383 protein-coding genes, 3 tRNA genes and 1 pseudogene (1 of these 387 only partly in view) are annotated in these 397,638 nt (G+C 60.9%); 177 read left to right on the top strand and 210 right to left on the bottom strand.

Translation table 11 applies throughout. The annotated features are described in order from the left end of the window. Positions 1-531: 531 nt before the first annotated feature. From JF539_RS24075 to JF539_RS24050, 6 genes are all read left to right on the top strand, one after another. Positions 532-1,254, top strand: a complete 723-nt coding sequence (locus JF539_RS24075) for a hypothetical protein (RefSeq protein ID WP_207143276.1) — start codon at positions 532-534, stop codon at positions 1,252-1,254. 90 nt (positions 1,255-1,344) lie between these two features. Next, a complete protein-coding gene (locus JF539_RS24070) occupies positions 1,345-1,581 on the top strand; it encodes a helix-turn-helix domain-containing protein (RefSeq protein ID WP_207143275.1) in 237 nt (78 codons plus the stop codon). Next, on the top strand, positions 1,574-3,802 hold the full coding sequence (locus JF539_RS24065; protein WP_207143274.1) for a bifunctional DNA primase/polymerase: 2,229 nt from the start codon (positions 1,574-1,576) through the stop codon (positions 3,800-3,802). Before JF539_RS24070 ends, JF539_RS24065 begins: the two co-directional genes overlap by 8 nt. 342 nt (positions 3,803-4,144) lie before the next feature. Next, entirely contained in the window at positions 4,145-5,383 is a 1,239-nt protein-coding gene (locus JF539_RS24060; RefSeq protein ID WP_207143273.1) for a tyrosine-type recombinase/integrase, read from the top strand. Between the two features lie 238 nt (positions 5,384-5,621). Then, a complete protein-coding gene (locus JF539_RS24055; RefSeq protein WP_207143272.1) occupies positions 5,622-5,786 on the top strand; it encodes a hypothetical protein in 165 nt (54 codons plus the stop codon). 995 nt (positions 5,787-6,781) lie between these two features. Further along, complete coding sequence (locus JF539_RS24050) at positions 6,782-7,948, top strand: hypothetical protein (RefSeq protein WP_207143271.1); 1,167 nt, start codon at positions 6,782-6,784, stop codon at positions 7,946-7,948. Positions 7,949-8,142: 194 nt separating this feature from the next. Here the strand turns inward: JF539_RS24050 and JF539_RS24045 are convergent. Then, positions 8,143-8,217, bottom strand: a tRNA-Gly gene (locus JF539_RS24045). A 239-nt stretch (positions 8,218-8,456) separates the two neighbouring features. Between JF539_RS24045 and JF539_RS24040 the strand changes: the two genes are divergently transcribed. The 4 genes from JF539_RS24040 (at position 8,457) to JF539_RS24025 (ending at position 11,085) form a co-directional block, all read left to right on the top strand. Beyond that, complete coding sequence (locus JF539_RS24040; RefSeq protein WP_207143270.1) at positions 8,457-8,978, top strand: prolyl-tRNA synthetase associated domain-containing protein; 522 nt, start codon at positions 8,457-8,459, stop codon at positions 8,976-8,978. 128 nt (positions 8,979-9,106) lie between these two features. Next, positions 9,107-10,105 carry a thioredoxin gene (trxA, locus tag JF539_RS24035; RefSeq protein ID WP_207143269.1) on the top strand — a complete coding sequence of 333 codons (999 nt, stop codon included), beginning with the start codon at positions 9,107-9,109 and terminating at the stop codon, positions 10,103-10,105. Positions 10,106-10,176: 71 nt separating this feature from the next. After that, on the top strand, positions 10,177-10,854 hold the full coding sequence (locus JF539_RS24030; protein WP_207143268.1) for an LON peptidase substrate-binding domain-containing protein: 678 nt from the start codon (positions 10,177-10,179) through the stop codon (positions 10,852-10,854). 39 nt (positions 10,855-10,893) lie between these two features. Then, positions 10,894-11,085, top strand: a complete 192-nt coding sequence (locus tag JF539_RS24025) for a Trm112 family protein (protein WP_207143267.1) — start codon at positions 10,894-10,896, stop codon at positions 11,083-11,085. A 140-nt stretch (positions 11,086-11,225) separates the two neighbouring features. On the opposite strand, the gene JF539_RS24020 is transcribed toward JF539_RS24025, so the two are convergent. Next, a complete protein-coding gene (locus tag JF539_RS24020; protein ID WP_207143266.1) occupies positions 11,226-11,522 on the bottom strand; it encodes a YggT family protein in 297 nt (98 codons plus the stop codon). 237 nt (positions 11,523-11,759) lie between these two features. On the opposite strand from JF539_RS24020, the gene JF539_RS24015 reads away from it, so the two are divergent. Further along, complete coding sequence (locus tag JF539_RS24015) at positions 11,760-12,563, top strand: MipA/OmpV family protein (RefSeq protein WP_207143265.1); 804 nt, start codon at positions 11,760-11,762, stop codon at positions 12,561-12,563. A 10-nt stretch (positions 12,564-12,573) separates the two neighbouring features. On the opposite strand, the gene JF539_RS24010 is transcribed toward JF539_RS24015, so the two are convergent. The 5 genes from JF539_RS24010 to JF539_RS23990 all read right to left on the bottom strand — a co-directional run bounded on the left by JF539_RS24010 (position 12,574) and on the right by JF539_RS23990 (position 17,798). Then, entirely contained in the window at positions 12,574-13,407 is an 834-nt protein-coding gene (locus JF539_RS24010) for a pentapeptide repeat-containing protein (protein WP_207143264.1), read from the bottom strand. Between the two features lie 552 nt (positions 13,408-13,959). Continuing rightward, the gene (locus JF539_RS24005) at positions 13,960-14,973 is read right to left on the bottom strand and encodes a patatin-like phospholipase family protein (RefSeq protein WP_207143263.1); all 1,014 of its coding nucleotides are present in this window, start codon (positions 14,971-14,973) and stop codon (positions 13,960-13,962) included. Positions 14,974-15,018: 45 nt separating this feature from the next. Next, the gene (locus JF539_RS24000; protein ID WP_207143262.1) at positions 15,019-15,801 is read right to left on the bottom strand and encodes a 3-hydroxybutyrate dehydrogenase; all 783 of its coding nucleotides are present in this window, start codon (positions 15,799-15,801) and stop codon (positions 15,019-15,021) included. A 226-nt stretch (positions 15,802-16,027) separates the two neighbouring features. Beyond that, complete coding sequence (locus tag JF539_RS23995) at positions 16,028-16,915, bottom strand: 4-hydroxy-3-methylbut-2-en-1-yl diphosphate synthase (RefSeq protein WP_207143261.1); 888 nt, start codon at positions 16,913-16,915, stop codon at positions 16,028-16,030. Positions 16,916-17,036: 121 nt separating this feature from the next. After that, positions 17,037-17,798, bottom strand: a complete 762-nt coding sequence (locus tag JF539_RS23990; protein ID WP_207143260.1) for a hypothetical protein — start codon at positions 17,796-17,798, stop codon at positions 17,037-17,039. Between the two features lie 142 nt (positions 17,799-17,940). Between JF539_RS23990 and JF539_RS23985 the strand changes: the two genes are divergently transcribed. Genes JF539_RS23985 through JF539_RS23975 form a run of 3 tightly spaced genes read left to right on the top strand, consistent with a single transcriptional unit; the run spans position 17,941 to position 19,809 of the window. Continuing rightward, a complete protein-coding gene (locus JF539_RS23985; RefSeq protein ID WP_207143259.1) occupies positions 17,941-18,165 on the top strand; it encodes a hypothetical protein in 225 nt (74 codons plus the stop codon). Between the two features lie 26 nt (positions 18,166-18,191). Further along, positions 18,192-19,088 (top strand): pyridoxal kinase, encoded by an 897-nt coding sequence (gene pdxY, locus JF539_RS23980; RefSeq protein WP_209017569.1) that lies wholly within the window; start codon positions 18,192-18,194, stop codon positions 19,086-19,088. After that, complete coding sequence (locus JF539_RS23975) at positions 19,081-19,809, top strand: DUF429 domain-containing protein (protein WP_207143257.1); 729 nt, start codon at positions 19,081-19,083, stop codon at positions 19,807-19,809. Before pdxY ends, JF539_RS23975 begins: the two co-directional genes overlap by 8 nt. 15 nt (positions 19,810-19,824) lie before the next feature. On the opposite strand, the gene tssC is transcribed toward JF539_RS23975, so the two are convergent. Continuing rightward, complete coding sequence (gene tssC / locus JF539_RS23970) at positions 19,825-21,234, bottom strand: type VI secretion system contractile sheath large subunit (protein ID WP_207143256.1); 1,410 nt, start codon at positions 21,232-21,234, stop codon at positions 19,825-19,827. Between the two features lie 538 nt (positions 21,235-21,772). Here tssC and queF point away from each other — a divergent pair. Continuing rightward, on the top strand, positions 21,773-22,240 hold the full coding sequence (gene queF, locus JF539_RS23965; protein WP_207143255.1) for a preQ(1) synthase: 468 nt from the start codon (positions 21,773-21,775) through the stop codon (positions 22,238-22,240). Positions 22,241-22,399: 159 nt separating this feature from the next. Here the strand turns inward: queF and JF539_RS23960 are convergent, their stop codons facing one another. The 4 genes from JF539_RS23960 to acnA all read right to left on the bottom strand — a co-directional run bounded on the left by JF539_RS23960 (position 22,400) and on the right by acnA (position 28,599). After that, on the bottom strand, positions 22,400-22,996 hold the full coding sequence (locus JF539_RS23960; protein WP_207143254.1) for a hypothetical protein: 597 nt from the start codon (positions 22,994-22,996) through the stop codon (positions 22,400-22,402). Positions 22,997-23,228: 232 nt separating this feature from the next. Then, positions 23,229-24,284: a hypothetical protein gene (locus JF539_RS23955; RefSeq protein WP_207143253.1), complete on the bottom strand. Its 1,056-nt coding sequence runs from the start codon at positions 24,282-24,284 to the stop codon at positions 23,229-23,231. Between the two features lie 30 nt (positions 24,285-24,314). Beyond that, positions 24,315-25,442, bottom strand: a complete 1,128-nt coding sequence (locus JF539_RS23950) for an endonuclease/exonuclease/phosphatase family protein (protein ID WP_207143252.1) — start codon at positions 25,440-25,442, stop codon at positions 24,315-24,317. 481 nt (positions 25,443-25,923) lie between these two features. Then, the gene (gene acnA, locus JF539_RS23945; protein WP_207143251.1) at positions 25,924-28,599 is read right to left on the bottom strand and encodes an aconitate hydratase AcnA; all 2,676 of its coding nucleotides are present in this window, start codon (positions 28,597-28,599) and stop codon (positions 25,924-25,926) included. A gap of 468 nt (positions 28,600-29,067) precedes the next feature. On the opposite strand from acnA, the gene JF539_RS23940 reads away from it, so the two are divergent. Further along, on the top strand, positions 29,068-31,860 hold the full coding sequence (locus JF539_RS23940) for a bifunctional aconitate hydratase 2/2-methylisocitrate dehydratase (protein WP_207143250.1): 2,793 nt from the start codon (positions 29,068-29,070) through the stop codon (positions 31,858-31,860). 268 nt (positions 31,861-32,128) lie between these two features. Here JF539_RS23940 and ppa read toward each other — a convergent pair whose 3' ends face one another. Then, entirely contained in the window at positions 32,129-32,668 is a 540-nt protein-coding gene (ppa, locus tag JF539_RS23935; protein WP_207143249.1) for an inorganic diphosphatase, read from the bottom strand. Positions 32,669-32,799: 131 nt separating this feature from the next. Here ppa and JF539_RS23930 point away from each other — a divergent pair, with 131 nt between their 5' ends. Then, positions 32,800-33,384 (top strand): hypothetical protein, encoded by a 585-nt coding sequence (locus tag JF539_RS23930; RefSeq protein ID WP_209017537.1) that lies wholly within the window; start codon positions 32,800-32,802, stop codon positions 33,382-33,384. 34 nt (positions 33,385-33,418) lie between these two features. On the opposite strand, the gene JF539_RS23925 is transcribed toward JF539_RS23930, so the two are convergent. The 5 genes from JF539_RS23925 to dctP (JF539_RS23905) form a co-directional block, all read right to left on the bottom strand. After that, positions 33,419-33,937 carry a GNAT family N-acetyltransferase gene (locus JF539_RS23925; RefSeq protein WP_207143248.1) on the bottom strand — a complete coding sequence of 173 codons (519 nt, stop codon included), beginning with the start codon at positions 33,935-33,937 and terminating at the stop codon, positions 33,419-33,421. A gap of 207 nt (positions 33,938-34,144) precedes the next feature. After that, the gene (locus JF539_RS23920) at positions 34,145-35,422 is read right to left on the bottom strand and encodes a hydroxymethylglutaryl-CoA reductase, degradative (RefSeq protein WP_207143247.1); all 1,278 of its coding nucleotides are present in this window, start codon (positions 35,420-35,422) and stop codon (positions 34,145-34,147) included. Positions 35,423-35,437: 15 nt separating this feature from the next. Then, positions 35,438-36,751 (bottom strand): TRAP transporter large permease, encoded by a 1,314-nt coding sequence (locus tag JF539_RS23915; RefSeq protein ID WP_207143246.1) that lies wholly within the window; start codon positions 36,749-36,751, stop codon positions 35,438-35,440. Next, positions 36,748-37,254: a TRAP transporter small permease subunit gene (locus tag JF539_RS23910; RefSeq protein WP_207143245.1), complete on the bottom strand. Its 507-nt coding sequence runs from the start codon at positions 37,252-37,254 to the stop codon at positions 36,748-36,750. Before JF539_RS23910 ends, JF539_RS23915 begins: the two co-directional genes overlap by 4 nt. Before the next feature lie 82 nt (positions 37,255-37,336). Continuing rightward, on the bottom strand, positions 37,337-38,368 hold the full coding sequence (gene dctP, locus JF539_RS23905; RefSeq protein WP_207143244.1) for a TRAP transporter substrate-binding protein DctP: 1,032 nt from the start codon (positions 38,366-38,368) through the stop codon (positions 37,337-37,339). 134 nt (positions 38,369-38,502) lie between these two features. On the opposite strand from dctP (JF539_RS23905), the gene JF539_RS23900 reads away from it, so the two are divergent. Together JF539_RS23900 and JF539_RS23895 are read left to right on the top strand one after the other, a co-directional pair. Continuing rightward, positions 38,503-39,903, top strand: a complete 1,401-nt coding sequence (locus JF539_RS23900; protein ID WP_328809310.1) for a PLP-dependent aminotransferase family protein — start codon at positions 38,503-38,505, stop codon at positions 39,901-39,903. Positions 39,904-40,417: 514 nt separating this feature from the next. Further along, positions 40,418-40,807, top strand: coding sequence for a DUF2794 domain-containing protein (locus JF539_RS23895; RefSeq protein ID WP_207143243.1), 390 nt, complete (start codon positions 40,418-40,420; stop codon positions 40,805-40,807). Positions 40,808-40,924: 117 nt separating this feature from the next. Here JF539_RS23895 and JF539_RS23890 read toward each other — a convergent pair whose 3' ends face one another. From JF539_RS23890 to JF539_RS23875, 4 genes are all read right to left on the bottom strand, one after another. Beyond that, complete coding sequence (locus JF539_RS23890) at positions 40,925-41,707, bottom strand: Bax inhibitor-1/YccA family protein (RefSeq protein WP_207143242.1); 783 nt, start codon at positions 41,705-41,707, stop codon at positions 40,925-40,927. A gap of 171 nt (positions 41,708-41,878) precedes the next feature. Further along, positions 41,879-42,652, bottom strand: a complete 774-nt coding sequence (locus JF539_RS23885; RefSeq protein WP_207143241.1) for a hypothetical protein — start codon at positions 42,650-42,652, stop codon at positions 41,879-41,881. A 207-nt stretch (positions 42,653-42,859) separates the two neighbouring features. Continuing rightward, on the bottom strand, positions 42,860-45,454 hold the full coding sequence (locus JF539_RS23880) for an ABC transporter permease (protein ID WP_207143240.1): 2,595 nt from the start codon (positions 45,452-45,454) through the stop codon (positions 42,860-42,862). Then, positions 45,451-46,152, bottom strand: a complete 702-nt coding sequence (locus tag JF539_RS23875; RefSeq protein WP_207143239.1) for an ABC transporter ATP-binding protein — start codon at positions 46,150-46,152, stop codon at positions 45,451-45,453. The genes JF539_RS23880 and JF539_RS23875 overlap by 4 nt, the downstream gene beginning before the upstream one ends. A 123-nt stretch (positions 46,153-46,275) precedes the next feature. Between JF539_RS23875 and JF539_RS23870 the strand changes: the two genes are divergently transcribed. The 3 genes from JF539_RS23870 to thpR all read left to right on the top strand — a co-directional run bounded on the left by JF539_RS23870 (position 46,276) and on the right by thpR (position 48,761). After that, the gene (locus JF539_RS23870; RefSeq protein WP_328809309.1) at positions 46,276-46,905 is read left to right on the top strand and encodes an arylesterase; all 630 of its coding nucleotides are present in this window, start codon (positions 46,276-46,278) and stop codon (positions 46,903-46,905) included. Positions 46,906-46,976: 71 nt separating this feature from the next. Further along, positions 46,977-48,029 carry an NADP(H)-dependent aldo-keto reductase gene (locus JF539_RS23865; RefSeq protein WP_207143238.1) on the top strand — a complete coding sequence of 351 codons (1,053 nt, stop codon included), beginning with the start codon at positions 46,977-46,979 and terminating at the stop codon, positions 48,027-48,029. A gap of 195 nt (positions 48,030-48,224) precedes the next feature. Further along, positions 48,225-48,761 carry an RNA 2',3'-cyclic phosphodiesterase gene (gene thpR, locus JF539_RS23860; RefSeq protein WP_207143237.1) on the top strand — a complete coding sequence of 179 codons (537 nt, stop codon included), beginning with the start codon at positions 48,225-48,227 and terminating at the stop codon, positions 48,759-48,761. A gap of 341 nt (positions 48,762-49,102) precedes the next feature. Here thpR and JF539_RS23855 read toward each other — a convergent pair whose 3' ends face one another. Then, on the bottom strand, positions 49,103-50,278 hold the full coding sequence (locus JF539_RS23855) for a glycosyltransferase family 4 protein (protein ID WP_236042625.1): 1,176 nt from the start codon (positions 50,276-50,278) through the stop codon (positions 49,103-49,105). Between the two features lie 92 nt (positions 50,279-50,370). Between JF539_RS23855 and JF539_RS23850 the strand changes: the two genes are divergently transcribed. Further along, positions 50,371-51,144 (top strand): alpha/beta hydrolase, encoded by a 774-nt coding sequence (locus tag JF539_RS23850; RefSeq protein ID WP_207143236.1) that lies wholly within the window; start codon positions 50,371-50,373, stop codon positions 51,142-51,144. 75 nt (positions 51,145-51,219) lie between these two features. Here JF539_RS23850 and JF539_RS23845 read toward each other — a convergent pair whose 3' ends face one another. Continuing rightward, entirely contained in the window at positions 51,220-51,861 is a 642-nt protein-coding gene (locus tag JF539_RS23845; RefSeq protein WP_207143235.1) for a DNA-3-methyladenine glycosylase family protein, read from the bottom strand. Between the two features lie 89 nt (positions 51,862-51,950). On the opposite strand from JF539_RS23845, the gene gluQRS reads away from it, so the two are divergent. Beyond that, positions 51,951-52,835 (top strand): tRNA glutamyl-Q(34) synthetase GluQRS, encoded by an 885-nt coding sequence (gene gluQRS, locus JF539_RS23840; protein ID WP_207143234.1) that lies wholly within the window; start codon positions 51,951-51,953, stop codon positions 52,833-52,835. Positions 52,836-52,896: 61 nt separating this feature from the next. On the opposite strand, the gene JF539_RS23835 is transcribed toward gluQRS, so the two are convergent. Next, positions 52,897-53,865 (bottom strand): AEC family transporter, encoded by a 969-nt coding sequence (locus JF539_RS23835; protein ID WP_207143233.1) that lies wholly within the window; start codon positions 53,863-53,865, stop codon positions 52,897-52,899. A 142-nt stretch (positions 53,866-54,007) separates the two neighbouring features. On the opposite strand from JF539_RS23835, the gene JF539_RS23830 reads away from it, so the two are divergent. After that, on the top strand, positions 54,008-55,183 hold the full coding sequence (locus JF539_RS23830) for a hybrid sensor histidine kinase/response regulator (RefSeq protein WP_207143232.1): 1,176 nt from the start codon (positions 54,008-54,010) through the stop codon (positions 55,181-55,183). 28 nt (positions 55,184-55,211) lie between these two features. On the opposite strand, the gene JF539_RS23825 is transcribed toward JF539_RS23830, so the two are convergent. Beyond that, positions 55,212-55,877, bottom strand: coding sequence for a 2-hydroxychromene-2-carboxylate isomerase (locus JF539_RS23825; protein ID WP_328809308.1), 666 nt, complete (start codon positions 55,875-55,877; stop codon positions 55,212-55,214). Between the two features lie 83 nt (positions 55,878-55,960). On the opposite strand from JF539_RS23825, the gene JF539_RS23820 reads away from it, so the two are divergent. Further along, a complete protein-coding gene (locus JF539_RS23820) occupies positions 55,961-56,818 on the top strand; it encodes a phosphatase PAP2 family protein (protein ID WP_207143231.1) in 858 nt (285 codons plus the stop codon). A gap of 8 nt (positions 56,819-56,826) precedes the next feature. Here the strand turns inward: JF539_RS23820 and JF539_RS23815 are convergent, their stop codons facing one another. Both JF539_RS23815 and JF539_RS23810 read right to left on the bottom strand, forming a co-directional pair. Then, positions 56,827-57,114 carry a hypothetical protein gene (locus JF539_RS23815; RefSeq protein ID WP_207143230.1) on the bottom strand — a complete coding sequence of 96 codons (288 nt, stop codon included), beginning with the start codon at positions 57,112-57,114 and terminating at the stop codon, positions 56,827-56,829. 95 nt (positions 57,115-57,209) lie between these two features. Beyond that, the gene (locus tag JF539_RS23810) at positions 57,210-57,659 is read right to left on the bottom strand and encodes a low molecular weight protein-tyrosine-phosphatase (protein WP_207143229.1); all 450 of its coding nucleotides are present in this window, start codon (positions 57,657-57,659) and stop codon (positions 57,210-57,212) included. Positions 57,660-57,824: 165 nt separating this feature from the next. Between JF539_RS23810 and JF539_RS23805 the strand changes: the two genes are divergently transcribed. Beyond that, the gene (locus JF539_RS23805; RefSeq protein WP_207143228.1) at positions 57,825-58,121 is read left to right on the top strand and encodes a 4a-hydroxytetrahydrobiopterin dehydratase; all 297 of its coding nucleotides are present in this window, start codon (positions 57,825-57,827) and stop codon (positions 58,119-58,121) included. A gap of 124 nt (positions 58,122-58,245) precedes the next feature. Here JF539_RS23805 and JF539_RS23800 read toward each other — a convergent pair whose 3' ends face one another. After that, positions 58,246-58,476, bottom strand: a complete 231-nt coding sequence (locus tag JF539_RS23800) for a sulfurtransferase TusA family protein (protein WP_207143227.1) — start codon at positions 58,474-58,476, stop codon at positions 58,246-58,248. Between the two features lie 96 nt (positions 58,477-58,572). Between JF539_RS23800 and JF539_RS23795 the strand changes: the two genes are divergently transcribed. From JF539_RS23795 to JF539_RS23785, 3 genes are all read left to right on the top strand, one after another. Continuing rightward, positions 58,573-59,124, top strand: coding sequence for a DUF924 family protein (locus JF539_RS23795; RefSeq protein ID WP_207143226.1), 552 nt, complete (start codon positions 58,573-58,575; stop codon positions 59,122-59,124). 463 nt (positions 59,125-59,587) lie between these two features. After that, on the top strand, positions 59,588-59,926 hold the full coding sequence (locus JF539_RS23790; protein WP_207143225.1) for a P-II family nitrogen regulator: 339 nt from the start codon (positions 59,588-59,590) through the stop codon (positions 59,924-59,926). 20 nt (positions 59,927-59,946) lie between these two features. Next, positions 59,947-61,287 carry an ammonium transporter gene (locus JF539_RS23785; protein ID WP_207143224.1) on the top strand — a complete coding sequence of 447 codons (1,341 nt, stop codon included), beginning with the start codon at positions 59,947-59,949 and terminating at the stop codon, positions 61,285-61,287. Positions 61,288-61,457: 170 nt separating this feature from the next. Here JF539_RS23785 and JF539_RS23780 read toward each other — a convergent pair whose 3' ends face one another. Then, complete coding sequence (locus JF539_RS23780; RefSeq protein ID WP_207143223.1) at positions 61,458-62,141, bottom strand: HAD family hydrolase; 684 nt, start codon at positions 62,139-62,141, stop codon at positions 61,458-61,460. A gap of 344 nt (positions 62,142-62,485) precedes the next feature. Here JF539_RS23780 and JF539_RS23775 point away from each other — a divergent pair, with 344 nt between their 5' ends. Then, a complete protein-coding gene (locus tag JF539_RS23775; RefSeq protein ID WP_207143222.1) occupies positions 62,486-62,857 on the top strand; it encodes a WG repeat-containing protein in 372 nt (123 codons plus the stop codon). Positions 62,858-62,880: 23 nt separating this feature from the next. Here the strand turns inward: JF539_RS23775 and JF539_RS23770 are convergent, their stop codons facing one another. From JF539_RS23770 to JF539_RS23675, 20 genes are all read right to left on the bottom strand, one after another. Then, positions 62,881-63,774, bottom strand: coding sequence for a cation diffusion facilitator family transporter (locus tag JF539_RS23770; RefSeq protein ID WP_207143221.1), 894 nt, complete (start codon positions 63,772-63,774; stop codon positions 62,881-62,883). Between the two features lie 321 nt (positions 63,775-64,095). After that, positions 64,096-64,869 (bottom strand): DUF1223 domain-containing protein, encoded by a 774-nt coding sequence (locus JF539_RS23765; RefSeq protein WP_209017536.1) that lies wholly within the window; start codon positions 64,867-64,869, stop codon positions 64,096-64,098. Positions 64,870-64,998: 129 nt separating this feature from the next. After that, a complete protein-coding gene (locus JF539_RS23760) occupies positions 64,999-65,622 on the bottom strand; it encodes a DsbE family thiol:disulfide interchange protein (RefSeq protein ID WP_236042624.1) in 624 nt (207 codons plus the stop codon). Further along, positions 65,619-65,801 carry a heme exporter protein CcmD gene (gene ccmD / locus JF539_RS23755; protein ID WP_207143220.1) on the bottom strand — a complete coding sequence of 61 codons (183 nt, stop codon included), beginning with the start codon at positions 65,799-65,801 and terminating at the stop codon, positions 65,619-65,621. The genes JF539_RS23760 and ccmD overlap by 4 nt, the downstream gene beginning before the upstream one ends. A 4-nt stretch (positions 65,802-65,805) precedes the next feature. After that, the gene (locus tag JF539_RS23750) at positions 65,806-66,573 is read right to left on the bottom strand and encodes a heme ABC transporter permease (RefSeq protein ID WP_207143219.1); all 768 of its coding nucleotides are present in this window, start codon (positions 66,571-66,573) and stop codon (positions 65,806-65,808) included. Positions 66,574-66,691: 118 nt separating this feature from the next. Then, positions 66,692-67,363, bottom strand: a complete 672-nt coding sequence (gene ccmB, locus JF539_RS23745) for a heme exporter protein CcmB (protein WP_207143218.1) — start codon at positions 67,361-67,363, stop codon at positions 66,692-66,694. Beyond that, entirely contained in the window at positions 67,360-68,022 is a 663-nt protein-coding gene (gene ccmA, locus JF539_RS23740; RefSeq protein ID WP_207143310.1) for a heme ABC exporter ATP-binding protein CcmA, read from the bottom strand. Before ccmA ends, ccmB begins: the two co-directional genes overlap by 4 nt. A 418-nt stretch (positions 68,023-68,440) precedes the next feature. Further along, positions 68,441-69,220, bottom strand: a complete 780-nt coding sequence (locus tag JF539_RS23735; protein WP_207143217.1) for a hypothetical protein — start codon at positions 69,218-69,220, stop codon at positions 68,441-68,443. 103 nt (positions 69,221-69,323) lie between these two features. Further along, a complete protein-coding gene (locus JF539_RS23730) occupies positions 69,324-70,109 on the bottom strand; it encodes a hypothetical protein (protein ID WP_207143216.1) in 786 nt (261 codons plus the stop codon). Positions 70,110-70,202: 93 nt separating this feature from the next. Beyond that, positions 70,203-71,126 (bottom strand): RDD family protein, encoded by a 924-nt coding sequence (locus JF539_RS23725; RefSeq protein WP_207143215.1) that lies wholly within the window; start codon positions 71,124-71,126, stop codon positions 70,203-70,205. Further along, complete coding sequence (locus JF539_RS23720; protein WP_207143214.1) at positions 71,123-72,121, bottom strand: stage II sporulation protein M; 999 nt, start codon at positions 72,119-72,121, stop codon at positions 71,123-71,125. Before JF539_RS23720 ends, JF539_RS23725 begins: the two co-directional genes overlap by 4 nt. Further along, positions 72,121-73,392 carry a DUF58 domain-containing protein gene (locus tag JF539_RS23715; RefSeq protein WP_209017535.1) on the bottom strand — a complete coding sequence of 424 codons (1,272 nt, stop codon included), beginning with the start codon at positions 73,390-73,392 and terminating at the stop codon, positions 72,121-72,123. Before JF539_RS23715 ends, JF539_RS23720 begins: the two co-directional genes overlap by 1 nt. Before the next feature lie 23 nt (positions 73,393-73,415). Beyond that, positions 73,416-74,372 carry an AAA family ATPase gene (locus JF539_RS23710; protein WP_207143213.1) on the bottom strand — a complete coding sequence of 319 codons (957 nt, stop codon included), beginning with the start codon at positions 74,370-74,372 and terminating at the stop codon, positions 73,416-73,418. Further along, on the bottom strand, positions 74,362-75,714 hold the full coding sequence (locus JF539_RS23705) for a hypothetical protein (protein WP_207143212.1): 1,353 nt from the start codon (positions 75,712-75,714) through the stop codon (positions 74,362-74,364). Before JF539_RS23705 ends, JF539_RS23710 begins: the two co-directional genes overlap by 11 nt. Then, the gene (locus tag JF539_RS23700) at positions 75,711-76,445 is read right to left on the bottom strand and encodes a DUF4129 domain-containing protein (RefSeq protein ID WP_207143211.1); all 735 of its coding nucleotides are present in this window, start codon (positions 76,443-76,445) and stop codon (positions 75,711-75,713) included. Before JF539_RS23700 ends, JF539_RS23705 begins: the two co-directional genes overlap by 4 nt. 221 nt (positions 76,446-76,666) lie before the next feature. Then, positions 76,667-77,101: a metallopeptidase family protein gene (locus tag JF539_RS23695; RefSeq protein ID WP_207143210.1), complete on the bottom strand. Its 435-nt coding sequence runs from the start codon at positions 77,099-77,101 to the stop codon at positions 76,667-76,669. A 51-nt stretch (positions 77,102-77,152) separates the two neighbouring features. Next, the gene (locus JF539_RS23690; RefSeq protein ID WP_207143209.1) at positions 77,153-77,407 is read right to left on the bottom strand and encodes a hypothetical protein; all 255 of its coding nucleotides are present in this window, start codon (positions 77,405-77,407) and stop codon (positions 77,153-77,155) included. Further along, positions 77,404-77,955 (bottom strand): disulfide bond formation protein B, encoded by a 552-nt coding sequence (locus JF539_RS23685; RefSeq protein WP_207143208.1) that lies wholly within the window; start codon positions 77,953-77,955, stop codon positions 77,404-77,406. Before JF539_RS23685 ends, JF539_RS23690 begins: the two co-directional genes overlap by 4 nt. Positions 77,956-77,983: 28 nt before the next feature. After that, positions 77,984-78,562: a YqaA family protein gene (locus tag JF539_RS23680; RefSeq protein WP_207143207.1), complete on the bottom strand. Its 579-nt coding sequence runs from the start codon at positions 78,560-78,562 to the stop codon at positions 77,984-77,986. A 271-nt stretch (positions 78,563-78,833) separates the two neighbouring features. Next, positions 78,834-78,918 (bottom strand) — tRNA-Leu (locus JF539_RS23675). A 244-nt stretch (positions 78,919-79,162) separates the two neighbouring features. Between JF539_RS23675 and JF539_RS23670 the strand changes: the two genes are divergently transcribed. The 3 genes from JF539_RS23670 (at position 79,163) to JF539_RS23660 (ending at position 81,795) form a co-directional block, all read left to right on the top strand. Beyond that, entirely contained in the window at positions 79,163-79,687 is a 525-nt protein-coding gene (locus JF539_RS23670; protein ID WP_207143206.1) for a cupin domain-containing protein, read from the top strand. 112 nt (positions 79,688-79,799) lie between these two features. Beyond that, positions 79,800-81,365, top strand: a complete 1,566-nt coding sequence (locus JF539_RS23665; protein ID WP_207143205.1) for a CYTH and CHAD domain-containing protein — start codon at positions 79,800-79,802, stop codon at positions 81,363-81,365. 49 nt (positions 81,366-81,414) lie between these two features. Continuing rightward, a complete protein-coding gene (locus JF539_RS23660; protein WP_207143204.1) occupies positions 81,415-81,795 on the top strand; it encodes a hypothetical protein in 381 nt (126 codons plus the stop codon). Positions 81,796-81,816: 21 nt separating this feature from the next. On the opposite strand, the gene phnF is transcribed toward JF539_RS23660, so the two are convergent. Then, positions 81,817-82,557 (bottom strand): phosphonate metabolism transcriptional regulator PhnF, encoded by a 741-nt coding sequence (gene phnF / locus JF539_RS23655; protein WP_207143203.1) that lies wholly within the window; start codon positions 82,555-82,557, stop codon positions 81,817-81,819. A 132-nt stretch (positions 82,558-82,689) separates the two neighbouring features. Between phnF and phnG the strand changes: the two genes are divergently transcribed. The 9 genes from phnG to phnN all read left to right on the top strand — a co-directional run bounded on the left by phnG (position 82,690) and on the right by phnN (position 89,910). Further along, complete coding sequence (phnG, locus tag JF539_RS23650; RefSeq protein ID WP_207143202.1) at positions 82,690-83,163, top strand: phosphonate C-P lyase system protein PhnG; 474 nt, start codon at positions 82,690-82,692, stop codon at positions 83,161-83,163. Then, positions 83,163-83,807, top strand: coding sequence for a phosphonate C-P lyase system protein PhnH (gene phnH / locus JF539_RS23645; protein WP_236042623.1), 645 nt, complete (start codon positions 83,163-83,165; stop codon positions 83,805-83,807). Before phnG ends, phnH begins: the two co-directional genes overlap by 1 nt. 3 nt (positions 83,808-83,810) lie before the next feature. Beyond that, positions 83,811-84,932 carry a carbon-phosphorus lyase complex subunit PhnI gene (locus JF539_RS23640; protein ID WP_207143201.1) on the top strand — a complete coding sequence of 374 codons (1,122 nt, stop codon included), beginning with the start codon at positions 83,811-83,813 and terminating at the stop codon, positions 84,930-84,932. After that, positions 84,929-85,870, top strand: coding sequence for an alpha-D-ribose 1-methylphosphonate 5-phosphate C-P-lyase PhnJ (locus JF539_RS23635; protein ID WP_207143200.1), 942 nt, complete (start codon positions 84,929-84,931; stop codon positions 85,868-85,870). The genes JF539_RS23640 and JF539_RS23635 overlap by 4 nt, the downstream gene beginning before the upstream one ends. Next, complete coding sequence (gene phnK / locus JF539_RS23630; RefSeq protein WP_207143199.1) at positions 85,867-86,655, top strand: phosphonate C-P lyase system protein PhnK; 789 nt, start codon at positions 85,867-85,869, stop codon at positions 86,653-86,655. The genes JF539_RS23635 and phnK overlap by 4 nt, the downstream gene beginning before the upstream one ends. Before the next feature lie 8 nt (positions 86,656-86,663). Continuing rightward, the gene (gene phnL, locus JF539_RS23625; protein WP_207143198.1) at positions 86,664-87,368 is read left to right on the top strand and encodes a phosphonate C-P lyase system protein PhnL; all 705 of its coding nucleotides are present in this window, start codon (positions 86,664-86,666) and stop codon (positions 87,366-87,368) included. A gap of 112 nt (positions 87,369-87,480) precedes the next feature. Further along, positions 87,481-88,194 carry a DUF1045 domain-containing protein gene (locus JF539_RS23620; RefSeq protein WP_207143197.1) on the top strand — a complete coding sequence of 238 codons (714 nt, stop codon included), beginning with the start codon at positions 87,481-87,483 and terminating at the stop codon, positions 88,192-88,194. After that, entirely contained in the window at positions 88,191-89,336 is a 1,146-nt protein-coding gene (locus JF539_RS23615; protein ID WP_207143196.1) for an alpha-D-ribose 1-methylphosphonate 5-triphosphate diphosphatase, read from the top strand. The genes JF539_RS23620 and JF539_RS23615 overlap by 4 nt, the downstream gene beginning before the upstream one ends. After that, complete coding sequence (gene phnN / locus JF539_RS23610) at positions 89,329-89,910, top strand: phosphonate metabolism protein/1,5-bisphosphokinase (PRPP-forming) PhnN (RefSeq protein WP_328809306.1); 582 nt, start codon at positions 89,329-89,331, stop codon at positions 89,908-89,910. Before JF539_RS23615 ends, phnN begins: the two co-directional genes overlap by 8 nt. 55 nt (positions 89,911-89,965) lie before the next feature. Here phnN and JF539_RS23605 read toward each other — a convergent pair whose 3' ends face one another. The 5 genes from JF539_RS23605 to JF539_RS23585 form a co-directional block, all read right to left on the bottom strand. Continuing rightward, complete coding sequence (locus tag JF539_RS23605) at positions 89,966-92,881, bottom strand: AsmA family protein (protein ID WP_207143195.1); 2,916 nt, start codon at positions 92,879-92,881, stop codon at positions 89,966-89,968. Between the two features lie 127 nt (positions 92,882-93,008). Continuing rightward, positions 93,009-94,166, bottom strand: coding sequence for a DUF1513 domain-containing protein (locus tag JF539_RS23600; RefSeq protein ID WP_207143194.1), 1,158 nt, complete (start codon positions 94,164-94,166; stop codon positions 93,009-93,011). After that, a complete protein-coding gene (locus JF539_RS23595; protein WP_209017533.1) occupies positions 94,147-95,223 on the bottom strand; it encodes an imelysin family protein in 1,077 nt (358 codons plus the stop codon). Before JF539_RS23595 ends, JF539_RS23600 begins: the two co-directional genes overlap by 20 nt. Then, on the bottom strand, positions 95,220-96,749 hold the full coding sequence (locus JF539_RS23590; protein ID WP_207143193.1) for a di-heme oxidoredictase family protein: 1,530 nt from the start codon (positions 96,747-96,749) through the stop codon (positions 95,220-95,222). Before JF539_RS23590 ends, JF539_RS23595 begins: the two co-directional genes overlap by 4 nt. Before the next feature lie 87 nt (positions 96,750-96,836). Continuing rightward, positions 96,837-98,099 (bottom strand): imelysin family protein, encoded by a 1,263-nt coding sequence (locus tag JF539_RS23585; protein WP_207143192.1) that lies wholly within the window; start codon positions 98,097-98,099, stop codon positions 96,837-96,839. Positions 98,100-98,426: 327 nt separating this feature from the next. Here JF539_RS23585 and JF539_RS23580 point away from each other — a divergent pair, with 327 nt between their 5' ends. The 3 genes from JF539_RS23580 to JF539_RS23570 all read left to right on the top strand — a co-directional run bounded on the left by JF539_RS23580 (position 98,427) and on the right by JF539_RS23570 (position 100,305). Further along, on the top strand, positions 98,427-98,903 hold the full coding sequence (locus JF539_RS23580) for a TerB family tellurite resistance protein (protein WP_207143191.1): 477 nt from the start codon (positions 98,427-98,429) through the stop codon (positions 98,901-98,903). A gap of 90 nt (positions 98,904-98,993) precedes the next feature. Beyond that, positions 98,994-99,749: a glutamine amidotransferase gene (locus tag JF539_RS23575; RefSeq protein WP_207143190.1), complete on the top strand. Its 756-nt coding sequence runs from the start codon at positions 98,994-98,996 to the stop codon at positions 99,747-99,749. Positions 99,750-99,783: 34 nt separating this feature from the next. Next, positions 99,784-100,305 (top strand): DUF1697 domain-containing protein, encoded by a 522-nt coding sequence (locus JF539_RS23570; protein ID WP_207143189.1) that lies wholly within the window; start codon positions 99,784-99,786, stop codon positions 100,303-100,305. 49 nt (positions 100,306-100,354) lie between these two features. Here the strand turns inward: JF539_RS23570 and pyc are convergent, their stop codons facing one another. After that, the gene (gene pyc / locus JF539_RS23565; protein WP_207143188.1) at positions 100,355-103,798 is read right to left on the bottom strand and encodes a pyruvate carboxylase; all 3,444 of its coding nucleotides are present in this window, start codon (positions 103,796-103,798) and stop codon (positions 100,355-100,357) included. A 929-nt stretch (positions 103,799-104,727) separates the two neighbouring features. Here pyc and JF539_RS23560 point away from each other — a divergent pair. The 5 genes from JF539_RS23560 to JF539_RS23540 all read left to right on the top strand — a co-directional run bounded on the left by JF539_RS23560 (position 104,728) and on the right by JF539_RS23540 (position 111,012). Continuing rightward, complete coding sequence (locus JF539_RS23560; RefSeq protein WP_207143187.1) at positions 104,728-107,934, top strand: helicase-related protein; 3,207 nt, start codon at positions 104,728-104,730, stop codon at positions 107,932-107,934. 35 nt (positions 107,935-107,969) lie between these two features. Then, complete coding sequence (locus tag JF539_RS23555; protein WP_207143305.1) at positions 107,970-108,335, top strand: RNA-binding S4 domain-containing protein; 366 nt, start codon at positions 107,970-107,972, stop codon at positions 108,333-108,335. Positions 108,336-108,578: 243 nt separating this feature from the next. Further along, a complete protein-coding gene (fdxA, locus tag JF539_RS23550; protein ID WP_207143186.1) occupies positions 108,579-108,911 on the top strand; it encodes a ferredoxin FdxA in 333 nt (110 codons plus the stop codon). 454 nt (positions 108,912-109,365) lie between these two features. Then, a complete protein-coding gene (locus tag JF539_RS23545; protein ID WP_207143185.1) occupies positions 109,366-109,956 on the top strand; it encodes a CarD family transcriptional regulator in 591 nt (196 codons plus the stop codon). 192 nt (positions 109,957-110,148) lie between these two features. Further along, positions 110,149-111,012: an RNA polymerase factor sigma-32 gene (locus JF539_RS23540; protein ID WP_207143184.1), complete on the top strand. Its 864-nt coding sequence runs from the start codon at positions 110,149-110,151 to the stop codon at positions 111,010-111,012. 101 nt (positions 111,013-111,113) lie between these two features. Here the strand turns inward: JF539_RS23540 and JF539_RS23535 are convergent, their stop codons facing one another. After that, positions 111,114-112,142: an alpha/beta hydrolase family protein gene (locus JF539_RS23535; protein WP_207143183.1), complete on the bottom strand. Its 1,029-nt coding sequence runs from the start codon at positions 112,140-112,142 to the stop codon at positions 111,114-111,116. A gap of 141 nt (positions 112,143-112,283) precedes the next feature. Here JF539_RS23535 and JF539_RS23530 point away from each other — a divergent pair, with 141 nt between their 5' ends. Continuing rightward, positions 112,284-113,357 (top strand): helix-turn-helix domain-containing protein, encoded by a 1,074-nt coding sequence (locus tag JF539_RS23530; RefSeq protein WP_207143182.1) that lies wholly within the window; start codon positions 112,284-112,286, stop codon positions 113,355-113,357. On the opposite strand, the gene JF539_RS23525 is transcribed toward JF539_RS23530, so the two are convergent. Both JF539_RS23525 and JF539_RS23520 read right to left on the bottom strand, forming a co-directional pair. After that, positions 113,338-114,786, bottom strand: coding sequence for a M48 family metalloprotease (locus tag JF539_RS23525; protein WP_207143304.1), 1,449 nt, complete (start codon positions 114,784-114,786; stop codon positions 113,338-113,340). The two genes, JF539_RS23530 and JF539_RS23525, sit on opposite strands and share 20 nt — an antisense overlap. A gap of 144 nt (positions 114,787-114,930) precedes the next feature. Continuing rightward, a complete protein-coding gene (locus JF539_RS23520) occupies positions 114,931-115,830 on the bottom strand; it encodes a thermonuclease family protein (protein ID WP_207143181.1) in 900 nt (299 codons plus the stop codon). 550 nt (positions 115,831-116,380) lie between these two features. On the opposite strand from JF539_RS23520, the gene JF539_RS23515 reads away from it, so the two are divergent. Further along, a tRNA-Arg gene (locus JF539_RS23515) sits at positions 116,381-116,457 on the top strand. 236 nt (positions 116,458-116,693) lie between these two features. On the opposite strand, the gene gfa is transcribed toward JF539_RS23515, so the two are convergent. The 8 genes from gfa to JF539_RS23475 form a co-directional block, all read right to left on the bottom strand. Then, on the bottom strand, positions 116,694-117,263 hold the full coding sequence (gene gfa, locus JF539_RS23510) for an S-(hydroxymethyl)glutathione synthase (RefSeq protein WP_209017532.1): 570 nt from the start codon (positions 117,261-117,263) through the stop codon (positions 116,694-116,696). 246 nt (positions 117,264-117,509) lie between these two features. After that, positions 117,510-118,304: an ABC transporter permease gene (locus JF539_RS23505; protein WP_207143180.1), complete on the bottom strand. Its 795-nt coding sequence runs from the start codon at positions 118,302-118,304 to the stop codon at positions 117,510-117,512. Further along, the gene (locus tag JF539_RS23500) at positions 118,301-119,035 is read right to left on the bottom strand and encodes an ABC transporter ATP-binding protein (RefSeq protein ID WP_207143179.1); all 735 of its coding nucleotides are present in this window, start codon (positions 119,033-119,035) and stop codon (positions 118,301-118,303) included. Before JF539_RS23500 ends, JF539_RS23505 begins: the two co-directional genes overlap by 4 nt. Continuing rightward, positions 119,032-119,661, bottom strand: a complete 630-nt coding sequence (locus tag JF539_RS23495; protein ID WP_207143178.1) for an ABC transporter ATP-binding protein — start codon at positions 119,659-119,661, stop codon at positions 119,032-119,034. Before JF539_RS23495 ends, JF539_RS23500 begins: the two co-directional genes overlap by 4 nt. Then, on the bottom strand, positions 119,658-120,395 hold the full coding sequence (locus tag JF539_RS23490; RefSeq protein ID WP_207143302.1) for an ABC transporter permease: 738 nt from the start codon (positions 120,393-120,395) through the stop codon (positions 119,658-119,660). Before JF539_RS23490 ends, JF539_RS23495 begins: the two co-directional genes overlap by 4 nt. A gap of 16 nt (positions 120,396-120,411) precedes the next feature. Then, on the bottom strand, positions 120,412-121,386 hold the full coding sequence (locus JF539_RS23485) for an ABC transporter substrate-binding protein (protein ID WP_236042621.1): 975 nt from the start codon (positions 121,384-121,386) through the stop codon (positions 120,412-120,414). A gap of 129 nt (positions 121,387-121,515) precedes the next feature. Next, positions 121,516-122,487, bottom strand: coding sequence for a YVTN family beta-propeller repeat protein (locus JF539_RS23480; RefSeq protein ID WP_207143177.1), 972 nt, complete (start codon positions 122,485-122,487; stop codon positions 121,516-121,518). Positions 122,488-122,498: 11 nt separating this feature from the next. After that, the gene (locus JF539_RS23475) at positions 122,499-123,680 is read right to left on the bottom strand and encodes an ABC transporter substrate-binding protein (RefSeq protein ID WP_207143176.1); all 1,182 of its coding nucleotides are present in this window, start codon (positions 123,678-123,680) and stop codon (positions 122,499-122,501) included. Between the two features lie 75 nt (positions 123,681-123,755). Between JF539_RS23475 and JF539_RS23470 the strand changes: the two genes are divergently transcribed. Genes JF539_RS23470 through JF539_RS23455 form a run of 4 tightly spaced genes read left to right on the top strand, consistent with a single transcriptional unit; the run spans position 123,756 to position 126,698 of the window. After that, entirely contained in the window at positions 123,756-124,343 is a 588-nt protein-coding gene (locus JF539_RS23470; protein WP_236042620.1) for a DUF3280 domain-containing protein, read from the top strand. Positions 124,344-124,355: 12 nt separating this feature from the next. After that, complete coding sequence (locus tag JF539_RS23465) at positions 124,356-124,895, top strand: SRPBCC family protein (RefSeq protein ID WP_207143175.1); 540 nt, start codon at positions 124,356-124,358, stop codon at positions 124,893-124,895. 25 nt (positions 124,896-124,920) lie between these two features. Next, the gene (locus JF539_RS23460; RefSeq protein ID WP_209017531.1) at positions 124,921-125,874 is read left to right on the top strand and encodes a YncE family protein; all 954 of its coding nucleotides are present in this window, start codon (positions 124,921-124,923) and stop codon (positions 125,872-125,874) included. Then, positions 125,847-126,698 (top strand): quinoprotein dehydrogenase-associated SoxYZ-like carrier, encoded by an 852-nt coding sequence (locus JF539_RS23455; RefSeq protein ID WP_209017530.1) that lies wholly within the window; start codon positions 125,847-125,849, stop codon positions 126,696-126,698. The genes JF539_RS23460 and JF539_RS23455 overlap by 28 nt, the downstream gene beginning before the upstream one ends. 16 nt (positions 126,699-126,714) lie before the next feature. Here JF539_RS23455 and JF539_RS23450 read toward each other — a convergent pair whose 3' ends face one another. From JF539_RS23450 to JF539_RS23420, 7 genes are all read right to left on the bottom strand, one after another. Beyond that, a complete protein-coding gene (locus tag JF539_RS23450; RefSeq protein ID WP_207143298.1) occupies positions 126,715-127,233 on the bottom strand; it encodes a PQQ-dependent catabolism-associated CXXCW motif protein in 519 nt (172 codons plus the stop codon). A gap of 71 nt (positions 127,234-127,304) precedes the next feature. Further along, positions 127,305-128,129 (bottom strand): substrate-binding domain-containing protein, encoded by an 825-nt coding sequence (locus tag JF539_RS23445; protein ID WP_328809305.1) that lies wholly within the window; start codon positions 128,127-128,129, stop codon positions 127,305-127,307. 4 nt (positions 128,130-128,133) lie between these two features. Then, positions 128,134-128,670 carry a c-type cytochrome, methanol metabolism-related gene (locus JF539_RS23440; RefSeq protein WP_209017529.1) on the bottom strand — a complete coding sequence of 179 codons (537 nt, stop codon included), beginning with the start codon at positions 128,668-128,670 and terminating at the stop codon, positions 128,134-128,136. A 105-nt stretch (positions 128,671-128,775) separates the two neighbouring features. Continuing rightward, positions 128,776-130,596: a lanthanide-dependent methanol dehydrogenase XoxF5 gene (gene xoxF5, locus JF539_RS23435; protein WP_207143171.1), complete on the bottom strand. Its 1,821-nt coding sequence runs from the start codon at positions 130,594-130,596 to the stop codon at positions 128,776-128,778. 135 nt (positions 130,597-130,731) lie between these two features. Beyond that, complete coding sequence (locus JF539_RS23430) at positions 130,732-131,139, bottom strand: c-type cytochrome (protein WP_207143170.1); 408 nt, start codon at positions 131,137-131,139, stop codon at positions 130,732-130,734. A gap of 21 nt (positions 131,140-131,160) precedes the next feature. Then, entirely contained in the window at positions 131,161-131,991 is an 831-nt protein-coding gene (gene fghA, locus JF539_RS23425; protein WP_207143169.1) for an S-formylglutathione hydrolase, read from the bottom strand. A gap of 8 nt (positions 131,992-131,999) precedes the next feature. Further along, entirely contained in the window at positions 132,000-133,112 is a 1,113-nt protein-coding gene (locus JF539_RS23420) for an S-(hydroxymethyl)glutathione dehydrogenase/class III alcohol dehydrogenase (protein WP_207143168.1), read from the bottom strand. A 190-nt stretch (positions 133,113-133,302) separates the two neighbouring features. On the opposite strand from JF539_RS23420, the gene JF539_RS23415 reads away from it, so the two are divergent. After that, a complete protein-coding gene (locus tag JF539_RS23415; protein ID WP_207143167.1) occupies positions 133,303-133,899 on the top strand; it encodes a hypothetical protein in 597 nt (198 codons plus the stop codon). 19 nt (positions 133,900-133,918) lie between these two features. Here the strand turns inward: JF539_RS23415 and JF539_RS23410 are convergent, their stop codons facing one another. Beyond that, complete coding sequence (locus JF539_RS23410; protein WP_207143166.1) at positions 133,919-134,968, bottom strand: quinoprotein relay system zinc metallohydrolase 2; 1,050 nt, start codon at positions 134,966-134,968, stop codon at positions 133,919-133,921. 144 nt (positions 134,969-135,112) lie between these two features. On the opposite strand from JF539_RS23410, the gene JF539_RS23405 reads away from it, so the two are divergent. Next, a complete protein-coding gene (locus JF539_RS23405) occupies positions 135,113-135,934 on the top strand; it encodes a quinoprotein dehydrogenase-associated SoxYZ-like carrier (RefSeq protein ID WP_207143165.1) in 822 nt (273 codons plus the stop codon). Between the two features lie 24 nt (positions 135,935-135,958). Here JF539_RS23405 and JF539_RS23400 read toward each other — a convergent pair whose 3' ends face one another. The 5 genes from JF539_RS23400 to JF539_RS23380 all read right to left on the bottom strand — a co-directional run bounded on the left by JF539_RS23400 (position 135,959) and on the right by JF539_RS23380 (position 141,262). Beyond that, positions 135,959-136,339, bottom strand: coding sequence for a hypothetical protein (locus JF539_RS23400; protein WP_209017527.1), 381 nt, complete (start codon positions 136,337-136,339; stop codon positions 135,959-135,961). Then, entirely contained in the window at positions 136,336-137,001 is a 666-nt protein-coding gene (locus JF539_RS23395; RefSeq protein ID WP_207143164.1) for a hypothetical protein, read from the bottom strand. Before JF539_RS23395 ends, JF539_RS23400 begins: the two co-directional genes overlap by 4 nt. 79 nt (positions 137,002-137,080) lie before the next feature. Continuing rightward, positions 137,081-139,327: an ATP-binding protein gene (locus JF539_RS23390; RefSeq protein ID WP_207143163.1), complete on the bottom strand. Its 2,247-nt coding sequence runs from the start codon at positions 139,325-139,327 to the stop codon at positions 137,081-137,083. After that, on the bottom strand, positions 139,324-140,496 hold the full coding sequence (locus JF539_RS23385; protein ID WP_207143162.1) for an FIST N-terminal domain-containing protein: 1,173 nt from the start codon (positions 140,494-140,496) through the stop codon (positions 139,324-139,326). The genes JF539_RS23390 and JF539_RS23385 overlap by 4 nt, the downstream gene beginning before the upstream one ends. 73 nt (positions 140,497-140,569) lie before the next feature. After that, positions 140,570-141,262 (bottom strand): response regulator, encoded by a 693-nt coding sequence (locus tag JF539_RS23380; RefSeq protein WP_207143161.1) that lies wholly within the window; start codon positions 141,260-141,262, stop codon positions 140,570-140,572. 657 nt (positions 141,263-141,919) lie between these two features. Here JF539_RS23380 and pqqA point away from each other — a divergent pair. From pqqA to JF539_RS23350, 6 genes are all read left to right on the top strand, one after another. Beyond that, complete coding sequence (pqqA, locus tag JF539_RS23375) at positions 141,920-142,021, top strand: pyrroloquinoline quinone precursor peptide PqqA (RefSeq protein WP_103223263.1); 102 nt, start codon at positions 141,920-141,922, stop codon at positions 142,019-142,021. A 28-nt stretch (positions 142,022-142,049) separates the two neighbouring features. Beyond that, positions 142,050-142,988: a pyrroloquinoline quinone biosynthesis protein PqqB gene (pqqB, locus tag JF539_RS23370; protein ID WP_207143160.1), complete on the top strand. Its 939-nt coding sequence runs from the start codon at positions 142,050-142,052 to the stop codon at positions 142,986-142,988. Further along, on the top strand, positions 142,985-143,824 hold the full coding sequence (gene pqqC, locus JF539_RS23365; RefSeq protein WP_328809304.1) for a pyrroloquinoline-quinone synthase PqqC: 840 nt from the start codon (positions 142,985-142,987) through the stop codon (positions 143,822-143,824). Before pqqB ends, pqqC begins: the two co-directional genes overlap by 4 nt. A 4-nt stretch (positions 143,825-143,828) precedes the next feature. Continuing rightward, a complete protein-coding gene (pqqD, locus tag JF539_RS27770) occupies positions 143,829-144,149 on the top strand; it encodes a pyrroloquinoline quinone biosynthesis peptide chaperone PqqD (RefSeq protein WP_328809303.1) in 321 nt (106 codons plus the stop codon). Beyond that, on the top strand, positions 144,146-145,243 hold the full coding sequence (gene pqqE, locus JF539_RS23355) for a pyrroloquinoline quinone biosynthesis protein PqqE (protein ID WP_207143158.1): 1,098 nt from the start codon (positions 144,146-144,148) through the stop codon (positions 145,241-145,243). The genes pqqD and pqqE overlap by 4 nt, the downstream gene beginning before the upstream one ends. 238 nt (positions 145,244-145,481) lie before the next feature. Further along, positions 145,482-146,885: a hypothetical protein gene (locus JF539_RS23350; protein ID WP_207143157.1), complete on the top strand. Its 1,404-nt coding sequence runs from the start codon at positions 145,482-145,484 to the stop codon at positions 146,883-146,885. A 19-nt stretch (positions 146,886-146,904) separates the two neighbouring features. Here JF539_RS23350 and JF539_RS23345 read toward each other — a convergent pair whose 3' ends face one another. Continuing rightward, positions 146,905-147,051, bottom strand: coding sequence for a hypothetical protein (locus tag JF539_RS23345; RefSeq protein ID WP_207143156.1), 147 nt, complete (start codon positions 147,049-147,051; stop codon positions 146,905-146,907). A 178-nt stretch (positions 147,052-147,229) separates the two neighbouring features. Beyond that, on the bottom strand, positions 147,230-147,961 hold the full coding sequence (locus JF539_RS23340; protein WP_209017526.1) for a FadR/GntR family transcriptional regulator: 732 nt from the start codon (positions 147,959-147,961) through the stop codon (positions 147,230-147,232). Positions 147,962-148,134: 173 nt separating this feature from the next. Between JF539_RS23340 and acuI the strand changes: the two genes are divergently transcribed. Next, the gene (acuI, locus tag JF539_RS23335) at positions 148,135-149,127 is read left to right on the top strand and encodes an acryloyl-CoA reductase (protein WP_207143154.1); all 993 of its coding nucleotides are present in this window, start codon (positions 148,135-148,137) and stop codon (positions 149,125-149,127) included. Between the two features lie 42 nt (positions 149,128-149,169). Here the strand turns inward: acuI and JF539_RS23330 are convergent, their stop codons facing one another. Beyond that, complete coding sequence (locus JF539_RS23330) at positions 149,170-150,087, bottom strand: LysR family transcriptional regulator (protein WP_207143153.1); 918 nt, start codon at positions 150,085-150,087, stop codon at positions 149,170-149,172. A gap of 96 nt (positions 150,088-150,183) precedes the next feature. Here JF539_RS23330 and JF539_RS23325 point away from each other — a divergent pair, with 96 nt between their 5' ends. The 5 genes from JF539_RS23325 (at position 150,184) to JF539_RS23305 (ending at position 153,892) form a co-directional block, all read left to right on the top strand. Further along, entirely contained in the window at positions 150,184-150,798 is a 615-nt protein-coding gene (locus JF539_RS23325; protein ID WP_207143152.1) for an FMN-dependent NADH-azoreductase, read from the top strand. Between the two features lie 236 nt (positions 150,799-151,034). Beyond that, complete coding sequence (rpmI, locus tag JF539_RS23320; protein ID WP_023002610.1) at positions 151,035-151,232, top strand: 50S ribosomal protein L35; 198 nt, start codon at positions 151,035-151,037, stop codon at positions 151,230-151,232. A 27-nt stretch (positions 151,233-151,259) separates the two neighbouring features. After that, a complete protein-coding gene (rplT, locus tag JF539_RS23315) occupies positions 151,260-151,619 on the top strand; it encodes a 50S ribosomal protein L20 (protein ID WP_207143151.1) in 360 nt (119 codons plus the stop codon). A gap of 245 nt (positions 151,620-151,864) precedes the next feature. Beyond that, positions 151,865-153,148 carry a spondin domain-containing protein gene (locus JF539_RS23310; RefSeq protein ID WP_207143150.1) on the top strand — a complete coding sequence of 428 codons (1,284 nt, stop codon included), beginning with the start codon at positions 151,865-151,867 and terminating at the stop codon, positions 153,146-153,148. A gap of 111 nt (positions 153,149-153,259) precedes the next feature. After that, complete coding sequence (locus JF539_RS23305; protein ID WP_207143149.1) at positions 153,260-153,892, top strand: 3'-5' exonuclease; 633 nt, start codon at positions 153,260-153,262, stop codon at positions 153,890-153,892. 48 nt (positions 153,893-153,940) lie between these two features. Here the strand turns inward: JF539_RS23305 and JF539_RS23300 are convergent, their stop codons facing one another. Beyond that, a complete protein-coding gene (locus tag JF539_RS23300; protein WP_207143148.1) occupies positions 153,941-154,195 on the bottom strand; it encodes a hypothetical protein in 255 nt (84 codons plus the stop codon). 1,113 nt (positions 154,196-155,308) lie between these two features. Here JF539_RS23300 and JF539_RS23295 point away from each other — a divergent pair. Next, positions 155,309-155,620 (top strand): hypothetical protein, encoded by a 312-nt coding sequence (locus JF539_RS23295; RefSeq protein ID WP_207143147.1) that lies wholly within the window; start codon positions 155,309-155,311, stop codon positions 155,618-155,620. A 19-nt stretch (positions 155,621-155,639) separates the two neighbouring features. Here the strand turns inward: JF539_RS23295 and ggt are convergent, their stop codons facing one another. Then, complete coding sequence (gene ggt, locus JF539_RS23290; protein ID WP_209017559.1) at positions 155,640-157,217, bottom strand: gamma-glutamyltransferase; 1,578 nt, start codon at positions 157,215-157,217, stop codon at positions 155,640-155,642. Positions 157,218-157,513: 296 nt separating this feature from the next. Here ggt and JF539_RS23285 point away from each other — a divergent pair, with 296 nt between their 5' ends. Continuing rightward, entirely contained in the window at positions 157,514-157,948 is a 435-nt protein-coding gene (locus tag JF539_RS23285) for a GlcG/HbpS family heme-binding protein (RefSeq protein ID WP_207143145.1), read from the top strand. Positions 157,949-158,134: 186 nt separating this feature from the next. Here the strand turns inward: JF539_RS23285 and phaR are convergent, their stop codons facing one another. Continuing rightward, positions 158,135-158,719, bottom strand: coding sequence for a polyhydroxyalkanoate synthesis repressor PhaR (gene phaR / locus JF539_RS23280; RefSeq protein ID WP_207143144.1), 585 nt, complete (start codon positions 158,717-158,719; stop codon positions 158,135-158,137). A gap of 318 nt (positions 158,720-159,037) precedes the next feature. On the opposite strand from phaR, the gene JF539_RS23275 reads away from it, so the two are divergent. Continuing rightward, positions 159,038-160,219 carry an acetyl-CoA C-acetyltransferase gene (locus JF539_RS23275; protein WP_207143143.1) on the top strand — a complete coding sequence of 394 codons (1,182 nt, stop codon included), beginning with the start codon at positions 159,038-159,040 and terminating at the stop codon, positions 160,217-160,219. A gap of 125 nt (positions 160,220-160,344) precedes the next feature. Next, positions 160,345-161,073 (top strand): acetoacetyl-CoA reductase, encoded by a 729-nt coding sequence (gene phbB, locus JF539_RS23270; RefSeq protein ID WP_207143142.1) that lies wholly within the window; start codon positions 160,345-160,347, stop codon positions 161,071-161,073. A gap of 138 nt (positions 161,074-161,211) precedes the next feature. Here phbB and JF539_RS23265 read toward each other — a convergent pair whose 3' ends face one another. Next, positions 161,212-161,955 carry a DUF3299 domain-containing protein gene (locus JF539_RS23265; RefSeq protein ID WP_207143141.1) on the bottom strand — a complete coding sequence of 248 codons (744 nt, stop codon included), beginning with the start codon at positions 161,953-161,955 and terminating at the stop codon, positions 161,212-161,214. A 138-nt stretch (positions 161,956-162,093) separates the two neighbouring features. Here JF539_RS23265 and JF539_RS23260 point away from each other — a divergent pair, with 138 nt between their 5' ends. Further along, entirely contained in the window at positions 162,094-162,735 is a 642-nt protein-coding gene (locus JF539_RS23260) for a septation protein A (RefSeq protein WP_207143140.1), read from the top strand. A 159-nt stretch (positions 162,736-162,894) separates the two neighbouring features. On the opposite strand, the gene JF539_RS23255 is transcribed toward JF539_RS23260, so the two are convergent. The 3 genes from JF539_RS23255 to mtgA all read right to left on the bottom strand — a co-directional run bounded on the left by JF539_RS23255 (position 162,895) and on the right by mtgA (position 164,557). Next, the gene (locus JF539_RS23255; protein ID WP_207143139.1) at positions 162,895-163,317 is read right to left on the bottom strand and encodes a hypothetical protein; all 423 of its coding nucleotides are present in this window, start codon (positions 163,315-163,317) and stop codon (positions 162,895-162,897) included. 160 nt (positions 163,318-163,477) lie between these two features. After that, positions 163,478-163,663 (bottom strand): 50S ribosomal protein L32, encoded by a 186-nt coding sequence (gene rpmF, locus JF539_RS23250; RefSeq protein WP_207143138.1) that lies wholly within the window; start codon positions 163,661-163,663, stop codon positions 163,478-163,480. 180 nt (positions 163,664-163,843) lie between these two features. Next, positions 163,844-164,557, bottom strand: coding sequence for a monofunctional biosynthetic peptidoglycan transglycosylase (mtgA, locus tag JF539_RS23245; protein ID WP_207143137.1), 714 nt, complete (start codon positions 164,555-164,557; stop codon positions 163,844-163,846). A gap of 235 nt (positions 164,558-164,792) precedes the next feature. Between mtgA and JF539_RS23240 the strand changes: the two genes are divergently transcribed. Beyond that, on the top strand, positions 164,793-165,698 hold the full coding sequence (locus JF539_RS23240) for a polyprenyl synthetase family protein (protein WP_207143136.1): 906 nt from the start codon (positions 164,793-164,795) through the stop codon (positions 165,696-165,698). Positions 165,699-165,743: 45 nt separating this feature from the next. Here JF539_RS23240 and JF539_RS23235 read toward each other — a convergent pair whose 3' ends face one another. The 4 genes from JF539_RS23235 to JF539_RS23220 all read right to left on the bottom strand — a co-directional run bounded on the left by JF539_RS23235 (position 165,744) and on the right by JF539_RS23220 (position 169,385). Then, positions 165,744-166,163, bottom strand: a complete 420-nt coding sequence (locus JF539_RS23235) for a hypothetical protein (RefSeq protein WP_207143135.1) — start codon at positions 166,161-166,163, stop codon at positions 165,744-165,746. A gap of 243 nt (positions 166,164-166,406) precedes the next feature. Next, entirely contained in the window at positions 166,407-167,345 is a 939-nt protein-coding gene (locus JF539_RS23230) for a prephenate/arogenate dehydrogenase family protein (RefSeq protein ID WP_207143134.1), read from the bottom strand. Positions 167,346-167,361: 16 nt separating this feature from the next. Beyond that, positions 167,362-168,498: a pyridoxal phosphate-dependent aminotransferase gene (locus JF539_RS23225; RefSeq protein WP_207143133.1), complete on the bottom strand. Its 1,137-nt coding sequence runs from the start codon at positions 168,496-168,498 to the stop codon at positions 167,362-167,364. After that, positions 168,495-169,385, bottom strand: a complete 891-nt coding sequence (locus JF539_RS23220) for a chorismate mutase (RefSeq protein WP_207143132.1) — start codon at positions 169,383-169,385, stop codon at positions 168,495-168,497. The genes JF539_RS23225 and JF539_RS23220 overlap by 4 nt, the downstream gene beginning before the upstream one ends. Positions 169,386-169,610: 225 nt before the next feature. On the opposite strand from JF539_RS23220, the gene metX reads away from it, so the two are divergent. The 3 genes from metX to JF539_RS23205 all read left to right on the top strand — a co-directional run bounded on the left by metX (position 169,611) and on the right by JF539_RS23205 (position 172,504). Then, complete coding sequence (gene metX, locus JF539_RS23215) at positions 169,611-170,831, top strand: homoserine O-acetyltransferase MetX (RefSeq protein ID WP_207143131.1); 1,221 nt, start codon at positions 169,611-169,613, stop codon at positions 170,829-170,831. Continuing rightward, a complete protein-coding gene (gene metW / locus JF539_RS23210; protein WP_207143295.1) occupies positions 170,831-171,463 on the top strand; it encodes a methionine biosynthesis protein MetW in 633 nt (210 codons plus the stop codon). The genes metX and metW overlap by 1 nt, the downstream gene beginning before the upstream one ends. Before the next feature lie 516 nt (positions 171,464-171,979). Further along, complete coding sequence (locus JF539_RS23205) at positions 171,980-172,504, top strand: hypothetical protein (RefSeq protein WP_207143130.1); 525 nt, start codon at positions 171,980-171,982, stop codon at positions 172,502-172,504. Between the two features lie 84 nt (positions 172,505-172,588). On the opposite strand, the gene JF539_RS23200 is transcribed toward JF539_RS23205, so the two are convergent. After that, positions 172,589-173,356 (bottom strand): class I SAM-dependent methyltransferase, encoded by a 768-nt coding sequence (locus tag JF539_RS23200; protein ID WP_207143294.1) that lies wholly within the window; start codon positions 173,354-173,356, stop codon positions 172,589-172,591. A 164-nt stretch (positions 173,357-173,520) separates the two neighbouring features. Here JF539_RS23200 and gloB point away from each other — a divergent pair, with 164 nt between their 5' ends. The 3 genes from gloB to JF539_RS23185 are packed head-to-tail and all read left to right on the top strand — an operon-like array spanning position 173,521 to position 175,224. Further along, entirely contained in the window at positions 173,521-174,303 is a 783-nt protein-coding gene (gene gloB / locus JF539_RS23195; RefSeq protein WP_207143129.1) for a hydroxyacylglutathione hydrolase, read from the top strand. A gap of 37 nt (positions 174,304-174,340) precedes the next feature. Beyond that, entirely contained in the window at positions 174,341-174,784 is a 444-nt protein-coding gene (locus JF539_RS23190; protein ID WP_207143128.1) for a cupin domain-containing protein, read from the top strand. Between the two features lie 29 nt (positions 174,785-174,813). Continuing rightward, entirely contained in the window at positions 174,814-175,224 is a 411-nt protein-coding gene (locus JF539_RS23185; protein WP_207143127.1) for a hypothetical protein, read from the top strand. Positions 175,225-175,276: 52 nt separating this feature from the next. Here the strand turns inward: JF539_RS23185 and JF539_RS23180 are convergent, their stop codons facing one another. Then, positions 175,277-175,894, bottom strand: a complete 618-nt coding sequence (locus tag JF539_RS23180; RefSeq protein WP_207143126.1) for an FMN-dependent NADH-azoreductase — start codon at positions 175,892-175,894, stop codon at positions 175,277-175,279. Between the two features lie 163 nt (positions 175,895-176,057). On the opposite strand from JF539_RS23180, the gene JF539_RS23175 reads away from it, so the two are divergent. Then, the gene (locus JF539_RS23175; protein ID WP_207143125.1) at positions 176,058-176,714 is read left to right on the top strand and encodes a CGNR zinc finger domain-containing protein; all 657 of its coding nucleotides are present in this window, start codon (positions 176,058-176,060) and stop codon (positions 176,712-176,714) included. A 281-nt stretch (positions 176,715-176,995) separates the two neighbouring features. Here JF539_RS23175 and JF539_RS23170 read toward each other — a convergent pair whose 3' ends face one another. The 7 genes from JF539_RS23170 to JF539_RS23140 all read right to left on the bottom strand — a co-directional run bounded on the left by JF539_RS23170 (position 176,996) and on the right by JF539_RS23140 (position 185,593). Beyond that, the gene (locus JF539_RS23170; RefSeq protein WP_207143124.1) at positions 176,996-178,153 is read right to left on the bottom strand and encodes a hypothetical protein; all 1,158 of its coding nucleotides are present in this window, start codon (positions 178,151-178,153) and stop codon (positions 176,996-176,998) included. Between the two features lie 398 nt (positions 178,154-178,551). After that, on the bottom strand, positions 178,552-179,166 hold the full coding sequence (locus JF539_RS23165; RefSeq protein ID WP_207143123.1) for a cytochrome b/b6 domain-containing protein: 615 nt from the start codon (positions 179,164-179,166) through the stop codon (positions 178,552-178,554). 9 nt (positions 179,167-179,175) lie between these two features. Then, positions 179,176-180,834, bottom strand: a complete 1,659-nt coding sequence (locus JF539_RS23160; protein ID WP_207143122.1) for a tetrathionate reductase family octaheme c-type cytochrome — start codon at positions 180,832-180,834, stop codon at positions 179,176-179,178. Positions 180,835-180,946: 112 nt separating this feature from the next. Next, positions 180,947-182,215, bottom strand: a complete 1,269-nt coding sequence (gene ftsY, locus JF539_RS23155; protein ID WP_207143121.1) for a signal recognition particle-docking protein FtsY — start codon at positions 182,213-182,215, stop codon at positions 180,947-180,949. 38 nt (positions 182,216-182,253) lie between these two features. Further along, positions 182,254-183,522, bottom strand: a complete 1,269-nt coding sequence (gene mtaB, locus JF539_RS23150) for a tRNA (N(6)-L-threonylcarbamoyladenosine(37)-C(2))-methylthiotransferase MtaB (RefSeq protein ID WP_207143120.1) — start codon at positions 183,520-183,522, stop codon at positions 182,254-182,256. Next, positions 183,519-184,430 (bottom strand): diaminopimelate epimerase, encoded by a 912-nt coding sequence (gene dapF / locus JF539_RS23145; RefSeq protein WP_207143119.1) that lies wholly within the window; start codon positions 184,428-184,430, stop codon positions 183,519-183,521. Before dapF ends, mtaB begins: the two co-directional genes overlap by 4 nt. Positions 184,431-184,702: 272 nt before the next feature. Next, positions 184,703-185,593, bottom strand: coding sequence for a neutral zinc metallopeptidase (locus JF539_RS23140; RefSeq protein ID WP_207143118.1), 891 nt, complete (start codon positions 185,591-185,593; stop codon positions 184,703-184,705). A gap of 217 nt (positions 185,594-185,810) precedes the next feature. Here JF539_RS23140 and JF539_RS23135 point away from each other — a divergent pair, with 217 nt between their 5' ends. Next, positions 185,811-186,275, top strand: coding sequence for a hypothetical protein (locus JF539_RS23135; RefSeq protein ID WP_207143117.1), 465 nt, complete (start codon positions 185,811-185,813; stop codon positions 186,273-186,275). A 34-nt stretch (positions 186,276-186,309) separates the two neighbouring features. Here JF539_RS23135 and JF539_RS23130 read toward each other — a convergent pair whose 3' ends face one another. After that, a complete protein-coding gene (locus tag JF539_RS23130) occupies positions 186,310-186,846 on the bottom strand; it encodes a L,D-transpeptidase family protein (RefSeq protein ID WP_207143116.1) in 537 nt (178 codons plus the stop codon). A gap of 192 nt (positions 186,847-187,038) precedes the next feature. On the opposite strand from JF539_RS23130, the gene JF539_RS23125 reads away from it, so the two are divergent. Next, positions 187,039-187,722: a response regulator transcription factor gene (locus tag JF539_RS23125; RefSeq protein ID WP_207143115.1), complete on the top strand. Its 684-nt coding sequence runs from the start codon at positions 187,039-187,041 to the stop codon at positions 187,720-187,722. 25 nt (positions 187,723-187,747) lie between these two features. Next, positions 187,748-188,254, top strand: a complete 507-nt coding sequence (locus JF539_RS23120) for a Crp/Fnr family transcriptional regulator (RefSeq protein ID WP_207143114.1) — start codon at positions 187,748-187,750, stop codon at positions 188,252-188,254. 54 nt (positions 188,255-188,308) lie between these two features. On the opposite strand, the gene JF539_RS23115 is transcribed toward JF539_RS23120, so the two are convergent. The 4 genes from JF539_RS23115 to JF539_RS23100 form a co-directional block, all read right to left on the bottom strand. After that, the gene (locus JF539_RS23115; RefSeq protein ID WP_207143113.1) at positions 188,309-189,181 is read right to left on the bottom strand and encodes a sulfite oxidase heme-binding subunit YedZ; all 873 of its coding nucleotides are present in this window, start codon (positions 189,179-189,181) and stop codon (positions 188,309-188,311) included. Positions 189,182-189,464: 283 nt separating this feature from the next. Further along, complete coding sequence (gene leuD, locus JF539_RS23110; protein ID WP_207143112.1) at positions 189,465-190,070, bottom strand: 3-isopropylmalate dehydratase small subunit; 606 nt, start codon at positions 190,068-190,070, stop codon at positions 189,465-189,467. A 36-nt stretch (positions 190,071-190,106) separates the two neighbouring features. Beyond that, on the bottom strand, positions 190,107-191,057 hold the full coding sequence (gene argC, locus JF539_RS23105; RefSeq protein WP_207143111.1) for an N-acetyl-gamma-glutamyl-phosphate reductase: 951 nt from the start codon (positions 191,055-191,057) through the stop codon (positions 190,107-190,109). Between the two features lie 83 nt (positions 191,058-191,140). Then, complete coding sequence (locus tag JF539_RS23100; RefSeq protein WP_207143110.1) at positions 191,141-191,707, bottom strand: peroxidase-related enzyme; 567 nt, start codon at positions 191,705-191,707, stop codon at positions 191,141-191,143. Between the two features lie 95 nt (positions 191,708-191,802). On the opposite strand from JF539_RS23100, the gene JF539_RS23095 reads away from it, so the two are divergent. Both JF539_RS23095 and JF539_RS23090 read left to right on the top strand, forming a co-directional pair. Then, positions 191,803-196,614 (top strand): NAD-glutamate dehydrogenase, encoded by a 4,812-nt coding sequence (locus JF539_RS23095; RefSeq protein WP_207143109.1) that lies wholly within the window; start codon positions 191,803-191,805, stop codon positions 196,612-196,614. A 96-nt stretch (positions 196,615-196,710) separates the two neighbouring features. Then, a complete protein-coding gene (locus tag JF539_RS23090; protein ID WP_207143108.1) occupies positions 196,711-198,084 on the top strand; it encodes an MFS transporter in 1,374 nt (457 codons plus the stop codon). A 27-nt stretch (positions 198,085-198,111) separates the two neighbouring features. On the opposite strand, the gene purH is transcribed toward JF539_RS23090, so the two are convergent. Next, the gene (purH, locus tag JF539_RS23085) at positions 198,112-199,728 is read right to left on the bottom strand and encodes a bifunctional phosphoribosylaminoimidazolecarboxamide formyltransferase/IMP cyclohydrolase (RefSeq protein WP_207143107.1); all 1,617 of its coding nucleotides are present in this window, start codon (positions 199,726-199,728) and stop codon (positions 198,112-198,114) included. A 157-nt stretch (positions 199,729-199,885) separates the two neighbouring features. After that, entirely contained in the window at positions 199,886-200,407 is a 522-nt protein-coding gene (locus tag JF539_RS23080; protein WP_207143106.1) for a gamma-glutamylcyclotransferase, read from the bottom strand. Positions 200,408-200,516: 109 nt separating this feature from the next. Between JF539_RS23080 and JF539_RS23075 the strand changes: the two genes are divergently transcribed. Then, entirely contained in the window at positions 200,517-201,566 is a 1,050-nt protein-coding gene (locus JF539_RS23075; protein WP_207143105.1) for a DUF2125 domain-containing protein, read from the top strand. Between the two features lie 204 nt (positions 201,567-201,770). On the opposite strand, the gene JF539_RS23070 is transcribed toward JF539_RS23075, so the two are convergent. After that, positions 201,771-202,232: a GNAT family N-acetyltransferase gene (locus tag JF539_RS23070; protein ID WP_207143104.1), complete on the bottom strand. Its 462-nt coding sequence runs from the start codon at positions 202,230-202,232 to the stop codon at positions 201,771-201,773. Between the two features lie 151 nt (positions 202,233-202,383). Between JF539_RS23070 and JF539_RS23065 the strand changes: the two genes are divergently transcribed. The 3 genes from JF539_RS23065 (at position 202,384) to JF539_RS23055 (ending at position 204,484) form a co-directional block, all read left to right on the top strand. Continuing rightward, positions 202,384-203,289 (top strand): DMT family transporter, encoded by a 906-nt coding sequence (locus JF539_RS23065; protein WP_207143103.1) that lies wholly within the window; start codon positions 202,384-202,386, stop codon positions 203,287-203,289. Positions 203,290-203,377: 88 nt separating this feature from the next. Beyond that, positions 203,378-204,265, top strand: coding sequence for an HpcH/HpaI aldolase/citrate lyase family protein (locus JF539_RS23060; RefSeq protein ID WP_207143102.1), 888 nt, complete (start codon positions 203,378-203,380; stop codon positions 204,263-204,265). 12 nt (positions 204,266-204,277) lie between these two features. Continuing rightward, complete coding sequence (locus JF539_RS23055) at positions 204,278-204,484, top strand: DUF1737 domain-containing protein (RefSeq protein ID WP_207143101.1); 207 nt, start codon at positions 204,278-204,280, stop codon at positions 204,482-204,484. 30 nt (positions 204,485-204,514) lie between these two features. Here JF539_RS23055 and JF539_RS23050 read toward each other — a convergent pair whose 3' ends face one another. Together JF539_RS23050 and JF539_RS23045 are read right to left on the bottom strand one after the other, a co-directional pair. Beyond that, on the bottom strand, positions 204,515-206,191 hold the full coding sequence (locus JF539_RS23050) for an alpha/beta hydrolase-fold protein (RefSeq protein ID WP_207143100.1): 1,677 nt from the start codon (positions 206,189-206,191) through the stop codon (positions 204,515-204,517). A 129-nt stretch (positions 206,192-206,320) separates the two neighbouring features. Continuing rightward, complete coding sequence (locus JF539_RS23045; RefSeq protein WP_207143099.1) at positions 206,321-208,474, bottom strand: TonB-dependent siderophore receptor; 2,154 nt, start codon at positions 208,472-208,474, stop codon at positions 206,321-206,323. A 340-nt stretch (positions 208,475-208,814) separates the two neighbouring features. Here JF539_RS23045 and JF539_RS23040 point away from each other — a divergent pair, with 340 nt between their 5' ends. Continuing rightward, the gene (locus JF539_RS23040) at positions 208,815-209,567 is read left to right on the top strand and encodes a helix-turn-helix domain-containing protein (protein ID WP_207143098.1); all 753 of its coding nucleotides are present in this window, start codon (positions 208,815-208,817) and stop codon (positions 209,565-209,567) included. A 25-nt stretch (positions 209,568-209,592) separates the two neighbouring features. Here the strand turns inward: JF539_RS23040 and JF539_RS23035 are convergent, their stop codons facing one another. The 4 genes from JF539_RS23035 to JF539_RS23020 all read right to left on the bottom strand — a co-directional run bounded on the left by JF539_RS23035 (position 209,593) and on the right by JF539_RS23020 (position 215,727). Beyond that, on the bottom strand, positions 209,593-210,564 hold the full coding sequence (locus JF539_RS23035; protein WP_207143097.1) for an ATP-dependent carboxylate-amine ligase: 972 nt from the start codon (positions 210,562-210,564) through the stop codon (positions 209,593-209,595). 455 nt (positions 210,565-211,019) lie between these two features. Continuing rightward, positions 211,020-211,667 (bottom strand): outer-membrane lipoprotein carrier protein LolA, encoded by a 648-nt coding sequence (locus JF539_RS23030; protein WP_207143096.1) that lies wholly within the window; start codon positions 211,665-211,667, stop codon positions 211,020-211,022. An 83-nt stretch (positions 211,668-211,750) separates the two neighbouring features. Continuing rightward, positions 211,751-214,507 (bottom strand): FtsK/SpoIIIE family DNA translocase, encoded by a 2,757-nt coding sequence (locus JF539_RS23025; protein WP_207143095.1) that lies wholly within the window; start codon positions 214,505-214,507, stop codon positions 211,751-211,753. Beyond that, positions 214,504-215,727, bottom strand: coding sequence for an aminotransferase class I/II-fold pyridoxal phosphate-dependent enzyme (locus tag JF539_RS23020; RefSeq protein WP_207143094.1), 1,224 nt, complete (start codon positions 215,725-215,727; stop codon positions 214,504-214,506). Before JF539_RS23020 ends, JF539_RS23025 begins: the two co-directional genes overlap by 4 nt. Positions 215,728-216,028: 301 nt before the next feature. Between JF539_RS23020 and JF539_RS23015 the strand changes: the two genes are divergently transcribed. After that, entirely contained in the window at positions 216,029-216,679 is a 651-nt protein-coding gene (locus tag JF539_RS23015; RefSeq protein ID WP_209017523.1) for an SGNH/GDSL hydrolase family protein, read from the top strand. A gap of 10 nt (positions 216,680-216,689) precedes the next feature. Here JF539_RS23015 and JF539_RS23010 read toward each other — a convergent pair whose 3' ends face one another. Then, positions 216,690-216,944, bottom strand: a complete 255-nt coding sequence (locus JF539_RS23010) for a DUF1674 domain-containing protein (RefSeq protein ID WP_207143093.1) — start codon at positions 216,942-216,944, stop codon at positions 216,690-216,692. Between the two features lie 151 nt (positions 216,945-217,095). Here JF539_RS23010 and htpX point away from each other — a divergent pair, with 151 nt between their 5' ends. From htpX to JF539_RS22995, 3 genes are all read left to right on the top strand, one after another. After that, positions 217,096-218,052 (top strand): zinc metalloprotease HtpX, encoded by a 957-nt coding sequence (gene htpX / locus JF539_RS23005; RefSeq protein ID WP_207143092.1) that lies wholly within the window; start codon positions 217,096-217,098, stop codon positions 218,050-218,052. A 302-nt stretch (positions 218,053-218,354) separates the two neighbouring features. Beyond that, complete coding sequence (locus JF539_RS23000; RefSeq protein WP_207143091.1) at positions 218,355-219,722, top strand: RsmB/NOP family class I SAM-dependent RNA methyltransferase; 1,368 nt, start codon at positions 218,355-218,357, stop codon at positions 219,720-219,722. A 173-nt stretch (positions 219,723-219,895) separates the two neighbouring features. Then, positions 219,896-221,608 (top strand): heparinase II/III family protein, encoded by a 1,713-nt coding sequence (locus tag JF539_RS22995; RefSeq protein ID WP_209017522.1) that lies wholly within the window; start codon positions 219,896-219,898, stop codon positions 221,606-221,608. 62 nt (positions 221,609-221,670) lie between these two features. Here JF539_RS22995 and JF539_RS22990 read toward each other — a convergent pair whose 3' ends face one another. From JF539_RS22990 to ftsE, 4 genes are all read right to left on the bottom strand, one after another. Then, on the bottom strand, positions 221,671-222,444 hold the full coding sequence (locus JF539_RS22990; protein ID WP_207143090.1) for a lysophospholipid acyltransferase family protein: 774 nt from the start codon (positions 222,442-222,444) through the stop codon (positions 221,671-221,673). A 53-nt stretch (positions 222,445-222,497) separates the two neighbouring features. Then, positions 222,498-223,079, bottom strand: a complete 582-nt coding sequence (locus JF539_RS22985) for a YdcF family protein (protein WP_209017521.1) — start codon at positions 223,077-223,079, stop codon at positions 222,498-222,500. 202 nt (positions 223,080-223,281) lie between these two features. Continuing rightward, on the bottom strand, positions 223,282-224,346 hold the full coding sequence (locus JF539_RS22980) for a cell division protein FtsX (protein ID WP_207143088.1): 1,065 nt from the start codon (positions 224,344-224,346) through the stop codon (positions 223,282-223,284). Positions 224,347-224,354: 8 nt separating this feature from the next. Next, complete coding sequence (gene ftsE, locus JF539_RS22975) at positions 224,355-225,014, bottom strand: cell division ATP-binding protein FtsE (RefSeq protein ID WP_207143087.1); 660 nt, start codon at positions 225,012-225,014, stop codon at positions 224,355-224,357. 209 nt (positions 225,015-225,223) lie between these two features. Here ftsE and JF539_RS22970 point away from each other — a divergent pair, with 209 nt between their 5' ends. Genes JF539_RS22970 through JF539_RS22960 form a run of 3 tightly spaced genes read left to right on the top strand, consistent with a single transcriptional unit; the run spans position 225,224 to position 227,129 of the window. Next, the gene (locus tag JF539_RS22970) at positions 225,224-226,171 is read left to right on the top strand and encodes a zinc-ribbon domain-containing protein (protein ID WP_207143086.1); all 948 of its coding nucleotides are present in this window, start codon (positions 225,224-225,226) and stop codon (positions 226,169-226,171) included. A 2-nt stretch (positions 226,172-226,173) separates the two neighbouring features. Further along, positions 226,174-226,731 carry a hypoxanthine phosphoribosyltransferase gene (gene hpt / locus JF539_RS22965; RefSeq protein ID WP_207143085.1) on the top strand — a complete coding sequence of 186 codons (558 nt, stop codon included), beginning with the start codon at positions 226,174-226,176 and terminating at the stop codon, positions 226,729-226,731. 2 nt (positions 226,732-226,733) lie between these two features. Beyond that, the gene (locus tag JF539_RS22960; RefSeq protein WP_207143084.1) at positions 226,734-227,129 is read left to right on the top strand and encodes a response regulator; all 396 of its coding nucleotides are present in this window, start codon (positions 226,734-226,736) and stop codon (positions 227,127-227,129) included. A gap of 253 nt (positions 227,130-227,382) precedes the next feature. Here JF539_RS22960 and JF539_RS22955 read toward each other — a convergent pair whose 3' ends face one another. The 4 genes from JF539_RS22955 to argH all read right to left on the bottom strand — a co-directional run bounded on the left by JF539_RS22955 (position 227,383) and on the right by argH (position 233,197). Next, positions 227,383-229,947: a TIGR02302 family protein gene (locus tag JF539_RS22955; RefSeq protein WP_209017520.1), complete on the bottom strand. Its 2,565-nt coding sequence runs from the start codon at positions 229,945-229,947 to the stop codon at positions 227,383-227,385. Positions 229,948-230,085: 138 nt separating this feature from the next. Continuing rightward, positions 230,086-231,360 carry a diaminopimelate decarboxylase gene (lysA, locus tag JF539_RS22950; RefSeq protein ID WP_207143083.1) on the bottom strand — a complete coding sequence of 425 codons (1,275 nt, stop codon included), beginning with the start codon at positions 231,358-231,360 and terminating at the stop codon, positions 230,086-230,088. A 50-nt stretch (positions 231,361-231,410) separates the two neighbouring features. Beyond that, positions 231,411-231,617, bottom strand: a complete 207-nt coding sequence (locus tag JF539_RS22945) for a lipoprotein (RefSeq protein ID WP_207143082.1) — start codon at positions 231,615-231,617, stop codon at positions 231,411-231,413. A gap of 194 nt (positions 231,618-231,811) precedes the next feature. Beyond that, entirely contained in the window at positions 231,812-233,197 is a 1,386-nt protein-coding gene (gene argH / locus JF539_RS22940) for an argininosuccinate lyase (RefSeq protein WP_207143081.1), read from the bottom strand. 35 nt (positions 233,198-233,232) lie between these two features. Here argH and tlpA point away from each other — a divergent pair, with 35 nt between their 5' ends. Beyond that, positions 233,233-233,880, top strand: coding sequence for a thiol:disulfide interchange protein TlpA (gene tlpA / locus JF539_RS22935; protein WP_207143080.1), 648 nt, complete (start codon positions 233,233-233,235; stop codon positions 233,878-233,880). A 13-nt stretch (positions 233,881-233,893) separates the two neighbouring features. Here tlpA and JF539_RS22930 read toward each other — a convergent pair whose 3' ends face one another. From JF539_RS22930 to JF539_RS22890, 9 genes are all read right to left on the bottom strand, one after another. Continuing rightward, positions 233,894-234,100, bottom strand: a complete 207-nt coding sequence (locus JF539_RS22930; protein WP_207143079.1) for a hypothetical protein — start codon at positions 234,098-234,100, stop codon at positions 233,894-233,896. Positions 234,101-234,136: 36 nt separating this feature from the next. Further along, positions 234,137-234,397 carry a hypothetical protein gene (locus JF539_RS22925; protein WP_207143078.1) on the bottom strand — a complete coding sequence of 87 codons (261 nt, stop codon included), beginning with the start codon at positions 234,395-234,397 and terminating at the stop codon, positions 234,137-234,139. A 294-nt stretch (positions 234,398-234,691) separates the two neighbouring features. Continuing rightward, entirely contained in the window at positions 234,692-234,895 is a 204-nt protein-coding gene (locus JF539_RS22920) for a hypothetical protein (RefSeq protein ID WP_207143077.1), read from the bottom strand. A gap of 83 nt (positions 234,896-234,978) precedes the next feature. Next, a complete protein-coding gene (locus JF539_RS22915) occupies positions 234,979-236,466 on the bottom strand; it encodes a class I adenylate-forming enzyme family protein (RefSeq protein WP_207143076.1) in 1,488 nt (495 codons plus the stop codon). A 22-nt stretch (positions 236,467-236,488) separates the two neighbouring features. Next, on the bottom strand, positions 236,489-237,370 hold the full coding sequence (locus JF539_RS22910; protein WP_207143075.1) for a 3-hydroxybutyryl-CoA dehydrogenase: 882 nt from the start codon (positions 237,368-237,370) through the stop codon (positions 236,489-236,491). A 139-nt stretch (positions 237,371-237,509) separates the two neighbouring features. Further along, a complete protein-coding gene (locus JF539_RS22905; protein WP_207143074.1) occupies positions 237,510-238,442 on the bottom strand; it encodes an electron transfer flavoprotein subunit alpha/FixB family protein in 933 nt (310 codons plus the stop codon). Between the two features lie 21 nt (positions 238,443-238,463). Then, positions 238,464-239,213, bottom strand: a complete 750-nt coding sequence (locus JF539_RS22900) for an electron transfer flavoprotein subunit beta/FixA family protein (RefSeq protein WP_207143073.1) — start codon at positions 239,211-239,213, stop codon at positions 238,464-238,466. Positions 239,214-239,515: 302 nt separating this feature from the next. Then, positions 239,516-240,214 carry a hypothetical protein gene (locus JF539_RS22895; RefSeq protein ID WP_207143072.1) on the bottom strand — a complete coding sequence of 233 codons (699 nt, stop codon included), beginning with the start codon at positions 240,212-240,214 and terminating at the stop codon, positions 239,516-239,518. Further along, positions 240,211-240,726, bottom strand: coding sequence for an RNA polymerase sigma factor (locus JF539_RS22890; RefSeq protein WP_207143071.1), 516 nt, complete (start codon positions 240,724-240,726; stop codon positions 240,211-240,213). The genes JF539_RS22895 and JF539_RS22890 overlap by 4 nt, the downstream gene beginning before the upstream one ends. Before the next feature lie 207 nt (positions 240,727-240,933). Here JF539_RS22890 and JF539_RS22885 point away from each other — a divergent pair, with 207 nt between their 5' ends. Further along, positions 240,934-241,395, top strand: coding sequence for a hypothetical protein (locus JF539_RS22885; protein WP_207143070.1), 462 nt, complete (start codon positions 240,934-240,936; stop codon positions 241,393-241,395). Between the two features lie 30 nt (positions 241,396-241,425). Then, positions 241,426-241,806, top strand: a complete 381-nt coding sequence (locus tag JF539_RS28140) for an RT0821/Lpp0805 family surface protein (protein WP_419247701.1) — start codon at positions 241,426-241,428, stop codon at positions 241,804-241,806. A gap of 13 nt (positions 241,807-241,819) precedes the next feature. Here JF539_RS28140 and JF539_RS22875 read toward each other — a convergent pair whose 3' ends face one another. The 5 genes from JF539_RS22875 to JF539_RS22855 form a co-directional block, all read right to left on the bottom strand. Continuing rightward, positions 241,820-242,518, bottom strand: a complete 699-nt coding sequence (locus tag JF539_RS22875; RefSeq protein ID WP_207143068.1) for a rhomboid family intramembrane serine protease — start codon at positions 242,516-242,518, stop codon at positions 241,820-241,822. Between the two features lie 31 nt (positions 242,519-242,549). After that, on the bottom strand, positions 242,550-243,125 hold the full coding sequence (locus JF539_RS22870; RefSeq protein WP_207143067.1) for a cob(I)yrinic acid a,c-diamide adenosyltransferase: 576 nt from the start codon (positions 243,123-243,125) through the stop codon (positions 242,550-242,552). A gap of 36 nt (positions 243,126-243,161) precedes the next feature. Then, entirely contained in the window at positions 243,162-243,359 is a 198-nt protein-coding gene (locus JF539_RS22865) for a twin transmembrane helix small protein (protein ID WP_207143066.1), read from the bottom strand. A 71-nt stretch (positions 243,360-243,430) separates the two neighbouring features. Continuing rightward, entirely contained in the window at positions 243,431-244,303 is an 873-nt protein-coding gene (locus JF539_RS22860) for an SDR family oxidoreductase (RefSeq protein ID WP_207143065.1), read from the bottom strand. Between the two features lie 77 nt (positions 244,304-244,380). Further along, positions 244,381-245,619, bottom strand: a complete 1,239-nt coding sequence (locus JF539_RS22855) for a ubiquinone biosynthesis hydroxylase (RefSeq protein ID WP_207143064.1) — start codon at positions 245,617-245,619, stop codon at positions 244,381-244,383. A gap of 212 nt (positions 245,620-245,831) precedes the next feature. Between JF539_RS22855 and tesB the strand changes: the two genes are divergently transcribed. Further along, entirely contained in the window at positions 245,832-246,698 is an 867-nt protein-coding gene (gene tesB / locus JF539_RS22850; RefSeq protein ID WP_207143063.1) for an acyl-CoA thioesterase II, read from the top strand. 13 nt (positions 246,699-246,711) lie between these two features. Here the strand turns inward: tesB and JF539_RS22845 are convergent, their stop codons facing one another. From JF539_RS22845 to JF539_RS22835, 3 genes are all read right to left on the bottom strand, one after another. Beyond that, positions 246,712-247,911: a CobW family GTP-binding protein gene (locus tag JF539_RS22845; protein WP_207143062.1), complete on the bottom strand. Its 1,200-nt coding sequence runs from the start codon at positions 247,909-247,911 to the stop codon at positions 246,712-246,714. 146 nt (positions 247,912-248,057) lie between these two features. Then, complete coding sequence (locus JF539_RS22840) at positions 248,058-248,342, bottom strand: hypothetical protein (RefSeq protein ID WP_207143061.1); 285 nt, start codon at positions 248,340-248,342, stop codon at positions 248,058-248,060. Between the two features lie 246 nt (positions 248,343-248,588). Next, complete coding sequence (locus JF539_RS22835; protein ID WP_209017519.1) at positions 248,589-249,992, bottom strand: D-alanyl-D-alanine carboxypeptidase family protein; 1,404 nt, start codon at positions 249,990-249,992, stop codon at positions 248,589-248,591. A 437-nt stretch (positions 249,993-250,429) separates the two neighbouring features. Between JF539_RS22835 and JF539_RS22830 the strand changes: the two genes are divergently transcribed. The 13 genes from JF539_RS22830 to acs all read left to right on the top strand — a co-directional run bounded on the left by JF539_RS22830 (position 250,430) and on the right by acs (position 260,833). Beyond that, the gene (locus tag JF539_RS22830) at positions 250,430-251,236 is read left to right on the top strand and encodes an urease accessory protein UreD (protein WP_209017518.1); all 807 of its coding nucleotides are present in this window, start codon (positions 250,430-250,432) and stop codon (positions 251,234-251,236) included. Positions 251,237-251,253: 17 nt separating this feature from the next. Beyond that, positions 251,254-251,556, top strand: a complete 303-nt coding sequence (locus tag JF539_RS22825; protein WP_207143059.1) for an urease subunit gamma — start codon at positions 251,254-251,256, stop codon at positions 251,554-251,556. Between the two features lie 27 nt (positions 251,557-251,583). After that, positions 251,584-251,889 carry an urease subunit beta gene (locus JF539_RS22820; RefSeq protein WP_207143058.1) on the top strand — a complete coding sequence of 102 codons (306 nt, stop codon included), beginning with the start codon at positions 251,584-251,586 and terminating at the stop codon, positions 251,887-251,889. A gap of 21 nt (positions 251,890-251,910) precedes the next feature. Further along, the gene (locus JF539_RS22815; RefSeq protein WP_207143057.1) at positions 251,911-252,327 is read left to right on the top strand and encodes a lysozyme inhibitor LprI family protein; all 417 of its coding nucleotides are present in this window, start codon (positions 251,911-251,913) and stop codon (positions 252,325-252,327) included. Continuing rightward, complete coding sequence (locus JF539_RS22810) at positions 252,327-252,743, top strand: lysozyme inhibitor LprI family protein (protein ID WP_207143056.1); 417 nt, start codon at positions 252,327-252,329, stop codon at positions 252,741-252,743. Before JF539_RS22815 ends, JF539_RS22810 begins: the two co-directional genes overlap by 1 nt. 30 nt (positions 252,744-252,773) lie before the next feature. Beyond that, positions 252,774-254,486: an urease subunit alpha gene (gene ureC / locus JF539_RS22805; RefSeq protein ID WP_207143055.1), complete on the top strand. Its 1,713-nt coding sequence runs from the start codon at positions 252,774-252,776 to the stop codon at positions 254,484-254,486. A 204-nt stretch (positions 254,487-254,690) separates the two neighbouring features. Further along, the gene (locus JF539_RS22800) at positions 254,691-255,464 is read left to right on the top strand and encodes a hypothetical protein (RefSeq protein ID WP_207143054.1); all 774 of its coding nucleotides are present in this window, start codon (positions 254,691-254,693) and stop codon (positions 255,462-255,464) included. 44 nt (positions 255,465-255,508) lie between these two features. Beyond that, positions 255,509-256,114: a glutathione S-transferase family protein gene (locus tag JF539_RS22795; RefSeq protein WP_207143053.1), complete on the top strand. Its 606-nt coding sequence runs from the start codon at positions 255,509-255,511 to the stop codon at positions 256,112-256,114. Then, positions 256,111-256,629 (top strand): urease accessory protein UreE, encoded by a 519-nt coding sequence (locus JF539_RS22790; RefSeq protein WP_207143052.1) that lies wholly within the window; start codon positions 256,111-256,113, stop codon positions 256,627-256,629. Before JF539_RS22795 ends, JF539_RS22790 begins: the two co-directional genes overlap by 4 nt. Continuing rightward, positions 256,550-257,335: an urease accessory protein UreF gene (locus JF539_RS22785; protein ID WP_328809298.1), complete on the top strand. Its 786-nt coding sequence runs from the start codon at positions 256,550-256,552 to the stop codon at positions 257,333-257,335. The genes JF539_RS22790 and JF539_RS22785 overlap by 80 nt, the downstream gene beginning before the upstream one ends. Next, entirely contained in the window at positions 257,332-257,949 is a 618-nt protein-coding gene (gene ureG, locus JF539_RS22780; RefSeq protein ID WP_207143051.1) for an urease accessory protein UreG, read from the top strand. Before JF539_RS22785 ends, ureG begins: the two co-directional genes overlap by 4 nt. Before the next feature lie 17 nt (positions 257,950-257,966). After that, positions 257,967-258,692 carry a hypothetical protein gene (locus JF539_RS22775; protein WP_207143050.1) on the top strand — a complete coding sequence of 242 codons (726 nt, stop codon included), beginning with the start codon at positions 257,967-257,969 and terminating at the stop codon, positions 258,690-258,692. A 203-nt stretch (positions 258,693-258,895) separates the two neighbouring features. Then, a complete protein-coding gene (gene acs, locus JF539_RS22770; protein WP_207143049.1) occupies positions 258,896-260,833 on the top strand; it encodes an acetate--CoA ligase in 1,938 nt (645 codons plus the stop codon). Between the two features lie 79 nt (positions 260,834-260,912). On the opposite strand, the gene JF539_RS22765 is transcribed toward acs, so the two are convergent. The 5 genes from JF539_RS22765 to rplS all read right to left on the bottom strand — a co-directional run bounded on the left by JF539_RS22765 (position 260,913) and on the right by rplS (position 267,206). Beyond that, on the bottom strand, positions 260,913-262,271 hold the full coding sequence (locus tag JF539_RS22765; protein ID WP_207143048.1) for a pilus assembly protein: 1,359 nt from the start codon (positions 262,269-262,271) through the stop codon (positions 260,913-260,915). A gap of 186 nt (positions 262,272-262,457) precedes the next feature. After that, complete coding sequence (locus JF539_RS22760; protein ID WP_207143047.1) at positions 262,458-263,873, bottom strand: TadE/TadG family type IV pilus assembly protein; 1,416 nt, start codon at positions 263,871-263,873, stop codon at positions 262,458-262,460. Between the two features lie 154 nt (positions 263,874-264,027). Then, on the bottom strand, positions 264,028-264,585 hold the full coding sequence (locus JF539_RS22755) for an HNH endonuclease (RefSeq protein WP_207143046.1): 558 nt from the start codon (positions 264,583-264,585) through the stop codon (positions 264,028-264,030). A 389-nt stretch (positions 264,586-264,974) separates the two neighbouring features. Next, positions 264,975-266,387, bottom strand: a complete 1,413-nt coding sequence (gene leuC / locus JF539_RS22750; RefSeq protein WP_207143045.1) for a 3-isopropylmalate dehydratase large subunit — start codon at positions 266,385-266,387, stop codon at positions 264,975-264,977. A 348-nt stretch (positions 266,388-266,735) separates the two neighbouring features. Beyond that, positions 266,736-267,206, bottom strand: coding sequence for a 50S ribosomal protein L19 (gene rplS, locus JF539_RS22745; protein ID WP_207143044.1), 471 nt, complete (start codon positions 267,204-267,206; stop codon positions 266,736-266,738). 679 nt (positions 267,207-267,885) lie between these two features. Here rplS and JF539_RS28060 point away from each other — a divergent pair. Then, positions 267,886-269,040 (top strand): helix-turn-helix transcriptional regulator, encoded by a 1,155-nt coding sequence (locus tag JF539_RS28060; protein ID WP_207143043.1) that lies wholly within the window; start codon positions 267,886-267,888, stop codon positions 269,038-269,040. A gap of 19 nt (positions 269,041-269,059) precedes the next feature. Here the strand turns inward: JF539_RS28060 and trmD are convergent, their stop codons facing one another. Further along, complete coding sequence (gene trmD, locus JF539_RS22735) at positions 269,060-269,770, bottom strand: tRNA (guanosine(37)-N1)-methyltransferase TrmD (RefSeq protein WP_207143042.1); 711 nt, start codon at positions 269,768-269,770, stop codon at positions 269,060-269,062. A 176-nt stretch (positions 269,771-269,946) separates the two neighbouring features. Here trmD and JF539_RS22730 point away from each other — a divergent pair, with 176 nt between their 5' ends. Then, positions 269,947-270,465 carry an antibiotic resistance protein VanZ gene (locus tag JF539_RS22730; RefSeq protein ID WP_207143041.1) on the top strand — a complete coding sequence of 173 codons (519 nt, stop codon included), beginning with the start codon at positions 269,947-269,949 and terminating at the stop codon, positions 270,463-270,465. Here JF539_RS22730 and rimM read toward each other — a convergent pair. The 8 genes from rimM to dctP (JF539_RS22690) all read right to left on the bottom strand — a co-directional run bounded on the left by rimM (position 270,417) and on the right by dctP (JF539_RS22690) (position 277,529). After that, complete coding sequence (rimM, locus tag JF539_RS22725) at positions 270,417-270,968, bottom strand: ribosome maturation factor RimM (RefSeq protein ID WP_207143040.1); 552 nt, start codon at positions 270,966-270,968, stop codon at positions 270,417-270,419. The genes JF539_RS22730 and rimM overlap by 49 nt on opposite strands. 48 nt (positions 270,969-271,016) lie before the next feature. Then, on the bottom strand, positions 271,017-271,430 hold the full coding sequence (gene rpsP, locus JF539_RS22720) for a 30S ribosomal protein S16 (RefSeq protein WP_207143039.1): 414 nt from the start codon (positions 271,428-271,430) through the stop codon (positions 271,017-271,019). 16 nt (positions 271,431-271,446) lie between these two features. After that, positions 271,447-271,770 (bottom strand): chorismate mutase, encoded by a 324-nt coding sequence (locus tag JF539_RS22715; protein WP_207143038.1) that lies wholly within the window; start codon positions 271,768-271,770, stop codon positions 271,447-271,449. Then, positions 271,767-273,311: a signal recognition particle protein gene (gene ffh / locus JF539_RS22710; RefSeq protein ID WP_207143037.1), complete on the bottom strand. Its 1,545-nt coding sequence runs from the start codon at positions 273,309-273,311 to the stop codon at positions 271,767-271,769. The genes JF539_RS22715 and ffh overlap by 4 nt, the downstream gene beginning before the upstream one ends. Before the next feature lie 418 nt (positions 273,312-273,729). Beyond that, the gene (locus JF539_RS22705) at positions 273,730-274,602 is read right to left on the bottom strand and encodes an isocitrate lyase/PEP mutase family protein (RefSeq protein ID WP_207143036.1); all 873 of its coding nucleotides are present in this window, start codon (positions 274,600-274,602) and stop codon (positions 273,730-273,732) included. Between the two features lie 9 nt (positions 274,603-274,611). After that, the gene (locus JF539_RS22700) at positions 274,612-275,895 is read right to left on the bottom strand and encodes a TRAP transporter large permease (RefSeq protein WP_207143035.1); all 1,284 of its coding nucleotides are present in this window, start codon (positions 275,893-275,895) and stop codon (positions 274,612-274,614) included. Further along, positions 275,892-276,383 carry a TRAP transporter small permease gene (locus JF539_RS22695; RefSeq protein ID WP_207143034.1) on the bottom strand — a complete coding sequence of 164 codons (492 nt, stop codon included), beginning with the start codon at positions 276,381-276,383 and terminating at the stop codon, positions 275,892-275,894. Before JF539_RS22695 ends, JF539_RS22700 begins: the two co-directional genes overlap by 4 nt. Positions 276,384-276,536: 153 nt before the next feature. Continuing rightward, positions 276,537-277,529: a TRAP transporter substrate-binding protein DctP gene (dctP, locus tag JF539_RS22690; protein ID WP_207143033.1), complete on the bottom strand. Its 993-nt coding sequence runs from the start codon at positions 277,527-277,529 to the stop codon at positions 276,537-276,539. Positions 277,530-277,794: 265 nt separating this feature from the next. On the opposite strand from dctP (JF539_RS22690), the gene JF539_RS22685 reads away from it, so the two are divergent. Continuing rightward, positions 277,795-279,234, top strand: a complete 1,440-nt coding sequence (locus JF539_RS22685) for a TrkH family potassium uptake protein (RefSeq protein WP_209017517.1) — start codon at positions 277,795-277,797, stop codon at positions 279,232-279,234. A gap of 109 nt (positions 279,235-279,343) precedes the next feature. Here the strand turns inward: JF539_RS22685 and JF539_RS22680 are convergent, their stop codons facing one another. Both JF539_RS22680 and JF539_RS22675 read right to left on the bottom strand, forming a co-directional pair. Beyond that, positions 279,344-279,574, bottom strand: a complete 231-nt coding sequence (locus tag JF539_RS22680) for an EF-hand domain-containing protein (protein ID WP_207143032.1) — start codon at positions 279,572-279,574, stop codon at positions 279,344-279,346. Between the two features lie 275 nt (positions 279,575-279,849). Beyond that, positions 279,850-280,521: a YggS family pyridoxal phosphate-dependent enzyme gene (locus tag JF539_RS22675; RefSeq protein WP_207143031.1), complete on the bottom strand. Its 672-nt coding sequence runs from the start codon at positions 280,519-280,521 to the stop codon at positions 279,850-279,852. Between the two features lie 203 nt (positions 280,522-280,724). Here JF539_RS22675 and JF539_RS22670 point away from each other — a divergent pair, with 203 nt between their 5' ends. The 4 genes from JF539_RS22670 to holA all read left to right on the top strand — a co-directional run bounded on the left by JF539_RS22670 (position 280,725) and on the right by holA (position 285,861). After that, the gene (locus JF539_RS22670; RefSeq protein WP_207143030.1) at positions 280,725-281,492 is read left to right on the top strand and encodes a substrate-binding periplasmic protein; all 768 of its coding nucleotides are present in this window, start codon (positions 280,725-280,727) and stop codon (positions 281,490-281,492) included. Between the two features lie 124 nt (positions 281,493-281,616). After that, positions 281,617-284,238: a leucine--tRNA ligase gene (gene leuS / locus JF539_RS22665; RefSeq protein WP_207143029.1), complete on the top strand. Its 2,622-nt coding sequence runs from the start codon at positions 281,617-281,619 to the stop codon at positions 284,236-284,238. Further along, positions 284,225-284,800 (top strand): hypothetical protein, encoded by a 576-nt coding sequence (locus tag JF539_RS22660; RefSeq protein WP_209017515.1) that lies wholly within the window; start codon positions 284,225-284,227, stop codon positions 284,798-284,800. Before leuS ends, JF539_RS22660 begins: the two co-directional genes overlap by 14 nt. A gap of 20 nt (positions 284,801-284,820) precedes the next feature. Next, the gene (gene holA, locus JF539_RS22655; protein WP_207143028.1) at positions 284,821-285,861 is read left to right on the top strand and encodes a DNA polymerase III subunit delta; all 1,041 of its coding nucleotides are present in this window, start codon (positions 284,821-284,823) and stop codon (positions 285,859-285,861) included. 125 nt (positions 285,862-285,986) lie between these two features. Here the strand turns inward: holA and JF539_RS22650 are convergent, their stop codons facing one another. From JF539_RS22650 to hemE, 9 genes are all read right to left on the bottom strand, one after another. Next, on the bottom strand, positions 285,987-286,892 hold the full coding sequence (locus JF539_RS22650; protein WP_207143027.1) for a ParB/RepB/Spo0J family partition protein: 906 nt from the start codon (positions 286,890-286,892) through the stop codon (positions 285,987-285,989). Positions 286,893-286,993: 101 nt separating this feature from the next. Beyond that, a complete protein-coding gene (locus JF539_RS22645; protein ID WP_207143026.1) occupies positions 286,994-287,818 on the bottom strand; it encodes a ParA family protein in 825 nt (274 codons plus the stop codon). Positions 287,819-287,838: 20 nt separating this feature from the next. Continuing rightward, positions 287,839-288,495, bottom strand: coding sequence for a 16S rRNA (guanine(527)-N(7))-methyltransferase RsmG (rsmG, locus tag JF539_RS22640; protein WP_207143025.1), 657 nt, complete (start codon positions 288,493-288,495; stop codon positions 287,839-287,841). Further along, positions 288,495-290,381, bottom strand: a complete 1,887-nt coding sequence (gene mnmG / locus JF539_RS22635) for a tRNA uridine-5-carboxymethylaminomethyl(34) synthesis enzyme MnmG (protein WP_207143024.1) — start codon at positions 290,379-290,381, stop codon at positions 288,495-288,497. Before mnmG ends, rsmG begins: the two co-directional genes overlap by 1 nt. Positions 290,382-290,657: 276 nt before the next feature. Next, positions 290,658-292,007 (bottom strand): tRNA uridine-5-carboxymethylaminomethyl(34) synthesis GTPase MnmE, encoded by a 1,350-nt coding sequence (gene mnmE, locus JF539_RS22630; protein WP_207143023.1) that lies wholly within the window; start codon positions 292,005-292,007, stop codon positions 290,658-290,660. Between the two features lie 414 nt (positions 292,008-292,421). Continuing rightward, the gene (locus tag JF539_RS22625) at positions 292,422-292,997 is read right to left on the bottom strand and encodes a GNAT family N-acetyltransferase (protein WP_207143022.1); all 576 of its coding nucleotides are present in this window, start codon (positions 292,995-292,997) and stop codon (positions 292,422-292,424) included. A gap of 109 nt (positions 292,998-293,106) precedes the next feature. Continuing rightward, entirely contained in the window at positions 293,107-294,372 is a 1,266-nt protein-coding gene (gene rho / locus JF539_RS22620) for a transcription termination factor Rho (RefSeq protein ID WP_207143021.1), read from the bottom strand. Between the two features lie 297 nt (positions 294,373-294,669). Next, entirely contained in the window at positions 294,670-295,098 is a 429-nt protein-coding gene (gene hemJ, locus JF539_RS22615) for a protoporphyrinogen oxidase HemJ (RefSeq protein ID WP_207143020.1), read from the bottom strand. 3 nt (positions 295,099-295,101) lie between these two features. Beyond that, positions 295,102-296,130, bottom strand: a complete 1,029-nt coding sequence (gene hemE, locus JF539_RS22610; RefSeq protein ID WP_209017514.1) for a uroporphyrinogen decarboxylase — start codon at positions 296,128-296,130, stop codon at positions 295,102-295,104. A 426-nt stretch (positions 296,131-296,556) separates the two neighbouring features. On the opposite strand from hemE, the gene JF539_RS22605 reads away from it, so the two are divergent. The 5 genes from JF539_RS22605 to dnaQ all read left to right on the top strand — a co-directional run bounded on the left by JF539_RS22605 (position 296,557) and on the right by dnaQ (position 300,310). After that, positions 296,557-297,405, top strand: a complete 849-nt coding sequence (locus tag JF539_RS22605) for a pyruvate, water dikinase regulatory protein (protein ID WP_328809295.1) — start codon at positions 296,557-296,559, stop codon at positions 297,403-297,405. A 28-nt stretch (positions 297,406-297,433) separates the two neighbouring features. Beyond that, complete coding sequence (locus tag JF539_RS22600; RefSeq protein ID WP_207143019.1) at positions 297,434-298,027, top strand: Maf-like protein; 594 nt, start codon at positions 297,434-297,436, stop codon at positions 298,025-298,027. After that, positions 298,024-298,872: a shikimate dehydrogenase gene (locus tag JF539_RS22595; protein ID WP_207143018.1), complete on the top strand. Its 849-nt coding sequence runs from the start codon at positions 298,024-298,026 to the stop codon at positions 298,870-298,872. Before JF539_RS22600 ends, JF539_RS22595 begins: the two co-directional genes overlap by 4 nt. After that, on the top strand, positions 298,869-299,456 hold the full coding sequence (gene coaE, locus JF539_RS22590; protein WP_207143017.1) for a dephospho-CoA kinase: 588 nt from the start codon (positions 298,869-298,871) through the stop codon (positions 299,454-299,456). The genes JF539_RS22595 and coaE overlap by 4 nt, the downstream gene beginning before the upstream one ends. A 140-nt stretch (positions 299,457-299,596) precedes the next feature. Then, positions 299,597-300,310, top strand: coding sequence for a DNA polymerase III subunit epsilon (gene dnaQ, locus JF539_RS22585; RefSeq protein ID WP_207143016.1), 714 nt, complete (start codon positions 299,597-299,599; stop codon positions 300,308-300,310). 12 nt (positions 300,311-300,322) lie between these two features. Here the strand turns inward: dnaQ and JF539_RS22580 are convergent, their stop codons facing one another. Both JF539_RS22580 and JF539_RS22575 read right to left on the bottom strand, forming a co-directional pair. Continuing rightward, entirely contained in the window at positions 300,323-301,198 is an 876-nt protein-coding gene (locus JF539_RS22580; protein ID WP_207143015.1) for an aminoglycoside phosphotransferase family protein, read from the bottom strand. Positions 301,199-301,213: 15 nt separating this feature from the next. Then, complete coding sequence (locus JF539_RS22575; protein ID WP_207143014.1) at positions 301,214-302,200, bottom strand: 2-hydroxyacid dehydrogenase; 987 nt, start codon at positions 302,198-302,200, stop codon at positions 301,214-301,216. A 246-nt stretch (positions 302,201-302,446) separates the two neighbouring features. On the opposite strand from JF539_RS22575, the gene JF539_RS22570 reads away from it, so the two are divergent. Together JF539_RS22570 and JF539_RS22565 are read left to right on the top strand one after the other, a co-directional pair. Further along, entirely contained in the window at positions 302,447-303,010 is a 564-nt protein-coding gene (locus JF539_RS22570) for an SH3 domain-containing protein (protein WP_207143013.1), read from the top strand. A 245-nt stretch (positions 303,011-303,255) separates the two neighbouring features. Further along, positions 303,256-305,229: a PAS domain S-box protein gene (locus tag JF539_RS22565; RefSeq protein WP_207143012.1), complete on the top strand. Its 1,974-nt coding sequence runs from the start codon at positions 303,256-303,258 to the stop codon at positions 305,227-305,229. A gap of 92 nt (positions 305,230-305,321) precedes the next feature. On the opposite strand, the gene fabI is transcribed toward JF539_RS22565, so the two are convergent. From fabI to fabA, 3 genes are all read right to left on the bottom strand, one after another. After that, complete coding sequence (gene fabI / locus JF539_RS22560; RefSeq protein ID WP_207143011.1) at positions 305,322-306,134, bottom strand: enoyl-ACP reductase FabI; 813 nt, start codon at positions 306,132-306,134, stop codon at positions 305,322-305,324. Between the two features lie 10 nt (positions 306,135-306,144). After that, entirely contained in the window at positions 306,145-307,368 is a 1,224-nt protein-coding gene (gene fabB, locus JF539_RS22555; RefSeq protein ID WP_207143010.1) for a beta-ketoacyl-ACP synthase I, read from the bottom strand. 133 nt (positions 307,369-307,501) lie between these two features. Beyond that, a complete protein-coding gene (fabA, locus tag JF539_RS22550; protein ID WP_207143009.1) occupies positions 307,502-308,008 on the bottom strand; it encodes a 3-hydroxyacyl-[acyl-carrier-protein] dehydratase FabA in 507 nt (168 codons plus the stop codon). A gap of 348 nt (positions 308,009-308,356) precedes the next feature. Here fabA and irrA point away from each other — a divergent pair, with 348 nt between their 5' ends. Beyond that, positions 308,357-308,776 (top strand): iron response transcriptional regulator IrrA, encoded by a 420-nt coding sequence (gene irrA, locus JF539_RS22545; protein ID WP_207143008.1) that lies wholly within the window; start codon positions 308,357-308,359, stop codon positions 308,774-308,776. A gap of 33 nt (positions 308,777-308,809) precedes the next feature. Here the strand turns inward: irrA and JF539_RS22540 are convergent, their stop codons facing one another. Next, complete coding sequence (locus JF539_RS22540; protein ID WP_207143007.1) at positions 308,810-309,322, bottom strand: GNAT family N-acetyltransferase; 513 nt, start codon at positions 309,320-309,322, stop codon at positions 308,810-308,812. Positions 309,323-309,345: 23 nt separating this feature from the next. Continuing rightward, the gene (gene nth, locus JF539_RS22535) at positions 309,346-310,161 is read right to left on the bottom strand and encodes an endonuclease III (protein WP_207143006.1); all 816 of its coding nucleotides are present in this window, start codon (positions 310,159-310,161) and stop codon (positions 309,346-309,348) included. 22 nt (positions 310,162-310,183) lie between these two features. Between nth and JF539_RS22530 the strand changes: the two genes are divergently transcribed. After that, complete coding sequence (locus JF539_RS22530; protein WP_207143005.1) at positions 310,184-310,705, top strand: DUF2244 domain-containing protein; 522 nt, start codon at positions 310,184-310,186, stop codon at positions 310,703-310,705. Positions 310,706-310,776: 71 nt separating this feature from the next. On the opposite strand, the gene JF539_RS22525 is transcribed toward JF539_RS22530, so the two are convergent. Together JF539_RS22525 and mutS are read right to left on the bottom strand one after the other, a co-directional pair. Next, a complete protein-coding gene (locus JF539_RS22525) occupies positions 310,777-311,490 on the bottom strand; it encodes a sulfotransferase family 2 domain-containing protein (RefSeq protein WP_207143004.1) in 714 nt (237 codons plus the stop codon). A gap of 160 nt (positions 311,491-311,650) precedes the next feature. After that, complete coding sequence (gene mutS, locus JF539_RS22520; protein ID WP_419247700.1) at positions 311,651-314,392, bottom strand: DNA mismatch repair protein MutS; 2,742 nt, start codon at positions 314,390-314,392, stop codon at positions 311,651-311,653. Positions 314,393-314,507: 115 nt separating this feature from the next. On the opposite strand from mutS, the gene JF539_RS22515 reads away from it, so the two are divergent. Beyond that, entirely contained in the window at positions 314,508-316,790 is a 2,283-nt protein-coding gene (locus tag JF539_RS22515; RefSeq protein WP_207143002.1) for an NADP-dependent malic enzyme, read from the top strand. 180 nt (positions 316,791-316,970) lie between these two features. Further along, entirely contained in the window at positions 316,971-317,258 is a 288-nt protein-coding gene (locus JF539_RS22510; protein WP_207143001.1) for a GIY-YIG nuclease family protein, read from the top strand. 255 nt (positions 317,259-317,513) lie between these two features. On the opposite strand, the gene pncA is transcribed toward JF539_RS22510, so the two are convergent. Next, the gene (pncA, locus tag JF539_RS22505) at positions 317,514-318,245 is read right to left on the bottom strand and encodes a bifunctional nicotinamidase/pyrazinamidase (RefSeq protein ID WP_419247699.1); all 732 of its coding nucleotides are present in this window, start codon (positions 318,243-318,245) and stop codon (positions 317,514-317,516) included. A 188-nt stretch (positions 318,246-318,433) separates the two neighbouring features. Between pncA and JF539_RS22500 the strand changes: the two genes are divergently transcribed. From JF539_RS22500 to JF539_RS22490, 3 genes are all read left to right on the top strand, one after another. Next, the gene (locus tag JF539_RS22500; protein WP_207143000.1) at positions 318,434-319,078 is read left to right on the top strand and encodes a phosphoribosylanthranilate isomerase; all 645 of its coding nucleotides are present in this window, start codon (positions 318,434-318,436) and stop codon (positions 319,076-319,078) included. Positions 319,079-319,118: 40 nt separating this feature from the next. Then, a complete protein-coding gene (gene trpB, locus JF539_RS22495; protein ID WP_209017547.1) occupies positions 319,119-320,324 on the top strand; it encodes a tryptophan synthase subunit beta in 1,206 nt (401 codons plus the stop codon). A 469-nt stretch (positions 320,325-320,793) separates the two neighbouring features. Next, positions 320,794-320,964 (top strand): hypothetical protein, encoded by a 171-nt coding sequence (locus JF539_RS22490; protein WP_207142998.1) that lies wholly within the window; start codon positions 320,794-320,796, stop codon positions 320,962-320,964. Here JF539_RS22490 and JF539_RS22485 read toward each other — a convergent pair. Then, positions 320,951-321,175: a hypothetical protein gene (locus tag JF539_RS22485; RefSeq protein WP_207142997.1), complete on the bottom strand. Its 225-nt coding sequence runs from the start codon at positions 321,173-321,175 to the stop codon at positions 320,951-320,953. The genes JF539_RS22490 and JF539_RS22485 overlap by 14 nt on opposite strands. Before the next feature lie 541 nt (positions 321,176-321,716). Between JF539_RS22485 and trpA the strand changes: the two genes are divergently transcribed. The 4 genes from trpA (at position 321,717) to JF539_RS22465 (ending at position 326,462) form a co-directional block, all read left to right on the top strand. After that, positions 321,717-322,550, top strand: coding sequence for a tryptophan synthase subunit alpha (gene trpA, locus JF539_RS22480; protein WP_207142996.1), 834 nt, complete (start codon positions 321,717-321,719; stop codon positions 322,548-322,550). Positions 322,551-322,724: 174 nt separating this feature from the next. Beyond that, entirely contained in the window at positions 322,725-323,711 is a 987-nt protein-coding gene (gene accD / locus JF539_RS22475) for an acetyl-CoA carboxylase, carboxyltransferase subunit beta (protein ID WP_207142995.1), read from the top strand. Positions 323,712-323,849: 138 nt separating this feature from the next. Then, on the top strand, positions 323,850-325,166 hold the full coding sequence (locus JF539_RS22470; RefSeq protein ID WP_207142994.1) for a bifunctional folylpolyglutamate synthase/dihydrofolate synthase: 1,317 nt from the start codon (positions 323,850-323,852) through the stop codon (positions 325,164-325,166). A 33-nt stretch (positions 325,167-325,199) separates the two neighbouring features. Further along, positions 325,200-326,462 carry a hypothetical protein gene (locus tag JF539_RS22465; protein ID WP_207142993.1) on the top strand — a complete coding sequence of 421 codons (1,263 nt, stop codon included), beginning with the start codon at positions 325,200-325,202 and terminating at the stop codon, positions 326,460-326,462. A 260-nt stretch (positions 326,463-326,722) separates the two neighbouring features. On the opposite strand, the gene JF539_RS22460 is transcribed toward JF539_RS22465, so the two are convergent. Both JF539_RS22460 and JF539_RS22455 read right to left on the bottom strand, forming a co-directional pair. Next, positions 326,723-327,640, bottom strand: coding sequence for a methylated-DNA--[protein]-cysteine S-methyltransferase (locus tag JF539_RS22460; RefSeq protein WP_207142992.1), 918 nt, complete (start codon positions 327,638-327,640; stop codon positions 326,723-326,725). Between the two features lie 107 nt (positions 327,641-327,747). Continuing rightward, positions 327,748-328,209, bottom strand: coding sequence for an Lrp/AsnC family transcriptional regulator (locus JF539_RS22455; protein ID WP_207142991.1), 462 nt, complete (start codon positions 328,207-328,209; stop codon positions 327,748-327,750). Positions 328,210-328,337: 128 nt separating this feature from the next. Between JF539_RS22455 and rocF the strand changes: the two genes are divergently transcribed. Beyond that, the gene (gene rocF, locus JF539_RS22450) at positions 328,338-329,279 is read left to right on the top strand and encodes an arginase (protein ID WP_207142990.1); all 942 of its coding nucleotides are present in this window, start codon (positions 328,338-328,340) and stop codon (positions 329,277-329,279) included. A 12-nt stretch (positions 329,280-329,291) separates the two neighbouring features. Beyond that, positions 329,292-330,362 (top strand): ornithine cyclodeaminase, encoded by a 1,071-nt coding sequence (locus JF539_RS22445; RefSeq protein ID WP_207142989.1) that lies wholly within the window; start codon positions 329,292-329,294, stop codon positions 330,360-330,362. 65 nt (positions 330,363-330,427) lie between these two features. Here JF539_RS22445 and JF539_RS22440 read toward each other — a convergent pair whose 3' ends face one another. The 4 genes from JF539_RS22440 to JF539_RS22425 form a co-directional block, all read right to left on the bottom strand. After that, the gene (locus tag JF539_RS22440; RefSeq protein ID WP_207142988.1) at positions 330,428-330,772 is read right to left on the bottom strand and encodes a hypothetical protein; all 345 of its coding nucleotides are present in this window, start codon (positions 330,770-330,772) and stop codon (positions 330,428-330,430) included. A gap of 82 nt (positions 330,773-330,854) precedes the next feature. After that, positions 330,855-332,087: a S8 family peptidase gene (locus JF539_RS22435; protein ID WP_207142987.1), complete on the bottom strand. Its 1,233-nt coding sequence runs from the start codon at positions 332,085-332,087 to the stop codon at positions 330,855-330,857. 85 nt (positions 332,088-332,172) lie between these two features. Then, the gene (pyrF, locus tag JF539_RS22430) at positions 332,173-332,901 is read right to left on the bottom strand and encodes an orotidine-5'-phosphate decarboxylase (protein ID WP_207142986.1); all 729 of its coding nucleotides are present in this window, start codon (positions 332,899-332,901) and stop codon (positions 332,173-332,175) included. 82 nt (positions 332,902-332,983) lie between these two features. Then, positions 332,984-333,832 (bottom strand): SDR family NAD(P)-dependent oxidoreductase, encoded by an 849-nt coding sequence (locus JF539_RS22425; protein WP_207142985.1) that lies wholly within the window; start codon positions 333,830-333,832, stop codon positions 332,984-332,986. Positions 333,833-334,001: 169 nt separating this feature from the next. Between JF539_RS22425 and hisB the strand changes: the two genes are divergently transcribed. The 8 genes from hisB to coaA are packed head-to-tail and all read left to right on the top strand — an operon-like array spanning position 334,002 to position 339,002. Further along, complete coding sequence (gene hisB, locus JF539_RS22420) at positions 334,002-334,595, top strand: imidazoleglycerol-phosphate dehydratase HisB (protein ID WP_207142984.1); 594 nt, start codon at positions 334,002-334,004, stop codon at positions 334,593-334,595. 13 nt (positions 334,596-334,608) lie between these two features. Beyond that, on the top strand, positions 334,609-335,127 hold the full coding sequence (locus tag JF539_RS22415) for a DUF2628 domain-containing protein (protein ID WP_207142983.1): 519 nt from the start codon (positions 334,609-334,611) through the stop codon (positions 335,125-335,127). Further along, positions 335,124-335,777 (top strand): imidazole glycerol phosphate synthase subunit HisH, encoded by a 654-nt coding sequence (gene hisH, locus JF539_RS22410; RefSeq protein WP_207142982.1) that lies wholly within the window; start codon positions 335,124-335,126, stop codon positions 335,775-335,777. The genes JF539_RS22415 and hisH overlap by 4 nt, the downstream gene beginning before the upstream one ends. Positions 335,778-335,800: 23 nt before the next feature. Continuing rightward, positions 335,801-336,088, top strand: coding sequence for a DUF1330 domain-containing protein (locus tag JF539_RS22405; RefSeq protein ID WP_207142981.1), 288 nt, complete (start codon positions 335,801-335,803; stop codon positions 336,086-336,088). Between the two features lie 6 nt (positions 336,089-336,094). Then, positions 336,095-336,838, top strand: a complete 744-nt coding sequence (gene hisA, locus JF539_RS22400; protein WP_207142980.1) for a 1-(5-phosphoribosyl)-5-[(5-phosphoribosylamino)methylideneamino]imidazole-4-carboxamide isomerase — start codon at positions 336,095-336,097, stop codon at positions 336,836-336,838. Continuing rightward, positions 336,835-337,614 (top strand): imidazole glycerol phosphate synthase subunit HisF, encoded by a 780-nt coding sequence (gene hisF, locus JF539_RS22395; protein ID WP_207142979.1) that lies wholly within the window; start codon positions 336,835-336,837, stop codon positions 337,612-337,614. Before hisA ends, hisF begins: the two co-directional genes overlap by 4 nt. A gap of 54 nt (positions 337,615-337,668) precedes the next feature. Further along, positions 337,669-337,992 (top strand): phosphoribosyl-ATP diphosphatase, encoded by a 324-nt coding sequence (locus tag JF539_RS22390; RefSeq protein ID WP_207142978.1) that lies wholly within the window; start codon positions 337,669-337,671, stop codon positions 337,990-337,992. 44 nt (positions 337,993-338,036) lie between these two features. Then, a complete protein-coding gene (coaA, locus tag JF539_RS22385; RefSeq protein WP_207142977.1) occupies positions 338,037-339,002 on the top strand; it encodes a type I pantothenate kinase in 966 nt (321 codons plus the stop codon). Between the two features lie 86 nt (positions 339,003-339,088). On the opposite strand, the gene JF539_RS22380 is transcribed toward coaA, so the two are convergent. Beyond that, on the bottom strand, positions 339,089-340,789 hold the full coding sequence (locus tag JF539_RS22380; RefSeq protein ID WP_207142976.1) for a methyl-accepting chemotaxis protein: 1,701 nt from the start codon (positions 340,787-340,789) through the stop codon (positions 339,089-339,091). A 289-nt stretch (positions 340,790-341,078) separates the two neighbouring features. Here JF539_RS22380 and JF539_RS27935 point away from each other — a divergent pair. Next, positions 341,079-341,177, top strand: a pseudogene (locus tag JF539_RS27935) (type I pantothenate kinase); the annotation flags it as partial. Between the two features lie 86 nt (positions 341,178-341,263). Here the strand turns inward: JF539_RS27935 and JF539_RS22375 are convergent. The 4 genes from JF539_RS22375 to JF539_RS22360 all read right to left on the bottom strand — a co-directional run bounded on the left by JF539_RS22375 (position 341,264) and on the right by JF539_RS22360 (position 347,136). Continuing rightward, positions 341,264-342,877, bottom strand: coding sequence for a methyl-accepting chemotaxis protein (locus JF539_RS22375; protein WP_209017513.1), 1,614 nt, complete (start codon positions 342,875-342,877; stop codon positions 341,264-341,266). A gap of 270 nt (positions 342,878-343,147) precedes the next feature. Continuing rightward, positions 343,148-345,001 (bottom strand): hypothetical protein, encoded by a 1,854-nt coding sequence (locus tag JF539_RS22370; RefSeq protein WP_207142974.1) that lies wholly within the window; start codon positions 344,999-345,001, stop codon positions 343,148-343,150. A gap of 154 nt (positions 345,002-345,155) precedes the next feature. Further along, the gene (locus tag JF539_RS22365; RefSeq protein WP_419247698.1) at positions 345,156-345,701 is read right to left on the bottom strand and encodes an ActR/PrrA/RegA family redox response regulator transcription factor; all 546 of its coding nucleotides are present in this window, start codon (positions 345,699-345,701) and stop codon (positions 345,156-345,158) included. An 88-nt stretch (positions 345,702-345,789) separates the two neighbouring features. Beyond that, on the bottom strand, positions 345,790-347,136 hold the full coding sequence (locus JF539_RS22360) for an ActS/PrrB/RegB family redox-sensitive histidine kinase (protein WP_207142972.1): 1,347 nt from the start codon (positions 347,134-347,136) through the stop codon (positions 345,790-345,792). A 303-nt stretch (positions 347,137-347,439) separates the two neighbouring features. Here JF539_RS22360 and secB point away from each other — a divergent pair, with 303 nt between their 5' ends. After that, a complete protein-coding gene (gene secB, locus JF539_RS22355) occupies positions 347,440-347,943 on the top strand; it encodes a protein-export chaperone SecB (protein WP_207142971.1) in 504 nt (167 codons plus the stop codon). Positions 347,944-348,020: 77 nt separating this feature from the next. Here the strand turns inward: secB and JF539_RS22350 are convergent, their stop codons facing one another. From JF539_RS22350 to hrcA, 3 genes are all read right to left on the bottom strand, one after another. After that, positions 348,021-348,428: a carboxymuconolactone decarboxylase family protein gene (locus tag JF539_RS22350; RefSeq protein WP_207142970.1), complete on the bottom strand. Its 408-nt coding sequence runs from the start codon at positions 348,426-348,428 to the stop codon at positions 348,021-348,023. A gap of 62 nt (positions 348,429-348,490) precedes the next feature. Beyond that, positions 348,491-349,294 carry a HesA/MoeB/ThiF family protein gene (locus JF539_RS22345; protein WP_207142969.1) on the bottom strand — a complete coding sequence of 268 codons (804 nt, stop codon included), beginning with the start codon at positions 349,292-349,294 and terminating at the stop codon, positions 348,491-348,493. An 82-nt stretch (positions 349,295-349,376) separates the two neighbouring features. Next, on the bottom strand, positions 349,377-350,426 hold the full coding sequence (hrcA, locus tag JF539_RS22340; RefSeq protein WP_207142968.1) for a heat-inducible transcriptional repressor HrcA: 1,050 nt from the start codon (positions 350,424-350,426) through the stop codon (positions 349,377-349,379). 183 nt (positions 350,427-350,609) lie between these two features. Here hrcA and rph point away from each other — a divergent pair, with 183 nt between their 5' ends. From rph to JF539_RS22305, 7 genes are all read left to right on the top strand, one after another. Continuing rightward, a complete protein-coding gene (gene rph / locus JF539_RS22335) occupies positions 350,610-351,323 on the top strand; it encodes a ribonuclease PH (RefSeq protein ID WP_207142967.1) in 714 nt (237 codons plus the stop codon). Positions 351,324-351,335: 12 nt separating this feature from the next. Then, a complete protein-coding gene (rdgB, locus tag JF539_RS22330; protein ID WP_207142966.1) occupies positions 351,336-351,974 on the top strand; it encodes an RdgB/HAM1 family non-canonical purine NTP pyrophosphatase in 639 nt (212 codons plus the stop codon). 7 nt (positions 351,975-351,981) lie between these two features. Further along, positions 351,982-353,139, top strand: a complete 1,158-nt coding sequence (hemW, locus tag JF539_RS22325; protein ID WP_207142965.1) for a radical SAM family heme chaperone HemW — start codon at positions 351,982-351,984, stop codon at positions 353,137-353,139. A gap of 276 nt (positions 353,140-353,415) precedes the next feature. After that, the gene (gene phaZ, locus JF539_RS22320) at positions 353,416-355,017 is read left to right on the top strand and encodes a polyhydroxyalkanoate depolymerase (RefSeq protein ID WP_207142964.1); all 1,602 of its coding nucleotides are present in this window, start codon (positions 353,416-353,418) and stop codon (positions 355,015-355,017) included. A 214-nt stretch (positions 355,018-355,231) separates the two neighbouring features. Next, a complete protein-coding gene (locus JF539_RS22315; protein ID WP_209017511.1) occupies positions 355,232-355,657 on the top strand; it encodes a DUF2852 domain-containing protein in 426 nt (141 codons plus the stop codon). 149 nt (positions 355,658-355,806) lie between these two features. Further along, complete coding sequence (locus JF539_RS22310) at positions 355,807-356,544, top strand: M48 family metallopeptidase (RefSeq protein WP_207142963.1); 738 nt, start codon at positions 355,807-355,809, stop codon at positions 356,542-356,544. Positions 356,545-356,662: 118 nt separating this feature from the next. Further along, positions 356,663-357,097: a hypothetical protein gene (locus tag JF539_RS22305; protein WP_207142962.1), complete on the top strand. Its 435-nt coding sequence runs from the start codon at positions 356,663-356,665 to the stop codon at positions 357,095-357,097. Positions 357,098-357,174: 77 nt separating this feature from the next. On the opposite strand, the gene JF539_RS22300 is transcribed toward JF539_RS22305, so the two are convergent. The 10 genes from JF539_RS22300 to JF539_RS22255 form a co-directional block, all read right to left on the bottom strand. After that, the gene (locus JF539_RS22300) at positions 357,175-359,460 is read right to left on the bottom strand and encodes a transglycosylase domain-containing protein (RefSeq protein WP_207142961.1); all 2,286 of its coding nucleotides are present in this window, start codon (positions 359,458-359,460) and stop codon (positions 357,175-357,177) included. A 164-nt stretch (positions 359,461-359,624) separates the two neighbouring features. Beyond that, positions 359,625-360,497, bottom strand: coding sequence for a GNAT family N-acetyltransferase (locus tag JF539_RS22295; RefSeq protein WP_236042619.1), 873 nt, complete (start codon positions 360,495-360,497; stop codon positions 359,625-359,627). A 340-nt stretch (positions 360,498-360,837) separates the two neighbouring features. Then, a complete protein-coding gene (locus tag JF539_RS22290; protein WP_207142960.1) occupies positions 360,838-363,255 on the bottom strand; it encodes a hybrid sensor histidine kinase/response regulator in 2,418 nt (805 codons plus the stop codon). Positions 363,256-363,359: 104 nt separating this feature from the next. Then, positions 363,360-364,439, bottom strand: a complete 1,080-nt coding sequence (gene trpS, locus JF539_RS22285) for a tryptophan--tRNA ligase (RefSeq protein ID WP_207142959.1) — start codon at positions 364,437-364,439, stop codon at positions 363,360-363,362. Between the two features lie 119 nt (positions 364,440-364,558). Then, positions 364,559-366,121, bottom strand: coding sequence for a murein biosynthesis integral membrane protein MurJ (gene murJ / locus JF539_RS22280; RefSeq protein ID WP_207142958.1), 1,563 nt, complete (start codon positions 366,119-366,121; stop codon positions 364,559-364,561). Positions 366,122-366,133: 12 nt separating this feature from the next. Further along, entirely contained in the window at positions 366,134-368,968 is a 2,835-nt protein-coding gene (locus tag JF539_RS22275) for a [protein-PII] uridylyltransferase (RefSeq protein ID WP_207142957.1), read from the bottom strand. A gap of 102 nt (positions 368,969-369,070) precedes the next feature. Further along, complete coding sequence (locus JF539_RS22270; protein WP_207142956.1) at positions 369,071-369,442, bottom strand: helix-turn-helix domain-containing protein; 372 nt, start codon at positions 369,440-369,442, stop codon at positions 369,071-369,073. Between the two features lie 4 nt (positions 369,443-369,446). Continuing rightward, positions 369,447-370,019, bottom strand: coding sequence for a Smr/MutS family protein (locus JF539_RS22265; protein ID WP_207142955.1), 573 nt, complete (start codon positions 370,017-370,019; stop codon positions 369,447-369,449). Between the two features lie 3 nt (positions 370,020-370,022). After that, the gene (locus JF539_RS22260) at positions 370,023-371,126 is read right to left on the bottom strand and encodes a murein transglycosylase A (RefSeq protein ID WP_207142954.1); all 1,104 of its coding nucleotides are present in this window, start codon (positions 371,124-371,126) and stop codon (positions 370,023-370,025) included. 125 nt (positions 371,127-371,251) lie between these two features. After that, complete coding sequence (locus tag JF539_RS22255) at positions 371,252-371,974, bottom strand: Tim44/TimA family putative adaptor protein (protein ID WP_207142953.1); 723 nt, start codon at positions 371,972-371,974, stop codon at positions 371,252-371,254. 237 nt (positions 371,975-372,211) lie between these two features. Here JF539_RS22255 and JF539_RS22250 point away from each other — a divergent pair, with 237 nt between their 5' ends. The 3 genes from JF539_RS22250 (at position 372,212) to polA (ending at position 377,051) form a co-directional block, all read left to right on the top strand. Next, the gene (locus JF539_RS22250; protein ID WP_207142952.1) at positions 372,212-372,733 is read left to right on the top strand and encodes an FxsA family protein; all 522 of its coding nucleotides are present in this window, start codon (positions 372,212-372,214) and stop codon (positions 372,731-372,733) included. 245 nt (positions 372,734-372,978) lie between these two features. Further along, entirely contained in the window at positions 372,979-374,010 is a 1,032-nt protein-coding gene (locus tag JF539_RS22245; RefSeq protein WP_207142951.1) for an acyltransferase family protein, read from the top strand. Between the two features lie 56 nt (positions 374,011-374,066). Continuing rightward, the gene (gene polA / locus JF539_RS22240) at positions 374,067-377,051 is read left to right on the top strand and encodes a DNA polymerase I (protein ID WP_207142950.1); all 2,985 of its coding nucleotides are present in this window, start codon (positions 374,067-374,069) and stop codon (positions 377,049-377,051) included. Positions 377,052-377,111: 60 nt separating this feature from the next. Here the strand turns inward: polA and JF539_RS22235 are convergent, their stop codons facing one another. From JF539_RS22235 to JF539_RS22220, 4 genes are all read right to left on the bottom strand, one after another. Continuing rightward, on the bottom strand, positions 377,112-377,702 hold the full coding sequence (locus JF539_RS22235; RefSeq protein WP_207142949.1) for a Fic/DOC family protein: 591 nt from the start codon (positions 377,700-377,702) through the stop codon (positions 377,112-377,114). Positions 377,703-378,130: 428 nt separating this feature from the next. After that, positions 378,131-380,068 (bottom strand): methyl-accepting chemotaxis protein, encoded by a 1,938-nt coding sequence (locus JF539_RS22230; protein ID WP_207142948.1) that lies wholly within the window; start codon positions 380,066-380,068, stop codon positions 378,131-378,133. Positions 380,069-380,494: 426 nt separating this feature from the next. Next, positions 380,495-381,652 carry a PepSY-associated TM helix domain-containing protein gene (locus JF539_RS22225; protein WP_207142947.1) on the bottom strand — a complete coding sequence of 386 codons (1,158 nt, stop codon included), beginning with the start codon at positions 381,650-381,652 and terminating at the stop codon, positions 380,495-380,497. Positions 381,653-382,086: 434 nt separating this feature from the next. After that, entirely contained in the window at positions 382,087-382,995 is a 909-nt protein-coding gene (locus tag JF539_RS22220; RefSeq protein ID WP_207142946.1) for a LysR family transcriptional regulator, read from the bottom strand. A 283-nt stretch (positions 382,996-383,278) separates the two neighbouring features. Here JF539_RS22220 and JF539_RS22215 point away from each other — a divergent pair, with 283 nt between their 5' ends. From JF539_RS22215 to speB, 10 genes are all read left to right on the top strand, one after another. Further along, the gene (locus JF539_RS22215; protein WP_207142945.1) at positions 383,279-384,313 is read left to right on the top strand and encodes a hypothetical protein; all 1,035 of its coding nucleotides are present in this window, start codon (positions 383,279-383,281) and stop codon (positions 384,311-384,313) included. Then, positions 384,273-385,448, top strand: a complete 1,176-nt coding sequence (locus tag JF539_RS22210) for an MFS transporter (RefSeq protein WP_207142944.1) — start codon at positions 384,273-384,275, stop codon at positions 385,446-385,448. Before JF539_RS22215 ends, JF539_RS22210 begins: the two co-directional genes overlap by 41 nt. A gap of 142 nt (positions 385,449-385,590) precedes the next feature. Then, positions 385,591-385,821 carry a hypothetical protein gene (locus tag JF539_RS22205; protein WP_207142943.1) on the top strand — a complete coding sequence of 77 codons (231 nt, stop codon included), beginning with the start codon at positions 385,591-385,593 and terminating at the stop codon, positions 385,819-385,821. 109 nt (positions 385,822-385,930) lie between these two features. Continuing rightward, positions 385,931-387,457, top strand: a complete 1,527-nt coding sequence (locus JF539_RS22200) for a YifB family Mg chelatase-like AAA ATPase (protein ID WP_207142942.1) — start codon at positions 385,931-385,933, stop codon at positions 387,455-387,457. Between the two features lie 153 nt (positions 387,458-387,610). Next, the gene (locus JF539_RS22195) at positions 387,611-389,884 is read left to right on the top strand and encodes a S8 family peptidase (RefSeq protein WP_207142941.1); all 2,274 of its coding nucleotides are present in this window, start codon (positions 387,611-387,613) and stop codon (positions 389,882-389,884) included. A 9-nt stretch (positions 389,885-389,893) separates the two neighbouring features. After that, positions 389,894-391,054: an MBL fold metallo-hydrolase gene (locus JF539_RS22190; RefSeq protein WP_207142940.1), complete on the top strand. Its 1,161-nt coding sequence runs from the start codon at positions 389,894-389,896 to the stop codon at positions 391,052-391,054. Between the two features lie 18 nt (positions 391,055-391,072). Then, positions 391,073-392,272: a phospholipase effector Tle1 domain-containing protein gene (locus JF539_RS22185; protein WP_207142939.1), complete on the top strand. Its 1,200-nt coding sequence runs from the start codon at positions 391,073-391,075 to the stop codon at positions 392,270-392,272. A 144-nt stretch (positions 392,273-392,416) separates the two neighbouring features. Then, entirely contained in the window at positions 392,417-393,538 is a 1,122-nt protein-coding gene (locus tag JF539_RS22180) for a hypothetical protein (RefSeq protein ID WP_207142938.1), read from the top strand. Positions 393,539-393,628: 90 nt separating this feature from the next. Next, the gene (locus JF539_RS22175) at positions 393,629-393,946 is read left to right on the top strand and encodes a heavy metal-binding domain-containing protein (protein ID WP_207142937.1); all 318 of its coding nucleotides are present in this window, start codon (positions 393,629-393,631) and stop codon (positions 393,944-393,946) included. 94 nt (positions 393,947-394,040) lie between these two features. Further along, on the top strand, positions 394,041-394,994 hold the full coding sequence (speB, locus tag JF539_RS22170; protein ID WP_207142936.1) for an agmatinase: 954 nt from the start codon (positions 394,041-394,043) through the stop codon (positions 394,992-394,994). Between the two features lie 166 nt (positions 394,995-395,160). On the opposite strand, the gene cysK is transcribed toward speB, so the two are convergent. Continuing rightward, positions 395,161-396,120: a cysteine synthase A gene (cysK, locus tag JF539_RS22165; RefSeq protein ID WP_207142935.1), complete on the bottom strand. Its 960-nt coding sequence runs from the start codon at positions 396,118-396,120 to the stop codon at positions 395,161-395,163. Positions 396,121-396,290: 170 nt separating this feature from the next. Further along, positions 396,291-396,740: a dUTP diphosphatase gene (gene dut, locus JF539_RS22160; RefSeq protein ID WP_207142934.1), complete on the bottom strand. Its 450-nt coding sequence runs from the start codon at positions 396,738-396,740 to the stop codon at positions 396,291-396,293. A gap of 173 nt (positions 396,741-396,913) precedes the next feature. Between dut and JF539_RS22155 the strand changes: the two genes are divergently transcribed. Beyond that, complete coding sequence (locus JF539_RS22155) at positions 396,914-397,348, top strand: hypothetical protein (protein WP_236042617.1); 435 nt, start codon at positions 396,914-396,916, stop codon at positions 397,346-397,348. Positions 397,349-397,368: 20 nt separating this feature from the next. Next, a protein-coding gene (locus JF539_RS22150; protein ID WP_207142933.1) for an OmpA family protein crosses the window boundary here: on the top strand, positions 397,369-397,638 show its 5' end (the start). It continues 312 nt past the right edge of the window; only the first 270 of its 582 coding nucleotides appear in the window; its start codon is at positions 397,369-397,371; its stop codon lies off the right edge, out of view.

The raw sequence follows: 397,638 nt of genomic DNA, 5'->3' as shown, positions 1-397,638 counted from the left end.
CTCGGTGATTTGAGCCACCGCGTCCCGCTTGAAATCGTCACTGAAATTGCTCGTGCCCATCATGGCCTCCTTGCCTCAAAATTAGGGAAGAAGGCGTCTACAAATCTAGGGGCTATTCATAGCGTCAAAATCGATTTCGCACGACGAACGATATGAAACTCCGATTCGCATAAGACCGCGTGGGAAAGGCTTAATTGAAATTTTCAAAGATGGCTCTGATTTTGAGTGAACGAAGCGACACTAAAGAAACCGTGTTCGTTGTGGGCGTCCGGCGTATCCTGTACGTCGCGTGTCCTACCGGCCCCCTGTACCCCAACCGTCCGCAGCGGCACAGCTACGCGGGCGCGCGCATGTAGCAGACACCTGACACCTCCCCCTCCCCAGTCGCCAGAACCTGGGCGTGGCCGGGTGCGTCACTGCCAACACAGCGTCACGTCGTGACGGTGGTGACGTGCGTGATGGCGGCTAGGCCGTTGATGCTAGTCCTGGTAGGGAGGGGGAGGGATATGTTCAGACAAAGGCATTGCTGTCGTGACAACTATCACAGGTGATATCTGGTCCAAGATCGAATTTGACCTCAGCGAATTTCGTGACCTGTTTCAAATGCGCCTCGAAACTCTGGAGGAGGCGAAAGGTCGAAAGATCGGCTTAAAAAGCGGAAATAAAGTGTGGCGTGACAGCGCGCCTCTCTGGGAAGACGAAGAACATGGCAAAGCTATACGCGCTTGGTTGCTGATCCCGCATGTCGATGCGGTTGACCGCAAAGACATCGAAGAGCGTCTTAAGGCTGGGCAGCGGCTAATAGCTTCAGTTGAGCAGGGCATTACAGAAAGAGAAATGTCCCCAGAACTTCTGCACGATTGGGGTCAGTTGAACCGATTGGCTGGAGCCCTCCAGCTTGTCTATCAGATGAAGCCTGATGCACGTCAACTTAGAGCCGGAAGTAAAAATCTTGAAGCTCATAAGCGTTGGTTTGCCTACCATTTCCTGAGAATCCAACAGCGAAAAAAACGTGACGATGTGCTCGACAAAATGGAAGAGCTCATAAACTCAATTGTCGGGGAACTACCGGATGGACAAGAGAAACAATGGTTTTCTGAATTTTTGAGCCCAGAGATGTCAGACACTCTGGAGAATGCTCGTCGATTGACCAAAGCTTTTCGAATGGACCTATCCATCTCCAAAATGAAGGAATTGAACGAACCTCCTTTAGAGGACGTACCTGAATTTTCGCTTCAATACCCCGCCCCCTAGGGGTGGGGGGGAAGCAAAATACGAAAACTGCGAAAACACCGGCAGTCGATGGCCATCGACGTAACTGAACTCAATTCAGGAGCGTCGAAAATGACGACACTAATTTCGGAAGACACTGAAAAGAAGCCGGAGGAATTCGGCGTCGAGTCTCTCCTTACTATTCAGCAGGCGGCGAAGGCACTTGGCGTTCATACATGGGCGCTGCGGCGCGCGGTAAACACCGGTTCGATCCCAGCCTATGCGCCGTTTAATGGCCGTAAGCTCGTTCGCCTTTCAGAGGTCATTGCGGCGATCAACGCCTCCAAGATTGGGGGTAAAAATGTCTGACGATATTTTTGAAAACGAAGCGCGAAAGTATTGGGATCGAAGTCTCCCGATTGTTCCGGTTAATGGTAAGGCTCCTGCTCTCAGCGGGTGGACGGGGCTCTTGGGAGGCATTCCTGGCGAGGAAAAGCAAAAGGAGTGGCTAACTTCCTATGCAAACAAAAATATCGGTTTGCTTTTGGGTGCTCCGCTGGGTGAAGAGAAAGTTCTCGTTGCCCTGGATGTTGATGATGATCGACTGTTGAACCTTGTCCTTCAGCTTCTTGGACTGAACCGCTCCGAGCGGAGGGCAGTGCTTGCTGGTAAGCGAGGGAAGAAAGGGGCGACGATTTTCGTACGAGCCCCGAAGTTGCTCAAATCCACGGTAATCAAAGGTGCGGGAGAACTCGGCAACATCGATTTTCTCGCCGGCGGTAAAATGACTGTTATGCCGCCGTCGATTCATCCAGAAACCGGCAAACCGTACGAGAATTACGGAAAGTCGCTTCTGGAAGTCGATTTCGCAGACCTTCCCGAAATTACCGATCAGCATATCAAATTGCTGAAAGCTGCCATTAGTTCTGAAAACGCAATTGTTCTGATCTCCGGAAAGGCAACGCATGACGCGGGTGTGGCATTGGTCGCGGTACTTGTCCGTGCCGGGGCCACGGATGAGGAAATCGAAGATATTCTCGCCGGGCTTTTACCCGGCGATTATGCAGGCGACTCGCTCCAGGAGCTACCGGAATGGATTCGGTCTGCCCGTGAAAAAGGTTTCGCCGAAACCGAGGGGGAAGATGACACTCAATCCGCAAAAATGGTCAAGTTGGCGTTGGCGGAAGGGATGTATTTGTTCCGAGATGAGGCCACAAAAGACGTCGCCATGGCAACGTTGCCTCATACAGGTTCATCTATTGCTTACCGAGTGACCTCAGGCAGCGTCAAACTATGGCTTCGAAACCTTGCTTACAGATCGTGGGGTAAGCCCATCGCATCTCAGCCGTTGAACGAGGCCATCGCGACGTTGGAAGCAATCGGGTTGTTCGATGGTCCGCCGTTCCCCGTTTTCGCTCGTGTTGCCGGTAACGGTCACGCGATTTCCATGGATTTGGGACACGACGACGGCAGCACAGTTTTGATCGAACCGGACGGATGGACTATCGAAGCCACGGTTGCCCATAAGTTCATACGAGGCGCCGGTTTCGGGGAACTGCCGCTGCCGGTATCCGGCTCCATCGAGGAACTTTATTGGTTCCGAAGCTTTTTGGGTTTGGACCAGCAGAACTATCGACTGCTTTTGGCATTCCTTATTAATGCGCTCAGGCCAACTGGGCCGTATTTCATCCTGTTGGTGGAAGGCGAACAGGGATCCGGGAAGAGCTTCTTTTGCGAGGTTATCAAACGGATCATTGACCCGAATACGGCAATGCGAATGCGACTGCCTGATAAGCCCCAGGATCTGATGATCCAGGCCCAGGAATATCGTCTGCTCAGTTTTGACAACGCATCGGGTATGAGCGCGGAGATGTCTGACGCTCTTTGCGCACTTTCGACCGGTGGCGGCATTGCGGTCCGTAAGCTTTATACAGACGGTGACCTCTATGTGATGAACTATACGCGACCGTTTATGATCAATGGAATTGGAGGTTACGCCAGTCGGCCGGACCTGATGGAAAGGGCTATCCCAATCAAGCTGTCGCCGATGTCTGAAGGTGGGCGGAAGACTGAGGATGAACTTCGTGCCGAATTCAATCAGCGGCTACCGGGCGTTCTCGGGGCACTTTATGATGCCGTTGCACATGCTCTGCGAGAGTTCGACGGCATTGAACCTCCTCGTCATCTCCGAATGGCGGATTCTGCCCGTTGGATCAGCGCCGCCGAAGGCGGTTTGGGCGAGGAAGCGGGAGCTATTATTGATGCGATTGCTGCTGCGCAAGATGAATTCTTCATCGAACAAGTCAATGACAACGCCCTTGTCGTAGCGTTGCGGAGGATCGCTGGACCTCTGGGCTATGAGGACTATTTCGGCGGCCTCTTCGTTAAAATCATGGAGCAGGACGATGCAAAGCATCACAGAAGCCTCCCAAAATCGCCCTCTCAATTGTCGAACCAACTCATCAGAATGCGTCCTGCAATGGAGAAGGCCGGGATTGTAGTGGAGTTTCTGCCCAAAGACCGGAAAGGGCGCAAGGTTCGAATTCGGCTCGTTGATCCAGGAAACGCAAAGCCGCCCTTTTTGGTGTGACGCCCGTGATGGCGTTTGGTGTCGTGGCACTCTTGGGACACAGCAGGGGGAGGGGTACTCCCCCTACTACACACAGCCCGGTGCACACGCCGCCTGCTGCTGCCACTGGCGTCACGCCGTCACCCTTCCACAAACCGCGATTTCAACCTCGTTGAGCGTGGGATCTAAACAGTCTAAGGCCGCGGCCTCTCGCGGCCTCTCCAATCAATCCACGGCAGAGGTTACCGGCGCGGTTACCGCTGTGGCCGCTTCGAGCGCCTTCTGAGGCGTTCGGCGATTACTTGTGCGGGTTACGCCGCCGTGTTTTCCTCGTCGCTTTTTTCATTTGGAAAGAGCAAGATCATGAAAAACTTCAATGTCTCAATCACTTCGACTACCCGCCGTCGCAAACTGAAAGACGGAACCATTGCCGCCTATCCGCAGTGGTACTGCGAGTATCAGGATCCGCAAGTACACAAACGCCGCCGTCGCGCCTTCAATCGGAAGAAGGACGCAGAGGCATTTAGGAACACCCTATTGCTGAAAGTGGCGGAGGGGAACTACTTCGACGAGCGCAAGGCTCCGACCGTCGCAGAAGCCATCGACCATTGGCTTGGGACAAAAGATGGTAGCATCAAGTCCTCAACTCTGAAGGGCTACAAGGTCGTGGCGAACGGCGCGATCCGGGGGCCGCTGCTTATCGGCACCAAACAGGAACGCGCGGACTACACCGAGAATGGCGTTGCCCCTAAAGGCGCTCGTTTCATCAAGCTCCTCGGCCACGTGAAGCTGACAGACCTTAACACGGCCATGATCCGCGCGTGGCACAAGACTGTCACCGAGCAGTGCGGGCCTTATACGGCGAACAGGGCCAAATCCCACCTCAAGTCAATCTTGGCGCTGGCCGAGGAAGACTTCGGCATCCGTGCTCCCTCCATGCCGACGGGCCTTCCTCGCGCGCGGCAAAAACAGAAGAAGGTCATCCTGACCCCTGATCACATCGCCAAGCTGGTCGCTGCCGCTAAAAAGGACCAGGAAAACGGCATCTACTACGCCTTCGCCTTCTTGGCTGGAACGCGGCCCTCCGAGCAGCTTGGCCTTCTGTGGAGCGAGGTGGACTTCGAGCGCGGTGTCATTCGCATTCGCCGCATCCAAGAGCGTGACGGCTCGCTAACGGAAATGACTAAGACGGAAGCCGGGACACGGGACGTTCCCATGAGCGCCACCTTGCGCGAACTGCTCCTCGATTGGCGCGTTCGCTGCCCGAGGAAGGGCAAGGAGCTTCACCGCGTCTTTCCTGGCCCTGGAAGGCTACAGGAGTGGCCGAAGCCGCGTCTTGGAGGCGGTGGCCCACTGCTCTACCAAAACTTTCGCAAGCGTTATTGGGCACCCGCGTTCAAAAAGCTTGGCCTGCCATATGTGACGCCGCACTCCGCACGCCACTCCTTCATCTCGACTCTACAAGCGCAGGGAATTGAAGTGGGACTGGTCGCGCAGATCGCCGGTCATGCCAACCCGACCGTGACGCTTGGCCACTACACCCAAGCCGTCCGCGACGGCAGCGCAGCCATTGAAGCGCTGGACAGGGCCTACAGCAGCTAGGGGGCAGTACCCCTGCGTGCGCCGCGCCCTGCCCACCGTACGCGCGCTGGCGGGGGCCACTTCCTACGGCCCCCACTACCGCCCAGCCATAGGGACTGCCTGTACGTGCTGCCGCCGCAGGAACGCCACGTGACGCGCTTGCAATATCAGACCATTTCTTAACTATCTGATATTACGCAGATAATTGTGTGCGAATTGTCGCCATGTTTTCCTGTCCTGTTGAGCACAGGAGATCGCCATGCAGGTTTTGGTTAGAGACAAAGGCACCGGCAACGAGGAATGGCTTCCATTGGAAAAGGCAGCAGAACTGATGCGCCTCGCTGCCGACGAGCTTGAATGGGCGTTTGAGGAATTCGGTCAGTGCGAGTGCGAAGACCATATAGCTGTGGATCAGAAATGGTAGGCTGATAACGCCACTTCGCTCATTCGATGAAGCGCGGGCGTCGGCAACACCGGCGGTCGCGCAATTCTATGTGCCTGCTTTCCGAGGGAATTGCTTCAACACTCCCCCTTTGCTTGGGTCCCTTCCGAGTTGCTGCTGGCGGACCCGCTCAGGCCTGGACCGACCCGCCGCATCATATGCTTATGTACGTCACAGCCGCGTTCACTCTATGCGGTAGCTGACCGAACTGGCTCCGATACCAACAACTCGCAGCGTCTTACTGGACACTTTCACGCTTTGACCTGTGCCGAGGCTGAATTGAATTGGTCGTGAACGTGTTGCGTATTGCGACGAACCTCGAGCAGGGATGTATCGGTAGCTAGTAAACGTCGCAGTCGCGGAAACGGGAACTGTTCCAACTGAGCCGCTGATGTTTGTACGTGTGGTTTTCGGTAAGACTGCCGGTGTTTCACTCATGGTCGTCGCGTTGCTTGTCACAAGCACATCTGTGCGCTCGAATACCGCCCATCCGTCGCTACTCCCGACGTAGCGAACGGTCGTCTCACCTGCGTTTATGGTGCGACCGAACACATCAGCCTTACCAAAGGCATTGGGTAGAGAGCGGCGTGACTGAAATTTCATAACAACGTCACCAGGACCGGCAGTCCTGACGCTTTGCGTAGTCGGTGTAGATAGCGTTGTTTTGGTCTCGACGGAATTGCAACCCGTGAGCACGAGCACCGAAAAGGATATCGCGCAAATTAGATATTTCTTGGTCATTTCAGTTCCCAAGCAATTGAAGAAAAACAAAAATCGAAACACGCGGAAAAATTGTCGTCAATTATTGGCCTATGCGGCGACCACGTTGGCACGTGGGATGCGCTCGCCGCGAACGAACTCTGGTCCTCGATGCATACTTGCCATCTAGGTCAGAATCACAACACTGGTGACAATCAGTAGAAAAGTTGTATTCTCATTCGATACACAACCTTCATCGAATTTATGTAGAGCTACAATTGTTTAAGAATATTGATTTTCAGCTGAAAGACTATAATCCCACACCACCAAGCCTTGTCTGCTGCACAGAAGAAGGCAATAAAAACGCTTCTGTTAAAGTTGATTTGGCGCGCCTATTCCACCACTACTATTTAGACACAAGAGGATATGCCCCACCAGATCCTGATCTTGCTCGATTCGAACATCTCAGCCTCTTTACAACAGACAAAGAGTTTCGAGTTCGTGGCGATGGATTTGGAACTGGATTGGCTTTTCGCCGAAGTACTTCCAACCAACTGGGTCAAGCGTTCTGTCGGTGGTTTCTGTACGAACACTTAAACATAACGTATTTTGCCCACATGGACGCGGTCCTAAACAGGCCAGCACATCCCAATTCTATTGGTCATGAAGTTTTCCGTGTGTCTCCAGGAGATGCGCCAGACTATCTCTGCGCTCAAGATAGATCGTCTGTATTCCTTGCTGAGGCGAAGGGACGATCTAAGTCGATAAGCTTCAAAAACGCTGAATTTAATAAATGGCGGAAACAGTTTGATCGCGTCGGGATTAGAGACGCAAGCGGAACATTAATTTCAGCAAAAGGACATATTGTTGCAACGCGATTTGCCACTGAGGCTGATGGAAAAAAGGTCAAATCAAAACTTTACGCAGAGGACCCTGATTCTCCTGGAGAAACTTCACTTAGGGAAGCACCACAGCTGGCTAATTCTGTAATCGCGCTTCATTACGCAGAGCTGGCTGCGAAGATTAGGCAGCCAATACTATCGAATTCACTTGCATTGAATCTGCAAGTACCGCCTGAAATTCAATTTCCCGCATTTGTTTGGGAATTTCTTAGCCCACCACTTAGCGGAAAGCGTTTTGTAGGAGGATTTTATCCCGGTCGCGAAGGTATTGCCCCGCTTGAAATAAATCTAAACAACGAACGCACAGTTTTCTTGAATCAGAATCCACTGCGCCTTGATTTAACCCCTGCAACGTTCTTCGGTGTGGAAGAGGCAATATTTAGTGGATTGTGCTCAATTGCCCGCGGCGGCGATGAACTCGCAAAAGACCTACCGCCTTTCCCAGAGATAGCGTTCTTCGACAGCGCTGTTAGTGTACTGCGAGACGGCTCGATTGTTGCTCCTGTAAACTATCTCAGTCCAATTGGCCTGAGGATCTACTGACAAAGGCTTAACTAAACGTCAGCTAGCTAAAATTTTAGTATATCCCACTGCAAAGCAACGTCACACATTCTCATTTCGATAAAATGGTAACCGCGCGGTAACCGCCGCCTTTTGAGCATTTGAATAATGAATGAAAAGTGGCACTAGAAAAAACAAAAGCCGCGACTCTCCGCGGCTTTTGTTTACTTAGAATTTGGAGCGGGCGAAGGGATTCGAACCCTCGACCCCAACCTTGGCAAGGTTGTGCTCTACCCCTGAGCTACACCCGCAGAATGTCCGCCATCCGGTCCTGACCGGCCCGGCGTCGGTGGCGCAGTATATGAACTATGCGGAGACGGATTGCAACACCGAAATTTCAGAAATTTTTTTAGCTGTCTTTCTGTGGGTTTTGCGAACTTCCCCGACCGGAAAAGCGCCGATTTCAAAGGGTTTTGCGACGATTTCGCCCTTGTGGGCCGGGCCGGAAATGCTCTAAACAGCCTCAAGTTATTTAATTTCAGGACCGGACATGCCCGCAAGCCGCGACGACCTCATGAGCTTTTTCGCCGAACTCGGCATCGATGTTTCGACGGTGGACCACCAGCCGGTCTTCACCGTCGCGGAATCGGGCGAGCTGCACGATCAAATTCCCGGCGGGCATACCAAGAACCTGTTCGTCAAGGACAAGAAGGGGCGCCTGTTCCTGATCGTCGCCCTGCACGACGCGGAGATCGACCTTAAAAAGGTGCATCAGATCATCGGCGCCCAGGGCCGGGTGTCCTTCGGCAACGCGGACCTTCTGATGGAGGTGCTCGGCGTGGAGCCCGGCTCCGTGACGCCCTTCTCGCTGATCAACGACCGCGAGGCGCTTCGTGTCACCCCGGTCTTCGATGCTGCCATGATGCAGCATGAGATCCTGAACTATCATCCGCTGAAAAACGATGCCTCCACGGCGATCAGGGCCGGGGACCTGCTGAAATTCGCCCGGGCCTGCGGTCATGACCCACAGGTTCTGGCGGTCAGCGAGGAAGCGAAAGCGGCGGGCCTTTAATTCTTCCGGGATCGGGCGTTTGTATTGGCGTTTGTATTTCGGGCGCCACGGTTCCATGTTAGAGCCAATTCAAGGAACAGACTGGCCGGACGGAAACGCGGACCGGCCGCAAAGCATGAGGCGGGCACATGAGCAACGGCAACTACAGCATGGGCGGCCAGATCGGAGGCGGCTTCGGCGGTTCGATGGGCGGCGGATATGGAAGCCAGGGCGGCGGTTTCGGCGGTGACGGCGGCAACGGCGCCGGCCCCTCCGGCGGCGGCCTGGTGTTCGATGTCACCACGCAGAGCTTCATGAGCGACGTCATCGAAGCCTCCCGTCAGCAAACGGTCCTCGTCGATTTCTGGGCCCCCTGGTGCGGTCCGTGCAAACAGCTGACGCCAATCATCGAAGCCGCGGTCAATGCGGCCGGCGGCACGGTCAAGCTGGCGAAAATGAATATCGACGACCATCCCGAAATCGCCGGCCAGATGGGCATCCAGTCGATTCCCGCCGTGATCGCCTTCAAGGACGGCCAGCCGGTCGACGGCTTCATGGGCGCGCAGCCGGAAAGCGAGATCAAGGCCTTCATCGAGAAGGTCGCCGGCCCCGCGCCGGCAAGTCAGGCGGACACGTTCCTGGAGCAGGCCGCGGCGATGCTTGAAGCCGGAGACTTCGGTCAGGCCGCCCAGCTCTTCGGCGCGGTCATGCAGATGGAACCGGACAATGTGAAGGCGATTGCCGGGCTGGCGCAATGTTATCTGGGCGCCGACGAACTGGAGCGCGCCAGGCAGGCACTCGATCTTGTGCCGGAAGACAAGCGCTCCGACGAAGCCTACCAGGCGGCCAAAGCCGCGGTCGAACTGAAGGAACAGGCGGCAGCGCTTGGAGACCTCGCCGAGTTCGAGGACCGGATCGCCAAGGACCCGCTCGATCTTCAGGCGCGCTTCGATCTCGCGCTCGGACTTAACGACAAGGGCGACAAGACCGGCGCCGTCGACCAGCTGATCGAAATCGTCCGCCGCGACCGGGACTGGAACGAGGATGGCGCGCGCAAGCAGTTGCTGCAGTTTTTCGAGGCCTGGGGTTTCAAGGACGCGGCCAGCGCCTACGGCCGGCGCAAGCTGTCCGCCGTTCTGTTTTCTTGACGGCCGGCGGAACTGACACACATTACAGAGAACGAATTACGGATCTCGTCGAAGACAATCAAGGCAGACACATGCAGGCGGGCAATGCAATTTACGAAACGATTGCGGATCTGCCGCCTGTGCTGCCGGTATTTCCGCTGTCAGGCGCCCTGCTGCTGCCCAGGACCCAGCTGCCGCTCAACATTTTCGAACCGCGCTATATCGACATGATCGACGCCGCCCTTTCCGGCAACCGGCTGATCGGTATGGTCCAGCCCTCCACGGACCGCGTTGCCGGCGACCCGGACAGGCCGGCGCTGTGTCCTGTCGGCTGCGTCGGCCGGCTGACCAGCTTTCAGGAAACCGGCGACGGCCGGTATCTGGTCTCGCTTCAGGGCGTGACCCGGTTCGCTCTTGGCCAGGAAGTGAAGTCCTACAGCAGGTTCCGCGAGGTCGAGTGCGACTATGCCGCCTTCGCGCATGATCTCAGATGCGGCGAGGGCGAGGAGGACGTCGACCGCAACGGCCTTCTGAAGACGCTCCGCGACTATCTGAGCGCCAACAATCTGGACGCGGACTGGGAGAGCGTTTCGGAGGCGGAAACGGAAGTTCTCGTTAACGCGCTGTGTATCATGTGCCCCTACGGCCCCCAGGAGAAACAGGCTCTCCTGGAAGCCCGCGACCTGAAGACCCGGGCCGAAACGCTGATCGCGATCACCGAGATGGATCTTGCCAAGACGCAGAACGACGGCGGGTCGACCCTGCAGTAAGCCCCGCCCGTATTGAGACTGAAGAGTGAAAGCCCGCCCATGACCGAAACAACCGACCGCCCTGTCGACCGGAAACTCCTGGAACTGCTCGTCTGTCCGGTGACCAAGGCCGCTCTGGAATACGACGCCCAGAAGCAGGAACTGGTCTCCCGCGCCGCCAAGCTCGCCTATCCGATCCGCAATGGAATCCCGATCATGCTGCCGGACGAGGCAAGGGCCCTGGAGGATTAAGCCCCGACGACCTTGTGGAGCCACTTCGGCGGGCGTACCTCAAAGCGGCATCGCATGGCGCCGGAACGGCTCTTCGGTGGGAGCCTGCAATCGGGGCCCGGGCCTATCGCCCGGGCTTTTTCTTCTTCCCGTCAGAACCTTCAGTATCCGCGGACCATCGGCAACAGATTGATGATGATGATCTGGCGGACAAAGATAATCAGCAGCAGCAAGATCACGGGTGAGATATCGACGCCGCCGAGATCCGGCATGAAACGGCGAATCGGTCTGAGTGCCGGTTCGGTCAGGTTGTAGAGAACACGGCCGATGGAATTGATGACCTGATTGTTGGAATTGACGATATTGAAGGCATAGAGCCAGGAAAAGATCGCGCTGGCGATAATCACGTAGGTGTAAAGCTCCAGCGCGAGCAGGATGACATTGAAGAGTGCGGTCATGGTCTGGTCCGTTGCCGTTCGAAATTCGGTTTCGCCCTCATTTAGTGCATTTCTCAGCCGGATTGAACCACTCTGTGACGAAAACCGGCCAGGTTGAACAAATGACCATGAGAAGGCTTCGCCCGCCCTGCGATGCCGAAATGCAACAGTCCGGAAAAACCCGCTAAAGTTAGGCTTTGAGTAACCCGCACTCGTGCTATCTTCCAGCCAAGGTTCTCTCCCCATGGAAGTGGATGAATGTTCAAACTGTTGTCGCGCGCCGCACTTGCCCTCTCAGCGATCGTCACGTCCGGAGCCGTTCAGGCCGAAAGCGGGCAGATTTCCGCCGAGGACGCAAACCGCCAGTTCGTCGTAGATCTCGGCGTTGGCGCCATTGTCCAGCCGCGCTACGAGGCCGCGGACAGCTACTTGATCTACCCCTTCCCGATCGTCTCCGTCGGCCGGTTCTATCTGCCCGGTCTCGGACAGGTGGTCGACGGGCGGCGGCGCAACGGCATCTTCTTCTTCCCGTCCTTCAACTTCATCGGCGAGCGCAAGGCCAGCGACAGTTCCGACCTGACGGGCACCGACACGGTCGACTGGGCGCTTGAACTCGGTCTCGGCGGCGGTTTCCGGACCCAGCATTTCCGTGCGTTCGCGGAAGTCCGCCAGGGCTTCAACGGTCATACGGGCCAGGTCGGCCAACTCGGCGTCGACGGAATTTTCTATCCGGGTGAGAAATGGGAAGTCAGCCTCGGCCCGCGCGCGGCTTTCGCTTCCTCCGACTATATGGACACCTATTTCGGGGTCTCCGCCAGGGAAGCGGCGGCGAGCGGTGGACGGCTGAGCGCCTACAGCCCGAGCGCCGGTTTCAAGAGCCTGGGCCTGGCGGCAATCGCGAGCTACGACTTCAACGACGACATCCGTTTCCACGTCAAAGGCGGCTATGACCGTCTCATCGGCGACGCCGCCAACAGCCCGATCGCCGAAGGCGGAAGCAAGGATCAGTTCAGTTTCGGCGTCGGCGTCAGCTACCGCTTCGCCTTCGACATCTTCGACTGATCACCGGACATCACTCGTCGGTGCAGTCCGGCAGTTCGATTCCCTTCGGCAGCTTCGTCGTCTCGTCGCCGCAGGCGTCCAGGATCCGATTGGGGTCCAGGTTATAGGCGCCGGTCAGATCCGCCCCGGCCAGGCGTGTCCGGCGCAACAGCGCTCCGTCGAAATTCACATTCGTCAGGTTCGCCTTCGACAGATCCGCGCTCACCATGCGAACGCCGGAAAGGTCCGCGCCGGAGAAGTCCGCGTTGACCGCATCGACGCGGTCCAGTTTCCCGTCCCGGATTCGCGCCCTTTGCAGATTGGCGCCGGTCAGGTCGACACGCTCCAGATTGACCTCGTCCATCTTGGCCCGTTTGAAGGACGCATTCTTCGCGACCGAGCGGATGAAGGTTACATTTCTCAGATCCGCGTTCTCGAAATCGGTTCCCGAAATCAGGCTGTAATGCATGTCCGCATCCCTGAGGTCGGCCTCTTTCAAGATCGCTCCGGTAAGATCCGCCTTTTCCAGATCGACGGAGCGCATGCTGGCGTCGGTGAAGTCCGAACCCGAGAAGTCGGCGCGCTCCGCTTCCGCGCGCCGGAGGTCGGCGCGGCGGAAATTGGCATTCGTCAGGACGACTTCCTTCAAGTCCGCTTCGCGCAGATTGACCCGGGAGAAATCTCCGCCGTCCATGTTGAGATACCGGAGTTCGGCCAGCTCAAGATCGCAGCGCACGCACCCGCCGTCTCGCTTGATCTCGGCCATCCGTTCGGTGTCGCTGCCCGCGGCAGCGCCGTCAACGGTGGCCCAGACCGCCATAAGGCCGATCAGACCGGTCAGAACCCGGGGCTTCCTTTCGCACATAGCCAATCCCTTGTATCACTTGAATTTTAGATAGGCGTCCAAGCCGGCAGGTAAAGGACTTGTATCAACCATCGTTCCGCCGCCGCCACCTGACAGTTCCGCAAGAATGAGTGTTGATACAACAAAGCCGTTTCAGGAATACGCCACTGCCCGGTCAACGCAAGAGCATTCGCAGAGAAAAAAAGCTGTTGCCGGGCGAGATTCGCCATGACCCGTGCGATGGGACAAGGTTCGCTCTTGGGACAGGAGTTCCAGAAGACGGCCGGATTTGGAAGGAAAGGTGAGAGGGAAGAAGCGAGCGGGGTCGCAGATGCCCGCTTCTTCCATCCATAAGGCGCTGACGACGCACTACCTGACAATCAGCGTGCCAATCCAATCGCAAAAGTCTTGCCAATTTGCTGAACCATCGCCGAACGCCAGATATAGAGTCATCTGAAGACTTCAACACAAAATACTGATTCCATTCAGACTTTCTTCACTGACCGTGCATTGCAATCTGCAATGCCGGATGCAAACGTGGTGAAGAGAAGGTTAACGCAACGGAAGATTGCGTCACTGGATTTCCCGATGCAGATCGATCGTCGACTGTTCGCCGATGGCGTCGTAGTTTGCGTCGAGCCATTCTTTCGCGGTTTCCCGGCCGAGATCGCGAAGTTCGGTCAGAAACGCCCACTCCGCGTTCAACTTGGAGGAAGCCTGCAGCGGAACCAGTTCCGTCGCCGAAACCCTGTGCATGTGCAGTTTGGTATAGTCCTCGCTCGACAACTTGCCTTCCTCGATCAGCCGCGTCACGAAATCGATTGCCCTCAATTCGCGCATCAGCGTCGAATTGAAGGTGATTTCGTTCAGCCGGTTGACGATCTCACGCGCGGATTTCGGGACCTGACGCCGTTCGACCGGGTTGATCTGGATCAGGACGATGTCAGGGGTCCCGGTGTTGTAGATCAGGGGATAGAGGGGCGGATTTCCCATGTAGCCGCCATCCCAATAGGGCTCGCCATCGATCTCGACCGCCTGAAAGAGATGCGGCAGGCAGGCGGACGCCATCACGGCGTCGAGCGTCACTTCCCGTTCCCGGAACACACGGATCTTGCCGGTGAAGACATTCGTCGCGGAAATGAAGAGTTGCATCTGCGAGCAACAGTGGACCTTGTCGAAATCGACGATTTCGGCAACCACTTCGCGCAAGGGATTGATGTTCAGGGGATTGAACTCGTAGGGCGACGCGAAGCGCGAAACGAGGTCGAAAAACAGGTAGGTCGGCGAATGGTCCAGGCTCCATTCGCCCATCAGCACATCGATGGCGGACCGCTGTATGGGGCTGAACCGCGCCCGGTTGCTGACCTCGTGCCAGAAGGCTTCCAGGCTTTCCCGCGCGCCGTCCTCGCCACCGGCTTCCATGCCGCTGGCCAGAACGACCGCATTCATGGCGCCCGCGGACGTGCCGCTGACCCCGTCGATGGTCAGCCGGCTGTCTTCCAGAAAGCCGTCCAGGACCCCCCAGGTGAAGGCGCCATGCGCGCCTCCGCCCTGAAGGGCCAGATTGATTTTCTTTGAATTGGCCACTCAAGGCCCTCTTCTCGTTAAGCCCGGTTCGGATGCCTTCTGCACTTAGTGCGCCGTCCAACCGCCGTCGATCGGCAGGATGGAGCCGGTGATCGACGCGGCATCGTCGGAACACAGGAACACGGCGTAGCCGGCGACCTGTTCGATGGTAACGAACTGTTTGGTCGGCTGGGCCGCCAGCATGACGTCGTTCTTGACCTGCTCCTCGGTCATGTTGCGCGCCTTCATGGTGTCCGGGATCTGGGCTTCGACCAGCGGGGTCCAGACATAACCCGGGCAGATGGCGTTGACGGTGATGCCCTGCTGGGCCACTTCCAGCGCCACCGTCTTGGTCAGCCCGGCAATGCCGTGCTTGGCGGCGACATAGGCGGATTTGTAAGGCGAGGCGACCAGCGCATGGGCGGAGGCGGTGTTGATGATCCGGCCCCAGCCGTTTTTCTTCATCCCCGGAACGGCCGCGCGGATGGCATGAAACGCCGAGGACAGATTGATCGCGATGATGGCATCCCACTTTTCGATCGGGAACTCGTCAACCGGCGAGACATACTGGATACCGGCGTTGTTCACCAGAATGTCGACCGAGCCGAACTCCTTGTCCGCGTCCGCGATCATCGCCGCGATCTCGTCGCCCTTCAGCATGTTGGCGGGAGAATAGGTGCAGCGCACACCGAAATCGACCTCGATCGCGGCACGGGTCTTTTCGATCTCGTCCGCGTCGCCAAGACCATTGATAACGACATTTGCGCCCTTGGCGGCGAAAGCCCGGGCACAGCCCAGTCCTATCCCGGAGGTGGAGCCGGTGACGACAGCGGTTTTGTTGGCAAGCATAGGTAAACTCCCAGGACTTTGGACGAATTTCGGCTGAAAGACCTGTTCTGCCTTTCCCGCGAAACCCATCCGTATTTCGAATGCGCCAGAGGCCCGTTTCCGAGCCTGACGGGATGCAAACGGACGCCGGCAGGTCCGGGTTCCGCTTGCAGAAAATTCCGGCACAACATTTGACCAGTTATAGACGCGCTGCAACAAGGGAATGACAAAAAGTGACGCCGCCGGATCAGCGCCGGTCCATGCGCTGCGCCCCGGAAATCGCCTTTTGCGCCCGCGTCCTTGCGGTCAACCGCTGCTCTTCCGCTTTGGACAGATCCTCCGACCTGAGCCTGATCCGTTCCGCGAAACGCTCCCGGATCAAACCGTAGAAGGTGGCGTGCAGGCTTGCGAAGACCCAGACCAGGATCAGCATGGTGCCCATGGGAAGGACGGCGGAGCCGATCTGCTGCAACAGTGTGCCGTCCGGCACCACCCTGTCGCAAAGGTTCAAAAACAGGCCCCACACAACGACCAGAAAACCTGCCAAAAGGCTCATCACCAGGGCCGAAAAGGCCATCGCCCAGCCGAGGCCCGACGTCGCGTGCCAGCTTTCCCTGAATGTCAGGGGGTCGTCGACCGCGGCGGCCGGCAGGACCACGGAAAAGCGCTGAACGACCATCAGCGCGACGAAGGGCGCCAGAAACATCAACAGGAGACCGAAGCCGGCGGTCACCGCCGCCAGAAGCGAGGCCACAATCACCAACGGCACCAGCGACAGCATTCCGATCAGGCTCAGGACGATCTGGTTGATGATAACCCGTGCCGTCCGTCCGCCGAAAACAAGTGGAAAGTCGTGCGCGTCGATCAGGATCCGCCGGACATAGGCGATGGCGATGGAAAAGCCGACCAGAAGATTGGCAACCGCCGCCAATCCCCTGAACGCGCCCTCGTCCGGCTTGTCCACCGGCTCCGTCATGTAGGAAACGGTCTTGAAGCCGTCCTCCGGCATCAGCGCCGAGCCAATGACGAAATTCAGCGCCAGAAGCAGCAGCATATAGGCCCAGCCGCTCCTGAACAGTGTCCCGACATTATGCTGCGCCAGCGATACGGACCGTTCCAGAACGGTGATGAACATGCATTGCCCCCGCGATTGGTGTCCTTGGATACCGACTTAAAGTAAGAATTTCGCGGAATAACGCTAGGTCACGAACCTTTAAATCACGTTGAAAAGGGGACCCGAGCTTAGGGTACGTACCCTAATTCCCTGTCCCGTTGGTCTTCCTTTCCATCGCAATCCGGTATCCGCCGGTGAGGACGGAAATGCCGAGCACGGTCACGATGATCTGCAGAAGCACGTTCAGGATCAGGATTTTGATCTGAATGAAGAGAAGCGGAATGCTTCCGGACGCCGCCTGCAAAAGATACTGAATTCCCAGGTTCGCCAGCGCGAAAGGCAGTGCCAGGATGACGGATGCGAAGAACATGTACCAACCGAGCCCTGCGCTGACGGAATACGCTTCGCCAAGTCCGATCGGTCGCTCGACGGCGGTCGCGGGCAGGATAAGCGACAAACGGAAGAAAGCCGGGATGGCGAAGAAAAGCAGCAGAAGCCCGAAGACGATCGTGAATGCGGGCACCAGGATCAGGTTGTGAACTAGCAGCACCACCAGCCATAAACCGAGGACAAACAGGCCGAGCAGGAGCATCTTGAGAACGAAACTGAGCTCGATCCGCGAAAACTTCAGATGGATGAGACCGGGCTTGTCTCCAAGCAGGCCGAAACGATGCCAGGCAACGGAAATACTCGCCGAAGACACCAGCGTGAAAACCATGATCGCGAGAGAAAAGAAGACGGCCTGAACCGAAGGGTCGGCCTGTTGACCGGCAGACCCGACGACGAGCCGGGCACTTGTCATCAGGACAAACTGGAGCACGATCCAGCTGCCGCAGGTCTTGAAAACAACCTCGAGGTTTCCGAAAACGAGCGAGACGGACTCCGACAGCAATCTTTTCAACATGCGAAACCCCGGAAAATTGGTCGCGGTTTGAGAACCGCCTCCCATAGGCTCTAATGGGTAAAACTGGCGAGAGCAATGGCCGCGGTCCCTGCCGGCTTGGCGCACGCTGTGTCCGGGCGCCAACAGCCTCGATGAGGCGGTCATGGATGCTATCGTCGACGGACCCCACGCGTGCGAATTCGCCGGCATCGGCATTTCTCCGTCAGGCAGCGGCGACCGGCTTCGGCAGCGGTCTTTATCCTTTGGGAAAAAAGTCGCGACACGTCGCAGCGAAGGCATTGCCGAGGAATTCAAGAAGATGGTACTCGACAGCATCGAAAACCGGTATGGTGCCGGTTCAAAGACTACCTCCTCCTCCGCCGCCTGAGGCGTTTTCAAAGGTCGACCGAGATGATGCAGCCGGGAGCGCCCGAGCCACGGAAAAAGCCCGTTCTTGTGGTCACATCCCAGGTGGTGCGCGGCGGGATCAGCGGCCGAGGCCTGACCTTCACCCTGGAGCGCCTGGGACACGCGGTCTGGTTTTTGCCGACCGTTCTCCTGCCCTGGCATCCCGGCCACGGCAAGGCGACACGGATCGTTCCGCCGGCCGGAGAATTCGCGGCGATCGCGGCGGACCTGGCAGCCTCTCCCCGGCTCGATGAAATCGGCGCGGTTGTCAGCGGCTACCTTGGCGATCCGGACCAGGCTGCGGCGATCGCCAGACTGGTCAAGGCGGTCAAGGCGGCCAATCCGGATGCGCCCTATCTGTGCGATCCCATCATGGGGGACGATCTGGGCGACAATGGCGGCACGCTCTATGTTCCCAAGGCGACGGCGCAGGCCATCCGCGACGAACTCGTGCCGCTGGCCGACATTGTCACGCCGAACGCCTTCGAACTCGGCTGGCTGACAGACCGCGAAGTCACGAGCGAAATGCAGGCGCTGGCGGCGGCGCGCACCCTCGGCAACGAACGGGTTCTCGTGACATCGTCCCCGGCCTTGCGCCGCAACGCCATTGCCAATCTTCTGGCCGGTCCGCGCGGCGCCGTCGCCGCCGAGCACGCCGCTATTCCCAATCCGCCGCATGGAACGGGCGACCTGATCGCCGGACTGTTCCTGACCAATCTGCTTTCCGGTCTGAATGACGAGGATGCGCTCAAGCGTGCGTCCGCCTCCGTCTTCGAGCTGGTTGCCAGAAGCGTTAAGAAGGGCGCGGACGAGCTGCTCTTCGCCGAGGAACAGCAGTCGGTCGTCAAGGCCATGGCGCTGGTAACCTCGCGCCGGGTGCTCGAGACCAAGGCCCGTGCCTGACACCTGGGTTGCGGGCGTCGACGGCTGCAAAGGCGGCTGGGTTGCCGTCCTGCGCAATCTGAATGACCCGGACAGCCCAGAACTTCATCTTTTTTCCACTTTCGCCGGACTGCTGACCTTCAAGCCCGAGTTAACCGTCATCGCCGTCGACATGCCCATCGGCCTGCCCGACCGGATCGGACCGAACGGTCGCGGCCCGGAAAAGGCCGCCCGCGGGCACCTCGGCATGCGCCAGTCCTCCGTCTTCACCGTGCCCTCGCGCACCGCCGTTTACGAGGACGACTACCGGCAGGCCTGCGAGACTTCGCTGGAAACCTCGGAACCGCCGAAGAAAGTCTCCAAACAGTGCTTTTACCTGTTCCCGAAGATCCGGGAGATCGACGCGCTGATGACCCCGGACGTGGAGGAACGGGTCTACGAGGTTCACCCGGAACTCGCCTTCTGGCGGCTGAACGGCGAGGCTGAAATGAGCCTGCCGAAAAAAGTCAAAAGCCGCGCCAACGGGCCTGGCCTCGACCAGCGCCGGGATCTGCTGGTGTCAAAGGGCCTGTCCGGTAATTTTCTCGATCACCCCCCACCGAAAGGCTGCGGCCGGGACGATCTGCTGGATGCGGCGGCGAACAGCCTGATCGCGGAGCGGATTTTCAAGGAAGAAGCCGAGCCGTTCCCGAAGGACTTTCAGCGCGATGGCAAGGGGCTCAGGATGGCGATCTGGGCGTGAGACCCGCAATCCGCTTCACTCGGATCCGGCACCCGTTCTCTCCGGCAGCGTCAGCTGCAGCCTGATCGGCACCCCGATGCCCTCCAGCTGATAGCCCGGAAGAATCACCAGCTCCGCCCGGCGTCCGGAACTCCCTTCGGACAAGGTGAAGGTTGCGTCTTGAAGCGGGGACGACGCCCTGCGCGCGGGCTCCACCGCCCATGGCTGCGAACAGACCATCGAGTCGAGCCAGGCCTGGACATGGGCCTCGAAGGCCTCGTCTCGCGGCGCGCGCCAATCCGCCGCCATGCGCATCACAGGATGCGCGTAGCGCGTCGCGCAGAGCAGATAAGGCAGGCGGCTGAGCACCCGGCCTTCTGTTTTCGCTTCCGGGTCCAGATCATCGTCAGCACATGGCATGTTCAGGGACTGTGCCGAGAAAAAGACCGGCTTCGCGCTGGCCTTTCGATAAAGAAGAGGCATCGTCCCGGCCTCCGCCAGTTGCGCTTCGCGGCGCTCGCCGATCACGATTTCCACCGGCGGCATCACCCCGGCAGTCTCCCCGGCGGACGGCATCGGAACCTCCGGCAGGCCAATCACCTCGCCGCCGCTGTCGAACCCGCGGATCCGGACGCCCCAACCGTAGGTCTTCACCGCCCGGCCGATGTTCGCGGCCATGGCAAAGGCCGCATTGATCCAGAGAAAATCGGAAGCCGACCCGACCGAAGCCTCTTCCTCGAAAGCAAAACCCGCGGTCGGACTGACCTTGTCGCTGTAGGGACGCCGCCCAAGCATCCTGGGCAGGCACAGGCCGATGTACCGGCTGATCTCATTCCGGCGCAATTCGGCCCAGGCCGGTTGACCGAGCACGGGCGGCTCGGGCTCACCCTTTGCCTTTCGCGCTTCGGCAAACCCGTCCGAGGAGCAGGTCCCCGGCGACAGGCCGGTGAGCAACGGCGTCTGGGCCTTCGCGCAGATCCGGGCGAATTCACTCAGGATGTTGGCATCTTCTTCGCAATCCCCGACCGAGTGATCCAGCACCAGAAGGCCGTAAGGCACCCCGTCTGGGGATCGATAGACGCCTTCGAACAGCGCCTCGGAAAGAGGCGATCGCGTCGAAGTCTCCTCTGGCGCGTGCAACAGCGCCGACCGCAGATCGCCCCGGCTAATGTTCATCACCCGAAGCTTCAGGCCCGCATCCCACTCGACGTTGGAAAGCAGATAGTCCAGACCACGCCAGGCGCTCTCCAGGGACTGAAAGGACGGGTGATGCAGGATTTCGTTCACCTGCGCGGAAAGGCGTGCGTCAAGCTCTCCGATCAAGGCGCCAAGCATCTCATCGGCGGTGCCCTTCATGAGCTCGGGGCGGGTGGTGGCAAAGACTGAGATCTGATCGCTGGCGGTCTCCAGTATCCGGTCGAGGCCTTCTTGAGAGACGAACTCCATCGTCTCACGCAGATCACCGCCCGTCGGACTCCGCCCGGACGTCCCAGTAGTCTTCCCGCCTTCGCTTACACCGGAAGGCGGCCCTTCGTCTTTAACCGGCTCCTCAAGACCGAGAAGTCGGCGGACCATCGTGAGCACGACATTCACCTTAAAAAACCTGGTTCGAGTACAGGGCCTCATGGCCTGACCCCGTCGGAGTCTGAAGACAGTAGGTCATGGGCCGGAACACGCAAGACGGCGGCGTCACAGTTTGTCGATGCGGCCGCCCTTTCCTTTTTTCCCCAAACTGCTAAAACGCCGCCGTTCCCCGCAAGGGGAACCACCGGTCGCAGCCCACCCGGTGAAGGGCGCCGCAACAGGCGCCGAGAGCGAAAACAAGGGACCACGCCGATGCATACACACGTCATCCGTTCCGGCGGACTGGAGTGCATGTCCCTTGCGCACGGACACGCACGAGACCATGAGCTGACCGATGGCCTGCCGGCCGGGCAGCTCGCTCATAGTCAATGACGCTTGCTATCAGCTCAGGAACAATCCCATGACCGACAAAAACATCTACGAAAACCTGACCCAGCTCGGCGCAGCGACAGAGCTTCCGCAGGATCCGGACCAGGCCGTTCTGGAAAAGGTGCCGAACCCTCAAGCCGGAACGAAATACATGGTTCGCTTCGTCGCTCCGGAATTCACCTCGCTCTGCCCGATCACCGGCCAGCCGGATTTCGCCCATCTGGTGATCGACTATGTGCCGAAGGATTTTCTGGTTGAATCGAAGTCCCTGAAACTCTTCCTGGGCGCTTTTCGCAACCACGGCGCCTTTCACGAGGACTGCACGGTCTCCATCGGCAAGCGCCTCGTCGGCCTGCTCGATCCGGAGTGGCTCAGGATCGGCGGCTACTGGTATCCACGCGGCGGCATCCCGATCGACGTCTTCTACCAGACCGGCCCCGCGCCCGAAGGCGTCTGGATCCCCGACCAGGGCGTCCCGCCCTATCGCGGGCGAGGGTGAGGCGGTAAATTTCGCTCAGCCAAGCTCCCTCTCCCACAGGGAGAGATGACCTGTAGCTTGTGGCCAGCGCTTCGGCCATAACCCGATCCCCTTGAACACGGAAGAACACGGGGCCAAGCACCTCAACTTACCGACACTTTGGAGCCGAATATCCCCGCCTCACTCCGGCGTGGGCAGGGTCAGCTCCGGGGCCTTTTCGATGACCTGTGTCGTCAGCATCTCGAAATTCGGCGCCTTGGTGTCGTAGACCGCCTTGACGATGAAACCGTCGCTCTTGCGGACCCAGTAGGTGTAGCGGTTTTCGGTGACCATGCCCTGGCTCACGGTGATGTCCGCCGCCACGACGTCGACCGGCTCTCCGGAAACCTCTTCCTCGCTGCAGGCGGTGTTGCGGATGGTGGCCGCATTGTCCATCTTGGCCTGCCTTGCGCCGTCGGCGTTCTGGGCCGTGTCCATCTCGCGCACCTTCGCCCAGGTCTTGCCCTCGTCCGAGGACTGGTAAAGCACGTTGCCGTAGCCCAGCACCCAGGGACCGGCCGGCGAGGTCGGAACGGTCAGATAGTGGTCCTGATTGAGATAGAGGAAGTCGTTTGTCGTCGCCGGCGCGCCCTTGAATTCGGTCGTCACCGCGGTTTTCGTCGGAACGCCCTGGTCAAGCTGCAGGTAAAGTTCCGTGAACTTGTCCTGACATGGATCCGCGAGACTGGCCTGCCCGGAGACAGCAAGCAAGATGGCTCCGGCTGCGATTGCTTTCATGACTTCCCCCATCAATCAAAAATAACGAAACCGTCAGGGCAGCAAACACCGTTTTCAGGCGCCTGACAATCACACGAATGACAGCCAGGGCACCGTCCGCTTCCTCAGCCCGACGGCACGCGTGAAATCGAGGCGTCGCTTTGCTTCCCCGGGAATGTCGTCAATGAGCATAGACGCCGGACGCACCGGGAGATGTGACAGGGATCACCTGAGGCAGGATTGCCGCCTGCACTCACAACTTCAGTTTCAGGTCGATCACCGCGCGTTTGCCGATGGGGTTCGGGCCCCACTTGGCCTTGTCCAGCGCCTCACCGGTCACCCCGGGGGCCTCGAGCCTGACCACGCAAGACGGACCGCCAGGATCGACGGCGTAACCGCCGCTTGGTGGAAAGCGGCCCTTGTTGCGGAAAAACAGCGACGACAGCCAGTTCATATCACCATTTCCGGGGATGGTACCGATAACTTTTTCCTTGCCTTCTTCACCGTAAAGCACATCGACCGGCCCCTCGGCCTTGTCCCGGTCAAGGGTGACGGAAATCCAGGCGATGCTGTCGTCCTTCAGTCCGACAACTTCCTCCGGCAGATCGATCGGACGGAAGCCGAAGGTGCGCAGCAGCCGATTCACCCCTGCGCTGCCGCCGGCGATGATCATGGCCGTCAGAAGGTAACCGGGAAGAAAGTTCGGCTGAATTTCCGTCGGCTGGGTGTAGATATTGAAGAGGTCTGTCACAACATCCAGGCTAAACAGGTGCACGAGAAGAAAGGAGAAAGCAAACGCGATCAAAGCATTGGTCGACGAAGTGTCGAAGATCCTCAGGTAAGGCCGCCATCTGAACAGGAGCTGCAGTCCGCTCTCGACCAGCACCGCGAGAATGAAAAGGATGAACACCGCCTTGAAGGATTCCGAGTAGATCTCCTCGCTTTGCCAGGGGCCGTAATCCTCCTGCACCCGCACCGTCACGTCCGTCGTGTCGGTGTCACCCTGGAGTTTATAGGTCACGGTGTCGGTGAACTGTCCCGCCTGCGCCGGCGGGAAATAGAGCAAGACGTTGGCATCGTCCGCATTCACGTCCTCGACGAACTTGACCCGACCGTATTTGACCGTTGCCGTGCCTTCGAGCCCCTTTTCCGTCTTCAGGAGTTCAACCACCCCATCAGGTTTCACCTGCACCGTTTTCGTCTGCGCCAGGACAGTGGACAGCCCGAGGCAGAGCAAAGCAAGCGACAGACCGGCAACACGTCCGATACGATGGCCCACGCGACCGGTTTCAATGATTTTCCAAACCATCTTTCCCCCCATCAATTGCCCGCAGGCGGTTCACTCCCCGGCGATCTCCTGAAGATAATGCTCGGAAAAATCCGTCTCGATCTCGATCCACAGCGGCGCGTGGTCCGACATCTGCCAGGTCCGCCATTTGCGGTAGCGGGCCTCCGCATCCTTCGCCGCATATTCCGGATTTTTCTCCGTGTCCTTCTTCGGCACGTGGCTGCTGTAGAGCTTCCGGTCGGCCGCATCGTCCCGGAAGACATCCTCGAACATGTCGATCATGCCGCCAGCGACGACCTTGAAACGCTTGTCTCTGACCCGCGTCGCGATCTGGTCGTAGTAGTGCTCGCCCTCCTTGCGCACCTCGTCGCCGTCGATTTCCTTCGGAACGACGAAATCGTTGCTCTTGAGAGCCTGCATGGTCTTGTGCTCGGGGCTGACCACATTGAAATCGCCGAGCAGAATGTAATTCTCGACGTTGCCGAGCCCGTCCCTGGTCTGCCGGTTCTCCTTGTCCTGCCGGTCGGCGAAGAACTTCACCAGGCGCTTGATCTCGTCGACCCGGCGCTTCAGCTTGGCTCCGGACTCGGATCCGAAATAGATATGCACGGTGCAGAGCGAGAATTTGAACCAGCCGGACTGGAAGGCCACCAGGAAGGGCGTGCGGGCGAACTGGTTCTTGACCGACTTGGACTCGATGACGCCGTCCTCGGTCTTCTTGGTCTTCTCGGTCACCACGAGCTGGCCGTCCGGCAGCACGACCTCACCGGCGATCTTGCGGAACCAGACCTTCTCGGTGTTGTAGACGAAGGCCATGCGCTCCGCGTTGCCGCCGAAGCCTTCCGTCGTATCGGTGACGATATAGTCCCATTCGCGGCCGAGGATATCCATGAGCTTGCGCAAGGGCGTCAGATCCCGGTTGACCTCCTGGATGGCGACGAGATCGAAATGGGAGATCATCTCGGCGAGATAATAGAAGGTCTCGGGAAGCCTGGGCCCCCATTTGAACTTGTTTGAATCGAAGTCGCGGATATTCCAGGTCGCCAGCAACAGCGTGCTGTCGCTCTTGCGCTGCCTGAGAGGGGCGAGCCGCTTACGGATCGAAAGCAACCGCCCGGCGCACCGCTTTGCTTCCGCCTTCTTCTTGAACCTGCGAAGACCGGTGTAGTTCAAAGACATGACAGCCAAATCCCCCAACGACAAATTCAATGAATACGAAAAACAGCGGATCTGAAGACTATGGGATTATTTTTACAGAATTAAATCATTAGGGGAAGGTGAATTGTTACCCACCCTCAGGTTGAGGTCAGGGTTGAAAGTCAGCCCAAGCAAACCCGCGCGATTCTTCGTCGCGAGAAATACCCATCTGGCCGGTCAGTGAAACCGGGCCTCTCGATTGTCATTCCGGACACGTGAGGTGCCAGCCGAGCGCAGATCCGGAACCCAGAAATCTTCCGCGCCAAAGGCGCTCATTATTCAAGTCATGACAGAAAAGGGAGACTTGGTGCTCGCTATCGCGCGCGCTGATGTCCGGTTTCCGGCTCACGCGATGCCGCTTCGCGGCTCGCTGTCCGGAATAACCGTCCGAGGGGGGTGTCGGAAAGCAAAACGGGCCCCGAAGGGCCCGCTCGAATGTTGTCATGCTGTCTGGCAAGAACCCTCAGCTCGTCACCAGGTTCCGCAGCACATAGTGCAGGATGCCTCCGGCCTTGATGTACTCCAGCTCGTCCAGCGTATCGACCCGGCACAGACACTCGATGGTTTTCGTGGTGCCGTCTTCATAGGTGACTTCCACGTCCATCATCTGGCGCGGCTGGATATCGGCGATGCCCTTGATGGTCACGCGCTCGGTGCCCTTGATGCCGTGGGACTGCCAGCTTTCGCCTTCCTTGAAGGTGAGCGGAATGACGCCCATGCCGACCAGGTTGGAGCGGTGAATGCGCTCGAACGACTGGGCGATGACCGCGCGTACACCGAGGAGGTTGGTGCCCTTGGCCGCCCAGTCACGGGACGAGCCGGTGCCGTATTCCTTGCCGGCGAAGATCACCAGCGGAACGCCCGCCTCCTTGTAGTCCATGCAGGCGTCGTAGATCCACTCCTGCTTGCCGTCCTTCATGGTGACGCCGCCCTCGACGCCCGGAACCATCTGGTTCTTGATGCGGATATTGGCGAAGGTGCCGCGCATCATGACCTCGTGGTTGCCGCGACGGGAGCCGTAGGAGTTGAAGTCCTTCTGGGCGACCTGGTGCTCGGAGAGATATTTGCCCGCCGGGCTGTCCAGCTTGATGTTGCCGGCCGGGGAAATATGGTCGGTGGTGATGGAGTCCAGGAACAAGCCCATAACCGCCGCGCCCTCGATGTCCTGAAGCGGCTTGGGCTCCATGGTCATGCCTTCGAAGTAGGGCGGGTTCTGGACGTAGGTCGAGCCGGACGGCCAGGTGTAGGTCAGGCCGCCTTCGACCTTGATCGCCTGCCAATGCGCGTCGCCCTTGAAGACGTCGCCGTAGCGCTCGCGGAACATGTCCTCGTTGATGGAGGACCGGATCAGGCCGGTGATCTGTTCCGTGGTCGGCCAGATGTCCTTTAGGTAAACCGGGTTGCCGTCCTTGTCTTCGCCCAGCGGGTCCTCGGAGATGTTGATGTTGAGGTTGCCGGCAATGGCGTAGGCGACCACCAGCGGCGGCGAGGCCAGGTAATTGGCGCGCACATCCGGATTGACCCGGCCTTCGAAGTTGCGGTTGCCGGAGAGCACCGAGCAGGCGATCAGGTCGTTGTCGTTGATCGCCTTGGAGATCGCCGGATCGAGCGGACCGGAGTTGCCGATACAGGTGGTGCAACCATAGCCCGCCAGCGTGAAGCCGAGGGCGTCGAGATCCGACTGCACGCCGGCCTTCTCCAGATAGTCGGTCACCACCTGGGAACCGGGCGCCAGCGAGGTCTTCACCCACGGCTTGACGGTCAGGCCTTTTTCCAGCGCGTTGCGCGCCACAAGGCCGGCGCCGATCAGCACGGACGGGTTGGAGGTGTTGGTGCAGGACGTGATCGCGGCGATCACTACGTCGCCGTTGCCGAGATCGTGGTCCTTGCCCTCCACGGCGACGCGCCTGGAAAGCTCATCTGCCTTCTTGAACTCTTCGGCCATGGTCCTGGCGAAGCCCGCAGCGGCGTCGGAAAGGTTGATGCGGTCCTGCGGGCGTTTCGGGCCGGAGATGGACGGAACGACGGTGGAAATGTCGAGTTCCAGCGTGTCTGTGAACTCCGGTTCCTCGGAGCCGGAGCGGAACATGCCCTGGGCCTTGGCGTAGTCCTCGACCAGGGCCACACGGTCCTTGTCACGGCCGGTTGCATGCAGATATTTCAGCGTGTCGCTGTCGACAGGGAAGAAGCCGCAGGTCGCGCCGTATTCCGGCGCCATGTTGGCAATGGTGGCGGCGTCTTCCAGGCTGAGATTGTCGAGGCCGGGGCCGTAGAATTCCACGAATTTGCCGACCACGCCCTTCTGGCGCAGCATTTCCACGACGCGCAGCACAAGGTCGGTCGCGGTGATGCCTTCGTTGAGCTTGCCGGTCAGCTTGAAGCCGATGACTTCCGGAATCAGCATGGAGATCGGCTGGCCGAGCATGGCCGCTTCCGCCTCGATGCCGCCGACGCCCCAACCCAGGACCGCAAGGCCGTTGACCATGGTGGTGTGGCTGTCGGTGCCGACCAGCGTGTCCGGGTAGGCGACGGTTTCGCCGTCTTCCTCCCTGGTCCAGACGGTCTGGGCCAGATATTCCAGGTTCACCTGGTGACAGATGCCGGTTCCCGGCGGCACGGCGCGGAAGTTGTCGAAGGCGGACTGGCCCCAGCGCAGGAACTCGTAGCGTTCCTGGTTGCGCTCGTATTCCAGTTCGACGTTCTTCTTGAACGCGTCCTTCGTGCCGAAATAGTCGATCATCACCGAGTGGTCGATGACCAGGTCCACCGGCACCAGCGGATTGACCTTCTCCGGATCGCCGCCGAGCTTCACGGCCGCGTCGCGCATGGCGGCCAGATCGACCACCGCGGGAACGCCGGTAAAGTCCTGCATCAGGACGCGCGCCGGACGGTAGGAGATCTCGTGGGACGATTTTCGGGTCTTCAGCCATTCCGCGCAGGCGACGATGTCCTCTCTGGTGACCGTGCGGCCGTCTTCGAAGCGCAGCAGGTTTTCCAGAACCACCTTCAGTGAGAAAGGCAGCCTGGAAACGCCGGTCAGGCCGTTCTTCTCGGCTTCGGGAATGGAGAAATAGGTGTAGGTCTTGTCGCCGACCTGAAGGGTCTTTTTGGCTTTAAAGCTGTCGAGGGACTGAGTCACGGCGCGCGATCTCCTTCATTGTCCTCAGGCCCGGTCCGCGTCTGAAGCCGGGGTCCTGACATATTCTCTCAAGGCTCCGGGGCGGAGCCGAAACGGCCCCTCGTCCGGCGCACTTCCGCCCGGGCAGAACAGAGAGCCTCTCCCTCCTTCGCCGCCGCGAAATAATGCGTCGCCCCTATAGCAATCTTTGGCTTCCTTCGCCAGACAGGTCCCGCAAACCAAGGGGGACAGGCCGGCCCCTTCCATTTAGGAACTTTCGGCCCATTGATGAAGGTGCGGTCTGTCTCTTAAAATCCCGGTGAGCGAACGCGCGGCAACGGAAAAGGTTTCCTTCCATTCGGATTCGAAAAATATTGCATACCATTGTATACTAGATTATGACCGCGCTCAGCCAGCTTTTTCCGGCTCGCCAGACCGACAGCGACCCGGTAAACAAGCGCCAACCGAAATCAGGACGCCGGGACCATCATGAGCTTGTACCAAGACTACCTTAAAGAGATCGAGACACGCAAAGGCCAGGGCCTGCATCCCAAGCCCATCGAAGACGCCGCCCTCGTTGAGGAAATCGTCGCCCAGATCAAGGACACCGGCAACGAACACCGGGCCGAGTCTCTCAAGTTCTTCATCTACAACACCCTGCCCGGCACCACGAGCGCGGCCGGAGCCAAGGCGAAGTTCCTGAAAGAGATCATTCTCGGCAGCTCCAAGGTCGAAGAGATCACGCCGGCGTTCGCCTTCGAACTTCTCTCCCACATGAAGGGTGGCCCCTCGGTCGAGGTTCTGCTCGATCTGGCGCTTGGCGATGACGTGTCGATCGCGAAGGACGCGGCCGAAGTTCTCAAGACCCAGGTCTTCCTTTACGACGCCGACACCGACCGGCTTAAGACGGCCTACGAGGCGGGTAACGAAATCGCCAGAGACATTCTGGAAAGCTACGCCCAGGCCGAGTTCTTCACCAAGCTTCCCGACATCGACGAGGAAATCAAGGTCGTCACCTATGTCGCCGCCGAAGGCGACATTTCCACCGACCTGCTGTCTCCGGGCAACCAGGCCCATTCCCGTTCGGACCGCGAACTGCACGGCAAGTGCATGATTTCCGAAGCCGCGCAGAAGGAAATCGAGGCGCTGAAGCTGCAGCACCCGGACAAGCGCGTCATGCTGATCGCCGAAAAGGGCACCATGGGTGTGGGCTCCTCGCGCATGTCCGGCGTCAACAACGTCGCCCTTTGGACCGGCAAGCCGGCCAGCCCCTATGTTCCCTTCGTGAACATCGCTCCGGTGGTCGCCGGCACCAACGGCATTTCGCCGATCTTCCTGACGACCGTGGGCGTGACCGGCGGCATCGGCATCGACCTGAAGAACTGGGTCAAGAAGCTCGACGAAAACGGCAACCCGATCCTGAACAACGACGACAGCCCGGTTCTGGAACAGAAATACTCCGTTGAAACCGGCACCGTTCTGACGATCAACACCAGGACCAAAAAGCTCCTGAGAGAAGATGGCGGCGAGGAACTGGTTGACGTTTCCTCGTCCCTGACCCCGCAAAAGGTCGAATTCATGAAGGCCGGCGGCTCTTACGCCATTGTCTTCGGCAAGAAACTGCAGAGCTTCGCCGCCGAAACGCTCGGCATCGACCTGCCGCCCGTTTTTGCACCCTCCAAGGAGATTTCCCACGAGGGCCAGGGCCTGACGGCCGTCGAGAAGATCTTCAACAAGAACGCTCTCGGCGTCACCGAAGGCAAGGTCCTGCATGCGGGTTCGGATGTCCGCGTGAAGGTGAACATCGTCGGGTCGCAGGACACGACCGGGCTGATGACGTCGCAGGAGCTGGAAGCCATGGCGGCGACAGTGATCGCGCCGACCGTCGACGGCGCCTACCAGTCCGGCTGCCACACGGCGTCCGTCTGGGACCTGAAGGCCCAGGCCAATATCCCCAAGCTCATGAGCTTCATGAACAGGTTCGGCCTGATCACGGCGCGCGATCCGAAGAACGTCTATCATCCGATGACGGACGTGATCCACAAGGTCCTGAACGACATCACCATCGACGACTGGGCGATCATCATCGGCGGCGACAGCCACACCCGCATGTCCAAGGGCGTGGCGTTCGGCGCCGATTCCGGAACCGTTGCGCTGGCCCTGGCTACCGGTGAAGCCACCATGCCGATCCCCGAGTCGGTGAAGGTGACCTTCAAGGGCACCATGAAGGACCACATGGACTTCCGCGACGTCGTCCATGCGACCCAGGCGCAGATGCTGAAGCAGTTCGGCGACAACGTCTTCCAGGGCCGCATCATCGAGGTTCATATCGGCACCCTGCTCGCCGACCAGGCATTCACCTTCACCGACTGGACGGCGGAAATGAAGGCCAAGGCCTCCATCTGCATCTCCAACGACGACACGCTGATCGAATCCCTGGAAATCGCCAAGAGCCGCATCCAGATCATGATCGACAAGGGCATGGACAACGGCGCCAGGGTTCTTCAGGGACTGATCGACAAGGCCGACAAGCGGATCGCGGAAATCCGGTCAGGCGAGAAGCCGGCCTTGAAACCGGACGACAATGCAAAGTATTTCGCGGAAGTCGTCGTGGATCTCGACCAGATCGACGAGCCCATGATCGCCGACCCGGACGTCAACAACGAGGATGTCTCCAAGAGATACACCCACGACACCATCCGCCCGGTCTCCTACTACAGGGGTGAGAAAAAGGTGGACCTCGGCTTCGTCGGTTCGTGCATGGTCCACAAGGGCGACATGAAGATCGTCGCCCAGATGCTCAAGAACCTTGAGAAGAAGAACGACAAGGTCGAGTTCAAGGCGCCTCTGGTGGTGGCCGCGCCGACCTACAACATCATCGACGAACTGAAAGAGGAAGGCGACTGGGGTATTCTTGAAAAATACTCGGGCTTCGAATTCGACGACAGTGCGCCGAAGAACACCGCCCGTACGGAATACGAAAACATCCTCTACCTGGAGCGTCCCGGCTGTAACCTGTGCATGGGCAACCAGGAAAAAGCCGCGAAGGGCGACACGGTCCTGGCCACGTCCACGCGCCTTTTCAAGGGCCGCGTTGTGGAGGATTCCGCAGACAAGAAGGGCGAGTCCCTGCTCGCTTCGACACCGGTCGTGGTGCTGTCCGCGATCCTCGGGCGGACCCCGACGATCGAGGAGTACAAGGCATCCGTGGAAGGGATCGAACTGACCAAATTCGCCCCGCCGCTTCAAAAACCGATCGATACGAAGTCCGTTCACTTCTAGGATCTTCGGCAGCGGCGGTCTTCCGCCGCTGCCAGTGTTTCAGGGAAAACCGCAACAAGCAGCCGCCCCGCGTTCGCCGAAACGCTCGCGCCAGTCGTCAGGATCAGTTGAATTGGGGGGACTAGGGATGCAGGCGCGGCGTCCCGCGGACCGAGCCGCACCTTGATGCCAAGCCGCTTGTTCAGCGGCTTGGAGCGCTGACAAACCCTTTGATCGTCATCAACTCCGTTCAAGGAGTTCGCGGGGTCTGTCAGCAATCAGGGTCCGCTTATTCAGCGGCTTCCTTTTTGGCGCGCTCGATCGATTCCACGATCATCTTCTTGGCGGCCTCGGCGCCTTCGACGCCCGTAACCTTCACCCACTTGCCGGGCTCTAGGTCCTTGTAGTGCTCGAAGAAGTGCTTGACCTGCTGGATCGTGATCTCCGGAAGGTCGGTCACGTCGTGGACACTGTCATAGCGCTTGGTCAGCTTGTGGGTCGGCACGGCGATGATTTTCTCGTCCTGGCCGGACTCGTCTTCCATCAGGAGCACGCCGATCGCACGGCAGTTCATGATCGCGCCGGGCACGATCGGACGCTGGTTGACGACCACCACGTCGATCGGGTCGCCGTCGCCGCAGAGCGTGTGCGGAACGAAGCCGTAGTTCCCAGGATACCGCATCGGCGTGTAGAGGAAGCGGTCGACGTACATTGCGCCGGCTTCCTTGTCCATCTCGTATTTGATCGGTTCGCCGCCGACGGACACTTCAACGATGACGTTTATGTCTTCCGGAGGATTATTCCCGATCGGCACAGCATCGATACGCATTGCATGACTCCTGTTGCTTTCGCAGCGTCTATCGCAATCCCTTCGGAGAAGTTCAAGCCTTTAATTTTGCATTGCACCTAATTGCTTAACGTGCCTTCATGCCGACGATGATTTGCGCGGGAGGCGAAACGATGACGCGGTTCAACTTTTTCGCGACGGAGGTGTCGGGCCTGCTCTTTTCGCTTGTCCTGATTTTCGTCGCGTCCGGTGCGAATGCCGCGGATATAACCAGCGCCTACACCAAGATCGACTTTGATGCCTGTGTGGAGGTCTCCCCTGCGGACCTCGAGGAAGGCACGTCCGGCGGATCCGTTGAGTGCCGTGGATATCAGGGACAGACGGTTTTTGTCGCCGAGGGAGACTTGCGCATGTTCGTCTCCTTCGGCCCCCATGCGGACGACGAACCGGCCTCCCGCCAGACCCTGCCCAATTTCAACACCGTCAACGACACGCTGGAATGGCGCCTGCGCGGCGGAGTGCCGTTCGCGACCATATTGCGCTGGTTTCCGAGCTATCCCGACGGGGTCGGAACCGGAAGCGTGCTCATCGTTACCCAGCTCAGGCCCGGCGGAGGCACCTGCCAGATCGCCCGCATCGACGCGCAGGCCAACAAGAACGCCAACATATTGGCACGGCAGGCGGCGGACTCGATGGCTGGAAACTTCGACTGCAGCCAGCAGCCGGCTGTTCTCGGAACGCCGGGAATTCTGAACTGAGGCACCGTTTCGCCAGACCGGGCAGACGACGGCTTCAGGACTTGACCTGGGGCCAGGCATAAATGGACAGCTCCAGCCTTTTGCCGCCGACCCGGTGCCACGATTTCGCGGCCAGCCTGCCTCCAAGGGCCTTGTAGAAGGCACGCGCCGGGTGATTTTCGGACAGAACCTGGACGGCAAGCCCCTTCAGGCTCCTGGAGTCCAGGGTTTCCCTGACGTTCTTGAAAAGCGTGCGGCCGAAGCCCAGGCCCTGGTATTCCGGTTTCAGGTAGAGTTCGTAGATCTCCCCTTCCATTCCCGTTTCGCGCAGGCGGCACGGGCCGTAGGTGGAGTATCCGGCGGGAACGTCGGCGATACTGAGGATCTTGATGTCGACGCCGCGCGCGAGCGCGCCGCGCCACCAGCCCGCACTGCGCCTCGAAACCATTTTCTGCAACTCCACGCCATGCAAAACGCCGCGGTAAGCGCCGAGCCAGGCCTCGCTGTGAATGCCGGCAAGCGCGTCGCAATCCGCGGTTCGGGCCGCGCGCAGATCGATCAGGTCCGTTTTCATCCTGAAAAAAAGGATACAGCACCTACCCGGCTGGAAAAGAGGCAAATGGTCTCTGGCGGGCTAAAAAGTCACTTTGCGTAGCACACCGCTCCAAGGAGTTGCGCAGGATCGCTGTGAAGATCCTGCCCACAATGTTGGAGAGCTTGTCAGATTTCCCGATTTTGAGACCGCCGTGGGTGCGACGGCCTCCAGAAACCGGCAGACGGATCAGGCGCCGCTGCGCAGGCGGGCGAGAATTTCCTCGGCAATATCCTGCCGGACCTTGCCGAGAGCCTTCAGCTCGGCGGCGACCTTGTCGATCTCGTCACCGGTGGCGCCGACCATCAGGGCCACATTCTGCGCATGAAGGGCCATGTGGCCTTTCTGGATGCCCGTGGTGGCCAGGGCGCGCATGGCGCCGAAATTCTGGGCAAGACCAACGGAGACGATGATGCGGGCCAGTTCGTCCGCCGTCTTGACGCCGAGGATCTTGAGGTTGGCCTGGGCCGTCGGATGGATCTTCGTCGCGCCGCCGATGAGGCCGACGGCCATGGGCATTTCAAGAATGCCGACGAGATTTCCGTCCGCGTCCTTTTCCCAGCGGGACATGGAGCGGTACCAGCCGTCCTTCGCGGCGAAAGCGTGCGCGCCGGCCTCGATGGCCCGCGTGTCGTTCCCGGTCGCAAGCACCACGGCGCTGATGCCGTTCATGATGCCCTTGTTGTGGGTGGCTGCCCGGTAAGGGTCGGAATCGGCGAAATAATAGGCCGACAGCATGTCGTCCCGAACCTGCTCGCCGCCGATTTCCTCGACGGGCCAGACGGCGCGGACACGCGCCACGCGCCGGTCGGCGAGATTGGTCAGGATCCGCAACAGGCTGCGGGCCCCGGTCCATTCCTCCAGCTTCGGCGCCAGCGCCTCGGCCATGCTGTTCACCGCGTTCGCGCCCATCGCGTCGCGGGTATCGACAACGATATGCACGATGGTCATGGGACCTTCGGCGCTGTCGATCACACGAATGTCGAGTTCCCGGAACCCCCCGCCGAATTTGAGAAGCAGCGGATCGGTCTCGTCGCAGATGGCCTTGATCTCGTCGTAGCGTTCCAGAACCTTCAGACGGACGTTTTCCGGATCGCTGGCGTCAAGAAGCTGGATCTGCGCCGCCATCACCGGACCGCTGGTCGAGGTCTTGAAACCGCCGGTCGCGCGGCAGCGCTTGGCGGAATTGCAGACCGCGGCGATGACGGAGGATTCCTCGGTTGCCATCGGAACGAGCACATCCCTGCCGTCGACGGTCATGTTGGTGGCTATACCGACTGGAATGGCCATGCTGGTGATCGCGTTTTCCACGAGCCGGTCGGCCAGGTCGATCTGGCCGGAAGCCGCGTCGGCAAGCCCGGCGACCGCTTCGTTGTCCAGGCCGGCCTGGCGGGCGACGGCCTGAAGGCGGGCCGCCGGATCCATCTTGTGGAAGCCTTCAATTCGGGACGAAGTGACGTCGCTCATCGGATGTCCTGTCTGCTATTTGATCATGGATTGAGGAAGCCAGAGCACCAGCTCCGGGAAGAGGGCGCAGATGAGAATGCCGAGCGCCTGGAGGAGGATGAAAGGCACGATCGCGCGATAGACCGTTCCCATGCCGATCCCTGCCGGCAAGACGCCTTTCATGTAGAACAGCGTGTAGCCGAAAGGCGGCGAGATATACGCCATCTGGGCGGACACCAGGAAGAGAATGCCGAACCAGAGCCGGTCGAACTCCAGAAAGTCGATGACCGGCAGGAACACCGGAACGCAGAGCAGGATGATGCCCATCTCATCGAGAAACATGCCCAGAAAGAACAGAATTCCGAGCATTACGGCCAGCACGATCCAGCGGTTCGCTTCCATGTTCTGAATGAAGGACAGAAGGAAGTCGGCCCCGCCCGTTCCGGTGAAAATCGCGACGAAGGCCCGCGCCCCGATGGTGATCCAGAGGATCATGGTCGTGACCTTGACCACGTCCATGGCCACACCGGAGACGAGCTCCCAGCCCAGCCGTTTTTCCAGAAGGGCGGAAACAAAGGCCAGGAAAACGCCGACGGCCGCGGCCTCGGTCGGTGTGGCGATCCCCATGTAGATCGTGCCGAGCACGCCGAGGATGATCAGAAGCGGCAGCACGAGGGACTTCAGCGCGCCAAGCCTTTCGCCCCAGGAGATATCGGCTTCGCCCGTTGGCCGGGGAGCGATCTCCGGGTTGACGATCGAGCGGATCACGATGTAGCCGACATAGAGCGAGGCCAGCAGAAGGCCCGGAATGACACCCGCAATGAACATCTGGCCGATCGAGGCCTGAGCGGTGACGGCATAGACGATGGTGATCACGGATGGCGGAATGAGGATACCGAGCGTGCCACCGGCACAGATGGTGCCGATCGCCAGTTCCGGGCTGTATTTGCGCTTCAGCATGGATGGCAAGGCCAGCATGCCCATGGCGGCCACCGCAGCGCCGACGATGCCGGTCATGGCCGCGATAATCGTACAGATGACGATCGTCCCGATCGCCAGTCCGCCGGGCAGACGCCGCGACCAGAGTTCCATCGCCCGGTAGAGGCTCTCGATGACGCCGGAGCGTTGCAGGGTGCTCGCCATCATCACATAAAGCGGGATCGCCAGCAGCGATTCCGACGTCATAGTGGAATAGAGATTGAGGACCGTCACCGTCAGGGCGGCGGGACCCCAGAGCGTCAGCGTGAAGACCAGGGCGAGAGCGCCGAGCGTGAAGGCGAGCGGCAGGCCCGTCAGCAGAAGGCCGACCAGGCTTGCGAACATGATCAGAAGAACGAATTCGGAGCTCATGCGTCAACTCCGATCCTGTCTTCGCCATCGGAAAGCGCACGGATTGCTTCGACCAGAGCCTGCGCGCACAGCAGCGCGAAAGCCAGCGGGACGATGAACTTCAACCACCAGACCGGTGGGTTCCAGGCGGAGAAACTCGTTTCGCCCATGCCGTAGGAATTCATGGCCAGTGGCCAGCTGACATAGGCGAAGACCGCGCCGAACACGGCGATGATCAGATAGCAGAAGATTTCCGAGGCGGCTTTCAGCCGACCGTGGAGTTTTTCACTGAATATGTCTACGGCGACATGTCCCTTCAGATGCAGCAGATAAGGACCCGCCAGCATGAAATGGGGTCCGAAAAGAAGCGTGCTCGCTTCCATCGCCCAGACCGTCGGCTTGTCGAAGGCATATCGCGAGACGACCTCGAAGAGGAGTATTGGCACCACGGCGAAGATGATCGCCGCTGCCAGAAGGAAAAACGCCCGGTTAAGACCCGTGACGAAGCTGCAGACTGGTTTCATGGAACTGAGAACGCGCGTACTTGAGGCAAAGGGACGGTGGGCCGCGCAAAGGCACGGCCCACCGTCAGTCGGGGAGGAAGTTTTATACCAGTCCCAGAGCCGTCATAAAGTCGATCTGGCTCGAAAGCACGCGGTTGGCCAGATCGTCGCCTTTGGTGGCTTTTTTCCAGGACTCCATCGCCTTGGCGCGGTTCTCGGCGATATCGCCTTCATCGAGACGGATGACTTCGACACCGTCGTTTTCGTATTTTTTCAGTACTTCCACGTTCTGGACCAGAATGTGCTGGCGCAGCGATCCGGAAACTTCGCGGGCCGCGACGGCAAGCGCTGCCTTGTAGGCCTCGGGCAGCCCCTGATAGGCAGCCTGGTTGGCCACATAGCTCGTGGCCGTAGTCGGCTGGTGCACACCGGGCAGAATGATGAACTTGGCCACTTCCGCGAGACCGGCTTCGTAGTTTGCCGTCAGATCGCCCCGATCGGCGAAATCGATCAGACCTTTTTCAAGCGCCGTGTAGACTTCCGCGGTCGCCAGCGGTGTCACCGCCACGCCGAGATCTCCCATGACGGCCGAAGCGAGCCCGACGAAGCGGCCTTTCTTGCCGGCCATGTCGGCGATGCTTTCCATGCGCACCGTGGAATGGATCGGCTCTTCGCCATAGACGGTCGGCGCGATGTAGAACAGGCCGGCCTTGGCGTAGGCTTCCCGGGCCAGGTCCAGGCCGCCGAGCTCGTAGAACCAGGCTTCATACTGATCGGAGTCCGGGAAACCGAACGGAATCGTCGAGGTGAAGGCGAAGGCCGGGATCTTGCCGGCTTCATAGCCGTCGAAGGTCTTCATGAGCTGGAAAGCGCCGGCGCGAACCGCATCGAATGCCTGGTTCGCCGGGACCAGCTGTCCGGCGGAAAAAAGCTTGATGTTGAACTTGCCGTCCGTGAGTTCGGCAATGCGCTCGACGAATTTCTTCTCGTATTCGAAAGGTGTCGTGCCCGCGTCCCAAAGCGCCTGCATGCGCCATTCCACGGCATCCTGTGCCTGAACCGTGGCCGGTGCGGCAAGCGCGGCTCCACCGAATGCGGCGCCAGCAAGCAGGCCGCGTCTGTTGACTGAATTCATGGTTTTCCTCCCTGGGAAAGAGTCGTTTCCTCGACTAATGGCGGAAACTGTCATAGAAATTAAAGGGACAATCAAGGGACAATTTTCGGGAATGAAGGCGACACTGTCCCAGCATCAGCAGAGGCACAATTACCGTGACAAATGGCAACCGTCGACTGTCTCGTGTCGACCAGATCGTTGAAAAGGTCGCCCTGATGCTGGAGTCGGGCGGCTACAAGACCTTCGAGCGTCTGCCGTCCATTCGCCAGGCCGCACGCGAGAACGGCGTTTCGAAAAACACCATGGCGGAAGCCTACGACAGGCTGGTGGCGCGCGGACTGCTCGAAGCGCGCGCCGGCTCCGGATACTATATGTCGCAGGTAAAACCCCCGGCGCCTCCCTCCCCCGCGCCTCACGTCACGGAGGCGGTCGACGGAGTCTCCCTTCTGCGCGAGCAACTTGAACAACACTATGAAGTTCGCCCCGGCGATGGCCGCCCCCCGCCCTTCTGGATGGAAGGGTCCGAGCTCAAACGGCATTTCGCCAACGCAAAGGCCCCCTATCCGGATGCGATCGAATTCGGCTACGGGAGCTGCTGGGGATACGGCCCCTTGCGGGAACGGCTGCGGGTCCAGCTTCTGGAGCGTTCCATTCCCGTAAGCCCGGACGGCCTGCTCCTGACCCACGGTGTCAACCACGGGCTGGATCTGATCATCCGCCACCTCACGGAGCCCGGCGACACCGTTTTCGTCGACGAACCCGGTTACTACCCTCTGTTTTCCAAGCTGACCTTCGCCAAGGTCAGAATCGTCGGAATACGCCGGGACCGGGACGGACCCGACCTTGAAGACCTGACCGCGAAACTCGCGGTTCACAGACCGAAGATGTTCTTCACCCAGTCGCACGGTCACAATCCGACCGGCGGATCGCTGTCTCCCTCCCGATCGTTCGGCCTGATGCAACTGGCGGAACGCTGGGGGTTTCTTCTGGTCGAAAACGATGCCCTGGCGGATATCCTGCCCGTGACCTTGCCGCGGCTGGCGGCGCTCGACCAGCTCAACCGGGTTCTGTATCTGGGCTCCTTCTCCAAGACGCTTTCAGCCAGTCTGCGTTGCGGCTACGTCGCGGGAAATCCCGAGATCATAAGGCGTCTCGCGGACATCAAGATGGTCACCCTGGTCAATTCTTCCGACCATGTTGAGCGCTTCGTTTTCAACCTCATTCAAACGGGTCATTACCTGCGTCACCTGCGCAGGCTTCGAGCCCGGGTCGAGGACGCGTACAAGGCGGCCTTCGCGCAGATGGAGGGCCTCGGACTCACCGTGACCGAAAGCTCCATTCCGGGGTTTTATCTCTGGGTGCAGTTTCCGGAGGGCGTCAGCGAACAGGAATTGTGCGCGGAGGCCAGCACACAGAGCATTTTCATTTCTCCGGGGGCCGTTTTTCATCCCAGCCGGAAGAACTTCCAGCGGGCTGCGATGCGAGTGAACGTTGCCTATGGCACCGATCCGAGATTCATCGACTTTTTGAGGGAAAGCGTTGGACGCGTGACATGAAAAGGGCCGGCGTGGAGCCGGCCCTTCAGTTGCCCTGATGTTTGACGCATTAAATCAGGCAGACCGGCAAAAACCCCGGGGGGCTGGGGGGCTAATGCATTCCGAGGCTTCTACTGGTCTTACCCATCAGGGTATGATCCTAATATGGGAGCTCAAAATGGCTGGCCAAGGGCTGGAATGCGGCAATTTCATGGAAAATATGCATAAATTTTCTGGATTTTCTTACGCAACGTCACTTTTATACCTTCCGGGAAGGAAAAACCTGATAAAAATGCAGAGGACGGTTTTTTAAGTCTCCAGTCCTCACCGCGGGATCCGGCTGCCGGCCGGCCGGTTACCCGGCGCGGACACCGGGTCTCATGCGATAAAACAAGCCCGCGCTCGCCCAATTTTGGCCTTTCTGGGATTGGGGCTTGCAACCGGAGCCAAAGCCAACGCATCATGACAGTCAGGTGACAGGGTGATTGGCGTTCGCAACCCGGTCCATGCCGGAACGCGAGCGAATGGAGGCGGAATGAGCGAAGCCGATGACAGCGCGTCTCAGCGGGGCACGGGACCAGGTCCCGCGCCTCTAACTCCCCCGGGTCCCCCGCCCAAACCTGTCGTTTCCTTCAACCGGCGCGAGCTCGACACCATCCTGAGGCTTTATGGTCGCATGGTCGCGGATGGAGAGTGGCGCGACTATGCCATCGATCTCCTGAAGGACAGGGCGGTGTTTTCCGTCTTCAGACGGTCTTCCGAGATGCCGCTCTACCGGATCGAGAAAGACCCGAAGCTGGCCCGCCGGCAGGGCGCCTACTCGGTGGTTGCGACAGGCGGCATGATCCTGAAACGCGGCCACGATCTGGCGCAAGTGCTCAGGGTTCTGGAAAAGAAAAAGCACCTCAGGGTCGTCGAGGCGTAACACCAACCGCAATTCAAGCTCCCGACCGACTGGGTCTGGAGCCTGCCTCTTGCGGCAGTCAAAAAAAAGCCCGGCGACTTGGCCGGGCTTTCTCGTTCTGCTCTGGAAGCTGCGGGCTTATTCGCGGTTGCCGAAAAGCTGCAACAGCATGAGGAACAGGTTGATGAAGTCCAGGTAAAGACGCAGGGCGCCCATGACGGACTTCTTGGTGGCGACTTCGCTGCTGTCGCCTTCGTAGTACATTTCCTTGATCTGCTGGGTGTCGTAGGCGGTCAGGCCGGCGAACACCAGGACGCCGATCACGGAGATGGCGAACTGCAGAGCGGAAGACGCCATGAAGATGTTTACCAGCGAAGCGATCACGATGCCGATCAGGCCCATGAACAGGAACGAGCCCCAGCCGGACAGGTCCTTCTTGGTCGTGTAGCCGAACAGGCTCAGCGCGCCGAAGGATGCTGCGGTGATGAAGAAGACCCGGGCAATCGACGCTCCGGTGTAGACCAGGAAGATCGAGGACAGGGAGATGCCCATGACGCCGGCGTAAACCAGGAACAAGGTCCGGGCGGACGACGCGCTCATCGACTGGATGCGGAACGACAGCCAGAACACCATGCCAAGCGGTGCCAGCATGACGACCCACTTCAGCGGGCTGCCGTAGATGGCGACGCCAAGGTTCGTGAGCATGTGTCCGTTGCCGAGCTGGGCAGCGGCGGCGTTCGGATCGCTGGTGGTTGCCAGCATGACGGTGGCCAGCGCGAAGAAGCCGGTCAGCGCGAGACCGATGGACATATAGTTGTATACGCCCAGCATGTAGGCGCGAAGGCCCTGATCGATGCCGGCCTCGGCACGTGCGCCGGCGACCGAGTAGGCGCCTTGAGATTGACGGTCAAAGGTCGACATGGTCGTGTTTATCCCCTTTCAGATTGAATTCGCATGTGACGTCACATGCAACACAACTCCCTCAACATATGGGAAATTGCGGACATAAGCTCAAGACGGGATTCCTGAAAAAATCGTAATTCTTTCGCTTCAGCCCGCAAATTAGGCCCATATGTTTAAAAGATCGCTTTTTTATTTCATCGCTTTCAGGCGAGAAGCGATCTGGCTGTCACAGGTACCGCCCGGATTACGGACGATTTCCTCTGAGGCAAAATCGAGGATTTCCTTTTCCTTGTCACGCATTTGCTCGACACTGACGCCCGGCTTGAACCACTGCAGCACGGCATAGTCTCCGCCCGCATCCGTCAGGAAGGCGATGGGTTTACCGTCTTCGGTGATGCCCATGCGGCCGACACGAACTTCTTCGATCGCGATGTCGCGCGCCTCGCCATCGATCGTGAGACGGTTTTTCCGGACGTTCAGCTTTTTGAGCTTCGAACCGGAGGTGCCGACCCAGTTGCCGAAAAAGCGCTTGCCCTTTTTCTCGACCGACAGGCAGGAATTCTCGAAATTGGGAATGGACAGCCGGACCGCGGACACCTCGACCGGATCCTGACCCTTTGGCGCCAGCGTATATTTCATCGCGTTGTCGCCGGTGCGGTAAACCCGGATGCCGACCGGCGTATAGCCGCTGTCGCCCATGGACCGGGTGAAGAAGTCGAACTGATTGGCATCGTTGGTGCCGGCGCGGCGGTAAAGCCAGCGCTTCGGCAGGCCGTCCTCGAAGACCAGCCAGTCGCTGACCACGAGTCCCTTCGGTCCGTCGGGCGTGTTCAATTGCCAGACCCCGGTGTGAAACGGGCTTTCGGCAAAGGCGGACGTCGTAAACGCCGCCACAGATGACGCAGCGACCACCGCCGCCGCGAGTAGATTACATAAAACAAATTTTCCGGCGCGTTCAATCATGAGGAACCCCCTGTCTCTCGGCTGTCCTCAACCGGATAGTCAAGATGGGAGAGGGATGCAAGTTGCGCAGGCGGATTTATCGTCGGGACGATCGATCATTTACGGACACCCGTAAACAGACTGTCAAAAGTCCGAAGGGGTTTGCGGAGATCCGGCGCCGGGACCGCCTGCCGGGAGCTGGCGCAAGCCTCATTCCGCTCCACAGGGTCAAAGGTTCCGCAAGACCGGTGCCGGCTTCTCGCCCAGAACACGCCAGGTGCCGATCAGACCGAAACCGACCGTCAGAACGAGCGCGACGAGCGCCGCTCCGACGGCCGTCAGGGGCATCAGGACAAAGGAACCGCCCATGACCTGGGTGATGACGTACCAGGCGGCAACGCCTCCGGCGACCAGAGCGAAGACCGCTGTAGCGAGCCCCAAAATGGCGTATTCCAGCCCGTAGGCGGCGATCAGCCTGGGCCGGGTCGCCCCGAGCGTCTTGAGAATGACCGCGTCGTAGATCCGGCTGCGATGACCCGCCGCCAGAGCGCCGGCCAGCACAAGGACGCTGGCGATCAGGGTGATGGAACTCGCCCCGCGGATCGCCCACGCCAGTTGGGCGACAAGCGCGTTCACCTGAGAGATGGCATCCTTGACGCGGACCGCGGTCACGGTCGGAAAGGCGTTGGACGTGGTTTTCAGAAGTCCGAGCTCGGTTTCCGCGGGCACGTCTTCTTCCCAGCCCAGGGTCATCAGATAGGCGTGTGGGGCGCCGGCGAAGGTGTTGGGCGAGAATACCATCACGAAATTGATCGCAAGCGATTGCCACTCGACCTCGCGCAGATTGGCGATCTCGGCGGTGATTCCGCGCCCGAGAACGTTCACGCTGATCTTGTCCCCGATCTTGAGGCCCAGGTCTTCCGCGACTTCCGCATCGAAGGAGACGAGCGGTGGGCCCGCATAGTCCTCCGGCCACCAGGAGCCCTCGACAAGCTTGGAGTTTCTCGGAACCTTGCCTTCGTAGGTGATGCCCCGATCGCCGCGCAAGACCCAGCCGGATCCTTCCTTCACGGGCTCGAACTTCTCCGTGGGAATACCGTTCAGACTGACAATCCGGCCGCGCAGCATCGGCACGCTTTGTATTGTGGCCTCCGGTGCCTCCTGCCGGAGCAGGGCATCGAAGGCATCCCGCTCGTGGCTTTGAATGTCGATGAAGAAGAAGCTCGGCGCCTTCTCCGCGATGGTCGCCGTCAGCTCCCGGCGCAGGTTGCCGTCGATGAGCGCCAGCGCGACCAGCAGGGACAGGCCGAGCCCGAGGGACAGCACCACGGAGGGGGTCAGGGCGCCCGGACGGTGAATATTGGCGATGGCCAACCGCAATTCGGTGGTCCGCACGGCCGGCAGACGCCTGGCGGCGAACATGATCGCCCGGGCCACCGCGACCAGAAGCACGAAGGCGCCCGCGGAGGCAGCGATATAAATGCCGGCGATGAACTTGTCATGTGCCAGGACGATCGCGATTCCGGCCAGAAGCAGGACTGTCGCAGCGGTGGCCACCAGGTAGCGCTTGCGCGGCAGTTTGCGTCCCCCCGTCACGATGTCCCGGAAGAGGGCGGTTGGCGGCACGTCGTGGGCGCGGCCGAGCGGCCAAAGCGCGAAGGCGAGCGCCGTCAGGAACCCGTAGACGAGGCCGAGCGACAGTTCGGCGGGATAAATGCCGGCAGCGAGATCCACCGGAAGCACGCCGGAAAGCGCGGCACCTGCGGCGAAGGGAATCAGGGCGCCGATGACAAGGCCGATGGCGATGCCGATCGCGGCCAGCACCAGCATCTGAACCAGATAGATCTGAAACACGAAGCCTCCGGTTGCCCCGAGGCACTTGAAACTGGCGATGACCTCCCGTTTGGTTTCGAGATAGGCGCGGATCGCATTGGCGACCCCGACGCCGCCGACGACCAGGGCCGTCAGACCGACCAGTGTCAGGAACTGGGCGAACTGATCGATGCTGCGCTGAAGACCGGGCGAAGCGTTGGCGCGCGAACGCACCCGCCAGCCGGCGTCAGGCCGGGCGCTTCTGGCCTCCTCGACAACCGAGCCCAACGCCTCCAGGTTCGGGGGCGGAGAGAGTTTGACCCGGTAACGCCACCTGACGAGGCTGCCGGGCTGGATCAGGCCGGTGTCCGCGACGGCCGCATCGGCGATCATCAGACGCGGGCCGAATTCCATGCCGCCGGCAAGCTTGTCGGGCTCGTTTTCGATCGTGTCGGTAATGCGCACGCGCGTTCGCCCAAGCGATACGGTGTCTCCAAGAGAAATGTCCAGGCGGGCCAGCAGCGAGGCGTCGGCGACCGCGCCCCAAATCCCGTCTTGCAAGGCGAGCGCTTCGGGAAGGGGTTGTCCGGAGGCAAGCTTGAAGATGCCGTAAAGCGGATAGGCCGCATCGACCGCTTTCAGCTCCACCAGCGACTGATCGCCGCTCTGGGCATCCGTGCCTTCTCGCCGGGCCATGGCCCGCAGGGTCGCGACCTGCGACACGTCGCCGAGCCCGGTCAGATATTCAAGTTGGCCGGCATCGGCCTGCCTGTGGATCAGCGCGAATTCCAGGTCTCCCCCCAGGATCGCCTGTCCTTCCCGGGAGATACCTTCCGTCAGAGACCGGGACACCGAGGTGACGCCGGCAATGGCGGCGACGCCCAGTGCGATACAGGCGATGAAGATGTAAAATCCGCTGAGGCCACCTCTGAGCTCCCGGACGGCGAAACGGACGGCCAGGGCCAGGGTCCGGTTGCCAGCGGAGGACTTTTCAGGAACGAAGCCGCTCATGCGGAGGCCTCTTCGCGCGGCACACGTTCCTCGATTCCGCCGGAACGGACACGGATGGTGCGGTCGCATTGCGCGGCGAGGCCCGGATCATGGGTGACAAGAACGAGGGTCGTGCCGCGATCCCGCTGGGCGGCGAACATCAGCTCCACGATTTGTCCGCCGGTCGTCTCGTCGAGATTGCCGGTCGGCTCGTCCGCGATCAGGATCGCGGGTTCGGCGACAAGCGCGCGTGCGACCGCGACCCGCTGCTGTTCGCCGCCGGACATCTGCGCCGGGTAGTGATTGAGCCGGTGGCCAAGGCCGACAGCTTCGAGTTCGGCGGCCGCCTTGGCAAAGGCGTCGGCATGACCGTCGAGTTCCAGCGGCACCGCCACATTTTCAAGCGCCGTCATGTTGGGCACGAGATGAAAAGACTGGAAGATGATGCCGACATTGCGGCCCCGGAAACGGGCAAGCTGGTCTTCGCTGAGCGGTCCAAGCTCGGACCCGGCGACCTTCACGGAGCCCTCGTCCGCGCGTTCAAGACCGGCCATGACCATCAGAAGCGTCGATTTGCCGGAACCGGACGGCCCGACAAGACCGACGCTGGCGCCTGTTTCGATCTCCAGGTCGATCCCCTTGAGAATATGCACCCGGCCGGCGCCATCGCCGAGGCTCAGGTGAACGTTTGACAGGGAAATCGCGGTGGAGTTCGGCATGGTTTGACCTTTATGAGGACCTTCGGCCTAATGGTGCGGAGGCGTTGCCCCCTCGACAAACGGACGTCCCGCGACCATATGGGCCTGTTGCGACGCGTCTTCCAGTACCGAAAGAGTTTAAGTGTGAACAGATTAGTTGCATTTCTCGGTTTTCTCCTCCTTCTGATCGCCCCGGCCGCCGGACAGACCGCGGATTTGAAACTGGTCGTTCTGGGCGACAGCCTGAGCGCGGGGTACCGGCTTGGCCCCGACGAGGGTTTCCCGGAACAGCTGCAAAAAGCCCTTGGCGAAAAAGGCCACTCGGTCGAGGTCGTCAACGCAGGTGTCTCCGGCGACACCACCACCGGCGGCCTTGCCAGGCTGGACTGGTCCGTCGGAGAGGACACGGACGCGGTCATCGTGGAGCTTGGCGCGAACGATGCGCTGCGTGGCATTTCGCCGGAGATCTCGCGACAGAACATCGAGGAAATTGTCCGGCGGCTGCGCGAACGCGGGATCGAGGTCCTGCTCGCCGGGATGCTGGCGCCGCGCAACCTCGGTCCCGAATACGCCGAAATTTTCGACCCGATCTATTCCGAGGTTGCCAAGACCCATGGGGCTCTGCTTTATCCCTTCTTTCTGGAAGGGGTCGCGCTCGACCCCGACCTGAATTTGTCCGACGGCATGCATCCCAACGCGCAAGGCGTGGCCGTTATCGTTGAGAGAATTCTGCCGAAGGTCGAAGAGCTTCTGGCAAACGCCCAATCTTCTTAAGGGGGAAAGCCGGGCCGCACGGCCCTTCGGCCTTCAGGGCACCCCTTTTTCGGAACCAAAAGGAATTCAAGATGGAACAGCGCCGTCTTGGCCGCACGGATGTGCAGGTGAGTGCTTTGTGCCTTGGCACAATGACCTTCGGAGAGCAGAACACGGAAGCCGAAGGCCATGCCCAGATGGATCTCGCCGTCGAACGCGGCATCAATTTCTTCGATGCCGCGGAACTTTACCCGATCCCGCCGAACCGGGACACGCAAGGGCGGACCGAGCGGATCATCGGAACCTGGTTCAAGAAACGCGGCAACCGCGACCGGATTGTCATGGCCACCAAGGTCGTCGGGCGCACCGACATGGACTGGTTCCGGGAAAACGGCGAAACGGGCAAGCTGACGCGTCAGCAGATCGAATTCGCGGTAGACCGCAGCCTGAAGAACCTTCAGACCGACTACATCGACCTTTACCAGATCCACTGGCCGGACCGGAACGTCTCCGGGTTCGGTTCCAACCCGACGCGCTGGGCCGATGCGGAGCCGGTGGAGGACGAAAACAGTATCGTCTCCACCCTTGAAGTCATGGCGGATCTGGTGAAGGCCGGAAAGATCCGGCATGTCGGCGTATCCAACGAAAGCGCCTGGGGCACGATGACCTTCCTCAAGGAGGCCGAGCGGCTCGGCCTGCCGCGGATCGCCTCCATTCAGAATGCCTATTCGCTCGTCAACCGCACCTTCGACACCGGCCTTGCCGAGGTGGCTCGGCGGGAGGACGTCGGCCTCCTGGCCTATTCGGCCCTGGCACAGGGTTACCTGACAGGCAAATACCGCAACGGCGCTCTGCCGCACGGCGCCCGGAAAACCCTGTTTAACCGGATGCAGCGCTATGAACACCCGCGCGCCCTTCAAGCATTCGACGCGTATGTGGATCTGGCGCAGGGCGCCGGCCTGGACCCGTCCCAGATGGCGATCGCCTTCGCCAAGTCTCGCAGCTTCATGACGTCGGTGATCATCGGGGCGACGAAACTGGACCAGCTCGAAACCGATATCGCCGCCGCCGATCTCAAGCTGAGCGCCGATGTCCTGGAAAGGATCGACGCCCTGCATCAGGAGTTCGGCAACCCGGCACCGTAGGGCAGCCCTCCGGCGCTGCCCCGAACAAGAGAATCAATTTTCGGCATCAACGCCGCGCCGTTACTTCAAGGGTGCGGCGTTTCGCTTGGCTGCGAATGAATTTTAAAGCTCCGTCAAAAACTTAACATTTTGTCTTGCGATTTTCATGAAGTTGATTCCTCATGGGTTTTATCAGCGACAGCGGAGGGAACACCCATGCCGCGCCTCTTTACAGGCCTTGAGATACCGTCCCAGACGGGCCTCATGTTATCGATGCTCCGGGGAGGCCTTCGGGGCGCCCGCTGGATCGATCCGGAAAACTACCATCTGACCTTGCGCTTCATCGGCGACATCGACGACCGTACCGCCGACGAGGTGGTGGACGCGCTCGACCGGATTCGCCGCGAGCCGATCGAGATCCGCCTGACCGGCCTGGGATCCTTCGGCAACGGCAAGCCGCACGCGGTCTGGGCCCGGGTTGAGCCGAGTGCCCAGCTCGCCGAGCTGCAGGCGGAACAGGAGCGCATCCTGCAGCGCCTGCGCCTGCCCGCCGAACGAAGGAAATACATTCCCCACGTGACGATCGCACGCTGCAAGACTTCCACCAACGAGGATGTCGCAAGGTGGTTGAGCGAACGCGGCAACTTTCAGGCTCCGCCCTTCATCGCCGGACGCTTCGTGCTGTTTTCCTCGAAATCCAGCGTTGGCGGCGGCCCTTACCTGGTGGAAGAGGCCTATCCGCTGGCGGCGTGAGCTGTTTGCGGTAAGCGGTGTGGAAGAGATCCGGTGTCTGTCAGGATCGCAGGAAACCAGTTGAGCATCGGTCATCCCGTGGCTTGACCTGCTGCTGTCCGGTCAAGAGACTATTTCTGACGTTCCCTGAGCGTTGCCGCTTGCACCCATCTCCCCCCTTGAGGGGGAGATGTCAGCTTTAGCTGACAGAGGGGGGGATCAGCCTCACGAAATCATTCAGCTTTTCATGTTGCCGCACCACCAAGCCCCCCTCTGTCCGTTTCACGGACATCTCCCCCTCAAGGGGGGAGACGGGCGCAAGTGCCAACGTATGGGATGCTGAGAGATAGTCGATTGACCGCTCATCCCCTCAACAAGGACCGATAAACTTCCAGCGTCCTGTCGCACATGGTTTCGACCGAGAAGTTGGCGCGGACGTGGGCGAGCGCGCGGTCGGTTATGGCCTTTTTCAAGGAAGCTTCCAGAGAGAGCGCCGACAGGATGGCGTTGGCGAGCGCGTCCGGGTCGCCGGCGGGAACCCGCCACCCGGTGCGTTCGTTTTCCTCGACCTCCGGCGGGGCGAGGACGGTTTCCGGAACAGCGCCGAGATCGGAAACGATGACCGGCACCGAGGCCGCCTGGGCCTCCACGGCGGCGCGGCCGAAGGCCTCAGGCTCGGTGGAGGCCACGACGGCAAGATCGGCGAGCGCCATGGCCGCCGGCACGTCGGCGCAGTGGCCGACGAGCCGGACCTGGTCGTTGAGGCCGCGGTCGGCGATGCGTTTCTTCAAATCCGCCAGATAGCCGTCGCGGCCCTGGGCGTCGCCCGCCAGAATGGCGATCGGCTCCAGGTGGCCGCTTTCCTTCAGATCGGCCATGGCATCGATCACCACCGCCTGGCCTTTCCAGGCCGTCAGGCGGGCCATGTTCAGGATGATCGGACGGCCCGCGGGAATGCCCCAGGCGTCCTTGAGCGCCTGCCTGCGCAGGGAACTGAGGTTTTCCGGCGCGAGGCCGACCAGGTCGGAGCCGCGCTGGACAACCGTGATCCGATCTTGCGCGAACGGATGCCGGTCCCTGATCAGGCGGGCGATGAAATGGGAATTGGCGATCACCGCGTCCCCCCGCGCCATGACCGAATTGTAGAAGGCTTTCAGCCCGTTCGACTGGTTGTAGGTGCCGTGATAGGTGGTAACGAAGGGCGTTTTGGTGCGCCGGGCAGCTCGGAGTGACGACCAGGCCGGCGCGCGGCTTCGCGCGTGAATGAGACTGATCCCCCGCTCCTCGATGAGCTGGGTGAGCCGGGCGGCGTTTTGCCAGAGCGTCCAGGGCATCTTGGACTTGATCGGCAGCACGATGTGCTCGGCGCCGACTGCCTCGAGCTCCGTCACCATCGGACCGCCCTGACTGACGACGAGAGCGGTTCCCCCCGCCGCGACAATGGCGCGGGCCATGTCGACCGTTGTCCGTTCCGCCCCGCCGGATTTGAGATCCGGAATGACTTGCAAAATGGTGGTCGCGGGCGGCAGTTGAACCAAGTGGGGTCTCCGGAGGATCTTTTCAATCTGGGGCGGCTGTGCCAAGGGAATGCTTCGACAGGAGCCGGAACAAGGGCTTAAGAAGGCTTAATATGAGTGAGACCGAACCGCAATTCATCACGGTCGGAAAATCCGACAGGGAGCGCCGGATCGCGGTGCGGACAACGTCGGGGCGGGAGCCGGGCCTGCTCTGGCTTTCCGGCTTCAAATCCGACATGAGCGGCACCAAGGCCGAAGAACTGGCGCGGTTCGGCACGGAGCGAGGCCAGGCTGTCGTCCGTTTCGACTATTCCGGTCACGGCATTTCTGGCGGTGACTTCGAAGCGGCCTGTGTGTCCGACTGGCTGGAGGAGGCGCAGGCTGTCTTCGACCGGTTCTGCCCGGGCGAAACCGTCGTGGTCGGCTCGTCCATGGGGGGCTGGATCGCGCTGTTGCTCGCGCTGTCGCGCAAGACGACAGACCGGATCGCAGGGCTCGTCCTGATCGCTCCTGCGGTCGATTTCACCGAGGAGCTGATGTGGAAGCAGCGCTTTTCCGACGAGATCCGCAACGAGATCCTGACGGAGGGCCGCTGGGCACAGCCTTCGGCCTATGGCGACGCTCCTTACGTCATCACCCGAAATCTCATTGAGGACGGCCGTGGGCATCTCCTCCTTGACCGGCCGCTTCATCTCGGCGTGCCGGTGACGATCCTTCAGGGCGCGAAGGATCCGGACGTTCCGGCCAGCCATGCACAACGGCTGGCGGAAGCCCTGCCCCGCGACGACGTCACCTTCACGCTTGTGCCCGACGGAGACCACCGCCTCTCCCGGCCGGAGGACATTGCCCTGCTGCTGCGGGCGGTGGAGGCAATGTTGCCGGAGTGACAAGACACCGAAGCGCTGCGTTCAATCCCGGAAAGAGCCGGCCCGGAATCTGACAGCCGGTTTCCCGGACGCCCCTCACACCGGCATCGTCTCCCTTCCGTCTTTTTGAACCCTGTACCAGGCCCAAAGCAGTCTTGCCGCGACGGCGCGGTGCGGGGACCAGGCAGCGGCGAGGCCGTCGAGCGTCCTGGGGTCCGGCCGTTCGTTCAGGCCGAGCGCGCCCTGCGCCGCGATCCTGAGCGCCAGGTCGCCGCTCGGGAAGATGTCCGGGTGGCCGGCGCAGAACAGCAGGAAGATATCCGCCGTCCAGCGGCCGACCCCCTTGATTTCGCACAGGACCGCATGCGCCTCGGCTGGCGGGACTTCGGCGAGGCGGGCCAGATCGAGGTCGTCCCGGCAGGCGGAGGAGATGGCGCGAAGGGTCCGTATCTTGGGCCGCGACAGCCCGGCTCCCGCCAGATCCTCATCCGCAAACTCCGCGAGTTTCTCGGCCGTCAGCGGAGTGACGAGGGCCAGAAGCCTCGAAAAAATCGCGGAGGCACTTGCCACCGAAACCTGCTGGCCGGTGACAATCTGGGCAAGCCCCTCGAAATCCGCTTTCCGGCGGCGCAGCGGAACGGGACCGGCCGCCGAGGCAATTGGCGCCAGGCGCGGGTCGATCGCAATCAGAGCCGCAAGGCCGGCGCGAATGTCTTCGTCGGTTTCGATCGGTTTCATGGCAACAGGGTCAAATGCGGTGTTGCACGGACAGTCTCCGGTGATAGGTAAGGTTTTGTTCGCCCGTCAACCCGGTTACAGCTTTTCTCATGACCGAGCCCGTCTTCCGTTTCGCTCCCTCGCCCAACGGCCACCTGCATCTCGGCCATGCCCTGTCCGCGCTTTTGAACGTCCGGGCGTCGGTCGCGCTCAGCGGGCGGTTTCTGCTCCGGGTCGAGGACATCGACCGGGCCCGCTGCACGGCGGAGCTGGAACGGGAGATGTTTGAGGATCTCGACTGGCTCGGCGTACCGCTGGAGGAGCCGATCCTGCGCCAGTCGCAGGCCTTTCCCCGATACCGGGCGGCGCTGGAAAGGCTGCAGGACATGGGGCTCGTCTACCCGGGCTATCTGACCCGTGCGGAGATCAAGCGTTTCGTGGCCACCTATGAGGCGGAGGGAAAGGCCTGGCCGCGGGATCCGGACGGCGCACCGGTCTATCCCGGGGACGGTGCGGTCCTGGGCGAGGAAGAACGCAAGGCCCGCGCGGACAGCGAGGCGCCCTTTGCCCTGCGGCTCGACATGACAAAGGCGCTTGAGCGCATCGGGCAGCCACTTTTCTGGGAAGAGACAGGGGCCGAGGGTCCGGCGCTGTTCGCTCCGCCGGAGGAAATTCCGGTGGCCGCGGAAGCCTGGGGCGATGTGGTGCTGGCGCGCAAGGACGTACCGACCAGCTATCATCTTTCCGTTGTCGTCGACGACGCACATCAGGGGATCACCGATGTTCTGCGCGGCAAGGACCTTTATCACGCCACCAGCGTGCACCGGGTGCTTCAAACACTTTTGGACCTGCCCGCGCCGCGTTACCGCCATCACCGGCTGATTCTGGATGAAGATGGCCGGAAGCTGTCCAAGTCAAGCGACGACACGAGCCTCAAGAGCCTGCGCGAGGCCGGCATGACCCACAGGGAACTGCGTACCCGCATTGGGTTGTGAGGCATCAGGCAGACCGCCTTTGTCGTCCCGGTTTTGGGCTGGGATGACACCGGAAAAGGCTCTAACCCAGCGCATACCAGGTATCAAGGAACCAGATCCACAGGCTGGTCGTCAGGACGGCGCTCAAGGTGGTCATGGTGATCGCGTTGGCGGACATGGCGTGGCCCGTGCCGTAGCGGTTGGCGAAAATATAGGCGTTGACGCCGGTCGGACATCCCGCCGTGAGCGTCGCGACGGTGGTCCAGAGCGGCGACAGCTGAAAGACGAAAGCACTGACGGCGAAGACCACGGCCGGCATCAGCACCACCTTGATCACGCTCAGGATAAGTCCCGGCAAAACGTTGCCGCGCATGCCGTATTGGACAAGGCTCATGCCGAGCGACAGAAGGGCGAGCGGCAGGGCGGTTGCACCGATGCGGTTCAGGACATCCTGGCCGATCGCCGGCACGTCGAGGCCGGTCAGCCGCCACAGAAAGGCGAGAACGATCGCGACGATGATCGGATTTTTCAACAGGCTCCGGCCCGCGTTGGCCAGCAGCCGGCCGAGCGGCGGCGACGGCTGGCCGCTGTCGCTGGCCGCCGCCCGCTCCATCACCACGGCCATGGCGACAGTCATCACCGCCAGATGGATGGAGACGATCAGAAGCAGCGGAACGAGCCCGTCGTCGCCATAAACGGAGGCGACCAGCGGCAGGCCGACCAGCACCGTGTTGGCGAAGGCGGCCGAAATCCCGCCGATGGCGCCCGCGCGTGCGTCGCGCCCGAATGCCTTGCGCACGATCGCCGTTCCAAGCCCCCAGGCGGCGGCGACACCCAGAAAATAGCTCGCCCAAAGCGCCAGCGGCAGCCCCCCGGACAGGTCCGCGTTGATCAGGGTGCGGAACACCAGCACGGGGATCGCAACGACAAAGACGAATTGTCCGAGCGCATCGCTGACTGCCTGGCTGAAGACCTGAAACTTCGCCAGGGTGTAGCCGATGCCTATGAGAACAAAGACGGGGGCAACGATCGAGAGCGCTTGAGCAAGCATGAGGAGAGGCGCAACTTCTAAGGGATTGGATGGACAGCGGTTTGCCATCGGGGTAATCACAGTGTTGTCAAACTGGCTTTTCGCGCTGCGAAACGCAAGCCCTGTTGACGGTGCATCGCGGAGAAGGGCGGATCCTGGCTTGATGACAGATCGCGGGAATGACGGCGACAGGGACAGGGAAAGCGACTCCGTCAGGCTTGCCCTTCTCGCCCACGACCTCAGAACCCCCCTTTCGGCCATGCGCCTGACGGCGGAACTCATCGCACAGGGACATCTCGACGAAAACCAGTCCGATCAGCTTGCGATCCTGATCCGCTCCATCGACGCATTGAACGAGATGACCGGAGAACTCGTCAGCGCGGCGAAGCCCGGTCTGGAGACACGCCCCCCGCCGGGCCGGATCTCCGACATCGTGTCGGAAACCGCGGACCTCTTCCGGATCGCCGCCGAAGCCAAGGGACTTTCCTACGGGCTCACGGCCGGCGCGGATACCGGCGCCTTCGAAACCCGCCACGGAACGGCGCTGCGGCGCGTGGTCACGACGCTCCTGGACAATGCCGTGAAATATACCGGCTCGGGCGGCATCGAGGTCCGCGTGGAAGCGATCTCGGAAGACGGATTTGAAGCGTCCGAAACGGCTGGCGGCCCCTGGATTGGCATCAGCGTTTCGGATACCGGACCCGGGATCGACCCGGAGGAACGGGCGGAACTGTTCAGGCCCTTCGTGCGCGGCCGCCACGGGCGGGAGACCGGACCCGGCACCGGCCTCGGCCTCTGGGGCACCGCACAGCTGGTCCGGGAGATGGGCGGCCGACTGCTGCTGTCCCGGCCGGAGGGTGGCGGCAGCCGGTTCGAGGTCCGGATTCCCGCGGGGCGTGAGGGTGAGGCGTCGCGAAGCGGGCCGGACGCACCGGCTGGCCCGGCTCGGGTCGTCGCGCCGGGCCAGATTCAGGCGCATGTCCTGATCGTCGACGACAACGAGACCAATTGCAGGCTTTTGTCTGCCCTTCTTGAATCCTTCGGGGTCTCGTCGGAGACCGCCAGATCCGGTCAGGAGGCCATTGCGCTGGTTGCCGAAAAGCGCTTCGATGCCGTACTCCTGGATCTGCACATGCCTGAAATGAGCGGGATAGAGACCGCCGCCGCCCTGAGAAACCTCGGCAACGGCGCGGACCTGGCGCTTGTCGCCGTAACGGCGGCGCTGGACTCCGTAGAACCGGACCGCCTGCGCCGGTCGGGATTCCAGGATGTCCTGGCCAAACCGCTCTCCCCGGCAGCGCTTTACGAAGTCATCGAAGCGATTTGCGGCAGCGGGTGAGCGCTTCGCGTGGGCCGTTTTTGAAACATCAGCATGCGCGCACTGCCGTCTCCAGAGCCTGCTCCAGTCTGTCGTCGCCCCAGTAAAGTTCGCCGCCCGGAATGACGAAGCTCGGCGCGCCGAAAACCCCGTGCTGTTCGGCTTCCGCAACCGCCGCCCGCAGGCCGATCTTGGTCTCCGTGCTGTTCGCGTCCCGCAGCGCTCTTTTGGCCGGAGCGCCGGCTTCCAGCAGCAGATCGGCCATCAGGCCCTCATCGGAAATATCCAGGCCTTGCCCGAATTCCGCGATGAACACGGCCCGCGAGAAAGCCCCGATCCAGGACTGGGAGCGTCCGGCATGGGCGATGCGCGCGGCCAGAAGGCTTGGCTGCGGAAAAGGATCCGGCAAGGAAAACGGAAGGCCGTAACGCTCGCACTGCCGCTCCATATCGTGCCACATGTAGCGACCCTTCGCGGGTTGCAGATTGAAGGGCGACGTATTCCAGCCCAGTTTCTTGAATATGGGACCGAGCAGGAACGGCCGCCAGGCAACGGTTACGCCGAGCGTGCTGGCCAGGGTTTCGATGCGCATCGCCGAAAGATAGCTGTAGGTGGAGGCGAATTCATACCAGAATTCAACAACGGGCGGTTGGCCGCGACGCAAGTTCACGACATTCGTTCCCGCGCGCGTGGCAAGAGCAGGATCTTCAGGCACATATTACTCTTCGACAACGGAACACCGGCCCGCCTTTGCAGGAAACGATTGGATCAATTTTGCGAATGCGTTAAAGAGCAGCCATGGAGCAGACGATTTCGCGCAAGCATAGTGCAAAGGTTGTAATTCGCAAAGCCAGCGGTTGGTGCATCCAGCATCCGATGGCCGCCGTCTGCCTGTACATCTGCCTCGTATCGCTCTTTTTCCTTATTTTTCCGGGTACTGATTTTCTTGCGAGCGGACTGTTTTATTTCGAGAGCAGTGGCTTCGCGGCACAAAACAAGCAGTTTCTCAGGGATGTCAGGCACCTGGGGCCTTTTCTCGTCCGCGTGACGGCGATCGTCTGCGTCGGCGTTCTTCTTCTGAAGCTGCTTGCTCCGGGACGCCCGCCCCTTCTCCCCCTGCGTCAGCCGGTGTTTTTGCTGACGACGCTTATCTTGGGTCCGGGCCTTTTGGTGAACACCATCCTCAAGGACAATTGGGGGCGGCCCCGGCCGCGTTACGTCGAACAGTTCGGCGGCGACCTGCCTTATCAGCCCGTCTGGAAGATCACCGACTACTGCGACAAGAACTGCTCCTTCGTCTCCGGAGAAGCGTCGGCCGGGATGTGGCTGGTGTCGCTGGCGTTTCTGGTGCCGGCAACCTGGCGGAAAGCGGCGCTTTCCTTTCTGCTGCCGCTCTGCGTGGTGCTTTCGGTCAACCGGGTTGCCTTCGGCGGGCATTTTCTTTCCGACACCCTGCTGTCCTGGGGGCTCACTCTGCTGCTCGTCCTTGCGGTGTACCGGCTGCTTTATCTGAACGACCCGCCGCTGGTTACCGACCGCAAGCTGGACGAGTGGTTCACGATCAAGGGACGGCGCCTGCAAAGGGCAATGCGCCGGCTGGGCGTGCGTGCCAAACGGTCCCTGCGCGACGCAATCCGGAAGTTGTCGGACAGATAAAACGAAGTCTATTGCGGGTTGACGGGTTCCCGCACGTGGCCGGTGCGCGGCCGGGTGCGCTTCAGGATGCGGGCGAAACGCAGGGGCGAGCGGTCTTCAACCCATGTGATGACGCGATTGAGCCTCGGGGTGTTTCGGCGGCGGCTGCGCAGAGAGCGGGCCGCGGTGCGGCTGGTGCCGACGATGACAATCAGACCGAGCGCCATGAGGGGAACGCCGGTGGGAATGGGCATCCAGACCGTTATCAGTCCGAAAACGATGAACACCGCTGCCAGAGACCACCAGAGAAGTTTCATTTTCGCGCCAGATTTCTTCTAGTTGAACCTGACCAATACATCGGGATCTGAGTCGGATTTATGAAGGCGCCGGTGCGATCATCGGTTTTGGTTAATCAAGTCAGACGGCGCAGGAGGGTTTCGCATCCGAACCGGAGCAGCCGGTAAACCTCCTCAAAGCCGTCCGTGCCGCCATAGTAAGGATCCGGAACGTCCCTGGGCGGATCGTCCAACAGCAGGCGGATGTCCGCGCTCCCGACCTCGTCTCGTGCCCACAGCGTATTCAGGTTGCTGCCGTCCATGGCCAGGATGATACCGAAACGTTCGAAATCCCCGGCGCGGACCTGCCGTGCCTTCTGCCTGGAAATATCGATTCCGTAAGTTGCGGCGATCTCGATCGAACGCGGATCCGGCGGATTGCCGGTATGCCAGGCGCCCGTACCGGCCGAATCGATCAAAAAACGTTCCACCAGCCCGGCATCTTCGACAAGGTCGCGAAAAACACCCTCGGCCAATGGCGAGCGGCAGATGTTGCCAAGGCAAACGAACAGGACGCTGTGGGTCAAGTCAGGTCTCCGGGAATACCGCCGTCAGCATGACCTTATACCAAGCGGAACGAATAGGAACCCACAGGATCGCTTGGCGGCAGAATACGGCAGACCAAAAGCTCGCACCGCCTTTGCACCGTCATCTGAATCTCCTATTCAGAAAGGCGATCAAGGGAGGATCCAATGGTAGAAAGACTGAAACTGGAAGACAGGGCCGCCGGGTTGAAGGCTCTGCCGGACTGGCATTTGCGCGAGGACCGCGAAGCAATCTCGAAAACCTTCAGGTTCCGTGACTTCCGCGAAGCCTTCGCGTTCATGACGCAAGTCGCCCTGACCGCGGAAAAAATGAACCACCATCCGGAATGGTCCAATGTCTACCGCACCGTCGATGTTACCTTGTCGACCCACGACGTCGGCGGCTTGAGCGAACTGGACCTGACGCTGGCGGCCGAGATCGACAGGATCGCCGGGCGGTCTTGAGCGCCCGCGCGGTCGGAACCGGAGATTCTTGAACGAAGGGGAAAGAGATCGCGGCATTGAGGCCGGTGCGTTGGCAGATCGGCGTCTACCTTTTTAGCGATTTGCCCCTGTCAGCCCCAACGCCTCATCCGCCGCCCTTGGCGAGCACGAAGCGATGGCCGGTTTCGGTGCGCTCGGCCTCGACGAGCCTGTGCCCGTTTTCCGAGCAGAAATGAGGAATGTCGATTTCAGCCATGGGGTCTGTGGTCAGCACCGTCAGGCGATCGCCGTCCAGGAGACCGCCGATGGCCTTTCTCGTCTTCAGCACGGGAAGCGGACATTTCAGCCCCTTCAGATCGAGCGTCGTTTCATTCACCTGAGCTATTCCGGACCCGCCGGCCCGAACCCTGATTGAAGTTGGTGTAAGACGGTTTACTCTGGATTTGATGCAAACGGAACCTGGACGATTCTCATGACCGATACGCTTGTGACAGCACTGGATGTTCTGGATTTCTGGTGGCAGGCCGGAGCTCCCAAATGGTTTGCCAGGGACGACGGCTTCGACCAGGCGTGTCGGGACAAGTTTGGTGAGTCCATCGAAGCGGCAAAGGACGGCCGGCTGGATCATTGGGCGAACACCGCCGACGGCGCCCTTGCGCTGATCCTGCTGCTCGACCAGATGTCGCGCAACGTCCACAGAGACACGGCCGAAGCCTTTGCCGCCGACGGAAAGGCGCTTGCCATCGCCAGACACGCCCTCGACCGGCAATTTGACCGGGCCTTTCCAAAGGACGCGCGGGCCTTTTTCTATCTTCCTTTTGAGCACTCTGAGGATATGGCCGATCAGGACAGGTCGGTCGACCTGTTCCGTGCTCTCGGAGTGACGGACTATTATCATTACGCCCTGGTTCACATGGACGTCATCCGGCGGTTCGGCCGCTTTCCCCACCGCAACGAGCTGCTCGGCCGCGAAACGACACCGGAAGAGCAGGCCTATCTCGCCGACAACGGGTTTTCCGCCTGAAACCGGACGGCCCGGGCCGCAGCGCCTGGGTCGAGCCTCCAGATCTCCTCACGGACAAGTGTCGCCAAGGGTGCGGGCTCGCCTGTCCGGCGAGGTGCCGCATTTTTATGCGACATCTTCCCCGGCGGACGAGATGCTCTCTTTTTGATCAAAACACACCTTTTTGCTTAAAAATTAGGCTGAATATCTGCCTGGAAAACCGCCAACCGGACCACGACCTTTGTGGTGTTAACAGCATCGTAACACTTTTAATTGGCGGAAAACCGCGAATTACTTCTCCGAAAAGCGAAGTTGGCACGGTCTTTGATTAGGAAGGGCCGACACCGTCCTGAAACCACTCCTCGTGGACAAACAACAGACCTGACAAGACCCTTCCAGAGGGGACGTTAACGGGCAAATTACAGGGCGGTCGGCCGAGCTTCTTCAAAGGGAAGGGGCGCTAAAAAGGGGAATGGAACGAGCAATGAAAATAGTGATGGCCATCATCAAGCCGTTCAAGCTCGACGAAGTGCGTGATGCTCTTACCGGCATCGGCATCCAGGGGCTGACGGTGACAGAAGTCAAAGGCTATGGCCGCCAGAAAGGTCACACCGAGATTTACCGCGGCACCGAGTATGCTGTCAGTTTCCTGCCGAAGCTGAAGATCGAGGTCGCCGTCGACGGTGCATCCGTCGAGAAGGTGGTCGAAGTGATCTCCGGCGCCGCCAAGACCGGTCAGATCGGTGACGGCAAAATCTTCGTTTACTCGATCGATCAGGTTGTCCGGATTCGTACCGGCGAAACCGACGCCGAAGCTCTGTGATTTAGGTAAGGAAACGTATCATGAAAAAACTTGTCGCCAAGGGCGCGGCGTCGCTGGCTGTCCTGAGCCTAATGGCTCTGCCGGTGCTTGCTCAAGACACCGCAGCCGCTCCGGAAGCTCCGGCCGCCGTCTCTCCAGAAGTTGCTTACATTTTCAACACGCTGCTGTTCCTCATCGGTGGCTTCCTGGTCATGTTCATGGCTGCCGGCTTCGCCATGCTGGAGGCCGGCCTCGTCCGTTCCAAGAACGTGTCGATGCAGTGCCTGAAGAACATCGTTCTCTACTCCGTCGCCGGTCTGATGTTCTGGATCACCGGCTACAACCTGATGTACACTGGCGTTGACGGCGGCTTTATCGGCTCCTTCGGCCCGTACTCCTTCGATCCGGTCGGCGGCGACGCCCTCGACGTCGGTTACTCCACCGCTTCCGACTGGTTCTTCCAGATGGTGTTTGTCGCGGCAACCGCGTCCATCGTGTCCGGTACCGTTGCAGAACGTATCAAGCTGTGGCCGTTCCTGATCTTCACCGCGATCCTGACCGGTATCCTGTACCCGATTTCCGGGTCCTGGCAGTGGGGCGCCGGCTGGCTTTCCGAAATGGGCTTCTCCGACTTCGCGGGTTCCACCATCGTGCACTCCGTCGGTGGCTGGGCGGCTCTCGCCGGTGCGATCATCCTCGGCGCGCGTAAGGGCAAGTACCTGCCGGACGGCACCGTTCACCCGTTCCCGGGTTCTTCCATGCCGCTGGCAACCCTCGGCACGTTCATCCTGTGGCTCGGCTGGTTCGGCTTCAACGGCGCTTCCCAGCTTGCGATGGGCTCCATCGGTGACGTGACCGACGTCTCCCGCATCTTCGCCAACACCAACATGGCTGCGGCTTCCGGTGTTGTCGTCGCCGTGATCCTCACCCAGATCCTCTACAAGAAGGTCGACGTGACCATGGCCCTGAACGGCGCGCTTGCCGGTCTGGTCTCCATTACCGCCGAACCTCTTGCTCCGAGCATGTGGGCAACGGTCTTCATCGGCGGTGTCGGCGGTGCGATTGTCGTCTTCGCGGTTCCGCTGCTCGACAAGCTGAAAATCGACGATGTCGTCGGCGCGATCCCGGTTCACCTGATTGCCGGTATCTGGGGCACCTTCATCGTGCCGCTGTCCAACGGCGACGCCTCCTACGGTACCCAGATCATCGGTATCGTTGCTTACGGTGCCTTCACCTTCATCGCCAGCGCCATCGTCTGGTACGTCCTCAAGGTCACCATGGGTATCCGGGTTTCCGAGGAAGAAGAAGCGATCGGCCTCGACAAGGTGGAAGTCGGCGTCGAAGCCTATCCGGAATTCGGTGTCGGCTCCCAGCGCATGTAACAAGCGGGAGCACCCTGCCCGAGGCAGGGTGCTCCGGATTTCAAGACCTTCGGGTCTTTTCAATCAGAATCTCCCAGGCGGTCTTTTGGCTCAGACCGCAAACTTGGAAAGCCCGGGGGCAACCCCGGGCTCTTTTCTTTTCGGCTGGCGGATCCAGGCTCAAACAGCGCTTATTCGGTTGAAAGGGCGGTGCCCAGCAGGGTTGCCAGATTGCCGTGGCTGTCGACAATCCGGTGCGCTCCGACCGCCTCCAACTGCGCCGCATGGCCGTTATGCGTGTGGCCGCCGCCGACAAACCCCCAGACGGTCATGCCCGCGGCAAGTCCGGCCTTGACCCCGTTCGCGCTGTCTTCGATGACCAGCGTGGCGGACGGATCGACACCCAGTTCTCGCGCGGCGAAGAGAAAGAGGTCGGGAGCCGGCTTGCCGTTTTCTACCTGCTCGCCGGAATAGATGTGCGGTTCGAAATAGGGATAGAGACCGGTGTGCTGGAGCTTGTGGATCAACCGGTGCAGTCGGGATGAGGACGCGACGGCGCGCGGGCCTCGATGCGCCTCGAGAAGCTGCTTGATCCCCGCAATCTCCGAAAGTTCCGTTTCGAGGCGACGCATCGTTGCGACATCCAGGTCCGTGGCGAAGCTGCCGGGAAGCCCGCCTTTGCCGAGCGCCCGGTAGTCCCGGTCGATCGCGGCCCAGAAATCGCCACTGCCGAGGCCCTGGAAACGGTCCAGATATTCGTCGAGCCCGTATTCAAGACCGACGCGGGCCAGATGTTCCCGTTCGACCTCGACATAGATCTTTTCCGAATCGACCAGAACACCGTCGCAATCGAACAGGACCGCCTCGAATTTCATAAATGTTCCACCTTCCAGTGAGAGCCGTCGGCCAGGCCTTCCATGCCAGGGACATAATCGACGCGTTTCGGTATAACCATCTGCCTTGGAAAGAAAATGACAAAAATGAAGGCGGCCTCTCGTGCGGTGGAGTGAAGGTGTCCCGATATTTGCGGCAATCCCGACAGGGAATATCAGATCCAGCTCACCTGCCTTGGCAGCCCGACAGCATTGAAGCAGGGAAGACAGACGTGCACCTTAACCGCCCCGCCACCGCGCTGTTTTTCTGCTTTGTGATCTTGGGAACGGCGGCTCGGGCACAGACACTCGAGTGTCGGGAATTTCCGGACGGAGAGCCACAGGAATTGAGCGTTTCAGACGGTTTGCTGCCTCCTGCCTTCGCTTCGGCGTTGAACCTGGATACGCATGGATTGGGGTCTGCGATTTGCGGCAACCACCTTTATTTCGTTGCGCCGACCGGCAAGTTCATTCGTGCGTTCATCTATGACAACGGTCCGGACTATTTCTCGGCGGGCGAAGGTCTGGCCCGGTTTGTATCGCGGGACGGCCTGATCGGTTATGTGGACGAGACCCTTGAGATCGTCATTCCAGCCAGATACGAGGATGCCTTTCCTTTCAGGAACGGCAAGGCGAAGGTTCTGACGGTCAGGGGTGGCGCAAGGCTTTGGAGCTGGATCGACGAAACCGGGGCGCAGGTGCCGCCGGGCGGCCAATAGGCCCTGACACAATTCAACGCTTGCTAAAGCACCACGATGCCCGCGTGTTTTGCCTTGTGTTCCGGTTCCACATGAATGGTGATGCGCGCTCCCGGAACGTCTTCGGAAATCGCTTCCTCGATCCGGTCGCAGATGTCATGGGCGGCTTCGACCGACATTTCACCCGGCACCACGAGGTGGAAATCTATGAAGGTCGACTTCCCTGCGATCCGGGTTCGCAGGTCGTGCGCCTCGAGCGCCCCTTCGCCGTGTTCGGAAATCAGCAGGCGGATCTTGTCGAGCACATCCGAGGACGCGGCTTCGTCCATGAGACCGCCGACGGATTCCTTCACCAGCTGCCAGCCGGAACCGAGCACTGTCAGTCCCACCAGAACCGCCAGGGCCGGGTCGAGCAGCTTCCAGCCGGTTACCAGAACCAGAACAAAACCGGCAAGCACGCCCGCCGAGCTGACGACATCGGTCATCAGATGCCTGCCGTCGGCAACCAGGGCCGGAGATCGCGCGGTCTTGCCGTGACGGATCAGAAAGCGGGCCCAGACCCCGTTAATCAGGGTGGCGCCCACATTCATGGCGATACCCTCCAGCGAATACTCGGGTCTCTCATCGCCGGTAAAGCCGAGCCAGGCGGCGCGGAAAATAGACAGGGCGGCCAGGACGATCATGACGCCAACCAGGACTGCGGCGAAATACTCGGCCTTGTCGTGCCCGTATGGGTGATTGCTGTCGGCAGGCTTGGACGCGAACCAGACTGCGGCGAGCGCCGCGACCGAGGACGCAATGTTGACCGTCGTTTCCAGCGCGTCGGAATAAAGGGCAATCGATCCGGTAAGTAAATAGGAACCGGTTTTCAGGCCGAGCACCAGCACGCCGATGACGATGCTGCCAAACGCTATTCGCAGTCTGTTTTTCAGCTCCATGCCGCCCCCTGGATCAGCCGCTTCCGTATCGGCAAACCGCGCGCCAAGGGGTACCAGTTTTCACGCGCGTTACAAGGCGCAAGATTACAAGAAGGTCGGCCCGCGTCTTCTCGGGGGTGAAGGTTTCCCGTCTTCAGAAGGCCCAAGCACCGCGAAAGAGCGGCGAAGGGCCGCTCGGCCGGTCAGCCCCAATGCAAAGATATTCAAGGGAAAACGCGGGAAGCGCGCTGTGGAAACGGCAAGACAGGTGGAGCCCAGGTTAACGAGGCGTGGAAAAGTCCGGCCGCCTCCATTAACCTGGGATATGCGAAACCCGCCGCTCTAGGACCCGCCGTGCCAGTCGGTGACAGCCGCACCGATGATGACGCCCGGGCCGTCGCGGTCCTCGACCTGGATAAGGATGGCGCATCTGGCGTCGCCGTTCACCACCAGCTTCGACTTCGGCATGCGGAAGGTTTCCTTGCCGCCGGACCACATGCCGATCGGCTGAAGATGCCGAACGACATTGGTGTATTTGATCTTGCGACCGGCGTTTTCGCCGCGGCCGATATCGACGGTCGCCTCGTCCTGTATCCTGAGAAAGTAGACCGTCGCCATGCGGGCGCCTTTGGGAAGCGCGCCGTCAACCGTCGCCTTGACCACCATGTCTGAAATCTCAAGGTCGACATCCGCGGTGAAGGGAGCGGTCCGCGCCAGGGCGGCCCGGACGTCCCGTTCCCGGCTGCCCACGACATGCTCCTCTCCGTTGATCACCATTTGCGGGGTATAGACCGAGCGGTCGCCCCGGCGCGCGGCATAGGCTCTTTGCCGCTGCGAGTAGTCCGGGCTGGCAAGCGTGTCCTTCCAGCCGAGGTAATCCCAATAGTCGACCGGAAGCGAAACTGTCAGGATCTGATCGTCTTCGCTTACGAGCCGCTCCGCGAGCCGGTCGGCCGGCGGACAGGAGGAACAGCCCTGGCTGGTGAAGAGTTCCACGACCTTCTTCGGCTGCGCTCCGGCGGATGCCACGGGAAGCGATGCCGCCGCTATTCCCGCGACGACAATCAGACCGGTCCGGAAACCGCGCGTAGCGGTCCGCAGTGCATAACCCATCATGTGGAGATGTCCTTTTCGTTTGCATCCAAAATATGCAAACGCGCCGTCAATCGCGAGTCACGACCCGGTGACCTGGCCGCTTTCCAAAAGGTTTCGCGTGAATGTGAAGGGAAATCACGAACGGAAGCGTTAATTCCCCTCGATGATTTTCCGGAGTTGAGGCAGGAATTCGTCCCGGTAGGCGACAGGATTCAGCGGACCGATGAACTTGTACCGGATCGTACCCGTTTCATCGATGACGAACGTTTCCGGCACCCCGTAAACGCCCCAGTCGATGGCCGCGCGGCCACTGCTGTCGGCGCCGATGCGGCTGTAGGGATTGCCGAGACTGCCGAGAAAGCGGCGGGCGTTCTCCGGCTTGTCCTTGTAGTTGATGCCGAGCAGCTGAATGCCGTCAACCTTTGCGAGGTCCTCGAGCAGCGGATGTTCCTGCCGGCAGGGCACGCACCAGGACGCGAACACGTTCACGACGGAGACCTTGCCCTTCAGATCCGCGCTGGAAAACCCGGGAACCGGCGCACCGTCCTTGCTCAGGTCTTCAACCGCTTGCAAAGTGAAATCCGGTGCCGGCTTGTTGATCAGGGCGGAAGGAATTTCCTTCGGGTCGTTGCCGAGCGTCAGCTGGAACAGAAACAGGCCGGCGAGTGCGGCAAACACGACAAGCGGCAGGAGCACCAGAACGGGAAAGCCTCGCTTTTGAGGCTTGTCGTCCGAGGTCTTCATGTTTTCCATCGCGGAGTCCGGGGCTGTCATGATTTGCGCGTGCTCCCGAATCCGGACGCTGCGCGGGAAATACCCTGATCCGCCAGCTCCTTGAGGTCTCGTTCCTGGTTTGCCTTGTCGAGCCGAACCCAGGCGATCAGCCCGCCGATTGTCAGCGCGCACAAAGCGTAGGACGCGACGATGAAGCCTGCGTGGGTGCCGAGATCCATGGGGTTACTCCGCTGGTTGAGCCGTCGCCGCGGCGGCTCCGGGATGAGAGGCGCTGGCCGCCCTCAGGCGCAAGGCGCGGACCCGGCGGCGCAGGATTTCATTGCGCATCGCCATCAGATGCAACACGAAGAACAGAAGCGTAAACGCAATGGCCATGACCAGAAGCGGCCAGAGAATGTCCGGGTGAATGGTCGGACCGTCCATGCGCACGACACTGGCGGGCTGATGCAGCGTGTTCCACCAGTCGACGGAAAACTTGATGATCGGCAGGTTGAGCGCGCCGACGAGTGTCAGGACAGCGGCCGCCTTGCCTGCCTTGATCGGGTCTTCCATGGTGCGCCACAGCGTCATCAGACCGAGATACATGATCAGGAGCACGAGAACCGAAGTCAGGCGGGCGTCCCAGACCCAGTAGGTGCCCCACATGGGCTTGCCCCACAGCGAGCCGGTGACCAGAGCCATGAAAGTGAAGGCAGCGCCGATGGGAGCCGCACTCTTTGCGGAGACGTCGGCGAGCGGATGCTTCCAGACGAGCGTCCCGATCGAGGAGATCGACATGACTGTGTAACACATCATGCAGAGCCAGGCGGCGGGTACGTGGATATACATGATCCGCACCGTGTCGCCCTGCTGATAGTCCTCGGGGGCCGTGAAGAAACTCATGTAGAGCCCGGCCGCGAAGGCCAGCACACACAGACCGGTCAGCCAGGGCAGAACCACATGCACCAGCCTCAAGAACCGCGTCGGATTTGCATAATCCCAAAATGCCATGACTGTCTTTTTACTTCAGTCCCGTTTTTCCATCAATGTGCAGATGTTCCACAAGTCGGCATTGCGTTTAATCAAGTCAATACGACATGTGACGCAGACGCGCCGATTTCGGATGGGATCAATCCGCGGAAAAGCGCAGCGCCATCGCGGAAGCGACCGGACCGACGACCGCGGCGATCAGGGTGAGCGCGCACAGGATCAGGAAGGGCGTCAGAAAGGGCACGGGATCGTGAATGGCCGCGTCGGCCGCGCTGACGCCGAAAATCAGCACCGGAATGGCGAGCGGAACGACAAGGACGGCGAGCAGCAGACCGCCGCGGCGCAGCGACACGGTCAGCGATGCCCCAATGGCGCCGATCAGCGTCAGCGCCGGCGTTCCGGCCAGAAGCGTCAGGGTGACCGCCCCCATGGCAAGCGGCTCGAGATTGAGGAAAATCGCCAGGAGCGGAGCGGCGATCACCAGCGGCAGCCCGGTTGCCACCCAATGCGCGAGGCATTTGATCAGGACCACCAGCTCCAGCGGCCGCCCGGCCATGAGCATCAGGTCCAGCGTGCCGTCTTCCCGGTCGGCCTGAAACACCCGGTCGAGGCCGAGGAGCGTGGCCAGCAGGGCACCGATCCAGAGAATTGCCGGACCGATGCGCGCCAGGAGATTGAGATCCGGGCCGACGCCGAAGGGAATGACGGTGACGACGGCCAGGAAGAACAGGACGCCGACCAGGGCGCTGCCGCCGATGCGCACGGACAGCTTGAGGTCGCGCTGGAAGAGGTCGAGAGCCCAGCCGGTCATGACAGCATCTCCTGCGGTGCGATCTCCGACGGATCCGGGGTTCTCATGTGCAGGATGCTGGTCGTGTCGAGTGCCAGATCCGTATGGGTGGCGGTGACGATCAGTCCGCCGGAGGCGAGATGGCCGTTCATGAGATCCAGAAGCTGTTTTTCCGAAGCCTTGTCGAGGGCGGAGGTCGGTTCGTCCATCAGCCAGATCGGGCGTGGCGTCACCAGGAGGCGGGACAGTGACAGCCGGCGCTTCTGCCCCGCCGAGAGATATGCCGCGGGCAGATGCGCGGTATGGGCGATGCCGAGGAGCTCCAGAGCCTCGAGAGGCGCGACGGTCTTCCCGGCAAAGACATCCGCGGGCGTCGCTGCGGAAAAACTCCGCCAGAAGGTCAGGTTCTCAAGAACCGACAGGGCCGGTTTCACCGCGTCCTGATGGCCGAAATAGTGGGTCTGTTCGAAGGGAAGCCTGTCGGCCTGCCCGCCCTCGAGCCTGATGTCGCCTCCCGCGAGGGAGACCAGCCCCGCGAGCGTTCTCAGAAGCGAGGATTTGCCGATGCCGTTCGCCCCCGTGACGACGAGCGCGGTCCCTTGATCAAGCGTGAACGACAGATCCTGAAATACCCGGCGGCCGCCGCGGTCGATTGTCAGGTTTTCGGCAATGAGTTTCAGGACGGGGCTCCAGGCGAGAATGAACGAGGTCTTGTTAATCGGCCCGGCAGCTTCGATGCAAGGACAATTCTCCACCTTAATCTCGATCAAACGCGGCGCGTTTTTGGTAAAGCGGCCCCGAAAGGCCCTTCCAGATTTCTGACAAACCTCACGAAATCATTCCGGCCAGCATGCCGCGAAGCGGTGTCGCGTGAGCCGGAAGCCAGCTGACAAGCGCGAGCGGCAGCGAGCACCCTATCGCATATATAACTGGTGAAATTTGAGTATTGAGCGCCTTTGGCGCAGAAGATTTCCGGTTCTCGGATCTGCGCGCGGCTCCGCTGCACTTGTCCGGGGTGACCGTCTGATGGTTTGTCAGCAGCTTCAAGCGGCCCCGAAGGGCCGCTCACTTGGTTTGGTGGTTCTCGGAAGAAGACTGTCAGTCGAAGACAGCCGCGATCTGATCGACGCTGACGCCTTCCTTGATTTCGCGTAGGCGGGCGTAGATGAGAGCGATCAGGATACTGCCAAGACCTGCGCTCACCGTCGACAGCAGCGCGGACAGCAGGATGTCGATCGCGACGATACCAAGGATTGATGAGACCAGGCCGACAACAAGTTGGGCGACCAGATTGATGACAGCCGAGATGATGATGATCAGGACAAAGGCGCCGACGATCGGCCAGCGGTATTCCTTTGTCAGCGACGCGCTGCGCCCCAGTCCGCCGAAGCCTGCTTTCTCGATGACGACTGCCGGTGCCATGACTGAAAACACGGCGAGGATCCAAAGGCCGGGAACGATGAACAACATGAAGCCGAGCATGAACAGGATACCGGAAACCAGGCTCAGGATCGCGATCGGAACGACCGCCGCGAAGGCGGGTCCCAGATATTTGCCGATCTGCACAGTCCGCCCCAGCTTCGCGTCGTAGGCGAGTTGCACAAGAAGAGCGGTCGTTACCGCGTAGACGACAATCTGGACGAGGATGGTCAGGATAAAGGCGACCGCCGTTCCGGGACCGGCGAAATTGGGTTCGGCTGAGCCCGCCACCACACCGAACCCGATAAGGAGGCCGGAAATCACAAGACCTATCAGGGCCGGCCCGAATGCGACGGCGACGACCTGAATGAACTTGCCGAACAGGATTGAAAAACTCTCGCTGATCAGCGAGCCGATGCCAAGTGAGGGTTTGGGGCCAACTGCGGGCGCGTCTGTCATTAGTTTGCTCCGTTGATGAGAAAAGTGTCAGTCAAATATTTTGCTCTCGGGCATAAAACCGGCCGCATTAGACAGCGAGACACGCGGCCGGCTCAAGCCTTTTTCAGTCGAAGACGGCGGCGATCTGATCGACGCTGACGCCTTCCTTTATCTCGCGCAGCCGAGCGTAGATCATGGAAGTCACGATGCTGATCAGGCCTGTACCCATGGTCGAGAGAGCTGTGAAAACCATCACGGCGATGATCAAGCCGGAGACGCCGCCGATACCGGCTGCAAGGCTTGCGAGAAGGATCGCCACGGCACTCAGGGCGATGGCGATGAGGAAGGCCAGGATGAAAGCGCCGACAATCGGCCACCGGTATTCCTTTGTGAGTGCCGCACTGCGACCGAGACCGGTGAAGCCCGCGCGCTCGATCACGACGACAGGGGCGACCACCGCAAAGACAGCATAGACCCAGATGCCCGGCACAATGAGGATCACGAAACCGATGGTGGCCAGAATACCGGCCACGAGACTGAGCACCACAAGCGGGACGATGGCGCTCAAGGCCGGGCCGAAATAGCGTCCGATCCGGATGGGGCGGGAGAGTTTCGCGTCATAGGCAAGCTGGATCACAAGCGCTGTGGTCACGGAATAGACCACGAGATCGATCAGGGCGGACACAACGTTCGCCAAAACGCTTATGCCGCCCGCGACGTTTTGTTCCTCGATGCCGAGAGCCGCCTCAAAGCCGATGAGAAGTCCGGAGATCAGGAGCCCTATCAGGCTCGGGATAAACGCGACGATGAAGACCAGGACAAAATTCTTGAACAGAATGGAAAAGCTTTCGCTGACGATCGTCCCGACACCGAGAGAGGGGTTGGGTTCGACTGCGGGCATGTCTGACATGGGTTCGCTCCACAAATGGTGATCTTGGAAATAAGACGGTTTTGAAACCTCTTGGCCGCTGCAACTGCATTGGCGATGCTTCCAGCGCTTGCGTCAGGCCTCCTCGCTGCTTTTTGCATAGTGCTTGTCCTCGCGCCTGTCGCCGAACAATTGGCGCTGTTCGAGGTGCTCGCGTTGAGCCTTGTAAAACGTTTTAAGAAACGAAAGGCGGTCTTCGCGCGGAACCGGGTCAGCATAACCGATCTTGTTGCGGATCTTTTCGACGATCGCCTCGATGGTGGCCTCTCTCTGCTGGGCGGCTCCGGCGGACGGCGGCGTGCTTTGGCCGCGCAGGAGCGTTTCCAGGGTCTGCAGCTCGAACGCCCCATAGTGATCGAGCTGATGAGACAGGAAGATGAATTTCCTGCGGTCGACATTCACGCGCTGTTTCTCACCGGCAAGGTCACTCAAGAGCACCGGAACCGGCAGATGGATCACATGGGTTCCGGCCATCAGGTCCCCGAGCCGGCGGCGGTAGCGGTTCATCAGGGGGATGGCCAGGCACAGCATGACCCAGAAGAGGGAAGTCAGGGAGGCCACGGGCGACGCGGCATCCAGGGTCAGGAGCAGCGTGCCCGGAAGGAAGATCTCGGCTTCCTTCATCAGATTGCGCAGGACGAGCGCATGCGCCGTCAACGGACCGCCGTCATGGGAGACGACCTTGATCTTCATCATGCGTTTTCCCAGGGTCTGGCCGTTCCAGGCCAGTTCCGCGGCAATGTAGTAGGGAACGCGGATCAGAAAAAACAGCAGCGACGCGATGGCGACCATCGACTGGGGGTCGGTCAGGTTGAGAACGCTGAGCAGGATGACCAAGCAGGCCGCGCCGATACCGGTAAGCAGGATATCGGTGATCTGGGCGGCAAGGCGGACGCCGACCCCGGCGATGGGCAGCATCAGGGTCACGCCTTCCGGCGGCACCAGTTCGTCGGGCGAGGGGCGGTCCTTCGCGCGCTTGTTTTTCCGGCGCCAGATCATGAGCGCCCCCGTCCGCCGAAGACGAACCAGGCCAGCCAGAGCGCTCCAACGCTCCAGCCGATGACCAGGCGTGCCGTGAGGTCCTGGACCAGCTGCCGGCCGAAACCCTCCAGAAGGGCGGCGGCGACAAGCATGAGCGCGGCCACCAGCGCAAGCTTGACCGCGTCGTGGCCCGCATGCCGCAGGGCTTCCGTCCTCGACTTGTCACCGGGAAACATGACTGCCGCGCCCAGTTGCAGGCCGCCGCCGCACGCCACGCAGATGGCGGAAATTTCGGTGACGCCGTGAATGGACAGCCAGCCGGCCAGGTCGAGACCAAGCCCGCGGTCGGCATGCAGGGCGATGAAGGCGCCGATCGAAAGACCGTTGTAGAAGGTCAGCAGGATAGCCGGCGCGCAGGCGAAGACGCCAAGCCCGAACACGAAGATCGCGATCCGCGTGTTGTGCGAAAACAGGTATGTCGCAAAGGCGCCGAGCCCGCTTTTGACGGGCGTTTCATCGTAGATCACGGACCGGAGCGCCTCCGTGGTTGCGTGCGGTCCCCGCCCGCCGGCCAGGTCCGTCGGCATGAAAACGTAGTACCAGTCGGCATTCTCGAAATAGAGCAGATAGCCAGACAGGGTCCCGAGGCCAAGGCACAGGAAGCCGAGCAGGATAAACAGCCAGGACCGGCGCATCGCCCGCGGCGCGCCTTGTGTCAGGAACCGTTGAAGCAAGCCGCCCAGGCGCTGCTGCGGCGCGTAAACGCAGAGATAGGCGCGGGCGGTAAGCGCCTCGAGATACCCCAGAAGGGCCTTGTCCAGGGAGATCTCGCGGGCGATCGCCAGCGAGGTCGTCGCCTGCCGGTAGAGCGAGGCGAGATCGCGCGTCTCGGCGAAGGCCATGTGCTGGAGGCCTTTTCTCTCCGCTTCCTGCACGAGTGTCTCAAGACGCCGCCAGTCGGCTTCCCGTTCCTGCCGGAAGCGCGCGGAGCGGATGAGGTCCTGATCGTCCATCAGATCAGCTCCCGTGCCTTGATTTCGAGATAGGCCGATATCAGCCGCGCGGTGATGGCGTTGGGCTTGGCGTCCACGATCGTGACGCCCTTGCGGGCAAGCCGTTCCAGAACCAGCCGGCGTTCGTTGATCGACTGGTTGGCGGCCACAAGCATCGCGGCGCTGTCCAGATCCTGTGGCGGGTTTTCAACCAGGGTTTCCATATCCGGATCGCGGATGGCGACGAAGATGAGCAGATGCCGTTTCGCCAGAATGCCGATGTTTTCGATCAGGAGTTCGGCCGAGGTCGTGTCGATGAAATCGGTGAAGACGATGATCAGGCTGCGCTTCGGCGTGCGGGCGTTCAGTTCCGTCAAGGCCAGCGTGTGGTTGGTTTCCCGGTTCACGTAGGTGAGTTCCGCCGTCCAGTTGCGCAGCCGTGCGAAGGCGCTGCGGCCGGAGGCCGGCGCGGAAAAGGTGCGCGGCCTGACGTCGTAAGAATAGTAACCGACCATGTCTCCACCGATGGCCGCCGCCCAGGCGGTGGCCAGCGCCGCCGTGACCGCGTGGTCGATTTTCGGCAGGCCGCCGATCTCCTCGCGCATCAGATAGCCGTTGTCGAGCGCGATGATCACATGATGATTGCGTTCCGCCCTGAGTTCCTTGGCCACCAGCGAGCGGCGTCGGGCGGAGCGTTTCCAGTCCACCGTCTTGATGTCCATGCCCTGCACGAAGTCACGCAGCTGATGAAACTCCGAGCCTTCGCCGATGGCCCGGTTTTCCTTCATGCCGTAAAGGGTCGACAGCACCGTCGTGGTAATCTCGCCGGACTGGATCATCCGGATGTTCGGAACGACCCGGACCTCCGCTCCGATCTCCAGACGCGGCACGAACTCCAGCAGTTTCAGGCGCGATTGCCAGCGCAGCCAGAGCCGGTCGAAGCGCCAGACACCCCGGCGGGCGGCCCGGCACAAAACCGTCGCGGTGGCCGTGCCGGAGGCGCCGGTCTCAAAGGTGATTTCCTCGCCGTCCTTGAGCCCTTCCGGCCAGTCGAGCTTTGCCTGCAGCCCGTCCGGAGCCCGTTCGATTTCCAGGCGCAAGGTGGCCGTTTCGCCGACGAAGACCTCGGGCGGCGTTTCGAAGGCCACCGCCTGCGGGCGTTTGAAGGACAGGGCCAGATCCAGGAGCGCGAGCACGGCGAGGATCACCCAGGGAAGCGCCGCGAGCTCGCGCCAGGCGTCTCCGGCCACCATCGCGAGCACCGACAGGAACAACGCGGCGGTTCCGAACACGAGCAATCTTTTTGACGGCCGGATCAGCGGGGAGCCTCGATCTGGTTGAGGATGTTTTCAAGGACCTGCGCCGGGCTGCGTCCCTCGATTTCCGCCGCCGGGCCGAGCACGATCCGGTGGCGCAGGGCGGGAATGAACAGCCGCTTGACGTCGTCGGGAATGGCGTAGTCGCGGCCGTTGAGCGCCGCCGTCGCCCGGGCCGCGCTCGCGAGGGCATCCGCCGCACGGGTCGAGGCGCCGTAGGCGATCTCCGAGCTTTCCCGCGTGGCGCGGACGAGCCGAAGGATATAGGCCAGGATGTCGTCTTTCAGGATGATGCCGTCGATCAGCGCGCGGGTCTCGGCGAGCGCCGCGGAATCCAGGACCTTGGCGAGACTGGCGGTCTCCATGCCGGCTTCCAGCGGTTTGGCGGCATGCTGTTGCAGGATCGACATTTCAATGTCCTCCGGCGGAAAATCAATGACCAGCTTGAACAGGAACCGGTCGAGCTGGGCCTCCGGCAGGGGATAGGTACCCTGCTGCTCGATCGGGTTCTGGGTCGCGACCACGATGAACTCGCTGCCGAGCGAATGGTCGGTGCCGTCGATGCTGACCACGCGTTCGTTCATTGCCTGGAGAAGCGCGGCCTGGGTCTTCGGCGGCGCACGGTTGATCTCGTCGGCAAGCAGGACCTGGGAAAAGACCGGCCCCTTGGTCAGGACGAAAGCGTTGGTGCGGAAGTCGAAGATCGAGGTGCCCAGCACGTCGCCCGGCATCAGGTCGGGCGTGAACTGAATGCGGCCGAAATCGAGCGCCAGCGCCGCGGCGAAGCTGCGGGCCAGCAACGTCTTGGCCGTTCCGGGAGGACCTTCGAGCAGCACGTGGCCGCGCGCGAACAGGGCAACCAGAAGAAGATCGACGATTTCGTCCTGTCCGAGAACGGTCTGGCCGATCTCCTTCCGCAGGGCGTCTGTGCGTTCGCGCAGGACCTCAAGTGTCATGGGTAATCAGCTCCAAAACCTGTTCCAGTTCATCGATTTTGTGGATGGCCGCCGAAGCGGGCAAGTGAGCGGGGAGCCCGTCGATGCTCTCCAGCGCCGCACGCAGACGGTTCGCGTAGGCCGGGTGGCGCCGCTCGGTGTATTTCAGAAAGGCGTTGCCGCTGGAATAGTGCCGGGCATTGGCGGCTCCGAACAGGGTGGTTGCCGCCGCCGCGACCCGCGCAACGGCATATTCACCGACCAGGGCGCCGTCCTGGCCGGACAGACGCATCAGACGCGCCCTTGCCTGGACTGCCAGCATCTTTCCGGCGCCCGGTCCGGTTGTTTCAGGCCGCACCGGTCCGTAGCGCAGCGCCGCGCGCCACAGGAAGAGTGTCAGGAGCAGACCGGCTCCGATCCAGAGGGTGAGAAAGGGCTGCTCGAAGAAGCGCAACAAATCCGACCAGGTCCGTTCGCGCTCGGGCATGGTGATCGGGTCGCGGAGCCAGACGGACCGGCTGTAGTCGATCACGACATTGCTCTCTTCCGCCCTGGCGCGCACCAGGTCCAGGACAATCCGTGCATTGTCGCCGAGGCGGAGCCCGTGATTGTTCAACAGGTCCGGATCGGACAGGATCAGCACCCTGTCAATGTCCTCACTGTCCTCGTCGGCATCCTCCTTCTTCGCGTCCTCCTCCTTCGGCAAAGCGCAATCGGCGAGGATCATGGCGTCCCGGTTTCCGAGGACCGGTTCGCAGGCATCGCTTTGAAACATCTGCGCGGCGTAGACCTTGGCGCGAAGGGTCTTGTCTTCGGAGGATTCGAAACGGAAGTCGGTGAAGGGTGTTTCGGCGTAGGAAATCTTCGAGCGACTGTCGCCGGTCAGGTCGGCAAGCAGAGTGTTCAGCCGGTTCCGCTCGACCAGAAGAACGGGATGCGCCATGCCGGTCAGACGCATGCCGCTGCGCCACTTGGGCAAGACGACAAGGGAGGGTACGCGCCGGGCCTTCCTCAGGAGAAGGGTCCGCGTCAGGTCGTATTCGTCCTGTTGGAGCAGCAGTTCTTCCTTGGTGGCCGGATAGTCCCGACCCTTGTCGAGAACGGTGTCGTAGACGGGCTGGATCAGGAGCCCGATGGACGTCTGGTCCATCAGCCAGCCACCGGTGAAGTTCTGCGCGCTGACCCCGTTGGAAGCGAGCCAGACCTGAAGGCCGTCAAGGCCACCCGGGGACTGGCGAAGCGACTGCTGGCGTTGGGACAGGATGTACCAGCCGGCGGCGAGAACGATGGCGCAGACCACGGTGATCGCCACGGTTTCGAGACGTATCGCGCCCGGGCGCCCGACGGAGACCGAACCGCTCACGCCACACCCGGCTTCATTGCGTCGTGACCCAGGAGTTCACGGCATCTCGCGGCATGATCCTGGAACTCGTCTTCCGTGACGCCGCGGTCGCCGAACTGAACCCGTTCGGCCCTGAAAACCAGGGTTCGCAGCAGGTCGAGCCGGTTCTGTTTCTCGGGGATGTGACGGAGCGCATCACGCGCCGTCCAGCTGCGCTGCATCAGGATCCCGTTGGCGGTGACCGTCGCAGCCAGCGCCTTCTGGGTCAGAAGCACCAGGGCCCGGCGCCGGTCCTTCATGCGCAGGATCTCGTCGAAAGAACTGAGTTTCGAAGCCCAGGCGGGAGCTTCGATGTCCGGCCTGTGGCGTCCGCTGCCCGGATTCTGCGCGTCGCTTCGCAGCGACACCGCTATGGTCCCGCCGAAACGCAGGACGACATAGGCAAGCGCGGCGAGAATGGTTGCGGCGATGAGCCCCGCGATCCAGCGCGGCGTGTCCGGGGAGCCATCTTCCGATTCGTCGTCCTCGCCGGGCCGCTTCTGCGGCTGCTGTTCGGTCTTCAGGTCCGGCGCCGGCGCCGTCGGATCGAAATAGGCGACGTCCGAATCGATCCCGCGCAACCGGGTCGAACGGAGATAGGCCGTACCGGATTCGCCGATTTCCAGGGGTTCACGGACGGCCTCCTGTGCGGAAGCCTGCGCCGGAATGCCAAGGATGAGGAAAACAGGAAAAAGCACAAATAAACGGAACATATCGACTGTATTACCGATAACCCCATCCCCCCGCAACAGACAGCTCCTGTCACGAAAGGCTCGATACCGACGGTCATATCCCATGACCCTTGGCGTAGCGTAATCCCGTTGCGGGAATGTCTCAAGGCCGGGAATGGAAGCAAGCGCCCTGACCTTGAAGTTGAACCCGCCGGCTTTCCCTGCGGCAACCACCCAGAGGAAGGGGCGAAACGACGGCGCGACTAGCGGTCCGCTTCCGCCTCGATCCGCTCCATGTCCTGGTCCGACAGACCGAAATGATGACCAATCTCGTGAATCAGGACATGCGCGACCACGTCGCCCAGCGTCTCGTCCATCGCCGCCCAATAGTCCAGGATCGGCCGGCGGAACAACCAGATGCGGTTCGGCATCTGGCCGCTGAAGTTCGCGTCGCCACCCTGGGCGAGACCCTGCCCCTCGAACAGACCCAGCAGGTCGTGCGGATCCTCCACCGACAGGTCTTCGAGCACGTCTTCCGGCGCATAATCGGCGAGGCTCACTTGAACATGGCCGCAGCGCAACAGCACGTCGTCCGGCAGCCCGGCCAGCACTTCGCTCGCCATGACTTCGAAATCCGCCAGATCGGGCGCCTTGCGTTCGGACCAGCCGCTCCGGCTGATCGGTCGGACGGATGCCATGCCGCTTCCCTTGACCCCTGAATTCATACGTTAATGCGTGAGGCGTAAGGCCTACAGGTAAGTGATAACGAGGTAAATCACCAGCCCTATCGCGAAAACAACCCCGGCGCCCCGGCCGATCCGCGTACCCCAGACCTCGATCCGGTCGTCCTCGTCCCTGTCGGCGGCGCTGAGATGATCCTTGGCCCGGTCCGCCATGCGAACGAACGTCGAGCCCGCGATGGTCTCGCTTTCCGAGTGAACCCTTTTAAGAGTTCCGAGCGCCTCTTCGCGCTGCTTGTCAGTGGGGGGCTTCGATCCGCTCATGCACCGACGATACTGTCTTTCGAGCGATCTTTCGAGCCCGCTTCAGGGCGCCGCTTCACCAATACCCCGGCCGCACCAAGCGCCAGGAGTGCCAGACCGGCCGAAGCAACCGCGTTCCAGCCGGCGAAGGAAAGACCGAACATGCGCCAGCTCGCTTCCGTGCAACTGACCACACGCGTCGTCTTCAGAGCGCCCAGCATGTCGCTTGCCGAGGTCGGCGCGCTACCGCCGCCGCCGCAATCCTTCGGCCCGTCCCAGAAGCCCCATTCCGCGCCGGCCTGATAAACGCCAAGGCCGGACCCATAGGCGAATATGGCCGTCACCGCGACGAGAACCGCGATGGCCAGACCCGTCCGGCCCCGCAGCATCAGCAGAAGCGCCAGGGCGGTCAGCGGAAGACCGGCGTAATAGGGATTGCGCTGTTGGAGACAAAGCTCGCAGGGAACGTAGCCGCCGATAAGCTGATATCCCCAGGCCGTCGCGATAACCGCAAGGCCTCCGAGCAGAACCAGCGAAGTCATGGATTGCGCCAGACGGTCCAAAGACATCACATTTCCTTGAGTTCAAACGACAAGATCAAAACACACGCAGGAGAACGAATCCGCCGACCAGCAGCACCACAAATATGGTGAACATGAGGCCGAGACGCCGTTCGATGAAATCTTTGATCGGCGGGCCGAACAGGTAAAGCAGAGCGGCGACAATGAAGAACCGTATTCCGCGTGAAACGATGCTGGCAAAGATGAACACCGGCAGGCTCAGGCCGGCGACACCGGATGCAATGGTGATGACCTTGTAGGGAAACGGCGTCAGCCCGGCGATAAAGACGAACCACCAGCCGTACTGGTTGAAGACGGTGCTGAATTCCTCGAGCCAGTGCATCTTGCCGTAGAAGGTCAGCACGGGAACCGCCACCTGGTCGAACAGGAACATGCCGATCAGATAGCCGGCAATGCCGCCCGCGACCGAAGTGATGGTGCACAGGAACGCGTACCACCAGGCCTTTTCACGCCGGGCAATCACCATCGGGATCAGTAAAATATCGGGCGGGATCGGAAAGACCGAGCTTTCGATAAAGGAGACGGACCCCAGCGCGACAGGCGCGCGCGGTCCGGCGGCAAGGGACAGGGTCCAGTCGTAAAGGCGTCTTATCATGGCGCTTCCCTTACCCGCTGCAGCGCAAAAAGTCACCTGCGGAAATCAGGGACGAACCGCCGGCCGGTTCCACCCGAGATCAATGCTCCCCGCACCTCGTCGGCATGGACGCGCCCTGCGGGGTTTTCGACACCGGCATGGCGGGAGAGCATCCGCCGAAAGTTTTTCGGAGAACGAACTGATGTCGGACAGCAGGAGACTATGGAGGGCAGAATTACGGGCCGAAGCGGTCCAGGATACGGCTCCGAAAAGCCGCGGATGCCAACAGGACTGGTGCCCCCCGCCGGAATCGAACCGGCACTCCCGAAGGAACGGGATTTTGAATCCCGCGCGTCTACCAGTTCCGCCAGAGGGGCCACCGGCACCGGAAGGCGTGCCTATCATGGGCCTGGGGCGGATGCAAGCGGTTAGAGTATCGGGCCGCGCCTCTGTCCTCAAACCGCGTCAATTTTACGATCCGCTGCAATCCTTCGCTAACCAAAAGCGCAGACAGACAGGCTTCGGCGTCCAAAAAGAACATCGGAGAACCGCCGTTTTAACGGGACCTCAATCGCACCTTCACAGATTGATCCGAATTCTAATGAACAGTCAGGTCGATCAATGAGCTCCTCCGACAGCAACGATGCCGCCGCGCAAAAAAACGTCCAGTATCTTCTGGGGTTCGAGGACGTCCGGCAACCGGCGCCCGCGGCAGGCGCCGCACTGCCTGCATCCGCGCTTTTCGGGCTGTCGCGCCTCGACAAGACCGAGCTCGAACCGTCCCCGATCGATCCGGCCTGGATCGTCGAAGGTGCGCCGGAAGCAAAGTGCAAGAACCTCTCCCGGATCGGCGACAGCTGGACAGCGGTCGATCACTGGTCCTGCACGGCCGGCAGGTTCCGCTGGCACTATGGCTTCGACGAAACAATCCTCATTCTGGAAGGCGAAGCGTTGATCGCCGACGACAACGGCAACAGCTACCACGCGACCCCCGGAACGACCCTTTTCTTCCCCTATGGCTCCGCGGCAAACTGGCACGTGCCAGCCTATGTCCGAAAGATCGCCTTCAACCAGAGGCATGTTCCGACGTATCTCCATAAAGGATTGAGAGCGATAACGAAATTGCATCACAAGCTGTTTGGCTGAGAGCGTCTCTCGGCCGTTTGAAACACTCTGTCCGGTTTCTTAGCCCGGAAACAAAAGCGCAAATTGTGCGCTTTTTCTAGACAAGCTCTTTTGACTTGGCTAGAAACGCCACATGAGCAAATCAGGACGAGAAATCGAGCTCAAGCTCGAGCTGGACCCCAAGGCGCAGGACGCGATCAGACGCAGTGGTGCCGTTGAAGGGTTTGCGGCCGGCAGGGCCGTTACCAAACCGTTGCAGTCCATCTATTTCGACACGCCGGACCAGGCCCTGCGCAAGGCGAAAATCTCTCTCCGGGTCAGAAAGTCCGGCAAGAGCTGGTTACAGACCGTCAAGATCGGTACGGGCGTTCTGGGCGGTTTGTCCTCAGCCGTGGAGGCCGAGCACCCGGTTGCGGGCCGCGCCCTCGATTTTTCCGTGATCGATGACGAGGCGGTCCGGACCAAGCTTGACGAAACCATCGCCGGCGCTCCGCTCTCGGAATGTTTCGAGACCGTGGTCAAGCGCACCTCGCGCCAACTCACCCGCGAAGCAGACGGCGCTCATGTCGAGCTCGCCTTCGACACGGGCAACATCCTCGCAGGCGAAGGCAGCCTGCCCCTGGCGGAGCTGGAGCTGGAGCTGAAATCCGGGCCGAACTCCGCCGTTTTCGACGCCGCCAAGGCGGTTCTGGAAGACGTGCCCTTCCGCTTTTCGCCCTACAGCAAGGCGGAGCGCGGCTTCCGCTTTTCCGAAGGTCTGATGCCAGAGGAGATCGAGCCTTTTTTTGCCGGCGACGTCACCTTTTCACCCGGCACCAGCGTCGAACTTGCCTTCCGCGATGTCCTGCGCTCCTGCCTGGTGCAGATCGCGGAGAACCGCATCGCGGTGCTGGCATCCGAAGCGCCGGAGGGGCCGCATCAGCTGCGGGTCGGACTGCGCCGCCTGCGCAGCGCCTTCCGCCTGTTCAGGCCGATCCTCAATCCTGTCACCCTGTTGCCGCTCGATGCCATGGCCCGAACCGTCGCCAACGAGGCCGGCGCCATGCGCGATCTGGACGTGCTGGTCGAGGAAATCGTCGCCCCGCTCGTTGAAAAGGCCCCTGAGAGCGTGTCCTTCGACGCGCTTCTGGAAAACCTGAATGCCTCCCGGGGAAAGGACACCCGCACCACGCTGACGGATCATCTGAAATCGGCGGAGGTCAACGGGTTCCTCGTCGACCTCGCCGCCTATACGGAGTGCCGGGGCTGGCTGGACCCGGGCAATTTCGATCAGACAGCGCTGCTCGCCAAGCCGATCGAGGCCCATTCCAGCGAAGCGCTGACGAAGCAATGGAAGAAGGTTCTCAAATACGGCAAACGGCTTGAGGAACTGACCATTCCGGAACGCCACGAAATGCGCAAGGCCATGAAGAAGATGCGCTACGGCATCGAGTTCTTCGGCAGCCTCTACCCGCAGGACACCGTCAAGCCGTTCTTGAAGCGCATGAAGAAGCTGCAGGACATTTTCGGCTATCTCAACGACGTCGCCATGGCCGAACAGCTGCCGTCAAAATGCAGGATCGAGGGCGAAAAGGCTCTCCCCACGGCCCAGGCCATCGGTTTCGTCATCGGCTGGCACGAGGCCCAGGCCCAGACCATGTGGCATCACGCCAAGGGCTATTGGGAAGCCACCCGCGAAACGCCGAAGTTCTGGACCTGAACCGGACACCACGCGCGAAGGCGCGACACTGAAGAACCCAGGGGCCGGAATGAAGACGTCCGCGATGGTGAGCCTGGACGACAGGAAACGGCGATCGAAGCAGAACCGGTCCGAGCGCCGGTCCGAGCGAAGGAAAGGCCCGAGGTTCTGCCTCAGCCTGGTCGCGGCGTTCTGCCTTTCGGCCAACACACTGGAGGCCGCACCCGCCGACCCGCGCCAGACTTTCGACAGCGATTGCGGAGCCTGTCACGGGCAGGGCGCGATACAACTCCTGCGAAATTCAGTCGAGAAAACAGACGCCGGGCTCGTTATGCGAGACACCGGTGTTGCGCTGGAGATTTTCCTCAAAAGCCATTTCAGACACAGAAACGACAACCTGATTGCCGTCATCCTGGAGTTTGTCGCGCAGAACCGGCCCGACGGGCCGTGATGAAACGGCGGCTGAGATTTCTCAGGCGTCCCCGCTGACCACCAGCTGCATCCGGTCGGCCGCCGCACGGGCTCGAGAGTATTGCAGCGGCTTGCCGTCCGTGCCGAGATTGACGCTCTCCATCACCAGGATGGGTTGACCGAGCGCCAGTCCGAGCTGGCGGGCGTCGTTGGCTTCCACCGGTTCCGCCGTAATCCGCGTTTCCTTGCGGAGGTAATCGTGGATGCCCGCCTTCTCAAGCGCCCTGGTGATCGAGCCGCTCTCCGCATAGTCGGTGACGAAATCGGGCACTCGCGCATTCTCGAACCAGCTTGTCGCGACGATAAAGGGAATGCCGTCCGCGACCCGCAGGGTCTCCACCCTGATCAATATGGTTCCAAGCGGCACTTCGAGCTGATGGGCAAGCATCGCATCGGCTTCTTCCAGCGACGACCCGATCAACCGGCCGCTCGGTGCGCGATTCTGTCCGGAGACGATTTCCGAAAAGCGGGTCCGGGTCCCGATCGGATAGCTCAACGGCCGTGAGGCGACGAATGTGCCGCGTCCCTGGTCGGCCCTCAGAATACCGTCGGCCGTCAGCGCCGCGATCGCCCGGCGCACGGTGTGCCGGTTGACCCCGAAGCGGGCCGCAAGCTCGGATTCCGGCGGCAGGCGACTGTCCTTCTCGAACGTGCCGCTGACGATCTCGGCCTTGATCGTTTCCATGATCTGGCGCCAGACCGCGATGCCGGCGCTCCGGTCGAGTGTGGTGTTGGTCGTCATTGGACCGTCATCAATTTTCGCTACCAAAGAGTCAACTGGATTATTTGTATAGACAAATAGACAAATCCTGTTTAGGACAGGCGGTGACTTTTGAAGTCGCCTCCTATGACGGCCAGACCGAAGGCGTGTTTCATGACCGACACAGCTTCCAGCACTACCCCTCAAGATTCCGCAACCGCCCGGCAGAACGTCATGGCGGTCCTCGCGGCGGCCAGCCCCGAAGCGGTCGCCGAACGTTTCGAACGCCTTGACGCACCGCCATTCGGCATCGTTAGGCAGCCGGAAACCGGGCTGGTGATGGTGCGCGGCCGCATGGGCGGAACCGGCAGCCCGTTCAACCTCGGCGAAGTCACCGTGACCCGCTGCGTCATTCGTCTGGAGACCGGCGAGACCGGCAGCGCCTACAGCCTCGGCCGCAACAAGAAAAAGGCGCTGCAGTCGGCCGTCATCGATGCGCTCTGGCAGTGCGGCGAGATCCGGGAACGGATCGAGGCCGAGGTGATCGCCCCCCTTGCCGCCGAACAGGCCGCGGCGAAGGAGACTGTCCGCGAGGAGACGGAAGCAACCAAGGTCAATTTCTTCACCATGGTACGGGGAGACAACTGATGCCGGCCGCCGCCGAGACGATGCCTCAAAATGCAACGCAAAACAGCGCGTTGGCTCCCGGGTTTCAGGACCCGGTTCACGACGCCCAGGACTGTTTTCGCGCGATCATGAATGCCATGGCCCGGCCCGGGACCCTCCATGGCGTAAGGACCTCGGAACTTACGCCGCCCGCACCGCTGACCCCGGCGGGCGCCGCCGCAGCCCTTACCCTTTTCGACTACGACACGCCGGTTTGGCTCGACCGCACTCTGATGGCCTCGGACGAGGTCAAGGGGTTTCTGCGGTTTCACACCGGCGCGCCGATCGTGAGCGAACCGGTCGAAGCGGCTTTCGCCCTGGTCGCCGATCCGCTTCAGCTGATTTCCCTGGCAAGCTTCAACCAGGGTTCGGCGGAATATCCGGACACATCCACCACAGTCATCCTGCTGAAACAGGATTTCGGCGACGGCGACAAAGTCACCCTTGAAGGACCGGGCATCGAAAAAAGCGCGCAATTCGCGCCGAAACCCGTTCCACCGACGTTCTGGGATCAGGTCATCGCCAACAACAGGCAATTCCCGCGCGGCGTCGATCTGATCTTCGCCGGCAGCGCGGAAATCGCCGCCCTGCCCCGTTCCACCCACGTCACCTTGCCGGAGAGCTGAACCATGTATGTTGCCGTCAAGGGAGGTGAAACAGCCATCCGCAACGCCCACAAGCTTCTGGCCAAGCGCCGGCGGGGCGACACCTCCGTTCCCGCTCTGACGCTCGAGCAGATCGCGGAGCAGCTTTCTCACTCCGTCGCCCGGGTGATGGGCGAAGGCTCGCTCTACGACGAAACCCTCGCCGCCCTTGCGATCAAGCAGGCGCGCGGCGATCTGATCGAGGCCGCCTTCCTGATGCGTGCCTACCGCACGACCCTGCCGCGCTTCGGCTACAGCGAGCCGGTCGATACCGCCGCTATGCTGGTCGAACGCCGGATTTCGGCAACCTACAAGGATCTGCCGGGCGGTCAGGTCCTGGGCCCGACCTTCGATTACAGCCACCGTCTGCTCGATTTCGCGCTCGCGGCTGAAGACGGCGACGCGGTGCCCGCCGCTGAAACCGCTCCCGTCGAAGACGTCGGCATGCCGCGCGTGACCGATCTTCTGGGCGACGAAGGCCTGATCGAACCGAGCTCCACAGACAGCGGGGACGCACCCGTCGGCGATCTCACGCGCGAACCGCTGTCCTTTCCGGCGGACCGGGACCTGCGGCTCCAGAACCTTGCTAGAGGCGACGAGGGCTTTCTCCTGGCGCTGGCCTATTCCACCCAGCGTGGCTATGGCCGCACGCACCCGTTCGCCGGCGAAATCCGCTACGGCGAGGTCGAAGTCGAATTCTTCGCCGAGGAACTCGGCTTCGCCGTCACGCTTGGGACGATCAAGGTGACCGAGTGCCAGATGGTCAACCAGTTCGCCGGATCGGCCAAGGCCCCGCCGGCCTTCACCAGGGGTTATGGGCTTGTCTTCGGCCAGGTGGAACGCAAAGCCATGTCCATGGCCATGGTCGACCGCTCCCTGCGCTGGCAGGAACTGGGCGAGGAGCCGGTCGCACCGGCTCAGGATATCGAGTTTGTCCTGTCCCATTCCGACAATATTCAGGCGACCGGCTTCGTCGAGCACCTGAAACTGCCTCACTATGTCGACTTCCAGGCAGAGCTCGATCTCGTTCGCCGGATGCGCGACGAGTGGTTCGAGAAACGCCGCCAGGAAAACGGCTCCGGCAACACTCAGGAGGCCGCGGAATGACCGGGACGGCTCAGCTTCAGACTTATGACTTCGCGGGGGGCGAATACAATTTCGCCTACCTCGACGAACAGACCAAACGCATGATCCGCCGGGCGATCCTCAAGGGCATCGCCATTCCGGGCTATCAGGTGCCCTTCGCCTCCCGCGAAATGCCGATGCCCTACGGCTGGGGGACCGGTGGCGTCCAGGTGACGGCCTCCATCCTTGGAAAGGACGATTGCCTGAAGATGATCGACCAGGGCTCGGACGACACCACCAATGCCGTCTCCCTGCGCGGCTTCTTCGAAAAGACCGCCGGGGTCAGGACCACCTATGAAACCTCCGAGGCGACGATCGTGCAGACCCGTCACCGCATTCCGGAAAAACCCCTGCGGGAGGACCAGATTATCGTCTTCCAGGTGCCGATCCCCGAGCCGCTGCGCTTTCTGGAGCCGCGCGAAACGGAAACCCGGAAAATGCACGCGCTGGAAGATTACGGCCTGATGCATGTCAAGCTCTACGAGGACATCGCCAAGAACGGCCATATCGCGACGACCTACGCCTATCCGGTGAAGGTCAACGGCCGTTATGTGATGGATCCTTCGCCGACACCCAAATTCGACAACCCGAAGATCGACCGGATGGCGGCCCTGCAGCTTTACGGCGCGGGCCGGGAAAAGCGCATCTACGCCATTCCGCCCTACACGGACGTGAAAAGCCTCGACTTCGAGGACTACCCCTTCGAGGTCCAGAAATTCGACATGCCCTGCGGGCTCTGCGGCGCGGAGAACGTCTATCTGGACGAGGTCATTCTCGACGACAAGGGCGGGCGCATGTTCGTCTGTTCGGACAGCGACTATTGCGAGGAACGCCGCGCAGAGGGCCACACCGGCCCGATGGCGGCCGACCCGGCGGCCGTCCATATCGGCGGCGGCAAACAGGAGGAGACGGACCGATGAAAGCGTTCCAGTCCGAGGATCCGCTCCTGCAGGTCCGCAATGTCACCCGCTATTACGGCGACCGGATCGGTTGCGCGAATGTCTCCTTCGATCTCTGGCCGGGCGAGGTGCTGGCCATCGTAGGGGAAAGCGGCTCGGGCAAGACCACCCTGCTCAACTGTCTGTCCACCCGGCTCGCGCCGACAGCGGGCGCCATCGAATACCGCATGCGCGACGGCGCCATGCGCAATCTCTATCAGCTCAGCGAGGCCGAGCGGCGACTTCTGATGCGCACCGACTGGGGGTTCGTCCACCAGAACGCCGCCGACGGCCTGCGCATGAACGTCTCTGCGGGTGCCAATGTCGGCGAGCGCCTGATGGCGGTTGGCGAACGCCATTACGGTAACATCCGCGCCACCGCCGACGACTGGCTGGGACGGGTAGAGATCGAAAGCGACCGCATTGACGACGATCCCCGCTCCTTTTCCGGCGGCATGCGCCAGCGCCTGCAGATCGCCCGCAATCTGGTCACCCAGCCGAGACTTGTCTTCATGGACGAGCCCACCGGCGGGTTGGACGTTTCGGTCCAGGCCCGGCTGCTGGATCTGCTGCGCCGGCTGGTCGCCGATCTCGGACTGTCCGTGGTGATCGTGACCCACGATCTCGCCGTCGCGCGTCTGCTGTCGCACCGGATCATGGTGATGCGCCATGGCAACGTCATCGAAACCGGGCTGACCGACCAGGTGCTCGACGATCCCCGCGAGCCCTACAGTCAGTTGCTCGTCTCCTCGATCCTTCAGGTATGAGGTCCAAAATGCCAGTTCGCCTCTATCTCAACAATGTCGGCAAGTCCTTCACCATGCACCTGCAGGGCGGCACGGTCATTCCCGTGGTCGACCGGGTCGAATTCTCCGTCGATACCGGCGAATGCGTGGTGCTCGGCGGACCATCGGGCGCGGGCAAGAGCTCGATCCTGAAAATGATCTACGGCAATTATCGCTGCGACAAGGGCCAGATCCTGGTGACCGTCGGCGACCGCATCGTCAACGTCGCCGACGCCGAGCCCCGGCAGATCCTGCGCCTGCGCGAGGACACCATCGGTTATGTCAGCCAGTTCCTGCGCACCATCCCGCGTGTCTCGGCCGAGCATGTCGTTGCCGAGCCGTTGATCGCGCAAGGCGCCGATGAGGCCGAAGGACTGGACAGGGCGCGTGCGCTGCTTGCCAGGCTGAACGTGCCCGAACGGCTCTGGACCCTGCCACCCGCGACCTTTTCCGGTGGCGAACAGCAGCGCGTCAACATTGCCCGTGGCTTCATCGCCCATTACCCGATCCTGCTACTGGACGAACCGACAGCTTCGCTCGACGCCGCCAACCGGGCGGTCGTGGTCCGTCTGGTGGAGGAGAAGAAGGCGCAGGGCGTCGCGATGGTGGGTATTCTCCACGATCAGGATGTGCGCGAGGAAATCGCCGACCGGATCGTCGACGTCACAAACTTCTCCGCGGAGGCCGCCGCCTGAAGACAAAAGACTGGAAACACTTGCCCGCAGCCGCAAACTGTCACAGAACGGACATGGCTCGCCCTTAGGCCAAGCTTGGCCGCTCCCGATCTTCAAATCCGTGAATTCAACCATGCGCTACGCCATCTATTTTGCCGCCGATGCCGGCGATCCCCTGATGCGGCTCGGCAATGCCTGGCTGGGCCGGGATCCTGTCACCGGCGCGGACCTGCCGCAGCCGCCGGTTCAGGGGATGACGGCCGCGCGCTTTGAGGAACTGACCGTCAGCCCGCGCCGCTACGGGTTCCACGGGACGCTGAAAGCGCCCTTTTTCCTGTGCGAAGGTCAAACGGAAGCGGGACTGCTGGAAGCCTGCGGAGTGTTCGCCGAAGAGATCGCGCCTTTCGGAACCGCAGGCCTTGCCGTCAACCGTCTCGGCCGCTTTCTGGCGCTGACGCCGAATGCGGACGACCCGGACCTGCGGGCCTTCGCGGACCTCTGCGTCCGGCGCTTCGGGCCGTTCCGCGCACCGCTGTCGGAAGCTGACCTGAAGCGCCGGCGCCAAAGCGCTCTGACGGCCCGGCAGGATGCATACCTGAGCGAATGGGGCTATCCTTATGTTTTCGACGAGTTCCGTTTCCACATGACCTTGTCGGAAAAACTGGACGACGACGCGGAAGCGGCACTCATGGAAGCCGCCGCTGAAGACTATTTCCAGGACATCACGAAAAAGCCCCGCACCTGTTCCACGTTCGCGCTTTATCTCGAGCCGGAACGCGGCGCGCCCTTTCAGGTTCACACGGTATTTAAACTGAGCGGTTCCAAGGCGCTCAAGGAGACTGCATGAGCACGCATCCGAAGGTTTTCAAAAACGCCCGGCTCGTTCTGGCGGACGAGGTGATCGACGGCTCCCTTTCGGTCGGCGACGATGGCCGGATCGCCTCGATCGGCACGCCTTCCGACGTCGAGGGCCATGACTGCGACGGCGACTTCCTTCTTCCCGGCCTGGTCGAACTCCACACGGATCACCTGGAAACCCACTATTCGCCGCGCCCCAAGGTGCGCTGGAACCCGGTTTCGGCCGTTCAGGCCCACGACGCGCAGATTGCCTGCGCCGGCATCACCACCGTCTTCGACGCGCTCCGTGTCGGCATGGACGAGGACGCGGATCTGCTCGTGCCGGACATGCTTGCGCTGGCACAGGCCATCGAGACCGGGCAGAAGGAGCAACGCCTGCGTGCGGATCACTTCATTCACCTGCGCTGCGAGGTTTCCGCCCCCGATGTGATGCAGGCTTTCGGGGAATTCGAGGACGACGACAGCATCCGTCTGATCTCGCTGATGGACCACACCCCGGGCCAGCGCCAGTTCGTCTCCCTCGACGCCTACAAGATTTACTACCAGGGCAAGAAGGGCTTTTCCGACGCAGAAATGGCGGAGTTCATCCGCAGGCGGCAGGAACGGGCAAGCAGCCTGGCGCCTGAAAACCGCAAAAAGCTCTCCGCCTTCGCCCAGGAACACGGCATCGCCGTCGCCAGCCACGACGACGCAACGGCCGCCCATGTGCAGGAAGCAATCGATCTGAAGACGAGGATCGCCGAATTCCCGACCACGGTCGAGGCGGCCAGGGCCTCGCATGAAGCCGGCATGGCTGTCCTCATGGGCGCGCCCAACGTGGTGCGTGGCGGCTCCCACTCCGGCAATGTCTCGGCAAGGGAACTGGCCGAGGCCGGCTATCTGGATGTGCTGTCCTCCGACTATGTGCCGGTGTCGCTGATCCAGGCGGCATTTCAGCTCGCCGAGGAGATCGAGACCATCGCCTTGCCGGAAGCCGTCGCGATGGTCACATCCGCCCCCGCGAAGGCCATCGGCCTGACCGACCGGGGCATTTTGGCCCCGGACCTCAGGGCCGACCTCATTCAGGTCAGGCTGATCGGCAACGTCCCGGTCGTGCGCGGTGTCTGGCGTGAGGGCAAGCGGGTTGCCTGAACAGACCCCGGAGACAGCGGACAAACTCGGGCCGGGCCGGATGGTGCTGGTCGTTGGCCCGAGCGGCGCTGGCAAGGACACGTTGATGTCCGCCCTGAAAGATCGTCTCCGGGACCGGAAGAACATCCATTTCGCCCGCCGGGCGATCACCCGTGAGGCGGACCCGGAAGCGGAAGACCACGACACGCTGGAAAGAGGCGAATTCGACAGGCTGGTTTCGTCCGGCCGGGTCGCCCTCTCCTGGGAAGCCCATGGGCTGGGCTATGTCATTCCCGAGACTTATGACGACATTGTCCGCGCCGGCGAGACGGTCATCGCCAACGGTTCCCGAAGGATGCTGAAACGGGCGACAGAGAAATACAAGAACTCGATCGTCCTCCTGATCACCGCTCCTGCCGAAGTTCTCGCAGAACGCCTCGCCGCCCGTGGACGGGAAAGCCGCGAAGACATTTTAAAGCGTCTGGAAAGGGCGACCCTGGAACCGGAAGACGTCCCCGGTCTGGTCCGGATCGAGAACACGGGAACCGTGGAAGAGGGCGTGGACCGGATGATGAACGCTCTGGGTCTGAACTGACACCGGCAAGCCCGCCCCGGACCGGACGACAGTCGCCCGGTGGCCGAACGACCCGTCAGTTCTTCTTCTTGTCCTTGCCGAAAACGTTTCCGAGCAGTCCCGACGGCAGACCGAAACCTTCCTCAACGGCCTTGAGCACTTCCTCGTCGTCGACATCCCCCTCGATGACCTTCTGGATGTCGATCTGGGACCGTCCGCCGGTGGCCTTTCGAATGGCGGAGTTCGCGGTCTCGACCAGATCTTCCGGTACGTCCTTGTTGCCCTGCAGGATGGCAATCAACTCACCGCCGGTTTGCTGAAGCTGCTTGTAGGCCGTTTCCGGATCGTCGAGGATGCCCTTGATGTCCGGATAGATGCGGGGGTCGGACCAGGACCCCTTGATCACGACCGGAACGCCCAGGCCCGCGAGTTTCTTGTCCTCGCCCTTGCGGCGCGGCTGCGGCGGCTGGCCTTCCAGGGTCGGCACGATTTTCGGCTCCACCCGCCAGGAAAGCGTCTTTTTCGGCATGTCGGTCGTGCCCTTGCCGGACATGCGCAAGAGCGGACCGACAAGCGTGAGATCGTTCGTCGTCGCGATGCCTTTTGCGATATCAAAGGACGCGGCAAGTGTGCTGAAGTCGGTCTTTTCTTCCGTCGTCTCCTGCCATCCGAGCAGGGTTTCCACCGACAGGCCGCGCACCATTTTCGGAATGTTGATGCCCCGGATCGCCCCGTCCATGAATTCAAAGCTCGCGGTGCCGTTCAGGCCTTCCACGAGCGCCTGCTCACTGCCACCGGACGAACCGATATCGAAACCGATCGCGGCCTCGCCCTCGATCCAGCTGAACGCCGCCGCGTCCATCAGCAGCGGATAGGCGTCCAGCCCGGACAGGGAGAACTTCGCGGCCACTTCCGGCGTTGCCTTCGCGGCGTTGAGCGTAACAGCCCCGGAGCCGGCTCCACCGTAAAGCGCCAGTTTTTCCAGATTGGCCGTCAGAACGCCGTCCTGAATGGTGGTCGAGAGCGCGCTTTCGCCGATCTTGATCTTGTCCCAGCGGATTTCCCGGGTCGTGAGCTTGAAGTCAGCGTCGACGGCCTGAAGCCCGGCGAAGTCAATCGGCGCCGTGCTCCACACGGATTTGGTGCCGTTTTGGACCCGGCTCTGATCGACCTTGCCGCCGCCGCTTCCATCGCTCGCCGCGGTAGACTTCTTGGCGTTGGCCGCAGCCGCGCCGGTCGGTCCGTCGAGATAGGGGTCGAGCACCAGTTCCCTGAGCGCCAGCCTTGCCGTCACCTTGGGCTTGCCGCCCAGATCGATCCGGCCATTGGCCTCGCCCGAGGTCTCGTCGAGGGTGAACCGGGTTTCCTCGAAGGTGACTGTATCGCCCTGCATACCGAATATGCCGGAAGCCTTGAAGGTTTTCAGGCCGCCGCCGGCACCGAGCGGCTGTCCCATCCAGGCCATCAGGCCGCGGAGGTCTCCGGTTTCCACTCGCACCGCCCCGTCGACAGTGCCGGTCATCGCCGCCCGCCCGTCGAAACCGGCGCTTACCCGGTTGCCCTTGACCGTCACGGAAACCGGCGTGTCGCTTCCCTCGAGAAAGCGCCGCGGATCCGCCTCGCCGGTCAGACTGAAGGCCTCGCCGCGCCACACGAGAGCGCCGCTCAAAGCGATCGGATCGTCCAGGCCTTTCAGGTCCACATCCAGGGCGAGGTTCGTCAGCCGGTCCGCCTCCGGATCGCCCCCGACGGCGGAGGCCAGTCCAAGCCCGCCGATTTCCCCTTCCGAAATGGAAACGGTGCCGTTGATATCGAGCCCTGCGAGAAGTTCCGAAGCGGTCATGCCGACGGTTCCGAACGCGAGGTCGGCGCTCAAGGCACCGCTTGCCGGCAGATCCTTGCCGGCGAGCAGAAGAAGGTCGGGGATCGAACCGTTCTTCAAGACCAGACGGCCGGACACCTCCGGAACGAGGCCGGTCAGATCCGCATCGGCCGCTCCGCCGAGAGACAGCTCTCCGAGAAGGATATGCAAATCGGCAAGCGAAAAGGCCGCCTCCGTTCCAGCCACCTTGGCATCCATGGAAAAGGCGCCCGGATCGGCTTCAAGATCGAGGCCTGCAAGAGCCGCAAACGCTTTCAGCGACGGACCGGCCGCCTCTATGGCAAGGTTCGCGCGCACGGGCTTCAGCCCGCTTTCGCCGGAAACGGTAAGCTTGTTGTCACCGGAAGAGACCGACAGGCGGACAGGCGCCTGTTCGCCGGCAGCCAGACCGAGCGGGTTTTCGAGCGTTCCCGATACTTCGACCGGAATATCCTGGAACGTGAACCGCGATGACAGGTCCACTTCGCGTTTCAGATCGGGCGCGGTGAGGTCCAGGTCCAGGTCGGTGATCCTGACCGGCTCCGGTCTTGCAGGATCCTTGTAGGTCATCGTGCCGCCGGTAATGCGCAGCCTGTCGACACCGATGCTTTTCAGATAGCCTTGCGAAGCCGCCGTGGCGGAGCCGCTTTCCGGTTGTGTCTGGCTGGCCGCGTTCGGCGTGCCTTCATCGGTCCGCGATGCCTGCACCTCTTCCGGGGAAGGCTCCGCCTGAATGTCCAGGTTGCGCCGTGGCTGCCAGCTCGTCGAACCGTCCTGCATCACCTCCAGAAAAATATCCGGCTCCTCGAGCGTCAGGCCCGTCACCTGGATGTTGCCGGAGATCAGGCCGCCCCAGGCCAGTCCGAACTCCATGCGCCTGGCCTTGGCGAATTCGATCCCGTCGGCCCCGGCCTCGCCGGCAAGGCCGATATCCTCGGCAACCAGGATGAAGCCGGGAAACAGCGAAAGCGACACCGGGCCGTCGAGGCGCACGCGCCAGCCCAGCCGGTTGTCGACCTGTTCGACAACCTGGCGTTTGATCTCCTCCTTGGGCAGGAACAGCGGCACCACCAAAACGATGGTTACAAGCAAAACCGCCACACAGCCCAGTCCGATCAAAAGCCGTCGCATAGTCCGGGTCTCCCTTTTGCGAATCGGCCCAAATTTAGACCATACCAAGCATGAAAATGCCTGTAGAATTTGACAAAATAGGGAAACACAACGGTTTTGCGCCCGGTTGATCGGCCTGAACGCCGGATCAGCTCAGTGCAAACATGTGATTGTCCCAGGCAAATCCGGGAGGCCGGGCCAGAATTTCTGGCGGTTGTGCCGGGTCCGTGATCAGGGAAAGCGCACCGTTGCCGTCGGAAATCAGGAAATCTCCCTGATCGATCGGCGCCACCCCGCAGCCGTCCACGATCGGCTCCGCGCCCAGAAACGCGCCTGAGGACGCCTTCCAGAACAGGGTCTGCCCACCGCGCGGGGCCGAGGTCGCGATAACGTCCCCGGACCGGTTGGCGGTGACCGAGCCGATATAGTTTTTCAATCCCGCAGCCACCCCATCCGGAATGTCTGTGACCTTCATGGCCTCGTCCCGCGACATCATGGCCACGAGCGGTGGCGTTTCCGATAGCGGCCCCTCGTACTGGCCGCCAACCCACGCGCGTCCGTCCGCGTCCATGGCCATGTGACGCAGCGACAGTTGATGCAGGGATTTGTCAAGCGCATGACCGGCAAGCAGGTCGCCGTTTTCGATGTCGAGATAGACGACCGACGGCGCCATCGTGTCGAGGTTCAGCTTTTCGCGCGGCCTGTCCGGATGGGTCTCGATGCCCCCGTTGGCGACGATCAGGCTCTTGCGATCCGGGGTCAGCATCACGTCATGCGGACCGATGCCGTGGGTGCCGATTTCCCCGATCCTTCGCACGCTTTCGCCGGACATGTCGTAGATGCCAACCACGCCGCGAACCGCGTCATAGTCGTTTTCGACCGCATAGAGCAGCCGGCCGTCGGCCGAAAAACAGCCATGGCCGTAAAAATGCCGGCCGGGTTCGGAGGTCAGCACCTCCGGCCGCCGGTCTTCATAGGGCCGGACCACCACCGCGAAGGTTCCCGGCCGCCTGGCGAAGGCAACGAATTGCTGCTTGTCCGGCGAGACGGCGATGCCGTGACCGCGGCCCGGCAGGGAGATTTCACCAAGAACCTGCCCCAGATCGTCCAGAATACCGATGCCGTAATCGCCGTTGGTCTTCTTGTAAGCGCTGACGAAGAGGGGAACGCCGTCCGCCGCTTCCCGGCTCAACAGGCTTTCCGCCAGGGTCGACCCGCAAAAAGCGGGTGTTGCCGCGAGCCCGCCCAGGGCGGCCAGAAAGCTCCGGCGTGACAGGGTTTTGACGTCAGTCTCCATCCAGCGCATTGAAGCCTCCGGCCAGTCCGAGGGCGCCGGCAAGTTCGAGGGCCAGCGTGTCCCTGATCGATTTCAGTGTGATTGCCAGGACGGTCACCCGGCCGTAGCTCTCGCCATCGCCGAATGTTGCGCGCAGCGGCGGCTGCAGGTTGTCCAGATAGCCCTGCGCGTTGTCGAACTCGAAGGACACCGCGCCAAAGATCCACTCGAACTCCTCCGCAACGAGACCTTCCAGTTTCAGGCTGGCGACGCCGTCCCGGATGCCGGAGAGTTCCTCGGAGATGAAGGCAATGCCGTTGCCGGAGCGCGAAAAGGGAAACCGGTTCGGTTTGGCGCCCTTCTGCGACGACCCGAGCGCCGGCAGGAGGTCCTGGTCCCGGACAATGATGATCCCCGTCACCAGGGCGTTGAAGACGGTTTCAATGGCCTCCTTGGAGGTCCGGAACCGCTCGTTGTCCGGACCTGCGGTCAGAAGCAGCCGGCTGTAGCCGTCCGGATCGGCCCAGTCCCTGGCGACCGCCTCCCCGACGGCGGCCACGTTTTGCGCGATCGCCAGAGCGTATTCGCAGGTAAAGTCCCGGGTGTCGCCCGGTTCGCCGAGCCGGACATCCCCGGTCTTGCCGAAAGCGATCAGTTGAAGAGCCGTCAGGCCCTGTAGGGCGACGCTTTTGTCCTTGAGCGTGTCCACTGACAAAACGCTTGCGTCCTCGTTGCCGTAGACCCGCCGTATCTGACGCTGGGCCGCGTTGCGGGGATCCGGCATGAAAGCGAGCCGGGTAAGACGGTCTCCCTCGAGCAGCGGACCGAACCGTAAAAAATGGATCCTGGCGAACCCCAGAACCGTGTCGGTATAAGTTTCCCTGAACCGTTCCGCCGAAGCATCGTCCGTCTTTTCGCAAACGGCGCTGACCGCGCCCGGCAATGCCGCTGCGGTCGAAGCGAATTCCGCGGTCGACGGCCGGATATAGCCTGAAATGAAATTCTCCAGCTGTGGCGTGAAATCCGTGGCCATGGCCGGGGCGGCAGTACATAGGGCGATCATCGCCAGCATCAGACGGCGTATCATAAGGACTCCAAAAACCGTATCAGCGCCTGGCGGTCCCCAGGGGACAGGGACACGACATGGTCCCGGGCCGGCTTCGCTTCTCCATCGTGCCACAACACGGCTTCCAGCAGATTTCGTGCGCGACCGTCATGCAGGAAACGTGTGTGATTGTTCACCGCCTCCGTGAGCCCGATGCCCCAGAGCGGAGGTGTGCGCCATTCGCGTCCGCTCGCGTCGCCGACCGGGCGATGGTCCGCCAATCCCTCACCCATATCATGAAGCAGAAGATCGGTGTAAGGCCAGATCAGCTGGAACCTGTGCGCCGGATTCTCCGCGTTTCGGCGAGTGACGTATTTCGGCCGATGGCAGGCCGGGCAACCGGCTTCGTGGAAAACCTGCTTGCCCTTCAAGACCTGCGGGTCTCCCACGTCCCGGCGCGCGGGAACCGCGAGGTTCGCCGAATAAAACGTCACCAGATCCATGACCGGATCGGGAGCCTCCGAGACGCCGAGGTTGGGCTGTTCTCCATGGGGTGCGGTACGGCAGGCCTCCTGCGCCTGCGTGCAATCGCCGTAGTTGTCGGGCTTTTCCGGTGTGCTGATGCCGATATCGCCGGAAAAGGCGTCCGCCGCCTGCGCCCTAACGGTCGGGTTGGAGGCCTTCCAGCCGAACCGTCCGACGGTCAGGTCTCCGGTTTTCGGGTCCCGCACCCGGCTGATCTTTCCCGAGATGCCGTCGCCATCGAGATCATCCGGATCGGCCTGCATTTCCAGATCGCCCGGGTGGATCGCCTCCAGAAGCCCGAGGCCGATCATCGGCGGCGCGACCCGCGGCGAGATCAACGTGTCGGGATGCATGTTGCCGTAGCCAAGATCTCTTATCCGGTAAACCGGCTTTTGAAGAACAGCCGTTTCGCCCCCATTCATCGGGACCTCGATTTCCTGGTGTTCGATATCGAAGCGGCCTTCGCCTTTCAGGCCCGTGACGGCGAAATTCTGGAACTGGCCGCCATAGACCGGTTCCGGAACGAAAAGGGTTTTCTTGTCCGCGATGTCCTGGCGCTGTTTGTCGGTCTGCGGCGGTACGGAAAGCCGCAGGAACAGGGACACGGCCCGGTCGCCCGGCAGGGGCGGCCGGCCACGGCCGTCCTTCAGATGGCACCCCTGACAGGAGCGGGCATTGTAGAGAGGTCCGAGGCCGTCGGATGCCCGCGTCGAGGCGGGTGACGAGGTCCAGAGCTTCTTGAACAGACCGTTACCGAGCTTGAAGAGCTGCTCTTCCTCGAAGGTGATGTTCGCATTCGATTTGGAAAAGGAGTCCCGGCCGGGACGTCTGGTGTTTGTCCCCGCTCCGCCCTGCATTGTTTCGAAACGTTCCGGTTTCTCGAAATCGGGGGGTGCCCCCAAAACCCCGGAGACCTTCGCAAGGTCCTCAACCGACAGATCGTCCCGGTATTCCAGGCGTTCGTCCGCGGGCACGGGGCCTGTCAGTAGCCAGAAGGCCAAAACCACGCCTGACAAGGTGGCCGGTCCGGAGGCCAGTTTCATTCCGCGCATCCTGCATGTCATCCGCGAGCCCCAAATTCGCGGAACAAAAAGCCGGGCGGCGCCTCCGCGCCGCCCGGACCTGATAGATTATTCGAAGACCGCGCTCGGATTGTCGAGGCTGTCGGAGCCTTCGAACGCGATGTCGTCGAGTTCCAGGGTCTTGACCACACGCTCGATCGTGGTGGTCTGGTCGACCAGGGCGTCGACAGCGGCCTGCACCACTGCGTTGCCTTCCTCGTTGCCTTCGCCGATCATCTGATCGTAGGCCTCACCGCCTTCGGCGCGGGCCTTGAGCGCTTCGAAAGCCGCCAGCGTGGCGTCGAGCTTGGTTTTCATTTCCTCGGCGAGCGCAGCGTCCTTTGCTTCGACGAGCGAAGCCAGGGAAGCGCCGGTGACGTCGTTGCCGAGCGGGCTCTTGTATTCACCGAAATAGACGTTCCGGATACCGATCACGTCGTTGTAATGCGACATGTGGGTGTTGTCGGAAAAGCAGTCATGCTCTTCTTCCGGGTCGTGCAACATCAGGCCGAGCTTCATGCGCTCGCCGGCCAGCTCGCCGTAGGAGAGCGAACCCATGCCTGTCAGGATGGTGGCGAGGCCGCCCTCTTCACCCTTGTCCGCCAGTTCCTTGCGCGCCGCGCCGTCCGGCGACCAGGCGGCAACCATTTCTTCCAGGTCGGAGATCAGGAGGTCGGTCGCTGCCTGCAGATACTGAACGCGGCGCTCGCAATTTCCGCCGGTGCAGTTGGCCGGGTCGAAATCCGTTGCAGGACGGGCGCCGGCGCCTGCGTCCGTGCCGTTCAGATCCTGGCCCCAGAGCAGGAATTCAATGGCGTGATAACCGGTGGCAACATTGGCTTCCACCTCGCCGGCTTCCTGCAGCTTGTCTTCCAGCAGGCTTGCGGTGATCTCAGTGGCGTCAACGGTTTCACCCGCGATTTCAAGGCTCGGGTTCGCGATCACATTGGCCGTGTACAGGTCGTTTTCTTCCGACTCTTCACCGTAGGAAGTGTCGACATAGTCGATCAGGCCTTCGTCCAGCGGCCAGGCATTCACTTTGCCTTCCCAGTCGTCGACAATGGCGTTGCCGAAGCGGTAGGCTTCCGTCTGCTGATAAGGGTTGCGCGATTCCAGCCAGGCAGCGCGGGCGGCTTCCAGATTGGCTTCGGTCGGTTCCGCGATCAGCTTGTCGATCGCGGCTTTGAGGGTTTTCGCGGTCTCGAGGGAATCCGAATATTTCGCCTGGGCGATATCGCCGTAGGTCGACAGGACATCGGCCGGCGCCGCCGCCAGGGCGGGGCTGACAAACAATGCGGTGGCAGCCAGAAGGCCGTACTTGAAGCTTTTCATCGTTCCATCCCGATTTTTAAAACATGCCGTTCAGATGCTGCCGCGGCACCGGCATTCGCCAAAAAGGGCTTGGCGCGCGCAGCACCGTACAAGCTCTGGAGAAATCATTTTAAGAATGTGAAAGTCAAGTTATATATTTAAAAAAATCAATACTTTAGAACCATTCCAAAAATCATGACTTGGAGTCGTCAAGTTTAGACATGGAAAAAAACAATCCGAAGGAAACCGTGTTTTCGTAAAGTGAGCGGCAACCCTTTGATGCGAGGAAGAGATTGGGTTAGCTATTTATGTGGCCTGACGGAAGGCCGGGTAACAGGACCGATCACGATGCTGAGTGCGCTTAAGAACTTTGTCCGGGAAATGACGCTCGGAGACAGCGGCAAGAAAACCTTCGCCGAGGACGACACGCGTCTGGCGGCGGCGGCGCTTTTGTTTCATCTGGTCGATGTCGACGGGGTGATCGAGGACAGCGAAAGCGAAAAGCTCCGGCAGATCCTGCAAAAGCACTACTCCCTTTCGGACACCGAGACGACGAAACTCATTGCCGCCGCCAAACAGCGGGATGAGGAGGCCGTCGATCTTTACGGCTTCACCTCCGTGCTCAAACGCACCACGGACGAAACGGAACGGCTGGCCATTGTCGAGATGATGTGGGAGATCGTCTACGCGGATGGCCACGTTCACGAATTCGAGGACAACACCATCTGGCGGGTGGCCGAACTGCTCGGGGTTTCCACGCGTGACCGGATGACCCTCCGCCACAAGGTCGCTCAAACCGCGCCCGAAGAAGGGGAAACGGAGTGAACCCCGGGATATCCACCGTCCGGCCGCTTTTGGCAAAAGCTGCGGCGCAGGGGCTCGATTTTTTCCGCACTGCACCCTAATATGAATGTCATGAGATTTCAGCTCGATGGTGGCGGCAACCGCCCGAAAGTTCTGATCGTACTCCACCAGGAAAACTCGTCTCCCGGACGTGTCGGCCAGGAACTTGTCAGGCGCGGCTTCGCGCTCGACATCCGCAAGCCCCGTTTCGGCGACAGCCTGCCGGACACGATGGCGGATCACGCCGGCGCCGTGATCTTCGGCGGACCGATGAGCGCGAACGATCCGGACGCCTTCGTCCATAAGGAAATCAACTGGATCAGGACTCCCCTGCGGGAAGAAAAACCCTTTCTCGGCATTTGCCTGGGCGCCCAGATGCTGGTGAAGCATCTGGGAGGAACGGTCGGCGGTCACTGCGACGATCTCGTTGAAATCGGCTATTATCCGCTGAAACCGACAGAGACGGGCAAGACCCTGATGGACTGGCCGAAAAAGGTCTACCAGTGGCACCGGGAAGGCTTTGACCTGCCCAGGGGCGCGGACCTGCTGGCAAGCGGCCCCACCTATCCGAACCAGGCCATCCGCGTCGGTCCCTGTGCCTACGGCATACAGTTTCATCCGGAATTGACCCATCAGATGATGGTCCGCTGGACGACCAAAGGCGCCCCGCGCATGGTGCTCCCCGGCGCCCAGTCCCGCCGCGATCATTTTGCCGGACGCCTGATCCACGACCCCTCGGTCAAAAAATGGCTCGACCGGTTCCTCGACCTCTGGATCGGCACGGCGGATGCACCGGCACAGCGCAGCGTATTGAAGGCTGCCGAGTGAACGGGCAAAAAAGGCTCTAACCGGAGTGTTCCGCATGACCGTATTCGTGGCTTTTCTCCGTGCCGTGAACGTCGGCGGGACTGGAAAGATAGCCATGGCCGATTTGCGCGCCCTGGCTGAAAAGCAGGGCTTCCGGGACGTTTCGACCTATATCCAGAGCGGTAATCTCGTATTTCGCACGGACATGGACAGAAGCCAGGCTCACGAGGCGCTGAACAGCGCTCTGGCGGACTATTTCGGCACCACGCCGGGAGCCTTTCTGCGGACTTGCGATGACTTGAGAACGCTTTGCGCGCGCAACCCGTTTCCGGACGCGGATCCGAAACAGGTGGCCTTCGTATTCCTGCCGGAAGATGCGCCACCCGGCGCGCTCGAAACCATGGTCGCCCCGGACGGAGAACAGGCCGTGGCCCTGGGATCGGAAATAGTGGTTCACTATCCGAAGGGAATGGGCCGGTCAAAACTCAAGCTTCCGGCCCTCAAGCCCGGAACGGCGCGCAATTTGAACACCCTCCGGGCTCTTCTTGAGATCGCCGGGAACCTGGCCGGACAATAGCCCGGTGAAACATCGGCCAATCTTCCGACCGTTTCCATCCGGGCTTCGATCAGCCCTCGAACACCACCAGCAGGTCCTTGGCGTCGATCTGTGATCCGGGGCTCACAAGAACTTCCTTGACCTTGCCGTCCCGCTCCGCATGCAGCGCGGTTTCCATCTTCATGGCTTCGATGGAGACCAGCACGTCGCCCGCCTTGACCTCCTGTCCCGCGGCAACCGCGACGGTCGAGATGACGCCAGGCATCGGCGCGCCGACATGGGCCGCGTTGCCGTCCTCCGCCTTGCGCATGGCCGCCGCACCGCTCGCCCCGTGGGCCCGGTCCGGAACCTTGACGTTGCGCGGCTGGCCGTTGAGCTCGAAGAAGACCTTCTTTTCGCCCTTCTCGTCGGTTTCGCCGATCGCCTGACACCGGATCACCAGCGTCTTGCCCGGCTCCAGATCGACGGCGATCTCGTCGCCCGCCTCCAGTCCGTAGAAATAGACAGGCGTCGGCAGAACCGAGGTTGGCCCGTATTGCTGCTGCGCCTTGTCGAAATCGGTGAAGACCTTCGGATACATCAGGTAGGCGGCGAGCTCGGCGTCATCGATCTCATGACCCGTCTTTTCGGCAATCGCCTTGCGTTCCGCCTCAAGGTCCGCCTCGTCCAGCAGGGACCCCGGACGGACGGTGATCGGTTTTTCACCCTTAAGCACCTTGGCCTGCAGCGCTTCCGGCCACCCCCCCGGCGACTGGCCGAGGTCGCCGTGAAGCATCTTCACCACGCTGTCCGGAAAGGCCACGTCCTTGGCCGGGTCCTCGACGTCGTCCACCGTCAGTCCCTGGCTGACCATCATCAGCGCCATGTCGCCGACCACCTTGGACGACGGTGTCACCTTGACGATATCGCCGAACATCCGGTTCGCGTCCGCATAGGCCTGCGCAACCTCGTGCCAGCGCGTTTCCAGTCCGAGCGATCTTGCCTGTTCCTTCAGGTTGGTGAACTGGCCGCCCGGCATTTCATGCAGGTAGACCTCCGAGGCGCCGAACCTGAGATCGCTCTCGAACGCCCTGTACTGGGTGCGCACCGCTTCCCAGTAGAAGGAAATCTTGCGGATGGTCGCGGCATCGAGACCCGTGTCCCGCTCGCTGCCGCGCAGGGCCTCGACGATGGAGCCGAGGCACGGTTGGGACGTGAGGCCGGAAAGCGCGTCCATCGCCGCGTCGACCGCGTCGGCCCCCGCCTCCACGGCGGCGAGCACGGTGGCCGCCGAGATGCCCGAAGTGTCGTGGGTGTGGAAATGGATCGGCAGATCGACTTCTTCCTTCAGGGTCTTGATCAGGACCCTGGCCGCTTCCGGCTTCAGCAGGCCGGCCATGTCCTTGAGGCCGAGAATATGGGCGCCTGCCGCCTCGAGCTCCTTCGCCAGCGCGACGTAATACTTGAGGTCGTATTTGGGGCGCGCGCTGTCGAGCATGTCGCCGGTGTAGCAGATCACGCCCTCGCAGAGCTTGTTCGCCTCCTGCACCGCGTCCATGGAGACACGCATGTTCTCCACCCAGTTCAGGCAATCGAAGACCCGGAACAGATCGACACCGTTTTCCGCCGCCTGCTTGACGAAGAACCTCACCACATTGTCGGGATAGTTTGTGTAACCGACGCCGTTGGAGCCGCGCAGAAGCATCTGCAGAAGAATGTTCGGCGCCTTCTCCCGGACGAGATGAAGCCGTTCCCACGGGCTCTCGGTCAGAAAACGCATGGCGACATCGAAGGTCGCCCCGCCCCAGCACTCCAGCGAAAACAGCGTCGGCAGGCCGCTCGCATAGGCTTCGGCCACATTGACGATGTCATGGGTACGCATGCGCGTGGCCAGAAGCGACTGATGGGCGTCGCGCATGGTCGTATCCGTCACCAGCGCGCGCGTTTCGGCCTTCATCCACTCGGCGAACCCCTTGGGCCCCAGCTTGTCGAGCAGTTGTTTCGTGCCCTCCGGCCTGCCGTCGCCGAAATCCGGAACCACCGGTGCGGCCATGTCTTTCGGCGGCCGCATCCGCCCCTTGGTCTCGGGGTGACCGTTGACCGAAACATCGGCGATATAGGTCAAAAGCTTGGTGGCCCTGTCCTGACGCCTGGTCTGCGCGAACAGCGCCGGCGTTTCGTCGATGAAGCGGGTCGTGTAGCTGTTGGCCTGAAAATCCGGGTGCGTGATGATGTTTTCCAGAAACACCAGATTGGTGGCCACGCCGCGGATGCGGAACTCGCGCAGGGCCCGGTCCATTCGCCGGCGCGCATCTTCCGCCGTCGGCGCCCAGGCCGTCACCTTTTCCAGGAGAGGATCGTAGTAGCGCGTGATGACCGCCCCGGAATAGGCTGTGCCGCCGTCCAGGCGGATGCCGAAGCCGGTCGCGCCCCGATAGGCGGTGATCCGGCCATAGTCCGGAATGAAATTCTGCTCCGGGTCTTCCGTCGTGATCCGGCACTGCAGGGCGTGGCCGTTGAGGCGGATGTCCTCCTGGGCGGGCACGCCGCTTTCCGGCGTACCGATGCGTGCGCCTTCCGAAATCCGGATCTGGGCCTGCACGATGTCGATGCCGGTGACTTCCTCGGTAACGGTGTGCTCCACCTGAACCCGCGGGTTCACCTCGATGAAATAGACCGCGCCCGTGTCGGCATCCATCAGGAACTCGACCGTGCCGGCGCCCCGGTAGTTCACGGCACGGCCGATCTTCAATCCGTATTCGCAAAGCTCGGCACGTTTGGTCTCGTCCAGATAGGGCGCCGGCGCGCGCTCGACCACCTTCTGATGGCGGCGCTGGATCGAACAGTCACGCTCGAAAAGATGCACCAGCCCGCCCTGGCCGTCCCCAAGAATCTGCACTTCCACATGGCGCGCGCGCTGGACCAGCTTCTCCAGGTAGATCTCGTCCTTGCCGAAGGCCGCCTTGGCTTCGCGTTTGGCCGCCAGCACTTCCTTTTCCAGCGTCGCCTCGTCCGGGATCACGCGCATGCCGCGTCCGCCGCCGCCCCAGGAGGCCTTCAGCATGACCGGATAGCCGATCCCCGCGGCCAGCCGTTTGATTTCACGCATGTCCTCGGGCAGCGGCTCGGTCGCCGGCATGACCGGCACGCCCGCCTCGACCGCCAGGTTGCGCGCCGCGACCTTGTTGCCGAGACGCCGCATGGTTTCCGATTTCGGACCGATAAAGGTGATGCCGGCCTCCTCGCAGGCATCCACGAATTCCGGACTTTCCGAAAGAAGACCGTAGCCCGGGTGAATGGCGTCGGCTTTGGCGTGTTTGGCCACACGGATGATCTCGTCGATGGAGAGATAGGCTTCGATGGGCCCGAGGCCGGTGCCGACCTGATAGGCTTCATCCGCCTTGAACCGGTGCAGCGCCAGCTTGTCCTGCTCGGCATAGATCGCGACGGTTTTCAGACCAAGTTCGTTGGCCGCCCTGAACACCCGGATCGCAATTTCCGACCGGTTCGCAACGAGAATTTTCGTAATCGCCAAACGCCTTCTCCCCTAAATGGCTAACGGCAAAAACCGCATCAGGAAGATTACTACTTTGGCCGAAGGCGCTTGAAAAGGGCCGCGTCCGGCGCCGTCTTCCTTACCGGCAGAACACTTGTGCGGCCGCGGTGGTAACTGCTGGAAAACGAACGTTAATTCGGTTTAAGCCCCCGCAGTCTCTGGGTTTTCGAAAAATTCGCAACGCAGCAAGAAAAGGATGACGAACAGGCTCCACCGACAGCTCGCAAAGCTCTCCCGGTCAATTCGGATCTGCGCCAGGCCGTCGCCTCAGGCGTCTGAAATGACCCCTCGAGGGTCTGTCAGCGGCCTTGCGCAACTTCCCTACGGCGACCTTGGGAGGAGCATCTCCGCCGGACCGCCCCGAATTGGGACACGATGGTCCCCCAAGCCTGAAAATTTCCTTTGATGTCCTGAATTGTCCGGCTCTTGAGTAGGTTCACGACGCAACCGCACCTACAAGATATTGTGAGAACAAACTGAAAACCTTTTTGAATCAGCGATTCGTCCGGGATTCGTTCACGCTGTGTCCAATCGTGAACACCGCTCGGACCAGGCCCGCAAAACCGATTATCTAAAAATTAAATCTTGACAGGGAATCCGAGAAAATCGCGCGCGGTGGCGCGACACGACACAACCCCTTGACGAGAATCAGGATTTCGTGGCGAAGCACCCGCCTCCAACCATATCTCGTATGGACCAAATCGTGAATCGCCGAGAGTCAGCGATTCGGTTCCGGTTTGTTCCAGAGTCGTTCTCCACAGATACTTTTCGCGTGCCCGGCAAACGCGGACCGGCGAAAAGAAATGGGACATCCCGTTACCGCATGTGCTAGACACGCCCCACCACATATGGACTGAGAGCCCGTTCCGTCTGGCGCAAGCCGAAAGAAACCGACCGCACCCGATCCCATGCCCCGTCTCCAAAACTTGCCGCTGCCGCCGTCAGCCCGCTCCCGGACTGTGACGGCGGTTCTCGGGCCCACCAACACCGGCAAAACCCACCTGGCCATCGAGCGCATGGTCGCGCAGCCATCCGGATTGATCGGCCTGCCGCTGCGCCTGCTTGCCCGTGAGGTCTATGGCCGCATCGCGGAACGAACCGGGACCGAAAGCGTCGCCCTGATCACCGGCGAAGAAAAGATCATTCCCGACAGTCCGCGATTCTGGGTCTCCACCGTGGAGGCCATGCCGCTCGATCTCGACACCGAATTCGTCGCCATCGACGAGGTCCAGCTCGCCGGCGATCTGGATCGGGGCCATGTCTTCACCGACCGGATCCTGAACCTGCGCGGCAGGTCGGAAACGCTTCTTCTGGGCGCGGCGACCGTGCGCCCGCTTCTGGAAAAGCTTCTGCCCGGCCTGAATGTCATCACCAGGCCGCGCATGTCGATGCTGGAATATGCCGGAGCCAAAAAGGTCTCCCGCCTGCCGCCCCGCTCCGCGGTCGTCGCCTTTTCCTCCAGCGAGGTCTACACCATCGCGGAACTGATCCGGCGCCAGCGCGGCGGCGCCGCCGTCGTGCTCGGCTCCCTTAGCCCGCGTACCCGCAACGCGCAGGTCGAGCTGTTCCAGAACGGCGATGTCGATCATCTGGTTGCCACCGATGCCATCGGGATGGGCCTCAACCTTGACGTCCACCACATCGCCTTTGCCGGCAACCGCAAATATGACGGCTACCAGTACCGCCAGCTGACGGCTTCGGAGATGGGACAGATCGCCGGACGCGCCGGACGGCACACGAAGGACGGCACCTTCGGCGTGACCGGACGGGTCGATCCGCTGGACGACAGCCTCGTCGAACAGATAGAGACGCACCATTTCGACAGCCTGAAGGTGCTGCAATGGCGCAACAGTGCGCTGGATTTTTCATCCGCCCAGGGCCTGCGGGCGAGCCTCGATACCGCCCCGCGAGAAGAAGGTCTGGCCAGGGCGCCGACCGGCGAGGACATCACCGCCCTTGAACATTTATTGCGCGATTCCGTAATATCCGGCATGGCAAAGGGCGAAAAAGCGGTCGAATTGCTATGGGACGTGTGTCAGATCCCCGATTACCGCAAGATCGCACCGGCGAACCATGCGGAGCTTTTGGACACGATTTACACGCATCTGATGCAGGACAACGCGATCGCCGACGACTGGTTCTCGCGTCAATTGGCCTTCGCAGACCGCACAGATGGTGATATCGACACTCTCGCGAACCGGATCGCGCATATCCGGACCTGGACTTATGTCGCGAACCGCCCCGACTGGCTGGCCGATCCGGCCCACTGGCAAGGGGAGACACGCGACATAGAAGACAAACTATCTGACGCCCTTCACGAACGACTGACGCAGCGGTTCGTGGATCGGCGGACAAGTGTATTGATGCGACGTTTGAGAGAGAACGCGATGCTGGAAGCGGAAATTACATCGAGCGGCGATGTGCTCGTTGAAGGTCAGCACATCGGGAATCTGCTTGGCTTCCGGTTTGCACCCGATGCGGCAGCCGAGGGGCCGGACGGCAAGACCGTGCGCGCGGCCGCTCAAAAGGCCCTGACCACCGAAATCGAAGCCCGCGCCGAGAAACTCGGCAAATCGGAAAACGGCGACTTCGTCCTGACTTCCGAAGGCGTTCTGCGCTGGCGCGGCGAACCGGTTGCCAAACTGGTCTCCGGCGAGGACGTGCTGTCGCCGACCGTGTTGCTGCTGGCCGACGAACATCTCACCGGGCCGGCGCGGGACAGCGTGCAGAGCAGGCTGGATCTCTGGGTCAAGGCGCAGATCGAAACGCTTCTGAAACCGCTTGCGGACCTGAAGGCGGGCGAGGGGCTGGAAGGCCTTGCCCGGGGAATCGCCTTCCGGATCGTCGAAGGCCTCGGCATTCTGGAGCGCCAGGAGGCTGCCGACGAAATCCGCCAGCTCGACCAGGACATGCGCGCCTCGCTGCGCAAGCACGGTGTCCGTTTCGGAGCCTACACCGTCTTCATACCGGCCCTGTTGAAACCGGCCCCGAGCCAGCTTCTGGCCCAGCTCTGGGCCTTGAAGCACGGAACGCTGGATATGCCGGGCATGGCGGAACTGCCCCAGCTTTCCGCCTCGGGCCGGACCTCGATCCCGGTGGACGAGGCCATCGACAAGGCGCTTTACAAGGTTGTCGGCTTCCGTGTCTGCGGTCCGAGAGCCGTGCGCGTCGATATTCTGGAGCGTCTGGCCGACCTGATCCGGCCGCTGATTGCCTGGAAACCGCTCGACGCGGAGGTCGCCCCCCCGGAAGGCGCCATCGAACAGGGAGGCGGGTTCACCGTTACCGTCGCCATGACCTCGCTGCTCGGCTGCGCGGGCGAGGATTTCTCAGCCGTTTTGAAATCCCTCGGATACAGGCTCGAAACGAAAGAAGTCCAGCGCCCCGTCGCGGCAAAGCCCGTGGAAGCCCAGGACGGCGAAACACCGTCCGAAGCGGCCAGTGAGGCGGCGGGCACCGAACCGGAAACTGCTGGCGAAACCGATACCGGACCGGAACCGCAGGCAACGCCCGAGCCGCAAGCGGAGTCTGAGTCCCCAGCGACGTCCGACACGTCGGAAGCGGTGGAGACGGCTGCAGCCGACGCGGTCGCGACCGAGGCCGCGGAAACAGACACTGCCGGCGGCGCCCTTGCCGCGGTTGCGGAACCGGCCCCCGTCGAGGTCACCGCAAGCCCGGAGCCCACCGCTGAAACACCCGCGGAGGCATCCGAGGCCGACACTGAAACCACAGGCGAAAAGCCTGCTGAAGCCTCCGGTGCGGAACCGGCCGCAGAAGCCGGCACTGAAATGGAAACGGTCACCATCGAGATCTGGCGCCCAGGCCGGCATGACCGCCGTCCGCGCAACCGTCCGGACCAGCGCCGGGGAGACAACCGCAAGGGAGGGCAGGCTCAGGGCCAGAACCCGAAAGGCGGCCAGGGCGAAAAACGGCACGGCAAGGGCGGCAAGGGCGGCCAAAACCGGGGCCGGGGCGGTCCTCAGGGCGGTCACAAGGGGTTTGAAGGCGGCGGCCGCCGCGACAAGCCCGCCAGGGACAAGCCGATCGACCCGAATTCGCCCTTTGCCGCGCTTCTGGCTCTGAAGGCGGATATGAGCAACAAGGACAAGAAATAATCCCGGAACCCGATCTTCAAGCTGCCGTTGGCAGCCTGCGTATCGACAAGTGGCTCTGGTACGCCAGGGTCACCAAATCGCGCTCGCTGGCCCAGAAGCTGGCGACATCGGGCCATGTCCGCATAAACAAGGACAAGATTTCCTCCGCCAGCAAGACCGTGAAGACCGGTGACGTGTTGACCATCGCCCTTGAACGCCGGGTTCTGGTCTTGAAGATCGCCGCGCTGGGGACCCGGCGCGGCCCCTACGAGGAAGCCCGCAAACTCTACGAGGACCTGTCCCCGCCGCCACCGCCGAAATCGGCGCCGCCACCGCCCTCCGCCGGGCAGCGCGAACCGGGCGCCGGGCGACCGACCAAGCGGGACAGACGCAAACTTGACGCCTTTCGCAGCGAGACATGACGCGAAAGCCAACGCGGTTTCCATCAGCGCTCGAAAAACGGAATAACTTTCTCTTTTCCCCACGGAATGCGTCATCCTGAGCGCTTGCGCGCGCCGGGCAAAAACGATACCCAACAGCACACGACAGAATTTCGTCATGCGCCCCTGGTGGATACGGCATGGCACCGACAGCCGGACCTTGCGCCCGTGCCATTCCATTGAACGAATGACCACCGGCGATGGCGGCAGCAAACGAGGACACCGATGACCTACGTCGTCACAGACAACTGCATCAAATGCAAATACACCGACTGTGTTGAAGTCTGCCCCGTCGATTGTTTTTACGAAGGTGAGAACTTTCTGGTGATCAACCCAGACGAATGCATCGACTGCGGCGTATGCGAACCGGAATGCCCGGCGGAAGCCATTTTACCGGACACGGAACCGGGCCTCGAAAAATGGATCGAGCTCAACGCCGAATACTCGGAGAAATGGCCCAACATTACCGAGAAGAAAGATCCCCTGCCCGACGCGGAAGAATTCGACGGAAAAGAAAACAAGTTCGAGAAATACTTTTCGCCGAATCCACCTGCCTGATTCGTTCGCCAAGGTGGCGCGACAGTCTGCCGCGAAAATAGTTCAAAATACGAAACGCCTGATTTAATCAATGAATTCAGCTGCCTGCCCGACTCAGTCGGGTGGGCCTGCAGCATTTTCGCCACAGTGAAAAGCACACCGCTTTAATTTTCCACAAAAGTGTGTTATCTATATAAGATAGTCGCCAACCACGAGAACAACCCCCAAAACGGAGTCTGACAGAACGCAACCCGGGTCGAAAGTAACCGGGCAGCGTGAGGCCCCGGCAGCGCACATGACTGAACAAGGTTCTAGAGTGGAAATCGACGACTGACCAGCCCTGACACGCCGTATATCAACAGGCGTTCCACTACGGATCGCTCAGCGGGAGGCGTGTCACATAAGAACAGGGGACCGCAACGCGGTCCGTCCCCGGTCCAAAGGATCGGACAACTGCGCAGGAGAGAATACGAGAATGGCAACGAACACCAAAAAGACCGCGCAGCGTCAAGGTTTCAAAACGGGAGAGTACATCGTTTATCCGGCACATGGTGTCGGCCAGATTACCGCCATTGAAGAACAAAACGTTGCAGGTCACTCTTTGGAGTTGCTCGTCATCGTTTTTGAACAGGACAAAATGACCCTTCGCGTGCCCGTTGCAAAGATTGCTTCGGTCGGCATGCGCAAACTGGGTGACCCGGCAGCGGTCAAAAAGGCACTGGAAACCGTTCGCGGCCGTCCGCGCGTCAAGCGCACCATGTGGAGCCGCCGCGCTCAGGAGTACGAAGCGAAGATCAATTCCGGCGACCTGATCTCGATCTCCGAGGTTGTGCGCGACCTCTACCGGTCGGAAAGCCAGCCGGAGCAGTCCTATTCCGAGCGTCAGCTTTACGAAGCCGCTCTGGACCGCATGGCCCGCGAGATCGCCGCGGTGAACAAGTGTTCCGAAACCGAGGCAACCAAGCAGATCGAGCAGAACCTGGCCAAGTCCCCGAGCCGGCTGAAAGCTGCCGAAGCCGCTGAAGCCGCCGCGGACGAAGATGAAGACAAGGAAGAAGCCGCCTGAAGCGCTTCTCTGCAACTTTGGCATACCGCATCGAAAAGCCCGGAGAAATCCGGGCTTTTTTTCTTTTTTGTCCTGGGCGCCGGACACGATCATCACGCAGAAGTGCACAAAATTCTGCCCCCACGGAAGGCAGAAGTGATCTAACCTGAAGATCGATACGTAGTTTCCCCGATTAGCATCGGAGCGTCGATCATGTCCCAGAACGAAAAACGTCATCTTGTCCAGGCCGCGATGAAAGCCCCTTACCTGACCCGGGAAGAGGAACTGGATCTCGCCCTTCGATGGCGGCACGAGCGGGATGAAAAGGCACTTGAGAAGCTCTCGCTGTCTCACATGCGCCTTGTGATTGCCGTGGCCTCCCGCTTCCGCAATTTCGGCCTGTCGCTCGGCGACCTTATTCAGGAAGGTCATGTCGGCCTCCTGGAAGCCGCCGCCCGTTTCGAGCCCGAGCGGGAAGTGCGCTTTTCCACCTATGCCACCTGGTGGATCCGGGCCTCGATTCAGGACTATATCCTGCGCAACTGGTCGATTGTCCGGGGCGGCACTTCCTCTTCGCAGAAAGCGTTGTTCTTCAACCTGCGCCGGTTGAGGGCCAAACTGTCCAGCAATCAGACCCCCCTGTCGGACAGCGAGCTGCATCAGAAGATCGCCGATGCAATCGGTGTCAAACCGGCCGACGTGGCTCTTATGAACGCCCGGCTTTCGGGGCCGGACACCTCCTTGAACGCTCCGGTCACCGACAGCGACGGCTCCAGCGCCGACAAGCAGGATTTTCTGGTCTCCGAAGCCCCGTTGCCGGACGAGATCGTCACGGTCAACATCGACCTGGAGCGGCGGCGCAGATGGCTGTCCTCGGCGCTGAAGGTCTTGAGCGATCGTGAGCTGAAAATCGTCCGGGAACGGCGCCTGACCGAAGAAGGCGCGACCCTGGAATCGCTTGGTGCGAAGCTCGGCATTTCGAAGGAGCGTGTCCGACAGATCGAGAGCCGCGCCATGGAAAAGCTGAAGACGGCACTCCTGGCCGCCCAGCCGGACAAGGCGGTTTACCAAGTTTAGGGTACGGACCCCGTAAAATTCAGCTCTCAGGCAGCGGAAAGCGGGTCCGATAAAACGCGATTTGCTGCAGTCGCCCGCTGCAGGCAGCGGGCGACTGCCAGTTATTTTAGCTGTGAAATGAACCGCGACGCGGCTTTCACGATCTGCTCGTGTATGCCCGCGCGGTCCGTTCCGGCCGGGTCGTCGCAGACCGGATCGTCCTGCTCCTCTTCGAGGATCGCCGCGCCCTTCCCCGTGCATTCACCCAGAAAAGTGAAATGATGCGCCGGGGACAGGGAGACATGGTCGACGTTGTTCAGCATCGAAACCAGGCCGCTCCCTTCCGGTCCAACGTCTGTTGCCGGCCAGAGATACTCCTTCCCGAGACTGATCAGTTGAACCGGGACATCCACCCGATCGATGCTTTGTGGCCGGACCGCGTAGGTGAACCCCGGATCGATGGCAACGACAGCGCTGATCCGCTCGTCCTTGCCGCTGACCCTCAGGCCGCCGGCCATCGTGGTGAGATCGACATCTCCTTTCACGAAAAACGCGCAGTCGACAGCCTGTTCCAGTCCAAAAAGATCGCAATAAGTCTTGTAGGTCTCCGGATCGAACGTGACGCCCGCCATGTTCAGAACCGTGGCGCCGCCCAGCGAGAACCCAAGCGCAACGATCCTGTCAGGATCGATGAACCTGGCGAAATAGGGATCCGCCAGCAGGTGATCCAGCGCTGCGCTCAGATCACCGGCCCGTTCCGAAGGCTGCAGCGACCGGCGCGGCGACGAATCGCCGGACGTCGATCCGGGATGGTTCACCCCGACAACCATGATCCCTTGCGCGGCAAACGCCGAGCCCAGCCAGGAAACGGCATCCACGTTGCCGCCGGAGCCATGGGAGAACACGACGAGAGGATACCGGCCAACCTTCACACCAGCCCCGACCAGAGCCTTCGTGCCCTTGAAGACCGGCCCCTTCCCGATAAACCCGGCATAAGTCCGCGTTCCGGCCGGATACCAGACAAAGCCTTGCAGCAAGGCAGGGCGATGGGCGGCCGAAACAGCGAAACGGTCATACCCGGCCAGATCCTCGTTACCGGCGGCCGCGGCGGATGACGCCAAGAGCAAAAAAGCGAATAGAAGGTGTTTCATGTTCGAACATCCTGTTTGATTGGGATATTCCACACCTGAAGGAAGCCGCCGCAGACCGCATCCTAAAACCGGATTCAGGTCGCCTCGAACGGGTTTTCGGCCTATTTCGGGTCTCCATCGCGCTTTGTGATTGAGTTGAAAATGCTTGTATTCCCCGTTCCTCTTTTTGTTGCATTCGTTCTGGGATTCCTGTTCGCCCAGGCAATGATTGCGAAAAACCGGCCGGTGCTTTTTTCCGCGTTGCTGCTGGTCTGTGCCCTGCAAAACCTGATCGTCGCTCTCGGGCAGTATTACGGCCTGCCCCTCGCACTCAAACTGCAACCTTTCTTGGCGGCCGGCATTCCCCCCCTCGCGTGGCTCGCCTTCGTTTCCGCGTCGTTTCGCCCCGTAACGCCGGCAAAGGACTGGGTACACATGCTCGGACCCGCTTTTGTGGCCTTCTGTGTCCTGTTCGCCCCCGTCACCCTGGACCCTGTGATCGGTCTGGTTTTTCTCGGGTACGGCTGTGCTTTGCTGGTCAGTCTGCATGCGCACCGGGACGCCTTGCCGCTGGCAAGACTCGATGCCGGTACAATTCCGCAACGGATCTGGACAGCCATCGCGCTGGCGCTTCTGGTTTCGGCCATGACAGACATGTTGATCGCCTATGCGTTCAACTCGGGAAGTCCCGACTGGGCGCACAAGATCATCAGCGCCGGATCGGCGGCGGCCCTGTTCGTCATCGGCGTGCTGAGCCTGTCGCCCAATGTGTGCGCACGCGATCTCGAAAGAGCGTCGCAGACCTCCACCGCCACCGAAGCCGGGCAACAGCCCCCCAGTACCGCGGATCTCGATCTCCTCGGGCGTCTGGACGACCTGCTGACGACCAAGCGGCTCTTTCTGGACCCGGATCTGACGTTGAACAGATTTGCCCAAAAGCTCGGCGTCCCGGCAAAGCAACTCTCCACGGCCATCAACAGGACCACGGGCGAAAACATCTCGCGCTACATCAACGCGCACCGCATCCGGCACGCATGCGCACTGCTGGAGGAGGGCGCGAACGTCACCACCGCAATGCTCGAAAGCGGTTTCAACACCAAGTCGAACTTCAATCGGGAGTTTTCCCGCCTGACCGGCAGGACGCCAAGTGCCTGGTCGGCCGACGCGGAAATCGCCAGTGCCTCCCGGCCAGCCAGGCTTTCCCCGCCTCCGGGCCCTAATCCACCACCAGCTTGACCGAAGTACCGGCCGGAATGGCCTCGTCTTTCGGGAGGTCGTTAAGCACGGTAAAGAACTCCAGCCTCCGGGACGGCTCCACGCCGCTCATGCCGATGGCGAGTTTGCGCGGCGTGTCGCCGGGCTTGCTCTTGACGACCTTGATCCGGAGCGAGCGCAGCCGGGCGCGCTCTGTCGGCGTCAGCTGCTTGAAGCTGTCGGCGGTCTCCCGGAAGTCATGGACGAAGCCTTCGTTCGGCGACCGGCTCGCGAAAATGAACCGGTAGCCCGTGCGGCCGATGCGGATCACCGCGATGCGGAAGGACCAGCCCTGGGTGATCGCCGCGCCTGTCACCGCCGGCAACCCGTTGATCGTGGTGTCGCGCACACTTGCCGGCAGCAGCCCGTTGATCCAGCCGGAATTCATGTAGTCGACAAGGTTGGAATAGCCGCTGATATCCGCGCCATCGAAGCGGATGGCGGTGCCGTCGCCGTTGCTGGCCAGCACCGCTTCGGGCGAGTTTTCCAGAATGTAACCCTTCGGCACGGTGAAGCCGATACCGAGCGCCTTGTGCAGGAACGAGCGGCCGCGCACGAAGCCTTCGAGCGGATCGTCGCCGTAGAGCATGCCGTTGATCTGGCCGAGGTAGCGGTCCCGGTCCCGCTCGCCGATGCCCGGAGCCCCGATCTGACGGGCAGCGCGGACCACGAGCTGCAGCCGTTCGGGGGTCGAGGGGTGCGATGACAGGAAGTCCGGAGCCGACGGGGTTTCCTTTTCCGCCGACTGATAGCGCGCGTAGGCCGCCATGGACTTCAGGAACCGGGATGCCGCGTAGGGATCGAAACCCGCCTTGGCCAGCGTCTTGACGCCAATCGCGTCGGCTTCCAGTTCCTGAACCTGGCTGAACCGGGCAAAGGACAGCTGAGACGACACGATGGCTTTGCGCGCCTCCTCCGAATCCTGCACCACGTCGGTCACGATCCTGTTGGCCAGTTCCTTGGCCTCCGCCCGCTGCTGGCGCTTTATGGCGTGATTGGCGGTCACATGAGCCATCTCATGCGCCAGAACAGCGGCCACTTCGGACGTGTCGTTGGCAAGCGCCAGCAATCCGCGGGTCACATAAAGATATCCCCCGGGAAGCGCGAAGGCATTGATGGCCGGAGAGTTCAAAATGGTGATCTTGTAGCTTTGCGAGGGGTCATCGGACGCCGCGACCAGACGGCCGACCACGCTGGCCACCGCCCGCTCCGCTCCGGGATCGTTGTAGACGCCGCCATAGGTGGCGACCACGCGCGGATGCTCGCGCGCGCCGATGTCGTTGGCAAGATTGGGCCTGAGCGTTCCGGGAACCACCGTTCCGATGGTCGCTCCGTCTCCAAGCAGCTGGCAGGATGCGGTCAGCAAGGCCAGCCCGGCAACGGCGAGCGCGCGCAGCCAGCCGCGCTTCACGGCAAAGCGCGCTGTTTCCCCGAATGTCCTAGCCGTTCTGACCGCCACGTCCTGTCCTTTGTTCCATGATCCCGCCCGGCTTCCCGCAAGCCGCGCAAGCGGGCGCCGGCCCGCCCAAACTGCCGGAACGCTCTTTCCCCGCGCTTACCGCGGCACGGAGGGTTCCAATACGCTCAGCTGCTCCGGATGACGAAGCAGGATGTGCGGACCGTCCCACTCCTGCAGCACGCCACGCAACTCCACCTGCTTTCCCGCCAGGTCCCCGATCCGCCACCCGGTTCGGCTAAGGGCCTCGTCGAACCTTTCCTCATCCGAGGTCTTGAGTGTCGCCGTGAAATCGGTTTTCCAGTATTTTCCAAAATTGAGATAGCGGGTGCTGCCGCTTTTTCCAAGGGAAACAACGCGGCCGCGCGCAATAACATAGTTTCCGGTCATCCGCGCCAGCCGGTCCGGCGCCGCCGTTGAAAACACCTGGCGCACGTCCCGGTTTTTCCAGACGCCCCGACGGCCGAAACGTGCCGCCTGTTCGGCCTCCCGCAACAATTCGGCACAGTCGCCGGAGGCATACTCGGGCGCGTAAATCGCCAGCCCTTCTTCGAGCAGAACGGTCTGAAGAAGCCGGGTTTTTCCGCCTTCGAGACGGACGATCCAGCTCGGGACCCGTCCCCAGCGGTCATCCGGGCCAAGCGGAACGGCCTCGAACCGGGCCGGACCTTCGCCGGGCCTCACGCGCCCGGTCCAATCCGAACCCGGCCAGTGAAGCTCGACCGGATGAAAACGCGTGCCCGCCGCCTCCCGGTAAACCCCGTCGTCGTCCGGACCCTCGACCTCAATTCTTGGCGAGGCCTCCGGCACGCAGGCCTCAAAGGCCGTTTCCGGAGACATCCCCTCGGCGTTTTCCGCGAGACAATCGCCGCAGCCGACCAGAAGACAAAGCACGGTGCACGGCAGGACCTGCCTGGCGGGTCCGCGCCATCGCGGACGTCCGGAGAAGGCGTCGACCGGGTGCCACCCCTGCAAATGTCTCCAGCGTCCTGTGGACACAGACCGCCCTCTCAGCCTATCCGGGTTCGCTTCGCCGGCGGCCCATGCGGACCGCGCCACCGTCTCCTGAAAAGACCGCAGCCACCCGATCCGGGCCGGAAGCATTCACATTCGATCCTTCAGCTAAGCGGCGAATAAGGCAAGTCCAAGACAATGCGTCAAAATCGCAATCCGAAGCGGACCGGCACTGAAATCCCGGGGAGAGGGCGTTTAGCCGGAAGCCTCTACAGCCGCCCCCAAGCAAGCGCTCCCTTTGGAGGCCGCTCCTTCGTCGTCCCGGACGCAGCGAAGCGGAGATCCGGGATCGGAGAGCCCACCCACCCCCTGAGTTGTTTCATAAGAAAGGACTAAATGCTTGTGGCGCTCCGATCCCTGCTCCGTGCTACTGCGGCCTGGGATGACGGCCGAGAGGCATTGCCTGCGGCCTTGCCGTTCAGATTCTGCAAAGGTCTTCATTAGGGAAGGCGTTTGGCTGTGCCACACGCAATTGCGCCCCCCCGAATTCCGGGGCTCGCCATCCCGTCCAAATCATGCTATCCGACCGGATCAAGGCCCCGTAGCTCAGCAGGATAGAGCATCAGATTCCTAATCTGAGGGTCACAGGTTCGAATCCTGTCGGGGTCACCAATCTTTTCAATGACTTAATCGAGACAAGCGGTTTGCCTGCTTCACGCGACAGAACGCAAGGCCAGCGCGTTGCCATCTCTGATCTCAGACAGCAAAAAGCGATTTCGATAAAACGCGATTTTTTTCGGATAAACCATGGCCCGGCGATACCCCGCCGGGCCATTTCAGTTCGGAAGATCCGGGCGCCGGCCGGCTGCCCCCCGCAGCCGGGCCAGGCCCGTCTCGGGCCGGCCCCATCAGGCGGCCAGAGCTCCGCTTTTCTTGGCGACATGGGTTGCGATCGCGTCCATCAGGGGCGGTGACAGGGCGTCGTAGGGCTCCAGACCGAGGCCCTTGAGCCGTGCGCGGATTTCCGGCATCTGCTCCGGCTTGACGCCGCTTTCGATGACGGAGGAGACGAAAGCCGCGAATTCCGGGGGCGACCAGCCGTCGTCGTCGCTCAGTTCCGTGTGGACGAAATCGAGGCCGTAGAAGGGATGTTCCTGGTTTTCGATTCGCCCGAACATGTGAACGCCGCAGTCCTTGCACGCATGGCGCTGGATCGCCGCGCTGGGATCGACCACATAGAGCTTTTCCGCGCCCGAGGTGACTTTGACCTTATTGCGGTCGACCACGGCGATCTGCGAGAAGGTCGCGCCCGCCGGCTTCCAGCATTTGGTGCAGCCGCAGGCATGGTTATGGGCCGTTTGCGCGCCAACCTCTACGGTGACCGGGTTCGTCGCACAGTGGCATTTCAGCGTGCCACCGGCAAAGCCGGGCTTGGCGGCCGGGAAACCGTTATCGATGGCAGGATGCAGACTGATCATTGAAGTTCCTCCGCTTTTGAAACGAGGCTCCAGGTCAACGTTTGATTGATCGTATCCGTGATGGTCGAGCATCTTCGTGCGGTCTGTTGAACGCACGATGCTCCAGCCTCGCCTTACCAGCCAAGTATTGGGACAATTTCCATTTGAGCCAATACAGAGAAAGGTCTCGGTTTCCGGCTCTTCAGGCCGGTTTTTGCTGGAATCTATGTAATGTTATTACAAAGCTTAAAAGCTTTTCGAGTAGTATCAGCGCGCTTTACGGCGCATCATCGTGCGTTCCGGATCGTAGCCCCAAAGCGCGCCGAGCATGCACACGGCGAAGGCGACGACGACCCAAAGGAGCGCCATCCAGTTCATCTGGCCGTAAAGCGCGAAGCGGATCAGTTCCACGGCGTGGGTGAAGGGATTGACCGCGCAGATATCGCGCAGGAGCGCGGAGCTTTCCTGCATCTTCCACAAGGGATAGAGCGCCGACGACAGGAAGAACATCGGGAAGATGACGAAATTCATCACGCCGGCGAAATTCTCTAGCTGGCGGATGGTCGAGGAAATCAGCAGCCCGAGCGCCCCCAGCATCAGCCCCGTCACGATCAGCGCCGGCAGGACGGCAAAATAACCCAGGAGCGGCAGCTCGATCCCGAGCGCGGCGGCGATCGCCAGAAAGACGGCGACCTGCAGGATCGACACCGCGACGCCCGCCAGGAGTTTCGAAAAAAGCAGCCACCAGCGCGGAAAGGGCGATGTCAGCAACAGCCTCATGGAACCCATTTCCTGATCGTAGACCAGCGACAGCGAGGACTGCATGCCGTTGAAGAGCTGGATCATGCCGCACAGGCCTGGAACGATATAGACCTCGTAAGTGATGTAGGTCTGATACGGCGGAATGATCGACAGGCCGAGCGCCGCGCGAAATCCCGCCGCGAAGACGACAAGCCAGACAAGCGGGCGCACCAGAGCGGCCAGGAACCGGCCACGCTGCGAGGCGAAGCGCAAGGCCTCGCGCAAGACGATTGCCCAAAGCGCGGTCATCCAGGCCTTCATGCCGGTACCTCTTCGTGCGCGCCGGTCATCTCGATGAAGCGGTCGCTCAACGTACTGCCGCTCGCGATCTCCGCCGCCCCGCCTTCCACCAGCACCTTGCCTCTGTGCAGCACCACGACCCGGTCCTGCGGACCGATCTCGTCGACCAGATGGGTGGCCCAGAGCACTGCCGGCCCGGTTTCGGCGAGCTCGTGCACATGGGCGGTGATGGCGCGCCGCGCGGCGGCATCGAGACCGACCGTGGGTTCGTCCAGCAGCAGGACCTCGGGCTTGTGAATGAGCGCCCGGGCGATCTCCATGCGCCGCCGGTGGCCGCCATTGAGCGCCCGGACCTTTTCCCCGGCCCGCTCCAGCATCGCCAACCGGTCCAGGGCCGCGTCGATCGCCACCGCCGCGTCGCGTCCGGACAGGCCGTGCAATCCGGCGAAGTAACTCATGTTGCGCCTCACCGTCATGTCGAGATCGAGCGTCGGCTGCTGAAAGACGACGCCGATACGCGCCAGGGCCGCGCGCGGCGCGCGGGCAAGATCGTATCCTGCCACGGATATGCGCCCTTGCGGCGCCACGATCAGCCGCGTCAACAGGGCGTAGAGCGTCGACTTGCCCGCGCCGTTCGGGCCAAGCAGCGCGCAGAACCGGCCCGGCTCCACCGAAAAACGTACGCCGTCCAGCGCCTTGCGCCCGGTCGCGGCATAGCTGTAGCTGACATCGGAAAGCTCCAGTCCGGTCACAACGCTCCCTTCCCTTTGTCCGTCACGGTCCGGTCCTCCGAGATTGTCGCAGGCTGACCGTCGAGCCGGATTATCCGGCCGGCCAGACGGCGCGCCTCGTCTTCCGAATGGGTGACCAGGATCGTTGCCGGCCGCGTCTCGCCAATCAGGTTTTCCGTCAGAGCAACCATCTCCTCGCCTGTCACCGCGTCGAGCGACACGAAGGGTTCGTCCATCACCAGCAGGTCCGGCCGCCCGGCGAAGGCGCGCGCCAGCGCCAGGCGTCGCTGCTGGCCGAGCGACAACTGCCCCGGATACTGCTTCGCCTTTTCCGCGATGCCGACCCGCTCCAGCGCCGCCAGCGCCGCACTTTCACCGATTCCGGGATGGACCAGCGTAACGTTGTCCAGCGCGCAACGCCAGGGAAGCAGCACCGGCTCCTGAAACACCATCGCCATATTGTCCGGACGTTCGATCGTTCCCTCATAATCCCGGTCGATGCCGGCAATCAGGCGGAGCAGCGTCGACTTGCCGATGCCGGAGGGGCCGAGAATGGCCAGGGTCTCGCCCTGCTCAAGCGTGAATCCTATACCGCTCAAGACGGCCTCGGCGCCGAACCGCTTGCTCTTCACATCGACCCGGATCATGCGCTCCTCCAGCGCCGCACGCTCCGCTCGACCGGCTGCAGGAACAGCCATTCGACCGCGAGCATTACCGCGATGAAGGACAGCGAATAGACCAGCACCATGGCAACGTCGAACTGCTGGAAATACAGGTGGATCTGAAATCCGACCCCGTTCGAGCGGCCCAGGAACTCGACCACCAGCACGATCTTCCAGATCACCGCGATTCCGGAGCGGGCGGCCGCGACAATGAAGGGCGCCAGTTGAGGCAGCACCACATGGCGCAGCCGGGCAAGGGTCCGCATGCGAAACACCTGTGCCATGGCCGAGAGCTGCGGATCGAGCGCCCGCGCGCCTTCGCGCACCACCGTTGCGACATTCGGGATCTTGTTCAAAACCACCGCGGTGATGGCGGCAACGTCGTTCAGTCCGATCCACAGATAGCACAGGACGATCAGCACCAGGGCCGGAAGGTTGAGAAACACGACGAGCCATGGATCGAGCCAGCGGTCGATTGCCGGAAACCGGCCCATGACATAGCCGATCGCGATCCCGATACTCATGGCCAGGAAAAAAGCCCAGACGACGCGCCAGAGGGTCATGGCGAGATGATAGGGCAATTCGCCCGACGCGAAGGACGCGGCGAAGGGACCTGCCAAAGCCCAGGGCTGCGGCAGCACCGATGGATCGTCCATCAGCACCGCCGCGCAAATCCAGAACAGAAAAAGTGACGCCAATGACAGGATACGAACGGCCATCGGCTTTTGAAGGATGTCAGTCAAAGTGGATGAACAGTCCCTCCGGGAGGCGCGTTGCCTTGCCGACAAGCTTCTCCCCGCCGAGCTCCGCCATCAGCTGCAGAAAGCGGTCCGCCGCGGCCTCATCGACCGGATCGCCATTCGGGATCCCTTCACGAAACCCTTCGCGCAGGGCGATGAATTCCGCGTCGCTGCCCGCCCGCATCTTGGCGCGCAGGCCCTCCCAGACCTCGTCGTCCCGCATCAGCAGATCCTTGGCGGCGCGCGAGGCGTTCTGCAGGCCCCGCGCGACGTCCGGATGCTCCGCCACGTAGCTGCCTTTCAGAACATAGCCGAGCAGCGGCGTGTCCGGGTCGAGGCCGAGGTCGGCGGCGGCATCCGATACGGAGACCAGCTCGCGCATGCCGTTCGCTTTCATCTTGGCGAGGAAATGCCAGAAGTTGATGGCGCCGGCCGTCTCGCCCTGCAGGGCGGTCTTGAAGATCAGCGGCGGCGCGCCGAACACCTGCTCGGTTTCCGCCTTCAGGTCCATGCCGTATGTCTTTTGGGCATAGGCGCGCAGGATCAGCCAGCTCTTGTCCACCGGACCGCCCGCGATGCCGATCTTCTTGCCGGCGAGATCGGGAAGTTTCTCGATGCCGCTGTCGGCCTTGACGACCAGTCCGCCGACCGCGCGCGAATAGGGAATGAACACATAGTCCTTGCCGGCGGCCCGCTGCCGCGCCACCCAGATCCAGTCGGCGACGGCCACATCCGCCTCACCGCCTTCCAGCGCCACCCGCGTCGCGCCGTTGTCGGCATAATCCTGGACCACCAGTTCAAACCCGTTGTCGGTGTCGAACCCGTTTTGCTTGATCGTAGAAATTTCCCAGTTCACGGTGCCGATCGCCAGCATGGCCCCGCGCAGTTTCGGCAGGTCTTCGGCCCCAGCAGGCATGAAGCTGAACGTGACAAGGCCGGCGGCAAGGACGCCAATCATCCGTCTCAACATCTTTTCTCCTCCCTCTTCTCTTTGGAGGACCGGGCCGGTGCGATCAACGGGCACGCTACGCGTTCGCCGGTCCGGGTCCTCTGCCGATACGGTGTCGGCGACCGCTTCTCAAGTCTCGAGGCCACCGGCTCAGTCCGGTGCGACGACGACCCCCCAGGGTTGCTCGCCCACCTGAACCGAACGGATCACCTTCTCGTCCTTCACATCTATGATGCTGACATCGTTGGAGTTGCCGTTGGTCGTGATGAGGAATTCCTCTCCCGGCGTGAAGGCCATCTGCCAGACGCGTTGCCCGACGAGGAGATACTCGAGCACCTCGTCCGTGGCTCCGTCGATCACCGCGACGCGGTTCGCCGGTCCGAGCGCCACGAAGACGCGCGACCCGTCCGCCGTGGCCTTCACCCCGACCGGCTGAAGCCATTCCGGCTGCACGCCCGGAACCTCGAACGAAATCTTGTCGATAATGGCCGGGGCCTCGCTCGACGTATCGATCACGGTCACCGTGCCGCCGATTTCCGCGCTGACATAAAGCTTGTTTCCGTCCGTCGAGAACTCCGCGTAACGCGGACGCTGGTCGACCAGTATGTTGTCGGTGATGTCGTAACTGGCGCTGTCGATGAAATGCGCCATGTTGGTCGTTTCGGAGGTGTTGATGAAGTATTTTCCGGTCGGGTGGATCGCCATGCCTTCCGGCTCGACGCCCACCGGCACCTCGGCCAGCACCTGCCGGGTCTTTGTATCGACCACGGTGACGAGGTTGTCGTCCTCGTTGGCGATATAGAGCGGATTTCCGGAAGGGTGCAGGACAAAGAGTTCCGGATCGGGGCCGGACGGCAGCGTGTGCAGTTCCTCGTAGGTCTCGGGATCAAAGACGCGCACCGTGTCGTCGTCGGAGGCGCAGACGTAGAGTTCCTTTCCGTCCGGGCTGATGGTAATCCCGCGCGGCCTGTTGCCCGCCGGGAATTCGCCGATCACCTCCCAGCTGTCGCTGTCGAGCACCGTGACGGTGTTGCCGCGCTCGTTGGTGACGAAGACCTTGTTGGCGAAAGACGGGGTCGCGCTTGCCAGAAGGGCCGGCAGGATCAGCCAGGCTGTTTTCATGAAATGTCTCCCTAGAAGGCACCGCACGTCGTTTCTGGACGGTCGGTCCCCAACGTGTCGAGTTGTGAATTCTGATGCAGGAACCCGTCCTGTGGCGACACCGAAACCGTGACGTGGCGATTGCCGAGCAGAATCGGCTGACGCAATTGGCCGTTCCAGGGCCGGAAGGTCACCTTCTGCCCCTTGAACGCCGCGAGTTCAAACTGGTCCGACAAGGCATAGGCCCGCAGCGAAGCCGGGTCGCCCTTGCCGGTGCGGGTCACCGCTTCGCCGATAATCCTCAGGGCAAGCCAGACCTGATAATCCTCTTCGCGCATGGACCGTCCCGTCAAACGCTCGAAACGGCGTTGAAACTGCGTCGCCCCCCAGGCCTCGTGGGCCGCATGCCAGGTGACCGGAAGAAGCCCCCCCGACCCGACAACCGGGCGCGCGTCCCACGCGTGATAGGGGAGGTGCGCGGCGAACACGTCGGATTCATCGGCCGCGACGATCACATCGTGCTCCTCCGCCCGCTGGGTGAAAACCGGCATCTGGCGCTGAACCTGGACGTGCCCGGTATCTGTCCGCCGGGCACCGCCCGTGTCGACGAACTCCCGTTCCTCGACAATCTTCGCCCCGAATTTTCTGGCGGACGCGCGGTAGCTCTCCGCCAGAAGGCGATCTTCGGGATGGGAGCCGTGGATCAGAAACAGGCGCGGCCACTTCTTCCAGACGAGATATTGCATCAGCGCATCGGTCCGCATCGCCCGGCTCGGAGCCACATGCAACAAATTGGCGCGGCAAGCCTCGTTTCTGAGCACAGCGTCGGGCGCACGCGCATTCAGGAGGAGAACTTCCGGTCCGGCCCGCCCGGCAAGATCCAGCAGCGTTTCGGCATCGGCCATGACAACGACGAGATTGACGCCCTGCGCCTTCAGGTCCTCCAGAGCGGCCGCCGCTTCCTCGGGCGGCACGGCGCGGGTCTCAAGCGTGAAATCGACGCCCAGAAACCGCCCCGTGGTCTGATTGTCTTCCAGCCCCAGTTGCGCTCCGGCAAAGCCGAGATCTTCTGGCGGCAGGTCCAGCCTGGAGACAGGCAACGGCCTGGTTCTGTCGACCCGGATCACCCCGCTTTTGACCTCCAGAGACATCGCTCCGGAGACCGCGAACGGCAGCATGCATAAGGCAGCGAACAGCGTCCGCAAAATTCTCATCGCCAGGTGACCTCCCAATCTTCCCAGCATCTTATGGAGCCCGGATTATCCTGACCGGTTTGCTCCAGAAGCAGAATGCCAGCACTGTGTGTGCAGCAAAACCGAGACCTAAGGATTATTGCCGGACCCTGCCCGGCGCTTATTCTGACCTTCATGTTGCGCGTTCTGACAACGATAATCGCCGTCTTCTGGTCCGCGATCGCGTACGGAACCCCTTACCCTGTCCTGGAAAAAAACTCCGAGCTCGCGGTCCTCGGCTTCTCCTTCGTCGATATGTCGACGGAGGGCGCCTATAATGGCGCGCGCGACGACCAGACGGCTCGTGTCCAGCTCCTGAATACGGCGCTGAGAGACCGGCTTTCCCAGGAAGGCTTCACGGTTCTTTCCAACGAGCCCATCGCTGAAGCGCTTGACGCCATCAAGAACCCTGCCCGCTGCAACAATTGCGAACTCAAGCTGGCGCGGGAGCTTGGCGCCCGTTACGTCGTCGTCGGCGAAATCAGGAAAATCTCCAATCTGATCCTGTCAATCAGCCTCGTGATGCGCGAGGCGGAAACCGGCGTGATGGTACGCGCGCTCGCCGTCGACATTCGCAGCAACACCGACAAGAGCTGGTTGCGCGGCCTGAACTACATCCTGAAAAATCATTTTTTCAAACAATGAGGGAGGAACTCAATGCGCCCGCTGCGCTTTATACTGCTCGCCATACTGTGCCTGATTCCGGCAACAGTCTCCGCTCACGGACCGACCCGGCAGAAAATCACGCTTTCGACCGAGGTCGCGGCCCCGCCCGACGAAGTCTGGGCGGCAATCGGAAACTTCCAGGACATGAGCTGGCATCCGGCGGTGTTTTCAACCACCGGGGAAGGCGGCAATGAGATCGATGCCACACGGGTTCTGACCCTCGGCGAAGAAGGTGGCCCGACGATTTCGGAAGTTCTTTACAAGTACAGCGACGAAAAGCGGAGCTATTCCTACCGGATCACCGCGGTGGAAGTCTCGGTCCTGCCGGTCACCAATTACTCCTCGCACCTGACGGTCAAGCCGACCGATAGTGGCGGATCGCTGATCGAGTGGCGCGGCGCGTTCTATCGTGGCTATCCCAACAACGACCCGCCCGAAAACCTGAACGACGAAGCCGCGATTGCCGCGGTCACGGGCGTCTACAAGGCCGGCCTCGACGCTCTCGGTTCCCGTTTTGAGAAAACACAGTAAATTCGGTACCGGGTGTTTCCTCACCTTGCTCCTGGCGGCGGCTCCGGCTGCCGCCGGTTCCTTCGCCTACGTCACCAATCAGTCCAGTTCCGATGTCAGCGTTCTCGATATCGACAGCAGACGCGAAGTCCGCCGGCTTCCGGTTGACGGCAACCCCGCAGGCATCGCGGTCAGCCCCGCATTCGACGCCTTCTATACCGTAAGCCCCGAAACCAAGACCGTTCGCCGGTTTTCGCTTGCAAGCTGTGCGCTCCTCGCGGAAGCCCGGTTGCCTGGCGGGCCTCTTGGCGTGGCAACCGCGCCTCGGGCCGGTCTCGTCTTCGTCTCCGACTGGTACAACGCCCGCGTCTTCGTTCTCGATGCGCAGGATCTTTCACGCATCGGAGAACTTGAAACCGGCAGCGCGCCGGCCGGACTGGTGGTCGCGGCGGACGGAAGCTGGCTCGCCTCCGCCGACCGGGATTCAAATCAGGTGTCGATCTTCGAGCTGCCTGCCGGAACGCTTCGCGCCCGCGTCACGGTCGGAGAGCGCCCCTTCGGTATCGCCGAGGATCCGCAGGGACGCATCCATGCGGCCAATGTCGGCTCGAACGACATCTCGATCATCGATCCGCTAACCGCGACCGTCACTGCCACGGTGCCGGTTGGCGAACGCCCCTACGGCATAGCCTTCGCCGGCGGACAGGCTTTCGCCACCGACCAGTATGCGGACACCGTAAGCGTCTACCGGCTGTCCGATTTCAACCGCACAGAAACCCTAGAGGTCGGCGAAGCGCCCGAGGGGATCGACGTGACACCCGACGGCAGCATGATCGTCCTGGCAAACTGGTTTTCCAACACGGTCAGCCTGATCGATCCCGCGTCGCTCGACGTTGTCGGCGAGATCGGGACCGGCGACGGTCCACGCGCGGTCGGAAGGTTCATACATGAGTTTCCAAAGGGAGATGTGCCATGTCAGGAAGCGCCAAGCAGCCAATGAAATCCTTGATCCGTCCGGCCGCCGCCGCCCTCGTCCTCGCAGCGCTTTATTCCGTTCCTGCGGCTTCGGCCGAAGCCAGTTGGCCGGGCCTGCGCTCGGAACTGTTCGGCGACCGCTTCCTCGCTGTTTCCGATGACGTGATCAGCATCGACGCCCCTTACCGGACCGGCAACGATGCCCGTACCGATCTGGTCGTTCGCCTGGCCGCGCCGGAAGGGCACGCATTCAAGGGTTTGCACCTGATCCTGGACGAAAATCCGATGCCGGTCTCCGCCGAGCTGAGTTTCGCCCAGCCGCTTGCCACATTTGAATTTGCCGCGACCATGCGCTTCAACGGCGCAACGCCTGTTCACGTGGTCGGTGAGCTGGAAAACGGCCAGTTGTTCGTTGCGGAGACCTTCGTCAAGACCTCCGGTCAGGGGGCCTGTGCAGCGCCTCCGGGTACCGATCCGGAGAAAGCGCTCGCCACCCTCGGTCAGATGGAACTGGTCCTCAGACCTCGTGAGGATGCCGCCAGTTTGGTCCGGAACCTGCGCGCAGGCCGGCCGAATGATCTCGCGCTCGACGTCAAGATGAGCCACCCGAGCCACTCCGGGATGCAAAGGGACCAGATTTCACTGCTTTACATCCCTATGCGCTACGTCGAGACCCTGGACATCGACCTGAACGGCGCCCCTTTTGTCACCATGACGGGCAGTATTTCGCTGAGTGAAAACCCTCAAGTCACCGTAACGGTCCCGACAGGCACGAAACGCGTAAGGGCTCAATTGACCGACACTGACGGGACGACGTCGGAGGTAGAGCGGGTGCTGGCCGATTACTGAGAAGCCATAGCGCACATCAATGCGGCTCAGGCTTGATCTCTTCGACCGGAAAGTCGTCGAACGTCCAGCCATCGGTCCCCTCCGGGAACCAGTAGACGGTCTCGTATCCGTACTCCAGGGCTCGTTTTGCGGCGTTCCAGGACATCCAGCATTCGTCGAGACAAAAGAACAGGACGGAATGCGTCATGTCACCGCCGGTGGCCTTCTCAAGACCCGACCTGAAATAATCCGCGGTCGGCTCGGCAATCCGCGCATACCCGACATTGGGCAGCCACAGGCTCCCCGGGATGGAAAGGCGGGGCTTGTCGCGCCAGATCGTGCCCGCAGGCAGGTTCTTCGGCTTTGGCGCGCGGGGCAGAACGTCAATGAAAGCCGTCTCTCCGGCCTCCCAGAGTGCGTGGGCCTCCTCGGTCGAAACCACCGTGCCACCCTCGAGCGTCTCCGGGACAGGCCCACGGTAGGGTTCGTCCCGGTAGCCGTCCGGTTCGGGCACGCCTTGCGCGTGAAGCGGGGCCGCCCATCCGGCCAACACCATGCCGGCAAGCAAGGCTGCACGGAGCACACCAGCGTTCCATGCCCCCCTTGGCCAGACGACGAACGCCATCGTTACTTCTCCCCGTAAACCGCTGTCCCCATCTGATTGAGCAGCGGCACACCGGCCTCTATCAGGATTGCATCGATCTTGCCCTGATTGCGGCGGATCAACGAGTTCAGCTTGCGCCGCCAGTCGTTTTCGCCGTGGCGGACGCCCATTGTGACGCGATAATACATCCGGGGCAGTCCTTCCTCCGTCAAAAGAGGTATGACCTTGAACCCGGGATAGTCCTGCTTGACCAGCGGACCGGCGATCGGGCCCCACAGAACCGCCGCGTCGATCTCGCCCGCCTTCAGATCGTCCAGCATGGTTCCCGACGGGTTATCGTAGCGGCGGTCAACCATCAGGCTGTAGGGTTTTGCCTTCCCGATCAAGCCGTATTTAACCATGTGAGTGGCTGGCGGACTGCCGGCGACAATCCCGAGACGCGCCCCTTCCAATGCCGGGTCGCCAAGCTGAGTGACCCCGGCTAGCGGCCCCTCGGCGGGAACGACCAGAACGAAGGCGGACGTGTAGTAATGGTTGGTATTTTGAACCAGTTCACCCCCCTGGCCGTAGCCGATGACGACATCGCATTCATTCGCGCCAAGGGTTCTGCGAATGAAGCCGGTTGCCATCGGGAACCAGGTATACTGCAGCGGCAGGCCGAGTTCGCCGGCGATCAGGCCGGCGATCTTGTTTTCAAATCCCTCTTCCGCTTCGTTCGACAAAGGCATGTTGGCCGGATCGGCGCAGACACGGAAAGCCTTCTTCGAGGTCAGGTCGGACGTCTGCGCGCTTGCCGGTTGACCAAGGGCAAGCGCGGCAAGCAGGACAAGCGTCAGTCTACCCCACACGCGGCTAGCTGCCGAGGCAGAGGTTCTCAGCCTCGCGAATGGCATCGGACTTCGGCTCCTTTTTCGCAGGGCGTCCTCTCGGCACAGCATCCGTGCCGCGCGCCTTCAGGTATGTATAGATGTCGTCGAGGTAGCACATGACGTTGGGATTGGTGCCGAAGGCGGGCATCACCGAGTTCTCGGCGGCATTCACCCTCGTGCGACCGTTGGTGACCACATCGACAAAGTCGTAATAGTCCATGTCAATGGCGGATTTCTTCAGGGCAGGGGCGTAGGACGACCCTTCTCCCTCGGGCCCGTGGCAGACATGACATTCCGCATGATACCGGCGGAACCCGGAATAGGTCATCCAGTCGACCGATCCATCTTCGCCGATATTGTAGGTGGGAATGTCATCTTCCGTATAGTAGCGGCCCTCTTCGCTGTAGGCCACGGCGATATTGTCCGGCGCTTCTTCGTCGGTACTGCTTTGCGCATGAGCGGCGTTCAGTCCGAACAGCAGGGATGCGGCCAAGGCGGCCAGGGCGATCTTGTTAGACATGGAACTCATTTTCGCAATGTTAACTCAGCTTTGTGATCGGGAGCGGACTGGCGCGCTTAGCCGCGCCAGTCCAGTGTGACACCGGGAAACCCCGGCCGTTTCCGATCAGTTCGGCAATGCGAACACCGTCATCGTACCGCCCAGAGCGGTGTAGTCGGACAGAGCCGCGTACCCGCCAACGGCACCGAGGCCTTCGTTCGGATTGGTCAGACCGGCCGCCAGACCGATACCGGCCCAACCGCCAACGCCTGAGAGAATTGCGACATACTGTTTGCCGCCATGGGTGTAGGTCATCACGTTGCCGATGATGCCGGAGGGCGTCTTGAACTTGTAGAGTTCTTCACCCGTGTTGGCGTCGACAGCCTTCAGATAACCTTCGAGCGTGCCGTAGAACACCACGTCGCCGGCCGTTGCCAGAGCGCCCGACCAGACCGAGAACTGCTCGGGGATGGACCACTTGATCTTGCCGTTGATGTTGTCCCAGGCAATGAAGTTACCCATGCCGCCATGGCTGTCCGGAGCCGGATACATCGACAGGGTCGCGCCGACGTAAGGCTGACCTGCGGTGTAGGACACGCGGAACGGCTCATAGTCCATGCAGACGTGGTTGGTCGGAACGTAGAACGTCTCCGTTTTCGGCGAATAAGCCGCCGGCTGCTGGTCCTTGGAACCGAGAGCCGCAGGGCAGATGCCGGTGGAGTTCACGTCTTCGCCGTTCTGCTCGGTCGAGTATTTCGCCACGACCGCCGGACGCCCGTAAGTGTCGGAATTCGGGTCCATGTCGACACCCGTCGTCCAGTTGACCGCCGGATCATACTTCTCGGCAACCAGAAGCTCGCCGGTGTCGCGGTCAAGCGTGTACCCCAGACCGTTCCGGTCGAAGTGGGTCAGAAGCTTGCGCTGCTCGCCGTTGAATTCCTGATCGGTCAGGATCATTTCGTTGATGCCGTCATAGTCCCATTCGTCGTGGGGCGTCATCTGATAGACCCATTTCGCCATGCCGGTATCCGGATTGCGGGCGAAGATGGTCATCGACCAACGGTTGTCGCCGGGCCGCTGCGCCGGGTTCCAGGTCGACGGGTTACCGGTACCGTAGTAGATCAGGTCCAGTTCCGGATCGTAGGAATACCAGCCCCAGGTGGTCCCGCCGCCAATCTTCCACTGATCGCCTTCCCAGGTGTTGGTCCCGCTGTCCTTGCCGACGGGCTTGCCGAGATGGGTGGTCTTTTCCGGATCGATAAGGGTGTCGCTGTCCGGGCCCATGGAGTATCCGCGCCAGGCAAGCGAGCCGTCGGACATGTTGTAAGCGGTCACCGAACCGCGCACGCCGAACTCGCCGCCGGAAATCCCGACAATCACCTTGTCCTTGACCGGCATGACGGTCGCGGTGTTGGTTTCGCCCTTTGAGGGGTCGCCATTCACAACCGACCAGACTTCTTCGCCGGTCTTGGCGTCCAGCGCCACGAGCTTGGTATCGGCCTGGTGCAGGAAGATCTTGCCGTCGCCGTAAGCAACGCCACGGTAGACGGTATCGCAGCACATGACCGGGACAACATCGGCCGCCTGCTTCGGCTCATATTTCCAGAGCACCTTGCCGTCATTGTTCAGATCGAGCGCATAAACGATGTTCGGGAACGGCGTGTGCACATACATCACGTCGCCGATCACCAGCGGGGATCCTTCGTGTCCGCGCAGAACGCCGGTCGAGAAGGTCCAGGCGACTTGCAGATCGCCGACATTGTCCTTGTTGATCTGATCGAGTTTGGAATAACGCTGGTTCGCGTAGTCGCCGGTCTGGCTGACCCACTGGTTCGGGTCGTCCATCAGCTTCTGCAAGTCCTCGTTCGCACTCGCGGAGGTTATGCCACCAGCGGCAAGTACCGTCGATAAGACGAAGGCCCTTTTTGCTGCAAGAAGTCGTTTCATCAGTTCCTCCCATAGGGTTTCCGATCCGGGCACTGCCCCTCTGCGCTTCGGGATACCATCCTCCTCATCCCGCGATCGGTTGCGCGCAAATCTCTATTCCCGCGGCCGTTCTCGCCTGAATTTCAGGCCGGTCGTTCAGTTCGCCTCCTCGCCGCTCTGAAACGTTGCCAGATACGCTATGACGTTCGCCCGGTCCTTCTCCTTGCGCAGACCGGCGAAAGCCATCTTCGTGCCGGGCATGAATTTTTTCGGCTTCGTCAGGAATTCGGCGATATTCTCTTCCGTCCAGACCAGCCCGTTTCCGGCTGCGGTGGTCATGGCACTTGAATAGGAAAAGCTTTCGAAGGTGCCCGCGGGGCGTCCAACGATCCCGTTCAGGATGGGACCGACCTTGGATTTGGCGCTCTCGCCGACGTCATGACAAGCCTTGCACTTGCGGAACACCTTCGCACCGGCCGCGGAATCCCCGGCATGAGCCGGTACGACGCCGGCAGCCAGGGCGCTACAGACAAAAAGTAAAACTGCGCTGATACCGGACTTCATCGGCATCCAATCCCCCCTATTTTACAGAACGTTCAGCCGTTCCGCATGCCAGTTCACGTGATCCTCCCCGAAACTGGCGATAAAGTAGTAGCTATGATCGTAGCCGGGCTGCATTCTTACAACCCCCGGCTGCCGGGTTTCAGCGATCAGTCCCGCCATGGATTCCGGGCGCAACAGATCCAGGAACTGATCGTCGGACCCCTGATCGATCAGGATTTCGCCCTTCCAGCCGTGCTCGGCCAGCAACAGGCAGGCGTCGTAATTCGCCCAAAGCGCCTCGTCGTCCCCGAGATAGGCGGACAGCTGCTTGCGCCCCCAATCAGAGCGGGTCGGGTTGACGATGGGCGCGAACGCCGACACCGAGCGAAACTTGTCCGGGTTGCGCAACGCGATCGTCAGCGCGCCGTGCCCACCCATGGAATGACCCGTAATGCCGAATACGCCATTCAGCGGCAGTTCCTTCAGCAACAGCGCCGGCAGCTCGTCGACGATGTAATCATACATCCTGAAATGGCTGCGCCAGGGATCCCGGGTCGCGTTGACATAGAAGCCCGCCCCCTGACCGAGGTCGTAGGCATCGTCGTCGAAGACCCCTTCGCCACGCGGCGAAGTGTCGGGAAAGGCCAGCGCCAGTCCGTGTTTGGCCGCATAGTTCTGCAGGCCGGCCTTGGTCATGGCGTTTTCATGGGTACAGGTCAGACCGGCCAGAAAGACAAGCAGCGGCACCTTGCGGTCCCGGGCCTGCGGCGGCAGGAACACCCCGAAGGTCATCTTGCACCGGCATGCATCGGAGGCGTGGCTGTAAACAGCCTGGACTCCGCCGAAACACTGACTTTGGGATACCAGTTCCATCGCGCCGCTCAATACTCGACGACCGCGCGGATCGACTTGCCCTCATGCATGAGGTCGAAGCCCTTGTTGATCTCGTCGAGCGTCAGCTTGTGGGTGATCATCGGATCGATCTCGATCTTGCCGTCCATGTACCAGTCGACAATCTTCGGAACGTCGGTCCGCCCCCGCGCGCCGCCGAAGGCGGTGCCGCGCCAGCTGCGGCCCGTGACAAGCTGGAACGGACGGGTCGAGATTTCCGCACCCGCCGGGGCGACACCGATGATGATGCTTTCGCCCCAGCCCTTGTGAGCGGCTTCCAGCGCCGTGCGCATGACGCCGACATTCCCGGTCGCGTCGAATGTGTAGTCCGCGCCCCCCTTGGTGAGATTCACCAGATAGGCAACCAGATCGCCGTCCACTTCCGAGGGATTGACGAAATCGGTCATGCCGAAGCGGGTCGCCATTTCCACCTTGGAGGGGTTGAGGTCGACGCCAACGATCTGGTCGGCTCCAGCCAGACGCAGGCCCTGGATAACGTTGAGGCCGATGCCGCCGAGACCGAAGACGATCGCCCGCGACCCGATCTCCACCTTCGCGGTGTTGATCACGGCGCCGATACCGGTCGTCACACCGCAGCCGATGTAGCAGACGACGTCGAATGGCGCGTCCGGATTGATTTTCGCGAGCGCGATTTCAGGCAGCACCGTGTAGTTGGAAAACGTCGAGCAGCCCATGTAGTGGAAGATTGGTTCGCCATCCAGCGTCGTGAAACGCGAGGTGCCGTCGGGCATCAGGCCCTGCCCCTGGGTGGAGCGGATCGCCTGGCAAAGATTGGTCTTGGGATTGAGGCAGTATTCGCATTCGCGGCATTCGGGGGTGTAGAGCGGAATGACATGGTCGCCGGGCTTGAGCGATGTGACGCCGGGCCCCACCTCGACAACCACGCCCGCGCCTTCGTGACCCAGAATGGCGGGGAAAATTCCTTCGGGATCCGCACCGGAGCGGGTGAATTCGTCAGTATGGCACAAGCCGGTCGCCTTGATTTCCACCAAGACTTCAAATGCTTTGGGACCTTCGAGATTAACTTCCGTGACAACAAGTGGTTTTCCGGCCTCAACGGCCAGAGCCGCGCGTGTGCGCATAGTCAATGTCCTCCCCACTCCGGTATTCGAACTGCGTTTTTCTCCGCTTGCAGGCCGATTATATGAGGCCCCCGACATCCGACAATTGCGACCTTAGTGTGTAAATCCGAACTTTAGCCGGGCACGATCAAGGGCTTATACTGTGGTTCAATACCGCTGCCGTAGAGCATCGACATGAAGGGGAGGAACCATGACAAGAGCTGCGACTTCGCTGTTTTTCCTTTTGCTTGCCGCAGGGCAGGTAGCAGCGGCGGGCTTTACCGATCCCGACTGGCCGTGCATCCAGCGCAAGGTTGAAAATCTCTCCTTCGGGCTGATGTGGCCCCACCCCGTCGAGGAAGAGGCGCTGCCGCCGGATGCCAGAGACCTGGCGGCGCTCCTCTCCTTGCGCCGCGTCAGTCTCGACGAGGCCCAGGAATATGTCCGCGCCTATGTCGAAGACCATCCGGAAACCGGGGCCCGGGAACTGGGTGGCATTTTCCGCAAGGTCTTCGACAATCTGGCCGGCGACCGCCGACGGGTAATGAATGGTATCGCCAATTACGCCCAGAGCCAGACCGCGCTTTCGGAGAAGATAGATACCGCTCGTTCCGAAATGGAAGCGCTGCTGGCTGCGTCGTCTCCTGACTTCGACCGGGTCGACGCGCTCGAGAAACAGGTCGACTGGGACGAGCGCATCTTCAAGGACCGCCGGAAGTCGCTCACCTATGTCTGCGAAACCCCGGTCCTTCTGGAAAAACGCATTTACGCGATCGCCCAGATGCTGATGACCTTCGTGCAGGAGTAGATAAGCGAACCCGACCGGATCACTCCCATTCGAGCTCGGTATAGGCCGCCGTGGCATTGCGCGGATTGAAAAGCTCGAACAACTCCCATTCCTCGGCTTCCGAACGGCCTATCTCCGCGGTGGCTTCTCCCAGAGTGAGTCCGTCCGCGATTGCTTCGCGGGTGTCCCGGGCGAGTGCTTCCAGATAACGCGTCTGGGAAACGGCCCCGTCCGGCCAGGGGAGCACCGGGCCGCCATGGCCAGGCACCACGCGTGCCGCCGGCTCGTCCTTCAGAATGGTCATGAGATCTATCCAGCCCTGCAACGAGCCGTCGAGCGCCGGTGTGTGTTCGTCGAAAAGGAGGTCGCCCAGAATGAGTGTGTTCGAGGCAACGTCCAGGACAGTCAGATCGGTTGCCGTGTGAGCGGTCGGCCTCGGCATGAGCAGGAGGTCGCGTCCGCCAAGGTCGATGGTCTCGGGCCCGGCGGCCGTCCGGTCCGGCCCGACAACCCGGCTGCCGATGAACCCCGGAACACCGATCAGCCGGGTGAAGTTGATCTCGTAATCCCGGGCCCTGTCCGCCAGCGCCCGCGGAAGCGCCGGATGACCGATGACTTCCGCGCCCGCCTCGCGCAGCACTTCCGCCCCGAACACGTGGTCGGGGTGCTGATGGGTGAGAACGAGATGGGAAATCGGCAGGCTGCTGCGTTCGCGAATGGCGAGGTAAACTTCCTCTCCGATCTGCCTTGACCCGCCGGCATCGATCACGGCAATGCTCCGGTCGCCGACGATGAAGGCGATGTTCGAGACATCGCCGCCATTCATCGGGTCCGGCTCCGCGACAACGCCACGATGGAGAAAGACGCCGGGGACGATTTCGGAAAACGTCAGGGAAGAAGCTGGCAGCGGTGCACATGAAACGTCTCCGGCCCCCTCGGCGGACAGCCATTCGGGTGGATCTGCCTGAATCGCCGCCTCGCAGGCCATCCTTGTTTCGGCGGCAAACCCGGGCAGCAGCATGTCGCGGCACGCGGTTTCTCCAGTCTGCGCTCCGGAGAGCAGGCACAGGGTCAAGAACGCTTCAAACACCGTAAGTTCCTCAATCTCCAAAGCCGAGACTAGGGCGCGCCCGGCCGCTCAGCCACACATCCGAAAGGCTCGGTTCTGAGCGCACGCGTTTCGTGGTAAGGTTTTCGGAAAATAACGCTACGGCAGCTGTGAGGGAGGAGACCCATGAAACAGCTTCTGAGACATCTTTCGATTGTTGTGCCCGTCCTTGCTAGCGCGCATGCCGGCGCCACCGAGCCCGACACCCGCAATCCGCTGACGGAGAGCGAAACCTGGACGGACATGCGCGGCGACATCGCCGGCGACATCTCCCTCCTCGACGGATCGCCGATTTTCGATGTCGAGGCCCCATATCGCGCCAACGACGCCGCCACGGTGCCCATCACGGTCAAGCAGACCGGCTCGGACGCCGGACCGGTCAAGACGCTCAAGCTGGTGATTGACGAGAACCCGTCACCGCTCGCCGCGGAGATCCGCTTCGGCGCCGCGATGCATCCCCTGCAATTCGAAACCCGGGTGCGCGTCAACCAATATTCCAATGTTCGCGTCCTCGCCGAAACGGATAACGCGACCTACATGGCGGGACGGTTCGTGAAGGCTTCCGGAGGCTGTTCCGCACCAGCGACCAAGGACCCGGAAGTTGCCCTGAAGGGCATGGGAGAGATGCGTGCAAGACTGTTTGCCAACACTCCGCTCCAGTCCAACCGGCGCTACGAGGCGCAGATCATGATCCGCCACCCGAACTATTCCGGGCTGCAGCGCGACCAGCTCACGCATTTGTTCATCGGCGCTCATTTCATCAACGAGCTTGAAGTCTATCAGGGCGACGACCTGCTCTTCTCGCTCGAAGGCGGCATCTCGATTTCGGAAAACCCGGTGTTCCGGTTTACATACACGGACAACGGATCGCCCGAGTTCCGCGTGCACGCGGTCGACACGGAAGGCAATGTCTTCGACCGGGTTCTGCCCAAAGCCCCGCCGGCTTGAGGTCAAACCATCCGGTGGTAACCGCTAAAAGCAGAGCATTTCCGCTTCCGCCTGCGCGCGGCGCAGTTGGGCGACGATCTCGGTTGCCATGTGCATGGTCTTGAAGGCGGACATCTTCTCTCCGCTGCCCTGCTGCATGGCCAACACGGTCTCCGCCTTTTCATATTGCTCGTACGGCAGGATCGACGCGATCATGTCGATCGAGCAGGCGCAGTGGCGCAGCATCATCCGGCCCTGACCGTTCGCGGCCATGCAACCGAACACGTAATCCGCCCGCGCCTCGGTCGGATAGTCGTTCAGGCGGTTCGCCATGTCCCGGAGCGCCGCGTCTTCGCTTCTGGCCGGAACGGCCGCGGCGAGACCGACAAGACTGATACCCGCCGCAAACAGAAATTGCCGCATCATTGGGTTTCTCCTTCAGGTGCGTGAAGCGTGATGGAGCTCTGATAGCCCTCCTCCGCTTCGCTTCCGCTCGCCGCCGGCGCCGTGGCGGTCAGCGAGACGTACCAGCCCGGCGCCTCCTCCGAAACGGTCACTGCGAGCGCAAGATCGGCGAACCCGCCCATGTTTTCCCGGGCCTTGTCGGTGGCGAACGGGCGGATCGTGGCCCGCTGCGCCGTGATCTCGCCGCCATCGTAAGGCACGGTCACCGTTTCCCTCTCGGCGCTCCGCAGCAAGGCGTCCTTGATCCGGTTGCGAATGTAGAACGGGCTGCCGCCCGCCTGACCGGCCATGTCGCGCAGCGTCGTCTCCAGGAAATACATGATGACGGGGTTGCCGACCGAGACCGGAAACGTACCGATCGACTGGTCGACGCCGTCGCGCAGGCGGTTCATCTCCACGTCCGCGCCGGAAACGGTGAGCGAAAGACTTTCCTCCCGCACCTTCACGGGCTGAGAAGACGGCGCCGGTGCGGACCATCCGGATATGCGCGTGGAATAGGTCACCGTCTCGCCGTCGTGCAGTCCGGCAAGAGCCCCCTCACGGAAAAACGTCTCATAGGTTTCTTCCGCGAAGGACGGCGCCGACAGCAGACAAAGACCGAGAACGAGCGAGAACAAACGCATGAGGCACTCCCTTTTTATACAACAGCCTAGTTGAGTCTGAACGGCTGTCACTTGCGACCTTGGTCTCAAAAACCGGAGCTCACACCGCCTCCCGGCGCGTCTTCCAGTCGATCAGCGCACGCAACCGCGGCAGGTTGACCGGTTTCTTCAGGACGGAGAACGATTCCTCGTGGCCGAGCCGGAGCAGGGCCTTGGAGCTCTTCGCGGTGATCACGATGCCCGGGATCTTCGAACCGCTCGCCGCGCGCAACGCCCTGATTGCACGGTCGCCGGTGTCGTCTCCGTCGAGCTGGTAGTCCGCGAGAATGATGTCCGGCGGAGTTCCGATCTCGGCCATGAGTTCAAGCGCGCAGGCGGTGGACCCGCAGGCAAGCACACTCGCGCCCCAGCCGTCCAGCCTCTGGGTTGTCGCGTGAAGCACGTCCTCGTCATTCTCGACCACCATAACGATGAGATCGAGCGGTCCGTGCTGCGGGGTCTTCTCCGTCGCCGCCTGTTTGCGCCTCAGGCGCGAGCCTTCCGGTGAGTTCGCAAGGGGCAACTCGATCGCGAACATCGACCCGCGCCCGGGTTCAGAGGAAAGCCGGATTTCGTGGCCGAGGTGCCGGCAGGCCCGTTCGATGATGGACAGGCCGAGCCCCATGCCGCTGCCCGAGTTGGTATCGTTCACGCGCGTGAACTCGTCGAAAATTCTTGCCTGGTCCTCTTCCGAAATGCCGATACCGGTGTCCCAGACTTCCACCGAAAGCTTGTTGCCTTTCAGCCGGCAGCCTACGAGCACACGGCCGCTCTCGGTATACTGGATCGCGTTGACCGCGAGATTGCCGATGCAGCGCATGAGATAGCGCCGGTCCGACATGACCCAGCAGCTCGATGGAATGACTTTCAGCTCGAGATTCTTCTTGGCCGCCAGGGGAGCAAGGTCTTCCTCAAGGGCGCGCAGCGGCTCATCCAGGCTGAAGCAGGTGACGTTGAATTCCACACCCGCGCTGTCGAGCCGCGAAATGTCGAGAAGTGCATGCAGAAGCGATTCGATCGATTCGAACGACCGGCCCAGCCGTTCGACCGTTTCACGTGCCTGCCCCGGGTCCACGATTTCGCCGAGCGTCGAGATATAGAGCTTGGCCGCGTTGATCGGCTGCAGAAGGTCGTGACTGGCCGCCGCCAGAAACCGGGTCTTGGAGACATGCGCTGCCTCGGCGGCCTCCTTGGCCTGACGCAAAGCGTCCTCGGTCTTGAACTGCTCGGCCGACCGGATCTGCAGCATCCGGTTCGCTTCGGTCAGCTCCGCGGTGCGCTCCTGCACACGCTGCTCCAGCATTTCGGCCACTTTCGTTTCCGCGGTGACATCCATGACCGTGACAAGGAAGCAGTTGTCGGGCAGGGAGTGGGTCCGCAGATCAAGCCTGACGCCATCGCGGCGGCGCACCCTTTCCTGCACCGTTTTGCCGCGCAAAACCGCCTTGAACCAGCCGGGATAGGGTGACCGCTGGCCCCTGCGCTCCAAGATCTCGTTGCGCTCGACATACTCGACGATTCTCTGCAAGCCGATACCTTCCTTGAGGAGCGGCAGCGGAATGCCGAGAAGCTCGCCGAAGCGCTCGTTACGCACCAGCAACTCGCCTTCGGAGGAAAAGGTGCAGATCCCGAGTGACAGGTGATCGAAGGCCGCCTGCAGAAATTGCGCCTGGTCCTCGATCAGGCGTTTCTTTTCGCGCCGGTTCTCGCGCACGATTTCAGTGACCTCGGTCAGGAGAACCGCGATGTTGTCGGAACTCGTCTGGCGATAGGAAAGCTGGTACCAGCGGTCGCCCCTCAAGGCGATGACGAAAGACGAAAACCGCCGGCCGCCGGACCGGTCCGGCGGGCTCTGCCACATGCCCTCGCCCGGCCCCTGCCGGATCACGAACCTGCTGGCGCTGACGGCTTCGAGAAAATCGTCGAAGGCAAGCCCGGGCTGGATCAGCGGCTCGACATCCGGTAGCAACTGCTTGAACAACGCGTTGAAAACCTGAAGCTTTTCATCTGAAAAAAGCGCGAAGCCGCCTTCCATCGCCACCATCACGTCGGCGAGGTTCTTTTGTACCTGCTCCTGTGTCTTGTAGGCGATTTCCAGTTCGCCGGACGCGCGCCCGAGCGTGTTCAGGGCCTCTTCAAGGTCCCGGGTCTTCTCCCAGACCTCCGCCTGCAGGGCGATTGCCGACTGGAACAGGGAATAGGCCGTACCGTCGACCTTGTGGCTGCGCTCGACCCGGTCGATCAGCGCCTCGATGATTTTGGACTGCTTGGCGACCTGAATGTCGAGCGGATCGTTGGGATCGATCATGGCAGCATCTCGCCCCGCGGCGGGAAAAACGCCACGCCGACAAATGTCTGGTTCACATGCACGCCCAGATGCTGTTCGCCGTAGGTGTTGAACCCGACAACCCGGTGCTTGCGCAGCTGCCGGGAGGCCTCCGCGCAAAGACCCTTGTGCTCGATTTCGAGTTTTCGCAAATAGCAGTCGAAACCGAGAATGAAGTCGGGCGCGTCGCCATGATCGTCATGGACAGTCAGGGAGTTGTCGAGCGTCTTGAGGATTTCCTTGCCGCTTCCAAGTGTCAGCAACAGCCCGTCGTCGATCGCCGACAGAAAAGTCAGCCCGCTTTCGCCGTGTATCTGCTGAATACCGCGCACGTGATAGAGGTTCCGGTTGCGGACCAGAACCGGGTTTTCCGCGAAAACGATCGGGGACAGCTCGTCCGTCGGCACGCCGACAAGACGCGCGTATTCACTGGCGGCGGGCGACCCGTTGATCTCCAGAACCAGGCGCTCCTCCGGAACCGCCCGGGTGACGACCATCCGTTTTTCCGTGGGCTGGAAGTGATCGAACCCCAAGCCCTTGTAGGAAAGATTGGTTTCGAGGAGCAGCAGCAATGCCGCGTTCGTATGGAATTTGCCGTCATGCAGAACGAATGTCCGCCGGAATTCCAGCCCGTCGCCGGCGGACCCGCCGAACACCGGGATGTCCTTCAACCCTGCCTCCAGCGCGGCGGCCAGAAGATCCTCCTGTTTCGACAGGCCATCGCAAAACATCAGCGCCAGGCGCTTTCGCCCGGGGGTAATGCGGAAATTCTCCACCATCTTCCCGGTCTGGGAGACGACCTCCGCAATGGACAAGGGGGTCAGCGGCGAAAACAGTTTGGAGGCGACACGAAAATGCTCGCGCGGGAAAGCGAGCGCGACCAGAGCCGCGTCCTCATACCCCTGCGATGTGATCTGTCCGGCCGTGGTGCACCCATAGACCACGGTTTCGGCCAGCTTATCCGGCAGCGCGGCAGCCAGGTCGTCCGGTTTCAGACGGCTGGGTACCAGCAAGAGGATGAAGCTCGTGCGCAGCCCGTCGAGTTGGCGAGCGATATCCGTCAGCGCTTGCGCCGCATTGGCGGAATGCGACACGGCAATGCGCACTGTCTCCGCCGGCCTCCGGTCGAGACTGTTTTCCAGGGTCAGCATGTCACCTCCCGCCGGACAGCATCGGCATCAAGGGCGGTAACGGCCCGTTGCAGCACTTCCGCACCACGTGAACCTACTGCAGGCTATGCCGGATGGAGACTTCGCGCACCATCAGCGCGGCCTGTGTCCGGCTGCGGACACCCAGACGGCGCAGCAAGGCGGTGATATGCGCCTTCACTGTCGCTTCCGCCAATTGCATCTCGTAGGCGATCATCTTGTTTTGCTTGCCTTCGCAAATCAGCCCGAGAATTCGGGTCTGCTGATGGGAAAGACCGGCAATCTTGTTCGAGATGGCTTCAACCGACCCGTTTTCCAGGGGCTTGTGGTGAGATGCCCTGTTGTATCCGGGCGGAAGGTAGATCCTGCCCTCCGCGACATCCCGCATCGCGTTTTTGAAGCCCTGGCGATCGATGTCCTTCGGTATGAAACCCGCCGCTCCGGCCTCGATAACCGAATGAATGATGCTGTCGGAACTGATCGCCGACGTCACGATGACCGGTACATCCGGCATTTTCTTCTTTATTTTCAAGAATCCGCTCAACCCCGACACGTCGGGCAGATTCAGGTCAAGCATTACCAGATCCGGGCTGTAGGACGACCGCAGCTTCTGCAACGCATCTCTCAACGAAATTGCCGTGCGTATTTTCTTCGTATTGAAGATGCCTTCCATCGTCATCGCCAAAGCATCGCAATACAGCGGATGGTCATCGACAATGAGTGCGGATTTAATGGTAACTTGATGACCGGACGTTTCAGTCCGCGACATGCTTTCTCCTCCTCCTCGCGTTCCCCCTGATTTTTTATTTTTATTTGGGAGACAAGCGGACCTTGCGAAAACCGCGTCTGTTCAACGCGGCTCCTTCTCCTCACCAGGTCCATGTTCCTCCAAGTTCCGAATAGTTACATGGTTTTTTTTGTCCTGCAATCGAAGCGGTTGCATTAACTTTACCTACATTGATGCCGCTGCGTTAAATTGGATGTAAGAAGGCAATTTCCCTAGGCGCACGGCCAGGAACCGTCTTCAAAATCGATTATGTTATACTATTACTTATCCGAAATGCTGACGTACACCTTTGGCACCGGACAGAAAGCAGCGAATATTACCTGAACGGGCACGAAATGAACTGCAAGGAAGGCCATTGGACGCGACGTCGGGAAACCGGACACGCCTACTTTCTGAACGCGCGCCTAACGAAATACGGAGAAATACCTACTTAACGGTATTATATTGCGACGCATTCTTTCGCCAATTATTCAAGAATACAAAATAATTTATCGCATTATCATTCAAAGACTTTCTTGATTATCGCACCGCAAAAAGCGCGATAATCAATATTCGCAAACCCTATACTAAGGTGTGTACTCACGCCTCGCCTCTCCAATGCTAGCATCGCTTCGCGTGTCTACATGAGGAGGAAGTGACATGAAAACTTGGAAAAAGCCTGCAATGACCGCCGTGGAAGCCGGTTTCGAAGTGACCCGCTACATGCCGGCTGAAATCGGTACCTGCGGCCGCAAGAAATAATCCGTCTTCGGAAACGAGGAGACGCGCGGTGAAAATCAGGATCCTCGGATCCGCGGCCGGTGGAGGCTTTCCCCAGTGGAATTGCAATGCACCGCTCAGCCGCGCCGTGCGGGAAAATCGGCCCGGCTTTCTCGTCCGCACGCAATCCAGCATTGCGGCCAGCGCGGACGGCGAAAGCTGGGCCATCTTTAATGCGTCGCCGGACATCCGGACTCAGATCGCCGCTTCGCCGGACCTTCAGCCCCGGGGCGACGGCCCCTTGCGACATACGCCTATCAAGACCGTCGTGCTGACCAACGCGGATGTCGACCACATCGCCGGCCTCTTGTCCCTGCGCGAACGCGAACCCTTCGTGCTCTATGCCACGGCGCGCGTTCTCAGGACCCTGGCGGACAACAGCATCTTTCAGGTGCTTGCGGCGGATGTGGTGGAACGGCGCGAGCTACCACTTTCCGGCATCACCGGGCTGGAAGGCCCCGATGGACCGATCGGGCTCACGGTCGAAACCTTCGCGGTCCCCGGCAAGGTTGCCCTCTTTCTGGAATCGGAAGACGGCGAGAATTTCGGCACCGCCGACGGCGACACGATCGGCGTTGCCTTGCATGAGGACTCTCTGAATAGCTCCGGCGGAAAACTGTTCTACATTCCCGGCTGCGCGGCGGTCGACGAGACGTTGCGCCGGCGCATCGACGGCTCGGACTGCCTGATGTTCGACGGAACCGTGTTTCACGACACGGAAATGGCCGATACCGGCGTCGGCACCAAGACAGGCGCCCGCATGGGGCATATGGCGATCGGTGGACCCAACGGATCGCTGGAGGCGCTGAAACCGGTCGAACTCGGCCGCCGGATATTCGTTCACATCAACAATACAAACCCGATCCTCGACCCTCAGTCCGACGCGGCCAACACCGTTCGGGAAGCGGGTTGGGAGATCGGATATGACGGGATGGAGATAACGCTGTGACGGGAACCGCAACGGCAAGGATGCAACCGCAGCCCCCCTGTATCGGCGTGCAGAGCGGCGTCGCGCCGACAAGGGCCGACGAAATACGCCGTACCGGCAAGCTGCTGTCGCCGGCCGAGCTGGAGGAGGCCCTGCGGACGGCCGGCTTCGACCGTTATCACATCCACCATCCGTTTCATAAACGGATGAACGCGGGAGAGCTGACCAAGGCGCAAATGCAGGCCTGGGCGCTCAACCGGTATTGCTATCAGGCGATCATTCCGAAGAAGGACGCCATCATCCTGTCCCGCTCCGAAGACGCGGTGTTCCGTCGTGAATGGCGCAAGCGCATCATCGACCACGACGGCGAGGACGGTGAGGACAACGAGGGCGGCGTCAAGCGCTGGCTGAAACTGGCCGAAGGACTGGGTCTGGACGTCGCGATGGTCAAGGAGCGGCGCTACGCCCTGCCGGCCACCCGTTACGCGGTCGGTGCCTATATCGACCTTGTTTCGTCAGGGTCCCTGCTCACCGCCGTTGCCTCGTCGCTGACGGAGCTGTTTTCCCCGGTCGCGATCGGCGAGCGGGTACCCGCGATGCTGGCCCGCTACGACTATATCACCGAGGACACGCTCGCCTACTTCAAGCCACGTCTGCATCAGGCCCCGCGCGACGCGGAGCACGCCCTTTCGCTGGTGACGGAGTGGGCCGACACCCCGGACAAGCAGGCCGACGCGGTCGATGCGCTTCTTTCGAAATGCGACCTCTTGTGGGCCATGCTCGACGCGCTCTATCACGCTTACGTGGAACCCGGGTTCATCCCGCCTGGCGCCTTCGTTCCACCGACGGCGGATTAGGGCGGTGCCTCCGTGCAGCCGCCATATCGTCGACACGACGAGCCGCCCGGCGCTGGCCGCCCATGTGCGCCTGACCTTCAACGAGCTGCGCGGCAAATGGGCCGTGCTGGCGCCGGAAAAAGTGCTCTGGCCGGACGAGGTCAGCGCCGACATTCTTAAGCGCTGCACGGGTGACGAACCGATTTCGAAAATCGTTGCCGATCTTGCGCAGGATTACGACGCCCCCGCGGACCAAATCGCGCCGGATGTGCTCGCCTTTGTTCAGGAGTGGAGCGACCGGCTGCTGATCCGCTGTTCCCGGGCAGACGCGGAGGCGGCAAGGTGACCGATCCCGTAGGACCGCCGCTCGGCATTCTGGCGGAGCTGACACACCGCTGCCCTCTGCAATGCGGCTATTGCTCCAATCCCGTCGAACTCCTGAAGGCGAACCGGGAACTCGATACGGAAACCTGGATCGACACCTTCGAGCAGGCAGCCCGGCTCGGTATTCTTCAGGTTCATCTGTCCGGCGGCGAACCGACACTGCGCCGGGATCTTGAAGAGATCATCGCCTGCCTGTCGCAAAACGGCGTCTACACCAATCTGATCACCGCTGCCGTGACCCTGACCCGCGACCGGCTGGAAGCCTTTGTCGACGCGGGGCTGGAGCATGCGCAGATCAGTTTCCAGGGCGCGAAAGCCGAAACGACCGAGCTTGTCGGACACTATCGCGGCGGCCACGAGAAAAAGCTCCAGGCGGCGCGATGGGTGCGCGAACTGGGCCTGCCCCTGACCGTCAATGCGCCGATCCACAAGCTCAACATCGCAGAGGTGCCGGAGTTCGTCGCGCTCGCGCTTGAAATCGGCGCCGAGCGGCTGGAGATCGCCAACGTCCAATACTACGGCTGGGCCTATCTCAACCGCTCGGCCCTGTTGCCGGACTACGACGCGGTCATGCGGCAGGTGGACTATGTCGAGAAGACCAGGGACGAGCTGACAGGCATTCTCAACATCGACTTCGTCACGCCGGACTATTACGCGGACTACCCGAAACCCTGCATGGGCGGCTGGGGCAAGGATGCCTTCGCGATCACGCCGGACGGACATGTCCTGCCTTGCCACGCGGCCCAATCGATCACCTCGCTGAAATTCGACAGGGTGACGGACAAGCCGCTCAAGGACATCTGGGAAGGGTCCGACGCCTTCAACCGGTTCCGCGGATACGACTGGATGCCCGAACCGTGCCGGTCCTGCGAGCGCAAGGAAATCGACTTCGGCGGCTGCCGCTGCCAGGCCTTCGCCCTGACCGGAGACGCTGCCGCCACCGATCCGACCTGCAAGCTCTCTCCCTACCACGACCGCCTGCGCGAACTGCCGGCGGCGCAAGAGATCCGGAAACGGGTTCTGTCGGCCGGCAAGATCCTTGCCGAGAACGCCTGAACCTGCTGTTTTTGCAAACCCGGTCGCCGCTGGCCTTCCCTTGATCGGCAATTGAGCTATTGTATTCCCGGACCGACAAGAAAAGGTCCCTCGCCGATTCCCTTCCTGCTGGGGTCATTCGTCTTTTCAATATGCCAACGAGCCGGTAGACAGGCAGAACAACCGTCGCCGCGCACTGAGCGGCGTTTCACCGCGGTCGTTCAGTCAGCTGCCGGACGGGCAACAAGGGTGCGGGCACGTGGAGCGCAAGACGTCTTCGGTGAATGCGATTGTCGGACTGCTGCTTTGCCTGATCACCCTGATCGCGGCGACCCGGGAATGGGGTTTCGACACCTATCCGCTTCACCTGTGCGCGCATGCGGTCTTTCTGGCGGCCATCGCCGTTACGGTCCCGCGCGTGCGCTGGGGACGGAAGGTTTTCGTGATCGTCGCCCTTGGCTTAAGCGGCGCTGTGGTCCTGACGCGGCAGGACTGGCCGGACGTCCTTGACCGCGCGCTGGTGACGGCGGAATTCGTGGCCGCTTTCTTCTGCGCCCTGTCGACCCTGGGAAACGCCGCGGCCAGTTCCCCCGCGATCGTCGACTGCGGCCGTTATCTCGCCGGACAGCCACCGGGACGGCGCTATGCCGCCCTGACGGTCGGGGGACAGCTTTTCAGCCTGCTCCTCAATTACGGCGCCATTGCACTTCTCGGCAACCTTGCGGTTGCCAGCGCGAAGGAAGAAAAAGATCCGGAAATCCGCGAGCACCGCACGCGGCGCATGCTGCTTGCCATCGAGAGAGCCTTCGTTTCGACCCTGCCGTGGTCGCCGCTCTCCTTCGCATTCACCTTCTCCAGCGTGCTGATTGCCGGCGTTTCCTGGACGGACGCGGTCCTGCCGTGCTTCGTCACCGGCCTCTTGCTGGCGGGCAGCGGCTGGCTGCTGGATACGATCTTCAAGCCGAAGCTTTCACGCCCCCGGACCGGCCGGCCTCAACAACCGGCGGGCTCCGTGCGGACCCTCGGCCCGCTCCTGTTGCTGCTCGTGATCATGGGCAGCCTCGTCTTTGCGATTCATCTCGGTTCGGGCATCCGGGTACCGGGGATCGTGATCGTGGTCGTTCCCCTGATTTCCATCGCCTGGATCGGCCTTCAGAACAAGGATACCGCTCCTGCAAAGGCCATGGCGCGGCGAAGCCTGGACTTTGCCCGAACGGAGCTGCCGGTGCTGCAATCTCAAGTCGTCCTTCTGACGATGGCGGGCTTCATAGGCATCGTCGGGGGCGCGCTGGTCGATCCGCTGGTCGCCACGGCGGGCATAGATCTGCATCTGCTGCCGCCCGCGTTGCTGCTGGTGTTCGTTATCTGGATCATTCCCGCCATGGGGCAACTCGGAATGAACCCGCTCCTGGCGATCTCCCTGCTCGCGCCGCTTCTGCCTCCGGCACGCGACATCGGCCTCGAACCAACCGACCTGCTGCTGGCGACGACCGGCGGCTGGGCGCTCAGCGGCATCTCCTCGCCGTTCACCGCGATGTCCGTCGTCACCGGGTCTTTCGCGGGCGTCAGCGCCCGTCATGTCGCGCTGAGATGGAACGGCCTTTACCTACCGATCGCCGGCGCGCTGGTCACCTTCTGGGTTCTGGCCTACGCACTGCTATAAAGAAGTTGCGTAGCTCGTCTCAGGGCGTCACCGGGGTATGCAGGGTGGTGACCGGGACGCCGGAATGCGCACCGACCTCGGCCAGTTCATGGCTTGCGTTTGTGGCTTTGGTCGCCGCCGCTCCGGCAAGAAAGGCGACAACGAAGGCAAGGCTCCAGAACTTCATGGCGTTTCTCCCTAAACGCATCAGCCATGGCAGGATCCTCGCCGCCATGGCACCAACGCCGAATCGAATTCGACTTTCGTCTATATTAGACTTTAGGAGTATTCAGCGCAATGCCGCAGCGTCACTTTTGCGGCGCGGCGGTCCGTTCACGCTTTTCTGTTGCCGGAGGAAGGCTCGATTAGTCAGGCCTGGGCTCGCGCCGCTGCGCGGCCAGTTCCCTTGTGTAGGCCCACAATTCCTCCAGATGCGCGGCCGCAAGAGAGCCGTCCTGTCTCTCCAGGGCATCCGCGAGCGCCCGGTGGAAGCGGACAATCCGTTCCCGGTCGCGCAGGCGGTAGACCAGCATGTTCATCAAGGGCTGCATGGCCTCGAACGCTGCCGAAAGCTGAAAGGCAAGCAGAGGGTTGCCGCTCGCCTCGGCGATGGCGGAGTGAAAGCGCACATCCGAGCCACAGAAGTCCTCGTCATTCGTTGCCGGATCGTTCTGGCAACCGATTTCCCGGCGCATTTCTGACAATTGGCTGTCCGTCGCGTTTTTCGCCGCCAGCGGCAAGGCCGCGGCTTCGAGCGCGAACCGGGCCTCGATCGCATCCTCGAAAGGAATGCCGTTCATGCCGATCAGGAGCCGCGTCGTCGTCACCAGGTCGGCTTTGGCCTCTTCCCAGGTGAGCCGGTTGACGAAGGCACCGCCCGACGAGCCTCGCTCGCTGCGGATCAGATTCTGAGCCGCCAGCCTCTTGAGCGCTTCGCGCACCGTCGAACGGGAGACGCCGAACCTTTCCGCAAGTTCCGCCTCGCTCGGAAGCTTCTCTTCCCCGCTGAGGCGCCCTCCCAGGATGGCGTCGCGGATAGCGTTGGCGATCTGCACGGACAGGCCTTCTTTGCGGATGGTCTCGAATTCGATCGCCAAGGCGGTCTCCCTGAAATGCATGACTGAGCCTAAATCGTAATCCCACCTAAAAGGACGGTCAATTCAAATAAACAAATGTCTGACAATTAAATGTTTGACATTTTCACCGCCCGACCGCAGCTTAAGAGACAGGGACCGGCCAGACGGATCCACGGATTTTCGGAGGATTTCTCATGACATTCAAAGCGCTCATCGTCGACAAGGATGAAGACGGCAAGACCCACGCCTCCGTGCAGGAGATCGAAGAAACCCGCCTGCCGGACGGCAATGTCACCGTCGCCGTGGAGTATTCGACTCTTAACTACAAGGACGGTCTGTGCATCGGCCCCGGCGGCGGCCTCGTCAAAACCTATCCCCATGTGCCGGGCATCGACTTCGCGGGAACGGTCGAAGAATCCTCCGACGACTGGTACAAACCCGGCGACAAGGTCGTGCTCACCGGCTGGCGGGTCGGCGAGGTCTGGTGGGGCGGATACGCTCAGAAGGCCTGCGTCAAGGGCGAATGGCTGGTGCCGCTTCCCGACGGCCTGACAACGCGGAACGCCATGGCCATCGGCACGGCGGGGTTCACCGCCATGCTTGCAGTCATGGCCCTGGAAGAACACGGTTTGACCCCCGAGAACGGGCCGGTTCTGGTCACGGGCGCGGCCGGCGGGGTCGGCTCCGTCGCCACCGCGATCCTGTCCAACCTCGACTATGAGGTCGCCGCGGTGACCGGCCGCGAAAGCACCTGGGAGTATCTCAAATCCCTTGGCGCGAGTCGCATCGTTCCCCGCGACGATGTCGCCGAGACGGTCAAGCGCCCCCTCGAAGCCGAAACCTGGGCAGGCTGCGTCGATGCCGTCGGCGGTGCCATGCTGGCAAGAGTTCTCGGCCAGATGAAATACGGCGCCTCCGTTGCGGCGGTCGGCCTGGCCGGAGGCGCCGCGCTTCCGGCAACCGTCATTCCGTTCCTGCTGCGCGGCGTCAATCTCTTAGGCATCGACAGCGTCATGAAACCCTATGACGCCCGCCTGCGCGCCTGGGAGCGGCTGGCCAGGGACCTGCCGATGGAAAAGCTTGAAAAGATCATCCAGCCGGCCACCCTGGAAGACCTTCCCAAACTGGGCGCCGATATCCTGAAGGGTCAGGTAAAGGGCCGCGTCGTGGTCGACGTGAACGCCTGAGCGGCGATCGGGCGGAGTGGCTGACGTTAAGCCGCTTCCCGCCTACAGCGCCGTCCGGTTTTTCAGGCCGGTCATCTCTGCTTTCAGAAAATCGATCAAGACCCGCACCTTGCGCGGGAGGTAGCTTTTGCTCGGATAGAGGATCCAGGCGGCGGTTTCGAAATCCGCCGCCGCGCACTCGTAGTCCGGAAAGAGGTTTACCAGCCGGCCATTCGCAAGATCCCCCCCGATCAGCCAGTCAGGCAGAAGGGCCGCTCCCATCCCGAGACGAGCGGCCTCCCGCAGCGACGCGGCGCTGGAGATGACCGTCTTTCCGGAAACCTCCACCGCGAACGGCTCTTCGCCCGGTTTCCGGAAGCGCCAAACGCTCCGGAAATTCGGCAGGGCGAAACGCAGGCAATTCATGTCCACGAGATCCCGGGGATCGATCACGGGACCGGCGCACTCCAGATACTCCGGCGCCGCGACCACCCGGTAGCGCGTCTCGGCCAGTTTCGTCGAAATCAGATCGCCCTTCGGCGCGGCGGCGAGCCGGATCGCCACGTCGAGCCCTTCCGCCAGGAGGTCGAGATTGCTGTCGGAGGGAAACAGCTCAACGGAGAGATCGGGATACATCTCCTGAAACCGCGGCAGGAGCGGCACGAAGAACTCTTGCGAAAAAGCCACGGACGCCGTCACCCGCAAGGTGCCACGCGGTGAGACATCCTTCGAGGAGGCCGCCTCGCGCGCTGCCTCCAGATCCTCGATCAGGGGAGCGACCCGGTTCAGATAGCGCTCGCCTTCCTCCGTCAGCGAGAGTTTCCGGGTGCTACGCTGAAACAGCCGCAGGCCGAGCTCCCGTTCGACACTTGCCAGAACACGGGACACGCTGGAGGCATCCACCTCAAGCGCGCGGGCGGCTCCGGCGATGCTGCCGAGATCGCGCACGAGCAGAACGGTTTTGAGAGATTGAATTTCCATTCCTGCAAGATATGCACGATTACGCTGCGGGATAAGCCGTTTTTCTGAAAGACACGCAGAAATATCTCTAAGCCGTCACTCAACGGAGGTTCCCACATGACCTTGCTTCTGCGTATCAATTCCAGTTCCCGGAGCGACGGCTCGCATTCCACCGCGATAGCGGATCATTTCGAGACCTGTTTCAGGGAAAAACATGGCGATTGCCGGGTCGTCACCCGCCAGGTTGCCGACGGCTCAATCCCGCTCATCAGCCAGAAAACGATTGAAGGGTTCTATTTTCCGGAAACGGACCTGCCCGCGGACCTCAGGCAGGCGACCGCTCTGTCCGACACGCTCATCGCCGAGTTACAGGAAGCGGACACGCTCCTGATCGCCACGCCAATCTACAATTTCGGCGTTCCCGCGGCACTAAAGGCCTGGATCGACCAGATCGTGCGGGTCGGACATACCTTTTCTTATGACGGCGAGGCGTTCAGCGGCCTCGTCAGGACACGGCGGGCGGTTGTCGTCGGCACCTATGGCGCCGAGGGCTATCTGGAAGGCCAGCCCTTCGCGGCGGCGAATTTCGTGCAGCCTTACCTGAATTTCCTGCTGTCCTTCCTCGGCATTCAGGACATCCGCTTCATTTCGGCCCAGGGCACCGTCGCCGACCCCGAAACCGCCGCGGCGCGCGTGGAAGCGGCCAAGGAAGAATGCCGGCTGGCGGCGTAACCTAAGCGACCCGGTGTCCGCGCGGGTTTCTGGCAAACAGCGCGGATTCCGGTTGCATTCCCGGGCAGGCTCCCATATAAGCGCCCGGTCCAGAGTCGTCCGGCTCGTCGTGGGCCGTATTTCTGCATTCTGATGCAGGACCTCCCGCGAAAAGTTAGGGCATGCCGTGTCGGCTCTGAATGCACCAACAAAAGAGCAGTCGTCCTTTGACGATTGCACCAAGGAAAGGATGCAAAATGCCCAAGCTGAAGACGAAGTCCGGCGCCAAGAAGCGCTTTAAAGTGACTGCGACCGGCAAGGTGAAAACCGCGCAGGCCGGCAAGCGCCATGGCATGATCAAGCGCACGAACAAGTTCATCCGCAACGCTCGTGGCACCACCACGCTGAGCGATCAGGATGCAAAGATCGTGAAGCAGTTCCTGCCGTACGCATAACGCCAGCCCCCAAGGAGATCACCCAAGATGTCACGCGTCAAAAGGGGCGTTACCGCCCACGCACGTCACAAGAAAGTTTTGAAGGCCGCCAAGGGTTACTACGGCCGCCGCAAGAATACCATCCGCGTTGCCAAGCAGGCGGTCGAGAAAGCCGGCCAGTACGCTTACCGCGACCGCAAGGCCAAGAAGCGTAACTTCCGTTCGCTCTGGATCCAGCGCATCAACGCGGCCACCCGCCAGCACGGCCTGACCTACGGCCGTTTCATCGACGGTCTGAACAAGGCCGGCGTCGAAGTCGACCGCAAGGTTCTGTCCGACCTCGCCATCAACCAGCCGGATGCCTTCAAGGCGCTGGTCGACAAGGCACAGGGCGCGCTCGCCGCTTAAGGCAGGGCCCCAATTCGAATTTCCGGAACGCGGCTCTTCGGGGCCGCGTTTTTTTGTTTTTCGAGGTTCGAAACGTTCCGGTCGCGCAATGCGAATCGCCGCCTTTGGAGCCAAAGACAAAACCGCGTTACCACGACCTGTTCATCGGTTCTGACGATGCCGTGAAATGACAAAACGCGAGTTGTTCGTGATCGCCTGCATTTCTACCCCTCGTGGTGTTGAACAACATGTCGAGGAGACGGCAGATGACCGAACTAAGAATTTCAGTCAAGAACGAGGCAGGGGACGGCGGCACGTATCTGACACCGTTCTTCGCAGGTTTTCACGATGGCGCTTTCGACCTGTTCGAAAAGGGCCAGGCAGCGTCAGCCGGCCTGGAAGCTTTGGCCGAAGACGGCAATTTCGCACCGCTCGGCGCGGAATTGGCGGCTGCCTCCGCAGGCGCCCAGACGGCGGTCGCCGGCGGCGCACCGATCCGGCCCGGCCAGGTCGTTTCCACAACCGTTCACGTCAACGGGAGCCTGAATGCCTATGCGGTGCTCGGGGCCATGGTGCTGCCGTCGAACGATGCCTTCGTGGGAACCGCCGACCCGCTCAAGCTGTTCAGCGGCACCGGCCGCTTTCTCGGCGAACAGACCATCAAGTTCGCCGGCTCCAACGTCTACGACGCCGGAACGGAAGTGAACTCCGAACAGGCTTCCGACGTTCCCCTGATCGGACAGTCCAGCCCGAATACCGGTGCCACCGAAGGCGGTGTCGTCGATCTGCATGTGGGATTCAACGGATCTCTTGGCAATCCGGGAGGCAACCAGGGCATTCTGGGCGCGACCAACGCTTTCGGTGAAATCGTCGACCCGGTGGCGGCCGACTTCACCCGCCCGGATGCGGAGATCGCCACCGTGCACATCAACACCGTCGAACGCACGGAGGGGTCGGATCGCCGCGACTTTATCTCCGGCTCGCGCTCCGACGACATCGTCAATGCCGGCGACGGCAACGACCTTATCTTCGGCCGAAGCGGCTGGGATGTCCTGAACGGCGAGGATGGCAACGACAGGATCTTCGGCGGACGCGGCGACGATGAAATCAACGGCGGTAACGGCCGGGACTACCTCGTCGGCGGTTCGGGAGACGACCGCATCGACGGCGGAGCCGGACGCGACAAGCTTCTTGGCGGCAAGGGCGACGATCTGCTCAATGGCGGTGAGGGCCGGGACTGGATTTCCGGTGGCAGCGGCGACGACACGATCGGCGGCGGCACAGGCCGGGACTATCTCTTCGGCGGGCGCGGCAACGACACCTTCGTTTTCGTCGCCGGTGACGGCCACGATCACATCGGCGATTTCGACCGCAAGGGCGATGACCGGCTCTTCATCGATGTGGAAGGCGTCGACGACTTCGCCGATCTCCTGCAACTGGCCGAGGAGCATGGCCACGGCGTCAGCCTCGACTTCGGCGCGGACGGCAGCCTTTATCTCGCGCGCACCAGCATCGACTCGCTTGAGGAAAGCGACTTCCTGTTCGCCTGACGATCACTAGGTTCGGTGCGGTTCCCCGGAACCGCACCGGCCGCCCAGGCGGCTTACACCAAACACGCTCTGACAGGTGCCTGTTGATCGCGATTGGTATAAAAAGCCGTCATGAATCAGGCCATCATCTTCGACTGCGAATACCTGACCGTGGAAGGCGCCATGCGGCGGCAATGGTGCGGGCCTCTGGACCCGGACCCCTCCGTTGTCCAGATCGGGGCGGTGAAGCTGTCGCTCGACCCCGGTTTTGAGATCTCCGGAACGTTTCAGGTTCTCATCCGGGCAAAAGACAGGTTTGGCGCGAACGCAGGGCTCGACCCCTATTTCACGGAGCTGACCGGCATCGGCCAGCAGGCGGTCGACAGGGAAGGCATCGGCCTTGCCGAAGCGCTCGAGCGGTTCGACCGGTTTTCCGAAGGCGCCAACTTCTGGTCCTGGGGCAAGGACGAACTGTCTCTCCTGGCGATCGGTTGCTACGTCGAGGGAATCGCGCCGCCGATCCAGACTCACCGCTTCGGCAATGCGTCCGGCCTGCTCCTGAACGCGGGCATGCCCTATGCGGATCTTCAGAAAACGACCAGCGGCCAACTGGCGGACTATTTTCAGATCGAGGGGTCGCCGCGGCGCCATCACGACGCCCTGGACGATGCCATGTCCATCGCCTTGACCTTGCGGTATCTGCTGTCAGCCGGCAGGCTGCATCCGCGGGATTTCAAATTGCCTTTGTTGATTGCTAAGCCTTAGGACTTGCAGGACCGGTGAGCGCGGCGTTGTTCGGAACAGCGGCGGACTTCAGCCCTGTGAAATATGCAGCACCATGTCGTCCGGTTTGCAGTTCTTCGTGCCCAGATGTTCACCCCTGGAGATGAGAAGGTGAACCGGAAAAGCCCTTCCGAGCTCCTCGATGCAGAGGTTTGGTGTCAGGGAAGTTCGTTGTCCGCAACAATTGCACACCGCGACGAGTTTGTATTTCCTGTCTTCCAGATCTTCCAGTGTCAAAAAATTTTCGGCGCCGAAGGCTTCAGAGACCGCGAAATTCGCACTCATCAAGCTCTCCTCCAGTTGATTCCATACGGCCAGGATGCAGGTTGATCTGGAATCATAGAGAACAAAACACGGGCCACAATCTGTTTGAATACCTAAGTAAAACCTGCTTTCGATTGAATTATTGCCAATATTATCCGTATTTTTCCGGTGTGACTTCTCAAAATACGCACAACAAACAACCAGAACATCCGATTTCGTACGTATGACCACATAGATTACCCAAGGTAAGAAGTAAAAACTTCCGAAACCACAGGTAAGCCTGAGTGATTGACTGACGCTGAAACGGTTCCTGCACTTTGGGTGTTCCGGAACCCTGTTCCCTCTCCGGCCGTAAGATGGACGGGAAAATCGGCGCGCCTTCTCCGCTGCCCCACAAGCTGGAAAATCGACCCGCGCGAGACCCGTGATTTGTGCCGATGCACGCCGATTTGTTAACTTTTTACCGGCGAAATGCCCGAATTCTGCGGACAAAAGGTTAACGCCTCCCTATATTGGCATGGTCATTGCGACGTTTCAGGCAAGCCCGCCAAGAGCGTGCCATTGTGAAACAACGAGGCGTTAAAACGTGCGAGTGAACCCGGTAACTTCCGCAGATCGTGCCAATGTGAGGCGCAAACGTCCCTCATCGGGAGAGACGGACGCCGCCCCGCGGAAAGAGTTCGCGTCGTATCTGCCCGTTCCTGTTCAGCCGGATCTGGAGCGCGAGCACGACGCCTTTACCACCCGTTACCGTCCCAATTCCGTTTTTCTCGCCCATCTGATCGCGACCCGAGACGGTGAGCCTCAGACAAGGTTGCGCAGGCAAACGGAACCGGTCACGGGCGTAAATACCTATCGTGCGACTGCGGCACTTCCCCGGCAACGATCCGCCGGACACCTGGTGAACACCGAACGATAGGTCTTTTTCGATTTCGAACTCCAGATGTACCACTGGAAACCTTGACGCCCGGAGCCCTGCTCCGGGTTTCTTTTTGTCGGACCGGGCTACCAACCGAGGCGTTCCAACAACATGTGACCTGCGGCACAGCCCCGGCCTGGCGCCAGGACTAGGTTTCCAGCATACCCGAATGCCCGAACAGATTGGCCATGGACTGGCCCGCCACGGAGACAACCATGCAGATCAAGCCCATTACAGAAACCCCGGCCTCGAACAACGGCCGCAAGCAAGCCGAAGGCCGTGTTTTTGGTTGGCGCAAATCCAGGGTCTCCGGATCGTTCGGGGAGTTTGGAGACGGATTGCTCCCTGTTGCCGTTGCCGCCCTGAACCGCCGCGGGTCCCATGGCTCACAGGCGGAGCACGCCGCGCAGCTCATGGCGAGCCGCACCGGCCTGGCGGCAAGCTGTCTGGAGCGTCAGATTCAGATGCAACGCTATGGCGAACAGGACGAGGACATCCGGTCCTGCACCGTTTCCCTGTCCGCCTGACCTGTGCTCCCTGCCGCTCTTAATATCCTGCCGCGTGACCGTCCTTGCGCGGATCCGAGCCGGCGGTCAGCAGGTGCCGCGCCTTGTCGATCATGATCGCCTGGCTGCCGCCGATCGGGCCGGAAGCGCGCGCGACCTTGTGGCCCAGAGCTTCAAGCCCTTCAACCGTGGACGCCGGGATCAGTTTTTCCGCCTCGAGCGCGTGACTGGACAGATCGAAGAACATCCGCGGGAAATCGATGGCCGCCTGCACGTCCATACCGTAGTCGATGATATTTGTGAGAAGATGGGCATGACCGCACGCCTGATAGTGCCCTCCCATCACGCCGAAGGAAAGCCACGGCGCACCGCCCTTGAGCACCATTGCCGGGATGATCGTGTGCATCGGGCGTTTGCCGCCGTCGATGGAGTTGGCGAAACCCGGTTTGGCCTTGAACGACTTGCCCCGGCAATGCAGGAGCACGCCGCTCTCCGGTGCGACGATACCGCTGCCGAAATCGCTGAACAGGGAGTTGATGAACGACACCGCCAGGCCATCCTTGTCGACCACGGAGAGATACACCGTGTCTGTCTGGGGCGCCAGCATCGCCTGGGGCACGGTCTCCATGCGCTTGTCCAGGGAAACCAATCCGGCCAGCTTGTCCAGATAGTCGCCGCCGATGAGCCGTGTATGACAGACATCCATGTGACCCGGATCGGTGACGAATTTCTCCCTGACCGCGTAAGCAATCCGCGCCGCCTCCATTTCGAGATGGAACCTTTCCGGCCCGAGCGGATCGAGGACCCCGAGATCGAATTTTTCCAGAATGCCGAGCATGACGAGCGCGACGATCCCCTGGCCGTTGGGCGGAAGCTCGGCAACCGTGAAGCCTCTGTAGTCTCGCAGGACCGGTGACACGGCCGTCGTATGACAGGCGGCCAGATCGTCCAGGGTCATCAGGCCGCCCTGGCTTTTCAGCGCGCGGACGATGTCTTCGGCAATTTCTCCGGAATAAAAGGCATCGGCGCCTCCTTCGGCGACGGCCTCCAGCGTTTCGGCCAACCTCGGATATTTCAGAATGGCGCCGGTCTTCGGCGCTTCGCCCTTGATCAGGTAGGAAGCCGCCGAGGCGGGCGAGGCGGAGAGTTTAGCGACGGAATTGGCCCAGTCCCGCGCCACGCGCGGCGCCACCGGAAAGCCCTCCCTGGCATAATGAACGGCCCGCTTGAATAGAGTCTTGAAGCTTTTGGTGCCGTGGGCCTTGAGCAGCGTTTCCCAAGCGCGAACCGCGCCGGGCACCGTGACCGCGTGGGGCGACGTTTCGTCAATCTCCGTGACACCGAGTTCGGCCAGCTTTTGCGGTGTCGCGGCTCGCGGTGCTGCGCCGGACCCGTTGAAACCCGTCAACCGGCCGTCCGGTTCCGCCACGATGGCGAAACAATCCCCGCCGAGACCGGTCATATGGGGCTCCACGACACATTGCACGGCGACAGCGGCGATCGCCGCGTCCACCGCGTTGCCACCGGCCTGAAGCACCTCGATCGCGGCGCTCGTCGCCAGGGGATGGGAGGTTGCCGCTGCCGCTTCCCGCGCAAACACCGGCGAACGTCCCGGCATCTGAAAATCACGCTTCACCGAATTACTCCCACCCCGATCACATCCATTTTTTCCGTTCCGCCCTAATAGCTTGTCGAGAAACGGCGCTATTCGGCTTTCCCGAATTTTGCTAGCAACGTCAAGCTGCGGCAGCACATTAAGGACAAGTCGGCGAATGCGCAAACCCCCGCCCACAGCCGCCGTTCGTCGTTCGGCAGGCGGTTTGCCTTCACCCGCCGGCGAAAACCGCTTTCAGGATCATTGCGGGATCCGAACTGCCGCCCCGCCGATATGAAACATCAGACTGGAGACAATCAATGGCAATTGGTCTTACACTTTCAACCGCAGAGACAATCATTGATGCCGCACTTGAAAAGGCGTCGGCCCTCAACTTGAAACCTCTGACCGTTGCCGTGCTCGATGCCGGCGGTCACACGGTCGCTCTCAAGCGCCAGGACGGGTCGTCGATCATGCGTCCGCAAATCGCCTCGGGCAAAGCCATCGGCGCGCTGGCCGTCGGAACCGGCACGAGATGGCTCAACGCGAACGCCGAAACGCGTCCGCATTTCGTCAACGCGCTCAACGGCGCCTCGGGCGGAGCGATCATTCCGGTGCCGGGCGGTGTCCTGATCAAGGGACAGGACGGTGAAACGCTTGGAGCGGTCGGCATCACCGGAGACACCTCGGACAACGACGAGGCCTGCGCGGTTGCCGGCATCGAAGCGGCGAAGCTTGTCGCCGATTGCGGCTGAGGCCCGGCGCTGCCCGTCAGGAATGACGGCACTACGCCTTAGGAATTGATGTGAGACGGGTCCGTACCCGTCCCGCTTCACACCTTTTGGATCGAGAGCTGCTCAACTGAAAACAAGCGGCACCCGGGCCGTGCTCCGCCGGCCCGGAACCCGGCCTGAGAGTAGCTTACCGCTTCAACAGCCCTGCTAGGATTTGTCGCTCAGTTGATTGATCTTTTTCTGCATGTCCTCGAGCTGGCGCTTCATGTCGTCCAGATCGGCGGTTTCGCTCTTTTCTGCCTTCGCTGCGCCCGCTGAAGGCGCCGCACCGGCCGTCTCGCCGGTCGGGAACGGCATGAACATCTTCATTGCCCGCTCGAACATTTCCGTGTTGCGCTTCACCTGATCCTCGATCGCGTCGAACGCGGTCGCGCCGAAGGCCTCGCTCATCTGGGAGCGCAATTTTTCCTGTTCCTTGGTCAGGGACGTCATCGAATATTCCAGGAAACTCGGAACGAGCCCCTGCATGCTGTCGCCGTAAAACCGGATCAGTTGCCGCAGGAAGGTTACCGGCAGCAGGTTCTGTCCCTTGCCCTCCTGTTCGAAAATGATCTGGGTCAGGACCGAGCGAGTGATGTCCTCACCGGTCTTGGCGTCGAACACGACGAAATCTTCCTCTCCCTTCACCATCACCGCCAGGTCCTCCAACGTGACATAGGTGCTGGTGCCCGTGTTGTAGAGACGCCGGTTGGCGTACTTCTTGATAATAGTCGGCTCGCTGGTCTTGGCCATCCGTCACTTCCGCCTCTCAGCCCGAAGGCTCGTTTTCCATTTGACGACAAGGCCTTCGCAGGCCTGTCATCTCCTCCGACTAAGAGACTAAGCCAATCGTATCGGATCGTGCCACCCTTTTTAATGTCTCTGACGAAAGGATGATGCCAGGAAGGCGAAAACTGCCTGCACATACGGGGTGATACGGTTGACACTTTTGCAGCCGCAGTTTCTAGTCCTTGCATTGTCAAGGTTCTCGAGGCGCCACCTGGCCAGCCACAAGGTTCCCCAGAGGCACCAATACCCTAACGCCATACCGTCCCAGTTCTGGAGAGTATCATGAGCGCTACCACAGATATTGTCATCGTCAGCGCGACCCGCACGCCCGTCGGGTCGTTCAACGGTTCTTTCGCCAACACGCCCGCCCACGATCTTGGCGCCATCGTGATGAAGGCCGCCATGGAAAAGGCCGGCGTCGAAGGCGGCGACATCGACGAGGTCGTGTTCGGGCAGGTGCTCACCGCCGCCCAGGGTCAGAACCCGGCACGCCAGGCGGCCATCCTGGCCGGCATTCCCGACAGCTCCACCGCCTGGACCCTCAACCAGGTCTGCGGCTCGGGCCTGCGCACGGTGGCCATCGCCGCCCAGCAGATCCAGACGGGCGACGCCAGCATCATGATGGCCGGCGGCCAGGAGAACATGTCGCTCTCTCCCCATGCCGCCCATATGCGCGCCGGCTACAAGATGGGCGATTACAAAATGATCGACACCATGATCAAGGACGGTCTGTGGGACGCATTCAACGGCTATCACATGGGCCAGACCGCCGAAAACGTCGCCGAGAAGTGGCAGATCAACCGCGACCAGCAGGACGAATTCGCCGTCGCCTCCCAGAACAAGGCCGAGGCAGCCCAGAAAGCCGGCAAGTTCAAGGACGAGATCACACCCGTCACGGTGAAGGAGCGCAAATCCGAACGCGTGGTCGAGGATGACGAATATATCCGCCATGGCGCGACGCTCGAAAGCCTGGCCAAGCTGCGTCCGGCCTTCGCCAAGGAAGGCTCCGTGACCGCCGGCAACGCCTCCGGCATCAACGACGGCGCCGCTGCCATCATCGTGATGAGTGCCGCGGAAGCCGAGAAGCGCGGCCTGACGCCGCTCGCCCGTATCGCCTCCTGGGCGACCGCAGGCGTCGACCCGACGATCATGGGCTCCGGCCCGATCCCGGCCTCCCGCAAGGCGCTGGAAAAAGCCGGCTGGTCGGCGGCCGATCTCGACCTCGTCGAAGCCAATGAAGCCTTCGCCGCGCAGGCTTGCGCTGTCAACAAGGACATGGGCTGGAACACGGACATCGTCAACGTCAACGGCGGCGCCATCGCCATCGGTCACCCGATCGGAGCATCCGGCGCGCGCATCCTGACCACCCTGCTGCACGAAATGGGCCGGCGCGACGCCAAGAAGGGCCTCGCGACCCTGTGCATCGGCGGCGGCATGGGCGTTGCCATGTGCCTGGAGCGTTAATCCGGATCAATTGACAAGGATCATGGCCCGCTTTCGCCGGCCATGATCTCAAACACCGAAAGTCTTTGAACACGACAAACTCAAAGAGCCCGCAGGGCCGGGTAGCGGAATTAAGGAGGATGGGAATGAGCAAGGTCGCATTGGTTACGGGCGGAACCCGTGGAATCGGCGAGGCAATCTCTCGCGGTCTGAAAGACGCGGGCTACACGGTCGCCGCCACCTTTGCCGGCAACGTCGAGAAAGCCGAAGCCTTCAAGGCCGAAACGGGCATCCACGTCTACAAATGGGACGTTTCCCATCCCGATGAATGCGAGGCCGGCATCGCCCAGGTGGAAAGCGAACTGGGTCCGGTGGACGTGCTGGTCAACAACGCCGGCATCACCCGCGACGGCATGTTCCACAAGATGGACTTCGACCAGTGGCGCGCGGTTCTGTCCACCAACCTCGACAGCATGTTCACCATGACCAAGCCGGTCATCAACGGCATGCGTGGCCGCGGTGCGGGCCGGATCATCAACATCTCCTCCATCAACGGCCAGAAGGGCCAGATGGGCCAGACCAACTATTCCGCCGCCAAGGCCGGCGTGATCGGCTTCACCAAGGCGCTCGCCCAGGAAAACGCCTTCAAGGGCATCACCGTGAACGCGATCTGCCCGGGCTATATCGCGACCGACATGGTCGCCGCCATGCCGGAAAAGGTTCTGGAATCCATCGTTTCCGGCATCCCGGTCGGCCGTCTCGGCCATCCCGAGGAAATCGCCCAGAGCGTGGTCTACCTGGCTTCCGACGCCGCAGCCTTCGTCACCGGCTCGGTCCTGACCATCAACGGCGGCCAGTATATCGCCAACGGCTGACCGGGCCGCTTCAGACTGCGGTTCAAAAAGACGGGGCTGGCTGGTTCTTCGGTCCCGGCTGGCGCTTCGCCGGGCCGGCAAGACGATCAAAAGACAGTGCTGTTTCCGGCACCCAAAGGCGTCCTCCGGGGCGCCTTTTTACTGCGCTGCTTCCGGCTTGACGGTTTCTCCGCGCTTGAAATACTTCCAGAGCCGGCTGGCGGGATTGTCAGGGGTCTCGTCCTCAAGACCGCGGATCCCGGTCACCTGGAGATCGAAGGCTGCGAGCATGTCGACGTAGCCGTCCAGAAGCACGATCTCCTGCCGTGTGGTCTTCAACGTCAGGCGACCGGTCAGCAACACCGGCTCGTAGACGTACGAAGCCTGGTTGCCGGCTTCAATCGTGTAGCGGATCATCTGATTTGGATTGGGCGCCGGCATGTGGGAACACATGCCTTGTTCCGGGACAAGGTAACCGCTTGCCGTTCCGTCCTCCCCGGGCTCGTCAACCGGGATCGCATATCCCGTGATCGCGACTTCCTGACCGTCCAGCGCCGGATTTCCGGTCAAGGCGGCCTTGGCCCGCTTTTTCGCGACCGAATGCCTTTGAGACAGGAGCCACTCGGTCTGAACGCCGCTTGCCGCGAGCTTCGCCTCTTCCTGCGCCAGCCGGCTTTCGATCCGCGGTCGGGCCTCGGCCGCGATATCCTCCTCGCTCAAGCGCTGCCGCAACCGCAATACCGTGCCGAGCGACCGCAGCTCAAGCCCGCTCAAAGCCTTGTACGGATCGTCGAAATTCGCCGTTTCGGGATCGATCAGATCCTCCCACGTCACCGGCGTCTGTGCGAAGGCGGCGGCCTGCATGAAAACAAGCGCCAAAAGGAAGACAATCGCTCTTGTCACTGCCGATACGGTTCCTTTTTCCAGGCCGCGAGCCAGTCCCAAGACCTTCGTTACCTGTCTATCTCGGGTCCACCCCTTGACCAAGCTTATACGTTGCTCCTATCTGCGACAAATAACAGACACCGGAGCCAAGCCGACATGGAATTCGAACACGCCCCGAACGACCCGACCCGCAAGGAGCTGTCACCGCTCCTGAAACTTGCGCTGGAACTGGGGCCGCTTGCCGTGTTCTTCCTGTTCAACGCCCGCGGCGAGCAGATCGCCGAAGCCTTTCCGGCGCTTCAGGCCGTCGGCAAACCGATCTTTCTGGCAACCGCGGCCTTCATGGTCGCGATCAGCGTCTCGCTCGTCGTATCGCTCTGGCTGACCAGGCGACTGCCGATCATGCCGCTCGTTTCCGGCGCGGTCGTCCTGGTATTCGGCGCACTGACGCTCTGGCTGCACGACGAGCTGTTCATCAAGCTGAAACCCACCATCGTGAACTGCCTGTTCGGCTCGGTCCTGCTCGGCGGACTTCTCTTCGGCAAGTCGCTGCTCGGCTACGTCTTCGACAGCGCGTTCCGCCTGACCGACGAGGGCTGGCGCAAGCTCACCTTCCGCTGGGGCTTGTTCTTCTTCGTGCTCGCCGCCATCAACGAGATCGTCTGGCGCAGCTTCTCGACCGATTTCTGGGTCAGCTTCAAGGTCTTCGGCATCATGCCGATTACGCTTTTGTTCACCCTCACTCAACTGCCGCTCATCCAGAAACACGCGATCGTGGAAGAAGACGGGGACAGCTGAGGTTTTCCAGACGTCAGACCTCCCAGTTTGTCGTCCCTGCGGAGGCAGAGGCCACCCGGTAGTCACCTGAATTCCTGATCTTTACCGCGCGGTGTACCGGGTTCCGGTCTCGCCGCCGACACGTCAAACCGGGATGACAGGTCAAGCGGGATCAAACCCTCAATGCATCTCCCCGTGTCCGAAGGAGACATCCCGGCGGGCGCCGGTGATGGAGATGGAAAAGCCTGCGATCACATCGATCAGCGAAATCGCCATCAGGATGAAGAACAGGGACGTCGCCGCCTGTTGCAAGACCAGAAACTCCACGAGATAGGCCACGAACACCAGAACCGAGAACATGTGGTCGAGCAGCGCCGTCGTGCCGATCCGGGTGGCCTTGAGGATTTCGATGAACAGAAAGAAGAGCCCGGCGGTGATCAGGAGATCGCTTGCCAGAAGCTGGAAAGTCGCGCCGGAAACCATGGCGATGGTGATGACCGGCTGAGACCAGAAGCCGGGATTCGCGGCTCCGGCGGTAAAGGCGAAGGCGTTATAGATCAGCAGCGAAAACAGCGTGAACGGAACGGCGGAAAAAAGACGCATCGGGCGGGCTCCCAGAAAATAAATACCGTGAAGGACGGACGGGCGGGAGCTGACACGAACAAACGCGCGATTTCAAGACGCAAAGAAAAAGGCCGGCCTGTCGAAACAAGGCCAGCCTCAATCCTGGTTTGCCATGCGGCGATCCCTTCCGAAAACGAGCTTACGCGTCGTCCTTCGGAGACAGGATCTGACGGCCCCGGTACATGCCGGTCTTCAGGTCAACGTGATGCGGACGGCGCAGCTCGCCCGAATCCTTGTCCTCAACGTAAGTCGGCTGTTTCAGGGCGTCCGCGGAACGGCGAAAACCGCGCTTCATGCGCGAGGTTTTTCTCTTGGGAACGGCCATGTTATTTTTCTCCGTGGTCCATAACAGCGCGGCCCGGACCGGGTAAGCCCGGGGCGTGGCGTCACGCAACGTGTTGGAATGCGCGGCGTTATACAGGCAACACAAGCGTTTTGCCACCCCTGACAGCAAATTTTCTTTGCCAGAGCCGGACGGGGCGAACCGGGTAGCGAAGACTCCCCATCAACCGGGCAGTACACAGCCGAAAATCGCACCGGCGCCCTTGACGCGGGCGAGGTTCTTGGCGGCCAGACTCCGGTGGCCCGCCCCAGGTTTCGCCGGGTTCCGACCCAGCGGATTGGGCAAGGCGGTCGCAAGGCGGGCGGCTTCGACGCGAGTCAGATCGTTCGCGGGCTTGCCGAACCAGGCCTGCGCGGCCGCTTCCGCGCCGAAGACGCCTTCACCCCATTCCGCGATGTTCAGGTAGATTTCCAGAATGCGCTTCTTTGTCAGGATGGCATCCAGCATCAGGGCAAGCGGCAATTCCAGCACCTTGCGGACATAGGACCGGCCATGCCACAGGAAGAGGTTCTTCGCGGTCTGCATGGTGATCGTGCTCGCCCCGCGCGGCGTCTCACCCTCGCTCAGGGCCTCGACCTGGTTCTGCAACGCACCCCATTCCACCCCATGGTTGCTGCAATACCGGCTGTCCTCGGACGCAATCACGGATTTGATCAGGTTCGGAGAAATCTCGTCGAGCGGCACCCATTGCCGGTCGACCCACAGAAACTGGGCATAGCGGGCGAGCATCAGCGTGCTGACGGGCGGAACGACGGAGTAAATGATTGTCAGGACCGGCGGCAGAAGGACAATAGCGAGCCCGAGACGGAGAACCCATCGGCGGACGAAGCGCAAAAAGCCTCCTGCGGCACTCGATGACTTGTTTTTCTTCGCCATTCAGGCTCCGCGCCATTGGAACAGGGAGACACCCGGTAAAGCCGCCAGGCAGCCTCCGGTTCCACCGGACCTTGCAGTCCGCCAAAAATCCCCCTTAGCCAATACCGGGACGGACGGCATCCGTCCAGTGCCGGAAGTTCTTCGGGCTGACGCTGGGACAGGGCGCGTAATCGCTTGACGAGCGGGAAAATTCGGGACAGGGAAACCTCCGGCTCAAACCTCGGCAGGATCGTGAATGGCACCGGACCTCAAACCTCACCTGGCAGAAAACGCTCGCAGGATCGAGACAGCGTTGGCGGATATCCTGACCGCCGCGACCGCCTCCGGTGAGATCGCGCGGCCTGCGCGCCTGCTGGACGCCATGCGCTACGGGTCCTTGAACGGCGGCAAGCGCCTGCGTCCCGTCCTGCTGCTGGAAGCCGCCGCGCTGTTCGGACGCGCCGACAGCGGCGTCCTGCACGCGGCCTGCGCCCTGGAACTCATTCACTGCTATTCGCTGATCCATGACGACCTGCCCGCCATGGACGACGACGACCTGCGCCGCGGCCGGCCGACCGTGCACAAGGCCTTCGACGAAGCCACCGCCATCCTGGCCGGCGACGCGCTCTTGACCCTTGCCTTCGACGTGATCGCGGAGGACAAGGTCCATACCGATCCCGCCGTGAGGCTGCGCCTGTCGCGGGAATTGTCGCGCGCCGCGGGCGTTGGCGGCATGGCCGGCGGCCAGATGCTGGATCTGGAATCGGAACACCGACCCCGGTCCGAGGCGGAAATCCGCCTGCTGCAGTCGATGAAGACAGGCGCTCTTTTGCGCTACGCCTGCCGTGCCGGCGCCCTTCTGGCGGATGCGCCCGAAAGCGACGTCGACCGCCTGACCCGCTTCGGCGAGGTCATCGGCCTTGCCTTCCAGCTCGCCGACGATCTGCTCGATGTCGAGGCGTGCCCGGAGGTCATGGGAAAGGCGACCGGTAAGGATGCCGAAGCCGGCAAGGCGACGCTCGTCGGCCTTTGGGGCGTCGACAGGACAAGGTCCGAACTGGATCGGCTGCTGAACGAAGCCCGGGACCTGCTGGCCTCCTACGGCGACCGCTCGGCGACACTGACGGCGCTGGCGGAGTTCATCGTCAATCGGTCGAACTGAAGGTTTTGACGCGGGCTAAAGGAAATGCTTCCGAGCGAACAAAGCCTAATATCTGGCTTCATACCGATACGCGGCCTCATTCTTCAAGACGCTGACAGACGCTACATGCGGCACTTCAAGAAGTGTCTGAACTTTCAGATACTGCCCCTGCGCGTTCTTGAAGTAAAAGATGCAGGGCGTCTCGCCGACCGGCGAGCACATAGCAACCTCGACATAGCCTTGTTCGTAGATCGCGCGTGAAAAGAAAGCGAGGTCGTCAGGCACCGGATTCTGAACCGGCTGCCAGCCGGCCTGTAAGACAACAGGCCGAGCTTGAGAGTACGGCATCTCCGATATCTTTGCCGTCAAGGCATCGGTGTTCGCCGTTTCGGAACCCGCGTACGAAAGCGACGGAACCGCCGCTGAAAACACAAAAAGCGAAGCGGCCAATGCAGTGAAATTGCAGTCTTTGGTTCTTGCAATCATGGATCACCTTCGATCTAAAATTATGAAAATTTATGACATGAAAAAGCTTTGTGAAATACCTCGCACTTTGTCGAGAGTGTAATGCCATAGAATTGGCCACGCCGAAGACGGAATTCAAGACGCTTCTTCGGCGTCAAATTCAAAAAATATCAGAAGTATTCTTTTCAGGGCTGAACGTCGCCCCACCTTGCAGGTTCACTTAAGAGAGCGAACCTCGACCCGTGACACTCATCACTGGACCACTCACCCGTTCGCAGGTTCGTCCTTGGCGTGGCGGCCGAAGTCCGGGGCGTCCGTTTCCTGGCCCGCTTCGATGATCGAGCGGCGGATACCGCGCGTGCGGGTGAACAGATCGAACAGCATGTCGCCGTCCCCCCATCGGATCGCCCGCTGAAGCGCGGACAGATCCTCCGAGAAGCGCGCCAGCATTTCCAGGATCGCCTCCTTGTTGGAGAGGCAGACATCGCGCCACATGGTCGGGTCGGAAGCCGCCAGACGGGTGAAATCGCGGAAACCGGAGGCGGAATACTTGATCACCTCCGACTTGGTGACCGTCTCCAGGTCGTCGGCCGTGCCGACGATGTTATAGGCGATCAGATGCGGCAGATGGGACACGATCGCCAGGACGAGGTCGTGATGCTTCGGTTCCATCAGGTCGACATCGGAGCCGCACCCCCGCCAGAAGGCGGAAAGTTTCTCAAGCGCTTCCGGGTCAACGGTGTCCGGCGGCGTCAGAATGCACCAGCGGTTTTCGAAAAGCGTCGAAAACCCCGCATCCGGCCCGGACTGCTCCGTTCCGGCGATCGGGTGCCCCGGAATGAAGTGCACACCCTCCGGCACATGCGGGCTGACCTGATCGACGACGGAGCCCTTGGTCGAGCCGACATCGGTCAGAACGGCGCCCTTTTTCAGCGCCGGAGCGATCCATTTCGCCACCGCCTCGTTGGCTCCGACCGGAACGCACAGGATAACAAGGTCCGCCCCGTCGACGGCAACCGCCGCGTCGAGCGAATAGTGGTCTCCCAGACCCAGTTCCTCGGCGCGCCGCAGGGTTTCCGCAGAGCGGGTGGAAATCGCGATTTCCCTGGCCAGTCCGCGCTGACGCGCCGCCTGGGCGATGGAGGAGCCGATCAGGCCGATCCCGATCAGGGCCATGCGCTCGAAAATGGGAGCTCCGGTCATGTCGTCTGGTCTGCTTTCAGGCTTTGCTCAGGAAGTCTTTCAGATGCGCGACAACGGCGCGGTTGGCCTCTTCCGTTCCGATGGACATGCGCAAGGCGTTCGGCAGGCCGTAATTGCCGACCAGGCGCAGCACGCAACCTTGTTCGAGAAGATAGGCGTCGGCCTCCACAGCCGTTTTACCGGCTTCGTCGGGGAAGTGGACAAGCACGAAATTCCCGACGCTCGGCGTCACCTTCAGGCCGAGCGACTCCATTTCGGCCGCCACCCAGGGCAGCCATTTATCGTTGTGCTCGACGGCGCCGGCAATGAATTCCCGGTCCTTGACGGCGGCGATCCCCGCCGCGATCGCCACGCCGGAAATATTGAACGGACCGCGAATGCGGTTCAGCGCATCGATTACATGGCTGGGACCGTACCCCCATCCGAGACGCAGGTTGGCCAGACCGTAAATCTTGGAAAAGGTTCGCGTCATGAAGACGTTTTCTGTCGTCGCGGCCAGTTCCATTCCGCTTTCGTAATCGTTGCGCCGGACGTATTCGGCATAGGCCGCGTCGAGCACCAGGAGCACGTTGTCCGGCAGTCCCTCGTGCAGACGCTTGATCTCGTCGAAAGGCAGATAGGTGCCGGTCGGATTGTTCGGATTGGCGATGAAGACCATTTTGGTCTTCGCGGTCACGCGCTCCAGGATCGCGTCGACATCCGTCGTCAGGCCCTTTTCCGGAGCGATCACCGGAGTGGCGCCGGCGGCGCGAATGGCGATGTCATAGACCAGAAAGCCGTGCTCTGAATAAATCGCCTCGTCGCCGGGGCCGAGATAACCATAGGCCAGCAGGCTCAGAACCTCGTCGGATCCCGCTCCGCAAATGATGCGATCCGGATTGAGACCGTAGACCTCACCGATGGCGGCGCGCAGTTCCGTGGCCGCGCCATCGGGATAAAGCTCCAGCTTTTCCGCGACCGCGTCAACGGCCGCCCGCGCACCCGGGCTCGTTCCCAGCGGCGTTTCGTTGGACGAGAGCTTGTGAAGCGTTTTGCCGTGCGTGCCCTTGGATTTTCCCGGAATGTAAGGGGCGATGTCCAGCACACCGGCTTTGGGTTGCGGACGGTTCGGTTTCGGCGCGTTGTCTTGCTTCACGTTGATCATCTCGTTCATTCCTGGAGGCCTCCGCCCCCCGGTTGGATTGTATCTTCGGGCCCGAAAGCATCTTCCGGGTCGCCATTGCCGTCGATGGGCGCGGCGTAGCCGCCGACCCGGCGCAAAACGTCGGGTTCGGCTCCGGCCGCCGCGCAGGCCTTCACGACGTCCTCTTCCGTCAGATCGCCGGAAATCGCCAGCAAGGCGTCGACACCGCTGCCGGAGCGGAAAAAGCTCAGGACCTCGATGCCCTGATCCATCAGCCGGCCGGGCAGAAGATCGGACCAGCGGGCGTCATAAACCGCAACGTCTGCGTTGTCGACAAGACTGTCGGCCTTCGCCAGAACAAGCGCCGGCAGATCCGCAGGGCGCTCGTCCAGAACCAGGAACGGCAGACGGGCGCGGACCAGCGCTCCGGCCTCGCTCAACCCCCGCCACCAGGGCAGCTCCGCCCTGTCGGTCAGCGCCACCAGCCCGAGATCTCCTTCGGACCCCGCGACAGCCCCGACAACGTCCGCCGCATCGCTTCCCGGTACCAGTTCAACCGAGAATCCGAAGTAGAACCGCGCCAGATCGAGCATGTCGATCAGTTCGGCGGCGCCGTCCAGATGAACAGCCAGGTCCATCTCCAGGCCGGTACAGGCACAGATCAGATCCCGCCAGAGATGCTCGACCGTCGCAAGCGGCAAGCCTCCGCGATGCCGTTCGACGATCTGACGCACGGTTTCCGCGTCCCGCTCGGGGTGAAACAGCGAGCGGCCTTCCCCCGCTGTCGCTAGGGCCGCGGAAATCTCCGCCTCGGCCTCGGCGCGTTCCATCAGGGCGGCATGGATACGGGCGTCTATCCCGTCGACGCGGGCGCGCAATTCTTCCAGAGACGTCCCGTTTTCCGGCAAATCGGACATTTCGAAATCAGGCCTTGGTTTCGCGTTCTGAGCCGCTTAGTCATAGGGATGTGATCATCCAAACGCAAAAGAAATCATTGACTCCGCGCGTCCGACGCGGCTAGGTCGCCAGTCTGATTGATGTGCGGCACGAAAGTTCGCCCCCCTTCCGGACCTCGATGACGCCGCACCCCGCGCTCGGCCCGGAACGACCCGGTCGGAACGGAAAAGAGCAAACCGAAAGACATGTCCGCTGATACACAGGATCCGGCTGTTTCAGACCCAGCGCAGCCGGTGACATCGAAGGCAAACGAAGCCGTCTCGCCCTCCAGCAAGATCGCGCATTTCCCGGCCGACAAGCCGCTGGAACTGGATTCGGGCGTCGAGCTCGGTCCCTGGCAGATCGCCTATGAGACCTACGGCACGCTGAACGCGGACAAATCCAACGCCATTGTCGTCTGCCATGCGCTGACCGGCGACCAATACGCCGCCTCGACCAACCCGGTGACGGGAAAGCCCGGCTGGTGGAGCCTGATGGTCGGGCCCGGCAAGCCCATAGACACCAATCATTATTTCATCATCTGCGCCAACGTTCTGGGCGGCTGCCTGGGAACCACCGGCCCGGCGAGCATCAACCCGGAGACCGGCGAGCCCTACGGCCTTTCCCTGCCTGTGGTCACCATTCGCGACATGGTGCGCTCCCAGGCCCGCCTGATCGACCATCTGGGCATCGATACGCTGTTTGCCGTTATCGGCGGCTCCATGGGCGGCATGCAGGTGCTTCAGTGGGCGGCAAGCTACCCTGAGCGGGTGTTCGCCGCCGTTCCGATCGCGGCCGCCGCGCGCCATACGTCGCAGAACATTGCCTTTCACGAAGTCGGCCGCCAGGCGATCATGGCGGATCCGGACTGGCGCGCCGGAAACTACATTCAGGAAAACGTCCGACCGACCAAGGGCCTCGCCGTTGCGCGCATGGCGGCCCATGTCACCTACATGTCGGACGAGTCGCTTCACCAGAAATTCGGCAGAAACCTGCAGGACCGGGACAAGGTCACCTTCGGTTTCGACGCGGACTTCCAGATCGAAAGCTACCTGCGCCACCAGGGCATGACCTTTGTCGACCGCTTCGACGCCAATTCCTATCTCTATGTCACCCGCGCCATGGACTATTTCGATCTGGCCAAGGAATTCGGCTCCGTGCGCGACGCCTTCAAGGACACCAAGACCCGGTTTTGCGTCATGTCGTTTACCTCCGACTGGCTGTTTCCGACCTCCGAAAGCCGCCGGATCGTCAAGGCGCTCAATGCGGCCGCGGCGAACGTGTCCTTCGTGGAGATCGAAAGCGACCGGGGCCATGACGCCTTCCTCCTGAATGTGCCAGAGATGTTCGACACGATCCGCGGCTTCATGACCGGCGCGGCCAGGGCACGCGGCATTCCGGCGCCGGGAGAGGAAGCCGGCGCATGATGAACCTCGCCCCGACCCAGACCCGCCCCGGAGAAACCCGCGGCGACCACAAGGTCGTCGCCTCGCTGGTGCCGCATGGCGCCCGCGTCCTCGATATCGGTTCCGAAGACGGGGCCCTGCTGGACCTGCTTGTGCGCGAACGGCAGGTGGACGGTCGCGGCATCGAGCTCTCCCAGGAAGGCGTGAACCGCAGCGTCGCTCGCGGCCTTTCCGTCATCCAGGGGAATGCGGACACCGATCTGGCCGACTACCCGGACCAGGCCTTCGACGTCGTCATCATGAGCCAGACCCTGCAGGCGACCTATGCGCCCAGGGAAGTCATGAGCGAACTTCTGCGTATCGGCGAACAGGTGATTGTCTCCATTCCGAATTTCGCCCATTGGCGCAACCGGATGCAGCTGCTTTTCCGGGGCCGGATGCCGGTCACGAAATACCTGCCTTACGAGTGGTACGACACGCCCAACATCCATTTCTGTTCCCTGCGCGATTTCGTCGAGCTGTGCCGCGAACTGGACGCCAAGGTCGAAAAGGCCGTGGCGCTCAGCGCACGCGGCAACAAGATCCCGGTCAATGCACCCTGGTGGGTCTGGAACATCGTCGCCGAACAGGCCGTGTTTCTGCTGAAGCGGTAACCTCTTCGGCAAGGCTTTGAAAAAGTCAGGTTCCCTCAGATGTCATCCCGGCCAGGCGAAGCGAGCGCCGGGACGCACTCGCCTATCCTTTTTTGGCGAGGCTTTTTTGTTGATCTGACGCGCTCTGCAAATAAGGGGGCCCCGGCTCTCGCTCCGCTTGGCCGGGGTGACCGTAGAGGGGAAAGTGGCGTTTCGGGGTGACACATTGGCGCTCAGTTCAAGAGCACGCTAGGTTTTCGGCGTTCTGACGAAAATCAACTTTGAACGGTTCAGGCCAAAGGCCCCGCCCCGCCCGGATTTCGCTTGGGAGAATCACGTCCAGTCTGCATCCTGTAGTTTAACCGAACCGGAACCGGGTGGGCTGTCGTGAAACTCAAGAATCAAGTTTGGATCAGCAACGCGCTAACAAGCGGCGAACTCAGCAACAAGCTGGGCATTCGGGCCAAGTACTTCGGACATGACTGGGAAGAACCGACCCACTTCGTTCCACGAAAACCGGAAAAAGTTTCAAAAGACATGCAGAGGCAATCTCGCGGCGAAACGCTCAAGCGAGAAGACTTTCCCGAGGCCTGTTACGTATTCGATCCGAAACGCTTCGGCGAGATCAAGGACTTCTTCTTTCTCGGCGGGTTCGCGGCGGTCAAGGGGCGGCTGGCGGAGGTTCTGCAGGAGGCGGACCTCGGGGCAGGCGGATTGATTCAGGTTCCTGTCTTCGAGGCGGACAAACAGACAGAATTGCCCGGCCCCTTCTACGCGCTCAACTTAACGGTGCGAAAGGACACTTTCCGAGCCGACGAGAGCGTCAATCTCAATGCTTTACGAACAATCGAACGGGCAGGTATGGAGCTTTGGCAGCAATACGCCAATGAAAACGACCAGATCGCGGTCTCGGCTCTGGCGTTGGAGGAAGGCCCCGACCTCTGGATCGATCCGAAGCTCAAGTCCACGCTTTTTCTGAGCGGGGCTTTGATGACAGCCATCCGGCAGGCGCGGATCAAGGAAGGCTATCTGAGGTTGCTCCGCTGCAGGATCGTCGATTGAGGGCGCGAACACCCTGAGTATATGGAAAGAAAGGTCCAATGGCAGACGCCGCTGGACTTGAGCAGCCGGGGAGCCTCGAAACGCCTACCGGTCGGCACGCACCGCCCGTACCGGCTTGAGACCCGTGGCGACGCCTTCGGGAATGAACACCGGTCGCAGGATCCTGAGACGGCTGCGCTTGCCATCAGCGGGCAGGCTCTGGAACACCACCTTCTCCGCCTCCAAGATCAGCACCCCGCCGAACGCCGGCCAGAGGCGGCGGCCGACGCCCTCCCAGGTGCGGGCGGCACGCAGGATCGTCCGGGCCTTGGAGGGCGGCATGAACAGCGCCTCCGTGTCGTCAAGAACGTTGAACTGGCAGGTTTTCAGAAGGTCCTTGAGCTGGCCGCTGGAATAGGGCCGTCCGTAGCCGAAGGGCGACAGCTCCGACTGCGACCAGAGACCGCGCCGGTTCGCCACCACCACGATCAGACGCCCGCCCGGCGCCAGCACGCGCCAGGCCTCCTTGAGAACCGCCGCCGGATCGGAGCAATGGTCGATGGCGTGGACCATCAGGATCCGGTCAAAGGAAAGGTCCGGGAAGGGCAGCGCGTCGTCGTCGACAAGGGTGCAGGCATTGTCCCGTTCCCGGGGCCAGGCGACGGCGCCCTGGGGAGCCGGCATCGCGGCAATCGCCCGCTCCGCGTTGTCCAGGTAGGGACGCATGAAGGGGGCCGCGTAGCCGATGCCCAGCAGCCGTTGCCCCTTCAGGTCAGGCCACCGCCTGCGGATCGGCGCACCGATCAGCCCGCGCAACAGCCGCCCGAGGGGCAAGTCGTAAAAGGCACGCAAATGAACGACGTCGAGATACATCAAAAGGACCCGGCGGATACGGTTGGCGGCGATTGAACAGGGAACGTTCCAAAAGCGCAAGCTTGTCGCCCATGCTTCAGAAGGCCCGCGATGCGCCCTTGCCCCGTTCGCCCGTCTTTGCCACTGTGCGTTTCAGATTGTCAATTCCTTCAAGGAGGCCTCCCATGGCGTTGAGCGACACCACCGAGATCCATCAGTTCACCTGTCTCGACGACAATTTCGGCGTTCTGATCCACGACAAGGAGACCGGAACGACGGTCGGGATCGATGTGCCGCATGCGGGCGCCTACCAGCAGGCTCTTGAGGAAACCGGCTGGACCCTCAGCCATATTCTCATCACCCATCATCACTGGGATCATGTGCAGGGCCTTGGCGAAATCAAGACGGCAACCGGTGCAACCGTGATCGGACCGGAACGGTCGCGCCAGAAGATTTCGGAACTCGACCGGACGGTCGAGGACGGCGACGCGGTTCTGTGCGGTCCTTACGAAGTTCAGGCCATCGGAACGCCCGGCCACACGCTGGACCAGATTTCCTGGTTCTTCCCGTCGATCAAGGTGGCTCACACCGGTGATACCCTTTTCTCGCTCGGCTGCGGCAGGGTTTTCGAGGGTGACATGGAGATGATGTGGTCGTCCCTTGCCAAACTGCTGCGCAAGCTGCCGGACGACACAACGATTTATTGCGGTCACGAATACACCGAGGGGAATGCGAAATTCGCGCTGACCATCGAGCCGCGCAATGAGGATCTCCAGGCCAGGGCGAAGGAAGTCGCCGACCTGAGGGCGCTCGGCAAACCCACCTTGCCGACGACAATGGCGCGCGAAAAGGCGACCAACCCTTTCCTCAGGGCCGGAGAGGCGTCGATGGCCGCCGCCCTCAACATGGACGGCAAGTCCCCGGAGGAGATTTTCGCCGAAATCCGCAAACGCAAGGACAACGCCTGAGGCTCCGGCCTCTTTTCGTCGAAACCCGGAAACTCCCATGACACTGTCTTGCGAACTGACCGCCGAGTCGGTTGTCGGCCTTTTGAACATGCAGCCCCATCCGGAGGGCGGTTACTATGTCGAAACCTTTCGAGACGACATTACGGATACCGATGGCCGAGCCGCGTCGACGCTGATCTATTTCCTGCTGCCGGAGGGCATCCTCTCCCGCTGGCACAAGGTCGACGCCGTGGAGACCTGGCACTGGTACGCGGGCGCTCCGCTGGAACTGTCGATTAGCGCGAACGGAAGGGACAAAACCGTGCTGACCCTTGGAAACGATCTTGCCGCCGGAGAGCGCCCGCAGGGAATCGTCCCGCGCGACGGCTGGCAGCAGGCGCGTTCGCTCGGCGCCTGGACACTTGTCGGCTGCACCGTGGCGCCGGGGTTCCTGTTCGAGGGATTTGAGATGGCCGCTCCGGGATGGGAGCCGGGAGTGTGATCAAGACCGGCTGGACCTCCGGGAGGAGAATGACCCAGATCGCCGCTTATCTGGCGAGCGTTTTCTCATCCGGCCTGGTTCTGCAAATCATGCTCAGCTTCGCCAGCGACGGGACCGGCGAGACGATGTCGGAAACCTTCTATTTTCCGATCGTGCTGGCGGTGGTCGCGATCTACACGTCCATACCATCCCTGGTCTTCGCCGCCATTTGCGAAAGGAAGGCGATCCGTCATCCGGCTGCCTATCTCGCGTTTTCGACACTACTGGCCTTTGTGGCCTTTCCGCTTCAGTTCCAAAGTCTCGAACCGGACATTCTGCTGATGGCCCTCTATGTGACACCTGCGGGGTTCGTCGCCGGGCTTGTCTACTGGCACATCGCGGGCCGCTATTCCGGCGAGGAAAGCGAACGGCTTCGCAAACAGATCGAAGTCTTCGACTAAAAGCATCGGGACCGTCCGCTTTCGCCCGGATCCATGAAAGTCAGGAAAGCGTTCAGGCCGCCGCCCGGGCCCTTTCGCGCGCTTTTTCAAGATCGCCGGCCGGGTCCGCGGTCAGGATACTCGGCTGATGCCTGTTCGAGACAACCTTGTCGATTCCGACCAGACCGAACCACCAGTCCATGTAGGTGGAATGGAAGTCCTTGCCGTATTTCGCATCCGCTCCCGGCGCAAAGACACCGGACGTGTAAAAGACATGCGCTGTCTTGTTTTCCAGAAGACCGAAATATCCGCGCTCCGGATCGAAGCCGAAGAGAAGTCCCGGCTGGGTGATGACGTCGATATAGTGCTTGAGCTTGTAGGGAATGCCGCCGTTCCACATCGGGATGTTGAAGACGTACTCGTCCGCGTCGACAAAGCGCTGCGTTACCGCGACGATCTGATCCCAGGCGCTTTTCCCGGCCGCATCCATTTCACCGACACCGAAGAAGCTCAGCTTCGCGGCGTTCTTGTCGCCATCGAACTCCGGCAGGGTTTCCGCCCAGAGGTCGAGCACGTCGATGTCGAGATCCGGCTCTCCGGCTTTGCGCCGGTCGAGATAGTCGCCGGCCAGTTGGGCCGATTGGGACCTGCCGCTACGCGGCGAGGCGTTGATATGCAACACTCTTGTCATTTCCTGCGTCTCCGAAAATCGTTTCAGGATTTTGTCCGTTCGAAGCCAATGCCTCGATAACCGTTGAATATTGTTTTTGACGGTTACAAGCAATATAAGTAACCATCAAATTAAACCATTACCGGTTTCACAGTCTCGTGAGGCTGCAGTCTGGCGGATATCCATGCGCGAAATATCTCAACCCCCGATCCTGATCGCCGACCACCCGGCGCTCGATTTACTGAACTCGGTGGCGGCCCCGCGTGACGAGGAAATCGAATGGATCGGAACGGGAAACGACCTTCTGACCTGGATAGGCGCCTCCGGCCTTCTGGAACCGGATCAGGCGGAAGGATGCCGACGGAAATTCGAGCAAGAAGATCTGGACGACGTTGCCCGGCGGGTCATTGCCTTGCGTGAGTGGTTCCGCCGTCTTTTGAAAGAACAGTCCGATCCGGAGGGCTGGCGGATTTCCGGGGAGGATCTTCAGTACCTCAACGCTATTCTCGCCGCCGGGACCTATCTCTTCCAGCTCAACGCAAGCCACGGAGAGAAACCGGGCCTTGTGTCCGGCATTTCGCTGCAAGGAACAATCGACGTCCGAAGCCCGGACGATCTGCTTTTTCCCATCGCCTTGCAGATCGCCGACTTTCTGGCGGCTGTCAGCCCTCACGACACGCGCCGCTGCGCCAACGAGGCCTGCACCTTGTGGTTCGTCGACGTGACGAAGAACAAGAGACGGCGGTGGTGCGACATGAGCGTCTGCGGCAACCGGGCGAAGGCGGCGGGTTTCAGGGCCAGAAAGGCCGAAACCGGGAAGAGCGGGACCGGCAAGGTCTGATTTAATGCGTGCGGTCGCGGGAACCGGATCACCCGCCGTGCGTTCACTTCCCGAAAGGAGAACGACATGCACAGTATCATTTACCTGATCGGACTGATTGTTGTTGTCGGCGCAATCCTGTCCTTTATCGGAATCGCCTGACCCCTTTTTCAAGTCCCCGCAAATAGCGATAGCCGGATGCCGTCTGAACGGGATGCCCCTCTCTTCCCCAACGGTTCAGAAGGCATCCGGTTTTCTTTTTCTCTCGGGCGCGAAGGTCTTCGTTCAACGGCAGCCTCCACCTAGCGCAACAGCATCCACACGCCCAACGCCAGAAGAATGACACCGCCCACGGCCCGGCTGACCGCCGCGTACCGTGTGTCGATCACCTTTTGCACGGCGAATGCCGCCAGCGCGAAGACGATGAGATCGTCCAGCATGAAGAACAGCACATAGAGCCCGATATACCCGTAGTAGAGCGCCGGAGACATGTCCGTGAGCGTGAGCAGATGGGTATAGATCGCCGGCAAGGCGGCGGAACATACGAACTCGATTGAATTCACAGCGAAGGCCAGCCCGACAATCATCAGAAGGCTCAACAGCCCGACCGGCGCGGCGACCAGCTCGCGCGCCCATTGCATGGTTTTCTGGCGCCGTTCCGGACTGCCGATCTCGCAGGTTATCACGCCCTGCTTGACGGCAAGCTCGAACAGATGATCAAGCCCGAACCCGATGGCCAGCAAGGCGATCAGTTGAGTGAGCGGACGGATGAAGCCGACAAACAGAAACGCCGTCAGCCACGCCGTCATGAACAGATAGTAGAGCACGCCGGACGCCAGCACGAAGGTTCCGACGAGCCACCAGATCTTGCGCTTGTCCTCAAGGGCGGCAATCAGCGAAATGAGATAGACCAGGACCCACATCGCGCAGGGGTTGAAGCCGTCCGAGAGCCCCATCACCGCCGTGAGCGCCAGCAGCGAATAACCTGACGGATCGATGTCTCCGATAAGAGGCAGGCTTATAAGCGACGTTCCGCTCTCGGCCTCCGCCATCGGGTCGCGCCCGGCGTAAAGGGCAAGGATTTCGAGACCCGTCGTCTCGGCACTGCCAAAGCCGACGAGGTAATGGGCCCCAAAGACAAAGAAGGGTACGCCGAGTTGTCCCGACGGAATGCGGTGGTGTTCCGCCACGGCGAGGAACCGGGCTTCGTTTTCCGGCTCGCCAACGTCATGCAGGACGTAGTCGACCCCCGATGTCGTCTTCAGGAAAGCGCGGGCGTTGCGGCAGTGCGGGCACTCCTCGTGAAAGAAGACATGCAGCCGTCCATCGCGCATCATATCCAGAAGTTCGCCCGTCGATGCCGTATCCTTCGGGATCTGAAGGAACGCGAACAGGGCGCCGAGCACCACCAGAAGCGCAATTCGGAACCTGAAAGGGGTTATGTTCGGAAGACGGACCATTCCCGAAAGCCAGATAAAACAGATCCGAAACCCTAACTTTTCCCGCAAGGCGCGGAATTGATGTGCCGCAACTTGAGGTACGGACCGCAAAAAACAGTTTCAGTTCGCGAAAAACAAGGGAACTGTTTGCGCACCCGCGCGTTTAAGACCTGATGGCTGAAGTTCCCCGGCCGTCATCCGCTTCGCCGGTTCTCACCCCGTTCCGTCGGCTTCCGTTCCACGCTCGCCGAAGAAGCCAGATACCTTTTCGGACCCGCCGCCTGTAGCGGGGAGCCGGGTGCGGTCTGCTCCGACCTTGCGGTTACCCACAACCGTGCGGACCGCACCCGGTATTCTGTTTTACGTCCGAACCAGTCCACGGGCGCCTCCGGCCCGACCGCGTGGACCGCTTCTTGCGGTCAGCGCTTGCCGGGCTTCTTCTCCGGCTCCACAACGACCCACTCATAGCCAGTGATCATCGCCTTCAGGTAGGACAGCACCGTCTCCCCTGTGGTCGCCATATAGACATGGATCACCACGAACACGGCCATTGCGTAAGCCGCGACAAGATGTGCCCAGGCGACCCAGTCAAGCGGCAGACCGTTGGAGCCGATGGTCAGATAAAGGATGCCTGTTATCCAGATGGCCGGATTGATGATCAGCTTCAGGAAGAGATAGCTGAGCCTCTGCAGCGGATTGTGCTTGCGGCGGACGGTCGGCTTGGCGGGATGCTTCTCCCCGAGAAATATCCCGTAGGCGTAGTACCGGATCACCGCGACGAGATTGCGGAAAGTCGGCACGTATTGGACCCATTCACCGGTCGTGAAGTGCCAGAAGATGGCAAAGATCCAGAGCAGGACGATTAGGCCCGCCGCGACCAGATGCACTCCGAAGGCGGCTTTCCAGTCGAAGCCGCCGATCAGACCGTGCAGCCTGGCGCCGGTCACAAGCAGCACGATCACGAGCAGCGCCTGCGTCCAGTGCCAGAAACGTTCGAAACGGGCGAAGATCTTGACATATTGCTTCTCGGCCATCGTCCCCTCCTATGTCCGCTTGCGGCGCCGGCTCATGACGATCCGGACCGAGCTGTGGCCCAGAATGCCGACGAGCGACAGAACCAGGATCGACAGACCGATCCGGTCCGTCGTCTTGAACAGATCCCGTCCGGGCAGATAGAATCCGGACAGGCCCGAGAGCCGCCCGTCCCTGGCGTGGCAGTCACCGCAGGAAAGCGCGGACTTTGCCGGGGCGACCATATGAGTTGTCGGCCACCACATTTCCGTTTCGACAAAGTCGTAATTTCCGGAATAGGGAACGTCCGTCTTCGCCATCGCCGCGCTGATGGACTTGTCCCAGTCGAAATTCGTCCAGAAGGCGGTATCCGTTTCCGGACCGAAAACGTTGGTCAGAACGAGGTTGTTGTTGTCCCTGTCGTAGGCCTGCTTTCCGCGCATCCGCTTGAACGGATAAATACGCGAGCCGGGATCTTCAGCGCTGCCATAGATTTTGTTGACCGGGACGACACCCGAAGGATCGATTTTCTCGCCCAGAAGCGAATAATCCACCACACCGTTCCAGAAGGCATAGTCGGGAACAACGTTTTCCTCCCAGACGAAATGCCCCTTCTTCGACAGATAGGAATGATGGCCGTGCTCGTCTTCCTCCGCATAGGGCTTGCCGTCTTTCAGCTTGCCGGCCGTCGACCAGTCCCACCACGTCTTGGTGGCCACGCCGCCCCGGGCGAACTCGGGGATATGGCAGGTCTGACAGGCGACACGGTCGGTGTGGTCGTTCAGTTTCAGACCCTCGATCGAGGCCGTGCTGTGCGGGGTCGAGGTGTGGCACGACTGGCAGGAGGCGACGTCCCTGCGCCGGAAACCGGGCTTGCCGCGATTGTCGTCCCTCACCGTTCCGAGATAACGCGACCCCGGCCACTGGTGGCCATGGGCGGTGTGGCAGTCCGTGCAGGTCAGGTCCGCGCCGTCCGGGGACATATGCACATCCACTTCGACCGGGGGCGAGACCAGCGAACTGTCCAGATCGCCATGCTTCACACCGTCGCCGCCACCGCCATAAAAATGGCAGGCGCCGCAGTTCGCCCGGCCCGGCTCGCCGACGGCCTGCGATACCTTGGCCAGGTCCGGCGGCAGATAGGTCGTCATCCCACCGGACTTCTGTTTGAGCGAGTCGGGATAGACGTGTCCGCCCTTGCGCGTCAGCGGCTCGTAGAGCGGATGCCCCGCCTTGACGTCGAACTTGACGTAGTCGCCGGTCGTGTCGTGACACACGAGGCAATCGACCCGGGTTTCGTCGCTGAAATCGAAGCTCTCGTCTTCCCAGCCGTAGCCGGCGTGACAGGAAGTGCAGCGAGGCTCGTTGCTGGCGACATTGCCGCAAAAGGCATTGATCACATTGCGTTTGCCTAGGGTCTCACCGGTCACCGGATGGGTGTAATCCCATTTCCAGTGAATGCTGGACATGACCTGCTTCGCCGCTTCCGTATGGCAGGCAAGACAGGCTCTGGTCACCTCCGGGCCACTTGTAAAAGGACCTTTCAGGCTTTCGAATTTGGTATGGTCTGCCGTCGGCGGGGATTTTTCCTGCGCATGGACGGCCGCTCCGCCGATAACGACGAAGGCTGCCAGAATACAGGGTAATGTCCTCCCACCGATGCCGACGGTCTTTAGCCATCGAAATCGCATCGCTTAATCCTCTCTCCCCACCCGAACGATGCGGTCTGGTGATGAGAGGCTTCAATGACGATTGTCAAAATTGACTTATATCAAATGCCGACTGGCCGCCAGGGTACGGAGCCTAGGCAAGACCCGCGATCGCATCGGCGAAATCCTTCGCCGAAAACGGCTCCAGGTCCTCGACGCCCTCGCCGACACCGATGAAATGCACCGGCAGGCCGTGCTTCGCGGCGATCGCCACCAGAATGCCGCCGCGGGCGGTGCCGTCGAGCTTGGTCATGACCAGGCCGGTCACCCCGGCGACCTTGCCGAAAATCTCCACCTGATTGAGCGCGTTCTGGCCCGTGGTCGCATCCAGCGTCAGAAGAACCGTGTGCGGCGCGTCGGGATCGTGTTTCTTGATCACCCGGATGACCTTTTCCAGCTCGTCCATGAGCTCGGCCCGGTTCTGCAAGCGGCCTGCCGTGTCGATCAGAAGCACGTCGACCGCCTTGTCCTTCGCTTCCTTCATCGCATCGAAGGCAAGTCCCGCAGCGTCCGCACCGGTATCCCGAGACACAACCTCGGCACCGGTGCGCTCACCCCAGATCTTCAACTGCTCCACCGCCGCCGCCCGGAAGGTATCGCCGGCGGCCAGCATCACCGTCTTGCCTTCCGTGCGCAGTTTCTGGGAAAGCTTGCCGATGGTGGTTGTCTTGCCTGTGCCGTTGACGCCGACCATCAGCACCACATGCGGGTGTTTGCCGGTGTTCAGGTCGAGCGGCTCCGTGACAGGGGCCAGGACCTTCTCGACTTCCTCCGACAGGATCGCACGGACTTCCTCCGGAGAGATCTCCTTGTTGTAACGCCCGTCGGACAGGCGGTCGGTGATCGCCATGGCCGTGTCGACCCCCAGATCCGCCTGGATCAGGATGTCTTCCAGCTCCTCAAGCATTGACGCGTCGAGCTTGCGCTTGGTGAAGATGGAGCCGATTCCCTCGGTCAACGAGGCGGACGACCGGGAGAGCCCCTTCTTGAGGCGCTGGAACCAGGAGGGTTTCGGCTCGGACGCTTCTTCGGTAGCCGCGCTGTCTGTCTCGGCGGCCTCCGGTGCTTCCGCGCCGAGATCGGTCGGCAGGATTTCCTCCGGACCAAGCGGGGCCTGGGGGCGGGCGAAATCGTCGGCCAGATCCGGCCCCGTTTCGGCCTCAAGCGGAAGGGCAGGTTCGTTCAGGGCACCGGCCGGCTCGACATCCATCGAAACGTCGACTGCCTTCTCGTCGGTAATGGACGGATCGCCGGTCTCGGCCAAAGGCGTTTCGACAGCACCGGTCTCGGTATCGCTCTGCTCTTCCGGCACTTCCTTGCCGCCGAAGAGACGCCCCAGAAACCCGCGCTTTTTCTCGCTCATGAAACCGCCTCAAGACCTCGGATTGTGACCGCCCCGGTTCAGGCGGCCTTTGACAGGGCTTCGCCCAGAAGATGCCGTCCGGTATGACCGATTATTCGAGTTTCGACAATCTCTCCGGCGGTCCCGCCCTGCAATTCCACCTGGGTGAACTGCTCGGTTCGGCCAAGGCCTTCCTTTTCGATCAGAACCGGCCGGATCTTGCCGACCTCGCCGCCGAGATGCCGGGTAAGCGCCTCCTCGCCCTTGGCCCTGAGGCGCGCGCCGCGCTCCTTGACCACCTGGCGCGGCAATTGCGGCATGCGCGCCGCAGGCGTTCCGGAACGCGGGGAGAAGGGAAAGACATGAAGGTGGGTCAGCCCGCATTCGTCGACGATCTTCAGCGAATTCTCGAACATTTCCTCGGTTTCCGTCGGAAACCCGGCAATGATATCCGCGCCGAACACCACATCGGGCCTGAGGCGCCGGACCTCCTCACAGAAGCGGATCGTGTCGGCGCGCAGATGGCGGCGCTTCATCCGCTTCAGAATCATGTCGTCGCCCGCCTGCAGGGACAGATGAAAATGCGGCATCAGGCGCGGATCTTCGGCAATCACCCGCATGAGATCGCCGTCCGCCTCGATGGAATCGATGGAGGACAGCCGCAGGCGCTTCAGGTCCGGCACCAGCTTCAGGATCTTTTCGACCAGCGTACCAAGCTTCGGCGCGCCCGGCAGATCCGCTCCATAGGAGGTGATGTCAACCCCGGTCAACACGATCTCGTTATAGCCGTTATCCGAAAGCCGCCGGATCTGGTCGATCACGACGCCCATGGGCACGGACCGGGAATTGCCCCGCCCAAAGGGAATGATGCAGAAGGTGCAGCGGTGGTCGCAGCCGTTCTGGACCTGCACGAAGGCCCGCGCGCGACCGGTCAATCCGTCGATCAGGTGCCCGGCGGTCTCCTCGACACTCATGATGTCGTTGACACGCACCCTCTCGGTTCCGGAAATGCCGAAGGCGGCAACGTCGGCGTAGGATTTGCGTTCCAGTTTTTCCGTGTTGCCGAGCACCAGATTGACTTCTTCCATGGCCGAGAAGGTCTCGGCTTCCGTCTGGGCGGCGCAGCCGGTCACGATCACCCTTGCGTCCGGATTGTCCCGCTTGGCCTTGCGCACCGCCTGGCGCGCCTGCCGCACGGCCTCGCCGGTGACGGCACAGGTGTTTATCAAGATGGCATCCTTGAGACCGGCAGCTTCCGCTTCACGCTTCATTACTTCCGATTCGTAGGAATTGAGGCGGCAGCCGAAGGTCACGACGTCAATGCTCATGAGGCGGCTCCCGCCTCGAGGGCCGTGTCGCCCGCCCCTGTCTTGCGCCAGGCAAGCGTCTCCAGATCGACCTCGCCCTCGAACTCCACTTCCGTCAGGCCCGTCATCAGCACGTGCCCGTCGCTCTCGCGCCACTCGATGCCGAGCGGCCCGCCGGGAAGATGGATCGTCGATGCGCGGCCCGCCTTGTTGTCGCGGGCGGCCGCCACGGCGACGGCGCAGGCGGCGGTGCCGCAGGCCAGCGTCAATCCAACGCCACGCTCCCAGACCTTCACCCGGATCTGGTTCTCGTCGAACACATGCGCCAGCGAAATATTCGCGCCTTCCGGAAAGATCGGGTGCTGCTCGAGAAGCGGTCCGACCCGTTCCAGATCGTAGGCCTCGACATCCTTGACCCAGAAGATCGCATGCGGATTGCCCATGCTGACGACAGCCGGCGTGTGCAGGATCGGATCGTCGATCGGCCCGATCTGCAATTCGATGGCGCGCGTATCGGCGAATTCCTCCGCCAGCGGGATCTGGTCCCACCGAAGACCGGGAATGCCCATGTCCACCGTGACGGACTGCGCGCCGGCGGCGTCAAAGGCATGCAGCAAGCCCGCACCGGTCTCGATCGAAACGAGATCCTTGCCGGCCTCTTCCATCAGGAGCCGGCCGATGCAGCGCGTGGCGTTGCCGCAGGCAGAGACTTCGCTTCCGTCGCGGTTGTGAATGCGCATGAAGGCATCGACGCCCAGATTCGAGCGTTCGACCGTGATCATCTGGTCGAAGCCGATGCCGCTTTCCCGGTCGCCCAGCATGGCGATCGCGTCCTTCGACAGACGCAACGGTTTCTCCCGTGCGTCCCAGACCACGAAATCGTTGCCAAGGCCGTTCATTTTCAAAAAGGGTCTGGTTTCAGACGCCATGCCGGATGCGCTTCTTTTAGGTGTTTGAAAGAAAAAGGACCGTTTCACCCCGGTCCGTCGCCCCTATATGGCGGAAAAAGCCTCAAATTACCAGTGGCCGGTGGTGTCGGAGGGAAGGTGCTGCCTTGGGCCTGGCGCAAAACCTTTCCTGTGTCCCCCCTGCGAAGGCAGGGGTCCAGCAAACAATTACATTGAACCAAGTGAATTCGGGAACGACTGGGTCCCGGCCTTCCGCTACGCTTCAACCGGGATGACAGCGTTAAACAGACTTGTCAAAGCCTGGCCGCGTTGAACGTATCACAGGCCTGAAGGTCTCCGGACTGAAATCCGGTTCGGAACCATCTGGCCCTCTGCTCTGACGTGCCGTGGTTGAAGCTGTCCGGCACGACGTAGCCCTGGGTCTGGCGCTGCAGCGTGTCGTCGCCGATCCGGCTGGCGGCATTGAGCGCTTCCTCGATGTCGCCGTCTTCCACGAAACCGCGCTGGCGGGCTGCGTAATGGGCCCAGATGCCGGCATAGCAGTCGGCCTGCAGTTCGACGCGGACCGACAGCGCGTTGCCTTCCGCCTTGCTCATGGTCCGGCGCGCCTTGTGAAACTCCGGCAGCACGCCAAGCACGTTCTGGATATGGTGGCCGACCTCATGGGCCAGCACATAGGCCTGGGCGAAATCGCCGGGCGCGTTCAGCTGGTTGGCGAGCTCACGATAAAAGGACAGGTCGATATAGAGCTTGTTGTCGGCGCTGCAGTAGAACGGACCGGTGGCCGCACTGGCATAGCCGCAGGCGGAAGAGACCGATCCGGAAAAGAGAACGAGCGTCGGTTCCGGGTAATCGGCGCCATGCGTTTTGAAAATTCCGCTCCAGGTATTTTCCGTGTCGGCCAGAATAACGGAGACGAACTGGGCGGTTTCTTCGTTCGCGGCACTTTGCGGCGCCTGGGTTTGATAGGAAGGGTCGCTGTAGCCGCCGCCGTCGAGTTGACCCAGCAGCGTCAGCGGATTGATTCCCAGCATCCAGGCGATGCCCGCCACCACGATCAGTCCCGTGAGACTCAACCCGCCGCCGGTCCGGACCCTTCGGCCTGTGGGGATCCGCATGCGGGTTCCGCCGCTGCGGCGTCTGTCCTCGATGTTGCTGCTGCCTCGACGGCCTTTCCAGCGCATGGTTCCGGGTTCCCGTTCTGACTCACCCGGTCTTTCCATAACAGAGCCCGGTGACAACACCTATGCCGATCGTCGCTTGACCGTCCATTTTGTGATGCCTGTTACACGGCCCCAGTGCTTTTTGAGGCAGGATAAGAGTGGCGGCACCGATCGGCCGAAGAGGCCTGGCAACGCCATTTGACGGCTTCGTTTCAGCCATCCGCAAGGGAGGTAATCAATGCCAACCGATGTCACAGCGCAGCAGGCGCAACAGCTCATAGACTATGCGGTTGCCCGCCTTGGCCGCATCGAGGGGAACGGCCAATGCTGGACCCTGGTCAACAACGGCTTTCAGCATCTCCGCTTCTACAAGCCCTCGGCGACTTATGCCTGGGGCCGTTCCGTCGAACTCAGCGCCGCCCGGCCCGGCGACGTCTTCCAGTTCACAAATTTCAAGGTTCGCGTTGAAAATCCCGACGGATCCTGGCGGGAAGAAGAGCGGGGAGATCCGCACCACACCGCCATTCTGGAAAGTATCGACAGCAACGGATATGCGACGTTTCTGGAATCCAACGTCTACAACAACAAGAACGTTCAGCGGCGCCGCTATCACGTCAAGACCGCGGATCTGAACGGCACAAACGGACGAACGACGGTCCGCGTGAGCGGATCCTACATCGTTTACCGGCCGCAGATGCCCTGAGACGGGAACTCCGGCACTGCCGTAGCCCGGCATGCTACCGGATCCGCATGCGTTGCCCCGGCCGGATCTTTCGCAGGATAAGCCGCATATGCTCCGGCGCGACGGCAACGCATCCCTCTGTGGGGCTGTAGGCCTCCCGAGCAATGTGGAAGAAGATCGCGCTGCCCCGGCCCTTGACGGCGGGAAAGAGATTGCAGTCCAGGACGACGACCACGTCGTAAAGCCGGTCTTCCCGCCACATCTTCTCATGACCCGCGGAAAAGGGCAGGTCGACGGGACGGTTGTAGAGACGGTGTTTCGGATCGTCGCACCATCCCGATCGCGGCGTCAGCGGCTCGACCGGCAAGGCCGTTGCCGGCGGCAAGCTCCGGTCCGGCCGAAAGTAAACGTGAAGCAGTTCAAACACGCCTCTCGGCGTGCCGCCGTCGCCTTCCTTTTTGCGTGTGACCACTCCCGATCTCCCAAGGGCACACGGAACCGTGATCTGGCCGAAGCGCAGCAATCCCTTAGTCCTGTCGCGCGTCAGCGGCCGAACCTCCAGCAAATCCGTGGTGTTCGGAATTCGTCTCATTGGCTTTCCTAACGCTTCCCCATGGCTTTGAAGTCCTTAAGTAAACCCGACTTAAACCCCGCGTGAAGAAGATTTGACGATGTTGAACTTGTATGACGAGCGTTTCCCACGCACATAGAGGCGGAAACACGCTTGTGTGATTTACACAACTCGGCGTGAACGGATTTAAGGCAACTGGCGAGGACCGCGAAGATGACTGCCCGGACGATCTTGATAGTCGACGACGACACGGAATTGCGCGAAGCCCTGGTCGAGCAGCTCTCCCTCTACGACGAATTCGAGACCATCCAGGCCGATTCGGCCGCTTCGGGTCTCTCTCTCGCCAAAGACGAACACATCGATCTCTTGCTGATGGATGTCGGCTTGCCGGACATCGACGGCCGGGAGGCGGTCAAGCTCCTGCGCAAGAACGGCTTCAAGGCGCCCATCATCATGCTGACCGGACACGACGGCGACAGCGACACGATCCTCGGGCTCGAAGCCGGCGCCAACGACTATGTCAACAAGCCGTTCAAGTTCGCCGTGCTGCTCGCCCGCATCCGCGCCCATCTGCGCCAGCACGAGCAAAGCGAGGACGCCACCTTCGCCATTGGCCGTTATTCCTTCCGGCCCGCCGCCAAGGTGATGCAGGACGACGCCGGATCGAAGGTGCGGCTGACGGAAAAAGAGACGTCCATCCTGAAGTTTCTCTACCGCGCCGGTGAAAAACCGGTCACGCGGGATGTGCTTCTGCACGAGGTCTGGGGCTACAATTCGGGTGTCACCACCCACACGCTCGAGACCCACATCTACCGCCTGCGGCAGAAAATCGAGCGCGATCCGTCCAATGCCGAGCTTCTGGTTACGGAAGCCGGTGGATATAAGCTTGTGCCTTAATGGATGTTTGGCGTAAATCTTGGGCATGAGCCTTGCCCAAGACATTACGATTCTCAAGCAAATACCGATGCTTTCGGACTTCTCCGAAGACCAGCTTCGCCTGCTGGCCTTTAGCGCGGAAAGCATGGATTATCGTGAAGGCCAGCGGCTCTTCGAGCAGGGCGAGCGCGCAGACGGCGGGCTTGTGATCACCAGCGGCACGGTCAGTCTTCAAACCAAGGACGAGGACGGCTACCGGGAAGTCGAACGTGTCGGCGAGGGAACGCTCCTCGGCGAAACCGCGCTCCTTGCGGAGAACCGGCGGCCCTGCCGGGCGGAAGCCGTCAATCCGGTGCGCATCATTCGCATCCGCCGTGCGCTTTTCAAACGCATGATCCAGGAATACCCGGACCTCGCCCAGCGCCTGTTCGACCTGCGCGCCAGCCAGTTCCGGCAGACGATCTCGGTCCTTCGCCCGATCGGCGAGAAAATGGCGGAGCTGGAGCAGCTCAACGCGGAAAGACGCGTGAAGGACGACAGCAAGAAGGGTTGAGGCCATCGGCGGCTAAAAACTCAGATATCCGTCATTCCGGACCAAGAGAGCTTCTCACGCCTTTTTCAGTTGCAGCCGTCGCCCGGCAACCTTTCCGGCCGTTTGAACGCACGCCGCGGCGCAAACGGCCAGCCCGGCAATCCCGACCCAGACCGTGGGACGAAGCGCGATCGCCACATTGAAATTCGCCCAGAAAACCCGGTCGGCGGGAATGCCGGTCGCCAGAGCGTACCAGGCGTATTCGACCGCCGCAGTGGCCGCCGCGGCCAGGGCGGCACTTGCCGCCAGCACCAGCGGATTGGACAGGGAAAAACCCGCCTTCGCCATTCCCCGGTAGATCATCAGGAGCAGGAACAGGCCCGCCATCAGGGTTGCCTGGGTCACATCGGATTTCGATTGCAGAAAGAAGTGATAAAGCGCCAGAACGGCAATCGGATAGACAAGCATATGCAGCCTGCCCCAATTGCGGCCGAGGCGGCGGATGGTGCTGTCGAAGGACGTCGCGCCCAGCGCCACAAGCCCTGTCAGCGCCACCAGTCCGATGACGAGATAGAACCGCGTGAACATCTCGATGCCGACCTTGGCAAGGTTCCAGTTCTCCTGCGCGGCATAAAGCCCGAGATGGAGAAGCGCGTAACCAAGAACCGAGACACCGAGCATGCGCCGGACGCCGAGGATCCGGTTCCAACCGAAAATCCGGCGCGCCGGCGTTACCGCCAGCGTAAGCAGCAGAAACCGTACCGCCCAGGTTCCGCTCTGGTGCAGCGCCTGCTCATAGGGCTCGGGAAAAACCGGGCCCAGCAGGAGGTCGTAGAAAATTCTAGCGCCCGGAAAAAGCACCAACACAAAGACGCAGAGCCGCAACCACGAAAGGTGTCCGCGCCGGTCGGTCCAGGGGGCGTGCCGCGATAGGAAACTGATGGTCATCTTGGGGAGGTAGCCTACCTCACCCGGGTTTTCACTGCACGGCTCTTCAAGCCTGTGTGAAAACGGGGTAGGTTTTGACGGGCCGACCGAGCGCCTCGAGGCACCTTTGCGCCGAATGGCGTAAACATCTCGGTTGTCATCCCGGCTTGACGCGAAGCGGCAAGGCCGGGACCCAGTACCCCGTGTCGCAAGCGACCGGAAAATACAATTAAAACGAAAGATTACTGGATCCCTGCCTTCGCAGGGATGACAAAGGCGGCACTATCGGACCCGCGAAAACCGTTTATACCCAGGGGCGGCTCTCGCTCATCTTGCCCTCGAAGGTGTCGATCTGCTCGTTCTTGGCCATGGTCAGGCCGATGTCGTCGAGGCCTTCGATCAGGCATTGCTTGCGGAACGGATCGATCTCGAAGACGATCTCGCCGTCTTCCAGGCCCTCGATCTTCTGGTTTTCGAGGTCGACGGTCAGGGTGAAGTTGGAACCGCGTTCGGCGGCGCTGAGCAGGGTTTCCAGTTCCTCCTCGGACACCTTGATCGGCAGGATGCCGTTCTTGAAGCAGTTGTTGTAGAAAATGTCGGCGAAGGACGTCGAAATAACGCAGCGAATGCCGAAATCCTGCAAGGCCCAGGGGGCGTGTTCGCGCGACGAACCGCAGCCGAAGTTATCGCCGGCGATCAGGATCTTCGCGTTCCGGTAGGCCGGTTTGTTCAACACGAAATCCGCGTTTTCCGACCCGTCGTCATTGGTGCGCATTTCGTGAAACAGGGCAGAACCGAGCCCGGTCCGCTTGATGGTCTTCAGGAACTGCTTCGGAATGATCATGTCCGTATCGATGTTCACGATCGGCATGGGCGCCGCGACACCGGTCAGTGTGGTGAATTTATCCATTTTTCTCTCCCGAAAGATTTGCTCCGGCCGGTCACCTCAAGCCGTAAGGCTTGTGGTCTGATCGACACCGAGCATCAGATTGAGGTTTTGGACTGCGGCGCCGGATGCACCCTTGCCCAGATTGTCGTAGATCGCGAGGATCGCGGCTTGCGCGCGCGCATCGTTGGCGAAAACGTGAAGACGCAGACGGTTGGTCTCGTTCAGCACCTGCGGATCGAGACTGTCGGACCGCTTGAGACCTTCAAGCGGCGCGACCTCCACGAATCCCCCGGAAACGGAGGCATAGTGGTCCGCGAGCGCGGCATGTATCTCGCTTCCGGCCGGCACCCTGGCGAGACCGGACAGGTTGAGAGGCACCACCGTCAGCATGCCCTTGTAGAAATTTCCGACCGAAGGCGTGAACAGCGGCGCCTTGTCGATCAGAGCGTATTCCGTCATTTCCGGCAAGTGCTTGTGATTGAAGCCAAGCGCGTAGGGCGCGAACATATTGGCGCCGTTGCCATGGCTTTCGTAGTCGGCGATCATGCTCTTGCCGCCGCCGGAGTAACCGGAAATTCCGTGAAAATTCAGCGCGAAGTCCGCCGGCAGAAGATCCGCGGCGACAAGCGGACGCACGGCCGCGATCAGGCCTTGCGGCCAGCAGCCCGGATTGGTGACGCGCATGGAGGCCGCGATGATGTCGCCCTGGTCCGTGTTCATTTCGGCGAAACCGTAGTCCCAGCCTTCCGCGACCCGGTGGGCGCTGGAGGCGTCGATCACCCGCGTCGTGTCGTTTTCGATCAGCGCCACGCTTTCCTTCGCCGCCGCGTCGGGTAGGCACAGGATGGCGATGTCGGCGGCGTTCAGATACTCGGCCCGCGCTCCCGGGTCTTTCCGGCTTTCCTCCGGAATGGAGATCAGCTCCAGGTCGGCACGCATGGCAAGGCGCTCGCGGATCTGCAGACCCGTCGTCCCGGCTTCACCATCGATGAACACGCGCGCCACCATTGCCCGCTCCTCTCCTCAACAAAATCGACAGCGTCATACACCCAAACGTTCGGCTTGTCACCGCCGCGACAAGCCGAGTGATTTCAACGCGCCCTTGAGTGATACTCATCATTCGGGCGCATGTCGGTCGCCGCCGCGACCCGGTTGGACATGTTGAAGAAGGCCGCAACCGAGGCGATGTCCCAGATATCGCGGTCCGAAAAGCCGGCATCGCGCAAGGCCTGCCGGTCGCTTTCCAGGATCTCCGCGGGCCGTTCGGTCAGTTTGACGGAAAAGTCCAGCATCGCGCGACGGCGTTCGTCGAGATCGGCGACCCTGTAGTTCATCACCATCAGTTCGCCGAGCGCCGGATCTCCGGAAAGCTCCCTGACGGCAGCGCCATGTGCCGTCAGACAGTAAAAACAGTGATTGACGGACGAAACCGCTACGGCAATCATCTCTCTTTCAAGCTTCGAGAGCCCGCTCTCGCCAAGCATGAGATCGTTATACATGTCCGTGAAGGCACGCAGCTTCACCTCATCGAAGGCATAGGCTTTGAGCACATTCGGCACCAGACCCAGCTTTTCCTCGCACAGATCGAAATAGGCCTGTGTCTTGTCGCCGAGATTTTCGCCGCTTTCCAGATCCAGGGCTGTGACTTTGCTTGACAATTTATTCCTCCCGTCATGAAAATTTTTATGTTTCCGCAATAAACAACACTATCACGCGACTGAGCCACAACAGAAGATCGCTTAAGGGGATGAAAATGCCGGACAAACACGACGTCGAGAAACGCAAACTCATCGACGCGGTCCACGCAGACCTGGTACAGAAAGATCCCGCGGTCGCTGACTTCGCCCGCGCTTTCTACGAGTGGAGCGCCTCCGAGGATATCGTCACCTACACGACCGAAGAGTTGATCGGCTTCGCCCGGGATGCCTGGCAGGATTTTCAGAACCATGAGCTTGGAACGCACCGGGTCTCCATAGCCGAGCCCACGTTCAAGGCGGACGGCCACAAGGCTGGAGGCCTGACCGTCATTGAGATCGTCAATGACAACATGCCGTTCCTCGTCGAGTCGGTGATGGACGAACTGCAGGAGAGCAAGCTCGACGTGCATCTTGTCCTGCACCCGATCTTCATCGTCGAGCGGGACGAACAGGGCAATCTCCTTTCCGCGGCGGCCCGCAAGAAACAGGCGAAGCGCTCGGACAGGCAGGAAAGCCTGATCCACATTCACATCACCCGCATCGATACCGAGGACGCCCGCGAGGATCTCAAGGCGCGTCTCGACACGATTTTGAACTCCGTTCGTCAGGTGGTGAACGATTTCAAGCCGATGCAGGAGCGCCTGGGCGAAGCGATCGACATCTACAAGACCACGCAGATCGCCGGCAGCAGCGACGAACTCTGGGAAGCCATCCACTTCCTGGAATGGATGGAAAAGGACAATTTCATCTTCCTCGGCATGCGCGAATACAAGTTCGACGGCGGGGTTGAGGAGGGCGAGTTGCGGCCCCATGAGGGCACCGGCCTCGGCCTGCTCACCGACCCGGACGTCCGGGTGCTCAGGCGCGGCACCGAATTTGTCCAGATCACGCCGGAAATCCGGGAGTTCCTGAAGAAACCGGAACCGCTGATCATTGCCAAGGCCAACGTCAAGAGCATCGTGCACCGCCGGGTCCACATGGATTATGTCGGCGCCAAGCTTTACGATGACGACGGCAACATGGTGGGCGAATTGCGGATTGTCGGCCTGTTCGCCTCCACCGCCTATACCGAGCCGACAAGCACGATCCCGTTCCTGCGCCGCAAGGTCTCCAGCGTTCTGGCTCGCGCAGGTTACGGCTCCGAAAGCCATTCCGGCCGCGCCCTGAAAAACGTGCTCGAGGCCTTCCCCCGGGACGAGCTGTTCCAGATTGACCATGAACGGCTCTATGACTACGCCATCGCGATCCTTCAACTGGACGAGCGCCCGCGCATCCGTGTTCTGTCCCGTTTGGACAAGTTCGACCGATACGTCTCCATTCTCGTCTTCATTCCGCGGGACCGGTACACGACCGAGGTGCGGCTCAATGTGGGCACCTATCTGGCCTCCATTTATGAAGGCCGGGTCTCCGCATGGTACGTCACCTATCTGGAAGGTCCGCTGGCGCGCGTCCATTACATCATCGGGCGGGACAAGGGCGAAACGCCGAAAACGGAGCAGGAGGAACTGGAAGCGGCCGTGGCGGACATGGTCCGGACCTGGGCCGACAGTGTCCGCGACGCCCTGCAGAACAAATTTCCGCCCGCCGAAGCCCGCCTGCTGGCCGACCGCTACGCCCTGTCGTTCCACGGGGGTTACAAGGAAGTCTACAACGCCCAGTCCGCGCTGTTCGACATCGTCAAGCTGGAGACCCTCAACAATCTCCAGGACACGACCATCACCTTCCATCGCCCCCAGGACTCCAGAAAGGATCGCCTGTCTCTGAAGGTCTATCACAGCGGTTCGCCGATCCCTCTTTCGGCACGCGTGCCCTTGCTGGAAAACATGGGCTTCCGGGTCATCAACGAGCGGACCTACCGGGTCACGCCCGCCGACCGCCCGCTTGCCTATCTTCATGAAATGACCCTGGAAGCCCGTGCCGGCGAGGATCTGGAGTTCACCGACGAATTGCAGACCCGTCTGGAGAGCATGTTCATGGCGGTCTGGGCTGAACAGGCGGAGGACGACGGCTACAACCGCCTTGTCCTGACGGCAGACCTTGCCTGGCGCGATGTCGCGGTCATCCGGGCGCTCTCGAAATACCTGCGCCAGGCCGGAATCCGCTTTTCCGAAGACTACATGTGGTCGACCCTGAACAACTATCCCGCCATCACCGCGAAGCTGGTCGAACTGTTTCACCTGCGCTTCAACCCGGATGTCACGGACAAGGACCGGGATCTCGGCACCGAACGGCTGGAGAGCGAACTCATTGCCGATCTGGAGGACGTCTCCAGTCTCGACGACGACCGCATCCTGCGCCGGTTTCAAAACGTCATCGAATCGATCCTTCGCACCAACTTCTACCAGCTCGACAAAAACGGCCAACCGGTCCGGACCTTCGCCTTCAAGATCGACAGCCGCCAGATCGACGATCTGCCGCAGCCCCGTCCGTTCAGGGAAATCTCGGTCTACAGCCCGAGGGTCGAAGGCGTTCATCTGCGTTTCGGCCTGGTGGCGCGCGGCGGCCTGCGCTGGTCCGACCGGCCCCAGGACTTCCGCACCGAGGTGCTCGGCCTCGTCAAGGCGCAACAGGTCAAGAACGCGGTGATCGTGCCGGTCGGCGCGAAGGGCGGCTTCGTTCCCAAGAAACTTCCGCCGATGAGCGACCGCGAGGCCTGGTTCAAGGAAGGCACGGAAAGCTACAAGGTCTTCATCAACGCACTGCTTGACGTGACCGACAACCTCGATGAGGACACGGTTGTGCCGCCGGACCGGGTCAAGCGGTACGACGGCGACGATCCCTATCTCGTCGTCGCCGCCGACAAGGGGACGGCCACCTTCTCCGACACCGCCAACGGCATTTCCGAAGGCCGCCGTTTCTGGCTTGGCGACGCCTTCGCCTCGGGCGGGTCGGCCGGCTACGATCACAAGAAGATGGGCATCACCGCCCGCGGCGCCTGGGAAGCGGTCAAGCGCCACTTCCGTGAAATGAACCGGGACATCCAGAGCGAACCGTTTACAGCCGCCGGCGTCGGCGACATGTCCGGCGACGTGTTCGGCAACGGCATGCTCCTGTCCAAGACCACGCGGCTTGTGGCCGCCTTCGACCACCGCGATATCTTCATCGATCCGGACCCGGATCCCGCCGTTACATGGGACGAGCGCAAGCGGCTGTTCGACATGGGGCGGTCTTCCTGGAAGGACTACAACGCCGAACTGATCTCCAAGGGCGGCGGGATCTACTCCCGGCAGCTCAAATCGATTCCGCTCTCTCCGGAGATCCAGGCGCTCCTGGGACTCGAGCGATCGAATGCCACGCCTCAGGAGGTCATGACCGCGATCTTGAAGATGAACGTCGACCTGCTCTGGTTCGGCGGGATCGGCACCTATATCCGCGCCTCCAACGAGACCGACGCGGACGCCGGCGACCGCGCAAACGATCCGATCAGGATCACCGCGGCAAATGTCGGCGCCAAGGTGGTTGGCGAAGGCGCGAACCTCGGCCTCACTCAGCTGGCCCGGATCGAGTTCAACAAGAACGGCGGCCGCTGCAACTCCGATGCGATCGACAATTCCGCCGGCGTGAATTCCTCCGACATGGAGGTCAACATCAAGATCGCGCTTGGCGCGGCCGTAAAGGCCGGAAAACTGACGATCGAACAGCGCAACGAACTGCTTGCGGCGATGACGGACGAGGTTGCCGATCTGGTCCTGAGAAACAACTACCTCCAGACGCTGGCGATCTCCATGACCCAGCTGCAGGGCCTCGAGGATTTCGGTTTCCAGGTGCGCATGATGCGTCAGCTCGAACAGGCGGACCTTCTCGACCGGACAGTCGAACAGCTCCCCGACGAGGCCACGCTCGACGAGATGCGCAAGGCCGGACAGCATCTGACCCGCGCCGAACTCGGTGTTCTGCTGGCCTATGCCAAGATCCCGCTCTTCGACGATATTCTGGAAAGCTCCGTTCCGGACGACGACTATCTGGCGCGCGAGTTGTTCCGGTATTTCCCGGATCAGATGGCGGAAACCTACCACGACGAGATCAAGGGGCATCGGCTGCGCCGCGAGATCATCGCCACCATGCTGGCCAATTCCATGGTCAACCGGGGCGGACCGACCTTCGTCATCCGCCTGAAGGATCAGACCGGAGCGACGACCACGGAGATCGCTCAAGGCTTCGTCGCCGTCAGAAACAGCTTCGATCTGACCGAACTCAACACCGAAATCGACGAGCTGGACACCAAGATCGACGGCACCTTGCAGCTTGAGCTCTACTCGGAAGTGCAGTCGTTGCTCGTGGAACGGGTCATCTGGTTCAAACGCAATGTCTCCTTCGACAATGGGCTTTCGGCGGTTGTTGAACGGTTCCGCACCGGCGTCGCAAGCCTGCGGGGCCGGCTGGAAACCCTTCTTCCGGAAGAACCTGCCGCGGAACTGAACAAAAGGGCAGAAGCCTATGTCGCCCAGGGCGTCCCGGAAGCGCTTGCGAAACGGCTTGCCGGGCTCATCGCCGAGCAGGCCATTCCGGACATCGTCATTGTTTCGGAGGTCACGGGCGCGGACCTGGAGACGGCGGCAAAGGCTTATTACGAGGTCGCCCATTATTTCCAGATCGGCCGGATGCACGAACTCGCCAACGATCTGGTGGTGAACGAGTATTACGACGGACTTGCGCTCGACAGGGCCCGCGCGACGCTGTTCTCCGCCCATCGCGCCCTCGCGATCGACGCCATCGGGGCCGGCAGTTTCACGACCTGGCTCGGCGAACATCAGACCGAAGTCGACAACAGGTGGCGTACGGTCACCGAGATTTTCGACGGCGGCATAACCGTCTCCAAGTTTTCCGTCGCCGCCGGTCTGCTCGGGGAAATTTGCGTCACCAACTGACCCCGCATCCATGGTAGAACCGCAAAAGGGCCGGCGGTCGCGCTGTCGGCCCTTTTCCGTTTTCCGCGTTGGGATTGACAGCGAGGCTCATTGACGATGACTCATCCGACCGACCGGCGGGCCGTGCTCTCCTGGGCTCTCTTCGATTGGGCGGCACAACCCTTTTTCACGCTGATCACCACCTTTGTCTTTGCACCTTACTTCGCCTCCAGGCTGGCCCCGACGCCGGAAATCGGACAGGCTTACTGGGGATACGCGACAGCCGCCGCGGGACTTGGCATCGCGCTGCTCGCGCCTGTGCTCGGATCGGTGACCGATGCGACCGGCCGGCGGAAGCGGTGGATTTTCGTGTTCTCCATCCCTTTCGCAATCTGTTGCTGGGTGCTTTGGTACGCGGCCCCCGGCAACCCGGACGGTGTCGCCATCGCCCTGATTGCCTTCGCGGTGGGAACGCTCTCAATTGAAATCGCGACCGTTTTCAACAACGCCATGATGCCCGATCTGGTACCGCCCGAACGGGTCGGGCGCCTGTCCAGTTTCGGTTGGGCCATGGGCTACGCCAGCGGCCTGGTCACGCTGGTGATCGCCCTGGGCTTTTTCGCCGCCGATCCGGAGACGGGCAAGACGCTGCTTGGCTTTAAACCCGCGCTGGGACTCGACGCCGCCACACTGGAAGGGGACCGGGCCGTCGGACCGTTCTCCGTCCTTTGGTATGTCGTTTTCGTACTGCCGCTGTTTCTGTTTGTTCCCGACAGTCCGGGCAAGGCCAAACTCGCTCCCGCGATCCGCAAGGGCCTGAAGGATCTGGGTGAAAGCCTGTCTCAGGCGCGGGCGAACCGGAATATCTTCCGGTTCCTGCTCGCCAACATGATTTTCAAGGACGGACTGGTGGCCCTGTTCGCCTTCGGCGGAATTTATTCCGCGGGGCAGCTCGGCTGGAGTTCGATCGAAATCGGAACTTTCGGCATCATCCTCACGATCACCGGCACGCTCGGCCTGATCGTCGGCGGCCCCATGGACGACCGTTTCGGCGCCAAGCCGGTGATTGTCTTCGCGCTCGTGATTCTGATGATTTGCGGACTGGGGATGATTTCCATCGACAGGACCACGGTGTTTTTCGTGATCGAAACGAAACCCGCGCCGGCCGGCGCCCTGTTCGCCTCTCTGCCGGAACAGGTCTTCATTGCCCTTGGCGCCGTCATAGGGGCCGTGTCAGGACCTCTGCAGGCTTCCTGCCGCAGTCTTCTGATCCGCCTGGCGCCCCGAGACCGCACGGCGCAGTATTTCGGATTACTGGCGCTTTCGGGCAAGGTCACCAGCTTCATGGCCCCCCTTGCCGTCGGTGTCGTGACCGCGCTTTTCAACAGCCAGCCGGCCGGAATGTCGGTCATACTGGTGTTCTTCGCCGCCGGGCTTTTTCTGCTCCTGGCCGTCGACGAAAAACGCGCCGGTTGGACACCGGCGCGTTGATTTTTCAGTTCTTGCACGATGATCCGATCAGTGCCGGAAATGCCGCATTCCGGTCATCACCATGGCCAGACCCGCCTCGTCCGCGGCCGCGATGACTTCATCGTCACGCATGGAGCCACCCGGCTGAATGACCGCCGTCGCACCGGCTTCCGCGGCAGAGAGGAGACCGTCGGCGAAGGGGAAGAAGGCATCGGACGCCACAACGCAGCCCTTCGTGAGCGGCTCGCTCAATCCGGCCGCTTCCGTGGCATCAAGCGCCTTGCGGGCGGCGATCCGGGCCGAATCCACCCGGCTCATCTGACCGGCGCCGACACCGACGGTCGCCCCGTCCCGGGCATAAACGATGGCGTTCGATTTCACATGCTTGGCGACCCGGAAGGCGAATTTCAGATCGGCCAGTTCCTGTTCGCTCGGCGCGCGTTTGGTCACCACTTTCAGATCCAGGTCGTCGACGACGCCGTTGTCCCGCGACTGAACCAGCAGCCCGCCGGCGACGGACTTGACGAACAGGCCCTTGGCGCGCGCATCGGCGAGCCCGCCGGTAACGAGCAGGCGCAGGTTCTTCTTCGCGGCGATGATTTCGCGTGCCTCTTCGTCCGCGTCCGGCGCGATGATAACCTCGGTGAAAATCTTGACGATCTCTTCCGCCGCCGCCGCATCCAGCACCTTGTTCAGGGCGACGATGCCGCCGAAGGCCGAAACCGGATCGCAGCGCAGGGCCTTCTCGTAGGCATCCTTCAGGGTTGCGCCTTCCGCGACGCCACAGGGATTGGCGTGTTTGATGATGGCGACCGCGCTCGTGCGCCCGGGATCGAATTCGCTGACCAGCTCGAACGCCGCGTCCGTGTCGTTGATATTGTTGTAGGAAAGCGTCTTGCCCTGCAGCTGGCGCGCGGTCGCGACGCCCGGACGTTTCTCGCCGGTCTTGTAGAAACCGGCGGTCTGATGCGGGTTCTCGCCGTAGCGCATGACTTCCGCGAGTGCGCCGCCGACGGCCCGGTGGGCCGGGGTGGCCTCGTCGAGTTGATCCGCCATCCAGTTGGAAACGGCCGCGTCATAGGCGGCGGTGCGCGCGAACGCCTTCAGTGCAAGCTTCTTGCGCAGGGCAAGCGGCGACCGGCCGCCATTGGCGTCGAGTTCGGAAATCACCGTGTCATAGTCCGCGGGGTCGGTGACGACCGTGACATAGGCATGGTTCTTGGCCGCCGCGCGGGTCATGGCCGGCCCGCCGATATCGATATTCTCGATCCCCGTCGCGTAATCGGCACCCGAAGCGACCACGTCCTCGAACGGGTAGAGATTGCCGCAGAAGAGATCGATGCCGGTTATCCCGTGCGAACTCATGGCCGCCTGATGGTCCGCGTCGTCCCGGATGGCCAGCAGGCCGCCATGCACCATCGGGTGAAGCGTCTTCACCCGGCCGTCCATGATCTCCGGAAACCCGGTGACCTCGGAAATATCCAGAACAGGCAACCCGGCGTCCTTCAAGGCCTTGTAGGACCCGCCGGTGGAGACCAGCTCCACGCCACGCTCCGAAAGCGCCTTTGCGAACGCGACAAGTCCGTTCTTGTCGAAGACCGAAAGAAGCGCGCGTTTGACGGGAACGAATTCGGGAACGGGTACGGCTTTGGACACAATGGCCATGACTTTGCCTCGCGATTTGGGGCTGAAGTGAAACTTTGCCGTCGCCCTATCACGTCTTCAGCCAAATCGGAAGGCGTCAGCATTCCGTAGGCTCCCCAGGAAAGCGGAGCGAGGCCGGGTAGGCGACGCCGCACCCGTTCCCGGATAATCGGCCCTGTCAGAGATCCTTCAGGCGCGCCGCCAGCCAGGCCAGATTGGTGTCCGGAATGCCCATTTCTTCCAGATGGTCCGCCGTGTTGATGATGTACTCGGGGTTGGCGCCCGACTTTCCGATGGCGCCGGTCACAATATCGAGCTGTTTTTCAAGCGGGAGCGCGCCCGCGTATTGCGGATGGCTGTGATCGACCATGTAGACGAGGGCCTCGACCTTGTCGCCGCCGTCGAGTTCGATGTGATGCCAATGTTCCTTGTAGACCATGGTGGCCTGCTCGCGCGCGCGCAGGTAGTCGAGCGTTTGCGGCCAGATCTCCTCGGCGACCTGGTAGGCGATCCCCCGGCAAGCGCCGCCATTGTCCAGCCCGAAGACGAGACCCGGGCGTTCCTGCGTGCCGCGATGGACCCAGGAGTAGACACAGAGCGACCGGTGCGCGCCCCGTAAAAAGGCCTGTTCCGCCCGCAGATGGTCAAATCCGGGGTTCCACATCAACGAGCCGTAGCCAAACACCCAAAAATTGCTCATATCGTCCTTTAGGAATTTCGCCAAGTCCAGGCAGCGGAGATATCAATCTCCGCGAACCGATTCAATGCCGCCGATCCATGGCGGATTTCAAATAACGAGTACCGAAGCCGTGTCAGAAACCGAAGCCAAACCGCAAAAACGCTCCAACCGACGTTATATTCTCCTTTTGAGCGCCGTTGTGATCGTCGTCGCGGGCTGGTCGGGAGCCTGGTTCTACGGCCGCTCGGTTCTGGCCGATCAGCTTGACCTGCAAATGGGGCGCATGGCGCGAAACGGCCTGACGCTCGCCTGTAGCGGCCTTGAAATCGGCGGATATCCGTTCCGTTACGAAGTCGCCTGCGAAGAAATGCGCTCCGAGGACCGAAGGGGAACGCAAGGGTCACTCGGTGCGCTGAACGCGGTCGCGCTGGTTTACAATCCCTGGCATGTGATTTTCGAAGCCCGGTCTCCGGCGGCCGTCAGCGTGCCGCTCAGCGGCTTGAGCGGCGACCTGACCTGGGACACGGCCCGGGCAAGCATGAAATTTTCCCAGGCCTCTCTCGGGGCGATGGACGCGGTCGTCCGGAACCCGGAAGCCACCTTTGAGAACCCGCTCCTGGGCGGTCTGATATCCGCGGACAAGGCGGAGTTTCATCTCCGTCAGATGCCGGACCGGCCCGGTGCGCTGGAAGGCTACCTGTCCCTCGACGCCCTCGCGCTGCAGTCGGTTCCGGAGCTTCGCGACACGCTCGACATCAAGAGCCAGGCCCGGATCGCCGGTGGCGCCGCTCTTGTCGCCGGTGCGGACCTCGCCACCGTGGTTAAGGCAAATGACGGAACCCTTCCGGTCGAACTGGTTCTGTTCCAGGTCATGCTGGACCAGAGCCGCGTCGCGGCGCGCGGTGACCTCGTCGTCAACGGCGATGGCACACTCTCGGGCAAGCTGGATCTGGCCATCGGCAACGCAACCGCGCTGCTCAAGACACTGAAACCCCTGCTGCCGCCGCAGGATTCCACCGTCAGCGTCCTGGAAGGAATCGTGAAGAGCCTGGAACCCGCCGCCAGAGAGGTCGACGGCCTTCCCACGATCGACCTGACCGTGGCAATCGACAACGGCGTTGTCCGGATCGGATTCCTGCCGGTCCTGCGGATACCACCGCTGTTTCAGGCGGGGACATGAGGATTTTTCTGAGGTCACAGACCGTCTTCATTGCCTGACGCTCAGGATCTCTGATGTGTCGTCCCGGTTTGTCGCGCGAGCGTCAAGACCGGGACCCAGTAAGCCCTGCGTCAATCAGGTCCGCGAGTGACCTGTGTTGACTGGGTCCCTGGCTTCGCAGGGACGGCAAGTCGGGCGAAAGTCTCCTGCGGCCCGGCAGCCGCCTCAGTCTCCGGCGATGCGATCGATCGGGATGACGTAGCTCTTGCGGTGATCCGGCTCCGCGATCTTCTCATAAAGGGCGACCGCGGGCGCGTTCTTGCCCGGAACGATCCAGCGCAGATGCAGCCAGCCGCGGCTTTGACCCTCGACCACCAGCGTTTCGATCATCTTGCGGCCGATCCCCTGATTCCGGTGATCCGGATGGACGTAAATGTCGTCAAGCTGACCGATTCTGAGACCGGTGATCAGCTCCGGCAGGTCGAAAAAGACGGCAAAGCCGATCAGTTTCGTGTCCTGGAAAGCCCCGAGAACCTGTGCGGTGATGTCGCCCAGAATACGCTCGGCGTAATATTCGTCGGGCCGCCGCGGCGCGCCGCGTTTGAGCGCCTGAGCGTTTTCCGCGATGAGCGGAGCAAGCTGATGGGCATCGTCCGGCCCAAGGGTCCTGATTTCCGTTGTCGTCATGAAGTCCCCGGAAGTGACACGAGTTAAGCGAGGCACACCATTCCCGAAACCGTCCCGAGGATCAAGGACCTGAATCAAATTCACTTCGGGTCTTTTACCGGTTCGCGTTTCATGCCATGAGCGGACGCTTGACCGGATATGGGAACGAACAATGGCGACAACGTCGAAACTCAAGGCAACAGGCATAGGACTGAGCGCCGTTTTGATGTGGGCAACGCTCGGACTTTTCGGCGCGGGTTCCGGAGACGTTCCGCCCTTCCTGCTCAATGCGCTGTGTTTCGGGACCTCCGGTTTTCTCGCGTTGATCTGGCTTGCCGTCTCCGGAAAGCTCGCCCTGCTGCGCCAACCGCTCAAGGTCTGGGCGTTCGGCACCTTCGGCCTGTTCGGCTTTCACTTTTTCTATTTCACCGCCATCCGCAATGCACCGCCGGTCGAAGCCAATCTGATCAACTACACCTGGCCGCTTCTGATCGTCCTGTTTTCCGCTTTCCTGCCTGGCGAACACTTGCGGCTTCATCACATCGCGGGAACGGTTCTGGGTCTCGCCGGTGCGGCACTGCTGATTTCAGGCGGTGAAGGGGTGGACTTCTCCGGCGCCAACGCGCTGGGATATGCCGCAGCCGTGACCTCCTCCCTGTTCTGGTCGAGTTATTCGGTTCTGTCGCGCCGGCTCGGCGCCGTGCCGACGGAGGCGGTCGCCGGGTTCTGCCTGATGACGGCGCTTCTGTCCGCGCTGTGCCATGTTTTTCTGGAAGAAACCGTGTGGCCGGCCGGAACCGTGGAATGGGCCTCCCTCCTGGCACTCGCGCTCTTTCCCGTGGGTCTCGCCTTCTTCACCTGGGACATCGGGGTGAAACGCGGCGACATTCAGGTTCTGGGCGCGGCCGCCTATTCCGCGCCGCTTCTGTCCACGCTGCTGCTGATCGCCTTCGGTTTCGGCGCGCTGACGCTTGCCGTCGGCATTGCCTGCCTGGCGATCACGCTAGGCGCGGTAATCGCGGCCAAGGACATGCTGTTTAAAGGCAAATCCGCCGAAAACCCGCAGAAAACGGTCTGAGGCCGTCTTCCCCCTTCGGCGCATTTCCCTTGCCGGTCCGATCCACTAGGGTACCGCCAAATCCATTCAGGCATCACAGGATCAGCACATGACCTTACCGATCAGACCCCGCCGCTCCGCGCTCTACATGCCGGGTTCCAACGCCCGCGCCCTGGAAAAGGCCAGGACGCTGGATGTCGATTGTCTGCTGCTCGACCTGGAGGATGCGGTCGCGCCCGAAGTCAAGGATCTTGCCCGCAACCAGATCGTCGACGCCGTGACGGCGGGCGGCTACGGCAACCGCGAAGTGGTGATCCGGATCAACGGCCTGGAAACGCCGTGGGGCGAGGATGATCTGAGAGCGGCCATCAAGGCCGCACCGGATGCCATCCTGGTGCCCAAGGTGAATTCACCGGCGGACTTGCAGCGGATCGCCCACATGTTGTCGGTCTACGGAGCGCCGAAAAACCTGTCGCTCTGGGCGATGATGGAAACGCCTCAGGCGATGCTGAACGCGGGCGCCATCGGCGCCTGCGGCAAGGACGCCAACGTGCGTCTCACCTGCTTTGTCATGGGCACCAACGATCTTGCCAAGGAAACGCGCGCGCGCCTGTCCCCGGGTCGCGTCGCCATGACGCCCTGGCTGATGACCTGTGTCGCGGCGGCGCGCGCGGGCGGCATCGATATTCTGGACGGGGTCTATAACGCGTTCCAGGACGAAGAGGGCTTTGCCGCCGAATGCGCGCAGGGCGTCGAGATGGGCATGGACGGCAAAACGCTGATCCATCCGAAACAGATCGAACCCTGCCATGCGGCCTTCAGTCCCTCGGAGGAGGAAATCGCCTGGGCCCGCAAGATCAACGAGACTTTCGACCAGCCGGAAAATGCCGGCAAGGGCGCGATCCAGGTGGATGGCAAGATGGTCGAGCGGCTCCACGCGGAGATGGGAAAACGGGTCATCGCCATTGCCGACGCCATCGCGGCGCGCGCATCCTAGGAACAAGACATCATGAAACTTTACCGCTTCATAACGGGCGTCGACGACAGCCAGTTCTGTCACCGCGTGACCCAGGCGCTCAACAAGGGTTGGGAGCTCGCCGGCTCGCCCTCCATGACCTACGACGCCACGCGTGGCGCGACCATGTGCGGTCAGGCGGTCACCAAGGAAGTCGAGGGCGAGGAGTATTCGCCCGACATGAAGCTCGGCGACTACTGACGCGAAAGACCGGCGCTGAAACGCTTCCGGTCAGTCGCCCTTGTTGCCGAACAGGCCTATCAACCCATCGCTCAGGGCGCCGCGCCAGTAGATGTATCCGTGCGAGGCGGCGTATTCGCGCAGGGTAACGTCATAGCCCTTCGCTTCCAGAACGGTGCGCAAATGGCGATTGGTGGTCAGAATGCCGCCATAGCCTTCCCGCGAGACCTCGAACAGCCCGGCCGTCAGGAACAGCCGGACGGGCTGACGGTCCATAGAAGAAACCTGACGGGCGGTGAACTCCTGGTCGCGTTCAGGCGTTCCCCTGGGGTGCCACCAGAACGAGCCGGACAGGGAGAGCGCGTTGCCGAAGGTCTCGGGATAAGCCAGGGCAAGGCGCACCGCCGCCAGTCCGCCGAAGCTCGACCCGGCGATGACGGTGCGCGCGGCCGGGGCCGCCGTTCCCAGCTTTTCCTGAGCCAATGGAACGATCTCTTCGGCGACAACGCGCGCAAAGTCCGCGCTGCCCGGCAATTCGGCGGAACGGGCGCGCATATCCGGGTTGGAGATGAAGACCGCGGCCACCTGCGGTAAAACGCCCGCCGCCTGCATCCGGTCGAGAATGCCCGGCCCGTCGACGTCGGTCCGGTAAGCCGTTCCGTCCAGCATTACCAGAAGGATGGCTTCATCGTCTTGCGGATCGAAATCCACCGGACGGTAAAGTGAAACCGTTCGGCTGTTGCCCAGCGCCTCGCTCTTGAAGGGAAAGCTTTCCACCGTTCCCCCGGGGCCGTTTTCCAGGCTTTCGACCGCGTAAGGCTGAGCGGGCGCCTCGGGCAGTTCCAAAAGAGATTTTTGCCGCCACGGATCGACGGCCTCCTCCGGCCAGGGATGTCTGTTGAGCGGGTCGGCCTGGGCGGTCGCAAGAATGGCGACCCTGTTTTCATAAGCCGTGCCCGGAACCTCGGGGATATCCGCCGCCAGACGATAGGCCAGACGCGTTGACGCCGGCAGCTCGTAGGAGCGGTACCAGACATCGCTGTCGGCGAGCCGGTACATGAAGTCGTGATCGGCAGACGGGGACCCGAAGATACGCACGTTGTGTTTCGCGCCCCGGTAAAGAAACGTCACCAGAGCCTTCCCGTCGCGTCCTTCCTCCAGCATGGGCGTTCCGCTTTTTTCGATTTCGCTCCAGAAACTGTCGATGGCCTGCGGCGTCTCCAGCTTCGCCGCGAGCGCCTTGAGACGCGGACTGATCAGCGGGTCGCTTGTCGCCTTCCCGTCACGCCAGGCTCCGGGCGGCACGATCTTTTCGATGTGAAGCGCCTGAGACGGCGTGCCGGTGTCCGAAGCCGTGATCCTGATACGGTCGCCCCGACCCTCGACGATGAGATTGAAGGCACGCCGTTCGTCATCGGCTTCGAACAGGCGTCGCAAAAACGTGCCCTCGGAAGAAATCAGATCGATGGTCGGATCTTCCGGTCCTTTGCCAAGCCTGGCGAAAAGATAGGTTCCGGGCGCGAGATCCAGCACCAGATCGGCCGGATCGCCGCTCTTCTTGATCTCTGCCTGCCAGTCGAACTCCGTCATGCCCCGCACAAGCGTTTGGGCGGCGCCACTCGCGGATTCGGCCTGCGCCGGTATTGACGTAAACATCAGCGTAGAGACCAGGACGGCACGAAGAACGTCCCGGGCTCCAACATCGAAGAATTTCCTGCCATCGGTCATGCGATCTGGCCCTGTGGTGGTTCAAAAGGTCGAAAACAGACGTCGCGCTGGTACCGGTCGAGGCCTTGCGCAACGGGCAGAAGCCGCCTTCCAGGAAGAAAGGCGGCTTCGTCCGGATATCGCGCCGGTCTACCAGGTGTATTTCAACTTGGCGGTGACCGTCCGGCCCTGTCCGTTCCAGCAGGCAGCGGAACTGGCGCAGGCCGAGACATAGCGGCGGTCGAGAATATTGGTCCCGTTGACCTGCAGGCTGACCCCGTCGAAGCGGTTGGAAACGGCACCGAAGTCGTAGCTGGCCATCGCGTCCAGCAAGGTGGCGGATTTGACGGTGAGGGTATTGGTGGTATCCAGGCTTTCGCCGATATAGCGTACACCCAGTCCGAGCCCGAGGCCGTCCAGCCTGCCATCCAGAAATTCGTACTTGCCCCAGAGCGACGCCGTAACATCCGGCACCATGTCGGGGACGAGCCCGACGTTCGCCGGGTCTTCATCCTTGGTGATCTCGGCGTCCACATAACCCAGGGCGCCGATCAGGGCGAGGTTTTCCGTCAGCTGGGCCCGGGCCTCCACCTCGAAGCCGCGGCTGCGGATTTCGCCGGTCTGGAGGATTGTCGTGCCGCCGTCCGGAGAGGACTGAACGTTCTGCTGATGGATCTGATAGAGCGAGGCGATGACCTGAATGTTTCCATCGGCGGTCGCGTATTTCACCCCGGCTTCCACCTGCTGCGCGGTGGTCGGTTCCAGTGGCTCGTTGTTGTGGTCGAGTTCCAGGCTCGGTTCAAACGAGGTCGAGTAACTCACATACGGCGAAATACCGTTGTTGAAATTGTAGATCGCACCGGCCCGCCCGGAGAAGGCGCTGTCGAAGTAGGAGAAATCCGTTCCCGTCTCGTTGTCGATCTCCGCCTGCGCCCAATCGTAGCGGCCGCCGAGGCTGATGTTCAGGTTGCCGAATTCGATCTGGTCCTGTGCGTAAAGGCCGATCTGGGAGGCATCGGTGACATAGTTGGAGCGGACCGTCCAGTTGGGCGTGTAGGCGGGATAGGTCGGGTTGGTCCAGTCCGGAATGTTCGGCGCGTTGGCATCGATCGACCAGATGTAATTCTCCGACGTGAATTTGTAGTCCAGTCCGGTCAGCAGGGTATGGCCGAGCGATCCGGTTTGAAAATCGGATTGAAGCTGGTTGTCGATCACGAACTGATGGATGTCCGTGTCGCGGCGGCTGGCCGTTCCGGTCGCCGGATTGCCGCCGTCAAAGAGAGTGTTGCCGGTGATGCGGCGGTGAAGGACCGATGAAAAGGACGTGTCGATGATGTTGTAGGCGGCGTTCTGGCGGACCTGAAACACCTCGTTGAACCGGTGCTCGAATTCGTAGCCCAACTGAAACTGGGTCACGATGCTTTGTTCGACGTCCGGGTGCGAAAAGTCGAAATCTTCCGGAATCCAGCCCGCTTGCGCCGAATAAAGCGTTCCTTCCGCCGGACGGAAGTTCCTGTATCCCGCGTCCGGCTGGTGATTATAGATCGAAAGCAGGGTCAGGGAGGTGTCCTCTGTCGGCTGCCAGCGCAGGCTCGGCGCGATTGAAACGGACTGCTCGATGTAGTCGGCGATTTCCGTATCGGAGCGTTCCGCCTTGCCGACGAACCGGTAGCTCCAGACCTTGTTCTCATCGAACGTGCCCTGAAAGTCGACACCGAGGCCGATCGCGTTGTCGATGCCGCCACCAAGCTCGACTTCGCGTTTCGTTTCGCCTGTCGGCTTCTTGGTGACGAGATTGACCAGGCCTCCCGGAGTGGCCTGTCCGTAAAGCACGGAGGACGGTCCGCGCAGGATTTCAACCCGCTCCAGCAGATAGGGATCGATACTGCCAAGCCGGTTGGTGCCGTAATCGAGGCCGTTCACATAGATCGGGACGAATTCGAAACCGCGGATGAACACCTCGTCGGTGACGGTGCTGTCGCCCCGGTACTCGGAATAGATACCGGCGGAATAGCGGAACGTTTCGGCGAGCGTTTCGGCTCCTTGATCCGCGATCTGATCCGCCGGCACGACGGTGACCGACTGGGGGATCTTCGAAAGCGGCGTGTCTGTCTTCGTTCCTGTCTGGCTCGCCTTCGCGATATATCCCTCGACCGGACCTGTCGCGCTTTCATCGTCTTCCGCGCTGACGACCACCGTTTCCAGATTGACAATCGTATCTTGAGCGTAAGCGGCGCTCATGGCGAGTGAACTTGCGGACCCCGCGAAGCAGGCAGCCGTCATCGCCGTCGTTACCCGAAACATGGTCGGACCTTCCCGTTATTCATGAGCGCCCAGTGAAAACGGCCGCGAGCGGCCGGTCACAACGCTTAAATCTTGACTTTTTCACTCATGAAATTAAAGGTCTTGTGGAGTAGTGTCTACGGATGCTTTGCAGCCGGCGCGCCAAAGGTTTTCTTGCTCGCGCCAAATAATTCAGTTGACGATGGGTCATCGCGAGACGGGTAGATCGTTGGGCGAACAGTTTTTCAAAATAGTACCTCCGCCCAGACTTATTCGTGTCCTCAGCCGCTGCTGGGAAAGCACGAGCATTGCTTCCGTCAAGTCCGGACGCGCGGCGCAAAAATTTCAGACCTTTGTTTTTTTGGAAGGCGAGCAGAGCTTCTGGCTGGGTGACGAATTCTTTCATGTGGATGCCGGATGCGGCGAAAATGCCCGGCCGAAAGTCCTGACGTACGTCCTCAACAGGGAGACCGAGATCCGCCTGTTGCGCGGCACCGACAAGCCCTTGCGCAAGATCTCAATCACGACACCGCTCACCTGGATGGAGGAATTTCAGGTCGATCCGTCCGTACGCCACGAAGAACTGGCCCGCTTTCTCTCCGGCCACCTCAATCACATGCTGTGGGAGCCGGGCCCGGACGTTCTGGCGCTTTGCCGCCAGATCGAAAACCCGCCGAAGGGATTGGAAGGAGAGATGCGCGAGCTCTACCTGTCCCTGCGCGGACTGGACATTCTCATCGCCGTTTGCCAGCGCATCTCCAGCGGCAACCCATCTTGTCTGGGGCCGGCGCTGTCGTCCAATGCCCGCATGGACCGGATTCAGGACTATCTGCTGGCGCATCTCGACGAAAGGCTCACCATCGCGCAAATCGCGCGGGAGACGGGCACCAGTGTCCGTTCCCTGCAGCGCAAGTTCCGTGACCACTTCGGCGTGTCGGTTTCCGAGTATCTGCGGCAGGCGCGGCTGATCAAGGCCCGGGACGCCTTGCTGCGCGACGGCATCACCGTCTCCCAGGCCGCCGCCGTTGCCGGCTACAACGGCATCGGCAGCTTCTCGGCGGCCTTCAAGAAGCATTTCGGCGAGTGTCCGAGCCTGTTGCGGACGAAGGTCTGAGAACAGTCTGGCTGTCGATGACGGCCTAACCGCCAAACATCGCGTCGAAGACCTTTTCGTAAATCCCTTCCACCAGCGCCGCTTCCTCCGGTCCCTGCCGGTGAAGACGGGTGAAGCCGGGCGCGGCGTTGACCTCGAGGATGAAGCCGACGGCATCCGGGCGGTCTTCCGGAAGGATCATGTCCACGGCGGCGTAGCGCAGGGAAAGGCACCGGGCCGCGTCGCGGGCGATGGCGAGGATTTCCGGGGCGGTTACGTCCGTAACGATCTCCGCCATGCCGCCGGAAGACAGGTTTGAAACAGGCAGGAGCCGGATAACCCGGTCCTTCTCCGGTATGCTTTGCCGCATCTGGCCCTGCTGGGACAGTTCGAAATCGATCCGGCCGTCGGCGGCGTCGATTGTCTCATGGGCTTCGATCAGGTTGGCCAGACTGCTCCGTCCGTCGCCGGTCACTTCCGGTGCTCTGCGCTCGAGGACGCACAGAACCTCGCCGTCGAGAACGATGACGCGCAGGTCCCTGCCCAGGATTTCCTGCTGAATCAGGATCTGGAAATTGCGCTCCGCCAGAACATGCAGGACGTTCTGGAGCGTGGACTTTGTGAGGGCTCGCATCACGCCCTTGCCCTCGCGCCCGCAATTCGGCTTCACATAGAGGGGGAAACCGGCCTCTTCGGCAAAAGCGAAAACCTCCTCCGGCGGGTATTGGCCGTTCCGGAGGGGTGAGCCTTCAGCGACGTGGAAGGCCGGTACCGGCAGACCGCTCTGTCTCAGGAAGCCAAGCGAATAGGCCTTGTCGTTGGCGATCTCCGCCGCGCCCTGGCTGTTCAGGTCGAACCGCGTGCCTTTGAAAAACCGGCGCGTGCCGTCAGGCGTTTCCACCAGGCCTGCATGTCCGTGGGAATCGGCCGCACTCAGGCACAGCCCGGTCCGGCGGCAATAGGCGTCAAGCAGCCGATAAACCAGCGAACGGGGCCGGGCGGTGTCGCTTTCGGTCATGGGTCTTAGCGGGGCCTTTGACGGAGAGTGTTCGGAAATGCAGATTTGGACAGGATAAACCGGAAGACATGAGAAGCTGGTATGAAATGTGAAACTGAAACAGTTTTACGAAGTGGAAGATGTTTATTGTTGCCGGGCTTCTCCCACCGCTGCCCGGTGCAGCGGGGACTACTTAAGCAAAGAAAATTTTCACTTATCCGTTTGTCGTCCCGGTTTGACGCGAAGCGTCAAGACCGGGATCCAGTAAAGATCTGTCTTTAATGATTTTTACTATTGTTAGCCGCACGGAGTACTGGATCCCGGTCTTGGCTTACGCCAAACCGGGACGACAAGTCGAAGCGGATCGTTTCATAGCCGAAAAAGGAAAATGGAAAACCTTTCGCAAAGCCCCGTTCACTCGAAACCCTTGCGATTGGCTGAAGTAACGGGGCAATCCTGCAAAAACGCTTACCGTATCAATTCTTGTCCTGCTGCGCGGCGGCCAGGTAATCGATCTTGAAGAGCTCCGGATTGGTCGGACCGTTGGAGACGACATTGTAGACGGCGACGGATGTATCGTAGCCCTGCTGGTCGGTCACGGTCCATTGCTTGAGCGCGTAGTCCTCGGAATCGAAGATCAGCGTCAGCGTGCCGGAGTTGAACTTGGTCTTGTCGAGAATGGTGATCGTGACGAGATCGTCCTCGACCAGCACGTTGGTTACGTTTGTATCCTTGCGCAGGTCGATCTCGTCGGAGAGCAGGAACCGGAGCGGCGTCTGGCCGAGCGGCCACAGATCCTGGGTGTTCAGCTTGCGGTCGCGCACGGACACCATCTTGCCGTCGGCGACGATATCGAGGACGGACGGCTTGTTGTAATAGAAGCGCACCTTGCCCGGCCGGGCCATATAGAACTTGCCGTCGGACTGGCTACCGTCCGGACCGAACTGGATGAAGTCGCCATGCATGGTCTTGACGGAGTTGAAGTAGGAATTCAGGTCCTTCAGCGTCTTCTGCTCCTGGTCCGACAGAGCTTGGGCGGGAAGCAGGGTGGAAACAACCAGAGCCGCGGCCGCGGCCGATTGCGCCAGGGTCCCGATCAGACGGTGAGCAAAGCGTTTCATCATGAGGCAATGTCCTAAATGGTTTTCGCCGGAACTCGCAGCCACGACCTAGGGTCAGTGTGTGGCAAAGCTTTGGCGTTTGGCAACTAAAAGTCCTCTTCGACGCCGTTTTGCACGAGAATCTCGCGCTTTCCGGCGTGGTTCGCCGCGCTGATCAATCCTTCCTGCTCCATGCGCTCGATCAGCGATGCGGCCCGGTTGTAGCCGATCGACAAACGGCGCTGGACATAGGAGGTGGACGCCTTCTTGTCGCGCAGCACGATGGCGACCGCCTTGTCATATAGATCGTTGCCGTCGTCGCCGCCTGCAAGACCCCCGCCGCCGTCGTAGGGGCTGTCGCCCTCGTCTTCCTCTTCCGTGACGGCTTCCAGATATTGCGGCGTGCCCTGAACCTTCAGGTGCTTGACAATGTCCTCGACCTCGTCGTCGGAGACGAACGGCCCGTGCACGCGCTGGATACGGCCGCCACCGGCCATGTAGAGCATGTCGCCCATGCCGAGAAGCTGCTCGGCGCCCATCTCGCCCAGGATGGTGCGGCTGTCGATCTTCGACGTCACCTGGAAGGAGATACGGGTCGGGAAGTTGGCCTTGATCGTACCGGTGATGACGTCCACCGACGGGCGCTGCGTCGCCATGATCAGGTGGATGCCGGCCGCACGCGCCATCTGGGCGAGACGCTGGATCGCGCCCTCGATGTCCTTGCCCGCGACCATCATCAGGTCGGCCATCTCGTCGACGATGACGACGATATAGGGCATTGCCTCGAGCGGCAGATCCTCGTCCTCGTAGATCGGCTGGCCGGTGTCCCGGTCGAATCCGGTCTGCACCGTGCGGGTGAAGGTCTCGCCCTTTTCCAGCGCCTGCTTGATGCGGGTGTTGTAACCGTCGATGTTCCTGACGCCCATCTTGGACATCTTCTTGTACCGGTCCTCCATCTCGCGAACCGTCCATTTCAAGGCGACCACGGCCTTTTTCGGATCGGTCACCACGGGCGTCAGAAGATGGGGAATGCCGTCATAGATGGACAGTTCCAGCATTTTCGGGTCGATCATGATCAGCTTGCACTGCTCCGGCGTCAGCCGGTAGAGGATCGACAGGATCATGGTGTTGATGGACACCGACTTGCCGGACCCCGTGGTCCCGGCAACGAGCAGGTGCGGCATGCGCGCCAGATCGGCAACGACGCTTTCGCCGTTGATGGTCTTGCCGAGCGCCAGCGCCAGCTTGGCCTTGGATTTCTCGAAATCCTGGGCCGCCAGAAGCTCCCGGAGATAGACGGTTTCACGCCGGGCGTTCGGCAGTTCGATGCCGATTGCGTTCTTGCCGGGAATGACGGCGACACGGGCGGAAATGGCGCTCATGGAGCGGGCGATGTCGTCGGCCAGACCGATCACGCGCGAGGACTTGATGCCCGGCGCGGGTTCCAGCTCGTAGAGCGTGACGACGGGACCGGGGCGGACTTCGATGATCTCGCCGCGCACGCCGAAATCCTCCAGGACGCCTTCCAGGATACGGGCATTCTGTTCCAAGGCGTCGGCGGAAAGCCCGGGCACCTTGCCGCCCGTCTTGGGTTCGGCCAGAAGGCGCAGCGGCGGCAGTTCGTATTCCTCGGGTGCGCCGAGGAAGGAGGGCTGGGCTTCGTCGATTGCCCGTTTGCTCTGTTTTGGCCGGGGCGCGGGCGGAATCACCCGCCCGGCCTGCGGTGCTTGCGCCGGTGCCATGGACCCTGCCGGGCCCGTTGGCGCGGCGGGTGGCGCGGCGATGCCGATCGGCACCGCGGGGCGGCCTTCGACCGGTCCCTTGTCGATCAGCAGTTCGTCGGGAGCGAAACTTTCCCCCTCGTCCGCGTAACCCTCTTCCAGATAGGGATCCTCGTCCGGATCGTCGTCGCGGCCGCGCTCGTAGAATTCGTCCAGCCCGTCGTCGTCTTCCGGCATCAGGCGGCCGGCAAGGGCGCGCCGGAAGGCCTTCAGGCGGTTGCCCTGCCGACTGTCTTCAGGCTCGTAGCCCGCTTCCGGATCGTCTTCTTCCCAGTATTCCTCCTCGCGAGGTTGCGAGCGTTTCAAACCTGCGACACGCCGGACCTGGGCAAGCGCCAGCAGGCCCCAGTGTTCCAACTGGCCGACAAAGGCGCTCATGACCAGACCGAGGCGGGAGTCGTCTTCATCCAGGCCGAGATCCTCCTCGATCGACCGGCCATGGCCTTTCGGCTGCGCCGCCGGTTCGATCCGCTCCATCTCGCGGTCTCTGACGCGGATCCAGCCGGCGGCCTTCAAAAGGCACAGGACGGCCGGCACACCGAGACCGAGACCGCCGACGATCGTGGCCGCTCCGCTGGTCATGTTTGCGGTGATCGCCGCCGGCACCCGGTGAACCATGTCGCCGAAAAACCCGCCGAGCCCGGTCGGCAGCGGCCAGCTTTCCGGCACCGGCAGGGCTGCAAGCGCACCGGCCGCAAGACTTGAGCCCGCCAACCAGTAGAGAAGCCGCTTTTTGCCGATGCCAAGCGCGTGGCCGGCCAGAAGCCGCCAGCCCCACAGGACTAGAGGAATCAGAATGACGGCGGTCGCAAGGCCTATTGTCTGCATCAGCACGTCGGCGACAATGGCGCCGGGTGCGCCGAGCGCGTTGCGGACCTGACCTTCGGTCGCATGATTGAGACTTGGGTCCGAGACCGACCATGTGGCGAGCGCTGCGGCGAGCATCGCGGCCACCGCGATGACACCGAGCCCTGCGGCGCCTGTCAGATTGCGCCTCAAAAAGCGTTTGACCGGGCTTTCCGTGTCCAGAAGATCGACGGAGGAGCGGCGGCCGTTGCCGCGGATTGCAGTGGCCCGTCTCATGCGTTTTCTCCCAACCAGTTCGCCAGCCGTCCCAGGGCGGTTTCGCATTGGTCAAACGGGGCGACCAGTCCGATCCGGATGAAATGCCGGCCCGGATTGCTGCCGTCGGACTGATCCGAGGCAAGGAAGCTTCCTGGCAGAACCTTCACGCCGATATCGCCCCAAAGTTTCCGGGTGACCGTCACGCCGTCGCCCCACTTCTCGACGTTCAGCCAGAGAAAGAAACCGGCCTCGGGCGTCACCGGACCGAGGATCGGACCAAGGTGGCGTTCGGCGGCTTCGAATTTTGCGTTGTAGAGGCGCCGGTTCTCGATCACATGGGCCTCGTCGCCATAGGCCCGGACGGCAACGGCCTGGGCCGGCAGAGGAACCTGCGGGGCGGCGAGCCCGCGGAACCTGACCCATTTCCTGAGGAACTCCGGATCGCCGGCGGCAAAGCCGCAGCGCAGACCCGCCAGGTTGGAGCGCTTCGACAGCGAGTTCAAAACAATGATATTGGAAAACCCCGTTCCCATGGCGTGCGCCGCTTCCAGAATGCCGGGTGGCGGGGCGTCGCGGTAGATTTCCGAATAGCACTCGTCGGCGAAAATGAAGAACCGGTGCTTGCGGGCCAGCCCGATTAGGCGTTGCCAGTAGGCAATATCGGCGACATAGCCTTCCGGGTTGGTCGGCGAGGCAACGTAAAAGGCGACGGTGCGCTCCAAAAGGTCTGGATCGAGACCGTCCAGATCGGGCAGAAAATGATTTCCCTCGACCGCGTCCAGGAGAACGGCTTCGGCGTCGGCCACATGGGCCGCGGCCGCATAGGTCTGGTAGAAGGGGTTCGGCAGGATCACGACCGGGTGGTCGAGGCCCTTGTCCAGCTGGTCGCGCGCGGCAATCGCTCCGAAGGACAGGCCTTCGCGCGATCCGTTCAGCGGCAGGACGCCGTTTTCCCGGTCGATGGCGCCGCCGAGATTGTAGCGACGGTCCAGCCAGTCGGCGATAGCCTCGCGGAAAGCAGGCGTGCCGGCAATCGGCGGATAGCGGCGGAAATCGGCCATGTTCTCCGCAAGAACATCCGCCGTGAAGTCGGGAAAGGCATGCTGCGGCTCGCCGATGGTCATGACGATCGGCTCGAGACCGGGGGTCTCGCCGTCAAGAAGGTCGGCAAGGCGTTGAAAGGGATTGGAGCCCGGCAGTGAAGCGCCGCGCCGATAGGCTTGTTTACTGGCAGTCATCGATGATCCGGCAGTGGTTACGCAAAACTTGCCACCGACCCTATCGCCCACATGGTAAAGCTCTTATTAACCAACGGCACTTGGATACGGTTTTCACAAGGGGAAAGATTGCGTCCACTCTCTCATCCGGCGGAGACGCGAATTCACTCGCTCCTCAGAATGCGGCTTTTTGTCTTGCTCCCGTCTCCCCCCTTGAGGGAGAGAAGGGAGCCAGCGGGATCACAACCATCTCCCCCTTACCCAAATCGTGCTAAGACCGGTCGCAACAAATCGGAACCACACGAAAAACCGGAGACTGGGTGTGCGCAAGGAACCTTTGACCGTTGTCTGTTTCGGGGATTCGCTGACCTGGGGATTCGATCCGGTCGACCGGTCCCGCTACGGTCACGACGTCCGCTGGACGAGGCTCCTGCAAAAGGAACTCGGAGAAGCGTTTTATGTGATCGAAGAGGGTCTGAACGGCCGCACGACCGTCTTCGAGGACCCGGTCAAGGGCGACAAGAACGGGCTTCAGCATCTCGCCACCGTGCGCAAGACCCATATGCCGATCGATATCCTGATCGTCATGCTGGGCACCAACGACCTGCAGACCCGGTTTTCCATGAACGCGGAAACGATCGCGACGGCCATGGGCCGGCTGCTCGATTTCGCCCGCCGTCCGACCGACGACGTGGAAGGCCGCGCGCCGAAGGTGCTTTTGATGGCACCGCCGCCATTAGGCGCGCTTGAAGGCACACCGTTCGCGGAGCTGTTTCCGAAAACCGCCGTGGAAGAATCGAAAAAACTGGCGGACTGCTACCGGCTGAAAGCAGCGGAATACGGCGCGGCGTTTTTCGACACGGGCACGGTGATTTCGGCAAGCCCGGTGGACGCGATCCATTTCGACCCGGAATTGCAGGCGGGCCTGGCGAAGGCGATTGCGGCGGAGGTGACGAAGTTAGCGGAGCTTTGAGTCCGCAACCCTAGAAATCCACCGTCAGGCCCTTGATTTCCCAGTCGTCGTAGCGGGTCGGTTCCAGACCGCCGCGGCCGTTGACCTCCTGCGGCATGGAGTTCTGCTTTTCGTCGATCTGCGTGCGACGGGCCTCGGCTTCCTTCAGCGCGCGTTGGGCAGCCGGCGGCAGATCCTCGAACTTCTTTTTCGGGGTGTCATCGTTGGAGGCTTTCAACGAAGGAACTTCGCTCTGGCTGAAGAGGTCGCGCGGGGTGTCCGTCATGAGAATGCTGCAAGTCCGTTCTACGGTTTCGGGAGTGTCCTCTTACAATATAGGTCAAACTTGCCAAGAATGGCAGCAATACCCATCTTCAGGCTGACCTGAGCCCTGGAACAAGGGCTCTGAAACGGAACCGGAACGGATCGAAGCTGCGATGAATTACGTTCGCACAGCAATGCTTCTGGCGGCGATGACCGCCCTCTTCATGGGTATCGGCTTCATGATCGGCGGCCAGTCGGGCATGGTCATTGCCCTGGGAATTGCCGCTGCCATGAACCTGTTCAGCTACTGGAACGCGGACAAGATGGTCCTGCGCATGCATCATGCGCGCGAGGTCGACGCCCGAAGCGCGCCGGACTATTACCGCATGGTGGAGCGGCTGGCGCAGAACGCCAGCCTGCCGATGCCGAAGGTCTACATCATCGACAATCCGCAGCCGAACGCCTTTGCCACCGGCCGCAACCCGGAAAACGCCGCCGTCGCGGCGACCACCGGCCTGTTGAACATGCTGACGCCGGAGGAAGTGGCCGGTGTCATGGCCCATGAGCTGGCCCATGTGAAGAATCACGACACGCTGATCATGACGATCACGGCGACAATCGCCGGAGCGATTTCCATGCTCGCCAACTTCGCCTTCTTCTTCGGCAACAACCGCAACAACCCGCTCGGCATCGTCGGAGTGATCCTGATGATGGTGGTCGCGCCGATGGCGGCGATGGTGGTGCAGATGGCGATCTCGCGGACCCGGGAGTATGCCGCCGACCGCATGGGGGCTGAGATCTGCGGCGAACCCATGTGGCTCGCCTCCGCGCTCGCCAAGATTTCCGGCGGCGTCGAGCGCATTCACAACCCCGATGCGGAAGCCAATCCGGCAACGGCACATATGTTCATCATGAACCCGCTCTCCGGCGAGCGCATGGACAACCTGTTCTCTACCCACCCGGCAACGGAAAACCGCATCGCCGAACTGCGCAGATTGTCCGACAGCGGACTGGGCACGGGTGGCCGCGCCTCCTTTTCCCAAGCGGCTCCGTCTCATTCCGGACCATGGAGCGGCAGCCGCCCGGCACAGGACAGCACGCCGCGCCATCCGCGTGGACCGTGGGGGTAGCGGTTTTTGGGGTGATGTACCGGCACTGCTTTTCACCCCCTCGTCCTGAGGTGTGGGGGGAGGTGACAACCCTGCACGCGAGAAACCGCTTCCTTATGGATCGTTTGCACACTAACATGCACTTAATGCGCCGCGACCGGACCTCCGGTTTGCGGCGTTTGACTTAAGAGCAAATCGCATTTTCCAGTATCGCTTCTCGCTGTCTGAAATCAGAAATTTAGACGCAAAAGCGATACAGGTGTTTCCGGACGAATGCGGCACGCTCCAAATCCGGTTTCTCGGACTCGTATCGGACTACTTCCTTGACCAAACGGCCTGCCAAAGCGAACAAACCACAAGCGACGGACCGCACGGAAAAACCCGGTTTCGCCGCGCGCAAGACGGCCGCCGACATTCTTGGCAACGTCGTTCACAAGAAGCGCCCCCTCGACGGCGAACTGGACACCACATCCGGCCATTCCGGTTTCCGCGCGCTTGCCGGCAACGACCGTTCGCTCGTGCGGGCGATCGTGGGCACGGCCCTGCGTCACCGGGGCGAAATCGCGGAAATCCTGGAGCGGTTGCTGGACCGGCGGATACCGGAAAAGACCGGTCGGGTGCTCGATATCCTGCATGTCGCCATCGCCCAGATGCTGTTCATGGAGATCCCGGACCGGGCGGCGGTGTCGCTTGCCGTGGACCATGCCGGTCTCGACCGCCGGGCGCGGCCATACAAGGGTCTGGTCAACGGCGTGCTCCGCCGCCTCGGGCGCGAACGAGACGAAATCACGGCGGATCTGGACGCGGAGGCGCTGAACACGCCGGACTGGCTGCTGGAGAGCTGGCGCGGCGCCTATGGCGAGGAAACCGCCAGGGCCATTGCCAGGGCGCACCAGGGCGAAGCAGCCCTGGACCTGTCCATCCGCGACGATCCGGACCTCTGGGCGGAAAAGCTCGGCGGGCAACCTGTCGGCACAGGCAGCATCCGGCTGACGGAAAAAGGGCCTGTCGAAGCCCTGGAGGGATTTGCCGAAGGCGCCTGGTGGGTTCAGGATGCCGCCGCCGCCTTGCCTGCATGTCTGTTGGGCAATGTCAAAGGCTTGAGGGTCGCAGATCTGTGTGCCGCGCCCGGCGGCAAGACAGCGCAACTGGCCGCCGCCGGCGCGGATGTGACCGCCATCGATATTTCCAAAAGCCGTCTCAAGCGTCTGGAGGAAAACATGACCCGCCTGGGTCTGGAAGTGACCGCGGTTGCCGCCGATCTCAGGGATTATCAACCGGAGGCGCCATTCGACGCGGTTCTGCTCGACGCCCCCTGCAGCGCCACGGGAACCATCCGGCGGCATCCGGACGTGCCTTGGATCAAGAAACCCTACGACATCGAAAAACTCGCGGAAATCCAGCGTGAACTGCTCGACCGGGTTCTCGCCTGGGTCAGGCCCGGAGGCCTGATCGTCTATTGCACCTGTTCTCTGGAGCCGGAGGAAGGCGAAAGGCAGGTGGAAGCGTTCTTGGAGCGCCAGAGCGGCAAGGTTGAACTCGTTCCGGTTGACGCAGAGGAAGTTGGCGGACTGTCCCAATGCGTGACGGCATCCGGCCTGTTACGCTGCCTTCCGTGCCATGAAGCGGGGAAAAGCCCGGACGCAACGGGGCTGGACGGTTTTTTCGCCGCCAGATTCAGGCGGTTTTAACGTCGCATAAACGGTTCATTTGCAATGATTCTTTAAATGAAATGCTAACCTTAACAGCACGTTTTCAATTTTGATGACCGGAGAACTCCTATCGCAGCGCAAAAGCCATCGATGCCGGGGATGGTTTGGTGAGTATCGCAAGTCTAAATGAGAGAGGCCGGATCTGGCGTCTTGTGGCATTGCATATTTGGCAACGTTCCCTGAAATGGATGCATGGCGGACCGCTGTTCCGCATGCAGCCGTTTTCGGCTGTGCCGTCGCGACTGCTCATCGCGCCACAGGACTTGCGGACAGCGGATGCGACCAATGCCGCCGATATCTATGGCGGACGTTTTCTGTTTTCCGGCCATCTCGTCGAAACCCAAGGCCGTTCGCCCTTCGAACTGAAGGCGGTGCACGAGGACTGGCAGCGCGAGCTGCACAGTTTCGGCTGGCTCAGGGACCTGCGGACCGCCGACAGCCAGATCGCCCGCCAGAACGCCCGGGCCCTGGTGGAGGACTGGATCAAGTTCAGCGGCCGGTGGCACGATATCGGCTGGGAAGCCGCCGTCGTCACCCGTCGCATCCTGTCCTGGCTTTCCCACTCGCCCTTCCTGCTTCAGGACGGCGACCACGATTATTACCGGCGCTTCGTGAAATCCCTGGCACGGCAGGTCCGCTATCTGCGCCAGACGATCAACGAGACGGAAGACGGCGTGGAACGGCTGCAGGCGGCGCTCGCCATCGCCTCGGCCTGCATCTCCATGGCCGGCCAGGGCCGTTTCGCGCGTCAAAGCATCCGCCGTCTTGAACATGAACTGTCGCGCCAGATCCTGCCGGACGGCGGGCACATTTCCAGAAACCCCCGTGCGCTGATCGAAATCCTGACGGATCTTCTTCCCGTTCGGCAGGCCTTCGTGGCCCAGGGACTGGAAATGCCGCCGGCCATGCTGCAGTCGGTGGACAGGATGATGCCGCTTCTGCGCTTCTTCCGCCACGGCGACGGCATGCTGGCCCATTTCAACGGCATGGGCTCGACCCCGAGCGATCTGGTGGCGACGATCCTCGCCTACGACGACGCCCGAGGCGCACCGCCGACAAATGCGCCGCATTCGGGTTATCAGCGACTGAGCGGCGGCGACTCGGTGGTCCTGATCGATACCGGGCGCCCCCCGGCGCTTGGCGTTTCCGGCGACGCGCATGCCGGCTGCCTGTCGTTTGAGTTTTCGTCCGGAACGAACCGGATGATCGTCAATTGCGGGGTGTCGCCCCGGTCGAACCCGCTCTGGCGCAAGGTCAGCCGGTCAACGGCCGCCCATTCGACGATAACGGTCGAGGACACATCCTCCTGCCGGTTTCTTTCCGAAAAGCCTTTCGGCCATTTGCTCGGCGCGCCGATCCTTTACGGACCGGAAAACGTCCCCGTCGACCGCGAGGACGACGCGGCGGGCAGCCGGATCACCGCCTCCCATGACGGCTACGCGGAGGAATTCCAGGTCATTCACGAACGCGACATGCGATTGTCGGGGGATGGCACGGTGCTGGACGGTATCGACACGCTCGCCGCGGTCGCGCGCGTCGACCCCGAGCATCGGTACGCAATCCGGTTTCACCTCTATCCCGGGCTGCGCACATCCCTGATCCGCGCGGGCTCCGCCGTTCTGGTGGTGTGCCGGGACGGCGAAGCCTGGGAGTTCGAGGCGCCCGGTTGCGAATTGTCGCTTGAAGAAAGTATCTATCTCTCGGATGTCTACGGTCACCGGAAATCGGAGCAGATCGTGATTTCCGGATCGCTTCAGGAAAACCCGTCTGTCGGCTGGCAGTTCCGCAAGACCGCCAAGGCCAAACTGAGCCGGCGCGGCACCAGCGATTTCGACGATCCGGGCGAATTGCCGCTCGAAGAATAGTCCGGCGCCTTATTCCAACCTCATCAACTAGGGTCTTGTTTGTTGAGGTTGGTATTACCGGCTCAGCTCTCGGGCTGCGAAACGGACGGCAGGGACAGCAACACCGGCGACGGGTGCTTTGCCCGGCGCGCCTCCTCGATCAGCCGGTTGCTTGTCGCTTCGATGTCATCGACCATACGCCGGTGAAACGCATCAGGCTTCAGGCCCGGTTCGATCGGCGGCAGGATCTCGACGATGATCGTACCGGGATAGACCTTCCAGGACGCCCGCGGCCAATAGAGCCCGGCGTTGTGGGCAATCGGTACGACCGGACAATTCAGGTCCTTGTAGAGATGAGCGACGCCGAACTTGTACTGCGGGTCGGCTCCCGCAGGCCGCCGCGTCCCTTCCGGAAAGATCAGGATCTGGCGCTCTTCGGCGATCGCTTCGCGCGCCGCTTCCATCATCGCCGCCAGGGCTTCCGTGCGTTTGCCGCGGTTGATCGGGATCTGTTTGAATTTGGCGGTATACCAGCCGAAAATCGGAATCCAGCGCAGTTCCCGCTTCAGGATAAAGGTCGGACTTCTGAACAGCGGGATCAGGGCCACGGTTTCCCAGGCGGACTGGTGTTTCATCGCGGCTATGAAGCCGCCCTTCGGCAGGTTTTCCCTGCCGCGGATCTCCACCTTGATCCCGGCGGTGAAACGCATCACGAGCTGCAGTGCGTTCGACCACGTCGGCACCACCCACCAGCCCCATTTGCGCGGCAGCAGCATGACCGGCGAGAACAGGATCATCAGGAAAAACGTGACCAGATAAAACAGGATCTGAAAGAGAGAGGAACGCAGAAAAACCATGGCACCGTCAGACTGAAGAGACGAGGTGGCCGCCCTGCGAGGACCCGGCGCCGTCAGCGCACGCCCATCACGGTTATCCGCAGCCGGGCAACGATATACTTCACATATTCTCGAATGAGAAGGCGCATCGTTGCCGGCTCCTTGTACCAGGCGTCCAGCTTCAGATCCTTGGAAAAAACCGGATAGGAAATCAGCATCACGTCCGGCAGAGCGCCCGACAGCTCCGCCTCCGCCCTTGGCAGGTGATAGGCGCTGGTGACGAGGAGGAGCGAGCTAAACCCGTTCTTGCGGACCCAGCTTGCGGTTTCCGCCGCATTTCCCGCCGTGTTGAGCGCCACGCGATCCAGATCGACACTGCCTTTTTCCAGCGGCTTGTGCGAGGAGGTGACCACGGCAAGCTGCTCCCGCGTGGTTCCCGGGTGCACGCCGGAGATCAGGAGCCGGTTCGCCCGGCCTTCCTCCAGAAGCCTGATGGCTTCGTTGACCCGGGCGTGACCGCCGGTCAGGACAACGATTGCGTCCGCGTTCGCCGTTTCCGGCACCTTGGCCGATGCAATCTTGTGGGCGAAGAACACGAACTGGCCGACGGCGCCCGCCATCAGCGCGACGACAACCGCGACAAAAGCGATTCGCAATCCGGAACGCCTTTTCCGCAAGCGGCCTGTTTCAGTGCCGGACAGCTCTTCCGCCCTTCCCTCTTCACGCGGCGGAGACCCATGCCGTTCCCTGGCAGCCGGAACACGATCCTCCAATGCGGAGCCGATAACTGTGTTGGCCTGTGTCATAGCCGCACCATGATAGATGATTCTGCCAATTTCACGGCATTGGCGAACAAAATCAATCCACTTTCGCAAGGTGGGCCTTGACAGCCAGACCGGACGTTAGGGCAGTCAGGATGGCGACGAGGAAGATAACTCCGAAGACGCCGAAATAACCGGGCAGGCTGACGGACACCGGTCCGAACAGCGCCGAAAGCTGATCGGTGCCCGCCTGGCCGGAGCTTTGCCGTGTCAGCATATCCAGGACAATGAAGCAAAGAATCGCCGCAAGACCGCCCGAAACCCCGCCCTTCAGGCCGAGCATCAGAAAGTGCCGCTGAAATTCCCGGGCGATGAAACTGTCCTCGGCCCCGACAAAATGCAGAACGGACACGACATCCTTGTTGCCGGCCATCGCCGCCTGGGTGGCGAAAACGACGCTGAGAACCATTGAACCGAGCACGAGGACCATGATCGCGACTCCCCCGATGACGACCGCGCCGGCCATCGCCGACAGGCGGGAGGTCCAGATCGAATGGTCGTCGACGCTCGCGCCGCTGACCTGCTGCGATACCAGGCTCTTCAACTGGTCGAGGTTCAAAAGCTCCGGATCGTCCACCGTGATCTGGATCAGCCTTGGAACCGGTAGGCCTTCGAGTTCCAGCCCTTCCCCGAGCCACGGTTCCAGAAGCGACTTGGTCTCCGCGTCCGAAAGCGCGCGAACGGACCCGATGCCGGGAAATTCCTGCGCCAGAGCCACAGCCTTGTCGATTTCGCGAAGCATATCGACGCCCTCGTTCGGCCGGATCTGAATGGTGATTTCCCGGACAAGGTCGTTCTGCCAGGCATCGGCGGCATCCCAGACCACCGAGACCGCGCCAACGGTCAGGCAGGCCAGAAAGCTCATGATCGCGACAACGAGCGTCAAGGCACGTCCCGCCACCGACTGCGGCGGGACGATCGCGGCGGCGGGACGGAGCTTGGCCGCGTCGCCCAGGTCCGGCTGATTCGGTTGAGCCGCGGGTTTTTTCTTCGGTCCGCCGGACCGCTTCGGCCGTATCATGCGCCGGGGCGGCTTCACGTCCGAACCGGATGCGGGCTTCTTCCCGCCGCCCTGATTCTTTTCGTCCTGGGTCTCAGCCATGCGTCCGCCTAGTCAAAAATCGAAAGGCGGCCGTCCGCCAGAACCATGCGACGCGCATCCACCTGTTCCAGCAACGCGATATCGTGGGTCGCAATCACAACGGAAGTGCCGAGTTTGTTCAATTCGATAAACAGACGCAACAGGCGACGCGCAAGCGGCGGATCGACGTTACCGGTCGGCTCGTCCGCGAGCAGAACTTCCGGCCGGGTGATGAGTGCCCGTGCAATCGCCGCGCGCTGTTTTTCGCCGCCCGAAAGCACGGGCGGCAGAACATGCATCCGGTCGCCGAGACCGACCCATTTCAAAAGATCGATCACATCGGAGCGGTACTCCGCCTCCTCCTTGCCGATCACCCTGAGCGGCAGCGCGACGTTTTCGTAGGTCGTCAGGTGGTCCAGCAGCCGGAAATCCTGAAAGACCACACCGATCTTGCGCCGCAGTTTCGGCAATTCCTGCTTGTCGATCACGCTCAGATCGCGGTTAAACACCTTGATCAGGCCGCGGGTCGGACGCAGGGACATGAACAGGAGCCGGATCAGGCTGGTTTTTCCCGCGCCTGACGGACCGGTCAGAAACTGAAAGGACTGCGGCTCGATCTGAAAGCTGAGGTCTCTCAGGATTTCGGGACCCATGCCGTATCTCAATCCGACATTCTCGAAGCGGATCACTCAAACACTCTCCTGTTGATAGACCAAACGCTATAGCCAGGCCGTTAACGGTGCATTAATCATATAAATGTCCATTGGAGGTCGCAAAACCCGTCACGGTGTTCACTGGCGTTTGTCCAGAATTTCGTGCCGGATATGGAGCCGCCGGTCACGCTCTCAGTCTTCTGGAGCCCTAACCCAGAGCATGCCATGACGAAAGGTCTTCTGACATGAAGATCAAATGTCCGCACTGCAGCACGTCCTACGAGATCAAGGCGGAGGCCCTTGGGCCGGAGGGCCGCAGCGTCAAATGCGCCAAATGCGGCAACCGCTGGTTCGTGTCTTCCGAGGACGAGGAAGATCTGGAACCGATTTCCAAGGCAGGAACGGACAAGACCTCGAACGACACCGCGGCGGACGCTGCCGGCGCCGACAGGGACGAGGCGGACTGGGCGGCCGATGCCCGCGAGGAAACCCTGGACACCGGGCCCGACGAAGACCTTGACGGTGAAGAGGAACCGGAGGCGTTCAGCCCCACTTTCACGGCTCCTGAAACCGCGGCGGATGAAGACAGATTCGCCGCAGACATGGAATCCGAGCAGGACGAAGACGACTCGGGTGTCGAATCCGACATCGAGTCCCATGCGAAACGTCCCAAAATCGTCGTTAACCCGGACAAGTTCCGGAAAGACCAGATTGGCGCGGTCATGCGCTGGCTTGCGCGGCGCAACTACAAGCGCGTCGGCGGACTGGCGCTGTTCGGCGCCGCCCTGGCCGTTTGCACCGTTCTGGTGCTGATGCGCAACGACATCGTCAAACAATCGCCCGACCTCGCCAGCCTGTTCCGCCTGGTCGGCCTTGATGTCAATCTGCGCGGCCTGGAATTCCGTAATCTGCGCACCTTCACGGAAGACGAGTCCGGGAAAACGGTTCTGGTTGTCGAAGGCTCGATCCGGAACCTCCTGGAAGAGCCGAACACCGTTCCGGCCGTCCGGCTGTCGATTCGCAACGCCGGTTCGCAAGAAATTTACGCTTGGACTGTAGAGCCCAGAACGCAATCGTTGAATGGCCTGGACGAAACCCGGTTCAGAACCATTTTGGCCGATCCGCCCAACGAATCCTCCGATATCCAGGTCCGGTTCGTCGATCGCGGCCGCCGGCAAGTTGTACTTGAGTAACCATGACCACCGATATTCACACACTTTTCGATGAAGATGCCATTGCCCTGCGGGTTGCCGCGCTTGCGGACGAGATTGCCGAGAGCAAACCTCGCAACCTTCTGGTTGTCGCCGTTCTGAAAGGAAGTTTCATCTTTGCGGCGGACCTTTTGCGCGCCATGCACCGCGCCGGCCTGGAGCCCGAAGTGGAGTTTTTTCACCTGTCCTCCTACGGAGCCGGAACGGAAGGTTCGGAAAATATCCGGATTTTGCGCGATGTTGAAAGTGACGTTAACGGCCGCGACATACTCTTGGTGGACGATATACTCGAATCGGGCCGAACGCTTGCGTTCGCGCGGGAAAGCTTGTTGAGCCGCGACGCCCGTTCGGTAAAGATCGCGGCCCTCCTCGACAAACCGGAGCGCCGTAAAGCTGCCATATCTGCCGATTATGTCGGGTTTACCTGTCCTGATAAGTTCGTCGTCGGATATGGTATGGATATGGGCCATGCTTGGCGGCAGTTGCCTTACATTGGATATGTTGCCCCCGACGCGGCGGCAGATGGCAAGACGGGAGAGTGAGCATGGCTCGCATTCTTCTTACTGAAGACGACGAAGCGGTACGCAGCTTCGTGAAACGCGCTCTGGAACTGGACGGACATTCCGTGGAAGTGGCGGAAGACGGCGGCGAAGCGGTTGAAGTCCTGACCCGGAACGAAGGCGGCTACGACCTGCTCCTGTCCGATATCAAGATGCCTGTCATGGACGGGATCGCGCTCGCCCTCCATACCGCACGCGATTATCCCGAGCTGCCCATCCTGTTGATGACCGGCTTCGCGGACCAGCGCGAGCGGGCCAGCGGCCTGGATGCCCTGGTTCACGACGTCGTCGCCAAACCCTTCTCGCTTGCCGACATACGCAAGGCCGTGCGGGGCGCTATCGCCGGCGAACTGCCCGGCGAAACGCGCCGATACGCCTGATTCGGCTTGTATGTCCGACGGACCGGGAGCCCCGCCAGAGGCGGGGCTTTGTTTTTCGAGAATGAGTATCTCTTCACATGTCCGTCCCTAAGAGAGTGATTTTTTACTCGCTTTTGTCCGATCCGGGTGACCTTTGACGGCCCATCGGCAGCGTTGCGCCACTTGCACGATGCACCGCATCGCATTTTGCGACGCGCCCTGCCGAGCGAGCCGTCAAAAGCCATCAAATGGTTCAAGATGACCGGGAAGGACTCTAGTAGCGCTTGAGCAGGCGCTCGAGATACTCGAGTTCGAGCCGCGGACGCGAGGGATCGGAGAACCGGCGGCGGAGTTCCTCAAGAATACGCCGGGCCCGCTGAACGTCGATCTCATCTGGAATCTGCACCCGGTTGTTGGGATCGGGCCCTTCGGTCCTGCGTGGCCGGCCGAGAGGATCCTCATCCATCGGCGACGGTCCGCCGGGCGAGCCCATGCCTTCGCCCTGCTGGCCCATCATCTGTTCGGTCAAGCCCTGCGCACCGCGTCTGAGGGCGTCAAGGGCGTTGCCCTGCTGACCGAGCGCCTGCTGCCCCTGACCCTGACCGAGGGAGTCCTGGGCCTGACCCATGGATTCGCCGGCTTCGCCCAGAGCCTCGTTCTGGCCCATACCGTTCTGGCCAAGCTGGTCCATCAGCTGCTGGAGCTGCTGCGCGAGATCGCCCTGGCCTTCCTGAAGCTGCTTGAGCATCTGCTCAAGCTGTTCCTGGGTCAGCTGCTGTTGCTGGCCCTGTTGCTGCTGGCCGCCGGGCTGCTGCTGATCCTGATTGAACTTGTGGGTCTGATCCATGAGCTGCTGCTGCTTCTGGATCATTTCTCCGAGCTGATTCAGCATTTCCATCATTTCGCTGGTCATGCCTTCGGGCATCATCTGGGGGCGCCCGGCCTGGAGGTTCTCCAGCATCTGCTGCATTTGAGCAAGCAATTCGCGCGCCGCATCCCGCGAACCGGTGCGCGCCAGTTCCTCGATCTTGTCCAGCATTTCGCTCAGGTCCTGCTGGTCGATCGTCTGCTGGTTGCTGTCGAACGGCTGCATGACCTGCGGATTCTGGCGCATCTGCTCGGCCAGAGCCTGCATGTATTCGTTGAGCGCCTCACGCAGTTCCTGGGTCAGCTTGGCGATTTCCTCGTCGCTTGCGCCTTCCTCCAGCGCCTTGCGCAACGCCTCCTGGGCATCGCGCAACTTGCGCTCCGCCGCCGAAAGATCGCCGTCCTCGATCGACAGTGCCAGATCCCACAAGAGCGGCAGCAGGTCCTTCAGCTCTTCATCGGACCGGGCGGCGATCAGATGCCCGTAGGCGAACCGCATGCCGAGGTAGTTGCGCGGCTTGATGCCGAACAGCTCGGGCGCAAGCATCAGTGCGTCCATGGCGGTGATGACCTGCGCATGGTTCTGCGCGTCCAGTGCAAGATTGCGCCGCTGCTCCACGACCGCCCTTGCAAGGGGTTTGGCGAACCTGCGCTGCGGCAGCGTGATCCGGTAAGCGGGCGAACGCCCTTCCTGGCCGGCCTGATCCCTGGCCATCAGCGTCAAATCGACTTCCGAGCCCGCCCAGGGATGCGAGGTGAGATCCCGGATCGTTTCCGCCGTCTTGGCGGTTCCGGCGCGCGGCGGCAGAGAAAGCGGGAACTGCGGCGCTTCGACCAGCGGCCGGGGAACCCGATCCCCGTGATCCGGGTTGGGAAGAGGCGCAATGGCGGCTTCCGCGGACACCACGCCGTAATCATCGTTTACCAGATAGGAAAACTTCAGCGCTCCGCTGAGCTGGGGTTCCGGGTCGTCGACCAGCCGGATTTCCGGCGCATCGTCCGGGCGGACCGCGAAGACGAAACTCATCAGGGGATCGTCGCCGTTGGCAACTTCAACGACGCCGGTTGTCTGAAGCTCAAGTCTGCGCTCCACCGGTAACAGCTTGGTTAGATCCGGATCCGCGGGATCGCCTGTTTCCACCGGTTCGATCAACGCGGGTTCGGCATCGTCGACCCCGGCAAAGGTCATGGTCAGGCCGGGCGCACCCTGGCTCCTGACCACGAGTATGGCCCCTTCGGGCACGGAAATCGGTGCGGACGGGTCGCGCAGCTGCGCACTTTCGCCGGTCAGGTAAATCGGCGGCTCGCTCGTATAGAGCGGCGGCGTGACCCAGGCATCGAGCCGGCTCGGCGGCTCCACGGTCGTGAATGGATTTTGAAAGGCCGAGACGAGGCGGCCGCCATAATCGCCATGCGCGGCGTAAAAACCGATGACCACCAGACTTGCCGCAAGGACGCGGAGCGCCCAGGGGTCGCGCCGAAACGCCTGCGGACTTGGCGGCTGCGCCCGGACCGCGGCAACGGCTTCGGCGGTCCGGCGCTGATGCAGGGCCCAGATGGCCTGGCTTTCCGGGTCCCCGGCCCCGACCGAAAGCTCATCCTCCAGCGCAGTCAGCGGACGGTGTTGGAAACCGGACGATTTTTCGACACGGGCAAGCGCGTCCCCCCGCGTCGGCCACCTCAGCCTGAAGAGATCCTTCGCCGCCCAGGCGGCCACCCCCAGAAAGACAATGATGCCCAGCGGGCCTGCCCAGGCCGGCAAGGCCAGAAAGAGACCGAGCCATGACAGGCCGACGTAAAATCCGATGACGACAAGAAGCGGCAAAAAAGCGCGCCAGAAACGTTCGACATAAAGAGCCCAACGACTTTGCCGGACAATCCTGTCCAGGCGGGCCTTGACGAAGAAACGCCAGCCATAAGGCTCCGGATCCATCTTCGGTTCGGGGTCTCGATTGCTGTCAGTCGGGGTCAAAAGCGCCTCCGGTTACAGATCGCCCGGCCACGCTGCGCTTGCCGGAGCAGCGCGCGGCGATCGACGGCCATCATATAAGGTGAGGCAAAGGACGCCGTCCGGCAACCTGTCGGAACAACTAATTTTTCGCGAGAGCTCTCACGAACTCTTGAGCCAATCGGGAATTCGGTCAAGGCCGAGCAGATCGTCGAAATTCGGCCGTGGCCGGATTATCGAAAATTGATCTGCGTTTACGAGGACTTCGGGCACAAGCAGGCGGGAGTTGTAGGTGCAGGACTGAACGGCTCCATATGCCCCCGCCGAAAAAACGGCCAACATATCCCCAGCATTTACCCGAGCCATGTCCCGATTCTGCGCCAGGAAGTCGCCCGTTTCGCAAACGGGGCCGACGATATCGGCCTTGATTCGCGCTTCAGCACCGGTTTCCTGCCGAACGGGACGGACCTCGTGAAAGGCTTCGTAGAGCGTCGGACGGATAAGATCGTTCATGGCCGCGTCGACAATGACAAAGGTCTTGTCCGCGCCTTCCTTGACGTAGATGACCTCGGTCACGAGAATTCCCGCATTGCCCGCGATCATCCGCCCCGGTTCGAACAGGACCTTGCAGTCGAGCGCGCGCACATGTTTCTTGACCACCGCCGCGTAGGCTTCCGGATCGGGCGGCGGATTGTTGTCCGTGACATAGGGAATGCCGAGACCGCCCCCGAGATCCACATGATCAATCTTGTGGCCTTCGCCCCGAAGATCGGCGATCAGCTCGCTCAACAGCGCGAAAGCGTTGTCGAAGGGGTTCAGGTCCGTGATCTGGGACCCGATATGCATGTCGATGCCGGTCACCTCGATGCCGGGAAGGCTTGCCGCCTCCGCATAGACCTCGCGCGCGCGCTGCCACGGGATGCCGAACTTGTTTTCCGCCTTGCCCGTTGCGATCTTGGCATGGGTCTTGGCGTCCACGTCCGGGTTGATGCGCATGGAGACCCGCGCGGTCTTGCCCATCTGGCTGGCGACCCTGGAAAGCTGAATGAGCTCCGGTTCGGATTCCACGTTGAAGCAGAGAATGCCTTCCTCAAGCGCGTAGGCCTGCTCGGCTTCCGTTTTGCCGACGCCGGAAAAGACGATCTTGTCCGCCGGAACGCCGACGGCCCGGGCCCGGCGCAATTCGCCCTCCGAGACCACATCCATGCCGGCGCCGAGATCCGCCAGCGTCTTCAGGACCGCCAGGTTGGAATTGGCCTTCATGGCGTAGCAGACCAGAGCGGAAATATCGCCGAAAGCCGATGAAAACACGTCGTAGTGTCGCGTCAGCGTCGCCGTCGAATAGCAGTAAAAAGGCGTGCCGACGGCCTTTGCAATGTCTTCGATCGCAACGTCCTCGGCGTAAAGGGCACCGTTTTTATAGTCGAAATGATGCAATTGGAGCCCTCATGCGGCTATCGCGCAGACCGTATGCCACGCTGAAAATTTTACTTGATGAGAAAGTCCAGGAAGAAGGACTTTTCGCTTTGCGGGTCGGCGGGCTCAACAGGTGCGGCGGCATCCGCCGGGTCCACGGCGGCCGTTGCCGTCGTCGGCTTGGACGGATTTTCCAGACTGCCCTTTCGCCCGCAACCGCCAAGGGTCAATGCCGCGCAAAGGCCGACGATCGCCAGAGATCCGAAGCGGAGTGTCATTGCAAAAAACGCCTTCCAGATTGACTATTGTCCGGGCACCGGGACCCTTGAAATCCACGCGGCAGTGACAACCCGGCATCGCCTCTGCCCGGCGCGGATCCAGGCAATCCCGTTTTTCTGCCCCTGACCTTCTCCTCGCACGGCTGACGGATTTCGGCAAGACCGCTTTCGCTCAGCCGTCGCGAGGGCTTGCGTCAGGCCTTCGAAAGTTCCTTCAGCCAGCGCCGCGCCTGCTTGCGCACGTTGACCGGCGACGTGCCGCCAAAGCTCGTCCGGCTGCGCACGGACTTGTCGACCGAAAGCACCGAAAAGATCTCCCCGGTGATTTTCGGCTCGACCGCCTGCATCTCTTCAAGAGGAACCTTGTGCAATTCGACGTTTTTCTCAACCGCGAGCGCAACGATCCGACCGGTGACGTGATGGGCGTCCCGGAAAGGCAGACCCAGCACCCGGACCAGCCAGTCCGCCAGATCCGTCGCCGTGGAATAGCCCGAACCAGCCGCCTTTTTCATGGCCTTGGTCACAGGTTCGAGATCGCGCATCATTCCGGTCATCGCGGCAAGCGCCAGGGAAATGCTGGCCAGCCCGTCGAAGGCCTGTTCCTTGTCTTCCTGCATGTCCTTGGAATAGGCCAGAGGCAGACCCTTCATCATCACCAGAAGCGCCTGAAGCGAGCCGTAGATCCGGCCGGACTTGGCGCGCACAAGCTCCGCCGCATCCGGATTTTTCTTTTGCGGCATGATCGACGAGCCGGTGGAGAATTTGTCCGACAGTTTCACGAAACCGAATTGCGCCGAGCACCAGATCACGATTTCCTCGGCCAGGCGGGAAAGATGCATCGCGGTCATCGACGCCGCCGCCAAAGCTTCGATCACGAAATCCCGGTCCGACACCCCGTCGAGGGAATTCGCGGTCGGCCGGTCGAAGCCGAGTGCCGAGGCGGTCATATGCCGGTCGATCGGAAACGAGGTGCCTGCAAGAGCCGCCGATCCCAGCGGGCATTCGTTCATCCTCTTGCGCGCGTCGCGCACCCGGCCCCGGTCACGGGAAAACATCTCGACATAGGCCAGGAGATGGTGCCCGAAAGTCACCGGCTGGGCGGACTGCAGGTGGGTGAAGCCCGGCATGACGTCCGCGGCGTGGGCTTCCGCCTTTTCGGCCAGCACCTGCATCAGCTCCGTCAATTGGGCGTCGAGCGTGTCCAGCGTATCGCGCACCCACAGGCGGAAATCCGTCGCCACCTGGTCGTTGCGCGAGCGAGCCGTGTGCAGCCGTCCGGCCGCCGGACCGATCAGTTCGGCGAGACGGGCCTCCACATTCATGTGAATGTCCTCGAGCGCACGGGAAAACTCGAACTTACCGCTTTCGATCTCTGACAGAATTGTGTCTAGACCTTGAACGATGGTCTCGGCATCGTCGCGCGTCACGATCTCTTTTTCCGCGAGCATGCGCACATGGGCTTTCGAGCCGTCGATGTCTTGCTTATATAGCTTCCGGTCGTAGTCGATGGAGGCGTTGATTTCCTCCATGATGGCGTCCGGTCCCTCGGCGAACCGGCCTCCCCACATGCGATTGCTCATGATCTGTCCCTTAAAAGACGCCTCAGGTGTGACGAATGACTAAGCCAGAAGAACCCGCACGAAGCTCCAGACGCGGTCAATTCGCCGCGGGGCTGGCAGGCGCAGCGGCCGCTTTAGCGGCTCTATACGTGATCGCCGGTCCAAATGGCAATATCACCGGAGCGCAAAGCTGTTCCGGAGCCCTTGCCGCCGCGAAGGCCGCCAAACCGTTCGCCACAGGCGATGTAGCCGCATTCTTGCCGGCAAGCCAGCCGCTCGACCTGACGAATCTGACATTCCAGGGGCCCGATGGCGCATCCTTGACGCTCGCCGATTTCAGGGACAAGACCGTTCTCCTCAATCTCTGGGCAACATGGTGCGCGCCCTGCCGCAAGGAAATGCCGGCGCTCGACGAATTGCAGGCGGACCTGGGAGGGGAGACCTTCGAAGTGGTCGCGGTCAACATGGACAAGGGCGGGCCGGACAAACCCAAGGCGTTCCTGAAGGACATTGGCGTCGGCCACCTCGCCTTCTACCAGGACAGCGGCAATGCCGTTTTGAAGGATCTGCGCAAGGTCGCCCGTGCGACGGGACTGCCCACCACGATCCTCATCAGTCCCGAAGGCTGCGAGGTCGGAACGATGTACGGCCCCGCCGAATGGGCATCCGGCGAGGCCAAGAACCTGATTCAGGCGGCGATGTAACGATCAGGCGCGGTCACACCGTGATGTCGACGGCTTCTCCGAGGCCTGGAATCTTGCGGCTTTCGCGGCGGGCTTCTTCATTTTCCGAAGCTTCCTCGAGACGCGTCGCGACCTGGCGTTCCTGTTCGTTCTGATCGCGAACCGCGTTTGTCGCCAGTTGCTGGCGCACTTCCGCGGTGCTGTAGGCCGCTGATGAATTGCTTTCCGTTATGCTCGACATGATCGATACTCCTTTGCCGGGCAGCGTTGATCGCGCTTAAACGCTGATGTCCACGTAGCGGCCGAGGCCGTCATCGACGTTGCGGTTCTCCGCGCGTTTTTCGAGTTTCTCAGCCTGCTCGCTGAGCAATTCGGCGCGGTTCGAACTGAAATTTGCCTGTCGCTGAACTGTCTCGGCGGCGGCTTCAGACTGACGGGCCCTCGCCGCTTCCGCCTGTTGAGCAACCTTTTCCGTCCGAGGCTGTCCAAGCGTAGGCGGGAAGGCCTGAGCGGGTCCATGTCCTATCGCTTCAGGCATAATGCTTCCAATCCCGATTGATCTTGGCTTTTATTGTGCCTCAGGAGTAGAGCGCATTCGTAAATGGAAACGGGAAGTCTGGTTTATGCTTTGGCGGATACTTATGAGAAAGGAAAAATTTATTTAAAACTTTAGGTAATTTTCGACAAGTCATTGAATTCGAAACAGCCACGAATACATTCCAAAGCGCCTAAAATCGGTGTTCAAGAAAAGCCAGGATCGGAGACAACACGCGATTCAACGCCGAAATCGCGTGATTTCCGTGCGGTTGTTAAGGATTGGGTGCCTGATTCGTCAGGCTGTCACATCCACCTGGCCACCAAGGCCAGGGGCTGGGGCGGCCTGCGCCGACTGGAGATTTTCCGCGCCTTCCTGGAGAAGGGCAACCAGGCTGGCGTCCTGCTGGACAGCCATCTTCATCATTTCGGACTGAAGCGCCTGCTGGGTCTGCGCCTGACTGGTCAAGGCGTATGTGCTGGCAATACCGACGCTGTCCATTTGAAGCTCCCCGATTCAGGCGACAGTTTAAACGGTTGCCCTTACTCAACGGTTAACCAACACTTACCTGGACAGTTCGGACCCTAAGTTTGCCTGAGGGACTTCCGCTGAACCTTGCCGGAAGGCGTCCGCGGGAGCTGGTCCATGATCCTGAACGCCTTGGGCCGCTTGTACTCGGCGAGGTGGTCCGCAGCGTAACTGGCCAGGCTGTCTTCGTCGAATTGCTTCGCGTCTCGAGGCACCACGAATGCAGTGACAAGGCTGACGCCCGCGCGTGCGGGAACGGCCGTCACAGCCACTTCCAGCACCTGAGGATGCGATGCGAGCACCCGCTCCACTTCTTCAGGCGCAACCCTGTATCCAAAGGCGTTCATGAGGTCGTCGGCCCGACCTTCGTACCAGTAGTAGCCGTCTTCGTCCTTGCGCGCCCGGTCTCCGGTCAAAAACCAGTCGCCCCGAAATGCCGCCGCTGTTTCTTCCGGTCGGTTCCAGTAGCCCAGCATCAGGCCTGGTTCATCCCGGTGCACCGCCAGCAGACCGGCTTCTCCCGCCAAGGCAAAGTCTTCGGCATCCGTCGTTTCGCGCAGGACCGCAACCTTGCGCCCCGCTTGCGGTTTTCCCGGAGAGCCGGGCCTGACGGCAAGATCCGGACCGCTGGAAATGTAGGTGGAGATCTCGCTCATGCCGAGGGCTTCATAGAGCTCGCGCCCTGTCCGGTTCTTCCAGTCGCTGTAAAGTCCCGCCGGCAACGCCTCCCCCGCCGTCAGGCCATGGCGAAGCGCGTGAAACGAGGCGGGAGAGACCTCGCCGTACTTGAGGATGCGCCGGTAGAGACTCGGAACGGCGGCAAACAGGCTTGCCCGGCTTTTCTCGATAATGCCCGGCCAGATCTCCGGATCGCGCGGCCCGTCATAAACGATGCTTGTGGCGCCGTTCGCCCAGGGGTCCATCAGGCCCACGCCCAAGGTATAGGTCCAGTTGAAGGCACCCGCGTGAAGCAGTCGGTCGGCGGCCGAGATTCCGTACCAGCCCTCATACATCGGACGGCGCGCGCTCGCGGCTCTCTGGGCATGCAGAACCCCCTTTGGGGTCCCGCTGGTTCCTGAGGTGTAGATCAGGAAGGCCGGATCGCCGTCACGGCTTTCGGCGAAGGACCCCGGGGGTGACGACTTGAGATCCTGGATGCCGTCGGGCCCGAGAAACGGAATGCCGTCTCCTTCGGGAAGAACCGTCTCGCCATCGTGGAGCACAAGACCCGCGCCGCTGTCCGCCAGGATCGCCGAAGCTTCGGAAGAGGTCAGGAGGGCGGACGTCGGAACCGGCACGAAACCGCCTGCGATCGCGCCGAAAAAAAGAAGCGGAAAATCGCTGGAGTGACCGACTCTGAGAAGAATCCGGTCCCCGGTTTTCATCCCGGTCGCGCGCAGGCCGGCGGCGACGGCGAGAACGGTCGCCGTCAGCCGGTCGTAGCTCCAGACTTCCAGAACCTCGGCGCCGGGGCCCACAACCTCCAGCGCCGTCTTTGCCCCGGACGGGCTGGCGTTGGACAGGCAATAACGGGCAAGGTTCATCAGACAGGAACGGCCAAAACCCTTAGCGGGTCGGAACGGGCGTCTCTCCGCGATAGTCGTAGAAGCCGCGCTGAGTCTTCCGGCCGAGCCAGCCGGCCTCGACATATTTCACCAGCAGCGGACAGGGACGGTACTTGGTGTCGGCCAGCCCTTCATAGAGCACCTGCATGATCGACAGACAGGTATCCAGACCGATGAAATCGGCAAGCTGCAGCGGTCCCATGGGGTGGTTCGCACCCAGTCGCATCGCCTTGTCGATGGATTCGACCGACCCGACCCCTTCATAAAGCGTATAGATTGCCTCATTGATCATCGGCAGCAGAATCCGGTTGACCATGAAGGCGGGAAAGTCCTCGGCGACCGCGATCTGTTTGCCGAGCCTGTCGCAAAACACCTTGGAGGCTTCGAAAGTTTCATCCTCGGTGGCGATGCCGCGAACCAGTTCGACCAGTTCCATGATGGGAACCGGGTTCATGAAGTGAATGCCGATAAACCGCTCCGGCCGGTCGGTCGTGGCAGCCAGACGCGTGATGGAAATCGACGAGGTGTTGGTCGCCAGGATGGCTTCCGGTTTCAGGATCGGGCAGAGCTGAGAGAAGATCTTCCGTTTGACCTGCTCATTTTCGACCGCGGATTCGATCACCAGATCCATATCTCTCAAAAGATCGAGATCTTCCGCGGCCTTGATGCGGTCCAGAGCTGCGGTTCTGGCTTCTTCCGTAATCAGCGACTTGGACACCTGCCGGGCCATGTTTCCGTTGATCGAGGCAAGACCCGACTCAATCCGCTCCATGGAAATGTCGCTCAAACGCACTTCGTAGCCGGCAAGGGAGCAGACATGCGCGATACCGCTGCCCATTTGACCTGACCCAATCACGCCGACTTTCTTGATTTCGACAGCCATACTGAAAACCCGATCTGCTAAGTAGTGACCCGTTGGGCCATATTGCGGCTATTTTTGGCAAGTCTTGCGCCGAACGGCAAGAACCCCGAAGCGAAAACTATCATTCGCTCCGGGGTCCGTGATGAATTTGCCGCAGGTATTATTCGACCGCGGCCTTCAATTCGGGCAGGACTTCGAACAGATCCGCAACCAGACCGTAGTCGGCAACCTGGAAGATCGGGGCTTCCTCGTCCTTGTTGATCGCGACGATCACCTTCGAGTCCTTCATGCCGGCGAGATGCTGAATCGCACCCGAGATGCCGCAGGCAATGTAAAGATCCGGAGCGACGACCTTGCCGGTCTGCCCGACCTGCCAGTCGTTCGGCGCGTAGCCGGCATCGACAGCCGCGCGGGAGGCCCCGACGGCCGCGCCGAGCGCATCCGCAACCGGCATGATGACTTCCTGGAACTTTTCTTCCGACCCGAGAGCGCGGCCACCGGAAATGATGATCTTCGCGGAGGTCAGCTCCGGACGATCGGACTTGGAAAGTTCCTCGCCGACGAATTCGGAAAGACCCGAACCGTCCACACCGGAAACGGTCTCGACCGCCGCCGATCCGCCCTGTTCCGCTGCCGCGAAGGTCGAGGTCCGGACTGTGATCACCTTTTTCGGATCGCCGGACTTGACCGTCTGGATCGCGTTGCCCGCATAGATCGGCCGCTCGAAGGTCTCCGCATCGACAACGGCGGTGATGTCGGAAATCTGCATGACATCGAGAAGGGCCGCGACGCGCGGCAGGGTGTTTTTGCCGTTGGCGGTCGCCGGCGCGACAATCGCGTCATAGTCACCGGCAAGGCCCACGATCAGGTCGGCCATCGGCTCGGCGAGCTGGTGCTCCAGTGCATCGCCTTCGGCGATCAGGACCTTCGCCACACCGGAAAGTTTCGCAGCTTCCTCGGCAACGCCCTGTACGCCCTTTCCGGCGACGAGAACATGCACGTCGCCGCCCAGGGCGACGGCCGCCGTCAAGGCCTTCGCGGTAGCGTCGTTCAAGGCACCGCCGGCGTGTTCGGCCACAAGAAGTGTTGTCATTTTGTATCCTCCTGCAGGTCCTTAAAGGACGCCGGCTTCATTTTTGAGTTTGTCGACCAGAGCGCCGATGGAATCCACCTTGATGCCCGCTTCGCGCGCGGCCGGTTCGGCGGTGGAAACAACGGTCAGACGCGGCGCGGTGTCGACACCCAGATCGGCCGGGGATTTCTCGTCAATCGGCTTTTTCTTCGCTTTCATGATGTTCGGCAGGGAAGCATAGCGCGGCTCGTTGAGACGCAGGTCCGTGGTCACGATCGCCGGAAGTTTCAGCTTCACGGTCTGGAGACCGCCATCGACCTCACGGGTAACATCCACCGTGCCTTCGCCAAGATCGACCTTGGACGCGAATGTACCCTGGCTCCAGCCGAGCAGGGCGGCCAGCATCTGGCCGGTCTGATTGCAGTCGTCGTCAATGGCCTGCTTGCCGAGGATCACGAGCCCCGGCTCTTCTTCCGCGACGATGGCCTTCAAGATCTTGGCGACCGCCAGCGGCTCCGTGGCATCGTCCGTCTTGACCAGAATGCCGCGGTCGGCGCCCATGGCCAGACCGGTGCGCAGCGTCTCCGTAGCCTGCTGCGGTCCAACGGACACGACAACGACCTCGGTCGCCTTTCCCGCTTCCTTGAGCCGCAGGGCTTCTTCGACCGAGATCTCGTCGAACGGGTTCATGGACATCTTGACGTTGGCAAGATCAACACCTGAACCGTCCGGCTTCACGCGAACTTTCACATTATAATCGATGACCCGTTTCACGGGCACGAGGATTTTCATTTGGTCTCAACCTCTTGCTGGGCCGGCTTTCACCGCACCGCATTATAAGGCCACCCCACCAACATGACCCAACGTCATAAATGGCGGAAATTGGCCAATCGTGGCGCATGGCGCTGGACGGTACTGACCTGCATGGCGACTGTCAATTGCAGTGAAGGGACTAAGATGGAATTCTGCCGGGCCTGAAAAAAACCGTGTCGCAAAGGCGACAACAGCCACCGCGGTCCGAAAACAATCCGAAAGGCCTGAAACGGGAAACGTCCAGGCCCGGCGAACGAGGTGACCGCGAAATTACGGGTTTGTCAGATACCTGGCGTCTCGCTGCTGAAATCACCGGTGACCGGTTCGGCGAAGACGGTGGTCCAGGTGCCATTCTGATCCCGGCACGCGGTTCCCCGGATCGTCATATCGAGCCCGCTGAACGTCGATTCGCGCACATACTGGCGGCACCAGTGACCGCTTTTGCTTTTGTAGGTCTGAACCGGTGTGAAGGTTTCGGTCCAGTCCCCCTCGTGGCTGATATAGATCGGATCGCCACTCACTTTGGTTTCGAGCGCTTCCTGCACTGTCTGGGCAATCAGGAACCGGTCGGTTTCAAGGCGCGCGGCAAGAGACGCCACGGCGGAATCCATGCGGGACTCCATCCAGAAGGAGGTAAACATGAAGGTCCCGGCAACCAGAAACAGGGCCGCCGCCGCCTGGGCGAAATATCCGGTCCAGACCGGATGCTGGCTTCGAACCGGCGGGGCGTTTCGCCTGGTGAATTCGCGGCCGATGACGGCCTCGAAGCGATCCAGGCTTTCCTGCGGAACGGGAGCCGGTATCGCCTGCTGGACAAGACGGTTGTCGTGCGCCAACTGTTGCAGCATCCGGTTCGCGTCCTGCTCGCCCCGGAGGGTTTCAAGCAGCTCGGCCCGCTCCTTGGGCGAACCCTCGCCATCGAGTATCCGGCCGATCTCGGAGGCCAGTAAAATCTGCTCCCGCTTTTCGTCGAATGTCATAACACACCCCCTGGCATGCTGCGCAGCTTGATCTCAGGCGCAGTTTCGTTCGGCTCCAGAAATTCCCGCAGTTTCAGACGTGCACGCGCGAGCCGGCTGGTCACCGTTCCGATGGGAACGCCGAGTTCCTCGGACACATCCTTGTAGCTGCGGCCCTCGACCGCGATCTTCAACAGGACTTCCCGGTTGTCTTCGTCCAGCTTTCCGATGAACGCCTGAACTTTCTGCAACTCGAGGCTGCTCGCGGCGGCTTTGTCTCCGTCGTAGCTTTCCTCGAAATCCAGCATTGCAAGATCGAACAGTCTGGCCCTGTTCGTGGTATCGCGGACATTGTTAAAATGAAGGTTTTGCATAATTCTAAACATCCAGCTGTCGAGGCGGGTCGCGGGATCGAATTGATCCAGCGACCGGATCGCGCGTTCGCAAGTTGTCTGCACCAGATCGTCTGCCTGATCCGGATTCCGGCACAGCCTCAGCGCGAAACTCCTCAGCTTGGGGAGCAAACGGATCATATCCGTTTTAAGTCTATCTTCAGGCAAGGAGTTCTCCGCAAAACCGCTCTGAATATATTAACACGCAGAATGAGTTTTTAATCCGGACTTTTTTTAGTCTAATTTTAGGAAGAAAACGGCGATCTTAAGTGTTGTGGCTTTGAAAAGGGAAAACTGTATTGTTTTCCAAAGGCTGGAAAACCCATTTTTAGAAACCTGACAACTCCGATGAACCACAACCGCCAGATCACATTGCAAGGCCGCCTCTCTGCGATGTTCCGCGTGCTGCCGGTCGTCGTCGCTTCGTCCATGGCGTTTTCGCTCGTCTTTTTCAGTCCGGTCCTGGACCTGAAAGACAGCATCAGCGCTTCCGCGCAATCGCGTGGCGATGGCGGGCGAGGCGGTGGAGGCGGAGGCTCGAGCTCGGGCGGCGGATCGAATTCGTCCGGCGGCGGAAGCGGAAGCTCGGGCGGATCGGGCGGCTCGTCCTCGCAAGGGTCTTCCGGTTCAAATTCTTCTGGAGGAAGCGCAGTTCCCGGTACGTCTGCCTCACAAAAGCCAGCTTCTGGTAATTTGCTTAAAGGAATATTCAAAAGACAAGAACCGACCTTCAACGGCAATAGCGAGCCTTCCGGTGGGATGCTGTCGAAAAGGGAGGAACGGGAGGCCATTGATAACGGCTGGCAATAGATCCAAGAGGCGGGATCGGAATTGAATTTTGTGCGATGTGGGGCACCAAAGCGGCTCGCTTTGCTTTTTCTCCTTACGACTCTTCTTTCGGCATGTACCGAAGTGACCTCGCAGGTCGACCTCGGTGACGGGCTGACGGAGGGCGGTTCCAGCTTGGGATCGTCAGACCGTTCGATCGCGAAGAAAAATCTTCAGCACGCTTTGGAGAAATCGCTGTCGGGCAACGCCATGCGCTGGCAGAATCCCGCCAGCGGAGCAAGCGGCTCGGTCACACCGTTGAGAACATGGAAAACGGCACAAGGGACCTACTGCCGTGCCTATCTTGAGCGGATCACATTTTCCTCCGGAAAATCCCTGAGTCGGGAGGGCATCGCCTGCCGGACTTCCAGTGCCGTCTGGCTGTCAGCCTAAGTCTTCAAGTAAGTCAGGCATTTCCCAGGTTCCGGTCGAAAAGCGGAACGCCCCTGCGCCGGAAGAACACCACCAGAACGGCCCCTGCCGCCAATCCGCCGATATGAGCCATCCAGGCGACCTGGCTGTCGCCTCCGATGACCGCGTTGACGATCTGATACACGATCCAGGCGCCCAGAACCCAACGCGCCGACAAGCGTAGCGGCAAGCGTCCGAACGCCAGAACCCAGACCTTGACCCGGGGATGCAGCATCAGATAGGCGGCAACGACACCGGACACGGCCCCGGAAGCCCCGATCAGCGGAGCGTCGGAGCTCACATCCATGATTGCGTAGACAAAACCGCCGGCCGCCGCGCACAAGAGATAAAAAAGCAGATAGCGCAGGTGGCCCATGGCATCCTCGACGTTGTCGCCGAAGACCCACAAAAACAGCATGTTGCCGAAAAGATGCATGAAATTTCCATGCAGGAACGCATAGGTAACGAGTGACATCCAGTCAGGCAACATTTGCAGCTGGGGGGCCAGATCACGGATATCGAAAAAGACAACGGGAATGAGGCCGAAGGAATAAGACGACGCGGCAACGGCCCGCTCTTCGCCAGCGCCCTGAAACAGGACGAAAATCAGAACGTTCGCGGTGATGATTGCCAGATTGACATAAGGGCGCGGAAGGTGATTCAGCCGATTGTGATCGTAAACCGGAAAAAACATCGAGCGCGCGCCCTCCCCGAAGCAGCTTTCGTTACCGGTTCTGACCAGGCACCCACAAGACGTCCCGCGAGCCCTTGTCGTTCAGGTAGCGCGAGGCGACAAAGAAAAAATCGGACAGACGGTTCATGTAGCGTCCCGCGGCTTCATTGACCTGTTCACGCGCCGCCAGCTCGACGATCAGACGCTCGGCGCGGCGCGACACCGTTCTGGCAAGATGAAGATAGGCGGAAGCCGGGCTGCCACCGGGCAGCACGAAGGACCTCAACGGGGACAGCTCGCCATTCAGCCTGTCGATGGCTTCTTCGAGAGAAGCGACCTGGGTCTGTGTCACGCGCAAGGGTTCATAACCCAGATCCTGCCCGGTTTCCGGGGTCGCCAGATCGGCGCCGAGATCGAAGAGATCGTTCTGAATACGGCTTAAAATCAGGTCGACGTCCGGCGCCGAGTCGCCGGTATGCAGCCTGACGAGACCGACAACGGCATTTGTCTCGTCGACCGTCCCGTAAGCCTCGATCCTGAGATCGTTCTTCGGCCGGCGTTCGCCTGAACCCAGAGCGGTCGTCCCGTCGTCACCCGTTTTTGTATAGATCTTGTTCAAAACAACCATGGCATCCGCTCCCGGACCTTAATCAATAAGACTTCACTATCCGCCGTTTCCGAAGAAATAGAGCCCGCCCATAACCAGCACAATGACCAGGAACTGCAGACCGACGCGCCAGCGCATCAGCATCTGCGACCTGTTGGCCGGGCCGTTGCGGAACAGGTTCCAGATACCCAGCAGCAGCACGACCACGATCGCGGCCATGCCGACGGGAATGAGAATGTCGAAGAGATTTGCCAAATTTCCTGCCTTCCGAGCCGTCCGGCCTGACACCGGCGCTTCCTTCTTGTGTCGTCACGTGCGGCTGCCGGCTATGCTTCCCGGTCCGCCGCCCAGATACAGAACCTGTCCAGGAGACCTGTCGGCAGCACCCGCCGGGCCACGGCCATCAGTGTGGTTGGAAAGGTAACATAATAGCGCTCTTTCGGGTGTTTTGCCTCAACCGCATGAACAAGCCGCTTCACGACGGCCTCCGGTGGCAGCTTGAAGGGTCCCGGTTCACCGGATTCCATCCGGATGCGGCGTTTTTCATAGGTCTCGCGATGAACGGATGCCTTCAGGCCCACCTCACCGATCCAGCGGTCGAAATTCGCCAACGCATTCTCGGTAAACCGCGTTCCGATCGGCCCCGGCTCGATCAGGCTGACATGGACCCCGCTCCCCTTCAGCTCCTGACGCAAAGTGTCGGAATAGGCCTCAAGCGCGAATTTGGACGCGGTGTAGGCCCCCCGGTATTTCATTGCCACGAACCCGAGCACGGAGGAACATTGCACGATACGTCCGGCTCCCTTTGCCCTCATGGCAGGGACCAGCCGCCGGGTCAGATCGTGCCAGCCGAAAAAATTAGCCTCGAACATCGCCCGAAGGGCTTCCGTCGGAATATCCTCAAGCGCACCCGGAACGGCGTAAGCACCATTGTTGAATACGGCATCGAGCTTGCCTTCCGTAAGCTCGAGAGCAGCTTCCGCCGTTTCCTCGATGCTCGACGGATCCTCATAGTCGAGGCGAAAGGTTTCAAACCCCAGGGCGCGCAACCTGTCGATATCTTCCCGTTTGCGGGCCGTGACGAACACCCGCCAGTTTCGGCCGCGCAAGATATGGGCCGCCGAAGCACCGATTCCGGACGAACATCCCGTAATCAGAATGGACCTGTAATCGGAGACACTCGCAGGTTGATCGATCATTCAAAAGTCCGGCGGAACATGGAAGATGCAAGCTTGAAGAGGTCGAGAGTCCCGGCTTTCAACCGGCACTCTTCCTATCAGATCGGTTCCCCTGAAAGCAATTTCGGAATGGGTCCCGCGAAACCCGATGCTTCCTTGATAAACTTGGTCTTCAGTCCAGGCATCCGGTCCACCAGGCCGAGACCGAAATCCCGGGCCGCACGCAGGATATCGTTGTCGTTGGAAAAAAGGCGGTTCAGCACATCCGTCACGACACCCATCTGGAAGGTATCGAACCGGCGCCAGCGCTGGTAGCGCTCCAGAACGTCGAAGCCTCCCGGATCCTGGCCGAGACGCCTTGCATCAATCAACACTTCCGCGAGCGCGGCGACATCCTTGAACCCCATGTTGAGGCCCTGTCCCGCGATCGGGTGAATTCCATGCGCGGCGTCTCCGGCAAGCGCGAAGCGGGGTTTGACGAATTCCCGTGCCAGTTTCAGGCCGAGCGGATAGGCCCGACGCGGGCCCAAGACTTCGAGCGTGCCCAGGTGATGGCCGAAACGGCGTTCCAGCTCCAGTTCGAAGGTGAAATCGTCCGCGCGCACAAGCTTGTCCGCGTCCGAGGTCTTCTCAGTCCAGACCAGCGAAGAACAGTTTCCCGGAAGCGGCAGGATCGCGAAAGGCCCGGAGGGAAGGAAATGTTCTTCCGCGCGGCCGTTGTGCGGACGCTCGTGCCTCACGGTGGTGACGATGCCGGACTGGCCGTAGTCCCAGTCCACCGTCCGGATCCCCGCGAGATCCCTGAGCCTGGAACGCACACCGTCGGCGGCGACGAGAAGACGGCTTTTCAGAACCTCACCATCCCCCAGGACAAGGTCGACATGATCGGCCTGGGTCCGGAACGTATCGGCGACGGCCGGAGCCGCAAAGACCACGCCAAGCCCTGCCGCCGCCTCATGGAGGGCCGGCATCATGACACCGTTGGGCACCATGTGCGCAAACGGTTCGCCTTCCGTCGCTTCCCCACCGAAAGTCAGGAAAACGGGACGAACCGCGTCGCGCAGCTTGCTGTCCGTGACGATCATTTCATTGATCGGCTGCGCTTTCGCCTCGATGTCCTGCCAGACGCCAAGCTGCGTCAGCATTCTCGAAGCCGCCGCTGCAATCGCGGACGCACGCGGATCCTTGTGAAGCTGGTCCATCGGCTTCGGGTCGACAACGGCACATTTCAAACCGGCATCACCCTGTTTCAAAGCCACAGCCAGGGACAGCCCCACGTAGCCGCCACCGGCAATCACGACATCGAACATTTCTTCCGCGCCGCCTGTCCTAGCCATTTCCAATTCTCCCCGCCTCCAGCTTCCCTAAAGGCATCTTGACTTCAACGTAAAGGCCCGTTCAAGAGTGCATCCAGAGCAGTCTCATCAGGCGCACTATTTAGGGCATTTCCCGAAAACAGCGAGTTTCCGGAAAATCTCCTGATTATCGATTTCACGCCGCCAACCCGTCTCCGCATTTGCCGGAACCGCTCAAACGAGGAATCGCGCCGATGAATACGGCAATTGAGAACCTTCTTCAAATTCTCGACCTTGAACCGCTCGAACACAATCTGTTTCGTGGTCGCAGCCCCCAGGTCGGCTGGCAGCGCGTTTTCGGCGGGCAGGTCATCGGCCAGGCGCTGGTTGCCGCCTCGCGCACCGTCGTCGAAGATCGCCACGTTCACTCTCTTCACGGCTATTTCATGCGCCCCGGCGATCCGGAAGTTCCGATCGTCTACGAAGTCGACCGAATCCGTGACGGTGGCAGCTTCACCACGCGCCGGGTTGTCGCCATTCAGCACGGCAAGGCGATTTTCTCCATGTCCGCGTCCTTCCAGGTAGTCGAGGAAGGCCTGGAACACCAGATTGAAATGCCGGACGTGCCTAAACCGGACGAACTGCCGAGCGAACGGGAATTGAAGGATAAATTCCTGTCCATGGCCCCGGAAAATGTCCGCAACTACTGGGAACGGGAACGGCCAATCGAGATTCGGCCGGTCGAATTGACGCACTATTTCAGCGACAAGGTGCTGCCGCCCAGGCAGTATATTTGGGTGCGCGCGTCCGGCGAGTTGCCCGACGATGAGCGAATTCACCAATGCGTCCTGGCCTACGCATCCGACATGGCTCTTCTGGACACTTCGCTCTTTCCTCACGGCACATCCGTATTCAGCCCGAAGATCCAGGCCGCCAGCCTTGATCATGCCATGTGGTTCCACCGCCCGTTCCGCGCCGATGACTGGCTGCTTTATGCCACCGACAGCGTCTCCACATCCGGGTCGCGCGGCATGAACCGGGGATCGCTCTTCACCCTGGACGGCAAGCTCGTGGCCTCCACCGCCCAGGAAGGCCTGATCCGCCTGCGCAGGAAAGACTGAATTCCGTCGGCAGTCACCGAATCGGGCTGGTAAAGCCCGACACCGCCAGCGGATTGTCGGTCATTGCCTTCGAATCGGGCGTATCAGGCAGCAGCGCACCGGAAAAGGCTTCGAACATCTTGCGCACGAAACCCTCCGGAAGGTCCCGGGTGATGAACACCATCCGCGTGCGCCGGTCCTCATCCGGCCAGGCCTCCAGCGTCGCCGGCGGATGAAACACATGCTGGACCCCGTGGATGACGACGGGGCGCTCCGGATCCTCAGCCAGTTTCACCACACCCTTGACCCGGAGCAACTTCGGCCCGTGCGCGGATCGAAGCAGGTCGAGGAACATTTCCAAAGCGGAAGCCGAAACGGCCCGGTCCGTGGAGAGCGTGAAGGCGCGAATCGCATCGCTGTGCCGGTTCACGTCGTGGTCATGATCATGGTCGTGCCCGTGCCCATGCCCATGTCCATGATCGTGGTGATGGTGATGACCGGATCCTTCGTAGGCTTCCGCGTTCAGCCAGGCAGCGACGTCCGGGATCTTGCTGTCCGGGTCGTAGAGGCCCGCGTTGAAGAGCCTGCCGGGCGTCGCCTCGCCGGACTGCGCGTCAAGCCTGAGCGCGCCGGGATTGAGCTTTATCAGCCAGTCCTTGAGGCTTTCGAAGTCCGCTTTTTCGGTCTCCGTCGCGATCAAGTCGGTTTTCGTGAACACCAGCCTGTCTGCGACCGCCGCCTGTTTGCGGGCTTCCTCATGATTTTCGAGCGTGGACAAGCCGTTCACCGCGTCCACAAGCGTAATCACGCTTTCAAGCCGGTAACGCATCATCAGATAGGGGTGCAGCATGACCGTGTGCAGGATTGGCGCCGGGTCGGCCAGACCGGTCGTTTCGATCACCACCCGCCGCAACCGCTCTGTTCGTCCGTTGTCCAGATGGCGCAGCAGATTTTCAAGCGTGGTAACGAGATCACCCCGGATCGTGCAACACAGGCACCCGGACGAAAGCTCGACGATGCCCTCCCCCGCCTGATCGACAAACAGATGGTCGAGGCCGATTTCGCCGAATTCATTGATGATGACGGCCGTATCCGCCATCTCCGGGTCTTTCAGCATCCGGTTGAGAAGAGTTGTTTTTCCCGCTCCCAGAAATCCGGTCAGGACCGTCAGCGGAATCGACGGCCTGGGTCCTGTCCGGCCGCGGCCGTCAACGGCGGTATCTTGGGAAGCCATGGAAATACTCCGGATCGTTCTGGACTGCTCACATAGAAACGTCCGTTATATAATAACGGTTTACGGTGAAAGCCAGCCGTGCGGTCAGCAGAAGATCTGTTGCCACCCTTTGCGGGAGCGGTCAAACGCCTCGGAGGAGATGGAATTCAGCCCGCGTTGAGGACAGTTTGCCCGTCGGACTCCGCGTCTTTGTTCGACCCCTTGTTCTCGACCGAAAGATCCATGGGGGTCAGGTCCTGGGCGAGCTCTGCGGCATCTTCCTCGGATACCGGCTCATCTTCCTCGTCCACGACGGTCCGGACCGCTTCGGCGGCCTTGCGAAGCGTGGCGATGACCTCTTCGACCGAAACCCCTTCCTCCAGCTGATTGGCGGAAAGTTCCGCGAGGCTTGCTAGAGCCCGGATGGTCGCTGTGGATCTCGGTTCGATCATGGCAGGATCTCTCGATCTGTTGGATGCCGGCGCGGTCTTCGCCGAACAGGGCACGATATGTCTCGCCGCGATTTCCGCAGGCAGAACCGCGTCGACGAAAAAACTTACCTGAGTTTTAAGGATTACCGTAAACAAACGGTTAATCGATGCGTCTGAACGCAGCGGCCGGCCAAGGTCCGGACTGCATGTTTCCGTCGCTTTCGGGAATGGATTTCCGGTTTGCCTCTACGGCCTGGATCGCGGGCGTTACTTGCGCGGACTGGGCGAGGGGACCGGGATCGTGAAATCGAGGCCCTTGCGGAAAATCGCGCCTGGAGACGCATTGGACGTGTCCACCGCCGAACCTGGTCGCGTACCGGGTTCTTCCTGCGCGATGGCACCCGCGGCGGTTGCTTCCGCCGTCTCCTGCAGTTTCTGGCGAATCTCGTTTTTCGCCCTGCGCAGTGGATTGGCCGCGGGTATCGGAATGTCCTCAGCCGGAATGGCGGCCGAGCCCGCAATAGCCTTTGCGGCCGCCGGTGCGCCTGAAGGCTTGCCGAGGCTCACCTGAAGCGGCTTGTAGGCGATTCGGCGAGGCCCGAGCGTCCGGTTCAGGATCTTCGCCCAATCCGGCTTTCCGTTGGACAGCATGAAGCCGCTCTCATCGACCTTGACATCTTTCGAGTTGCCTCCGCCGGCTCCGGCGAAAAACAGAAATCCCCCGCGCTTTTCGTTTTCCATGTCGTAGCGGGCCATATAGGCCTTGGCCCCCGGGCTCTTGTTGCGCCGGCAGTATCCGTCGGCCGGAGGCCCCCCGGAAGCGCTCCCGAGACTGGCAACCTTCCGGCCGCCGCTTCTTTTGCGAAAACCCTCATCGAACATCTGACGCGCGAAGGCGGTACGCTCCAGTCCGGAGCCGGCCCCGAGAACGACACCGATGAGCGTCCGTCCGCGCCGTGTCACGGAGGCTGCGACATTGTAGCCGGAATTACAGATATACCCGGTCTTCATGCCGTTGGCGCCGGGCACCCGGAGCAGAAATTCGCGGTTCGCGGACCTCAGGGTTTTCTTGCCGAACCGGATCCCCGGATGATTGTAGTAGTCACGCGATTCCGGAAAGTCCCGCCGCAAGGCCATCGCAAGGACCGCCATGTCCCTTGCGGTCGTGACCTGACGGTTGTCCGGCAGGCCGTGCGGATTCACGAAACGTGTGGAAGACATGCCGAGACGCTTTGCCTCTGCGTTCATCATCGCGATGAAATTGGCTTCCGTGCCGCCGATCGCTTCGCCCAGCGCGACCGCAACATCGTTGGCGGACTTGATCAGAATGATCTTGAGCGCCGTATCGACCGTGAAACGCGTTCCGATCTTGAACCCCATCTTGCTGGGTGGCTCGGAAGCGGAATTCTTCGACTGTACGACGGCCGAATTCAGTGTCGCCCGGCCTTCCCGGATGGCCTTGAAGGTCACATAGGCGGTCATCAGCTTTGTGAGCGAGGCCGGATACCACGTCTTTGTCGCGTTTTTTTCCTCAAGAACCGCGCCGGACCCTGCGTCTACCAGGATAAAAGCGCCGATATCCGCCCGCGCCTTGCCGCCGGGCAAGGACAGGACAAGAGCAACCACGGTCAGGCAGATCGAGGTCAGACGGACAATCGGGCTTGCGGACACGGGGAACCCTCGCTTGTCTTCCCGCTGAACAGAAAATCGCGCTCTACTCACGCCGGTGCGACGCACCGCTGCGCCTCTAAAAAACCGGATCGTGTGCTCAAGAGCAAGCCCCCCGCTTGAAGTCTGTACTGCTGTCCTTTTGAGCAGCTGCGGCAAATTTAGGCTTGTTCATCAGGTATTTCTCGATAAATCGTTGAAAAGCAGCCGGTTTTCTTCAAACGTCACGGGCATCCACTGTTTTGGATCGGCCGGCCCAGTCCTCGTCAGAATTACGGAGGGCATCTGTCTTATTGCATCGCGGAGCATCGCTGGAACAAGTTGAAAAGTCGCACCGCCAGCCCATAGAATAAAACGGGTGGCAGGTCACGGAGCCGGGGGAAGGAATTACCATGTATGATGCTGGGATAGCATCAAAAACGATCCCGGACACATGTGCCATGCAGCGGGTGAAGGCCTCCGCGCGCGTGCGCTTTCGCGCCGACGACAGTGTTACCCGGCTCGACGGTCTTTTTCAAAGCGGCTCCGCGAAAATCCGTCTCCCCAAGGTTTACGATACCGCCAGGACGGCCGTTTTGATCAACACCGCCGGTGGCCTGACCGGCGGCGATACGATTGCCTACGAGGTCGGCGTCGGCGCGGACGCGCACGCAATTGTGACCAGCCAGGCGGCTGAACGCGCCTATCGCAGTCCCGGCGGCTCCGCAAAAATGACGAGCCGGCTGACGGTGGAGGCGGGCGCACAGCTGGAATGGCTGCCTCAGGAAACGATTCTGTTCAACGAATCGTCTCTGACCCGGTCGCTTACGGCGGATCTTTTTTCCGATGCCCGCCTTCTGGCGCTTGAAACGGTCGTGCTCGGCCGCAAGGCCATGGGCGAGGAAATCAACTCGGTCTTTTTCAGGGACAGCTGGCGCATCCGGCGGGACGGCAAACTGATTTTCGCCGACGACGTCCGCTTCGACGGCGACCCGGCACGATACCTCTCCGGACCGGCGACAGCCGGGCAGGGCCATGTCGTCGCAACCTTCGCCGATTGCGCCCTGGACGCGGAAGACCGGTTGCAAAAGGCCCGCGCCTGTCTCTCGGCGCTTCCGCGAAAATCGATCCGCACGGCGGTAAGCGCCTGGAACGGCTTGCTGGTCGCCCGCTTTGTGTCCAATGATGGCCGCGATCTGCGCAACGCCCTGACAACCTTTCTCACCGGATACCGGTCCGCCGACCTTCCCCGTGTCTGGACCTGCTGAACTGGAGGATTACTCAAGTGAACCTGACGCCGCGCGAAAAAGACAAATTGCTTATTTCCATGGCCGCGATGGTCGCCCGACGCCGCCTTGAGCGGGGCGTGAAGCTGAACCACCCCGAAGCGATCGCCCTGATCACCGACTTTGTCGTGGAAGGCGCGCGCGATGGACGCGCGGTGGCCGACCTGATGGAGGCGGGCGCCCAGGTGATCACCCGCGACCAGGTCATGGAAGGGGTCGCCGACATGATCCACGACGTTCAGGTCGAGGCGACCTTTCCGGACGGTACCAAACTCGTCACCGTTCACGAACCGATCCGCTGACCGGTCCCGATTTCAAGGAGCTTTAAGATGATCCCCGGAGAAATTTTTCCAGCCGACGGCGAGATTGAATTGAACACCGGCCTGGCAACGGTGACGCTCGACGTCTCCAACACCGGCGACCGGCCGATTCAGGTCGGCAGCCACTATCACTTTTTCGAAACCAACGAGGGCCTTTCCTTCGACCGCGACAAGGCACGCGGCATGCGCCTCGACATTCCGGCCGGAACCGCCGTGCGCTTCGAGCCGGGCCAGACCCGGTCCGTCACGCTCGTGCCATACCGCGGCGACCGGACCGTTTATGGCTTCAACCAGAAAGTCATGGGCGCGCTCTGACCCGCCACAAGGAGTGATCGAATGCCCAAGCGGATCATCGCCGCCCTTGTCTTTGGCACCCTGGCAATGCAAGCGCCAGCCTCTGTGGCCCAGAACGCGCCCGATTGTTCCGATCCCCAGTCGCAAAGCGCGATGACGATTTGCGCGGAACGAAGCTGGCGGGCCGCCGATGCGGAGCTGAACGAGGCTTACAAGATCGCCATGGCGAAACTGCGCAAGCACGACAGCCAGCTGCCGGACAATCTCAAGGGCGGTGCGGATGCCCTGCGCGACGCCCAGCGCTCGTGGATTCCCTACCGCGACAAGGCTTGCGAAGCCTACGGGTTTCAGGCCCGGGGCGGCACCATGGAGCCGATGCTCGTCTATGGCTGTCTTGCCCGGCTGACCCGTGAGCGGGTTGCGGATCTCAGGGATCTGGCGGGAGGCGACGGCAACTGATGCTCCGGGCGCTCCACCTTGTGGCCGTCTTGATCGGCCTGCTCATCGGGCCCGGCCTTGCCGGAGCGCAGGAAAACATCGACTGCGGTTATCCGCTCAACAACAACGAACGCACCTATTGCGCGGAAAAGGCGCTGGAAGAGGCCGATGCCAAGATGGAAGCCGCCTTCGGCAGGCTCGTTGCCCGGGTTGCCGCCATGGACAGCGAGCTGCCCGACCATCTGAAGGGCGCCAGCGCCGCGCTGGAAGACGCGCAGGCCGCCTGGAAGGCCTACCGCGAAAAAGACTGCAAGGCTTACGGTTTTCCCTTCATGGGCGGAACCCGGGGCCACGACCTTTTCAGAAGCTGCATGATCGTTCTCACCATGCAGCGCACCGACGACCTGACCGCCACCCTTGAGGATTACGGCAATTGACCGCCTTTCTGATCGCTGATTGGAGTAACCATGGCTTATAAAATGTCCCGCGCCGCGTATGCGGATATGTTCGGCCCCACCACCGGCGACCGGTTGCGCCTGGCCGATACCGATCTCATCATCGAGGTGGAAAAGGATTTCACCACCTATGGCGAGGAGGTGAAATTCGGCGGCGGCAAGGTGATCCGCGACGGCATGGGCCAGTCGCAGGCGCCACGCTCGGCAGGCGCGGTGGACACGGTCATCACCAATGCGCTGATCGTCGATCACTGGGGCATCGTCAAGGCCGATGTCGGCCTGAAGGACGGCCGGATCGCCGCGATCGGCAAGGCAGGCAACCCGGACGTCCAGCCCGATGTCGACATCGTCGTCGGACCGGGCACGGAGGCGATCGCGGGTGAGGGCAAGATCCTCACCGCCGGCGCTCTCGACGTTCACATCCACTTCATCTGTCCGCAGCAGATCGACGACGCCCTGATGTCCGGCGTGACCACCATGCTCGGCGGCGGCACCGGTCCGGCGACCGGCACCAACGCGACCACCTGCACACCCGGACCCTGGCACATCACCCGCATGCTGCAGTCGGCCGACAGTTTCCCGATGAACCTGGCCTTCGCCGGCAAGGGCAACGCCTCGCTTCCGGCCGCTCTCGAGGAGCAGATCCTGGCGGGCGCTTCGGCCCTGAAACTGCACGAGGACTGGGGCACGACGCCCGCCGCCATCGACACCTGCCTCGCAGTCGCCGACGAATACGACGTGCAGGTGATGATCCACACCGACACGCTGAACGAATCCGGCTTTGTCGAAAACACCACGGCCGCCTTCAAGAACCGCACCATCCACGCCTTCCACACCGAAGGCGCCGGCGGCGGACACGCGCCGGACATCATCAAGGTCTGCGGTGAAATGAACGTCCTGCCGTCCTCGACCAACCCGACCCGGCCCTACACGGTCAATACGCTGGAAGAGCATCTCGACATGCTCATGGTCTGCCATCATCTCGACAGCTCCATCCCCGAGGACGTCGCCTTCGCCGAAAGCCGCATCCGCAAGGAAACCATCGCCGCGGAGGACATTCTCCACGACATGGGGGCGTTTTCGATCATCGCCTCCGACAGTCAGGCCATGGGCCGCGTCGGCGAAGTCATCATCCGCACGCTCCAGACCGCTCACAAGATGAAGGTCCAGCGCGGCCGCCTTTCAGAGGAAGCGGGCGAGAACGACAATTTCCGCGTCAAGCGCTACATGTCCAAGATCACCATCAATCCGGCCATCGCCCACGGGCTCGATACCCATATCGGTTCCGTCGAAGTCGGCAAGCTCGCCGATCTGGTGCTGTGGAATCCCAAGTTCTTCGGCGTCAAGCCGGACATGGTGCTGAAACTCGGCACCATTGCCGCCGCGCCCATGGGCGACCCGAACGCCTCCATCCCGACACCGCAGCCGGTTCATTACCGGCCGATGTTCGGCGCCTTCGGCAAAGCCATGACCCAAAGCCGGGTGACCTTCGTCTCCCAGGCCGCCTATGACAACGGCGTCAAGGACAAGGCCGGTCTGGACAGCCTCGTCCTGCCGGTGAAGAACACCCGTGGCGGGATCACCAAGAAGTCCATGGTGCTGAACGACGCCATGCCCGCGATCGAGGTTCATCCGGAAACCTACGAAGTGCGTGCCAACGGCGAACTGCTGACCTGCGAGCCGGCGGAAGTCCTGCCCATGGCGCAGCGCTATTTTCTGTTTTGAGGAGAACACAAGCGACCGGACAACTCCCGTCTCTGATCATTGCCGGACTTGATCCGGCAATCCATGCCAAGGCCTCGCGCACCCCGGTGTGACGCGTTTTCCGTGAAACGGAATGGATCCCGTGGCCAAGCCATGGGATGGCAGGGAGGGAAAGGAACCGTCGTTTACAGCCGGCCGGAATGGCCCAAACGTGTGAAACCCGCCATGATGCTAAGATCCGCAGACCGCATGGAAATCTTCGAGAGCTATCCCGTCCTGGCGGCGCATCTGCGCAATTGGCAGGACCAGACCTACGACCCGGCCAATCTGGAGTACCGGGAAGGCGATTCTGTCATCTTCGATCTGGAAACCGACGAGGCCGTGTCGATTTCGGCGGAGCAGGCAGCCGAACTCAACGCGGAAAACGAAGCCGAACTGGCGGAGTTGAAGGACGATTTTTCGAATATCCGGCTTCCTGCCCTGGAAAAACCGGAACTCCTGGTTGCAACCACGGACGCGATGTCGATGGACGACTTCTCCAACGGCATCGGACCGGCCTTCCTGGCATTTGCCAGGGAGATGGGCTGGACCGAGTTTGCCTTTGTCTCCGATTGTCGGAGACCGATCCTGTCGCAGGACAATGACTATCCGCCGGTGGAAGCAGCGGAAAAGACACTGCTGCGGGCAGGGCTGAGCAAATCGGGCGACGACGGCTACCTGGCCGACGCGGAGGCGTTCGCCGCACTTCTGGGGCCGCTTTTCTATATTGCCCGCTGCAATGCCTGCGCGCCCTATATCCTCTTTTCGGCCAAGGGCGCCTCGGCGGTGGGCACGCTTTGCAAATACGCCAACATCCACCTGGACTGCTACGACGAGGACGAAACCAACCGGATCGATGCCGGGCTCGAAGCAGCAGGTATGGAACTCTTGCCGGATGGCCACTGCCATGAAAAATTCTCCGACGACGGCGCGATCTCAGGCCGGCGGATCGAGCTTTGAAACAAATCCAAAACCTGGCTTCAAGACCGGTTGAAGGGAGCGAAATGTACAAGATCATCGGCCATCCGCAGAGCCGCGTTCTCAGGGTCATGTGGCTCCTGGAGGAGCTGGGCGCGCCCTACGAACTCGAGCCGGCTCCACCGCAATCGGACCCGGTCCGGGCGGTCAATCCGAGCGGCAAGATCCCCGTGTTGCTGACGGACGGGGCGGTTCTGACGGATTCCGTCGCGATCTGCACCTATCTCGCAGACAAACACGGCAAATTCACCTTTCCTGCAGGCACCCTGGAGCGGGCGCGGCAGGATGCCTGCACCCAGTTCGGGGTCGACGTGCTGGAAGGCGCGCTCTGGACCTCGGCCAAGAACAGCTTCGTCCACCCGGAAAACGTCCGCGTGCCCGCCATCAAGGACGTCTGCAGGGCGGAGTTCGCCCGCGGACTGGAAACACTGGCCACGCTGCTTGGCGACGGACCCTATCTGATTGGTGAGACCTTCACCATCGCCGACATCGTTGTCGGCCATTGCTCCGGCTGGGCCGCGGTCGCGAAATTCGACCTGCCCAAGGACGGCCCGGTCCACGACTATTTCAAACGCCTGCGCGAGCGGCCCGCCTTCCAGGCCACGATGGCGCGCATAAAGGAAGCCCTATGATCCGCGTCGAAAAGATCCATGCCGCGGGAAGCTGGCGGAGTGAGGCGAGCGACCGGATCACCCTCGATCGGGAGGACCGGCACCGCCGCCGCGCTGTGCTGACCGGCGAGAACGGGCTGACTTTCCTGCTGGACGAACCCACCGCCGTCTTTTTGCATCACGGCGACGGGCTGGAACTGGAAGACGGCCGGATCGTCGAGGTTCTCGCCGAATCGGAAGACCTTGTAGAAATCGAGGCGGATGACACCGCGCATCTGGTCAAGATTGCCTGGCATCTCGGCAACCGCCACCTGCCGACCCAACTGCTGGGTGCGACCTTGAGAATCCGGCGCGACCACGTCATCGAGGACATGGTGACCAAACTCGGCGGCCGGCTGACCCCGGTTTCAGCGCCGTTCGATCCGGAAGGCGGCGCCTACGGACACGGCCGCACCCATGGTCACGATCACGGGCATGATCATGGTCATGGCCACAGCCATGGGCATCATCACGATCATGGGCACATCCATGACTGATCCCGTTTCCCTGTCCGCGCTTTACCGGCTGCTTACATTTCTGTCCCCGGCCTTTCCGACCGGCGCCTTCACCTATAGCCACGGGCTGGAACAGGTCATCGACGAGGGTGGCGTCAGAAATGCCCCGGAGCTTGCCCGTTGGTTGGAGGATATTCTGCGGTACGGAGCTGGACGGAGTGACGCCATTCTCCTGAAGGAAACTTTCCAGGCAGCCAGGCGCGGCGACGCGGAAACCGTCCGTGAGCTTCAGGAACTCGGGCTGGCGCTGCAACCGTCGAAGGAACGCCATCTGGAAACGAGTGCTCAGGGAACCGCCTTTTTCGGTGCCGTGGCCAAGAGCTGGCTGCCGGAGGACGGCGGTCAGGCAGCTTCCCTGCTTCGATCCTTTGCCGCATCCGGCCGGGACAACTGGCCCTATCCGGTCGCCGTCGGTCTGGTTTGCGCCGCCCATGACCTTCCAGAAGACGCGGCGGTCACATCGTTTCTCCACGCTTTTGCGGCCAATATCGTCTCCGCCGCCGTTCGCGCGGTTCCGCTCGGCCAAAGCGACGGCCAGAAGGTTCTGGCTGCTCTTGAGGCGGTCGTCTTCGACGTCGCGGCCGAAGCCATGCGCTCCGGGCTGGACGACCTCGGCTCGTCCGCCTTTCTCGCCGATATCGCCTCCATGGCGCATGAAACCCAATATTCGAGGCTGTTTCGCTCATGAGTTCAAAAAACGGTCCCCTGCGTGTCGGAATCGGCGGTCCGGTCGGCTCCGGCAAGACCACCCTGACGGACCGGCTGTGCAAGGCCATGCGCGATACCTATTCGGTCGCCGTGATCACCAATGACATCTACACCAGCGAGGACGCCGAGGCGCTGATGCGCAGTCAGGCGCTGACCAGCGACCGCATCCGGGGCGTCGAGACCGGAGGCTGTCCCCATACCGCGATCCGCGAGGACGCCTCGATCAATCTCGCCGCCGTCGATGACCTGACCCGCTCCATTCCGGATCTCGACCTGATCCTGATTGAATCGGGCGGCGACAATCTGGCAGCGACCTTTTCTCCGGAACTCGCCGATCTGACGCTTTACGTCATTGACGTCGCGGCCGGCGAGGAGATCCCGCGCAAGGGCGGGCCCGGCATCACCCGCTCCGATCTCCTGATCGTCAACAAGACCGACCTTGCCCCCTATGTCGGCGCCGATCTTGGCGTCATGGACCGGGACGCCAGGAAGATGCGCAAGGAACGGCCTTTCGTTTTTGCCAATACAAAGGCGGGGCAAGGCGTCGATAAGGTGGTAGAATTCATTGTCGAAAAAGGCGGCTTGAACGCCTGAAACCATGTGGCGGACGGATGGACACGGGCAGACAGGGGGCTTGCGCGCATAACAACGCGCTCTGGTGCAACGCGGTTCTGACAGCCGCCGGGGCGACAGCCCGTTTCCACGCCGGTTTCTGGCAGGCAGAGGGAAGGTCCCTGCCGCTCTATCCCGATATCGTCACCCTTTCGCCGCAACCCGGCGCGGAGTTTTTCGCAGCACTGTCCGCCTTACCGGCCAATGCCGCGGTCAAGGACAGTTTCGACAGTCTGGATCTGCAAGCATCGGGTTTCGAGAAGCTTTTGACGGGTACATGGCTGTTCCGTCCCGCGCAAACGGCCAACAAACCGGCACTCAGCACAAACTGGCAGAAGATCACCCATTCGGAGGGCCTCAAGAAATGGCTGACCGGCTGGAACGAAAATGTGAACCTGCACCGCGTCTTTCCTCCGTCGCTTCTGAACCTCAAGACGGTCGACTTCGCCGCGATAACCGGAAATGGCGCGATCAAGGCCGGGGCCGTCTTCAATTCCGGCCCCAAGCTGGACGGCAAGGACCTTCTCGGCCTGACCAACGTCTTCTGCCGCAAGAGCTGGCGCTACAGTGCCCTGCATGATTTGCTGGAGCCGTTCCCGCACAGGCCCGTCTGCACGTATGAGGCGGACGACAAGCTCCTGCCGGTCTACCGGCAACTCGGCTTCGAGAGCTGCGGCAGGCTTGGCGTTTGGGTGAAACCTCGACCGACTAGCCAAAGTGACTAGAGTTCGGACGCAAAGGGAGGTCCCGGCGTAAATCCCTACGTATTAGAACGAATTAGACCAAGGACTCGCCAACTAAAGGACTATCGTTTCGTTCTGGACGCCCGATAGGGCCATACGCATAATGCCCCCCGGCAAGAAAAGAGATCCTCGGCCGGAGAAAGTGTCCCGGCGCGGTCCCGATTGAGCTTTGTGGGAGGTTTCACATGTCCGATTCTGTATTTCCCGTTCCCGCGGATGTCGCCGCGCGGGCGCATGTCGACAATGCCAAATACCAGGAGATGTACCAGCGCTCCGTTGACGATCCGAATGGGTTCTGGGGAGAACACGGCAAGCGGCTCGACTGGATCAAGCCCTATACCAAGGTCAAGAACACCTCCTACGACTACCACAATGTCTCGATCAAGTGGTTCGAGGACGGAACGCTGAATGTCTCCGCCAATTGCGTGGACCGGCACCTGGAAAAACGCGGCGACCAGCCGGCGATCATCTGGGAAGGCGACGACCCCTCCGAGTCCAAGGTCATCACCTATAACGATCTGCACCGGGAGGTGAACAAGTTCGCCAACGTTCTGCACGCGCAGGGCGTCAAGAAGGGCGACCGGGTCACCATCTACCTGCCGATGATTCCCGAAGCGGCCTATGCCATGCTCGCCTGCGCGCGGATCGGTGCCATCCATTCCATCGTCTTCGGCGGCTTTTCGCCCGACAGCCTCGCCCAGCGTATCGAGGGCTGCAAGTCGGAATGCGTGATCACCGCCGACGAAGGCCTGCGCGGCGGCCGCAAGGTTCCGCTGAAGGCGAATGTCGACAGGGCGGCGGAAAAGGCTCCGGTCAAGACCGTGATCGTCGTCAAGCGCACCGGTGGCGACATCAGCATGCAGGACGGCCGCGACGTCTGGTATCACGACGAGGCGGACCGGGTTTCCGACCACTGCGAGCCGGTGGAAATGAACGCGGAAGATCCGCTTTTCATTCTCTACACCTCCGGGTCCACCGGACAGCCGAAGGGCGTGCTGCACACCACCGGCGGCTATCTTGTTTACGCCTCCATGACGCACCAGTATGTCTTCGACTATCACGACGGCGACGTTTACTGGTGCACGGCGGATGTGGGCTGGGTGACCGGTCACAGCTATATCGTTTACGGCCCGCTCGCCAACGGCGCCACGACGCTGATGTTCGAAGGCGTGCCGACCTATCCGGGACCCGGCCGCTTCTGGGAAGTCTGCGACAAGCATGACGTGACGATTTTCTACACGGCACCGACCGCCATCCGCGCCCTGATGGGCGCCGGCGACGAGCATGTCACCAAGACCTCGCGCAAGTCGCTGCGCCTGCTCGGGTCCGTCGGCGAGCCGATCAATCCGGAAGCCTGGACCTGGTACCACAATGTGGTCGGCGAAGGCCGCTGCCCGATCGTCGACACCTGGTGGCAGACGGAAACCGGCGGGATCCTGATCACGCCGCTCCCGGGCGCGACCGACCTGAAGCCGGGTTCGGCCACACGCCCGTTCTTCGGGGTTCAGCCCGCAGTGGTCGACGCGGACGGCAAGTTCCTCGACGGCGCGACGGAAGGCAACCTGGTCATCCAGGACAGCTGGCCGGGGCAGATGCGCACCGTCTACGGCGACCATGAGCGCTTCGTGCAGACCTATTTCTCCACCTACAAAGGCCTTTACTTCACCGGTGACGGCTGCCGCCGCGACGAGGACGGCTATTACTGGATCACCGGCCGCGTCGACGATGTCATCAACGTGTCCGGCCACCGCATGGGCACGGCAGAAGTGGAAAGCGCTCTGGTCGCCCATCCGAAAGTGTCCGAGGCCGCGGTTGTCGGCTATCCGCACGACATCAAGGGGCAGGGCATCTATGCCTATGTCACGCTGATGGAAGGCGAGGAGCCGACAGACGAGCTCAAGAAAGAGCTGGTCAAGCACGTCCGAGCGGAAATCGGCCCGATCGCCTCGCCGGATCTGATCCAGTTCTCGCCCGGCCTGCCAAAAACCCGGTCCGGCAAGATCATGCGCCGTATCCTGCGCAAGATCGCCGAGGACAGCTTCGACAATCTTGGCGACACGTCCACTCTCGCGGACCCGACCGTGGTCGACGATCTGATCGACAACCGCCAGAACCGCGGTTGAACGAAACCTTTTCAAGCAAAAACAGAGCCCGCCGTCCGGCGGGCTTTTCTGTCTGGCCCGTGGAAATCCGGCGAAGACGCTACTGCGACACGTAAATCTGCTGGATCTTCTTGGCGATATTGCTGAACGCGGAAATAAGCTGGCTGGCGCTGGTTGCCTGGTAGTAGTTTCCGGTGCTCGCGCAGGACTGCATGACCTTGGCACCGTCGGAACTATTGTTCGATCCGAAAAACACCGCGAAAACTTCAATATCGTTGGCTTTCATCTTTGAGCAGAGTTCGATACCTCTTTTGGAGGACTCGCCATTCAAGCCGGAACTGGATTTTTCACGCCAGTAATCGTTGGTACCGTTCAAACAACTGCCTTTGAACTGACCCTTGTCCTTCAGTTTCTTGCATTGCTTCTTTGTGAGTGTATCCAGATCGTAATAGGTGTTGAAATCGCCGTCTGTCATGATCAGAGCGAATTTCAATACATCCTCGTCATCGTAAGAAGCCGGAGTGGCACTGGAAGGCCACAGATCGGACCAGTTGGGTGAAAGCGTGTACCAACCCCAGCCGATACCGGTCTGCCCTGCCGTGTAGCCTTCGGTCTTGAGATCGTCGATAGCCTCAAGAAGAGCTTTTCGGTCATCGGTCAGCGGCAGAATCTCCGAATCCGAGCAATGCTGACTTCTATAGGTTCCCGACCCGTCGCCGACAGGTTCCGTCGAATAACTCGCGTCGGTGTATTTTTCGTCGCCGGCGCGTTCTGTCGCGCAACGGCTGCTCAGGTCATCGGTGGCCGTTTCGGCATAGTCGCCGAGATTGACACCGACGCTATAGGGAATGATGGACATTTTGACCTTGCCGTCCGCCGTTCCTTCGGGGATCAGAATGTTCACGACCGAGTCCGCCGCCTCCTTAAGATCCCCGATCTCATCGCTCATGGAGCCCGTTACATCCAGAACGAGGGCAAGTTCCACGTCGAATCTGGAATAGGTGACCTGAGATCCGGTGCTGAACGCAAATGTCTCTGGCCCGGCAAAGCTTGAAAGCGCACCGCCGATGTCGACGAAATAGTTGTCCAGCGTCGCCGAGGACGTCACGCTGATGATGCCCTCGTCGCTGTCAACGGAGAAGGTGAGGTTGTCGATGGCCTTGTCGAGAAATTCCGCGTCACTCAGGTTGGCCCTGAAGGAATCCGCCAGCGCCTCCTTGATTTCGTTGTCCGACATGACGGTCGTGGACAATCGGGAAGCAACGGAGAGCGCCGCGGCGTCGATGGCGTAGGAGAGTTTCTCGCGCGCGTTCACCGTCCGCGAAACATCCACGGCAGCACCGCCGACAACAATCAGGAAAACCACCATGAGCGCGAACAACGGCAGCACCGATGCTTCGCGCGCGTCCGGAAACTTCCGGATCCCTAACCAAAATTCCTTGACTGATCTGCCGCTCATAGCCGCCTCTAGCTGTTAGGAGACTGCTACTCCAGAAAAGTACCTAAACCTTTAATCAGCCCTCACGATGCACAAGAGGAATTGAATAAAATTCGATCCAAAGGTCGCGAGATCAATTCAAGTCATTGATTTCAATAAGTTAACCTTAGATCAAATCTTGATAAAATTGTCCGTGTATCCGGTCATCTACTTCGAAACGTAGATCTGCTGGATCTTCCGCGCGATATTGGCGAAGGCCTTGATAAGAGCACTCGACGAGGACGCCTGATAATAGTTGCCGTCGCTGGCGCAGGACTGCATGTTCTTGGCACCCGCAGAATAGTCGTTAGTGCCGAAATAGACGCCGAACACCTCGATGCCCGCGTTCTTCATCGCGTCGCACAGATCACGTGACCGGGTCGAAGAGGTATTGCTGTAGGACTCGCCCTCACCCACTTCCTGCCACTCGTTGACCGGGACTTCCTGCCAGGAGCAGGTCTTCTTTTTCTTCTTTCCGGTACACACCTTTTGCCATTCCGTTTCGACAAAATCGTAATACCGGTTGTTGTCGCCATCCGTCATGATAATCGCGAACTTCAGCGTTTCCTCGTCGGAGTAATACGCCGGCGCGCTGTCGCTCGGCCAGACGTCCACATAGTTCGGAGACAGGCTGTACCAACCCCAGGCAATGCCGGTCTGGCCGGCGGTTCCGCCCTGATCGGTCAGCGCCGAAATTGCAGGGAGCAGGGTTTCCCGGTCGTTTGTCAGCGGCACCATCTTCGCACTTGAAGAACATCCGTTGGTGCCGCCACCGAAAAAGGTTTCGAACGGGGGTATCTCGGCCTCATCGTAATAGTCATAGGAATCGTCCGTCAGCATGACCTCGAAATCTTCGTAGTCCTGCCGTTCGGTTACACAATTCCCGCTGACACGTTCGCTGTAGTAGGCACCGCCTTTGACCTTCGAGGCGTAGTCGCCGAGGTTCACTCCCTGGCTGTAGGGAATAAGCGAGATCCTGACCTTGGCGTCACCCGTGTCACCTGTATCCGGCAACAGAATGTTCACCACCTCGGTCGACGCCTCCCGAAGTGTCTGCATGTCGTTGCTGGTCATCGACCCGGTCACGTCGACGACAAGGGCGAGTTCGACATCGAATTTGGAATAGGAGACCTGACCGCTGTTCCCGAATTCCATGAAGTCCGGGCCGAAGCTCTCTTCGAGAAACCCGCCGAGATCGATGAAATAGTTGTCCAGAGTGGCGGAGGAGGTAACCGAAATGGTGCCGTTGTCGGCATCGACGGTGAACTCGAGGTTATCCAGCGCCTTTTCAAGAAACTCCTCGCCTTCCAGGTTCGCCGCGAAGGTTTCGCTGAGCGCCTCGGTTATTTCGCTGTCCGTCATCACCGTTGTCGACAATTGCGCAGCTACGGAAAGCGCCGCCGCATCGATGGCATAAGACAGTTTCTCGCGCGCACTCACGGATCTTGAAACATCCACCGCGGCGCCGAAAATCACGATCATGATCAGGACCATGATCGCGAACAGCGGAACGATCGAACCATTTTTATCTTGAGCAAGCTGTTGAAGGCGGCTGATCGCTTCAACGCGTTTTCGATTACACATTTTCGCCTCGTAGAGTTACGAGAGCGATACTACTAAATAGTACAAAAATTCTTAAGAAGACTTGGGTGACAGTGTGAACAAAAAGTAAAATTTATTACTTAGTTCTTACGTAGCGTAATTTTACAAGATAATATCTAAATTTTGCGGTACGCCATCAGGGTTCGAGTTCTGTATCCCAATACAGGAAGTCAAGCCAGCTTTCGTGCAGATAATTGGGTGGAAATGCCCGGCCGTTATTGTGCAGATCCTGAATCGTTGGCTGAAACGGCATGTGCATCGGCCACATGTTCAGCTGTTCGCAGGACTTGTTGGATTTACGCAAATTGCAGGGAGAGCACGCGGTAATGACGTTTTCCCAGGTTGTCAGACCGCCTTTTGATCTCGGCACGAGGTGGTCGAACGTCAGCTCCTCTTTGGAGCCGCAATATTGGCATTGAAATTTGTCGCGAAGAAAGACGTTAAAGCGGGTAAAGGCAGGATATCGGCTGGGTTTGACAAAGGTCTTGAGCGAAACAACGCTGGGCAATCGAAACTCGAAGCTCGGACTTCGGACCGCCGCATCGTATTCCGCGACGATATTCACCCGATCCAGAAACACTGCCTTTATGGTGTCCTGCCAGGACCACAAGGACAATGGATAGTAACTCAAAGGCCGGTAATCCGCATTGAGCACCAACGCCGGATGGGCTCCCGGCGAAACCGCTATCGTCACCTTCCGCTCCTTACGTTCAGAGCCTTCCGCATTCAGCCGATGCGAACAAGATACCCTAACAGTCCAAGTCCGATCAAATGCCGTTTTGCGGGACGCCACGCCCGAAACCGGCCGATCGTGTCGGATTGCCCCGTTGTCCGGTCAAACGGACAGCGAAACATGTCCTTTTGTGACAGGAGTATTGTAGTGCCGAGGTGACAGTCTTGTGAAGCCTGAACGGATCATTTAGCCGGGCGGCTGTTGAAAGGTGTTTTCCGGCAAAGAGCTTTTTCTAAAACTATGAATCGGTTGCACAAACGCTTCGTCCCCTGCGTCAACGTGCCGGGTCTGACGCCAAAACGGAAAAGGGCGCCGTAAGGCGCCCTCAAATCATTGGTATTCCGGTCGAATCAGTTTGCGGACCAATCCCGGATATCGACGAAATGACCGGCGATCGCCGCCGCTGCCGCCATCGCAGGCGACACCAGGTGCGTACGTCCCTTGTGGCCCTGACGGCCCTCGAAATTGCGGTTTGACGTCGACGCACAGCGCTCGCCCGGCTTCAACTTGTCCGCATTCATGGCCAGGCACATGGAGCAACCCGGCTCGCGCCACTCAAAACCGGCTTCCTTGAAGATCCGGTCGAGCCCTTCTTTTTCCGCCTGTTCCTTCACGAGGCCTGAACCCGGTACCACCATCGCGCTGACGCGGGAAGACACCTTGCGGTTGCCGATAACCGCGGCAGCCGCCCGCAGGTCCTCGATCCGGCCGTTGGTGCACGAACCGATGAAGGCCCGGTCGATCTCGATATCCGTGATCTTCGTCCCCGGCTCGAGCCCCATGTATTCGAGAGCGCGCTTCTTGGATTCCCGCCGGTTCTCGTCCTCGATCTCCTGCGGGTCCGGCACGACTCCTTCAACCGAGATGACATCCTCCGGAGACGATCCCCAGGACACGATCGGCGGCAGATTGGCGGCGTCAAGCTCGATCACCTTGTCGAAATGAGCGCCTTCATCGGAATGCAGGGTCTTCCAGTACGCCAGCGCCATGTCCCAGGCTTTGCCCTTCGGCGCTTTCTCGCGGCCCTCGATATAGTTGAACGTGGTTTCGTCCGGTGCAATCAGGCCAGCGCGCGCGCCACCCTCGATGGACATGTTGCAGACCGTCATCCGGCCTTCCATGGAGAGCTGCCGAATGGCTTCCCCGGCGTATTCGATCACGTAACCGGTTCCACCGGCCGTGCCGATCTTGCCGATGATCGCCAGAATAATGTCCTTGGCGGTCACGCCGTCCGGGATCTTACCATCGACCTTGACCAGCATATTCTTGGCTTTTTTCTGGATCAGGGTCTGGGTCGCCAGCACGTGTTCGACTTCCGACGTCCCGATACCATGGGCCAGGGAGCCGAAAGCGCCGTGTGTCGACGTGTGGCTGTCGCCGCAGACAATCGTCATGCCGGGAAGGGTGAAACCCTGTTCCGGTCCGACGATGTGAACGACACCCTGGCGCATGTCCAGTTCCGAATAATATTCGATGCCGAACTGCGCAGCATTCTTGGCCAGGGTCTCAACCTGCAGCGCGGACTCAGGGTCGTCGATGCCACCGCTGCGATCGGTTGTCGGAACATTGTGATCGACGACGGCCAGCGTTTTTTGAGGATGACGGACCTTGCGGCCGGCCATGCGAAGACCTTCGAAAGCCTGGGGAGAGGTGACCTCATGCACGAGATGGCGGTCGATATAAAGCAGGCCGGTTCCGTCCGGTTGCAGGTCGACCAGGTGATCGTCCCAGATTTTATCGTAAAGCGTCCGCGCCTTGGCCATTGATCTCTCCTCATTTCGTCCCGCTTCGTCTCGCGCGAATGATTTGCGCCGACGGTCGGGGTTTCTTGTCCTGCCCGGAATCGCGACAGGCAGGAATACTTTGACAAGTCCGGCCGACCGAGCCTGCAGCCAGGCAATTGCTCGGGACCTGGCGGACTGTTGTGCAGCATATTTAAGGTCTGCCTGTCCCGGAACCAAGCAGGGACAGCAGCCGGATACTCAATGACGCAGCCGTGCCGGAAGGTCAAGCATTGCCAATTGAGCTGAATTCAACTGACCTTGACCGATGCTTCGGCATACAAAAAGGCGGCCGGAAGGCCGCCTTCGAAATTGTCAATAAACCGCAGCTTACTCGGCGGCGTTTTCCGCAGCGTTCTGCTCGGCCTTTTTCGCTTCTGCCTTTGCAGCTTTTGCAGCGGCGGCAGCAGCGCGAGCCTCTTCATTGAGACGCTTGGAGCGGGCATTGGTGTTCTCGACGATACGGGCGGACTTACCGCGACGGTCGCGCAGGTAGTAGAGTTTCGCGCGGCGGACCTTGCCGCGGCGGACCACTTCCACGCCTTCCAGCATCGGCGAGTAGATCGGGAAGACACGCTCGACGCCTTCACCGTAGGAAATCTTGCGGACCGTGAAGCTTTCGTTGATACCGCCGCCGGAACGCGCAATGCAGACACCTTCATAAGCCTGCGTACGGGTCCTGTTGCCTTCGGTAACCTTCACGTTCACACGAACGGTATCGCCAGGAGAAAACTCGGGAAGCTTGCGCTGAGCCTCGATCTTTTCCATTTCTTCGGCGTTCAGTTGCTCGATGATATTCATGGCATATTTCCCTTTTCAATTACAAAGCGGTCAGAGCGTCTTCGCCAAGGCTGAAGACGGTTTCACCGACTCTGGGCCATGTTGCATATCCGCCGGGACAGAAGGACTCGCATTACTTCGAGCGCCTCTTGAAAATCGTCATTCGTGAGAAAATCCGACTTCCACCCAGCTCCGGCGCGCGTATACAGCAAATTCTGGGAACTGTCATCTGCTTTTTAAACTCGCGCCTGACCTCCTGATCAAGTAATACCGGCTTCAGCGAACCGGGTCTTCTCGATTGGCTCGCCCCGGGGTCCCACGGAACGCGCTGCGCAGGGCCGGCGCGCCGGAACAGGCCACAAGACGGGATTGAGTCAGTTGCGAACACCGAACCCACCAAAGAAGATTGCATATTAGTTTTTTGCAACCTTTAGCATTTATTCTGCTGCACCTTTTGAAAAGGTCGACGCTTTTTTACCGTTTGTTTGTACCTTGTAAAAAATACAGGTGTCCAACCGCGTGAGGAACAATTTCCATTACACCGCAAACAAGGCCTATTTCCACTGTAAAACAAAAACTTCAACTCAATACAAGAAACGAACATCATACTAAAAGTCACTTGTTTGAAGTGAACACCGTCAATATGAATATGACTCACTGAATAATTTAGAAATCACAATCGCATCGGGGTAAGCGTCTTGTGATCGACGATTTCGAGAACTGGCTGCACAAACTTTATACAACAGCATTGTTGGACGACGGATTGACCGGCGTGCTGTCGGATCTTGCCCAAGCCTATCCGGATCTACCTCTGTCCTACCAGGCACAATGCGTTTATGAGAACCGGTTTTACGATTGCGCTCTTTACAATGTCGGCACCGATGCCGAATTGAAGCTGGCCCAGGCACAGTCCTTTAATCCCTTTCCCCCGGTTGCTCTGAAGTGCGATCTGTCGGATATCGCCAGGACAGCGGACTTTATTTCCCCGGAGGCGGTGGAAAAAAGCGACTTTTACGATGAGTTTCTGAAACACCATGGGCAAGTCAACCGGGCGCTTGGCATCGTCCTGCATCGGAACGGGGAAGATTCCGCCTTTGTAGCGGCCAATCTTCCAAAAACGATGGCCATGCGGGAGGAGGAACATGTCCTTGAGCTGTTCACCTTCCTCAGACCGCATCTGCAAAACGCCTTCAGCCTGCTTCTGGAAATCAAAAAACGCGAAGCACAGCTCATCCGCTCCGATGTCTGGCTCGACCAGATTCCCACCTCCGCCTGCATTGTCGATCCAAACGGTAGAATCAAGCATCTCAACCGCCTCGCGGAACAGATGCTGAAACACTCCGAGATCCTTTTTACCGACCGGACCGTCCGGCTGTCGGCCCGCAGGAACGAGACACAGCAGATCCTGCAGAATGCCCTATTTCTGGCATCCGCGAATGGCAAGGCCACCGGGCCTGTGTCGCTGACCCCGGACGGAGAGGGCGGTCCGCTGCTCTTTGTCATGCCGCTCAGGCACAAGGATCAGGTTCATCCGGGCCTCGCACCCTTCCTCTCTGCGGACCAGCCCCTTCTGGTCACGATCCTGGATCCCGATGAATGCCTGAAGAAATCGGAGCAGGCGCTTGCAGCCGCTCTCGGCCTGACCCAGCGCGAAAGCCTACTGGTTCAGGAACTCATTCAAGGCGCCTCCCTGCGGGAAGCCGCCGATAAACTTGAAATTTCCTATTTCACCGCCCGCAATCACCTGGCCAGCGCGACCTCCAAGACCGGGTCCCGGTCTCAATCGGAAATCATCCGCAAAGGGACGCAGATTCTTTCAAGACTGACCCGCCCACGGGACGAAGACGAGAAATAGGGTTTGCGCCCGCTCAGGTCTAATCCACGTCGTCCTCGTCCGCCATATAGGCTTCCCAGAGATCCGGGCGACGCTCGCGGGTTAGGCGTTCGGCCTCGGCCATTCGCCACTCGTGGATTTTCCGGTGATTGCCGGATGTCAGGACCTCGGGAATGTCCCGACCTTCGAAAACCGCCGGGCGGGTGAAATGCGGATGTTCCAGAAGGCCCGTCTCGAAACTTTCCGTTTCCGCGCTTTCCATATTGCCCATGACACCCGGGATTAGCCGGACAACCGCATCGAGCAGGGCTATCGCGCCGATTTCGCCACCGGACAGGATGTAATCTCCGATCGAGACCTCTTCCAGGCCCCGAGCATCTATGACCCTTTGGTCCACGCCTTCGAAGCGGCCACAGACGATAACCGCACCGGGTCCCTCGGCAAGGTCGTGCGCCCGGGCTTGGTCGAACGGACGGCCCCGCGGGCTCATCAGGAGCCTGGGACGGGGATCTTCAGGCGCGACGTTCGCGTCAATCGCCCTGGCGAGAATATCCGCTCGCAGCACCATGCCGGCGCCGCCGCCCGCCGGCGTATCGTCCACCGAACGATGCTTGTCGCTGGCGAAATCTCGAATTTGAGAGGTTTCGATCTGCCACAGGCCCTTCTCGAGCGCACGGCCTGAAAGGCTGTGTCCCAGCGGGCCGGGAAACATGTCCGGATAAAGCGTTAAAATGGTGGCCTTGAACGCCATGCCGCCCCTGTCGGTTTCTCAGCAATTTCAACGGACAAGCTGAAATCGGATCTTATCGGGCCATTAACCAAGTCCCGCAAAAAACCGTTCCGCTCAACAATTCTCGTCGCGAAGAAAGTTCTGATTAATGCCCGTCGTGCAGACTGGCAACAAAATAACCAATCAGGATTCCCGTCGTGCTTAAGCTCCCCGTCCTCCGCTTGACGTTGCCCGCCTTTGTGCAAAAGCAGGTGGACCGGCACTATCTCGACATTTCCGTCAGCCGTGTTCTGCCGTTGTCGGCTCTGTTGACGTTCGGAGTTCTGGTCGGTCTGGTGTTCAACACCGGCGTGGGGCACCCTTACGACAAGGTCATCCATATCGGGTTTTATGCGTTGCTGACGTTGTCGATTCACGCGCTCTTCTGCTGCCGCCTGCGCATTTCCGCCGTCGTTGCCTTCGGCATGGGGATCGCGGGCGAGCTCGTGCAGGGCTTCCTGCCGCACCATGAGATGTCGCTCTCCGACACGGTCGCCAATGGCATCGGGGTTGCCTTGACGGTCGCGCTGATCGCCCTGATCCGCTCCGAGGCAAGAGAAGCGGAACTTTCGGAACCGGAGGATCTCGATCTCATGCAGATGGGATTGCAGCCGGTTCCAGCGCGTTACTATTCGGGGGCGTCGCTGGAGGAGTCCGGCGTGTCCTCGGACAAATAATCGTCCGGCAAATCGACGTGCACAACCCCCGCCTCGAGACTTATTTCGGGCACGAATTCCCTTGTGAAGGGCACGTAAAAAGTCTTTCCACGTGAGGGCCGGATTTCAAGAAGGTCGCCCGCCCCGAAGTCCTGAACAGCAACGATCGAACCAAGCTTGTCGCCGGTCCGGTCCAGAACCTTCAGTCCGGTAAGATCCGAATAATAGAACTCATCCTCTTCGGGATCCGGGAGCTGGTCCCGATCGATAAAGAGTTCAATTCCGTTCAGCTCTTCGGCCTGGTTCCGGTCGCCGATCCCCTTGAACTTGGTGATCACGACCGTTTTTTGCACACGCGCCTTCTCAACCTCGAAGAGCCGCTTTCCGTCCTTCGTGGTCAAAACGCCGTAGTCGGTAAAGGAGAGCGGATCGTCGCCGAACGGCTTGACCCGCACCTCTCCGCGAATGCCGTGCGCCGCGCCGATCTTGGCCAGCAAGACCTTTTGGTTCTCGGAGGAACTCATACCAGGAATTTCCCGTCAAACACTCCGGCGCAGCGGATATTGGCCGGCTTATTCAGCGGCGGCTTCCTCGGCCGGAGCTTCCTCAGCCGGAGCGGCTGCGGCTTCGGCAGCGGCGGCGGCTGCTTCTTCCTCTGCCTGACGCTTGGCTTCCAGGCGTTCCTTCGCCTTCGCGCCCAGCTCGGCTTTCTTCGGGTTGTTGCGCGGCTCGCGCTTCAGAAGACCGGCGGCGTCGAGGAAACGGTGGACACGGTCGGTCGGCTTCGCGCCGTTGCCAAGCCAGTATTGAATGCGTTCGACATCCAGCTTGACGCGGTCCTCGGAGTCCTTCGGCAGCATCGGATCGTAGGAACCGACCTTTTCGATGAAGCGGCCATCGCGCGGGGAGCGGATGTCGGCGATGACGATGCGGTAATACGGGCGCTTCTTGGAACCGCCGCGTGCCAGTCTGATTTTCGTAGCCATTTCTTTCTCCAGTTTTTTAGTTGCCGGCTTCAGCGGCAATGGCTTCATGGTGCCGGATCACTTCGCGAACGATGAAGTTCAGGAATTTCTCGGCAAAGTCAGGATCGAGATTGGCATCGGCGGCAAGCTGCCGCAGCCTTTCGATCTGAATTTTCTCCCGCCCCGGATCGGCCGGCGGCAGGTCGTTGGTGGCTTTCAGAACACCCACTTTCTGGGTGCACTTGAAGCGTTCGGCGAGCATGTGAACGAGCGCTGCGTCGATATTGTCGATCGAAGCTCTGAGCGCCTTCAGTTCCTTCAGCGCATCGCTTTCGGCCAGACGGATTTCCGCGTCGCTCATCGTTTCTTGCCCTTGCCCATTCCCATGCCGGGCAGACCGGGAAGCTTGGGCCCGCCGAGACCGGGAAGTCCCGGCATTCCGGGAGGCAGGCCCGCGCCTCCGGCAAGACCGCCCGGAAGACCTTTCGGCAGCTCCATGCCGCCCGGAAGCTGGCCGGACTTGGCCATTTCCTCAAGCTGCTTCGGATCGACATCCGGCATGCCGCCGCCCATACCGCCCATCAGCTTGCCGAGCATGCCTTTGCCCTTGCCCATCTTCTTCATCATGTCCGCCATCTGGCGGTGCATTTTCAAAAGCTTGTTGACCTCGGCGACTTCAACACCGGACCCGGCGGCAATCCGCTTCTTGCGGCTGGCCTTCAGAAGATCCGGTTTCTTGCGCTCGCCCGGGGTCATCGACTGGATGATGGCGATCTGGCGCTTGAACATCTTGTCGTCGATGTTCGCCGCATCCATCTGCTTCTTCATCTTGCCGACGCCCGGCAGCATGCTCATCATGCCGGACATGCCGCCGAGTTTTTCCATTTGCTTGAGCTGCTCGGCGAGATCTTCCAGGTCGAAGTGACCCTTCTGCATCTTCTTCGCCATCTTGGCGGCTTTTTCCGCATCGATGGCTTCGGCCGCTTTTTCGACGAGCGAGACGATGTCGCCCATTCCAAGGATACGGTCGGCAATCCGCTTGGGATGAAAGTCTTCCAGCGCGTCCGACTTCTCACCCGTCCCGATGAGCTTGACCGGCCGTCCGGTCACCGCCTGCATGGACAGGGCCGCGCCGCCGCGGCCGTCACCATCCATACGGGTCAGTGCGATACCGGTAATGCCGACACGCTCGTCGAAACTTTGGGCCAGGTTCACGGCGTCCTGACCGGTCAGACTGTCGGCAACAAGCAGGATTTCATGCGGATTGGTGGCCGCCTTGACGTCCGCCATTTCCACCATCAGCGGCTCGTCGATGTGAATCCGGCCGGCGGTATCTAGAAGCACGACGTCATAGCCGCCGAGTTTCGCCGCCGACATGGCCCGGTTGGCGATTTCCACCGGCCCCTGACCCGCGACGATCGGCAGGGTATCGATGCCGTTCTGCTCGCCCAGCACCTTGAGCTGTTCCTGCGCCGCCGGGCGGCGGGTGTCGAGCGAGGCCATCAGCACCTTGCGCTTGTCGCGCTGGGTCATCCGGCGGGCGATTTTGGCCGTGGTCGTGGTCTTACCTGAGCCCTGCAGACCGACCATCATGATGGCGACGGGCGCCGGCGCATTCAGATCGATCGGCTGGGCTTCTTCCCCGAGCATCTCGACAAGCTGATCGTGAACGATCTTCACGACCATCTGGCCAGGCGTGATCGATTTCACCACTTCCGCGCCGACGGCCCGGTTGCGGACCTTGTCGGTGAAGGACCGTACGATCGGCAGGGCGACGTCAGCCTCGATCAGCGCGCGGCGGATTTCGCGCAGCGCCTCGTTAACGTCGTTTTCGGACAGCGCGCCGCGGCCGGTGAGCTTGTCGAAAATGCCGCTTAGTCGATCGGACAGGCTTTCAAACATCAAGTGGTCCTTAGGGTCTCAATTTTCGGGATATCTCCCGCACCATATGGGCAACCGCCGCCTTGTTCCAAGGGGCCCGCACCGGGACAAATCGAACCACGCAAAGCAGTTTTGCACCCGAGGGCGCATCGCGCTGTCGGGTGTTAACCTCCGGGCTCTCTTTACACCTGTGCGGGTCCCGGTCGGCGGCTTGAAATGTCGATCACTCAAATGGAGTTGGCGGGTCTATGCCTGAAAGAGGCCGGAGAGTCAAGGAAGGCGCGGGAGGTTACCGTTTCCGGCTTGGACCCCTGTCAGCAAAATCCAACGGAAGACGAAGGATTCTGAGGTCGTCGCCGGAACGATTGAATTCGTTAGCAGCTCCATTGGACAAACCCGGCGCGAGACCGAGGAAACAAACGGCGGATATCCGGAAAACTCAATCCCGCCTGGAGGTTTCGTAGCGCGAGGAGGTCTCGTAATACTGGTCGAAACCGATCCGGTCGCGCAGCTCCTTGAAATCCATCAGGCCCGGCGTTCTATCCTCGTCGGCCTTCAGGCGCCCGAGCGTTTCCATCATCGCTTTCATGGCGCTTGCCATCAGGGTCAGCGGATAGGCGGCAATAGCGTAGCCGATGTCGTGGAGCTCTTCGTGCGACAGGTCGGGCGTTTCGCCGCCCTCGACGATATTCGCCATTTTCGGGCCGGGAAGCTCCCGGCAGACCGTTCTCATCTCTTCGACGGTCTTGGGCGCTTCCACAAAGAGAATATCCGCGCCCAGTTCCTTGAACCTGGCCGCCCGCTCGATAGCTTCACCGAGCCCGTGTTCGTGTCGGGCGTCCGTCCGCGCCATGATCAGGATATCCGCGCCCTCGTTCCTGGCATCGACCGCCGCCCGAATCCGGTCGAAAGCTTCCTCCCGGGCAACAACCGCCTTGCCGGGCGTGTGACCGCAGCGCTTCGGCGAAAGCTGATCCTCGATCATGACACAGGCCGCACCGGCTTTCGCGAACCCCGCCACGGTCCGGCGCACATTCATCGCGTTGCCGTAGCCGGTATCGCCGTCGGCGATCAGGGGGATCCGGATTGCATCCACGCTGTTACGCGCCTGGTCGAGAACCTCTGCATAGGACATCAGCCCCAGGTCCGGCTGGCCGATCCGGGCGGCCGATGTGGCGAAGCCGGACAGGAAGGTCAGATCGAAACCTGCCTGTTCGATCAGCTTGGCCGACAGGGCATCGAAACAGCACGGCATCACGTGAAGCTTGTCCTGCGCGAGCAGGGCACGAAGGTTTTCGGCCGAGGAAGGCATTTCAGATCCTTAAAACTTGAAGGGGATATAAAGAGCCAGATCCGTCCAGACATAGAGAATTGCAACCGAGACCAGCATCAGAAGCAGGAACGGCATCACGCCCCGCGACACATCCGCAAGCCGCGCTTTCGCCACCGACTGGATCACGTAGAGATTGAGACCGACCGGCGGCGTGATCAGCGCGCACTCCACCATCACCACCATGTAGACGCCGAACCAGATCGGATCGAAGCCCAGCGCCAAGGCAGCCGGCAACAGCACGGGCGTCATGATGAGAACCATGGAAAGGGCCTCGAAGACCAGCCCCATGATCAGGAGCACGACCGACACCACGAGGATGAACATCAGCGGCGTATCGATGTTCTGGCCGATGAAAACGGAGATATCCTGCGGAATGCGGTAGAGCGTGATCGCCTTGCCGAAGACCTTCGCCCCCGCGACGATCAGAAGAATGGCAACCGTTGTCGCCATCGACTCGAACGCGGCTTCCTTGAGACCCTGCCAGCTCAGCGATCGCAACAGGACCCCGGTGATCAGCAGGGCAAAGGCAAAACCGATCGCGGCTGCCTCGGTCGGCGTCGCGATGCCGGTATAGATGACCAGGATCACGATCGCCGCGAGAAGAATGGACGGCAAAGCCCTTAACGTGGCATTCCAGCGTTCCTCGGAGCTGATTTCCTGCACATCCTGCACATCCTGAACAGCCTTGAACCGGCGCGCGTAAATCATGGAAAAGATGATGAAGAAGGCCACGAGCAGCAGGCCTGGTCCGATGCCCGCCAGAAACAGCGCGATGACCGACTGTTCGGTAACGAAACCGTAGACGATCATCGGTATCGACGGCGGTATCAGAATACCGAGCGTGCCGCCGGCGGCCAGCAGACCGTAGACGAACCGCCGCTCGTAGCCCCGTTCGATCATCTCCGGAATGGCGACCGTGCCGATGGTCGCCGCCGTTGCGACGGAAGAGCCTGAAATCGCTGCAAAAATCCCGCAGGACAAAATGGTGGCAACCGCCAGACCGCCGGGAAAATGGCCGACCCAGGCGTGAACGGCGGCGAAGAGATCCCGGCCGACACCGCCTTTGAGGAGAATATTCGACATCAGCAGGAAAAGAGGCACCGACAGCAGGATGAACCCGTCGAGTGTCGAAAGGATCGCCTGAGGCGCCATCAGCGGTGAAAACCCGCCCAGCAGGAGAAGCGCCAGCCCGAGACCGCCGAGGGCAAAGGCAACCGGCACCCGGATCAGAAGCAGGGAGAACAGCGCGGCGAGAATATAAATCGTGGTCATGCGGTTGGCTCTTCTTTGCGATCCGCGTCGGAAGCCTTGGGCAGCTCAACAAGGGCCTGAACGAACAAAAGGCCAAATCCCACGGGAATTGCCAGTTCGGAAACCCAGGTCGGCAGATCGAGCATCGACCCGGTGGTCCGGCCGCGTTCGAAGGAATCCCAAAAGATGCCCCAGCCTTTCCAGGCGACGGCGGCACCGAAAGCGGCAACCGCGATCATTGCCAGACTGTGGCAAATCCGCTTTCCCACCGGGCCGAGGCGCTCGGTGACAACGTCGACGCCGATATGCCGGCGTGCTCCCAGAAGCCAGGGCATCGCCGTCATCGATCCCCAGATCAGGCAGAGCTGGGACAGTTCCGCCGCCCAGATGGTCGGCGCGACGAAGAGATAACGCGCCGTCACTTCATAGGTGAGCATCCCGCCGGCAAGAAGGAACAGGACCGCCGCCACCCAGGCAAACGCGAGCATAAGACAGGAATAGAGTTTCATTGCCCCACCGGAATGATGCGGAAAATTCAGAAGATCCCGTCAAAGAAGAAACACCGGCCGACAGGCGTCAAGGCCGTTTACCGCTTCAACGGCCGAAAAAGAGCGGCAGGACCGTTGTCCGCCGCTCGTCTTCGAAATTGCTCTGAAATTCGTTCAGAGATTGTTGGCCGCGTCGAGGACCGTTTTACCCAGATCGCCCGCCTTTTCGACATAGGCGTCATACACGGGTTGACTGACGGCTTTCCAGGCAGCCATTTCCTCCGCCGTCGGCGTATAGATCGTCATCCCGTTTTCCTTCGCTTCCTCGAAAGCGCCGGCCTCGATCTCCGACATACGGTCGCGAACTTCCTTGTCCGCCTTCAGCGCCGCCGCTTCGATGACCGCCTTGTGACCGTCCGGCAGGCCATTCCAGAAATCGGTGTTGATGAGGACGAGGAATTCGATGTCGGCGTTGTTGGTCACAGTGACAGTATCCATCACTTCCCACAATTTGCGCGATTTGACGCCGGACATGCCGGTCATGCCGACATCGACGGTTCCGCGCTGATAGGCAAGATACTGTTCGGAACCCGAGATCAGGGTCGGCGCACCGCCTGCCGCCGTTACGAAATCACCGAGGGTCTTGCCGAAGACACGAACCTTCTTGCCCTTCAGATCCTCCGGCGTTTTGATCGGAGCACCCTTGGACAGCATGATGGCTCCGCCGTAGGCCTGCCACCACAGAACTGTCGAACCGGTTTCCTTGATCGCTTCGTCCAGGGGGCCACGGACCGTGGAGCCCGGAGCTGTGGCGGCCCGGACCTTTTCCTCGGTGTCGAACAGGAACGGCTGGTAGAAAATGTCGACGGCCGGAATGTCGCCGACAAAGCGCGTCAGCGATGCCACACCCATTTCGATCGAGCCGGAACCGACCGCCGCCGGCACTTCCTTGTCCTTGTAGAGTTGCGCGGAATCATAGATCTCGACGGCAATCTCACCCTTCGAGTTTTTCTCCACCTCTTCCTTGAAGAGAAGAAGATTCTGGCCGAGGTGGCTTGTCAGCGGCAGCTGCAGCGAAATCCGCAGGGTCGTGTCCGCCGCGTTGGCGATACCGGTCGACAACCCAAGAGCGAGTGCGGCTCCAAGAGCCCAATTCATTGGTTTCATGTTATGTTTTCCTCCCGATAATGGCCCAGTCTGGACAGACTGCTTTTTTTGTCAATATCAGTTCACGGCAAAATACTGTATCGCAAGTGAAGAAGTTCATCGGCTCCAAACGGTATCCGGCACCATCCCGGTGACCGCCTGGCCGATCGCGACATAGGGCCCGCCTTGGCGACGCCTTGCATTTTGCGGCACACACGCAGATAACGAATTACGTCAACCTACCTCGACTGCCACTCTGACAGCCGACCGTCCGGATGCTCAGAAAATGAATTTCAGAGCCATTGCGTTGCCCATCGGACGCTTGCTCATTCTCATTTCACTGCTGATGATCCTGCCAGCGGTCGCGGACGCGTTTGCCGAAAATCCGGACTGGCAGGTCTTTCTCGTTTCGGCGGTGGTTCTTGGAACCACCGGCATTTTGATGAACATGGCCTTCCAGGGCGTAAGCCCTCCGGGCAATTTCCGGGAAGCCATCCTCTTCGTCAACGCGGCCTGGTTCGCCTTTTCCTTCGCTGGCGCCGTGCCGCTCTATTTCAGCGGTCTCGGGATAGACTTCACGGATGCGTTTTTCGAAACCGCCTCGGGTCTCACCACCACCGGGTCCACCGTTCTGACCGGCCTGGACACGCTGCCACCCGGGATATTGCTGTGGCGGGCATTGCTTCAATGGATCGGCGGAATCGGCGTGATCGCGCTCGGCATCTGGCTCCTTCCGGGCCTGAGGGTGGGCGGAAGCCAGCTTTTTGCCCTGGAGTCCTCGGAAAAGACCAACAAGCCCTACGGTCACATCGGCCCTTTCGTCTTCAGGCTGCTCGTTCTGTACGGCGGCCTCAGCCTCTCCTGCATGATGCTCTACCAGCTCTGCGGCATGACGTTCTTCGAAGCCGTCGTTCACGCGATGACGACGGTCTCCACGGGGGGATTCTCGACATCGGACCAATCCTTCGGCCAGTTCCCCGGCGTTTCGGTCTATTGGGTGGCAACCTTCTTCATGCTGACGTCGAGCGTTCCGTTTCTCTATCTGATCCGCGGCATCGAACGGAAATCCTTCAAGCTGGACGTGCAGATAGCATTTCTCTTCATCATCGTCGGCGCTGCTTCACTCGGTGTCTTCTATTTCGAACGCTACATCGTTCACGACACACCGTTCCACATGTTCACGCTTGCCGTGTTCAATGTGGTCTCCGTCATCACCACCACCGGCTACGCGGCCAACGACTATCTTCAGTTCGGCCCGGCGGTCATCGCGATCTTCTTCATGCTGACCTTTTTCGGCGGGTGCAGCGGCTCGACCTCCGGCGGCTTCAAGATGTTCCGGATCGCCATTCTGATCGGCTACATCCAGTGCCTTTTCCGTCGGATGGTACGGCCTCACCGGATCGTCGAACCCAGGTACCAGGGCCACGCGGTCTCCAATTCCGTTCTCGAGGGCGTACTGGTGTTCGCCGTCCTCTACGCGGGAACCTTCGCGGGTTTTTCCGTCGTCTACATGATGCTGGGCCTCGACCTGGAGACCGCCTTGAGCGCTTCGATCACCGCTCTTGCCAACGTCGGCCCCGGTGTGGGCGACACAATCGGCCCGTCCGGAACCTTTCAGTCCCTGCCGGACGTCGCGAAATGGTTTCTTGCCATTGAAATGATCCTGGGACGGCTTGAGATCCTCGCGGGCATTCTCCTGCTCACCCCGGATTTCTGGCTGGAATAGTCATCGTTCCGCGGAAAACCATCGCCGGCGTGACCTGTCCGGCGATGGTCTTAATCAGACGGTCAGGCCGTTGACCGGCCTGTGGGGGATAGACCGCCTGAAACCGCGATTACGGCTGCAGGATGGTGAATTCCTCCGGATCCAGCAAACTGTCCCGATTCACGTCCGCCGCCTGGAAGATGTCTTCCGTCATGGTCGGGTTGGCTGCCGAAATCTCTTCGAACGTGACATAGCCGTCCTGATCGGCGTCAACTGCCTCGAATGACATGCCCTGGGCGAGCGCCGCGGTGGACACGGCAAGACTACCCATCAGAACGGCGGCTGTAAGACGTTTGGACATGATATGACCTCCAGGTGTTTGGTATTGGTCAGGCATTTGCCCTTGCCGCGGCAGATCGCGCGGCGGAGCAACACCCCGCGTTCCGTCTGTTCGCCGAACCCCTGCGACCCGGTGAACCGGAACGGAAGAAACTCTGAGGGGCGATCGGGACGTTGGAACGGCGTCTTGGAGGTTGTGTCGAGGTAATCTTGTGACGCACCGGCCAATACGGTCAAACGCCGGTCAAGGTCATGACACTTTTGACCCGTTTCGGGCCATTATGCGGCTCGCACCCGTCAGGGGTAGTCGCGCGTGCCGAAAATGGCCGATCCCACACGAACGCAAGTCGCCCCGAATCCGATAGCCACCCGGTAGTCGGAAGACATGCCCATGGATATCTCGCTCAAACCGTTGCGGCCGGCAATTTTTTCAAGCAGCGCGAAATGCTCGCCCGGCGCTTCGTCGACCGGTGGAATGCACATCAGGCCGACAACGTCGAGGCCGACCTCGTCCCTGCAGTCGCGAACAAAACCATCGACATCCTTGGGGGCGATTCCCGCCTTTTGCGGCTCTTCGCCCGTGTTGACCTGAATGAAACAGGGCAGGTCTCTTCCCTGCTTCACCATTTCCGCCTTGAGCGCCTTCGCGATCTTGGGACGATCCACCGTATGAATGACATCGAAGGTCGCCACCGCCTCCTTGGCTTTGTTGGATTGCAAGGGGCCGATCAGGTGAAGCTCGATACCCTCGAACTCCTGTCTCAAGGCCGGCCATTTGCCCATCGCTTCCTGCACCCGGTTCTCGCCGAAAACCCGCTGGCCGGCTTCCAGAACCGGCCGGATCGCGTCGATATCGAATGTCTTGGAAACGGCAATCAGCCTGACGGATCCTTCCGCTCTGCCAAACTCGGTTTCCGCGGATCGAATCTCGGTCTTGACGTCTGACAGGCGGTCGGCGGCAGTTACCATGGAGAACTCCGGGAGAGAGGGATATCCGGCTTTACTTACATCCAGCGGCACGGCAGTCACAAGTGGCTTTCAGCCACGGCGCCGAACCGGAGGACTGCCCGCATACCGAGCAAGAAGACTCGTTTGATCGTTAAAATTTACAGGTTTGTTCATTTCTCTCGCCCATAAGTCGACGTCAGGCCGTTTATGTCGGGAGTTCCAAATTGGTCTCAGGTGGTGTCCGTTCTATCGCAATGCTGATCGCGCTGGCTTTGCAGGTCGCAGCGGCGAAGGCGGAAACATTCACCTTCGCGGTCGGTGAATGGCCCCCTTTCGTTGCAAGGGACTCGGCCGGTTTCGGGTCTCATGCGGAAGCGGTAACCCAGGCCTTTCGGAAAGCCGGGCACAATGTCCGCTTTGAATTCCTGCCCTGGCTGCGGTCGCTTGAAACCACGCGCCACGGCTCAATTCCCGCCAGCTTCTCCTGGGCATTCGTCGAAGACCGGCAGAAGGATTTCCTTTACCCCGAAACCCCTTTGGGAGAAGCCAGGGACGTCTATTTCTACCGCAAGGACCGGTTTCCCGAAGGTCTGGAACCGTTATCCTTCAAGGAACTCCGAACCCGTGGCCTGACCGTGGTCGGCATTTCCGGCTACTGGTATGAGGCCGCACTCCGGAAAGAGGGTGTAGTCTTTCAAGGTGTCGCCACCGAAGAACAGGCCTGGACGATGCTTCGGCACGAGCGAGCCGACATCTTCATCGAGAACGACGTTGTCGGGCAGGCGCACAGCCGCGAGGTTCTGCGGGAAGAGGCGGGCCTCATCCAGGGATCGCGGCCTATCCGCATCGTGCCGCTCTACATTCTTTTCAGCAAAGCCCATCCGGACGGCCGGCGCATGCTGGAAATCTGGGATGAATTCGGCAGCCGCAAACAGGTTTCCGCAAGAAGTTACGACTTCCGCAAGCTTTACGAACCCGCCTTAGCGGAATAAACACGCTTTCGGGCATTCAATCCTGCCTCTCAGGTTGACCCCGGACCGGATTTCTGGTGACAGTCCGGCGGTCAAACACTTAATAAATCCGCCTCCTCCCGGCGGCTAGAAAACGGCACACTTGATGGCAACGGAACGGTATAACGCGCGCGAAGTGGAAGCGCGCTGGCAGAAGATTTGGAACGACAAGGACGTATTCGTTACCCACAACGACGATCCCCGGGACAAATACTACGTCCTGGAAATGTTCCCCTACCCGTCCGGCCGCATTCACATGGGCCATGTCCGCAACTACGCCATGGGCGACGTGGTGGCCCGTTTCAAGCGCGCCAAGGGGTTCAATGTGCTCCATCCCATGGGATGGGACGCCTTCGGCATGCCGGCGGAAAACGCCGCAATGCAGAACAAGGTCCACCCAAAGGACTGGACCTACGACAACATTGCCGCCATGCGCGGTCAGCTCAAGATCATGGGCCTGTCCCTCGACTGGAGCCGCGAATTCGCCACCTGCGACGTGGCCTACTACACCCAACAGCAGCGCCTGTTCCTGAAATTCCTGGAGTCCGGTCTGGTCTACCGCAAGAACGCCAAGGTCAACTGGGACCCGGTCGACATGACCGTTCTGGCGAACGAACAGGTGATTGACGGCCGTGGCTGGCGCTCCGGCGCGCTTGTCGAACAGCGCGAACTGACCCAGTGGTTTTTCAGGATTTCCGATTATTCCGAAGACCTGCTGGAAGCCATCGAGTCCCTGGACCGCTGGCCGGAAAAAGTGCGACTGATGCAGAAGAACTGGATCGGCCGCTCGGAAGGCTTGCGCGTGCGCTTCGAATTCATCGATGCCGCACCCACCGGCGACACCGCCCTGGAGATCTTCACCACCCGTCCGGACACGTTGTTCGGCGCGTCTTTCATGGGTCTGTCTCCGGATCATCCGATTTCAACCGAGCTTGCGAAAACCAATCCGGAGCTCAAGGCCTTTATCGACGAATGCCGCCGCGTCGGCACTTCCGAAGAAGCCATCGAGAAAGCCGAAAAACGTGGCATCGATACCGGTCTGCGGGTCAAGCACCCGCTGGACGACAGCGTCGAATTGCCGGTTTACGTCGCCAACTTCATTCTGATGGATTACGGCACCGGGGCAATTTTCGCCTGTCCGGCGCACGATCAGCGTGACCTGGATTTCGCCCGTAAGTACGATCTGAGCGTCAAGCCGGTGGTCTTGCCGAAAAACGCGGATCCGGCGGCCTTTGAAATCGGCAACGAGGCCTTCACCGACGACGGCACGATTTTCAACTCCGGCTTCCTGGACGGCTTGAGCATTCCGGACGCCAAGGAAGCGGTCGCAAGGAAACTGGAGGCCATCTCCATAGGCGGCGCCCCCCAGGCGGAACGTCAGGTGAACTACCGCCTGCGCGACTGGGGCATTTCCCGTCAGCGGTACTGGGGCTGCCCGATCCCGGTCATCCATTGCGAAGACTGCGGCGTGGTTCCCGAAAAAGACGAGAACCTGCCCGTTCAGCTTCCCGACGACATCAATTTCGACAAACCGGGCAATCCCCTGGACCGTCATCCGTCCTGGCGCGAGACGACCTGCCCGAACTGCGGCAAACCGGCGAAGCGCGAGACAGACACCATGGACACTTTCGTGGATTCGTCCTGGTATTTCGCCCGCTTTACCGCGCCGGATTGCGACCAGCCCACCGATCCGAAAGCCGCCAACGGCTGGCTTCCGGTCGACCAGTACATCGGCGGCATCGAGCACGCGATCCTGCACCTGCTTTACTCCCGCTTCTTCACCCGCGCCATGCAGAAGGTCGGCGCGCTGGATCTGAAGGAGCCGTTCAAGGGCCTGTTTACACAAGGCATGGTCAACCACGAGACCTACCGTCTGGGCGATGGCGCCAATGGCCGCTGGGTTTCGCCGGCCGAGATCAGGATCGAGGATATCGACGGATCCCGGCGGGCCACGCTTCTGGATACCGGCGACGAGGTGACCATCGGCTCCGTCGAGAAGATGTCGAAGTCGAAGAAGAACACTGTCGACCCGACCGACATCATCGACACCTACGGCGCGGACACCGCCCGCTGGTTCATGCTGTCCGACAGTCCGCCCGAGCGCGATGTGATCTGGACCGAGGACGGCGTCCAGGGCGCCTGGCGTTTCGTACAGCGGGTCTGGCGCCTCATCGGTGAAATCGCGGAGAACAGCGAACCTCGCGGAGGATCGGCGCCAGCCCTTTCCGGCAACGCGTTGGCCCTGCGCCAGGCAAGCCACCGGACGCTGGCGGCCGTGACCGCCGATCTGGAAGGTCTCGGCTTCAATCGGGCCGTTGCCCGGATCTACGAGTTTGTCAATGCGATCGGCAAGGCCTTGTCCGAAGGGCTGAACGACGCGGCCATGGAATATGCGGTTCGGGAAGCCGCCGACTATCTCGTCCAGATGATGGCGCCGATGATGCCGCACCTGGCCGAGGAATGCTGGTCCGCGCTTGGCCACGATAATCTCATCTCCGAAGCCAACTGGCCGACAGTGGATGAGACCCTTCTGGTCGACGACACCGTGACCTATCCGATCCAGATCAACGGCAAGCGGCGCGGCGAGCTGGAAATTGCAAAAGAGGCTTCCAAAGAGGAGGTCGAAGCAGCTACGTTAAGCTTGGACTTCGTTCAAAAAGCTCTGGACGGAAACGCCCCGAAAAAGCTCATCGTCGTGCCGCAAAGGATCGTGAATGTCGTTGTTTAACAACACCTTCTTGAACAGGAGCGCAGTACGGACCGCTCTCCTTTGCGTCAGCGTCGCCGGACTTGCCATCCTGGGCGGATGCCAGGTCCGGCCGCTTTACGGCACCAGCACGGGAGAGTTCGGATCGGTCCCTTCACCCGTGGCCGCGGAACTTGCCGCGATCGATCTCGATTCGATTTCGTCGCGCTATGCAAATGACGATGCCGCGCGGGTTCTTTTCAACGAACTCACTTTCAAATTCGAAAGAGGCGCCGCAACTCCGCCGAAGAAATACCGGCTGCAGGTGCTGATGGATGTCAGCAGCGCCGAGGTCGGCGTCGAAGAGTTCGCCGACGTTCCCTCCGCCTACACCATGACGATGAACTCGACGTTCGTGTTGAGCGACCTCACGACCAACGAAACCCTTCTGACCGGCAAGACCTTCAAATCGGCGTCCTATGACTTTTCCAGTCAGCGCTTCGCCAATCGACGGGCCCTGCGAGACGCCAACGAACGGGTAGCGAAAGCAGTGGCGGACGACATCGCTCTTCGGATCGCCGGATACTTCTCCAGCAAGTCTTAAGCCCGTCCGAGGATCCCGCCATGGCCGTCCTGAAGGCAGCGGAAATTGACCGGTTTGTCGCCAATCCGCCGAAGGACGGTGGGGTCGTTCTCGTGTTCGGGCCCGATTCGGGTCTCGTTTCCGAGCGGGCGAGCCGCCTGGTTGCCAAGGCCTCGGAAGGCGATGACGATCCTTTCAACCTGATCAAGATCGACGCCTCCGAACTCAGTTCGGATCCAAGCCGACTGGTTGACGAGGTTCTAACGGTCCCCCTGTTCGGGGGAAGGAGAATCGTCTGGGTCAAGGATGCCAGCGGCAAGAACCTCAACCCCTCTGTCGAACCGGTCCTGAAGCTCGACGACTGGCAGACGCTGGTAGTTCTGGAGGGCGGAGACATCAAAAAGGGCGCCGGACTGCGCAAACTGATCGAATCCCACAAGCGCGCCGTTGCTCTGCCCTGTTACGCGGACAGCGACCGGGGCATCGATCACCTCATCGACGAGGAAACGCGGGAGGCCGGCCTGACGATTACCCGCGAGGCCCGGGCCGCGCTTCACAGCCTTCTGGGCGGTGACCGTATGGCCAGCCGGGGCGAACTGAAAAAACTGTGCCTGTACGCTCTCGGCAAGGGCCGGATCGAAAGCGAGGACATCGAAGCGATCATCGGCGATGCCTCCGCCTTTGAAACCTCCGAACTGATCGACGCCGCCGCTTCCGGCGACCTCGCCACACTGGACCACGGACTGGAGCGCCTGTCCGAAGCCGGATCGAAGGCGTCGGTCATCGCCAATCAGGCCCTGAAGCATTTTCAGCATCTTCACCGCATGCGCGTCGATGTCGATCAGGGAAAACCCGCCCAGGCCGTCATCGACGGCCAGCGGCCGCCGATCTTCTTCAGCCGCAAACCGAAATTTTCCCAGCAGCTCCGGATCTGGTCCCTACAGGACCTTGAGAAAGCCATGGGGATCCTGAGCGAGGCAACCCGGATCTCCCGTTTGAACGATCCGCTCGGCGTACCGGTGCTTTCGGAAGCCTTGCTGAAGCTCGGACGCGCGGCCAGGGCGAGAAGTCAAAGACGGTAAGTCTTTGTAATAAAAAAGAATTTACGCCAAACTGAAAATCAGAAATACAGCTGAGAGCCTCATCCTTCGAGACAGACCTTCAGTCCTCCCCAGGATGAGGATTTTGCTCAATCAAAAGCTCTCTGTTAGCGCGTTTCGACACCGAGCTTCTTGCAAATCTCGTCAAGTTGCTCCAGCGATGTGTACTTGATTTTGAGGTCCCCGGTTTCCTTGCCCGGCTTGTGGCCGACGGTGACCTTGAGACCCAGCGTATCGGTGAGCCGCTTTTCCAGGGCCTTGGTGTCGGCGTCCTTTTCCGCCTTCGGGCTGGAGGCCTTTTCACCCTTGAGCTTGGCAAGAGCGTCCGGATCCTGAGAGATCTTCTCCGCGTCGCGCACGGTCAGACCCTTCTCGACGATCAGCTCGGCCAGCGCCGCCGGATCCTCGACGGTGATCAACGCCCTTGCATGGCCTGCGGTTAGCAGCCCTTCCGCCAGATAGTCCTTCACCGAATTCGGAAGCTTCAGGAGCCGCATGGTGTTGGCGACATGACTGCGGCTCTTGCCGATGACTTTCGCCAGTTCGCCCTGGCTGTAGCTGAATTCCGCCGTGAGCTGTTCGTAACCCATCGCCTCTTCGATCGGGTTCAGATCCGCGCGCTGAACGTTCTCGATAATGGCGAGCTCGAGCGCTTCCTGATCGGTCACGTCGCGAATGATGATCGGCGCTTCATGAAGACCGGCCCGCTGCGCGGCCCGCCAACGGCGCTCACCGGCGATGATCTCGAACCGGTTTTCCTTGCCGGCCGCCGGGCGGACCAGTATCGGCTGAACGATCCCCTTTGCCTTGAGCGACTCGGCCAGATCGCCGAGGTCCTTTTCGGTGAAGGTCTTGCGCGGGTTGCGCGGGTTCGGCTCCAGGTGCTCGATCGGTACCTTGCGGCTGTCGCGGACAATCTTCTCCGGCGGGGCCGCCGCTTCAGGCGCGGAGTCTCCGATCAAGGCCGCAAGACCCCGGCCCAAACGCTTGTTCTTGACGTCCTTTTCCGCCATACCGCACCTTTTTCTTCTTATATTTCAAAATCTTGAAGCTAAATAGCGATCAGCAGGCCGCTGCCGCAGCCTCTCCTTCGCCGGTTCAGCGCCCAATGGCCTCAGGCAGCAACCCGACGCAACTCCCGTTCCCGCTGAATGATCTCCGAGGCCAGCCGTAGGTAAGCCTGGCTGCCGGCACACTTCAGATCGTAGAGCAAGGCCGGCTTGCCGTAGGACGGTGCTTCGGAGATGCGGACATTCCGCGGAATGATGGTGTCGTAGACCGCGTCACCCATGGTTTCTCGCACATCCGCCACGACCTGGGCCGACAGATTGTTGCGGCTGTCGAACATGGTCAGAACGATACCGTGAATGCTGAGCTCGGAATTAAGAGCTCCCTTGACCTGTTCAACCGTGCTCAGCAACTGGCTAAGCCCCTCGAGAGCGAAGAATTCACACTGAAGCGGCACCAGGATCGAATGCGAGGCCGACAAGGCATTAATGGTCAGTAGATTGAGTGACGGGGGGCAATCGATGAGGACATAGGTAAAGCCGGTTTCCTCGAACAGGCGCGACCGGCTGAGACTCTCGATCGCGGTGCGCAGACGAAAGGCGCGATCATTGGTCGCCGCGATTTCAAGCTCGAGGCCAAGCAGATCCATTGTCGACGGGGCGATCCAGAGACGTGGGACCGCGGTTTCCCGAACAGCTTCCGCGAGCGTGCAATCGCCGCTCAAGACTTCATAGGTGGACAATCCCCGATCCCGATGTTCGATACCGAGCCCGGTCGACGCATTGCCCTGAGGATCGAGATCGATCACCAGAACCTTTTCCCCGATGGCGGCCAGAGCCGTTCCGAGATTGATTGCCGTGGTGGTTTTCCCTACCCCACCCTTTTGGTTTGCAAGCGCGAGAACGCGCGGCGTTTCGGGAAGCATGCTCATCGCCACAACACCTTCCTGGGCTATTCCGGCCGGGCAGAAATATTTGAAAAGAGAAGCATCCGGCTCACAGGATCAACAAGACTGACCTTTTCTACCATGTCGAAGGTCCAAGAGTCAGAGGCTTCATTAACTTCTCTCTGAAAATCCTGACCTTTGTGGAAAACAGCCCGCGCACCTTGAGTGGTAAACGGTTCTGAAAGCCGGAAAAGCTGATCCAGGGAAGCCAGGGCCCGGGCCGAAACAGCATCAACCGGACCGTGGTTCCACCCTTTCGCAACCGATTCGATCCGGCCCGCGTGAACCGTTCCTTTCGAACCTGTTTCTCGGAGCGCGGTACGAAGAAAGGCGACCTTGCGCTGGTTGCTCTCGATCATGTGGACATGAGCGTCCGGCACATCCGCCAAAAGGATCGCGGTCACCACACCGGGAAATCCTCCGCCACTGCCGATATCGACCCAGGTTCTGGCATCCGGACAACTCCACTGGGTCTGCAGGCTGTCAGCCACATGCCGGATCCAGATATCGGGGATGGTCGACGGTGCGATCAGGTTCTGGGCCGGTTGCCACTTGAGAACCAGGTCCACATAGATCTGTAAACGGTCCAAAGTTTCACGTGAAACATCCCCAAACTTATGCACAACCTGTCCAGAGGCATTCAACACGACGGGGCGGTTCATCAGGCCGCCCCTCTCTGGCTCTGACGCTTGAGATACGACAGGATCAAGGTGAGCGCCGCAGGGGTCATGCCGTCGATCCGAGACGCCTGGCCAAGCGTTGCGGGACGGACATCAATCAGTTTCTGGCGGACTTCATTGGAGAGACCAACAATCGCTTCGTAGTCGAAACCATCGGGGATTTCCAAGGCTTCATCGCGCTTCAGCGCCTCGATATCCGCGGTCTGCCGCTCAAGATAAACCGCATAGAGCGCGTCTGTGGCAACCTGCTCGGCAATGGTTTTGTCCACCGTTTCAAGCTCAGGCCAGATCGCCGTCAAACCATCAAAGGTGACATTGGGATAAGCCAGAAGATCGAAGGCGGAGCGCCGGACCCCGTCTTGATTCACAGGCAGACCTTTTTTCTGGGCCTCTGAAGGGGTCACCGTGAGATTCCTCAAGAGATCCCGCGCCTCGGCGATCTTCACCATCTTCGCCTCGAACGCCTCTTGCCGGCGCCTCGACACACAGCCGACCTCTATACCGAGCGGCGTCAGACGCTGATCCGCATTGTCGGCTCGAAGGGACAATCTATACTCCGCGCGCGAGGTGAACATGCGATAGGGTTCAGTGATCCCACGCGTCACCAGATCGTCGATCATCACGCCGATATACCCTTGCGATCTGTCGACGACGAAACTCGGCTTGCCGGCCACACGCAAGGCCGCGTTGAGCCCGGCGACCAGCCCCTGCGCACCCGCCTCCTCATAGCCGGTCGTCCCATTGATCTGCCCGGCGAGATAAAGTCCCGGGCAGCGCCTGGCTTCCAGGGTCTGGCGCAATTCGCGCGGATCCACGTGATCATACTCGATGGCATAGCCCGGCTGCAGCACCTGGACGTCTTCAAGGCCCGGAATGGTCTGCAGGAAGGCGATCTGGGCGTCCTCCGGAAGAGAGGTCGAAATACCATTCGGATAGACCGTATGATCGTCGAGGCCCTCCGGCTCCAGGAAGATCTGGTGCCCGTCCCGGTCGCCGAAGCGGACGATCTTGTCCTCGATCGACGGACAGTAGCGCGGACCACGTCCCTTGATCTCGCCGGAATACATCGCCGAGCGGGACAGATTCTCACGGATGATCTTATGGGTCTCCGGCGTCGTCCGGGTGATGTGACACGGGATCTGCGGCGTAGCTATCTTTTCGGTCAGAGTGGAAAACGGGATAGGATCATCGTCGCCCGGCTGCACTTCCAGACGGTCCCAATGAATGGTCCGCCCATCGAGCCGCGCCGGCGTCCCCGTCTTGAGCCGGCCGAGTTCGAAACCGATTTCTTCCAGCGACTCCGACAGTCCCAATGCCGGTGCCTCCCCCGACCGTCCGGCCGGAATTTTCTTGTCACCAATATGGATCAGCCCGCGCAGGAACGTACCGCTGGTCAGAACGACCGCCTTGCAGAAAACCGTCCTCCCGTCCGCAAGCTCAAGACCTGAGACGGAACGAGCGTCACCCTCTCCCTCAAAGCGGATTTTATGCGCCTCGCCTTCGACAACACTCAAGCCCTCGATCGCAGCGATCTCCCGCTGCATCGCTTCCCGGTAAAGCTTGCGGTCGGCCTGGGTTCTCGGCCCGCGCACGGCAGGCCCCTTGCGGCGATTGAGCATGCGGAATTGGATACCGCCCTGGTCGGCGACACGGCCCATCAGACCATCGAGCGCATCGATCTCCCGAACGAGGTGCCCCTTGCCAAGGCCGCCGATCGCCGGATTACAGGACATCACGCCGATGGTCTCGAAACGGTGAGTCACGAGTGCCGTGTTGGCCCCGGCCCGTGCGGAGGCAGCCGCCGCCTCACAACCGGCATGCCCGCCGCCAATCACCACCACGTCGAAATCCAGATTCTGATCGCTCATAGTCTCTACCGTCCGCAAAGGCTCTCTGCATCCGCATGGGCCCTGGCACTGTTCCAATCAATTTTCGGGATCGCGCTCCGGCGTCTGCCGCCAGATTAACACAGGCCGGATTAACCGGCACCGATTTGGGAGGACTTATAAGCTCTAGCCTCCCTTAGGTCAAAGTGGAATTCGGCCGATAGCCGACAAGGAGAACCTCACGGATTCACGTGGAACACATACCGGATCCGATTCAAAGTCCTGACCCATCCCAAGGTCGGATTCACGTGAAACCGGTCACTTGCCGATACAGAAGTCCCGGAAGATCACGTCAAGCAGATCCTCGACATCGATCCGACCAGTGATCCGGCCGAGCGCATCTGCCGCCCGCCGGAGATCTTCCGCCCGTAACTCCGTCGGAAGATGTTCCGCTTCAACCGCGATCTTGAGCCCCTCAAGACACTCACCCAGATAATGACGGTGCCGCGCGCGGGTCGCCAGAGGTGCCTCACTAACGGAAATCGTTTCCTCTGCAAAACGGCTAAGACCCGAAATCAGTGGCGTAACACCATCGGATCGAGCGGTAGAGCAAGGGATTTCCTGCATCGTTCCGGAAGAGTCTTGTTCCGGAAGAGTCTCAAGATCGCTCTTGGTTCTGAGAACCCAGACCGGCACATTGGTCTTCAACTCGTCGGGTAAACCCGCATCGGGATCGTTCATCTCGACCCCACCGGGCTCCACCGCCCACAAGATCAGATCGGCGGCGCGGCCTCTCTCTTCGGCCCTTCGGATACCTTCTCGCTCCACCACACCCTCGGCGCGGCGCAGGCCAGCCGTATCGACCAGGGTCACCGGATAGCCACCCAGATCGAGATGCACCTCGATAACGTCCCGCGTGGTGCCGGCCTCTTCGGTGACGATTGCCACATCGCGCCCAGCAACCGCGTTCAACAGGCTCGACTTGCCTGCGTTCGGCGCTCCCATCAGGACCACCTGAAGTCCTGAGCGCAACCGCTCGCCGCTTCTGGACCGGTTCAAGTGATCGGTAATTTCCACCATCAACTGTGCGGCTTCCGACCAGACCTCATCGGCGACGCTGCCGGGAACATCCTCCTCGTCGGCAAAATCGAAATCCGCTTCGATCATCGCCCGCATGTGGATGAGACGCTTCCGCCAGTCTTCATAAAGATCACCGAGCGCGCCACCCATCTGGCGCAGCGCCTGTTTGCGCTGACTTTCGGTTTCCGCGGCAATGAGATCCGCAAGACCCTCGACCTCCGTCAGATCCATGCGGCCCTTCTCGAACGCCCTTCTTGTAAACTCTCCGGGTTCCGCAGGCCGGCAGGTATCGAATGACCCGAGCACCGACAAAAGCCCGGCGACAACCGCCCGTCCACCGTGACACTGAAATTCAGCGACATCTTCGCCGGTGAAGCTGGCAGGTCCCGGGAAATAAAGAACCAGCGCTTCATCCAGAATGTCGTTTGATTGCGGATGTCTGAGCCTTGAGACAATTGCCCTGCGCGGGTCCGGCAAGCGACCACACAGCGTCATCACGATCTCGGCCGTCATAGATCCGGACACCCTGACCACGGCGACACCGGACGGAACAGCTCCGCTGGAGAGTGCATAGATCGTGTCAGTCATCGAAGTCCTTCCGGAAGCCCGGCTTGTTTCAAGGCCGTCGTTATCGGTTCGAGGTGAGAGCGCTTCATATCAATCACCGGCCAAATCTCAAAGAGCACGACGATAGGAATAACGGACGATTTCATTTGGGTTTGTTGTTCCGCAGCCGAATCAAGATATCGCCTCCTCTTTCGAAATTGATCGAAAGCTCGCACCCTGTTTCACGTGAATCAGTCTGCGTGTGGGAAGGTCGACATCTCATCTGCGGAAATAGAATGTCGGACCTCGTGATCAATACTGCTCGATTTGACTGTCTGATTTGCCGGGCGATCGATCCGAACCCGAATCGACTTTGATGATTCACGTGAAACAGGTCCGCTGAAAGTCAAAACTCCTTTGGTCCCGTTCACAGGCACCCCTTCGGTAAGATGCAATTCACGTCGGGCATTGCGTTGTCCAGGTCGACCGCTTCAGACGATAAAGCACATGCGGCGCCACGGGATGATCGGCAGGCAGGCTCGGATGAAGAAAATCTCCGTCGTCATCCCGTGTCATCCCGATACGTGTCATGACTTTCCGAGAGGGCTCGTTCGCGGGAATCGTGAAAGCGACAATCTCCTCCAGGCCAACTGTTTCAAATCCGAATCGAAGCCATGCCTTTGCCGCCTCGCTCGCATAGCCCTTTCCCCAGGCCGACTGGTTCAGGCGCCATCCGATCTCGACGCAGGGATCGAACGGCAACGGTGCGTCGTAGCTTGGCCGGCTAAGACCGACGAAACCGAGAAACTCGCCCGTGTCCTTTGTCTCGACAGGCGCCAGTGAAAACCCGTCTCGCTTCTGTTTCTCGATACAGCGGGAAACCAGCAGGTCCGACTTTTCTCTGGAGAGGGGTTCCGGAAAGTAGCGCATAACGATCGGATCCGAACAGAGATCATGAAAGGGGTCCCGATCCCTGTCCTCCCACGCGCGCAAGATCAACCGGTTGGTTTCAAGAAAGATTTGTCCCGTCATCGGCTCGGCTCCGATTCGAAATTGGCGGATTCACGTGAAACAGTCTTAACAAAAAGTAAAGGCGCGGGCCTTTCGGAACCGCGCCTTCTGGAAATCGGACTTAAACCGATCAGGTGTTCATGCTGTCGAAGAAATCGTCGTTGGACTTTGTCTGCTTCAACTTGTCGAGCAGGAACTCGATCGCGTCGACGGTTCCCATCGGGTTGAGAATACGGCGCAGGACGAAGGTCTTCTTGAGACGTTCCCCCGGCACCAGCAATTCTTCTTTTCGAGTGCCGGACCGCTGGATATCGATGGCCGGATAAACACGCTTGTCGGAGATCTTCCGGTCGAGGATGATTTCGGAGTTACCCGTACCCTTGAATTCCTCGAAGATAACTTCATCCATGCGGCTTCCGGTATCGATCAGGGCGGTAGCGATAATCGTCAGCGATCCGCCCTCCTCGATATTCCGGGCAGCGCCGAAAAAGCGCTTGGGCCGCTGCAGGGCATTCGCGTCGACACCACCGGTCAGAACCTTGCCCGATGACGGCACCACGGTGTTGTAGGCGCGGCCGAGGCGCGTGATCGAATCGAGCAGAATGACAACATCGCGGCCGTGTTCGGTCAGGCGTTTGGCCTTCTCGATCACCATCTCCGCGACCTGGACGTGACGCGCCGCCGGTTCGTCGAAGGTCGATGAGACGACTTCGCCGTTCACCGTCCGCTGCATGTCGGTCACTTCTTCCGGACGCTCATCGATCAAGAGAACGATCAGATAGCATTCCGGATGATTGGTGGTGATCGATTTCGCGATGTTTTGAAGGAAGACAGTCTTACCGGTACGCGGCGGCGCCGTGATCAGGGCGCGCTGGCCTTTGCCGAGCGGCGCCGCGATATCGATGATCCGGGCGGACAGATCCTTGATGGTCGGATCCTCGATCTCCATCCGGAAGCGTTCATCCGGATAAAGCGGCGTCAGGTTATCGAAGTGAACCTTGTGCCGGGCCTTGTCCGGATCCTCGAAGTTGATTGTGTTGACTTTCAGAAGCGCAAAGTAGCGTTCGCCGTCCTTGGGGCTCCGGATCTGACCTTCGACCGTATCTCCTGTCCTCAGGGAGAAACGGCGAATCTGAGACGGAGAAACGTAGATGTCGTCAGGCCCGGGAAGGTAGTTCGCATCGGGAGACCGCAGAAAGCCGAAGCCGTCCTGCAGAACCTCCACGACGCCTTCGCCGATGATTTCGACATCCTGTGCCGCAAGGTTTTTCAGGATGGCGAACATAAGCTCCTGCTTACGCATGGTGCTGGCGTTTTCGACTTCCAGCTCTTCAGCGACTTGCAAGAGCTCTGTCGGTGTTTTTGCTTTTAGATCTTTGAGTTTCATTTCCCGCATCGAGTTGGGGTCTATCTTCTAAGTTGTTATGGATATTAGGTTTGGAAGGTCGGTTCTGCCCGAAGAAAGAAACAGGCAGAAGATATCTGAGCGACGAGTAGATGTGTCCAGATTGTACGGCGGTCGCGAAAGACTGAAACAATGAAACGCCGTTCGGAAGTGACGCGAAGATACGTCCTTTTGAAATGAATCGCAAGCCCGGAATTCCGCCGCTCAGCGGAGTACAACTAATTGCCGAGGACACAAAAAAGCGGCCGCAAATCACGGCCGCCTTTTTTAGAGTTTCCGTGTGAGGGTCTAAAACGGCTTTCCGATGACAAGAATTACAATCCCGATCATGAGCACCGTCGGAACTTCATTGAGAATCCGGTAAAAGCGCGCGGACTTTGTGTTTTCATCCCTGGCGAAGGTTTTCACGCAGCGGCTCAAATAGCCGTGAACTCCGGACATGATCAGAACCAGCAGAAACTTGGCGTGGAACCAGCCGTCGGTCCAGGCCTCCAGCATGTAAACCAGCCAGAGCCCGAATACCCAGGAAGACACCATGGCCGGGTTGATGATCGCCTTGAGAAGCCGGCGCTCCATCACCTTGAAGGTTTCCGACTGAACGGAGCCTGTTTCGGCGTCCACGTGATAGACGAACAGCCGCGGCAGGTAAAACATGCCCGCCATCCAGGCGATGATCGACATCACATGCAGGGATTTGACCCAAAGATAGAGATCCATCGTTTATCCCTTTTTCACGAGCTCGACCATGCGGGCAACGTTTTCAGGATCCGCGTCCGGCGTGACCCCGTGACCCAGATTGAAAACAAGAGGTCCCTTGTCGAAGGTCCGCAGAATGTGCTCGACACCTTCCTCCAAAGCCGCGCCGCCGGCAACCAGGCGCATCGGATCGAGATTGCCCTGGATCGGCACGCGCTTCTGGATTTCGAGCGCCAGAGAATCCGGTGCGGTCCAGTCGAAACCGATCGCATCGACACCGGTGCCCTCGATATAGGACATGGCGCGTGCGGATGAGGCTTTCGGAAACCCGATGATCTTTGCATCCGGACGTTCCGCTTTCACGCCCGTAACGATCCTTTTGGTCGGCTCCACGCACCAGCGCTTGAAACCGGCCTCATCGAGAACGCCCGCCCAGGTATCGAAGATCTGAACCGCATCCGCGCCGGCGTCGAGCTGACGGATGAGGTACCGGACGGAGGCGGTCACGAGCTCATCGATAAACCGCTGCATCAGGTCGGGGTCGCGGTAGGCACCCACCCGTGCCGCCACCTGGTCCTGTGTCGTGTGACCCGCAACGGAGTAACAGGCAACCGTCCAGGGAGCCCCGCAGAAGCCCAGCAGGGTCGTTTCCGCTGGCAGTTCCGCTCTCAGGCGGGAAACCGTTTCTATGACCGGTTTGAGATGATCCTCGGCCTGTTCCTGTTCGAGACGATCGATCAGATCCCGGGAAAGAGGTTCGAGAACCGGTCCACGTCCTTCTTCAAAACGAACCGGGTAACCGATTGCGTCTGGCACGACGAAGATGTCCGAAAACAGAATGCTTGCATCAAAACCATACCGGCGGATCGGCTGGAGTGTGACCTCTGTTGCAAGATCAGGAGAATAGCAGAACTCGAGAAAGTTTTTGGCCTTGGCTCTGACCTGCCGATATTCGGGGAGGTAGCGTCCGGCCTGGCGCATCATCCAGATGGGAGGTGGCCAGATCTTTTCTCCGGAGAGAACCCTCATCACGGCTCTGTCTTGCGATTTCATGAGATAGCGCCTTTCCCTCATTCCAAACCAAATAAGATTCTTTATTTGAATCTGTTTCTTTTATTTGAGCGTGGATTACCGGGATCATTTTCTGTCCACAATCCATCTCATCCAATTTCCTTCATGGAAAAATCGGCATGCTTGTTGAGCCGAATCTCTCCCCAGGAGTCGATAACAGAAATAGTTCCAGAATTACAATTGCTTGAGACCGTGTTTACCTTCCGTTAAGAATTTGGGCATTCGTGGATAGCCTGTCGATATGTCACAGCGCTTTTGTGAATCCACACCAATGCACAATCGTTTCTGTTCCGGTATCCACGCGTTAACGCATTGTTAATAAATTCGGCGGAGCGGGCATAAAGTCTGCGCCTCATGTCCCGGAACGGCTAAGGTACCCAAAACATCAACAGGCCTGGGGACGATAGCGTGAATAAGTCGAGACACTACTTTCATCTGCACCTGGTGTCCGACTCTACGGGTGAAACGCTGATGACCGTCGCCAGGGCGGCGACCGTCCAGTATGAGAACGTCCAGGAAATCGAGCATGTTTACCCGCTCGTGCGGTCCCAAAAGCAGCTTGACCGGGTCATCAGCGAAATCGAGAAGGCGCCCGGGATTGTTCTCTACACCCTGGTTGATGACGAGATTGCGAAAAGGCTGGAACAGAAATGCCGCGAACTCGGCGTTCCCTTCGTGAACATCCTCGATCCGGTCTTCGCGGTCTTCCAGTCTTATCTGAATGTGACCCAGACGCACCGGATCGGTGGCCAGCATGAACTCGACGCCGAGTATTTCAAGCGGATGGAAGCGCTCAACTACACCATGATTCATGATGACGGCCAGATCTGGGACGATCTGGAATCCGCCGATATCGTGCTGATCGGAATCTCGAGGACATCCAAGACACCGACCTGTATTTATCTCGCCAACCGGGGCATCAAGGCGGCAAATGTCCCGCTGGTCCCGAACATTGCCCTGCCCGACTCGGTGAAGAAGCTGAAGACCCCGATGGTCGTCGGGCTGATTGCTTCGGTGGAACGTATTCAGCAGATACGGCGCAACCGGGTCCTGTCCCTCAATTCCGGCGCATATAACGATACCTACGTGGACCGCAAGGAAATCTCCCAGGAAATCAACATGACCAGAAGGCTTTGCACGGAACAGGGCTGGCCGTTGATCGATGTGACCCGCCGGTCGGTCGAGGAAACCGCCGCGGAAATTCTGACCCTTTTCAAGGATCATAAAAACCGCCAGAAAGAAGGCCATCAGGACTAGCAGTCCATAAATCGATCGGGAGAAAATCGTGACACTTGTGTTGGCAAGCGGGAGCCGGATCCGCGCGCAGCTTCTGAACAACGCCGGGCTGGCGGTCGATATCGATCCCGCGGATATCGATGAGCGCGCGGTCGAGGCGCCGCTTCTGGAAGCCGGATTTCCACCGGAGGACCTTGCCGGGGTTCTCGCCGAGGCCAAGTCCCACGATGTCAGCGCACGGCGTTCCGATGATCTGGTGATCGGAGCCGACCAGATCCTGGCGTTCGAAGGTGAACGCCGGACCAAGCCGGACGATATGGAAGCCGCCCGCCGGCAATTGCTGGCCTTCTCGGGAAAAACCCATGAACTTCATTCCGCCGTGGCGATTTCCAGGAATGGCGAGACCTTGTGGCGGCATGTTTCCACCGCGCGTTTGACCATGCGCGACCTGACGCCGCAATTCATCGGTCATTATCTCGCCGCCGCGGGTGATGCCGTTCTCTCCAGTGTCGGCGCTTATCAGCTCGAAAGCCTCGGCGTTCAGTTGTTCGACAAGATTGAAGGCGACTATTTCACCATCCTCGGTCTGCCCATGCTGCCGCTCCTGGCGGAGCTCAGAGCCCTTGAAATTATCGAAACATGACTGATTCCAAAAAGAAATCCGCGATTACCGGATACCCGGTAGCGCATTCCCGCTCCCCCCTCGTTCACGGTTACTGGCTGAAAAAACACAGGCTGGAGGGTGAGTACGGTCGCGTGGAGGTTTCGCCGGAAGACGCCGACGCCTTTTACCGGACCTTTTCCGGTTCAGGCCTGACCGGCGCCAACGTCACCGTCCCGCACAAGGAAGTTGCCGCCGGGGCCTGCGACTGGCTGGACGACGCGGCCCGGGCAATGGGAGCGGTTAATACGCTTTGGCTCGATGAAGACGGCAAGCTGTGCGGCGGCAACACGGATGGCCTGGGGTTTCTGGGTAATCTGGATCAGTTGGCGCCCGGCTGGGACGTTTCACGTGAATCGGCTGTCGTTCTTGGGGCCGGCGGTGCGGCCCGAGCGGTGGTCTGGGCACTTTTGTCCCGGAAATTCACAACGGTGCATATTGTGAACCGGACTTTTGAAAATGCCAGGAAAATAGCTGATGAATTTGGACCCAAAACGATTCCCCATTCATGGGACAAGCTGGGGACATTGCTCGGAAAAACGGACCTCCTGATCAACACGACATCCCTGGGCATGAGCGGAAAACCGCCTCTGGAAATCGATCTGACGCTCCTGCCGAAGTCGGCTCTGGTGACCGACATCGTCTATGTGCCGCTGGAAACCGGCCTGTTGAAACAGGCAGCGGCACGAGGAAACCGGACCGTGGACGGACTGGGCATGCTTTTGCATCAGGCCGTTCCGGGCTTCGAACGCTGGTTCGGTGTCCGTCCGGAAGTCGATGACGCGTTGCGGGCTCTTGTTCTCAAGGACCTGGAGGAGACCGAGTGATCAGGATCGGTCTGACCGGGTCCATCGGCATGGGCAAGTCGACGACGGCGAAGATGTTTGCCGCCGAGGGCGTGCCGGTGCACGACGCGGATGCGGCCGTACATGCGCTCTACGCCGGCCGCGCGGCGCTCCCGATCGAAGCCGCCTTTCCCGGCACCGTTGTTGACGGCAAGGTCGACAGGTCCCTGCTTTCGCCCAAGGTGCTCGGCAATCCGGAGGCCATGAAGAGGCTCGAGGCGATTGTTCATCCCCTGGTGCGGGAGGAAGAAGCCGCCTTTCTGAAAAAGGCCGGGACTGCGGGCCGGCGGATCGTCATGATGGATATCCCGCTGTTGTTCGAGACGGCGGGAAACCTGAGGGTCGATGTTTCGGTGGTGGTGACCGCGGACGCGGACATCCAGCGAAAACGGGTTCTCGCCCGTCCGGACATGAGCGAAGAGCGGTTTCAGGCAATCCTGCAAAAGCAGATGCCGGACGAGGAAAAACGGCGGCGGGCGCATTTCCTGATCGATACCGGGCTTGGCATGGCATCCGCCAGACGGTCGGTGAAGGCGATCCTGAAGGCTCTGGCGGCCCGCGGCTAATCGCTCAGCCTCGCGAGCACGCGCGAAACGGAGACGTCCTCTGTTTCCCTAAATCCGCAGAACTCCGGGGAAAACCTGCCTCTCCCCTTGCCTCTGACACCTCGGACCGTTCAGTCTTGCCTCAAACACAAGGATAGAGAATGCGCGAAATATCCTTCGATACGGAAACCACGGGTCTGAATCCCCGGGGTGGGGACAGGCTGGTGGAAATCGGTGGAGTGGAGCTGATCAATCACGTTCCGACCGGCAAGTCCTATCATGTTTATATCAATCCGCAGCGTGACATGCCGGAGGAAGCCTTCCGGGTGCACGGTCTGTCGGCGGAGTTCCTGTCCGACAAACCGCTCTTCGCTCATGTCGCGGATGAATTTCTGGACTTTGTCGGCGACGCCACACTTGTGATCCACAACGCCGCCTTCGATATGGGCTTCATCAATTTCGAGCTGGAGCAGGTCGGCCGGAGAACGATCCCGAACAGCCAGGTGATCGATACGCTGGAAATCGCACGGCGCAAGCATCCGACAGGACCGAATTCCCTCGACGCCCTGTGCTCGCGCTATGGCATAGACAACTCCAAGCGTGTCAAGCACGGTGCCTTGCTCGATGCCGAGATCCTGGCGGAAGTCTATCTGGAACTGATCGGTGGCCGCCAGACGGCGCTCGGTCTGATCATGGAGGAAGAGACCTCAGCCTCCATCGGTATGGCAGCCGAGCCGGGAGAGCTGGGCACATTCAATGCGAAACGCCGCCCGGTCGCCCTCTCGCCCCTATTGGCCGAAAGCGAATTCGAAGCGCACAAGGCGTTTGTTGAAGGCATGGGCGAGACTTCGGTCTGGCGCAAATACGGCGGTTGAGCAAGCTTGCGGCTATGGCAGAAGCCAGCGGACCGTGTTGAAATGTTGTTCGGAATAGCTGCTGCCGAAGCTCCACGCCATGGTCTGCCCGACCGTCCAGAGCCTGGCCCGCTCCCGGTCCACACCCAGTTCTTCCGACAACCTGTCCAGCCGGTAGAGTGCTGCCTCCCTGGAGGCGCCGAATTCGAAACTGCGCACGATCGGGCTCAGGGAGAAGGCGGGATCGCCGGCAAGCGGCTTCGGATCGATGACAAGCCAAGGTTCGCGTTCAGCGGACAGGACATTGTGCCCGTGAAGATCCTGATGCAGCAGCACCTGACCGTGATCTTCTGACGACAGCGCCCTCAGCGCGGATTGAGCGGCTTCCACAAGACGTTTTTCACACGGTTGTCCCGCCTGCCGCCAGGTCTCTCCCATCGTTGTCGCCCAGCGGACAGCCTCTTCTGAAAGAGAATTGAACGGGGCGTCGGCCGGGATCAGGAGACGGCGCAGAAGACCGCCCAGGATGTTGATCGCATCCGCGTCTGAAGCATCAGCCAGGAAGGTTCCCGGATGGCAGCGCTCCAGCAGAAGCGCGCCGAGATCGGGTGCATGGGCCAACAGACGACTGGCGCCGTTTCCGTTCCAGTGCGCAAGTGCATCGGCTTCATGACGCGATTCCCGGTCGGTGAACTGAAGCTTCAGAACGGCAGGGAGGCCGTTCCGGGTGACAGGCAGGACATAGGAAACGTTTCCGCCGGAAAAGGCCGGACCGTCCGGAACGGCCTTGAAACGGTCGCAGGCATCGGTAACGAGATGAGGCAGCCTGGAAAGCCAGGCTTTTCCGTCCGGCCGCTGCGCGAGCCAGGACAGGCTCGCGGGAACTTCGCAGGAAGGACGTCCGGGCATGTCTCCCGGAGCCCGTTACAGCATGGACGGCAGGACGCGGTCCGGCGGACGGTGACCGTCCATGAAGGTCTTGATGTTGATGATCACCTTCTCGCCCATCTCCACGCGCCCTTCGATGGTTGCCGAACCCATATGCGGCAGAAGCACCACGTTTTCCAGGTTGACCAGCTTCGGGTTGACGGCCGGTTCGTGTTCGAAGACGTCGAGACCGGCTCCGGCCAGTTCCCCGGCTTCCAGCATGCGGATGAGCGCGTTTTCGTCGATGACTTCGCCACGAGCGGTGTTGACCACGTAGGCGTCTTTCTTCATGAGCTTCAGGCGGCGGGCCGACAGGAGATGGAATGTGCCCGGCGTGTGCGGACAGTGGATCGAAACCACGTCCATGCGGGCCAGCATCTGGTCCAGGCTCTCCCAATAGGTCGCTTCCAGCTCTTCCTCGATGGTCTCGGGAAGACGGCGGCGGTTGTGATAATGGATCGACATCCCGAATGCTTTGGCGCGGCGGGCAACGGCCTGGCCGATGCGGCCCATCCCGATGACCCCGAGACGCTTGCCCCAGATCCGGTGGCCGAGCATCCATGTGGGCGACCAGCCGGCCCAGTCTCCCGTTTCGATCGCCTTGATGCCCGTGGCGAGGCGGCGGGGCACGGCCAGGATCAGCGCCATGGTCATGTCCGCGGTATCCTCGGTCAGGACACCCGGGGTGTTGGTGACGTTTATGCCGCGATTGTTGGCCGTCACCACGTCGATATTGTCGACGCCGTTGCCGAAATTGGCGATCAGCTTGAGATTTTCACCGGCCTGGGAAAGAACCGAGGAATCGATTCGGTCGGTCACGGTCGGGACGAGCACATCGGCGGTTTTGACCGCTTCCACGAGCTCGGCTTGGCTCAATGGCCTGTCACTTTCGTTCAAGCGCGTCTCGAACAGTTCGCGCATTCGAGTCTCGACAACATCCGGAAGCTTCCGGGTCACTACAACGACAGGCTTTTTTTTCGCCATCCCAACTGCCTTTCGCGCTTCCTTGAGGATTTGTTAACCTCATCGGCTCCACCTTCTCCCGGCGCGCTGCGCGAGCGGAAGAGACCTTTCCCTTTCCTTACCAGATGGTCCGTCAGAAACAAGGGATCGGTGTCAATCGCGACGCTATGCCAGCCGTTAAAATTAGCCATGCTGGTCTTCGCGCTGGATTTTCGCTACAGAATTGCCACAAGCTGACGATCAATAACAATTGGACTACCGGACAATATGGCTCGCTGGATTTCCGCCGCCCGCTTTTCGCTTCGTATTCTGCCCCGGGCGCTGGTATGCGGGACGATACTCCTGTGCGGGGTGAGCGGTCCTCTGCCCGCGGCCTTTGCCCAGGGCACCGGAACCCGGGCTACGGACCTCGCCCTGCCCCGTTTCGTCAGCCTGAAATCGGACCGCGTGAATGTCCGCGTCGGGCCGTCGCGCGATCACGACATCGCCTGGACCTTCGTCAAATCCGGCCTGCCGGTTGAAATCATCCAGGAATTCGAAAACTGGCGCCGCATCCGCGATTGGGAAGGCAAGCAGGGCTGGGTGTTCCATTCGCTTCTGTCGGGCCGCCGAACCGCCCTCGTCACGCCCTGGGAAAAGAGCGACCGGACCCCGTTGCGTGCCCGCTCCCGTTCGGATGCGGACATCGTTGCCGAACTGGAACCCTTCGTTCTGACCACCGTCACCGAGTGTGCCGGAGGCTGGTGCCGGGTCAACGGTGAGGGCTACGACGGCTGGCTGGACCAGACCCGGCTGTTTGGAGTTTACCCGGACGAGCTGATCGAGGACTGACCTTCGCGACCGGTTCGGTTCAAACCGGGTAACAATTGATTCGGTTGCCCGGACTTATTTGAGTGACACGTCATCTGTAGTAAAATCTGGAAAATATACCAAGTTTGTTGGTAAAATCATCGATAAGAGCAGAGCGTTATATAACAAATCCATGCACAAAAATACCAATGCGTGTGTATTAACGTGACCTCAACCTAACGAAGGTACTTTCTGTATTCCGGAAATGGTCTACAGGATCGTCGTTCATGTCATTCTTATCGCAAGACGGGTCACGGCAGCTTGTCAAGGCTCTCAGCCGCTCAAGCGCAATGATCGAGTTTACCCCCAACGGCCAAGTTCTCGACGCCAACGACAATTTTCTGAAAACGCTTGGCTACACCTTGGAAGAAGTTCGGGGACAACACCATCGCATGTTCGTCGACGAGGCGTTCGCGAACAGCACTGAATACGGGACGTTCTGGAAAGACCTCGCGGCGGGCGAGTTCAAATCTGCCGAATTCAGGCGTTTGGCAAAGGATGGAACGGAAGTCTGGATACAGGCCTCCTACAATCCGGTCTTCAATCGCGCGGGCAAGGTCATCAGGATCGTCAAGATCGCGTCGGACATCACGGCATCGAAGCTGAAGGCCGCAGAAGACCAGGGCCAGATCGATGCGATCAACAGAACCCAGGCGGTCATCAAGTTCGAGCTCGACGGAACAATTCTGGACGCCAACCAGAACTTTCTGAATACGGTCGGCTATGGGCTGGACGAGATCGTCGGGCGCCACCATCGAATGTTCGTCGAACCGGGTTATGCCGAGAGTGCAGACTATGCCGCCTTCTGGAAGCATCTGGCCGAAGGCAAGGCACAGCAGGGAGAATTCCTGAGATTCGGCAAGAATGGACGGGAGGTGTGGATTCTGGCCGTTTACAACCCCATCCTCGATGCCGTTGGCCGGCCGATCAGCATCGTCAAGTTTGCCTCAGATATCACGGAACAAAAAAGGCGCACAGCCGTCTACGAGGGTCAGATCCAGGCAATCGGCCGAAGCCAGGCGGTCATCTCCTTTTCCGTCGACGGCATCGTTCAGGAAGCCAACGAGATCTTTCTCAAGGTCGCCGGATACCGTCTCGACGAAATCGTCGGCAAGCATCACCGCATGTTTGTGGACGAAAAATATGCCGAGTCCGAGGAATACGCCGAATTCTGGAAAAACCTGGGCGAGGGAAAACACGCTGCGGCAATCTATCAGCGCAAAAACAAGGCCGGCGAGCCGGTCTGGCTCCAGGCAACCTACAACCCGATCTTCGATGCGTCGGGCAAGCTCTTGAAGATCACGAAATTCGCGACCGACGTCACCAAGAACATGAAGGCGCGCCAGCTTGCGATTCAGGCCGCTGAACAGACCCTGGCAACCGTCGAGCAGTCCGTCACGTCGGCACAGGTGGTCAACGGTTCGGCGCAGGACATCTCCGAAGGCATGTTGAGCGCGAACACAGCGGTTGAAGCCATGCAGGACCGCTCGGAGTCTGCCGAAAGATCCACGGAAAAACTGCGGTCGGCCGCGGCGGCCATGGACGATGTGGTGCAGCTCATCTCCAAGGTTGCAGACCAGATCAATCTGCTGTCGCTGAACGCGACAATCGAAGCCGCGCGAGCCGGAGAGGCAGGACGCGGATTTGCCGTTGTCGCCAATGAGGTCAAGGCGCTGGCCAATCAGACCTCCCAGGCGACCACGCGGATCTTTTCGGAAATCGCCGAAATGCAGTCCGTATCCGGAACGGTGGACGATGCGCTCAAGTCCATCCGCAGTTCAATTGGCGAGGTTCACGAGCTCATCAGCAAGACGACGAGTTCCGTCGAGTCTCAGTGCGCTGCGACGACTGATATCAATGAAAGGCTGCAGTTGGCGTCGAGCAATGTCACGCAGGTCTGCGACAATCTCGACAACTGGGTCGTGGGCATGGAAAACCGGAGGAAGGCGGATCGCCGGCGGCTATTCAAGGAAGGGATGATCAGCCTCGGCAACGGTAGAACAGTGAGCTGCTTCCTGCGCGACGTGTCGAAAACCGGCGCCCGTGTATTTGTGGAAGACATCGAGAGTTTTCCCGATGAATTCAAGCTGGATCTGTCCGACGGTGACGGTTTCCGGCCTTGCCGCGTCATCCGGCGCTATGGAGATGATCTTGGCGTCGAGTTCATCGCCAAGGACGTCGCTCTCGGCATCGCCTCCTGAGGCACCATACACAAGAGGGCGGTTTGCGGACCGCCCTCTTGACCTGACAGGTTCTTCCTCGGCCACCGCAAAGGCGCCAATGTGCCTGGTGGTTAGTCCGACTTGGTTTCCTGGACTTTCAGCTCTTCGAGGCGCGGCATAGACATGATGTTGTAGCCGCTGTCGACGAAGTGAATTTCACCGGTTACGCCGCCTGAAAGGTCGGACAGCAGGTAAAGACCGGTGCCGCCGATTTCGTCAAGGGACACGGTCCTGCAGAGAGGCGAGTTCCGCTTCTGGAAATTGAACATCAGCCGGGCATCGGAAACGCCGGAACCGGCGAGCGTGCGCACCGGGCCGGCCGAAATCGCGTTTACGCGGATGTTCCGTTCGCCATAGTCGACGGCGAGATAACGGACGGAAGACTCAAGCGCGGCCTTGGCGACGCCCATGACGTTGTAGTTCGGCATGACCTTTGTCGAGCCGCCGTAAGTCAATGTCACCATCGAGCCGCCGTCCGTCATGAGATCGGCAGCGCGCTTGGCGATTTCCGTGAATGAGAAGCAGGAAATCAGCATGGTGCGGGAGAAGTTCTCCCGTGTCGTATCGGCGTATTTGCCGCGCAGTTCCGACTTGTCGGAAAACGCGATCGCATGGACCAGAAAGTCGATGTTGCCCCATTCTTCCTTCAGGGTGCTGAAAACCGCGTCGACGGAATCGATATCCTCGACGTCACAGGGCAACAGGAGGTTGGAGCCGACGGAATCGGCAAGCGGCTTGGTGCGCTTGCCGAAGGCTTCGCCCTGATAGGTGAACGCCAGTTCGGCACCATGGTCGGCAAGGGTCTTGGCAATGCCCCAGGCGATGGAGTGGTCGTTGGCCACGCCCATGATCAGGCCGCGTTTGCCTTTCATCAGATCAGACATCGTCACTCCCTCAGCCGTGGTAGCGCGAGAGCGCGAGGGAGGCATTGGTGCCGCCGAAGCCGAAGCTGTTGGAAAGCACGGTATCGAGGCCGGCATTGTCGACGCGTTCCGTCACGATCTCTTCCGGCTTCAAGGCAGGATCGAGTTCGTTGACGTTGGCGGATGCCGTGATGAAATCGTTCTGCAGCATAAGCAGGCAGTAGATCGCTTCCTGCACGCCGGTTGCGCCCAGGCTGTGACCGGTCAGGGACTTGGTGGAGGACACCGGCGGCTGGTTCTCGCCGAAGACACGCCGCACCGCCTCGATCTCGCCGATATCGCCCACCGGTGTCGAGGTGCCGTGCGAGTTGATGTAATCGACCTTGCGCTCGCCGAGGGTCTCGATGGCCAGGCGCATGCAGCGCTCGCCGCCCTCGCCGGACGGCGCCACCATGTCGTAGCCGTCGGAGTTGGCGGCATAGCCGGTGACTTCGGCGTAGATTTTGGCGCCGCGGGCCTTGGCGTGCTCCAGTTCTTCCAGAACGACGACACCGCCGCCGCCGGCGATGACAAACCCGTCGCGGGTCGCGTCATAGGCGCGCGAGGCGGTTTCCGGGGTGTCGTTGTACTTGGAGGACATGGCGCCCATGGCGTCGAAAAGGCACGAAAGGGTCCAGTCGAGCTCCTCGCCGCCGCCGGCGAACATGACATCCTGCTTGCCGAACTGGATCTGCTCGGTTGCCGCGCCGATGCAATGGGCGGAGGTCGAGCAGGCGGACGTGATGGAATAGTTGATGCCCTTGATCTTGAAGGGCGTGGCCAGGCAGGCGGAGTTGGTCGAACTCATGCCGCGGGTCACCATGAACGGGCCCATGCGCTTCGGCGAGCCCTTTTCCAGCACGATCTGGTGCGCCTGGAACAGGTTCTTCGTTGAAGGTCCGCCGGAGCCCATGATCAGGCCGGTGCGGACATTCGAGACGTCGTTTTCCTCAAGGCCGCTGTCGGAGATCGCCTGCTGCATGGCGATGTAGTTGTAGGCCGCGCCATCACCCATGAAACGGAGCTGGCGCTTGTCGATCAAGGACGGAATATCGACGTCGGGCATGCCGTGAACCTGGCTGCGGAAGCCATGTTCCGCATAGTCCGGAGCAAAGCTGATACCGGATTTGCCTTCTTTCAGGCTCGCCAGGACTTCTTCTGCGTTCGAGCCGATGGACGACACGATTCCGATACCGGTGACGACGACGCGTCTCATTGCGGTCTCCTACTTTTCTTGTCGGCACAGCAGAGCTGGAAAGAATCCACAAAGCCTGCGTACCCGGAAATAACGTCAAGCCGGCGTATCCGGTGTAAAACAGGCGCCGGTTGGAAAAAAGATGCCGAGGGCGTCAGGTCTTCGCCAGGCCCACACGCAGATCCGTTGCCTTGTAGATCTGCTCGCCGTCCGCTTTCAGCCAGCCGTCGGCAATGCCGAGGACAAGCCGGCCCTTCATGATCCGCTTGAAGTCGACACCGTACTCGACCAGCTTCACGTCCGGCGTCACCATGCCCTTGAACTTGATTTCGCCTGTCGACAGCGCCATGCCCTTGCCTTCAAGGCCGAGCCAGCCCAGGAAGAAGCCGGTGAGCTGCCAGAGGGCGTCAAGTCCGAGACAGCCGGGCATGACCGGATTGCCCTGAAAATGGCACGGGAAAAACCAGAGATCCGGTTTGATGTCGAATTCCGCTCGGGCGTATCCCTTGTCGAACTCGCCGCCGGTTTCGGAAATCTCCGTAATCCGGTCGAACATCAACATCGGAGGAAGAGGCAATTGCGCGTTGCCCGGTCCAAACAGCTCGCCGCGGCCGCAGGCGAGGAGAGCTTCGTAGTCGTAGCTGGAGCGGCGCTCGGTCATACAAGGTCCGTATTTGTTTCCTGCCCAGGACATCCTGTCTCGGAACATGGTTGTTTTCGGTTCGTTTGCGGCGCCTTCGTATCACAGGGGAACCCCGACCGAAAGATGTCACATGCCGGAAAGTGCCAGCTTTTTCGGGACCTTTGTCAAGTTTTGGACGCAAACAAAGCCGAAAAACGGACTCAAGACACGGTTGCCCGCGCCGATAAAAACTTGCATTTTGGCCACAAGAAATGGCAGATATAACGCAGCGGCCTGAAATTTGGCCCTTCGCGCTGACCGCGCAAGCGCTGGAATGCGGTTTTGGGAAGACAACAAAAGTTGGATCAGAGCGGAATGAACAAACACATGGCGACGCAATCAGCTTCAAAAGATGTGACCGACATCTTGCGGACAGCCGGTTTGAGACCGACCCGCCAGCGCGTATCGCTCGCTGAACTGCTCTATTCCAAGGGCGACCGCCATATTTCCGCGGAATTGCTTCACGAGGAAGCCGTGGCGGCCGATGTCCCGGTGTCGCTGGCCACCGTTTACAACACCCTCCACCAGTTCACCGAAGCGGGTCTCTTGCGCGAAGTCGCGATCGACGGCAACAAGACCTACTTCGACACCAACGTGTCGGATCACCACCATTTCTTCATCGAGGGCGAAAACCGGGTGATCGACATTCCCGGTGAAGTCGTCGGGATCGACAAGATTCCGTCCGCTCCGGAAGGCATGGAAGTTGTGCGCGTCGATGTGGTGGTGCGGATCCGCGAAAAAAGCTAGGCGGCTTGCCAATCCACGCCAGGCGTTCGTTCCCTAGAAACGCCGGCTCCCCGATTGCCAGAGATAATAATCCGAGGTCGCGCCGATCTCGGCGAGATGGCGCTGACCGTCCTTCTCAAAGCCGATCTTCCTCAAGAGCCTGGCGGACGGTTCGTTTTCCGGATGAGTGATCGCGCAAAGCCGCTTGAGCTTGAGCTTGTCGCGGACGAACTCCAGGACAGCCCGGGCCGCTTCCTGGCCGTATCCCTGTCCGCGATAGGCTTCGAGAAACGCAAAGCCGAGATCCGGATAATCCAGTTCGTTACGGACGACGAGGCCGCAAACGCCGATCGGTTCGATCGGGTCCTTCAGCTCAACAAGCCACAGGCCGACCTTGTTCAGCGTAAACCGCCTGAGCGTCTTTGACTTGATGTAATGAAGAGCGTCGCTTTCCGTTTCGATCCCGTGATCGGCGATGTAACGTACATAATCGGGTTCATTCATCAGTTTCAGATAAAATGCGCTGTCGGAAAACGACGGCAGCCGGAAGCGCAGGCGGTCGCTCACCGGAAAGGGTCCGAAAGGGAAACTCAAGACGCCGCGTCCTGTTCAATTCTTGCCCTTGCGCGCAACGCGATGTCCGGAACGGCGTCGAGCTTTTCCTTTTCCGGGCTCTTGCACAGGTCGTAGATCACGCAGCGCCAGCAGTCCGGCTTGCGCGCCTTGCAGACGTAGCGGCCATGCAGGATCAGCCAGTGATGGGCGTGCAGAGCGAACTCCTGAGGCACTGCCTTTTCCATCGCCTTTTCGACGTCGAGCGGCGTTTTGCCCGGGGCGATGCCGATCCTGTTGCCGAGACGGAAAAGATGGGTGTCGACCGCGATCGTCGGGTGCTTGAAAAAAATGTTCAGCACGACATTCGCGGTTTTCCGGCCAACCCCGGGGAGGCTCTCCAGGGCCTCCCGGTCTTCCGGCACCTCGCTGCCATGGTCGCGAACGAGCTGTTCGGACAGCAGGATGACGTTTTTGGCCTTGTTTTTATACAGACCGATCGTGCGGATTTCGTCCCGGACCCGGTCTTCACCGAGCGCTAGCATCTTTTCCGGCGTGTCGGCGATCTGGAAGAGATGTTTCGTGGCCCGGTTCACGCCGACATCGGTCGCCTGGGCCGAAAGCACTACGGCGACAAGCAACGTGAAGGCGTTCACGTAGTCGAGTTCGCCCTCGGGTTCCGGATTGTCGGCATGGAAGCGCTGAAAGATCTCGTAAGCTTCCGCCTTGCTGTAGCGGGAGCGTTTCAGAACCTTGCCCGGATTGTCGACCGAAGAGGCCGTCTTCCGGGCTTGCGCCGTTTTTTTGGGCCGGCCGGATCTTTTGCCGGATACTGAACTCTTTGCTTGCGTCATGTTCTCTCTATAATCAACCTTCATGAGCGAGAACAATCCGAAACACGACACGACCGAACATTCGGAGGGGTTGAACAAGCCGTTTTTCTCGGCCGTGCTGACGCCCTATCGGTCCCTGGGACCGAATGGCTTTCTAATTCTGATGTGCATTTTCGGCGCGGTCTGTTTTGTCTCAGGCATGCTTTTTTTGAGGATCGGCGCCTGGCCGGTCTTCGGCTTCTTCGGCCTGGACGTCGCGCTTCTCTGGTTCGCCTTCCGGATGAACTACCGGTCCGCGCGAACGTTCGAGGAGGTTGTCGTTTCCAGAAGCGAAATCGCGGTCCGCAAGGTCGGGCCCGGCAAACGGTACCAGGAGTTCCGGTTCAACCCGATTTGGGTGCGATTGACGGTAGACCGGCTGGAAGACGAGGGGGTCGTCAGGATCTCGCTCTCAAGCCGTGGCGAGACCGTGGATTTGGGCAATTTCCTTAATCCGGATGACCGCACCAGCTTCGCCGGAGCGATGGCCAATGCGCTGGCCACCGCCAAGACCGGTGGGGTTTAGAGCCCTTCACGGCAGCACCGGTCAGGACGCCGGAAGAGCGGATGCTCCGATCCGGAAAGGGAGCGAAGTTGTTACGCCTGCACCGTTTCCACGGCAGCGGCGGAAGGGAAGCGTCCGCTGATTTCTGATGGGATCTGGTAATAGTCCTTCATCAGCGCATAGTCTCCCAGGCAATACTGGGTGAGGTTCTTACGGGCCTGACGCTCCAGCTCCATGAACTTCACCTTCTGTCCGCCGGTCTGTTCGCGTCCCAGAACGAGATCCTGCTGCACCGTATCGGAGAGAAACCGGGTCAGCTTGTCGAGTTCTTCTATCCGGTAAATCTTCTGAAAATAGGTCAGATCCGGGCCGAGAAACGTTGTCGCCGGATCGGTATGGTGTTTGATCGAGCTGGACAGGATCCGGTATTTTTCAAGATTGTTGAAAAACTCGTCCGGAGAGGGGTTCGGTCCGACACCGAGCTTCTTGGCCAGATCCAAATCGATGCGTTGTTCCGAGAGTTCGCGATGATACCGCACCCGGTTGCTGTAGGCGGACAGAAGCCTGGCAACAGGGTCCCTGATCAGGGCAATGCGGATCATGTTCTCGTAGTCTTTGTGCTTCACGTCCCAGAAGGACGGCGAGCCGTATGCCGCATTGTGAATGTGCATCAGCTTGCCGTCTTCCTTGTAGATTTCGAAAATGCGCCCTTCATTAATCTGAAAAAACAACATCTTAAGCGAGGTGCAAGCCACTTTCGGCATGGGGAAATAAACAATGTTATGGTTCTTCAGTTCCACAGCCATTTTCGTTTCCATCTCAGTTTCGGAATAATTGGTGGAACGATGCTATGCGAATTGCAAAATGAGGGCAACAAAACTTGTAGGATAACAATAGAACTACTTTAGCAATAAATTAAAGATACTTTCTTGCCTTAAAAATACAGTAATTTTGTATCTTGGACGCTCAACTCTCCAGTTTGAGCGCCTTCAATCTGTAGAGTGCCTCCAAAGCTTCGCGAGGCGTCATGTCGTCGGGATCGATGTCCTTGAGGGCGTCCGCCAGAAGATCCGGTTCGTTCTGCACGGCAGCGCTGGGCGCTTGCGGCGTCAGGCTGGCGAAAAGCGGCAATTCGTCGATCAGGTTTTCGGCGGGAGACCTGCGGTCCTGTTCCTCAAGCTGGCCGAGCACCTGCCTGGATCGTTCCACGACCTTCGCCGGAAGACCCGCGAGTTTCGCCACCTGGATGCCGTAGGAGCGGTCGGCGGCACCGGGGACGATTTCGTGCAGGAAAATGACGTCGCCTTTCCATTCCTTCACGGAGACGGTCGCGTTGGAGAGCCTGTCAAGCTTGGCGGACAGCGCGGTGAGCTCATGATAGTGGGTGGCGAACAGGGCCCGGGACCGGTTGACTTCATGCAGGTGTTCAATGGTCGCCCAGGCGATCGAAAGCCCGTCGAATGTCGCTGTGCCCCGTCCGATTTCGTCGAGGATGACCAGTGACCGGTCGCCCGCCTGATTGAGTATGGCCGCGGTTTCCACCATCTCCACCATGAAAGTGGACCGGCCGCGCGCAAGGTCATCGGCCGCGCCGACGCGGGAAAACAACCGGTCGACAACGCCGATCCGGGCGCTTGCTGCCGGCACGAAGGCCCCCATTTGCGCCAGGACGGCAATCAGGGCGTTCTGGCGCAGGAAGGTCGACTTACCGGCCATGTTGGGACCGGTGATCAGCCAGATCCGGCCGATATCCTCATCACCGTCAGGGCCGAGGCTGGCGTCGTTGGCGACGAAACTCTCGCCGCCGGATTTGCGAAGCGCCTGTTCGACCACGGGATGGCGGCCGCCTGTGATTTCGAAGGCCCGGCTGTCGTCGACCAATGGACGAACGTAGTTTTCCTCCTGGGCCAGTTTGGCAAGTGCCGCCGACACGTCCAGGATGCTCAAGCCTTGCGCGGCCGCCTTGATCGCCTCGCCCGCGTCGATGACCGCCTGGGCCAGCCGCTCGAAGATCTCCAGTTCAATGGCAAGCGCCCGTTCGCCGGCGCTGGCGATCTTCGATTCCAGATCCGCCAGTTCGGTGGTGGTGAACCGCATGGCGCCCGCCATGGTCTGGCGGTGGATGAACCGCCCGGGATCCGAGGTCAGCTTTTCCGTCTGGGCGGTCGGTGCCTCGATGAACCAGCCAAGCACGTTGTTGTGCTTGATCTTCAAGGACCGGAGACCGAGTTCTTCCGAATACTCCGCCTGGAGGCGGGCGATCACCTTGCGGCTTTCGTCGCGCAGGGACCGCAACTCGTCGAGATCGGCGTTGTAGCCGCCGGCGACAAAGCTCCCGTCGCGTTTCAGAAGCGGAGGATCCTCCTTGATCGCGGCGGTGAGGTCCGCGCCGAGCTCATGCGGGGCCTGGTCCAGGCTTGCCCGCGCGGCCGCGACTTCCGCCGGAACGGTGCCGTTGCCCGTCTGGTCGGCGGCGGCACGCGCGGCGGCAAGACCTTGCGCGACCGCGAGTATGTCACGGGGCCCGCCCCGGTTGAGCGCGATGCGCGACAGCGCCCTGGCCATGTCCGGGGCGCCCTTCAGGGTCTGGCGCAGCCCTTCCCGCATGATTTCATTTTCAAGAAAGAAGGCGACGGCGTCGTGGCGGTGCTGGATGGCCTCGACGCTGACGAGCGGCCCGGCGAGACGGCTGGCGAGCAGACGCGATCCGCCGCCGGTAACGGTCCGGTCGATGGTGGCAAGGAGCGAGCCCTGCCGTTCGCCGGATAGGGTGCGGGACAGTTCCAGATTGGCGCGGGTCGCGGGGTCGATCAGCATGCGCCCGGCGCCGGCCTCGCGCACCGGCGGGTCAAGCGGCGGGCGTTCGCCAAGCTGGGTCTTTTCCACATAGGAGAGAACGCCGGCGGCGGCCGACAGCTCCGCCCGGCTGAACGTGCCGAAGCCGTCGAGCGTCTTCACGCCGAAATAATGCGCCAGGCGGTCGGTGGCCGTGGAACTGTCGAAAAAGGCGCGCGGCACCGGAGACAGCGCCCCGCCCGCCTGTTCGGCGAGATGCCGCACCTCCGTTTCCTGCAGCAGGTTGTCCGCCAGGATCAACTCGCGGGGCGCGACTTGCGCCAGATCGGCGGCAAGGCGCTGATGATCCGTTTCGGAGACCTGAAACGACCCGGTCGACATGTCGATCCAGGCCAGGCCGTAAACCGCGCTGCCGTCGAGCGACCCGCCCTTCAGCCTGGTCAGCGCCATCAGGAAATTGTTCGATCCGGCGTCGAGCAGCCGTTCCTCGGTCAGCGTTCCGGGTGTCACGAGCCGCACCACGTCCCGGCGCACCACGGATTTGGAACCGCGTTTCTTGGCCTCCGCCGGGTCTTCCGTCTGTTCGCAGACCGAGACGCGGAAACCCTTGGCAATCAGTTTCTGCAGATAATCGTCGGCGGCGTGGACGGGCACGCCACACATCGGGATATCGTCGCCTTGATGCTTGCCCCGTTTGGTGAGTGTAATGCCCAGCGCCTGCGAGGCGACTTCGGCGTCCTCGAAGAAAAGCTCATAGAAATCGCCCATCCGGTAAAACAGCAGACTGTCCGGATTGGCCGTCTTGATTTCCAGATACTGGGCCATCATCGGCGTGACCTTTGTGTCAGCCGGGGCCGGTTTTTCGACGCTTACACCACTCATGCCCGATTGGTAGCAAACCTTTCGGCGCATTCCACACATGGTATGAGGCATCTTGGCTTGAGCCTTCATTTTCCAGGGGATAAGGTCGGGCTCCCGCCGAGCAAAACGCGTGAAAACACGCGATTCAAGAGGAAACGCGCCAGTCATGTCCACGAGCAAGACGCCCTCCAAGACATCCGTCAGTTTCACCGATCAGGAAGCGCTGCAATTTCACCAGCAGGGCCGCCCCGGGAAACTGGAAATATCGCCGACCAAGCCGATGGCGACCCAACGCGATCTTTCGCTCGCCTATTCTCCCGGCGTGGCCGTGCCGGTGCTGGCGATCGCCGAGGATCCGAGCAGGGCATACGACTACACCACCAAGGGCAATCTTGTGGCGGTGATCACCAACGGGTCCGCCATTCTCGGCCTGGGCAATCTCGGTGCGCTGGCGTCGAAACCTGTCATGGAAGGCAAGTCGGTTCTCTTCAAGCGGTTCGCCGATGTCGACTCCATCGATCTGGAAGTGGACACCGGCGATGTCGACCAGTTCATCGACTCGGTGCGCTATCTCGGCCCGTCCTTCGGCGGCATCAATCTGGAGGACATCAAGGCGCCCGATTGTTTCATCATCGAGCAGCGCCTGCGCGAACTGATGGACATCCCGGTCTTTCACGACGACCAGCACGGCACGGCAATCATCGCCGCCGCGGGCCTGTTCAACGCGTTGCACCTGACCGGCCGGGACATGAAGGAAACCAAGGTCGTGTGCAACGGCGCGGGCGCCGCGGGGATCGCCTGTATCGAACTGATCAAGGCCATGGGCATTCCCCACGCGAATGTTACCCTGTGCGACACCAAGGGCGTCATCTACAAGGGCCGCACGGAGGGCATGAACCAGTGGAAGTCCGCTCATGCGGTCGAAACCGACAACCGGTCCCTCTATGACGCCCTGAAAGGCGCGGATGTCTTCTTCGGCGTGTCCGTCAAGGGCGCGCTGACACCCGACATGCTCCGGGTGATGGCGCCGAACCCGATCATCTTCGCCATGGCCAACCCGGACCCGGAAATCACACCGGAAGAGGCGGCTGAGGTGCGCGACGACGCCATCGTGGCGACCGGACGCTCCGATTATCCCAACCAGGTAAACAACGTTCTGGGCTTCCCCTATATTTTCCGGGGCGCGCTCGACGTTCAGGCAACCACCATCAACGACGAGATGAAGGTGGCCTGTGCCCGGGCTCTGGCCCAACTTGCCAGGGAAGAGGTTCCGGACGAAGTCGCCGCCGCCTATCGCGGCAACCGGCCGAAATTCGGGCCGGAGTACATCATTCCGGTGCCCTTCGATCCGCGCCTGATCCACACGATTCCCCCGGCGGTCGCTCAGGCGGCGATGGATTCAGGCGTTGCCAAGCGCCCGATCGTCGATATGGAGGCCTACCGGCACCAGCTGTCCGCCCGCCGCGATCCGGTCGCCGGCACCCTGCAGCGCATCTTCTCCAAGGTGCGCCAGCAGCCCAAGCGCGTTGTCTTCGCGGAGGGCGAGGAGGAGCCGGTCATTCGCGCCGCCGCGAGTTTCGTGTCGCAAGGTCTCGGCGAGGCCATCCTGATCGGCCGCGAGGACGAGATCAAATCCATGGCGGATCAGGCGGGCGTCGACATCAACCGCTCCGGATTGTCCATCCAGAACGCGCGCCTGTCCGACCGGAACGCGGATTACGCCCAGTATCTCTATTCACGCCTGCAGCGCCGGGGCTATCTGCTGCGCGACTGCCAGCGCATGGTCAACAACGACAGGAACTACTGGGGCGCGATCATGGTGGCCAGAGGCGACGCCGATGCCATGGTCACGGGCCTGACGCGGAACTATTCCGTCGCGCTCGATACGGTCAAGGCGACCATCGATCAGAAGCCCGGCCACCGGGTGATCGGCGTGTCGCTGGCCCTTGCCCGCGGTCGCACGGTTCTGATCGCCGACACCGCGGTGATCGACATGCCGACATCCGAGGAACTGGCGGATATCGCGGAGGAAGCCGCCCATGTTGCCCGCAAGCTCGGTTATGAGCCCCGGGTCGCCATGCTCGCCTATTCCAACTTCGGTCACCCGCGCGGCGAACGCTCCGAGAAGGTCATCGAGGCGGTGAAGATCCTCGACCGTCGCCGGGTCGATTTCGAATACGATGGCGACATGGCGGCCGACGTGGCGCTCAACATGGACCGCATGGCCGCTTATCCGTTCTGCCGTCTGTCCGGTCCGGCGAATGTCTTGGTCATGCCCGCCTTCCACTCCGCGTCGATCTCCACGAAGATGCTCCAGGAGCTGGGCGGGGCCACCGTCATCGGTCCGCTTCTCGTCGGCTTCGACAAACCGATCCAGATCGTGCCGCTGGGCGCGAAAGACAGCGACATCGTCAACATGGCGGCCATCGCGGCGTTCAATGTGACGTGAGGTAATTTGTTGCGAGATGGCAAGGAATTGGGCTCTTCGATCCCGGATCACCCTTTGGTCGTCCGGGATGACGACGAGAACGCTCGTTCGGCTGCCTCTCAACGTCATCCCGGACGCAGCGGAGCGAAGATCCGGGATCGGAGAGCCAAGGCGAATCTGTTTTCGATCTAGGACAATGACTTGACTGCCTGGGTCTATATCCTTGCCTCTCGACCCTATGAAACACTCTACACGGGTGTCACGACTGACTTGCCAAGACGAATATACGAGCACCGGGAAGGATTGATCGAAGGTTTTTCAAACCGCTACGGCGTAAAAACTTTGGTCTGGTACGAGATACACGAGGAAGTCATTTCCGCCATAACAAGAGAAAAGCAAATTAAGCGCTGGCGCCGTCAATGGAAATTTGACCTTATTGAGAAGTTGAACCCCGATTGGGAAGATCTCTATTTAACGCTCAATCTATAATCAGTTTTCCATGCGATATACATTGTATCGTAGTGTTTGCTCGTTGCTAGGAATGTCTTAGAAATATTTGGCTTATGGGTTCTCCGATCCCGGATCTCCGCTGCGCTGCGTCCGGGATGACGTTGAGAGGTAGTCGTACCATCTCTTCGTGGTCATCCCGGCCAAGCGCAGCGCGAGCCGGAATCGGGGAACCCTAAACCTTTCTTTTCGTCCCGCTCAGACAATACTTTTCGAGCAAAGCCGGGTTGAAAGAAATCAAGCAAAATCGCCCGACTGCAGCCGTGCGATGCCCGCGTCGGTCATGGCCGACCAGGCGGCGTCCAGGGAGCCGTTGAGGTCGATGCCCCGGCAGGCGTCCTCGATGACGGAGACCTTCATGCCGCCGGCCCGCGCGTCGAGGGCGGACCAGGCCACGCAGAAGTCGGTCGCCAGTCCGCAGACGTAGATATCGTCGAGACCGCGTTCCTTGAGATAGCCGGTCAGTCCGGTCTTGGTCTCCTTGTCGGCGGCGAGGAAGGTCGAGTAGCTGTCGACCTCGCTGTGATAGCCCTTGCGGATGATGAGCTGAGCGTGCGGGATATCGAGGCCGGGCGCGAGGTTGGCGTCATCCGTGCCCTGAACGCAATGATCCGGCCACAGAACCTGGGTGCCGTAGTCCAGCTCAATCGTTTCGAACGGGTTCTTGCCCTCGTGGCTCGAGGCGAACGACGTGTGGCCGGGGGTGTGCCAGTCCTGGGTCAGGACGACGTTCTCGAATTTCTTGCTCAACGCATTGATGACCGGCACGACCTCGTCGCCATGTTCCACCGGGAGAGTGCCTTTCGGCAGAAAGCAGTTCTGGACATCGATCACGAGCAGGACGGAGGAAGCCCCCGGGTTTATGGCGCCGCTGGCCAGAGCCTTCGTAACAGATCCGCCCAGAAGGGCGGCGCCCGTGCCGGCCGTCATCCGCAGAAAGGACCGGCGGGTGTGAGATGCGGATTTCATGGTCGTTTTCCCCTCAAGCTCGTTAGCGTACACGCGATCCTGCGCGAATTCGGGAAACCTTGAAAGAAGATAATTTGAACAGGAATGCCCGTATTAACGGCAGAAACCTTGCCGAAGGGCAGGCACATTGTCCCTAAATGCATTCTTCCTTTTGACAAACTCTAGCCTTCCGGCGATACCTCGCTGTCATGTCGGAGATAAAAGTCAAAATCTGTGGGCTCAGCACCGAGGATACCATGGAAACCGCGCTGGATGCGGGAGCCGATATGGTCGGGCTGATGTTCTTTCCCAAGAGCCCGCGTCACGTGTCGCTGACCGAGGCCTGCAAACTGGCCGACATGGCGCGCGGCAGGGCGGAAATCGTCGCGGTAACCGTGAACATGGACCTCGATGGTCTGTCGCGGATCCGGGAACTCGTCGCGCCGGACTGGATCCAGTTTCATGGTGAGGAAGCGCCGGAAGCCCTGGCGGCGGCGAAGGTCATGCAGGGCACGAAGGTGATGAAAGCAATGCCGGTCTCCGACCGCTCCGATCTGGAAAACGCCCTTTTTTACGCCGTCGTGGCGGACTGCATCCTGTTTGACGCCAAACCGCCGGCAGGCTCCGATCTGCCGGGCGGCAATGGCGTGTCCTACGACTGGAGCCTTTTGAAAGACCTTGACCTGAAGAAGCCCTTCATGCTTTCCGGAGGGTTGACCCCGGAAAACGTCCAGGAGGCCATCCGTCAGAGCGGGGCGAAGGCGGTTGACGTTTCCTCCGGCGTCGAGCGGGACAAGGGCGTCAAGGACAACGATCTTATTCGCGCATTTCTGGCGGCGGCCAAAAGCGCATGACGACCCGGTCGCCGGGTGAAGGAGTAGACGCGTGAACGATATGGCCAACAGCATCCGGACCGGTCCGGACGAGCGCGGACATTTCGGTATTTTCGGCGGCCGGTATGTCGCCGAAACCCTGATGCCGCTGATCCTCGATCTGGAGCAGCACTACAAGGACGCCAAGAACGATCCGGCCTTCCAGGGCGAGATCGAGGCGCTCAACACCCATTACACTGGACGTCCCTCGCCGCTTTATTTCGCCGAGCGCCTGACGGAGGAACTCGGCGGCGCGAAGATCTATTTCAAGCGCGACGAGTTGAACCACACGGGCTCTCACAAGATCAACAACTGCCTCGGCCAGATCCTGCTTGCGAAGCGCATGGGCAAGACCCGCATCATCGCCGAGACGGGGGCGGGCCAGCATGGCGTCGCAACGGCAACGGTCTGCGCGCGCTTCGGTCTGCCCTGTGTCGTCTATATGGGCGCGACCGATGTGGAGCGGCAGAAGCCCAATGTTTTCCGCATGAAGCTGCTCGGTGCGGAAATCGTTCCGGTGACCGCAGGCGCCGGTACGCTGAAGGACGCCATGAACGAGGCTCTGCGCGACTGGGTGACCAATGTCGAGGACACCTATTACCTGATCGGCACGGCCGCCGGACCGCATCCCTATCCGGAAATGGTCCGCGACTTCCAGTCGGTGATCGGCAAGGAGCTTCGCGAGCAAATGATGGAGGCGGAGGGCCGCCTTCCGGATGCACTTGTCGCCGCAGTCGGCGGCGGATCGAACGCCATCGGCCTGTTCCACCCGTTCCTCGACGACAAGGATGTGAAGATCTACGGCGTTGAAGCCGGGGGCCGGGGGCTCACGGGTGAAGAGCATTGCGCGTCCCTGACGGCGGGCAAGCCGGGTGTTCTGCACGGCAACCGGACCTATCTGCTTCAGGACGACGACGGTCAGATTCTCGAAGGCCATTCGATCTCGGCGGGTCTCGACTACCCGGGCATCGGGCCGGAACATTCCTGGCTCAAGGAAATCGGCCGTGTTCAATATGTGCCGGTGATGGACGACGAGGCGCTCGAGGCGTTTCAGCGTCTGACACGGGTGGAAGGCATCATTCCCGCCCTGGAACCGGCGCATGCATTGGCCCATGTCATCAAGCTGGCACCGCAGATGGACAAGGACCAGATCCTTGTCATGAACCTGTGCGGCCGGGGCGACAAGGACGTCTTCGCGGTCGGCCAGATGCTCGGCTTCGACATCTGATTTTCCGGTATTGGATCGAACGAAAGCCGCATGCCTCAAAGCATGCGGCTTGGATTGCTGACCAACCGTCAGACCGTCATTCCGGACAGCGTGCCGCGAAGCGGCATCGCGTGAGCCGGAATCCAGCTGCAAGTGCGAGCCAAAGCGAGCTCAGTTTAGCGAAACCAACTGTTTTCACTTGGAATTTGCGCGCCTCCGGCGCAAAAAATGGCTGGTTTCCGGATCTGCCTTCGGCTGACGCCTCACTTGTCCGGAATGACGATCAAAGGGTTTGTCATCAGCCGCATGCCTCATGGTATGCGGCTTTTTTCGTTTGAGAACGGTGCAACGTCGAAAAAGAGCAGGTTGCACCGCAATTGCATTGCTGCAATGCAATATAGACTGTTGTGATTGGCCCGTTTCTGATTATTTCTGGAGCAGAACAAAAGATGTGCACTGTCTCCCATCAGACCAATCGACAGGAACGAAAATGACGTTTGGAAAAATTACCGGGTTCGTTCGCGACGTCCGTGCGGCGCATCGGACCGCTCACGAGATCGAACGGCTGAGCCGGCTATCAAACGCGGATCTGGCTGGTCTCGGCCTGGACCGCAGCGAGATTACCGCCCACGCCTTCAGAAAACATTTCAATCGGATCTGACCGGGCTGTCCTGAAAAACAGTCTCAAGTAGTCTCTGCTGCCCCCGGGCATCCAGACCATTCGCCTGGCGCAGCAGGTCCGGGTCGGTTGGCACGACGGACTTCCGGTCCGGCAGCGCATGTACCGGGCGGCTGATACTGAATTCCTTGAACCGCCGCCAGAGCTTTTCGCTGAGGGGTGGCGGTGCTGGCTCAAAAAGGGAATGGGCCATTTTCGGCTCCTTGTTGTTTCCGGATCGCGTCATTGCTTGAAGTAATTTAGGCGCACCAAGTGCATTTTTCTAGCGGTTAGAATTGCGCGACAGGCGGTGCAGCTATGCAGCTGTTGCAGTCCTGCTCTGCAGCAATGAGCCCGCACCCTTATACGCTGCACTCTTGCAGACAGCGCCCGTTGCGGTCGCGCGGTCTTTCCGCGTCTCCTCCAGTCAGCTTTCCTGGACGTCTGTTTCACGGGCCGTTTTCCCATGCGCCCCGGAGCCCAGGCCGCTGTCGTCCGGATACCGAGGTGGCGGTGGGACACTTGCGTGTTCCAGCAGAACGGAATCCTCAGGAAATCGAGATATTTACCGATTGACCGCCGGGTCGAGGACGATCGGTCCGCCGGATTTTCAAGGCGGATGAAAGCCTCCGGCCCGGTCGGGCGAACGTTTCGTGTGCCATTGATAGATTGACATTTAACCCGCTGCCCCCGTACATCGCTCAGACATAGACAGCCTGCAGGCAGTGCGCGGGCGCGAAAAAGGGTTTCAGGGAATGTCGCAAACGCGTATCGACCGCCGTTTTAAAGCTTGTGCGGAAGCCGGACGCCCGGCTCTGGTCACCTTTATCACAGCAGGCGATCCGGATCTTGAGACCTCCCAGGTCGTTTTGAATTCTCTCCCCGCGGCGGGCGCCGATGTCATCGAGCTCGGCATGCCGTTTTCCGATCCGATGGCTGAGGGCATTCCGATCCAGCTCGCCAACCAGCGCGCGCTTGCCGCCGGCCAGACCATGGATAAGACCCTGGACATGGTCCGGGCTTTCCGCGAGCAGGATCAGGACACGCCGGTCATCCTGATGGGGTACTACAATCCGATTTACGTACGCGACCCGAAAAAATTCGTTCACGTGGCCAAGGAAGCCGGTGTCGACGGTTTCATCATCGTGGACATTCCGGCGGAAGCGGACGACGAGCTTTGCATTCCCGCGCTGGAAGCCGGATTGAACTTCATTCGCCTGGCGACGCCGACCACCGATGACAAGCGGCTCCCGGCCGTGCTCGCGAACACCTCCGGATTTGTCTATTACGTTTCCGTCACCGGTATCACCGGTGCAGACATCAAGGACACCGGCCGGGTTGCGACCGCGGTCAACCGCATAAAGGGTCACACGGAGTTGCCGGTCGCCGTCGGGTTCGGGGTCAAGACTGCTGACCAGGCCGCCAACATCGGCAAGGACGCCGACGGTGTCGTGGTCGGTTCGGTTCTGGTCAATGCCATCCGGGAGTCGCTCGACGGTGAAGGCAAGGCAACCGCCACTACGGTTCGTGCCGTAACGGACGTGGTTTCGGATCTTGCATCCGGTTGCGCCCGGGCCCGCTCGGCCTGAACGGTTGAATTCTCTCTGCGGAGACCCATCTCCGCCCGGTCAACCCGCTTTCCTGGCGGATTGGAAAATGCAGCCGGATTGACCGGTCTTAAAACATCGTGATGCCGTCGTCCGTGGCCGGAGCCAACGGAGAGCGGCTCAAGTCGGTAACTCGAGTAGACGGACGCGTTTGTCGTGAACTGGATCAATTCGTTAGTACGCCCCAAGATCCGCGATTTCTGGAAACGGCGCGACGTTCCGGAAAACCTCTGGATCAAGTGCCCGGAAACCGGCGAGATGGTGTTCCACCGGGATCTTGAGGCAAATCTCTGGGTCATTCCCAATTCCGGTCATCACATGCGCATGCCGGCACGCAAGCGTATGGAAGCCTTCTTCGACGACGGCGATTTTTCCAGCGTGGAGACACCGGACGTTCACGCCGACCCCCACAAGTTCCGTGACTCCAAGCGATACTCGGAGCGTTTGAAGGAAGCCCGCGCCAAGTCCGGCGAGAATGAAGCGGTGCTTGTCGGTCAGGGCAAGGTCAACGGCATGGCCATGACGGTGGCCGTCCAGAATTTCGACTTCATCGCGGGCTCCCTCGGCATGGCCGCCGGCGAGGCGATCCTTGCCGGGATGCTGAAGGCGGTCGATGACAAGACGCCGTTCATCATGTTCGCGGCTTCCGGCGGCGCCCGCATGCAGGAAGGGATCCTGTCCCTGATGCAGATGCCGCGCACCACGGTCGGTGTGCAGATGCTGCGCGAAGCGGGTCTTCCCTACATTGTGGTCCTCACCAACCCGACCACGGGCGGTGTGTCCGCCTCATACGCAATGTTGGGCGACATTCACATTGCCGAACCGGGAGCCATGATCGGCTTCGCAGGCCGGCGTGTGATCGAGCAGACGGTGCGCGAGAAACTTCCCGAGGACTTCCAGACGGCTGAGTATCTTCTCGACCACGGCATGATCGACATGGTCGTGCCGCGCCAGGAGATGAAGGAAACGGTGAGCCGGATCTGCGGCATTCTGATGAAACGGGAAGTGGACCTGCCGAAATTGGAAGCGCCGAAGCTGCCCGAACCGGAGACCGAGGCAGCGCAGGAACCGGAGGCCGTGGGAGATACGGCAACCGAGGAGCCGGCGAACGAAGCCGACAAGGATGAGGCTCCGTCGAAATAGGCGCTGAAACCTACCAGAAACTATCGCGTTTGCGGCAAATCCCGGCAAATGACGGCCATCCGCTTGTCAGGCGGACAGCCATATCCTAAGGCGTAACGGAACCTCCATCGGAAACAAAGGGACTCTTCGGAGAGCGCTTTGGATCAAGTCACGAAAATTCTGGACCGTCTGCTGGCCCTGCATCCCAAGGAAATCGACCTTTCCCTCGGTCGCATGCATCGGCTGCTCGAGGCCCTCGGCAATCCGGAAAAGCATTTGCCGCCGGTGATCCACATAGCCGGGACCAATGGCAAGGGCTCGGTGACGGCCACCATGCGCGCGGTTCTGGAAGCGTCCGGAAAACGCTGCCACGTTTACACCTCTCCCCATCTGGTGTCCTTCAACGAACGCATTCGGCTTGGATCGGATGGCAGATTTGTCTCCGACCCTCTGCTCTTTGACGCATTGCAGCGTTGCGAGGAAGCCAATGCGGGACAGGAAATCACCTTTTTCGAGATCACGACAGCGGCCGCGTTCCTGCTGTATGCGGAACAGCCTGCGGATATTCTACTTCTGGAAGTCGGACTCGGAGGGCGGCTGGACGCGACAAACGTCATCCGTGAACCGCTTGCGACTGTGATTACGACCGTTTCCATGGATCACGAAAAATTTCTCGGTGACGATCTCGCCGCGATCGCCGCTGAAAAGGCCGGCATCGTCAAGCCGGGAGTGCCGGTGGTCTGTGCGGCGCTTGAGGACGAGGCGGCACCTGTCGTCGCTCGCGCCGCCGCCCGCAACCGGGCGCCGCTGAAGGTCTTCGGTCAGGATTTTGTCGCTCAGGCGGATCAGGGACGTCTGACCTTTCAGGACGACGAGGGTCTGATCGACCTGCCCATGCCGGTCCTGATTGGAAGCCATCAGTTCGCGAATGCCGGTCTTGCGCTTGCCGCCCTGAAGGCGGCCGGTCTGCTGCCGGACGAGGCCACCATCGCCAGCGGTCTGAAAAAAGTGAATTGGCCGGGCCGGCTGCAGCCGTTGACCCACGGTCCTCTGTACGACCTTTGCCCGCAGGGGGCGGAGGTCTGGATCGACGGTGGCCACAATCCGGGTGCGGGCCTCGCCATCGCCCGGTTCCTGGGCGAACAGGAAGAGCGATCGCCGCGGCCGCTTTATCTCGTGTCCGGCATGCTGACCACCAAGGACCCGGTCGGATTTTTCCGCCCGTTCCACGGATTGGTCCGCCATGTGGCGACGGTTCCGATCGCATCCGCGACGACGGCGCGGACACCGGAAGACCTTGCCGACCTCGCCCGTTGCGCCGGCCTGGAGGCAACACCCTTTCAATCGCTGGACGCGGCCTTGGCGGATGTGGCAGCTTGTTCCGGAAAAGATGGCGAACCGCCGAGGATCCTGATCTGCGGCTCGCTTTATCTGGCCGGCGAAGCCTTGGCGCGCAACGGAATGCCACCGGAGTGAGGTGGAGCTGGACCTAAGAAAGGGAGCCGGTCAATGCTTGGTTTTACAAACGCCTCACGTCTCCTGTCCGGACTGATTACAGGTGTCCTGCTTGCGTCCACGCCCGTCCTGGCGCTCACCGAGCAATATGAGACGCCGCCCGAACAGGACCCTGCCGTGGTCCTTGACGGAAAGCAGCTCGGTCCCGGTTATGCCGTCCTGTCGCCGGTGCGCAGCGACGGTTTCCTGCGCATCTATCAGGTGCAGACTGATCTGGGGGTCGAGCAGGTCGAAGGCGACGGTCTTTTGAAACTGCGGCTTTCGGAGATCAAGGTCCTGATTGCCCTGGAGGGGCTGAAAAACGACGCCAGCTTCGTCGACGGCCTGAAACAGGCGGCCATGAAACCTGTGCAATTCGTCGAAAGCACCGTGACCGATCCGGTCGGCACCGCCAAGAGCACAGTTTCAGGCGTTGGCCGCATGTTCGGCCGCTTGACGAAAGGCGTGGAAGAAGCGGTCAGTGGCAAGGGAGGCTCGCCCGCCGAGCTCGCCAAGGCAATCACCGGACAGGCGCGGGCGCGCCGCGAGTTGGCCGTCGATCTCGGGGTCGATCCCTATACCTTCTACCGGCCGCTTTCGGAAAAACTCGACGAGACCGCGAGCGTCACCTCCGCCGGAAACTGGACCGTCAGCGCGATCACCAGCCTGCTTCCGGGCGGTCTCGTGATGAATGTCGCTCGTCAGGCGGATAATTTCCGTACGCTCATCGTGGACAGCACACCGTCGGAACTGGCGGAGCGTACGGCGACCGCGTTCCGCAGCGCCGGAATCTCGCAAGAGACGACCTCAAAGATAGCGGAAAACCCGTTTTACACCGCATCCGAAAAAGCCGCGATGGCCTATCAGCTTCAGGCAATGCCGAGTGTAAAGGACCTGGAGTTGATTGCCGAGAAGGCGGCGGCGGCGGAAAGCCGCGACATCGCCTATTTCCAGCTCCGCCGGGTGGTCCTGCTTGAAACCTATAATCGGACCGTTTCCGGCATCACCCAGATCAAGCTCGTTTCCGGCATCCCGGTCGCCATTCGCCAGGATGGCGTTGCCGCAATCGTGCTGCCGCTCGACCTGGTGGCCTGGACCCAGACCGTGGCGCAGACGCTCTCAAACTTGCACGAAGGCCTCGCCGCCCTGCCCTTCCCGCCAACCAGCGTGGATTTCCTGATGACCGGCGATCTGACCCCGATGGCGGCCGAACGAATTACCTCCTTCGGCTGGGCCATCACCGGAAACTTCCCGATGCCGGAAGGGCCCGTGCATTGAGAGAATTGGGCTTCTACCCCACAGGTCAGAACCTTTGAATTCGAACCGAACCGGGTGCCACAAGCATTAAGTTACCTCTCCCACTGGGAGAGGTCGGCGCTTGCGCCGGGTGAGGGAACAAATCTATCGTTCTATTTCAAGCGTTTGCTCCCTCACCCCAGCCCTCTCCCACTGGGGGAGGGAGCTTCGCAGTGCCAAAGTCAATAGTCCTGCCATTGTAGGAAGGAATGGGGATCGGCGAGGCTCGACTTTCGTTCCCTCTACAAACTCTCGAGAACCGGTTGCGACAGCCCGCATTCCCAGCCCAGGATGGCGCGTTTGCGGGTGAGACCCCAGTGGTAACCGCCGAGCTTGCCGCCCTTGGCGAGCACTCTGTGGCAGGGCACCACGAAGGACAGCGGGTTATGCCCGACGGCGGTACCGACGGCACGCGAGGCCTTGGGGCTTCCGATCGAGGCCGCGACATTCGAATAGGTGGTTGCCTGGCCCATCGGGATCTTCAAGAGCGTCTGCCAGACCCGGATTTCGAAATCCGTACCGATCATGACGATGTTCAGCGGCTGGTCCTGCCGCCATTTGGCGGGGTCGAACACCCGGCGGGCGTAAGCGGCGGTCGCCTCCCGGTCCGGCTGAAAACGGGCCGCCGGCCAGCGGCCGCACATGTCCGCAAGGGCGTCTTCCTCCTGGCCGGGGTCGGCGAAGCCGAGCCCCGCCAGTCCCTTGTCGGTCGTCATGATCAGGACCTGCCCGAAAGGCGAGGGGTGAAAGCCGTAGGCCAACGTCAGGCCCGCGCCCCGGTTGCGGTAGTCGCCGGGTGTCATGGCTTCATGGGTGACAAACAGATCGTGGAGCCGCGAGGATCCGGACAGGCCGACCTCAAAGGACGTGTCGAGCACGCTCTCCGACGCCCGGAGCATGGCCTTGGCATAGTCCAGCGTGATCGCCTGCAGGAATTGCTTGGGCGTCAGTCCCGCCCAACGCGAGAAAACACGCTGCAACTGGATCGGTTGCAGGCCGGCTTCTTTCGCCAGTTGCTCAAGGCTCGGCTGGTCCCGCCAGTCCGTTGTAATGCGTTCCAGTGTTCGTTTCACCACCGTGTAATTTCCGGCGGCTTCCTCGCCGATCGAAATGGGCTCCGGATTGGCGGACAGTTTGGAAAGATCGAGGGCTCTGGTCATGTCGGGCGCTTTTCATCGTTCGTCGGCTCTGAATTTACCCGTCGAAGCGGCTGGAAGCGACCCGGTTTGCGAGCAGTCTCACCACCTTTACGGCAGATGGTAAAACGTCATCCCCGGACATCCTGGAAATCACCGGCGGACACTGCCGGGCCCTTGCGTGTGCTCAAGAGCAGGTTGGTCTCCGTGCCGGACACGCCTTCGATGAGCCGGATCCGGTTCAGGGCGTCGTCGAAAGCCGCCAGATCCCGGGTCGCGACATCGAGCACCAGATCCCATTTGCCGTTGGTGGAATGAATGGCCCGGACCTCGGTCATCGCGCTCAAGGCCCGTATGACCGGCTCCGTATTGTGACCGGCGACCACAACGAGCGTGACCGCCCGGATCGGCAGGTCGCGCCAGTCGTCCCGGAGCACAGCCGTGAAACCGAGAATTTCCCCCGTCGCGACAAGCTTTTCCATGCGTGCTCGCACAGTTGCGCGAGACACCTTCAGGTCGGTTGCCAAATCGGACACCGAGCGTCGACCGTCGTGGCGCAGGAGGGAAAGCAGGTTGAGATCGAGATCGTCCATGTTACCAAAATGAGAAATGAGACTTCTCAAAATGATAAAACAGACTGATCATTTGTACAAGCTGCTGGATTTACTCCGCCGCGACATTTCCGCACATTTTTCAGGTCTCGATTCGTGCGGAGGTATTCGTGAACGCTTGCGGCAAACAGATCGTTCTCGTCGGTGCGCCGGTCGACGAATGCGCCGGTCAAAAAGGCTGCGGCATGGGCCCGGACGCGTTCCGGACCGCGGGACTGGCGGAAACCCTCGCGGCGCTGGGCTATCGGGTCACCGACATCGGCAATCTCCGGCCCCACTCCGTCGGAGGGGTCGAGCCGCCCAACCCGGTCCTGAAGAACTACGGCGCTTATGTCGGCTGGACCCGTGCGCTACATGCCAGGGCCAGCGATCTCGCAGGGTCGCCGGTCTTTCCGATCTATCTCGGCGGCGATCACGCCATGGCGGCGGGAACGGTGTCGGGTCAGGCGAAAGCGGCGGCGGCCCTCGGCCGCCCGCTCTATGTGCTCTGGCTGGACGCCCATTCCGATTTTCACACGCTGGAGAGCACGGCAAGCGGCAACCTCCATGGCACGCCGCTGGCGTTCCTGTGCGGATTGCCGGGCTTCGACGATCTGCTCGGGACGCCCCTGGAACACGCGGTTGAACCCGGGAACGTCGAAATTCTGGGTGTGCGCTCGATCGATGGCGCGGAGCGCGCCTTGCTCGCCGAACACGGGGTCGGCGTCAGCGACATGCGCCGGATCGACGAAGTAGGCATTCCAGCCCTGCTGCAACCTTTCCTCGACCGGGTCCGTGCGACCAACGGTCTTTTGCATGTCAGTCTCGATGTCGATTTTCTCGATCCGGAAATTGCGCCCGGCGTCGGTACCACCGTTCCCGGTGGCTCAAGCTTCCGCGAAGCGCATCTGGTCATGGAAATGCTCCATGACAGCGGCCTCGTGACCTCGCTCGATCTCGTCGAGCTCAATCCCTTCCTGGACGAACGCGGCAAGACCGCCCGCCTGATGGTCGATCTGACCGGAAGCCTTTTCGGCCGCCGGGTCTTCGACCGTCCCACAACAAGCTTCTAGAGGACTGAACCCATGACCGAGACCGTATTCAACCTGAAACCTTCGGAACTGGCCTATGTTCCCTTCGTCAGCGTCGACAACATGATGCGCAATGTCCGCGCCGTCGGGGTCGAAACCGTCATGCGTGGCATCGCGGATTACATCGAAGAGGATTTCCGCCGCTGGGAGAGCTTCGACAAGAAGCCGCGAATTCCGGCTCACGCGCCCGAGGGCGTGATCGAACTGATGCCGACCAGCGACGGCAAGACCTTCGGCTTCAAATATGTCAACGGCCACCCTGGAAACACCAGCGACGGCCTGCAGACGGTCACCGGCTTCGGGGTGCTCTCCGATCTGACGACCGGCTATCCGCTGTTGTTCAGCGAAATGACGATCCTCACCGCGCTCAGAACGGCGGCGAATTCTGCCTTGGCGGCGAAATATCTGGCGCCGAAGGGATCGAAAACCATGGCCATCATCGGCAACGGCGCCCAGTCCGATTTCCAGTGCCTTGCCTTCAAGGAGCTGCTCGGCATCACCGAGATCCGGGCCTATGACCTTTCGACCGAGGCGAGCGTGCGGCTGGCCCGCAATCTGGCGCACTCCGGCCTCAACGTGACCATCTGCAAGACGGCGGAAGACGCCATCGAAGGCGCGGAGATCGTCACCACGGTCACCGCGGACAAGAAACTGGCGACGATCCTGACCGACAACATGATCGGTTCGGGCGTGCATATCAATGCGGTCGGCGGCGACTGCCCCGGCAAGACCGAGCTGCACAGGGACATCCTGCTCAGGTCCGATATCTTCGTCGAGTTTCCGGATCAGACCCATATCGAGGGCGAATTCCAGCAGCTCGACCGGGATCATCCGGTCACCGAGCTTTGGCAGGTCTACGCCGGCACGGTGCCGGGCCGTACGTCGCAGGACCAGATCACGCTCTTCGACAGCGTCGGTTTCGCCATCGAGGATTTCGCCGCGCTTCGCTACGTGCACGATCTCCTGCCGAAGACCGGCCATTTCGAAAAGCTCGACCTTTTGGCCGATCCGGACGACCCGCGCGATCTCTACGGCATGGTCCTGCGCTCGGCGCATGCGGCATGAGCTTTAAGATATTCAAGCGATTGTTGCGTGTGGAAGCGCCGTATTTGTGTTAACGTGTCGAAAAACTATCGAGAAATCGTAACCCTATGATTAGGAAAGATATTGGTATCGATTCCGTTTTTGTATTCGGCAGAAGCAATAGCCTCCAGAACCTGCATCCATTGGTTAAGATCGGCTTTCACCATAATTTGGCCCGAGGACGGAAAAACATCCATCTCGGGTCCGTCGATGAAGGCTGCGCGGATTTTGTTTGCGACAGTTTCGAGCTGGTGTTCACAGTTTTTCGTGAATGCGACTTTGTCGCCAGTAAAACTTTCTAGCAATTGACTTGTGTCAATTGAAACTAAAGCCTCGAAGTTTCCATCTGGCTGTTCATCGATAAGATGCCCACGGAATTCAGATCGTTTCATCGTTCTTTTCCAGACTTAGAATCTTACCTGAATCTCTAATATCGCATTGATGTAGAGATTAATCAATAATTGCTAACGATTTTTAAACAGGACATTTGAGCATTTTTTTGCTCCCAGCGAAATTTGCACAAACCTCAGCATTATCCATTATGAACGCGGAGACACTCATCGGGTTCCGTCTGCATTTCGGATTATTAAAAATAATACGCCCAGCAGCTGCGGCAGCTAGCGGCGACGAGAAAGAAGTACCATCTACAAAATCGTAAAAACCGTCACTTGAAGCGGCATAGACATCGACACCAGGTGCCCACAAGTCTGGTTGTTCGGGGTGCCCCATTTTAGACAGGCCACAATTACTAAAGTCTGCGGCAACATTGCCTTTGCCATATGCTCCAACGCTTAGAACTTCACTGTAACAAGCAGGAGAACAGCAAGGCCCATTTTTATGATGGTCATTGCCTATAGCAGAAACAAATAGTATACCTTCAAATTTTAGCGCTTTTTTAATCGCAGATCTAAAAACTTCATCATATCCTTGGATTCCAAGAGATAGATTTATTATGTCAATACCTTTTCCGTCGCCAAATGGGTTGTCAGCAAGCCAAGAAATTGCTTGTAGAATATCAAGGGCAGTAGCATATTCGTCTTCAAATACGTCACAAACCGCAACATCTGCTTCAGGGCAAAGGCCCACATTTCTACCTGCGATTAGTGAAGCAACCAATGTTCCATGGTTCAGTGGATCAGCGTGCGGCCCTTCATTTCTGTCAATCCGGTGACCACGCACCCTAACGTTGATTATTTTGCGACCAAAAAACTCTGGATGCTCTATGTTAGCGCCAGTGTCGATAACCCCAAACCTTATACCTTTCCCAACATTCTCTCTTTTCGTGTTTCCTAACACAGCCGGGATATGCCAGGCAGCACCAGCGAGAGGTTTTTGGTGCTTAAGGTCTTGCCGTCTAACATGAGTTAAACGTTTAATTCTCGTGTTTGGGATGACTAAAACATCACGATCACTTAAAAAGCTGATTTGCTCATCGTCTAGATTCCTAACAGCCATTGCCTCTACCTTGGGAAAAGGTAGGACTAAATTATCTGCTTTTTTTGACCAAAAACTCTTTCCAGATTTAGCTATAGATATACCCTGACGCCCAGGAAGTTCTTTAAAAAGAGATTTTATACTTTTCTTTTTTTGTAAGGCTTGTTCTACAGCCATACGACCTTTTATGTTTTCTTCATTTTTAAAAGTGTTAAACTTTTCTGATGACGTAGAATCAAAAAAAACTAGGTATCTAAAATCAAAATCTTCCATATTTAGCCCCCTTGCAACCAAGAATACATACTTTACCGCGCTTGAAATGCAGTCAAGGGGAAAATTACAACCTAAAGAATATTCATTAGTTAGATATCGCCTCAATCTCTGCAACAACCGCCTCGGCCGCCGCTCCGGGGTCGTCCGCCTGGCTGATCGGGCGGCCGACCACGAGATAGTCGCTGCCCGCCTTTATGGCGTCGGCCGGGGTCATCACACGGCGCTGGTCGCCGACCGCGCTGCCTGCCGGGCGGATGCCGGGCGTGACGATCACCAGATCGCCGCCGAGGATGGCGTGCATTTTTTCCGCTTCCGTTGCCGCGCAGACGATACCGCCCATGCCGGCTTCCCGGGCGTCCCTCGCCCGTGCTTCCACCAGATCGGCGATCGGGCCCCGGTACCCGGCCGCCGTGAGGTCGTCCTCATCCATGGAGGTCAGCACAGTCACGCCGAGAAGACAGAGATTGGGATTGCCTTCCGCCGCCAGACCCTTCACCGCCGCCCGCATGGTTTTCGGATAGGCGTGCAGGGTCATGAAGGTCATGCCCATCTTGGCGACGTTGCGCACCGCTTTTTCAATGGTGTTGTCGATGTCGTGAAGCTTGACGTCCAGGAAGATCTTGTGACCGGCCGCCGCAAGTTCGCGCGCGAATTCCAGCCCGCCGGCGAATTGCAGCTCCATGCCGATCTTGTAGACACCGACCTTGCCTTCGGTCTGCCGGACCAGCTTTTCAGCTTCTCCGACCGTGGGAACATCGAGAGGCAGCATCAGGCGGTCGCGGGCGGATTTCGGAGCGAACGGACTTGTCGGCATGGGGTTACCTCGGGGCGTTGGACTGGTGCGGCGTGCTTACCACCTGTCGCGCCTCTTGTTTAGGTTGAATTGTGCGGTCAACCTATCGGCCACCCGATTTTTCAAACTCCGCGAAGGCTTCTCGGTAGTCCGGGTGCCAGCGGGAGAGCGGCGGACGGTTTTCGATGATGTCGCCCATGGCCCATTCCGCCCGCAGCCGGTCGCGCGCGCTGTCCACGTCGTTATCGGGGCAAAGGATGTAGAAATCGCCCGCCGACATGCGCTCAAGGAAATGGTCGACAGTTTGTTCGCTGGTCCAGGCGGAGGCGGGTTTTTCGCTGAAATGTTGCGCGGTGATGCCGGTATACGTGAAGCCGGGCACGAAAAGATGCACCGAAATCGGCGCCCCGGCCTGCCGCAATTCATGGGCAAGCTGTTCGCTGAGAACCTTCACCGCCGCCTTGGTGGCGTTGTAGCCCGGATTTCCAGGAGGCGTGGTGATGCCCTGCTTGGAGCCCGTGTTGATGATGACCGACGGCCGGCCGGCATCGATCATCTTCTGCGTGAAGGCCTGAACGCCGCGCAGGACGCCGAAGAAATTGACCTCCATCAGCGCCATCCAGTTGTCCATCCGCGTCCAGGAGGTGGTCGGCAGATCGATCCCGGCATTGTTCATCAGGACCGCGACAGGTCCCGTCTCGAAGGCTGTGGCCGCCAGTGCCTCGACCTGCGCCGTGTCGGAAACGTCGGTCGGAACGGCGAGAACGGTTGCCTCCGCTTTCGCGGCGGCGCGGATCGTCTCCGTTGCCTGCTCAAGCCGCGGCCCCGGCAGATCGGCCAGGAGAACACCCAGTCCGGCCTGCGCGAAACGGGTTGCCGCCGCCAGCCCGACGCCGCTGGCGGCTCCGGTCACGACGGCAAGACCGCCTTCAGAAACTGCTCTGTCGTACATGGGTCATTTCTCCAGAGGACACGGACCTTGACCGGCTGCCCATCGGCAAACGCGATCGTTACCTTTCTAAAATAGGCTCTTTGTCGGGCGTTTCACAACGAAGTCGCTATTTTCTTAGACGGTTCAGGCTGCTACAACACCGCCGCCCGCTCTAAAAGGAGACCGCCTCATGCGCACGGCGAGCGTATCGCGCGATACCAAGGAAACCCGCATTTCAGTCGAGATCAACCTGGATGGAACGGGCGCCTATGACGTCCGGACCGGCGTCGGTTTTTTCGATCACATGCTGGAACAGCTGTCGCGCCACTCGCTGATCGACATGAAGGTCCGCGCGGACGGCGACACTCATATCGATTTCCACCACACGGTCGAGGACACGGGGATCGCTCTGGGCCAGGCGATCGCGCAGGCGCTTGGCGACAAGGCCGGGATTACACGCTACGGAGACACGCATCTCGCCATGGACGAGGCGCTCACCCGCTGCGCGCTCGACGTGTCCGGCCGCCCGTTCCTGGTCTGGGACGTGACCTTCGACCGGGACAAGGTCGGCGACTTCGACACGGAGCTGTTCGAGGAGTTCTTCCGCGCCTTCGCCATGAATGCCGGAATTACCCTTCATGTCGCCAATCTTTACGGTTCCAATTGCCACCACATCGCCGAAACCTGCTTCAAGGCGGTGGCACGGACGCTGCGCAAGGCGATGGAAATCGATCCGCGTCAGGCGGATCGCGTTCCGACCACCAAGGGCCAGCTCGGCGGCTGACGGACCATTTGCGATGACCAGCTACGTAGTGATGGCGCCGCCCGAATTCAGCGATCTGGCGGGCGATGCGCAAGAAAGCGACCGGCTCCAGTTCGTTCCGGACCGGTTTTCCTTTCTGGCCTTCGTGTTTTCGATCGTCTGGCTGCTGTTTCACCGCATGTGGCTGGTACTGCTTGGCTATCTCGGCGTCACTCTGGTTTTCGAATTGGTGGCGCTTGCGTCCAATTCCGCTGTTGGAGGTGTCGTGACCTTTCTGGTGTCGCTGCTGTTCGGTTTCGAGGCCCAGGCGCTGCGCCGCTGGTCGCTGGAGAAAAAAGGCTGGCGGGTGATCGGCATCGCCAACGGTTCCGATCTCGCCGAGGCCGAGATGCGTTTCCTGCATAAGGAGGCAGCCGCCTTGTCGGGTCCGGTTGCCAGGGAAACGCCGCCGGCGCCGGCGGAAAAACCACGCTTCGCGCCGACGCCAATCATTCCCAGGATCGGCGACGAACAGGTCGTCGGGCTGACACTCGGGCCGGAGACCCGTCAATGACCATTGCAATTATCGACTATGGCTCTGGAAACCTGCGGTCCGCGGAAAAGGCTTTCGAGCACGCCGCCCGGGCGCATGCCCATGTGCCGGACGTGATCGTGACGGCCGATCCGGACCGGGTCCTGAAAGCCGACCGTGTCGTCCTTCCGGGTGTCGGTGCCTTTGCCGACTGCAAGCGCGGCCTCTGGGCCGTCGAGGGCATGTCGGAAGCACTGGAAGAAGCGGTCCACGTCAAGGGCAAGCCGTTTTTCGGCATCTGCGTCGGCATGCAACTGATGGCGCAGCGCGGCCTGGAATTCGAGACGATCGACGGTCTCGGCTGGGTTCCGGGCGACGTGACGGAGATGAAACCGTCGGATCCTGACCTGAAAATTCCGCACATGGGCTGGAACACGATCGATGTCCGTCCGGAAGGTCATCCGGTGCTCAAGGACATCGACACGGGTCCGGACGGGCTGCATGCCTATTTCGTCCATTCCTACCACTTCGCCTGCGCAAACGGGTCCGACCGCCTGGCGACATTCGATTACGCGGGCACCTTCACCGCCATGGTGGCGAAGGACAACATGATCGGCACGCAATTCCACCCGGAAAAAAGCCAGCGTCTCGGCCTGGAGCTGATCGCGAATTTTCTGGACTGGACACCTTAAAACAAGACTTTCGGGAGAAAATAATGAGCAAGGGCTACTGGATCGCCAGGGTGGATGTGAACGACCCGGAGGGCTATCCGGAATATGTGGCGACCGCGAAGCCGGCCTTTGAGCGCTTCGGCGCGAATTTTCTGGCACGCGGCGGCAAGGCGAACACGATCGAAGGTCCGGGCCGGGCCCGCAACGTGATTATCGAGTTTCCGAGCTTTCAACACGCGGTCGATTGCTATAACTCGCCGGAATATCAGGCGGCGGTGAAGGTCCGCCAGAAGGTTGCCGATGGCGAGATCGTCATCGTTGAAGGAATTTAAGACGACATGATCCTCTTTCCCGCCATCGATCTGAAGGATGGCCAATGCGTACGCCTGAAACTCGGCGACATGAACCAGGCGACCGTGTTCAACGACGATCCGGGTGCCCAGGCCAGGTCCTTCGAGGACCAGGGCTTCGAGTGGCTGCATGTGGTCGATCTGAACGGCGCCTTCGCCGGTGAAAGCGTCAACGGGGCGGCGGTCGATGCCATTCTGGCGGGAACCAAAAACCCGGTCCAGCTTGGCGGCGGCATCCGGACGCTGGAGCACATCGAAGCCTGGCTGGACAAGGGGATCGCGCGGGTTATTCTCGGCACGATCGCCGTGCGCGATCCGGAACTGGTGAAGGAGGCCTGCGGTAAATTCCCCGGCAAGATCGCCGTCGGCATCGATGCCAAGGGCGGCTATGTTGCGGTCGAGGGCTGGGCGGAAACCTCGGAACTGACCGCCGTCGACCTCGCCCGGCGCTTCGAGGATGTCGGCGTTGCGGCGATTGTCTTTACCGATATCGACCGCGACGGCGTCCTGAAGGGCCTCAACATCCCCTCGACGCTGGAGCTGGCCCGTTCCGTCTCCATTCCCGTGATCGCCTCCGGCGGTCTTGCGTCGATTGATGATATTCACCGGCTGCTGGAACCCGACTGTGCCATTCTGGAAGGCGCGATTTCCGGACGGGCGCTCTACGACGGCCGGCTGGATCCGAAGGAAGCGATGGAGCTGATCCTTTCAGCGCGGAGCAAAGCCCAATGACCCTGAAAGCCCGTGTCATCCCCTGCCTCGACGTGAAGGACGGCCGTGTCGTCAAGGGCGTCAACTTCGTCGATCTTCGCGATGCCGGCGATCCGGTGGAAGCGGCCAAGGCCTATGACGCGGCCGGCGCGGACGAGCTCTGTTTCCTGGACATCACCGCGAGCCACGAAGGCCGGGACACGATCTACGACGTCGTCCGGCGCACGGCGGAGGCCTGTTTCATGCCGGTGACCGTCGGCGGTGGCGTGCGCACGGTGGAGGATATCAGAAAGCTCTTGATCGCCGGGGCCGACAAGGTGTCGATCAACACGGCGGCGGTGAACAACCCGGATTTCGTCCGCGAAGCGGCGGAAAAGTTCGGCGCGCAATGCATCGTGGTCTCCATCGACGCCAAGCAGGTCAACGAGCCTGGGGATCCGGAAAAATTCGAGATCTTCACCCATGGCGGCCGCAACGCGACCGGGATCGATGCCATCGCCTTTGCCAAGAAGGTGGTGGACCTCGGCGCGGGCGAACTTCTGGTGACCTCCATGGACCGGGACGGAACGAAAGCCGGCTACAATATCGCCCTGACCCGGGCGATCGCCGACGCGGTGCCCGTGCCGGTGATCGCGTCCGGCGGCGTCGGCACCCTGGATCATCTGGTGGAAGGCATCCTAGACGGTCATGCGACGGCGGTTCTGGCGGCGTCCATTTTCCATTTCGGGGAACATACCGTCCACGATGCGAAGCAGTACATGAGCGACGCGGGCGTGCCCATGCGCCTCGATGCCTGAAATTCCGGTCAGACGAGTCATAATCTGTTTCCCTTGGTATAAGGACATAGCCGAATGACCAAGTTCACATTGGACGATCTTGACGCCATTATTGCTGCGCGTGCGAAGAGCAGCGACGAAGCATCCTACACGCGCAAGCTCGTCGGCAAGGGGGTTGCCAAATGCGCCCAGAAACTGGGAGAAGAAGCGGTCGAAGCGGCGATAGCGGCCGTTAGGCAGGACCGGAAGGAATTGACGGCGGAAGCCGCCGATTTACTGTATCATTTACTTGTTGTGCTGAATGTATCGGATGTCCGGCTCGCCGATGTGATGAGTGAACTCGCCAGCCGTACGGGACAAACCGGACTTGAAGAAAAGGCTTCCCGGCCGCAGGACTAAAGGGTCTGCCGGTAAGCCGGATCAGCGCGGGATCTGCGACGAAGATGGATCAGAAAGTCTCCACGGATCCGGATATGGATCTTTCCCCCTATCGCGTGTTCACGGAAAACCAGTGGTCGCGCTTGCGCGCCGACACGCCGATGACCCTGTCGGAGCAAGAGGTTGCGCAGCTCCAGGGCCTGAATGCGCCGGTTTCCATCGAGCAGGTCGAAACCATCTATCTGCCGCTGTCGCGTCTTCTCGCCTTTTACGCCGAAGCGATGGTCGGTATTCACCAGGCGACGCAAAACTTCCTGGGTCATCTTGACGGAAAGACCCCGTTCATCATCGGCGTCGCGGGATCGGTGTCGGTCGGGAAATCGACGACGTCGCGCGTCCTGCGCGAATTGCTCACCCGCTGGCCGGCAAGCCCGAAGGTGGATCTGATTACCACGGACGGTTTTCTCTACCCGAATGCCGTTCTGGAAGCCGAAGGGCTGATGTCCAAGAAGGGGTTCCCGGAAAGCTTCGACCGGCCCCGGTTGCTCAAGTTCCTGTCCGACATAAAGGCCGGAAAGCGGCATGTGCGGGCACCGGTCTACTCGCACTTCTATTATGACGTCATGCCCGGCCATACCGTGACCGTCGACAGGCCGGATATCCTGATCGTGGAAGGCCTGAACGTCCTTCAGACGCGTGAGCTTCCCAAGGACGGGCGGGCGGTTCCCTTCGTCTCGGATTTCTTCGATTTCTCCGTTTATATCGACGCGGACGAGGATCTCCTGCGCAAATGGTATGTCGACCGGTTCATGCGGCTGCGCGAAACCGCCTTCCGCGACCCGGTTTCCTATTTCCACAAATACTCGCGCATTACGGACCTGGAAGCGGTGGAAACCGCCAACCGGATCTGGGCGGACATCAACCTGGTGAACCTGCGCGAGAACATCGTCCCGACGCGACCGCGCGCGGACCTGATCCTGACGAAGAACGAAAGCCACCGCATCGCGAAGGTCGCCCTGCGCAAGATCTGACCTGGGCTCTTGAAGAAGGTCCTGAAACGAAAACGCCCGCGGAGGATTTCTCCGCGGGCGTCTGGTTTTGAGGGTGTCTGCCGGTCTTAGGCGGCGCGCTGGGAGGTGAGTTCGCGCACCGTGTTGAGGAAGTCGGTGACCTTGCCGCGCAGGTCGGTGGCGTTGTCTTCGAGCTCACCGGCTGCCAGGTCCACGGTATGGGCGGCTTCCTTGGTGTTTTCCGCAGCACTCGACACGCCCTGAATGGTGTTGCTGACTTCCACCGAGCTTTGCGACGCCTGCTGGGCGTTGACGGCGATCTCCTGGGTCGCCGCTCCCTGCTCGTCAACGGCGGACGCGATCGAGGAAGCGATCTCGTTCATGTTGTTGATGATCGTGGTGACGGAGCCGATGGCGCTGGCCGCCTGTTCGGTCTCGCCCTGGATGGCGGAGATCTGGCTGGAAATCTCTTCCGTCGCCTTGGAGGTCTGGTTGGCCAGTTCCTTGACTTCCGCCGCGACGACCGCGAAGCCCTTGCCGGCTTCTCCGGCCCTTGCCGCCTCGATGGTGGCGTTAAGCGCCAGCAGGTTGGTCTGTTCGGCGATTGCCTGGATCAGCGTGACCACCTCGCCGATGCGCCCGGCGGCCTCCGACAGGCCGTGCATGCGCTCGTTGGTGGCTCCGGCTTCCTCGGCCGCCTTGGCGGCGATTTCGCTGGAGGACTGCACCTGGCGGCGGATTTCGTTGACGGATGCGGAGAGTTCCTCGGCGGCGGCGGCCACGGTCTCGACATTGCCGGAGGCCCGGGTCGAGGAGCTTGCGACGATGCCGGATTTCTCGGTGGTCTGCTCCGCGCCGGTCATCATTTCCGAGGACGACGCCTTCAGGCGGCCGACGGAGTTCTCGATGATCTGCATGAGGCCCGTGATCTGGGTGTCGAACTCCTGGCTGCGGTCGCGGATCTGCTCGCCCACCCGGGCCGCGGCTTCGCGGGCGGCCAGCTGCTCGTGCTCGAGCGACTTGCGGGCGGTTTCGTTGGCGACGAAGACCTGCATCGCGGCCGCCATCTGGCCGATCTCATCGCCCCGGTCCGCGCCGTCAACAACGACATCCGTGTTGCCTTCAGCAAGCGTGTTCATGCTGTTTGTCAGGGCGCGCAAGGGCCGGACGAGACTGCGGATCGCCAGGAACGCGATGACCCCGGCGATAACACCACCGACCAGTGTGATCGCGATGATGACCAGGGCGTGCTGCCAGAATGCGGTTTCGAGATCGTCGACATAAACGCCGGTGCCGATCATCCATTCCCAAGGCTGGAAAGCTTCCGCGTGACTCCATTTATCGATCGGCACATCGCTTCCTGCGCGCGGCCAGAGGTAACGGAAGCTGCCGCCGCCGGATTTGGCAACATCGACGAGACCGTCAATGATACGGACGCCGTTGGAGTCCGTGAGATCCGAAAGGTCCTTGCCGATGAGGGAAGCCTTCGCATGGGCAATCGTTACGGAGTCATAATCGAACACGAAAACATAGTTTTCACCGTTTTCGAACCGCATGGCGGAAATGGCCTCGGCCGCGCTTTTTTGCGCTTCGGCCCGGGAGAGGACACCCGATGTTTCCAGTTCGTGGTAACGGGCGGCGACTTTAACGGCGGAATTGGTGATGTCTTCGATTTTCACAAGCCTTTCGTCCAGCATCGCATCTTTCAGCGCGCTCAACGATATGGCCGCAAGTGCCAGAGTGAATACCATGATCACGACGACAGGCGCGCCGACTTTCCACGCGAGTGGCCAGCGGGTAAAGGACATGACGGAAAGCCCCTATTCAAATTGAAGTTGGCCAGATAAAACACTAGAAATGTTGATTAAGTGCTAAACATAAGAAAAGATAAGTAAAAACGATCTCAGATATCGTAAAAAATAACAGGGACAAAAGTATAATATATAGAAATAAAAAAGACATCTATAAATTGATTAACACGTTAAATTAATTGCCGGCTCGTTGAACCGGGAAGCAGCCTTGAAAATGCGGTTATGATCTTTGCCTGTAGAAAACTCTGCGTAAATTCAGATGTTTGGCATTCAGAGCTTTGAAAGGCTGCGCGAGAACATCGTCCCGACGCGACCGCGCGCGGACCTGATCCTGACGAAGAACGAAAGCCACCGCATCGCGAAGGTCGCCCTGCGCAAGATCTGACCTGGGCTCTTTAAGAAGGTCCTGAAACGAAAACGCCCGCGGAGGATTTCTCCGCGGGCGTCTGGTTTTGAGGGTGTCGGCCGGTCTTAGGCGGCGCGCTGGGAGGTGAGTTCGCGCACCGTGTTGAGGAAGTCGGTGACCTTGCCGCGCAGGTCGGTGGCGTTGTCTTCGAGTTCTCCGGCTGCCAGGTCCACGGTATGGGCGGCTTCCTTGGTGTTTTCCGCCGCGCTCGACACGCCCTGAATGGTGTTGCTGACTTCCACCGAGCTTTGCGACGCCTGCTGGGCGTTGACGGCGATCTCCTGGGTCGCCGCTCCCTGCTCGTCAACGGCGGACGCGATCGAGGAAGCGATCTCGTTCATGTTGTTGATGATCGTGGTGACGGAGCCGATGGCGCTGGCCGCCTGTTCGGTCTCGCCCTGGATGGCGGAGATCTGGCTGGAAATCTCTTCCGTCGCCTTGGAGGTCTGGTTGGCCAGTTCCTTGACTTCCGCCGCGACGACCGCGAAGCCCTTGCCGGCTTCTCCGGCCCTTGCCGCCTCGATGGTGGCGTTAAGCGCCAGCAGGTTGGTCTGTTCGGCGATTGCCTGGATCAGCGTGACCACCTCGCCGATGCGCCCGGCGGCCTCCGACAGGCCGTGCATGCGCTCGTTGGTGGCTCCGGCTTCCTCGGCCGCCTTGGCGGCGATTTCGCTGGAGGACTGCACCTGGCGGCGGATTTCGTTGACGGATGCGGAGAGTTCCTCGGCGGCGGCGGCCACGGTCTCGACATTGCCGGAGGCCCGGGTCGAGGAGCTTGCGACGATGCCGGATTTCTCGGTGGTCTGCTCCGCGCCGGTCATCATTTCCGAGGACGACGCCTTCAGGCGGCCGACGGAGTTCTCGATGATCTGCATGAGGCCCGTGATCTGGGTGTCGAACTCCTGGCTGCGGTCGCGGATCTGCTCGCCCACCCGGGCCGCGGCTTCGCGGGCGGCCAGCTGCTCGTGCTCGAGCGACTTGCGGGCGGTTTCGTTGGCGACGAAGACCTGCATCGCGGCCGCCATCTGGCCGATCTCATCGCCCCGGTCCGCGCCGTCAACAACGACATCCGTGTTGCCCTCGGCAAGCCTGTTCATGTTTGCGGTCAGTGCACGCAACGGACGAACGGTTTGCCGTATGGCCGGGACCGCGATACCGATGGCAACGATCGCGCCGATAATCGCAAGCGCGATCAGCGTGGTCGCGGCGCTCCAGTAGGAGGCTTCCAGGTCGTCGACGTAAACGCCCGTTCCGATCATCCAGCCCCAGGGAGCGAAGCCGGCGCCCCAGCCATATTTTTCAATCGGCACGTCGCTGCCTGCGCGCGGCCAGAAATAAAGCAGCTCGCCACCGCCGGCCTTGGCGCTGTCGATCAGTTCCACGACGATCTTGACACCGGTCTTGTCGGTGAAGCCGCTCATGTCGGTTCCGACAATCTTCGGATTCGGATGCACCAGGGCCATGCCGTTATAGTCGTAGGCGAAAACGTAGTTTTCACCTTCGTAACGCATCGCCCCGATTGCCGCGCGCGCGGCCGCCTGTGCCTCGTCCCGGCTCATCTCTCCGGATGTTTCAAGGCCATGATAATACGCGGCAATGGAAACCGCGCTGTTCGAGATTTCCTCGATCTTCTGGAGCCGCTCGGCGAACATTGCCCCATAAAGGCTGTTCAGGCTCACAACGCAGATTGCTGCTGTGAACAATAGGATTGTTGCGACCGGTAGTGAAATTTTCCAAGTGATGGGCCAGCGTGCGAAAGACATGTGAGTCGTATTCCTCTCGAAAAAACTACGAAAGGATTGCCCTAAACAATTGACCAAACACTTAAAAAGCCGAGGCTCTTGCGGAAATTTTTGCGCCGCAACAAGAATCGCAAAGCCAACTTACGTAATATTGGCGGGATCAAACCGTCAATTTATGTAGAAATACAGATTCGGTAATTGGTTCCACTATCTGCGAGCACAAAAGACATCCCGCAACCCGGGTCGCGACCAGGTCGCGTTCTGAACCTGGCCTCTCAGCACGTGGCCCTGCTCTTCGTAGTGAAAGCTGTTGGCGCTGCCTCTGCGTTGCAGCGTGACGGCACCATATCCCATCTCCGAAACCGTGGCGGTCTGCCCGTCGGGGGAAAACACGACGTTCAGGTCGATACCCGCGGTGCAGAGGTAATCCGCAACATTTGTCCGGGCGGTCTGTTGCTGCTGCGGAAAAAGCGGTTGATTGCCCGCGCCGACATTTCCGGGAGGAACCGGTCCATTGGGAAATCCGCCGTTGTTGAACTGGCCGTTCTGGAGACCATCCTGACCCAACGGTGCATTGAAGCCGCCGGCGGGTGCACCGGTTCCGAAATTGGCGGGACCCTTGAACACCACTTCCCGGAACGGTGTTCGCGTCACATAGATCCCTCGGCACTCGCCACCGGCGCCCCTGACGCTCCAGGCATGGGAAACATAGGTCTGCTGCTCGAGGATCTGACCGGGCTCAAGCCGGGCATAAGGCCGTTCTCCCCCCCGGTAGTCGATCCAGTTGACCTCGATCGGCTGCCGGCTCGTGTTGCGGAAGACGATGGTCCCGGGACGATTTGCTTCCAGAGAACGGATACGGCCAAGTTCGCTGCAGGACCGGTCTGAACCAGGTTCCTCGCCATACGCCTCGTCCGAAACGATTTGCTGCGGCAGGGCACAGGTTGCAACGAACAGGCGAACCGGATTGGCGCTGCCTTTGAGAGAGACCTGATAGGCCGGCATGCCTTCGACGGTGACTGAAAGCTCGGATTGGCGGATCAGGGCTTCCCAGAGCGGATCGGTCATTTCAAGGCTGACTTCTGGAAGCGACACGCCGGCTCCGCCCTGGCTGGAAGACCCGAAGGCGCCGTAGCTGTTTGAAAAATCGCCGGCTGTGATCTGAACCGTCTGGGGCATGCCTTCCACAAGGCCGGCGGGGGCCTGCTGAAAGGTCACCCGGGCCAGACCGGATTGCGTATTGCAATCGGCCCGGAAGTCCCGGTCGTCCGTTTGCGGAACCGCGTGTTGCAGAAAGGAGGCCGATCCGGGCTGGCTTCCCGGTTCGGCGAGCCACTGACGGTTTTCGTTTGCTGAAATCAGCCGCGGTTCCGGGTTTCCGTCACCGCTGGACAGGCGGTCGCGCACCATGGTTTCGAAATTGCCGGGCAGAGCGGCGGTATCCGTCCCCGCTGAACCGGGTGTGGAGATCGGGGTCTCGACTTCCTCCAGCGGCCTCAGACCGCCGGAACCTGAAGGAGAACTGTCTCCGGCGGTTGCCGGGGTGTCCGAATTTGCGGGTGCCGCGGCGGTTTGCGCACCGGCCGGCGGCGTGGATGTAGAGGAGGACGGCGGTGAGCTTGTGGCGGGCGCGCTGGTGACGGGGCCGGCTGCGACACCCGAGCCGGTGCCGACGATCCGTGCCGCCGCGCCCGGTTTGCCATCGTTGGAGACATCCACGACAAGGGTTCCGCCGCCACACAGGTTGGCGTCCCGGTGAAGGACGCGGCTGTTTTCCAGGGTGACTTCCAGCTTTACGTCGCACGGTGGCGGCGCACTGCCGCTTCCCAACGTGTCGATCACGACCCCGTTTTCATCGCGGCTGATGATCGGCCGGTATTTCTTGTTTACCGTAATCGACCGGATTCCGGGTTCTTTCGGCTCCACGTTGATTCTGACCGTCTCCGGGACGGATTGGCCAAGCGCGGTTTCCCCGGACATCAGCAAGAGAGCGCTGCAGACCGTGAGCCAGCCGGTTTTCATTTTCGGCGCGCAACGCGCGTAAGCAGCAGCAAGCCGCATGAGCGATCTCCATTGGAGCGCAAAGGAACCGTTTACGGATTACTTAGGCAAAGTGGCGTCGAAAGGGCAACCCTGCACCCCTTACGAAACGGTGAAATCGGACTGGCGAACCGGAAGTTCGCGGCGGGAACGGGCAACCCCCGGCCTGTCAAGGTCAGCGCGGTGCCCGCTTGGCAAGAATCCTCTGCAGGGTCCGCCGGTGCATGTTCAGCCGCCGGGCTGTCTCCGAGACGTTGCGATCGCACAGTTCGTAGACGCGCTGAATATGTTCCCACCGCACCCTGTCCGCGGACATGGGGTTTTCCGGCGGTTCAGCCTTGTCTTCGGGCTTGCGTTCCAGGGCGGCGACGATTTCGTCCGGATCCGCAGGTTTGGCCAGATAGTCGATGGCGCCGAGTTTGACCGCGGTCACCGCGGTGGCGATGTTTCCGTAGCCGGTGAGGACAATCGCGCGGGCGTCCGGACGTTTCTGGCGGATCTGTTCGATGACGTCCAGCCCGTTGCCGTCCTCAAGGCGCATGTCGACGATCGCAAAGGCCGGGGCATTTTGGCTGATTTTGGACGCCGCGTCCCGAACGCTGTCGGCCGTTTCCGGAACAAATCCGCGTTTTTCCATTGCCCGCGCCAGCCGTTGCTGGAAGGGCTTGTCGTCGTCGACGATGAGGAGGGTGTTGTCCCCCGAAGCATGCGATGAAGTCATCTGATCCGTCATGTCGTGTTACCGGTTTTATTCTTACGTGCTTTTTCGCAGGCCGGATGAGAGCACTGGACACAACCTGCCTTTCCCGTCACTTATCTCCGTTATGGGGTGAAAAAGGTGTTTCGTCTACTCCACTTTCACGTTCGAATACATCTCTTGGCCAGCTCACACGAATATTGGCGCCCTTGAGTGGCGGCGTCTGGTTATCCAGTTGCAGCTTGGCGCCCGTGCGTTCCAGAAGGGTCTTGGCAATGAAAATGCCGAGCCCGAGCCCTCCGCCGCTTCCTTTTTGAAGCGATTTGCCTCCGCGTACCGACACATAGGGGTCACCGATCTTGCCCAGAACGTCGACGGTGAAGCCCGGTCCGTCGTCCCTGATCGAGATCGAAAGTGTCTTCTCGTCCCAGCTTGCCGAGATATCGACGTCGGAATTCGCGAAATCCACCGCGTTCTCAAGCAAGTTTGTGAGTGCGTAGCGGATTGCCGCATTGCGGGTGCCGACCGGCTCGGGACCTTTTCCCCGGCAGGAGGCATGCAGCGCGACACCGGTTCCCCGATGCGGATCGATGATGTCCTCCAGCAGTTGGGAAACGGGCATGCGCTGGTACGTCAGGTCTTCCTCGCTCGACAGGCTGGTGAGTTTCTGGAGGATCTGGCGGCAGCGTTCGGCCTGCGAGCGGATCAGCGCCACGTCTTCTCCCCGGTGGTCGCCGGGTTCGAACTCGTCGCTCAGTTCCTTTGCCACCAGATAAATGGTTGCCAGAGGCGTGCCGAGCTCGTGGGCGGCAGCCGTTGCGAGGCCGTCCAGCGCATTCAGATGCTGCTCACGGGCGAGCACCAGTTCCGTCGCGGCGAGCGCATCGGCCAGCAGACGGGCTTCCTCCGCGACCCGGAATGCATAGATCGCCATGAAGCCGAGGGTCGAAACCAGCGCGATCCAGATCCCGACGGAATAGACGACGGGCAGGTTGAAGTCCTCGTCCGATGACCAGGGGAGCGGCAGGTGGAAGACGGCCAGCGATGTGGCGCATAAGGTCGCCAGAATTCCGAGCACGAACGTGTAGCGGGCCGACAGGCCGGTGGCGGACACCATGACGGGTGCCATAAGGAGGAAGGCGAAGGGATTGCCGAGACCGCCGGTGAGAAACAAAAGCCCGCTCATCTGCAGGATGTCGTAAGCCAGTTGCAGCGCCGCGGCGCGCTCCGACAGGCGCATGGCCGACGGCCAGCGGACCTTCAGGAAAATGTTCAGCCAGGCGGACAGGGCGACCATGGCAAAGGCCGGGCCGGCCGGAAGCGGGTAGCCAAGTCCCACATAAACGACCAGAAGGGCGGCGGACTGGCCGCCGACCGCGAGCCACCTGAGACGGACAAGCGTATCGAGTTTCAGCCGTTGGTGTGGCAGGGTTATGTTGGAGGTCGGTTGATCGGCCATTCTCTTCCCGGATGCTAGAAGTCACGCGGATCGCCTGATCCGGCCACCCGGCAGATAGGCAAGCCACCGGTTCCGGTACGCGCTATGCTTCGTTTAAACGCTGACCTCGCGCCGTCAAGCCATTCGTCCGGTTTCAAATTCGCGCCGAATTGGTCGCAGGTCTTGTGCCGGCCATGTGTAGATGGTAGCCAGCCGCAGACAAGGTTGTCCGGATTACGCGGGCCGGCGGCCAGCCGGAGGGACTCAAGGGTTTACCCCAAGCACTCTTCATTTCAGATCAGCACCGCGAAACGGAATGAAAAGATGACCGATACCAACGAGGGCGGCGCTCAGCCGCAGGCGGAAAACGCCCCCGCACCAGGCATGCATATTCTTGGCCAGTACATTAAGGATCTGTCTTTCGAAAATCCGAATTCGCCCCGGTCGCTTGGTCAGGGCGACCAGCCGAAGCTGGATATCAACGTCAACGTTGGCGCCCAGCAGATGGGAGACGACCAGTTTGAGGTCGTGCTGACGCTGACCGCGAAGGCGGAACGTCCCGACATGGTGATGTTCAACGTCGAACTCGTCTATGCCGGCCTGTTCAAGATCACCGGTGTGCCGAAAGAGCACATGCATCCTTTCGTCATGATCGAGTGCCCGCGCATGATTTTCCCGTTCGCACGCCAGATCCTCTCGGACGCCACCCGCAACGGCGGCTTCCCGCCGCTGCTGCTCGACCCGATCGACTTCGCCCAGCTCTACCGCCAGAACATGGCGCAACAGGCCGCCGCCCAGCAGGCCGGAGCCGAACAGAAGCCGAACTGAGTTCCGCCAGGTTTTAGAGTTTGAAAACCCGTGCCGGTGAAAACCGGTGCGGGTTTTTCGTTGACGGCTCGGGTGTGTCAGTCAACCTCGAATTCCGGATCGACCGGCACCTGCAAAGCCGTCACGAGGCCGTTGGTCATGGAGGCCAGCGCGATGATCTGCATCAGTTCGCCGTGTTCCTCTTCGCTCATGCCCTTCGCGCGCGCGGCGGCCGTATGCGAATGGACGCAGTAGCTGCAACTGTTGGCGGCGGAGACCGCAATATAGATCATTTCCCTGGTCTTGGGGTCGAGCGCTCCAGGTACCGCCATGACCGACTTCAGATGCTCCCAGGTTCTCTTGAGACCCTTGGGATCGTTGGCCAGGGCGCGCCAGACATTGTTGATGAAATCCGATCCCCTGGTCGCGCGAATGTCGTCGAAGACGGCCTTGACCTCGGGAATGGCGTCAGCCTCTTCGTCCGTCAACAGCTTCACGGTTGCCATGTTTTATTCTCCGAATTTCAATAAGTTTCCTGTTGGGTCCGGCCCGTCGAAAACCGGCACAGTCAGGCCTCCTCCAGAAGCTCCGTCCAGCTTTTCGGATTGTCGCCGGTCAGCGGGTTTTTCGGCGAGTGCCGATAGCGGATGGTTTCCATGCGGAAGGTCCGCGCGTCGAACATCATCAGGCGCCCGGTCAATCCTTCGCCGGTACCGGTCAGTTCCTTGATCGCCTCCATGGCCTGCATCGCGCCGACGATGCCGGTGAGAGCGCCGAGAACACCGGCCTCCTCGCAGGTCGGCAACAGTCCGTCGCGCGGTTTTTTCGGGAACAGGCAGCGATAGCTCGGGTTCGGTTCGCCCTCCGGTCCTGTCTCGAACGGCTTGAGCGTCGTGATAGACCCGTCGAACTGGCCGACCGCGGCGGTCACCAGTGGTTTTTTGGCAAAGAAACAGGCATCGGACACCAGATAGCGGGTATCGAAATTGTCCGAGCCGTCGACGACGAGATCGTAACCGGAGACGAGCGCCATGGCGTTGTGTCCCGCGAGACGGGTCGGATGCGGTTCGACCTTCACATTCGGGTTGAGACGGGCAATGGCTTCGGCGGCGCTGGCGACTTTCGGTTCCCCGAGCTGGTCCGTGTCGTGGATCACCTGCCGCTGGAGATTGGAAAGGGAAACCGTGTCGTCGTCGACGATGCCGAGCGTACCGATCCCGGCGGCGGCCAGATATTGCAGCACTGGGGCGCCGAGACCGCCGGCGCCGATCACCAGCACACGGGCTTTCTTGAGCTTCTGCTGACCGGCGCCGCCGATCTCTCGCATGACGATATGGCGCGCGTAACGTTCGAGTTCTGCGGGAGATAACATCGGAGACCTGTTTTGTGGACTGTCCGGTAGATGAGGTGACAACGGGGGCGAGGTCAACCTCCGGTGCGAACGGTTTCCCCGCTCACCCCAGGATCTTGCTCACCAGCCGGGCCGTGTAATCCACCATCGGAATCACGCGCGCATAGTTCAGCCGGGTGGGGCCGATCACCCCGAGAACGCCGACGATGCTCTGGTTGCTGTCCCGGTAGGGCGACACCACCAGAGAGGAGCCCGAAAGCGAAAAGAGATTGTTCTCCGACCCGATGAAGATGCGCACGCCGTCACCCTTTTCGGCAAGACCCAGGAGCTGGATCAGATCCCGCTTGCTTTCAAGATCGTCAAACAGCAGGCGGATTCGTTCCAGGTCCTCGACCGCGTCCAGATCGGTCAGGAGGTTGGAGCGGCCCCGCACGATCAAGGTGCCCGGGTCGGACATGGTCTCGCCACCCCAGACGGCCAGGCCGGTGTCGATGACTTTCTGGCTCAGTTGATCGAGCTCGGCCTGATCCGCGTCCCGTATCTTTTCGAGTTCCGTGCGGATTTCGGAAATCGTGCGGCCCTGGATGCGTGCGTTCAGGTAGTTCGTGGCCTGGACAAGGGCTGACGAAGGCAGGTCCGCGGGCAGTTCGACCACACGGTTTTCGACCGAGCCGTCTTCGCTGACCAGGATCACGAGGGCCTTTTGCGGTTCGATCCGGACGAACTCGATATGTTTCAGCCGCATGTCCGTCTTGTGGGTCAGGACGACACCGGCGCCCATGGAAAGACCCGACAGCATCTGGCTGGCTTCGGTAAGCACCTGTTCGCTGGAATGGGCTTTCCGGGAAGCCCGGACCTGAACCTCTATCTGGCGCCGGTCGTCCTGGGTCAGGTCGCCGACTTCCAGAAGCGCGTCGACGAAAAAACGCAAGCCGACCTCGGTCGGCAGCCGACCGGCGCTCGTGTGGGGCGAATGGAGAAGGCCGAGATGTTCCAGGTCCGACATCACGTTGCGAACGGATGCGGGTGACAGGGACATGGCGAGGTTCCGGGATACGTTGCGCGATCCCACCGGCTCTCCGGTTTGAAGATAGGTTTCCACAATTGAGCGGAATATTTCGCGGGATCTCTTGTCTAGATCGCTGAGACTCAAGGTATGTTCTCCGGCGGTTTACCGCATATCGAACAACGAAGGTTGTCTGTACCTTTAAGATATAGGCGCAAATTGGGGTCTAAGTGAAGCTGGGCCTTTACGCCGGAGGAACTTGGGGTCTACAAGGCCTTCGGAATTCATCGGGAAACAGCGCCGGCACAGGCGAAAGTGAAAGGAATTTTCATGCGTCCGTCAAAACGCGCAGCAGACGAGCTGCGTGCGGTCACTCTGGAACGCGGTGTGTCCAAACATGCGGAAGGGTCCTGCCTCGTCAAGTTCGGCGATACCCATGTCCTGTGCACGGCCAGCCTCGAGGAGCGGGTGCCGCCTTGGCTGCGCGGTCAGAACCGCGGCTGGGTGACGGCGGAATACGGCATGTTGCCCCGGGCGACGGGCGATCGCATGCGGCGCGAGGCGAGCGCCGGCAAGCAATCCGGCCGGACCCAGGAGATTCAGCGCCTGATCGGGCGTTCCCTGCGTGCCATCGTCGATCTGGAAGCGCTGGGCGAAGTTCAGATCTCCGTGGACTGCGACGTCATTCAGGCGGACGGCGGCACTAGGACGGCATCGATTACCGGTGCCTGGATCGCGCTGCGTGACTGCATCGAGTGGATGAAAGCCCGCGACATGGTGACCAGGGATGTGCTGACCGACCACATCGCGGCGATTTCCTGCGGCATCTACGAGGGAACGCCGGTTCTCGATCTCGATTACGCGGAAGACAGCACCGCGGAAACGGATGCGAATTTCGTCATGACCGGGTCCGGCGGCATCGTCGAGATCCAGGGAACGGCGGAAGGCGCGCCGTTCTCGGAAGAGGAATTCGCGCAGTTGCTGGGTCTGGCGAAAGGCGGGATCACCCGGCTCGTCGACCTGCAGAAAATGGCGATACTTTAAGGAATGGCGACAGTGGGTCACCGTAAACTAACCCCCGGCAAACTGGTTGTGGCGAGCCACAACAAGGGCAAGGTGCGGGAAATCGTGGATTTGCTCAGACCATTCGGTTTCGAAGTGGTCTCCGCGTCGGATCTCGGGTTGCCGGAGCCGGAGGAAACGGGCCTGACCTTTGAAGAAAACGCTGCGCTCAAGGCCGTTGCCGCCGCGAACGCCTCCGGGCTTCCGTCGCTGGCCGATGACAGCGGATTTTGCGTTGCCGCGCTGAACGGCGACCCTGGAATATACTCCGCGCGCTGGGCGGGTCCCGACAAGGACTTTGCCATGGCCATGCGCACGATCGAGGAAAAACTCCGGTCCATCAAGGCCGAAACACCGGAGCAGCGCCGCGGTTCGTTCGTTGCGGTTCTGTGCCTTGCCTGGCCGGACGGCCATCAGGAACTGTTCCGCGGAGAAGTTGAGGGCGAAGTCGTCTGGCCGCCGCGCGGGACGCAGGGTTTCGGCTACGATCCTATTTTCCAGCCGGATGGTCATGACAGGACGTTCGGCGAAATGCCTTCGGAGGACAAACACGGCTGGAGCATCGACACGCCGGCCTTGTCGCACAGGGCACGTGCGTTTCAACTCTTCGCAAAAACCTGCCTCGAAGGATAAGCCGGCGATGCCTGGGGCGACAAACGGCGGTTTCGGGATCTATGTCCATTGGCCATTTTGCGCCGCCAAATGCCCTTATTGCGACTTCAATTCCCATGTTCGGCACGAGCCCGCGGATCAGGTGCGGTTCGCGGCGGCGCTTGAGCGGGAACTGTCCCACTTTGCCGATCTGACAAAGGGAAAAACGGTTCAGTCGGTCTTTCTGGGTGGCGGAACGCCATCGCTCATGGAGCCGGCCACGGTCGAACGTGTCCTGAACGCCGTCTCGAACCTGTGGTCGCTCGACCCGGATGTGGAAATTTCCATGGAGGCGAACCCGACCTCCGTGGAAGCGGAGCGGTTCAAGGGATACCGCAGCGCCGGGGTCAACCGGGTTTCCCTCGGAGTGCAGTCGCTCATCGACGCCGATCTGAAGATGCTTGGCCGATTGCACGATGCGCAGACCGCGCGCGCCGCGATCGAAATCGCCCGGGAAACCTTCCCGCGCCTGTCCTTCGACCTTATCTACGCCCGCCCCGGACAGACGACCGGGGACTGGGCGGCGGAACTGAAGCAGGCCATCGCGCTCGCCGCGGATCATCTGTCGCTGTACCAGCTCACGATCGAGGAAGGGACACCGTTTTTCGCGCTTCATCAGGCCGGAAAGCTGAAAGTGCCGGATCCCGATCTTGGCGCCGCCTTTTACGAACTCACCCAGGACGTGACGGCGGAGGCCGGCTTGCCGGCCTACGAGGTTTCAAACCACGCGAGACCGGGCGCCGAGTGCCGCCACAATCTGGTCTACTGGCGCTACGGCGACTATGTCGGAACCGGGCCCGGCGCCCATGGCCGGCTGACGGTCGGGCCGACCCGGCTGGCGACAGCCACCGAACGTCATCCGGAAACCTGGCTGGAAAACGTCGAACGCTCCGGTCACGGCCTCGTGGAGAACATGGGCCTGTCGGAAGAAGAACAGGGTGACGAATTCCTGCTCATGGGTTTGCGGCTTACCGAGGGCATCGATTTGTCCCGTTATGAAAAACTGGCCCACAGATCCATCGATCCGCGCCGCTTGCGCGACCTTCTGGAGCACGGAATGGTGGAAGAACTGGGGGAAAACCGCGTCCGGGCGACACGGGAAGGTTTTTTTGTTCTCGATGCGGTGGTCGCCGATCTCGCCGCTTAGCGCAGCAAGAAGCCTCGGGAAAATTTTTCTACCGGTTTGATTCACATACCCATTCCACAATGGTGCGTCGCAAAATAATTCGACGCCAAAACAAGTTAACCTGCAGAAATTAAGCGTTAGGCGGGCACCGTTCTATCAATAAGCAGTATTGCTTACGGCATCCGTCGTGGTTATTCTGTTGCGATGCAATAGACGGTGCCATAACACGCGAGCCGATGCAGGACGATCTTTTGCCGGGGGACAGGCAACGGTTGCGCAAACAAAGGAGAAGCGCCTTTGCCCTTTTATCATCTTTATGAATTGAACCATGCGGCGATGGCGCCGGTAAGAGCGCTTGCCGACATGACGCGGCTTTATTTCCAGAACCCGCTCAATCCGATGACCCATACCAGTTTCGGCCGACAGGTCGCGGCAGGCTGTGAGGTTCTGGAGCGAACGACGCGGCGCTACGGCAAGCCGGAATTCGGCTTGAAGGAAACCTCCGTGGGCGGCGTACGGGTGCCGGTGCGCGAAAGCACCGTCTGGAGCCGCCCCTTCTGCGACCTGATCCGTTTCGAGCGCGGTGTGACGACCCAGCGCAACGACCCGAAGATCCTGATCGTCGCGCCGATGTCGGGCCACTACGCGACGCTGTTGCGCGGTACGGTCGAGGCGTTGCTGCCGAACGCCGATGTCTACATCACCGACTGGATCGACGCCCGCATGGTGCCGGTTCAGGACGGCAAGTTCGATCTGGACGACTACATCGACTACGTGATTTCGATGCTGCATTTCCTTGGACCGGATGCGCATGTGCTCGGCGTCTGTCAGCCGTCCGTGCCTGTTCTGGCCGCTGTCGCGGTCATGGAGGAGCGGGATGACCCTTACGTCCCCTCCACGATGACCTTGATGGGCGGCCCGATCGACACGCGGGTCGCGCCGACGGCGGTCAACGACCTGGCGGTCTCGAAGGGGATCGACTGGTTCAGGACGAACGCCGTCATGAAAGTGCCCTTCCCGCACCCGGGCTTCATGCGCGACGTCTATCCGGGCTTTCTGCAACTGTCCGGCTTCATGAGCATGAACCTGGATCGCCATGTCACGGCGCACCGGGACTTTTTCCAGCATCTCGTCGAAGGCGACGGCGACAGCGCGGAAAAACACCGTGATTTCTACGACGAATATCTCGCAGTCATGGATCTGACGGCGGAATTTTATCTGCAGACGGTCGAGACCGTGTTCATCGAACACGCTCTGCCGAACGGTACAATGACGCACAACGGCCTGCCGGTGGATTGCACGAAGATCACGAGAACCGCGCTTTTGACCGTCGAAGGCGAAAAGGACGACATTACGGGCCGGGGTCAGACCCGCGCGGCTCACGACCTTTGCACCAGCCTGTCCGACGACATGAAGGCGCATTACGAGCAACCGAATGTCGGTCACTACGGGGTGTTCAACGGATCGCGCTGGCGCGCGGAAATTGCCCCTCGGGTCATGGATTTCATTCGCACGCACCGTGCGGACCGGCGCAAAGCCGCCCCAGCCACCAAGGCCGCTGCACCGGCTAAGGCCGCGAAGGAGCAGCCCGCGCAGAAACCTGCCGCACCGGTAAAGACAGCCGCAAAGGCCAAGGCCAAGCCTGAAAAGGCCGGATCCCTGGAAGAGATCCTGTTGCGGAAGCCGGACGGTGTCGCCGACGACCTCAAGGCGATCAGCGGTGTCGGGCCGAAGCTGGAATCCACTCTGAACGGCGCCGGGATCTTCCACTATTGGCAAATCGCATCGCTGACGGACGAGCAGATCGAAGCGCTCGACGGCAAGCTCGACTTCCGGGGCCGCATTGCGCGCGACAAGTGGATCGAACAGGCCCGTCAGCTGTCCGAGACGGTTAGCTGACACCGGAGATTTGGATGCGGCGAAAATGTGATCGGTCGTCCGGGTAACGGCACCGACTGAAAATCGCCAAAAAAGACAAAGCATTAGAACCGGCCGCGGGAAACCCGGCCGGGTCTTTTTCGGTTTTGCGTTTTGTGTTGAACATCACAAATCCTTGAAGCACGCGGCCAAAGTCCCCACCTGATCTGTGTGGATGTCTTTAATGGATAGGACGATGACAACGACGAGAAGTTGCATGATCAAGCCGGCCTGGACGCCGGCGACAATCGGTCTGATGGTGTTGGGATTCGTGGTTTTCTGGCCATTGGGTCTCGCCATGCTGGCCTACATTTTGTGGGGTGACCGTTTCGAGGGCATGGCCCGCGATGCGAGAAACCAGTGGCGGAACAGCCCGATGAAGGGAGCATTCGATCAGATGTCAAACACGGCAGGATATGCCCGCACGGGCAATGTTGCATTCGACGATTACCGCGAACGCGAGTTGAAGCGGCTGGAGGAGGAACGCGCGAAACTCGACGCGATGCGTGCCGACTTCGACGATTTCCTGAGAGAACTGCGCCGGGCGCGCGACCAGGAAGAGTTCGACCGTTTCATGGCCAACCGTGGCCGCCCCTCGGGTGGTGACGCCACCGCAATATAACAGTCCCGACTTCCCGAGCCGTCCCCGGACGGCCTGACCGAGAGCGGCGCCGTCAAAAAGCGCCGCTTTCGTCCGTTTGGAGGCTTGGAAGACTTGAAAATGTTTTAGTCTAGGCCGAAACCGATGATTCGTTTGGACCCCTGCCGCCCATGCTGATCCGCCCGGACAAAAAACGACTGCCTGAGCATATAGAAATCGAAACGGACACGAGCGCGGTGCGGATCCGCCTCAGGTCCAACCCGCGCGCGCAGCGTTACCTGTTGCGCCTGCCCGCAGACCGTTCCGGCCCCGTTCTGACCGTTCCGAAGGGCGGCAACGCGGCGCGCGCCGAGCGCTTCGCCCGCCAGCATATCGATTGGCTGATCGAGCGCCTCAAGGACCGCCCCGATCATGTGGCCTTCCGTCCGGGCGATATCGTGCCTGTGCGCGGCCAGGACCATGAGATCGTTCCAACGGGACGACTGCGCGGCCTGATTACAGCCGGGCAGACGGAAGACGGATTTCCCGCTCTCTTCGTGCCGGGGGACGACGATCATATCCCGAGAAGGGTAACGAGCTGGCTGAAGGAGCAGGCGCGCACGGATCTGACGCAACGGGCCGAGAACCATGCCAGGACCATTAACAAGAAGATCGCGGCCATCAGCATTCGTGACACCAAAAGCCGCTGGGGCTCCTGCGCGGCCAACGGCCGGCTTTCCTTTTCCTGGCGCCTCATTCTGGCGCCATCCGAAATTCTCGACTACGTCGCGGCCCATGAGGTCGCCCATTTGCAGGAATTGAACCACTCGGACCGGTTCTGGCGCCTGTGCGCGCAACTGGCGCCCCAGACACCGACGGCGCGCGTCTGGCTGAAGGAAAACGGTCTCCATCTGCACGGTTTCGGGTAAAGCGCGGCCGGTCCGGGCTCGACGGGATGGCTTTGTTTTCAAAGCGCTTTCAAGATATCCGATTGCAAAATTCTCGAATTGGCCGTCCTATTCCCCTTGGGAAGTTGGGAGCCAATTCATGCATGAAATTTCGCTCAGGTCTGTCAAACGCAGTTGTCTCGGTCTCCTGACCGGCTTTGGAATATTGATGACCGGCGCGGCGATGGCCGACAGTTGCTGGAACCACAACGGGTCCATCATGCGCCTTCAGGCGCAGGGCAACCAGCGTTGGCTGTCCTATGAGGTGCCACGTCAGGCCCTGCGTAACTCCGGTGTGCAACGGGGAACGCTGTTGTTCAACGGCGTGAAGAACGGCAACTGGTACTCCGGCACGGCGCGGGTCTTTTCCAGATACTGCCCGGGCAATCCGCTTGAATATCATGTCGAAGGCCCGGTCCGGGGCGACCAGCTCCAGGTCACGGTGACCGGAACCCGCGAAATCTTCAAACAATGCCGCCCGACCGGGCAGTACACCACCGATACGCTGGTGTTCACCTACAGCCACAAGTGTTGAGAGCTTCGCTATTCCCCGCGCCCGTCTTCCTGTGAGAAGGGTCGGGGTCGGAAACTCCTGTTGTTTAGAACAGGCACCTACCCGCCGCCGAACAGGTTTCGCAGAATGTTGAGTGGGCCCTTGCGTTCACCGGCCGGCCTGGCGCCGCCGACCCCGCCGCCGATGGATCCGGGCGGGACAGGGCCGCCGGTCGAGCCGGGGCTGCCTGACGGTGCGGCCGCGGGGGTTCCGGAAGCGGGTTTGGGTGGCGCGGTGGCACTGGGCGGCCGATGCGGAACGCCCGGCAGATCGGCGACCGACAGGTCCTTGTGGGCCGCATTCATCACGTCTTTCCACACCGTGGCGGGCAGACTGCCGCCGGTTGCCTTCTTGGTCGGTGAATTGTCGTCGTTGCCGAACCAGACGGCCGTGGTCAGGTTCGCGGTGTAGCCTATGAACCAGGCGTCGCGGAAATCCTGGCTGGTGCCGGTCTTGCCGCCGGCGGGCCGGCCGCCGTCGAGGCGGGCCTTGCGGCCCGTGCCGGTCGAAAGCGTTTCGGCCATCATGACGTTTATCTCTCCGACCTGCTTGCGTTGCACCACGCGCCCGCGGCCGTCGCCCGCGCGCGAGTAAAGCGTTTTGCCGTCGACGGTCTTGATCCGGCGGATGATGTGCGGCAGGACGCCGTAGCCGCCGTTGGAAAACGGCACGTAGGCGCTCGCGATTTCCAGCGGCGTGACTTCAGAGGTGCCAAGGGCAAGCGACAGGTTCTTGTGCAGGTCGGATTTGATCCCAAGTCTCGTCGCGGTGTTGGCGACCGTCCCGGCGCCAACCTCATGGGCAAGCCGCACCGCGACCGTGTTGAGCGACAGGCTGAGCGCGCGGGTCAGCGTGACCGGCCCATAATGTTCTTTGGTGTAGTTCTTCGGCGACCACCCGCCGATGGTGATCGGCTGGTCCTGACGCACGGTTTGCGGCGTCATGCCTGCTTCGAGCGCGGCGAGATAGACGAACGGCTTGAAGGAGGAGCCGGGCTGGCGCTTGGCATAGACCGCCCGGTTGAACTGGCTTTTCGAGTAGTCGGCGCCACCGACCATCGCCTTCACGGCGCCGGCCGTGTCCAGCGTGACGATGGCTCCCTGGCTGACGCCCAGTTTCTGGCGGTTCTCCGCCAGCGCGGTCCGCAACGCCTTTTCGGCCGCGTTCTGCAACGTGGGATCGATCGTGGTGTCGACGATGATATCGCTTTCGATCGAGCCGACATAATGCGGCAGGACATCCATGACCCAGTCGGCCGCGTAGTTTTTGCTTGCCGTCGTGTAGCGGCGGACGACCTTGGCAGGGGCCGCGAGCGCATTCTTGGCTTCGTTTGCGGTGATGTAGTTCTCGTCATGCATCGCCGCGAGCACGAGCTGGGCGCGTTCCTCGGCAAGGTCCGGATTGCGTGCGGGAGAATAGCGGGTCGGCGCCTTGAGGAGACCGGCGATCGTGGCGGCCTCGGCAACGGTCAGCAATCTGGCGGATTTGCCGAAATAGCGGCGCGCGGCGGCATCCACCCCGTAGGCGCCGGCGCCGAGATAGACCCGGTTGAGGTACATCTCCAGAATTTCGTCTTTCGAATATTCCGATTCCAGCCAGAAGGCGAGCACCAGTTCCTGGATCTTGCGTTTCAGGGTCCGGTCCGGCTCCAGAAACAGGTTCTTGGCGAGCTGCTGGGTAAGCGTCGAGCCGCCCTGGGTCAGGCGGCCCGCCGTCACGTTGGTAAAGAGTGCTCGGGCCAGCCCGATGGGATCGACGCCGAAATGGGACCGGAAACGGCGGTCCTCGATCGCGATGACAGCATTCGGCAGATAGGGAGGAAGCTGTTCGAGCCGCACGGCTTCGCCGCCGGTATCGCCCCGGTTGGCGATCAGCTGGCCGTTGGCGGCAACGATCTTCACATTTGGTGGCCGGGCCGGAACCTGCCATTCGGAGGTTGGCGGCAGATAGGCGGCGTAATACCCGACGATGCCGGCCACGACGAGCACACACCAGATGCCGAGCACCGCGCTCCAGTAGAGGCCGCGCTTCAGCCAGCGTCCAAGCCTCAGCGATGTTCTGGTTCTCTTTTTCGTGCTGCGCCGCTTGGCGCCCGAGCGGCCACCGGAGCCTTTGCGGGACCCGTTTTTGCTGGATTTCGGACGCTTGGAAGCAGAGGTTTTTTTCGCCGTAGAGGATTTCTTCTGACCGGACTGTCCGGTTTTGCGGGACTTCGGTTTGGACGTGGACTTGCCCGACGGCGCGGCCGGCCGGTCCTGCGGCTCGAGACGCAGGTCGAGAAGGCTGCTGCCGTTATCCCCAAATGTAGGCTCAATCCGCTGCCGGCGTTTCGCCTGAGGCGCCATTGATCATCCGTCCCGTTTCGATCCGGCAACTGCCGGTATCCCCGGTGATGATCCTAGATTGAGGCAATTTAAGGGGGCGTTAAGATATCGGCCCTGACCCGGAAACAAATCCGGAACACCGGTGGAAGGTCTCCGCCGGTTTCCAGAACGTGTCGCGTGGTGCTCTAACTGGCGTAACGGCCCGCGTCGGCGCCGTAGTAGTTCACATACCGCGTGTTGAGCTCGGACACCGGCATGATGATGAGCACGTCCGTGGTTCCGAACTGATGGTCGACCACCGCGCCGTCTCCGATAAAGGCGCCGAGACGGAGATAGCCTTTGACGAGTGGCGGGAGGGAGCGCAACGCTTCCTTCGAGTTGACGGCGTCCTTGGGCAGCCGGTTCATCTCGACGTAACGGTCTTCGACCGCGCGGACGCGCCACTCTTCCGGTGCGCGGGCATTGTGATGCAGGAAGGAAAGCTGACCGGCGACGGCATCCGGATTGGTGCCTTCAATCGAGGCGCAGCCCAGCATCACGTCGACCTTGTAACGCAGAACATACGACCAGATGCCGTGCCACAGCAGTTCGACGATTTTTTTGGTCCGGTAGGGCTTGAGCACACAGGAGCGGCCGAGCTCCATGAAGCGCTTGCCCGGATTGGCGTCGATCAGCTTCTGGATGTCGTATTCGCCCGCCGTGTAGAAACCGCCGTGCAGGTCCGCCACGTCCTGGCGCAGGATCCGGTAGGTCCCGACAATCTCGGGCTTCAGGCGACCGAGCTTGTTGCGCTTCAGGGATGCGTGGTCGACCACGAGAAGATGGTCGCAATAGGCGTCGAAGGGATCCGCGTCCCGGCGCGTCGCGAGCGTATGCGCATCGGCGATCGCCGACATTTCCTCGTAAAAGACCTGGTAGCGCAGGCGTTGGGCCTTCTTCACTTCCTTGAAATTCCGCGCCAGGCGAACTTCAAGGGTTCCGATTCGGCCAAGTGTTTCCGGGGTCTTGACCGGCGTGCGAATGGCGCGATCCGGTCGAGCCAGGGGTGCGAAGGGCATTCCCGGACGCATCGCGGGAGTAAACTTCCGTACCAGTTTTCGCGGAGAAAACAGCCCTTGCCGCATTATGGACATTCCACCCTCTTGTCGTCCCTTTCGCGCGTCAAAAGTGCCAAGACCTTGAGCGCTAGAGTGTTTCCGGTGCCATTTTGTTTTGCCGGAGTACTATACCCGGCCATGGGTTGGCATTCTTCGAGTATGCCGTAGAGCACAGTAATCCGACAACTGGATGACACCCAGCCTTTTTCCACCGGCGTCTGCCGCACGGTGCTCCGGCCCGGGGCACCGTCCTGTAATATAGGTAATGTCGGCGGGGGATAAAGAGTGCTGGCGCCAGGCGTCAGCCACGGCCGAGTTTCACGAGGGAGCTCGACAAGGCCTCCACGGAAAGCGGCTTTGTCAGATAGCCGGAGGCTCCCATTTCCTTGGCCTGGTCGCGCGCATCCTTCATGACGTCCGCGGTCACGATCAGAACCGGCACGGGCGGACGGCCTGTCGCGGTCTCGTTTTCCCGAATTCTGGCGATTGCGCCGAACCCGTCCAGTCCCGGCATGTGCAGATCCATCAAAACGGCGTCGAACGATCCGCTGGCGGCCTGTTCGACAGCGCTCTCGCCGTCCGCGACCATGACCGGCACATGGCCGAGCTTGCGCAACATTGCTTCGGCGAGCAGCCGGTTGATGTCGTTGTCCTCGGCTACGAGCAGGCGCAAGGGCCGGGACGGCGCGTTTTCGCGCTGTGCGGAAAAACTGTTGCTGACCGGCTCGGCGCTCGCTTCCCAGGCATGGTCGGTCCCGCCGCCGTCGAGAAGGCCGCAGGAGATCTGAAGAAGTGTGTCGATTCGGATCGGCCGGATGAGATAGGCCGCATAGCCGGCCTGGCGCAGATGTTCCAGGCGGTCCCGTTCGGGTGGCGAGATCATGATGACGGCGGGTGCCGCGCAACCGGTCAGCCGGACGGAGGCGAGCCAGCCGCCGCTGTCGCCGAGACCGGCGTTGTCGACGACCAAAAGATCCGCGGACAGAAGGGCCGCCTCCAGATCCGGGCTGCCCGGGGCCTCGATGCGGACCTTCGCGTCATGACGTTGGAGACGCCGGCTGAGAAGCGGACATTCGATTCGGCTGTTGCTGACGAAGACGATTCTCTTGTCCCACAAGGCTTCGGCGCGGGGGGCGGGGCCGCTTTCCAGCGTCTCCGGAACAGGCAGCGAAACGCGAAACGCCGCACCGCCTTCCGCCACCGGAGAAGCGGTAATCGTACCGCCCATCAGGCCCGCCAGCCGCTGGGCGATGGCAAGCCCGAGCCCCGTGCCGCCGAACTTGCGGGCCGGTCCGTGATCGACCTGCTCGAACTCCTGAAACAGCCGCTCGGCCTCCGCCTGGTCGAAGCCGATACCGGTATCCCGCACCTCGATATCCAGGAAACTGCCACCCTCGGGGTTGGGCCGGCCGCAGAGCTCGACGGATATGCCGCCCGCGTCGGTGAATTTCACACCGTTGCCGATCAGGTTGAACAGGATCTGGCGCACCCGTGTGGCATCGATGGTGACTTCCCTCGGCAAGGCAGGATCCACCAGGGAGCCGATCTCAAGCGCCTTTGCATGGGCTCTGGGGGCAAGCAGCTCCACGACGTTTTCCGCCAGCGCACCGACCCGGACCGGCGCCGCCTGAATGTCCAGCTTGCCGGCTTCGACCTTCGAAAAGTCGAGAACCTCGTCGATCAGGAGCAGAAGGGTCTCACCCGAGGTCTCCAGCGCCTCGATGTAAGCGTTCTGTTCCTTGGTGAGGCGCGTGTCGCGCAACAGCGCGGCCATGCCCAGGACCCCGTTCAGCGGTGTGCGGATTTCGTGGCTGACGGTCGCCAGGAACCTAGATTTCGCCTCGTTGGAGCTCTCCGCGGAATGGCGCGCGGCGAGCAGTTCCTCTTCGATCATGCGCCGCTCGGTGACGTCCCTCAGGACGGTCTGGACCAATTGACGGTCGGAACCGGTATCGCGGACTGGAATATCGATCCGGGAAAACCAGCGCGCTCCCTGGGCTGTCTCGACATAGATGTCCTGAAAACTCGCCGTTTCAGCATTGGTCTCGAGGCTGGGCATGCCGGATTCCGGGTCCGGCGTGAAGGTCGCGAGCGGCAGGTCCATGGGCGTGCCCGGTTGCAACGTGTGGCCGGGACCGAAGACGTCTTCGGCTGCCGAATTGACGTAAGTGACGGTTCCGTCCAGATCGCGGCGGATGACGACATCGCCCAGAGTGGCCAGGATGCTGGCGTGCCGCTCGTCGGATTCGCCCAGCTCCCAGGCCCGGTCTTCCAGTTCCTCGCAGCGGGCCATCAGCCGGCGGATCTTGCCGTCCTTGATCTTGTTGGCCTGAACCGTGCGGTACATGTCGTCGGCGAACAGGCGCCAGACCGCCAACCCTCCGGCGAAGAACGCCAGTCCGACACCGGCGAACCGGTTGACGCCGTCGGTCGTCGCGACCAGCAGAAAGGCCGCGGCCAGTCCGATAACCAATCCGGCAACCGCCAGATGCAGCAGAAATTTCGCGGGGGGGGAAACCGGCCTGTCCGTCGCCCGCCGCCCGGAGCCGGCATCGGAACCCGTTTCGATGTCACTGGCATCTTCTGGGGTGACATCTGTTCCGCGGTCTTCCGGACGCTGCCTGCGGTCGGCTACCGGCTGGCGGCTTTCGGCCCGTTGCGCGTTCTTTTCGGCTTCCGCTTCGGACTTGACCGCGCGTTCGCTGTTTTGATGGACCAAGACAACCACTCTCCGCAAAACCACTGTTGCGCAGAGAGTGGCGCTTAAACTTTGAGAAACCGTTTCCTTCCTTTGTTAACCGGAAGGAATCCCGGGAGGAGGCCTCAACGCACGTCCAGAAACCCGATGATCTTGCGCACATCCTTCAAGACGGGCCCGGCGATGGCGGAGGCCTTTTCCGCGCCTTCCTTGAGGATTGCATCGATCTGGGTCTTGTCTTCCATGAGACGGCGCATCTCGTCGGTCATCGGCGACAGTTTCGCGACCGCCAGCTCCGAGAGAGCCGGTTTGAAGGTCGAGAACTGCTGGCCGCCGAAGTCCTTCAGGACGGCTTCCTTGGTGCTGCCGGTCAGGGACGCGTAGATCCCGACCAGATTATCCGCTTCCGGCCGGTTCTCGAGCCCGTCGACTTCGCTCGGCAAGGCGTCCGGGTCGGTCTTGGCCTTTTTCACCTTTTTTGAAATCGTGTCTGCGTCGTCGGTCAGATTGATGCGCGAGAGGTCCGACGGGTCGGACTTCGACATCTTCTTGGTGCCGTCGCGAAGAGACATGATCCGGGTCGCCGGACCGGCGATCATCGGTTCGGTGATCGGAAAATAAAGCTCTTCCGGCAGTTCCGGCGAGGGCGTCGGGTTCGGCACGCCGATCCCGAGCTCCTTGATCCGGGCGCCGAAGTCGTTGTTGAATTTCGCCGCGATGTCGCGGGTCAGTTCAAGATGCTGCTTCTGGTCGTCCCCGACCGGCACGTGAGTCGCGCGGTAGGCCAGGATGTCGGCGGCCATCAGGTTCGGATAGGCGAACAGCCCGACGGAGGCGTTTTCCTTGTTCTTGCCGGCCTTTTCCTTGAACTGGGTCATTCGGTTGAGCCAGCCCATGCGGGCGACGCAGTTGAAGATCCAGGCGAGTTCGGTGTGCTCGCGAACCTGGGATTGATTGAAGATAATGGACTTTTTCGGGTCGATCCCGGCGGCCATATAGGCGGCGGTCACTTCCCGGGTCGCGTTGGTCAGCTCCTGGGGGTCGGGAAATCCGGCCGTGATGGCGTGGCTGTCGACAACGCAGAAGATGGTCGGCATCTGGTCCTGCAGCGGCACCCAGCGGGACACCGCGCCGAGATAGTTTCCAAGATGGAGATTGCCGGTCGGCTGGACGCCGGAAAAGACACGGGGCTGGAAGTCCGTCATTTGAAATCCCTTGTTGGCGCACCGGTTGGAAAGGCGCTTTTGAATGTTTGGGCGCGCCGGGTTTAGGCTCCCGGAAGGCTTCGCGCAAGCGGGAAACGGAAAGTTTTCGGCTTTTGGTCTCAGGTGTTGCGCCGTGTCAACGCTTTCGCCAGTTTGATCAGGTCCGCTCCACCGCTCAACTGGACCGCCGCGGCGAAAACGACGGCACCCGAAGCGATCAGGAGAAGCAGGCTCGCCGCCCGCACCGCAAGCCATGCATCGCCGAGGTACGGGGCAAGCCAGATGGCGGCAAAGTGCAGGCCGGCCCCCATCAGCAGGCTTGCGAGAAAAACGAGCGCGAGCCGGCGCAGGACCCCGGAGCCGGGCAGGAAATGGCCCCGCCGCCAAAGGACCGCGATCAGAAGTCCGGTATTCACCCATCCCGCGATGCTCGTGGCGAGTGCGATGCCGACATGCTTGAAAAATGGAAACAGCGCGATCGACAGCGCGACATTCACCACCATGCCGATCGCGGCAAAGATCATCGGTGTCTTTGTGTCTTCGCGCGAAAAATACCCGGGCGAGAATACCTTGTTGAGAACGAAGGCGGGCAGGCCGAAGGAAAACGCCATCAGCGCCGCCGCGGTGCCTTCCACGGCGGCCGCGTCGAAACGTACCCGCTGGAACAGGATCGAGACGATCTCGTGGGGAATGACGGCGAGCGCAACGGCGGCCGGCAGCGTCAGGACAAGCGAGAATTCCAGCGCCCGGTTGAGGCTGTGCTGATAGGCGGTCATTTCTCCGGCGCGCAGCTGCCGGGTCAGGCTCGGCAGCAAAACGACGCCGATGGCGATGCCGATGACACCGAGAGGAAGCTGGTAGAGCCGGTCGGCGAAGTAAAGCAGGGCGTTGGCGCCTTCCTGCATCGAGGCGATAACCTGGCCGACGGCGATATTGATCTGGGTGACACCGCCGGCGACGACACCGGGAATGCCGAGCGCGAGCAGCCGTGCGGCCGATTTCGTGTAGCGGGGCCGGAAGACGGGAATTCGGAACCCGAGCCGCTTGAGGTCGATGACGACGACGAGCAGCTGCACGATGCCGCCGAGCGTCACGCCGCAGGTCAGGATGATCCCGAGAGTGGTGTCGTCATGGATGCCGGCGGCCAGCACGCCGCCCAGAACCAGGCTCATGACGACGTTCAGCATGACCGGCGCGAAGGCGGCTGCTGCGAACCGGTGATAGGTGTTCAGGATGCCGGCGATAAAGGCCAGAAGCGACATGAAGATCAGATAGGGAAAGGCGATCCGCGACATCAGGACGGTCAGATCGTATTTCTCCTGATCGCCGACAAAACCGGGTGCCAGCGCCCAGACGACGAACGGCATGAAGATCTGGGCCAGGGCCGTCAGGACAAGAAGACAGAAGAGCAGCGCCGATCCGATTTCGCCGGCGAACCGGCGCGCCTCGTCTTCGCCCCCCTCTTCCACCGTGCGCCCGAAGAGCGGAATGAAGGCGGAGTTGAAGGCGCCTTCGGCGAACAGTCTGCGGAACAGGTTGGGCAGCCGGAAGGCGACCACGAAGGCGTCGCCCACCGGACCCGCGCCGACCGCGGCCGCCAGAAGCACGTCCCTGGCAAATCCGAGAAAACGGCTCAGCAGCGTCGCACCGCCGACAGTTGCGAAATTGCGCACGAGGCTCATGAGAGAGGGAACCTAACCGGTTTGCCGATGGATCTTGCGGGCGACCGGCGCCGCTGCGTCAAGGTCGACCTGGCCTTCGACCGCATTGACAAGGCGCTCGCGGATAATGTCCTGGCGGCCGATATTGGCGATTTTCTGACCCGTCAGGTCGGTCACGTAGAAGACGTCCACCACCTTCTCGCCGAAGGTCGAGATATGGGCCGATCCGATGTTCAGGTTGAGCGTGGCGATACAGCGGGTCAGGTCGAAGAGCAGGCCGGGGCGGTCCAGCCCGGAAATCTCCAGAACCGTGTAGTCGTCGGACAGCGAATTGTTGACCAGCACCTCGGCGACGACCTTGAAGGCTTTCATCCGGCCTTTCATCGCACTTTTTTTCGACACCGGTTCCGGCAGTTGCGCTTCGCCGCGCAAGGTGGTCCTGATGTGCCTGGTGATCCGTTCGCCGCGCCGGCGCTCGTCCTCGTCGTCCGGCAGTTCGCGGCCGATGAAGATCGTATCGATCGCGAAACCGTCTGTCGTCGTGTCGATCTGGGCGTCGACAATGTTGGCGCCGGTGGAATAGCAGGCGCCGGCAATGGTCGACAGCAGTCTCGGATGGTCCGGCGCCATGATGTTGAGTTCGGTCACGCCCTCGAACGCGCGCGGGATGACCTGAAACGCCAGCTGGTTGCCGGCCTTGTCGGCGCCGTGCAAGAGTTCCGCGTGGGAGACCAGTCGGTCAGGCTCCGTTCTGAGCCAGTAAGCCGCGTAGTGGCGCTCCAGATAGCTGGCTCTGTCCTTTTGCGGCCAATGGCCAAGTTTGGCGGCAAGGCCTTCCTTGACCTGCTCGATCGTCAGGTCCCGGGGCTGCTTGGTGTGACCGCCGGAAAGATACGGTTCGCTTGCGTAGTAAAGGGTTCTGAGAAGCTGGCCTTTCCAGCCGTTGAACACACCCGGTCCGACCGCCCGGATATCGGCGACCGTCAGGATGAGCAGCAGTTTCAGCCGCTCCAGAGACTGCACGGTATCGGCGAAATCGGTGATCGTCTTGCGGTCGGAAAGGTCACGCGACTGGGCGATCGTGCTCATGTCCAGGTGGTGTTCGATCAGCCAGGCGACGGTCTCCGTCTCCGCCTCGCTCAGACCGAAGCGCGGGCAGAGTTTGCGGGCGACTTTCGCTCCGGCGATGGAATGGTCTTCGGGCCGGCCCTTGGCGATGTCGTGAAGGAACATGGCGACGTAAAGCACGCGCCGGTTCTGCAGGGTCATGATCAGATCGGTGGCAAGCGGATGATCGTCCCCCGAATTGCCGTGTTCGATTTCCGCCAGGACACCGATGGAGCGGATCAGATGCTCATCGACCGTGTAGTGATGATACATGTTGAACTGCATCATCGCGACGATCTTGCCGAATTCGGGGACGAAGCGGCCGAGCACGCCGGCTTCGTTCATCTTGCGCAGGGTTTTTTCAGGTTCCTGCCGGGAGGTCAGAATGGAGAGGAACAGGCGGTTCGCTTCCGGATCCTTGCGCAGATTGCCGTCAACGAGCTTCAGCGAATGCCGGATCAGGCGGGTCAACTGCGGATGCATGTTGTAGCCGTTCTTGTCCGCGATCTGGAAAACCCTGATCAGGTTCGTCGGATCGCCTTCGAACACCGTATCCGATGCGGCGTTGAGCCTGTTGTTCTCGACGACGAAGCCCGGGGCGCCCTTGACCGGGACGGCGGCGGTCGACACCCGCCCGGCGCGCAGACGCCGCATCATTCCGGATATGCCCTTGCCGAGCGGCTCCTTGACATGTTCTTCCTCAAGGGCGGCGCAGATGATCCGCGTCAGGTCGCCGACGTCCTTGGCCACGAGGAAGTAGTGCTTCATGAACCGTTCGACATCCCGCTGCCCCGGGTGCTGAGTGTAGCCGAGGCGGATGGCGATGTCCCGTTGCACGTCGAAGGACAGGCGTTCCTCCGGTCGGCCGGTCAGGAAATGCAGATGGCAGCGCACCGCCCAGAGAAAATCCTCGGATTTCTTGAACCGGGCGTATTCGGAACGCGTCAGCACACCCAGTTTGATCAGCTCGGATTGCCGGGCGACCCGGTAATGGTATTTGGCGATCCAGAAAAGCGTGTTGAGGTCTCTCAGACCACCCTTGCCTTCCTTGATGTTGGGTTCGACAAGATAGCGCGAGGTGCCCTGCCGGCGGTGGCGCTCATCCCGCTCCTGGAGCTTGGCGGCGATGAACTCCGAACTGGTGCCGCTGACGACCTCGGCGTCGAACCTTTGCTGCAGCTCCTCAAACAGGGGCTCGTCGCCCCAAAGGAAACGGGCTTCCAGAACGGCGGTCCGGATGGTCATGTCCGCTTTCGCCAGCCGGATGCATTCGTTGATGTTGCGCGTCGCGTGGCCGACCTTGAAGCCGAGATCCCAGAGCATGTAGAGGATGTATTCCACCACCTGCTCGCCCCAGGGGGTCTGCTTGTAGGGGAGCAGGAAAAGAAGATCGATGTCGGATCCGGGTGCCAGCGTGCCGCGGCCGTAGCCGCCGACCGCGGCGATGGCCATGCGTTCGGCCGCCGACGGGTTCTTGATCCGGTAGACATGAACCAGCGCAAAGTCGTAGATCACCCGGATCAGCTCGTCCTGGACGTAAGACAGACGTCCGGCGCAAAGCAGGCCGCCGCCGTCAGCGTTCAGTTTTTCCTCTATGGTCGCGCGCGTGCTTTTGACGACGGATTTCAGTTCGTTGAGAACGGCCGTTCTGATCTTCGGGTCGGCGCCGTCGCCGTCATGTCCTTGGGTCAATGCGGTCAACCGGGCTCTGAGGTCGTCAGAGTCGATCAGGCCGGCAAGGTCTTCCTGGGAAAGTTTCATTCTGATCTGATTGTCCGTTCAAAGCGCGAGCTGGAACCGGTTATATAGAGAACGCAGGATAAGGACACGTAAATCTCGAAGGGGTCTGGATAACCCGTGGCGTCAGATGTCGTCCTTGACCGCCGCGACCCGCAGCTGATGCAACAGGGCGGCGAGGCTCTCGTCCGACAGCCCGCCGATGGTCAGCGCAAGCCGGTTGGCGAGTTCCGTTGCCTTGGGGTTCATGCCCGCCGTATCGATGGTCACGCGCGGGTCGGAGAGCTCCGCAAGCCGCTGAATTTCCTCCGCCTCGTCCCAGATCACATTGAAATAGGTGATGATCCGCTGAACCAGGAACCAGGTCGGCTTGCCGCGTTTGCCGTGTTCGAGCGCCGAGAGATAAGCGCTTGAAACGGAAAGGGCCGAGGCCATCTCCTTAAGGGACACGCCTCGTTTCGTCCTGAGTTCCCGGATTTTCGCGCCAAGCGGTGTCACGGCCTCACCTTCTTTTTCGTATGCGGACGTAAAGAGCCCCGGCCCCGCCATGGCTCGGATGGGCTTCCTCGTAACCGACGACGACGGACCTCATTTCCGGCATCGACAGCCACTGTGGAACTATTCTGCGCAAAACGCCGCGTTCGTCCATATAGGCGCGGTCCGGGCCGCCGCCTTTGCCCGTTATCACCAGGACCACCTTGTGGCTGCGCGCCTGTGCCTGATAGAGAAAACCGCGCAACCGGTCATGGGCCTGATGCTGGGTCATGCCGTGCAGGTCGATACGGGCGTCGATGGCCTTCACGCCGCGCACGATTTTTTTCCGGTGGCCACGATCGAGCTGATGCAGGGGCGGCAGCGCCGGCTTTTCCTGGGCGGTTTTCGGCGTCCGCAAGGCTGTCGCCGTTTTGGGCGCGGCTGTCGCGGTTTCGGCGGGAGTCGCTTCGAGGGCTTTTGAAAGGTCTTCTTCGTGCTTCCTGGCACGGTCCGGATCGAGCGGTGTCAGCGTGCGGACCACCTTGCCCCAAAGTTGCCGGTCCTCCGGCGACAGACTGCCTTTTTTGCCCCGTTTCGTCACGTTTCAGTCCACCCCGCCCCCCGGTTCGGGCGATCCGGGCTCCGGGACCAGCACGATGAACTCCGCCGCGTGCCGAATGGCACCGGCAGTTTCTCCGGAGGCCGCTCCGGATCCGACGAAAATGTCGCCCCGCGCCCGGCCCCTGATGGCGGATCCCGTGTCGTCTGTCACCATCAGGCGTGCGAAAGGGCGGTCTGCGGTTTCAAAATCGTCAAACGAGGCGGAAACGAACACCAGCGATCCGTAGGGGATCTCCTTCGGATCCACTGCGAGGCTCCGGCCGGGGGTCAGCGGCAGACCGGCGGCTCCGATGGGGCCCTGGTCCGGGTCGATGTCCTGGATTTCGCGAAAGAAGATATAGGACCTGTTTTCGCGGAAGAGCGGGTCCCGTTCTTCCGGATGTTCGGCAAGCCAGGCGCGCAGGCCGGACATGGTGAAATCCTCGGGCGTGCCCTCGCCCCGGTCGACCAGCAGTTTCCCGATACCTGTATAGGGATGGCCGGACTTGCCCGCGTAGCCGACACGCATGACCGTTCCGTCGGTCAGCTTCAGCCGCGCCGAGCCCTGGACATGAATGAAATAGGCGTCGACGGGATCGGCGAGCCAGACGAGTTCCAGACCCTCGTCCACCAGCGCCCCGTCCATGATCGCGCCCCGGTCCGGCAGTTCGCTCAAGACCCCGCCCGCTCTCCGCCCATGGCTGAGATTGACCGGCCAGCCTGCGGGCCGCCGGTCGCTTGAGACCGGTTCAAGCCCGTCCGGTTTCTTCAAAAGAGGCACCTTGAAGATATCGGTCCGGGTCCGTGAGGCATCCACTTCCGGCTCGTAATAGCCGGTAACGAAACCCTTCTGCGCGATCCTGTAAGGCTTGAAACGAGACTCGAGAAAGGTTCGCGCCGAGGCTCCGCTCGCCACTGCCTCCCACGCCGCCGGGCAAAGCCGCTTCAGGTCTTCGGAGGCGTAGCGAGATTCGGGGGCGCCTTCCGGGACCGGGCAAAACCTCAAGAAGCTCTTCAGTGCATCCAGGTGATTGTCGTTTTGCCAGTCTTCGATCGCCGCAAAGGAGGTCTTTTCGTAGTGTCCGGGAAGGTCCGGTCCCTGTGCCATGGCTGGTGTTGCTCCGGCAAACAAGAGCGGCGCGGCCAGGACCGCGCCTTTTGCGGCAAAGTCGAATGCGAAGATGGTACGAGGGCCCGGGTCCGGCCGCCTGAACCGCCTCCGTCGCGACACGGTCAGTCCGCGGATTCGGTCGCGACAAGCTTCCAGTTCGGATCGCGGGAAATGGTGTCCCGGGCAAAGGTCCAGATATCCACGACCTCACTCACCTTGGCCGGATCGCCGTCGACGACCTCGCCGGCCTTGTCCCGCGTGGCGGAGATCAATTGGCTGTGGATTTTCACGGTCACCTGAGCGGTCGAGCCCTTGAGCGCGGCTTCGACGATTTCCGACTTGTCGATGCCGACAAAGGTCGATTCGATTTTTTCGCCGCGTTTGTCACGGTCGTCGATGGCGGCAACGAAGCCTTCGTAAACCTCGCGGGACAGGAGATTTTTCAACGCCCGCTTGTCGCCGTCGGCGAAGGCCATGACGATCATCTCGTAAGCCGCGCGTGCGCCCTGCAGGAACTCTTCCGGTTCAAAGCTGCGGTCGACCGTGAGGATCTGTTTCAAGGCGCTGTTGAGGGCGGAGCCTTCGGGAGCCACCTTGTCGATGACAATCTCTCCACCCGGAGCGGCCTGCTCCATCGGTTCCGGCTGCTGGTCGGCCTGGCCCGGCAGGGGGATCACATTGTCCTGCCCGTTCTGCTGATCCTGAGGCGTTTCCGGTTTCGAATAGGGATCGAAGGGCGGACGCTCGCTGCCGGTTCGTTTGCCCAGCACGGATCGCAATCGGAACAGAATGAATACCGCAAGTCCCAGGAGGAGGAGGTTCAACGGGTCAAAAATCTCGTTCATTTTACGTTCCGGTTTACCCTTCAAAGGCATAACGACGGCGCCGCAATACTGCACCCGATGCGCTGCCCTGCTTTTTCAGCCTGATAGGCTACTACTTAGGGGGTCCTTGAACCAGCATCCAGACCCAAGAGCAAGACTGAATCTTGCCACGCTGGCCTTTCCTTGGTTGCCTGCTCGCATTTTTGCGGAGGAATGTCTACCTTAAGCATAGAAAACGTATCAGACGACGGAGGTCCCGTGGGACTTTATATCATTGCCGCAATCGTTTTGCTGCCCCTGATTGAAATTGCGGTGTTCATCTGGGTGGGGGGAACAATCGGTGTTCTGCCGACGATCCTGCTCACGGTCGTCACCGCGCTGGCCGGAACCTTGATGTTGCGCCAACAGGGCTTGTCGTTGCTCACGCGCATGCAGAAGGAACTGGATGCGGGCCGCGCGCCCGGCAACGAGGTGATGCAGGGCGCGATGATCGTCGTGGCCAGCATTTTCCTGCTGATCCCGGGTTTCGTCACCGACGCGATCGGCCTTCTTCTGTTCATTCCACCGGTTCGCGAGGCCCTCGCCCGGTTCATCATCTCGAGATCGGATGTGGTCATCGTCCAGGGCGGACCCGGCATGGACAGGCCGGAGGATAATTTCGTCGATCTCGATCGGGACGACTGGTCGGAGACAAGCCACGGTTCGGATCGCGGGTCTTCCGGCAAGGGCCAGGGCAAAATCAGTCCATGGAACGAGGGATCGAAGGGGGCGGATCTTTAAATTCGGATTTCCGCCATCATTCCGGTTCTACGCGAAGCCTCAGGACCGGGACGACAAACGCATTGAGGCGCGCAAAGCCTTGGTAATCGCCGCCTCATGTTCTTAAGGCCGGCCGAGACGTTACGTCCTTTTCCCGGCTCACCAAATCGTGACGAACGCTGTATGCGTAATTTTTACCTGTTCCCGCTAAAACGGGCTTCCGCCTCCGAAAAAGGGTTGAGGCAGGCAGGAAGGGGCCGTGCGCCATGGCTGTCCAACGCGTTGACTGGGTCGATACCGCGAAAGGCATCTGCATCGTCTTCGTCGTGATGATGCATTCCGTCCTCGGCGTTGAAGCCGCGGCGGGCGAAACCGGCTGGATGCATGCCGTGATCGCCTTCGCGGCGCCGTTTCGCATGCCGGATTTCTTCCTGATCTCCGGTCTTTTTCTGTCCAATGTGATCAATCGGGACTGGCGGCTGTATCTGGACCGGAAGGTGGTGCATTTCGCCTACTTCTATGTGCTCTGGCTGACCATCCAGTTCGCGGTCAAGGCACCGGTCTTTGCCGCCGAAATAGGCGCAAGGGGCGCGCTTGAGTTTTATCTGTTCAGCTTCGTCGAGCCTTTCGGCACGCTCTGGTTCATTTACATGCTGCCGGTGTTCTTCGTCGTCACCAAGCTTGCCCACGACAGGGGTGTTCCCTGGCAGCTTGTGCTTGGCCTCGGCGCGGTACTCCAGATTGCCCCGATCCATAGCGGCTGGCTGCTGGTCGACGAGTTCGCGGGCCGTTTCGTCTTCTTCTACGCGGGCTACGCGCTGGCCCCTCGGATCTTCCGGCTGGCGGGCTGGGCGCGCGAGCGGATCGGCGTCAGCCTTGCCTATCTCACCGTCTGGGGTCTGGTAAACGGCGGCCTGGTCTATCTGGGCTGGGCGGGACTTCCCGTCGTCGCGCTTCTTCTGGGCGTCGCCGGGGCCGGAGCGATCATCCTCACCAGCGCGCTGATCGTGAACTGGGGGCGGCTCGGTTTCCTGCGCCATTTCGGAGAGAATTCCATCGTCATCTATCTGGCCTTCTTCTTCCCGATGGCGGTAACCCGCGTGATCCTCTTGAAACTCGGCATTCTGGATATCGGCACCACTTCGCTGATCGTGACGATTGTGGCCTCGGTCAGCCCGATGATCCTGTTCTGGCTGATCGGCAGGACCAATATCGGCTGGTTCCTGTTCCGGCGGCCTCATTGGGCCTATCTGGGCGGCACATATGGCGGCAAGCGGCAGGCTCAGGCGGCGGAGTGAAGCGCGCCCATCGGAAATTTTTTCTTTAGGACTTTTCTCCCGAAGGCGGTGCGGGCATGATCCGCGCCATGTCGACGAAAGATTCCGCCTCCGCCCTCACCGCCGACGACCACCTGATCCTGGTCGACGGCTCCACCTTCATCTTCCGCGCCTTTCACGCGTTGCCACCCTTGACGCGCAAGCCGGACGGTCTGCCGGTCGGCGCCGTTTCAGGTTTCTGCAACATGCTGTGGAAGCTGCTGCAGGAAGGGCTGACGCCGGAAGAAGGCGACGAACCGACGCATTTCGCGGTGATCTTCGATCATTCCGCGCAGACCTTCCGAAACGAGATCTATCCGGAGTACAAGGCCCATCGGCCCGAGCCGCCGGAGGATCTGGTGCCGCAGTTCGGCTTGATCCGGGAGGCGACCAGGGCCTTTTCCGTCCATTGCATCGAACAGGAAGGCTTCGAGGCCGACGACCTGATCGCGACCTATGCCGCCCAGGCGGCGGCTGAGGGCGCGCGGGTGACGATCGTTTCCGGCGACAAGGACCTGATGCAGCTGATCGGACCGAAGGTCGGCATGATCGACACCATGAAGAACAAGATCTTCGGCGAACCGGAGGTGTTCGAGAAATTCGGTGTCGGACCGGACAAGGTCATCGAGGTCCAGTCGCTGGCCGGCGACAGCGTCGACAACGTGCCCGGGGTTCCGGGCATCGGCTTGAAGACGGCAGCCCTTCTGATCAACGAATTCGGCGATCTGGAAACGCTTCTGGCCCAGGCCGAAACGATCAAGCAGAAGAAGCGCCGGGAAAACCTGATCGAATTCGCCGACCAGGCGCGCGTTTCCAAGGAGCTGGTGACCCTCAAGCAGGACGTGCCGGTGGAAGTTCCGGTGGCGGATCTCTCCGTCACCGAGGTCGACGGGCCCAAGGCGGTCGGTTTCCTGAAGGCCATGGGCTTCACCACGCTGACCAAGCGCGTCGCCGAGACCACCGGGGCGGAGCTCGCCAATATCGAGGCTACCGATTTTCAGGTGCCGGGCTGGGATGTTCCCGATCACAAGGGCCGTATGGCGGAACGGGTGGAAAGTTCCGCCGGCTCGGACACCGCAAAGGGCGCAGGCGATATCGGGCCCGGCAAGGACGGCCTGATGGTGCCGCAGACGGTCGCGGACGCGCGTGCGGAGAGCATCAGGGCGATCCCGGTCGATTCCAGTGCTTATGAAACGGTCACCAGCATCGAGCGGCTGAAGGAGTGGTGCGACGCGGCCTATGAAAAGGGCTACGTCGCCTTCGACACCGAAACCACCTCGCTCGACGCCATGCAGGCGGATCTCGTCGGCCTGTCGCTTTCCACCGAACCGGGCAAGGCCTGCTACGTACCGCTCGCCCATGTGGACGGCGAGGGCGACCTCCTGGGCGGCGGCGGTCTTGTCGAAGGTCAGATTCCGCTGAAGGAGGCTCTGGAAACGATCAAGCCGATGCTGGAGGACCGCGCAGTTCTGAAGATCGCGCAGAACCTCAAGTACGACTGGCTGGTGATGACCCGCCACGGCATCGACCTCGCGCCTTACGACGACACCATGCTGCTCTCCTACACGGTCGACGCCGGCAAGGGCGGCAACGGCATGGATGAGCTGTCGGAGCGCTGGCTCGACCACAAGCCGATCCCCTTCAAGGAGGTCTGCGGCTCCGGCAAGTCGATGATCACCTTCGACAAGGTGGCGATCGACAAGGCGACGGCCTATGCGGCCGAGGACGCCGACGTTACCCTTCGTCTCTGGCTGATCCTGAAGCCGCGGCTGGCGGCGGACCGTATGGCGACTGCCTACGAGACCCTGGAACGGCCGATGGTGCCGGTGCTGGCGCGCATGGAAAAACGCGGCATTTCCGTCGACCGGCAGATGCTCTCACGGCTTTCCGGCGATTTCGCCCAGGGCATGGCGGCACAGGAATCCGAGATCTACGAGCTTGCCGGGGAAAATTTCAACATCGGCTCGCCCAAGCAGCTCGGCGATATCCTGTTCGGCAAGATGGGCCTGCCCGGTGGCAAGAAAACCAAGACCGGAGCCTGGTCCACCTCCGCCCAGGTCCTGGAGGATCTGGCGGCGGAAGGCCACGAACTCCCGTCGAAGATTGTCGCCTGGCGTCAGCTTTCCAAGCTGAAGTCCACCTATTCCGACGCTCTGCCCGGCTATATCAATCCGGAAACGAACCGGGTGCATACATCCTACGCGCTTGCCGCCACGACCACTGGGCGCCTGTCGTCTTCGGAGCCGAACCTGCAGAACATCCCCGTCCGCACCGAGGCGGGCCGCAAGATCCGCAAGGCCTTCGTCTCCGAAAAGGGCCACAAGCTGATCTCCGCCGACTACAGCCAGATCGAGCTCCGGGTGCTTGCCCATATGGCCGATATCCCGCAACTCAAGAAAGCCTTCGACGACGGTCTCGACATTCACGCCATGACGGCCAGCGAGATGTTCGGCACGCCGATCGAGGGCATGGACCCGATGGTCCGCCGCCGCGCCAAGGCGATCAATTTCGGCATCATCTACGGCATCTCCGCCTTCGGCCTTGCCAACCAGCTCGGCATTTCCAGGGGAGAGGCCAGCGACTACATCAAGACCTATTTCGAGCGCTTTCCGGGCATCAAGGATTACATGGAGGCGACCAAGAAGCAGGTCCATGCGGACGGCTATGTCACCACGATCTTCGGCCGCAAGGCGCATTATCCGGACGTGAACACCAAGAACCCGAACATGCGCGCCTTTTACGAGCGCGCGGCGATCAACGCCCCGATCCAGGGGTCCGCCGCCGACATCCTGCGCCGCGCCATGGTGCGCATGGAGGACAGGCTCGCGCACTCAAAGCTCGACGCGCAGATGCTGCTTCAGGTGCATGACGAACTGATCTTCGAAGTGCCCGACGCCCAGGTGGACGACACGATCCCGGTGATCCGGGAGGTCATGGAAAACGCCTGCGATCCGGCCCTCAAGCTTTCCGTCCCCCTTCAGGTCGACGCCCGCGCGGCGGACAACTGGGACGAGGCGCATTGAATTCAAGAGACTGCGAGCGTGGACCGCTTAGACTTGGCTGTTCCGAACGCTTCTACGAGATTACTGAGGATCGTCAATCAGCTTGCGGATTTCTTGAGCGAGCGGATTGTTACATCCTGAGAAGCTGGCGACCATGGCGGTCATGAACGGTTCGGGGTTCAGGCGATCTTCGTTGAGCTCCCAGCCGGACAATCTGAGGAGCATTGTCAGAAAGGTGAGCTGGCAGCGGCCATTTCCTTCCCGGAACGGATGGATCGCATTGATCTCCGAGATATAGTATGCGGCGCGTTCTGAAAATTCTTCTAGATCAGAAATGGCGGTCAGGTGGTTTTCCTGAGCCAGTTCCGCGAATAATCTCTCCATTTCTGGCCCGATATATTCCGGATAACAGAACCAATTGTTTCCCTTTCCGGTACGGATTCGACGTATTTCTCCAGCCCACTCGTAGACGTCCTGGAAAAAGTGATGGTGGATCTTTCTGTAGTGAATGAAGTCCAGATCACCACTGGGAAGATCTTCCTCGGCACGAGTCAAAAACATGAGAGTTTCGAATTGATCCAGATCGTCTTGATCTCGGAGACCGGCCTTGTTCTTCAGGACTTGTGTACCCGGATAGCACAAGGGGTCGTCTTGCGCCGTATACCGGCTCATTTCTTGTCAGGATGAACAAATGAACCAGTGATGGAGGAACGAAGGGCCTCCCCCTTTAGACCTTTTGAGCGGCCGATTTGAAGAGCCTTTGCGGCTCGTTGGTTGAGCGTAATTCCTTCAACTGCGGAAAATTTCGAGGCCTTTCCCGCGCCGATAGGCTTCGTCAGACTCTCAGACGGTTTCGCAGATCGGTTGTTTTGCCCGTGTTTTCTCATAGGATGAATCTATCAGGTCACGATTGAACTTCAAATTACAATCCAAGGGCAGGCAAGTATTTCGAGCGCCATAACAGCAATTCGCAGCTTTAAACGCCGGAAGAGCCGAATTCGGGGGAAGAGCCAATGACCGCTTGAATGGATAAAGGCCATGACCCCTTTAAGATCATGGCCTCAATGTTTTCGATACTTATGCCGTTTCGTTAGAAAGGTTTACGCCGCCGCCACCGCGGCCAAGAACTTCTCGATTTCCGAGCGCATGTCTTCGGTGATGTGAACGGCTTCGCCGGTTTTCGCCTTGACCGTTTCCGAGGAGCTGTTTGTCTCGGCGACCGCGTTGTCCAGCTCGCCGATATTGCCGACCATGGTTTTGGTCTGCTGGGCGGCGCCCTGGATGTTGCGGCTGATTTCCGAGGTCACGGCGGTCTGCTCCGAGACCGCGCCGGCGATCGCGGTGGTGTATTCGTTGACGTCGTTCATCGTCGCGGAAATGCCCTGCATCGCGTTGACGGCGGCCTCGGTCGAGGCCTGGATGCCGGAAATCTGGTTGGAGATTTCCTCGGTCGCCTTGGAGGTCTGGTTGGCCAGTTCCTTGACTTCCGCCGCGACGACCGCGAAGCCCTTGCCGGCTTCTCCGGCACGCGCCGCCTCGATGGTGGCGTTGAGCGCAAGCAGGTTGGTCTGCTCGGCAATCGCCTGGATTAGCGTGACCACCTCGCCGATCTTGCCGGCGGCGGTCGCCAGGCCGGCGATCTTGTCGTTGGTGTCCTGAACGTCGGCAGTCGCCTGGTCGATGACGCCGGTGGTTCGTTCGACCTGCTGGGCGATTTCCTTGGTCGAGGATTCCAGCTCCTCGGTGGCGGCCGCGACGGATTCCACATTGGATGCGGCCTCTTCGGAGGCGTGCGTGGCGCCCTGCGCCTGGCTGGCGCTTGACGAGGCGACGCTTTCCAGAAGCTCGGCGGTGTGCTGCAATTCGCCATTCACCCTTGAGACGGCGGTGAGCATATCGGCGGAGGATGTCCGGAAACCGGCAATCAGCGCATCGACCGTTTTCTGACGCTGTCTTTGAACTTCATCCTCGTGCGACTTTTCGACTTCAAGCTCGACCTGCGCCCGGCGGTTGGCGCAACACACATCGACCGCCCGGGCGATGTCGCCAACTTCGTCGCTGCGCTCCATGCCTTGAATGTTCTGGTCCGCGTTGCCCTCGGCGAGTTCCGAAATCTGGCTTGTGACCACTTCCAGCGGTTTGAACATGCTGCGATTGGCGTAGAAGACACCGGCAGCCGCAACCGCCATCAGGGCAAGCGCTGCTCCGGCGCCGAGAAGGCGGCCGAAGGTCCGGATGGCCATGAAGGGCGCCCGGTCGATCGCGATGATGCCTGTTGCGGCTTTCGCGCCGGAAAAGTCGATCAGGGCGATCTCATCGAGGCGATACTGCCCGCTGACATCCGTTGTGCCTCCCGCTGCAAGTTCCGTCAGCGCCGTTTCAGGCGTGATCCCATCCGGCAACTGCGAGCCGATTACCTTGGAGCCGTCCGGCGTCTCGATCACGACAGCGATCGGAACACCTGTTTCCGCGGTGAACTGCTCCACGAATTTCTCGTGAAAACTCAGGCCGAATTCGATCGAGCCGATGTGAGTACCCTCATGGACGATCGGGGCAATGCCACGGATGCCGAGACCGGCAACGCCCTTTTCCAGCCCGGAGATCGGTTCGTGCCGCGTGTTGGTGGCCACCACCGTGTGCCGGAAACCTGAAAGGTCGTCGCCGAACTTCTGCGGCTTGTGAACCCGGAGGAAGCTCTCCGCGGGCGGCAGGTGGAATTGGAACTGACGGATATCGTAGGTCTCTTTGAGGCCGGCGAAGGCCGGAACGAACTCAGCCGCCAGCCCGTCCCGGTCGCGGGCCGCGAGCTTCTGCTGGACGCCTTCCTGACCGGCGACCACAGTCGCCATCAGCAGGGCCTGCCGGCTGTCGGCTTGAATCCGCGATTGCAGAGCCCTTTCGGCCGCCTCCACTTCCCGCGCCATCGCCATGTCGGTCAGTTTCGATGTCAGAAACTCGCCGATGAGAACTGCCGATCCGGCGCCAAGTAAAGCCAGAATAACGAGCAGTATTGTCAGTTTAGATCTGATGGTGGTCATGTTCCCTCCAACCCTTTGACACAGGGTGCGGAGGAACCTTGAAAGAATTGTTAATAATACCTAGTTTGCTCAGCAGATATCCCGGCTTTGCTCGAAAAAACCCTTGTTGCAAAAAATTGAACATACAGAAATGCACAACTCAGCGCGGTAATTCACGTTTCGCTTGCGGCATTTTTCAAACATCCCGTTTGGGGATATGCGGTAAAACACTTAAAGCCACAGCCAAAACTTCCAGGGAATGTTTATGGCTGTGAATGCGATTCGAAATATACGCGCGAAAATTCATGACAGAACGTAGGATTAGTGTAAATGTGCAGCACGCAATCAAGGATTGAATTTCAATCGTGATTGGTTCGAACAACGGCCGAGACGGAGGTGACGTTGTCCTGCGATCCAGGGACTGCCGGTAATCCTCAGCGGTCCCTTTTATCTGGCGTCATTGCTCGCATGGCCGGCTCTCCTGCGCCTGAAGAGAGGCTGCACAAGGCGCCGGTAAGCCAGGGTGAAGCCGGTGTAACCGAGGAAAAGGGCCGCCAGCGAAGCAAGGCCCGCAAGCGTTTGACCCACCACGCCGTAGACCTCACCGGTGTGGAGGAAGCGGAGAAAGACACGTGCGCGCCGTCCGGCACTCTGGTCTTCCGGTTCGACGACGCCGAGTTGCTCGCCGCTGACGCGTGACAGGGTGAAGGTCCTTTGGCGGGACAATTGCGCTCCGTTGCCCGTATCGACCGTCACGACAAGCCGCTTGGCGTTGTCCTGGGGAAGCTTGAAGGTCATGGCCGTCCAATCGGGGACTTCCGCCCTCAACCCGTTGAAGATGGACTGAAAGCTGACGGTCTGGCCTCCGCCGGCACCTTGTCCTTGTGGCACCGCATCCGCGGACTGTCCGGGCCGGGCGGGATCCGCCTCGCCATAGATCGCAACCACAAGATCACTGGCCCAGGGATAGGAAATCACAACCCCGGAGATGACAACCGCAAGAAGGGGAACAAGCGCCCAGATGCCGAAGACATGATGCCAGTTGTAGTCGCGAGCCTTGGACGTCGGCAGGTTCCTCCGGAACAAAAGGTTCTGCCGGATGAAGCTCCATTTCCACTTCTTCGGCCACCATAGGTAAAAGCCGGAAGCGAGCAGGAACAGAAAGGCCAGGTTCGAGGCTCCGGTGATCGCCTTGCCGATGTCTCGGCCTTCTCCGGAAAGCGCGAACCAGCGGTGCAACAGCATGACCGTGCGGAAAAAGCTTTTCGTGTCCTCACCGGCCCCTTTCATCTGTTCCCCTGTGTAGGGGTTCATCAAGAACGACTCGCGGCGGCTTTTGGAAACCTTGACGGCCGCACCTTCGGTGCTGGAAACGACGACCGAGTGACCCGCGAGCGCGCCGTTTTCCTCAGCCTTGGCGACAAGGCCATCGATATCGAGGGGCGAGGTATTTGCGGGGGCCTGAACGGCGCTGTTCACTGCCCGGGTCTCGATCTGGCGTTCGTAGGTGAGAAGCACGCCGGTCGCGGACATGAAGACCACGACAATGCCGAAGACAATGCCGACGGCAAGATGAGTCCAGAAAATTGCGCGCTTGAAAGTCATTTGCAAAGCCTCTCCGACCACAGCTGGAACCGCCGGGCCGGCAAAGGCCTGCGGGTTCTCCATCAGCTCGCGTCAAACCGATGTGCTACTGGTAAAAAAGAGGCGTACTCTGCGTCAAAGGGGTTACTACGTAATTTGTTTCGGAAAATGTATCCATTTGTCATCGCGCGGACTGTCCGCACGCTTTTGCGACCGGCTGTTACTATTCATTTCCGCAAGGGATGACGGCCCGGCCCGGACTTGCGAAAAGATGTTGAGATGGAGTTACAGGGCGCCGACAGGTGACTGAAATGCCGGCCGCGAGCCGAACCTGGTGCCAAGAACTCGCCCGCGAAGGAGCCGTTTTATACGTTGAATTTAGCGGTCACGGTTTCCGGCGCGCCACCACCGCTCCCTGACGGTCTGGGGTCAGGATCGGATGCCGGTTGGAAATCTCACACCACCCTGAGGTCCGGCTGCGTCTTGCCCGCGAGGGCGGAGCGCGGCGTAATGGCGTTTTTCAGGAGGTCCTGGAGATGTTCTTCCAGATAGTCGACGATCGGCGAAGGGGTTGTTGTCTGGGTATAGATCGCCAGTTGAGTGGCGGGAAGGGGAGGAAAGCCGTCCTGTTCCTTTAAGAGGGTCAGGCCTTCCATCAACGCACCGGAAGGCAGGATGCCGATGCCCGCGCCCGACATGACAGCCACCTGGGCGGCGGCAACGCTGGTTGTGGTGATCCGCTCGTACCACTGGCGGCCGGCGCGCGCCAGCGTGGCGAAGGCCATCTCGCGGAAGGGGCAGGGCTGGTTGAACAGGATCAGCGGCAGCGGATCGGTCAGCGGACAACTGTCGCTCACCGCCCAGTGTAGCGATTCCTCCACCACGCCGTCCGGTTCCGGCTTGGAAGCGGAGACCAAGGCGATGGCCAGGTTGATTTCGTTGTTCGTCAGCATGTCGTGCAGCGTAGCGCTGTCGGCCACCGTCATTTCCAGTTTGACGTTCGGATGGATGCGCACGAAGTTGCAGAAGATCGACTGCAGCTGGCCCGTCGCGTACCATTCGGGAAGGCCGACATGGACCGTGCCGGTAAGTTCGGGAGCGGACAGGCGCAGCCGTGCCTCTTCGTGAGAGCGCAGGATTTCCGTGGCGTGCTGGTAGAGAATGCGGCCCGCGGGTGTGAGGTTCATGGTGCGCGCCGTACGCTCGATCAGCGGCTTGCCGACCCGTTCCTCCAGCCGCCGGAGCTGCGTGCTGACGCAAGGTTGCGTCCGGTTCAGCTTTGTTCCGGCATGGGTCACGTTGCCGGCTTCCGCCACGGCGACGAAGGCTTCCAGCAGTTCGATATTAAAACGGCCGACTGTCATTCCTGAGCTCCATTCCGTTTTAACGCGCCCCGATACCGCCGGGTTTTTCGGCGGGACGAACCTCCGTTGCGTCTTGCAACGATGCCTTCTCGGTTTCAGGGGTTGTCCCCCTTTAGAAGGCGTTCAAATCCGCACCTGGCGAGCCTACCGTTTACGGAAACAGGCAGACGGTCAAGCCCGGCTCAAGCATAACGTTCTATTATGTAACCCTGCAATTATAAATTTTGCGGATGAAATTTAATCGCGTATTCCGAGAATTACCGACATCAAAAGGGTATCCGAAATGACACTCGCGTTTACCATCGGCCAGGCTGACCAACAGAATGCGCATGAACCTTTCCAGTCGCTGCAAAGCAGGGTGCACAGGTCGATCGCCTCGCATACCGAATTCAGCCTGGACCGGATCGTAACGCAGGACAATCGGGTCAAATACACCAATCAGGGGCGAACCGAGACCTCGACCGATCATCTGGACGAAGTGTTCCACCTCATGCGCCAGTTGAACGAACTGGGTATCGGCTCGGACACATTGGGCCGCATGCAGGAAAACGGCCGGTCCTTCCGGGATGCGCTTAGGCATTGTTGCGAACGGGTCGCGGCCGATTTTTCCGGGGAGCCGCTCGTTTATGTCGAACTCGGTCCCGAACCCATCAAGACCGGTTACATCGTCAAAACCCTTCTCGCCCTCGGCGTGACGTTCGACCGCTATATCGCTGTGGATATCAACCCCAAGTCGGCCGCACCGATGCGCGCGGCGCTTGAAAACATTCTCCCCGATACGCCGCTGGATTTCGTCACGGCTCCTTTCGAGGAATTCAGCCTCGAGCGGTATCTGGGAGACGGCACGCCGCGCGCCCTGGTGACGATGCTCGGCTTTCAGGAGGGCAACGACGACCCCTACACGGTCAACGGCTGGCTGAAGACCATTGCCCGTCCCGGCGACCTGCTTCTGTCGGAAAGCCAGCTCTACAAGGCGGGCCAGATTGACAAGATCCCGTATTTTTACGCAAATCCGGCCATGCAGCGGTTTTCGCGCATCGCGTTCGAACAATCCATCGACCGTGCGATGCCGACGCTCAACAGGTTCTTCCTGCTGCCGGTTCCCTTCCGGGACGGTGAAACGGCGCAGGTGGCCATTCTCGGAGAAGAATTTTCAAATGCAATCAGTGGAAGAAGCTTGCACGTATCCAACTTCTGCCTGAAACTTACGCTAGATCAGTACCGGCATTACAGGCAGCATGGTGGACATTTCGAAATAACCGGCGAGACCTTCACTGATGACGAAACACTTCACTTCCAGCTCTCCCGCCGGGTATGACGTACAACTGACAAGACCTCGCAACCTGACGGCCGCAGGCCTTGCCATCGTCGCGGTGACATACGGTCTCGCGCGCTATTGCTTCGGCCTGTTTCTGCCGGAAATCCGCCGGGAGTTCGCGCTCGGTCCGGAGACGATCGGCCTGATCGCCGGCCTGTCCTACGCCGGCTATCTCATGGCCACCTTCGCCGGGTCCTGGTTGTCGACCGTGTTCGAGCCCCGCCTGCCGATCCTGCTCGGCGGCGTTGCCGCCGCCACCGGCATGGCGGTTATCGGGTTGGCGCCCGATCCTTGGATCCTGGCGCTGGGTGTGTTTGTCGCGGGTGCGAGCCCGGGGCTCTCCTATCCGCCCTTTTCCGATGTCATCGTGCGGCATACGGAGGCGAGCCGCCAGAACACGATCTATGCCTGGATAAATTCGGGAACCGGTTTCGGGGTGGCCTTCGCGGGGCCGCTGGCGCTTTACGCCGGAGCGGACTGGCGCTTTGCCTGGCTGACCTTTGCGGCGCTTGCCACCGCGGTCACGGTCTGGAACATGCTTGCCTTGCCGCGGCGCGGCCCGTTGCGAACGGCCCCGTCCGGCACGCGCCCGGTCCGGTTTCTCCTCGAACCCCGCGCAAGGCCGCTTTTCGCCGCCGCGCTGGTCTTCGGCATGATCACGGCGGTCTATTGGACCTACGCCGTGGAACTGTTGTGGACCCTGACAGGCAACGCCCAGGACAGCATCCTCTTCTGGATCGTCCTGGGGATGGCTGGAGTGACCGGCTGTTTCGCCGGCGGGCTGGTGGGACGCTGGGGGCTGGACCGGACCTATTGCGCCCTGGCCGTCATTGTCGGCTTTGCCGTGGCGACGCTGCCGCTCCTGATCGGCACGAGGATCGGCATATATGTGTCGGCGGCTTGTTTCGGGGCAGGTTTCATCGTCATGACGGCCTTGTTCGGTATGTGGAGCATGCAGATTTTCCGGCAGGCGCCGTCCATCGGCTTCGGCTTCACCTTTTTCCTGATCTCGCTGGGTCAGGGGGTCGGGCCGGTCCTCGGCGGCTTCGCCATCCCCGTTCTGGGGCAGCCGGCTTTGTTCGTTGCGGCCGGTCTCTTGTGTTGCGGTCTAGCGGTGCTGCCGCCGCGCGATTAAGGCATTGGACGATTGGCGCCGGCACATAACGCGGGGTTATGGTGAGCCCGCGCGGCATAACCGCAATGTTCTGGCCATCTCCGTGAATTGCGCCCAAGATCAAAGCACGCATAGATTGGTAATGATAAAAGTGTTTGGATCAATGCTCCTGACGACAGCCCCTGAAGACGATTTGCAGCTCGATATGGAATTGTGCCGCGCATTGTTTGAAAAGAACCCGGACCGCCTGATCGAACTTGTCTCGGAATGGCTGGAAAGCAATCAGCTTGCACCCAGCGAGGAGTTCACCGTTCCGACCTATCTGAACGAGATCCTGTCCCGCGCGGACGACGCTTCCAGGACGGCCCGCCCCTGGGGCAAGCTGGTATCCTGAAACGCCGGGGGCTACTCCGGCCGGCCCAATGGCGTGTTCATAGTTTGTTCTTGCATCCATCCGTGAGATATGCTTCCTAGTCCCTACATCTTAAGGTAGAGGACGTGGCATGGTCAGCCGGGTTACGACGGTCGCATTCCAGGGCATCGAGGCGGTCCCCGTGGACGTTCAGGTCCACGTCGGGCCGGGTATGGTGGTCTTCAACGTCGTCGGCCTGCCTGACAAGGCCGTTGCCGAAAGCCGGGAACGGGTCCGGGCGGCGCTGTCCGCCTCAGGTCTGGCGCTTCCGGCCAAACGGGTCACGGTCAATCTGGCACCCGCGGACCTGCCCAAGGAAGGCTCACATTACGACCTGCCGATCGCGCTCGGCATCATGGCGGCCATTGGCGCCATACCGGCCGAATTTCTGGAAGGCTATGCGGTGCTCGGCGAGCTCGGCCTCGACGGCACGCTTGCGCCGGTGGCGGGCGTGTTGCCGGCGGCCATGGGAGCGAACGCGCTCGGCAAGGGCCTGATCTGTCCGCAGGCCAGTGGCGCGGAAGCCGCCTGGGCCGACAAGGACATGGATATCCTGGCGCCCCGCTCCCTCATTCAACTCGCCAATCATTTCAAAGGCACCCAGGTCCTGACCCGTCCGGCGGCCAGGCTCCACGGCCCAACCGGCCCGCTGCCCGATCTCGCCGAGGTCAAGGGCCAGGAAAGCGCCAGACGGGCACTCGAAATTGCCGCCGCCGGCGGGCACAATCTCCTGATGACCGGTCCCCCGGGATCGGGAAAATCCATGTTGGCCAGCCGCCTGCCGTCGATCCTGCCGCCGCTGACCCCGCGCGAACTGCTTGAGGTCTCCATGATCGCCTCGCTCGCCGGCGAACTGGCCGAGGGCAAGCTGACCGACCGGCGGCCGTTCCGCGCGCCGCACCACTCGGCCTCCATGGCCGCTCTCGTGGGCGGCGGCCTGCGGGCCAGGCCGGGCGAGGTGTCGCTCGCCCATAACGGCGTGTTATTCCTGGACGAGCTGCCGGAATTCGCGCCCCAGGTGCTCGACAGCCTGCGTCAGCCGCTGGAAACCGGTGAGGCGGTGATCGCCCGCGCCAATCACCGGGTCACCTATCCCGCCCGCATCCAGCTGGTCGCCGCCATGAACCCGTGCCGCTGCGGCCACTATGGCGAACCCGGCCACCAGTGCCGACGGGGCGACCGTTGCGTGACCGACTATCAGGCGCGGATTTCCGGACCGTTCCTCGACCGGATCGATCTCAGGATCGACGTTCCCGCCGTCACCGCCGCCGATCTGATCTCGCCCGGCGCGTCGGAAACCTCCGAGGCGGTCGCGGGCCGCGTGCTGACAGCACGCAAGATCCAGGAAGACCGCTTTTTCGACCTCGGGGTCGCCTGCCGCACCAACGCCCATGCACCGGCCTCGATTGTCGAGTCCATGGCAAGACCCGACGACAGCGGCCTTGCCTTTCTGCGTCAGGCGGCGGAGTCGCTCCAGCTCAGCGCGCGCGGCTATCACCGGGTCCTGAAACTGGCGCGCACGCTCGCCGATCTCGATGGTCTCGACCGGGTCAGCCGTATTCACCTTGCCGAGGCGCTGAGTTATCGCGGTCAGGACATGTCGCGACGGGCAGCGTGAGCGGTTTTGGGGACGGACAGATAAATCCTCTCAGCCATCGCGGCAGGCATACTCTTCTTTGCTTTTGTCTGTTTCTAGGATAGATTGGATGCCGTAGAGTTATGCAATTATAAATTAAATTTTTTGCTCGGTGACGTCAGATTGGGGGGACGGATGACCGACGAGCTCAAGCGCAGATATTCCTTCGCCAACAGCCTGCTGTTCGAAACGCCGGGTGGATTGCGGTACACTCAGGACAGTCCGATCCTGCCCAATGTCTGGCTCGCCTTTGCCATGGAGCCACGCAGGCAGCATGAGCTGATCCTGACTTGCGCCGAAGAGGGCGGCACGGGGCAGGCGGCGCACAAGATCCGCCAGATGTTGAAGAACTACCGCGAAAAGCTGGAGAAGGACGCGGCCGGCGCAGGCGGGAAAGCGGGGAAGGGTGCGAGACATCCGCCGAGGGTCTCCTACATACCGGGCCAGATCGCCGTCCGTCTCTATTTCGACGAGATGATGCGGATCGTGCTCCCGTTGACACAGTGGTGGCACGAGACCTACGACCGGCTGCGTGTGCTCGAGCACACTTTGCGCGACGGAAAAAACGAGGCGCGGGTCGCGGAGTGGACACCCTTTCCCCAGCCGGACAAGACCAGGCAGCGCGAAGACGATCTTTACGACGCCCTCAGGGTGTTGCGCCGCAAGCTTCTTGTCGATGGCAAGGCCGAAGACGTCCTGAACGGCGACCGGAAACGGCTGGAATATGTCTATCGGATCCCGCCGGATCTGTGCTGGCTCGTGCGGATCACGGGCCTGATAGCCAACTGCATCGAAACGGACTGCAATCTTCTCGATGACGAGGATGAGTTGAGCGGTCCCTTCGAAAAGGAGTTCAACTATCTTCAGAGGGAACGGGCCAATCCGGACCTGATCGAGAGCTCCAGCGACCTGAAATCCCGCCAGGCCGATGCCAACCTGAGCCTGAAAGAGGCAATGAAGGCCAGGCGCGGCGTCGTTGAGGCCTTTACCCGGCTTTACGGGAACTGGGCCAAGAAGGACTATCCGACCGAGCGTTACATTTGGCGGGTGACCAAGAACCGGCCTGTCCGCCTCGCGGTCAACAAGTCGGCCCTTACCGTGAAAGCGGACGCGGCGACCCGGTTGTTCGACATCTCTTGCGGACGGATCACCTGGGCGGTTGTCGACAGCGGCATCGATCCCGGCCACGGGGCCTTCCGGCTGCATTCCACCGAGCATGAAAAGGAGATCCGCAAGAAGCTGGAGCTGGAACGTGAGGCAGGCGCAGAAGCGTCCGGGGACCCGGACCGCGAACCCGGCGAACTCCGGCTTGAGGATCTGACGAAGAGTCGGATCGTCAAGACGCTCGATTTCACGCGGCTCCGGGAATTGCTCGACTACGACATCAACGCCGAAAAGTCCGACAAGAAGGAAAGCAGCAAACAGAAGATCGTTCTTCAGGAAATCGCCCGGCGCATGGAGGGCGACGACGACAAGGCCAAACTGAGGAAGGCAGCCGGGCTTCTGGAGGAACTGAAACGGCGGATCCGCGTCGGCAAGGACATCAACTGGCAGGATCTCGAAGACGCCATCGTCGACCACAATCCGGGCGTTCCCGAAAACGATCACGGGACGCATGTCGCCGGGATTCTCGGAGCCGACTGGATCGAGGACCTGGAACATGAGCGCAAGGATTCGCTTGCCACGCGAACCCGGAAAATGCGTGGCGTGTGCCCGGACATCAATCTCATCGACGTGCGGGTCTTCCGCGACGACGGCCTGACAGACGAATTCGAGCTCCTGGCTGCCATTCAGTATCTGCGCTGGATGAACTCCCGGGCCGGGACGATGCAGGTTCATGGCGCCAATCTCAGCCTGTCGCTCATCCACGAGGTCCGCCGCTTTGCCTGCGGCCGGACACCGATATGCGACGAGTGCGACGAGGCGGCCGCTGCGGGCATGGTGATTGTCGCCGCTGCCGGCAACCGCGGTTTCGAAATGAGCGAGTTCGACGAGGTCCGCGCCTCCGACGGCTACCGTTCCGTGTCGATCACCGACCCGGGCAACGCCAACGGTGTCATCACCGTCGGCGCGACCCATCGCAAGAGGCCCCACGAATACGGCGTGAGCTACTTCTCGAGCCGCGGGCCGACGGGAGACGGCCGGCTGAAACCCGATCTGGTCGCGCCGGGCGAGAAGATCCATGGGCCGACGCCCTATAACCGGGCGGAATACAAGGACGGCACCAGCATGGCGGCGCCTCACGTGAGCGGTGCGGCCGCCATGCTGATGGCCCGTCATACGGAACTCGTGGCCCAGCCGGAAAAAATCAAGCGGATCCTCTGCGAGACGGCGACTGATCTCGGCCGGGAACGCTATTTCCAGGGGCACGGTCTCGTCGACGTCCTGCGGGCACTGCAATTTGTGTAGGAGATCAACATGACCGATCTGACACTACGGGCGGTGAAGGCCAAGCATGGCGACAGTCTGCTGCTCTTCGCTGGCGGAGCGACCGTTCTGATCGACGGCGGACCGTCCGGCGTCTACCGCCGTTTCCTGCGTGACCAGCTACGCGCGCTTCCGGCAAACGGCGGCGAACCGCCCGTCATCGATCTGATGATGGTCAGCCATATCGACGCCGATCACATCGATGGCATCCTCGACCTGACCGACGAGCTTATCGAGGCGCGGAACGAGGAGCGCGACCCGATCGTCGATATCCGCCGGGCGTGGCACAACAGTTTTGCCGACACGATCGCCGATCTGACCGGGTCTTCGCCGGCCTCGCGGCGTGGCGAGGCGGCCTCGCTTGCAAGCGCGCTGGAGGAAATCCGGTTTGACGGGTTCGATCCGCACGATTCGAAACTCGTTCTGGCCAGCGTCGGTCAGGGGCGTCAGCTCCGCCTCGACCTCAAGGCCCTGAACATCGACGTGAACCAGCGGTTCGACGGCCGGATGGCCCTGCAGGGCAATGCCTCGACGCCCTGGACCTGCGGTGACCTCAGCCTCGACCTCATAGGTCCGGCGCAAGAGCAGATCGACGACCTGCGGAAGAAATGGGCCAGGGAACTGAAGAAGATCCTTGAAAAGGAGGCCGACGCCGAACCGGCGGCACGCAGCATGGACACTTCCGTGTCAAATCTCGCATCGCTTGTCGTGATCGCAAAGGCGAACGGGAAGACGGCGCTGCTGACAGGTGACGCGCGCGGAGTGATGATCCTGAAATGGCTGGAGGAGACCGGACGTCTCGCGCCCGGCGGTTCCGTCCATTTCGACATCGTCAAGCTGCCGCATCACGGCAGCGACCGCAACGTGACCCCTGAATTCTTCGAGCGGGTCAAGGCGGACCATTATCTCATGTGCGGCGACGGCAAGCACGGCAACCCGGAACCGCACACCTTCAGGATGCTGTTCGAGGCTCGCCCGGAGCTCAATTACACGGTGCACATGACTTACGGCCCCGAGGAGCTCAAGTCGCACAGGGAATTCAGGAAGGAAAACCTGGGGCCGGTGCTGGACGAGGTTCTCCAGGGAGGCGGGCGCCGGGACATCCTGAGGTTTCCGGGCCCGGGTGAGACGTTCATCGATATTTCCATTTAGGGTTTGAAGGGAAGCGTTGTGGCCAACAGACTGATCCTTTGTCTCGACGGAACCTGGAACAGCACGTCCAACACGCGCGAGCGCGACGACAAGACCAAGGTCCTCAAGCCGACAAATCCGCTGAAACTCGCCCGCGCGATCCTGCCTGTGGCGCCGGACGGCGTGTCGCGGCAGATCACCTATTACGATTCCGGCGTCGGCGCGCAGGGGCTCTATCCCGGGATCAGCAACCGGCTGCTCAATTTCGCGGACAGCAAGCTGGGCGGCGCGTGGGGGGCGGGCTTCGAAGCCAATATCGAACAGGCGATGACCTTCCTGTCCAACAACTATCTGGAAGGCGAGGAAATCTACGTTTTCGGCTTCAGCCGCGGCGCGGCGCAGGCGCGCGGCCTGACCCAGTTCATTTCCTGGCTCGGCGGCGTACCGGCCAAGAACGATGCCTATTACATTCCCGAATTCTTCGGCCTCTACCTGAAGACCGAAGGCCGGGGAGATCCGCGCGAAGTCAGAAGCTCGAAGGGCGACATTCCGGCGGACCGGATCCGTCCGGTGGAAATTGCGCTGCTTGGGGTCTGGGATACGGTAATGTCGCTCGGGTCCCGGTTTCGCTCCACCCATGGCACTTCGGTTGACGAGAAGTCCTTTCACGTACGCCCAAAACCGGCGTCCTGCGTGCGTACCGCCGTTCAGGCGCTGGCCATCGACGAGGAACGCTACGATTTCCGTCCTGAAGTTTGGCTGGGCTGCGACAGCCATCAGACGCTCGAACAGCGCTGGTTCGCCGGCGCGCACGGGAATGTCGGCGGCAGCTATGGCAACGACGGCATGGCGAATGTCGCGCTCCACTGGATTGTCGACCGCGCGAAAGCTCTGGGACTGGCGGTCGACCAGGATTTCCTGCGGTTCTTCCGGCCTTTCGTTCAGGACGAGATCGGCAAGACCCGGACGCTGACGTATGTCCTCGCCGAGGCGGCGCGGTTCAAGCTCGGCAAGGGGGTGCGCCCGCTGGAAGGCTATCCGGAAGCCGCCAACCTCTCGATCGATCCGACGGTCGCCAAGCGCATGTGCAGCGATCCGGCCGAGTTCAGGGAGATGGACGAGCCCTATCGTCCCGCCCAGGTGATGGAGCTCGCGAAAAAGCACCCGGGCGGCATGGAAGGGTTTCTTCGCTCCCTCGGACAGGATCCTTCGAAGTGTCCGTCTCTGCTCAAGGACTGACCTGTCCGAGCAAACTTCGCCGCAATTGAAGGCCTGCCGTTTTCCGGTCTCCGGTCTCCTCGACGTCTTGCTTTTTTCATTTCGAGGCTCCACGTCTTGGGAGCTGACGGATTACATTTTCAATATGACTTTTCAGGAGCTGGCATGTTTGACAGAAGCGGAACGCCGCTTGGTGCGCGGGTTCGGATTGTTGCCTGGTTTCTCGCCGGACTGGTTTTCGGAGGTTTCGCGCCGGAAGCCTCGGCCCAGGACCCGTTCGACAGCGAAATGACCTTCGAAAATGTCTGCGCCGGCAATTCCGCGGCGTCTTGCTACATTCGCGCAGTCGGGACGATATCGAAGGACACACCGCAAGCGTTTCAAAAATACCTGGACGAAGACCATTCCGACGGCAACAAGGTGCTCCTGCACAGTCCGGGCGGCAGCCTGCTGGCCGGCCTGAAACTGGGAGAGCTGATCCGCGCAAGAGGTCTGGAAACCCGGGTGGGCGTCTGGAAGCTCGACGGAAACTTCGGTGAGGTCAGTACGGGTGGCGTCTGCGCCAGCGCCTGTGCCTACGTCTTTCTGGGAGGCACGGTGCGCCAGGTGCCGGAAGGCAACAGGCTCGGATTTCACCAATTCTATCTGAGCGCGCCCAGGGCCGGGGAGGTTTCGGCGGCGAAACTGGAAACCGCCCTCATGCAGGCACAGGAGTTGTCCAGCGTCATCGTCAGGTATCTTCTGGAGATGGATATCGATGCCCGTATTTTTGTGCTCGGCAGCGAGGCACGGTCGGACGACATGTTCTACCCGGATCGGGAGCAGCTTCTCGCCTTTTCCCTGGTCACGCCGCGCGGTTTCGGCGAATTCTTCCTGGAGCCCTACAAGGACGGTCTCGTGGCCGCCGCCAAGCGCAAGGGCGAAACACGGCTCTACGATGTGGCGAAACAGCTGACCGCCTACTGCCGGGACAGCATGCCCTACCTGCTGATTACGGCCGATAACGTCGTTCCCGACAGCTATGTGCCCGATACGATGCTCTTTTTCGCAACGGAAAGCGGGACCATCAAGGCTTCTGTAGGGGACAAGCGCATCCGCCGGGCCGGCAATCAGGCCTACGAGATCCTGCTCTCCCGGGAGGCGGTGGAGCTTCTGGGCAAGTCCCTCAAGTTCCGGTTCAGCCTGTTTCTCGCAATGGCCGACGGCGGCGAGATACGCGGTGAACTGGAGCTGTCGGACATGGATCGCCGTATTCTTGAGGCCAGCTATCGCTTCTGCATTTCGTGATATTTTCTTCCCCGCCCTGCAGGACCGGCAAGGCTTTCTTCAGCTTCCCGTGTTCCCTTCCGCAACGCGATAAAACGATGGAGACGACATATGCTGGTGACCACCACGAATACAATTCAAGGCAAGGATCTGGACTACAAGGGGCTCGTCACCGGAGAGGCGATCCTGGGCGCGAACCTGTTCAAGGACATTTTCGCCGGCATTCGCGATATCGTCGGCGGCCGCTCCGGGGCCTACGAGGAGGAATTGGAAAAGGCGCGCACGATCGCGGTCGACGAAATGTGCCAGCGTGCGCAGGCGATGGGGGCCAACGCGGTGATCGGCGTCGATCTCGACTATGAAACCGTCGGCCAGAACGGCTCCATGCTGATGGTCAGCGCCACGGGAACGGCGGTGATCATCCGCTAGACAGGGCCCGGATTCTCAAATTTAAAACAAGACCTTCTTTTGTTTCGACCCAATCGGTGATCTAGTGCCGCCAGCTTGAATCAGGAGGCACTGGATGGCATCGCACGGGTATGAGGGCGGGCGGCTGAACCTGCCCTTTGTCGGGATCTGCACTTTCGGGAAATATCCCTATCAGCCGGACTGGGACGCGATTGACGCGGATGTCGCGGTCATGGGCGCACCCTTCGATTTCGGAACCCAGTGGCGCTCGGGCGCCCGCATGGGCCCCCGCGCCATCCGGGACGCCTCGACCCTGTTTTCCTTCGGCCATGCCGGCGCCTACGATTTCGAGGACGACATCACCTATCTGCCGGCGGGGACCACGCGTATCGTCGATATCGGGGATGCGGATATCGTGCATACCGATACGCTCGAAAGCCACAGGCGCATCGAGCACGGCGTGCGCAAAATTCTGGCGGCCGGCGCCATTCCCGTCGTGCTCGGCGGCGATCACTCCATCAACATTCCCTGCATCAACGCCTTCGACGGCGAGGAGCCGATCCACGTGGTGCAGATCGACGCGCATCTGGACTTCGTCGACGAACGTCACGGCGTACGCTACGGCCATGGCAACCCCATGCGCCGGGCGGCGGAGAAATCCTATGTCACGGGCCTCACGCAGATCGGCATCCGCAATGTGTCTTCAACCGCGCGGGACGGTTACGAGGATGCAAGGCGCATGGGCTCCGACATCCAGTCCGTGCGGCACGTCCGCAAGCTCGGCATCGATGGCATGCTGGCACGGATCCCCGAGGGCAAGCGGTATTACCTCACCATCGATATCGACGCCTTCGACCCTTCCATCGCGCCGGGCACGGGAACCCCGAGCCACGGCGGTTTTCTCTATTATGAGGTTCTGGAACTGATCGACGGGCTCGCGCAACGCGGTCACATCGTTGGAATCGACCTTGTCGAGGTCGCGCCCGACTACGATCCGACGGGCTCGACCTCCACCCTCGCGGCCCAGATCCTGATGAACACGATTGGCCGGGTGCTGCATTACCGGTAGGCTTCTAGAACGCCCGTACCCTGTTTTGTCGTCCCGGTCGTTCTTTTTTGAAGCTTCCAGCGTTTGCGTTTACTGGATCCCTGCCTTCGCAGGGACGACAACTGAAGTTCAGTTATCGTTCAAACGACATCGACCAGCCCGCCCTGTCCTGGGTGAGGCAGGTTGATCACAACCCGTCGAAAAGACCCGTCGTCAGATAGCGTTCGGCGAAGGACGGAATGATGATGACGATGTTCTTGCCGGCCATCTCGTCGCGCCGGGCGACGCGGATGGCGGCGGTGAGTGCGGCGCCCGAAGAGATGCCGACGGGAATGCCTTCCAGTCTTGCGACCTCCCGGGCCATGGCAAAGGCCTCTTCGTTTGCAATGGCCAGGACCTCGTCATAGACCGACGTATCCAGGACGGCGGGCACGAACCCCGCGCCGATACCCTGGATCTTGTGCGGACCAGGATTGCCGCCGGACAGGATGGGGCTGTCCTCCGGCTCGACAGCCACCACATGCAAACCGGGTTTGCGGGCCTTCAGCACTTGAGACACCCCGGTGATGGTGCCACCGGTGCCGATACCGGAAACGAACACATCCACCTTGCCGTCCGTATCGTTCCAGATCTCCTCTGCGGTCGTGTTGCGGTGGATCTCCGGATTGGCCGGATTTTCAAACTGCTGCGGCATGACCGCGCCGTCGATCTCGGCGACAAGTTCCTCGGCGCGGGCAATGGCGCCCTTCATGCCTTTCGGGCCCTCGGTCAGCTCGAGTTCCGCACCCAGGATCTTGAACATCTTGCGGCGTTCGACGGACATGGTTTCCGGCATCACCAGGATGAGCCGGTAGCCCTTCGCCGCCGCCACGAAGGCGAGCGCGATACCGGTGTTTCCCGAGGTCGGTTCCACGAGTGTCGTCTTGCCGGGCGCGATCTTCTCTTCCGCTTCCATCGTCTCGATCATGGCGACGCCGATCCGGTCCTTGACGCTGGACAGCGGATTGAAAAACTCGAGCTTGGCAAGCAGGTTCGCCTTTGCATCGTGGGCCTTGGCAAGGCGATCCAGCCGTACGATCGGCGTATCGCCGATGGTTTCGGTAACGGAATTGTAGATCTTCCCGCGTCCGCTCGTTCTCATGGTCATGACTCTCTCCCAAGGAACCGGCATTTCCGCCGCCGGCCTGTAAATTTTTCGGATTGCAGAATAATACGGGTCTCTCGCCGTGGTAAGGTCTTCTATATGCCTATCCGGCAGTACCGGGAAAAACGGTTCTCCCAAAAACGGTCCCGGTGGTTCGAAACTGCCGCTCCGGGTCAGCTCCGGCCGGTCGAGCCGAAACCGCCTGCGCCGCGCGTGGTGTCCGAAAGGGCTTCGACTTCCTGGATATCCGCCTGAACAACGGGAGCGATCACCATTTGCGCGATCCGCTCTCCCCGGTTCACGGTGAAATCGGCGTCCCCCAGATTGATCAGGATGACCTTTACCTCGCCCCGGTAGTCCGCGTCGATCGTGCCGGGTGTATTCAGGACCGTGACGCCGTGTTTCGCCGCAAGTCCGGAACGCGGACGCACCTGTGCCTCGAACCCGGACGGCAGGGCCATGGCCAGTCCGGTCGGCACCAGCGCGCGGTCTCCCGGTTTGAGGGTGACCGGGGCGTCGACCGCCGCCAGCAGATCGAGACCCGCCGCCTGCTCGGACTGGTAGGCCGGCAGGGGCAGATCGCTGCCATGGTCGAGGCGTTTGAATTCAAGGGTGACTTGCATGATGGGCTACCGGCGGTTGGGGTCGGAAACTTCGCTGAAGGACGATATTCGCCGGATGGTGTCAAGGCCAAGCCTTGCCATGGATGCAACGTGGAATACTCATAAAATCGAAAGAGCGACTTGAAGCCGTTACGTTCTCCTGAAAGACTTCCGTCCTTCGCGCTGATACATAATTGGGAGATCGCGACATGAGACATTTGATTTTTGCATTCACGACAGGCGTGCTGCTTGCCGCGGCGCCGGCCGCCGGCGCGCAGACGGTCGGTTTTGCCGACGCCATCAAGATCCTGGCGGCTAGCTGCGGCAAGGACATCGAAAGTTACTGTAAATCCGCAACGCTGGCCAACAACGGCATTACCCAGTGTCTTGCGCAGAACGAGGCAAAAGTCTCGCAAAAATGCAATGCCGACCGGGTGGTCGTCATTTCGCTGATCCAGGAGCGCCTTGCGGCGCAGGCCGAAGCGCCGAAATTGTGCAATCGCGACGCACAGCAGTATTGCAAGGGCGTGCAGCCGGGCGCGGGTCATATTTTGCGCTGTCTGCTGAAGGCCGCGCCGTCGGTCAGCAAGAAATGCAACACGGCCATCGATCTGGCTGGTTACCGCTAATGCCTTTCGGGAGAGACCCCATGAAAAATTTTGCTCTTGCCGGCGTTGCGGCAGTCTTTCTTGGCCTGTCCGTGTCGGGCGGTATCGCGCAGACAAAACTGAGCCGTAACGAGATCATCAATTCCCTGCAGGGTGCGCAGCAGAAGGTGGATCTGACCGCCGACGAACTGCAGAAAGCGGCGATTGAAAACATCGAGAAATACCCCGGCGCCAACGCGCCGCAAAGCCTGCCCCTTGCCGACAAGCTGGCGTCGCTCCGGCAGTTCAACGTCGAAATCACCTTCGATTTC

This window comes from Roseibium aggregatum (genome assembly GCF_017309185.1).
Lineage (GTDB): Bacteria > Pseudomonadota > Alphaproteobacteria > Rhizobiales > Stappiaceae > Roseibium > Roseibium aggregatum_B.
The sequence above is the reverse complement of the archived record's forward strand: the minus strand, read 5'-3'. Positions and strand labels throughout refer to the sequence as shown.

Bases quoted from the DNA above. Each gene is read 5' to 3' on its own strand.
- JF539_RS23385 (WP_207143162.1), bottom strand. From the start codon at position 140,496: ATGCTGACCCTGGAAAACAGTCTCGACCGGAGGCCGGCGGAGACAGTG.
- JF539_RS22815 (WP_207143057.1), top strand. From the start codon at position 251,911: ATGCCCAAGCGGATCATCGCCGCCCTTGTCTTTGGCACCCTGGCAATG.
- JF539_RS23420 (WP_207143168.1), bottom strand. From the start codon at position 133,112: ATGCGCACACGCGCGGCTCTGGCCGTTGAGGCCGGAAAACCACTTGTT.
- speB (WP_207142936.1), top strand. From the start codon at position 394,041: ATGGCATCGCACGGGTATGAGGGCGGGCGGCTGAACCTGCCCTTTGTC.
- JF539_RS23470 (WP_236042620.1), top strand. From the start codon at position 123,756: ATGCCAGCACTGTGTGTGCAGCAAAACCGAGACCTAAGGATTATTGCC.
- JF539_RS22970 (WP_207143086.1), top strand. From the start codon at position 225,224: ATGAAGATCAAATGTCCGCACTGCAGCACGTCCTACGAGATCAAGGCG.
- JF539_RS22570 (WP_207143013.1), top strand. From the start codon at position 302,447: ATGGCTCGCTGGATTTCCGCCGCCCGCTTTTCGCTTCGTATTCTGCCC.
- JF539_RS22930 (WP_207143079.1), bottom strand. From the start codon at position 234,100: ATGTCGAGCATAACGGAAAGCAATTCATCAGCGGCCTACAGCACCGCG.
- ftsY (WP_207143121.1), bottom strand. From the start codon at position 182,215: ATGAGCGAGAAAAAGCGCGGGTTTCTGGGGCGTCTCTTCGGCGGCAAG.
- JF539_RS22685 (WP_209017517.1), top strand. From the start codon at position 277,795: ATGAATTTCAGAGCCATTGCGTTGCCCATCGGACGCTTGCTCATTCTC.
- JF539_RS23725 (WP_207143215.1), bottom strand. From the start codon at position 71,126: ATGATCTGGCGCCGGAAAAACAAGCGCGCGAAGGACCGCCCCTCGCCC.
- JF539_RS22715 (WP_207143038.1), bottom strand. From the start codon at position 271,770: ATGAGCGACGCGGAAATCCGTCTGGCCGAAAGCGATGCGCTGAAGGAA.
- JF539_RS23635 (WP_207143200.1), top strand. From the start codon at position 84,929: ATGACCGGGACGGCTCAGCTTCAGACTTATGACTTCGCGGGGGGCGAA.
- rplS (WP_207143044.1), bottom strand. From the start codon at position 267,206: ATGAATATCATCGAGCAACTGAACGCCGAAGAAATGGAAAAGATCGAG.
- JF539_RS22435 (WP_207142987.1), bottom strand. From the start codon at position 332,087: ATGGAAGATTTTGATTTTAGATACCTAGTTTTTTTTGATTCTACGTCA.
- hisH (WP_207142982.1), top strand. From the start codon at position 335,124: ATGACCATTGCAATTATCGACTATGGCTCTGGAAACCTGCGGTCCGCG.
- coaA (WP_207142977.1), top strand. From the start codon at position 338,037: ATGGATCAGAAAGTCTCCACGGATCCGGATATGGATCTTTCCCCCTAT.
- fabA (WP_207143009.1), bottom strand. From the start codon at position 308,008: ATGACCGAGCGCCGCTCCAGCTACGACTACGAAGCTCTCCTCGCCTGC.
- JF539_RS23310 (WP_207143150.1), top strand. From the start codon at position 151,865: ATGACCGAACTAAGAATTTCAGTCAAGAACGAGGCAGGGGACGGCGGC.
- JF539_RS22415 (WP_207142983.1), top strand. From the start codon at position 334,609: ATGACCAGCTACGTAGTGATGGCGCCGCCCGAATTCAGCGATCTGGCG.
- JF539_RS22920 (WP_207143077.1), bottom strand. From the start codon at position 234,895: ATGGACAGCGTCGGTATTGCCAGCACATACGCCTTGACCAGTCAGGCG.
- dapF (WP_207143119.1), bottom strand. From the start codon at position 184,430: ATGGCGTCTGAAACCAGACCCTTTTTGAAAATGAACGGCCTTGGCAAC.
- JF539_RS23165 (WP_207143123.1), bottom strand. From the start codon at position 179,166: ATGGCCGAGAAGCAATATGTCAAGATCTTCGCCCGTTTCGAACGTTTC.
- JF539_RS23070 (WP_207143104.1), bottom strand. From the start codon at position 202,232: ATGACGACAACGGAAATCAGGACCCTTGGGCCGGACGATGCCCATCAG.
- JF539_RS23490 (WP_207143302.1), bottom strand. From the start codon at position 120,395: ATGGCCGTTCGTATCCTGTCATTGGCGTCACTTTTTCTGTTCTGGATT.
- mnmE (WP_207143023.1), bottom strand. From the start codon at position 292,007: ATGACTGACACGATCTATGCACTCTCCAGCGGAGCTGTTCCGTCCGGT.
- JF539_RS23230 (WP_207143134.1), bottom strand. From the start codon at position 167,345: ATGACCGGAGCTCCCATTTTCGAGCGCATGGCCCTGATCGGGATCGGC.
- JF539_RS23790 (WP_207143225.1), top strand. From the start codon at position 59,588: ATGAAAATAGTGATGGCCATCATCAAGCCGTTCAAGCTCGACGAAGTG.
- JF539_RS22445 (WP_207142989.1), top strand. From the start codon at position 329,292: ATGACCGAGACCGTATTCAACCTGAAACCTTCGGAACTGGCCTATGTT.
- JF539_RS23235 (WP_207143135.1), bottom strand. From the start codon at position 166,163: ATGATTGCAAGAACCAAAGACTGCAATTTCACTGCATTGGCCGCTTCG.
- JF539_RS22525 (WP_207143004.1), bottom strand. From the start codon at position 311,490: ATGGCTGTGGAACTGAAGAACCATAACATTGTTTATTTCCCCATGCCG.
- JF539_RS23710 (WP_207143213.1), bottom strand. From the start codon at position 74,372: ATGACACTTGAGGTCCTGCGCGAACGCACAGACGCCCTGCGGAAGGAG.
- JF539_RS23260 (WP_207143140.1), top strand. From the start codon at position 162,094: ATGGAATTCGAACACGCCCCGAACGACCCGACCCGCAAGGAGCTGTCA.
- JF539_RS23045 (WP_207143099.1), bottom strand. From the start codon at position 208,474: ATGTTTCGGGTAACGACGGCGATGACGGCTGCCTGCTTCGCGGGGTCC.
- JF539_RS22225 (WP_207142947.1), bottom strand. From the start codon at position 381,652: ATGACTTTCAAGCGCGCAATTTTCTGGACTCATCTTGCCGTCGGCATT.
- JF539_RS23010 (WP_207143093.1), bottom strand. From the start codon at position 216,944: ATGACGGACACCCCGCGCGACCTCTTCAGCCAGAGCGAAGTTCCTTCG.
- JF539_RS23875 (WP_207143239.1), bottom strand. From the start codon at position 46,152: ATGCCGAACTCCACCGCGATTTCCCTGTCAAACGTTCACCTGAGCCTC.
- JF539_RS24065 (WP_207143274.1), top strand. From the start codon at position 1,574: ATGTCTGACGATATTTTTGAAAACGAAGCGCGAAAGTATTGGGATCGA.
- fdxA (WP_207143186.1), top strand. From the start codon at position 108,579: ATGACCTACGTCGTCACAGACAACTGCATCAAATGCAAATACACCGAC.
- JF539_RS23570 (WP_207143189.1), top strand. From the start codon at position 99,784: ATGACCGTATTCGTGGCTTTTCTCCGTGCCGTGAACGTCGGCGGGACT.
- JF539_RS23465 (WP_207143175.1), top strand. From the start codon at position 124,356: ATGCGCCCGCTGCGCTTTATACTGCTCGCCATACTGTGCCTGATTCCG.
- JF539_RS23175 (WP_207143125.1), top strand. From the start codon at position 176,058: ATGCGCGAAATATCTCAACCCCCGATCCTGATCGCCGACCACCCGGCG.
- JF539_RS22845 (WP_207143062.1), bottom strand. From the start codon at position 247,911: ATGGCTTCCCAAGATACCGCCGTTGACGGCCGCGGCCGGACAGGACCC.
- JF539_RS22830 (WP_209017518.1), top strand. From the start codon at position 250,430: ATGCAGCGGGTGAAGGCCTCCGCGCGCGTGCGCTTTCGCGCCGACGAC.
- JF539_RS23455 (WP_209017530.1), top strand. From the start codon at position 125,847: ATGTCAGGAAGCGCCAAGCAGCCAATGAAATCCTTGATCCGTCCGGCC.
- JF539_RS22405 (WP_207142981.1), top strand. From the start codon at position 335,801: ATGAGCAAGGGCTACTGGATCGCCAGGGTGGATGTGAACGACCCGGAG.
- rho (WP_207143021.1), bottom strand. From the start codon at position 294,372: ATGCGGGAAATGAAACTCAAAGATCTAAAAGCAAAAACACCGACAGAG.
- JF539_RS23430 (WP_207143170.1), bottom strand. From the start codon at position 131,139: ATGAAGTCCGGTATCAGCGCAGTTTTACTTTTTGTCTGTAGCGCCCTG.
- JF539_RS23090 (WP_207143108.1), top strand. From the start codon at position 196,711: ATGACTCATCCGACCGACCGGCGGGCCGTGCTCTCCTGGGCTCTCTTC.
- murJ (WP_207142958.1), bottom strand. From the start codon at position 366,121: ATGAGCCTCGTGCGCAATTTCGCAACTGTCGGCGGTGCGACGCTGCTG.
- mnmG (WP_207143024.1), bottom strand. From the start codon at position 290,381: ATGAGCGATCAGAATCTGGATTTCGACGTGGTGGTGATTGGCGGCGGG.
- JF539_RS23450 (WP_207143298.1), bottom strand. From the start codon at position 127,233: ATGGTGTTGGCCGGATGGGCGGCCCCGCTTCACGCGCAAGGCGTGCCC.
- JF539_RS22790 (WP_207143052.1), top strand. From the start codon at position 256,111: ATGATCCGCGTCGAAAAGATCCATGCCGCGGGAAGCTGGCGGAGTGAG.
- ureG (WP_207143051.1), top strand. From the start codon at position 257,332: ATGAGTTCAAAAAACGGTCCCCTGCGTGTCGGAATCGGCGGTCCGGTC.
- JF539_RS22905 (WP_207143074.1), bottom strand. From the start codon at position 238,442: ATGACAACACTTCTTGTGGCCGAACACGCCGGCGGTGCCTTGAACGAC.
- JF539_RS22775 (WP_207143050.1), top strand. From the start codon at position 257,967: ATGGACACGGGCAGACAGGGGGCTTGCGCGCATAACAACGCGCTCTGG.
- JF539_RS22680 (WP_207143032.1), bottom strand. From the start codon at position 279,574: ATGTCCAAACGTCTTACAGCCGCCGTTCTGATGGGTAGTCTTGCCGTG.
- JF539_RS23925 (WP_207143248.1), bottom strand. From the start codon at position 33,937: ATGAAAACGGACCTGATCGATCTGCGCGCGGCCCGAACCGCGGATTGC.
- JF539_RS23055 (WP_207143101.1), top strand. From the start codon at position 204,278: ATGAAACTTTACCGCTTCATAACGGGCGTCGACGACAGCCAGTTCTGT.
- tlpA (WP_207143080.1), top strand. From the start codon at position 233,233: ATGACTAAGCCAGAAGAACCCGCACGAAGCTCCAGACGCGGTCAATTC.
- cysK (WP_207142935.1), bottom strand. From the start codon at position 396,120: ATGACCATGAGAACGAGCGGACGCGGGAAGATCTACAATTCCGTTACC.
- JF539_RS23865 (WP_207143238.1), top strand. From the start codon at position 46,977: ATGGAACAGCGCCGTCTTGGCCGCACGGATGTGCAGGTGAGTGCTTTG.
- pqqA (WP_103223263.1), top strand. From the start codon at position 141,920: ATGAAAACTTGGAAAAAGCCTGCAATGACCGCCGTGGAAGCCGGTTTC.
- JF539_RS23440 (WP_209017529.1), bottom strand. From the start codon at position 128,670: ATGTCTAACAAGATCGCCCTGGCCGCCTTGGCCGCATCCCTGCTGTTC.
- JF539_RS24055 (WP_207143272.1), top strand. From the start codon at position 5,622: ATGCAGGTTTTGGTTAGAGACAAAGGCACCGGCAACGAGGAATGGCTT.
- JF539_RS23300 (WP_207143148.1), bottom strand. From the start codon at position 154,195: ATGAGTGCGAATTTCGCGGTCTCTGAAGCCTTCGGCGCCGAAAATTTT.
- rplT (WP_207143151.1), top strand. From the start codon at position 151,260: ATGTCACGCGTCAAAAGGGGCGTTACCGCCCACGCACGTCACAAGAAA.
- JF539_RS23035 (WP_207143097.1), bottom strand. From the start codon at position 210,564: ATGACCGAAAGCGACACCGCCCGGCCCCGTTCGCTGGTTTATCGGCTG.
- JF539_RS24070 (WP_207143275.1), top strand. From the start codon at position 1,345: ATGACGACACTAATTTCGGAAGACACTGAAAAGAAGCCGGAGGAATTC.
- hisA (WP_207142980.1), top strand. From the start codon at position 336,095: ATGATCCTCTTTCCCGCCATCGATCTGAAGGATGGCCAATGCGTACGC.
- mutS (WP_419247700.1), bottom strand. From the start codon at position 314,392: ATGCGCCGAAAGGTTTGCTACCAATCGGGCATGAGTGGTGTAAGCGTC.
- dnaQ (WP_207143016.1), top strand. From the start codon at position 299,597: ATGCGCGAAATATCCTTCGATACGGAAACCACGGGTCTGAATCCCCGG.
- rimM (WP_207143040.1), bottom strand. From the start codon at position 270,968: ATGAGTTCCTCCGAGAACCAAAAGGTCTTGCTGGCCAAGATCGGCGCG.
- JF539_RS23405 (WP_207143165.1), top strand. From the start codon at position 135,113: ATGAAACAGCTTCTGAGACATCTTTCGATTGTTGTGCCCGTCCTTGCT.
- JF539_RS22460 (WP_207142992.1), bottom strand. From the start codon at position 327,640: ATGACCAGAGCCCTCGATCTTTCCAAACTGTCCGCCAATCCGGAGCCC.
- JF539_RS23780 (WP_207143223.1), bottom strand. From the start codon at position 62,141: ATGAAATTCGAGGCGGTCCTGTTCGATTGCGACGGTGTTCTGGTCGAT.
- JF539_RS22310 (WP_207142963.1), top strand. From the start codon at position 355,807: ATGCTGATCCGCCCGGACAAAAAACGACTGCCTGAGCATATAGAAATC.
- JF539_RS23080 (WP_207143106.1), bottom strand. From the start codon at position 200,407: ATGAGCAATTTTTGGGTGTTTGGCTACGGCTCGTTGATGTGGAACCCC.
- metW (WP_207143295.1), top strand. From the start codon at position 170,831: ATGAACCTCGCCCCGACCCAGACCCGCCCCGGAGAAACCCGCGGCGAC.
- trmD (WP_207143042.1), bottom strand. From the start codon at position 269,770: ATGGCGTTCAAGGCCACCATTTTAACGCTTTATCCGGACATGTTTCCC.
- JF539_RS22425 (WP_207142985.1), bottom strand. From the start codon at position 333,832: ATGTACGACAGAGCAGTTTCTGAAGGCGGTCTTGCCGTCGTGACCGGA.
- ccmB (WP_207143218.1), bottom strand. From the start codon at position 67,363: ATGACCGGCTGGGCTCTCGACCTCTTCCAGCGCGACCTCAAGCTGTCC.
- phnL (WP_207143198.1), top strand. From the start codon at position 86,664: ATGCCAGTTCGCCTCTATCTCAACAATGTCGGCAAGTCCTTCACCATG.
- gfa (WP_209017532.1), bottom strand. From the start codon at position 117,263: ATGATCAGTCTGCATCCTGCCATCGATAACGGTTTCCCGGCCGCCAAG.
- JF539_RS23995 (WP_207143261.1), bottom strand. From the start codon at position 16,915: ATGTTCATCACCGTTCTGGAACGGTCCGTATCGCTGGCGCAGCATAAT.
- JF539_RS23615 (WP_207143196.1), top strand. From the start codon at position 88,191: ATGAGCACGCATCCGAAGGTTTTCAAAAACGCCCGGCTCGTTCTGGCG.
- nth (WP_207143006.1), bottom strand. From the start codon at position 310,161: ATGACGCAAGCAAAGAGTTCAGTATCCGGCAAAAGATCCGGCCGGCCC.
- acuI (WP_207143154.1), top strand. From the start codon at position 148,135: ATGACATTCAAAGCGCTCATCGTCGACAAGGATGAAGACGGCAAGACC.
- JF539_RS23020 (WP_207143094.1), bottom strand. From the start codon at position 215,727: ATGACTGCCAGTAAACAAGCCTATCGGCGCGGCGCTTCACTGCCGGGC.
- JF539_RS23160 (WP_207143122.1), bottom strand. From the start codon at position 180,834: ATGCGATTTCGATGGCTAAAGACCGTCGGCATCGGTGGGAGGACATTA.
- JF539_RS23595 (WP_209017533.1), bottom strand. From the start codon at position 95,223: ATGATACGCCGTCTGATGCTGGCGATGATCGCCCTATGTACTGCCGCC.
- JF539_RS23240 (WP_207143136.1), top strand. From the start codon at position 164,793: ATGGCACCGGACCTCAAACCTCACCTGGCAGAAAACGCTCGCAGGATC.
- JF539_RS23850 (WP_207143236.1), top strand. From the start codon at position 50,371: ATGAGTGAGACCGAACCGCAATTCATCACGGTCGGAAAATCCGACAGG.
- JF539_RS23295 (WP_207143147.1), top strand. From the start codon at position 155,309: ATGCAGATCAAGCCCATTACAGAAACCCCGGCCTCGAACAACGGCCGC.
- JF539_RS23095 (WP_207143109.1), top strand. From the start codon at position 191,803: ATGCCGGACAAACACGACGTCGAGAAACGCAAACTCATCGACGCGGTC.
- JF539_RS22980 (WP_207143088.1), bottom strand. From the start codon at position 224,346: ATGGCTGAGACCCAGGACGAAAAGAATCAGGGCGGCGGGAAGAAGCCC.
- argH (WP_207143081.1), bottom strand. From the start codon at position 233,197: ATGAGCAATCGCATGTGGGGAGGCCGGTTCGCCGAGGGACCGGACGCC.
- JF539_RS23885 (WP_207143241.1), bottom strand. From the start codon at position 42,652: ATGATTGAACGCGCCGGAAAATTTGTTTTATGTAATCTACTCGCGGCG.
- JF539_RS23390 (WP_207143163.1), bottom strand. From the start codon at position 139,327: ATGATCGATCCCAACGATCCGCTCGACATTCAGGTCGCCAAGCAGTCC.
- JF539_RS23205 (WP_207143130.1), top strand. From the start codon at position 171,980: ATGCAGAGGCAATCTCGCGGCGAAACGCTCAAGCGAGAAGACTTTCCC.
- JF539_RS24030 (WP_207143268.1), top strand. From the start codon at position 10,177: ATGCAGGCGGGCAATGCAATTTACGAAACGATTGCGGATCTGCCGCCT.
- JF539_RS22785 (WP_328809298.1), top strand. From the start codon at position 256,550: ATGGTCACGATCACGGGCATGATCATGGTCATGGCCACAGCCATGGGC.
- JF539_RS23685 (WP_207143208.1), bottom strand. From the start codon at position 77,955: ATGTCTTTGGACCGTCTGGCGCAATCCATGACTTCGCTGGTTCTGCTC.
- JF539_RS23120 (WP_207143114.1), top strand. From the start codon at position 187,748: ATGAGCCTTGCCCAAGACATTACGATTCTCAAGCAAATACCGATGCTT.
- phnF (WP_207143203.1), bottom strand. From the start codon at position 82,557: ATGACGACCAACACCACACTCGACCGGAGCGCCGGCATCGCGGTCTGG.
- tesB (WP_207143063.1), top strand. From the start codon at position 245,832: ATGAATACGGCAATTGAGAACCTTCTTCAAATTCTCGACCTTGAACCG.
- hisF (WP_207142979.1), top strand. From the start codon at position 336,835: ATGACCCTGAAAGCCCGTGTCATCCCCTGCCTCGACGTGAAGGACGGC.
- JF539_RS23485 (WP_236042621.1), bottom strand. From the start codon at position 121,386: ATGTTGAGACGGATGATTGGCGTCCTTGCCGCCGGCCTTGTCACGTTC.
- JF539_RS23760 (WP_236042624.1), bottom strand. From the start codon at position 65,622: ATGACAGCCCCGGACTCCGCGATGGAAAACATGAAGACCTCGGACGAC.
- JF539_RS23845 (WP_207143235.1), bottom strand. From the start codon at position 51,861: ATGAAACCGATCGAAACCGACGAAGACATTCGCGCCGGCCTTGCGGCT.
- JF539_RS23125 (WP_207143115.1), top strand. From the start codon at position 187,039: ATGACTGCCCGGACGATCTTGATAGTCGACGACGACACGGAATTGCGC.
- tssC (WP_207143256.1), bottom strand. From the start codon at position 21,234: ATGGAGTTCGTCTCTCAAGAAGGCCTCGACCGGATACTGGAGACCGCC.
- JF539_RS23130 (WP_207143116.1), bottom strand. From the start codon at position 186,846: ATGAGACGAATTCCGAACACCACGGATTTGCTGGAGGTTCGGCCGCTG.
- trpS (WP_207142959.1), bottom strand. From the start codon at position 364,439: ATGACGGACTTCCAGCCCCGTGTCTTTTCCGGCGTCCAGCCGACCGGC.
- JF539_RS23605 (WP_207143195.1), bottom strand. From the start codon at position 92,881: ATGCGACGGCTTTTGATCGGACTGGGCTGTGTGGCGGTTTTGCTTGTA.
- JF539_RS22650 (WP_207143027.1), bottom strand. From the start codon at position 286,892: ATGGCGGAAAAGGACGTCAAGAACAAGCGTTTGGGCCGGGGTCTTGCG.
- JF539_RS22990 (WP_207143090.1), bottom strand. From the start codon at position 222,444: ATGGTTTTTCTGCGTTCCTCTCTCTTTCAGATCCTGTTTTATCTGGTC.
- JF539_RS23305 (WP_207143149.1), top strand. From the start codon at position 153,260: ATGAATCAGGCCATCATCTTCGACTGCGAATACCTGACCGTGGAAGGC.
- dctP (WP_207143033.1), bottom strand. From the start codon at position 277,529: ATGAAACCAATGAATTGGGCTCTTGGAGCCGCACTCGCTCTTGGGTTG.
- JF539_RS23955 (WP_207143253.1), bottom strand. From the start codon at position 24,284: ATGGTTTGGAAAATCATTGAAACCGGTCGCGTGGGCCATCGTATCGGA.
- JF539_RS22485 (WP_207142997.1), bottom strand. From the start codon at position 321,175: ATGGCCCATTCCCTTTTTGAGCCAGCACCGCCACCCCTCAGCGAAAAG.
- ggt (WP_209017559.1), bottom strand. From the start codon at position 157,217: ATGCCGGGACGTTCGCCGGTGTTTGCGCGGGAAGCGGCAGCGGCAACC.
- JF539_RS23720 (WP_207143214.1), bottom strand. From the start codon at position 72,121: ATGGACGATCAGGACCTCATCCGCTCCGCGCGCTTCCGGCAGGAACGG.
- JF539_RS22190 (WP_207142940.1), top strand. From the start codon at position 389,894: ATGACCGATCTGACACTACGGGCGGTGAAGGCCAAGCATGGCGACAGT.
- JF539_RS23545 (WP_207143185.1), top strand. From the start codon at position 109,366: ATGGCAACGAACACCAAAAAGACCGCGCAGCGTCAAGGTTTCAAAACG.
- JF539_RS23170 (WP_207143124.1), bottom strand. From the start codon at position 178,153: ATGGTCCGTCTTCCGAACATAACCCCTTTCAGGTTCCGAATTGCGCTT.
- JF539_RS22895 (WP_207143072.1), bottom strand. From the start codon at position 240,214: ATGACATTCGACGAAAAGCGGGAGCAGATTTTACTGGCCTCCGAGATC.
- JF539_RS23530 (WP_207143182.1), top strand. From the start codon at position 112,284: ATGCTTGTATTCCCCGTTCCTCTTTTTGTTGCATTCGTTCTGGGATTC.
- JF539_RS23735 (WP_207143217.1), bottom strand. From the start codon at position 69,220: ATGACAGACGCGCCCGCAGTTGGCCCCAAACCCTCACTTGGCATCGGC.
- JF539_RS22305 (WP_207142962.1), top strand. From the start codon at position 356,663: ATGCATGAAATTTCGCTCAGGTCTGTCAAACGCAGTTGTCTCGGTCTC.
- JF539_RS23920 (WP_207143247.1), bottom strand. From the start codon at position 35,422: ATGAGCGACGTCACTTCGTCCCGAATTGAAGGCTTCCACAAGATGGAT.
- leuC (WP_207143045.1), bottom strand. From the start codon at position 266,387: ATGGCCAAGGCGCGGACGCTTTACGATAAAATCTGGGACGATCACCTG.
- JF539_RS22295 (WP_236042619.1), bottom strand. From the start codon at position 360,497: ATGCCCTTCGCACCCCTGGCTCGACCGGATCGCGCCATTCGCACGCCG.
- JF539_RS23395 (WP_207143164.1), bottom strand. From the start codon at position 137,001: ATGCGTTTGTTCTCGCTCGTTCTCGGTCTTTGTCTGCTGTCGGCGCCG.
- JF539_RS24025 (WP_207143267.1), top strand. From the start codon at position 10,894: ATGACCGAAACAACCGACCGCCCTGTCGACCGGAAACTCCTGGAACTG.
- rpmI (WP_023002610.1), top strand. From the start codon at position 151,035: ATGCCCAAGCTGAAGACGAAGTCCGGCGCCAAGAAGCGCTTTAAAGTG.
- JF539_RS22490 (WP_207142998.1), top strand. From the start codon at position 320,794: ATGACGTTTGGAAAAATTACCGGGTTCGTTCGCGACGTCCGTGCGGCG.
- JF539_RS23930 (WP_209017537.1), top strand. From the start codon at position 32,800: ATGACGCGGTTCAACTTTTTCGCGACGGAGGTGTCGGGCCTGCTCTTT.
- fghA (WP_207143169.1), bottom strand. From the start codon at position 131,991: ATGGAACTGGTATCCCAAAGTCAGTGTTTCGGCGGAGTCCAGGCTGTT.
- phbB (WP_207143142.1), top strand. From the start codon at position 160,345: ATGAGCAAGGTCGCATTGGTTACGGGCGGAACCCGTGGAATCGGCGAG.
- queF (WP_207143255.1), top strand. From the start codon at position 21,773: ATGACCGACAAAAACATCTACGAAAACCTGACCCAGCTCGGCGCAGCG.
- JF539_RS23680 (WP_207143207.1), bottom strand. From the start codon at position 78,562: ATGATAAGACGCCTTTACGACTGGACCCTGTCCCTTGCCGCCGGACCG.
- JF539_RS22180 (WP_207142938.1), top strand. From the start codon at position 392,417: ATGTTTGACAGAAGCGGAACGCCGCTTGGTGCGCGGGTTCGGATTGTT.
- JF539_RS22795 (WP_207143053.1), top strand. From the start codon at position 255,509: ATGTACAAGATCATCGGCCATCCGCAGAGCCGCGTTCTCAGGGTCATG.
- pncA (WP_419247699.1), bottom strand. From the start codon at position 318,245: ATGAAATCCGCATCTCACACCCGCCGGTCCTTTCTGCGGATGACGGCC.
- JF539_RS23770 (WP_207143221.1), bottom strand. From the start codon at position 63,774: ATGGAGCTGAAAAACAGACTGCGAATAGCGTTTGGCAGCATCGTCATC.
- JF539_RS23255 (WP_207143139.1), bottom strand. From the start codon at position 163,317: ATGCGTCTTTTTTCCGCCGTTCCGTTCACGCTGTTTTCGCTGCTGATC.
- JF539_RS23540 (WP_207143184.1), top strand. From the start codon at position 110,149: ATGTCCCAGAACGAAAAACGTCATCTTGTCCAGGCCGCGATGAAAGCC.
- JF539_RS23730 (WP_207143216.1), bottom strand. From the start codon at position 70,109: ATGTCAGACATGCCCGCAGTCGAACCCAACCCCTCTCTCGGTGTCGGG.
- JF539_RS23670 (WP_207143206.1), top strand. From the start codon at position 79,163: ATGAGCTCCTCCGACAGCAACGATGCCGCCGCGCAAAAAAACGTCCAG.
- JF539_RS23695 (WP_207143210.1), bottom strand. From the start codon at position 77,101: ATGGCATCCGTCCGACCGATCAGCCGGAGCGGCTGGTCCGAACGCAAG.
- JF539_RS22810 (WP_207143056.1), top strand. From the start codon at position 252,327: ATGCTCCGGGCGCTCCACCTTGTGGCCGTCTTGATCGGCCTGCTCATC.
- JF539_RS23135 (WP_207143117.1), top strand. From the start codon at position 185,811: ATGCCAACCGATGTCACAGCGCAGCAGGCGCAACAGCTCATAGACTAT.
- JF539_RS22275 (WP_207142957.1), bottom strand. From the start codon at position 368,968: ATGAAACTTTCCCAGGAAGACCTTGCCGGCCTGATCGACTCTGACGAC.
- JF539_RS23820 (WP_207143231.1), top strand. From the start codon at position 55,961: ATGGAGCAGACGATTTCGCGCAAGCATAGTGCAAAGGTTGTAATTCGC.
- JF539_RS23890 (WP_207143242.1), bottom strand. From the start codon at position 41,707: ATGTCGACCTTTGACCGTCAATCTCAAGGCGCCTACTCGGTCGCCGGC.
- JF539_RS22915 (WP_207143076.1), bottom strand. From the start codon at position 236,466: ATGAACCTTGCCCGTTATTGCCTGTCCAACGCCAGCCCGTCCGGGGCA.
- JF539_RS22530 (WP_207143005.1), top strand. From the start codon at position 310,184: ATGAGCGAGAACAATCCGAAACACGACACGACCGAACATTCGGAGGGG.
- JF539_RS23140 (WP_207143118.1), bottom strand. From the start codon at position 185,593: ATGCGCTGGAAAGGCCGTCGAGGCAGCAGCAACATCGAGGACAGACGC.
- rpsP (WP_207143039.1), bottom strand. From the start codon at position 271,430: ATGGCTACGAAAATCAGACTGGCACGCGGCGGTTCCAAGAAGCGCCCG.
- JF539_RS23480 (WP_207143177.1), bottom strand. From the start codon at position 122,487: ATGAAAACAGCCTGGCTGATCCTGCCGGCCCTTCTGGCAAGCGCGACC.
- JF539_RS22855 (WP_207143064.1), bottom strand. From the start codon at position 245,619: ATGGCTAGGACAGGCGGCGCGGAAGAAATGTTCGATGTCGTGATTGCC.
- JF539_RS23575 (WP_207143190.1), top strand. From the start codon at position 98,994: ATGAGATTTCAGCTCGATGGTGGCGGCAACCGCCCGAAAGTTCTGATC.
- JF539_RS23495 (WP_207143178.1), bottom strand. From the start codon at position 119,661: ATGATCCGGGTCGATGTGAAGAGCAAGCGGTTCGGCGCCGAGGCCGTC.
- JF539_RS23185 (WP_207143127.1), top strand. From the start codon at position 174,814: ATGACCCAGATCGCCGCTTATCTGGCGAGCGTTTTCTCATCCGGCCTG.
- JF539_RS22765 (WP_207143048.1), bottom strand. From the start codon at position 262,271: ATGAGCGGCAGATCAGTCAAGGAATTTTGGTTAGGGATCCGGAAGTTT.
- JF539_RS23940 (WP_207143250.1), top strand. From the start codon at position 29,068: ATGAGCTTGTACCAAGACTACCTTAAAGAGATCGAGACACGCAAAGGC.
- JF539_RS22700 (WP_207143035.1), bottom strand. From the start codon at position 275,895: ATGACCACGATTTATATTCTCGCCGCGCTGTTCTCCCTGCTTCTGATC.
- xoxF5 (WP_207143171.1), bottom strand. From the start codon at position 130,596: ATGAAACGACTTCTTGCAGCAAAAAGGGCCTTCGTCTTATCGACGGTA.
- JF539_RS22345 (WP_207142969.1), bottom strand. From the start codon at position 349,294: ATGTTATCTCCCGCAGAACTCGAACGTTACGCGCGCCATATCGTCATG.
- hisB (WP_207142984.1), top strand. From the start codon at position 334,002: ATGCGCACGGCGAGCGTATCGCGCGATACCAAGGAAACCCGCATTTCA.
- JF539_RS23380 (WP_207143161.1), bottom strand. From the start codon at position 141,262: ATGTCGCGGACTGAAACGTCCGGTCATCAAGTTACCATTAAATCCGCA.
- fabB (WP_207143010.1), bottom strand. From the start codon at position 307,368: ATGAGACGCGTCGTCGTCACCGGTATCGGAATCGTGTCGTCCATCGGC.
- gluQRS (WP_207143234.1), top strand. From the start codon at position 51,951: ATGACCGAGCCCGTCTTCCGTTTCGCTCCCTCGCCCAACGGCCACCTG.
- JF539_RS24015 (WP_207143265.1), top strand. From the start codon at position 11,760: ATGTTCAAACTGTTGTCGCGCGCCGCACTTGCCCTCTCAGCGATCGTC.
- JF539_RS22705 (WP_207143036.1), bottom strand. From the start codon at position 274,602: ATGCCTTCCTCGGCCGAAAACCTTCGTGCCCTGCTCGCGCAGGACAAG.
- JF539_RS22200 (WP_207142942.1), top strand. From the start codon at position 385,931: ATGGTCAGCCGGGTTACGACGGTCGCATTCCAGGGCATCGAGGCGGTC.
- JF539_RS22515 (WP_207143002.1), top strand. From the start codon at position 314,508: ATGTCCACGAGCAAGACGCCCTCCAAGACATCCGTCAGTTTCACCGAT.
- JF539_RS22820 (WP_207143058.1), top strand. From the start codon at position 251,584: ATGATCCCCGGAGAAATTTTTCCAGCCGACGGCGAGATTGAATTGAAC.
- JF539_RS24000 (WP_207143262.1), bottom strand. From the start codon at position 15,801: ATGCTTGCCAACAAAACCGCTGTCGTCACCGGCTCCACCTCCGGGATA.
- JF539_RS22440 (WP_207142988.1), bottom strand. From the start codon at position 330,772: ATGAAACGATCTGAATTCCGTGGGCATCTTATCGATGAACAGCCAGAT.
- JF539_RS23950 (WP_207143252.1), bottom strand. From the start codon at position 25,442: ATGTCTTTGAACTACACCGGTCTTCGCAGGTTCAAGAAGAAGGCGGAA.
- JF539_RS23585 (WP_207143192.1), bottom strand. From the start codon at position 98,099: ATGAAAAGCTTCAAGTACGGCCTTCTGGCTGCCACCGCATTGTTTGTC.
- JF539_RS23030 (WP_207143096.1), bottom strand. From the start codon at position 211,667: ATGATGAAACGCTTTGCTCACCGTCTGATCGGGACCCTGGCGCAATCG.
- JF539_RS22675 (WP_207143031.1), bottom strand. From the start codon at position 280,521: ATGGTAACTGCCGCCGACCGCCTGTCAGACGTCAAGACCGAGATTCGA.
- argC (WP_207143111.1), bottom strand. From the start codon at position 191,057: ATGGTGGCGCGCGTGTTCATCGATGGTGAAGCCGGGACGACGGGTCTG.
- JF539_RS23200 (WP_207143294.1), bottom strand. From the start codon at position 173,356: ATGTATCTCGACGTCGTTCATTTGCGTGCCTTTTACGACTTGCCCCTC.
- JF539_RS23050 (WP_207143100.1), bottom strand. From the start codon at position 206,191: ATGACCGATGGCAGGAAATTCTTCGATGTTGGAGCCCGGGACGTTCTT.
- JF539_RS24010 (WP_207143264.1), bottom strand. From the start codon at position 13,407: ATGTGCGAAAGGAAGCCCCGGGTTCTGACCGGTCTGATCGGCCTTATG.
- JF539_RS23225 (WP_207143133.1), bottom strand. From the start codon at position 168,498: ATGAACGAGATGATCAACGTGAAGCAAGACAACGCGCCGAAACCGAAC.
- purH (WP_207143107.1), bottom strand. From the start codon at position 199,728: ATGGCCATTGTGTCCAAAGCCGTACCCGTTCCCGAATTCGTTCCCGTC.
- JF539_RS23815 (WP_207143230.1), bottom strand. From the start codon at position 57,114: ATGAAACTTCTCTGGTGGTCTCTGGCAGCGGTGTTCATCGTTTTCGGA.
- JF539_RS22175 (WP_207142937.1), top strand. From the start codon at position 393,629: ATGCTGGTGACCACCACGAATACAATTCAAGGCAAGGATCTGGACTAC.
- leuD (WP_207143112.1), bottom strand. From the start codon at position 190,070: ATGGATAAATTCACCACACTGACCGGTGTCGCGGCGCCCATGCCGATC.
- JF539_RS23560 (WP_207143187.1), top strand. From the start codon at position 104,728: ATGCCCCGTCTCCAAAACTTGCCGCTGCCGCCGTCAGCCCGCTCCCGG.
- JF539_RS23535 (WP_207143183.1), bottom strand. From the start codon at position 112,142: ATGAAACACCTTCTATTCGCTTTTTTGCTCTTGGCGTCATCCGCCGCG.
- JF539_RS22205 (WP_207142943.1), top strand. From the start codon at position 385,591: ATGCTCCTGACGACAGCCCCTGAAGACGATTTGCAGCTCGATATGGAA.
- JF539_RS22215 (WP_207142945.1), top strand. From the start codon at position 383,279: ATGACACTCGCGTTTACCATCGGCCAGGCTGACCAACAGAATGCGCAT.
- JF539_RS23220 (WP_207143132.1), bottom strand. From the start codon at position 169,385: ATGTCCGATTTGCCGGAAAACGGGACGTCTCTGGAAGAATTGCGCGCC.
- polA (WP_207142950.1), top strand. From the start codon at position 374,067: ATGATCCGCGCCATGTCGACGAAAGATTCCGCCTCCGCCCTCACCGCC.
- JF539_RS23345 (WP_207143156.1), bottom strand. From the start codon at position 147,051: ATGAAGTTCTGGAGCCTTGCCTTCGTTGTCGCCTTTCTTGCCGGAGCG.
- JF539_RS22900 (WP_207143073.1), bottom strand. From the start codon at position 239,213: ATGAAAATCCTCGTGCCCGTGAAACGGGTCATCGATTATAATGTGAAA.
- JF539_RS23025 (WP_207143095.1), bottom strand. From the start codon at position 214,507: ATGAGACGGGCCACTGCAATCCGCGGCAACGGCCGCCGCTCCTCCGTC.
- JF539_RS22840 (WP_207143061.1), bottom strand. From the start codon at position 248,342: ATGATCGAACCGAGATCCACAGCGACCATCCGGGCTCTAGCAAGCCTC.
- JF539_RS23325 (WP_207143152.1), top strand. From the start codon at position 150,184: ATGACCTTGCTTCTGCGTATCAATTCCAGTTCCCGGAGCGACGGCTCG.
- JF539_RS23660 (WP_207143204.1), top strand. From the start codon at position 81,415: ATGAAGACGTCCGCGATGGTGAGCCTGGACGACAGGAAACGGCGATCG.
- JF539_RS22925 (WP_207143078.1), bottom strand. From the start codon at position 234,397: ATGCCTGAAGCGATAGGACATGGACCCGCTCAGGCCTTCCCGCCTACG.
- JF539_RS22760 (WP_207143047.1), bottom strand. From the start codon at position 263,873: ATGTGTAATCGAAAACGCGTTGAAGCGATCAGCCGCCTTCAACAGCTT.
- JF539_RS22210 (WP_207142944.1), top strand. From the start codon at position 384,273: ATGACGAAACACTTCACTTCCAGCTCTCCCGCCGGGTATGACGTACAA.
- JF539_RS22455 (WP_207142991.1), bottom strand. From the start codon at position 328,209: ATGGACGATCTCGATCTCAACCTGCTTTCCCTCCTGCGCCACGACGGT.
- trxA (WP_207143269.1), top strand. From the start codon at position 9,107: ATGAGCAACGGCAACTACAGCATGGGCGGCCAGATCGGAGGCGGCTTC.
- dut (WP_207142934.1), bottom strand. From the start codon at position 396,740: ATGCAAGTCACCCTTGAATTCAAACGCCTCGACCATGGCAGCGATCTG.
- JF539_RS23590 (WP_207143193.1), bottom strand. From the start codon at position 96,749: ATGAAACTGGCCTCCGGACCGGCCACCTTGTCAGGCGTGGTTTTGGCC.
- JF539_RS22255 (WP_207142953.1), bottom strand. From the start codon at position 371,974: ATGAACGAGATTTTTGACCCGTTGAACCTCCTCCTCCTGGGACTTGCG.
- ureC (WP_207143055.1), top strand. From the start codon at position 252,774: ATGGCTTATAAAATGTCCCGCGCCGCGTATGCGGATATGTTCGGCCCC.
- gloB (WP_207143129.1), top strand. From the start codon at position 173,521: ATGGCGTTGAGCGACACCACCGAGATCCATCAGTTCACCTGTCTCGAC.
- hemJ (WP_207143020.1), bottom strand. From the start codon at position 295,098: ATGGATCTCTATCTTTGGGTCAAATCCCTGCATGTGATGTCGATCATC.
- JF539_RS22885 (WP_207143070.1), top strand. From the start codon at position 240,934: ATGAACCACAACCGCCAGATCACATTGCAAGGCCGCCTCTCTGCGATG.
- phaR (WP_207143144.1), bottom strand. From the start codon at position 158,719: ATGGCCAAGACCAGCGAGCCGACTATTATCAAGAAGTACGCCAACCGG.
- JF539_RS22260 (WP_207142954.1), bottom strand. From the start codon at position 371,126: ATGGCACAGGGACCGGACCTTCCCGGACACTACGAAAAGACCTCCTTT.
- phnH (WP_236042623.1), top strand. From the start codon at position 83,163: ATGCCGGCCGCCGCCGAGACGATGCCTCAAAATGCAACGCAAAACAGC.
- JF539_RS22645 (WP_207143026.1), bottom strand. From the start codon at position 287,818: ATGAGCATGCTTCCCGAAACGCCGCGCGTTCTCGCGCTTGCAAACCAA.
- JF539_RS23475 (WP_207143176.1), bottom strand. From the start codon at position 123,680: ATGAGAATTTTGCGGACGCTGTTCGCTGCCTTATGCATGCTGCCGTTC.
- JF539_RS23990 (WP_207143260.1), bottom strand. From the start codon at position 17,798: ATGTTGAAAAGATTGCTGTCGGAGTCCGTCTCGCTCGTTTTCGGAAAC.
- JF539_RS24040 (WP_207143270.1), top strand. From the start codon at position 8,457: ATGCCCGCAAGCCGCGACGACCTCATGAGCTTTTTCGCCGAACTCGGC.
- JF539_RS22300 (WP_207142961.1), bottom strand. From the start codon at position 359,460: ATGGCGCCTCAGGCGAAACGCCGGCAGCGGATTGAGCCTACATTTGGG.
- JF539_RS22230 (WP_207142948.1), bottom strand. From the start codon at position 380,068: ATGACCACCATCAGATCTAAACTGACAATACTGCTCGTTATTCTGGCT.
- JF539_RS22465 (WP_207142993.1), top strand. From the start codon at position 325,200: ATGCTTGGTTTTACAAACGCCTCACGTCTCCTGTCCGGACTGATTACA.
- JF539_RS22195 (WP_207142941.1), top strand. From the start codon at position 387,611: ATGACCGACGAGCTCAAGCGCAGATATTCCTTCGCCAACAGCCTGCTG.
- JF539_RS23690 (WP_207143209.1), bottom strand. From the start codon at position 77,407: ATGAGCGGATCGAAGCCCCCCACTGACAAGCAGCGCGAAGAGGCGCTC.
- JF539_RS22575 (WP_207143014.1), bottom strand. From the start codon at position 302,200: ATGGCGAAAAAAAAGCCTGTCGTTGTAGTGACCCGGAAGCTTCCGGAT.
- JF539_RS22695 (WP_207143034.1), bottom strand. From the start codon at position 276,383: ATGAAACTCTATTCCTGTCTTATGCTCGCGTTTGCCTGGGTGGCGGCG.
- JF539_RS22500 (WP_207143000.1), top strand. From the start codon at position 318,434: ATGTCGGAGATAAAAGTCAAAATCTGTGGGCTCAGCACCGAGGATACC.
- leuS (WP_207143029.1), top strand. From the start codon at position 281,617: ATGGCAACGGAACGGTATAACGCGCGCGAAGTGGAAGCGCGCTGGCAG.
- JF539_RS22595 (WP_207143018.1), top strand. From the start codon at position 298,024: ATGACTGATTCCAAAAAGAAATCCGCGATTACCGGATACCCGGTAGCG.
- metX (WP_207143131.1), top strand. From the start codon at position 169,611: ATGTCCGCTGATACACAGGATCCGGCTGTTTCAGACCCAGCGCAGCCG.
- JF539_RS22390 (WP_207142978.1), top strand. From the start codon at position 337,669: ATGACCAAGTTCACATTGGACGATCTTGACGCCATTATTGCTGCGCGT.
- JF539_RS23115 (WP_207143113.1), bottom strand. From the start codon at position 189,181: ATGACCATCAGTTTCCTATCGCGGCACGCCCCCTGGACCGACCGGCGC.
- JF539_RS22365 (WP_419247698.1), bottom strand. From the start codon at position 345,701: ATGACTTCATCGCATGCTTCGGGGGACAACACCCTCCTCATCGTCGAC.
- rpmF (WP_207143138.1), bottom strand. From the start codon at position 163,663: ATGGCCGTTCCCAAGAGAAAAACCTCGCGCATGAAGCGCGGTTTTCGC.
- JF539_RS22870 (WP_207143067.1), bottom strand. From the start codon at position 243,125: ATGGTTGTTTTGAACAAGATCTATACAAAAACGGGTGACGACGGGACG.
- JF539_RS23960 (WP_207143254.1), bottom strand. From the start codon at position 22,996: ATGAAAGCAATCGCAGCCGGAGCCATCTTGCTTGCTGTCTCCGGGCAG.
- pdxY (WP_209017569.1), top strand. From the start codon at position 18,192: ATGCAGCCGGGAGCGCCCGAGCCACGGAAAAAGCCCGTTCTTGTGGTC.
- hemW (WP_207142965.1), top strand. From the start codon at position 351,982: ATGCCTGGGGCGACAAACGGCGGTTTCGGGATCTATGTCCATTGGCCA.
- JF539_RS22380 (WP_207142976.1), bottom strand. From the start codon at position 340,789: ATGTCCTTTACCCGCTGGCCACTCGCGTGGAAAGTCGGCGCGCCTGTC.
- JF539_RS22910 (WP_207143075.1), bottom strand. From the start codon at position 237,370: ATGGCTGTCGAAATCAAGAAAGTCGGCGTGATTGGGTCAGGTCAAATG.
- JF539_RS23285 (WP_207143145.1), top strand. From the start codon at position 157,514: ATGGCAATTGGTCTTACACTTTCAACCGCAGAGACAATCATTGATGCC.
- JF539_RS22945 (WP_207143082.1), bottom strand. From the start codon at position 231,617: ATGACACTCCGCTTCGGATCTCTGGCGATCGTCGGCCTTTGCGCGGCA.
- hpt (WP_207143085.1), top strand. From the start codon at position 226,174: ATGACCACCGATATTCACACACTTTTCGATGAAGATGCCATTGCCCTG.
- JF539_RS22235 (WP_207142949.1), bottom strand. From the start codon at position 377,702: ATGAGCCGGTATACGGCGCAAGACGACCCCTTGTGCTATCCGGGTACA.
- phnK (WP_207143199.1), top strand. From the start codon at position 85,867: ATGAAAGCGTTCCAGTCCGAGGATCCGCTCCTGCAGGTCCGCAATGTC.
- JF539_RS22660 (WP_209017515.1), top strand. From the start codon at position 284,225: ATGTCGTTGTTTAACAACACCTTCTTGAACAGGAGCGCAGTACGGACC.
- ccmD (WP_207143220.1), bottom strand. From the start codon at position 65,801: ATGGATCTCGGCACCCACGCAGGCTTCATCGTCGCGTCCTACGCTTTG.
- JF539_RS23880 (WP_207143240.1), bottom strand. From the start codon at position 45,454: ATGAGCGGCTTCGTTCCTGAAAAGTCCTCCGCTGGCAACCGGACCCTG.
- JF539_RS23835 (WP_207143233.1), bottom strand. From the start codon at position 53,865: ATGCTTGCTCAAGCGCTCTCGATCGTTGCCCCCGTCTTTGTTCTCATA.
- JF539_RS23180 (WP_207143126.1), bottom strand. From the start codon at position 175,894: ATGACAAGAGTGTTGCATATCAACGCCTCGCCGCGTAGCGGCAGGTCC.
- JF539_RS22360 (WP_207142972.1), bottom strand. From the start codon at position 347,136: ATGGCCGATCAACCGACCTCCAACATAACCCTGCCACACCAACGGCTG.
- JF539_RS24020 (WP_207143266.1), bottom strand. From the start codon at position 11,522: ATGACCGCACTCTTCAATGTCATCCTGCTCGCGCTGGAGCTTTACACC.
- JF539_RS23795 (WP_207143226.1), top strand. From the start codon at position 58,573: ATGACCGATACGCTTGTGACAGCACTGGATGTTCTGGATTTCTGGTGG.
- JF539_RS22350 (WP_207142970.1), bottom strand. From the start codon at position 348,428: ATGGCAACCGTGAAGCTGTTGACGGACGAAGAGGCTGACGCCATTCCC.
- JF539_RS23415 (WP_207143167.1), top strand. From the start codon at position 133,303: ATGACAAGAGCTGCGACTTCGCTGTTTTTCCTTTTGCTTGCCGCAGGG.
- JF539_RS23915 (WP_207143246.1), bottom strand. From the start codon at position 36,751: ATGAGCTCCGAATTCGTTCTTCTGATCATGTTCGCAAGCCTGGTCGGC.
- JF539_RS22890 (WP_207143071.1), bottom strand. From the start codon at position 240,726: ATGATCCGTTTGCTCCCCAAGCTGAGGAGTTTCGCGCTGAGGCTGTGC.
- JF539_RS22625 (WP_207143022.1), bottom strand. From the start codon at position 292,997: ATGACGGGACAAATCTTTCTTGAAACCAACCGGTTGATCTTGCGCGCG.
- irrA (WP_207143008.1), top strand. From the start codon at position 308,357: ATGGCGACGCAATCAGCTTCAAAAGATGTGACCGACATCTTGCGGACA.
- JF539_RS22370 (WP_207142974.1), bottom strand. From the start codon at position 345,001: ATGCGGCTTGCTGCTGCTTACGCGCGTTGCGCGCCGAAAATGAAAACC.
- htpX (WP_207143092.1), top strand. From the start codon at position 217,096: ATGAATTACGTTCGCACAGCAATGCTTCTGGCGGCGATGACCGCCCTC.
- JF539_RS23400 (WP_209017527.1), bottom strand. From the start codon at position 136,339: ATGATGCGGCAATTTCTGTTTGCGGCGGGTATCAGTCTTGTCGGTCTC.
- secB (WP_207142971.1), top strand. From the start codon at position 347,440: ATGACCGATACCAACGAGGGCGGCGCTCAGCCGCAGGCGGAAAACGCC.
- JF539_RS23620 (WP_207143197.1), top strand. From the start codon at position 87,481: ATGCGCTACGCCATCTATTTTGCCGCCGATGCCGGCGATCCCCTGATG.
- JF539_RS23275 (WP_207143143.1), top strand. From the start codon at position 159,038: ATGAGCGCTACCACAGATATTGTCATCGTCAGCGCGACCCGCACGCCC.
- JF539_RS23640 (WP_207143201.1), top strand. From the start codon at position 83,811: ATGTATGTTGCCGTCAAGGGAGGTGAAACAGCCATCCGCAACGCCCAC.
- ffh (WP_207143037.1), bottom strand. From the start codon at position 273,311: ATGTTTGAAAGCCTGTCCGATCGACTAAGCGGCATTTTCGACAAGCTC.
- JF539_RS23805 (WP_207143228.1), top strand. From the start codon at position 57,825: ATGGTAGAAAGACTGAAACTGGAAGACAGGGCCGCCGGGTTGAAGGCT.
- JF539_RS23985 (WP_207143259.1), top strand. From the start codon at position 17,941: ATGGATGCTATCGTCGACGGACCCCACGCGTGCGAATTCGCCGGCATC.
- fabI (WP_207143011.1), bottom strand. From the start codon at position 306,134: ATGTCTGATCTGATGAAAGGCAAACGCGGCCTGATCATGGGCGTGGCC.
- JF539_RS22220 (WP_207142946.1), bottom strand. From the start codon at position 382,995: ATGACAGTCGGCCGTTTTAATATCGAACTGCTGGAAGCCTTCGTCGCC.
- JF539_RS23505 (WP_207143180.1), bottom strand. From the start codon at position 118,304: ATGAAGGCCTGGATGACCGCGCTTTGGGCAATCGTCTTGCGCGAGGCC.
- thpR (WP_207143237.1), top strand. From the start codon at position 48,225: ATGCCGCGCCTCTTTACAGGCCTTGAGATACCGTCCCAGACGGGCCTC.
- JF539_RS23830 (WP_207143232.1), top strand. From the start codon at position 54,008: ATGACAGATCGCGGGAATGACGGCGACAGGGACAGGGAAAGCGACTCC.
- trpA (WP_207142996.1), top strand. From the start codon at position 321,717: ATGTCGCAAACGCGTATCGACCGCCGTTTTAAAGCTTGTGCGGAAGCC.
- JF539_RS23750 (WP_207143219.1), bottom strand. From the start codon at position 66,573: ATGGCATTTTGGGATTATGCAAATCCGACGCGGTTCTTGAGGCTGGTG.
- holA (WP_207143028.1), top strand. From the start codon at position 284,821: ATGGCCGTCCTGAAGGCAGCGGAAATTGACCGGTTTGTCGCCAATCCG.
- ppa (WP_207143249.1), bottom strand. From the start codon at position 32,668: ATGCGTATCGATGCTGTGCCGATCGGGAATAATCCTCCGGAAGACATA.
- JF539_RS23910 (WP_207143245.1), bottom strand. From the start codon at position 37,254: ATGAAACCAGTCTGCAGCTTCGTCACGGGTCTTAACCGGGCGTTTTTC.
- JF539_RS23330 (WP_207143153.1), bottom strand. From the start codon at position 150,087: ATGGAAATTCAATCTCTCAAAACCGTTCTGCTCGTGCGCGATCTCGGC.
- dctP (WP_207143244.1), bottom strand. From the start codon at position 38,368: ATGAATTCAGTCAACAGACGCGGCCTGCTTGCTGGCGCCGCATTCGGT.
- rph (WP_207142967.1), top strand. From the start codon at position 350,610: ATGCGTCCGTCAAAACGCGCAGCAGACGAGCTGCGTGCGGTCACTCTG.
- JF539_RS23785 (WP_207143224.1), top strand. From the start codon at position 59,947: ATGAAAAAACTTGTCGCCAAGGGCGCGGCGTCGCTGGCTGTCCTGAGC.
- mtaB (WP_207143120.1), bottom strand. From the start codon at position 183,522: ATGAGCATTGACGTCGTGACCTTCGGCTGCCGCCTCAATTCCTACGAA.
- JF539_RS22315 (WP_209017511.1), top strand. From the start codon at position 355,232: ATGACAACGACGAGAAGTTGCATGATCAAGCCGGCCTGGACGCCGGCG.
- JF539_RS23190 (WP_207143128.1), top strand. From the start codon at position 174,341: ATGACACTGTCTTGCGAACTGACCGCCGAGTCGGTTGTCGGCCTTTTG.
- JF539_RS22800 (WP_207143054.1), top strand. From the start codon at position 254,691: ATGATGCTAAGATCCGCAGACCGCATGGAAATCTTCGAGAGCTATCCC.
- JF539_RS23765 (WP_209017536.1), bottom strand. From the start codon at position 64,869: ATGATGGGTTATGCACTGCGGACCGCTACGCGCGGTTTCCGGACCGGT.
- JF539_RS22860 (WP_207143065.1), bottom strand. From the start codon at position 244,303: ATGATCGATCAACCTGCGAGTGTCTCCGATTACAGGTCCATTCTGATT.
- JF539_RS23060 (WP_207143102.1), top strand. From the start codon at position 203,378: ATGACCTTACCGATCAGACCCCGCCGCTCCGCGCTCTACATGCCGGGT.
- trpB (WP_209017547.1), top strand. From the start codon at position 319,119: ATGGCCAACAGCATCCGGACCGGTCCGGACGAGCGCGGACATTTCGGT.
- JF539_RS23600 (WP_207143194.1), bottom strand. From the start codon at position 94,166: ATGCGCTGGATGGAGACTGACGTCAAAACCCTGTCACGCCGGAGCTTT.
- JF539_RS23700 (WP_207143211.1), bottom strand. From the start codon at position 76,445: ATGTTCCGTTTATTTGTGCTTTTTCCTGTTTTCCTCATCCTTGGCATT.
- JF539_RS23895 (WP_207143243.1), top strand. From the start codon at position 40,418: ATGAGCGAAGCCGATGACAGCGCGTCTCAGCGGGGCACGGGACCAGGT.
- JF539_RS22960 (WP_207143084.1), top strand. From the start codon at position 226,734: ATGGCTCGCATTCTTCTTACTGAAGACGACGAAGCGGTACGCAGCTTC.
- JF539_RS23665 (WP_207143205.1), top strand. From the start codon at position 79,800: ATGAGCAAATCAGGACGAGAAATCGAGCTCAAGCTCGAGCTGGACCCC.
- rsmG (WP_207143025.1), bottom strand. From the start codon at position 288,495: ATGAACCGCCCCGTCGTGTTGAATGCCTCTGGACAGGTTGTGCATAAG.
- JF539_RS24060 (WP_207143273.1), top strand. From the start codon at position 4,145: ATGAAAAACTTCAATGTCTCAATCACTTCGACTACCCGCCGTCGCAAA.
- JF539_RS23580 (WP_207143191.1), top strand. From the start codon at position 98,427: ATGCTGAGTGCGCTTAAGAACTTTGTCCGGGAAATGACGCTCGGAGAC.
- mtgA (WP_207143137.1), bottom strand. From the start codon at position 164,557: ATGGCGAAGAAAAACAAGTCATCGAGTGCCGCAGGAGGCTTTTTGCGC.
- pyrF (WP_207142986.1), bottom strand. From the start codon at position 332,901: ATGCCGACAAGTCCGTTCGCTCCGAAATCCGCCCGCGACCGCCTGATG.
- JF539_RS23065 (WP_207143103.1), top strand. From the start codon at position 202,384: ATGGCGACAACGTCGAAACTCAAGGCAACAGGCATAGGACTGAGCGCC.
- JF539_RS22580 (WP_207143015.1), bottom strand. From the start codon at position 301,198: ATGCCCGGACGTCCTTCCTGCGAAGTTCCCGCGAGCCTGTCCTGGCTC.
- JF539_RS22875 (WP_207143068.1), bottom strand. From the start codon at position 242,518: ATGTTTTTTCCGGTTTACGATCACAATCGGCTGAATCACCTTCCGCGC.
- JF539_RS22245 (WP_207142951.1), top strand. From the start codon at position 372,979: ATGGCTGTCCAACGCGTTGACTGGGTCGATACCGCGAAAGGCATCTGC.
- acs (WP_207143049.1), top strand. From the start codon at position 258,896: ATGTCCGATTCTGTATTTCCCGTTCCCGCGGATGTCGCCGCGCGGGCG.
- hemE (WP_209017514.1), bottom strand. From the start codon at position 296,130: ATGAAATCGCAAGACAGAGCCGTGATGAGGGTTCTCTCCGGAGAAAAG.
- phnG (WP_207143202.1), top strand. From the start codon at position 82,690: ATGACCGACACAGCTTCCAGCACTACCCCTCAAGATTCCGCAACCGCC.
- JF539_RS22565 (WP_207143012.1), top strand. From the start codon at position 303,256: ATGTCATTCTTATCGCAAGACGGGTCACGGCAGCTTGTCAAGGCTCTC.